This window comes from Bacillus sp. FSL K6-0069 (assembly GCF_038007785.1).
GTDB lineage: Bacteria > Bacillota > Bacilli > Bacillales > Bacillaceae_G > Bacillus_A > Bacillus_A mobilis.
Map to the genome: position 1 here is coordinate 2,379,800 of NZ_JBBOXN010000001.1, position 461,373 is coordinate 2,841,172.

Here is a 461,373-nt window from a genome sequence, read left to right on the forward strand (position 1 = left end):
CATAAATAGAGCATACAAATAAGTATGCTCTAAAAAAATATAGTACAAGTAGAGTGTTGCGTGAAATTCAAAAATAATAATCAGATTTTTATGAGTGTATTTTTAACATTGTATGCTTTACTTGTTGTTAGGAGCCTGTCATGTAAAAGAATATATAGATGATTATTTTATGAAAGTAATTGCACACCTTTACATTTTTAGGAGGATTTTTTTATCAAAAAAAGATGAAGAACGGAACAAATGAAACTTGTATCTTGTCTATATATTGAAACCATAATAAAAGTGAGGGCAGTTTTATCTTTATTCAAATAAGTTCGAGGTGTGGAAATGGAACAGAAGTTTATTGAAAAATGTAATCATGATGAGCTTGACTATGTTATAAACGATTATTGGCAAGATGTATGGAATTATTCATTTATTATTACGAAAGATCCACACTTATCAGATGATATCACGCAAGATGTATTTATAAAGGTATTTAAAAACTGGAATTCATTTCGAAAGGAGTCATCTATTAAAACGTGGATATTAAAAATTACAAGAAATACGGCAATAAACTATTTGAAATCTTCTTATTTTAAAAGGATATCTTTAATAGGATTTTTTAGTGACGATAAGCAATCTCCATCGGCAGAACGTGAATTTTTTAAGCAAGAGGAAATGAATGAAGTGTGGGAGGTTGTATTAAAACTACCTAAAAAACACCGTGAAATAATAATTTTAGACGCAAAATATGAATTATCTTATGAAGAAATGGCTGAAACACTAGGAGTATCCATTGGAACTGTAAAATCTAGATTAAGCCGAGCAAGAAGTAAGGTTTCAAAATTAATAGGGGAGGGTAGTAGTGATGAACAATAAACAAAATCCTGACTGGTATAAACAATTAAAAAAAGGCCCAATGGAGAATCGTAACGATGAAGAAGAGTTTATTTTTAAAATAAAGCAGTCTATATATGAAAATAATGAAGCGGATCTTGTAAAACATAAAAGACCGTTTCGTAAAAAAGCTCTGCCTATTATAGTTGTTTTTGTTTGTACAATGTTATTTGTTATCGTTCAACAACCATGGCTTGATGATAATAAATCACCGGTCCAAAGTAGTACACAAATTAAGCCTAAAACTAAAGATGAATCTGCTCAAGATCCAACATTAAAACAATTTATGAATGAATTATATCAAAGTACAAATTCAAAAAATGAAAATGACTTGTATAGAGCGTTAAATGATGAAGTCCTATTTAAAGGGAAGAGTTATAAGAAGGATGAATTGAAATTTGATGAAGATATTTTTCATGAGTTGCAAGTTGCTCTTACAATGGGGGGAGAATTTACAAATGACACAAAGCAAGCATACAAAGTACCAAGTGGATTGACAGAAAGTAACGAACCAAAGCAAGCGCATTATATATATGCAACTGTTACTGGAAATAAAACGAAAATTTTAGCTGAACCAAAGCGAGAATCACAAGTTTTATATGAAGTATCTAATGAAATGGTAAAAGCTTGGATTCCAGAAAAAGTGCAGAATAATGGATATATAAAAGTATCGACAATTAGCGGTAATACTGGATATGTACAAAAAGAGTATGTTTTAACTGATATTAAATATTCTTTCATGTTCGAAAAGGATCATGAAGGTAAATGGAAAATAACGAATATAGATTCTATATGGTAAAGAGGAAGGTTCACTTTAATGAACCTTCCTCTTTGTTTTTATTTTCTTATTGAAGAGTATTCCAGTACTCTAAAATTTCTGAGGTAACGAGAGCAGCAATGTTTTTTTCTGAATTACTACCAGGAATAACGACAGAAACGGCAATTTGTGGATCTTCGGTAGGAGCATATGCAATGAAAAGAGAATGGTTTATCATTCTTTCTTGCTCATTCGGAGCACCTGTTATGCCTGTTTTACCTGCGACATGGAAGGGTAAGCTTTTAATTTCCTCTATATTTTGACTCATTCCACCTTGCACGACATTCCAAAAGTTCATTGGATACTGATTTGAACTTTCTAGAATTGGTTTGAATTTCTTTGTATCCTTACCATTTTGATCAATAATAGCACTTACGATTTGAGGTTTATATTTATCACCTTTACTGGCTAAAGTTGCTGCATATTGAGCAAGTTGAAGAGGAGTGTGTACTTCATTTCCTCCCCAAGAGGCATTTAATAAGGCGGAGATACCATTTTCAAACTTGTTTGTTGGATGAAATTCATATTGTCCGTCTTCTTCAAAAGGTAAATCAACCCCGGTTTTAGAACGAAGGCCGAATTGTTTTAAATACTCTGTCCATATATGTGCAACTTTTTCTATATTCCCATTATTTTGGTTGAATAAGGGTAGAGCTACTTTTGCTGTCATAAATGTGTTAGATGAATTAATGATAGCCTGCCTCGGTGTAATCTCACCTGTTGGCGTTCCAGGTGCATTCGTAATGTTATTTTGATTATCATATTGAAAAGTACCTTTATCTAAATAAGTATCTTCAGGTTGAAAAAGCTTTTCGTTTAATCCAATTAAAATAGTAAGTGGCTTTATAGTTGAGGCCATATTTACATAAGATTCACCATACTTTAATTTTTGAATTGCTTTATTTTGCGAAAGTGATTTGATATTTTCTTTTTTAGATGATACTTGTTCATATAATGTATTTGGATCAAACACTGCTGAGTTGGCCATAGTTAAAATTGCGCCAGTTTTCACATCGGTTACCACAACATAACCAGCATTAACATCAGTTATTTTCTTGATTTGAGATCTTAATGCTTCCTCTGTTTTTTGCTGCAACTTAGAGTCTAAAGCTAGCCGGATATCTTTTCCTTTTTGTACTTTTTGAATGTTCCATAAGAACTTTTTATTATTCATTTTAAAAATAAGAGTTTTTCCGGGTTTTCCTTTTAAATCATTTTCATATTGCAGCTCAATCCCGCTTTTTCCAACGGGTACATTAAGGGCATTTTCTGCATATCCAATTACCTGTGAACCAATTTCATGTTTAGGATAATATCGAATCACTTCATCTTTGATTATTACATTATTGGGTTTGTTTTTGTTTATGAATGTAAGTTCATTCTCAGTTATGTCAGAGTATAACGGTATATCATTCATAGTCTGCTTTTTACAAGATTGTTGTAATTGAGATTTTATGTCTTCTGTAGAAATGTCATGTTGAAACTCGCTTGAAAATTGATTGAAAAAAGCCAATGTTCTTGATGTATCTTGATTCGATAGCTTTTCATCATTATAAGTGCAATATAAAGACTTAACTTTCTTATTTGTAGCTAGTATTACACCATTTTGATCAAGAATTTTTCCTCTTTCAGCTGAAGACGTCTCGGTAGTAATTGAAATGAAATTACTTTTTAATAAAATTATTAAAATTAAACCTACAATAGAAAGAATCGCTATAAATCTCCATCTTTTTATTTTTGTATGTAACATAAAACCCTCCCTTTTTAGCTTACTTCATCTTATAGTTAATTATTTTTTTTGTAAATGTGGAACAACTTTATTATTTAGGTTGTCTATTAAGTATTACAGCATGAAGAAAGGAATAATCAGTATGAAAAGTTTTTAGCAAATCTATGTGTAAGTTTTATATGGGCCAGTATATAGTTTAGCATTTCTAATGCTAGCGACAAAAAATAGAGAGAAAATAGGAAAGGAGAGTTATGAATTACGTAGCTAAACGAAAAGGTATGAATGCTAACAAGGATTTAGCAAAAAAGTCGAAACGATATTTATAATCGGTCATCGGTATGTAACATATAAGGAATTAAATGGAGGATTTATGGAAAAACAAAAAGGAAAGAGCAAGACGTATATATCTATACGATTAAATATAATGTTCCTTTGCATATTTTTACTATTCTCAGCTATTATTGTTCAGCTAGGAAAGGTGCAAATCGTAGAGGGAGAGGCTTATAAGAATCAAGTAGAAAGCAGTCAAAACGCAACAACTAGCATTCCAGTTCCACGTGGACAAATACTAGATCGAGAAGGGAAAACAGTTGTTAATAATAAATCTCTTCGTACGATTACGTATACAAGGGTAAAGGGAATTACTAGCGAAGATATTTTAAAAACAGCAACAGACTTAGCGAAAGTGCTTGAAATGTCTGAACAAGATATAAATAAATTAACAGACATCGATAAAAAAGATTTTTGGATGCAGTTGAATAAGCAACGTGCGGAGACTATGATTACTAAAAAAGATATAGAAAAGTTAAAAGATAAGGGAATAGAAGGAAAAGAGTTAGATAAAAAAATAGAAGACTTAAGACGAAGTCGTGTTACAGAATTAGAACTGGCAGAATTAACAGCACAAGATTTAAAGGTGTTAGCTATTAAAAGTAAAATGAGTTCAGGTTATCAACTAACACCACAAATTATAAAAAAAGATGTAACAGATCAAGAGTATGCGCGAATAAGTGAAAACCTTGCTGAGTTTCCAGGAGTAGATGCAACAGTTGATTGGGAACGTAATTATGTAAATGGTAATTTATTTCGTTCTGTGTTAGGTAATATTACGAGTAGTGAAGAAGGGCTACCGAAAGAAAACTTAGATTCTTATTTAGTACGTGGATATAACCGTAATGATCGTGTAGGAAAAAGTTATATTGAACAACGATATGAAGATGTGTTACACGGTACAAAAGAAGAAATGAAAAACATTACTGATAAATCAGGAAACATTATAAACACAGAGATAATCTCTAAAGGAAAAAGCGGTAATAGTTTAACATTAACGATTGATATGGAATTACAAAAGAAAGTGGAAGAAAGTTTAGAGAAAAATTTGAGAGCTTTTAAGAGTTCAGAGCCACTATTGGACCGAGCTTTTGTTGTTATGACGAATCCGAATAACGGACAAATTTTATCTATGGCAGGCAAAAGGATAGTAGAAAAAGAAGGGAAAATGGAAATCGAGGATTTGGCATTAGGTAATATGACGACGTCGTATGAACTAGGGTCAGCTGTAAAAGGTGCAACTTTATTAACTGGATATGAGACTGGGGCAATACAACCAGGAGATCAATTTTATGATGCACCGATGAAATTTAAAGGCACACAAGCTAAGAAATCGTGGAATGTATCCGGATTTGGTAATATTAATGATTTACGAGCGCTACAAGTATCTTCGAATGTATACATGTTCCAGACAGCTTTAAAAATTGCGGGCGTTAATTACGTACCAAATGGTTCTTTGGATATAAAACAAGAAGCATTTGATACGATGCGCTATTATTTTAAACAATTTGGATTAGGCGTGCCAACAGGAATTGATTTACCGAATGAAATAATTGGCCAAACTAGAAAAGTAGATAGTCAGCCTGGGTTTTTACTAGATTTTTCTATCGGTCAGTATGATACGTATACGCCGTTGCAATTAGCACAATATATTTCAACGATTGCTAATGGAGGTTATAGAATGCAACCTCAAATTGTACAAGAAATACGAGAGCAATCAATAAAAGAAGAGGTTGGCAAAGTTATTCGTTCTATAGAGCCTGTCGTATTAAATCGAATTGATATGAAGACAGAACATATTAATCGAATAAAAGAAGGCTTTAGGTGGGTATTCCAAGAAGGTGATGGAACTGGTGTGAAGTATTTCAAAAATGCTCCATACAAGCCAGCAGGGAAGACAGGGACAGCTCAAACTGTATATGGTGGAGATGATCCAATTGGTAGAAATGCGAAAGGAGAACGTATGGAATGTTACAACTTAACGTTAGTTGGATATGCTCCATATGATAATCCAGAAGTAGCCTTTTCTGTAGTAGTTCCGTGGCTTCATAACGATAAAAGTGGAATTAATTCTATAATTGGAAAAGAAGTTTTAGATGTATATTTTGATTTAAAAAAGCAACGTATAAATGGTGAAGCTACTAATACAGGTGTTCCGAATCAAAATTAGTAAAATGTGTACATTTTTCTTACGGAAAGAGATTTTATTTATATAAAGTTTTTAAAAGTATAAAAATGAGAATTGGAATAAGAGATAGCGGTGATCATAGTTGCTATCTCTTATTTTATAAATAAATCTGATACTAGTTATAAAGTTTTTTATGTGTATGGAACAAACTTGTTTCTGTGATTGTCTATTATGTGTATGTAAAAAAGGGTTAAGAACTTGAAAGGAATGATGATTTTGAAAAACAAGAGGATGCTAAAGATAGGAATATGCGTTGGTATATTAGGTTTAAGTATTTCAAGTCTACAAGCTTTTACAGGAGGGGCATCACAAGTTGAAGCGAAAGAAAAGACAGAACCAGTTAAACATAATAATCATGCGACGTATAAAGACTTTTCTCAACTTGAGAAAAAATTCGATGCTCGATTAGGTGTGTATGCAATAGATACTGGTACAAATCAAACAATCTCTTATCGATCTAACGAAAGGTTTGCTTTTGCATCAACCTACAAGGCGTTAGCAGCAGGGGTATTACTACAGAAAAACTCTACTGAAAAATTAAATGAAGTTGTTACTTATACGAAAGAAGACTTAGTGGATTATTCACCTGTTACTGAGAAACATGTAGATACTGGAATGAAACTAGGAGAAATTGCTGAGGCTGCTGTTCGTTACAGTGATAATACTGCAGGGAACATTTTATTTCATAAAATAGGCGGACCGAAAGGATATGAAAAAGCGCTTAGACAGATTGGGGATCGGGTTACTATGTCTGATCGCCTTGAAACAGAATTAAACGAGGCTATTCCAGGAGACAATCGTGACACTAGTACGGCGAAAGCAATTGCTACGAACCTTAAGGATTTTACAGTCGGAAATGCGCTTCCAGATAAAAAGCGTAACATTCTGACAGATTGGATGAGAGGAAATGCTACAGGAGATAAACTTATTCGTGCGGGAGTACCAAAGGACTGGATAGTTGGAGATAAATCAGGAGCTGGAAGTTATGGGACACGAAATGATATCGCTATCGTTTGGCCGCCGAATAGAGCACCAATTATTATCGCAATTTTATCCAGTAAAGATGAGAAAGAGGCTACCTATGATAATCAACTTATTGCAGAGGCAACTGAAGTTATAGTTAATGCTATTAGGTAATAGCATCTCAATCCTTTATGTAATGTAATTGAAAATAAGAAATTGGAAAGCGATTCTTTTTAATGTGAAAGAGTCGCTTTTTGTATTTTTAAATAGTACATATATAAGTGGAAAATTATTATTTCATGGACTATTTATTGCGATATAGTAAATGAGGGGGAGTATTGAAGCGAAATACTTCTATATAGATATGTAATTTAAAATAGTTTTCACATGATGAAAACCTTTGGGAATAGGCTATATATAACTTACTTATTTTCACAAAAAACTTAAATAATCGTACATTATGATTATGAATTACATAGAAAGAAATAATATTAACGAATGGAATATTTTCTTAGTTTTAGGTATATTATAATTGACCGAATGAGTATATCGGTCAATTAGTGCTATTTTTAAAATTGTAAATCTATACTCATCACGTTAATGGAATTGATTCCATTAACTATGGGTTTGAAAGGAATTGACTACTAATAATGACTTGGATCCTATAAACAGTTCGAGGTGAAATATCTATTAGTTTCTGTGTGCAGTCTATTAACAATAATTTCAAAGTGTTTAAATGGTAAAGAGGATAACGGATTAGGAGGAAATATTTTCGTAGTAGATTTTGAAATTTAATGGTTACGTGTTAGGGGGATCGATTGAAAATTGATATTTCGATAAATATCTTTACATTAGCAGTAGATTTAAAAAGAAGTGTAAATCTTTATACTGGGTGGCAGAAAATATGAGTTTAACCAATTATTTTTATAGTATTTGTTATGTTTGTGGTTTGTAAAGAAGAAATTAATAGGATAACTCATGATTAGATTTTAGTTATAACAATCTATACACATACCGTTTAGCGTATTCGTACACTTTAATTAAGTATAGGAAGTTATAGCATGAGAGAAATTACATAGTAGGTGCGACACTAAGTATAAAGAAGCTGATGTAATAATGAAATGACGAGAAAAATGTGTGAAGTGAGGAATTGAGATGGAAAGTACAAAAAAGAAAAACGTTAATACATTTAAAAAAATTTCGCAAGCGATTTTGATTATTATTGGAGCATTAATAACGGCGTATGGATTAGAGGCTGTACTAATTCCTAATAATGTCTCAGATGGTGGTGTAACAGGTATTAGTATTGTTAGCTCTCAGCTATTTGGGTTACCATTAGGTATATTAATTGGATTAATTAATATACCATTTGTTTGGTTAGGTTATAAACAAATTGGTAGAGGATTTGCAATGTATTCAGTTATTGGTATTGTATCACTTGCAATAGGTACTGTGGTCATGCATAATGTGCCTACAATTATTGAAGGAGATACATTGTTAGTTACTGTTGTTGGTGGTGTTATTATTGGATTTGGTATGGGATTGGCTCTTCGTAATGGCGGAGCATTAGATGGAATTGATATGCTAGCGGTATTATTGTCTAGAAGATTACCGTTTGGAACAAGTGATCTGATCTTGTTTTTAAATATGTTCGTATTTATTTTTGTGTCAACAGTATTTGGTCTTCAAGGTGGAATTTTATCTGCGATAGCTTACTTTATTGCTTCTAAAGTCATTCATATCATTGAAGTGGGATTAAGTGGATCTAAAACGTTTAAAATTGTTACAAAAGAACCTAAATTAATGATAGACGCAATATGGGAACGTCTCGGAAGAAGTGCAATCTATAGTGAAATTTATGGAGGTTCTTCGAAAGATGCTTATAAGGAAGTTAGCTGTGTTATCAGTCGTTTAGAAGAAAATAAAATGAAGGAACTTATTCAAGAAATTGATGAAAATGCCTTTGTTACTGTATATGATGTTGCGGAAGTAAAAGGCGGAAACTTTAAAAAGCAAGATATTCATTAGGAGTAATCACCGAGATAAATATTTTATACAAAGTTGATTATGGAAAGAAATTTGGTATGTATTAAGTGGTACAACTGCAAGATATAAATGTAGTTTTTTGATTGCTTAATACTTGAGTATTATTATGGGATTTTAATGAATATCATGTGATATTTGATCATTAAACGATAAATTTATGAACAAATATGTTAATGTGTTTCGAATTAATCAAGGTAAGTAGTACTAAAACTTATATATTTGTTTGAACTCAAAAAGCCGAAATTCCTTTACATAGGAATTTCGGCTTTGATGTTATATCATAAAGTTACGATTAGAATGGAGCCTGGCATGTATACTTCATCAGAATTATATAAGTTCTTCAGTTCCTTAATTAGAAACTTGTCCGTAACTACCAAAACTAAATTGTTACCCCTTTTAAAAAAAATCTAGTGGATTGTTTAGTGAGAATTGTAGTACTAATTAAGATTTTAGGAGGAAATATGAACAAAAAGATTAAAAGAATCATATTATTTATTGTTACTTTAATTGGTATGAGTATTTTTTTATATGCACAGAACAATGTAATAAGTATAACTAAAATTAATATAAAATCTACTAAAATTCCTTCTATCTTTAAGGGGTTTAAAATTCTACAAATTTCAGATTTACATAATAAAAAATTTGGCGACAATCAAGAAACTTTAATTCAAAAGGTAAAAGGTGAAAATCCGGATATTATTGTTATTACAGGTGATCTAATTGACAGTAAATCATATGATGCAGAAGTAAGTATGGGATTAATACGAGAACTTGTAAAGGAGTATCCAATATATTTTGTGACAGGAAACCATGAAAAATGGTCAGGGAAATATAATGATTTGGAGAAAGAGTTGAAGAAACACCATGTTACTGTTTTAAGAAATGAACATATAACCATTCAAATAGAGGAACAAAAAATAAATTTACTTGGTATTGATGATCCGGAATTTGTAACTGGAAACCGTGATGAAGGAAATGTTGTCAAAGATGAAATTTCAAAAGCAAAATTTGAAATGAAGCCGGATACATATAATGTATTACTATCCCATAGGCCTGAATTTTTGACAGAGTATGCTGATGAACAAATAGATTTAGTGTTATCGGGGCATGCTCATGGAGGACAAGTTAGATTGCCATTTATCGGAGGATTAGTTGCTCCGAATCAAGGTATATTCCCTACATATACAGCAGGTTTATATGAAAAACAAAATACATCTATGGTAGTGAGTAGAGGCTTAGGCAATAGTGTCATTCCGCAAAGAATTTTCAATAGGCCAGAACTTGTAGTCGTACAGTTAAATTGAACTGTACGATTTTTTTGCGCAGTAAAAAAAGAGGTCATATGCATTTTATCCAAGTTAACATTACAATTTTGTTAAAAATTTTCTACGTTACATAAAGTAACAAAATTTGACCCGAAGAGTTTGTTATAGTGTAAATAATCAAAAAACTTAAAATTTGTCGAGTGAAAATTGTGATAAGTAATTCACGTAAAAAACTTAAAGGGGTGTACACATGCATAAAGAATATGAGATTGAAGAATATACGGCGATTGAGGAACAAATACATTATTATTGTAAATGTTTATTAGTTAGTCATCCTGATCAAATTATAAAGTATTTAGAAAAAAGGTTAGAAAAATATGCAGAAACATTACAATATGCACATTTATATCCTGACACAGTTATTTTACCGTTACAGCAGTTAGTTATCGAATATTCTTTAGATGTTGCTAGAATTAGAAAGTATATGAATTTAAAAACGTAAAGTAAAATATATAATGTAAATGAAACAGAGTCGACTTTAAGAAATGATATTCTAATGTCGACTCTGTTTCATTGTTTAAGATTGAAAATACATACTAATCAATGAAGTTTGACATATAATTACGCAAGAGTAAAATAAAAGTGAGTACTCACTCATTTTTAGAAAAGGGGGAATAAAACGTGCAGCAACCTTCCATTATTTTGCGAACTGTGTCAAAAAGTTTTGGGAAAAAAGAAGTGTTACACAATCTTTCGTTGCAAGTTGAAAGAGCAGAGATATTTGGTTTAGTGGGGCCTTCAGGTTCAGGGAAAACGACTCTTATTAAATTGATTGCAGGTATTAATGAGGCAACAGAAGGTGAAGTGTTTGTTTACAACACGAACATGCCTAATTTAAATGAAATGAAAAAAATTGGTTATATGGCTCAGGCTGATGCGTTATACGAAGAACTATCAGCATATGAAAATGCAGATTTTATTGCAACAATGTATGGATTAAAGGGAAAGCATAAAAAAGAAAGAATTGAAGAGGTTTTTGACCTTGTTCAATTATCACAACAAATGAAAAAGCAAGTTCAGCATTTTTCAGGTGGGATGAAGAAGCGTTTATCATTAGCGATAGCACTCCTTCATGAACCTGAAATATTAATTTTAGATGAGCCAACAGTGGGGATAGATCCACTTCTTAGAAAAACGATCTGGGAAAAATTTTATGATTTGAAAAAGAAAGGCACTACCATTATTGTAACAACGCACATTATGGATGAAGCTGAGTTTTGTGAGCGTCTAGGGTTGATTAGAGAAGGAAAGCTAGTTGCGACTGGAACGCCTGAAGAATTGAAAAAGCGGGTATCATCAGGGCGGATTGAAGATGTCTTTTTGCTGGAAGAGGTGGCCCTATCATGAGAGTTACTGGTGTAATCATTCGTATTATTCGCCAATTTTTTCGAGATAAGCGTTCGTTAGCGATGATGTTTGGAGCACCTATGTTATTACTTTGGTTATTGTCGCTAGTGTTTACACAAAAAGACTATGTTCCGCATATTGCAGTTGTTGATATGCCAGCTCAGGTAGTAAAAGTGATGGAAAATCAGGAAGCGACAATTTATGAATATAGTAAAGAAAAGGCATTGTCTGAGTTGGAAAAACAAAAGATAGATGCAGTCATTCATTTAGAAAGTGGAAAAATGCATGTTGTATTAGAAGGTAGTGATTCATCAAAAAATCGTGCTGTACTTCAAGTATTACAAAAGAGTACAGAGAAGAACGATGTATCGATTATGAAACCTGAAGTGAATTATTTACATGGTTCTAAAGATTTTACAATGTTTGATGGGTTAGGACCCGTGTTGATTGGTTTTTTTACATTTTTCTTTGTGTTTATATTATCTGGAGTTTCTTTTGTAAGAGAACGTTTAAGTGGTACATTAGAGAGGTTATTGTCCACTCCAGTGAGAAGATGGGAAATAGTTGTAGGATATATTATCGGTTTTGGAATCTTTGCATTTATACAATCCTTTATAATCGTAAGTTTTTCAGTTTATATTTTAGACTTATATGTAGCTGGCTCTATATGGCTAACGCTACTTATTACATTTATGCTTTCTTTAACTGCATTAACTTTAGGGACGTTTTTATCGGCATACGCAAATAATGAATTTCAAATGATCCAGTTTATACCACTTGTTATTGTGCCACAAATTTTCTTTTCTGGTTTGTTTCCAATTGAATCTATGAATAAGTGGCTCCAAATGTTGGGGAAATTATTTCCGCTCACATATGGCGCTGACGCGATGAGACAAGTGATGATTCGAAATCAAGGGTTTACAGAAATTGCATTAGATCTTACTGTATTACTACTTTTTTCTTTGTTATTTGCAATAGGAAATGTATTTGCATTAAAGAAACATCGAAAAATATAATGATGATACAAAGGAGCATAATAAATGAAGAAGGATTGGCTAGAAGAATTAATAGCCGCAACAAATACGGATAAACGAAATGAACGTCAAATGCGTATATTAGAGGCGGCTGTTGATATGTTTGGTGAAAAAGGATATGCTGCAACTTCAACAAGTGAAATTGCAAAGCGTGCTGGTGTAGCGGAAGGAACAATCTTCCGCTACTATAAAACGAAAAAGGATTTATTGTTAGCGGTCGTCATGCCGACATTAACAAAGTTTGCTGCACCATTTTTCGTACAAGCCTTCGCAAAGGAAATATTTAAATCGGAATATGAATCGTATGAAGGGCTACTAAGAGTTGTTATTCATAATCGTTTTGAATTTGCAAAAAAGCACTTTCCAATGATAAAAATATTAATTCAAGAAGTGCCATTTCAACCGGAACTGAAAAATGAAATACAACATTTAGTAGAAACAGAGTTACTTTCACATTTTAAAAAGTTGATTGTAAAGTTTCAAGAAGAAGGGGAAATTATTGAAATGCCTCCATCTTCTATATTACGTCTTACTTTATCAGCTGTATTAGGATTACTATTAACACGTTTTTTATTATTGCCTGAAGAAAAATGGGATGATGAATTGGAAATTGAAAATACGATTCAATTTATATTGTACGGATTAACGCCACGGAGGTAATGTGATGCGCCAATTTATAAAACCGAAAATTGTTGTAAGTAAATGTTTAGAATTTGATGCATGTCGTTATAATGGCGAGATGATTCCAGATGTAACAATACGAAATTTGCAGCCATTTGTTACATTTATACCTGTTTGTCCAGAAGTCGAGATCGGATTGGGCACTCCTCGTGAAACGATACGAATTGTAGAAGAAAATGGTGTGAATAAGCTTGTGCAGCCGTCGACGCGGGCAGATGTAACTGGAAAAATGGAGCAATTTTCAAAAGACTTTTTACAAACGATACCTGATGTAGATGGCTTTATATTAAAGAATCGTTCGCCAAGTTGTGGTACGCGTGATGTGAAAATTTATTCTGGTTTTGAAAAAGCGCCAGCAAAAGGAAAAGGATCTGGCTTATTTGGCGGAGCAGTAATAAAAAAATTTCCACATCTTCCAATTGAAGAAGAAGGTAGATTGTCGAATTTTATTATTAGAGAACATTTCTTTACAAGGTTATTTACAATCGCATATTACAAAATGATTAAATATAATAAAAATATGAAAGACCTTGTATCGTTTCAGTCAGACAATAAATATTTATTTATGGCATACAATCAGGTAAAACAAAAGGAATTAGGGCGTATTATTGCAAATCAAAAAAATGAAAAGATTGAAATTGTATTTGAAAACTATGAGAAGACTCTATATGAATTATTTATGCGAACACCCCGCTATACATCGAATGTAAATGTATGTGAGCATATTTTCGGATATTTTAAAACAAAGCTGAAAAAACAAGAAAAAGATCATTTTTTAGATTTGATACAAAAATATAAAGAAAAGAAAATCCCGCTTAGTAGTCTAATGGCAATTTTAAAATCATGGGCCCTTCGATTTGATGAAAAGTATTTATTAAGACAAACATATTTCGAACCATACCCTGAAGCTTTAGTAGAGATTTCAGATTCGGGTAAAGGTAGAGATTATTAAACATTAAATTACATATTTCGACAAGAAAACTCCTATGTTGTTGTAGAACAATGTAGGAATTTTTTTGTGCATTAGTACAGAATCTGTTTTAAAATTAAGTTATGACAGAATTATAACAATTATCTAACTAATATTCTTGTCTTTAAGTAGTAACGATTGTAGTAGAAACTCGCACGCTGTCGAAACTCAATATTCGATAAGGGGTGTGTAGCGGAATGGAATTTACTCTAACTCGCGAAAAACAAATGATTAAAGAAATGGTACGTGACTTTGCTGAAAAGGAAATCGCACCGAAAGCTGTGTATTATGACAAAACTGCGGAATTTCCATATGAAACATTTCAAAAAATGGGCGAACTAGGATTATTAGGCATCCCATTCCCTGAAGAGTATGGAGGTTCAGGTGGCGATACTGTATCGTACGCGTTAGCAGTTGAAGAAATTGGTCGTGCTTGTGGTGGCACAGGATTAAGTTACGCTGCAACAATTTCATTAGGTGCTTCACCAATTTATTATTTCGGTACAGAAGAACAAAAACAGAAATATTTAATTCCAATGGCATCAGGTAAAACGTTAGGTGCTTTCGGATTAACTGAGCCGAACGCTGGATCTGATGCAGGTGGTACACAAACGAAAGCTGTATTAGATGGTGATGAATATGTAATTAGTGGTGAAAAGTGTTGGATTACAAATGCAGAGTATGCAAATACAATTATTGTAACCGCTGTCAACGGCGTTGAAGACAATGGTAGAAAACGCATTTCGGCATTTATTGTACCGACTACAAGTGAAGGATTAACGATCACAAGTCCTTACGATAAAATGGGTGTTCGTGCTTCTAATACATGTGAAATCGTACTTGATGGTGTACGTGTACCGAAAGAAAATATTCTTGGTGATGTAAATAAAGGATTTAAACAATTCTTATATACACTTGATGGAGGACGTATTTCAATCGCAGCATTAGCAGTAGGTATTGCACAATCTGCATTTGAACGTGCACTGCAATATGCGAAAGAACGTCAACAATTCGGAAAATCAATCTCTAATTTCCAAGCGATTCAATTTAAATTAGCTGATATGGCGACTGAAGTAGAGCTAGCGCGTAATTTAGTACATAAAGCAGCTTGGTTAAAAGATAACGATAAACCTTTCGGTAAAGAAGCGGCTATGGCAAAACTTTTCGCATCTGAAGCAGCAAGCCGTATTGCAAATCATGCAGTACAAATTCATGGTGGATATGGCTATATGCGTGAATATGAAGTGGAACGACATATTCGTGATGCGAAACTATTAGAAATTGGTGAAGGAACTTCTGAAATTCAACGTCTCGTAATTGCTAGACATTTAGGATGTAGATAAAAGGGAGGAATCACTATGTTTCAAAAAATATTAATTGCTAATCGCGGGGAAATCGCAGTTCGTATTATGAAAACTTGTCAAAAACTTGGCATTCGCACTGTTGCTATTTATTCTGAGGCAGATGAAAATGCCCTTCATGTAAAAATGGCAAATGAAGCTTACTTAGTAGGTGGACCGCGTGTCCAAGAAAGCTATTTAAACCTTGAAAAAATTATTGAAATAGCTAAGAAGACAAATGCTGAAGCAATCCATCCGGGATATGGATTATTATCAGAGAATCCGTCTTTTCCGGTTCGCTGTAGAGAAGAAGGGATTGTATTTATCGGTCCATCAGAAGAAATCATTACGAAGATGGGAAGTAAAATCGAATCTCGTATTGCAATGCAAGCTGCAGATGTCCCAGTAGTTCCAGGTATTACTACAAATATTGAAACTGCTGAAGAAGCAATTGAAATTGCTAAACAGATTGGTTATCCATTAATGCTGAAGGCATCCGCAGGCGGCGGAGGCATTGGAATGCAGTTGATGGAAACTGAGCAAACGCTCACCAAAGCATTTGAAAGTAACAAAACAAGAGCACAAAACTTCTTCGGTAATGGAGAAATGTATTTAGAGCGCTATATTGCAGATGCACACCATATTGAAATTCAGCTTTTAGCAGATACACATGGTAACACAGTGTATTTATGGGAGCGTGAATGTTCAGTACAACGCCGAAATCAGAAAGTGATTGAAGAAGCACCTTCACCATTTTTAGATGAAGGTACACGAAAAGCGATGGGTGAAGTCGCTGTACAAGCTGCCAAAGCTCTTGGATATACAAATGCTGGTACAGTTGAGTTTCTAGTTGATGATCAGAAAAATTTCTATTTCTTAGAGATGAATACGAGATTACAAGTAGAGCATCCAGTTACAGAAGAAATTACTGGTTTAGATCTTGTAGAACAACAACTTCTAATTGCATGTGGTGAGAAATTATCGTTTACACAAGATGATGTAAAACGTAGTGGTCATGCCATCGAGGCACGTATTTATGCAGAAGATCCGAAAACATTCTTCCCATCACCTGGGAAAATTACAAATTTAACGCTGCCAACAAACGTTCGTATTGATCACTTTTTAGAGAATCAAGTAACGATTACACCTTTCTATGATCCAATGATTGCGAAAGTCATTGCTCATGGTGAAACTCGTGAAGAAGCAATTTCAAAATTACATGATGCTTTAGAAGAATTAAAAGTAGAAGGTATTAAAACGAACACACCAATGCTAATTCAAGTATTGGAAGATGATGTGTTCAAAAGTGGTATTTATACTACGGGTTTTGTAACGAAACAACTTGTTAAAAAATAAGGTTTAACAATATTAAGGGGGAAAAAATGATGACGAAAGTATATGCATCGATGGCAGGAAATGTATGGAAGATTGTTGTAGGAGTAGGAGATACAGTAGAGGAAGAGCAGGATGTCGTCATTTTGGAATCTATGAAAATGGAAATTCCAATCATTTCAGAAGAAGCTGGCACAGTTATGAAAATTAATGTGCAAGAAGGCGACTTTGTAAATGAAGGAGATGTATTACTAGAAATTGAATAGGGAGATATAGGGGGAAGTGAATTGAAACTACCTAATTTTGCTGTCATTAAAGAAGTCGGGCCACGTGATGGCTTACAAAATGAAAAAAAGATTGTTGGCACAAAAGATAAAGTAAAATGGATTCAACTACTTACAGAGGCGGGATTATCGTACGTTGAAGTTTCCTCATTCGTTCACCCTAAATGGGTTCCTGCATTAGCAGATGCAAATGATGTGTTTTCTGAGCTGAAAAGGGATCCAAATGTTACATATGCAGCGCTTGTTCCAAATCAAAATGGTTTGGAACGAGCTTTTTTGCAAAATGTAGATGAGGTGAATGTTTTTTTATCAGCAAGTGAATCTCATAATAAAAGTAATATTAATAAATCAATTAAAGAAGCATTAGTTGTCATTGAAGATATAACAAAGCAGGCAACGTTCGAAGGAAAAAAGGTAAGAGGCTATGTTTCTACTGTATTTGGTTGTCCTTATGAAGGGGACATAAGTGTCGAAGCAGTTGACGAATTATGTAATCAACTATTCTCATATGGCATTTATGAAGTCTCTCTTGGTGACACGATTGGTGTAGCGAATCCGTTACAAGTAGAGCGCGTATTAGAACATTTATTAAAGAAATATGATGCTTCTCAGTTTGCAATGCACTTCCATAATACGTATGGAATGGCCCTGGCAAATGTAGTTAAGTCATTAGAATATGGTATTACAACATTTGATAGTTCTTGTGGTGGTCTTGGGGGATGTCCATATGCACCAGGAGCATCAGGCAATGTTGCAACCGATGACTTAGTACATATGCTCCATAAGTTAGGTGTCCAAACGAATATTGATGAAGAGAAGTTATTGAGAGCAAGTCAATTTATTCAAAGTAAATTAAATATCCAATTACCGAGTCATGTGTATAGAGCGCTTCAACATAAAACGATAAGTAGGTGAGAAGATGCTACAATTACAAAACATTTCAGTTGATTATGTAACACCACACGTTGTAAAGATTTCATTATATCGTGAAAGACAAGCAAACTCATTATCTTTAGCGTTATTAGAAGAGTTACAAAACATATTAACTCAAATAAATGAAGAGTCAAATACTCGTGTAGTTATTCTAACAGGTGCTGGTGAAAAAGCATTTTGTGCTGGAGCTGATTTAAAAGAACGTGCCGGCATGAATGAAGAACAAGTTCGTCATGCTGTTAGTATGATTCGTTCTACTATGGAAATGGTTGAACAATTACCACAGCCAGTTATTGCTGCTATAAATGGAATCGCACTTGGTGGTGGTACAGAATTAAGTTTAGCTTGTGATTTTAGAATTGCTTCTGACACTGCAAGTCTTGGTCTTACTGAAACTACACTTGCAATTATACCAGGAGCAGGTGGTACGCAGCGTTTGCCAAGATTAATTGGTGTTGGTAGAGCGAAAGAATTAATTTATACAGGCAGACGCATTTCGGCGCAAGAAGCGGAAGAATATGGTCTAGTAGAATTCGTTGTACCAGCTCATTTACTTGAAGAGAAAGCGATTGAAATGGCAGAAAGAATTGCTAGTAATGGTCCAATTGCTGTTCGATTAGCAAAAGAAGCAATTTCAAACGGTATTCAAGTTGATTTACATACCGGATTACAAATGGAAAAACAAGCGTATGAGGGTGTAATCCATACGAAAGATAGAATAGAAGGATTACAGGCATTCAAGGAAAAACGCACACCAATGTATAAGGGGGAGTAAATATGTTAGATCAAAAACAAGAATCGAATACATTTGAAGGACGAGTTGAAACGATTAAACAAGGCGGCGCACCAAAATATCATGAACAAAATAAAGAAAAAGGAAAACTATTTGTTCGAGATCGTTTAGCTCTTTTATTTGATAATGGTGAATATGTAGAAGATGCATTATTTGCAAATTGTGAGCAAACGGGATTACCTGCTGATGGTGTTATTACGGCAACAGGTAAAATACATGGTCGTACTGCATGCGTAATGGCAAATGATTCAACAGTAAAGGCCGGATCATGGGGCGCACGTACAGTTGAAAAGATTTTACGTATTCAAGAAACGGCAGAAAAATTACGTGTTCCGTTATTTTATTTAGTTGACTCTGCTGGAGCGCGTATCACTGATCAAGTAGAAATGTTCCCAGGGCGCCGTGGTGCAGGAAGAATCTTCTACAATCAAGTGAAATTATCAGGTAAAGTTCCGCAAGTATGCTTATTATTTGGACCTTCTGCAGCTGGTGGTGCATATATTCCAGCCTTTTGTGATGTTGTTATGATGGTGGAAGGAAATGCATCTATGTATTTAGGATCTCCTCGTATGGCTGAGATGGTTATCGGTGAGAAAGTAACTTTAGAAGAGATGGGCGGAGCTCGTATGCATTGCTCAGTATCAGGATGCGGAGATGTTTTATGTAAGACCGAAGAAGATGCGATTACACAAGCAAGACAATACATTTCATATTTTCCAAACAACTACTTAGAGAAGACTCCATTGGTTACACCTCAAGAACCGAAACAATTCGAAAAAACATTAGAACAAATCATTCCAGAAAATCAAAATGCTCCTTTCAATATGAAAGATCTCATTAACAGAATTATTGATGAAGGTTCTTTCTATGAAGTAAAAAAATTATTTGCTCAGGAACTAATTACAGGCTTAGCACGTATTGATGGTAAGCCAGTTGGTATTATTGCAAATCAACCGCGTATGAAAGGCGGCGTATTATTCCACGATTCAGCTGATAAAGCAGCGAAGTTTATTAATTTATGCGATGCATATCATATTCCATTATTATTCCTTGCAGATGTACCTGGATTTATGATTGGTACAAAAGTAGAGCGTGCTGGTATTATTCGCCACGGTGCAAAAATGATTTCTGCAATGAGTGAAGCAACTGTACCGAAAATTTCTATCGTTGTTCGTAAAGCATATGGTGCTGGTTTGTATGCAATGGCAGGTCCAGCCTTCGAACCAGATTGCTGCCTTGCTTTACCGACAGCTTCTATTGCGGTAATGGGCCCAGAAGCTGCGGTCAATGCTGTATATGCAAATAAGATTGCAGCTTTACCAGAAGAAGAGCGTGATAGCTTCATTGCTGAAAAACGCGAAGAGTATAAGAAAGATATTGATATTTACCATTTGGCATCAGAGATGGTCATTGATGGTATTGTTCATCCAAACAATTTAAGAGAAGAGTTAAAAGGACGATTCGAAATGTATATGAGTAAATATCAAGTATTTACGGATCGTAAACATCCTGTTTATCCAGTTTAAAAGCCCTATTTAGGGCTTTCTTGCTCAAAAAGTCAAGGAGGGGAAAACATTGAAACAAGCAGTTTGGTTTCCAACAGAAGAGTATAAAGAAAAAACACGTTTATATGGTTGGATGAAATCATTGGGATATGAAGATTACGAAACGTTTTATAATAAGTCAATCGAAGAAACAGCTTGGTTTTGGGGAAAAGCTGAGAAAGCGGTAGGCTATCAATGGATGAAACCTTATACAGACGTGCTAGACCTAGAGAATGGTACGCCGTTTGCACAGTGGTATAATGGCGGAACATGTAACGTTGTAGAATCAGTTTTATCCCGCTGGCTTGCAGATGATGAAACAAGAAAACAACCAGCACTTCAGTACGAGGGAGAAAATGGAACCTCAAAATCATTTACATATGAAGAACTTGACAACTGGGTAAGCCGCGTTGCAAACGGTTTGAAACATGCGGGTATTGAAAAAGGCGACCGTGTAACAATTTATATGCCGATGATTCCAGAAACAGTTGTTGCGATGCTAGCTGTTATGAAAATCGGTGCAATTATTTCACCAATATTCTCAGGCTTTGCGTCTGATGCAGTCATGACACGTGTGCAAGCTGCAGGGTCAAAAATGATCATTACTGCAGATGGTTTTTCACGCCGAGGTAAAGTTGTTTCATTAAAAGACGAAGTAGATAAAGCTTGTGAACATTGTCCAACTGTTGAAAAAGTCGTTATCGTGCGTCATGCAGGAAATGACTATACACCGCATAATTATGATTTCTCGTGGAGTACGTTAGAAAAAGAAAAGCCATTTGTACATGCAGAAGAAATGAACAGTGATGACCCATTAATGCTTATATATACTTCTGGAACAACTGGGAAACCGAAAGGAACAGTACATACACATGCTGGTTTCCCTTTGAAAGCTGCATTTGATGCAGGATTTGGAATGAACATCAAGCAAGGTGACCGTGTATTATGGGTAACTGATATGGGCTGGATGATGGGACCATTTTTACTATTCGGTTCTCTTATTAATGGGGCAACGATGGTTATGTACGAAGGTGTTCCAGATTTCCCGGAAGCAGATCGGTTATGGGAGACAGTTGATAAATATGAAATTACACATCTTGGTATATCACCAACATTAATTCGTGCGTTAATGGCAAAAGGTGATGAATATGTGAATAAACATTCACTCAAGAGTTTAGAAGTATTCGCATCAACAGGTGAACCTTGGAATCCAGATCCTTGGATGTGGCTATTTGAAACAGTTGGAAAAAGTAATGTACCAATTTGTAACTATTCAGGCGGAACTGAAATTTCTGGTGGGATTTTCGGAAACGTCCTTATTAAACCAATTGCACCGATTAGTTTTAATGCATCTTTACCAGGAATGGCAGCGGTTGTGCTCGATGATCAAGGTAATCCAATTCGTGATGAAGTTGGAGAATTATGTTTAGAGAAGCCTTGGGTTGGTATGACGAAAAGTTTCTGGGAAGACGATGAGCGTTATGTGAACACATATTGGTCACGTTTTGAAAATAAATGGGTTCATGGTGACTGGGTGATTTATGATGGTGAGCAATATATTATTACAGGACGCTCAGATGATACGTTAAATATTGCTGGAAAACGTATTGGACCTGCTGAATATGAATCTATTCTTGTAAAGCATACTGATGTCATAGAAGCTGCTGCGATTGGTGTACCTGATGATATAAAAGGTGAAGTTTGTCATTGTTTTGTAGTACTAAGGGACAATGTAACATTCACAGGAGAGTTAAAGAAAGAATTAATGAGTTTAGTAAATTCCCATATTGGAAAAGCATTATGTCCAAAAGATATTCACGTTGTAGAAGATTTACCAAAAACACGTAATTCAAAAGTAATGCGACGCGTCATTAAAGCTGCTTACTTAGGAAAAGAATTAGGTGATTTATCATCACTTGTAAATCCTGAAGTAGTTCCGTTTATTCAGGGGTTACAGTCTAGTAAATTATAAAATTAGGAATGAGCTCTATTTAAATAGAGCTCATTTTTATTTTTATAAAAAGAGAAGAGGGAAGAAGTATATTTGGAGTAGAAAAATGATACTAGTATTATTACATATGTCTATACAATGGAGTAATTGAATTTTGTTAAGAATAATAATTTAGTGGAGCGAAAAGTAAAAAATTGGAGATATCCCTTGGGAAACAGGGATTCTGATAGTGAATATGTTAACAATGTATACGGGTTAAATATAAAAGTGTTATTTAAAATAGGAAAAGGGAAAAATTACGTTTACTTATTCTTAAGTTTTTCCCTTTAAAATTTACTATTTGTTCGTTGTTTTATATACATCTGAAATTGGTAAATCCTCAACATGTAAAGATTCAGTACTGTCCTTTTTGTTTGAAACCTGTGCCTGCTGAGATGCTTCTTGCATTTGCTCTTGGGCCTTACTAGGAGTATTCAACGCATCCGATGACACATGATCAAGTTGTTGACTTAATAGATCTTTTTTATCCATGTTATGTAGCTCCTTTTTGAATTTAGATATAAAATGAAGTGTTTTTAAATAGTTACGTGGGTATTATGTATCTTTGAATGGAATTATATACATAAACTATATTGAGAATTTAACTAATAATAAAAATTACTTGTGATGACAAGTTTAAGAAATATAAAGATCATTTGTTCTTAATAAAAGCGTTATTTTAGTAGGTTGTTACGAAATCTGATTTGAAAGTAACATCTCAATGATAAAAAAGAGCACTGTAAATCAGTGCTCATCGTATTAGAAATTGCGTAGTCCTTAAAAATAAAACCATTACGGACAATTCACAATGGTAATAGTGACGCTAGCCATTGTTCCAGGAGAGTCAAGAAGTGAAGCAGTAACGGTTACTGTTCCAGGTCCATTAGCGGCTAGAAATACAGCGGTAAAGTTACCTGAAGCATTGGTAATGACAGCAAGAGGAACCATGAAAGCAAGAGAAGGGTTACAAAATGAAAAACTGACCACTACTCCAGGAGTAGGACTACCGTTTACTAATACTTGACCCGAAAAAATAAAGTATTATTTCCTTGAGTGGATACACATGCTGTGGTTTCGTTAGAAGTCAAGGTAATAGATGCAGGTCCAGCAGGAAGATTAAATCCGGTTGGTCCGGTTGATCCAGTAGAACCGGTGGGGCCAGTAGGGAATTGAAAGGGTTGAGCAGGTGGAAGTATAGGTCCGATAAAACCCGGATTAGGTACAGCAAAGGATAAAAACTCGTCCAGTATTTATCACCTCTAAAAATCGTATTACTTATAGTAAATGTAATGACAGATCAAAGTGAAATGGACAAGCGGTAGTATTTTAACAAATTAAATAAAATAGTTATATGATAGAAAGAGAGATTAGTATGATTCCTTTAAAAATTAAAAGGCGAGTATCATCAAATCGCCTTTTGGGTAATTAACGGTTACTCATTGTTAATATATTAAGTAACTGAAAAGATAAATTGTTATGAAGCTAGGAATACCAGTGGATTTAGCGTTAGGTTTAGTTACACCAAATAAAAAATATAGGTAACTTATAGACGGCTGGTTGAATCTTGGCGAAGAGTAATAGATTAAATATGATTCTTTTATGTGAAGTTCGATTAAAAAGTAGAGTAGATTCAGCTATTGTAGGAAAACGTGGTGTTTCTAAAAAGAATAATTTACGTTTCGATGATTCACAAACTTGGCAGGATAAAGACGAATGTTTAGTACAATTGTTTGTTTTTTTCTTTCTATGTTTTTGCCTCGTACACTTTGAAGCTAGTGGACATACTATATTAATAGAAATGATTAGGGGGTGAGGTATTGGGTTCTCGATTTAATAATTGTAAAAAGAAGTGTAATTGTAAACAGGATGATTGTTGGGATGTTTTCGAAGAGTGTAAAAAAGAACAGAATGAGAAATGTGATGACTCTTGTGTACAAGGAATTAGAGATGAGCTTAAGAAATTAGTTAATCAAACGGTACAAATTAACACAGAGGGACGTACTTATGTAGGTACAATTTCGTCTGTAAGTTGTGACGTCGTTAAGCTTGCAGCTATTCCTGGAGCAGTTGGGGTAATTATCTCGATTTGCAAAATTGAAGCAATTTTCCCTCCTGTTACAACGGTTACTGCTGGGTTTGATTTTAACGGTGTCGATGTAGCAAACAAAGCATAATTATATTATTTTTCTGTAAAGCCATTCTTATGAATGGCTTTATTTTAATTATGTATAAAAGGAGATTATATCCCTTTTATAGAAATAAATTTGAGGTTATAAAAATAGAAAACGTAAGGAGAATGGTAGTGGTCAAACTAGAGCCCTTTAAAAAAACTGATTTTAAGCAATTAATGAATTGGATAAACTCTGAACAATTTTTAATACAATGGTCAGGAAATGCATTTACATACCCATTAAATGAACAGCAATTAGATAAATATATAGAAAGTGCGAATACGTTTGCATTTAAAGTAATCGATGTAGAGAGTAAAGAAGTCATTGGCCATATTTCAATTGGGCAAATAGACAATATAAATAAATCTGCAAGGATTGGAAAAGTGCTAGTTGGTGATATGAAAATGAGAGGACGTTCTATAGGGAAACATATGATGAAAGCAGCATTACAAATTGCATTTGAAGAATTAAAACTACATAGAGTAACCCTTGGTGTTTATGATTTTAATACGTCGGCTATCACATGTTATGAAAAAATAGGATTTGTAAAAGAAGGCTTATTGCGGGAGTCAAAAAAAGTAGGAGAAACGTATTGGAATTTATGGGAAATGAGTATGTTAGAATATGAATGGAGCGATAAAAAATGATAGGTATCTGTAATTATATTATGTTAATTAGATGGGGTATGGTGGGGAATTATGAATAATAAAACGAAAATCATTACAATTGCAGCTGTTTCAGGAGGAGGTAAAACTACTGTTACAGAAAAATTAACTCAAAAGCTAACAAATTCAAAAGCGCTATATTTTGATACTTATCACTTTAAAAACTGTCCTAGTGATATTTGTAAATGGATTGATGGTGGAGCAAATTATGATGAATGGGTACTTACACCATTAATTCATGATATTCAGGATCTTATACGAGATAGTAACGTAGATTATATTATTATAGATTATCCTTTTGCATACTTAAATAGTGAAATGCGACAATTCATTGATATAACTATATTTATAGACACGCCTTTAGATATTGCGATGGCTAGAAGAATTTTGCGGGATTTTAAAGAAGGTACAATAGATGAAATACATAATGATTTGAAACATTACATGACATTTGCGAGAAAAGCTTATTTAGAGGCAATTCATACTGTTAAGCCAAATTCGGATATTGTATTGGATGGATCTTTATCTGTAAGTGAAATAATGAATCAGGCTATAGAGGAACTTGGCCTAAGAGAAGTGATTGTCAATGATTAAATGCATAGAGGAATATGTACAAGTTGAAGATTTTAAAATGTATACGAAAAAGTTCCAAGGAAAGAAGCTGCAGCCAGTCATTATAATGGAGGCAGGTTATGGCGATTATTCAAAGACATGGGATCATATTGCTGAAGAGTTGACGGAATATGGGACGGTACTTACATATGATCGAGCGGGATTAGGGAAAAGTGGGAAGAGTTCCAAGAGAGGTATTAGTTCTGAAATGGTAAAAGATTTAAAGTGTTGCTTAGCGCAATTACAATTGAAACCACCTTATATTTTTGTAGGACATTCTTTTGGCGGTATAAATGCACGTTTATTTGCGACTATTTATCCCGAAGATTTGTTGGGAATCGTTTTGGTGGATTCGACACCAGAAAATTATAAAGAAGCATTTTTACCAATCATGTCTACTGAATTTCAAGAAGCCTACTATAAACAGTTTATATATGAAAGTTCATATGAAGAGTTTACATTTAGTTTAAGTGAAGTAGATAGATATTGTAAATCAATGAATGATATCCCACTTGTCGTATTAGCTGCAGGTAAAAAAGCTTTTTATTCGCCAGATGCACAAATGAAATGGTTGCAATTGCAAAAAGATTTATTACGACTATCAAGCAATAATAAATTTGTAATTGCAGAACAAAGTGGTCACTATATTCAAAAAGATGAGCCATATTATGTGATAGATGCTATTAAGTGGATTATTGGGTAGGGGAGAGATAAATATGTACACTTTATTTCAATACAATTGGCAAGTAAGGGACGACTGGTTTAAGTGGTGTGAACACCTTTCAGAGGAAGAATTATACCGCAAGCGTGTCGGGGGTGTTGGGAGTATTTTAGAAACATTATTCCATATTGTCGATGTTGAATACAGCTGGATTAGCGCACTTCAAGGAAAAGAAGATAATGAACCGAAATTTAAAGATTATCAATCCATCCAAAAAGTGAAAGCGTTATCTGATTTATATAAACAAGAATTAGAAGTTTTTTTGCAGTTGTGGTCATCTAGCCTAGAATGTAAGATATTAAAAGCTTCGTGGACAGATAAAACATATACATATGGTGAAGTTTTAAGATATGTAATTGTACACGAAATTCATCACATTGGTCAGCTATCTATATGGGCGAGAGAGTTAAATCTTCAGCCTGTTTCAGCGAATTTAATCGGAAGAGGACTATAGGCTTACACTTATAGTGTAAGCCATTTTATATATATAAGAAGATTTCCTAGTTGAAATCCTCGGATTTTTTCTGGCGTATATGTAAAAACATTAAAAATGTAATAATGAAGAAAATCAATAATGTTTGTATGATTAAATTTTGAAACTGAAGCAAAACTGTCCAAGATGTAACAGCGTCTTTAAAAGCTTGGAACGCAGAGTATGAGGAAGGATCAAAACCGTACTGTAGTAACTTTTTTGTTTCAATAAAAGTACTGTTTTCATCATCAGCCTCTAAAATTACTGAAATAAGTCTAGTATCTCCTCGTTTTGCTGTACTGACAAAACTATAATTACCATTGGTTGGAAAACTAGTTTGTAAGCCGTCAACACCTTGGAGTTTAATGTTTTTATTAAGGGAATAAATCATTTTATTTGTGTTGAAAACTTTGGAATCCTTGAAGGTAAATTGGTAAGAGGTTAGCTTCGTAATATTCAATACATCGGGAAAATCTTTTACTAATTGTGTTGCTAGTTTAACAACGTCTATTGCTGTTGTAGTTGATTGTTTATTCGTATCGTTATTCATTCCAGTAGCATTTAGAAATGGGGATTGTTGTGATAACTTTAGTTGTGTTGCTTTTTCATTCATTAGAAGTGTAAAGTTATCTTCATTTCCAGCAATGTGTTCTGCAAGGGCAAGTGCAGAACGATTATTCCCTGTCAAAAACAATGCATGCAGTAAATCACGAACTGTCGTTTGATCTTTAGAAGTTACTTGTATAGGGCTCGTTTCTGCTCGGAAAACTTCGTTACTTATTTTTACTAACTCATCTAACTGTATTTTGCCTTCATTCAGTTGTTCCATTGCGATATATTCAGTCATTAATTTAGATAAAGTAGCTGATTGTATAGGAATTTCCTCATTTTTTCTATAAATAACTTCACCTGAATTAGCATCTATTAAAATAGCTGATTTAGCTTGAATAATTGGACCATTTACATAAAGATAAAAATATAAAACAATAAGCGCTGTAATAACAAAAGATAATAATAAAATTGTGAACTTTTTCAGGAATTGCATAAGCGATCCTCCTACTATGACATCAATAATACTATTGTAAAAAGGAATGCTTAATTAGGAAGAAAGAAAAGGTAAAGAATTTCTAAAGAATTATAAAGGATTATTAAATTTTGGATTTTAATGGGAAATAAAAGGTCCAATTTCTTATATGGTAAGAAATTGGACCTAAAATTAAGCTGTATTAACATTTATGTGGTTGTAGTTTTACAGTGAAAGTTGTTTTTTTATCATCACTATATACTTCAATTGATCCTTTGTGCAATTCGACAATACTTTTTGCAATTGCTAATCCGAGCCCAGATCCACCGGTGTTTGTAGAGCGAGATTTTTCAACGCGATAAAAACGTTCAAAAATATGAGGTAAATCTGTACTAGGAATAGGTTGGCCGTAATTTGTTATGTCTATAGTAATCATATTATTGCTTTCATAGGCAGCAAGGTCGATATATCCACCGTCATTTCCATAAGCGATAGCGTTTATAATAAGATTTTCAAACACACGCACTAATTTGTCTCCATCAGCTAATACCATGAGTTTTTGAGATGGGAAAGAAGGGCGACATTCTATATTAGCTTCTTGAACTTGTATGCGGAATTGAACAGTTAATTGTCCAAGTAGCTCTACAATATCAATGGGAACAGAATATAAACTTAACTCTTTATTTTGAACACGTGTATATTCAAACAAGTCATTCATTAATGCATTAAGACGGGTTACTTTATCGTAAATGACTTGTATATAATGGCGTAATTCCACTTCATCTCTATAATTATCATGATGGATTAAATTTACGTATCCAACTATAGAGGTAAGAGGAGTACGTAAATCATGCGATACATTTGTAATAAGTTCACTTTTTGCTTGTTCAGCCTGTCTCTCTTCATCAATTGAGACTTTTAATTGTTCAACAATCTGATTTACTCCGGTTGCTAACTCTTCCAGATAATTATGATTTACGATAGACACTTTATGATTGAAGTTTCCATCTGCAATATAACGAATTTCTTCTATCATTTTTTTAATACAAGTTTCATAGTAAATCTTTCTTTCATGACGATAAAAAATGTATAGGTAGGATGAGAAAATAGAAAATAAAAACAAATAAGATACAATCATCATCCATAGAGATTCCTTTATTCCTTTATATTTTTCATATCCAAAAATTCTAATGAATTCTTTTCCGAGCTCGCTTAACGTGAGTGAACTTTCAATTACACTTGTAACAAGGCGATATATAATTAATTCAGTAATAGGAGTAAGTGTAATAGCTAACATAAACCAAAAAATCAACTTCCATTTTGGGATATCTTTTAATATATCAAATGCTTCATTTCTCAATTTTATAGCCTACTCCCCAAACAGTATGGATAAACTTCTCTCCATTCATTCCTGTTTCAAGTTTATCTCGTAAATTACTAATGTGGACCATTACAGTTTTATTTGAGCCATAACCATCTTCATTCCAAACGCGTTCAAAAATTTCTTCGGAACTAAATACTCTTCCGGTATTACTCGCAAGTAAATATAAAATATCAAATTCAATAGATGTAAGTTTAATATATTCTCCATTTACTTTAACAGTATGATTATGTTTGTGTATTTCAGCAGAACGAATACGAATAATACCATCTTCATTCTTGGGGGAAGTGGCATTTTGGAAAGACGATCTTCGTAATAAAGCTTTCACTCTAGCTACTAATTCTAATGGATTAAATGGTTTAATCATATAATCATCTGCACCTGTCATAAGACCTAATATTTTATCCATATCTTCTGCTTTTGCACTAAGCATAAGAATAGGTACAGTATTATTTTCACGCACTTCTTGGCAAACTTCTAATCCGTTTCGTTTTGGCATCATTATATCCAGAACCATAAGGTCAACTTCATATGTAGAAATCATTTGTAATGCCTCATCGCCATCATATGCTTTATAAATGTTATAGCCTTCATTTCGCAAATAAACAGCAAGTAATTCAACAATTTCTTTATCATCATCAATAATTAATATATTTTTATTCATTATGTAGTTCCTTTCCTAACAAATCATTAACATTACTATAATATCAAACATTTATGTATTTTGTAGCAATGATTCCACATAAAATTTCATGTAACGTATAAAAAGGGATTAAAACATTCGTAACGAATACAAAGAAGAAAGATATTTGAATAATGTATTATACTGAAAGTGAAGAATAAGGGGGACTTACTATAGTATATAAAGAGATTTATTCATTTACTCCAACTGGAAAAATTGAAAATGATATAAAAGCTTTTCTATTAAAATACAACAAAGAACTTACATATAAACATTCAATTCGGGTGGCAAATGAAGCTCGAAAAATTGCGATTAAGTATCATGAAAACGAGGAAAAGGTAGCGATTGCAGCATATTTACATGATATTAGTGCAATCTTTCAGAATGAAGAGCGGATTGCAGTTGCTGAACAATTTAGAATAGAGATATTACAAGAAGAACGAGACTTCCCGATGATTATTCATCAAAAACTGTCGAGAATAATTGCAAAAGAGATATTTAGAGTGGAAGATGAAGAAATTTTAAATGCAATTAATTGTCATACTACACTACGTAAACATGCAACGAAGATGGATTTAGTGTTATTTGTTGCTGATAAAATAGAATGGGATCATAATGGGACACCACCATATTTAGTAGATGTAAAAAAAGGATTAGAAAAATCTTTAGAACATGCTGCTTTCGTATATATTTCATATTTGTGGGATAGAAAAGAAACGTTGAAAGTTGTACACCCGTGGCTAGAAGAAGCATATTGGCAGTTAAAAGAAATTATAGAGTAGAAAGGAATTAAGTATGCAATTAAAAGAATATATGAATCAAACATTTCCTGGGGTTACATTAGTACCCCATATATACTTTCAGTGGGACAATCATTTACATTTTCATTTTGGGAAAGGGAAAGGCCTATATGTAGAATGAACCGAAGATGTAAATAGGGAATACTTTATTCAACTTTATACATATAATAAATACTTATTTGAAGATATATTTTCAAAAGAAGATGAAGTCTTTTTAGTAACAAATGTTTATCGATTTAAAAAGGAAGATATGAAAAATTCGCAGAAAATAAATGTATACAATAAATTTATTAAAAAGAGGGATTTAAAGTTCCAAATAAACCAAGAAACGTTAGCCTTTCTATTTGAAGATGAAGAAGCTGATTTATATTGTACATATCAATTTTCGTTAAAATGCCTTGCGGAAGATATTAAATACCAACCACTTATTCAAGCTGCAAATCATGAAGATTTTCCGGGTCTTTATCCTCGTTTTGGATGCAAAAAAGAAATTTTTTATCCAGATGTATTTCTTGTAAATGTATCGAAAGATATTATCATATTTATTTACGATGATAGAGGATGTGAAGTCATTGCGAAGAATAAAGAAACAATACGAAATTTATATGAGAAATATAAAGAGTGGATTCCAGATTATGAACGAGAAAGTATAGATAAATTATTTACATGATAACAATAGGGGAAGTGAAGCGTGTAATGAAACGTATTGCAATCGTATCCGCATGGGAACCAGAACTTACATATTTGCATCAATTTTATCCAAGTGAGCGCATTGAAAAAAGAGCAGCTTGGGAATTTCATTTTCATTATATAAATAATTTGGAAGTTATCTCCGTTATAACTGGAGTTGGCAAAGTAAGTTGTGCAAGTTGTGTACAATTATTAATTAGTGAGTTTCAGCCAGATGAGTTGTTTATGACAGGGATATGCGGAAGTTTATCAAATAAGGTGAAAAATGGTCATATTGTAGTAGCCCTTAATGCAATACAACACGATGTTACTGCTGCTGGTTCGGGGGAAGATGTTTTTAATTTATATAATGGTAGAACAGCACCTATTGAAACAACAAAGTCAATTGTAAGAAGAATAAAAAAGATGCGATCATATGAACCGATTCATTTCGGTACATTTTTATCTGGAGATCAACGTATCCGTAGTTCAGAAATGAGATATTTACTCCATACTGTATATGGAGCATTAGCGGTTGATCAAGAGGTAGCAGCATTCGCTTATGTATGCCAAATCAATAACAAGCCTTTTCTATGTTTAAAAGCTGCTTCAGATCAAGCAAATGATAAAACGAAAGAGGAACAAAAAATCTTTAAAATGTTAGCATGTGAACGAGCCTGCGAGCATTTAATTGCTTTTTTACGAGTGTATGAGATTAATGTAGTAAATAATAGATAGTTAGAGGGGTTAATATTGGAAAGTACAAATAGAATAGCTATTCTAGGCGCAAATGGAAAAGCCGGGAAATTCCTTGTAAACGAAGCGTTAGAAAAGGGATATCAAGTAAAAATATTAAAAAGAAATTCTAATAATATCAAAATAACAAATGAAAATTTAGAGATTATTAATGGAGATGCACGTGATTTTTCTTCAATACGGAAATTACTTAAAGGTTGTCGAGTTGTAATAAATGCGGTTGGTCAACCAAAAAATGAATCTTATATTTTTAGTACAGTAACGAAGCATATTTTAGAAGCAATGAAAGAATTTGAAATAAAAAGATATATACTGATTTCTGGAGGTTCTTTAGATGTTACAGGAGATCAAAAGGGAATTATAAATAAAATAGGAGCTACCTTGTTTAAAGTATTTTTATCAAAGATGATGCAAGTTAAATATAAAGAATTGCAAATTATTCAAGGTAGTGATGTAGATTGGACAATTGTTAGATTACCATTTGTTATGGAAGGGAATGGTATTGGAAATATAAAAGAGAGTTTAGTAGATATGCCAGGAATCAAAATTCAAAATAGTGATATTGCACCGTTTGTTATAAAACAAATTAATAGTGAGAGATATGTAGGAAAATGCCCGTTTATTTCAAATTAAATGGTAGAACTGAAAATTAAAGAATGATGGGTAGAGTGGAACTAGTACATTTTATGTATTTGAATGTTAAATTTAACACGAGTAAGTGGGGGATAATTTTATATGATCCAATACAAAAGATGCAGTGAAGTAAGTATAGATTTAGTGTATGAAGCTTTTAAAGATGGATTTTCAGATTACATTATTAAAATGGAAGTTTCAAATGAAGATTTTATAAATAGATTTTTTGGACCAGAAGGGAATTCACTAAAACATTCCTTTCTTGCTTTAGACGATAATAAATCTGTTGGTGTAATACTTGGCGGGATAAAGGATTATGAAAACATAAAAACAATGCGCTGTGGAACATTAGCGGTTCATCCTAATTACCGCGGTATTGGTGTGAGTCAAAAGTTATTTGAACTGCATAAAGAAGAGGCGCTTCAAAATGAGTGTAAGCAACTTTTTCTTGAAGTTATTGTAGGCAATGACCGAGCGATTCATTTTTATACGAAATTAGGCTATGAAAAAGTGTACAATCTATCTTATTATAATTTAAAAGATATGACTGAAATAATAAATAAAGATTGCAAGGGAATTGAAGTGAAACAATTAGATTTTCCATCTTTTAAACTTGAAGTTCAGAAATGGTTACACTTCCATATAAATTGGCAAAATGATATGGATTATATCGAAAAAACAAATAATACATTTTACGGCGCATATGTTGATAATGATTTAAAGGGTGCTATATGTGTGAATGAACAAGGTAAAATTAGTTTTCTTTTCGTAGACAAAGACTATAGAAATCGTAATATTGGATCAAAATTATTACAAATAGCAAGAGATGAGTTGAATGTAACAAGTTTATCAATTGGGTTTCCAAACAACAATTTACTAGAAGGATTTTTAAAGAAAACTGGATTTGAAAAGAATTCTTTAGCACAATATGAAATGTATGTTTTGATATAAAAAGCGGAAGGAGTTATTCTTACGCTTTTTATTTTTGTACTATATTGATATTTTACTTTGTATAATGTTCTTTTTTTATGTAGAATAGATAGGATGGGAGGGGATGAAATGAATAATGGATTAAAGTTTAAGATTTTTGAATTACATTGTTTCGTTCAAAAAACTTATTCTGATATTAAAACAGCATGTGATATTGCTATTTATCAAGAAAACACTTCTAAATATTTAATTTCATTAGGATTTTTAAATAAATCATATATGACTTATATAGAATCAAAAAGATTTTATCGTGAAAATGAAGAACTTGTAAGTGTAGAATTTGATAATTTCTTTGATACATATGATAAATTAGAAGAGGAATTAAAAAAAGTTATTTCAACTGAAGATAAGAATCCTTCATTGCTACATAGCAGATTTGATCAGTTTCAGCAGAAAGTTGAAAATATAAATGACCTAATAAAAGTAATGCAAAATGCTCGTTAATGAATGCTTTTTCTTTTTATATAGAAATTATGCATTAAAAATATATTAGGGATATTACATATCGAAGGGATGACTTTTGTTTGCTACAGAAGTCATCTTTTTATAATATAGCTTTACGTAATGTGTCGTACTTTTTATTCTTCTAATTTTGATAGGAATACATTTAAGCAGTTTCATATTTTAGGGAATTATACGAGGGAAATAACATGAAAAATAAAAAAGAAATAGCTATAGTTGCATTAACAACAGGATTAGCCTTAACAACTGTAACACCATATGGAATAGGTTATGCAGAGGAAAAGGATCCAATGCAAGTTGAAATTCAAGAGGATTCGTTTCGTACAGGTGAACTTACACACCCATCACAAAAGACGCCTGAGAATGTAGTGAAAGATGCACTTAAGGAAAAGACCGAGCATGCTTTGTCTCCAAAACAAGTTAGTGGAGACAAAGGGGTAGATTACAAGGTTGTTCAAAAACGTGGGGCTTATGATGGGACTACACTTGTTCGTATGCAACAAATATATGAAGGAAAAGAAGTGTATGGACACCAATTGACTGCTCATGTAGATAGAAAGGGTATTATAAAAAGCGTTTCAGGAGAAAGTGCACAAAATTTAACACAAAAATATTTAAATAATCCCATTAACTTGTCAAAAGAAGAGGCAAAACAATTTATTTATACGAAGTACGGGAATGATATTACATTTATTTCTGAGCCAGAAGTCAAGGAAGTTATTTTTGTAAATGAAAATAATGGGCAGGCTAGCAATGCATATCAAGTTACATTTACGGCTGCAACACCAAACTATGTATCTGGAGCTTATTTGGTGAATGCTAATAATGGAGATATGTTGAAAAATATGGTGCAAGAGTCAGATTTAAAAATAAGTGAAGAGCATGTTAAATCTATTGAGGAGAGTAAAAAAAGCAATGTCAAATCATTAACCGGAACAGGTAAAGATGATTTAGGTATAATTCGCACATTTGGTATTTCTGAACAAAGTAATGGGAAATATGCGCTTGCTGATTACACAAGGGGGCAAGGAATTGAGACATATGATGTAAATTATAGAGATATTACTTTTGAAAACAGATATTATCCTGGTATATTAGCAACTAGCACTTCAACAATATTTAATGATCCAAAGGCGGTAAGTGCTCATTTCTTAGCAACAAAGGTATATGATTTTTATAAAGATAAATATAAACGTAATAGTTTTGATAATAAGGGGAAAAAAGTAGTATCAGTTGTACATGCATGGGATTCTGGAGAAACAGATGAACCTAAAAATTGGGAGAATGCATTTAGTGCTAATATTAGCGATGTTAGTATGCTAATATATGGTGATCCAATGGTGAAAGCGTTTGACATAGCGGGCCATGAATTTACACATGCGGTTACATCTAGCGAATCTAATCTTGAATTTTCCGGAGAATCTGGGGCAATTAATGAGGCGTTATCTGATATTATGGGAACGGCTATTGAGAAATACATAAATAATGGGGAATTTAATTGGACAATAGGAGAGCAAACTGGATCAGTTCTTCGTAATATGAAGAATCCATCTGCAGTCAAATTTATTAATGGATTACCGTATCCAGATGATTATAGCAAATACAGTGATTTAAACGGAGAAGATAATGAGGGTGTCCATTTCAACTCAAGTATTATTAATAAAGTCGCGTATTTAATTGCACAAGGTGGAACTCAGGATGGTGTAACTGTAAATGGTATTGGTGAAGATAAAATGTTTGATATTTTCTATTATGCAAATACAGATGAATTGAACATGACTTCTAATTTCTCTGAATTAAGAATAGCGTGTCTGAAAGTTGCAACAAACAAATATGGTGCGAACTCAATTGAGGTTGAAGCGGTCCAAAAAGCTTTTGATGCAGCAAAAATTAAAGGAACAGTGAAAGAAAACGAAAAAACTGCAGAAAACCAACTCCCTGAATTAACTGTACCTCTTACAATTACACTGCGTGTTGGTGATACGTTTGACCCGATGAGTAATGTAAAAGCTGTTGATAAAGAAGATGGTGATTTAACAAATAAAGTAAAACATAAAGGTGATGTAGATACTTCTAAACCAGGTACATACATTGTGGACTACTCGGTCGTTGACTCTCAAGGGGCGAATGCAACGGCTACACAGGCGATAATTGTAGAGGGTAATGGAGAAACATCAGATTTAAACCCTACATTAACAGTGCCTACTGCAGCGACAATCCACATAGGAGATTCATTCGATCCTATGGCAAAAGTATTAGCTATTGATAAAGAAGACGGCGATCTTACTTCTAAAGTAAAAGTTAATGGTGAAGTAAATACTTCAAAAGCCGGTACTTACGTAATAACATACACAGTGACAGATTCTAAAGGTCATAAAGTAACTGCGAAACAAACTGTAACGGTCAAAGTTAGAGATGAAGTTAAAAATGAAATACCAATACTTAAAGTACCTGCTACAACTACAATTACTGAGGGAGATCAATTTGATCCAATGGTAGGAGTATTAGCTACTGATAAAGAGGACGGTGACGTTACTTCTAACGTAACGTATGAAGGAACTGTAGATACCTCTAAAGCTGGTACTTTTAAAATCATATATAGTGTCAAAGATTCCGTAGGTAATGAGGTTCATACAATACAAAAAGTATTGGTGAAAGATAAAGACATTAGCAAAGCTAATGGCCTTACTAATAACAATAATATCCCGAACAACAGTAATTCCGATAAAAAAGAATCTACATATAAAGAACTTCCAAACACGGGTGCTAGTACAACTAACAGTGCAACAATGGGCATTTGGATGATTATTGCAGGTACAGTACTCACTTTCGTTCGTAAATTTAGAAAGATACAAAAATAATAGTAGGATTTATTTCTCACACAATAATTATTAGATGAATTTTTTACTTAATAAGATTTTAGTATTTAAGTGGTGTATTTTGCTTCTATAAAACTTTGCATTTGGACGCTATTTTGCCTACAGACCTACATTACATATAAAGCACGTTACTATTCTCATTCAAATAAAAGAATAGTAACGTGTTTTTTTGATTTAAAAATAGCCTAAATTCAAAAGGTCATGAATGTGGAAGTAATTTTAATCTGCCATTGATAAGTTACTAAAAACACTTTGTTTTAATGAAAGTTTAACTCTATATGACAACATGGGATTTTCGGTATTTACCAGGTGTTTCGTTAGTGAATTTTTTAAAAATTTTAGTGAAATAGCTTTGATCACTAAAGTTGAGCGAAGCACATATGTCTGATAAGGGATAGGTTGTGAAAGTTAATAATTTTTTTGCTTCTTCGATTCGTTCACGTTGAATGTACTCAATTAATGAAATACCGACTTCTTTTTTGAATAATATAGATAAATAATCTGAATTTACGTTTGCAAATTTAGCAAGTTGTTTAACAGATATTTGATTGTAAATATTTTTAAAAATATAGTTTTTGCAAATAGCGATAGTCTTTGAGTGTTTCTGTACTTTTTGTGCTTTTACATGGTCTGCAAAAGTACAGAAAACATTTCTTAATAAATCCCAAACAGATTCCGTGTCTTTTAAATCTTCTGTCTTTTGGATGTGTAGATCGTAAATCTTGTAAGCAATCCCGGAAGGAAGTCCTCCTTTTATAGCATATCTAGTTGCAAGAGTGATGGATGAAATACAAATGTTTTTATGACGTCTTAATTGATGGAATGAAGATAAGGATGAAAGAGTCTCTTGTTGGAATTCGTAATAATATTTGAGTACGCTTTCTTTATCCCCGTTTTCTATAGCTCCAAGTAGTTGGTTCTCTATATACAAATTATGACAGATAGCTTCGTTTTTTTGCATTGAAATATATACACCCTCGTTTAAGATACTGCTATGACTTACATGAAATGAGTCACTGTTATTTGAAAAGGTACTTACATCTGAATTTTTTTTATAGAGAATGTTATAGAACAATATTGCTATATTTACAAAGAAATTTTGATCTTTGACTGACAATGAAAAATAATGATCTCTTGTTCTTTTATAATTCGAAATAAAATTAAGGTTACTATCCGCTTTACTTGTAGAAAAATTTACATGTGTCAAGGGCCCAATAATAACACTACCGTTCACCATATAATGGCTCTTTATGTGAATTAAAATGAAGTGCCCTAAATATTGGTGAGTTCTGAAGATAGGTGAATTATTTGAATCATTTTTTTGAAAAAGCACATGTAACTGTTCTATTTTTGATTTATAGAACGAATGTGAATCATCTTTTGATGTAAACTCTAAAAGAATATTTTTGTTACAATCTAAAAAACAAACTGGAATTTCAAAAGATTGGAAAAACATATTACAAATGTACTCTATCTCAACTAGACTGAGCTTTTTAGTCATATTATTCCTCCTTACAGTTGTGTGTAATAGTTGAATGTTTATATATCCCCTTTTTTCATAAGTAGAAACGGAAAAACTTTATCTATAAAAATTATAAACTTCTAAGAATAATACCATAATTTAACATGAATAGCACATATTATTTGAATATACAGGTAATAGTTTTAGAGAGTAACGTAAAATATGAATTGTCACACTTATTCGTTGTTCATTGCTTATATGTATCAAAAATGATTAAGATTGGATTTTAAATAGGGATAGGAAGGGAGAGATCAATGAATTGAAGTTAAGTTAAGTAATTATTGGGAATTTGCGATAGAAGTTAATATGTAACGATTTTTGAAGTAGAGATATAAGTGTAATTCAGGGGGAAAACTACATATATCGTATGGAGAGACAACGTAATAATAGCAAATAAGAAGAGTGAATAAGTGATTGTAAACAATGGATTGTTGGACGACTATGTTTTAGGTTCCTCGTTTAAATCTGGTACTTGGCACACTATTACTTTTAAGAGGGTAATAGTAATAAAGAGATTTTTAAAATGATAGAAGTAGTAAAGGGGATAAGAGAAATGAAAAAAATATTTAGTGTGCTTTTAGTATTTTTCTTAACATTTTCTACATGGTCTAGTGTATTAGTAAAGGCAGCTTCACCATCCAAAGGTACTTTAACGATCCATAAATATGAACAAGAAAAAGATGGCGCACAGGGGATAGAAGGAGATGGCTCTGTAAATCAAGAGGTACCAACAAATGCGAAGCCGTTAAAAGGTGTAACGTTTGAAGTGAAAAGGGTTGCGTCGTTTGAAAAAATTTCAAACGATGGGAAAATCGTGAAAGAAGATGTGAAGCCTGTAATGGGAGCAACTCCAACTCAAGTAGTAACAGATGATAACGGACAAGCTGTATTAAAGGATCTTCCGCTAGGACGTTATGAAGTGAAAGAAGTGGCAGGACCTCCGCATGTTAACCTAAATCCAAATACGTATACAGTGGATATTCCATTAACGAATAAAGAGGGTAAGGTGCTAAACTATGATGTTCATATGTATCCGAAAAATGAGATTAAACGTGGTGCAGTTGATTTAGTAAAGAGTGGTGCAAATGAAAAAGCATTAGCAGGTGCAGTATTCTCTTTATTTAAAAAAGATGGTACAGAAGTGAAAAAAGAGTTAGCAACAGATGGTAATGGGCATATTCGCGTGCAAGGATTAGAGTATGGGGAATACTATTTCCAAGAGACAAAAGCGCCGAAAGGGTATGTACTAGATCCGACTAAACACGAGTTTTTTATAAAGACCTCCGGAACTATTAACGAAGATGGAACAATTACTTCTGGTACAGTAGTTAAAGTAGAAGTGCAAAACTATGAAGAACCAAATATTGATAAAAAGATTAACGGTAATTTGGAAGCGTTACCAATTAATCCGTTAACTAATTACAATTATGATATCAAAACATTAATTCCAGAAGACATTAAAGAATACAAAAAATATGTAGTAACAGATACATTAGACAATCGTTTAATGATTCAAGGAAAACCAATCGTGAAAATTGATGGAGCGGAAGTAAATGCAAGCATTGTAGAGGTCGCTGTAGAAGGTCAAAAAGTAACAGCTACAGTAAAAGATTTCACAAAGTTAGATGGTAAAAAAGAATTTCATTTACAAATTAAATCACAAGTAAAAGAAGGAGTGCTATCTGGTTCAGAAATTTTAAATACAGCAAAAATTGATTTTATAAATAAAAATGATGTAATTGGAGAAAAGGAATCTAAACCTGTAGTTGTTGTTCCGACAACTGGAATTATCGAGTTAACAAAAGTTGATGGTGCTGATAAGAAGAAATTAAAAGGTGCGGAGTTTGTACTTAAAGATAAAAATGGAAAAATAGTTGTTGTGGCAGGTAAAGAAGTCACAGGTGTATCAGATGAAAATGGTGTTATTAAATGGACTAACATTCCGTATGGAGACTATCAAATTTTTGAAACGAAAGCACCAACTTATACAAAAGAAGATGGTACAACAGCTTCATATCAATTATTAAAGGATCCTATTGATGTAAAGATTAGCGAAAATAATCAAACGGTTAAATTATCGATTGAAAATAATAAAAGTGGATGGATTCTTCCTGTAACGGGTGGTATCGGAACGACTCTATTTACTGTACTAGGCCTTGCGTTAATGGCTACAGCGGTATTTGTTTTCTTTAGAAAAAAGTTTGCTAATAATTAAGGCTTTAGGACCATGTAACCAAGTGATGTAAAAAGGGGAGAAGCAAAATGCTTCCCTCTTTTCGATATTTTAGTATATGCAGAGGTGAAAATATGAAACGAAATCTTGTTTTAGGAGGTATTTTTTTATTTGGATTAGGTATTTTTTTATATCCTACTATTAGTAATTGGTTGGCGACTCGTGCACATTATTCTGAGATTAGCTCCTACGATAAGAAGATCAAAGCACTACAAAAGAAAGAAGTTGAACGTAGGGAAAAAGAAGCAACCGAATATAATAAACAAGTTCAAACTTCCATGAAAACATTTTCAGATCCATTTTCTGAAGAAAAAAATAATCATCAAGCGTATGCCGATGCGTTAAATTTAGGTGATGTAATGGGGTATATTGAAATATCAAAAATTAATATAAAACTACCAATCTATCAAGGGACCTCTGAGGAAGTATTGAGTCGCGGGGTAGGTCATTTAGATTTTTCTTCACTTCCAGTAGGTGGAGAAAATACGCACACTATTTTAACAGGGCATCGTGGTTTACCATCAGCGAAATTATTTACAGATTTAGATAAGTTGAGTGAAGGAGATCTTTTTTATATTCATTCTTTAGACAAAGTTCTTGCTTATAAAGTAGATCAAATTAAAGTAGTGTTACCACACGAAACGGACGATTTAAAAATTGTGGAAAATAAAGATTATATTACATTAATTACATGTACGCCTTATGGAGTAAATACAAATAGATTACTGGTTCGAGGTGAGCGTGTGGAGTTTAATGAGAAAGAAAAACAAAAAATGTGTAAAGAGATATTTATGTTTAATAAGTGGACCGTAGTAATCTTAATCCTATTATTATGTGTGTTTCTAGTCGTAATTTATAAGAAAAAATTAACTCGATAGAAGGAATTTATTTATCCTGTATTAATGGGCAGTGGGACCGAAAATCCAGAGATAAGCAAAGAAGTTATATAGGGGATGAAGTAAATCCTCACTGGAAAAAGTTTGACTTTATTCGACTGTAGAAAAAATACGATAAAGGTGGGAACAAAGAAATTGAGGTTACGATTAAAGTTGGTAAGTATTCATTTTATGGTCTTGTTAATGTTATGTGTAAGTTTTGTCATATATGCACCAAAAGAAGCATATGGATCCACGACTAACTTAGAAGGTCTAGGGGATATATCGCGTTATAATGCTGTTGTCTTTGGTAACCATATAGCAGTAGGTGGCGATATTGAAGGAGCAATTGCAGTTCAAGGTGATATGGATGCATCTGGTTATACGATTGTAGGTGCAGCAGCGGGAACATCTAATATAATTGGGGAAAAATGGGATGATGAGGGATATCCATCCTTGTTATTGTCTGGAAAATTTAAAAAATCAAGAGAGGAATCTTTTATTATTCAAAACGGAATAGTTGTAATGACAAAAGAGAGTGATCCAGATCATATCATACAATCTTCTTATGATCGTATCGTTTATAAAGAAAAACTAGAAATTGACGCGAATTTTAATGAATTTCACAACATAGTGAACCAAGTCAGTAAAAATGCAGGTCAATATAAAACGAATACCCCAATTCCAAATATGAGTTATGGAATCGGAAAAGATATAAACAATCCTAATATTTATGTTTCATCAGAATTGGTAGGGAAAATCAATTTAGATATAAGAGATGTCTTTTTACCTAATGCGAAAGGAAAAGATTTTATCGTTATGTATTCAGATGCAATAGAGGTTACATTTAAAAATGGTGCTATCTTATATGACACGAACAATATTGGTAGGGCTACAGATATAATTCCTACATCACAACCCTATTCTCCTAATTCACCGTTTACTGAGTTATACGGGAAAGTGATGTGGGTTTTTCCTAATGCAAAAAAAATTACAACAGAGGGGTATGGTGTTGTTGGGAGTGTGTTTGCTCCAAATGCTGTATTAGAAACAAAAGGTGGTTCAATTAATGGACAAGCATTTGTCGGTGCGGTACAACAAACTGGTGGATTTGAATTTCACAATTTCAAATTTAACTGGCAACATTGGAACAAGCCTAGTACAGGAAAAGTAAAGATAAAAAAAGTAGATAGTAATAATGATAATAAAGAATTAATGGGGGCAAAATTTCATATTGAAGATTCAAATAAAAAAGTAGTTGGCGAGTTAATAACAGATGAAAAAGGAGAAGCGATATCAAAAGAATTACCAATAGGTAACTATACTCTTGTGGAAACAGAAGCGCCTAAAGGTTACGAATTATTAAAAGATAAAATAGCTGTAAAAGTAGAAAAAGATGCAGTAGTAGAAATTAAAATAGAGAATAAGAAATTACCAGATCCAATGGGGAAAATGAAATTAGTAAAAATCGATACGAGCGATAATAATAAAATGCTAGCAGGAGCAAAGTTTCATATTGAAGATTCAAATAAAAAAGTAGTTGATGAGTTAGTAACAGATGGACAAGGAGAAGCGATATCAAAGGAGTTACCAATAGGTAACTATACTCTAGTGGAAATAGAAGCGCCTAAAGGTTATGAATTATTAAAAGATAAAATAGCTGTAAAAATAGAAAAAGATGTAGTAATAGAAATTAAAATAGGGAATAAGAAATTACCAGATCCAATGGGGAAAATGAAGTTAGTAAAAGTAGATACGAGCGATAAAAATAAAAAGCTAGCAGGAGCAAAGTTTCATATTGAAGATTCAAATAAAAAAGTAGTTGGTGAGTTAGTAACAGATGGACAAGGAGAAGCGATATCAAAAGAATTGCCAATAGGTAACTATACTCTAGTGGAAGTAGAAGCACCTAAAGGTTATGAATTATTAAAAGATAAAATAGCTGTAAAAATAGAAAAAGATACAGTAGTAGAAATTAAAATAGGAAATAAGAAATTACCAGATCCGACTGGACAAATTGAAATTGAGAAAGTTGATGATAAGGATATTAATCTAAAACTAAAAGGTGCTGTATTTCAAGTCTTAGATAAAGAAGGTAAAGAAGTTACTAGATTAACAACGGATGAAAAAGGAAAGGGGATTTCCAATCAGTTAGTATTTGGAAAGTATACGATTAAAGAAATAAAAGCGCCAAATGGATATATGTTACTTAGAGATCCAATAGAAATAGAAATTACAGAAGCGGTAAGGACACAAAAACTAACAGTGAAAAATGTGAAAAATAAATGGATAATTCCTAATACTGGTGGCAGCGGAACAACAAGTTTTTACGTGACTGGTTTTGTGCTAATGTTTGGTGTGTTATGTTTATGTAAGAAAAATCGTATATAAATAGTATAAAAACAGTTGTGTATTATAAACTGATTCCATAAAGTTAGAAAATCGTTGTGTTAGAAAAATTTCCAGCATGAGTTCGGTATTGTACTGGACTTATGCTATTAAATTTGTCGAAGAAGGTAGAATAATAGTAAACATAGAATATATTAATAATTAATATGTTTACGAGGTGAAAGTAGTGGCAATAAAACAAGATGAAATTAAAGTAGTAGTTGGAGCTGGAATGTTTAATAATAATCCAGGTTGGATACAAACGCAAAAAGATGAACTTAATTTACTAGATAAAGCTATGTGGGAAGAAAGGTTTGAATACAATTCTATTTCAGCTATTTTAGCTGAACATGTATGGGAACACCTTACATTTGAAGAAGGTGTAAGGGCAGCAGAAATTTGTTATGAATTTTTAAAGTCAGCAGGGCACATTCGATGCGGTGTTCCTGATGCGTTTTTCCAAGATGAAGCGTACCAAAATATAGTTCAAATAGGCGGACCAGGTCCGAAAGATCATCCAGCAGCAAGTCATAAAATCGTTCATAATTATAAAACATTAACGAAAATGTTTGAAACTGCGGGGTTTGAGGTAGTTTTACTTGAATATTGTGATGAAAATGGTCAGTTTTATTACAACGAATGGGATGCAAACGATGGTGTTATTTTCCGTTCTAAAAAGTATGATTCTAGAAATAAAGGCGATAAACTTGGTTTTCCATCGCTAATTGTCGATGCGATTAAGCGGTAAGTCATTCAACAAAAAACAAGAGTAAATTCTATCATTTCAGAAGTCGCAAATGCGGCTTTTTTTATACGTAAGTTTATTTTTAATAAGGAAATGGGCATATATGATATTTAATTCCTAATAAAATAGAACTCGATTTAGAAAATACTTAAGTTTTTCAGCGCCATTAACTTTAAATTAATACTTCGGTGACATAAATATTTATTTTATATTTATATTCGTGTAAAATAAAGTAAGAACATACATTCTGTGCAGGGGGTAATCAATATGATAGCTGAAATTGAAAAAGTAACTGATGGGTATATTGTAAAATTTGAACGCGAATTTCCATATACAATAGAGGAGGTTTGGTCTGTTTTAACAGAAAACAGTAAGCTTAAAAAATGGATGTCTAATTTACAAATTGAAAGCCTTAAAACAGGTGGAATAATAAAGTTTGACTTGATGGACGGTTCATTTATAAATATTGATATTTTAGAGTGTCAAGTAAACGCAGTGCTTGAATTTACTTGGGATAAAGATCGTGTCCGATTTGAAATACATAAAGAGGAAAATGGTACTCTTTTACTTCTTAAAGAATACATTCATGATTTAACAGATCATACACCGAAAGACATAGCAGGTTGGCATATTTGTTTAGATCTTTTTTCTTCCGTTCTAGAAGGAGAAGAAAAAGAATTTTCTAAAGATGAATGGCAACAGTGGTTTGAAATATATAAAGGTAAGTTTCTTGAAGTAAGAGGGTAATTACGTAATATAATATATTTATTATGTAATTATTATATCGTAAAAATGTCTTTTATGAAAAATAAGAATAGAGGTTAATATGAAAGTAAATCAATTAATTGCTAATAACATAAATAAATTAGATACAGCTATCCCATTTAATAAGTCGTTTGGAATCGCTGGTTTATCAGGATCAGGTAAAACAACTTTTTGTCAAACGATTGGCGAAGAATCAAAAAAACGATTAGTTTCTTTATTGCCAAAGGCTGAATATCAATATTTATTTCCTAATATTATGGAAACAAATTTTAGTGCTATTAAGATGGAGGATATGCCTTTAGTACTTTTTCTAGGAAAATCATCGATTTCTTCTAACCCACGTTCAACGATAGGTACTCATACTGGTGTGTTTACTGAAGTTCGCGAAAAACTTTCTGAAGTATTTCATCTTTCCCCTGAGGTTTTTTCGTTTAATAATCAGTTAGGTTGGTGTACTGGTTGTAAAGGCCGAGGCACTACTAAAAATATTGAGTGTAAAAAATGTAAGGGAAAACGTTATAGTGAAGAAATCGAACAACATACGATAGATTTATTTGCTAAACCACATACAATTTCAAATATTAATGATTTAAGTGTTGAATCTATTCTTTCGTTAGCAGAAGTGTTAAATATTAGTGAAGCAAAACAACATATACTGAAAAATATAATTAATATGAATATTGGTTATTTAACATTAAATCGAATTATGGGTACGTTGTCAGGTGGAGAGTTAACACGACTTTATTTGGCTGAATTCATGGCAGTAAGTGAAAATGCTGTAATTATTATTGATGAGATTTCAGTTGGACTTGATCATGAAACATTATTACAAATATTAGAAGAGATTAAGCAGTTAGGGTGTAAAAATCAAATTTGGCTTATTGATCATTCAGATACAGTACTGGATACAACAGATGAGCAATTGTTCTTTGGGCCTGGTAGCGGAAAATATGGTGGACAAATTGTGAAAGAATCACCAAGGCCAAAACCAATACTATCGGATCTAAATAAAGAAGTACCAGCAGAATATTATACATTCCAAGAATTATATTGCCGTAATATCCAAATGACGGAGTTTCAAATTCCTAAAAATAGGCTTGTGACGGTTACAGGAGAATCTGGATGCGGGAAATCTACACTTGTTAACGAATGTTTAGCTACAGATTTCTTGAAACGATATCCAAAAGATAAACTAGTTATGGTCGGACAAGATCGAAATCAATCCATTACAAGTCGATCAACTGTAGCCACTTTCCTAGATATTAAAAAGAAACTAACAAAGTATAGCGAAGAAATTGATGATATTTTTGAGCGTTCGATTGAGGATATTATAGATGAACTTCCAAATGAAGATATTGCATATAAACGCTTGAGTCTACTTATTAAATTAGGACTTGGTTATTTAACGTTAGAACGAAAAACACAAACATTATCAACGGGTGAATTTCAATGTGTTCATTTAGTTTCGGAGTTATTTGCGAACACTAGAAATCCACATACATTATTTATTTTTGATGAGCCTTCAAAAGGTTTATCACAAAATATTTTAAATCAATTTATAGATAGTGTTAGAGCTATATTGCAAGATGAATCAGTCTCTATCATTATGATTGAACATAATAGTTACATGTTAGAAAGCTCTGATTATATTGTAGATTTCGGGAAAAGACAGCCTGAATCTATAAAGCATCTTGATGTAGTAAGTCATGAAGATTATTATCGCCAAAAAAGCAGTGTGAATAAAGCTGAGCAAATACATATTTCTTCAGCGCTTAAGCATAAAGAAGGCGTTCACTATTTAGAAGAAAATCATATTAACTATTTTAAAAATGCCGAAAACATTTATAAGGGTGGTATTTTAAAAAGTTTATCATCAATGGCCCGTTTAATTTATGGTGAATATGAATCTGATACAATTGCACCTGTTGTTGCTATTGATCTTGAAAGACATTTATATAGTCAATATAGTTTCTTATATGAAATTGGTGGATTAATTAATCATATTGTAGCTGCTCATCCAACTAATAAAGATACGAGAAGTTTTGATTTCTATTCACAGGACAATCATTGTCCATCTTGTTCTGGACGTCTTCAAATTGAAGTTTTCGATAAAGAGATTACAATTCAAGATAAAAATGTTCCATTTTGGGACGGTTTATTTGATCCGGAAATCATGAAAGTCTTAAAATTTTATCAATATGAAAAAATAGAATTTCTATTTGAAGAAATAAAAAATGAGCTTGGTCACGATTTATCAAAGAGCTATAATGATATGTCAGAAGAAGAAAAGTATACGTTTTGGTACGGATATTTTGAAAAATCATTTTATGATAAAAAAGGAAAGACACGCAGAACATGGGTAGGATTTAATACGATTATTGGTGGATATATTGTTATTTCTAAAGCAGCTATTAAAGAAGAAATTAAGTCTTCTAAAGAAATGATGACCTGTCCAATTTGTGAGGGGACGGTTTTAAAGCATCATAAACCCCTTAAATTTGGTAACTTTGATATTCGTGAAATGATCAATCAGCCAGTTGATGAAGTGTTGAAAATAGTCGGTGATTTACCTGCACTTCATAAATTAAAGTCTATAGTTGGTGGCGATATGAGATTGACAGAAGATGTTTCTTTATTGCCAAGAAAAGCACAAGTTGCACTGAAAATGTTTGAATTAGAACAGGTAAGCTTTTCAAACTATGAAATGGTGTTACAAAATGTTTTACCATTCTGGGACGAAATAAAAGGAAATATTGAATCCATTAGTGTTAATAATCAAGTAACTGTATGTGATTTCCCTAATGTTTATGAAACGAGAGAAAACATTATAGATAAGTATTTCACAAATGGTAAATATAAAAAGCTTACGTATGTATACGAAGCGTTTGGATACAAAAAGTTAGTTACCCAAATCAATAAAATTAGAAAAAGTAACCCATGTCCATTTTGTAAAGGAAAGAAAGTTATAACTGAAGATAATTTACATGATGGTGTCTTTAAATTAACAATCCCATGTGTAACATGTAATGCAACTGGTATTAATGACGAAGGGTTAAAAGAAGTTGTTGAGGGCGTGGATGTACAAACATGGTTAACTGGAAAAGTTAGTGATGTTGTGGATGAGAGCTTATTAACAGAAGCTGTTTCGCAAATACCAATTTTTAATCGCATTCGCGAATTGGATAAACGAGAAATGATGGCGGTTTATGAATGTCTTGAGAGTAATCAATAAAATTTTATTAGTTAAGGTGTTATTAACATAACTTATATAAAACGTATATTCTTTATAATGTTAATAATAACGCAGTTTAATTATTACAAGGTAATGAAAAGATCCAATTTCTTAATGTCACAATTAAGAAATTGGATCTTTTAGTGTTTTCATGTCCCACATACAATATTTTCCACTAAAGAAAGAAGTATAAGGTATAAGGGAAGGAGAGATAAACAAATAAAATTGTGAAATGATTGATATATTATGTAATTATTATATTATAAAAGAGATAAATAGGGGTAAAAAAGTTCGTGAGTGATAATATTTGTTTATTAATCTTTTTGTTTTGTTATCTGATTTTTTAAATTTAACAGAAATATATACTTGAATGAAGTATATATTTCTGTTAAATTTATCCTATGGATAGAACAAGTTTAATTAAAGGTCATTTAGAAATGTGTGTATTATCTATTTTGTCGAAAAAGAAAAGTTATGGTTATGAGATTATGAAAGAACTTGAAGTAAACAATTTAAAATTGAAAGGAGTAGGAAGTATTTACCCTATTCTAACTAAGTTGAAAAATCAAGAGTGGGTTAATACTTATCAAGAAGTAACAGACAGTGGTAAAGTTAGGATTTATTATGAAATTAATGAAAACGGGAAAATACGTCTTGAGAAAAAAATTAATGAGTGGTTAGAATTGCAATCGGATATTCAAACATTATTAAAAAACGGCTCGAAAGGAGACCTTCTGAAATGAGGAATAGATTAATAGGTAAAGAAAAGCAATTTTTAACAGACGTACTTAAGGAATTACAGCAATACGATATTAGTTTAGAAGAAATGGAAAATGTTAAGCGACAAATATTAGAACATATTCAAGAATGTCGTGAACATGGTGAAGATAGTATAGATGATTTAGGTACACCTCAATTATTTGTTCAAGATTATTTAGAAATAAATGAAATTGATTTACAAGTTAAAATGAAACAACTTAAAAATGAAAAGGGTAAATTAAACAAATCTTTCTTACGCGGCATATTCATCGCAGTTATTACTTACCTCATCTCGCAAACTACATTTACAATATTTTTAACTAGATCATTAAATCCAACTAATAGTAAAAATACATTTCAGTATAATCTTCTATATCGTATTTCAGAAAATCAATGGTGGAATTCATTATTAATAATGATTAGTTTTATGCTCTCTATAGTAGTATTCATTAGTTTAGTAAGTTATAAAAAAAGAAAGCTCTCTAAAGCATAATGAAGAATGCAATCTATAAAATATCTCTAATTTATATTCTTTGTAATGTATTAATGTTATGTATTACAGATCCAAAAGTTTACGCTCAGCAAAATATTAAAATTGCCTTGGATAAGTATATTGAAAAATTTATAAAAGAGCAGAATATTCCAGGAGCTTCTGTTGCAATTGTACATAAAAAAGATGTATTTTTCACAAAAACGATAGGAATTACTGGAGAATCTGAAAAAAAGGTAACTAGTAAAACACCATTCGCAATTGGCTCAATAAGTAAATCTTTAACAGCTTTAGCTATATTGAAATTAATTGAAGATAAAAAAATAAAATTAGAGGATTCAGTTCAACAACACCTTCCTTGGTTTAAATTAAAAGACAATCAATTAACCTCCACTATAACAATCCGAAACCTACTAACTCATACAAGCGGAATAAACACATACGAAGGTTTGGCATTATCAGATATACAATCCAAAAGTTCTTCAGCTTTAAAAGAAAATGTAAAGAAACTTTTAAATGTAAAATTAAATGCCTCACCAGGAGAAAAATATCAATATAGTAATGCGAATTATATTGTTTTAGGTGCTCTTATTGAAGAGGTCACAAATGAAACGTATTCATCATATATGGAAAAGCATGTTTTTCAGCCGTTAAATATGAATGGTGCAGCAGCAAGTAAAGAAACTGCATATGAAAAGGGTTATTTAACAGGTTATCAGTCTTGGTTTGGCATACCAAGAAAAAGTGTAGTGTCCTATGATAATTCTGGGGCACCGTATGGCTATATTACTGCAAATTTAGAAGATATGATTCAATATATTATGTTTTTGAATCGGCCTGAGGATGCTCAATTTTTAAAGCAAGAAAACATGGATCTTTATCTTTCACCACTTTATAAAATAAATTCAGAAAAAAGTTATGGTTTTGGATTAAGAACAACAAATATAAATGAAAGCGAAACGATGATTTGGCATTCAGGATCCACGCCCGATGCTCGTGCAGAAATATTTATTTTAAATAAAAGTGGCTGGGGTGGTGTTATTTTAACAAATAAAAATCATGTATTAGAAGAGCCAGCGTTATCAGTGTTGAAAAATGGGATTATTAGTATTTTGAATGGAAAAGAACCAATTGATCCACCTAGAAACATACCATTTACACAAATTGTTATGTCGATAGTTATACTCGTGCTTTTCATTTCGCCAATTATGTTTGTTAAGAAGTATAGGCATAAGAAAAATGTTGAAAAACTAACTTGGTTATTTGTAGGAAATTTATTTCTACTATTATCTATTATTTTCATCCCGCTTCTTACTTATAGTACAAGCTCACCATGGAAAACAATTAAAATATTTGCGGCAGATGTAGCCTTTCTTACAAATATTATAGTAACTTTATTAGTTGTGAACGGATTAATATCAATCTTTATAGCCTTAAGACGGAAGAGAGTAAAAGGGGAAATAATTAAAGAAATATAATTCAAGTGTTATAAACAGTTGACTCTCACACGATGTCATTGTTTAAGATGAAGTTGAGCTTCGAAGTAGATGTAATTTATGGGAGGAAAATATGTTTAAAATAGGTGACTTTTCAAAACTATCTTCCATTAGTATTCGTATGTTGAGACACTACGATAAAGTAGAATTGCTACAGCCAGTAAAAATCGATGAACAAAGTAGATATCGATACTATTCAGCGGCCCAATTAAAGAAAGTAAATCAAATTCAAATGTTAAAAGATATGGGGTTTAATATTGCTACTATTAAAGAAATAGTAGCAAGCGATAATATGGAAGTAATAAAATCACAATTTAAAAATCGTAGTGCTCAAATAAAGGATGATATGGATGACTTCCAAAAACAATTACGTCTTCTCGAAGCCTCAATGAAAACGATGAGAGAGGATGTTGTTGAGATGAACTATCATGTTTCAATAAAAGAGATTCCAGATAGAAATGTAGCTAGTGTTAGAAAGATTATTCCATCATATAATTGTGAAGGGGATTTATGGGGTATATTAATGCAAGAAATTCAAATGAAAAATATTAGTATTGCCCATCCGAGTTATAGTATTGCGGTTTTCCATGATCGTGAATACAAAGAAAATGATGTAGATGTAGAAATACAGCTAAGTATTTTAGGTAAGCATGAAAATACAAAAGACGTTACATTTAAAAAAATTGAATCCACTAATGTAGCTTCCATAACGGTTAATGGAAGTTATGAACAGATGACAGCTGTAAATGAGGCTGCAGCAAAATGGATTGAGACAGAAGGTTACGAAATAGCAGGTCCAATGTATAATATTTATCATGTGAGCCCAGCGATGGAATCAGATCCTAATAAGTGGGTTACAGAAGTTTGTTATCCAGTTAAATGATGATAAAGAAAAAAGGCATATAATTAATGCCTTTTTTCTTTATGGGGTACCGTCACATACCCATCAACTTAAGAATTTAGAACTCCCCAAAAAATTATGAGTTTTTTGTTACAAGTTTTCACAAAATTTTTGTTTTTTAGGTAGTTTTATTTTCTTAGCTTGATTGCGATGAGCGGTACCCCATAAAGTCCCCTAATACATAATTGATGTTCTGCCATTTGTAGAAAACAATCCACTTATCCCATTTTAACAAGGAGAAATATCTCGTCCATGATGTAATATTGGCTTACGTTAAGCTTGTGAAAAAAACATATTCATGTATAATACAATTGATGTATGATACATTAGTTGTAGGAGGGTGACCTATTTGAAAAGAGAAGATGCCTTAAAACTAAGAACAGATATTAAGAAAATGATTATAATAACTGGGGTTTTTGAATCTCAAAATTTGCCCAAAGGACCATTTGAAAAACCTTTACCAACTTCTCAAATGATGGCGTTAGAGGAACTAGAGGTGGAAAAATTAACTGTTTGGCAACTATCCAATAAACTTAGATTAGAGACTTCAACTGTAAGTAGATTGGTAGATAAGTTAGTAAAAAAGGGTCTTATTTATCGTGAAGTAAATGAAAAAAATAGAAGAGAACTTTTTCTGCACCTCACAGAAAAAGGTCACATAACTGTTAATTGCTTAAGAGAGCAATCCATTACATTTTATCAAAGTATTCTCAATAATTTATCAGAATCAGAACAAAAAATAGTTGTGGATGGTTTTGAATTATTTATTGATTCTATTTCTAAGTCTTTTGATTAGAGTGAGGTAAGTCATAACATTTGGAGGATAAAATGAGTTTGCATTTTGAACGTCCTATTATTGAATTAAAAGAGAAATTTGATGAATTAAAGAAAATAATGAAAGAAAATAATGTAGATTTATCGTCAGAAATTCATGAATTAGAAAAACGTTTAAATAAAATGCAAGATAAGATTTATTCTAATATTACACCTTTTCAACGAGTTCAAATTGCAAGGCTACGTAACCGACCTACGACATTGGACTATATACCTTTATTGTTTACAAACTTTCTCGAACTTCATGGTGATCGATTACATGGTGATGATAAAGCAATGATAGGTGGTATTGCAAAATTTAAAGGAATGCCCGTTACGATTATTGGTCATCAAAGAGGTAGAAATACAAAGGAAAGTATAGAAAGAAATTTTGGAATGGCACATCCAGAAGGTTATAGAAAAGCGCTAAGACTTATGAAACAAGCTGATAAATTTAATCGCCCTATTATTACATTTATTGATACAATAGGCGCCTATCCAGGGGTAGGGTCTGAAGAACGTGGAATTTCTGAAGCGATAGCTCGAAATCTATTTGAAATGACTACACTTAAAGTGCCAATTGTTTGTATTGTAATTGGAGAGGCATCAAGTGGTGGAGCTCTTGGCATTAGTGTCGGTAACCATATCCATATGTTAGAGTATTCATGGTACTCGGTAATTTCGCCAGAAGGAGCAGCATCTATCCTATGGAAGGACGCTAAGTATGCTCCAGAAGCTGCTGAACATATGAAAATTTCAGCAAAAGATTTAAAACATTTAGGAATTATTGATGAAATCATTCCTGAAATTAAAGGTGGAGCACAAAATGATATAAAATCACAGGCAAAAATGATTGAATCTGTAATCGAATCATCTCTAAAAAAATTGATACTATTATCCTCGGAAGAGCTTATACAACAGCGGTATGAAAAGTATAGACAAATAGAGAATTATAAATGAAAATATTTAGATTCTCGCAAAAAAATTTCAAATATTTTGTAAGTAACCTCTTAAACTGGGATATGCTGATACTATTACTCTACAAAAGATGTGTGATCGGTATGGAAAAGGAAAATTTGTTCAAATGGAAGCATTATCACATACCCATCAACTCAAGAAATTGATTGTTCCCCAAAACGAAAAAATGAGCTGAATTCTCATAAAAATCTGTAAAAATATGGAAATTTCGTTGTGGGGGGTATCTCAAAAGCTTAGGTTGATGGCAATGGGGTATCGTCAGGGAAATACGGATTTACAATGATGCTAAGCCTTTTTTTCTGACGATTCTCCCGTTTTTAACAACGTTAAGAAAGTTTCAGTGGTCTTAAAGAATCTAATTAGATCACTTTCTCCGAATTAAAATGGTATTCTCCTAGCAAATTAATATGTTCCCAGCAAAAAGGTGACATATGGTGCAATATTATGGTTATGGCGGGTGTAAACCAATCAGAACGTGATCTTATCCGTATGCGGTAGCGTGAAGGAATTGAACTGGCTAAGAAAAAAGGAAAGTTTAAAGGTCGGTTAAAGAAGTACTATAAAAATCATGCAAGAATGAATTATGCAGTAAAGCTTTATAAAGAGGGAGATATGACTGTGAATCAAATTTGTGAAATTACAAATGTGTCTAGGGCTTCAATATATAGAAAGCTATGGGAAAGGAACAGTTGATGAATTATACCGAAAATCGGAAATACATAATAGAAAATAAATTTGATATTGAGGTGGAATTATATGCCTAAAATTGACAATATGTTAGCGATTCTATGGATGCTTCGTTCAGGTGAAAAAATTACTGCAAAACAAATTTCAGAAAAGTTAGAGATGAATATAAGGACTGTGTATCGTTATATAGATACAATTTCAACAAGTGGCGTACCTATCATTTCAGAACCAGGACATAACGGTGGATACACTTTATTGAACAATTTTATTGAGGCGCCTCTTTTTTTTGATTTTGAAGAGCAAACTGCACTATTTCACGCTGCTGTTTTTGCAGAAGAAGCCGGATATTATGGAGGTGAAGCACTAAATCGGGCCATTTCAAAACTAAGTAAATACTCAAATCAAGAGCAGGAAACAAAGATAAACCAACATTTAGCTAGTCTTGAAGTAATAAGTCGATTAAGTTCACTCCCTATGGAACCTTTTTTGAAGGAGTTGGAGCAGGCCGTAGCTGACGGCTACTCAGTAAAAATTCTTTACCATAAAAGTGGCGAAAAGCAATTAAATTATAGATTGGTCGATCCGTACAAAATTATCTATTGGAATAATAAGTGGTATGTGATTGGATTTTGTCATCTTAGGAATGATATCCGTAGTTTTAGAGTAGATCGAATTGAAAGTCTAATGCTAACAGAAAATAAGTTTAAACGACCAGAAAATTTTTCAGCACGTGACTTTTTTATAAATGGTCTTCTTCCAACTATAGAAGATAAGGAAGGGACTATTTCTTTGGTTATTAATGGGGATAAAAGTGTATTGGCTGATATTTGCCAACATTGGTTTTTAGGACATTATTTACAAGAACGGACTTCAAATCAAGCAGTTTTTCTTCTTGAAAAAGATATATTACATACATATGTACCTTATTTACTTTTACCGTACAATAAATCTATTAAAGTTATTGAGCCAATAAGTCTTAAGAAAAGACTTATTGAAGTTCTTTCGGAATTAATAAAATTTCATCAAGTATGATAACTTCCCTGACGTTAACTGTCAGGGAAGTTATATTATAATAGCTATATAAATTGTGATTGGAGTGTTATTGGATGCAAACAAAAAAAGCATTTCTATATGTATTTAATACAATGTCGGACTGGGAATATGGATATTTAATTGCGGAATTAAACTCAGGAAGATATTTCAAAAAAGATTTAGCACCTTTAAAAGTAATTACAGTAGGAGCTAATAAAGAAATGATTACTACTATGGGAGGACTGAGCATAAAACCAGATATTTCCCTTGATGAATGTACTCTTGAGAGTAAAGATCTTTTAATTTTACCAGGAGGGACTACTTGGAGTGAAGAAATTCATCAACCTATCTTGGAAAGAATTGGCCAAGCTTTAAAGCTTGGTACTATTGTTGCGGCAATTTGTGGTGCAACTGAGGGCCTCGCGAATATGGGATACTTAAATACTAGAAAGCATACAAGTAATAACTTAGAATATACTAAAATGGTATGTCCTAACTATAAAGGAGAAAAGTTCTATGAGTTGGAATCTGCGGTATCTGATGCGAATTTAGTTACTGCATCAGGAATAGCTCCTCTGGAATTTGCAATGGAGGTACTGAAAAAAATAGATGTATTTACACCAGATACATTACATTCATGGTATAACCTAAATAAGACTCATAAACCTGAATACTTCTTCCAGTTAATGAATTCAATAAATAAATGAAGTAACTAAAAAGCTCAATTTCTCTATTTTGATTTGTAGAGAAATTGGGCTTTTTAATTTGGAATTTCCTTATCGTTGTAAATCGGTATTTTCCTGACGCTAGCCATTTAGTAATTTATCTCTTTCGGCAAGAAGACTCCATTTGATTTGTGTTACGAGTGAAACCCAACAATTCAGGTGGAGATGAATTGTCGTCAGAAGGTAGGCTGAACTCTTTTGTTTCGTCTATAACAATTTTCCCAGGGCGAATATTTGTTTCTTTCTGTCTGTCTAACAATACAATCTGCTCTTAGATAAGGAGGGAATATATCGTAAGACAACGAAATTGGATAATAATAATCATTTGATTACTTGACCAAAAGGAATTACGGTGAAGATCATGTTCACATTTCGTTCCAAATATTGATTTGTCAAAAGAGATGAACTTTCTAAGAAAGGTGGTGAAAACAATGGCTAGAAAGAAAGCAGTGAAAGTACTACGTAAACAAAAGAAAAGAGAGACCATGCAACGATTCACCCAGAAACAGAATATCGGACGAGCTTGTCTCACAGCTAAAGAATTTCGTTTACTTAAGCGCATGTCACATAGTTCAAAAGCATTGCGAAATGTTGGGTTGTATACGATTAAACAAAGTTATTTGAATCATAATAAAATAGCTACTGTAAAAGAAGTGGATACCGCCATGCAAGCCGATATGAACTACTGGGGCGTGCAATCAAACTCTGTCCAAGCTATTCGTAGAGCCTTATATGCAGAAGTGAAGAGCTTTTTTAAGGCATTGGAACAGTGGAAGAAAAATCCTGAGAAGTTCACAGGACGTCCTAAGTTTCCGAATTATTCTCGTTCCACTGACAAAAGAATTATTGAAATCTATCAAGTTCCAAAAGTGGATGAGAACGGGTATTGGATGATTCCGATGAATGTTGCATTCAGAAAAAAATTCGGTTCCATTAAAATACGTATGCCTAAAAATATAAGAAATAAAAAAATCTCCTACATTGAGATTGTACCGAAGCAAAAAGGTCGGTTCTTTGAGGTGCATTATACATATGAAATGCACGTTTCTCAAATGAAGCAACAATCCACGACTACGAGTAACGCTTTGAGTTGCGATTTAGGTGTAGATAGATTAGTAAGTTGCGTAACCAATACAGGTGATGCATTTTTAATTGATGGGAAGAAATTAAAATCCATTAACCAGTACTTCAACAAAATGATACGTCATCTCCAACTGACAAATATGGAAAACGGACTTTCTAAGCGAGTTGTAACGAATAAAATGGCTGCACTTTGGCATAAACGAGAACGACAAATAAATGGTTACATTTCACAAACTGTAGGTCTGTTGTTCCAAAAAGTGAAAGAATGTAGCGTAGATACGGTTGTCGTAGGGTATAACGCTGGTTGGAAACAAAAATCTGATATGGGGAAAAAGAATAATCAAAAATTTGTTCAAATCCCATTTCATAAACTGATGGCGGCAATTGAGAATAAATGTGTAAAAGAAGGCATCCGATTTTTCAAACAAGAAGAAAGCTATACTTCAAAAGCTAGTTTTCTGGATAAAGATCCGGTTCCAGTTTGGTCTAAGGATAATAGAGCCCAATATTATTTTAGCGGCAAACGAATCACTCGTGGTCTGTACCAAAGTAAAGCAGGAACATGTATCCATGCTGACATTAATGGTGCGCTGAATACATTGGAAAAATCAAGAGTTGTAGAATTGGATGAAAGTCTTAAAGTGAAAACGCCGATTCTATTAGAAGTGCAAAAACGTAAGGCTGTTGCTTCGTGCATAGCTTAGTGGGTGCGTCAACCATCCATGTGTACTCGACTTGTCGGGGCTTGTAGCACACGCCAGATTCATCTGAGTGGTGGCTTCTTCCACAAGGAAGAACTGCTCTTTTTCGAAAGGGTGGTGCAAGTGGGAAAACAATCGTTCGTTGCCAGTACCAACCAAAAACATACTTAGGGTGTTACCATAAGGTAGCATGAATGCTAGAGCGTCAAACTGTCTAGCGATAGACGAAAAGACCTAGCGTTCTAACTCAAGCCCCCACTGAAACGTTTCAAATCAGTCGGGGTAGTTGACTTGCAAATGTACAAAATGAGCGGAGTGTAATGGAATCCTTTAATGACTCTTTTAAAAACCAACCTGTTGGTACTAAAGAAATACAACCCTCTTTTTGAAAGAATGAATGTTTGAGGAAATATGCTATTTCTTGAGTTTCTTTTAAGAATATCGGATCAATGTAATCGAATAGTACAGAATAATATTTTAATGTTCTTCTACCGACAATTCTATTAAAAGAACAACTTCGGTATAAATCAGGCACTACAGGATATATACCGTTAGTTAGAAGTGCTTTTAAAGTTTGTTTTGATTCTTCCTTTAAACCTATCATGAAAATTTCATGTAATTCATTATTAATATAAACTTGTTTCACATCTTTATAATGAGGGATTAATTCATTTTTAACTATATTTAAAGTAATGTCATTTGTAATGGGAAAGGACGTATAAACGTCCTCTTCAAGTATGAAATCCATGCCACTGAAAAGTTGGCAAATTGGACTGAGAGAAGTCTTTGAAGATACAGGTGGTGCCTTTTCTATATAAAAATCTTCATTTATAGTAGGTGCTGGATATTTTTGCTCTTCGATTTCAATTAACCAATCATACATAATTATCTTTCCTTCCATCATAGTTTTCGTATCGGACTATATAACGCAATAATAACTTCAAGTAGCTTCGTGAAAGCAGCTAAAGCAAATACAAGTACTGGATTATAGGCTGAAATAATACCTCCTACTAATGCCCCGAGTGGCATGGCTAATCGTGTAAGTACACGTGAAAATCCTAAAACCCTTCCTTGCATATTTGATGGAACAGTTTCCTGGCGAACTGTGGCTACAATTATATTCCATGCAATATTGCAAGTCATTGCAATACCGAAAGCAATGCCAGGAGCAAACCAATATGTACTCCAAAGTGCGAAAGTTAAGCCAATTGCTCCAGCGAATAGGAGTAAAGGAATTAGGAGGCCGCGCTGCAATCTCTTTTCTAAAGGAACTGCAATCAAGCTTCCTAAAATCCCACCGATGCCAATTAATGAATAATTAAAGCCACTTTGTTCCGGGGGAAGTTGCAATGTGGATAGTAAATAATACATGAATACACCTAAAACTGCACTTGCTCCAAAGTTTCCAATCATAGCTTGAAAAGATAAAGCTATATTTAAGCGATCATTTTTGAGCCATTTAAACCCATTAAACAAATCCGATAGAATATTTTGAAGTGTATTTTTATCATTATTTTGGCTGTTTACAGTTTTAATTGATGGTAATAACATCACAGCAACTAATGTTGCAATAAATGAAAGAACATTAATCCAAAGCACTTGAAAGCCTCCAATAAAAGATATGAAAATCCCAGCTATCATTGGACCAAACAAACTAGCCAATTGATTAATCATTTGATAGAAAGAATTAGCCTTCGTTAATGATGCTCCAGCGATGTGTGGAATGACTGTAACAGTTGTTACATCAAAAAGCATAGACATAACTGCTAAGATAAAAGTAATTATGTATAAATGCCAGATTTCTAATAGATGTAATGTATGTAGAATGGGAACAAGACTTACTAAAATAATATTGGTAATATCCGCTATCCAAAGTAACTTTTTTCGATCGTATCTATCAATTATTGCACCAACTAAAGGGCCAAATAAAACAATTGGCAATACATTTATAGCAAATAAAGAACTCATAATTACAGCTGAACCGGTTAATTGATAGGCAATCCAAGGAAGCGCAAAAGTATACAGTGAATCCCCGATTCGTGAAATGAGTAAACCAAAAATAAATATCTTGTATTCTTTCGAAAAAGTTGTATTTACGGTAACCTTGCGTTCTAGTATAAATTTCATAACTGTTTGAACCACCTTTATTATAGAGGAATTTTAAAATCATCCGTCCAATATTCGTTATGTATAGAATTCTGTAATTTTTAGATGAATCCTACTTTTTAGGGGCATTTTAAAATCTAAAGGAGGAAATAAAAATGAAGGCAGTATTTTTAGATAGAGATGGGACAGGTAGAGGTATTCACCCGAATGAATTTACATTATTTGATTTTGCACCTAAAGCAATTCAAAAGTTAAATAACTTAGGATTAAAAGTGTTTTTATATACAAATCAAACTAGAATTGGAAGGGGATATTTCACCGAAAAAGAACTGCTTAAAGGATTTCAAAAGATGCAACAAATTTTAAAAGATGAAGATGTATATATAGATGGAATGTACTATTGTCCACATAAAATGAATAATAGTTGCGACTGCCAAAAACCGAATATAGGTTTACTTTTGAAAGCAGCGGAAGAACATGGTCTATTCTTAAAAGAATGTTTTCTTATTGGAGATACAGGGAGTACAGATATGATTGCAGCTGAAAGGGCTAATATGAAAAAGATTTTAGTGCGAACAGGATGGGGGGAAAGCTCATTAATAAAGTATAGAAATTCGTGGAAAGAAACAGTACCTGAGTATATAGCGCAAAACCTACTTGATGCTGCGTGTTGGATTGAAGATAATTTAAATACATAATAAAATTATAGTAAACTATTTTGTTCAAAGGTCGTTAGGAGGGAAAATGTTGATACAAATAGATAAGAATGTGCGAACAGCTGGTGCATATGTAGTGTATAAAAATTTATTTGTTTTTCAAGTTGGTCCAACGAGTAAAGGGGGTACATTAGGTGTAGTAAGGCTGGGGGGACAGAAAGAAGCCGATGAAACGGCAGTAGAAACTGCTAAAAGAGAAGTGAAAGAAGAAGCTGCTATCGATATTGCAATATACAGTTCACCAAGTACATATTATAAAGAGAATTGGAATGCACAATCAAAGAAAATAAGAGTAGAAAATGAAATCAATCCAATATTAATTATTGATAGCCCAGATGAAACTTTATCTATTATGTATATGGCACATTCAGAATATGAACCAACTCCATCCTCTGAAACAAACGGGTTATTATTGCTTTCAGTAAGTGATATTAAGCTAATTTGTAGTAAGGAAATAACACTAAACGATTATATTAAACAAGGTGGAATGGCTATATTGAAAGAAAAAATAAATAAAGATTTAATCTTACAACCGTTTCCGCAACTTATGTTTTTAGCGGAACTTTTAAAAGAGGATCCTATATGGCTTCAGCAGATTCTAAATTAGCAACAAAAGCCACCTTTATAAGTGGCTTTTGTTTTACATAATTTAATGGTAAGTGTATCCTCCATCAGGAAACAGTACATTACCTGTAGAAAAACTATTTTGCATTAAATATAGTACAGTATGCGCAATTTCATCATTGTGCCCAGGGCGTTTTACAAGAGATAGAGATTTATAAGTTTCATAAGCAGCTAGTCTATTTTCATTTTGTTCATTCTCTCTTTGTATTGTTCCGGGAGAAACAACATTAACTCTAATTGGAGCTAGCTCAACAGCTAAAGCTTTCCCTAAACTTTCAATAGCACCATTACATGCTCCGTAAGCAGGTGCTCCTTTAAGTGGCCTTTGACTAAATGCACCGGACATTAATACGATAGATCCAGAGTTTGAAAGAAAAGGAACTGCATATTTTACAGCATAATATTGCGGCCAAAACTTTCCGATAAAGCTACTTTCAGCAATATTATCTGTAGCGGTTATTGGTCCAAGTGAGTAGGAGGCACCTGGTGTAAATAAATGATCAAAATTGCCAACTCTTTTGAAAAAATCTTGTAATTGGTTTTTATCTTGGTTATCCAATACATAAGTCTGAAGATGATTGTTATTAATTACTTCTTGAGCAATCATTAATGTTTCTTTGGATTTTCCTGCAATAATAACATGTGCGCCTTGTTCAATTGCTTGTTGTGCTGTTGCAAACCCAATACCAGAACTCCCACCAATGATAATGATTCGGCTACCTTTTAAAGTAGTAATAGACATATTTAAGCCACTCCTTTAATAAAAACGTTAAAATAAAGTTGTTATGCCTTTATTATTCGCTAAAAGATAGCAAGTGAAAAGTACACACTTTTTATGTACATAGTCGCATATTTCGTACTAATCACTATTCATGCGGATATGCAATGTGAAAAAAGATTTGTGATGTCAGAGGAGAGGTGTGAAAAATAGATTTACAAGAACCGAAGTTAAAAGGAGTAATAGCAACACTACAAATAATCGGCGGAAAATGGAAACCACTCATTTTGTTTATATTATTAACAGATGGAACAAAACGGTTTGGTGAAATAAAGCGATTAATACCAGATATATCTCAAGGGACGTTAGCAAAGCAATTGCGGGAATTAGAGCAAGATCAACTAATAGAACGCGAGATTTATCCAGAAATACCACCTAAAGTGGAATATAGTTTATCAGAGCATGGAAAAACAGTAAGTACAGTGTTAGATAGTATGTGTGGTTGGGGAAGAAGACATTTAGATTATATAAATAGAAATAAACTATAAAAATATTATGTAAACTATTTATGCACAAGGAATGAATTTTCCTTATAATTTGTATTTTATAATATATAATAGAAAGTAAGGATATTTCGGTAGTTATTGAATGAAATTAAGGACCTTTATTTGAAAGGAGTGATGTTTTATGAAGAAACAGACGAAAACAAAGTATGAGGTAAAAATCATTTGAGTATGCGTATCATGCCTCTATAAACTACGTTCGCTTAAAGCTAGGAGCAGCGCATGATAAATATTACAATAGGAAAAAATCAATACCCAATAACATTAGCTGAGGAACATAATTTTGATTGGTTAAAGGGTGTAGAAGTATTTACTGTTATTGATCAGCAAGATTCAGGAAATATTAGCTTTGGTATTATTGAAAATGGACATCGTTACTTTTTGAAGTATGCCGGTGCACGTAATTTAGAGTACAAAGGTAATGTAGAGGATGCAATTCAACGATTAATGAAAGCAAAGGAAGTATATGAACAAATTCAACATCCTTTACTAGTTCCGTATATTAATTCGATTCAAATGAAAAATGGATTTTGTTTAAGGTTTCATTGGATTGATGGGGAATGCATGCACAATCATTGGGACTTTACACCGTTTGAAAAGCACCATTCACCAAATTCGCCTTTTGTGAAGTTAAGAAAATTATGTGTGTCGAAGAGACTTAACATATTGACACAAATTTTTGAGTTTGCAGCATATGTGGAGTCACTAGGCTATGTCATGGTTGATTTTTATGACGGTAGTATTTTATATAATTTTGAACAATCAAAACTGACGATTTGTGATATTGATTTCTTTCAAAAAACACCTGTATTCAATGAAATTGGGGAGGATTTTTGGGGAACAGCTCGCTTTAAAGCACCGGAGGAATATGAACTGCATGCACAAATTACAAGCGAAACGAATGTGTATGTGTTAGCCGGAATTACTTTTTCCTTTATCGGCGGGAAAAATGATAAAAGCTATGAAAAATGGGAAAGTACACAAGAATTATATAATATATGTAAAAAAGCGCTACATAAAGAAAAAAGTAAAAGGTACCGTACTGTTCAAGCGTTTTATGAAGCTTGGCTTGCGTATATAGAATAAATAATTGATGGCTCATTTTCATTAAGAAGCTATGGAATATATAAGCATCAACAAAGGGGAAAGCATAAAATGAACGAATTAGAGTACAAAAACTTTTATGATAAAGTAGGAAGAATAAATGGATGGGATTTTAGTAAAGTAAAATGTGAAACTGTAGGAGATTCATGGGACTTTTATAGTGAGGTAAAAGAAAGATGCAAGACATCACATATTTTACTAGATGTTGGTACAGGCGGAGGAGAAAATGTACTTAATATAGCATCTTCGGCTAAATCTTTAATTGGAATAGATAATTCTAATGGCATGATTGAAAAAGCACATTCCAATTTGAGAAAATCAGGTGTACAAAATGTTGAGTTTCTTCAAATGGATTCTGAAGCTTTAACGTTTCCACATGCGCATTTTGATATTGCTTCTAGTTGTCACGCGCCATTTATAGCATCCGAATTAGCAAAAGTAATGAAAAAAGGTGCTTTGTTTTTAACGCAACAAGTTAGCGAACATGATAAATTGAACCTAAAAGAAGCATTTGGAAGAGGACAATGCTTAGGCGAAAGAGATGGAACTTTAAAAGAAAAGTGTATGGCTGAACTTATAAATGCAGGATTTGAACTCGTGCAAGTACGTGAATATGATGTTACTGATTATTACAGTACGGCTGAAGATCTCATTTTCTTATTAAAACATACGCCTATTATTCCTAGGTTTGGAGAAGAGGATGAGGATTTTACTATTTTACAAAAGTTCATTGATGCAAATAGTTCTGAGAAAGGGATCCGTACGAATTCAAAAAGGTTTATGATTATTGCTGTAAAATCATAATGTGTTTTATTGTAGAAGCTGCTTTTCGTTTGAGGAAAGGCAGCTTTTTTGTATGGAAACAATGCAGGATAAATTTAAATATTCATACTAAAGTTGTAGTTTTTTTTGAAAAATCCACCCTTCCGTTTGATTTTATCTATTTATAATTGTAATACAATACGGATAGATAATAAGAAACAGGGGGAATGTAACGTGATTACACATATATCAGATATAAAATTACAAACGGTTTCCATAGAAGGGGTAAAACAAGTTTATAAGGACATATTATCTTTTCCAATCAAAAAAGAAACAGCATCATTTATTCAATTTGAAGTAACACCATATACAACAATTAGTTTTCAAGAAGTATACGAACCAATCGCACCTGCACATTTCGCTTTTGAGATTCCATATTCAAAATTCCATGAAACAGCAAGATGGCTAAAAGATTCTGGATTACTCATTGTGAAATGGCAAAATGGAAATGTAATTGGTGAAGAGAATGGTCTATTCAATGTATACTTTAAAGACGGGGATGGAAATCTACTCGAAATTATCGCACATAGTTATATTAAAGAAGATGTATTAGTTCCACATTCCCCTTTAAATATTTTATACGTAAGGGAAATTGGTCTTCCTGTTAAAAGTGTACCCGTATTTCGCGAATGGTTGAAATCAAATCTAAATATGAAAACGATGGAAGATGGGGATATTTTCAACTTTGTTATTGGTGGCACCGCATACATCGTTGCAACTTGGTGGCAGCGACCTTGGATCCCGATTGCGATGAAAGCTTTACCACCGAAAGTACATGTTTCTTTCGGAACACCGGACCCTGCATTATTACAGCAAATCCAAATTAACTTTAAGAAAAATAGCGTCCCATTTCAATGTAAACATAATGAAGTATCATTTATTGAGCAGGGATATGCATTTTCAATTGTGCATACACCACATTTTCCTTCCAATGTTCCTAGTAAATTAAACTTACCACTTTCTATTTAAGGATAGAAAGTGGTAAGTTTTTTATATTTTCTTAGAGAAGGGTTTCCGCATAATTACACTGAATTTATATAGGAGTATAAGGTGTCAGCTTAATTTACAATAAGGAGAGAAATGAATTGAATTTAGGAAATCCGATAGCTAAAGGGAATACAGCGGAAATCTATCTCTATGATAGTAAGGTTGTAAAATTATTTAAAGAATATCTTCCAGATACAGAGCCTATAAATGAAGCAAAAAAACAAAAATATGCTTATTCATGCGGGCTACCAGTTCCAAACGTATTTGAAGTGACAAAGATACAAAATAGGCAGGCAATTATTATGGAATACATAAAAGGAAATAGTATTGGTGATCTCCTGCTAAATAATCTAAATGAGGCAGAGCATTACATAAATATTTGTGTGAATGAACAAAAGAAGATTCATTCTATTCGTATGAACACAGATGAAATAGAATCAATGAGAGAAAGATTAGAGCGACAAATTAAATCTGTTTTTAAATTGGATGAAAAGCAAAAGGGAAATATATTGAATAAGCTACATTTAATCAAATTTGAACCAAGATTATGTCATGGGGATTTTCATCCGTTTAATCTAATTTTGAGTAATAAGAGTGTGAATATTATAGATTGGGTTGATGCTAGTTCAGGTGACATTCGTGCAGATGTGTTTCGGACATACTTGTTGTACGCACAATCTTCGGTAGAATTAGCTGAAATGTATTTGCATATTTATTGCAGAAATACTGGATTATCGAGAGATGAGATTTTTCAATGGGCACCTATCATTATTGCGGCTAGAGTATCTGAAAATGTAACTGCTACTAACAATGAATATTTAAATGATTTGGTAGCGCAGTATTGTAATTAAAGAAAAGCTCTTCCTAAATTCATTTTTTATTATAACCGTTCTAACAATACAAGTGGATGAGTAAGGTTATTGAGATTTGTAATCGGGTATTACATTTGTAAAGAAGGAGTCCATTTTATGAAAATTGGTGAACCAATTTCAATGCATACTGAATTTGAGCAAGTTGCTCCGGCACTACAGCTTTCGAAACTACATAAGCGTTTCGGAGAATTTATAGCAGTTAATCATATTGATTTAATTGTGCCAAGAGGATCATTTTACGGAGTTGTTGGGCCTAATGGAGCAGGGAAAACTACATCATTATCGATGGCCGTTGGTTTGTTACGACCAGATAGTGGGAGCGCAAAAGTTTTTGGAATTGATGTTTGGAGTAACCCGAAACAAGCTAAAACGCTGATTGGGGTATTACCAGATGGGTTAGGTTTACCGGAAAGACTTACTGGACGTGAATTATTAATATATATGGGATTATTAAGAGGAATGAATGCCAAGGAAGTTGCTAAGCGGACAGAAGAATTACTTACAATATTAGAGTTAAATAATACTGAGGGGACTCTAGTTATTAATTATTCAACTGGTATGCGTAAGAAAATCGGTCTTGCACTTGCACTTCTTCATGCGCCGAAATTACTCGTTCTCGACGAACCGTTTGAGGCGGTAGACCCTATTTCTGCAGCTACTATCAAAAAGATTTTACAAAAATTTGTTAGTTCGGGTGGTTCTGTAGTATTTTCAAGTCACGTCATGGCGTTAGTTGAACAACTTTGTGATCACGTTGCAATTATTTCAAAAGGAAGAGTGGTTTCTTCAGGAACAATGGGAGATGTTTGCGGTGAAGAAACTCTCGAAGACATTTTCGTTCAGTTAGTAGGGATTCCTGCTGTTAAAGGAGAGGAGCTGTCTTGGTTAGTGTTTTGATTCGAATGAAGTTATCTATCCTTAAAAATTCAATGCATAGTGGTAAAGCAATTCTTTTCATTATTACAGGAATAGTTGGTTTATTGATTGCAGTTGGAACCATTCTACTTTTTTCTTTTTATCCTACGGAACATAACGTTTCACATAGTATTCTTTACATTGCATTTGCTCTGTGGACAGTAGGGTGGGTTTTGGGTCCAATTATCGCTGGAGGAGATGGAATATTACGTCCTGAATATTTCGCGTTGCTTCCATTTACTTCTTATAAACTTGCTAGGGCGTTACTTGTTGTGGCTTTTATAGGATTAGGACCAAGCGTTAGTTTAATGGCCTTCATAGGACTATTCATTTACGCAGCTAGGGTTAGCTTAACTGCAACTATAGTTGCAGTTCCAGCAATTATTTTAGAGTTAATATTTGTAGTATTGTTATCAAAAGTAGTAGTTAGTATTATTGGTGAGACGTTGAAATCAAGGATTGGCATGGAAGTGGGAGCAATGCTCTTTGGTTTCATTATAGCGTTTCTAAATGTGGGATGGTATGTACTTCCTGCTATTAATAAGATGACACTTAGTGATTCAACTTTACTTTACATGTTTCCGTCTAGTTGGGCGATACTCGCTATAGAGTATGCGATTCAATCCAATTGGTTATTAGCTTTTGTTTTTTTAATGCTTCTAACAATATTATGTGGATTGCTCTTTTTTATATGGACAACATTATTGATGAAAAGTACAGTGATTAAGAAAAGCGAAGGAAGGATTACTACTAATAAACATAGAAAAGCTTTACGTTTCTTTTCAGAAACGAAAATTGGAGCAACAATTATAAAAGAATTAAAAAGTTGGGGAAGAGATCCACAAAGAGGCCGTTTCCTCCGGATGGGTATTTGGATAGGGGTATTTTATGGTATTTTAGTTACAAGCGCTAATATATTGTACTTAATGCCTTGGGCAGGGATAATTATGATTGTATTTACAAGTATGTTTTCCTGTAATATGTATGGTTTCGATGGGAGTGCACTATGGTTAACTTTGACGACACTTGACGCAGAACGAATTGATGTGCGTGGCCGTCAATTTGCATGGTTGCTAGCGGTTGGTCCAATTGCGATTATAACAACAATTATTTTCACAATCTCTAGCGGACTTACTTTCATTTATCCTTGGGTATTTGCAGTAATACCAGCATTACTTGGTGGAGCTGCAGGTCTTATTATGTTATTTTCTGTATGTAACTTAGTACCAATAACTGATCCTCATCGCCGCGGGAGAGGGAGTGTTATCTCAGGTGATGATATGAATGCGAGTAAAATGTTTATAACAACGTGGTTAATGATGGTGATGGTACTAGCAACAACTATACCCGCTTTGTTAGTTGTATGGCTTGGGACATTACTACATGTACAGCTCTTACAATGGCTAGGTGTGTTGACTGGCATTTGTACAGGAATGTTTTTTGCTTGGTGGTTTGGGCGAATTGCTTACTTAAAACTTGAAAAAAGTGGATCTGAATTGCTATTTGAAATGAAGAATGGCATGAAAATATTGCGTGGGGATAACAAAAAGAAAGATAACGGAAAAGCGGTTGAATTACCTAAGAAAAAACTAGCTATTGTTGTTCTTTTAGTATTTATGGGTATCTTTTTTTTGATACATCAAAGTGTAGTCCCGTTAATTTTTGAGATGTTTAGTGTAGATGAAAATGTTCGTCTTTTCTTTCTACCGCGCTATGTTCCACATATTGTTCGTATTCCTATAATCATCTTATTTGCTATATTAGGTACAGCATCTTTGTATAAAGCAATTGTAATTAAGAAAAAACATGGGAAGAAACATCAATTTATAAAAGATGAAATGTAGAATACCATTTAAAATAATCTAGTGATTATAGGATGTTGTTCAACTATCATTACCATGTAGTTGAACAACATTTCTGTTAAATTTTAATGAGAGAACGGTTATTTTCGATCTTCAGCCTATAAAGGTTCATTATCCGTACTTGTTCCTCAGTTAATTCTTCTTTATCCCAATACATATGCATTAAGCTATATTCAAAAATCTCCTTTAATTTAATAAACATAGGCAACTTGTCTATCAACTCTTTAGGTAGCTCATTTTCCTCTTGATATCCGTCAAATATTGCTTTTGTAATAGAATGTTCATAGTCTGCGATATTCCCATTTCCAGCAAATGAATATTCTATCGCACTATAAATAGGAACTGCTAAATCAAATATATAAAAATGTTTTTCACAGTCTTGAAAATCAATCATTGTTAAGTTTGAATTGTTTTCAACTAAAATGTTTTCTAACCATAAATCACCGTGAATTAAGCCGTAATTCGAAGTAGATTTCTCTAGCCCCTTTATAGAAGTTAAAACGTCAGAGGCAATTTCTCTTATAGTAGTTTCATCTTTAGGGATATACTTAAGAAAATTATATTCTTCATTTTCATACCAATCGTTTATATATTTAACCGGTTTAGTCTTTTCAAAGCTTTTAGAAATACGATGTAATTTTCCAATTTGTTTACCAAGCTTTTTAAATATATTAGAATTCCATTCACACCTTGGTAAATGTATACCAGGAGCAGCTTTATATAATACGGAAAAAATCTCCTTGTCTAATGTTAACCTTTCTACTAAATTCCCATTAAGAGAAGGTATTATTGGAGGAACTGCTAAACCATTTTCATATAAAAAGTTCGTATATGTAACTTCTTCTAACTGTTCTTCATATGATTTGTAGTTTGTAATTCTAATGAAGTATGTACCTAGTTCTGTAAAACATTGATACATTTCATTCGTTATTGGTTTCATGTTAATAAAATTTAACGAATATTGTTCATTTATGAATTGAAGTATTTCTTTTTCGTGATCGTTCATTGTAACGTCCTTTCTAAACTGAAATTTTTTGACTAGAGAATTAATGATTCTTAATTTACAACATTCGTGCTTTATTTTTGATTTCCTTTAAAATGAAGCATGACGTAATGAATGGCTCATGTTATAAAACACAAGAAATATCAAAAGAAAGTAATGAACATCTTTTATAATGCTTAATAAGGGGGGAAGTAAATGAATGAACATATACAGAAGATGATTGATTGGATTGAGAGCAATTTAAAAGAAGAATTTTCATTAAATGAATTATCTCGTTATATGGGTTATTCTCCGTATTACTGTTCTTTTAGATTTCACCAAGTAACAGGCATTAGTATTAGGCGCTATATTCTTTTGAGAAGATTGTATTTATCTACGGGGGATTTGACGAATGATAGAAAGATAATAGATATTGCATTGGATTACGATTATTCTTCTCAAGAGGCTTATAGTAGAGCTTTTAAGAATGTTTTTGGAATGAATCCAAGAGAATTCCAGCTTAACAAAATGCCTATTCAGTCATTTATTAAACTAAAAATAGAAGGGGAGTTTAAAATGAACGTTTCTAGAAAATTAGAGGTTGAGCAGTTACAAAATGCGAAAAGAGAGCTGTTTGATAAAGATGTACTAAACATATTAAATGGTCAAATGATGTATGAAGAATTTAAAACTGAGAAGCTAATGGGTGAGTCTGATTATGCGCCTTTTAACGAAGCAATGTGTGTAAATGTGGCTACTGCACAAGTTTTTAATGAAGAGTTTATTAAAACAAGAGCAGAAGGTCATAACAGTTCAATAGAAAGTTATACAAAAAAGGTTATAGACCCGTTAGAAAACCTTTTTACGAAAACGTATAAATGTATTGTTTTATGGTTCGGGGAAGATATGTTTTGCCAAATGAACCTACTTACCATGCTTTCTTACCTTGAACAGTCTTCTTATGAAGGGAAGGTCTACTTAAATAGTTTCAGAGAGGATGAATTTAAAGTAGATCAAATTGAACTTGAATTGGGGAATTATTCTTCTATATACAATGAAGTATTAGTAAACCATAAAAAAATTTCCCGTAAGGTACCGCCTGTAATGTATCAGGCTATAGACTTATATTTAGAAATGCTAAAAGAAGATAATATCGTAATGAAATTTATCTCTAAAAATCAAGGCTTATCAAATCATGAATTATTAATAAAGTTGTTTCAACTTTTTCCAACAATCGGATACGGTGATTCTCAGTACATAGAATTGATAAATAAAATAAAGAAGAAAGCTGAACCTAAAATATAGGAACAGCTTCCTTCTTACAATTGTTCAAGTGACTCTAATTCGCCCTCTACAAATAACATTAGTTCTTTAATCGTTTCTCCAGAAAAATCAAAACGAATACCAGCTGCTTCATATACTTCAGTTAAAGATTTAGAGCTACCTAATGATAAAGCCTTTTTATAATTTTCTAGTGCTTGTTTAGGATTTTCTTTATATTGTTTATACATTTGCAATGCACCAAGTTGTGCGATAGCATATTCGATGTAATAGAATGGTATTTCGAATATGTGCAATACAGGTAACCAGCCAGTTGCTATCCAATTTTCATAGCCTTCGATATTTACGACTTTTGATTGGTAAGTGTTATGTAATTCTAAATATTTTTCGTTTCTTTCCTTAGCGGTATGATTAGGATTTTCATACATCCAATGCTGGAATTGATCAACGATAAGCATTGATGGTAAATACTTAACAATATCTTTAAAGAAATCTAATTTTACTTTTATAAATTCTTCCGTATTCTCATAAAATGTATCCCAATACTCCATCGAAAATAATTCCATTGTCATGCTAGCAAGCTCAGCTGATTCTGAAGGGATTTCTAAATATTTTTGTAGCTCTAGTTGCTTCATACATTCATTATGAATACTATGGCCCATTTCATGGAGGAAAGTAGTAATGTCATAATGTGTATGATTGAGATTCATGAAGATAAAAGATAGTTGCGAAGCAGGTAAGTGTTCGCAAAATCCTCCAGGTCCTTTTCCTTTACGACTTTCTAAATCTAAGCAATTATTTTTATGCATACGGTTCAGTAATGTTGCAAATTCAGGGTCTAGTTTGTGTAAAACATGAGAACTTTTTTCGATTAAATCGCTCGCGTCTTCGATAGGTTTTAATGCTTTTTGATTTGGTGCGGTTGCTTTTAGATCCCATGGACGAAGACTATCTACTTGAAGTTCAGATTTTTTCTCATTCAATATTTTATCGATAAGTGGTAATACGTATTTACGAATAGATTCAGCAAGCTCATAGCAATCATCAGGTGTATAATCAAATCGTTCATATTTCTTAAATATATAATCACAATATTTATCTAATCGAATGTTTTGCGCCTTTTGGTGACGGATTGCGATTAATTCATTTAATATATGTTGTAATGTATCTTCAACAGATAAGAATGTTTCAGAAATGAGCGTTTTTGCTTTTTTTCGTATATGACGATCCGGATCTTGTAAGTAAGACTGTAGTTCGGTAATTGTCTTTTCTTCATCGTTCCATAGCGCAGTTAAACCACCTGTAATTTCGAAGTACTGTGTTACTAGTTTGTCTTCAATTACCTCTAAATCAATGTTCTTTTCACAAAATAATGTTTGCGCATTCTTTATTTTTTTATCTAGTAAGCTATACGTTTTTTGATCAAGTTCCATTCGAAAAGGGGACTCTAAATATTTATTATCAAATGAATTCTGATAATGTTTCAAAAGAGGCCTTACAAATTGTTGATCATATTCAAAAGTATCTTTTATTTCTTTATTATCCGTATTACATTGAAAGGCGATATAGTGTGATCTTAATTGTTCTTCAATTTTCCAAATGACTGTAGATTGTTTTTTTAACCAGTTTTCAAGCTCTAGTTTTGAAGAAATCGCTTCATTTAATAAAGTAGAAAGAGTCTTTTCTAATTCTAGAATGTTACTAATATCAATCGTATTTACACGTTGCAATATATATCCCTCACTTTTTATTTACTTAAGGAAGTATTCTTCTTCTTTATTACAATCCCTTTTTTTTCCTAAGAAGTTTGTGCCCACTACTCCAAGAACAATCAAAATTGTTCCGATGATGTGATAGTATGCGATTTGTTCGTGTAAGAATACAACACCCGCGATAATTGTAATAAGTGTAGATAAGTTGCTGAAAACACTTATTTTAGCTGCTTCAATATAAGATAACGAATAGTTTAATAGCAATGCTGTTAGTAAAGAAGATAGCAAACCTAAATATAAAATGGAGATAAGAAATGTTCCGTTCATAAATGGTTTAAAGTATATAGTTAATGTCCCTTTGTTTATATGGCTGACGATAGCAATTAAATTAAAACTAATAAAACCAATCGCTGTCATTGTATAAGTTAAATCCATTAGCTTGAAATTATTTGCCATTTTCCGTGCTAATACATTATAGCAAGCAGATGATAATGCCGATAACAAAATAAGAATAACGCCGATGATACTAGTTTCATAAGCCCCTAGACCATTCATTATAAATATATAAATGACACCGATAACGGAGATGAGTACAGAGATTTTTTGTGATGTATTTGTATACTCTTTTAAAAAATAGGAAGCTAAGATCATCGTAAATATTGGGATCACCGCTTGTATAATTCCTGCTTCAGATGAACTTGTATACACTAATCCAAAAGCTTGAAAAGCAAAAAAAAGTGCTGGATAAAAAATCGCAATTGGTAAAAGAGAAAGTATATTTTTAAATGATATATTTAACTTTATGAATCCAAAAATAACCGGAATATTTGCTGCTATGAAAGCAACTGTAAAACGATGAGCCAGAGTATCAAGAGGGTTTGTTATGGTTAGTGTTAGTTTCACGAATAAAAAGGAAAATCCAATAATAAATGAATAGAGTAATGCTGATATATATGCTTTTGTTGTATTTTTCATAATTTCACCTCATAGTAGTTGATTTCTTACTGGCCAGTATACGTACATAGTAAACTTTCTGATCTAGTGCTACAATGTGAACAAATACAAACTGTACCAGTACAAATTAAATGATGAGGTGGTAATGATGTATAAGTATTTACATGTTTTCAACGACTTAGAAAGTATGATTCAAAATGGGGAGATAAAAGAAGGTAAGAAACTACCGTCTATTCGGACACTAGTTACGCAATATGAGTGTAATAAGGCAACGGTTATACGGGCGCTACATGAATTAGAAAAGCGTCATATTATTTATTCTGTGCCTCAAAGTGGATACTACGTTGTTAAAAAATCTGGGAATACCATAGAAAATAACGAGATAATTGATTTTGCTTCCTCAGCACCAGATCCAGATGTTTTCCCATATTTAGATTTTCAGCATTGTATTAATAAGGCCATTGATACGTATAAAAATGACTTGTTCGTATATGGAACACCGAAAGGTTTACCGTCTTTAATTCCGGTCATTCAAAAACAATTAGCAAATTATCAAGTCTTCACTAAAGAAGAAAATATTTTTATAACGTCAGGTGTACAACAAGCGCTAGCTATACTAACTTCTATACCATTTCCAAATGAGAATGAAACGATATTAATTGAACAGCCAACATATCATTTATATATTGAGTATCTAGAAATAAATAAAATTCCTGTAATCGGTATTAAACGTACGAATGAAGGTATTGACTTGCATGAATTGGAGCGTATATTTCGAACAGGTAAAATAAAATTCTTTTATACGATACCGAGATATCATCATCCGCTTGGAACTTCTTATTCTAAAGATGAGAAAGAAAAAATCGTGTTATTGGCTAAGAAATATAATGTATTTATAGTGGAAGATGATTATTTAGCAGATTTAGAAACAGATTCAAAAGCAGATCCGTTATATAGCTTGGATAATTGTAATCATGTAATATATTTAAAAAGTTACTCTAAGATTATTTTTCCAGGTTTACGGGTTGGAGTTGCGGTCATTCCACCATCCATCGCAAATGATTTCCATACATATAAAAAGATATTAGATATTGATAGTCCGATGATTTCTCAAGCGGCTTTAGAAATTTATATAAAGAGCGGTATGTTTGAACGTCATAAAAACAAAATTAAATCTTCCTACTACAATAGATCAATAAAATTAGCGGAAACATTAAAAAAAGTGCAAAATGAAAACCCATCATTATTTGCATATAATAGACAAAACACATTGGGAATACACACTTGTTTAGAAATAGAAAAAAAAATAGCTATAGAAACAATCATAAAAAATTTAAGAGAAAATCAAATTAGTATCGATTCAGTTGAAAGAAATTATTTAAATGATTTTCATAAAGAAAAGTTGCTAAAGTTAAACGTATCGAATGTAAAAGAAGATAAAATTGAAGAAGGTATTCGTAAATTGATTGAGGAAATCAAACAAGTGGGACGGATAACCTTTCAATTTAAAAAAGAAAAAAATAAGTAAGGAGGTTTGTTGTGAGACGCAAAATAATTCTCTTGTTTGTGTGTATCGTTATAATAATTGGAGCTATCATTGTGACTAAATATTATAAAGAAGATGATCAATGTATTGCAGTTGGTAAGTATTCAAGAGGTATTATCGTAGATCAAAATAACGAACCTATATCTAATGTGAAAATTTATGAAGATTCAATTGAAAGTAAGGAACGTAGTATTTCAAATACACAAGGCGAATTTGTAATACTAAATGGAGTTTGTGGTGAGATTGTATTACAATTAGTTACCCCAAATGGAGAAATCTATACGAGGAAATATGATAGTGAGCATATACCGGAAGTGATAGAACTGAGTTATAAAAAGTAAAGGGAATTACATGAAATTCTTTTAAGGAAAAGCTGTTTAATTTATATTTTGTAGAGCACTCAAGAGCTGCATACTCTTTTTATTTGTGACATAAGTATTTGAAACGGAAATAAACTACCAATATATGGTACTCTTAAAGTGTAGCGTTTATTTTGAATAGGAGGGTGATGGAGTCTATGGCGGTACGTATAGTCGATGATTTACAACAATTATCGTTGTTACTTATGTTTTTTAGTACATTTATATTTTATAGATACTTAAAGAAAGTTAAACGAGAGAGAAAACTGACTGGTTTTGAATGGACAATGTATTTTGTCACTCAATTTGCGACATTAATTTGGGCAGTCACTTATTTTATTAAACACTTAGCTGAATCTTAATTTCTATTCATTTCATCTAGTTTACTGTTATCTATTAGGAACATAAATATAGTCCGTATCTAAATCAATGACAACATCGCTCATGATGTCTTCTCGTAGTAATTTTGGGGTTTTTTCATAATGGTAATGTACACAAAATAAGCTTAGAAGCTCTTCATTAGATATCTCTTCATTTTTCACATTTAAATACATTGTTCTTAATTCGTTTAGAGAACAGTTAAGGCTAATAACATACTCATTAATTCCATATCCATCAAATTCAATTATCATATTATCACTGTTGGTTGCTAACCAACTTTATAGCTTAAATTTTAGATGAATCTATTATACATGGTTTGCAATTTAGTGAGAATATATTTTTATAAAGTGAGAGGGAAGCTATGGAACAATATAAGTTAGTTTTAGAAGGACCTAAACAATTGAATTGGCAAACTGATAAAATTAAGTCCATACAGGATGATGAAATTATTGTTAAAACAATCGCAGGTGCAATAAGTATTGGAGCAGAGTTACCACAGTATAAAGAATCGGATGTTTCAGATACCAATCCTATTTATCCAAGAAAAACTGGATATGAAAGTTATGGTGAAGTTATTCAAGTTGGTAATAAAGTAACAAATTTAAACGTAGGGGATAAAGTAGTCTCTTTTTATGGACATGAAACGGTAGGAATAGTTAAGGGAGATAAAGTCATTCAAGTTCCTAGTTATATAAAATCTAAAGTTGCTTTATTATCTATTCTTTCGTGTGATGCTGCTAAAGGGGTATTGAAGCTAGACCCGCGACAGGATGAAAAAGTACTTATTACTGGAATGGGAGTTATCGGTTTACTCGCTTGTTATTTCTTAAAATACTATGTAGGTGTGGAACATGTGGATGTTGTGGAGCCTAATAAAAATAGAAAAGAATTTGCAAAGAAGTTTGGTGCGAACAACCTCTTTGATTCAGAAAAGCAAATAATAGAAACATATAATTACGGTTTGGAATGTTCTGCTACAAATAGAGGGTTTCACACATTGCAAAAGGCTATTAAAAGTAATGGGGCTATATGCATTCTTTCTGATGGTAATATAGAAGACTTAACATTAACCGCCGACTTTTATCGAAAAGAATTGCAGATCATTGGTTCAAGTGACGGATATGATTATCAAAAACATGCAGATTGGTTTTTTAATCAGATAGAAAGAACACCATGGATAGAAGAGATTTTTCAACATGAGATTCATTATACTGCTCTTGAAAAATGTTTTGAAGAATTGAGTGAAGGGATAATTACCCCCTTAAAAGTATTTGTCTCATATGAACAAAATGATCAGGTACATGTCACATAGCTCACGTATGTTTCGTCATGAATATGATAATAAAACGAGGGATAACAACTATAGGGATTTTTTACAGGTGCAACGTTTTGTGTAAACAAAGAAGTTTTTTTGCTCTTTCATTATGAACAAATAGTATATTATCTTTCTCAATGTACATATTAAGTAAAGTGTTTAATATCATGTACATAAAAGGCGGGCTAATATGGATGAGAAAAAGAAAAGTGAAGCATTGAGTAAATTTAAGAAACAATGGTTTAATGAAGATAATCAACCAGTAGCTGGTATAGAGTTAGCTTTACCACCTGATATAGGCAGCATGTTAGACTTGAAATCAGTTGATGATAAAAGTGGAGAAAGTAATAATGAATTAGTTTAATCTATACGCATCCATTCGGGTGCTTTTTATTTTGGGGGCAATGGAAGATTGATCAAAATAGATTCTTTTCAGAATATGTAAGTATGATTTTCACAAAAAAGTTTAATTAAAATTCATTTAGAATGCTATATGAAATGGGAATGCTAATAACATTCACTATTAAAGGATTGGGCCATAATGAATATTATTTTGGAGAGTATTATTTTAATTTTCACCGGAATGATTGCATTAAAAATGACTGGTAGTACATCTGTTAGCCAAATGACAAGAGCTGAAATCATTATAGTAGTATCAATTGGACGTATTATTGTAGAGCCTGTATTAAGTAGGAAAGTAGTCCCATCTATATTTGCGGCTGTAATATTTGCAAGCATACTTCTTATCATTCATTTCTTTGAATTGAAATCAAGGAAGGTGGAACAATTCCTTAATGGCAGTAGCATTATAATCGTTGAAAACGGTCAGATTATTAAAGCGAACTTGATAAAGGCAAAAATGTCAGAACAACAACTATATATGCAATTAAGAGAAAAAGGGATTCATGATTTAAAGAGTTTACAACAAGTTACAGCCGAACCGAATGGACGTATTGGTTATCGATTAATAGAGAAAGCTCAACCGATAACTTTAGAAATGTTAGAAAAAATATTAGAACAGCACAAAATAAAAAAATAATTTCTCTTTAGAAAAGCCAATACTACAACGGAAGTATTAGCTTTTTTATATTTTCTCTAAACGTAATGGTTAATATTTAGTATAGATATTCAGCCAATCTTTAAATTAGATATAGGCTTATTAATATGCTATATTCAATGGACCTATAGTGACTGTGGGGGGAAAAGCAGCGTAAAAAATTAATAGGTCTTTCATGTGATGCTATACATGAGATAAGAATAAGGAGATAAAAATAAAATGGAATTTTGGGAATCAAGTTTTATTGAGAAACAAACAATGTGGGGATTTGAACCTACTGAATCTGCAATTTTGACAAAAGATTTTTTTCTGGAAAAGAACGTTAAGGACATATTAGTTCCGGGTATTGGATATGGAAGAAATGCAAAGGTGTTTATCGAAAAGGGTATAAATGTAACAGGTATTGAAATTTCAAAAACAGCCATCGATTTAGCAAGAGAAAACGGGCTAGAAGATGTTAGTATGTATCATGGCTCAGTAAACGAGATGCCTTTTGATAATAAACTATATGATGGGATATTTAGTCATGCACTTCTTCATTTGTTAAATGAGCATGAGCGAGAGAAATTTATTAAAGATTGTTATAATCAGTTGAAACCAGGTGGATATATGGTTTTCACAACTGTTTCTAAAAAAGCTCCAATGTATGGAAAAGGAAAACAGTTGGACAAAGATTATTTTGAGATAATGGAAGGTGTAAAAATGTTCTTCTATGATTCTGAATCTATAAAACAAGATTTTAATAAGTACGGATTAGTACAAGTTTCAGAAATTGATGAACCAAATAAGATCATGGAAAATAAGCCTTCAATTAATTTCTTAATGATAAAATGTAAGAAAGAACTATAATTAAAAGTTATTAAATATGATTAAAGATGTTTATATATTGATTATGCACAAATAAAAAGGACAAGCATATAATAGAAATACCTATTAACTTTAAGTAACCTTAACTTTCTTTAATAGGATATCTCAAAATCCCCAAAAAGAGCACTTGCGGAAACAAGTGCTCTTTTATTTATGTATATTGAAGATAATTAAAATTCGTTCGACTGATATGGAATTTTAAACCATTATTTTATATGAAGTGATAAAATAAGTAGGGTAAATGTGTAAGGGGGCGAGGGATTTGAAACTAAAAGAGTTGGCGGATTTGTTATTGATTAAAGATACCATTGGGAATATGAATGTAGAAATTACGGGATTAGAAATGGATTCTAGAAAGATCACTAGCGGAAATCTTTTTATATGTGTATCAGGTATTGATGGTTTTCTTGAAGATCGACATCAATTTGTTGAAGATGCAGTGAAAAATGGAGCTGTGGCGTTAATTGTAGAAAGAGATGTAAACATTGAAATACCTAAAATAATTGTAAAAGATGCAAGGTATGCTATGGCAATTATCGCATCACATTTCTATGGCTACCCATCTAATAAAATAAAGATCATTGGAATTACAGGAACAAATGGTAAAACCACTACATCCTATTTACTTGAAAAAATTTTGACTGATCATGGATTTCAAACAGGGCTTATGGGGAATAACGGAGTGAAAGTTGGTTCGAAATGGTATCCTACTGATATTAATACGCAAGAGCCACCGATACTTCAGCGGAATTTGCAAAAGATGAAAAATCATAATACAGATTATTGTGTTATGGAAGTTACGTCACAAGGCTTACATATGGAGAGAGTTAAAGGATGTAACTTTAAAATAGCTGTTTTCACAAATTTAACGCAAGATCATTTGGATTATCATAGTACATTTGAGGAATATAAGCATGTAAAAGGTCTTCTTTTTTCTAGATTAGGAAATGATTTTTCTACTACAGATAAAAAAATTGCTATTTTGAATGCAGATGATCCATCAGTAGAATACTTTAAAAAAGTTACTTCTGCTGAAGTGATTACGTATGGGATACATAATGGAGCGGATGTTCAAGCGAAGAACATAACTTTAAGCCCAAAAGGAATTCAGTTTTTAGTTTCTACATTTAATGGGGAAAAAGAAATCAATCTAAATCTAGTAGGCCATTTTAATGTTTATAATGCATTAGCAGCAATAACAGCTGCATTGGTTGAAGATATTCCGCTTACAAACATTAGTTACAGTTTATCTCATGTAAAGAGCATTGAAGGTAGAATGGAAATCATAGACGAAAATCAAGATTTCCTTGTAATCGTGGACTATGCTCATACACCAGATGCGTTAGAAAATGCCCTCTCTACAATTAGCGAGTTTTCAAAAGGTAAAATTATTACTGTTTTCGGTTGCGGTGGAGATAGAGATGCAAAAAAACGATCTATAATGGGTGAAATTGCTGGAAGTTATAGTGATTTTGTTTATATTACTTCTGATAATCCACGTTCAGAAGACCCTTATGCAATAATGAAAGATATTGAAAAAGGATTTTCACAGAATAATAATTTGAATTATAAAGTAGAAGTAGATCGTGAACTGGCTATAAAACATGCAATAAACATGGCATCTTCTAATGATATCGTTTTAATTGCTGGGAAGGGGCATGAAACGTATCAAATTTTAAAGGATTCGACTATTCATTTTGATGATAAAGAAAAAGCTCGACAAGCAATTATTGATAAATGAATGAATTCAATTAATAGCTGAATAGAATTTCTAATAAAAATAATGTTTTAGAAAAAGCTAAAACTAATAACGAAGCAATTTTATAAAGAATTTATGATTGAAAGGTAAGGGTGTTTCTATGAATATATGAAGGGAAAACCTTACCTTTTATAGTTTTATTTCTGAAAAACAAATGTTATAGCATTTGTATTTAATTGAATATGCCTTTCATCGCGAACAATATTATAGACTAATTCTTTTACTTCAACTTTAATTTCTTTCCATTCCTTATAAATGCTTTTTAATAGATATATCATCTCTTCAGTAGGAAGGTTAATTTCAATTAAAGCATCTAATTTTTCATTCGTATGTAAGTCTATTTCTTGTATGTTCGAGTTAATAATGAAACAATTGATACCACCAGCTTTTGTACCTTTTTTCATAGAATGGAGCACGTTTTTTAAATCTTCTTCTGATTTGACATGCTCTAAACTTGATACTGCAACGATATAATCATAAGTATCAGGTTGGATGTAGTAGTTTTCAATTGCTGCTTGTTCTGTTTGTATGACTTGAAATACATCATGTTCTTTACTATACGTTTGTAATTTTGTTAAAGCGGAATCCAGTAAGTCCACACAAGTAACAGTACCACTACCATTTTGTATCTTTTGTGCAATTGGAATACTATTTCTTCCAACGCCAGAGCCGAGATCAAGCACTTGTAAGTTATTTTGTCCTTCAAAGTACTCCATTAAGTCCATAACTGTTTTAACCGGTTTGTAAAGCCAAGAGCCAGTTTCGAATAGTTTATATTGTTCATAGCAAAGGTCATGATATTTCTTTTCTTCGTGTCTTATGTAATCGATACGATTCATATAGTTTCAGCTCCAATATTATTATTGCGAAATGAATGGGTAGGACAACCTTTTATATTCGTTTGAATTCGAAAAATACCACCAGCATGTGGATATTGTTTTAATTCGTTATTTGTCATTCTTGTTCTGGCTGTTGTAACATATAAATCTGTTAAATTAGGCCCTCCAAATGTACACGAGGTTACATATAACGCTGGGATTGGGATACTTAATATTTGCTCTCCAGTTAAAGGGTTCCACCTAGTAATCTTTGAACCGCCCCAATGTGCAATCCATAAACAACCTTCTTCGTCTATTGTCATACCATCAGGTAGACCGTCATTTTCAGGGAAAATGATTACATCATTTGGATTACGAATTTCTCCAGTACTTATATCATAATGAAAACGAACTACTTTTTTAGTAGGTGTATCAATAAAATAAAGGTATGGATAATCAGGTGACCAAGCAATGCCATTTGATGTATTTACATGTGCAATTTTTTTCTCGACACTTAAATTATTATTTAAACAATACAAGGAACCTGCAGCATTAATACCGTATGTATCTGTAGTGCCTGCCCAAAAACGTCCTGCTGGATCGCATTTTCCATCGTTAAAACGATTTTCAAATAAATGTGGTTCAGGGTCAAAAATATGTGTCAGTTTTTCTGTTTTTACATGAATAGAATAAAAGCCATTTTCCATAGCTAGGAGTAGTACGTCTTCTAAATATGGAACAACACAGCCGATTTGTTGATTAAGAGCGATTACTCGGTTTGTATTAGTAGTAGGATTAAATATGCATAATTGTTTCTCCATAATATCAACCCAGTATAAAAGTTGTTTATTTTCATTCCAACATGGCCCTTCAGCTAAACTTGCTTTAGCATCTAAAACTAATTCTATATTACTGATCAAGATGTTCACCTCGCTTTATAAGATATTTATATAATTCGATAAGAATAGAGGTAAACCTTTAGTCAGAAGATATTAAGATTTGTACTTTGGAAAACTGATTTTCTCAAGTGATTAAAAAATGTATAAACATGGAGAGGAAAATGCATATGATGTTTTATGAAATTGTTTGCTTTTCTTGTAAAAATATATTCCGTGTATACGAAGGAAGCGAAAAATATAAGCAATTTAAAGAGAAACCGAAAGGGACATATTGTTGTGATGAATGTAGTCATAAAATTCAATTAGAAGCAATAAAGCATTTATTTAGATAGTCTTTTTGTCCGGAAAAGTTTGACAATAAAAGTATTATAAATTATCATATGAAAAAACTAATATTTAAAATGGCATGGAAGAGAAGAATAGTTAAGAAAGAATACGTACAGAGAGCTCTGGTAGCTGAGAAAGAGCGGTATACATCTTAATGAAAAAAGACTTGGAGCTGCGCAAGGAACTAATTTGTTTAGGGATGGTGCGACGGGTTCTCCCGTTAGAGAGATAGGGTATAAGCATATTTTGCCGTACCTGAAGAGGTTAATATGGCGACGTATTAACAAACTGAGGTGGTACCGCGAAGCTAACAACTCTCGTCCTCAAGATGAATAATCTTGGGGGTGGGAGTTTTTTTATTGCATAAATTTGAAAATGTGAAAACAAATAATAATTGAGGTGAGTAACATATGCATTGGGCGTATGAAGTAGCACATGAATTAATTAGAAAACATCCAAACAAAGAAACGTTTGTTTGCGCATCTGGAATAAGTCCATCTGGTTCTGTTCATATCGGGAACTTCCGTGAAATAATAACGACGTATTTCGTGGTAAGAGCACTACAAGATTTAGGGAAAAAGACTCGTTTTATATTCTCATGGGATGATTATGATAGATTTAGAAAAGTTCCTAAAAATATTGATCCATCTTTTGCAAAATATATTGGTATGCCGTACTGTGATATTCCAGATCCATATGGCTGTCATAATTCGTATGCAGAGCATTTTGAAAAAGAGTTTGAGAAATCTCTTCAAGCATTTGGAATTGAAGTGGAATTCATAAATCAACATGCTGAATATAGAAGCAGACGGTATAACGAAAATATATTCGAGTCTTTATATAAAAGAAAAGAAATATATGATATTTTAATGGGTTTTAAAACTGGAGAGTGTAGTGAAGAAGAGCGAGAGAGCTTTTATCCAGTTACATTATATTGTGAAAAATGCGGGAAAGATGCAACAACGATTACACATTTTGATGAAGTATTAAAATCAGTTCAGTATGAATGTGTATGTGGAAATCAAAATGAATTATCAGTATTAAATACAAATAAAATGAAACTGAATTGGAAAATCGATTGGCCGATGAGGTGGATGATAGAGGATGTTATTTTTGAACCGGGTGGAAGAGATCATTCATCGGAAACGGGTAGTTATAATGTATCCAAGGAAATCGCAAAAGAAATATTTAATCGTGAAGCTCCTCATTACGTTGCGTATGATTTCATAGGAATAAAAGGGCATCACGAAAAAATGTCTAGTTCTTCAGGGAATAGTATTACACCTAGTGAGTTGTTAAAAGTGTATTTACCAGAAGTGATTCTTTTCATGTTTGCTAAATATAGACCAAACGCAGCTTTTCATATCGGTCTTGATGAAGATGTGATTCGCAATTATACAGAATATGAACGATTGAAAGATAGTTATGAGAATAAAATGCTCAAAAATGAAGATTTATTTGATGCAATTAAACTCTCTAGAGTTGATAGTGGGTTTAAAGAATATCCGAAATTTAACCAAGTAGCAGGAACGTTACCACTATTAAATTTTGATTCATCTATTTTACAAGATACATTAGAAAAAATAGATAGAAGTTATACATTAGATGCTATGATAGCGATATGTAACCGCGCAGAGTATTGGATAAGAAACTTTCAATCTGAAAAATTAATTGCGGTAAATCAAGAGAGAAATACAGAGTTTTACAACACATTAGATGAAAGACAGAAAGAATGTCTAGTAGAAGTTTGTAAAATACTTCGTTCTAATATAGACTACTCAAAATTAATGGAACAGTTGTATTCGATTTGCCATCATGAAAATAAAAAGATAATGAAAGAAAATCAAAAACAATTATTTATTATAATTTATAGGCTCATTATGAATCAGTCTAGCGGCCCACGTATACCGTTATTAATACATGTTGTGGGAGTTGAAAAGTTCATCGCATTATTAGATTTCTAAACAATCTAAAAGAAACGCAAGTACTCAGAGATTTAAGTACTTGCGTTTCAAATTTTGCTATCGTGAATACATTTTTGGACATTCATCACCACGAGGTTCATAAAAACAATGACTTTTAAATTGCCCTGCAAACGGTTGGTTATACCATTCAGGTGGACAAGCTCCAGTTGGACGAAAATACCAAAGAGCCCATCGTGCTGGCCAGCGCCATTCACCTTGTAAAACTTTTCTTGCGATATCTTTTTCTGATTCGCGAGCACGCTGATAAAAATATCCGTATTGCACTGCTTCAAATCCACCGGGACTTTGATATACTGCATCACGTACAGATCGAAGTTGTTTAAAATCTAAGCAATCACAAAATACACGATTTACTACTACGCAGCCAACAAGTTGTTCACCTTGTCGACCTTCTCCTTCAGCTTCAGCACGAATTAATCGAGCTAGCAAATCAACATCGCTTTCGTTATATGGAATAAGGGGCATAGTGCTACCACCTTTCTTTACCTGTTATAGTAAAGAGTGTATGTATGAAAATAAGCTATGTGCTTTTCTATATGTAAATATCAATAAATATTAAAAGGAGCTTTTACGAAAAAAGCTAATTAATAATTGTGGAGTAATATAAAAAGGGAGAGATAACATGAATCGCATTCATAAAGAACATATCGTTTACGCAATGTCACCAGATAATCAGCCTTGTATGGAAGTAGAAGTAGGGAGTCGTCTTGTATTTGAAACATATGATTGCTTTGAAAATCAAATTGACTCTGAAGATGTTGCGTTTCAAGAATTAGATTGGAACCGAATTAATCCAGCGACTGGTCCAGTATTTATTAATGGTGCAGAACCCGGTGATATTTTAGTCGTATCGATTGAACAGATTAAAATTGCAGAGCAAGGTGTTTTAACTACAGGAACAAATCTTGGCGTAATGGGTGAAGATTTAAACGAAAATACAGTGAAAATTGTCCCAATACATAATGAACATGTTTTGTTTTCAAATGAACTACAAATTCCGATTAATCCAATGATTGGTGTTATTGGTACTGCGCCGAAAGAAGAGAGTATTTCATGTGGCACTCCGCATGATCACGGCGGTAATATGGACTGTAAAGAAATAAAAGAAGGGACAACATTACTATTACCTGTAAATGTTCCTGGCGCTCTATTAGCATTAGGTGATTTACACGCGGCTATGGGTGATGGTGAAATTGGTGTTAGTGGAGTAGAGGTTGCTGGTGAGGTAACCGTAACAGTTCAAGTTATAAAAGGAAAGAAATGGCCACTACCAATGGCTATCCAAAAAGAAAAAGTAATGACGATTGCTTCAGAGAAATTGTTAGATGATGCAGCGAATCGCGCTGTACGTAATATGGTGACATTTTTACATGAAGAATTAGAAATGTCTAAAGCTGATGCAACGCTTTTATTATCTGCTGCAGGTAATTTGAAAATTTGCCAAGTTGTGGATCCGCTGAAGACTGCTCGGATGGAATTAGGTATGAATTATGTGGAGCAATTGGGATTTACTTTGAGTGAATTTTATATTAAATAAGAAATAATAGAAGAAGGATGCTGTTGTATAAAAGTATCCTTTTTTGATTTACGGATTATATAAAAAAAGGTAGTATTTATTTTATATAATTGAATATAAGATTGTGGATCGAAAAAGGAGTAATCACATGGTTAAAATTATGATTGTAGAAGACGATATGAAAATTGCAGAACTATTATCAACACATGTCGCGAAATATGGATACGAAGGAATTATTGTATCGGATTTTCAAAATGTATTAAACATTTTTTTAGAAGAACAACCAGAGTTAGTTTTATTAGATATTAATTTACCAAGTTTTGATGGTTACTATTGGTGTCGTCAAATTCGCGGAGTTTCTACATGTCCGATACTATTTATTTCGGCTCGTGAAGGCACGATGGATCAAGTTATGGCGCTTGAAAACGGTGGCGATGATTTTATTTCAAAGCCATTCCATTACGAAGTTGTAATGGCTAAAATTCGTAGTCATTTAAGACGTGCTTACGGAGATTATGCACCGAAAGTAGAAGAGCGGATGGTTGAGCAACACGGTCTTTGTTTATATCCCGAAAGGCTTGTATTAAAGCTTAAGAATCAAGAGATTGATATAACAAGAAATGAAGCTATTTTATTAGAGATGTTAATGAAAAATTATCCGCGTGTTGTGGGTAGAGAAGTGTTATTAAATAAATTATGGGATAGCGAATCTTATGTTGACGATAATACTTTAAGCGTAAATACAACTCGTGTTCGTAAAAAGTTAAAAACGTTACAGATTGAAGATGCGATTGAAACGATTCGTAGTGTCGGTTATAGATTACATATTACTTGGGATACTGGTATGGAAAAATGATAAGATTGTTTATTCGAGATCATATACCACTTATTTGTTTTACAGCAATCCAACTACTAGCCATATTTCTTGTATATTGGTTTGATGGGCATAATCATATTGCAACGGCATTATATGCAATGTTTTTAGGTGCATTTTTTATGGTGAGTTATTTAGTATTTCGTTACTTTACACTTCGCTCTTTTTATGAACGATTAGCAAATCCGCTTGAATCTTTGGATGAATCTGTTCAAAAATCTGATTTTTCAGCTGTATCTACTGCGCTTCAAGACCTACTTGAGGTGCAATATCGCCATTATCAAAATCAGCTGCAAATACAAGAGAGAAAAAATAGTGATCATTTAACCTTTATGAACCAGTGGATACATCAAATGAAAACACCTCTATCTGTAATAGAATTAATTACACAGGATGAAGTAGACCCACGTTTTGAAAGTATAAATGAGGAAACAGATAGGTTGAAAAAGGGGTTAGAGATGGCTTTGTATGTCGCACGTTTAGAAGCATTTACACAAGATTTTTATGTGGAAAAAGTACAGCTACATAAAATAGTGAATGATTCCGTGCATGAACATAAACGCTTCTTTATCCGGAATTTTGTATATCCAGAGCTTAAAATTGATAAGGGTATTACTGTGGAAAGTGATGCAAAATGGTTACAATTTTTAATTGGACAAATACTATCGAATGCGATTAAATATTCATCAGGTAGTAGAGAGAAGATTAAAGTAAATGCTTGTAAGGAAGGTAATAACGTCATACTTGAAATTATCGATAGTGGTGTAGGAATTCCGAAGCAAGATTTACCAAGAGTGTTTAAACCTTTCTTTACAGGAGAAAATGGTAGAGATTTTAAAGAATCAACTGGAATGGGGCTATATCTTGTATATGAAATTACGAAACAATTAGGACATAGTGTAGAAATCCATTCAGAAGTTGGTAAAGGTACCGTTGTACGCATTATATTTTTTAATGTGTAAATAAGTGAACTAGGCTAAAGAACTTTGGAGATAAGTTTTTTAGCCTTATTTTATAGTGATTATATGAAATGGTAAAAGGTCATCTTAGCATGTATGATGACACACTAATAAATACGATTGTTAAATTAGAAGTATTTAATAAAAAGCTGATAAATATTTTTGTAAGAAAAAAGCCATCCCTTTGAAAGAGATAGCTTTATGAATCCATCCTATGAATAAGTGTATCAACATTAATAAGTATAATTTTTGAATTCGTAATATGTTTTGTAGATTATAATAGAATTTGTCTTTTGTTTTTTCATGATACAGTATTGTAATTAAGTAAACAAACTTAATAATTTATATCCGATTAATCCTAAAATAGTGATAGGGACCATCATTAAGAAAGAAGAAATTCGATTAGCATTAGAGCGTTCTAATACAAGAATCAAGATAATCCCGACTATCACTTCGGTATATCCAACAGGTAACATGTGACTATAGTCTTCAAAATTTAAAAGAATGTGAAGTCCATCCGTTACAAAAACTCCACTAATAAGTGCGCTTCCGAATTTATGAAGTGGATTTGTAGTGTCTTTCCATAGAAAACCTGCAATTCCAAAGATAGTTCCTCCTATAAATGCACATACAATCCATACAGATATAAAATAAATAGAGTGAGCTACATTTGTAATAACTATTGCATAACCATAATAGCCTAATATCATACCGAGTAGTGCAAGGATACCAGAAAGTATAGCTGTACGCTTAGAATAACTAAAGCTAGCCACAAAAAAGGATGGAATTAACCAAACGCTTCCTAGATTAGCTAATGAATTCCAATGTCCTGGAAGTATACCTTGCCCCAATTTAGTTAGTATACCAACAATAATCCCTACTATAATCGGGATGAGAAAAATCCTTAAAAACATATTTAACTTTGTGATTTTTAATGTCCTGTCCATAAATTCAATCCTTACATTAAAATTTTCTACAAACATATAATAGCTTATTGCAAGGGAGTAATCAATAAATATTTATCGAAAAACAACAATTGATTATTGGATAACGAATAACATTTTGTTTTTATAATTAGATGAATAAAATATCAAGTACTCGTTACTCAACAAAATGGTAAATCAAATAATATATGAAAGTAATGGAATTTCCCAAAACATGTAATTCAATTTAGTATAAATCTCTCGTATTTTTACGAAATGATTTATGATAAAAAAGAAACGAAAAGGAATTGATATAGTTTCCTCCTATTTTTATTTATAATTTATTAGAAGGAGGGCTTTTTTGCTAGTTGTGAATGTTGGGGGGATTGTAATGGATATTCGTAAAATGAAATATTTCATAACAGTGGCAGAAGAATTAAACTTTAGTCGTGCGGCAGAACGTCTTATGATGGCACAACCACCTTTAAGTCAAGAAATTCGAAAGTTGGAAGAAGAATTAGGTGTTCAACTTCTTCACAGGACAAAAAGGATGGTTGAACTTACTGATGCGGGGAAAATCTTTTTAGAAGGTGCGCGGCAAACGTTACTTCAAGTAGATAGAACCATTAAAGAAACACAGCTCGCGGATGAAGGGAAGATCGGACATATAATCATCGGTTTTGTCGATTCTACAGAAACGGTTATAAACATATTAAAAACCTTTCGAGAGCGGTTTCCTAAAATTCAGCTTATATTACGCGAGATGACAACAGACCAGCAAGTAAAGGCACTTTATGAAAAACAAATTCATATTGGATTTATTCGTTCTAAGCAGAATAATGAAATATTGTATTCTGAAGTTTGTTCTAAAGAACGTTTAAAATTGGTTTTACATGAAGATCACCCATTAGTTTCGTTACCCAATATTCCTATTAGAGAACTAGTAGATGAATCATTTGTTTTATTTCCTCGTCATTTCGGTACTAACTTTTATGATTTAATTATTAGTTACTTTTGGGAACATGGAGTAAGTTTAAATATTGTTCAAGAAGCAATTCAAATGCAGACGATTGTAAATTTAGTTGCAGCAGGAATGGGGATTTCTGTCGTTCCATCTTCGGTGGAAAGTTATAAAAAATCGGGAGTCACGTATAAAGACATTCAGGAACATACACCGGAGATAAACTTATACGCTGGATGGAGACAAGATGAAAAGTCTATCGTACTCGAGAACTTTTTAGCAGTTGTTAGAGAGATTTATAAGACTTCACAACTTGAATTTGAAAAGTAAAGGCCCATCTTGTTGGATGGGCAGTAATGAACTTGGAAAGATACTATATTTATTGTTAAGTCACTAATCAATCAACCTGTTTTACTTGAATCATACTCAATGAAACCTTTTAGCACACTATCAATTTGACCCATAATTTCAGGTGACAATGTAACACTAGAAGCAATTACATTTTCTCTTATTTGCTCCGGATTGGAAGCGCCAATAATAGCAGAGGAAACAGCTGGATTTTGTAGTACCCAAGCAACTGCAAGTTGAGGTAGGGTGAGATGATTTTCTTGTGCAATAGGATTAAGTTTTTGTATAGCATTAAGTACATTATCACTCATCCAACGTTGTACGAGTTTGTTAAAAAACGGTTTTCCCGCATCTGAATTAGCTCGTGATTGGGTAGGGATTGGTTTGCCCGGTTGATACTTTCCAGTGAGAATGCCTTGTGCGAGGGGAGACCAAACAACTTGACCAAGTCCTTCACGTTGACATGTAGGTATTATGTCTGTTTCGATCACTCGCCACAACATCGAATATTGAGGCTGACTAGCAATAAGAGGAATATTCAATTCTCGGGCAAGTGCTGCACCGCGTGTAATTTGCCCCGAGGTCCATTCACTTACGCCTAAATAAAGGACTTTACCTTGTCTTACAAGATCTGAGAAAGCTAACATCGTTTCTTCAAGAGGAGTTGCTGTATCGAATCGATGTGCATAATAGACATCAATGTAGTCTGTATGTAGCCGTTGTAACGATGCATTACAATTTTCTATAATATGTTTTCGTGATAATCCACGATCATTTTTCCCGGGTCCGGTCGGATGGCATACTTTTGTACAAAGTTCTATACTTTCTCGGCGTATTCCTTTCAAAGAACGACCAAGTATTTCCTCAGCAATAGTGTCCGAATAAACATCTGCAGTATCGAACGTTGTAATTCCAACATCTAATGCGGCTTTCACACATTCATTTGCAGTATCTTCATTTACTTTTCCCCCATGGTTTATCCAGTTCCCATATGCAATCTTACTTACTGTTAATCCACTGTTTCCGAGTTTGCTAAATTCCATTGTAGAATCCCTCCTTAAAAATGATAACTTTATTATAAAAACTGAAATGTAGTATGTATAATATAAAATTAATCATACAGTTATATAAAATTTATATAAGAGGGCGTGCTTAGAAGGGGATTATTAGGGGAATCTTAAAATAAAGTATGCTTGTTCAATTTGAAGTTAAGAAATGATAAATAGACCTAGAAGAAAACAATCTTTATAATAGCACATATAATGGCATTTACTCATACAGTACTATCATGGTACAATATGGTTACTAACGACGGAAAGGAATGATGGGTGGACGATGATTAACTAATCTTATTTTTAAATGTTGAAATTAAATAAATTTCAATTTCTAAAAAATAGGATTAGTCTGCCCAATTTCCATACAACGGTATTGCTATTTATGTTGCGCAATAGCTTATTTGGGTATAAATATTTTAACGACTAATCCTGCCAAATTTATTTGGGAGGATTTTTTTATTCTCCCTTAATGAAAGGGATCGGTATTATGAAAGAACTATTAAAATTAAATGATGTTTATGTTGAAATAAAGGAAAACACTTTGTTAGAGAAAATGAATGTGACAGTAAGGCAAGGGGATGTTATCGGATTAATCGGTAAAAACGGGGCTGGTAAATCAACGTTACTTCAATTAATAAATGGGAAAATTGAACCATCAAAAGGTACTGTTGAATGGATGCAAATGAATATGACAACAGCATATGTTGAACAAGAAAAAGAATTTTTTGTTAGTAAGGATATGATTGCAAAAGAAGCCGAACTTCTTGCAAAATGGGGCGTGCCAACGAACGATTTTCTAACTTTAAGTGGTGGTGAAAAGCTAAAAGTTCGATTAGCAAAAGGATTTGCCGAAAATCCTAATGTCTTAATATTAGACGAACCGACAAATCATTTAGATGAGATGAGTACGGAATTTCTCATTAAACAAATCAAAAATATGAAAGGTACAGTTATCGTCGTATCGCATGACCGATACTTTTTAGATGTTGTCGCAACTAGAATATGGTCAATTGAGGATAAGAAATTAATTGACCATAGCGGGAATTATACGAGTTATATGAAAGCACGTGAACATAAAAGAATGACGCAGCAGCGTGAATATGAAAAACAGCAAAAAAAGATAGAACAAGTAGAAACACATATTAAAGAATTAAGTTCATGGTCACAAAAGGCACATGCACAGTCTACAAAACAAGAAGGAGTGAAAGAATTTTATCGTGTAAAGGCAAAGCGAATGGACGCGCAAGTTAAATCAAAACGAAAACGCCTCGAAAAAGAGCTGGAGAAAACAAAGGTAGAACGTGTGAAAGAAGAGTATTCAGTTGAATTTGCCATTCAAGCGAGTAAAAAAGTAGGAAAACGTTTCTTAGAAGTAAAACAATTGCGGAAAGAATTTAATAATCGGACATTATTTGAAAACGTTAATTTTACAATTCAGCACGGTGAGAAAGTTGCGATGATTGGACCAAACGGTAGCGGAAAAACAACTTTACTGAAGATGATTATGGGAACAGAAACTACCGAAGGAGAAGTATGGATTTCACCATCAGCAAACATTGGATATTTAACACAAGAAGTATTTGATTTACCGCTTGATAAAACACCAGAAGATTTATTTTATAAAGAGACATTTGAAGAAAGAGGAAAAGTCCAAAATTTAATGAAACATTTAGGGTTCCAAGCTTCTCAATGGAAAGAGCCAATTGAGTATATGAGTATGGGGGAAAGAGTGAAATGTAAGCTCATGGCTTATATTTTAGATGAAAAAGATGTACTTATTTTAGACGAACCGACGAATCACCTTGATCTACCTTCACGTGAACAGCTTGAAAATACATTAGCTGAGTATAACGGAACACTCATTATTGTTTCTCACGATCGATATTTTCTGGAGAAAACAACAAGCGCAAAACTTGTGTTTTTAAACAATACGATACAAAAGCAGCTAGAAGAACCTACAAAAACAAGAGATGAAATTGAAGAGCTACGTTTAACGTTAGAAACAGAGAGACAAGAAGTATTAGGTAAATTAAGCTTTTTAACTTCTAAAGACAAAGAATATAAAGAACTGGACGAACGGTTTATGGAGCTTACGAAGCAGATCAAGGCGCTTTAACGTAAATAAGGGGGATTAATATGGGAAAAGAGAGTTTGACTAAGTTATTTAAAATAGATTGTGGTGATATATACCTACAAGAGTTTACGGTCAAAGATGCAGAGAGTATTTATAAAATAGCAAATCAACCAGAAATAGAAAAGTTTTTACCCGACTGGAAATCAACGAAAGAACAACGAGTTAATTGGGTTACAAATGATGAAATACCAGAAAACAAAGCATTTCTTGATGCAGTGAGAACTACGACTAACATAGATGATCACATATTGAGGCTAGGAATATTTAAGAAAACCACAAATGAATTTATTGGATGGTGCTGCACAAGTCTGAAAGATGAGCTTCCTGCACCGAATAGAGAAATTATGTATGCTGTTTCAAGTGAATATCATAATAATGGATATGCAACGAAAGCGACACAAGGCTTGATCGGCTATTTGTTTGAAAATACAAATGTGGATGTCCTTAACGCAATTGCATTAATTAATAACGTACCGTCAAATAAAGTGATTGAAAAATGCGGGTTCGTTTATTTGAGTCAACAGACGATAGAAAACCAAATTTATAATCATTATGTATTGAGTAAATCCGAATGGGTAAAAAATAGTGCTCTTTAAAGGGGATCATGCAATGCAAAAAGCTTAGAGTTAAAATTCTAAGCTTTTTTGCATTTTAAAGTACTAGTTAACCAAATTATGTGTAGATTCTGGATGTGCGTTTCACCAAAAACAAATGTAGCAAGTAGTACATGCGAGAACTATTTCATAAACAGTATATCCAAAAGGTATTTGGGGAATTTTGTCGAATATATGTATCTATGAAAACACTAATTTCTTACTCAAATCATCCTACACATGATTTAGTAGAAGAATGCACGGCAAAAGTGAAGGCAGCAAAGGTTTGCATTTAAAATTAATGATTGAGTGTAAGTGGATTGCATGTTTTAAAATATGAAATTTTAAATGGGGGGAAAGCGTATTATCATTTGGTTTCGTCACTTACCACAAATAAGTATGGATTTGTCAGAATGGACTCCTTTTATACAAAATGATTGGCACCGAAAACATTATATGAAGTTTGTATATGTACTTCAAATCATTATTTTTCTAATACCGCATTATTTTGGAGCAAGTTTCACCGATCTTAATATATTATATCTCATCATCATAGGCATTTTGGTCTTCATTATTCATGAATGCCTACACATTATTGTTATAAATAATAAAGGTGATATTAGCTTAACTTGTAGTGGAATATTTTTTTGGCTAAATACGAATGCAATTCTATCCAAAGCGAGATTTTGGATCTTTATGAGTTTTCCTATTATTGTACTATCGGTAATACCGGCCATTATATCATCTTTTGTATCAGGCAATATTAAATCAATCTTATTATTTGTATGTTGGATAAACGCAATAATTTCTGCTTCAGATATATATAATTCATTATTAATTGCGATTAAACCGAAGAAATCAATTTTTTGTAGAGGTTATTATAAAGTGGAAGACAATAAAAAAGGGTATCTCAAAAAAATTTCAACTAAAGGCATTAGTTAAAAATATAACTTTGGGAAGTAAAAGACCGATCAAGCAATCGGTCTTTTCTCGTTTTTATAATAAAGATTTGATATACAATTGTATTTTCTATCACTATACAATTATTATAAGATAGTTATGCGTTAATTTTAATTTGTAAATAGTTTTATTATCAGTTTTTTCAGAAATCTTACAAGCGTGTAAGATAAATGAAAGATGAATCAATATGAGCTATAAGACAATTCATTTACACTCTATTATGAGAAGTGCAAATGAAGGGAGAATAGAAATGGAAATTTTACATGCGAAAAATATTAGTAAAGTATATAAAGGGAAAATACCTTTTAAAGCATTAGTGGATATTGATTTATCAATTCAAGAAGGTGAATTTATAGGGATCATGGGGCCATCAGGTAGTGGAAAAACAACGTTATTAAATATGGTATCTACTATCGACTCCCCATCCTCAGGAGAAATAGTAATAAATGGTACAAATCCTTTTCAATTATCATCCGAAGATTTAGCTTTATTCCGTAGAAAGCAATTAGGATTTGTATTCCAATCATTTAATTTACTTAGCACGCTTACAGTGAAGGAAAATATCGTATTGCCGATGACATTAGATGGTGTTTCTGTACAAGAAATGAACAAACGAGTAGAAGAAATTGCAGCGAAATTAAATATTACAGATATATTGAATAAAAGAACGTTTGAAATATCAGGGGGACAAGCTCAAAGAACAGCAATCGCTCGTGCAATTGTTCATAAGCCGCAATTATTACTTGCAGATGAACCAACCGGGAATTTAGATTCTAAATCTTCAAATGATGTAATGGAGATGCTTGATACGCTTAACAAGGAAGAAAAGGCAACGATGATGTTAGTTACACATGATCCGTATGCAGCTAGTTTTTGCAGCCGGGTAATTTTCATTAAAGATGGTCAACTATATAACGAAATTTATCGTGGTGAAAGTCGGCAAACTTTTTATCAAAAGATTATGGATGTCCTTTCTTTGTTAGGAGGGAAAAGGCATGACTTTTCGTCAGTTCGCATTTAATAATATTTTTCGAAATAAGCGTACATATGCAGCCCATTTTTTAAGTAGTGCATTTTCGATTATGATTTTCTTTACGTATGCACTTTTATTATTCCATCCGGATTTACAGGGGGAGTTGAAATCGACAAGTAAAACAATAAGTACATTTGGTACGTTAGGATTTCAAATATCCCAAGGTTTGATTTTTGTATTTTCTTTTTTCTTTATTCTATATTCAGTGAGCTCGTTTTTAAAAACGCGTAAGAAAGAATTTGGCATTTTAATGATGCAAGGTATGTCAATGAAACAGCTTAAGAAGTTATTGTTAATTGAAAATATGTTAATTGGACTTGGCTCAATTTGTATTGGGATCCTCATCGGTCTCATATTTTCTAAACTAGTTTTACTAATCAGTGCCAGTGTATTAATGATTAGTAATGGCTTACCTTTTTATATACCAGTTCAGGCTGTATTATTAACAGTTTTTACGTTTCTTGTCTTATTTTTAATTGTTTCGTTAGTTACATTTAAAACGGTTAAAGTAACAGAACTTGTGGAACTTATTCAAGCTGGAGAAAAGCCAAAGCCTGAACCGAAAGCTTCAATAATATTATCGTTACTTTCTTTAATTAGTATAGGGTGTGGATATATTTCAGTATTTCGCTTTATTCAAAATCATAGTTTTATTATACTCGTAATGGGTGTACTCTTAGTAATTATAGGAACGTACTTTTTATATACACAATGTAGTGTTTATATATTGCATCTTGCGAAAAGAAGTGAATCTTTCTTTTTAAAGAGAACCAATATACTAACGTTTTCAGAATTAATTTACCGTATGAAAGATAATGCAACGATGTTTTTTATAGTGTCTATTATTTCAGCGGTTGCTTTTACAGCGATTGGAACTACAGCTGCTGTTGGGAATAAAGAATTGGTAAGGATGACAAACCCATATACGTTTCTATATGTTGGACCTGAAAAAGACAAAGTGGTGGATAAACATCTCTCTATTATAAAAAAACATCTTGCTGATGCGAATATTCCATATCGAACGGCTTCATCTTCTTATAAATATACAGAAAGTAATGTATATGTAATGAAGTTAAGTGAATATAACGAACTTGCGAGAGCACTAGGATATCAACAAGAAACAATTGAAAAAGAAGATGAAATATTACTAATCCCTGGAATGGTATCGCAAAAACAAGAATTTAAAAATGGTGATTATAAAAAGAATATTGAAGTCATTGAAGGAGATTGGATAAAGACATTTCGTGTGAAAAAAGCTGTGGAAAATTTAGTTTTACCACATGATACTAGCGGTATTTTTATCGCAGTTCAAGATCGTGTATATGACGGTATTCCTTTTAATATCAATCAAGAAGATGAAGTTATTCAACATCGTACATACGGATTTGTTGTAGATGACTGGATAAAGACGAAAGAAATTTCAAATCAATTAAATAGTATATTCGATGAAGATGCAAGGGAAGGTAATTTCTATTTTCAAGCTTTGACTTTAAGTTTGTTAGAGGCAAAACAAACGAATGGATTATTACTTATGGCAAGTGTTTTAGTTGGAATCGTCTTCTTCACGTTTGCCGCTAGTTTTATTTACTTCCGGTTATATACTGATTTGGATCGCGATCAACAACAATATAAGATGATTTCGAAAATGGGATTAAGTAAACGAGAGTTGAAAAAAGTTGTAACGAGACAGTTATTATTAATGTTCTTTTTACCGATTATCATTGCAGTAATACACACAGTGGTTGCTTATATGGCATTGCAACAATTAGTCGATTTTTCTATTTTAAATAGTTCCATTGTAATTTTAATTACATTTATCTGTATACAAGTTTTATATTTCTATATAACCCGTTGGCGTTATTTACAAAAGCTTTATAAAACTATGGAACAGTAGGGAATATGAGCAAGTAAGACTGCATAAAAGCATGTAAAAATAATTTGAGTTATGAAAGGAACTGTGATGAAGAAAATATTATCTATTTTCATTTTAAGTATATTAATGTTAATAAGTTTAAGTGCATGCTCTAAAAATGAAAACAGATTTCCAGCTAACGGTGTATTAATCATTGGAGATGAAAATAATACTTTATCAATTATGAATCGTTATCAGGAAATTACGAAAGAAAATGAAGTGTTTTCTGTGAAAACAGCTACATTTGGAAAAGGACAAGTATTAATTTTAAATGAATATACAGCACAAGCATTGATTAAAACTAAGGTTTTTCGTCATAGAGAGAATGGATCCCAATTTAGACCTATAGATACGTTACCCAAGTTACCAAAAGAAGGCTCGCTTTTGTTGGCACAAGAAGATGAAAAAAATTTAAAAAGTATTGAATTAGAGGGACAGGAGATTGCTGTTAAATACGGTAGTGATGCTTGGATAGGTAACGCCCGTAAATATCCAACGCAATGGTATGTGATTGTAGCAAAAGATAGTGTGTATAAAGAATTAAAAGCAAATGAAACGAAAATGCATCTTCTCCATCTGAACAAGTCTTTAGGTGATGAAAAACCTAAAATGTCGACAGATAATACATTAATAAATGAAAAAGTAAAAGTAGAAAAGTTAATTAAAGATCATCAAGGGGAAGTATCATTTCAGTTTGTAACGATTGGAGAAAAGTCTTAAAAAAGAGTTCGAGATTGATAGAAACTTTATCAACCTCGAACTCTTTTTAATACCATGTAAATAACTTACATTACTTCATTTAATCGAGTCTCATTTGTTTCTTCGATCACATTTGGATTTTGAACCGAACTATCTTGAGCTTCCTTTTCTTTACGGGCCTTTTGTAACATTTCAAGTATAATCCATAAAGGAACACCTTTATCTTTTAACATCTTCCATAAATCTAATTCGTTAAATTTATGCGCAGGTTGTTTCATCTCTTTTTCAGATGAACGAATATCAAACTTGATTGGATCATTTGATTTTTTATCTTCCAGTTTAGTAGAAGTGGTGTTATTATGCTCAAGGTTAGATGGAGTTATTTTAGTAGGTTGAGATAATCTATGAATATTTGAGCCAATTTGCATGCTTTTTCCTCCTTTTCAGGCGATGAAATTAGTTTACTTATGGTATTAAATCTTTTTAACATGAGGAAGTTATTTCTAATTATAAATTCAAATAAACAGATTTACAAGTTGTATTGTAAAAAGTAAATATTTATATAGGTTGTATATATTTTCTATATATACAACCTATATAAAATGCTTTACATTTTGTTTAAGTTATTATAGCATGCTGTGAATTAAACAAATGTAAACGTTTTATTAGGAGAGAGAGTATGGGGAAGTTATTTTTAAAAATATGTTTTTTTGCTTTGATGACTGTATGTTCATTCGCAACGAAAGTATTATACGCTGAAGAGAGTCAACAAAATAATTATCCGATCATTTTAGTAAACGGGTTTGCCTGATGGGGTAGAGAGGAAATGCTAGGGGTTAAATATTGTGATGGTGTTCATGATATACAGGAAGATTTGAAACGCAATGGTTATACAGCTCATACCGTAGCTGTTGGGCAAGTTTCTAGTAACTGGGATCGTGCATGTGAATTATATGCCAAAATTAACGGTGGAACAGTACACTACGGTGCCGCACATGCTGAGAAACATGGACATAATCGTTTTAGAAGAAGACTCCATCTGATTTGTGTTACGGGTGAATCCCAGCAATTCACGTGGAGATGAATTGCCGTCAGAAGGTAGGTTGAACTCTTTTGTTTCGCTCATAGTAATTTTTTGAGTGCGAATGTTTGTTTCTTTTTGTCTTACGATATAATGTAGATGAAGAGGGAATAGATTGTAAGACAACGAAATTGGATAATGATTATCATTCCGCTACTTGATCCAAAAGGAATTACGATGAAGAACATGTTCTTGTTCCATTTCTTTCTAAATATTAATTTGTCAAAAATAATTTTAATGAACGCTCTAAGAAAGGTGGTGACAACAATGGCTAGAAAGAAAGCAGTGAAGGTATTACGTAAACAAAAGAAAAGAGAAAACATGCAACGACTCACGCAAAAACAAAATCTCGGGCGAGCTTGCTTGACTGCAAAAGAATTTCGCTTACTTCAGCGCATGTCACATAGTTCAAAAGCGTTGCGAAATGTTGGATTGTATACCATTAAACAAAGTTACTTGAACCATAATAAAATGGCTACTGTAAAAGAAGTGGATACTGCCATGCAAACCGATATGAATTACTGGGGCATGCAATCCAACTCTGTTCAAGCGATTCGTAGAAGTTTATTTACAGAAGTGAAGAGCTTTTTTAAAGCAATGAAACAGTGGAAGAAAAATCCTGAGAAGTTCACAGGCTGTCCTAAGTTTCCGAATTATTCTCGTTCCACTGACAAACGAATCATTGAAATCTATCAAGTTCCAAAAGTGGATGATAACGGGTATTGGATGATTCCGATGAATGTGGCATTTAGAAAAAAATTTGGTTCTATTAAAATACGTATGCCGAAAAACGTAAGAAATAAAAAAATCTCCTACATTGAGATTGTACCGAAGCAAAAAGGTCGGTTCTTTGAGGTGCATTACACATATGACATGCACGTTTCTCAAATGAAGAAACCATCCACGACTACGAATAACGCTTTGAGTTGCGATTTAGGTGTAGATAGATTAGTAAGTTGTGTAACAAATACAGGCGATGCATTTTTAATTGATGGAAAAAAACTAAAATCCATTAACCAGTACTTCAACAAAATGATACGTAATCTGCAACTGAAAAATGTGGAGAATGGACTCTCTAAACGCGTTGTAACGAATCAAATGGCTGCACTTTGGCATAAACGGGAAAGACAAATAAATGGTTACATTTCACAAACGGTAGGCTTGTTGTTCAAAAAAGTGAAAGCATGCAACATAGATACGGTTGTCGTAGGGTATAACGCTGGCTGGAAACAAAAATCTGATATGGGGAAAAAGAATAACCAAAACTTTGTTCAAATCCCGTTTCATAAACTGATTGCGGCAATTGAGAATAAATGTATAAAAGAAGGTATCCGATTTTTCAAACAAGAAGAAAGCTATACCTCAAAAGCTAGTTTTCTTGATAAAGATCCGGTTCCAGTTTGGACTAAGGATGATAAGACGTATTATCACTTTAGTGGCAAACGAATGACTCGTGGTCTGTACCAATGTAAAATAGGAACATGTATCCATGCGGATATTAACGGTGCATTGAATACCTTGAAAAAATCAAAAGTTATAGAATTGGAAGAGAATCTTAAAGTGAAAACGCCGATTCTATTAGAAGTGCAAAAATGTAAGGCTGTTGCTTCGCGCATAGCTTAGTGGGTGCGTCAACCATCCATGTGTACTCGACTTGTCGGGGCTTGTAGCACACGCCGGATTCATCTGAGTGGTGGCTTCTTCCACAAGGAAGACCTGCTCTTTTTCGAAAGGGTGGTGCAAGTGGGAAAACAATCGTTCGTTGCCAGTACCAACCAAAAACATACTTGGGGTGCTACCATAAGGTGGCATGAATGCTAGAGCGTCAAACTGTCTAGCGATAGATGAAAAGACCTAGTGTTCTAACTCAAGCCCCCACTGAAATGTTATATCTCAGTGGGGGTAGTTGACATTATATTGAAAGAGGGATTTGGTAGAAAAATATGGGGGGATATTATGAAAATTCAAGTTGTATTATCAGGATATGGAACAGTTGGCAGAGAGTTTGTAAAATTATTAAACGAAAAATATTCATATATATATGAAACATATGGGATTCAATTAATTGTAAGTGGCGTGTTAGGTAGAAATGTTGCAATTCATAATGAGGATGGCTTATCTATTCATCACTTATTAAGGTATGGTGGCGGTAGCTCTGCAATTGAAGAATATATTGAACATCATCCGAAGGAACGAGCAACAGATAACATAAGTGGTACTGTACTGGTGGAATCGACTGTTACAAATCTTAAAGATGGAAATCCAGGAAAACAATATATAAAACAAGCGATTGAGAAACATATGGATATAGTAGCAATTTCAAAAGGTGCACTCGTTACAAACTGGAGAGAAATAAATGAAGCAGCAAAAAATGCAAATGTACGAATTCGATATAGTGGTGCGACCGCGGCCGCATTACCGACACTTGATATTGGTCAATTTAGTTTAGCTGGTTGCCATATTGAAAAAATAGAAGGAATATTAAACGGGACTACTAATTATATTCTTTCGAAAATGAATGAGGAAGATATTACGTTTGAAGAAGCGCTGAAAGATGCGCAACGTAAAGGAATTGCTGAAACGAACCCAATATTAGATGTAAGTGGTTCTGATAGTGCTTGTAAATTGTTACTTTTGACAAACAGTTTAATGGGAACAGAAAATACGCTTGCAGATATACATATAAAAGGAATCGAACATGTTACACAACAACAAATTCGAAATGCTAAGGAACATAATAAATATATTAAATTAATAGCTTCAGCATATAAGGATCAGGATGGTAAAGTTGCTTTTAAAGTAGAACCGTACGAAATAGATAAGGATCATCCGCTAGCAAATGTAAATGGGACAGAAAAAGGGATTACGTTCTTTACAGATACGATGGGACAAGTTACTACAATTGGTGGTGCTTCTAATCCACGCGGAGCCGCAGCAGCAGCTTTAAAAGATATTATTAACTTATATCGTAAAGATCTGTACCGTATTAGTGAGGAGTAACATCCACCATTGATTATTAGCCTTTATTTTTATAATACCGTACCGCCCTTTATAAAAAATACATATGTAGTGGACCTTTTGAGAATGAAATAATTATGCAAAAATGATTGCAGGGGGTAAGGAATTGTTTAAAGATTTTAAAGTTGTCAAAGATCGTCCCGTTTATATTCAATTGAAAGATTATTTGAAAAAGATGATTATGAAAGGGCATTTGCTTGGGGATCAAAAAATTCCTTCAACAAGGGAGCTAAGCGAATTACTAAGTGTGAGCAGAAATACTGTACTCGCTGCTTATGCCGATTTAGAGCAAGAAGGACTCATTTATGCAGTTAAAGGAAAAGGAAATTTTGTTGCGAAGGTTGATATATCGAACACTTCGTCAGTTGAAATAGATTGGAAAAATAAACTTAATACAGTTACCTTACTAGCGGATGAATTAGATTTAATGAAACATGGTGTTCGCTGGGAAAAAGGAATGATTGTTTTTAACAGCATTGCTCCGGACGAAAAGCTATTTGATGTGGAAAACTTCAAAAGAGCTTTTCTTACTCGTATGTCCATTGAAGGTGATGTTGTATTAAACTACGGATATGCTAAAGGTTATAGACCGTTAATGAATTATCTACTTCATTATATGGAAATGAAAGGCGTAGATATTTCGAACAAAGATATTTTAATTACAAATGGGTTTACTGAAGGATTGGATATTGTACTTTCCTCGTTATCCAAAAAATCGGGGCGGGTTATTTGTGAGAACCCGACGCATCATGCTGCACTGAAGCTTTTCCGTTTACATGGACTTGAAGTGCATGGAATTAATATGAATGAAGATGGCATCGATACGAACGAAGTAGAAAAAAGTTTGCGTGAAAAGGATTTTGATTTCGCGTATTTAATTCCTTCTTATCATAATCCAACTGGTATTGTTACGAGTTCGGAGAAAAGAACGGAACTGATGAGATTATTTTCAAAATATAAAATTCCTATTATAGAAGATGGGTTTAATGAAGAACTACGTTATTCAGGTTCACATTTAGCACCATTATTAACCTTTGCTGGCGCGGGTAATAATGTGATTTATATTAGTAGCTTTTCGAAGGTACTTTTCCCTGGTTTACGTGTAGGATGGATTATTGCAGATAAAGAACTAATTCATCATTTAGAAAGTGTAAAAAGAGCAAGAACGATTCACACATCTACGTTAGATCAAGCTGTTCTATTTCAATATTTACATGAAGGATATTTTGAAAAATATTTAAAAAAGGCAAGATCAGTTTATAAGAAAAAATATGAGTTAGCTGTTGGGGCGTGTAACGAGTACATTCCGTTTCAAAGAAGGACCGGTGATGGTGGCCTCCATTTATTTATAGAGTTAGAAGAAAAAATTCATGCCCGTACGCTTTTGCAAAAGTGTTATGAGCAAGGGGTTACATTTTCTCCAGGAGATGTTTTTTATTCTGATGGAGGAGGAGCAAACACTTTTCGATTAGGATTTTCACGTCTGAAAGAAGAAGATATAGTTCGGGGAATCAAAATAATTGGTGATACAATAAAAAATGAAATTTGGAGTTGAGGAAATGAGAATTGGCGTTATTATGGGTGGAGTATCTTCTGAAAAACAAGTATCAATTATGACTGGAAATGAAATGATCGCACATTTAGATAAAAGTAAGTATGAAATAGTTCCAATTACGTTAGATGAAAAAATGGATTTAATCGAAAAAGCGAAGGGCATTGATTTCGCGTTGCTCGCATTACACGGAAAATACGGAGAAGATGGGACAGTTCAAGGAACACTTGAAAGTTTAGGTATTCCTTATAGCGGAAGCAATATGTTATCTAGCAGTATATGTATGGACAAAAATATTTCGAAAAAGATTTTACGTTATGAAGGCATAGAAACACCAGATTGGATTGAACTTACAAAAATGGAGGATCTAAATCTTGATGAATTAGATAATTTAGGGTTTCCGTTAGTGGTAAAACCCAACTCTGGTGGTTCAAGTGTTGGGGTGAAAATTGTCTATGATAAAGACGAATTAATCTCGATGCTGGAAACTGTGTTCGAATGGGATTCTGAAGTAGTAATAGAGAAGTATATAAAAGGTGACGAGATTACATGTTCAATTTTTGATGGAAAACAGTTACCTATTATTTCAATTCGACATGCAGCTGAATTCTTTGATTACAATGCGAAATATGATGATGCTGGTACAATTGAAGAAGTTATCGAACTTCCAGCTGAATTGAAGGAACGTGTAAACAAAGCGTCACTGGCTTGTTATAAAGCTTTGAAATGCAGCGTTTATGCGAGAGTTGATATGATGGTGAAGGACGGTATTCCATATGTAATGGAGATTAATACTTTACCAGGGATGACACAAGCAAGTTTACTACCAAAAAGTGCAGACGCGGCTGGAATTCATTATAGTAAACTATTAGATATGATTATTGAAACTTCAGTAAGAGTAAGACAAGAAGAAGGATTTTAAGTAGTGGTAGCATGAATACTTTTGACAGTAACATGAAGTATGTTATGATGAATACAATACGAAAATTAAATATTTATCCACTAGGGGGGCCTATTATAGGCTGAGATTAAATGCAAATTTGAGACTCTTAGTACCTGATCTGGTTAATACTAGCGTAGGGAAGTGGGAAGACATTACTATTTTATGAATAAATACTGTCAATTTCACTTTCTTTACGCCTGTAAAGAAAGTTTTTTTGTTTTACAGATTTAATAATTGTGGGTAAATACTTAAATTTTATACATAATTGGAGGGATTTAAATGACTTTTTCACAATCATTACGTAAAGAAGTAGATTCAATTTGGGAAGCTAGTTTTCAACACCCTTTTGTAAAAAAACTTGGTGAAGGAACGTTAGATTTAGCTAGTTTTCGCTATTACGTGCTTCAAGATTCATATTATTTGAGTCATTTCGCTAGAGTACAGACTTTAGGAGCTGCAAAGGCTCTAGAATTAGAAACGACAGCTCGGATGGCACACCATGCTCAAAATACATATGAAGCAGAATTATCTTTACATGAGAATTTTGCGAAAAAACTAGGGATAACTCAAGAAGAAAAAGAGAGTTTTATCCCTGCTCCAACTGCATATGCATATACTTCACATATGTATCGTGCTGCGTATGAAGGACATTTAGGTGATATCATTGCAGCAATTTTACCTTGCTATTGGTTGTATTATGAAATTGGTGAACGTTTAAAAGATTGTCAGCCAGAAGAGCCAATATATAACGAATGGATTTCTGCTTATGGATCTGATTGGTTCCGTACATTAGTTGAAGAGCAAATTACACGGTTAGATACTATAGCTGAAAAAGTGACAGAGGCAGACCGAAATCGAATGAAACAGCACTTTATTATTAGTAGTCAATATGAATATTCATTTTGGGAAATGGCCTATACTTTAGAAAAGTGGCCGGTGAATACAGAAATAAAAAATGTAATTGGATAATGAGTAGAGGTATTGCTATTCACAGGTATGAATAATACTTATGAATAGGATTTCACCAAAGAAGTATCGCAAAAAGACGCATTAATCTAAGTGCGTCTTTTTTCAATTTATAAAAATGAACCCATGGAAAAAATAACCTAAAAATAGGTGTATGAACAAGATGCATCATATAGTGTTAGGTCATATTTTGTAGGGGTACGTATTGAACTTAGTTTATCCCGCTTTAATGGGCAGTAAGACCCCCCACCTCAAAATGCAGCGAAAGCAAAGAAGTTAGGTGGGGGATCAACTGCCCCTAAAAGTCCGATTGGTGAGGGCTGATAATCAGTGGGGGATGAAGAAAACCCCCACTGATTAAAGTTTCACTTTATAGCGCTATTTTTACTTAGATTTAACGAACAGAAATATAAGAAAGTATTGAAAAAGTTGAAGTTTATAAACGGAGGGCATGAAAATGAATAATTTTCAACAAGAACTACAAGCGTTAAGCCTTAATGATTACCAGCCTGGAAATATCGTATATTGGGACCAACAAAACCAAAATCCATATTACTATATTGAAGATGTTGCTCGTCGCTGCGGAGGCTGTGGAGGGCGTTGTGGAGGTTGTGCAGGTCGCTGTGGTGGATTTCGTTGTGGTGGATTCCGTTGTATTGGTTGCTTCGGTTGTTTTGGTTGTGGCGGCTGCGGCGGTTGTGGTAGCTGTGGTAGTTGTTCAAATTGTTTTAATGGTTTTAGTGGTACTACTGATACAACTGGTACTATTGTAACATATGAATATTGATAAAAGAAAAAAGGAATCCATTAGTGAAGCATTATATAATTTTTATTAAAGAATTTAATTAATACACATGTAGCATTCAAGTTAAAGAAAGATATTTAGATTTTTAGTTGTAAATCAAGATAAGATCGAAAAAGCAATGAGTAGATTTAAAACCTAATCATTGCTTTTTTGTATTTTTTACCATAAAATAAGAAATCTGTTGCTTCTAGTTAGTGGGTAGCGAAAGAAATTATTACAACTATGTAAGATTAATGTAATGTTAATCGATAGTAAATGAAGACACTTGAGTGTATTTTAAAATATTGGGGTAAGTAAAATTTTATTAGGAAGTGTATTAAAATGATTGAAATTAAATCTATGATCCATTCGTACAAACTAAAGAGAAAAATAGCAAGGGATTTATACGGAAACAGAGATGAATTGACACTGTTATTAAATGAATGTAATAAAATGAAACACACAGTAACATGTGAAAAAAAGAAAAATAATATATTATCTCGTTTACAATTAATTTATCAAAATATGAAATTAGATAAACGGTATCCTCTTCCAATTACTTTTAATAGTAAATTATTGGATCGATTAGAAAAAGAATCTTTTCATTCTATTGAGGAAGGTATAGCATGTCTACAATTAATGTTAGATATAAATTATGAGAAAATAAAACAATATGGATCGAGTACAAGTAGATCATTTGTTCCATTATCGCAGTCTTCCATTTGTCTTGCTGATTGTGTTTGTATAACTGGATTTGTATTAGGATTACTAGGTGCAGTTACATTTGGAGGATTTATGTTATCAGTATGTTCAATTACATAGAGGTTGATATCTGTAAAAAAAGGGCATCGTTTTAAGGTGTTCTTTTTTAGTGTTATTGTAAAATTACTGTAAATAATAAATACATTACATTAATAATATTGTATAATTTGAATGTATTAAAATAAAGATACTAGAGGTGTCCTATATGATAGTTACTTTTAATTTTTAAATCAGTCTTTTTAATAATTTATTATTCGGAGGAATCTTTATACTTTTCTTTTAAATACTTGGTATAAATCGATTAGATTAAGTGATAATTTTTCTAGTTTTTTGTGATCAAGAAAAATGAAGAAAGGAAGTAATCATTTTATGGAAAAATTAAAGTTATTAACATTTGAAAATATAGTAGAACCTCTTTTAAACGAAAGTGTATCATTTATATATTTCCCTATTGATTGGCTTGATATTGTAGAGATACATTATAAGACATTTTTATTAACAAGTAAGTTGAAACGATTGAATGAAAGATTATATGATATGTTTTCTGATATATTATTTATTCAGCATAATCCGTATGTATTAAGTGAAAATACACCATGGATTGTATCGAAAGAACCTATTAGAAAAGAACAACTCGATTATATTTTCCAAAGTTGGTATGAGGTAATTCATGATTGGAAACCTAATAAATTAATAGAATTGCCAAAATATGAATGGCATTATGATTTAATTTCTAACTTAACAGTACTACATGATAATGAAATATATTCTAAGTGGGTGCCTGCTTTAATTTCTCATATTTTTTGTGAACAACCTGTACGGATAGAGAATATCAATGAAGAAGATATATATTTTTCTCCTCTTAGATCACAAAATATTTGTGAGGCAATGTCAGAGCCTATTAAAGATGAAAAAACTCAAGATTATTTCGCCTATGTATATCGTTTCGAATGTATCACGCGCGGGGGCGAAAATATTCCATTATTAAATGTTTCTATAGGAATTCGGAGGTTTTACCAAGAATATAACCATCCAGATATTCCTTTGCTATTAAGACGAAAACGGGGCATGATATTGGTTTCTACTCCAGATTTTGCATTGAATAATAAGAAATTACGGTTTGTAAAACTAAAAGTTCAACAGGCTACAAACGGCATAAAATGGATTAAGATATTTAGAAATTTAAAAGATGATTTTCGTATAGGTGGAGAAGTTGAATTAGAGCATATTCTTCAATATCCGAAAGATTATATGATAGGAACAAATATTAGGGTGTTGCTTCCATACAATGAGAGAATATATAAAGTTCAAGGTACTAAAATAAAACCTGGTATAAAAGTAAAAGAAAAAGAGCATCTATTTAAAGGGTTTCAGCAAAAATTCGTTAATTTCACATTACTACCAGAATGTAAAAAGGTAGCAACAAATAATGAAAATGAATTATTCCCTTTAATTGCACCAAAAGGATTAGAGACTATAACGTTAGAAATATGGTCTGAAAAAATCTCGTTGGAAGTTGAACAAGCGTTATTTGACAGTGAAATTGTGTTAGCTCAAATCGGTGAGTCATTATTTGTTTTAAATGCAGATTCTCCAGTATTGTTAAAAATAGTAAGATGTAATATTGAAAAAGTATTGCAAAATCCATATAAAATGCAATATTGCCAGAAATACAAAACAAATTTAGTAGAGGATGTTATGAAAGCGGTTTATGCTACTGCAGGTGAGCGCAATGATGCGACATTGGCGTTAATCGCAATGAAAAATTGTGATGGGCGTGAAAAAATCGATCCAAAGCAAATCGTTAGAGAAGGGTTTGCACGAACAAACCGTATTTCAGCATTTATTAATTTATTTATAGGCCAAAGTGTAACCCATAAAACAATAATAAATTGTATTCTTAGTTTATTAGAACAAAAAGGATTTTTGAAACGTAGTTGGAATAAAATAAATTTACCTTGTACATATGTTAATTTATCAATTGAACGAATCTCGAAATTTGATTTCTTACCTATTATTTCACAAATAAAAGGAAAAGAAATTTCATATAAATTATATGGTAATACAGAGTGGCAAACGATTGATTGCTTGTTATTAAATGTAAATAAGCATAATACCTTTTTACCACAGCCTTCAAAAAGAAATGATATGGGAATTCAATTTAAACAATTTGTTTTTGAAACATTAAAGGGAATTTTACAACGTGCAAAAGAGAAAAATGAACAAGTGTATTTCATTGTAGATGCGCATTTAAGAAAATATTGGATGAAAGAGTTACAAAATAAAAAAATTGATATAGATATTTTACCGGAGATTGTTCCTGATGTGCTAAAGGTTCCTAATTTAAATGTTATAAGAATAAATACATCTTTTGATACACCAAAATACGGTGTGATAGAACGTGATGATGTTCCTGAGGGCACAAGTTTATATGTAGATCAAAAAGGGATGTATTATAGTACTGGTGAATATTCGCTAAATGGTAGTGAAACATCGCAGCGATACATACTTGAAATATTAACGCTAGGTGTAAAACCTGTAGAAAGGAATTACATCGCTAAAATGATACACTATATGTGCTGTAATTCAAGTATGCTTCAGGAAAAAAATATACATATGCCGTATTTTATGCATATGGCGAAAGTAATAAAGAGCTATATGACGGATATAGATGCAAGAGAATTTAAAGAGTTTGATGATGAATTGGATGTAGATATAATGAAAATAGAAAAGAATGATTCAATCTTTCTGCTTTAAATAATAGTAGACAAATCCTGCTCGTTATATTGATCAGGATTTGTCATTTTTTCATGTAAATAAGGATATCCTTTGTCATGTATCTTTTCTTTTATGTATTTACTTTATTTGCATACAGGATTAAGATATTTTTTAGAAATACAAAATCTACATCATATGGAAAAGCAATATGAATTGATTCAAAAGAAATTTGAAAGGAATGAGGAATTGTGAAGAAATTAGATGTGTTATTAATGCTATTAAGCGGCCTCTTTCCAGTTGCAGGAATTATGAAGCAAATCCCACTTGAACAATCTTTATATATTGGAGGCCTATTATTTTTTACTAGTTTCGGTAGCTATTTTGCGAAAAAAATATATTCACGTATATGTAGTTGGATAGCTTACGCGCCAATTATAACACTACTGTTAGTTATTTGGCATCAAGATATTTCAATAAGTTCCATAATAGCGAATGCGAAAATTGCCGCTTGTATCGCTTTAATTCCATGTTTATTTCGTTTTCGTACATATGGACTTACTTTAGGCTTATTCTCATTATGGGCCGCTTTACTATGGGATATTAAAGAAGTACAGTCGTTAGTTATACTTGAACGTATGTCGAGTTTAATGACAAGTCATTACTTATATCTTCTATTGTTAGTTGGAGGACTTATTTTAGGTGGATTACTTGCGATGCTATTACATCGTAAAGAGCAGGATGATAATAAAGAAAATATAAATCTACTTCAACAAAAAAAGAAACGCAAAAAATTATCATTTAAGATTCCACTTCCAAAATTACCGAAAGTAAAGATAAAATTATTTAAGTTTAGTGGAAAAGCATCAAAACGAAAAACGCCAGAAAACATACGTGAGCATAATTACGAAGAACCAGCTTCAGCTGCAACTGCAACATATGAAATGACAGAGCAAATACAACAATATAAAGAAGGTACTGCTCAAGGACAAACGAGGATGGAACGTCGTAGGAATAGGTATAATGTATAAAATATTTCAGTAACCCCTTTAATGATGTATCATTAAAGGGGTTTTTTATGTAATTTATAGATTACTAATGTGGAAATTGTAGCATACTCTAAAGTTGAGGACTTAAATAAAATAATGGGAGGATAAAATGCTTATTATTACATACATTTCGGTCTGTATATTATTTTTAGTTAGTTTTTTACATGTTTACTGGGCTTTCGGAGGTAAGTGGGCGACAAATAGTGTCATTCCAACAAAATCTGGAGAAAAGGCGTTTATACCAGGTACAGGAATGACATTGTTCATTGCGTTATTATTAAGTATGGCAGCAATAATTTTATTACAACAAACCAATGTTGTTCATTTTGCATTTCCTAATATTATTGTTCAAATAGGATCCTGGATTTGTATGATTGTGTTTTTAATAAGAGTGATTGGTGAGTTTCATTATTTTGGTATCTTTAAGCGAAAAAAAGATACGCAATTTGCTAAAATGGATACTGTTTTATATATACCACTTTGTGCATTTTTATCTTTATCATTCTTACTAGCAATAATATCGTGAACAGAAAATAGTACCTGCTTTCTTTAAAATAAACGTGAATTAGCAAGGAGTAAAAGTGAGAAATCTAGTAGTAAATAAAAAGGATGTAAGCGTCTTCTTATCGAAATATAGATTATTATGAAAGGCGGTGACACTATGAAGTATGTAAAAGTAAGTATGAATGGTGGAAGCGAACACAAATTCTCGATGACTCTAGATCGGTTTGAAGAACTTATTACTACAGAGAATGGACTATTAGAAAATAAATTAGTTAGTATTGAAAATGTAATGATTAATCCTACTAATATATCTTCTGTAGTTGAAAAAATTGGTGTACCGGCTAAATTTATGGAAGCTTAAAAATCGGTACATAAAAAACATCCATAGGGATGTTTTTTTATTTATAAATATGATAATTGTACAATGAATATATGAGCAAAATTTTTAGCAATACGCATACATTTGATGTGTAATAGATGCACAATAAAATAAGTACAAGCATATATTATATTGTAGGACAAGACCTTCGTGTCCTACTTAATACTCAGAAAAAACCTCTATCACATGAGAGCATCCAATTGCAGGGTGCTCTTTTTTTATCCCGTTCTTTAACTTTCAATTTTAAACATATCTTTGATGTTAATAAATATTAAAAATAATATAATAGCAAAAATTAAGTTAGATAAATAGAAATCTTGATGAAATAGTAATTCAAAGATGACATCGAAAGTATATAAAAAGGCGATAGTAGGTAATATACAAATAAATATAAATCTCCAATTTTTTAGATAATGTTTATAAGTAGTAAATACTTTATCCATACATATAGCTCCTGTGTTTTTTATTTTCTATATAATTATACATTTAAATAAAGGGATTTACAAAAAGTTATTTAGCTATTAAAAATATTATTTAGCTGTAGCAATCTAAATAATAAATGCTTTTACTTAAAAAAACTTTTAAAGAGCGATACTAAAATGATAAACTATAATCTACGTTAGTTTTGAAATGAATAGAGGGATTTGTGTGATAGATAAAATCAAAAATGTTGTAGAGGATATGTATGAAGAGGAAGCAAAGCATTTACTTCAAAGTATTCTAATACAATTAGATGTATTAGACGGGAATTATAACGAAGATATGATAAAAAATTTAACGAGTATTCCTAAGCAATTGACAAGTCATGCGACTCAGGAAAAGAACGTAAGAGAAAGTATACACATTCATATCGCCTTTGATGATTCAACAGCTGGTTGTTTAAAATATATGTTGAAACAGGAAGGATTACTTGAGGAGAGTGTAGTTTCATTCTCTGAATTCTTTTCAATTGGGCCTGTTCATCAATTACATACAAATGAAGGTCAATTAGCAAGAAAAGAGTGGTTATTAAATAACTTAACTTCTTATGATTGTTATTTTGAAGAAGAGTATTTACCAAAATTTAAGGAAACTTTAGAAGTTCTACATTCAATTCCAAATGAAACACCAATTACCATTTGGAAGGCAGATAACGCACATGAACATGTAGGCTTAAGTTTTGTAATTGCACAATTAAAAGATAAGAAAAACATTCGCGTTATGAATACGTCTGAAGCAAGTAAAGAAATATTAAAACAAGAATATGATATTCGTGGAACTGGAGAGTTAGCACCTGAAAGTTTAGCTCTAATTCAAAAAAGTTTTGTAGAATTGCCATATTTAACTGTAGAGAAACGTATGCAGTTTGAACATGAGTGGGATAGTCTATCGAAAAGTACGGAGTTTTTAAGAGTTTGGAAAGAAAATGAAGTGCATTCTGTACAAGAAGATTATTTTGATCAATTTATGATTGAATGTGCGAAAAGTGCAGGTGCTGATCGTGAGTTCCTAAAAGCTCCTAGAGTAATTGGTGAGGCACTTGGTCTTGTAGAGCAATCAGTTGGCGATACATTTTTAGAATATCGCTTAAAGGAATTAATAAAAAAAGAAGTTTTTGAATTTGAAGGTTCGTTAAATGAAATGCGTTTTTATAGTGTGAAGTTGAAAAAATAATATATATATTATTTTTATGAAAAAGCTCGTATTTAAAAAATACGAGCTTTATTTTTTATTAAATTTAGGCTATACATAAGCTTCCTATAGAGGGCATATCGCATATGAATGTTAAAGGTACTGAATGAAAAGTAGGTGATTTGTTAATATGTATAACCAACAAAATTATCCATATGATCAAGGGATGTATTATAATTCACAAAACTACGGGTATGAATCTGTAAATGAAGTGAGAGAAATGGAACAAGAAGATTATAGACCAGATGATGCGGAAGATGCTCCAACGTCACCACCACCGTCTCAAGCGCCATCGTTACCATCTACATTTTCTTCTCCAGCGCAAGCAGGCAATATGAAATCCTGGATGTGTAATTGTCTAGGAAGATGGGGCTATTTACGTTTGCATCGTCCTGGACCTTTCGGAAGGGACTTATGGTTCTTCCCGACTGAAGTGAGGAGAAATGGGGTTTCAGGTTACACTTGGCAAGGTGGTCGCCGTCGTAAAGTAAGTTATCGCTATCAACAAATTAGTAATTTCATGTGTTTTGCGTAAATAAGAGTGAGAGAGTAGAAGGATTTTACTCTCTCACTTTTTTATTTTTCAATATAAGAAGTAAGATTTTGATTAAAAATTTACAATTTTCACGTTTTTATTAGAGTATAATGCAACTGTTGGTTCGTTTTCAAAAAAATGAGAGTGAGGGGATACAATGTCAATGAAAAACAAAGTTGGGCAAAGAATAGAGGATGGTATTAATTTAGCTTCAGCGCAGTTTAAAGAAGATGCTTATGAAATTTATAAAGAATCGCGAAAAATACAACCTATATTATTTGTAAATGAAGTTGAACTTGGTAAAGAATGGCTCATTACAAGATATGAAGATGCTCTGCCACTTTTAAAAGATAATCGTTTGAAAAAAGATATGACAAATGTGTTTCCTCAAGATACAACGAACATGTATCTTTCCGTTGACAATAGTGATCATTTAACAACTCATATGTTAAATTCAGATCCACCTAATCACAGTCGTTTACGATCTTTAGTTCAAAAAGCTTTTACACCGAAGATGATTACACAATTAGACGGGAGAATTCAGAGAATAGCGGATGATTTAATAAGTGAGATAGAGCGGAAAGGAACTTTAAATCTTGTGGATGATTATTCGTTCCCTTTACCGATTATTGTAATAAGTGAAATGCTTGGTATTCCAAAAGAAGATCAAGCGAAATTTAGAATTTGGTCTCATGCTGTTATTGCATCGCCAGAAACACCTGAAGAAATAAAAGAAACCGAAAAACAACTATCTGAGTTTATTACATATCTTCAATATATAGTTGATGTAAAACGAAAAGATCCAAAAGAAGATTTGGTTAGCGCGCTAATACTTGCAGAAAATGAAGGGCATAAACTTAGTGCTCCAGAGCTATATTCAATGATAATGCTATTAATCGTAGCAGGACATGAGACAACAGTGAATTTAATTACGAATACGGTATTAGCACTTCTTGAAAATCCAAATCAATTACAGTTGTTAAAAGATAACCCAAAATTAATCGATTCTGCAATTGAAGAAGGATTGCGTTATTATTCTCCAGTTGAGGTTACAACTGCAAGATGGGCAGCTGAGCCTTTTCAAATTCACGAACAAACAATCCAAAAAGGGGATATGGTTGTCATTGCATTAGCTTCGGCAAACCGCGATGAAACAGTATTTGAAAACCCAGAAGTATTTGATATTACTCGGGAGAATAATCGTCACATTGCCTTTGGACATGGTAGCCATTTCTGCTTAGGCGCTCCACTTGCTAGGTTGGAGGCGAAGATTGCTATTACTACTTTGATTAATCGGATGCCTGAATTACAAATAAAAGGGAATCGTGAAGATGTTAAATGGCAGGGGAATTATTTAATGCGTTCTTTAGAGGAATTACCATTAACATTCTAGAATATTTATTTTTAGACATGCATACATAGAAAATGCTTTACATAGAGTATGTATGTGTTATTTAAATTCGAAACGGAAGGGTGAAAACATCCCAATGATCAACTAATTCTATTTGTAAGAGATCTTCGTTAAAAAACGAAATATTCTTCTGAATAGGGTTAGTCTGTACATGTATAGAAAAGGGATGTATTTCGCTCTGCGAATATATAGTCTTTTTATATGATTTGTGCTGCCTCCTGTTCAGAACACGAAATAGGAGGCCTTTTTATGTCGAAAAATGTAGTAACGAAACAAAATAATGGGGTATCACAAGTATTGAAAAATAGATTTGTACAGGGAATTTTAGCTTCAGCATTATTTTTACAAATTGGAATATGGGTTCGAAACTTTGCCGTATTACTGTATGTAATGGAAATGACGAAAGGTGATGCTTTTGCTATTTCAATGATTTCAGTAGCTGAATTTGCTCCCATTTTTATTTTCTCATTCATTGGTGGAACGTTTGCTGATAGGTGGAAGCCAAAGAAGACAATGATATGGTGTGAAACGTTAAGTTCTATTTCAGTATTCGCTGTATTAATTACACTTATGTTTGGAACGTGGAAAATCGTATTTTTTGTCACGCTTATTTCTGCAATCCTTTCGCAGTTTTCTCAACCATCGGGTATGAAGTTGTTTAAACAACATTTATCGGCGGAACAAATCCAATTGGCGATGTCTATATATCAAACAATATTTGCGATTTTTATGGTGTTAGGGCCAATACTAGGAACGTTTATTTTTCATAGTTTTGGAATTTATATTTCAATCATCATAACAGGTATCGCTTTTTTACTTGCAGCAGCAGTGTTGTTATTTCTTCCGAAAGATCTTGAGAACGATAATGAGAAGAAAGAAATCACGCTATTACAGGAAATGCTAGACGGTATTAAATATGTAAAAAAGAAAAAAGCATTAACTTTGCTAGGGCTTTGTTTTATGGCAGCAGGACTGGGTATCGGTTTAATTCAGCCTCTAGGTATATTTATTGTAACTGAGCAGTTAGGGCTGTCAAAAGAGAGTTTACAATGGTTACTAACAGTAAATGGTGCAGGAATGATTGTTGGCGGTGCTTTAGCAATGGTATTTGCGAAAAATGTTGCACCGCAAAAGATGTTAATTGTAGGGATGCTCGGTCAGGCGATTGGCATTGGTATTATAGGTTATTCGACAAATTTATGGGTGACACTTACAGCACAACTTTTTAGTGGTTTAGCTCTCCCATGTATCCAAATAGGCATTAATACACTCATTATTCAAAATAGCGATACAGATTTTATTGGAAGGGTAAACGGTATTTTAAGTCCATTATTTACAGGATCAATGGTAGTAACGATGAGTATTGCGGGCTCATTGAAGGAGATGTTCTCATTAAGTACGATGTATGAAGGTACAGCTTTACTTTTTATAATTGGATTATTATGTATTTTACCTATATATAATTTAAAACCAGTAATAACGGTAGAAAGTGAAATAAATGGTGAAGGAAGTGCTGTACAACATGAATCCTAATCCAAATGTTAAATATCCTATTGAAGGAAATCAAAATGTCCATTTTATAAAAAATACAGTAACAAAAGCTAATATACTAGTTGGTGATTATTCTTATTATGATGCGAAAGATGGAGAAACATTTGAAGATCGTGTATTACATCATTATGAATTTCTTGGAGATCGCCTTACGATTGGAAAGTTTTGTTGTATTGCAAATGGAGTTACCTTTATTATGAACGGAGCGAATCATCGGATGGATGGATTTTCGGCATATCCATTTAATATATTTGGAAATGGGTGGGAGAAGTATACACCTAATTTGTCTGATTTACCCTACAAAGGTGATACAGTTATAGGAAATGACGTTTGGATAGGTATGGATACAACGATTATGCCCGGAATAAAAATAGGGGATGGTGCAATTATTGCAGCTAAATCTGTTGTGACTAGAAACGTCGCACCATATACTATTGTCGGTGGTAACCCTGCAAATAAAATAAAGGACCGATTTATAAATACAATAATAGAAGAATTGTTGCAAATTCAATGGTGGCATTTTGACATTAAAAAAATAACTGAAAATATAGATGCGATTGTACAAGGAGATATTGAATCATTAAGAAAGCTAAAAAGGGAATAAAAAATGCAGTCTAAAGAGTATCATACCTCCGAATTTTGTTAATGATAATAGAACAAGGAGGTGTGATACTATGGCACAAGACGTTTTATGTGAAGTAAACAACTGTAAATTTTGGGCTAACGGCAATAAATGTAGTGCAGATGCAATTTATGTAGTAAGTAATAAAGGGAAACATGCATCAACTACTGAAGAAACAGATTGCAAAACTTTCGATCCAGAAATATAAAATTTTGAAGGGTAGCCAAATCGTGGTTGCCCTTTTATTAATTATAGTATTGATAATAAATCTCATTTTCATTCATTGTTTTTAACTTTTCTTTTTATTTTTTCATATTTTCTTCATAAGTGATGTAATCCAGAGCAATTCATGTTCAATACGTGATTTACTAAATTCAATGACTTCTGTAATAATTCGCCACTTTAGATATTCACTTTCAGTTAAATCTCTTTTTCAAACGAGATAACTTGATGAACAAACTCCATCGCTGCAATATGTGATAAGAGAGTACCAATAGTGTTTGAACTACCGTTTGGTAAGAAATCTAAATCACTTTGGTTTAAATTGGAGATTTCGCTCAATGTAACATCTCTTGTATGTTCAAGCATTGTTACAAGCTCTCCAATCTTATTTGAATAGTTTTCTCTTGAAATTATTTTATAATCTATCATATATATCCCTCCAATTCATGCTAAGCATAAGTTTACCAATAAAATAAAAAAGACAAAGTCTGGAAATTCATGTAAAATAATGATATAATTTAATTGAATATAAAGAAAAAGGAAACCTGTTTTTATCAGTGTTACCTTATCCAAGACTAAATTTTACCCATACATCATTTTTTTGATGTAGCTCTTGAAGATAAAAACTATTTAATTTTCAAGGAACAGTTATTAACTTAAAACTTATTATACGAGGAGGGTGTATCATGAAAAAAATATGCTTTGTATTAATTGTCGACGCTGGTATAAATTATGGTTCAATATTTTCTCTACCATTTTTAAGGAATCAGGATGATTTGAAGGGATATTTCTCTGAGTATTATGACGTTTCAGTTAATTATATTAGGGATAAAAACTCAGTTGACTATTTGGTAGTTCCCAAACCGTGTCCACCTTTTGATAATGAAAATAATCTTCCAATAATTGAAGTACCAGCAATCTTATTTATGGAAAAGGATTTTGAAAAAATAAAGACTTATATAGACAATTATTTTTCTAATAACTCATAAAGAAAATAAAAGTACAGTAAAATGAAGTCCGATAAAAAACGAGTGGCGTAGAATATTTCTATTAATCATTCGTTTTTTATTATATTTACATATCAGTCTATCGCAAATGAACTTGTACAACATATCGGGAAATATAGTGAGGTTAATATCGTTGAAGAGTTTAATGAACAAACTTTGAAATTCTTACCTATTCGCTTGACAACTCAATAACCTGATCAGCAAGGTGCAAAATTATTGTACCTTGTTTTTTTATTTCTCAATTGTGAATTTTTAGTGGCCTATTTAATATGGAAGTGTGTGAAAAGAGTAGAGGAGGATGCTTATGTTAACGTGTAAAGGAAGTAAAACGTTTCAAACATTTATTAAAGCTGTAACGGATTTAATTGATAGTAATTTGTTAGAAAATCAAATTGTTTGTGCGATTGAAAAATTACTAGAAGAACTTTTAGAAAAGAAAACATGGCTTCCACTAGAAAAACAGAAGGCGAATTCGGCTCAATATGCACGACATTTATTATATGAAGATCCTTTAAAGCGATTTGAAGTATTAGCTCTTGTATGGAAAGATGGACAATCTACACCTTTACATGATCATGATGGTACATGGGGAGTAGAAGGTGTTTTTACAGGAAGGATAATGGTGCAGAATTTTATACAAACTAAGCAGCTTGAAAATTCACTTGTTTATTTAACGCATACAGAAAATCTTTATTTGGGAGAAGGAGAAACAGATACAGTTATTCCACCAGCAGATTGTCATATTCTTGAAATAGCTGAAAACGAAAGTGTTGTCACGATTCATATTTACGGAAAACGTTTAGAAAAGTTTAAAGTATATGTCCCAACTGAAGAAAAAAATGTGTACATGTGTGAGACAAAATATATTAGTTATAATTCATAGATTAAAATCAAAAGCTTTTCTTTAAAAAGAAAAGCTTTTGATTTTATTTTTAATTATTTCTTGACCTGAAACGCTTTTCATAAATTATAAATAAGGAGTACTTCACGATTTCAGTATGAAAACGATACCTTTTGTTTAATTTGAACTCGTGTATTTAAAGAAAGTGGTGAAGAAATAATGAAATTAATCGCAATTGATTTAGATGGAACTCTTCTTTCGGGGAATAAAATGATTAGTAAAGAGAATGCGGATGCAATTCGAAAATGTCAGGAAGCTGGCCATGTTGTAACAATTTGTACAGGGCGTTCTATTGTTGATATTGAAAGATTGTTGTTAGAGGTTAATTTAGACTGTCCAATTATTGCGGAAAATGGTGCGCTTATATATAAAGATAAAAAAATGATGAAGAGATATCCAATTGAAAATATGCAGGCACTTGAGATTGTAGACTATCTTGAAGAGAATGGCTTATATTATCAGCTTTATACTAATAAAGGTGTATATGTACCAGATTATGGCGTAGAGAGTGTGCGTAATGAGATCGAATATGTGAAGAATTCAAAAGAAAGTTTTGATGTGAAAGAGTTAGAAACGATTGCAGCATTATATCTTGAACATACAGCATTTCATAGTGCAGAAAGTTGTAAACCAATTGTAGAAACTGATATACATGTGCATAAACTTTTACCATTTTCTTATGACATAGAAAAATTACAAAAGTTAAAAGCTGCGTTTCTGCATAATACTGATTTAGCAATTACATCTTCATATTGGCATAATTTAGAGATTAATCATCGTGATGCCCAAAAAGGAAATGGCTTATATACTTTAGCAGAACACCTGAATATTCCAGTCGAAAATACTGTAGCGATCGGTGATGGGCTAAACGATGTTTCCATGATGGAAAAAGCGAATATATCAATTGCAATGGGGAATGCAGTAGAAGAAATAAAAGCGATGTGTCAATACGAAACCTTATCAAATGAAGAACACGGTGTTGCACATGCCTTAAATAAATATGTAATGTAATATAAAAAGAAAAAAAGAATCCAAATAGATTCTTTTTTTCTTTTTATTAGGGGTAAGGTATTCTATGAGATTCATAGAAGCCTTATTACTTTTTATTATATAGAATATATTGGAATAAATGTTTATATTTTTCATGTTAATTGTGAAAATTTTATGAACTTTATATTTTTTTGTATTTTTATACAACTAAAGGTGATATGTATTACTCTCATATGAAAACCATGTATGAGATGAGTAAATACAAATGGATTAAAAGTTCATTTTTCATGCGAATTCTTTTCTGTTTTTAATTGAAAAATAAAATTTGTTCGAATAATTATTCTACAGCTATATACCTAAAGGCACATTCTTCGTATAATGGAGAAGTATAAATTTTGAATTTGTATTAATTTTACATATTGAGGTGAAAAAGGAATGAATGCGCGGCTAATGGAACTTATTGATGTGAGTACAATAGAAACCATGGCAGAACAGTTTTATAAATTAACCAACATATCACATCAACTTCTTGATGCTGAAAAAGAATGTATATTTTCTTTTGGAATAAATGAGACGAAAATATGTAAACTTCCCAAAATTGAAATCCCCATTTTTTTATACAATCAACATTTAGGATCTTTTGTAGTATGGTCCAACAAAAGCGAAATTTACAATTGTCAAAAATACTTTGAAATGCTTTCAAATCTAATTATTGATGGAGCAACAAAAGTATTTCAAAGCAAAAATACAATGTTGTTTACTCGAAAAGAGGAGGAACTACATACGATTTTACAAAACATGCCTGTTATGGTTGATGCGCTTGATTATAATGGAGATTTTGTTTTGTGGAATCGGGAGTGTGAAATTGTAACAGGTTATACCGCTGAAGAAATAATAGGAAATCCAAATGCCCTTCAATTATTGTACCCAGATCATAATTATCGTCACCAAATACAAACGAAATTTTTAACTTGTGGAAAAAATTTCAGGGATTGGGAAATGCACTTAACATGTAAAAATGGTGAAATTAAAACAATCATGTGGTCCAATATATCGGAACAGTTTCCTGTAACAGGGTATAGCTACTGGGCTGTCGGTGTAGATATTACACATTTAAAAGCGATAGAAGAGCAGTTAAAACAACAAACGTCTGAATTGGAATTAATTTTTAAGGCTTTACCAGATTTATGTTTTTTAACAGAAGATGATGGCACAATTATAGATTATAAAGCAGGATCCCCTTCGAAATTTTACGTACCGGCAGAAGCTTTTATGGGAAAAAAGTTTTTCGAAGTATTACCTTCTCCAGTAGCACAGCAGTTTCAGGAAGCAATTCATCAAGTGAAGGAAAAAGGAACGAATGTAATTGTTGAATATCCACTTACAATTAATGGGAGTATCGATTTCTTTGAAGCTAGATGCTTACCATTATTACATGATAAAATAATGATCATTGTACGTGATATTACAGAGCGGAAAAAGACAGAAGAATTACTAAATAAATCAGATACACTTGCAGCAATCGGTCAATTAGCAGCGGGGGTAGCTCATGAAGTGCGGAATCCATTAACAGTCATTAAAGGGTTTATACAGTTATTCCAAATTAATAAAGAGGATCAAGAAAAATATTTTGATCTAATGCTTTCGGAAATTGAAAGAATAGAGTCGATCCTCCAAGAATTTTTGTCAATTGCTAAAACAGATGAAATGAATACAGAACAAAAAAATATTTATCAAATTTATAAAAATGTCGTATCGTTAATGAATACAAAAGCAATTATGACAAATATTCAAGTCGAATTATATGCAGAATCCAACGATATAAGTATTGAGTGCTCTGAAAATCAATTGAAACAAGTATTTATTAATATTTTGCAAAATTCTATCGAAGCTATGCCAAATGGTGGGAAAATTACAATCCACATAAAAGAAATAAACGATGATGGTGTCATTATTCATGTAATTGATGAAGGAATAGGAATACCTGAAGAAAGAATTAAGAGATTAGGTGAGCCTTTTTATAGTACGAAAGAAAAAGGTACCGGTATTGGATTAATGTTAAGTTACAAAATTATTGAAAGCCATCAAGGAAATATAAGTATTATGAGTGAGGTTGGTGTCGGGACAACAGTAACGATTTACTTGCCGAAAGTTCAGAGTAAAGAACCTCTATCAAATTGTGATGATAGATGTATATCGATACGTTCTAGCATTCATTCTTAAATAGATGATTAAATACCCAATGAAAAAAAGCTAAACTTTTTTCATTGGGTATTTTTATATTTAATTTAATAAACTTTACCTTTTCTTTACCTTTGTTTTAATTTCTATTAAGTTTTTATCGGTATATTAATATTTGTATAAAGTACTGTATAGAAAATGTGCATTACTTTTAATATATAGATTCTATTATTATGAGGGATACTGTAAGGAGGAGGTTATGACAAAGTGAATAAGCAAGAGAAAAAAAGTGGTAGAGCAATACCGACGCGGTTAAATATTTTATTTCTTTGTGTATTTTTATTGTTTTCTGCAATGATTATACAGTTAGGGAAAGTGCAAATTCTCGATGGAGAGACGTATAAAAATGAAGTAGAAAAGAGAGAAAATGCAACTGTGAGTCTTTCCGTCCCGCGCGGTAAAATATTTGATCGTGAAGGAAATCCGGTTGTTGATAATAAATCTTTACGAACGGTCACGTACACAAAGATGAAAGGTGTAAAATCAGAAGATATATTAAAAACTGCAAGACAACTTGTAGATATAATTGAAATGCCGCAAGAAGATATTACTAAGTTAACTGAGATAGATAAGAAAGATTTTTGGATGCAATTAAATCCGAAACTGGCTGAAAATCTAGTATCTAAAAAAGAAATAGATACATTTAGAGAGAAGGATATTAGCGGTAAGAAGCTAGATAAAAAAATAGAAGAATTAAAAAGAAAACGAGTTACAAATAAAAATCTTCAGGAATTAACAGATAAAGATATAAAAGTTTTAGCTATTAAAAGTAAGATGACTGCAGGGTATCAAATGGCTCCTCAAATTATTAAAAAAGATGTTAGTGAAAAAGAATTTACTATAATTAGTGAAGGTTTAGCGAATCTTCCGGGAGTAGACGTATCGGTTGATTGGGAGAGGGTGTATGTAAATGATGGATTATTCCGATCCGTTCTTGGAAATGTTTCTAATTCCGATGAAGGATTACCGAGTGAACGATTAGATTACTACTTGGTACGTGATTATAGCCGAAATGATAGGGTTGGAAAAAGTTATATCGAGCAGCAATATGAAGATGTACTTCATGGGGCAAAAAGAGAAGTAAGAAGCGTTGCTGATAAACAAGGTAATACAATTAGAACGGAAACAGTTTCTGAGGGGAAAAGTGGTAAGAACTTAACTTTAACAATAGATATGGAGCTGCAGAAAAAAGTAGAAGAAAGTATTGAAAAAATATTAAAAGCATATAAAGGTTCAGAATCGATGTTGGACCGTGCTTTCGTTGTAATGATGAATCCGAAAAACGGACAAGTATTATCAATGGCTGGGAAAAGACTTGTAGAAAAAGATGGGAAAACAGAAGTTGAAGACTACGCATTAGGCACAATGACTAGTTCGTATGAGCTTGGATCAACAGTGAAAGGTGCGACAGTTTTAACTGGATTTGAAATGAAAGCTATAACACCAGGTACTTATTTTTATGATGCACCAATGAAGTTTAAAGGAACTAAGGAAAAAAAGTCTTGGAAAGAGTTCGGAAATATTGATGATTTAAGAGCGTTACAAGTTTCTTCAAACGTTTATATGTTTCATACAGCATTAAAAATTGCAGGTGTGGATTATGTGAAAAATAGCTCATTAAATATTAAACAGGAGTACTTTGATAAAATGAGGTATTATTTCAGGCAATTTGGACTAGGTGTTCCAACAGGCATTGATTTACCAAATGAAACAGCTGGACAAATTGGTAAAAAAGATAATCAGCCTGGTTTCTTATTAGACTACTCAATTGGTCAATATGACACGTATACACCGCTTCAGCTTGTACAGTATATTTCAACTATCGCAAACGGTGGATATCGAATGAAGCCGCAAATTGTTCAAGAGGTAAGAGAGCAAACGTCGCAAAAAGATGAAATTGGTAAAGTAGTACATTCAGTAGAGCCAATCGTTTTAAATAAAATAGATATGAAAGAGGAATATATAAATCAAGTAAAGGAAGGATTTAGAAGGGTATTCCAAGAAGGTGATGGAACTGGGGTAAGGGCGTTCCAAAAAGCATCGTATAAACCAGCAGGTAAAACAGGGACAGCACAGACAGTTTACGGTGGTGAAAGTGATATCGGAAGAAATGAAAAAGGCGAGAGAAAGGAATGTTATAATTTAACGTTAGCAGGATATGCGCCATATGATAATCCAGAAGTAGCGTTCTCTGTTGTTGTACCATGGGTTATTAATGATAAATCTGGCATTAACTCTGATATTGGAAAAGAAGTTTTAGATGCTTATTTCGAATTGAAAAACAATCGTTTAAGTGGAGAATCGCCAAAAATAGATGATCCTAAAGAGAATTAAAATGTACGAAGCGTCTCTAGCAATCATGTGAACTAGAGGCGTTTTTTCATAGGAATAAATTAGAAACGAGGTATAATAGGTAAAGTAGAAATAGTATATTATCTATTTAATTGAATAAAATGGGTGAAATAATTCTATCAATTATTCACCTTTTATAAAATAAATCATATATTGATAGCATAGGACAAGCTGAAAAGCTTATTCTATCCTCACAGAACACTCCTTATCACGGTTAGGCATCTACTTATGTAGATGCTTTTTTTTGTTATTAACTGACAATTATTTATCAACCTTAAGTAGCAAGCATATTAGGACTATTAGGTGAAGATTGACGGTAATATTTACAGTATGATTAATAAGAGTATTGAAATGTAAGGAGTGAGAAATAAGTGCTAAATATTTTAGTGGTTAATTTTCCAGCAGAAGGACATGTAAATCCTACATTGGGTTTAGTCAAAGCCTTTACTGAACGGGGGGATCATGTACATTATATTACAACAGAACACTTTAAAGGCAGAATTGAAGATTTGGGAGCGACTGTATATACTCATCCAGATTTATTAAAGGAGATTTCTATTGATAATGAAACTTCATCTGGGCTGAATTCTTTCTTTCATGTACATGTTCAAACTTCTTTATATATATTGAAAATTACAAAAGAATTATGTGAAAGAATAAATTTTGATTTCGTAATTTATGATATATTTGGTGCTGGAGAGTTAGTAAAGGAGTATTTACAAATTCCTGGCGTAGTTTCTTCTCCTATATTTTTAATTCCTCCAGAATTTTTGGAAACTTTACCTTTTCATCCAAATGCAGATATACAATTTCAACCTGATGAACTTTCTGAAAAGTTATTATATCAAATAGAACACGAATTTGGAGTAAAGCCCAAAAATAATCTTCAATTTATGCATAATAAGGGTGATATTTCTCTCGTGTACACAAGTCGTTATTTTCAACCTAATAGCGATGCGTTCGGAGAAAATAACATTTTTATTGGACCGAGTATTTCAAAGCGTAAAACTAATGTAGAGTTTCCACTTGAATTACTTAAAAATAAGAAAGTTATTTATATCTCAATGGGAACACTGCTTGAAGGACTCGAACCATTCTTTAATACTTGCATTGATACTTTTTCAGATTTTGATGGAATAGTTGTAATGGCAATTGGTGATAGAAATGATCGTTCTAAAATTAAGAAAGCGCCAGACAATTTTATAATTGCTTCATACGTACCCCAATCAGAAATATTAAGTGAAGCAGATGTTTTTATTACACATGGCGGCATGAATAGTGTGCACGATGCTATTTATTTTAATGTCCCATTTGTCATAATTCCACATGATAAAGACCAACCAATGATAGCACAAAGATTAACTGAGCTGGAAGCAGCACATAGATTATTGAAAGAGCATGTTAATGTGCAAACTCTAAATGAAGCGGTAATAGACGTTCTTTCAAATGAAAAGTATAAACATGGTATACGAAAACTGAATGATAGTTTTTTAGAATGCGGTGGTTCAAAAGAAGCAATCGAAGTTATTAAAGCTCTTTTAAATAAATAGTTTGGACAATATAAAAGCATAGAGATGCAACCTTTATGCTTTTATATTATTATCCTGCAAACTGCACAGCAGTATTTGCGTGTATTAAAGCAGTATCAAAAACAGGTACAGTAAGGTCGTTTTGAGAAATAAGCAAAGGAATTTCAGTACATCCAAGTAATATACCCTCTGCACCATTTTGAATTAATGATTTTGCAATTTGTAATAGCTTTTCTTTTGATGATTCTGAAATAATTCCTTTACTTAATTCATTTAAAATAACATGATGTATAAAATCTCTCTCTTCTTTAATTGGGATGATTGTCTCAATGTTATAATTCGCTAGACGAGATTTATAGAAGTCTTGTTCCATCGTTTGTCTTGTTCCTAATAGTCCAATACGTTTTATATTGTGCTCTACCATTTCTTTAGCACTTACATCACCGATGTGAAGGAGTGGTATTGATATTGCCTGTTCTACTTCTTCAGCAAATAAATGTACTGTATTGGAACACATTAATAAACATTCAGCCCCGGAATTTTCAACCTTTTTTGCAACGGTTACTAATTCGTTTTTCACTTCTTCATATTGATGATTTTGTAGTAAGGTAGTTATCTCACCAAAATCCATGCTATATAAAACAAGCTTTGCATTTTGATCGTATTGAGAGAGTGTAAGTGTATTAATATGTTTATAGTATAACGATGTAGATTCCCAACTTAGTCCACCAATTAAACCAATTACTTTCATCATACATTCCTCCCGAAACAATTTTGAGTTCATTATTTCACAATTCCGATAAGAATACAATGATTTAAATGTATCATTTAACAAAAAATAAAAATAATTAGAAAAGTATTGAAATTTATTCTTCTTAGTGCCATAATACGAATTACAAATTAATACTTATCCAGAGAGGTGGAGGGAACGGCCCTTTGAAACCTCAGCAACCCCTATGTACATTTATAGGAAGGTGCTAATTCCGCAGAGGACACGATGTGTTTTTTGGAAGATAAGAGGATTCTTGAACGTGAAAGAAAATGACCTCTTATATAAGGGGTCATTTTTTGTTGTATAGAAAGGGAGTGTCGATGCATAATTCATTTTCAAAATAAATATAGAGTAATAAAAGTTGACTAATATGAGAGGGGAATTGTAATGAACAAATTATCAACGAAGTTAGTAGTGGCAATCGGAATTGGAGCAGCATTATACGGCATATTAGGACTTTGGGGATTTTCTATTGCACCAAATACATTTATTAAACCTGCATTAGCTATTTTAACAGTTTTTGGAGCGTTATTTGGCCCAGTGGCAGGACTGCTAATAGGACTTATCGGTCATACCGTAACGGATACAATCGCTGGTTGGGGTATTTGGTGGGGATGGGTTATTAGTTCAGGCATTATCGGCTTTGCAATGGGACTCATTCAAAAAAGAGTTGGCTTTAGTGTGAAAAACGGGACGTATAATAAGGCGAATATTTCTTATTTAGCTATTGCGGGGTTACTTGGTATTGTCATTGCTGTTATATTTGCTGGTGCATTCGATATTATTGTGATGGGAGAACCGTTTGACAAAATTGTTATACAAGTATTAGGAGCAACAATTGCGGATGTTATTGTATTTTTAGTACTTGGGTTACCAATTACAATAGGTCTAGCTAAGTCTAATAAGAAACACACACATTTAAAAATTGAAAAGTAGGGATGTTAACATGCAACCAATTATTTCTTTTGAACAATTTAGCTTTCAATATGAGCATGCGGCGCAGCCTACTGTAAAAGACATTACGTTTCATATATATCCTGGGGAAAAAGTATTAATTGCTGGACGTAGTGGTTCAGGGAAGTCAACGTTAGCTCATTGTATTAATGGGCTAATCCCGTTTTCTTATGAAGGGATTAGTACTGGGAATATTTTAATTGCTGGAAAAGACCCGAGGAAAGGGAGTATTTTTGAACAGAGTAAACAGGTAGGAACAATTTTGCAGGATCAAGATGCTCAATTTATTGGTCTTACAGTAGAAGAAGATGTAGCTTTTTATTTAGAAAATGAATGTGTAAATCAAAACACTATGAAAAAAATTGTTTCAGATTCATTAAAAAAGGTAAAGATGCATTCTTTTCATAAACAAAGTCCACATGAATTATCAGGGGGACAAAAACAAACTGTTTCTCTAGCAGGGTTGTTAACAACGAATGCCGATATATTATTATTTGATGAACCTTTAGCGAATTTAGCTCCTGTAAGTAGCTTACATACAATAGAACTTATTAAAGATATACATAAACAATATAATAAAACTATTGTAATTATTGAACACCGTATAGAGGAAATGTTAAATCTGGATTTAGATAAAATCATTTTAATGGATGACGGGGAAATTATTGCGATAGGCACTCCACAAGAGATTTTAACGTCAAATATATTACCATCTATCGGCTTAAGAGAACCTATGTACATAGAAGGATTAAAGAGATTACCTTTTGTTGGTAATAATGGCGTAATATATCCACTCGAAAATCTTCAAAGAGAAAGGGTAAGTAGCGCAATAAATGAGTGGATGGAGAAGCAAGTTTTTTGTAAAAGCACTCCTACAAACAAAGAATTATTGAAAGTTGAAAATTTGTCGTTCTCCTATCCTAATAAACAAAAAGTATTAGAAAATGTAAATTTCTCAATAAAAGAAGGGGAAATTGTAGCACTTTTAGGTCATAATGGAGCTGGAAAATCAACATTAGCTCATAGTCTTATAGGTATAAACAAAACAAAAAATGATAGGATTTTATTTGATGGAGTAAATATTAATTCTTGGTCTATTCGTAAACGTGGAGAGATTATATCTTATGTGATGCAAAATCCAAATCATATGATTACGCAACCTACTGTTATAGAAGAGGTTTCATTTTCATTAAAATTAAAAAAGGTTTCAAAGGAAGAAATTAAGCTTAGAGCGGAAGAAACGTTAAAAATTTGTGGTTTGTATCCATTTCGTAATTGGCCAATTCAGGCATTAAGTTATGGACAAAAAAAGAGAGTAACAATTGCATCTGTACTAACAACAAATCCTAAACTGGTCATTTTAGATGAACCGACAGCGGGACAAGATTATTATCATTACAAACAATTTATGTCGTTTATTAAAAAACTAGCTGCAAAGGGAATATCTTTTATTTTTATCACACACGATATGAATCTCGCATTAGAATATGCAGACAGAGCAATCATTTTACATGAAGGGGAAATTATTGCAAATAATACTGCGTCTATTGTATTAAGTCATTCAAAAACGCTACAAAGAGCGAGCCTAAGGGAAAGTTCTTTATTCAAGCTAGTTAATTTTAGTGGAATTTCCTATCCTGAAAGGTTTATAGAACTTTATTTTGAGGTTACTAGGAGGGAGGAACATGTATAGTACATACTTTCATCGTATGGATGGAGCAGTGAAATTGTTGTTATTTATTTTTTGTATGACGCTTACTTTTTTGTTTTTTGATTTTCGTATATTGTTTATAGTATTTGTGATTGGCTGTATCGGACTTCTAATTGCAAAAATTCCATTTCGTAAAATTTTAATAGTTTTTAGTGTTATATTTACATTTAGTTTATTAAATTCTGTCATGATTTTATTTATTACACCAACCCATGGATCTGAATTAACTGAATCATATACTTCGTTTTTACATATCGGATATGCGACAATTACTTATGAAACAATATTTTATGCGGCTACACTTTCATTAAAATATTTTACTTTATTACCATTTACACTTATTTTTATTTATACGACTGATCCAAGTGAATTTGTGAGTAGCTTAAGTAAATTTCGAATTCATTATAAGATAACCTATGCAATAAAAATTGCGTTACGTTATATACCTGATATTCAGTCTGAATATAAAATTATTAAACATGCACAAGAGGCGAGAGGAGTAGCCTTTGAAAAAGGAGAAGCAAGTTTATGGACTCGTATGAAAAACCGTGTCTTAATTTTCTGGCCTTTAATTATTCATTCACTAGAGAGAATCGATACAGTTTCAAATGCAATGGATTTAAGAGGATTTGGAAAAAAAGATAAACGTACGTGGTTTTATACAAATAAAGCTGAAAGCGGGGATTTCATTGCTTTATTTATAGGCGTTTTTATTTTAATTGTAGCAGTATATTTAAAGTTACATGTATTTCAAAACTTTTGGTATCCATTTTAAAGCACTCTCAAATAAGTAAAAGCACTCTCAAATGAGTGCTTTTACTTATTTTTTTGTAGACATGCTCAAAAAAAGGATATTTACATAATGTATAATACGAACCAGTTAAAATGATCAACTACCTATTAGTTTTCAAACCAAAAGGAGGAGAAATTATGAGTTACGGTGGTTCTTGTGGTTTTGGTGGAGGTTTCGCTTTATTAGTTGTGTTATTTATTTTATTAATTATCGTAGGATGCAGCTGCTGGGGCGGAGGGTACTAATTTCTAATTAGTCTCCACAAATGTAAACTAAAAAAACATAGAAGATACTTATGTATCGATACAAATAAAAAAGGAGCATAAATGCTCCTTTTTTATTTGTTTTCAGATGAGTTCGTATTCCATTTTGGAAATGTAATTGTCAAAGATGTACCCTTATTAATAACGCTTCGGATTTTTAAACTACCTTGCATCGTTTCAATGATCTTAACAGCAACCATGGTACCTAAACCTGTACCTTTCGTTTTCGTACTAAAATATGGTTCGCCAAATCGATTTATTTGCTCTTGTGACATACCAATGCCGCTGTCCTCAATTCGTATAATAACTTTATTATTACTACTAGATGAAGAGATATTTAAAGTACCACCATTAGGCATTGCTTCAATACCATTTTTTATTAAGTTTAAAAAACATTGTTGAAAGTGCTGTTTATTACCAACAATCGTTGCCTTAGAGAAATCTTTTGTAATATGTATTGTATTCATATTACATAATGGAAAAATCATATTAATAACTCGATTTAACTCTTGTTCTACTGAAATATGATCTAATTTTTCTGGAGCAGGCTTGGCAAACGTTAAGTAATCATCGATAATTTCTTGGGCACGATTTAACTCTTCAAGTATATGTTTAATATACTCGTCTCTCGATTCAGGAGTTAAATTCGGTGTTTTTAAAAGCTGTGTAAATCCTTTTACGACAGTTAAGGGATTTCTTACTTCGTGCGATATACTAGCAGCGAGTTGGCTAACAATCTCCATTTTTTCCATTTTTATTAATTTTGATCGCATACTTACTGCATCTTTTATAACTTCATTTATATAAACAATAAATAACATTAAAGTAGTCGGTAATATTATGAAATAAATAATATATAAATTATTTACTTCAAAATCTGATAAAGTTAATACAATTACGGTTGTAAATATTGCTAGAAAAAATGTTAAAAACATTGCATAAGCTACTTTAAGTTTTCTATTATATGTATTAAATTTTGAAGATGCGAATGCTGTAATAATGAACATTATCCCGTAAACAATGACAGTTAGCATGTTAAAGCCATAAAATAAAAATCTTGTAATTAGTAAAATTGTAAACAATATGATACCGACAGGGAACCCGCCATAAAGTGTACCAATTATGACTGGAATTTGTCTTAAATCATGAATACAGCTCTCATCCATATAGATAGGGTATCTCATACATAAAATAAGTGGGATACTTGAACAAAGAGTAATAAGTAGTGTTTTATATTTCTTTATATAGCGCCCGTTATCATATATAAAATAAAAAATAAATATACTACTTAAAATGTAAAGAAGGTTATTTAATACATTTTGATTAATATAAACAAAGTTCATAATATTTTCCTCGTTATTTTGAATTTCCATTTTATATGTATTATACATGATAACATGTATTGAGTTGAACAAATCTTGATAATACAAGGTTTGTTTGGCTAGCTAAAGCAACTTTTACCGGAATTTTTTACTGCTTCTTCCCGCATATTCGGTAAAACATGAAAATAAACCCTAAGCGTTAATGAAATGTCTGTATGATCTAATCTCTCACTGATAATTTTAGGACTAACTCCGTGTTTCAATAGTATAGTTGCGTGTGTATGTCTTAAATCATGAATTTTAATTTTTTTCACTGCTGTATTTTTTATTTCCTTATAAAACTTTTCCCTGAAAACATTTCTGAATAAAACCCCACCCGACTTATTGCAATTAATTAAATCTAAATCTTTATAAGCAGAAACCGTTCGTAATTTCTCTTTATTAATTTGTATTCGATGCAATAGGAGTATGTAATTATTTGAAATACCAGTATCTAGTGCTGATTTATAGCATTTTTGAATGTGCATAACATTTAATTTATGAAGTGCAATCTTTCCTATGCTAGGTATAAACATGGTGGGGTACATTGCTACTATAAAAAACGTAGCTATTTCTTTCTAAACTCATCCTTTTAATTTCTAACCACTGAACCAGATAGTCTTTTAAAGTAAGCTTAGATGGCTACACAAAAATCCCTTCATTTAACTCCGTAATTTTTTTCGCCACATCTTTCTCAGCTTCTTTTTTCGTCTTATAATCAGAGAACCACTTCTGTTTTCTTTTTCCTGTCTCTAGATCAATAACAATACAGTACTTATTTCCTCTTTTTCGAATATGTCCTTTCACTCAATACACTCCTTCATTTTGTTTTGAATCATGTTGTATAAGTCTAGTTGTAATTTTGATGCTATGAAAATTACATGTTTGGACATATCAGCGATAGATACATTTTACCATATATGAACAAATTCAGTTATAGGATACGATTGTCAGATGCTACTAATTTAATATTTATAATATTCAGAAAATCAAGCTGTGTAATCAATGGCAATATAAAACAATTCAAGGGGAGGAAGAAAGATGAAAAAGTTATTAGCAGTATTTTTTGCATTAGCATTAGTATTTACGGGTATTGGTTCTACACCAACTATGGTAGTGGGAAATGTTGAGTCAATACTTTGGGTGGATGATGACTTACAATTAAAGCATTATGTTATGAATAAAAAGCCGCTATATAATAGTCCAGGCAACCCAAATGCAGTAGGTTATGTTGAGTGGCAAAATGTTACTGTAAACCAAGTATGGTATTTAATTAATACACCTTTAGAACAAAAATGGATTGGTTATAACGTGTAAAAAGGCACTCATTATGAGTGCTTTTTATTTACATATTGAGAGAAATATTGTACGAAGCTACCAGAAGGGGGAAAATGCGGTATAAGAAAAAAGGACTAGCAGTCGTACCTGCTGTCCTTTATAGGAGAAAAATTATTCTGGATTAGAACTACGAATAACCAGAAACGTGCTTAAAAACAGTGTTGTCAAAGATGTAATAATCTATGCAACAAAAACACTTAGTCGGAATTCAAAACACCAAAATGGCTTGCATTGGTAACAGGCTCAAGACTAGTATATGTAAAATCAAAAATCTCATACAAAAAGCAGACAACAATTTTGGTTGTCTGCCAGTGAGTCGAACGAGTTAGCTAATTGTGATAAATTGCTTTCCCATTACAAGAAGAGTGATGCTGCTAGTTCAAACAGCTTGTAAGTATTGTTCTCGTTATTTTAAAAAATATACAGAGGAAGCAGATAAGTGAAGAACCTACCTGCCTACAACTGTAACAAAAGAAAGAGGTATTAGCCGTGGATACGGCGGCTTGAAAATAGTATGTATTTTTATTAAAAAAATATTCAAGGGGTGAAGATACATGGAATATTTGATAAACGGTGTCTATGAAATTACTCAGTTAATCAGTAAAGAAAAAGAGAAAAACAATGAGTTAATATAACAACAAAAAAGTAAAACTAGACGGCCATGTATTTGATAGTAAGGCAGAGACAGATTATTAATCCGGATTAAAAATACGTCAAGCTGCAGGTGAAATTAATAGCTTTGAATTACAACCAAGGCTTAAATGAAATGATCATGATTATTGTATGTACGTTTTTAATGTATGTGAAGCCTTTATTTCATAAGAACGGGAAAAGAGCACACATATAAGCGTGCTCTTCGATAAGAAAGGTAGATCTCTATGAGCGGAGAGACTACATACAATATCCATATGTTTGTTTTTTTTAAATGTGAAGAAAAAATCAACAAAATGTCAACGGAAAATCAACAAAAACGCTATTTGGTAAGTATTTTTAAAAAAGAGCGCCTTGTAAAGGCACTCTTTGCAAGTTTTTTGTCTACTGTCGTGTTTTTTTTAAAGAGGTGAAAGCTGTTATCCCACTTATAAAACTAGGCAGTAGGCTCCAAAAGAAGAACCCCCATCGACCAGTTAATAGGCTGACAGTTAAGAAAAGGAGTGGTACTAAAATAACCATTATTAAAGATATTCTTTGATATAGATTCATATAAAAACGCCCCTTTATAGATAAATGATATTGTATGTATGTTTACAATTGAGTAGCGTTGGAAGTTCATTATTTACAATAAAAATTTCATATTGTATGTATTTGAAATACCAAAAAAGAGCACTAAATAAAGTGCTCTTTAAGGGAAAAGTGAGATATTGAAAAGTTAATTAGGGTTTTTGCTTCGAGATAATATATGACCATTCCATCATAATGTGACGATGAATCACAAAAGAGCAGCTAGCAAAAGCTAACAGCTCGGTTCTCGGCCAAGAGAATTAGAGTGGGAAAAATTTAAGGCGGATCTTTTAAAGCCTTGTCTATATTATTTACGGAATATTGAGTTTTATTCAAGTGATGAGAGAAGTAGGATATTAACCTGGATATGCGCAATTTCATATCCTATAAGTAATAAATTAATGATGGAGTAGATTAAGAATGGATGATCCAATTAAGGAGATAGTTGGTGCTTGGTTTGTTGCAGTAGGGACAATTATTGCTGCGATTGGGAGTACCCCTTTAAAAAGTTTGAACAGTGAAATAAGAAAAGACTTGAGCATATGGGGCAATGTATTACAGGCGACGGGGAATGGTCTGGAAGCTGATGGGCAACAAGAAATATCCCTTGAATTTATTGGTCACGGAATCCAATCAATCGGTAATATAACGGTTCTAACAGGACTCATTATAGATTTTGAAGATGAAACGCAAAAAAAATTAGTGATTGCAGGGAACTGGGTACAGACATTAGGTGGTGTTACCGCAATAGGTGAGGAAATAGAGGATAGTTCAAATATAGATGAATCGTATAACATTTTGGGGAATCTGTTACAAGCGACAGGTAATTCATTGCAGGCAATAGGCGGGATAGATGAATTGAAAGCCAGTCGGGATAAAAGGGAGGAGGTTTTTGAGGAGGATGGACAGCTTATAGTAATTACGGGGAGTTGGGTCCAAGCAGTTGGCTCAGTAGTTTCATTAATCGGTCAAATAAAAGAAGAAAGCCAAGAGATAGAAGAAAATAATTTACAAGGAACTTAACAAAATAATCCTTTTACGAAAAAGGCCCCGTTGTCCCCAACAGAACCTTTCCTAAAATGGCAAAGAGTAACTCTTACCCTACTCTTTGTTTATATAGTAAAGGAATGTTAGCAAAAATCCAAGACTCTTTATATTGAGAAATAAAGAAAAAATTATAAAGAATCTAATCTTTTTTTCATAAATTAAAGAGCAGCTAGCAAAAGCTAACTGCTCATTCCAGAAGGAGAATTCAATGGAAAAGTATCTAAGAAAAGCGTTATCAACAGTATGTACAGGATTTTAAATTTTATTCGGACAAACTTAAAAAGAGCACCTTTGAACAGTGCTCTTTAAGAGAAAAGTGAATTAGGTTTTTTTACTTCGAGATAATATATGACTATTTCATCATAATGTGACGATGAATCACAAAAAAGCAGTCAGCAAAGGCTAACTGCTTGGTTCTCCAAGGGGGAACAAGGAGAAAGTAACTTAATGGGTTGTCTACATTATTGACGGAATAATGGGTTTTATTCAGGGGAGGTACTAATTATGTAGTTTACATGAGAAGTCCTATTAACATCCAAGCTGCCCCGATTAGAATTAAAGTTTCGAATGTAATCCAAAACTTTCTTTTTTCTGGTTTTTGAAATTCTTTAGTTACAGAAAATATGGCAGTTATTCCTACAGTTAATTGTTCTTTGAAAAGAGTATAACGTGGGGATAGTGTATCTATGCGCTCACAATCAATGATCATAGCCCTGTTATCAAAATGTTACCGGAGAACGGGAAAGGGCGGTAAAAACCCGCAAAAAGGAAGAAAGACCAATTATATTTATATATTCAGCCACAGTGTGAGTGTCGTGGCTTTTGTGTTTTTTATTAAATTTAGTATTTTCTCTACTAGATTCATAAGTGACATAAAGGAATTTATAAAAAAGGTTACTTCCCATTAACTTTGGATACAAGAATAGTGTAGTAATGAAGATTTTGCTATTCATTTTTCGAATATTACTTTAAAATTTAAATGAAAAGATAGTATTACTTTTGATTAATTTTAAATGTCTAAATAGAGGGTGAATGCTAGTGTTTAAAATTACACAACAGGACCAAAAGGATTTTAAAAAAAATCTGCTTTATAAAAAAGATAAGAGATTTGTTGAATTTATCGTAGATAGTTATGTACATACCAAGGAGTTTTCTAATGATACTGATAGTTTATCTAATAAGGATAAATTAATGGAGTTAGAAAAAAATGATATAAAGTATGTTAAAGCAAGAATAGAAAGTTTATCTGAGTACCATGATCCACTTAAAATGGATTCAATGATTCTACCAGCTGTTACGGTTTTATTTTCTGCACTTGCAACTGGATTTTTCGTTAATGCAAAGATGATTAATGGATCCACTAATTCTATGCAGATTAGTGGATTTACCGTAACAGGTTTCTGGATTTTTACAATCATAACTTTTATTCTTTTCGTATTGAGACCTGGGAAAAAGAAGCATAGTAAGATTATTTTCTTTAGTAAACTGGTTGACATTTGTATTGAAGAGAAAGAGCTAGAAGAAAAGAGAAGAGAGCAGAAAGAGAAAGAAAAGAAAGAACAGGAAAAGAGAAGAGAACAGAAAGAGAAAGAACAGAAAGAGAAAGAACAGGAAGAACAGGAAAAGAGAAGAGAACAGAAAGAAAAAGAAGAACAGAAAGAGCAGGAAAATCAGCGGAAAGAGAGTGTTTATAAGCTAGTATGTTTATACCTTGAAAAACTAGTTAAGCAAGAAGAAATGAAGGAAGTAAAAAGAAGCAGAAGAAAACGATATAGAAAAAGATGATTCGGAAAAAAGCACCCATTTAGGTGCTTTTTTCTTTGTTATATAGAAATTATACATTAAACGTAATGCGGTGGTGGAATAGGTAGACACTGTAGTAACTCAGATACGTTCCTAGGTAAGTGATGATAGTCGTCTTTAATAAAACAACTCTATGTAAGGTGCAAATCCTTACCCGCATACTAGAACAAAATGGACATTTGGTCTAAATAAGTATATAAATATGAAGAATCTAATTATTTGATTCATATTTAAACCAAGGGGTACAAATTCGATGCGACGTGAAAAGGATTTGTTGAAACAATGGAAGGCAGATTTGCAAAATATTCAAGAAGAGAAAAGGCTGATGAAGAAGGCTAAGAAAAAGAATAAGAAATATAGCATTCCTGGTAATACAGCTGACTTCATGGATGGTAAAAATACTTATCGCAAAGAGAATGGGATATGGAAGCAAAGAAATAAATAATATGAGGATAAATAAGTTTGATTTAGTTAATAGCAATTATTGTAGGCGCTGCCGTGATCTGGTGGCGTCTTGTTTGTTGTTAAGGAAAGATAAGGAGAATATATTTGAAACCTAGAGATTAGATAATAATATTATTACTTTAAAATGTAGAAAGTAGACTAGTAAACAAGCCATTTTTGTTTTTTTGCATAGAATATGATGAATCCTAAAGTTAAGAGGAGGTAATTATATTTATGGGTTGTAATTGTAATTTCAGACGTTCCCGAGATTGTAATAGATTTTGGGATGATTTAATGTTCTGCAGACGCAGACAGAGAGATTGTGATGACCGTCGTTGTAGACGTGACCGCGACTGTGATTGTGATGAATGTCGTCGTAGATGTAATCATGATCGTGACTGTGATTGTGATAAGCGTAAGGATTGGTAAAGTCTTTTGAATGAGTGCGTTTCTTCACAGCACTCTTTTTTTGTTTAAGGGTTTTCTAAATTTATACTTATTAAATACGAAGATATAGTTGTAATTCGATTTAAGAACTAACAAAACAAATGAACACAATGAACAAAAAAAGCGATGGATGAGATTTGTATTTTATTACATTGAATTTAAAATAAAGTTACAACAATAGAACAAACTGCAAGCCGATTATCTTCTACGATTAGTAATTTAAACAATGTAGTATCAAATCAAGGAAAAACAATCAAAGCTTTACAGGAACTTGAAGAAAATCAAAATGTGAAATTAGAAGAAATGGAGAGTAAGCATAATGAAGAAATTACATTAATGAACAACAAGATAGCAACATTAGAAGAGTTTGTTCGAAAATTAATAAATGAGAAATCAGAGCAGCCGTAAGCTCTTTTTATTTTGTATGGAATTTCCTGCGATGAATTCACCATGAATAAGGTTGTCTCATATCATGTAAAGATTGATTTATTAAGATTACAAAAGGATGTGAACGTTTTGGAAGATGTTTATGTGAAAATTGATAGTTTAAAAGCAGAACAAAAAGAGATTATGCGAGATATACGTAACTTAGAAACTCGCACAACAATTAATGAGAAAGACATAGCAACAATTAATAAGCAATTAGAAAAAATTAGCACGAATACAACTTGGATTTTACGAATTATTATTAGCGCAATCACTATGTCGGTTTTGGGTTTAATATTAAAAGGGATGATTTAAAATATAAAAATAAAAGTACTTATTGAGAGAGGGACAAGCATCTCTCTTTTTTTATTATAAATAAGGAGTGAAAAGATGGATTGTATTGATGTATTACTGAAAGCATTTATAGTTTCATTCGGTGGCTTCTGCGGATACTTTTTGTGAGGATGGGATACAACGTTGAAAGTTCTTATTATTATGGCAGCAATTGACTATATTACCGGTGTATTTGCAGCAGAATTTAATGGAGAACTGAAAAGCAAAGTTGGTTTTAAAGGCATCGCCAAAAAGGTGGTGCTTTTTCTTTTGGTTGCAGCTGCTACCAAAGCGGATGCAATCATGGGAACAAATAGTACAATTCGTGAAGCAACGATTTTCTTTTTTATCGGAAATGAATTACTTTCACTGTTAGAAAATGCTGGTTGTATAGAATTCCTTTAGCATCAGCTTTAACTAATACGGTTGAAATATTAATCTGTTCTACAAAATAGTCCCTTCATTTAATATAGTAGATATTAAACTCTTTCTTATTAGATAAATTATGAATAGAGGATTTGTTCGAGAACTTTTATTCACTCCTTTATAATTTTCAATTTTTACAGTTATCAAACATAGAGAAAAGAAATTAGAAGGTTTAGGATTTGAATTTCTAATGCTTCTAAAGGGTATGTTGCATTAGCATCATATTTTAGAGTGAGTAATTTCTTAGAGTGGTGAAGAAAAGAATGTTGTGCATTCATTTTATGTAAAATATTCTAACTTTGCATTAGGAAAGAACTGTTTCATATAGGAATATAGATAATTCTTTATATCCTCTTCTTCTTCTTTTTGATAAATGTATTTTCCGATTCCATATTTCCCCCATTTATATCTTCTTTTATCTTCATCTAATTCTAATTTTGTCATCGGGTAGTTTTTTTCAATCACCCTCTTAGCTGGCTTTGTAAAACGATGTTGAATAAATTCAAATGTAATATCATCCCGAGCATCGAGAGGTAATTCAGCATTTAGGCGCTCAAACATGTGATAGTATCCATCTTGCCAGCCTTCATGAAGGTAAATAGGGGCTACAATGAAACCAAGAGGATAGCCTGCTCTAGCTACTTTTCCTGCTGCTTCAATTCGTTTCGCTAAGGGAGAAGTTCCTGGTTCAAAGTTTTTAATCACATAATCAGCGTTTACACTAAAGCGAAATCGTGTCTTTCCATTATGTTTAGCATCAAGTAAATGATCTACATGGTGGAATTTCGTAACAAACCTCAATTTACCATATTCCGATTCTCCAAAATGCTCGATGGCTCGTTTAAGAGTATGCGTTAAATAATCGATTCCTACAATATCTGAAGTACACGACGCTTCAAATCTTGTTAATTCAGGTGCACGCTCCTCCATATATTTGTCAGCAGCATCTAAAATTTCTTCAACATTTACATACGTGCGTATATATGGTTTACTTCCCATCGTTGTTTGTAAATAACAATAATGACAATGTCCCATACATCCTGTTGCAAAAGGAATCGCATACTCCGCTGAAGGTTTGGAAGTATCAAATTTCAGCGTTTTTCTAACACCAACAACAAGTGTAGATTTTGCTACTCGATATTTTTGAAAATCGTTATCGCCTGGCAAATCTCTCACTTGATTATGCGAAGTAGTATGACGAATTTCAACATCCATCTTTGAAAACTTCTCAAAAAGCTCTCTACCCAAAGGATAATCTAATGCTTTAGGTTCAAAATATACAAGCTTAGGCATAAATGGTTTATTCATTCCAACAGCCCCTCTGAAATATCACCATAATAGTAAGTGTACGCTCGGTTAGCCTCATCTTCTGTAGCATATACAGCCATTTCATTTGTTAGTGGATAATACGTTTCATAAAGAAATAGTGCCAATTCATTAGGTCTTTCAGGATTATTTACAACTGCTGCAGCTTGTATGTTAGCTACGTCTTGAGTATGAGGATTTCGGTAAAAAATATAGACAATGTCACCAGCATGATATGTTTTACTTTCAGAAGAAAATTCCATTTTATCACCTTTTCATTTTGTATAATTCAATGTACAAAGTTTTATTTTCTAATCTTCCTGTAGTGTAACCATATGATTTTATTAATAAGATTACGTCATACAAATACAATTTCAAATATGCATAATAATTGCACTGCCAAAAAGGCAAGCATATATTAATGCTTGCCTTTCGTTCTAACGACGATGTTCAACAAGATCAATTACACCTAAAACAACGTGAGCTAAACCAAAACCAAATACTGTATTTGCAATCATTTTATTAGTTCCACGAGTTTGTTTAAGAGCATAACCTGCTGCTGTCACTGCTGTACCTAGAGCTGTTGGAATTAATCCTTCACGAATGTCCACAGTGATGCCTCCTTGTATCGTAGTTAGTAATAAATTTGTCTCAATCCTTTGAAGTAAAGCATTGGAACAAGTATTAGTATTTTTCTTTTTAGTAAAATTATGTGGAGTTTTTATGAATAAGTATTTCGGATTCATTACGGCAATAGAGATTGAAGAAAAATATAATTCAAAATTTTTAAACCTCTTTTCTGTTACCGATTTAGAGTAATCAAACCTGTTTAGGCCCATACTAATCTGTGTTTAATACATGATAGATGTGGAGTTGAAAATAAAATGGAACATAAAGGTAGAAATTCAACAGAAGATGCATTACTTCAGTACAAATATGGTTTGGGAGTATTTACTGAGAAGATGCCGAAAATTACTGAAGTCTATATAATATTATATCCTTTTAATAAATAAAAGTATTATATTCAATATATACATAGGCATTTTTATAAAATTACTTAGTGTTACGAAATACAGAGAATAGAGACCGGGGATATAACGGCATAGCATGTTGGATTTATAAGGTTTAGTATTAGAAGAAATAAAAAAGTGCTAACAAGTTTGTAAAGGAACTTGCTAACACTTATACAAAATAGACATAAATTATCGTTGAAATGTCATTTAAAAAAATAGACTTAATCAAGTAGACAGTACTAATATACAATATTTATGAAAGTATCTATGTTATACATGATAATAGTATACACTATATATTTTTTTGAAAAATATAGGTTTATATCTTTTCAGTATTTGCTACGTTTAACCATTCTTCATAAAATTCTTCAACTGATGCATATCGTTCCATACGGTTTTCACTTACAGCACGGAAAGCTATCTCATACAACTCCTTATTTGCTTCCCATTTTATAAAGGAACGATCTTTTTCACCACCTAAAAGAGCAAAAGCCATTGCCCCCATATTAAATACATTTGTTCTCGCATCAATCATAGCGTTTAGCTGAAATTCCTCAGGGGACATAAAACGCGAGGATCCCCATAGTCGTCCCATTGTATTTTCATAGGGTTTCTTATTGTATAAATCTATATCACAAATCAGCGTTTCATTTGTATGAAAATTATATAAAATACTACCGTCATAAAAATCTATTGCTACATAGTTTTTCTCTTCGACATATGTATGGAAAGAAAAAATTGAATTTAAGGATTGAATGCGTTCCATAACTGATAAATGCTTAAATTTATAAAATGGAGAGTTTGGATTTTTATATTTCTCAGGGGACGGAAAACTCCAATGCGAATGAAGACATTCACCATCAAACCAATCGAAAATTAAAACATATCCAGATTGAACGGGAAAATGCTCAATTAATTGTATAAGCGACTCGTGCTTTAATGTCTCATATAGGGAAACTGAATTTTTTAATCTATCAATAGCATCACTGGTTCTACCGTTATATGCAATTGTATTTGCTCCTGCATATTTAATAAATTTCTTATGCCCATCTTTTTCTACACCGAAAGATAGATTACCTGAATCTTGCTGGTCAAAAACCGCAAATACGGTTCCTAATTTCGTAAGCCAATCAAAATTATGATGTTCTTTTAATTGGAATGTTATTTGATTCAACTGAATTTCAACTGGATTAGCTTTCATAATATACCTCGCATTTATTATAATTAAGTTGTATATTTCAGTATTCGACATATTTTGTGAAAACCCTATGTTAATCACATGAAATTTTATAAATATAATAATAAACAATTATAAGGAGGTGGAAAAAGTGGAACAACAAATCGTAATTAAACCATATCAGAATGACTGGCATGAAGAGTATGTAATAGAAAAAGAGAAATTTATTTCTTTATTCGGAGGAGATTGTATTGCTATTGAACATATTGGAAGTACATCTGTAGAGGGATTAGGAGCGAAACCTCTAATAGATATGATGATTGGCGTAACGGATTTGCAAATTATCGAAAAGTGGATTGAAGCGCTAATAAAAATTGGATATGAATATGTTCCAAAAGAAACACCTAATTGGCGTTTTTTTAGAAAGGGAAAATGGAGAGCTGGTACCCATCATTTACATGTTTATATTTATAATAGTGAGGAGTGGAAGAATAACATTTTATTTCGTGATTTTCTTATAGAACATAAATGGGCACAAATTGAATATAGAGAATTAAAAGAGAAACTTGCAGCTACATATCCGTTTGATCGTGTTTCATATACAAGTGCAAAAGCGCCGTTTATTCAAAATATAATAAAATTAGCTAAAAGTGATCAATAGAAAATTCAAGTGATCTTTAAATTCTCATTTTATTTTAATCTTTCTCTCATGTTCCTTTCTTTTTAATTTGATATTCTGCTTGTTACAGAAGGTTTATAAGGAAGGAGCTTGAATGAATTGGAGAAGCTACTAAGAAATAAATATTTTCATTTGTATGTTAAAATTATAGGCATTACTATTATTTTTTGTAGTATAGCATTGTTATTTATTAATGTAATATACGGCAACGCATTAAATATGAAATGGTTAAATAAGAAATTAGGTTCTTTCGGTGAATACGGCGCAATTTTAGCTGCATCGTTATGGATTTTACGTCATATATGGTTATTTTTAAAAAAGAAAAATATAATTGGGTTTAAATTGATAAAGGATGTATACCTTTTTATTAAAAAGTTTCATGTGTTAATTGGATATACTGTATTAGCTGTATCAATTACTCACGGCATTTATTTCTTATTAAAAGGAAGTCGGCATTTGCTTATATTTTATAGTGGTATATTCTCTCTTTTCATTTTAATCATACTAGGAATCGTTGGATTTTTCTTACAGAAACATAATAAAAAAACAAACTTGATATTGTATAGAAAAGCACATCAAATCATTGCAATTATATTTGGGATAGGATTACTCATTCATTTAACTGTATAGGAGGAATTACTGTTGCAACACATATTAATTATTGAGGATGAGGAAAGTTTAGCTGATTTTTTAGAATTAGAATTAAAGTATGAAGGATATAAGGTAGACATTCAGTTTGATGGAAGGAAGGGATTAGAGGCCGCACTTGAAATAAATTATGATCTTATTTTACTTGATTTAATGCTGCCTGGGTTAAATGGACTAGAAGTGTGTCGTAGATTAAGGGCAACTAAAAATACACCTATTATTATGTTGACTGCACGCGATAGTATTATGGACCGCGTGACAGGATTAGATAGCGGAGCCGATGATTATCTTCCGAAACCATTTGCAATTGAAGAGCTGTTAGCGCGAATGAGAGTTATATTTAGACGAGAAGAACATATAGAAAATAAACATGTTTCATCTCTTACATTCAAAGATTTACAGCTTCAGATTGAATCGCGAACGATTACGAAAGGAAATGAAGAAATCGAACTAACAAATAAAGAATTTGAACTATTACTGATGTTTATGAAAAATATTAATAGAGTACTTACTCGTGATGTTTTATTGGATCAAGTATGGGGATATGACGCGATGGTTGAGACAAATATCGTTGATGTATACGTTCGTTATTTACGTAACAAGTTACATAGTGTGGATAAGGAGGAATATATCCAAACGGTCCGCGGTGCTGGATATATAATGAAATGATTAAAAATATTGTGCATCGAATTCGAAATCTACCTATAAAGTGGAAACTAACACTTTGGTCGACGACTCTAGTATTTATTTTATTCATTTTATATAGTGCTCTGCAGTTTATTGTAATAAATAAGTGGACTATAGACTATGAACAGAAACAAATAAATAGACAAGTGACAGAAATAGCGGCCTATTTCCAAGATAAAAATGATACCCTTTCAAGTAAAACGTTTGAAAACAGTAAAGATTTCTTAAACAATATGATTGATAAACATCAAATGATTCGTATTATCGGTATGGACGGGAAAACAATTGTTACAGTTTCTCGAGAGTTTAATGAAGCGTGGATAAAACCAAAACAAGTTACACAAGAGGAATTATTTATAAAAAGACATGTAGAAGATCGCATATTAGTTCAGCGTATACCAATTCAAACAAAAGAGTTCACTGGTACTATTGAACTTACGAAAAACTTAGAGGCTTTCGATCATTTATTAAAAATTATTTTAGTGGTAATGGTTATTGCCGGAATATGTGGATTAATCTTTAGTTTTTTAGGTGGGCTACTAATAACGAAAAAACTATTATCAAGCGTTCAAAATATAACGGATACGATGAAACGTATTAAGAAAAATGGATTAAATGAACGAGTTCCAGTACGTGAAAATAATGATGAACTTGCAAAATTATCGTTTCTTTTTAACGAAATGATGGATGAGGTAGAAACTTCTTTTACACAACAGAAACAGTTTGTAGAAGACGCATCCCATGAATTGAGAACACCACTAACAATTATTCAAGGACACTTGTCCATGTTAAATCGGTGGGGGAAAAATGATCCAGCAGTTTTAGATAAATCGCTTCAATCCAGTTTAAAGGAAGTTGATCGTTTAAATAAGTTAGTTTTAGAATTGCTAGAACTATCAAGAGCTGAATCAGAACAGATGCATCCAATCGCAGCTGATCCAGTCCATGTAAATAGCATATTAAAACAAGTTACACAAAACTTTGGCGTACTTCAAACTGAATTTCAATTTGATATGAAACTAGGTGGAGATGCGGCATATGTCTCAATACCTTCATCTTACTTAGAACAAATTATTATTATCGTAATGGATAACGCAGTGAAATATACAAAAGAAGTTAATAAATATATTTGTATTGAATCTAGTGTACAATCAGGGAAAGTTAAAATTCGTATTATAGATCGTGGAGCGGGAATACCCGAAGCTGATTTACCTTTTGTTCTTAACCGCTTTTATCGTGTGGATAAAGCAAGAAGTCGAAAACAGGGTGGAAATGGTCTAGGTTTGTCTATTGCAAAACGACTTATAGAGAAATACAACGGAACGATACAAATAGAGAGCAAAGAAGGCGATGGAACAATCGTTACGATTACACTGCCTACCGTTTCACTTAAATAATTCGGAAAGAAGGGATGTTTTGTGCATTCCTTCTTTTTTATGGTCAAATTATTTTGTTTATCCCGAACTTTCTAGTACATTAGAATCATTAAGGGGGAATAATAATGAAAGCTATCGTACAACAATATAAACCTGGATTTGAAGGGGTAGAATATAAAGTATTACCAGAGATAACACCCAATGCTGGAGAAGTGAAAGTGAAATTAAAATCAGCCGGCTTAAATCATCGTGACTTATTTATAATGAATAATAGAAAAGAAATGCAATTACCGTTAGTTCTAGGATCAGATGGTGCAGGTATTGTTACGGAAATTGGAGAAGGGGTTTCAGGTGCTTTATTGCAAACCGAGGTTATTATTAATCCTAGTATTGGATGGGATAATATTGCTGAAATACCTGAGTTACCAGAGGTGTTAGGTGGACCGAAAGATGGAACGTTTGCAGAATATGTTATTGTGCCAGCTGAAAATGTAGTGACAAAACCGTCATATCTTACTTGGGAAGAGTCTGGGGTTCTATCTTTATCGGCACTAACTGCATATAGAGCACTTTTTACAAAGGGTAGATTAAAGTGCGGAGAACATGTTTTAATTCCGGGGATAGGCGGTGGTGTAGCGACATTTTCCATGTTATTTGCAAAAGCAATTGGTGCAAAAGTAAGTGTTACTTCAAGAGTAGAGAGTAAAAGAAAGTTTGCCGAAACATACGGCGCAGACTTTTCTTTTAATAGTTCTGGAAATTGGGAAGAGAGTTTAAACGGAAAGAAAGTAGATTTAATAATTGATAGTATAGGTCCAGCAACATTTTTAAAATATTTTGATGTATTAAAACCAAATGGGAGAATTGTTAATTTCGGCGCAAGCTCAGGAGATAAAATTGAATTACCATTACGAGCATTATTTTATAATCAAATCGATATAATGGGAACATCTATGGGTAGCCGTGAGGAATTTCATGAAATGGTTATGTTTATAGAGAAACATAAAATTAAACCAATTATTGATAAAGTATATTCGTTAGAAGAAGCCATTCAGGCGTTAAACCGTATGGAACAAGGAGAACAATTTGGTAATATCGCACTTCGTATGTAATAAAATATGATTTCGCAACTAGTATATTTAAATAGCTATGTTATGTATTCTACACATAAAAAGCGTATGATTCGTATTGTTTTAAAGGTTTTTCAGCTTTATACATAATTAGCCGATATAATTAGTCTTACTTTTGTCAAATGAGTACTAGTAAAATGAGAATTTGATGAGAAAAGTTTAAGCCCATTTTCATATTGATGTTGTATACTGTGTAAATTAAGAACGCTTTTATGTAAGGAGAGAGTATTATGAATTACACAGTATTTCAATGGTTTAATAATTTTGCTGGATCGTCCAAACTATTAGATACGCTAATGATCGCTATTACAAATAGTGCTGTATATGTAGCAATTTTGTTTATGTTTATCTTATGGTTTAATAATGGAAAGAAAGTCAATGCAATTAAAAAACAATACACAGTGTTATATACGACACTTTCAGTCATTATCGCATTACTAGTAAATGTTGTGATACATGCGGTATATTACCATCCACGTCCGTTTGTATCACATGATGTACATCAATTAGTGCCACATGCAGCAGACTCATCATTTGTAAGTGATCATTCTGTACTTGTATTTTCTATTGCATTTGTATTTTTACTTAGAGGAGAAAAACTTAAATATGTCGCTCTTATTTGGGCAGTATTAGTTGGTGTTTCACGTATGTACGTAGGAGTTCATTATCCTCTAGATATACTTGGCGCTGCTTTCTTAACATTTATTACGAGCGGTTTAGTAGTGCAAAGTCCACGTATGTTTGAACCGATAGCGAAATTTGTATTTAAAATGTACGCATTAGTAGCGAAACGAATTCCTTTTTTAGCGAAATATAATCATATAGCTTAATTCTTATAAATAACTATTTGTAAGTTTGTTTAAAAGTTCTCCTTTGGAAATCCAGAGGGGAACTTTTTTATTGTGCACAAGAAAAGGATATATATGCATTAAAAGAGTTGCGAAAGTACAACTGAGTTAGTACCTAGTGAACTACTCACCACTTAGCAAAGCTTGAAGTGGGAGCTTCTCAGTTCCACGACGAAAGCAACCTTTCGTCTCCCTGAGCGTTCCATCCCTAGATGACCAACGCTTGGATGTTCTCTTTTTACGGTTGATATTTTACGCAGGAACCGAATGGCTTGGTTTTCGCACTCTATTTTCTTCCTGCAACCTTCTATATCAAGTTATCAAAGAACCTCATATAGCTACTTTACCGAAATTTTTTGACTACTATCAAACCGAAATTCATCTCCCACCTATCGTTGGGCTACGCCCTTCACACGTTTGAGGAAGGAGAATTTTTTCGGGAAATTCGTTAAATTTGTAGCTTATTATAAATTAACTATTTAATGACGGAATATTCGTAAATTTCACGCACCGTAATATGAATACAAAAATAAAATAAAAAACAGAAACAATAGCTACTTTCAGTACGATTTAAAGGAATTAAAAGGAAAAGTTCGAAAGTTATAATATTGAAAGCAAAAACTACATAATTTCTAGCACACTATCGCAGTAATTATTTGTGAAAGAAAGGGGATAAATATGCATAAACTTCAAACGAATAAAGGCGCGCGGTATTTTATGGTTGCTTTTATTGTTTTATTTCTTATTATGCTTTTGCGTTTTTTCTATATTCAGGCAGTAGGTGTTGTGCATAATGTAGACGTAAAGGATCTAGCAAATGAACAACATAATAAAAATGGTATTTTGGAAGCGAATCGCGGCACAATATATGATCAAGCTGGAAAAGTGCTAGTCCAAGATTCCACAACGTATCGTGTTGTTGTGAATTTGAAAGGTACAGATAAGGTGAACAATAAAGAGGAAACCGCAGAGCGATTAGCTAATGCACTTGAAATTGATAAAGAGGATGTATTAAAAAATTTTCATGAGGGACGTACGCAAGTTGAAATTGGAAAAGTTGGCCGGAATTTATCTAGAGAAGTAAAGGAACAAATAAAGCAATTGAAAATCCCAGGTGTATCCTTTATGACAGAGAAAGCAAGAGTATATCCAAATGAAGATTTTGCATCCTATATACTTGGTTTTGCTAGACCTGATAATAAAGGAAATACAGAAGGGAAATTTGGGCTTGAAAAGAGTCTGGATAAATATTTGCGCTCGACAAATGGGAAAATAGAATATGTGGGAGCACCAAGAGGAATCCCGCTTACAAATGATATAGGAAAAATAGAACCAGCTAAAAATGGGAATAACGTATACCTTACGCTCGATAAACAAATTAATAGTTTTTTAGAAGAAGCGATGAATAAAGCACAAGGGCACTATGATCCTGCTATGCTAGTAGGAATCATAGCAGATCCAAAGACAGGGAAAGTTTTAGCAATGTCAAGTAAACCTAGTTTTAATCCTAATAAAGGCGATATCGAATATTTTTTAAATGATCCAATCGCAAATGCATATGAACCAGGTTCAACAATGAAAATATTTACGTTAGCTGCCGCAATTAATGAAGGTGTATATAACGGGAAAGAATATTTCCAATCAGGAAAATATTCAGTTGGTTCATCTGATATTAAAGATCATAACGGTGGATTTGGATGGGGATCTATTACATTTGATGAAGGATTTGAAAGATCATCAAACGTAGCTTTTTCTATTTTAGAAGATCAGTTATTAAAACCAAATAAATTTAAGCAATATATGAATAAATTTGGATTCAATCAAAAAACCGGAATAGATTTACCTGGTGAAAGTAAAAATACTTTACTATTAAATACACAAATTCAACAAGTCACAACTTCTTTCGGACAAGGTTCTACAGTAACTCCGATTCAATTAATCCAAGCAGCTACTGCTATAGCTAATGACGGGAAAATGATGCAACCATATATCGTTGACAAAGTTGTAAATCCAACAAACAAACAAGTTATTATGGAAAATCAACCGAAAGAAATTGGGAATCCGATAAAAAAAGAGACAGCGGACAAGGTAAGGAACTTAATGGAGCGTGTTATTACGTCTTCAAAAGGTACTGGTACAATGTATAAAGTGGATGGTTATCCAATAGGAGGTAAGACAGGAACAGCACAAATCCCGAATCCTGAAAATGGACGATATATGGAGGGGAAAGAAAATTATATTTTTTCATTTTTAGGTATGGCTCCGATTGATGACCCAGAGTTAATTGTATACTTAGCTATTAAGCAGCCAAAGTTAAAGGGAGATGAGTATGGAGCTCAGCCGCTTGCAGAAATATTTAAACCAGTTATGAAAAATAGCCTTGAATATTTAAAGGTGAAGCCATATACAGAAAAACAAATGGCAGATGCTACGCAAAAATCCCAATTAAAAGTGCAAAACTATGTTAATCAATCCATGGATACGGTAGAGAATAGTGTGAAAAAAGAAAAGCTTCAACCGATCATTTTAGGCGAAGGAAAAATAATAAAACAATATCCGCAGTCAGGTGAAGTAATGAGTGAAGGGGATCGTATATTTTTATTAGGAAACAACGCAAAAATGCCTAATTTACAAGGTTGGTCTATGCGTGATGTTATGTATTTCTCCAAGTTATTAAAATTAGATTTAAAAACTACTGGTACAGGCTACGTAACGAGTCAAAGCATTGAAAAGGGACAAGATATACAAGAAGGCGATGCACTAGAACTAAACTTAGAACCACCTTTACAACCGTTAGTAGAGGCAAATACAAATTAATTCGGACAAAGTGAAGGGTCTATATACAATAGGCTCTTTATTTTATAAATTAAAGTAATTTCACGCACCGTAATTTTTAGAAAAAATAATAAATAAGAGAATCAGTAGCGACACGTTATCGGATATCTGATTATTTTTTATTTACAGTTAAATTGATTTGTGATAATATGGAAAAAATCAAATGCAGTGAAGAGAAGAGTAAATAAAATGAATTTTTCACAGAGAGCTCCATTTAGCTGAAAAGGAGTAAAAATTCTTTATTGAACCAAGCCTCTGAGCAGCGCATCGGAACCTATTATTAGGGGATGGTGTGACGGGAGCTCCCGTTATAGAGCTATGGTATAAGCATGAATTACAATGCAGTACCTGATAAGGTTAATATGGCGACATATTAACAAACTAGGGTGGCACCGCGATGATAAATCTCGTCCCTAAGACTAAAAGTCTTGGGGGTGGGATTTTTTTATTTTTTTAAAACAATTTGGAAAGCGGGGGCCTAAAATGAAAAACTTACTTAAAGATTGGAAATATCCTTTATTACTACTGTCTGGCGTTGGTATTGCGAATTTAGGGGCGTGGATTTACTTAATAGCACTGAATGTACTCGTCTATAATATGGGGGGCTCAGCCCTAGCTGTTGCTACTTTATATGTAATTAAACCATTAGCCACCTTATTTACAAACGCTTGGTCAGGAAGTATGATTGATCGTTTAAATAAACGGAAGTTAATGATTCATCTCGATATATATCGTGCGGTATTTATCGCTATTTTACCTTTACTTCCATCACTTTGGATTGTTTATGTATTCGTATTCTTTATAAGTATGGCGAGTGCGATTTATGAGCCAACTGCTATGACGTATATGACGAAATTAGTACCAGTAGAGCAAAGACAACGTTTCAACTCATTACGTAGTTTAATAGGATCTGGTGCATCTTTAATTGGTCCAGCAATAGCGGGACTATTGTTAATAGCAAGTACGCCAGAGTTTGCTATATATATGAATGCTATAGCATTTCTCTTATCTGGAGTAATTACTTTGCTGTTACCTAATCTTGATAAAAAATCCGATATTCATACATCAAATGAGACGTTATCTTTAGCTGTACTAAAAAAAGATTGGAACATCGTTTTAAATTTCAGTAAAAAATCTTTTTATATCGTTTTTGTGTACTTCTTATTTCAAGGAATGATGGTATTAGCTGCCGCAAATGATTCACTTGAATTATCATTTGCGAAAGAGGTTTTATTGTTAACAGATAGTGAATATGGCTTTTTAGTTAGTATCGCTGGAGCTGGGTTTATTTTAGGAGCCATAACAAATACAATTTTATCAAAAAAATTAACACCTTCATTTTTAATTGGAATAGGATCACTATTCATCGCAATTGGTTATTTAATTTATGCTTTTTCAAATGAGTTTTTAATAGCTACTATTGGATTCTTTATTTTATCTTTCTCTATGGCATATGCAAATACAGGATTTTATACCTTTTATCAAAATAATATCCCTGTCCATATTATGGGACGGATTGGGAGTATATATGGGCTTGTGATTGCGGGCATCACCATTTTAATTACAATATTGTTCGGAGTTGCAACTCAATTTATTTCTATACAACTTGTGGTTATTGTAGGCTCATTAGTAATGCTACTTATTACTATCGTATTATGTGTGTTTACTTTATTACCTTCAAGATCCAAGGTATATCATACTGAAACAATAGATTCTAAATAATTTTAAGTGTCACTCTTTAATTAGTGTATGTAACTAGAGGATTCTTCCATCTATATATTGAATAATAATTAGGTGGAAGATTCTTAGTTGCATTATGATCAATACACAGCATGTAATTTTTAAAAGTGTAAAAGAATTACACTATGGATTAGAGTGTTCAAGTGGTATATATCCAAATTAACGATATAGGAATTAAAAAATTAATAAAAATATAGAGGGAGTTTTTAGATTACATGGATATTAAGATTAGAGCGTATAAAAAATCTGATGAAACAGGCTGGGTACGTTGTCGTGTGTTGTCTTTTTTAGATACAGCATATTACGATAACGTATTTAGAGAAAAAGAAAAATATGAAAATCCTGCTATTGAATTAGTAGCTCTATATGAAAATCAAATTGTGGGTTTAATAGATATTGAATATGAATTAGAAGAACGTACAGTTTGCTCAAGAGGGACTGGTCTTGGCGGCATGATTTGGCATATTGCAGTTCATCCGGATTTCCGTAGAATGAAGATTGCTAATCAACTATTAAATGAGGCAGAGAAGTTCGCGAAAGAACTTAACCTCAATCGATTAGAAGCATGGACTAGAGACAACCTATGGGTACATGGATGGTATGAAAAGAACGGTTTTGTAAATGTAGATTCATATTTACACATATACTCCGATCATACAGACGAGATAAAAGGTGTAATGAAAAGTAATATAGATCAGTTATATCCAGTTCAAACATTTGCTCATTATACGGGTGAAAATAAAGAAGAGATCAGAAAACAATTTAAACGAGTTCACGATTGTTTTTGTTTTGAAAAGTATTTTAACTAGAAAACCTTTATTTTATAAATAAAGGTTTTCTAGAATGAAATATAATTCTATACAAATAAACACGTAATTATTATATTATAAATTTATGAAAATTATAATATAACTATGAAGGGATGTGCTAATTGTTTGTATATGATCAATGGTAGTGTGTTTATCTTATTGGGGGTTATCTGTTATTTGCTTGTACGAATTGTTTCAATTGGAATGAAAAATAAAAAAGGTGTAAATTGGTGGAAAGAACTAATTAGTTTTCTGTTCGCAATTTATATTGGTATGGTTATTGCGGTAACTTTATTCCCCATACCAATTGGTTTTTCAACTAGTATTGAACATATTAGACTTTCAATTAATATTATCCCCTTTGTTTCAATTATTAAAGATATAGGGGAAATAGGAATTGCTTATGATGGTGATGTCCTATTTATGATTGGTATCATAGTAAGAAATGTAGGCGGGAATATTTTATTATTAATGCCTTTAGGATTTTTAGCACCAATTATATGGGATAAATTTAAAGAGCTTAAAAACACTATTTTATTAGGTTTGGTTATATCAATTAGTATCGAATTATTACAACTAATGGAGTCTTTATTTAGTAGATGGGGACGTATTACTGATATTGATGATGTGATCTGTAACGTTATAGGTTCTATTGTTGGATATTTTATTTATAAAATCACTTTAATGCTAGCAAGTAAATTTAATTTTCGAGTGTTAAATAAAACTAATCCTAAAGGTATGGAGTTAACTGAAAAATAAATGGCTTAAACAGGTATATGAAAATACGAATATAGATACTAAAGACGTACGAGTAAAAAGTACGTCTTTTTATTTTAAAAAATAATGCTTCAGACTGATGAGGAATCACATTCCATATTTTACAATTTAAAGTGGCTATCGCATTTTAAGTATGGAGTAAAAAGAGGTGAATATAATTTTATAGGTAAACAAGTATAAAGGGGGATACTAAATGGATATTTTACTTGTTATTCTTATTATCGTATTAATGCAAAGTAAGGAACGTAAAGTGAAAGTTAATCGTATTTGGCTCGTTCCGGCTTTGTTGTGCTTTGTAACAATCCAGTCCATTATTCATATGGGACAATTAACTATATTACAATTACTACTATTTGTTGCCATGCTCGGAATTGGATTGGTTCTTGGGTTTATTAGAGGAAAAGCTTTAACATTTCGAATAGATAGTGAAACGGGTCATGTATTACGAAAAGGAAATTGGTTAAGCACAATAATTCTTCTTATTATTTTAGGTGCGAAAATTGTAATTAAGCAAAGTATGTTTTCTGGCAGTACTCACAACACATTAATGGTTGTAATGAATGCCTTTTTATGCGTCACATTAGGTACAGTAATAAGTAGACGATATTATATTTGGAAAAAATATAATGAGTTAATACAAAAAGTGTAAATACATGTATCCCTTGTTTAACAATGCTGGGAACGGTAATACTAAATAACATTGAATTTTTACAACAAGGGATGATGATATGATATTCATTTACACAGATTTCGGCGGAACGCATTCAACTGCACTCGCTGCAGCGTATCATTTAAATAAATTACCAACGGATCGCAAATTAACGAAAGAAGAAATATTAAATGTAGATTACTTTAATAAATTGAAAACAGAGGATATGGGGAAAATCATTTTTCATGGAGTAGATGAATTTGGGAATCCTGTATATACAATTGGGTGTGGGGCATCCAAAGTCGTTGTACCTGCGATGAAGCATTTAGGAGAGATTTTGCAAAAACATTATCACAGCCAGGAAAAAATTATTTTTTCTAATACATCACCAACTGTCCCTTTACCTATGACTTTCGGTGGACTATTTTCTAGAAGGTTCCACATCGATTTTATCGGCGTGCCATTACTCGTATGGGGAGCAAAACTTAGCTGTGATAACATACAAAGACTTGTTAGTTACACGAAAGAAGCTGGCCGATTGACGAATGATTATGTTGTAATTTTAGATAATGAAACTTTTAAATAATGCACGATAAGAAGAAAATTGGGCAAATACTTCCGTTTTCTTCTTTTTTTCGTAAAAATGACAAAAAATATTCACATTTAATATGCATCAACTATAGCCAAAATAATAAAGTCCTGTTACTATTACAGGGATATTCTCTTTTCGTAACATAAATATATAGAAAAGTCAGAAAAGAGGAATTGAATTAAGGGAGGAACAACATGAAGCGTGTTGCTTGGATTACTGATAGTACAACTGCGAGTTTTACAACAGAAGGAGATAACTTTGTTATCCCAATTGAAGTTATTATTGATGGTGTGTCGTACAAAGATTGTGAAGAAGGTGTGCGTGAGCGCGTCTATAATGCGTTAAACGAAGGTAAAATTGTCACTACATCACAGCCTAACATAGGGGAAATGGTAGAGTTATTTTCGAAATGTAAAGAAGAATATGAAGAGGGATTTGCAGTTGCTATTAGCGGAAAAGTAAGTGGAACCTATCAAAACATGAAGTTAGCTGCAGACATGGCAGGTTTCCCATTAACGGTATTAGATAGCGAAACAACAAGCTATCCAATGGATGAACTAATTAGAAAAGCGAAATCGTTATACAATGATGGTATGACGTTACAAGATATACACAATACATTAGCAGATGAAAAAAGAAGACCTTTCCACGTATTCCCGAAAAGTTTAAAAGGCCTTTACGCAAGTGGACGTGTAAAAGGGGTTCAATTTTTACTTGGAAGCTTATTAAGTGTTAACTTAATATTAGAAGTAAAAGGTGGAGAGCTTTTACTTGAAAAGAAAGTTCGTAAAATCCAAAAATGTCGAGAATATATTAAAAATGAACTGGAAAAAGAATTACCAAAAGTACTTCACATGTTCCATGCTAACGATAAAGATGGAGCTGAAGAATGGATTTCAGATATTAGACAAGCATTCCCTGAAATGGATTTCAAATTATATCCATTACCAATTTCATTTGCAGTTCATGCAGGTGAAGGTACAATAGCAATTAGTTATTAAGAGGAAAACCCGTGAATGATTCGCGGGTTTTTTATTTAATTTAATTGAAAATGAAAGCATATTACGTCGCCATCAAACAAAAAGTCTCATTTTATTATTTTTAGGAGCAACGAAATTAAAAATATAAACCTTTGCCTACTGGCTGAACAGTTTCTAGTACAGTATCGACCATTGTTTCATTGATTAAGGTTCTTATAATCCAAGCTGAGAGATCTTGAGCAGCAAAACAGCCTGCAGCAGTCGAGATATTTCCTTCGTTCACGAAACTTTGTTCAATAACATCTACATCGAATTCTTTAAGCTGTTCTACTACGGACGGATATGTAGTCGCTTTTTTACCTGTTAGCAATTTTTTAGCTCCTAGTAATAATGAACCAGAACACATAGATCCTATTAATTGTCTTTGAGGAACTACATGAATGCTATTAATATACTCTTGGTTTTTATATAAATCTTGTACACCTTTACCGCTTGCAAATATTACTGCGTCAGCAGAAGGAATATCAGATATGCTTCCTGTCATGGGAATACGTAAACCAGACATGGATATATGAGTTTTTTCCGTTCCTAATAGTTGAACGTTCCAATCAGAAACATCGCCAACTAACCGTACACGATTTAATAAATCCCATGGTAAAAAAACATCTATATCAGTAAAGTTATCGAAGCAGACTATTGCAATTTTCATTTTCTAATCCCTCATTCCGTATGTATATCCCCTTATTTAGAATATAAACTTCTCCTTTTAATTTTCTATATTAAGTTATAAATTCCTGTATATTCTATGCGATGGAAATTTAATTAAATAAAAGGATTATACACCTATAAAATATGTGGCATCCAAATATCCCATACATAACGTAAATAATGTTGTTTCGAAAGTTTAAAGGGTTTTTAAATATAAAAATAGAAATCTATATAAAAAAATATATAAATGGTAGTGATGCTATGAAAATAGGGAAATTTGGAGAATTAAATAACATAAGTATTGATACAATTAGACATTATATGGACCTGGGTCTCATTATTCCTGAAAAAAAGGGAGGGCATTATTTTTTTGATGAGTATTGTCAAACAGATTTAAAACTTATATTACATTACAAAGAACTAGGGTTTAGCTTGAATGAAATTAAAGAACTATTTTTTTATAAAAATTTAGCGAAATCTATGAATTACGAAAAAGATACTTTTTACCAATCTTTATTTAAGCTGAAATATGACAAGTTGGAACAGGAAATAGAACTTTTGGAGAAAAAACGGGATAAATTAAAGGAAGTGTTACATGATTTAATATCAACAAGTGAAACTTCTAATTCAATTATAGGGATAGATTTAAGTGTACTACATTTACTGACATGTTCTAAGTGTAGCAAAAAACTAATTCTTCAAGATGGAATTATTAATAACAATCAAATTACCGAGGGGAAGTTAATTTGTAATTGTGGTGAAGAATATAGTATTACTTCAGGAATTATAACTGCTGATAAAACATTTAAAGTAAATGAGCAAACGGCAATGGAAGAAACTATTTCGGATTATATTCATGAAACTGATAATGCATATTTGGAAAATATGCATAGAGAAGGGCAATGGGCGAAAAAGAAACTAATACATTTAGATTTAAATAACAAATTAATACTGGATATAGGATCGGGACTTGGATTCTTTTTGAGAAATATTTATGAAGAACTGCCAGAAGATTGCCTATACATTGCAGTGGATCGAGATTTTAATAAACTTTTATTTTTAAAGGATGTATTAACGAGTAGAAATCCGAAAAGAAACATACTCTTTATCTGTGCTGATTTTTTGAACATCCCTATTCAGAATCAGTCTGTTGATATTATAATTGATCATTCTGGTACGAGCAATTATAGTTTTGAACATGAGAGTTTTTTACTTCACGAATTAAATCCGCTTTTTAAAATAGATTGCTATTTATTAAGCTTATTTATTTTATTTAAAAATTTCAGCTCAAATAGCCAAATTACAAATAAATTCCGAGCGAATTTTACACTTTCAAAAGTAACGACAGAAATCCAAAATCTACAGTTTCATTCGATTGATGAAAGTACTTCAAACTATTTGAAACGAGGAGGTAAGTACGAGGATTTCTTTGTTCAAGGAGAAGAAATTTATACATATTCATTTTTCGGAAAAAGATGGGGTTAACCCCATCTTTTATTTATTTCCCCTTAAAACTTTTCAAATAGTACGTGTTGATATTGGGTTAACCCAATAACTTACACTTAATGTAATACAAAGAATAGTGGGGGAATTGTTATGGGAAGTTTACGATTACATATAGAAAATAAAAATAGAAACCCGGAACTAAGAAATATTTGTTTATATTCAATCGCAAAAACAGTATCAATATTCGGGACCTCTATGTATAGCTTCGCATTAAGTTTATATGTTTTACAAATAACTGGATCAGCGTTAAATTTCGCGATTACGCTCATATTAGGAACAATTCCAATGATTGTTGTAAATCCATTTGCTGGTGTAATTGCTGATAAAGTTAATAAAAAGAAACTAGTTGTTTGTATGGATCTACTAAGTGGCTGCTTATTAATAGCTGTTTATATAGTAAGCAGCCGTTATGGATTAAACTTATTCATCATTTATACTACGACCTTTCTAATGACGGTCTTTTCAACCTTTTTTGGAATAGGATTAGAAGCTGCGAAACCGAATATCGTCTCTAAAGAGAGGCTTATGAGTATTAACTCTATAAGTAAAATTATTGATTCTGTATCTCTAATTCTTGGACCCATGTTAGGTGGTATCGTTTTTTCAGTATTTGATATTAAAACTTTTATCATTATAAACGGTATTTCATTTATTCTTTCAGGGATAGCATTACTATTTATTCACTTTAAACTGTTCGAGTGTAATATAAATGGGGGAAATTCAAAAAGAAGAGTTAATTTTATTAAAGATATAAAAGAGGGATTTTCTTACTTACTTGAAAAGGAAAGTTTAAAGAATACGTTTCATATTTTAATTTCGTTTAATTTCTTCTTAGGCTTTGCTGTTACCGTTCCATTGCCATACATTATTAACACAGTACTCAATCTTAGTTCTAAGCAATTTGGTATCATTCAAGGGACCTTTCCAGTAGGGATGATAATTGGTGCAATTGTAGTAAAAAAGATAACTAATCGTTTTTCTTACTCTTATCTTTTGAAAAAGCTAAGTTCTATGTTGTCAGTTATGATGATTTTTTCAGGGATTCCAGTTTTATTCAAAAGCTATGAAGTGAATGATTTTGTATTCGTTATTACGTATTGTGTTGTTATGATCTTTTTAGGGATTATTATAGCGCTAATTGATATTCCTTTAATTTATTTCATGCAAAAAGAGATTCCTGATGAATATAGGGGAAGAGTGCTTAGTATTGGATTAAGCTTAGGGAAAATGATGCAGCCAATAGCACTTGCAATATCAGGTCTATTATTAAATAATATCCCAGCCTATATCATTCCAATTGCAGGTGGAATCTTATATTTAATAGTAATTAAAATTTCATCAAATCGTTTCACATTAGAAGTTCATTCGAAAGATTATAGTGCTTCGTAGTTTCAGAGTTACTTAGAAAACCTTTTAAAGACAATTCTGTAAATCAAGGTAAGCTATATACAGGCGGTTTATTTAAATATGCGATTCATATTAATTATCTTGGAGATTGCATTTTGGTGCTTGGTTTAGCATTAATCTCTTGCAATATTTTTAGTTTATTTATCCCGCTAGGCCTATTCTTAGTATTTGTTTTTGACTATATTCTAAAATCTGATGATTACTTACAAAACAAGTATGGGGAACAATTTACAGTGTATAAACAAAAAACTAATACCGTTTATTTGGTAAATCACATAAATTATAAAAAGCGCAGGATCTACATCCTGCGCTTTTCTATCGTAATTCAGCTGTTTTTCTAATAACAATCCTATCAATATCATCTTCTTCATCACCGATAAATAACCCTCGTTCTTTTAAATACGCCTCAAAATATAAATCTGCTTCTGCACGTTCATCATACGGTTTTACAGATAGAATGAAACCTAATTTGTTTTGTTCCTCTAAATGAGAAGTGGAGATGTAAGCCGGTACATTGTGGCGTAAAAAGAGTTCTTTAACCGGAATAATCATATCTTTCATTAATTTCGTTAACATGCCCATTTCAAACTCGAAATTAAAGCGATCTATGCTACATAAATCAGCGAATACTACACCGATAAAACCTGTATTAAATACTTCTTGATATTCTACTTCTTCATCATTACCGTAAAAATCCTTTTCGATTAAATAATTTACAAAATAAGCAACGCCGTCACTTTGTTCAAATGGTTTCGTTGAAAGAACAAAGCCGATTTTCTTTTGTTTATGTAAATACACACATGACATGTATGCTGAAATGTTATGTTCTTTAAATAGAGAACTTGTTGCCCCAGAGAGGCCATCAAGTACGTGATGAACAATTTGAAGTTTTTTACGAGCGAAATAATAGGATTTCTTTTGTAACTCCAATGTATCAATAAAGACAGAGCCGATAAAGCCTGTATTTGAAATGATAGGTGTTTGCTTTTTTCTTCCTCTGCGCTTTGCTTGAGCCATTGTAAAAATCATCCCTTCATGTACAATTAAAATAAAAAGAACGTTTGTTCGTATATTTATATTTTACTATTAAAACGCTATAAAGTAAAGGGTTTTTGACGAAAAAAACAACAAAAAAGACACCTGTAAAAGGTGCCTTAAACGCTGTAGGGAAGAGGGTTCATCCATACAATTTATATTATGATACAGAAACAATCTCTTCTGTATCTTCTACATCTATATGACAGTCCATAGTACGAACATCTTGATCTTCATGACTTCCGAAATAAATAGTAATTTTCATATGTATCGCTCCTTTATTCTAGGAATACCTAAAATAATTACTAGTAATGTTAATATTTATTATATACCACTTTTTTCATTCCGACAACGTTATATCATTTTTAATTCTTTTAGGGTGAAAAGAGTGATGTATAGAGCTATTTTTATAGAAATAGGCACATTTCATATATGTTATATTTAATACTGAACGATTCGAATACGAATTTTTATGAAAGGAGAAAAAAGAATGAATTATAAACAGTTATTAATAGATAACTTCACATATAAAACGTCATATATTGCGCGACAGGTACGTGGAATGAATGTAAAAGAAACGAAGGATTATATTGCTGTAGACTGTGGTTTACCTGCAGATACATTTAATATCATTACTTTACTAAACAATGATGTAACGGAAGGTATTGAGAAAATATATAAAGTGGTAAGCGCATATAATCAAAAGAAATTTCCAATGAGTATTTGGTTTTGGGATGATAGGCATGAGCAAACTATAAAAAACGAATTAATAAAACTTGGCTTAAAAGAAGCAGAACAAAATATCGCGATGGTAGCAGACTTAAAGACAATTCAACCAACAATAAAAATGCCAGAAGGTTTTACGATACAAAGAGCATCTTCGTTAGGACAAATTAAAAAGTTTGGGGAAACGTTAGCTAATCTATTTGGTACGTCAGAGGAAGGTATACATGTGCAAACATTTTACAATGAAACTGCTTCTTTCGATTTATGGAATAGTGAAAATATGAAACTATATTTAGGGATTTTTAAAGATGAAGTCGTATCGGTTGGTTCATTAGTATGTACAAAAGATAGTATTGGTATTTATGATATAGCAACTAAAGAAGAAATGAGAGGGCAAGGATTTGGCTCTACTATGTTTAATTACTTGCTGCAAGAAGCAAAAGAATTGAAAGTTGCTCAATGCGTATTACAAGCTTCACCTGATGGAATTAATATTTATAAAAAGGCTGGCTTTCAATTTGTTGGACAAATGACAGTATTTGAAAATCGACATTTATTTGAATAAATTATCCAAGCCAAATTGCTTTCATGTAGGAGTTAATACATCATTATGAAAAGAATATATATCGTTACAATCATTTGCACCTTTATAGTAATTAGTACTTTTGTTTTTCATAAAGCAAATGAACTTAAGTACACGAGAGCTATTAATCAAATAAATCATATAAAAAACATTGCACATAGAGGCGCTTCTGCGTATGCGCCGGAACATACAATAGCAGCTTATACATTAGGACAACAATTAAAAGGTGATTATATAGAAATTGATCTTCAAATGACAAAAGACGGACATTTAGTAGCTATGCATGATGAAACAGTAAACCGCACTACAAATGGTACGGGGCTAGTTAAGGAACATACATTAGAAGAAATAAAGAAACTAAATGCAGGTTCTTTTTTCAATGAAAAGCAACCAAGTTTAACGAGGAAAGAATTTGAAGATGCTACAGTCCCAACACTAGAAGAAATTATTGAAACGTTCGGGAATGGTGCAAACTATTACATTGAAACAAAATCGCCAGATGAATATGCTGGTATGGAAGAAAAGCTATTAGAAATTATAAAGCACTATGAAATAAGTGATAACGTTATTATTCAATCATTTAGTAAAGAAAGTCTGCAAAAAATTCATAGTTTAGATGTTACTATACCTCTAGTACAATTATTATCTTACAAAAAGGCAGTTCAATTAACTGAATTAGAGATAAAAAAGTATAAAACATACTGTATTGGCCTTGGGATGAACTATAAAAATATTGATTCAGCTTATGTAAAGAGAATAAAGAAACATGGATTAGAAGTTCATCCATTTACTGTAGATAATGAAACAGACATGAAAAAGTTACTTTTATGGGGAGTTGACGGGATGTTTACGAATTACCCAGATCGTTTACATTCGTTATTACAATCTTAAACTATAATGGTGTAATTATCACTGAACCAATAAAACAAGTAGCCACAATTATACAAAGATGGTTTGTGGTCCAAATGGTAACATCATTGAATGCATAGAGCCGATATTAAAATGAAATCCGAAAAAGAATCCAATATTTTTATTGGATTCTTTTTATTTAACTCTAAGTGACGAACTTAAAGCAATATGAATTTGAATTTGTTAATAAAATATTACATTGAGTATGATTTTTTGTAATTACCATCAGAAAGTAACGAAATTGTAATGAATTTTAACTACGTTTTTTATATTTTTTTGATACACTGGCTACGAGAGGAATACCGATTAATGTAGGTAAAAACCAAAACCATATAGGTGGCAGTAAATTAATTAAAGGAATATGAATACCGACGTTTACTAAAAGTGCAGTTACTGCACCAATATAAGAACCTAACATACCTCTAATATGGTGATGCAGCCAATTTTTCCAACGTTTTTTTCGTGCTAGGTAGCCATAAATCGCAAATGAATAAGAAAAAATTGCTACATAAAATAAATATGCGATTTTATCCCAGTTCATAATGGATAATATAATTGCAGTAACGGTGATCACAACATAGGATGCATGATATATTTCACCCCATTCCGTATGTTTTCCTTTCTTCTTTTGAGCAACCATCGCTACAATACCGGTGATTAAACATATTGTTCCAAATAATATGTGGATGGTTAAAAGAACGTTGAAAATGCTCATAATAATTCCTCCTTTTTTATTTTTATAATATTGCAGTATAGGAGAAAAGTTGAAACATATTGTTTATTCGCCTTAATATACTGAAATAAAGGTACTTCTAGAACAAATTTAAACGGACAAATTTTTCTTGAATTTAGTGAGTCACGTATTACGTGAAATGAAGGAGAGACTTCCATGTTTACATCTATTACATATTTACAATCTGGGAATGAGAAGCAACAAAAAGTGTATGATGTTTTGAATAAATTAAACATAATGGAGGATTTAACTTTGTATAGTCCAGTTCTTTGCGGGACAATCCCTATAAGAATTGATACAATTCAATCCGACTTAGATATAGTAATGGAAGTACATAACTTTGATGTTTTTGAACAGGAAATGAGATCTTTATACGGTTCTTATAAAGGATTCAAAATAAAAAAGAAAAAAATTAAAACTACCGAATCGATAAAGGTAAATTTTGAATTTGAAGGTTTTGAATTTGAATTATTTGCTCAGCCTAAGCCAGTACGTAACCAAAATGCATATAGACATATGATCGTAGAGCACATGCTATTAATGCAGCATCCACATATAAGGGAAGAAATTCTTCACTTAAAAGAGAACGGTTTAAAAACAGAACCTGCTTTTGCTCAAGTATTAAATATCGACGGAGATCCTTATGAAGAGCTTATTATGTTGGGGCAGGAAATGAGATTGTGGTAAATACGAGACACAAAAACTCCTCTATAAATAAAAGAGGAGTTTTTGTTATGTCATTAACTTACGGATTAATTCACCTAATACATTAATCCCGTTAGTCATTTGCTCTGGAGAAGCATATCCATATGATAAACGAATATACTGATCTGATTCTTCTTCATAGATACGCCCTGGGTTTAAAAGAATTCCTTTTGACAGTGCCTCTGAAAATAATTTTTTCATCGGAATGCTAGGTACAATCTTTAGCCATATAAAAAATCCGCCAGTAGGAATATCCCATGATGCAACATCTGCACAGTACTTATTTAAAGCACGTATCATGATTTGTCTTCGTTCTTTTAATTGAATTCTTATGTTTGCAACATGTTCTCCATAAAAATCATTATTTATCCATTCAGCAGCAACTCTTTGGGATAATGAACTCGATCCATAGTCTGTTTGCATTTTTATATCTGACAATCTATCAATTACAGGTTCTGGTCCAATAATCCATCCAATTCTAAGACCAGGAGTAAGTGTTTTAGAGAGACTACCAACATATAATACATGTCCATGTTTATCTATCGACTTTAAAGGAGCTGGAGGTGGTTCATCAATCCATAATTCGCGATAAATATCATCTTCAATAATAGGTAACTGTTCCTTTTCACATATTTTTAATATTTCTTTTCTTCGCTCTTGAGACATTAATATCCCTGTTGGATTTTGAAAACAAGGGATAGAATATAAAATATTTTTCTTTTGACTATATTTGATTCGTTTTAATAACTCGTTAGGTAAGATACCGTGACGGTCCATACATATACCAGCTAGATTTATATTTGCTGATTGAAACACATGAAGTGAATATAAGTAAGAAGGCTGCTCGAGTAAAACGGTTGATTCTCTATGCAATAGACCAATTGATATTAATTGCAATGCTTGTAACGCACCAGAAACGATTAATATAGAATTGGCTGATGCATGTATTCCAAATGATTTTACGTATTTACTAATTGCTTCACGTAACGGTAAAAACCCTTTTTGTTCTTCGTATCCAAAATAATCTAATTCGTCACTTACACTTTTCATAATGGACTGCATAGTTTCTAGTGGGAAAAGTTGCGGCGCGAGTTCACCTTTACTAAGGTGAATAAGTTCTTTATTTGCTTCTGCTTCATTTATGTCTCGTACCATTAACTTACTAGGTTTATGAATACCAGCCTTTACATATTCACTCCAATCAGGCGGTGGATTCGTCGCTAATAAAGACCATGTATTATTCGTTACAATTGTTCCAGCTCCGATTTGCCCTTGAATCAATCCATCTGCCATAAGTTCATCTAGTGCAGTTATTACAGTGCTACGATTTACTTGAAATAATTTGGCTAACTGCCGTTGACTAGGGATCTTACTTCCAATAGGCCATTCTCCGTTTTCGATTTTTTCTTTCATATAGTCTACTATCTGCCGATATTTAGGCAGTTTTTTATTAGTTGTCATAAAAAAACTCCCTCGTTCACTTTAAAAATGCCAAGTGGTTGGTTTTTACGATAAATAACTGGTTGAAGACATTGTAACAACTATTAAATATGATGAAAAGAAATAATTGGTAATTTGAAAGTGGTTGGTTTATTAGGGAGGGAAAGATAACATGCAGAATAAAAAATGGGATTTACGCATCATATGTGCTCACGCTTTTACGATTTTAATATGGGGAACCGCTTTTCCGGCAATTCGTATGGGACTCGAATCTTATACACCAGAGCACCTTACTTTACTACGTTTATTAATTGCTTCATTTATACTTCTTTTGTTTTCCTTTATATATAAATTGCGGCTACCAGATTTAAAGGATATCCCAGCAATTTTTATATTTGGTGTTTTAGGGTTTACTATTTATCACATTGCATTAAACTACGGCGAAAAAACAGTCAATGCTGGATCTGCAAGTTTAATTGTTTCAGTCACACCAATCGTAACGGCTATTTTTGCCTCTGTTTTTTTGAACGAAAAAATGAAAGTAAATGGCTGGATTGGTGGTGTAATTAGTTTTATAGGAATTGCTTTCATATCATTTAGTCAAGGAGATGCTATTCAATTGAATAGTGGAGGATTATTTATATTATTAGCAGCGATTTCAGAAAGCCTATTTTTCGTTTTCCAAACTTCTTACTTAAAAAAATACGGCTTCTTACCATTTACCATATATACAATTTTATCTAGTACTGTATGTATGCTTATTTTCTTACCGGGAATGTATACAGAAATACTAGCAGCTCCTCTTGAAGTGAATATGAGTGTTTTCTATTTAGGTTTATTTCCAACAGTACTCCCATATATCGCATTGGCTTATATCATCTCTCATTCTGGTGCTGCTGAAGCAACAAGCTCTCTATATTTAACGCCAGTAACTGCATGTTTTATTGCGTGGTTATGGTTAGGTGAAGTGCCGACATTTGTTTCGATAATTGGCGGGGGAATTACTATACTTGGGGTTTTAATTGCACATGTATCATTAAAAAAAGAAATACAAAGTGAAGAGTACCGCAATACAGCAAGGTAGTTTGGTTAGTACTTGTAAGAGATGTAATTGAACTGTTAATTAGATTTCTTATTAGTGGAAGGATTAGCATAATGTTAATCCTTTTTATTTATACAATTCTTACTAGTAATATCCATATAAAATTGTATAGTTTAATTATTTTTTTACATATACATAGTTATCAACTGCTATTTACTATATGAAAGGAGGCATCCTTTGGAAAAAGTATTATTTTTCGGAGACCCAGGTATTGATGACTCGTTTGCCATTATGTTTGGTTTACTGCATCCTGAAATTGAAATTGTTGGTATTGTAACTGGATATGGAAATGTTGAACATATACATGCTGCGCATAATGCAGCGTATATTTTACAGTTAGCAAATAGACAAGACATTCCTGTGATTAGCGGTGCAACAAAACCACTTACAGAAGAAATTACTACATATTATCCTGAAATTCATGGACCAGAAGGATTAGGGCCTATTCATGTGCCAGAAAGTGTACTGTCTATCCCAATATACAATTTTGGTAGTATTGCCTCGATTCTTGTAAAGTACGGAAAGGATTTAACAATTGTCGATGTAGGAAGATCTACCTCGCTAGCGATTGCTTTTAATTTATGGAATGATTTAATGCTAAATGTAAAAGGAATATATTTCATGGGTGGTGTCTTTTTAGAAGTAGGAAACGTTACGCCATTAGCAGAGGCAAATGTGTATGGAGATCCTATTGCAAGTAAAATTGTTTTTCAGCAAGCAAATAATTTATTTATATATCCTTTAAATGTAACAAACAAAGCTGTGTTAACGCCAAATATGTTTGACTATATTCAAGCTAATTCAAAGAATCCATTTCATACGATAATGAAACCAATGTATGATTACTATTTTTCTGCATACCAAAAACTTAATCCATCTATCGAAGGGCCATTGCTTCATGATGTTGTTGCTATAAGTGGATTAGTAAATCCAAGTTTTTTTGAATTTGTAAATCGTACAGTGAATGTAGATACATACGGAGATACGAAAGGCCAAACATTTGCTGATTTTCGACCTAGTTCTATATCAGAAGGAGCCTGTATAGCTTTAGAAATAGATGAAGAAAAATTTATTCAAGACTTTATTAAAACTATGCTATAAGTCGCTGCCGAAACAGGGATTTATTTCACTACGTTGAATATATAAATACATTCTCTTTATAAAGGAGCTTACAATAGTGAATGTCCAGTTAAAGGTTGTTACGAGAGAGAATTGGGAAGATGCTTTAAAGCTACAAGTTAAAGAAAATCAAACGAAATTTGTTCCAGCTGTAGCAGTTTCACTTGCTAAAGTATATATAAAACCAGATGGTGACAATGTGGAGTACATACCATTTGCAATATACGACGGTAATCTAATGGTTGGTTTTATTATGCATGCTGTTATAAGAGAAACAACTGATATGTATTGGATCAATGGATTTATTATTGATCAAAAGCAGCAAGGGAATGGTTATGGAAAAGCGGCGTTACAAGAAAGTATTTACTTAATAAAGAATACATGTAAGGCGTGTAAAGAAATAAGATTAACCGTACATAAAGAGAATCTCTCTGCAAAGACACTATATGAACATTACGGTTTTCAACCATTGGGACATGATTATGATGGTGAGCAAGTATATCGTTTATTCGTTTAAATATTATGAAGTAAAGGTGTGAAAGGAAATATGCAATTTTCGGAAGTGAAAATCGAGGTGTTTCTCCCGCGTTAACGGACAGTAAAGCTCCCACCTCCAAATCCAGTTGGAGCAAAGAAGTTAGGTGGGAGATCAACTGTCCGTAAACGTCCGATTGGTGAAGGCTAATAATCAGTGGGGATGAATAAAACCCCCACTGAATAAAACCCCCACTGAATAAAGTTTCACTTTATTCCTGAAGGATACATTGAGATATTACGGAATGAACTAAATACAGTTGGAGTTTGTAAAACGGGAAAATAACGAAATTCACCCGTATGAAACACTTATGATTTATATTATCCCTATATTAAATGACTATTTTAATCAAATATAAAGTAAAAAGACTAGGAGGAATAACAATTGGAAAATAAATTTCATCACATTGTACGAGCTGTAATGTTAAAGGATAATAAATTATTATTGGCTGAATATATTGGCCATCATTATTTTTTACCAGGTGGTCATGTTGAAGTTGGCGAATCGGCTGAGAATGCATTAATAAGAGAACTAAGAGAAGAACTCGGAGTAAATTGTAACATAAAACAATTTTTAGGCGTAATAGAAAATCAATGGCAAGACCGTGAAGTTCTTCATCATGAAATTAATCACATTTTTGAAGTAGATTCGCAAGAGTTACATATTGATTTCATACCAAAATCTAAAGAATCTCATTTAGCGTTTCACTGGATAGATTATAATCAAGAAGCTTTACATACATATAAAATCATGCCAGCGCCATCAGTTAAAGAGTTATTAGAAAGAAAATTAAGCGATGAACTACTAAACTGTTGGATTAGCAATTTTTAAGCACCTCTATTAATAGTAAATACGTCCACCGAAAGCAGATTAAGAAAATAGGCTAAAAAACAAGGTACATCACCTAGTGTAAGTTCATATTTTGTTGATGTACGCATTTAGTCTATAGTCTTATTTCTACTTTGTTTGCAAAAATATATAAACTTTAACATTTGGACGGAATTTATTTTTATAAATGGAGGGTTTCGTAATGAATCAGTTTCAACAAGACTTACAATCATTAAACCTTAATGATTATCAATCTGGTAATGTTGTGTATTGGGATCAACTACAACAAAATCAATATCCATACTATTACATTCAAGACGAAGCACGTCGTTGCGGCGGATGCGGAGGTTGTGGTGGACGCTGTGGTGGATGTGGCGGCGGAAGATGCGGAGGTTGTGGTGGCGGTCGTTGTGTAGGCTGTGCTGGATGTTTCGGTTGTTTTAACTGCTGGAACTGGTGGATCATTTAAGTATAGAAAGAAAACTATTTTACTTGAAAGAAAGGTGTGGAAATTATTTTGCACTTTTCTTTCAAATGTAATTGTTATGCGTATTAAGGAGGATTTATTTGTATACTTACGATAAGTTAATTTCTTGGGTAGAAAATATAAAAGAAAAAAATCATAGTTCTGCAACAGCACTTTGCATTATAAAAGATAACAAAATTGTACTAGAGCATTATAGTGGATATCACTCAAATACATCGACTAATAAAAAAGTGACCGCATCTTCACAGTTCAATGTTGCTTCTGCTAGAAAAAGTTATTTAGGTTTAATGGTAGCATATGCGCTTTACGAGGGGAAAATAAACTCTATTGACGATGAAGCGATAAAGTATTTGAAAGACTTTGATTCTGCATTGCTCGGTAAAACAACGATAAGACATTTAGTAACCCATTCGCACGGTTTAGGAGAAACGAATGACGGAACAATTTTTCGTGAATTTGAACCTGGACAAGCATGGGCGTATAGAGATGTTAATGTAAGAATGATAACACGTCTTATTTATCAGCTATATAGCAAAAGTTTTCCTGAATTATTAAAAGAGCGTGTGTTTACACCTGTTAATTTTCAAGAAACAGGTTGGAGAATTCAGCAATATGAAAATTTAGTTGAAGTAGTTAATGACCCAAATAAAGACGCAATCAGTGAAATTGGTACGGTAGATGATGGTACTGAAAAAAATCTGTTTGTCTCAGCTAGAGAATTTGCTTATTGGGGCAATCTTCATTTAAATCAAGGTATGATAAACGGTAAACAAATTGTTCCAAAAGAAGTTATAAAAATTGCAACGAGCTTGCAGAGTCCAACATATATAAACAAAGAGCTACCACAAAATGGGTTGTTTTGGTTCGTTCAAAATGAACCTGCACTTTTAAGTGAACTTGGTGAACGAGTTCCAAAAGGGTCGTATCAAATATTAGGAATTACAGGACCGACTATATTAGTAATACCTGAATATAATGTAGTTGTTGCGAAAATGTATAATAAAAGATATAACTACGGCGGTGATAATTATTTATATTATTTACGTGAATTTAGCAATTTAGTCGCAGATACATTTCGTAACAGTAATAGGGCATAATTACTCCTATAATGAAAAGGAGTGAGAAAAGTGAAAGATAAAATGAATACAAACAAAAAGCAAAACATTAAAGATGTAAAAACAGAACAAAATGCAATTTATAGCGATCCAAAAGACGCAGCTAATATGCAGACGGTACCGCAACCGAAGGATTTTGATGAAATCGAATATTAATTTTTATCCATCCGACTATATGATGAATGAAAAATACATCTTAAGTCCCATCACATGACAGAAGTATTTTGATATCATATATACATAAGCATTTGAAAATGTCTTATCTTAACAAAGCTTTCTTTAAGTAAATCTGATATAACCTGCAAAAAAACACTTCATTATGGAGTGTCTTTTTGTGTACATGAACTGAATTACCATTTTCCGTACAGTATTTTGCAATTTATGATGGATATACTAACTGTGAAAATTCATGTCATGATTAAAGAAGGGGACAGTTAGTATGAAACAAACTTCTATAAATCCGTTACTAATTGTTCTAGGTACAATCATTGTTCAAATTGGCCTTGGGACAATTTATACATGGAGTTTATTTAATCAACCCCTTGTCAGTAAGTTTGGATGGAACCTCAATGCCGTTGCGATAACTTTCTCCATAACAAGCTTTTCTTTATCATTTTCAACCTTATTTGCAGGAAAGTTGCAGCAAAAGTTAGGACTTCGTAAACTCATCGCTACGGCAGGGATTGTTCTGGGACTTGGGTTAATACTTAGCTCACAAGTTTCTTCCTTACCATTACTATATTTATTAGCTGGTGTCGTTGTTGGTTATGCAGATGGAACTGCCTATATTACATCACTATCTAATTTAATTAAATGGTTTCCAAATCGAAAAGGACTTATTTCTGGCATATCTGTTTCTGCATATGGAATGGGTAGCTTAATCTTTAGATATATAAACGGAAGTCTTATTGATAGTCTTGGTGTATCACAAGCATTTTTATATTGGGGTATCATCGTCTTGCTTTTAGTTTTAATCGGATCGTTCTTCTTACGTGAAGCAATCGTAAGTAACACCGTAACTGAATCCGTACAAAATGACTATACACCTCGTGAAATGATGCGAACGAAACAAGTATATCTCTTGTTTTTTATGTTATTTACATCGTGTATGGGCGGTCTATATTTAATCGGTATGGTAAAAGATATTGGCGTACAGCTCGTTGGACTTAGCGCAGCAACAGCTGCTAACGCCGTTGCAATGATCGCAATCTTTAATACAGTAGGTAGAATCGTACTTGGAACGTTATCAGATAAAATTGGCCGAATGAAAATTGTTTCTGCAACGTTTATAATAATTGGATTGTCAGTCTTTACTTTAAGTTTCATTCCTCTAAATTACGGAATTTATTTCGCTTGTGTAGCAAGTGTTGCCTTTTGCTTTGGTGGTAATATCACAATCTTCCCAGCCATTGTCGGAGATTTCTTTGGATTAAAAAACCATAGTACAAATTACGGGATTGTATATCAAGGTTTCGGATTTGGTGCACTTGCAGGAGCGTTCATCGGAGCGTTACTTGGTGGATTTCAACCGACATTTATTATAATTGGTGTTTTAAGCGTTATTTCCTTTATTATTTCGATATTAATTCGTCCTCCAAAAGCAAAAAAGAAAAAAGAAACACAACATTTATATCGAAAAGTAGCTTAATTCTGGAAAAGAGTCCTCATGATAGGGCTCTTTTTTCAATGTAACGTTAACTTTGCTCCCGTTTTTATTAAAAGACAGGACAATATCATTAAGTGATTGAATAAATAAGTAAAGAGGAGCGTGATAATTAAAATGAAAATAGTACAGCAATGGGTCCAAGAAGATAGTGATTACATAAGAGAAAAAGTAATTGAATATAACCAAAAACATATTGCTGATGAAGAGAAAAAGCCTTCAGAAAAAATTAGTTTTATAGTAAAAAATGAAAAGGAAGAAATTGTAGGTGGAATAACTGCAATTACATTTTGGCACCACGTGCATGTCGATTTCCTTTGGGTTTCTAAAGATTATAGACACGAAGGATATGGAAGTAAGTTATTAAAACGTATTGAAGAATTTGCAATTGAAAAAGAGTGTAGGCTAATCAATTTAGATACTTTTAGTTTTCAGGCACCTAATTTTTATAAAAAGCATGGATATAAAGTAATTGGAGTAAGTGAAGATCATCCGAAAGGACATAATCATTACTTTTTAGAAAAACGGTTATAAGGTATATAGAATGTATTAACATTAGTATTTAGAAAACAAATGTATCCTTTTGGATTATGCATTTAAAAGAGAATCTTGAGTTAATCTGATAAGATATCGAGAAAATTCATACATCCCTCTGCGAATTAGAGGCGCTTCTAAAACAAGAAAAGATCGGATTGGAAGTAGTTACGGGAAACTAATTATTTATAGCGAATATATGTAAAGTAGGACTCTAAATATACGCATTCAGATGAAAGGGGATATGTTATGAATTCATTTGTAAAAGGCAAGTTTGAAGAAACGAGAAAACATCTATTAGAGGAAATTACGCCATTGAATGATGCTAAATTTAATAATAAGCCAGATAGTAACAAATGGAATATAGCACAAGTATGTCATCACTTAGTGTTATTAGATGAGAGGGTTATAAATGTCATTTCATCTGGCTTAAAAAAGATTGATAGTACCCTAAAAGATCGTAGAGAAATCCACTCTATATTACTAGATAGATCAATAAAATTTAAAGCTCCAGAAATGATCGAACCAAGCTTAGAACCATTTGAAGTGCAAAAAATGATTGATATGCTAAACGAATCAAGAAGAGAATTGATGCGTTTCCTTAGTACAATAGAAGATGAATCTAAACTAACGAATAAATCAGTGATGCATCCTGCACTTGGGGAATTACTTCTTGATCAGTGGATAGAACTGATCTATTTGCATGAACAACGTCATATAGAACAAATCAAAGAGATAAAATTACTTTGTGAAATCGGGAAGTAAAAATCTTTGGCTAATAACAAATAATACGGGTCTCATATGTATACTTTTAATATTGATCTAAAGAAAGGTTAATTTGGAATCTGTTTGTTATAAAAGTTTAACCTCGTCTCAAAATGAGAGCGGGGTTTTTATTAATTTAGGAGTTATTCTGGCATTTTCATTTAGTATTAATTTAAATCAATTTTACTATTAAACCGAGTTAATGATAGAATGATAAACAGACAGAAAATTCCTTTTATTAAAAATAGAGGAGGTACGTATGAAAAAAGTAAATGTTACATATGCACTTTTATACGATAAAACAAACGAAAAAATCTTAATGGTAAAAAACAAAGGGAAGAATGGTTCATATTACACGCTACCAGGTGGCGCAGTAAAACTGGGAGAAACGTTAGAAGAGTCAGTAATTCGGGAAGTGAAAGAAGAAACTGGTCTCCATATAACTGTAAACGGCATTTGTTACATTAGCGAAGCTTTTTTCGAAGAGAGAGGACACCATGCAATTTTCTTTAATTTTTCAGGTGAAATAATTGAAGGAGAGACAAATATAACAAGGCCAAAAGAAATTGAAGAGATTACCTGGATGGAATTACATAGAGCAGCACCGCATTTACGTATACCAGAACACTTATTAAAGATATTACATAGGAAAGAAACAGTACCTTACTTTTTTAACGGAACAATCGTTCATCAATCTTCATAACATTATCATTTCATGTAGGGCGGGGAAAAAATGGAGTTTATCGTTAATCATAAACATTTCACTCAAGCACTTTCTGAGGTAAGTAAAGCTGTATCTACTAAAGCTATAATACCTATATTATCTGGTATAAAAATAACCGCAGATCAATCTGGAATTACTTTAATCGCAAGCAATTCAAATATTTTCATTGAAAAATTTATCCCTAGTTCCAACGAAAACGACCAAATTACAACTATATTAAAAGCAGGAACTATTGTAGTACCTGCAAAATATTTCATTGAAATTATAAAGAAAATGCCAAGCGATGTATCAATAAAAAGTACGAATGAGCAAATCATTACGATACAATCAGAAGAAATTACATTAAACTTAAATGGACTTCCAGCATATGAGTTTCCGAATGTACCACTTATAGACGGTCATACAAAAATACAAGTGGAAACAGAACAATTAATTGAAGTATTTAAACAAACTGTCTTTGCAGTAGCTAAAAATGAATCAAGACCGGTTCTTACTGGCGTTCATTTAGAGTTAGATCATAATAAATTAATTTGCGTAGCAACTGATTCACATAGACTTGCTATACGCGAAACGATGATATCTACAGATGTGAAAGCAAGTTGTATCGTACCAAGTGCAACTATTAGTGAACTTTTAAAATTAATGAGCAGTAATTCAGAATTCGTATACATCTATCTTTCAGAAAGTCACATTATTTTTACATTCGGCACAACTACTTTATATTCAAGACTAATTGAAGGGAAATATCCTAATATATCTAGTTTAATTCCAAATGATTTTCAGACAGTCATTAGCATAAATAGAAAAAAGATTTTACAAGGTGTAGATCGATCAAACTTATTAGCAAGTGAATGGGCAAATAACAATGTCAACTTAGAAATCATAGACGCATCCACATTGAAAATTTCTTCTAACGCTTCTCAGATTGGTAAAATATCCGAGACACAACAGATAGATGCGATTCAAGGTGAAAAACAATTAAATATATCTTTTGATGGGCGATTTATGATAGATGCTTTAAAGGCGATAAAAGAAGAAACGGTTACTTTAAGTTTCAGTGGTTCTATGAGACCAATATTAATTGAAGCAGGGACGCAATCTGCAGCAGTACATCTTATATCACCAGTAAGAGCTAATTAAAAACGTAGGAAGGAATCACATTATGTACAATCATACTTTATGTTTTATAAAAAGAAATGAAGAGATACTCATGTTAAATAGAGAATATGACCCTGTAAAAGGATTGTGGAATGGAGTAGGAGGAAAGATTGAAAAGGGAGAAACACCTTTAGAAAATGCAATTCGTGAAATAAAAGAAGAGACTAATATAGAAGTTACGTATGACCACATTCAATTTAAAGGTATTATTAAATGGGAGGACTCTTCATATTCTGGCGGCATGTATGTTTATCTAATAGAGCTACTGAATGAATTTACATATCACACTCCAAAAAAGGTCTCAGAAGGAATTCTAGACTGGAAAGAGATTTCTTGGATTCTAAGTGACTATAATTACGGCGTAGGAGAGATGATACCTAATTTTTTACCGGAATTACTCCACAATGAATTAATATTAGAGCACAATTTTGTTTTATCTAATCATAAATTAATAGATTATAAGAATGCAGAATTGATTAAGCAGGATAGTTCTATAGATAATGTAATTCGATTGTAAAAAGCAGTAATGCACATCTATACGAACAAGTAGAGTTTCAGATAGCGTAAAGGCAAACATAGTGAAATAAACTTAAATACAGAAAAAGAGCGAATCACTTATAGGAAGGTTCGCTCTTTTTTATTTATAATTAAATTTCTTTCCACCAAGCTGATGATGGATAGTCTGTAGATTTTAACGTAATCGATTCACCAATTTGCGGCGTTGCGATTTTAACTCCTAAACGCTTAGCTTCTTTCGTTACTCGTTCAATTGGATCACTCCATTCATGTAATGCCAATGTAAAAGCACCCCAATGAATCGGAAGCAGTAGATCTCCTTTCACGTCAATATGAGCTTGAACTGTCTCTTCAGGTAACATATGAATAGCAGACCATCTTGTATCGTATTGTCCGCATTCCATCAATGTAAGATCGAATGGACCGTACTTATCACCAATTTCCTTAAAGTGAGGAGCATAACCGCTATCACCACTAAAGAAAACTCTAGTCTCTTGTCCAAGAATAAGCCATGAACACCATAACGAACGATCTCTATCTGTCATACTTCGTCCAGAAAAATGCCTTGCAGGTGCACAAACTAACTTTATAGTATCAAACGCAATTTCGTCCCACCAATTATGCTCACTAATTTTACTAGGTGAAACACCCCATTTAATTAAATATTGTGCAACTCCAGTTGGGACATAAAAGTGTTTTGCACGATCTTTTAACATCATAATACTCTTGTAATTCAAATGGTCATAGTGATTATGAGAAATGATAATCGCATCAATTTCTTGAAGATCTTCACGTTCTAAAGAAAAAACACCACTATAACGTTTACTAGTGAACACAGGAAATGGGGAAGAGGCATCTCCAAACATCGGATCTAATAACAATTTTTTCCCTTCTATTTTCAAGAGAGAAGCAGAGTGCCCAAACCATGTCACACTCTCTAAAGACTCATTATTTTTATCCGATAAAACAATAGGTAAATTTTTTAAAGGACGCAGCTTTGATTTCATTTTAAAGTAATCAGTCATTAAACCGATAATATCTTTCGGTTTAAAACTTACATCAGTATGAATTTGATTTATATATTTCTTTTTCATTCGTTCTCCTTTTTACGTTTAACAATATACGTATGTTGTTATTGTAGCTAATTGTAGTGTAAACGAAATTATCTTACCTTTCATCTTAAACGCAGTACATTTCATAAATTTGTCAAATTCATTATTCTTATATATAAAATGAAAATCATATAGCAGCAGAGGAAACTAATATGAAGTAAATGTAAATTGTTGTGATTTAGTAAATTCATTCTTATACGCAACAAAGAGCATACGTTTCGTTGTGTGTTATAGAAGTAAATAGATCTCTAAATAATAAAAGGAAGGAGAAGTTGTAAATGCAAACAGAAAAAAACAAGAAATCAAAATGTAAACTATCAAAATCTGAAATAACACAGCTATATACAGAAGGGAAGAGTACCCCAGAAATAGCTACGCTTGCTAATGTGTCTGCTAGGTATATTCGTATGGTTTTAACAGACAATAACGTTCCAAGGCGCGCTATAGGGAGTTGGAAGAGGCAGTATGCAATAGCAGAAGATTATTTTAAAACGTGGTCAAATAACATGGCTTATATTTTAGGGTTTATAGCAGCAGATGGTGTTATACAAAAAGAAAATCAATGTGTCAGTATATCTCAAAAAGAAAGTTACATTTTAGAAGATATAAAACAAGAACTTAACACAAACCAGCCACTATATCAAAACAAAAACACAGGCGTATATATGCTAAACATTAATAGCAAAACAATAAAAGACGACCTTATGAACATTCACGGAATTAAGCCGTGTAAATCTTTTAACATTGAATTTCCATTTGTACCAGAAGAATATTTACATCATTTTGTTCGTGGATATTTTGATGGGGATGGTTACGTCAAGTATGAAAATTATATAGTAAGCTTTGTAGGATTATCGCGTTATTTTATCTGGAAGAAAATCAATACAACTATTTTCAAATTGGATTTATAAAGACAAAGATATTTATTTGCATAGAAAATATAAAGTGTTTCAGAAAGAAAGTCTAAGTTTAGACCAATTACAAGATCGAAAACTAAAACAAACCCAAACTGCTGTTAAACAAAGAAAACAAAATTTTCTTAAAGAATATGCGGAAAATAAATGTAGTGCTACAGCTTGTTCAAATTTAGAAATAAGCGAATCAACTTTTAAACGTTGGCTAAAAAATGATAATCAATTTAAAAGAGAGTATGAAGAAATTAATTTTGATAAATCCAACTACCAATAACTAAATTTAAAATTCTAGATGACCTTAGTATAGGTATTAACATAGCCATACTAAGGTTTTTTAGTTGAAATCATTAAAGGATTCTTATTTTTATTTATAGAACATAGTAAATACATAGATTTTATAATTAATTTACTAAAAAAGGAGAGAGACACCTTGCAAAAGAAATTTATCAATCCAGAAACAATGCCACCAACTTTCGGATACTCACATGTAGTCGAAATTAGTAACGCAAAACGAACAATTTACATATCTGGGCAAGTAGCAATAAATACTGATGGTCAAATAGTTGGTGTTGGTGATTTAGCTACACAAACGCGACAAGTATTCGAAAATATTAAATGTGCATTAGAAACTTTGGAATTACAATTTAATGATGTAGTGAAATTAACATTTTTCTTAACAGATATTTCTCAAATGGCCATTGTTAGAGATATACGAGATCAATACATTGATACTAAAAATCCACCAGCAAGTTCAGCTGTAGAAGTTAGTAAGTTAATTAACGATAACTTATTAATTGAAATCGAAGCAATTGCTGTAGCAAACTAATTTTAAAAACTTATTATGAATCATATCCATGCAATTCATTTTAAATGAATTGCATTTTTTATTGTCTTAAATATGATTTATTTCTGGAGACATCATCAACAACTCATAAAACAACAACAAATAAGCACACAATCGATCACACAGAATAAATCCAATGAAAAGGGGAGCCTAACAACTTAAACTAATATTTAATAAGTTTATTATTTTCAGTTAGTTAACATAATATATATTATAGGCAGTTATAGAAATAAAGCAATATCAGGTATCAAAAACCAAGTAAACTATACTTAATGAGACGGAACAGAGATTTTTAGTGAGATTCACATAAAATCTTATCTAAACGAATTTCTACAGTTTTTATCGTTTTTTTTTGTTATAAATCCATCACAGCAGATTTTAATCAATAATCGCTTTAGATTTAACGAATCAAAAATATTTTTGAGCGGCAAGAAATTTTTATACAGAAAAATTATTTCTATACAAAACATAAAATAATAATTTTATTTTATGTTTTACTTAATGAATTTATTGCTATTTGCACACATTTGATAACTTTACTTTATTTGTAGCTATTTATGTTTTTTACGCTTGACTTTCATTACATTCATTGTTCTACATTCTAGTTAACATAACGTTCATTTTTAACATAAAAAAATCTCCCTCACCTTCAGGAAGATTTTTTAGCTTGCTAGTATTTCATTTATAAATTTTTAATAACAATCCCAATTATAAATAACATTGGAAAAATCTAGATTTAACAGATCGTCTTTTTTTATAAAGAAATTAGCAACACCAGAATCTCCCCATATAATATTTAATGAATCGTCTGTATCGATTTGCAGTAATAATATATCATGTTGTTGGTATTTTTCTTCCCATTCTCTTGGATCTGTCTGTGTGAAAAATGGATAACCACCAATTTTATGCCCTTGATCTTTACATAAATCATCATACAGTTCGCCTAATTCTGTATTATTTTCTTCATCAACAATTTCTTCCCAATCAATTTCCTCGCTAAACATCTTTTCAAATCGATAATCCCTTGGTGTTACTGGTTGATAACCTAATTCAAACTTTAATTTTGCTGCTTCAGGTATGATAAAGTTCTCTAATTCTAATGTGTTTAAATAACTAAAATCAGTAATAACATTATTTAAATCTTCTATAATTGTAGAATGATAAATAATTCGAAAGTCTTTTTGGGTTGTTGGATGGTCAAAATCTGCTCCGTAAAGCTCATCATCAGCACTTACGAAAAATTGTAACATTCCTTCCTGAGGCATATATTCAACATGCGGCATTTCTCCAAAGTTTAGCTGCACAAGTAACATCATAGGTTGTCCATTTGAATCTTTAGGATGCTCTTGATCTATAGGTAAATACGGATAACCACCAAACTTACTTTCAAAAAGCGTTGTCTCTGCTAATGTTCCAGACACTTTAATATACGGTTTCACACTTTCTTCTAAAATACTACGATACTGCTCTAGTTCTTTCGGAATTTGAAGTTGATACGTATTCTTCATCACATTTGCCTCCCTTTAATAATGAATTGAAAATGCCTTGCTTAATTATATAGCAAGAGATAGCTTCATTGAAAATTGTTAAAAGTCCGTTTTCACCCTTTCACCCTCGTTTTTTGCGCACTTGGTGGACAAAGTAAGTTATGTTCTAAAACCTTTTTATTAATAGTTCGAATTAAATCCGCTGCTTCTGCAGTATTTGTATTTTTTTTTAGCCTTTCTTTTAAATCATCAATTTCCTTTGAAAGCTCAATCCACCTAGGTAAAACATGATTATTCTTTAACGTTCTATAAAGTTGCTTTTCAGGATTGTACGAAAGGTCTTTATCTAGATTTAGAGGTTTCCCTTTACCAGGCATATTATCAAAAGACCCTTTCTTTTCTGCTTCTTTAACGATAGAACTAATATGATCCTCATACGTATAGGACCAAACTTTCTCATCTTTTACTAATATCTCTTGTTTTTTTAGTTTTTTATCTAGTTCTTCTTGATTCATAGATTCTCTCTCCTTTTTATTTTTATAGTGTGTTTTTTGTAAGTTTTAAAGCTTTCAGCCCGTCAAATAACTTTTCTCGCCACCAAATGCCGTCATGACCGCCTTGGAACTCTTCATAAGTAATTTGGTATCTGTTTTCTTTTAAAGCTTTATATAGGCGTCTATTAGCTGTTAAAAGAGGTTCGTTTTCAATCTCTCCGGCTGCTATATAAAAATGAGGTTGAGTTGCATTTGGACCAATAGTTGAAATTTGATTTTCAATCGAAGGAATTTTATTTTCATGACCATCTTTTTTCCAATGAACGGATCCAGACATTGACAACACGTTTCCGAAAATGTGTGGATTTTGAAGCGCTGCATAACAAGCTGCTAAGCCACCAAGACTGAACCCAGCAATTGTTGTATGTTTCGCTTCTTGATGCACACGATACTTCGCCTGAATCCATGGAAGTAATTCCTCTGTTAAAAATGTATTCATTTTATCGTTATAAGTTAGCTCTTCTAGCCGATCAACAGGATCTATTGCAACAGCAATACAAGATGGGATTTCTTTTTCGTAAATTAAATAATTGAGTGTTCTTGCGATTGAAAGATTATTAATGAATGAATTCCCATCAAATACAATGAGAAGTTCTTGAAGATGCGAAGTGTGAGAATAATCATGAGGCGTATAAATATGAATTTTACGTGTGTTATTTAAAATCGTACTATGAAAAGAATATGTTTCAATTCTACCAGATGGATAATGGTTTGAAGGAAAACGACTGCTGTACTGCACTTCCATGCCTATGTTTAACACAGACGCTTTATGGGTACCTTCTCCAAATGTATTTCTATTAAATTGGTCTAGTTCGTACTGTTCACTACGCTTTATCCAATCATTTTCGAAAACATCGTTTACTGAAAAATAATACGTTGAAATAAAACTCTTATCCGTCCTAAACGTCGCATACCAAATATCTGTCTGTAACAATCGTTTTAATTGATTTACAGACAGATCCCAACCAGGAAAACTGCCGAATACATAAACGTTTTCAGTTTTTCGATCCCCTAACCAAATATACGTTATATGCCTATACTTATTATCTAGAGGACATTGTTCTATTAGTGGCGTATTATTCGACTTTATTTCATGCAAAAAAGTATAAAAAGCTTTCTCGTTTCCATTCTTTAATTGATTATTAAGCTCCTCTAACTTAGGACTAATTATTGAAGTCACCCATCTTCCTCCTTTGTATTTCTTTTCACTAGATTGCTTTTATAAAATTTAGGATTAGGATGTTATGTATGTAGATGAGTTATTTATTAGAAAGTTTATCAATTGCTTGAATAGAAAGTTCCAATGCTTTTATCCGTCTTGTTAAAAGTGTTCTTTGAGGACTTCCAGCTTTAGACTTATCATAGGCCCTCTCTATTGATGGAAGTAAACCAGCAAGGACATTACGAGCTTCTGCTAACTCTTCTTGACTATACTGGTGACTTTCTTGATTCCAAACGTTTTCTAGCACTGCTAAACCTACGCAAACTGCTTTAAGTCGTTTTTTTACTAATGTAGTATTTGCACCTTTTTCAGTCATCTGTGATAGTGCGTTTTCAAGTTTACGAATTGTCGATTGTAAAGATTTTATTGATTCCAATTTATCTATATTTGATACGTTATCCATTTTAATGTTGTCCCTTCTCGTTTTGTTATTGATAAAATAAGCACTTAATTTTACTCAAAATATTTTAACATAAATAACAAACTTTATTTGAGTTGGACAATGCATAAGCGGAAAACAATCGTTAAATGCCTCTCTCCTTCCTTACATCATTCTATAAGTACTTCTTTCTGCACATTAAAATCCCTATTTAAACAAGGTATAAATATTGTCTTTTTTATGAACAAAAAACGTACAAGCAGAATAACTTGTACGTTTTAATTTTTATTCAGTAAGATAATATAGTAATAGTTTTCGGGTCTTCTCATAATTCATGAAATCTCTATACAAAACGGGATACTTTACAATTTCTGATTCTATAGAACGATATTGTGGAAACCATTCAAAAAAAGATTTCCTTAGCCACTTTATTTGCTGATACGTAATGTTCTGTTCGTTTCCATTTAGTACAGAACTTAAAGTGCCTGCTGTATGCATCCAATAATGATTAAAATCAGCATTTATATAGTCATCTTCGGTAAATTTACTTTTTAAATCTCGCTGCAATTTTCCTATAGCACGATACGGAAATGGTTTTTGCAGTGGACTATGCATTTTCTGTAATTCATTAAAAATAATCTTTTTAACTAATAGCAACTTTCCACCCCTTTATTTCTCTATCCAACTTAATAATTTTTCATAATGATATTGAGCATCTGTATAGCCGAGATTATATAAATTAGCGAGTTTTTCTTTATTTCTTTCTATTCCGCTTATAGGAAGCTGTACGCTAGGCTGAATGACATAAAAGTTGTCTTTTTGTTCTTTATGATTCATATAAGATATCGTCTCATTATAAAAACGATAATGTTCTACTAAAGATTCTGCGATATTCGGGTATTTTCTATATAACATTTTAGCCAGACCTGAAAATTTGTTACGCTGCTTCTCATATCCTTCTGGCTTCGTCATAATCACAACGTTCTTTTGAAAACCATCAGTTTGCGCTTTTAGAACCGGTATAGGATCAATAATCCCTCCATCTAGCAATTTTCGATTGTCATAATCTACTGCAGGTGCTATAAACGGGACAGAGCTTGATGCACGAATGATTTTTAAAATATCATTTCCATGTTCTGTTTTATTGTAATAAACTGCTTTTCCTGAATCACAATCCGTCGTTCCTATGACAAACTGTTCACTTGAGTTTAAGAAAGTTTGAAAATCAAATGGAACAATATTATTAGGCACCTCATCAAATAAAAAGTCCATTCCGAATAATTCACGTTTTCGAATCAAATTGCGATAAGATATATACCGGTAATCTGATACTAGCTCTGTATTTACTTTTTTATTTCTTCCTTGTTGGCGTGATAAATAAGTGGCTCCCATACATGCTCCTGCGGATACGCCGACTACATAAGGAAAGTATAAGTTCTTTTCCATAAAATATTCGAGTACTCCCGCAGTATATAACCCTTTCATTCCTCCGCCCTCTAATACTAAACCGATATTTTTCATACTATATCCCTCTGCTTCTTTTTTCTTACTTACATGTTAGCACAAGATTTTAAGATGAGGTTATATAAATTGCTTGCAACTATAACCAGAAACTGCTAAAGCAATGTCATAATTTCTTAGTAAATATCATGGTACAATATAAGTAACACTATCCATAAATAATGGAGGAGGAATTTTATATGGGTTTATTTAGCGGTATTTTAGGAAATGCATCAAATGCGAGTACAGAAAGTGTAGAACGTGATTTAGAAAAGATTATGCTAGACGATGAGAAAGTTGAGCATGCTTATAAATTAATTCGTGATTTAATCGTATTTACAAACCGTCGTCTTATTTTAGTAGATAAACAAGGGATATCTGGTAAAAAAACAGAGTATCATTCAATTCCTTATAAAAGCATTACACAATTTAGCATTGAAACAGCTGGGCATTTCGATTTAGATGCTGAGCTGAAAATTTGGGTATCTAGTTTGAGTACGCCAATTACGAAAGAATTTAAAGGTGACGATAGTGTTTTAAGCATTCAAAAAGCGTTAGTAACATATACGACAAAATAACGTCTTTTTGTATGTTTATTCACATCTGAAATTACTAACCCGATTATTTTGGAAGAATATGCATTGAATTTGTATATTTAATCTTAAATAACATAAAAAGGTAAAGCGTATTTTAAATGCTTTACCTTTCTTTTTTGTAATAAATAAGTGTAGTTTTATCATTTAATTTCTTTATTATTTCCGTTCTTTTATACCCCATCTTTTCGTATAGAAAACAATTTCTTTCTTCTTCTAAAATCGTAGCAAGTTCAAAACTCCGTACTTCTGGAAACATCTTTTCAATTAGAATAAGTACCTTCTGAGCGATTCCTTTCCCTTGATAGTTTGGATGAATGAACATTGGACTAATCCAAAATTTATATGGTATTTCTTTTTGAGATATACATATGGCTCCAACAAGGTTTGAATCTAATATCATCTTATAATAGTTACTGTTAGGATTATTTATCCTTAAAATAGTTTTTTCAATAGATTCATTTGCTGGATTTGTATTATAGTCTTTATATTTATTTAATAAAGGGTTAAATGAGTCTTTTTGCATTTGAAATAAAACTGCTGCATCATTTTCTATCGCCTTCTTTAAACTAATCTCCATGTTACCAATTTAGTCGTTTTCTTAATGAAGTTATATGAGCAGTATGATGACGTCCGTGCCATGCATATAGTCCAATTGCAGCAGCAAGTTTTGTTTCACCGGTATCTGGATGGTTAAATGTCTTTTCTAAATCTTCCAGTTCTAGAGAATATAAAAGGTTAACCCATCTTTTATGTAATGAATCTAACATTACTAGTGAAACATCTACTGGTAATTTAGAATCAGGTAGTTCTGCCCACTTCTCTTCTTTATATGGTTTAATCGTTGGATTCTTTTCTGTTAGTGCTAATTTAAAACGTATGTAGCTGTTCATATGGCTATCAACAACGTGATGTACAACTTGACGTACTGTCCATCCACCAACTCGATACGGTGTGTCTAACTGCTTCTGATCTAAATCTTTGATTGCCTTTGTTAGTTCATCAGGTAAATCTTCAATTTCTTGAATCCATGTATCAATCATTTCTTCAGTTATAGGACGTTTGTAAGTAAATTGGCCAATTGGATAACGTAAATCATTCATGAATAAGTCCCCCTTATTATAAGCGCGAAGTATTTCTCCATATATAATGTACAAACTTCATATGTTCCCCGTTTAATTCTACAGAATTTGTATCTGCTTCGTTTTGATAAGAAGAAAATCCGCTTTTTTCTAGTACAATTTGTGATGCGAGATTATTAGTAGTTGTTTTAGCAAGAACTTCATTAATTTCATTATTTTTCGCTACGTCTAGCACTAATTGTACAGCTGCTGTTGCAACTCCTTTTTTAGTAAACTTTTCTCCGACTCGATAACCTAACGAACTGCTTCGATTTTCCGCATCTATATCTACTAAATTTATTCGTCCTACAATTTCTTTTTCTTCATTACGAATTAAATAGAAATAAGAATCTCCATCCGCTTGTTCTATTAATAAATCATCTAGTAGTTTTTGAAAATATTCAAAATCAAAATATTGCGAGCCACGATTTGGTACCATTGTTTCAAAAAAGATTTATTCGTAAGTTCAAACGTAAATAAATCTTTCGCATCGTGTTTCTTTAATTGTTCTATGTATATTTTCATCTCACTTACTCCTTCTATATCTACTAACTGTTATATATTCTTTTTTAATCAACTATTTTCCTTCTATTTCTTTCGCTTCAGTAACACAGCAAGTAGCACTTTCGGATGAAAGAGGTGCAATGGACTACGAATTAAATTCATTACTCTTACCAATCGAATATAAACGTCAGAATCAATTGCAGATAGTTGATATATTTGTTTCGTATACCATTGCTGAAATTTTTGCTTTATCGATAATTCTCTTTTTAGCTGAGGATGACGTGATATTTCCGTTGTAGTCATTTCCCAAGGAGTTTGTATGATATGAACGGTCCTTTTATAAAACTGCTGAGTAAATGCTTTATCAAGTATTTGTCTTCTTTGCAAAAGTAACTGTAATTGGTGAGCCTCCATAGCAGCAACTGAAACACCTTGCCCGAAAACAGGATCGAAACGACAATGTGCATCCCCAACTACTAACAGTCTTTCAGGTAGATTATTCACTAAATCAAATCGCCGACGTACTTGATAAGGAATTTTGTACGTTTTGATATCTGAAATGGCTTCTGCTTTATTTAGAAATTCTGTAACATTAGAGATTGATAGGTTTTCAGCGAAATTATAAAAATCTTCATCAGTTTGTGGTGCTTTCTCATTTGCGTACCCGCTGAAAGTAACAAAATAACGATGATCCTCGATTGTTTGAATAAGAACACCATACGGATTGTCAGGGAAACTTGGAGACATTAGCATATTACAACAGTCAAATTTCTCATTTTCTTTGAGTTTAAACATTCTAGTTGCGTAAAATAAATCAATACGCACTTTCTCTTCTTGCACTTCGATATTGTGTTCGCGTAACCACGCTATACTTTTTGAACCAAATCCACTCGCATCAACGACAATATCTGCTTGGATTTCTTCCTGCGAGCTAGTTTCTAAACATTTAGCTTTTACTCCACATACTTTGTTTAGATTTCTATCTACTAATAACCCTTCCACCAATGTTACATATTTAGTCGTAACATTTGAAATATCATCAATTCTTTTTTGGATATGCCATTCAAGCAAAAACCTACTTTGTTGGATCATATGTACTTTTCCTATGAATTGCTGTTTCCATAAACCAAATTGGTGCCATTTTATATCACGAGTAAAGTTATTTACGATACTACCGGCTTCAATTAGTTCATTAGTGATAGCAGGAAACAATTCCTCAATTGCTTTTTCTCCACCCTTTAATAACACATGTGGATGACTACTTTGCGGAACTCTTTTTCTCGAAGCTTTTCCATCCCATCTTTCACCAGCTTCTATAATGATTACTTCTTTAAAAGTAGTTGATAATGCTTTTGCTGCGAGTTTCCCTGCGATACTTCCGCCAATCACAATAGCCTTATTAAACATATTTTCCTCCTTAATGAAAAAAGATCCTGCCTTGTATGAATGAAACAGGATCTAAACGAATAGTTACCACATTAAAACACGTTAGTATATTGCAACGTTAAAATTAAAATGCCTAATCCCCATACGTAATACGCGAATACTTTTAATGAGTGACGTTTTAAGTATTGAATCATCCATGAAACAGCTATGTAACCGAAAAATGCTGCGGATAACGTTCCGACGATTAAAGATGTACTGGAAATAGATTCTGCTTTCCCTTGATAAACATCTGCTAATTGCAAAATGATAGCTCCGACAATGGCTGGCGTTGATAACAAGAAAGAAAAGTAAGCAGCAGTTTCACGGTCTAACTTCCTCCATAATGCAGCGACGATTGTCATTCCAGAACGAGAAATTGCTGGGAAAATAGCTGCAGCTTGAAAAGAACCGATAATTAATGCATCTTTATATGTAATGTCATCCATTTTTTTACGACCATTCTTTTGTTTGTCTGCCATGTAGAGAAAGAATCCTGTCACTAAAAATTCCCAACCAATTGTAATACCTGTTTTTGAAATATCTTCAAAGAAGTCTTTAAATAACAGTCCAATTACAACTGCGGGTATCGTCCCGACAATTAGTAATAACATGAGTTTTGAAAATGGATTTTTAATTAAATATATAAATTCTTTTTTGTAATAAATAAACACCGCAAGCAAAGTCCCAATATGCAACATCGTATCTAAAAACAATCCTGCTTCATCTAATTGAAACAAATGCCTTCCTAAATAAAGATGACCCGTACTACTTATCGGTAAAAACTCTGTTAAACCTTGTATGATCCCTAAAATAAAAGCTTCTAACCAATTCATGATAGTCCCCTTTCTCGTTTGCTTGTACCAATATATGAAGGTTAAATTTTCGATATGAAAAAAACTATATTTCTCTATGAATTTACCTTCATTTTATGGATATATATGTAAAAAAGGGGTCAGGAGGGTTACTATGTGGCAACATACGAAATTCGGCAATGTATTACTTTGGATAGGACCAATCCTTGTGTTTGTAGGGTTATGTATGACAAATGTTATTTCAGATATTCCTTTTTTTGAAGGGAAACATAAAACGCTTGGAATCATAATTTTATTTATAGGGCTTTTCTGTTTAATTGCTGCTAATCATTTTAAAAAAGGAGAAAGAAATGAAGAATGAAACAATAAAAAACAATCCTAGTATATATGCTAGGATTGTTTTTTTGTTACTTATTTATAGAACACTTTATCAACGTTATATTTTGCTTTATATTCATTAATAATGTATGTTTCGTAAATTTCTCTTTCTGTTGGATCTTCTACGATACATGCATCAATGCGGTATACTTCATCACGGTGATTTTTAATTGGTGAAACATTGTCTTCAAAATGCTTCTTAATACGTTGTCTAATTTTACGAGCTTTACCTACGAAAAGAAGTTCGTCATTAATATTGTAAAACATAAAAATGCCGCCTTTATCTCTAGGGAACAAGTGGAAATCGATAAAACCATTAATTGGAGTGATTATTGGCTCGTCTCCTTTAAAAACTTGTTTACGTTCAGTAATTGAAACATTAGCTTCAGGAATATTAATTTTAATCAAGTTCATTCACGTCCTCTTTTATTATAAAGATAAATAATAGCATACATATGTAAGAAAAGCTATGTTCAGAGGCATATTTCATTTTATAATTCAAATATTATAGGAGTATCATGTAAACTTTTCTTCCAAATCATATGATCACTTGATTCTCCCCAATAATCCTTCAGTACATAACTAGGCTCTCCAAACTTCTTTGTCCATATACTTTGCGCTTTTTTGTATCCACTATCTAAACAGTATTCTGTTATTCCTCTGCTAAGTAATGTAATATACATTGCATTTAGTAATACATTGCCTATGCCCTTTCGTTGATATTCAGGTAGTACAAATACTGTTCCTATTTCATATAAATCTTTAAGAACACCGCCTGTACAACTATGAATCAATGTACTTGCTGGACCGATTTCAATTGTTCCTATGATTTTATCGTTACTTGTATCAATTGCTAATAAAAAGTAACGACTTTCTCCGTTACTCTCCAAATCATTTTTCAAATACTGTTTTTTCGTATGTATTTCATTTTCTATGTCATCCAATAATTTTGATAACCATTCATTTTTAAATGTATGAGTAATAACAAGACGAAAAAACAAATTAAGTTCATTTAAATCATCCGAATTTGGCCTTCTTATTTCAACGTTATACACGACTTAAATCTCCAATCTTTGAAAATGTTAAGACAATACTTTATATACTCTATTCAACATTATTCTACAAAGGCCTGCATAGAACCAACAATATAGAAAGCTCAGTATAAATATCGATAATATAACTTTTATATCCATAGTTGTATGAACAGTAGGACCTAATACAGGAAATCGAAAGACATCAAGAACGACCATAATTCCTATAAGTAAACATATCGCTGAAAAGGAAACCACCAAAATCCTCCTCTTGAATTGTATAAAGGATACTCCTAACGCTATACCTAATAAACCTGTAGTAAAAGGAAAGACAATTAATTCACTTGGCTCAATAATAAATATTAGGAGAATAGTAAGAATATAAGAAAGTATTCCCTCGCGAATAGAATAACAAATAGCTAAAAAAATCGGTAACGTAGCAAAAGGGCTAATAAATAAGCCAATACCAGGGATTAAGTTCCCCGCCGATTGAAAAATAGCAGCAAGTGAACCGAATAACGCTGTAATGACTAACCTTTTTGCTGGCGTCATCTTTTTTTTGTGAACAAAATTGGTATCATGCGCGATCATCGGTTGATACCAATAGTTTCTAAAGTGATTCATCAAAATCCCCCTAAAGATATATAATTTATCACTTTCTATTTTTATTCATACACATTTTGTTTATTTATTACCTTCTTCAAGTAAACCATAGATAATAATTGTATTAAGAATGAATCTGCGAGTTTATATCATATTAAAGAACAACTTCAAAAATAGTACCTTTGTTAAAATCAGTTACTTTCATAGAACCGTAAACTCCTAAATATAATCTGGTTTGATCTAAGTTTGTTCCTAAACTCATAAAATAAGCTGCTTGCTCACCAAAATCATAATTAGTTTCAATAACTTGAAAATCATTACGTGTCCCGTCTATACCAGCTCTAGAATAGGCTAACGCACCCTTTACTGGAGACTGAGATTTTTCTTTCTTAGCAAGATCAGTAAACACGATGCTACCCGTTAAACTAGGTAGTGCAGTTCCCATATAGGGCTGGACTCCTGTAAGTGAAGTTCCTCCAAATTTATCTGGTCTGGAATCTTTATGAAAATAACTGATTAAAGGCTGGATACGCTTTGCGGAGGTTTCTATTGTTTCATTATAATAAGCCATTGTTCTCTCATCTAAAGTAGGATTCTCAGAACAGTGCCTTATAAAAGAAGTAGGTAATTCTCCTTCCCACCCTCTCCAACCAAAATTAATAAATCCATATTGAGTGGGAGTATCTCTTATTAAATGGTTTTGAACAAGTTCGGTAACTGGTATTGGTTTATATTGAACAAAAGAAAAAATAGACTCTACAATATCCTGCCCAACATTTCCGGTATATTTGATATATTGATTATAAAACCTTTGAAATGAAATACCTGTTATATTACGAACGCCTTTTGCAATTACCGTAAGTGTTTCTTGTATAGATAAAGGAAGTTCATTAAAGCGTGTAACTACTGGAGGATTGTTTATGGACGTATTTTTACTTATATCGATTTCAATTATTTTACCCGCTATTTCTAAATCATCTTGACTTAAATTAAATGGATCATAGCCTGAACCGCCATCTCCATTTGTAAAAATCAGTTTTCCAGTCTCAGGTGAAAAGTTTAAGCTATTTACTCCATTATGATTAAAAAATGGCCGTTTTATATTCAGTAATGTTCGTCGCTTTTGAGGTTGACCGTTTGATTGTAAAATCCATTCTTCAATTGTATCAATATGATCATATTGAGTATCTCTATTTATCCACTTTAAGTTTAAAGTTTTCGGGTCACACGGATTTGGTTTAAATTGTTCAGAAAGTGCACCTGTTCCTTGAGTCTCAGCCATTGAATAATGAAGATAAAATAAGCCATTATGATTAAATTGCGGATGAAACGCTAATCCCAGCAATCCGCGTTCATCATAACCGCTACTAGCAACACCTTCTTCAAATGTGCCTAGTTTAATAATTCGGTGACGAATATTTAAAAATGTCTTTATAGCTCCGTCTCCTATGTAAAAAACCTCCCCTAATTGAGTTGCGATAAATAGCCTTTCGGTCGATTCACCTGGAAGTATAGCTGTTTTTATTACAGTTGGTAAATTTAAGTTATGAACGATGGGCTGTAAACGAACCTTAACTTTTGTCAATTAACTGTACACCTCTTTTTATTCTTTTTAATAGAAGAATATGATTAGAGTGGTTCAATTAGTATCAAAACTATAGACATGAAAGCGTGATATCCCTGTTCGTACAAGTCTGTTTTCTATTTAGCATCAATTAACTTACATTCCTTTTTATTGAATTTTTTTGATATAATGTAAGTATAAAATATAAATTAGGGGGACAATCCATGGCAATCTTACTACAAATCATCGTACCACTTATATGTGCTCTATATTTATTTACCCTATATCGTAATAGTACAATTGGAAAAGCCGCTTTTCTCTTAGCAGTCGTTATTGGGATTTTTGGTTTAGAGAATATCTTTCAATATGCTAGTTTAACAAACCATACTATTTATCCATATTGGGGTGGTTTGAAGGCTGTAATCTTTGTTTTATCAGTTGTGTTTTTATTCAAAAGAACACCCACTTCATATAACAATTAACTATAAGGGGTATCGATAGAAGTTCGGAGAAAAACCACGCTAAGTAAATTTTGATAGGTAAAAAGCAGTTTTTGCCCAGTTATGATTAAACATGTTTATGAACAATTAATTATTCATATTTATTTAAAGATTATTTTGTGGAGGAAGTTATACAATGAGAGCACCATATCAAGTATTGATATTTCCTTATATAATAACTGATGATTCTATTCAATATGCTATTTTTAACCGAAGTGATTATGGTTATTGGCAAGGAATTGCTGGTGGTGGAGAAGATGGTGAGACTCCTATTGAATCAGCAAAACGAGAATCATTTGAAGAGGCTGGTATTTTAAGAGAATATCCCTATATTAAATTAGATTCTGTGTCTTCACTACCTGTAGAGGATGTAGTTGGAGAATTTCTTTGGGGAGAAGATATTTATGTAATAAAAGAATTTTCTTTTGGAGTTAAAGTTCTTACAAAAAATATTTCATTATCAAAAGAACACCTCAATTATAAATGGTTATGCTTTGAGGAAGCAGTAACGCTTTTGAAATGGGATAGTAACAAAACAGCATTATGGGAACTAAACAAACGGTTATTAAAGCAATTAAAAAATTAGCTATAAATAAAAAGATTAGGAGCGTATCCTAATCTTTTTTTGTTATTCAATTGCACCAGCAACGTCATAATCGTTTAAATCTAATTCTATTGTTTGGCCAAGTGCTAATTTAGCAAGTTCTGATCCTAAATATGGACCGGCAGTTAAACCAGAAGCACCTAATCCGTTTGCAACGAGAATGCCTTTAAAGTTAGGTAATGGTCCGATAACAGGTAAGAATCCTGGAGTAAATGGTCTAAATCCAACTCTCGTTTCAAGCATAGTACTATCTTCTAAACCAGGCGCAACTGTTAATGCTTTATGGAATACTTCATGTAAACCACCTGCTGTTACACGGTGATCGAAACCAGTGTCATTCTCATGTGTTGCACCAATTACGACGTGACCATTGTCAAATGTTAAAATGTATTGATCGTTTGGCGGCATAACAACCGGCATATTTTCTGTTGCTGTATTTTCAATTTGTAAATGAACAATTTGTCCTTTTTGGAATGTAACTAAGAAATTAATTCCTAATGGATTCAAGAGTTCGTTCGCCCATGCGCCTGCAGTCACAATGACCTTTTCTGCTAAAATTGTTTCATCGTTTACTGTAACTCCAGTAATAAGATTACCTTCACGAACTAATACAGCATCTCCTTTTATAAAAGTAGCACCATGTTTTTTCGCAGCACTTATTAATGCGTTACGTAATAATCTTCCATTTACTCGTGCAGCGCCACTAATATGAACAGAACTATATTCTTCTGATAATGCTGGGAATAATTTTTTCGTTTCTTCAGCTGATAAGCGAGTGATTTCACCAATCTCTGGTGCATCTTCACGTCGTTTATAAGCTCGCTCTTCCATTTGATCTAGTTTTTTCTCGTCAGTATGTAAACTAATTGCACCTACACGGTTGTAACCTGTATCTGTTTCACCGTCTTCTTCTAATTGTTGAATTAACGAAGAATAGTAACGTGCACCGCCTTTAACAATTTTATACCATGCTTTATTACGACGCTGTGAAAGCCAAGGACATACAATACCTGCTGCTGCATCGGTTGCTTGACCTAATTGTTGGCGATCAACGATAGTAACATTCGCACCTGCTTTAGCAAGATGATAAGCAGTAGACGCTCCTAAAATACCAGCTCCAACTACAATATACGATTTCATTTCAAACACCTTTTCTCTTTTGCTAATTATTTAAATATAAGAACATACTTTAGTATACTGAAAGGAATTCTTTTTTCAATGTGCTAAGTGTAATTAATTGTTGCATCATTGTGACTTCCTTATCGTTATTTTTTCTTCTTACGGAATAATTCAATTGTTTTATAACCTTGTGAAAGGATTTCAATCATTTTCTCCAGACGTTTATCACGTGTTTTTTCTTGTTTTACAGAAAATAAATTACGTGCCCAATCTTTTTGATATCCAGGTGTTAAACTTTGATAAAACGTAAGTTCATTTGGATGATTAGCCAAGAGTGCTTCAACGTCTTTAATACGATCTGCATAATCGGCAACACATTGACTCATAGCAGGCGTTTTCTTCTCTTTTTTCTTTTCACGCTTTAAACCTACTACAGTAAAGACATCGTCCATACTTACCATTCGTGCAAACTTAATATCACTCTGTCCTACATACCCATCTTCGCCAACGTTTAATGCTGGGAACATTTCATCACGGTGAATAAACGTACTGTAACGAGAATTACCTTTTTTCGGATACGCGAAGAATATGTAGCCTTTTTCAAGTAGTAATTCTTCATTACTAATAATATAATTCGTTTGTTTCACCATTTCATCAAGTGTTTCTACAAAAATAAAAATGGCATCGTGTTCTTTTGAAAATGCAGTTTCTTTTCCTGTAAAAATGTCATAATCATTAGGTTCATTAATTACGACCATATTTGTATACTTATTAAGTTTCAATTTATCAATAATTGACATAAAAATCTTCCTTTACATTCAAAATTCATTGTTTATAATTTTTCATACTGTTCTAGTGTATTATATCTAATTAGAAAATCAAACTTTAATAGTTATTTTAAATAAAAGTTAATAAAAATAGCCGATTCTGCGTAAGAACCGGCTAGCTATTCGTGTCATCACAACTCAATAGCAAATAAAGTATATAAAAACGCTCTATATTGATCTTCTGTAATTTCACGTTTCACTTTTTCACCATGAATGATTTCAGTTAAACTCGTATTCGTTAAAGAGACATGGCCAGAGACCGTCAATTTAACTGCAATTGGTCTTTTATTGAAAATAGATTTCTCATCTTCTATTACTCTTTTTTGAACATCATTCACTACTGCCTCATCAATGATACGATTATAAAATGCATGACAAACTTTCCACTCACCGTTCGTATCTTTTCTTTCTAGAACGTAATTTCCTTTACTTGTATCTTTTCGTCTCACTCGATACGTACCATTTTTAGAGGAAACAGCCCCACCAGTAAAAGGTACAGGGACTAGAGGTACTAAAGAAGCAATACCTACATCAATTAAGTATCGTACGTTATCATAATTTAAAATAATCGTTATATGTCCATCCTCAAGTGCCCATGCGTTGATTTCATTTTTATATACGGTACCAAGTGCAAGTTGTACATCATAACCACAATCTTGTAAAAAGTAGTAAAAAAGAGTATTTAATTCATAACAAAGTCCGCCGCGGGACGTATTTAAAATTTTATTCTGTAAATTTTCCATAGTAATTGTATTCGCATTACGTGCTATAACATCTAAATTCTCAAATGGTATAGTGTGTGCGAATGCAAAGAGAATTGTGTTTAATTCTTCAAAGTTCACTTCAGTACGGTTTGCAAGATTCAATCTTGTAAAAAGCTTATGTTGTAGACTTGTCATAGTCAGCACCCCTTAACATGTATAAGTTAAAATAGCATATGCTGATTGTAAATTTGAGGGGGTCCTGAAACAATGTACATTTCATTTAACTGTACCGGTACAAAAAGTCCAACTCACTAGATTACATAAGAAAAGAAGCTACAAATACAAATTTAATAGTTTATCTATAGGTAAATTATTAGCATCACTTAAATCAACAAAATATTGAAGTTGCCACAATTGGCTCTTTTTCGCTTGATTGCTAACAGGAGTATCCCAAAGCGGATATATTCTCATAGCCATTTTGCCTTTTTGACTTTGCGTTTTCAATATTTTTTCTTTAAGAAGAATTTCTTTAGGGAAAACAAATTGTCCTAGTTTATTATCATCAATGCAAGTGATAACTAATAAGTCAGGAGCAGCGTCATAAGAAAATGCTTGATTTTGCATATTGTCATCTTTCTCCCAAAAAGAAACAAATTGCCCGATTTTATTAGGCGTAATTTTTGATACTCTAAAACGGGTAGTTTTGTTATTTAAGTGAAATAAACAACCGGCATATTCTGCGTTTTGCTGTTCTTCTTTTAGATTCGTGATTATTAATTTGTTAGGTTTGTAAATTATATTGTTTAAATTTCCAATTACATCATTAAATTTGTTCAAGAAAACTCCCCCTTTATTCACCTCTTAGTTTATCACAAACATCAGTTCTTCTATATCGTATATAATCATGAACTAAGTGAAATGAGGGAATTTAGCAGGATATAATTATTACTTTAATGTACTTAGTTTTTCAATTGCTTGTTGTTCAGTTGATAAGTAAAATATATCTCTACCTTTATTACATTCATAAATAAAATCCTTTAAGCTTTTACTAGTATACATAGAGAAATCCCCAACAATAGCAAACTTTACCTTGTAGTTTATAAACTTTTGAAGAATATCGCCCGCAAGACGTGTCTTTAGATCAAAGAAGTCTTCGCTTATTAAAGATTTTGGGATAATAATATGTTTTGCATCTACCTCATATTGAACTGTTGCCATAGTATCTAATGCAGACTGAACATCCGATATTAATACCTTATCGTTTCTAATGACCGCAATATTGATTCCATCGACTACTACTTTCTTTATCTTCATAGTCCCACCCCTATATAATTTACACAGTATGAGTAAAGTCGTTTTACAAAACTTAGTATTAATCATAGATTAAATTAGCCGTAGCTATTAAAATCGCCTCTATTTTTTATTGTAAATATATACTTTTTAGTATTAATACGGTCAATGAAATTAATGATAGTTTCTCTTTTTTATATTTTTGAATATATATATGAAATTGCTTTTACTTGTTATAAAAATATTGTGGAGTAACATAACTTAACAAACTATCCAAAGTGTTAATCTCGGCATATGGTTGTATTTGGGTAGTATTCTTGATTTTCTGAGGGTTAAACCACACACCTTTTATATTTGCATTTTGAGGACCAGCAATATCCTTTTCTAAGTCATCCCCAACAAATAAGGTATTTTCCGGCTGTGCATTTAGCTTACTTAATGCTAGTTCGAATATACGTTTATCAGGTTTACTCAATCCCACTTCTTCCGAAATAATGATTGTATCAAAGTAATTGTTTAAATTCGTATTAATTATTTTAGCCTTTTGCCTCTGAGTTGAGCCATTTGTTATTATTCCCACTTTAAAGTGTTTCTTTATATGATTTAAGAAATGAATAGTATTTTGGTCAATTGAAAAACATTTAGGGAAATGTTCATTCCAAAAATCTTGGATATACTTGCGCGGCAATCTATATTTCGGCGCGAATTCATCAAATAATGATTCTATAACTATCGTTTTATCACTAATGCCATATTCCCTTTTATCGTACTCTTTAAATTTCTGTAACATATTGTTTTTGACTGTATCACTAACATCCTCATAACACTTTTCTAAAACTAATAAAAACAAGTTATCTACTGCTTTATCCCTATCAAGTAACGTATCATCTAAATCAAACAGCATCACTTTATAACCCATCAAATAATTTCACAACCTTTCTCACATAATTTAAATAATCCTTAGTTCGCACCTTAGGCCTTTACTAAATTAGCAAAAAAACTCCAAAGTTTGTGGCGTACGCTCTAGAATTTCGCCAGCTTCTTTTATATTTAAATTCATCTCCCTTTCTCCCTTCTATTAAAGTTCCGAAAATATATTTTCAAAAAGTTTAAAAAACTACATACATTTTACATTATTATACATTAGTTTTTCGTAAATATTAATCGTTCAGTTTTCTATATGATAAGTTTTTTTATGCACACAAATATTTCTCCATAAAAAGGGAAGTTCGGTAATACTACTTTTTTACGGAGAATACACAATCTTGAAAAATGGAGTTAATATGTTAAACGTCTTATGAAGTTTCCTACTGTATCTCCACATAAACTACAGATAGTACGGCTATAATGACTACCAGAGGTGATATTATGAAAAACTATCATATCCTCGTGGTTGAGGACGATCAAGAAATTCAGGAATTAATTAAACAATTTTTAATGACACAACAGTATACAGTGGTAGTTGCTTCAGATGGACTAGAGGGTATGACACAATTTAATAAGCAATCCTTTGATTTAGTTCTTCTAGATGTAATGATGCCCAATCTTAATGGATTTGAAGTTGCTAAAATGATTCGAAGTCAGTCAAACATACCAATTATTATGCTAACTGCGTTAGAAGAAGAGGAAGATCAAATGAAAGGGTTCGATCTTGGGATTGATGATTATATAACAAAACCCTTTTCGTTTCATGTTTTGATTAGACGAGTCGAAGCTGTACTTAGAAGAAGTTATGATAAAAATATAAATAATCATTTGGTATTTAAAGAAGTGTGCATTGATGTTGATGCATATCGAGTATATGTAAATGATGTTGAAATTTTGTTAACGACAAAAGAGTTCGAAATTCTACAACTCCTATTTCAAAATGAGAGAAAAGTACTGACAAGAGAAAATATCGTAGAAAAAGTTTGGGGATACGATTATTTTGGGGAAACACGAATAATAGATACACATATTAAAAACCTACGTAAAAAACTAGCTATCCCCTACATTAAAACAATAAAGGGTATTGGTTATAAAGTTGATGAATAAAATTTTAAAAGTCATGAAGATGAAGCAAATTACTTATAAACTCTTTATGACTACATCTCTCATTTTGTTATCCTTTGCAGTGTTGATTTATTTAACTTTATATTTCTTTCTCCCTACGTTTTATGAGCAATACAAAACAGATCAACTTCAAACAGGGATAAAAGAGATAATTGATAAGTCCAAAAATATTACGTTTCAAGATGCGATACCACTTTTTGATGAATACGCAAAAAAAAATAACGCCATGCTTTCGCTTCAAAATAAAGAAGGAGTAATTATTTACTCGCCTTCATTTTCTTTTATTCAAAGTGGTACACAAACAACAGTAGTTACTAAGGCAACACGAATTGATAATACGGGTACTATTAGCAATTCGTATAATGTTACGGAACCAATTCAATTCCAAGATGGTAGTTTAACGCTTGTAGTGTTCGCAACATTTCAACCGATAGATGAAGCTTCGCAAGTATTAGTACGTTTTCTCCCCTATATTAGTATCATTGTACTCGTAATTGGTATAGGGAGTGCTTATTTCTATTCCAGGTTTATTACAAAGCCACTTATTTATATTAATGAGGGTGCACAAAAGATGGCAAATTTAGATTTCTCCGAAAAAATTGAGGTTCGCTCTACAGATGAGTTAGGAGAATTATCTAATAGTTTGAATGACATGTCTATTAACTTACAACAAGCTATGTTTGATTTAAAAAAAGTAAATGAACAATTAAAAAATGATATTGAAAAAGAAAGAGAAATAGAAACTAAACGCAGAGAGTTTTTTGCGATTGTGGCACATGAATTAAAGTCCCCTCTTACTGTAATGAAAGGATACTTAGAAGGGATGATATACAATATTGGGCCTTATCAAAATCGTGATCAATATTTAAAGAAAAATCATCAAATTATTGAAAGTATGGAACAATTAGTTCGTGAAATTTTAAGTATGTCAAAGTTAGAACAACACACTTTTAAACTAAAAATAGAAGAGGTTAATTTTTTAAAGTTAATAGGTACAATCACAAAAGATCTCGAATTTTTCGCTTCTCAAAAAAGCATCCAAATAATAAAAGAAATTGACTCTGACTTTTCTGTTTATACAGATCGTGTTCTTTTTGAAAAAGCATGTAAAAATATTATCCATAATGCAGTTATGTATTCACCACATAATGAAAAAGTCTATATAAAGTTAAATAAGGATTCTAAACATGGTCAAATCAAAATGCAAATTATAAATACAGGTGTCAATATTAAAGATGAAGATATACAACAAATTTTCAAACCATTTTATCGAATTGAAAAATCTAGGAATCGAAATACTGGAGGAAGTGGTTTGGGGCTATATATTGTTAAACAAATTCTTGAAACGCTAAATATAAAGTATTCTATAAAAAATATGGAACACAGTGTGCAATTTTGCATGAACATTCCTTTATCTAAACAATAAACAAACTCCCCTCTTAGTAGGACGAGTTTGTTTGTTTTTGTAGTAAGTATAATCTTATTAGGAATCAATAAGTGGACTTTTCGTTTTTTTTAGATCTTTATTTCTACCATCCAATCTTAAAATAAAATCAGTAGTTGTTATTACTTATTCTATCCGAAACGAGGTTGTTATATATGGGCTATCCAATTGAAATTCCCGTTACAAGAAAAACTCAATCTAAATCCATATTAAATTAAGTGGAGTTCAAAAAATGGAGTTTGCGATGCTTAAAAACAAAGTAAATAGATATGTAAAAAAATTCAATCATAAATGGAACAAATGTGTTACTTAGATTGTCTATTACGTATAAAAAAGGTGTTCTTGATAGTCCTCTCATTTTGTAATATAAGAAATACAAGAGTAGTGCTATCCAGTGCATTTGTTAATTGTATAGGTATACAAAATCCATATATTCTTGAAAGAGGTTGAAAATGTATGATAGTTTCAAAGAAGTTTTTTCACATTGCACATTATAAAAAGGTGCTACCTGTAGTATTACTTTCATGTGTAACGCTTATAGGCTGTTTCAATAGTAATATTCAATCCGAACCACCGAAACAAGCCAAACAAGAAAATACAAGTAGGCATTCTTTTGTAAAGCTTGAAAAAGAATATGATGCTAAACTCGGTATTTATGCATTGGACACAGGTACGAATCAAACTGTTACTTATCGTTCAGATGAACGCTTTGCATACGCATCTACCCACAAAGCCCTTGCTGTTGGAGCACTGTTACAAAAGAAATCAATAGAAGATTTAGATCAAAAAATTAAGTATACCAGCAAAGATCTTGTGAATTACAATCCAATTACAGAAAAATATGTAGATACAGGTATGACTCTGAAGGAGCTTGCAGATGCTTCCATTCGATATAGTGATAATACTGCACAAAATCTTATTCTTAAACAATTAGGTGGGCCAAGTGAATTCAAAAAATCACTAAGAGAAATAGGAGATTCCGTTACAAATCCTGAACGTTTTGAACCAGAATTAAATGAAGTACAGCCAGGTGACACTCGTGATACTAGTACCCCAATGGCATTAGCTACTAGTCTTCAAACTTACACGCTAAGTGATATCCTTCCAATTGAGAAACGGAACTTTTTAATTGATTTGATGAAAAGAAATACTACGGGGGACAACTTAATCCGTGCTGGAGTTCCAGAAGAATGGGAAGTAGCCGATAAGACTGGCTCTGGGTCTTATGGAACAAGGAATGATATCGCGATTATTTGGCCACCAAATAAAAAGCCAATTGTTCTTGCGGTACTTTCTAATCATGCTAAAGAGGATGCGAAATATGAGGATAAACTTATTGCGGACGCAACTAAAATAGTGTTAGATTCTTTAAAAGTAAAGAATAAATCAAAGTAATAAGTTTAAGCCGTTCCTATTTTGCAGCACATATAGTTTGAAAGACTTCTACTTTATCTAAACACCAAGAAATGTAAGCGTGTTTTTAGACAACGAAGGAGGCAATATCCTCCTTCGTTGTCTAACTATTGAAGATGCCACCACACCGGAATGGTCTTTCACGTTCGAATCTCCTATTTAGAGTTAATATTTTATGTTTCCTCTCACCTTCAACCATTCTAATGCTCAATCATATTACGCTTATTTTTAGATTTTCCATTTGTAGCTATATTAATCGAGACATTTAAATCTAATTCTTTATTTTGAAGAGATATCCCCCCCTCTTTTTTGTGTTTTTTCCATAATTTATTACTCTGCCGATATAAAGAATGGGATAACTGATACGTGTCAATCCCTCTTTCGATTCCTTTTCGGTACGTTTTTTTAATTTCTTTTTCAACTTGGGCCTCTGCAATTTTTTTAATATCATTTACAGTCATAGAGTGTATTAATTGAAAAATATCAGCATCGAAATGGATGTTCATAAGCATGTGTAACTTTCCATTTTTCACAAAATGTTTTGTATCTATCTTCGGGTTTTTCAATACTATATGTCCAATAATTTTCTGATTAAATTTTAAAAGTAATGGAGCTCGTTTCGTATTTTCATCCGTCCAGCGAATCCCAGCAATATCATGGCTGTTTAAATGATTTATATAGGATTTATCACTTATAAAACCATAACCACTAAATTTTAACATTGGAAATGATGTATGCCCTTTTTTCCAATATGCTTTAGTCGTAGCTAAGAAAGGAATACGAGTTGTCATCCCAGGTTCATAATAATTTCTTTGGAATTTATATAAAGGTAAAGGATCTATTATTGTATATTGCTTGGTTATCTCTTTTGGTAAATTAATGATTGTATATAATTGAGAAATATTTAAAATATTATTGTTCGCTAATATATTTTCTAGAGGTTCCTTAGTTCCAAATATCCACATAGTGTCTCGAAATTGAAAAAAACGAGAGAAAAAATCATTAAATTGATTTATGTCACCATGTTTTAAAAATCGCTCTGTTACAACAATTGTTTTGAGATGCTCCCATGAGATTTCTTGTTGAGCCCCCTTATAAAAATCAAATGCTGCCTCATCTAAAATGGGTCCTTTTCCCTTTCCAATATAGGCCTGGCTATAATTACGAGTAGTGCTCCCTTCTTGTTTAGCTATGTTAGAAAAATTAATAAATTGCGGACGAATGATATAATTATTATCTTTAAAATCGATACCTAGACTATTTATATACAAAACGTGATGCAACTCTCTTTGATCCCAACACCCTGCTAGAAATGTACACATTATAAAAAGAAATATAACTATTCTTTTATTTTTCTTCATCGGTACTCTCTCTTTTCTTTGTATTATCTTGAGTATGCAATTCTTTTGGTCTTTTTTTCATATACGTGAAAGGAATTCTAAATGTGGCTGCTAGCATACTTTTAAATACAGGGGGTGAATATGGTGTAAAGAATGGGACTCCAAAAGATCGTAAATTCACTACATGTATCGCCATCACAAGAACACAGAAGATAAATCCTACTATACCTAATAAAGAAGACACTACAAATACTATATATCGCAATATACTTATTATTCCTGTTACCGACTGATTAGTTAAAGCAAATGTCGAAACAACCGAGATTGCTATTATAATGACCATAGATGCTGAAACAATTCCAGCACTAATGGCGGCTTGTCCAATAATCAATCCCCCTACCACAGATAATGTTTGACCAAATACCGCAGGAACACGCAATCCTGCTTGCCTCAAAACTTCAAATAGGGTCATCATTATTAGCCCTTCTAAAGGAGCAGGAAAAGGAATCCCTTCTCTTGATAAGCTTAATGTAGCTAACAACGTATAGGGAATCTGATCTGGATGATATGTAATTAATGCTATCCAAATTCCTGGAAGAAATATAGAAATTGCTATCCCCAAAAGACTTACAAGCCGTACAAAGCTACCGAATATATAGAAAAAATCTTGATCTTCAGATGTATTCACAAAAAAAGGAAATGTAACTGGAGCAATAGTGGCTGTCGGTGACCCTTCGACTAATAAAATAAAACGCCCATACAACAAACAATTCACAGCATAATCAGGACGTCCTGTATATTCAACTAAAGGAAATACACTAAATTGATTGTTTGTAATTAATTCTTCAATCTGTGCACTTGAAACTATCCCATCTATTTTAATTTGTCTTAATTTTAATCGAACTTGATTAATGATATCTCGGGATGCAATATCTTTTAAATACAAGAGGGCTACTTTAGTTTGTGTTCTTTCTCCAATAATAAATTCTTCATAACTAAGAGAACTTGTTTTTAGCCTTTTTCTAATTAATCCTATATTTATGTTTAACTCTTCAACAAATCCATCACGTCCACCACGAATGGTCATCTCTGTATTTGTTTGCTCAACTGATCTTGTAGGTATTTGGGCAATATCAACTATATACCCTTGTTTAGATTCTTCAAAAATAATGAGGAGGTTACCTTCAAATATAATCTTAGATATAGTTTCATTCGAATTTACTATATCTAATTTCTTTACTGATAACTGAGGAATTAATGTTGAAAGGTTAAATTCTTCTATAGAATTACTTAAAAGATTTTTGCAAACTTGAGATGATGTGGCTTGTTTTAATTTTGTATTATCAATTAAGTTTTGACAATAAATAAACAATACTGACCTTATTTTTTCTTTTTCATCTAATTCACGCTTTATTACTTTTACATCGTTGCACCCTTCAAACCACTCTAGTATTATCTTCTTGTTTAATTCTACTCGTTTGTTCATCTACATTGTCTCCTTCAAACTCAGCAACCTTATATAAAATACATTCTCATACTCTTTCAAGAGCTTTTCTTAAATTTAACAACCCACACAAACACCATTAGTAATATAGAAAACAAAAATAGTCCTAATGCTGAAACTGGTAAAACAATTTGAGATACAAACCAATAGAAACTAGAGTCACTGATGGGTAGTATACTTATTACTAAAATACATAAAAGTATTGTAAACATAACCCCATTTCTTGTTTTCTGATTTGTAATTGATAACAAATCTGGAATGAGAAAAACAACAAGCGATAGACGAATAAAGATCCCTACAAGCCACTGATACACGGAGAGAAAGTCTAAATTTTCAATGTACCTTCCTATTGACACAAGTCTCCATTCTTCAAATGCTGGATATCGTTGGTTTGCTGCTGCGAAGGGACCAAATTCTATAATAGCTGCCATAACTGGGCCTATTGTGATACCAATAATAACAATACCTAAAGCAATCAATTGATATAATTTTACTTTTGAACAAATATGATGTTGTAAAAAAAGAATAAAAATTAATTCTAGAAATCCTGCTGCAGGATAAACCATTCCCCTAAATATTGGATTCATTCCATTTTCCATCATTGGCTGAAGTAAAGAATAATCTTTATGTGGAACATTTGCAAACATTACAAAAAAACCAAGTAAAAATACAATTGGTAACAAAACACCTGTTGTAAGTGCAATAGATTGAATTCCTTTTGTAGCATTATAGAGACAAATCAAAGAAAAAAGTATTCCTAATACAAAGTGAGGTGTTTCTGGTAAATAAAAAGAGAAAAAGGTTAAGGTTTCTTTTAGTGCAACGACACCAATCGTTATTAAATAAAGTGCAACTATGAATATGATTGGATATACACTGAATTTCCCGAAATTATTTTTTAGCCACAAAAACAAATGTTCATTTTTTATGTTTTTATATATGATGAATATTATTGAAATCCAAAGCAAGTATAAAATGCTTACTAATATGATAGAAATCCATGAATCTCTACCTGATGTATCTAATAACATAGGAATCATAATGACATGATTAATTATCCCAATACTACCAATGAGTATCATAGAAACTTGAAATAAAGTAATTGTTTGCTTAGTCATATTTACCACCATATTTAGTAATGAAGAAATATTACATAGTATAACTGATACATCACTTCTTTATTCCAAATGGTTAGCGCATAGAGACATGGACAATTAAACTTCTTTAGTTATAAAATTTTTCACATTAGATATAAGCTAGCCCCTTCTATTCTGTACATAATTTCTTCAGGCAGATATACTATAAACACAATAGTTCTAGAAAGGTGATGATGTTATGTATGAACAACAAAATAATAGGGATAGAGACCAAAAAATGATGTTTTCTATGCAAGGAGTTCCCACAAATAAGGTTAACATGAATCAATTACCTAAATGGATTAGAATCTTCGGCTATTGTGCATTTGGCTGGATGATAGTATTTAGTTTAATTATGATAGTAGGTTTAATTCTTCAATAACTATGTAGATAAACAGTTAAAAGGGACAGTAATTAGATCTATGATCTAATTACCGTCCCTTTTTTTATATGTGATTCCTCAATAATATAGGTAACTAATCATAACAAAAAGAACCTGTAGAATATCCTACAAGTTCTTTTTCAAATATTGTTAAAAAGGAAACAACAAACTATCTTCACATTCAATACAGGGAGACCATTTTGATTATGGTTTAATTTTATTATATATCAAATATAAGCTTTTGAAATGGTTGTTTTTTTGAAAATTTTGTGGATTTAAAAACTAAGATATTTGTATTAGATGTGGTTTACGACCAACTTCTTCTTACTTAAATACACTGCACGATCGGATTTTTTTGCAACTTCCTGTGAATGCGTTACAACAATAATACATTTATTCTCTTTATGTGCAAGTTCTTGAAACAGTTCTATAATATCCATTGCCGTTTCTTCGTCGAGGTTTCCCGTCGGCTCATCTGCAATAAGTAAATCAACATTGCAAGATAATGCTCGAGCAATTGCTACACGTTGTTGTTGCCCACCACTTAGTTGCAAGACGTTTCGTTTCGCTTCTATTTCTGTGAGTCCTACTTTCTCTAATAATTCTAATGCCCTTACCGTCTTATTTTTCACTTTGACACCTGTAATTTCCATTGCTGTTAAGACGTTTTGAAGAGCTGTCATATAGGTAATTAAGTTATAAGATTGGAAAATTACAGATACATTTTGATTACGGTATCGATCTAAACCAATCTTCCGAATATCTTTGCCATTATACAGTACATAACCATTTTTAGGGACATCCAGTCCACAACCTAAGCTTAGAGTTGTAGTTTTACCAGATCCAGATGGTCCTAAAATCGTGTAGAAATGTCCTTTTTGAAAAGAAAAGTTAACATTGTCTAGTATCGCTACATTTTTCCCATTACTTTCATAATAATAATCCAAATTTTTAAATTGTAAAATCGTTTCCATGTTAAGCCTCCTTATTCATCTTTTAAAAGAATTTGTTTTGGGTTTAAACGTAGAATAGATAATGCCGGAAGAAGCGTTGCTATTATAGCAATAGCTAGTCCAATCCCTCCCATTTTCCCTACATCTTCTCCTGTTACACTTACATCAATTTTATCAATTGGATCTTCTTTTTGATTTTGTAGCGTGCCACCAGGTCCAGACATCATTACAGTACTATTATTTCGCATGTTGTCCGTTTCTTCGCTTGTTGTAGCAATTTCATTCGAAAGTAAATTATCCCCGATATATTGAGAAACTTTAGCTCCTGTTGTTATGGATAATCCAAATGCTAAAATAGCGACACACACTACTTCTACTACGAACTGCGCCATCAGCTTCCACTTTTTCTCTCCAATAGACAATAGAATTCCCATTTCTTTACGACGTCCTTTAATTGATAGCATAATGATTAATCCTAAAATAATCGCACCTGCAATCGATACAATATAAATAATCATTTGAGAAGTCGAAGAGATATTTTCGATAGGACCAATCATTTGTTTGTACAATGAATCATGCGCATCTAATTTATAATAATTAAAATCAATATTAGATTTTTTTGCTTCTTTTTTAAATGCATCAATATATTGTGGATCATTCAAGAAATACACGACTTGAACACTACTTATACCTTGGTCTACTTCTAATTTTTTCATAGTTGAATGTGGCGTATATAGTTTATTAGCTGGATCCATAATAGGAGGAGCCTGTTGACCCATTGCTTGTTCATTCGTTTCGTAAATACCTATAATTTCAATCTCGAGGGTTTCCTTCTTATCCCCTGATTGTACTTTTACTTTGTCTCCTACTTTCAAATTGTTTAATTCCGCTAATCGTTTTTCCATTAAAGCTACATTCTGATCTTTCATCTGTTCTGTAATTGGTTTTCCATCAATGATTTTACTTTTTCCGTTTTTAAAGCTTTCTTGTAATGCAGTCTTGCGGACTCCCTCAATCATAAAAGAAGCATTCATATCTATTTCTGTACCAGAGCTTGAACCGCCTCGCACAGCCGCCATTCCCACTTTACCTTTCCCTTCTTCTTCATCTGAAGCTCCTACTAGTTTAAGTCCATCAGAAATACCGAAAGTGTTAGCTATGTAATTATAGTCTTTTACATACTTGGATTTCGCTAATTGATCTATTTCTTTTGTATCGAGCTGCGGTGGCTTTGGCATTTCTCCAGTTTCCTGAGCTTTTTGACCTAATTTGTCGAAATCAAGACCTAAAGTAACATCTGCACCAAGTTTTTTTCTTGCAGCATCAGCTGCCTTTTTTGATGCATTTTGGATTGTGAATCCTGAAAGAACCAAATTTGTAACAATCAGAAATACTGCCATTAAAATTAATGATGTTCCTATCCTTTTTTTCAAACTGAGAATTGCGCGTTTCATAAAATTCATTTTTTCTTACCTCCTTGATAACTTGTATTCTATATATGTTATCTAGAGTCTATATGGAGCTAATCAGTAGTTTATCTATAGATATAAGGAGTTTATGTGTAGTTATTCATTGGCCTGGTCAAGAAAACCGAAAAGCCAATCCAAAAGCGTAAAGAGGATTATAGGAAAAGAGAGAGGTTAAGGTTAATTTAATGTATGTAATATAAAAAATATTTATTGTATAATTTATATACAATAAATATAGAGAACCTATTTAAATATCTACATAGGGATTGTTAATGTACTCATAGAAATCACGTCATTTTAAAAGGTACACTTTTTAATACAAAAATAAGCTATTTTGAATGGTTGGATAGAGTTGAAGAGACTTATATTCAACTATGGGTTCCCTATACATCATTATAAATCTAATATTTTGCACTTTCGATAAAACGAAAAAGACGTTATCCTTTCTGTAGAATTATAGGAAAGGATAACGTCTTTTTTATATTTCTATACTCAAAATCCCTTTGATTTGTTTTTGGATGGTAAAACATGTTTCTCTACTCTTTCATATAGAGTAAGTAATTGCTGGATAAAAGCAAATTCCGGTACTAACCAATACGAAAATAACGCTGCAACACATCCTATTAAAGCCCCTATTGCAACATCAAATGGATAATGGACCCCTACCCAAATACGAGAAATCGCTACACTAAATGCAAGTATAAGCCATAACCATCCAGTTTTTTTACGAACAAGCCAAAACGAAAAACAAATCGAAAAAAAGAGAATCGTATGGTCACTAGGAAATGAATTATCTACAGTATGGTCGACAAGTTTATTAACATTAGGCAATACTGCAAATGGTTGATAATTCAGATGAAATTCCCCTACTATTTTTCCAATCACCTCAGCAATTACAAAAGCAACCATCGCTTGAATAACCATCATCCTACTTTTTCTGGACCCAGTAAACCAATAAGCTAAAATAATTAAAGCTAAAATATATACCATATATTCTGCCAAAAATACCATGGTTGAGTTTAAGGATGAATATTGTTTACCTAAATCATTAATTGCTCGAAAAATATCAATATTGAATTGAGAAAAAGACATATTCAAATACCTCCTTTTTTGTAAGGTGTTTTACCAATTGCCATATACCTTCATTACATGAATAGTTTTGGTTATTTTACTCATCTAAATATCAACCTCATATGACATCGCTTTCTTCTTTTTCACTTTAATAAAAAAAGAAAAAGGAAAACATCGAACTTTCTTACAAACGTTCGTGCATTCTTACAGTTTTGTCATTTTCTCGTCACTTTGTAAATCTGTTCATCGCCTTGCCTTTTTCTATTTTCAAAAATTCTTGTAACTACAATTATGGAAATCCTAATTACACATAAAAAGGAGGAGAACCTTAGTGAGTTCTCCTCCTTTTGTTTATTTCATTTATTAAATTGTAATAAAATTACAGTACGTGAAATTATAGTACTTTAACTTTAAAAGCGAAGTGAAAACAACATTCACTCCGCTTTTTGAATTTATTTAATTGGTTTCTCTGTTTTTAAAACTAATGAACTTAACGCAGGAACTTTAATTTTATTATCATGGACAACATAAAGTGTTTTACTACCTGCTAGTTTACCGTCCACGAGTACTTTCCAAGGACCTTTTGATGGAAGCGTTATGTCAATGTCTTCCCTATTTGCATTGTGAGCCACCATAAAGTATTCGCTTTTATTCCCATTACCGTTTCCATTTATTGAATATGCGACAACATTTTTTGGAACATCGATAAAAGTTATATGCTTTTTAATCTGTTCTGCAGATGTCATTCGAAAAGCTGGGTACTTTTTGCGTAATTCTATTAAGCCCTTCATATAATCTACTTCATTATTAAATGCTGCACGGCGTAACCAGTCCATTTGGTTAATTGAATCAGGAGATTTGTAACTGTTATGATCACCATATTTCGTGCGCATAAATTCTTGTCCTGCATGTAAGAATGGAATACCTTGTGATGTTAATAAAATCGAAGAAGACAATTTGTGCATTTGTTTTCGCACTTCTTCACTGTCACCTGGATTCGTCAACTCAAATTTGTCCCATAATGTATGATTATCATGTGCTTCCACATAAGTTAGCACCTGCTCCGGATCTTGATATGTAGACGAATTTATATCGTAGTCAATGCCTGCTGTAATCCCTTTTTTAATACGGTCTTCCATGTTTTCCTTCCCATTTACAAAGCCATTTTCTTTCTCTTCAAATACACTACCTTTCAATCCATCTCGTATATTATCGTTAAAATGAGCAATCCCTTTCATTTTCTCCGCATTTTTTTGATTTGCTTTTAACTCAGCTGCAAGAGGTGTATTTAAATCCCAGCCTTCTCCATGCAATATAATAGAAGGGTCAATTTGATTAACAGCTTTACGTATTGCATTCATCGTTTCATAATCATGAATACCCATTAAATCAAAACGGAATCCGTCTAAGTTATATTCTTTTGTCCAGTATGTGACCGAATCCACCATAAATTTTCTCATCATTTTTCGTTCTGAAGCGGTATCATTTCCTACTCCGGTTCCATTTGCAAATGTTCCATCTTCATTGTAACGGTAATAATAACCTGGAACTAACTTATGAAAATTAGATTCAGCAGCATTATACATATGGTTATATACTACATCCATTACAACACGAAGATTATTATCATGCAGTGTTTGAATCATTTGCTTTAATTCAGTTATTCGGACAGTAGGCTCATATGGATTTGTAGAATAGGAGCCCTCTGGAACGTTGAAGTTTTTCGGGTCATATCCCCAGTTATATTGTGGTTCGTTTAAATTCTCTTCATTTACTGATGCATAATCAAATATTGGTAAAAGCTGAACGTGCGTAACACCAAGATCTTTTATATGATCTAGTCCTGTTTTCACACCTTCAGGCCCTTTTGTTCCTTTTTCTGTTACGCCTAAATATTTCCCTTTCTGCTTAATGCCACTTTCGGACTGAATAGAAAGATCACGTACATGCAATTCATAAATAATAGCATCTTCCGGGTTTTTAAATTTTGGCTTTTTGTTTGCTTTCCATTTTTTCGGATTTGTTTCTTCTAAATCAACAACTGCACCTTTATCCCCATTTACAGAAGCAGCACGTGCATACGGATCAACTGCTTCAGTCCACTTATCACCAATTTTCACCTTATATGTGTAATAGAGACCTTTTTGGTTCCCTTTAAGTTCTGCTTTCCAAGTTCCTTTTTCACCTTGTTGCATGTTTATTTCAGTACCTATTTTATCGTTCCATTTTTCATATGTAACTAACTTCGCTTCACTTGCAGTAGGAGCCCATACACGGAACTTCGTATGTTGCGGCGTATATATATTACCTAAATCGTTACCACCATAATAAAATGAATCATCAAATTCCTCACTACGAATGACTTTACCGATTTCCGTATACGCATCAGCTACGTTTTCGATTTTCACTTTGTATGATTGTTTTAAATCAATTTTCTGCTCCGTAATTATTTTAAACTTATTCGTAACATTTCCACTGTTTCTATCATAAGGGCTAATATTCTTTATTTTAATGCCTTCAATTTCAATTTTCCGTTCCTTAATATGAAACGGGACATTAGTCGTTACAGTAATCTCATTGAAACTATCAATAGTTGCTTTTTGAATTGATAGATCCGAAGAAGGCTTAGAGTTATATACTTTATCATCACCAGAAAGAATCCACACTTCAGCACGACCGTCCTTTATATTTTCAATCCAACGATCGCCACCATCTTTTTCCCATTCATTTGTACAAATGATAAATCCTACACGATTATATTCACCATCTATATTAATCTTAGCGTACTTTCCAAATTCATCTTTACCAGTAAATTCATATGATTTACCATTTGCATTTTCTCCCCATGTCCAAAGGTTCCAGTTCTTTGTATTTCCAGATTGCTCTTTGTAATGAATGATAACTTCAGTTGTTTTCGAATTTGAAACTGCCTTTACACTTTGAAAAGAGAAAACAGATGATAACATTACGATAATAGTAAGTAATAAAATTGATTTGTTAACTAATCTTTTTATCATTTTCACCACATACACCCTTTCTTTAAATAGTAGGCACAATTTATTATGCTCGTACTAAATTACACTATTTAAATTAATCTAGAAATCTCTTTTACTTCACCCCCATATTGGCTATTTTCACATTTGTATTTCAATGATCTTTTTTATTACGAAAACGTTTGCATTAATTGTTAAAAAAATATATTTGATTCCGTCTACATATATTCGTAATTACTAAAAGATCAGGGAAATTATTTTAAAGCAATCGTTTGTTATCGCTTTCATTCTATAGTACTTCCTATCAATAGGTCAATATATTATTAATTTTCAGTTTTTTATTTTTAATCCTTATATATTTGTCGCAACTTATTGAAGATAGACAGCCTCATTATCGCTTAGTAAGTTTATTTTCACTCATACATTGCTGCATAAAAAAACAGCTACTATCTTTAAAATGACAGCAGCTGTTTTTCATAATGTAATAATATATGAATGAAAACTATATTTCTAACTTACTTAATTTTTGCTGCATCAAATGCCTTTTGAACTGCTTGAACTTCAGCTGTATTCGCTCCATATTTATTCGTTGCCACTCGAATGCATGCTGATCTCAATTCCTTGAAATTAGAAGTCATATTTAACTCATCTGTATTTGCATAATAGAAGATATCAAACATTTTATCTTCACCAATCCCTTTAACAGTTACACCGTTATGAGTTCCACCTTTTGCAATGAGATACGCAACTTTATTAATAATACTTGAATTAAAATGAACGCCACCTTGATCCCATCCATTAAAATCATTAAATTCACTGTAATCATCTGGATAAGGTACACCAAGTGAAGATGGAACAGAAGCCGGGTTTTCCATATCACGGAAAATAGATCCAGTTTGTTCTCCCATCGTCCAGTTAAAGCTTCCATTATTTACGTATTTCTCAATAGATGTTCCCATAATATCAGATAGCGCCTCATTAATCGCACCAGATTCACCGTAGTATTCAAGATTAGATTCGCTAGAAGTAACAGCATGTGTAAATTCATGGCCAGCTACGTCATATGCTTTGACGATAGGATCTCCATATACAAGCATACTTCCATTATTCGCACTTAAAGCATTCTGCCAATTTTTCGGATCATTCGTATCTCCAGAATCCCAAGCATGTACAACTGAAACTACCTTTTGTCCCTTATTATCAAAGCTATTACGCTTATATTTATCTTTATAAAAATCAAATACTTTTGTTGCTAAGTAATGAGCACTTACTGCTTTTGGATCGCTAAATGTTGTCGAAGTGCTAGTTGCTAATGTACCAGGATAATAGCTTTCTTCTTTAGTAATGTCTCTATAATTTACATCATATGTTTCAATTCCTTGGCCTCTTGTATAATCAGCAAGGGCATATTTGCCATTACTTTGTTTAGAGATACCAAATGTACGTGATATACCTAAATCATCTTTTCCTGTTCCAGTTAATGATGTAAGATTGCTTTTTTTACTTTTCTTTAATGCGCCAACTAGTTTTTCACTTGCTTTTAAGTTAGATTCTTGTACCATATTTTTTAACATATCACCATTTTGTGCATTTACTAAATAAGTTCCGGAAACATAGTTTGGTGTTGCAGCTTCAAATGTAACCTGATATGCATTGCTAGCTTGTCCATTCTTTTCATCAACAAAAATAACTTCTTTAATTTCTGGCTCAGCAATAAAATTGATATCGTTCCCGTACTTCGTATAAATATATTGTGTTGCTTCATCTTTTGATAGATTGATAGGTTTTTTCAATTCTTCTTGTTTTAAATTTTGCGCGCTATCGCCTGAAACACTTTTAATAACGCCCTTATTATCTACGTGTGCAGTTAATTGATGACCATATACTTCTTTTCCTTCGTATGTTTGCTGTATACGTACAAGTGTAGTCCCATCATATGAACCACGTTTTTGAAGAACTTTATAATCTACTCCTGTTTCCCCATTGACTTGGTTTGGAGAAAGAGCTTGTTCTGTTTTCTCCTTCAGAGCATCTTGTACTACATTCTCTGGTGCCTTTTGTGACGGTTGTGTAAGTTCACCTGAACGGAACGATTCTTCTTGAATTTGAACTTGTAGTTGATCTGTTTCCTCTGCATGACCTACTCCGTATGGTGCTACAGCTGTTAAAGCTAAGCCAGTTGTTAAAGCTACCTTAGTTAATGTCTTTTTGTTTTTCATTTTTTTCACCTCGTATAATTTTTGAAATAGAAAGCTTGTACAAAGTATACTTGCTGTTTCTGTCGAAAAAAAGAGAAAATACATAATTTATGTAATATTATGCAGAATTACATACTGTAAGGACGATGATATAAATAAAGAACAACTCATATAAGTACATTAATTTCAATAAAAAAAGAGCTCCCTAAGGTGCTCTTTACATACGATTAAAAATCATAAATGCATTGTGTCATTTATTAGTATATGCTCGTCTCATTCAATTGTTTATTTAGTGGTTTCTCTGCACAATAGCCTTTAAAAATTCGTTATCTAATACATTGAAATTCTCCGGTACTATTTGATTAGTAGATAATAGAGATAGTTAAAATAATGTAAGAAACAAACATGATGAAAGCAAAACAATAGATAAAGATAGCACTCGACATGTATTGTTTTATTCTTTTTTTCATATTAATTTGTTTTATTTATTAACATTTCAGGATTAATTTGAAGTTGCCCTTTCCAAGATCCAGCTATTTTTCCTATTTTATTTATGTTTACATCTAATGTTAAAGGTTGTTTAAAGGAACCTTTTCCTTCAGGACCTTCAACAAATGTAATGACACCTTCTGGTCTGTCTTTATCACGTATGCCTACATGCTCTAACTTTTTTCCTTCTGACATTAATTCGAATGGTAAATTGTCTTCACTTTGAATAAATGATAATTGTGAAAACATACCATTTCCTATGTTATACTCAGGATTTTCTTCTTGTTGTCCGTTTATTTTCCCATCACTTTTTATATCTAATCCATTTGTATCAAATTCAAATGGCATAAGAGTTCCATCGGCTTTTTCAACTCTATAATGAACAGATATGCGCGCATCTGCCACATATAATTCTTTAAGATGTACAGTTATTCCTTGATCCGTTATTTTTTCATCGATAGGGATAAACTGCCCTTTCAACATACCTTCTTGCTGTACACCGTTTTCATCTTTACTTCCTTCATTTACAACTGAATCATTTAAAACCTCATTAGCAAAGTAAGAAGCAATATTAGTTGCTGCAACTTGAACTTGCGGAATCATAGCTGTAGTAAAAATACCTACCGCAGCAACCGCCGTATACATGAAACGTTTTGATTTTTTATTCATATTTGAAAATACTCCCTGCTTTTTTTCTATCATTTGATTTGTACTAAGTACATTATTAGACTGGTTATGACTATTAAATGTTTGCCATGCTTTTTCGACATCAATATTTATTTCTGGAGTCTCATGAAGCTTCTCCTCGGCAAGTGTTGAATTTTCCCATTGATTTAATTCCGTTAGCTCAATTAATAAATTTTGACATTCCTTACATTTGTCTAAATGCTTTATAAATTGTTTTCTTTCCTCACGGGAAAGTTCGCCATCAATATATGATTGAATGGATCCCATTTCATAACAGGTCATTTAGTTCCCCTCCATTTGTTCAAAATTTTTCCGAAACTTTAGCTTAGCTCGTGCCAACAATGTTCCAATAGATGAATCGTCAATTTGAAGTACTTGCGCGATTTCTTTATATCGAAACCCTGAAAATTTCATTAACAATATCGTTCTTTCTTGTTCCTTCATTTGCTGCAACACCATTTGTACTTTTGTAATTTCTTCTTTTCTAATCCATTCATCATCTAGTGACGAATCAATTTGAACTTCTTGATATTGAGCTTCTTTATCGATTCTTGCCTGATGTCTCTTTTCAGAGCGAATGTAGTTATAGGCGACATAAGTAGACGACTTTATAAGCCAAGCACGTAAATTTTCTATTGTTTTCCAATCTGAATGATACAGTTGTAAAAACACCTCTTGTGCTAATTCCTCAGCAACTGTCTGTTCTTTAATGATCCATATTATTTGTTTAACAACATACGCATAATTTTGTTTAAACAACTCTTCAAATGTTATTTGTGAAACATTCCTCTCTTCACTTTTTATTGTTTGCATGTAAGTAAAACCTCTCTCTCGTTTGATGCCTGCATTATAGAGAAACCAGAATGCTCATTTTTGTGACAAAAAAATAATATTTTTTATTATGTACTACTACATCCGCTTATCTTCTAAATAAAGTTCACAAAATACATTCTTTTATACTAAATAACTTAATAGAACCCTTTTCATCGTCTAAGCATATTACTAGAAATTTTAATAGTATATTAAAAACTAAAGGAGACATATTAATGCAAAAAACTCGTATAATGATTGCGATTGTAGCATTCAAGATTTTTTATGCACCAATATAGGTGGACAAATTACGGCGGTTTTGACATATGCAAGAGATTCATCACTTGGTACGCAATCGTACACAGGGATTCTTACAGCAGCTGGAACTGACTATTTTACCATTGAGGATCCAGCCAGCGGTAAATTGTATCTATTACAACGAATCTACCTAAATTATATAGAATTTCCTAACAGTCAAACTATTAATAAACCAAAATGGTGCTGTTAAATATTTAATAAAAGTTTTATGAACTTGTGAGTATAAATAAAAAACACCCTATTAAAGGTGCTTTTTTTCATTCCTCTATTTCTCAAAATACGCTACTCATTGTCCAGTCCAGATATTCATTCTTCACATAGCATTTACTTTAAAAATAAGCTTTGCGATTTATATGTGAAAATAATAATAAAGAAAATTCCGACGATTTAAAACGTATCCATTCAATTTAATATTAAATAATTGTAAAAAAATGCCCCTATTCATTCATTTTTCATGCGTATGTATGTACATTTGTTAATTTATTCGATATATTATGTGTATTGAATGATTATGAAAAGTTTATAGGTCGCTAAAAACCTTATATTTTTATATCCGAGAAAACTACAAAATGTATGTAAATCCATTTGTCAAATGAATTTAATGCGGAAGGAGGTTTGTGGTTACTTCATCGGGATATAATAATCAGTTTTAAACTGATAAAAATATAGGAGGCGACATAATGTTTCGTACGATTTCAAATTTCATGAGAGTAGCTGAGATAAGAAACAAAATTCTTTTTACATTAGCGATGCTAATTGTTTTTCGAATTGGCACGTTTATTCCAGTTCCTCATACTAACGCAGAGGTATTAAAAGTACAAGATCAAGCTAACGTTTTAGGTATGCTAAACGTATTTGGCGGAGGAGCACTGCAACACTTCTCAATCTTTGCTGTAGGTATTACACCTTATATTACAGCTTCCATCATAGTACAATTACTACAAATGGACGTTATACCTAAATTTTCGGAATGGGCAAAGCAAGGAGAGATGGGCCGTAAGAAATCAGCTCAATTCACTCGATACTTTACAATCATTCTCGCATTCATACAAGCCATTGGGATGTCTTATGGTTTTAATAATATAGCAGGTGGACAATTAATAACAGATCAAAGCTGGACTACATACTTATTTATTGCGACAGTTTTAACTGCAGGTACTGCATTTTTACTTTGGTTAGGTGAACAAATTACCGCTAATGGAGTAGGTAATGGTATTTCGATGATTATCTTCGCAGGACTTGTAGCAGCGATTCCAAATGTTGCGAACCAAATTTATTTGCAACAATTTCAAAATGCAGGCGATCAATTATTCATGCACATCATAAAGATGGTCTTAATTGGTCTCGTTATTTTAGCGATAGTTGTTGGCGTAATTTACATACAACAAGCTGTGCGTAAAATACCGATTCAATATGCAAAAGCTGTTTCAGGAAACAATCAATATCAAGGAGCAAAAAACACTCATTTACCTCTTAAAGTAAATAGTGCTGGTGTAATTCCAGTAATCTTTGCTTCCGCATTTTTAATGACGCCGCGTACAATTGCGCAGCTCTTCCCTGATTCAAGCGTCTCCAAATGGATCGTTGCAAATCTTGATTTTGCACATCCATTTGGAATGACACTTTATGTCGGTCTTATCGTTGCTTTCACATACTTCTACGCATTTATTCAAGTAAATCCTGAACAAATGGCTGAGAATTTGAAAAAGCAAAATGGATATGTGCCTGGTATTCGCCCTGGTAAATCAACAGAACAATATGTAACTAAGATTTTATATCGATTAACATTTATTGGCGCAATTTTCTTAGGTGCAATTTCAATCTTACCGCTCGTATTCACGAAAATTGCTACGTTACCACCTTCTGCACAAATTGGTGGTACAAGCTTACTTATCATCGTCGGTGTAGCACTTGAAACAATGAAGACATTAGAAAGTCAGCTTGTGAAACGTCATTATAAAGGATTTATAAAAAAAGTAAATTAAGTAAAAAAACACAGTTGGTTATTTTTCCAACTGTGTTTTTGATTCTGCTACATCTAATTTTCCCACTAATGTATCAATCACTTTTTCTAAGTTCACTATTTTTTCTTCTAATGCCTGAATGCGTTTTTCGCTATCCAGTACATTATTATATTTTAACTCATCATTGGACGATTTGAACTGCTCCCATAATTCGAAAATAGTATTTTCAGTAGGTAATTTTAATTTTTCATCATTAATGTTTGCATCTTTATTTGATTCTAATTCAAATTGAAGTTCATATGTATTTCCAGTTAATTCTTTAGCTATTTGCGAAATTAAATCTTTATAAGACTTTTCAACCCATCCTTGTTGGAAGTCGTTTTCAAAATAAATGATCAATGAATTTTCTTTTATTCTGGCTGTCGTTTCTTTAACCCACGTTTCATATGAAGGTCTTGAAATTGTTAATTGGATTTTATCTTTTATTTCATCCCAAATCGTGTTGGATTCCTCTTGTCCAGAAGTGAGTGGATGATTTTGCATGTTAAGAATCTGTGCTATAGAAGTGGTTTTTGATTCTATTTCGAACCAAATTTGATATTCTTCATTTGTAAGATTCTGTACGGTACTTGAAATTATATTTTTATACTCTCCTTCAAGCAAATCACGATGAAACGCATCTTCACAAAAGATTATTAATGTATTATCTTCTATCGTAGCATTTGTATTTCTAATCCACTTCATAAAAGTTTTCTCTGCTAATTTTGGTCTTAATGCTTTCTTAACGTCATCCCAGCTATTAAGCCTTTCTTTTTGAATATCATTCAACTTATGTGGTTCGCCATTACATAGATCAAACTGAATTTCAAACGTCGTATTAAACATTTCTCTTAATGTATTAAATACTAATTCTTTGTAATGAGATTCTAACCAGTCACGTGCAAATTCATTCGGACAGTAAATTGTTAATAAATCATCCTCTAAATAAACAGTAGTATTCGTAAACCAAGTTTCATATGATGGTTTTGAAATTTGCGGTCGAATTTTTCGCTTTACTTCAGTCCAATTTATTTTCATAATAACTCCCCCTCTTTTATAGTTCTCTTTCATATAGCTTAATAATATTACGACTTTCCAATAAATAAAGTCAATCCGTATCTTTAATAAAATTAAAGCAGCTCTATTTTATACAGAGCTGCTTCTTTATACCACTACATTTCCTTCTCAAATAATCTCCCTTGTTTAAAATAAGTACGGAGTGTGGATCGATTAGCTAAAAATACACCAGCCAAAATAAAACAAGCACCTATTCCCATTGCGGGGTTTAAAGGTTCGCCTAATATGATATAGCCTACTATAATAGCAATTAACGGTGAGACATATAACCACGTTGATGGGAATACAGGATTTGTTTTTGATAAGAGCCAATAATATAATCCATGCCCACCAATTGATCCAATAAAGATTAGATATAAAATAGGCCATTGTACACTCCAAGAGGCTAATACAGATACATTCGGTTGTTCTACTACGGCAGACACGATTAATAGTAAAACTCCTCCATAAAACATTTGAATACCATTTATGAGAAATGGTGAGACATTTTGTAAATCCGAAAGTATTTCTTTTGATCGAATAGAGCCTATTCCGTAAAATAACTCTCCTATTATTAAAACAACACAAGCAATACTCCATATGAAACTTACTTCTTGGTGCATACCTGGTAAAGATACAAAAACAACGCCTATTAGTGCAATAATTAATGCGAAAAATTGTTCCTTTTTTAATTTTGTCTTATTTCTCCTTGCCTGTAATAACAAAATCATCATCGGTCCCGTTGCAGAAAGCACAGCAGCTAATCCCGAAGAAATATATTGTTCTGCCCAGTACAGTAATGCGAATGTCATAAATGTTAAACAAAAACCAGCATACATAATTCGTTTTGAAAATACATGTGGCATAATTTCTTTCCTTTTTAACTTAAATATAATCATCAGAATTACTCCTGCTAAAAAGAAACGAATGCCTGCTGAAAATAATGGAGGTGCTCCTGCTTCAATTCCGATTTTTATCGTTAAAAATGTTGTTCCGAAAATAATACATACTAAAATATAATTGAAAATGACCATTTTTCTTCCTCCTTTTTACTCTTACCATGAGTATAGAAGGTATGGTGTATAACAGTGTAACTATGTATATAACAGTTGCCTAAAATTGTAGTTGATTCTCTATATATTTTTCGCTTTAATTAAATAAAAACGAAGAAGGTGAAACCATGAAGATTGTCCTTCATAAAGAATCCAACATACCGTATTACAAGCAAATATATATGCAAATCGTTGAAAGAGTACAAAGTGGCATGCTTTCACATGGTGACGCACTTCCATCTTTACGCACTATGGCCGAAGATTTACAGATTAGCCTATTAACAGTTCGTAAAGCATATAAGCAGCTAGAAAAGAAAGAATATATACGCATTGAGCAAGGAAAAGGTGCTTATATACATAAACATGGAAAGAAAGACTTCAAACCAATTACGTATAAATGGCAACAAACGAAAACGATTAATGTTATGCGATCTCAATATACAATGAATCAGCACCGGAAATATTACGATTTTTCACAAGCAATTTTATATCCTCGCTTATTACCAAATCCATTCTTAGCCGATGAAATGCATAAAATACTGAATAAAGACCAAATGCTCCTAGCAACGTATGGTCCAGTTCAAGGCGATTATGAACTGCGAGTTGAAATAGCAATTTACTTAAAAGAACATCAGCAATTAGTGACAGATCCCTCTCAATTATTAATTACAAGCGGAGCACAACAAGGAATTGATTTAATTGCTCAAACATTATTAAAACCTGGTGATATTGTATTAGTGGAAAGTCCGTGTTACAGTGCTGCACTTGATATTTTCATCAATAAAGGTGCTCAAATTATTCCAGTTTCTCTTGATAATCAAGGAGTTCGCTCTGACTTAATAGATGATATTTGTCAAAGTAAAAATCCCGTATTATTGTATACGAATCCAACTTTCCAGAACCCAACAGGTACCGTAATGAGTAAAGAACGGAGAATGGAACTTATAGAACTAGCGGAGCTATATGAGTTTTTTATAATTGAAGATGATTCTTTCGGAGAGATATATTTTGAGGGTGCGACTGTTCCTCCTCCTATCAAAAACTTTGATACGAATGGCCACGTAATATATATAAAAGGATTTAGTAAGACGTTAGCCCCCGGACTGCGTATTGCAGCACTTATTGCAGATGGTCCTATTTTCGAATGGTTATATGCTGTCAAAGGTTCAATGGATATCGGTAGCCCTTTATTAACACAAAAAGCACTTCTACCTTTCCTGCGTGCAGAACGTATGAAAAACCATTTAGAAAAATTGCGTACGGCTTTACAAATTAGACGTGATATAACGATTGATTTGTTATTACCACTTAAAGAAATAAGATTTGAAATACCAAATGGTGGCTTTAATTTATGGATTACACTTCCTGATTCGATAGATCCCTTTACCTTATTACAAAAAGCAAATGAAGTAGATGTCTCTTTTTTACCAGGAACAGCTTGTCTATTAAATCCCGAAATAAATAATCACCAATTAAGGATTAGCTATTCTATGTTAAATGAAAAAGATATGTTAATTGGTTTAGAGAGATTACATGATACAATACGAAACTGTATATAATAGAGATAACATTACATGTCCAATAAGAAATACTATCCCAAAATGAAAATGTGACTTTTGGGATAGTATTTGTTTCTAAGTTTTTTCGTGGTTCAAACATTATCCTCCGACTTTCATTACAATCTTACCTCTAACATGTTGACCTTCACTCAAAATATGAGCTTCTCTAACCCCTGCTTCATTAAACGGAACAATTTTACTTATGATTGGTTTTATTTTTTCATGTACAATTAAATCTGATAATTCTTCTAGTTGCTTTCCATTTGGTTTTAGCCATAAAAAACCTGATTTTATTCCTTTTACTTTTTGAATTGGCTCATGAACAATCGAAACGAAAACACCACCAGGTTTTATAATTTGAAAACTTTTTTCTTGTACTTCGCCACCAATTGTATCTAACACAATATCAATATCTGATAGTAGTTCTTCAAATTTATCTTTTTTATAATCAATAACAAGATCCGCTCCTAAAGACTTTAAAAACTCTTCATTCTTACTACTGGCAGTTGTCGCAACAAAAGCTCCAAATGATTTTGCGATTTGGATTGCTAAACTTCCAACTCCACCAGCTCCAGCATGAATAAGTACTCGGTCATGTTCTTTTATTGTTGCGTAATCTACAAGACTTTGCCACGCTGTAAGTCCTGCAAGAGGAATTGAAGCTGCCTCTTCGAAACTTAGATTTGTAGGCATATAGGATACTAAATCCGATTTTACTGTAATGAATTCAGCATAAGAGCCCTGTCCTATATTTTCAGGTTTCGTATACACCTTATCTCCTATTTTGAAACACTCTACTTCTTCCCCAACTTCTTCAATAATTCCAGCTACATCTAACCCTAAAATGATTGGAAATGAAAATCGTAACTGTTGTTGCAAGTCTCCTTTTCTTATTTTCCAATCAACAGGATTAATAGATGTTGCGAGAATACGTATTAATACCTCGTTATCTTTAACAACCGGTTTTAAAACTTGTCTTTCTGTTAATTCTTCAACACTACCATATTGATCTATAACAATTGCTTTCATTTCCATTCCTCCTTGCTGTTTATTTTAATAACATACAAATATTTCTCAAAATTTTTTGCCTTGAATTATCATAAACTTATTTTCGGAGGTAATTACATAAGAAACATTAGAATCATTCAAAACTGTATTTTTAATTACATTAAAAAAGAAATGGGGATAAATTTATGACTGAAAAGATATTTAAAATAAACGGGATTGATATATGTACAGAAAGCTTTGGGAACCCTAAAAATCCAGCTATTTTATTAATTATGGGTGCTACGTGTTCAATGGTTTATTGGGATGAAGAATTTTGTGAACAGTTGGCTAACACAGGGAAATTTGTTATTCGTTTTGATAACCGTGATGTAGGGCGCTCTGTTGCATATGAACCCGGTACTTCCAATTATACAGTTACAAATATGGCAGAAGATGCAATTGGAGTACTTGATGCTTATCATATTAATCAAGCACATCTATTTGGTATGTCATTAGGTGGTATGATAGCTCAAATTGCTGCTGTAATACATCCTGAAAGAATATTGTCGTTAACATTACTAGCTACAAGTGTAATAGGCTCTGACGATAACACGCGCGATTTACCTCCGATGGATGAAAGGATTTTAACACATCACGCAAATGGCACGCATTTAGATTGGACAAATGATAAAGTTGTAGCAGAATATTTAGTTTCAGGATCTCGGCTTTTATGTGGATCAAAACGAACATTAGATGAAAAAAGAGTCTATAAACAGGTAAAACAAGAAATAGAACGAGCTAACAATTTATTAAGTATGTTTAACCACGCTCTACTTCGAGGAGATGATACATATGAAGGTGTGCTTCACTCCATACAAGCACCTACATTAGTCATTCACGGAACAGATGATACCGCACTCCCTTTTGAACATGCTCTCGCACTTATTGATGAAATTCCTAACTCAGTCCTATTAACCCTCGAAGGCGCAGGACATGAGAATCATCCTGATGACTGGAAAGACATAATTCATGCTGTTACTGAACATACTTCTAAAATATAGGTGAATAACGTATAGAAGGGGCACACCACAATTTGTGCCCTTTTATTCGTTACATGAAAAAAGCCCATCACTGTATCCATATGTATAGTGATGGGCACTTCTTATATTTTTCTATGTTTAAAAAAACGGACAATCTAATTGATCAACAGATTCCCATGATTTTTTTTTTATATTTTCGGTGGATTTATTAGCTTCTAGTGGTACGTTTTTAAAAGGGTTTACTTCAACTTTTAATATGGAAGATGGCTCTACGTATAATGAGAAAACATGGCTACTAGGTATAGCTTTTGACACATCAATATCTCCTACTTGTTTAAAAAGTTGCTGCGCTGCAAAGAAAAAGAAATTCGTTGGGTTTGATTGTTTATTTAGCCATGCAAGCATTTCAGGTGATACCGACTTATGAATATTGATTTTTACTCGATCACCACGTTTATATCGCCTAGATCGCATGCTTCCACCAACTAACTTATCGTTAAGTTTGTAAACCCTAACTCTTTTTGCTTATGCTCTCTATATTTTGGTGAACAAGTGTATACTAATAATCCACGTGCATTTGTAAATAACGGATTATCTACAAAAATTACATTTGTTAATCGTCCTTTTTGTTTTAAAATCATTTTCAAACTGTTTTTAATAATTACTGCGCCCCCGCCATAAATAAATACGTATGGATCGTCTTTCATATCATCAATTTTATTTATGATATCCGTTGCGACACGCGCTGCTAAACCTAATAATGCTGGTTGTGATTCTTCAACTAATAAGGCATTTCTTGGATGCTTTTCATGTAAATAAATTTGGTTAAACTCTGTAATGCTATCGATCGTTTTTGTTGGATACTTCCGGTTCCATCTCGTAATAATTTGTAGCAACGTTTCTTTCACACCATATGATAAGCCCTTACTTAGTTGTGGCCTAAAGTTCACACCTAGTGAAACTACTTCTTCTGTCGTCCCTGCACCAATATCAAAAGATAATAGTGTTTTATCAACAAAATCAATTTCTGAAACTTGATTTTGTTCACATTCTATTTTATGTTTCACAACATTTCCTTCTTCATCATATACAATGCCCCACGTCCCGGAAGCACCTTCAGGTAGGCATTTACAAAACTCGATAGATACATTAATCGTAACATCACGTCCGTTTGGATAATGGAACACAACTTTATGATTACCCATATAACGTTTCGCATTTTCCGCAGCTATTTCTTGTGTAATAAGCTGCATAGGAAGAGCAACAGATAAATCGTAACGAATATTAATATGACTAGAAGTTGGACTTTGACGCATAGCACTTACCGCTAAACCAGATAGAATTGTAATAACCATTAACTCATCCGTTGACTTATTCGATTTCTTCTCAACCTCAGTACCTTTTAATTGATCTTGAATGACTTTTTCTCCAACAATATACCGCACGTTATTTAACATTAGCGATGGAGAACTAATGGTCACGTCAATGTGATTTTCTAATTCAGATAATGAAACATCCCCCTCATCTAACAATCCTGTAGGCTCTCCTATATATAAAGAATATATACTCGGAATAAAAATAGGGTCTTGCCCTTTCACCATTAACTTCAAACCGTTATTTCCTGCATCAGCACCAGCTTTTAATAGAATAGACATAACTACCCCCTAAATTAATCTGACATCCCTTCCAAATATATGCGAGCCCATTCTTTTACATTCAAATGTAATGTAATTTTTTAATTATCGTAAAAACAAAATATCACATTATCGCCCCTTAATGTAAAAAGTATTTGACATAAAACTTTCCCAATTTTATACTATGGATGTAAAGAGTTTTTTACATAATAGGAGGTGTCATTTCTAAATTGAATCATAAAAAATTTATTTTCATAATTATCGTTTTATCATTAATCGGAGTCCTTATATATGGCGCATATAAATATGTAACAGAAGGTTCGATTTTTGGAGGGACAATATTCGCTTTTTCGTTAATACTTGGTAATTTAATTAATCAAATTAATTGGGGAGATCCAAACGGAGTATCAGAAGAAAGCCAAGATGAAATGGGACAACAAATTAAATATAAAAGCTTTAAAATTGCTTATTTTGTACTAATAGGCCTTATGTTTTTTATTTTAATGGCATCAGAAGGATTTGCATTCCTATTACTCGATGAAATAAAGAATCTTCCTCTTTTTATCTCTCTTTGTTCTTCTTTCTTTATTTATCCTATTGTCGAACTTATAGTCGCAAAACAATATAAATAAAAAGGTGAGATTTTCTATATACAGAAAATCTCACCTTTTTAAGTTTATATACCCTCAACTATCGCTTTTAATTTATTCACAGTCCGCCAATTTCTTACTGTAGCTGCTGTATGTAGCTTCTGAAATTGACTCATTAATTTAGAATTTCGAATGCTATTTTTGAAAAACAAGTACACTACCTTTTCATCTATATAACAATCTTCAGTTTCATTTTTTTGCATAAGTAGCTGATCCTTTTCTTTTTCAGAAAGTTCATTTGCTAAGAAGGCAACATGTATACTTTCCCCCTCAAGCAATGAATCGACTTCATAAGGACACCTTTTTATCGTATTTATAAATTCATCACGTGTTCTTAACATGACTGGAACATCAAAATCAAAAACGTTTTTAATTTCCGATTGTATTTGTTTATTTAGAAAACCAATATCTTTTTCAGATTCGAACACGATATTACCACTTTGAATATATGTTTTTACTTGTTTTAACCCTATGGATTCAAACATTTGTTTTAAATCCGCCATTTTGATTACCTTATGTCCGCCTACATTGATTCCTCTTAGTAATGCAATATAAATTGTCATATCATTTCTCCTCATTTAAATGTGTTTCAAAGTTGATGTAAAGATATTTAATACCCTATAAGAACCTTACTACATTTTATTATAGTAAGGTTCTTATAGCGGTTAAATTTTATTCAACGAAAGCATCTGTTTGTTGAATAAAAAGTGCTTTCGTTATAGAGCCGTTGACTTTTTAAACAAAGGTATGCACCCTCCACTAGGCCCATAAGCAACTCCAATTTTATCCCATCCATATTTTTCATAATAGCCGTTAAGATCTGACGTAAGATAAAGAAAATGGTACCCTCTTTTTGCAGCTTCTAGCAGTCCATGATTCAACAATTTTTCACCAATAGAGTTACCTCTAAATTTTCCATCTACAAACAAACATGCTAGCCGCGGGCTCAAATCCTGACGACTATTTAAATCATTGCGAATCAATGCATATGTTCCGATAATTTTATCATCTACTTTTGCAATGTAAAAACTCGGTATGTCATTTGGATCAGTTAAAGCATTAGTCATGCAATCTTTATAGAATGCACGCCCACCTTCCTCACCCCATTCTTTCCAAAAAACATCTATTGCCTTATTAAATAAGTCATCCTTCTTTAGTAATTGAATAATTTCCATACAGCTACGCCCCCAAAAAGTATTATTTAATGATTGTCGAACTAACTAAATTTAATGTTTTTCAAATATCTTTATTTTTTTATGTATCTAGCTATAATTTCTTTACTCTTAAATAAAGCCTTTTAACATATATTCTCTTATCGTTCTAAATAAAAAAACTTACTACTTTGTTATGCAAGAGTAAGTTTTCTTCTCATTATTTTATAATAGGTAAATGCATTATAATTTGTTGACCAATTGGTCCCATTCTTCTAAAGCCTTTATCTTGGAAGCCGACTTTTTCGTATAAATTTTGTGCAGGAATATTTTTTTCATTTACAGCAAGTACAACCTCATTTTTTATCGGGAAATAACGTTTTACAAACTCTTGTAATAATGCCAATGACTTTTTAGTATATCCTTTTCTTTGTCTATTGTGATTTATAGAAAATGATGTTAAAAGTAAAGCATCTTGATTGTCTGTGAATTCCTGTACTCTATCCCCTGTTTGCAATGCGAAAAGACCAACAGGTAACCCATTGTAATCTAAAATAACAATCACATTTTTTGTTCGATCACTTTTTGCTTTCTCCAATAATTCGCCTGGATCTGATGTGAATTGAACTTGTTCACTTGGTAAAGTAAATGTTTGTATAACTTCTTTATATTTCTCCTTATACGGAACTAATTGAATTTCCCCTGTATGTATGTTCATGCTAAACTCTCCCATTTTTCAACATATTAACTTAAACCTTGCTGCGCTTTTGAATGCACTTTTCCATCTAAAAAAGTAATTTCAACTAATGAAGTTGGATCGCTACCCTTCCAAGAAAAAATTTGTTTAATTTGTGTAGAATCTTCTACACCTTCTTCTATAAGTAAATTACCATCAAAGCCAATTAAATCTTTCACTTCTGTATAAGTCATTCCTTCATTTATATTCAAGAAATGATTTATATTGATAGAATCTTTCTGCTGCCTTTCCATCACAGTAGAAGAAGTCGCTGTTTGTTTTTTCACTTCTTTCTTCTGCTCACACGCTGTCATACTGAAACCTAAGCATAAACTACATACTATTAATGCGCTTTTTTTCATCATAACAGTTGTCCCTCCCATCATAATTAAACCATATATTCCCTTAAAAATAAACTGAATATTAAATATTATATTGAAAAATCCCCGTACAATTAAGTACGGGGTTAATTTTATTTATTCAAATGATTATTTGATTGGTCATTCTGTTCTTTTCTTAGTTCTTGTTCTTCATCTTTTGGTAATTGTTTATCATTATCTTTAATTGGATTCGTTTCTCGATTTTCAATCATATCATTTGGAACTTGCGGCATTACGCGGCCAACGATTGCAGCTAACTCATCAAGTATACCTTCACCTGTTTTTCCTTTTTTAATTTGCTTTCCAATTTGTTTCAGTCGTTCATACGTATCAACATCTGCTACAACGACTGCATTAGCACCATCTGGATCGTTTTTCAAACTTTCTGCAACAGAGTATTTAATTGACTCAACGCGAGTTCGATCAAGTTTCGCTTTTACATCAATACCTACAATAGCATATTTGCCGACTACTACGGCAGTTGCATCATTCACACCTGGCACACTTGCGGCTAAAGACGCTAAATGGTCCGCTGCTTTTTCATTTGGCTTATTTGGTTTGTTCGTGTAATTAACATTTTTCGTCGAAACATTTTTTTGCTCTGGTTTTTCGTTTGGATTGTCCTTTTTTCCAATACTGCATCCAGTTATTAAAAAGCAAAGCATCAACATATATATTAGGATCTTCATTATTTTCACCACTTTACTATTAAAGTTTAATCATAAATCTTTTCAACAGCTTGCATTTTCTTCACTTTTTCCTCTGCACCGCTATTTGCATTAATGAAAATTTGGTACGTATCTTTTCCTAAAGTACCTATAAACTCATAGCAAAGTACTTCATTATGCAAATCATTTACTACGACAGCTTTTCGTTCTTCCATAACTTTAACATCTGGATTGATTTTCTTTCTTGCTTCTGCTGCAGTTAGCTTTGCTGATGGAACTGTTCGTTTTTGATGTGATGCTAAATATTCTTTTGCGGAAAATCCAACGATAGAACCGTCATCTAAAGCAATTTTCATTTGGATTGCTTCTGGATAAATTCGTACGCCATTTTCATTTACTACATACGTAAATACACCCACATTATCATATTGTGAGCTATCAAAAAGCTCCATATTATTAAATTTATGATCCTTTAAGAATGTCAAACCTTTACTTCCTGCATCGTTTAAACTAATTTTCTGTTCTTTAATTTCTCGATTATTCATAACCCAAATTGGATATCCGCCTTTTCCGGTAATATCCATATAAAACTCATTATTCGTTGCTGGATCTTTTATTTTCACACTATAGAAAGATTCTTTCGCACCTTTTCCACTTTTCTCAACATCTACTTTTTCATTTCCTTTTAAGTTCAAAAACGATTTTGCAATTTTCGCTGCTTCATCTTTAGAAATTACTTTCCCTTCAGCTTCAAATCCGCCTTTTTTATTTTTTTGTGCACTAGTAAAGGTAGGTCCGAAGTTTGTAGATGAATAGGATGTTACGTTTTTCTCTACTGTTTTTAAACCGTCAATAATTGTATTGTCTGCAGGGTCACGATTTGATGCGAGTGCCATCTCAACATCCATCCAGCGTAAATTATTTTTCAAAACTAGATGTTGTACTTTTCGTAACTCATCTTGTATATTTCCTGCATTTGAATATAAAGTTTCCAACGTTTTGTATTCTTGATCATTTAACGGCTCTTTTTCTAAATCACGAATGGCTGCACGATAACTAAAATCACCGATATTCGCTAAAAATTCTTCCGTTTTATTAAAAGGCATTAATGTTAAAGGAAGTTGTCCTACATCCGAACGCGCTTCAGATGTTAATCTCCATACATCTGCTAATGCAGGTGATAAAGATGCACGTGAATTCATCGCAAGTGTTGTTCCGATTTTATCATGCAATAAATCAACCTCGTACGCTAAATCATGAAACGCACGTTGATAGCTATTTTCTGCTCGAATTAATACTGCATTCTTCTCTTGGTGCTCTTTATAGCCCCAGTAACCCGTTCCAACTACACCGACTGTTAATAATACGATTATAATACCTCGTAACATAGTTCCACCTCCGCTCTATTTACAGAAAATATGTTTTCCGATCTTTTTAATTTGTGGACGAGTCCAAATCCATTTACTTGTCGCTGTATCTGGATTGAAATAATACAATGCATTTCCTGTTGGATCCCATCCATTAATTGCATCTAATACAGCTTTTTTCGCTGTTTCATTTGGCGTTAAATATATTTGTCCGTCTGCTACCGCTGTAAATGCTCTTGGCTCAAAAATTACACCCGAAACGGTATTTGGAAACGATGCACTTGTAACACGATTTAAAATAACCGCTGCTACTGCAACTTGTCCTAAGTATGGCTCACCTCGAGATTCTCCATATACTGCGTTTGCCATGAGCTGAATATCATTTTGAGAATAACCATTTGGAACATTTGTCCCTTTATTTTGAGGTGGTTTATTTTCTTGTGCAGTACCACCACTATTTCCTTTATTCGTTGTCGTTCCTTTATTAGCAGTCGACTTGTCATACTTCGTTGCCTTCACAAGCATTTGCTTCGTTTTAGCTCCAGCTAAACCATCAACAGGTAATCCGAATTTCTCTTGAAAATTTCGAAGTGCCCAGTATGTACCCCATCCGAAAACCCCATCCACTTTTCCCGTATAAAATCCGTTATATTTCAAACGAGATTGCAGTTCAATGACATCTTCACCAGATGCTCCTCTTTGAATGACTTGATTAGAAAAAGCTTCTACATTTTTTAGTTGTATACTACTTACCATCAAAGATAGTCCGATGAACGCAAGTAAAATTGCTATTTTAAAAATAGCTTTTTGACGCATAATTTTCCCTCCTTAATTCCGGAAATGATTTCTTGGTTATGTTTTGTAAAAGGCTCGCTTTTATGTAAAGAAGACAAAAAAATCCAAACTCATATCGTTAAAAAAATATGTAAACAATATAAAAAAAGATAAAAGGAGTTCATTATGAAGAAATTGTTAAAACGTATCGCACTCGTCATCCTGTTCATAACAACATGTTCAAACATATATACTGGGCCATCAATTGTTCACGCGCAGCCTCCGTATGCCAAATGGGGGAAACTTGCTGTAGAAAAGACGAAAGAACAATACCCAAAAGCTGAGATTATTGATTATCTTCATATAGGTAGAAAACCAAAAACCGTTCAAATAACAATCGAAAAATTTAAATTGTGGCTACGTGAGGATGGGAAAGAATATGGTGTTTTTGTTGATGTAGAGTTTGAAACGAAGACGGATAAGTTTATAAAAATGTCGTTTCAGAAGACGAGTAGATAAAATGAAAGAAACCCCACTGTTAAAAATATGAACAGTGGGGTTTCTTTCATTTTTAAAATTCTTTCCTAAAGTTTCGATTCCCTAAAAACCTTACCAATATACAAATAGCGCCAATTACAACTGCTATCCCTATACTGTATAAAAGCACTCTACCATATCCCCCTATTCTCGGATCTAAAAAAGGATATGGATACCAATCTACGATTGAACCACGAATTAAGCTATATACAACGTAAAAAAACGGGAATAAGAGCCAACTTGCAGCTTGTTTCCAAGTAATCTTCTTACTTGGTGGATTTAAAATCCAATCTAAAAGCATGGCAATTGGCATGATATAATGTAGCACTGTATTTACCCATGGTATTGCGGTTTGAAGTGATTCTTCTAATCCTCTTAATAGTAAAAAATATATGAGGCCTGTCGTAAGTATATATACAGTTGCCGCACCACGAAGTATACCAAACTGCTCTGATCGAACAAATGTAGTAGTTCCAATACTACTAAGAAGGAGAATAACTGCTACTAAGATGTTACTTTCAATCGTGAAAAAACTAAAAAAATTAACTGGATTGAATGGTTTCACTTGTGCTCTTATTATAAATTGCGTAATAATCGCGCTACATGCTAAAAGACTTAAACATAGTCTAAATAAAGATAATGTTTTTACACCTTTCATACATTCTCTCCTCTTCTTATATAAACTTATTATTCTCCTGTACATGCTCCAAAAATAATTTCAATGGAACAAGTCCACGTTTTGGCATATGACTGCTTATGACAGCAACAAGCTCTAACTGCGGAATGATAACGATGTATTGTCCGCCATATCCCATAGCAAAATATATAAAATACGGTATGTGAAATCTTTCGTTATTCAAAACCCACCAGTGATACCCATACGCCCCGACATGTTCATACGTTTCAAATAGAGCTGTACTTGATTCTTCTAACCATTTCGATGATACAATTTCATTTCCCTGCCAATATCCATTTTGCAAACATAATATTCCGAGCTTTAATAAATCTTTAGATTTCATTTTCATGCCGAACCCGCCGACATGTATTCCTTGGGGATCTTGTTGCCACTCATATTCTGTAATTTCTAACGGATTAAATAAGTGCCCTTTCGCAAACTGCTCTGTCGACATTCCAGTAGCTTTTTGAATAATGTAGCTAAGCAAATGCGAAGAACCTGAGTTATAATTCATTTTGGTAGCTGGTTCTTCAATTATTCGTTTTTCTAATATGTACTGGACCCAGTTTTCCGATTCTACAAAATCATTTGGGAACACTACTCCATTTCCAAACTCTTTCCAATCCTCACCTGTAGTCATCGTTAATAAATGATACAGAGTCAAATCCTGCTTTTCCTCAGATACATTTTCAATCCACGCTGTAATCGGTGTATGTATATCATTTATATAGCCTTTATCTATTGCAATACCAATTAATATAGATACGATGCTTTTTGTAATCGAATTTATTTTAAATAGATTATTTTCACATTCTAACGTTTTATAATACTCAGTTGTTAACTCGCCTTTTTGATAAACAAGAAATGTATTTACTTTTTTCTTTTCAAATTTGTTTTCTAGTTGCTTAAAATCCAAAACTTTACCTCCAATTAGATTGCTATTTGATTTATTATAACTTGTATCTTTCATTAAAACATAGTTGCGTTCAAATGAAAAAGAAACCTGCCAGTTATGAACTGACAGGTTTCTTTTTATAATTTTGTACGAACATTCCAAAGTTCTGGGAAGAAACGTTGATCAAGCACTCGTTTTAAATAAGACACACCAGAAGAGCCGCCTGTTCCCATTTTATGTCCGATAATACGTTCTACCGTTTTCATATGACGGAAACGCCATTGTTGTAACCAATCTTCAATATCGATTAATTTTTCAGCGAGTTGATATAAATTCCAATATTTTTTCACATCCGCATACACTTCAATCCAAGCTGCTTCTACTGTTGCATCTTCTTCATAAGGCTGCGTAATATCACGGTTTAACACATCTTGATGGATCGGGAATCCTTCTTTTACAAGAGCTTGAATTGCGACATCATACAAACATGGTGTATGTAGCGCTGTATGAAGTCGAGCGTGTAATTCTGGATCTTTTTCATAAATTTTTAATGCATGCGGCGTTTTATAGCCAAGTGCATACTCAATCATACGATATTGATACGATTGAAAACCTGAAGCTTGACCGAGTGAATCACGAAACTCAATGTACTCTGATGGCGTTAATGTCGCAAGAATATCCCAAGATTGAATAATTTGCGACTGAATTTTTGATACACGTGCTAACATTTTAAAAGCTGGTTGTAATTTATCATTTTTAATAGATTCGATTGCTGCATTTAACTCATGTAAAATAAGCTTCATCCAAAGTTCGCTTGCTTGGTGAATCACGATGAATAACATTTCATCATGATGGTCTGATAATCTCTTTTGAGAAGATAGTAAACTATCTAATTGTAAATACTCCCCGTACGTCATATTCTCTTTAAAATCCGTATGAATTCCTTTTTCCATAATTACTTTTTCGTTTTCTTTCATATTAGCCAAACGCCCCTTTTATATAATTCTACTTAAATTGGTCTAATAACTGCTCGAACTGGACTTCCATCTGCATCTGTTAAAGCAAGTGGTAATGCGATTAATTCATAATCGCCGTCTGCTACGTGATCTAATACGACATTTTCTAAAATGTGTATGCCATGTTTAAACAATTGATGATGCGCCGCTAACTCTTTATCATCTAATGGATCTACTGAAGGTACATCTACCCCGATTAAACGGATACCTTTCTCTGAAAGAAACGGTGCTATATCTGCACGTAAATGCGGGATTACATCTGGGAATTCATTCACTTTGCCATGTGAAGATGTGCGTAACAACAATCTTTCTACGCCTTCTAAATGAAAGCTTTCTAATTCCTTTTTCCCAATGCTTTCAAGATTAGAAACATCTATGATGCGCGCTGGACCGACATAAACTTGGACATCTAAATCTATTACTTTCTTACCATCATTATCAAAATGAAACGGTGCGTCAATATGAGTACCTGTATGAATACTCATCGTTAACTTTCCGATATTTACTGATCCACTCTCTTCTTTTGACCATGAAACTTCATACGAGAACGTTGTATCTCCTGGCCAAGTGGCAATATCATTATTTAGCGGTTGTGAAATATCAATCCACTCTGAAGTTTTCATGCTTATGCCACAACCTCTCGCTTATTTTCAAACTGCTTATATTCTTCATCTTTCATGATTTTCTTTAAAACTTGAACAGAATGCCACACTTCTTCGTATGTGTTATATAAAGCGACCGGTGCAAGTCTTACTCCATTAGGTGCACGGAAATCGGGAATAACTCCATTTGCTTTTAACGCTTTACAAATACGTGCCGCTTCAGCATGCTCTAAATAAATGTGTCCGCCTCGTTTTTCATCCTCTAATGGATTGCCAATTGTAAATCCAAAATCTTTTAATTCATGATCAATTAAATTAAGCATGTATCTTGTAATATGTAGCGATTTTTCACGTAAACGTTCTATACCAGCATCTTTAAAGATTTCAAGAGAACCGATTAACGGTGCAGTACTTAATACGTGCGGTGTACCAATTTGATAAGCACCTGCATGATCAGCAGCTGTTAATGTATGTTCCATATCAAATTGCTTATCTTTTCTAGAACTAAACCAACCTGATAATCCTGGAAGTCTATTAAAATGCTTTTTATTTACATAAAGCCCCGCAACTCCACCAGGACCTGCATTTAAATATTTATAATTACACCAAATAGCGAAATCAACATCCCATTCTTTGAAATGATGCGGAATAGAACCGATTGAATGACATAAATCGAAACCGATATGAATACCACGCTTATGCGCTTCCGCTGTTAAACGTTTCATATCAAGAATTTGTCCGCTTCTATATAGTACAGAAGGCAATAAGATTAACGCGATATCATCCTTCATCGCTTGAATAATATCATCTTCAGAAAGTGTTCTTCCATCTCGGCTCTTCACTCGTACTAAATGCTCATCTGGATTTAATCCTTTCAAACGAATTTGACTTTGAAGAGCGTATATATCTGACGGGAATGTTAATTCATCAGCAAGAATTTTTGTACGTATTCCTTTCGGCTCATAAAATGTCGCGATTACTTGATGAATGTTCGTCGTCGTGGAACCGGTTACAATTGTTTCTTCCGGTAAAGCTCCAATAAGAGGTGCAGTCAATTCACCTAATTTCTCCGAAAGGAAAAACCACGGATGCTCTCCTTCAGTCCAGCCGTCAATCCCATACTCCTTCCATGAATCTAACAACATAAGTAACGATTTCTCTGCTCTTTTTGAAAGTAGTCCTAATGAGTTTCCATCTAGATATATTGTTCCTTCTTTTTTATAGAATTCAGTTTGAAAATCTTTCAGTTCATCATGTTTATCACATTCAAGCGCATATTCATAAGTTGGTTGAAATGGTTCTTTATACATGGTGTCACCTTCTTTTAATTTTCTTTTTATTCTAACTAATTGAAATATATCACCTTAGTTGATATAACGTCAATGATATTATGTCAGTTGACTTTATATATGCATTTCTTTTACAATACAGTTATATTTTCAGATATTTCAGTATAAAGAGGTGGTTCTTTGAAAAACAATACTCTTTCATCAAGAAAACACCGCTCCTTAGAAACAAAGAAGAAACTATTAAACTCTGGTTACACTATTTTTATAAGTAACGGATTTCAAAAAACGACAATTACACAAATTATTAAACATGCAGAAACCGGTTATGGAACCGCATATGTATACTTTAAAAACAAAGACGACCTCCTCATCGTTTTAATGGAAGATGTCATGAATCAATTTTATGATATTGCTGACCGCTCCTTTTCGCCTCAAACGAAAGAAGAAGCACGTATAATGATTCAAAATCAAGTTAGAGCATTTCTACAACTAGCAAAGAAAGAACGAGCTATTTTGCAAGTTGTACAAGAAGCGATTGGATTATCAAAAGAGATACGTCAAAAATGGGACGAGATACGGGAACGCTTTATAAACAATATTACGCAGGATATTACATACTCTCAAGAAAGTGGATTAGCACAGCCTGAATTAAATAAAGAAATTGTAGCACGTGCTTGGTTCGCGATGAATGAGATGTTTCTTTGGACGATTGTGAAAAATAATAACAATGTAGAGTTAGAAGAGCTAGTACATACATTGACGGAAATGTATACGACTGGGTTATATAAATAGCACACCTTCAATAAGTAAGGTGTGCTATTTTACCTCTATAAAAATATTTTATCTGGGTATGGTAACGCTAAAGCTGGTCCCAATAACAATTTCTATATTGAAGCGGTACTTGTTGGACACACTCGATTGGATTCCATTGGTTATTATCAAATCTTGGTTTTGATGTTCATTATATGTATATGGATCCTGGACATTTATGCTTACGAGTTAACTTAGAGCAACCATATTATGTTGATGTTGGTTACTGTGCACCTTTATTCCAAGCTTATCCACTTTTTAAATCATTTCAAGTTAGTAATGTAAGAGAAACTTTTACTTATGAAGTCTCAAATAATAGTATTGAAATTACTAGAGATTCAGGTCTAGCGAAAACCTTACATACAGAGTCAATACATTTATCAAGTATGAAAGAACTTATTACAAAGTCTAATGATTGGCGGACTTCTCCTGCGTTACAAAAAATTCGAATTTTCAGTTATATTGATGGCATTCCAACTTCTATAAATGATAATGTTTTAAAACAATATTTCCAAGGTAAGAAAAAAGAACATAACCTTACCTCTTTTGAACTTACTTATTGGATAACAGAAAAATTTCGTATTGATCAAGAAATATTTGAACGAGCTATTAAAATTTCCAATGAAAAATCTTCAAATAATAAAAACGTTACTCAATCCTTTGAGTAACGTTTTTCCCTTAATACGTCTTTAATATTAATTTTCTTTATTATAAGCAGTTTCTACACACTCTGCTAGACGCTCTATTTGTTCCATAGTTATACCTCGTGATATCCAGCCTGTTAACTTATACATGATTTTATAATAAAAATTACTAGGTTCATATTCTGAAATTAATGTTAGTGCTGTACCTTCTTCATCTTCTTCTAACATATAAGTCATCGCTGAATAACCTTGCTTCATTTCACTTCCTAGTGAAATAATATGTGGTGCATCGTATTCAATGATTTCTACTTCTGCCTCAATTATTTTCTTACCGACTTTTTGAACAGAGATATATTTATCTCCTACACATGGATTCTCTTTATCCATATTTGAAGGATAACGATTTTCTATTATAAACGTATTCCATTCTTTTATTTTTTCATCTTCTACAATATAGTCACAAACTACATCAATTGGTGCTTTTATTACTATTTCTAGTGCGAAACTCATTAAACTGCCCCTCTCAAATACCCTATCCAATTCTATATTAACTAAATCATTATGCCATATCTTATATAGTGAAATACAAGTAGAATTTTAACTTTTATTGCGAGGATGCTTATTGTAATAAGAAAATCATTTTTCAGTAATTTAAATAAGAATTCATATAAAATATTTTATAAACGATACAACAATTAAAAATAAAGCAACAAGTAGTAAAGCAATTCCTATACTCCTATTTTCTTTATTTTTTAAAGTTTGCACCCCCATACTAACTAACATGTACCCTAAAAGCGTTTGTAAAATTAGTACACTTTGTTTCGAAGAATCATCCCAACTATAAATGGAATACCCCATTACAATAATTGCAAGGGAAATCGTTAAGATCCTATTCATACGCAAATCCCTCCTATTTAAAAAGAAACCGCTAAGTTTCCTTAGCGGCTTTCTTAACAATTTATATTTGTAAAAATTGCTTTTCATGACTTTGATAAAAGTCCAAAGAATTTCCATGCCAATATAATTACGTATATTAGCACTCTTTTTCTTTATTTATCCTACTAACAATTCCAACAATAAACTTATACTCATCTCTACTTTTTCTTACTTTCTTAAACCCTTCATTCGTATCAAAAATAAAACACGTTTTCCGAAACCAAATTCGTACATATAAAGACTCAAAATAAATTGGTTTTATAATTCCTCGTTCCTCAAATTCAGTTCCATCTTTATTTTCTGTTTCTGTTCGAACGAACCACCTATTTCCGATGCCAATTTCAATATACTTCACATAGTCCACCTTCCGGAAATTACTTTCTGACTATTCTATTATTTCCCCGGTAAGCGCACATTCCGACAGAACATGAGCCCACAAAGAAAAAGTAGATTACAATAATCTACTTTTATAGACTAAATTTTTGCATCCGTTTATAAAATGTACTTCGAGGTACATCTAACAATTTTGCAGCTAACGATACATTTCCATTCGTCTTTTCTAACGCTTCAATCATGCTATCACGCTGTATTTTTTCACGGAAATTTAATGTATGCTCTGTTTTATTTTCTGCTTGCAATGCAAGTTGATGTTGATTTCCCATCATAGTTTGTAATAAAAAAGAGATTTGTTTTTCACATATTTCCCGTCCTTGCGACAAAATGTAAATACGTTCTAATACATTTAATAATTCTCGAATATTTCCTGGCCATGCATGGTGTGAAAATTGATTACAAATGCTCTTTGGAAATACAACATTCCAATTCTTTCGTTCACAAAAATGTTGTATGAAGTACGGAATATCTTCTTTTCTTTCCATTAACGATGGAACATACAGCGGATATACATGTAAACGATAATATAAATCTTGACGGAATTTCCCTTCTTCTACTAATCGCAGTAAATCTTTGTGTGTCGCAGTAATAATACGAATATTTACCGGTACCTCTTTTGAACCGCCAATTGGGGTTACTTTTCGTTCTTGTAAAACACGCAATAATGCTACTTGCATCTCTGGCGGTACTTCACCAATTTCATCTAAAAATATTGTTCCTCCGTCCGCTTGTTCGAATTTCCCTTTATATCCTTGGCGGCGTGCACCTGTAAACGCTCCTTCAGCATAACCAAATAATTCACTTTCCATTAATTCTTTCGGCAATGAGCCGCAATTAACAGCTATAAAAGGACCATTTTTTCTTGGACTATTTTCATGAATCGCTCTCGCTACATATTCTTTCCCTACACCTGTTTCACCACAAACATATACACTAGCGTCAGTTGGAGATACAAGCTTAATTTCTTCTAAAGTATGTTGAAATGCATTGCTTGTCCCAATCACTCCAGGGAAAGTGATTTCGCTTATAAATGTGGACGTTGAAAATACATTCCCCTGTTTATTTTCCTTTACATACATACATTTCCCGATCATTCTATCCTTACTATATACTGGTACTTCTAATTTAGGTTTCAATCCATTTTGCATTAAATCTTCAAGTTTCATTCGTGACCAATTCGAAACTCGTTCCCGTACACTCTTGCTTGCAGAAACGATAACATCACGATGGTTACATATAACAACCTGTTCATCACTGTCAATTACATCTAAAAAACGATGGATTAAGTGTAGTTCGTTTTGATGCACTCGAATACTACATTCACGTTCAATCGCATATGCAATCGAAGTTACCATTCCGAGGATATATGGATGTGAAAATTCAATTGGACAGGAGAAATCTAGAACTCCAATTAATTTCCCATCATCATTATGAATGGGAGCGGCCGCACAACTCCAGCTATGAGATGCGATAGAATAATGCTCTGTACCACTTATCATAATGGCCTCTTCAATCTGTAACGCGGTTCCTATCGCATTTGTACCAACAGCTGCTTCTGTCCATTTCACACCTTCAATAAAATTAATATGTTTCGCTCGTTTCAACGTTTGTTGATTTCCACTTAACGATAGAACGTAACCATCTGGATCGATTAATAATGCCATCATTTGCAGTTCATCAATGGTTTTTCTCATATTTTGTATTTGAGGTATTGCTATATCAAGGAAGATTTCACTCTTTTTCTTTTGATCCTGAAAAACATTAGAAGACAAAATTTTCTGACCTTTATTCATATGAGGATTCACATTTGCTTGTTTACATCGATACCATGACTCTGAAATCCTTTCGTTTATACGGTTCGAATCAAGAACACCTTCATCAACAAACTTTTTCCATGTATGTAAGTAAAACGGTGAAGCTAACATTGTATCATCTCCCTATTCATTGTTTTGGAGATCTGTAAAAATATACTTTTATTATAAAACTGAATAAAAGCGTTTTCAATAAAACTAGAAAGACGACACAAATATGTTAATAATTAGTATATATTAATGAACTTCTTTATTCTTTTTTAGTAGAACTATATTTTGTATAATGGAAGCAAAGAAAATACATAACCAAAACCACTTTTGTGGAGTATCATTTATAAAGAAAATTATGACCGCTATTGCAAATAAAATGGTAGATGCTAAACTAAAATATAATTTTGTTTTAATTTTCATCATTCCTCACTCCTCTATCACTTTACAGTACATACTAACTCTTCATTTTTTAACTCTACTATGTACTTCTGTAAAACATATTCTCTTCCGCCATGTTTTTCATACCAATCATGTATTCTTTTAACATGCTTCTCGTCGCTTCTAATTTTCGATTCTATCTCTTTATACTCGTCATAACTATCATATTCCCATATGGCGAATATTTCAGTTGTACCATCATTGTTATCTTTCATCCAGCGTCCTATTAGCCTGGAACCATGCTTTAATTGATTAGGTAAGTTCGTATTAGTAAAATGCTCATTAAATATTTCTATAAATTCATTCTTTACTATATAGTACTTTCTTCTATAATACATACATTTCCACCTCTTTTATGAACAGCCTCAAATACACCTTCCCATTACTACCGTATTATAATACTTCCCATCCGACAGTCTTTTATCATTTTTCAAAATACCTTCTACTCCAAAACCTAATTTCTTATAAAGTTGAATGGCTTTTTCATTTGTCTCTAACGCTTGTAATGATATCTTTTTCACTTCATTTTCATCAGCCCAATGAATAGATTGTTGCAATAGACTTTTACCCATTCCATATCCCCAAAACTCTTTTAAAATACAAACACCAAACTCTACTTTATGGGTTAATCTTTTCAAATTAGAACCTTCACATCTTGAAAATCCTACGATTCGATTGTGCACTTCTGCAACTAAAAACAGATTCTTTATCTCTTCACGATCTGTTTTTATTATTTTTTGAAACCCTTTCTTATCTATAAATCCCTCTCCAACTTCTCTATCCATATTTTCAGTTTCGCCATCGATCTGCACTCTAATTTCTGATAACTGCTCCGCATCCGTTTCAGCCGCAGAACGAATTGTATAAGTTAATCCATTTATATGAAACTCTTGTCTTTTTATAATCATCTTAAACTCCTTTTAAATGAGGTGTATTGACGCTATTACAATTTCTTTACCTTGTTTCTCAAATTGTTGAATTGTTTCTTTACTAGCCTCTTCATCTGTTATGATAAGGTCAATTTCTATTATTGACTCTCCTTTTATAAAGCAGTCTATTCCTAGTTTTGTATGAGGAGCTAAACAAATGTTTTTTCTAGCAATTTTACTTACTGTTTTTCCAAAATAAGCAACTTCCGGCGTAGCAGTACTTATACCATTCAATGAAATGCCACCGCCTGTAGAGAAATACAGATCAATAGAGAATCTACTTATCAATTCTGAGGCAAGTGTATCTGTCATATTTCCTGATGGTTTCACCTTTCCACCAATTAAGTACGTATCTACATTCTTATAATCCCGTAACTTACTAGCAATTTCTAAAGAATTCGTAATCACTGTAAATGACATTTCAGGTAAATATTTTAACATCGCATAATGAATAGAAGCCCCGCCAATAAAAACGGAATCGCCTTCTTGTATGTAGGATGCAGCAACTTTCGCAATCGCATCTTCCTCTATTGAACTATCACGATAACGTTTCGATGGTTCAGTCGCTAAGTTTCTCACTCGTGTAAGTTCAACTGCACCTCCGTGCGTTCTTTTTAATAGGCCGTCCTTCTCCATAATAGATAAATCTCTTCTTATCGAATCAATAGACATATCAAAACTTTCCGCAAGATCCTTAGCGATTACTCTTCCATCTTTCTTAAGTAACTCTAAAATTTTCTCTCTACGCTCTTCAGTAAACATGTACCCACCACCGCCATTGAAGATTCTGAAATTTCATCTTTATTTTAATTATATGCATGCTTTTTCTGCATTACAATATTTTCAATTCTTATTTATTCAGTTTTATACCTTTTACTCCCACCTTCTATCCCATTAACTTGAAAACTAAATAAATGTATATCTGTATATTACATAAATACACTTCCATTTACCTTCCTATTCATGTAAAATTATTCCTATGCTTTATTTTTTAACACAGAAAGGAATTATTATGAAATCTATAATTAAAGTAACTTGTACAGCATTATTATTCACAGGACTAATGGCAGGATGTAATGGAAATACTACACCAAAACAAGAAAAGAGCGCTCTTGAAAAGGATGCAATGCACTATGGGGAAATATATAAAAATGAATACTATAGAGCAACTGTTGAAAATGCAAAATTCGAGAAAATACACAAAGAGTGGCGTCTCACAGCTCGCGTTACTATAAATAATGCTCGTACTGACGGACAAACGATAGATCTTTCAGAAATAAAATATTTCATAAAAGATGAAAAAACAGGTGAAAAATACGAAGGTGAAGTTATACAAAATGAAAATGCTAAAAAGGTTCCTTCTGAGTTTTCTTTAACTAGCGACATTGTATTTAATATGAAAACTTCACCAAAAGATTTAAATTCTATGTATTTATACATAGATAGTAAAGCTGCACCGTTAACAGATACATTTTGGAAACTTGATAATTTAGCATCTAAATAAAAAACAGTCTTATAAGACTGTTTTTTTGTTTGTAAATTTATAAAGTTTACTAGTTACCTATCTCAAGCAATACGTCTTTTGCACAAATTGTCACTTCTTCAAATGGGCAATCAAATAAAACACCTAATTCGAACCCTTCATTAGTAAGATCTATTTCATGACTTAACCACAAAGCACCTTCAAAATTTTCCGGAATTGAACACTTCGTTACGCCTGTAAAAGTTACTTGCAGTTTATCAAACTCACTGAAAGTACCACTGCAATCTAAAGTAATAATTAGCGTATCCTTTGATCTTCTCTCTACTGATTTTAATACACTGTCATGTAGTGAGTATTCATGTAACTGAATAACATTTGTTGGGAGTTTTTTCTTAATTGAATGGAAGTGATCTAAATAGAATCGATCTAATTGAGCCCTTCTTTTCTCACAATCCCCTATCCATACTTTCATAAGTTTTTTCAATTCACTAGAAGGATATTCTGAATTAATTGTGATGCTATGAATAAATGGATGTATGGATTCAGGAAGGAATTTTAATAAATCTATTTTCCTTTCCTTTATTTCCTCAATTAAACTTTGTATATCCATTTCTGACCATTCTTTTATAGACTCTATATAACTTACAAATTCTATAATTTGCATTTCTTTATACCAATTTTTATTGAAATACTTCAATAGCTTCCCTCCTAAAATATTTTAACATCCAACAAAAGCGATATATCTATTTATTATATCATTCCAATAACTATTTTTTCTAAAGAAAAAATGCAAAACTGTAAATATTCCGCCTTTTATTTCTAAAACTTCAGAATATTTACAATAGTTCTCAATTGGAATACATTGTACTAGTACAATGATTCACCTGTACAAAAATCTAAACAAAAAGGGATGGTTATATGTTGAAGAAATTAGTAGCAGGTACACTAGTAGCGGGATTCGCATTAACTGGAGGATTAGGTGCAGTAAGTGCTGAAGAAAAAAGTAACACAATTAAGTCATTTGACTATTTAAAAGTGGATGAACAGAATGTTAATTCATTTGCAAAATTAAGTGATCAGGATAAGAAAAACATCCAAATTACAATGGTATTACCTGAGCAAAATGAAAATGGAGATTGGCTAGCTTACGGTTTTACTAGCCGTGAAACATTAGATGCTTATATTGAAAAGGATAAAAAAGCACTTAAAAATAAAATTAATCCTTTAGGTAGCGGTGCTGGTAGTACTGATTTTTATGAACATAAAGATAAAGGTGGCCAATATATTTACTGGAGCAGCGGTTTTAAAAACTTACCATCTAGCTGGAATGATAGAATTTCTTCTGTAAGTACAGCATCGCCTTCAGCAAGTTATTCAACGACACTTTGGGAGCATACTTCTACACAAGGATATGGAAAAGGTGTTGTATTTAAACATGCTGATTGGTACGGTAAAACTGCTAATTTAGCTGCTGATTGGAACGATATTACTTCAGCGATTGACGTAAAAAAATAATAGGATATTCAATTTTTTCTGTAAAAATTCAAACCACTATTCTCTTATTCATTTAGAGAATAGTGGTTTATTATATTTTCATTAAGCATGTACAGCATGTCCTATCGCTTGCAATAATGCTTCATGAATCGCTTCAGATAAAGTTGGATGCGCTGCAATATAATCTCTCATTATATCAGCGGTAACTTCTGTATGAATCATTACAGTTCCTTGTCCGATCAGTTCAGTTGCACGAGGACCGATAATTGAAATCCCTATAATCTCTTGATATTTAGGTTCCACAATAACTTTTACTTTCCCCGTTTGTTCTCCAATAATAAGCGCTTTTCCGTTCGCTGTAAAAGGAAATTCGCCAATTTGTATGTCACCGTACTGCTCTCTTGCATCTTTTTCATTTAAACCGACACTTGCGATTTCTGGGGATGTGTATATACATCGAGGTACTGCATGATAGTTAACTTTCACATCTTCTCCACTCGCATGTAATGCTGCTGTCGTTCCTTCATGGAAAGCAACGTGAGCAAGCTGGATTCCACCAATCACATCACCTGCTGCGTAAATATGTGATACATTTGTTTGCATATGTTCATTCACAGCAATCCCTTTATTTGAAAATTGAATGCCTGCTTTTTCTAAATCTAATCCTTGTACACGTGGTTTTCGGCCGACAGAAACAAGTACATATTCCAGATTGGCTTCTTGGATATTTCCTTCATATTCAAATGAAGCTTGTTTCTTATAATTATTTAATCCTTTTAGAGCTGCTCCTGTAAATATTTCTACGCCATCATTTTCTAGTTTCGCTTTTAATATTTGTGCGATATCTCCATCTTCACCAGGTAATAATTGCGGTGCCATTTCAACAATCGTAACTTTTGTTCCAAGACGACTATAAATACTTGCAAACTCACAACCTATTACACCACCGCCAACGATTAATAATGATTTTGGTATTTTTTCTAGGGACATTGCATGGCTACTATTTAAAATCCACTTCCCATCAAATGGAGCAAAAGGTAATTCAGTTGGTTCTGAACCTGCGGCTATAATGAATTGTTCTCCATCTACTACAGTTTCTTTATCACCATGTGTAACTCTCACTCGATGATCTGTTTCAAATCTCGCTTTACCTTGTATAACTTGTATTTTATTTTTCTTCATTAAATATTGAATTCCTTGCACGAGTTGCGTTACGATTTGTGATTTCCGCACCTGTATTTGCTTCCAATCTACTGAAATACTTCCTTCATTAAGAGCAATTCCGTAATAGTTCGCTTTTCTCACAATGTCATGCACTTCTGCACTTTCTAGCAATGATTTCGTAGGCATACAACCAACATTTAAACAAGTCCCACCAAGATCAGCTTCATCAATAAGAGTGACATCTTTTCCGTTTTGAGCCGCGGTAATTGCTGCTACATAGCCAGCAGGACCGCCCCCAATGACAACTAATTTACTCATTCTCTCACCTTCTCTTTATAAAAGAATTGTTACAGGTTCTTCTAAATAACGTTTAATTGTACGTAAAAATGCAGCTGCTGGTGCACCATCTAATACACGATGATCGAATGTTAAACTTAAAGGTAACATACTGCCTTTTCTTAATTTTTTCCCTTTATATACAGGAACATGTTCAATTGCACCTACACCTAAAATACCAGTTTCAGGTGTATTTAATACTGGCGTAAAATATTCAATACCGAAGCTACCTAAATTACTAATTGTAAATGTTGTTCCTTGCATATCATCACTACTTAAACTACCTGCTCGTGCTTTTTGTGCCACATTCTTAATCTCTTTAGATAACTCTACTACAGATAGATTATTAGCAAAGCGAATAGCTGGGACAACTAATCCTTTTTCTAACGCGACTGCCATGCCTAAATGAACATGTTCAAATTGATGAATTGCGTCATCTATATACGCGCTGTTCATTTCTTTATGCTCTCCAAGCGCTAATACTACAGCACGAGAAACAAAATCCGTAATGGTTAGTTTGTTATCGTATCGTTTTTGTACAGCTTCCGCTATGTCTTTATGTAAAGCCACTAAATCTGTCACATCTACTTTCATCGTTAATGTTAATTGCGCACTATTTTGTAAACTTGCATGCATACGGTTTGCGATTGCTTTCCGCATACCAGTAACAGGAATGACTTTACTTTCTTCTTGTTCAAGTACTTCTGGAATCAGCACTCTTTCTTCAAGCGCCTTTAATACATCTACCTTTGTAATTCTTCCGCCAGGACCTGTACCAACCAATACCTTGATATCCAGATTTTCAGACTTTACAATTTTCTTCGCTACAGGTGAAATTTTAATTCTTTGCTTTGCTACTTCTTTCGCATATGGTTCTGGATGTTGTACATTTTTAGATTCTAAATTAGGTATTTTTTCTTCTACAACATGTGTACTTTCATGAACTTCTACTTTTTCATTCTGCTTACCGATGTAGCAAATTACAGTACCAGGTGGAACTCCCTCATCTTCACTTACAGCTATATCAAGAACAGTTCCATCAGCTGGTGCCTCTATTTCAGTTTCGATTTTTTCCGAGTTAATACTAGCAATTAGTTCACCTTTTGCTACATGATCACCCGCTTTAATATTCCAGCTCGTAATAATACCTTCTTTCATCGCCATACCTAACTTCGGCATTACAACTTCTACAGCCATGTTTCTCTCTCCCTTCTCATCGTTTCATTACACATGTAATAAAGATTGGTCTCCGATCATTTCAGATACAATTTCAATTACTTTCTCCGGCGTTGGTAAATATAACTTTTCCAGTGGTGGTGAGAACGGAACTGGTGTATGTGGTGCTGTAATTCGTTTAATAGGTGCATCTAACAAATCGAATCCTTTATCTGCTACAATTGCCGCAATATCTGTTGCAATACTACATCTTGGATTTGCTTCGTCAATAACAATTAAGCGATTCGTTTTTTCAACAGATGCTAAAATTGTATCTTCATCAAGCGGTGATAAAGAACGTGGATCGATTACTTCTACTTCAAGTCCTTTTTTCGATAATTGCTCAGCAGCTGCAAGTGCTGTATGAACTTGTTTTCCAATTGCGACGATTGTTACATCAGAACCTTCACGTTTCATATCTGCTTTCCCTAAAGGAATTGTATAGTACCCTTCTGGTACTTCGCCTTTCATATTGTAAAGTGTTTTATCTTCAAAGAAGATTACTGGATCATCATCTTCAATTGCCGCTAATAATAAGCCTTTTGCGTCATATGGAGTGGAAGGAACGACAACTTTAATACCTGGAATACTCGTAAATAATGCGTATAAACTTTGCGAATGCTGTGCTGCTGCGCTAAAACCAGCACCATGCATCGTACGTACTGTAACTGGAACTTTCGCTTTACCACCGAACATATAGCGGAATTTTGCACCTTGGTTTAATACTTGATCCAGACAACTTCCGATAAAATCATTAAACATTAATTCAGCAATTGGACGTAAACCTGTTGCCGCAGCTGCCATTGCTGCTCCCATATAACCAGCTTCAGAAATTGGAGTATCTAAAATACGATTCCGGCCAAATTCCTGTACAAGCCCTTTCGTAACGCCGAGTACACCGCCCCATGCTTCATCATCTTGCAAGTGATCCACTTGTGCACCGCCTGCAACATCTTCTCCTATTAAAATTACATTTTCATCACGACGCATTGATATTTTCATCGCTTCATTGATTGCAGTTGACATACTAACTGTTCTAGTCATTATTTTTCACCCTCCTCTTATTTGTAAGAAACGTATACATCTTTTAATAATTCTTCGTCCTCTGGATATGGACTATTTTCACTAAATTCAATTGATTTTTGTACTGCCTCATCTACTGCCTTTTCCATATCAACAAGTTCAGATTCAGTTAATAAAGCTTCATGAATTAAATGCTTACGGAAATTCACAATCGCATCTTTTTCATTTAAATGTTCTTCTTTTTCTTCTGAAGTTTTATATGTTTGCGCTTCACCTTCGAAATGACCGTAATTGCGATATGTCATACATTCAATTATTGTTGGACCATCGCCATTACGCGCACGTTCTACTGCTTCTTCCGCTGCTCTATACACCGCAAGTAAATCTTTTCCATCTACTTGAACACCTGGAATATTGTAAGCTTTCGCGCGATCTGCAATGGAATTACAGCTTGAAGCATATTCAAATGTTGTCGCCTCACCGTAACCGTTATTTTCTGCGATAAAAATAACTGGTAACTTCCAAATCGCCGCTAAATTAACCCCTTCGTGAAATGTCCCTTCATTATTTGCTCCGTCACCGAAGAAGCAAACACTTACATCTTTCGTTCCTTTATATTTAGCTGTTAATGCTGAGCCACAAGCAAGTGGAAAACCTCCGCCTACAATCCCATTTGCACCAAGCATTCCTTTATTTAAATCGGCAATATGCATGGAACCGCCTTTACCTTTACATAACCCTGTCGCTTTCCCAAAAAGTTCAGCCATCATCCCATTTAAATCACAGCCTTTTGCGATACAATGCCCATGTCCTCTATGCGTACTTGTAATACTGTCACTATCTGTTAAGTGGGCACATACACCAACTGCTACCGCTTCTTCACCTGCGTATAAATGAACGAAACCTGGCAGAACGCCTTGCGCGAATAATTCATGTACCTTATCTTCAAACTTACGAATTTCTAACATTTTTTCATACATCCAACGAGCTTGTTCTTTCGTAATTTCATTCCCTTTACTTTCAGTTGTTTTTAACATGTCCAGCCCTCCTATTTTCTTGTTCACCTTTTATATTGCAAGTACTGTGCCAAATTCTAAACCTTGATTTCATGGCTTTTCTCTTTCCTTTAAAAATAAAAAAGTGGACAAAATGAGACTTATGTCTCGTTTTGTCCACTTTTGTTCACCTAATTTGAGAATCACAATCTTATTCATTATCAAAACTTTTCTGTAACTTCCGGATGTAAATAATTTGACCAATATGATAAGCGTTATGGGTTGTTACATTTGCTAACACTTCCCACCACTTTGCAGAAACAGGAAATCCAACTACATCGCTTTCAACATTCTCTTCATTTATAAGCTTTTGCCATTGTAACAGTTTCTCTAGTAGTTTTTCTCTTAACTCATCGAAAGATTGATTATCTGAAAGCATAAAACTTTTGTTATTATCACCAATAGCGGGCACGGCATTTACATTCGATTCTTTATACCTAGTTTGCCACGTTGAGTTCCAATACAATAAATGTTGTACAATTTCAGCTATACTATTACTCTCTTCATTCGGTTTCCAGAAAGCTTCTCTCTCAGATAGATCTTTCACAGCATCTGAAAATGGCATATACCAACTGGGATCGTTCGCATTCGCTAATAATTGATCTGCTAATACATCTTTCACATGTACCACTTTACGTCCCTCCTTAAAAAAGCTTCATTTTATGACAATACTCACTTCTCTAAATACGCTGAGTTTGTAAGATTTCCTCTTTTTAAACGCAATCCCATACATATACATATAAAGAAACCGAACGCACCTAATCCATAAGCAGCTGTATAGCCACTTGTCCCAATAATCCAGCCTGCAAGTCCTGGTCCAATCATTTGACCAATTGCATAAAAAACAGATATAAAACTAATTGCCATTGATACATACTTTTGGGATACTTGCTTTGATGCTGTAACTTGTATTAATAAAAGGATACCACCGAGGCTAGAACCCCAAATTATTGCCGATACGATAAAACCCATTATGTTTTCAAAAAGAATTGGCACCACATCACCTATTACCGCTAATAAAAGTGCACTACATAACGTTTTCTTTATGCCAATCCGATCTGAAATCAATCCCCAGATAGGAGCTCCTACTATTGAAAACATACCGGCAATTGCATAAATGGTTCCTGACATTGATGCCGAAATACCACTATCAATCATAAAACTAGTTTGATATAAATTCGGGATTAAGTAAACAATGCCCACAATAAAATACATCCATGCAATAACATATAGTTCTTTTGTTTTCCATAAAAACGATTTATGATTCCTTTTCTCCTCATCTTCGGTTACATCAGGATTTTTCAAAATAATTGAAGCGATACATACTACGATACATGTAATAACTCCAAACAAAAACCATACACCGCGCCAACTATACTCGGGAAATGCACGTACTACATAAGGAACAATTATTCCACTAAATAGCATACCTATTCCAGCACCGCTTAATAACAGCCCCATTACAGTTCCTCTTTTACCTGGAAACCACCCTACCGTTATTGACATGAGTGGTGTATATACTAAAGCACTACCAGCTCCAGCACATAGCATACAAATAGCGAGTAGCCAAAATGAATAAACAAAAGCTAATCCCAATAAGCTTACAACAACAAGCCAACTCCCTATTAATAAAACGAATTTAGCGCCAAAACGGATAGTAAATATTCCAGATGTTCCTACAGTTAATAAATAGCCTAAAAAAAGTATAGTTCCTAACATACCTGATTGAGCTGTAGATAAGTGAAGCCCCTCTTGCATAAATGGCAATATAATTCCATATGCCATACGTGCAAAACCGGTTGTTGTTATAATAAGGAACATTCCTATTAATACAAATACCCAAAAGTGATGTTCATTCCGTTCATTCATTTAAATTCCTCCATAAATAGTTATTTGCAATTAGATGTTGATTGTAATTATACTGACCATTACAAAATACAACTACCAAATAACGGAGGAGTTTACGGTATAGCGGATTTTTAATATATACGTAAAATTTCAGAAGGTTTTATTCCATATTTCTTTTTAAATGACTCTGAAAAGTGACTCATATTTTTGTACCCAACAGCGATTGCCGTTTCAGTTACATTACTAGTTCCAGAACGTAATAAAAACATTGCTCGTTCCATTCGCCGTTCTCTTAAATATGCAAATGCAGATGTACCAAATAACTCTTTAAATCCCAGTTTTAATTTATAATCATTTAACCCTACTAACTTAGCTAGTTCTAATAATGATGGTGGTAATTCCATCCGCTGCATTAATATTTCTTCAGCACGTTTTATTTTATTTATATCACTTTTTGATAAAACTCTTCTTTTTATTTCATTACGATTCTTTAACAAAAACCTACCAAAATGTATGGAGAGTAATTCAAGCACTTTACTTTCCATTTCTAGTTGATATATACGATCTTGATGTGGAAAATCTATCATTTTTGAAATAATATTAGCTGATAGAGAGTCAATTGGACTTTGCAACTTTTTAAATGAGTTATTACCTAATATAGCGTGAAAATTAAGCATTCCTTCATCCGCATAATCCAACATAAAATGATTAAATAATGGTACAGGGATTCCAATAGCTAATGAATATAGCGGCTTCTCTTTTTCATATTCAAATAACACTTCAAAATCATTCATAAAATATAAATAGCTATTTCCATTCTTTAATTCATACGAAGAATGACCTACTTGCACCTCCGCAAAACCTTGCAAACAAAAATTAAGTTCCACCATTGCTGCATCTGATGCAAACTGAATATGGCGATTATTATGGAATTGAAAGTTTGATAACACCATTTCCATTCCAGAAAACGACGTCCATCTTCGTATTTCTCCTTTACCTAATATATTTGCTACATACATATGTCTCTCATCTTCCATTTGTAATTCATGAAAATATTTATGAAAAATATCATGAAAACCGCTAGTCCTCATGAAATCCACACTCCTTTTATAAATAAACCATCAATTAATTGATAATGTTTTTCAATTATAACAAATATCTTTATACAATAAATAGCTATTCGCTATACAATTCGTTATGATAAAAGAAAAAGAAAGCGAGCAAAAAATGAATAAAAAAATCGCTGTTATTACTGGGGCTTCAAGTGGATTCGGACTTTTAACAACACTTGAGCTTGCGAAAAAAGACTATTTAGTTATCGCCACAATGCGAAACATTAATAAGCAAGAAGATTTAATATCTCAAGCTACTAAACTCAACTTACAACAAAACATAAAAATTCAGCAATTAGATGTAACCAATCAAAACTCTATACATAACTTTCAATTGCATTTACAAGAAATAAGCAGAGTAGACCTTCTCATTAATAATGCAGGATATGCAAATGGGGGCTTTGTAGAAGAAATTCCAGTAGAGGAATACCGTAAACAATTTGAAACGAACCTGTTTGGAGCTATATCAATTACTCAACTTGTATTACCTTATATGAGAGTACAAAAAAGTGGGAAAGTCATTAATATAAGCAGCATCAGTGGTCAAGTTGGATTCCCTGGTCTATCCCCTTACGTTTCTTCAAAATATGCATTAGAAGGATGGAGTGAATCTCTTCGTTTAGAAGTAAAACCGTTCGGAATAGATGTTGCTTTAATAGAACCAGGTTCTTATAACACAAATATTTGGGAAGTTGGTAAACAACTAGCTACAAACCAATCTGATACATCTTCTCCTTATAAAGAATATATGGATAAAATACAAAAACATATTAATAGCGGCAGTGATACATTTGGTAATCCGATAGATGTTGCTAATAAAATTGTAGAAATCGCTGAATCTAAGCGTACGAATTTACGATATCCGATTGGAAAAGGTGTGAAATTTATGATCTTCGCGAAGAAGATTCTTCCTTGGAGATTGTGGGAATACATTGTTTTGAGAAGCTTTAAGAAAATGTAATAGACTTTTGAAAGAGGTGCAAATTAAATGTTAGGTTTACCATATGGAAAAGTGTTTTTAGTTCCGTGGACTGAAGAATGGAAAATTGAGTTTATGAAAGAGAAACAACTCATTGAGCAACAAATTGGTGAATACATTTTAGCGATACACCATATTGGTAGTACCTCTATTCCACATTTAAGCGCAAAACCTATTATTGATATAGCAATCGAATTAGAAGATTATGAGGACGGCTTAAAATGCATTAAAAAGTTAGAACTACTTAACTATAAATATAGAAAAGATGTACTACCTGAACGATACTATTTTAATAAAGGAGAGCCAAGAACTCATCAAATTCATATGTATGAACAAGGAAATACATATTTAATAGAGCAATTACAATTCAGAGATTACTTAATAAACAACAAAGCTTCTCGTATACAGTATGAACAGTTAAAGATTCAACTTTCACGAGCTAATCAAAATGATAAACATAAATATGCTGAGGATAAAACAAATTTCGTTACATCCATATTAGCCAAAATAAAGTGAAACTTTAACCAGTGGGGGTTTTCTTCATCCCCCACTGATTATTAGTTGAACCAATCGGACTTTTATGGGCAGTTGATCCCCCACCTAACTTCTTTGCTTACGTTGAATTTTGAGGTGGGGGTCTTACTGCCCATTAAAGTGGGATAAATGATGAATTTAAATAAGAAACCATTTAGTAGTAAATGGTTTCTTATTTAACTCCAAACAGTTTCATTCACTCGACTATTTATTTCTATAAACTTACGTTTACGCTGAAATCGGATCGAAATAAAGTAGCAATAAAATCATAACTACAAATGCAAGTAAACCAATTGTTGAAAGGATGTATTCTTTCGATTCTCTATCAAATTTCCACTCCATCCATGATCTTAAAATCCATGTTACCCCTAAATAAGTAATAATAGCATATCCAATATTAGCGTTTTCGAATTTATATATATAAATAAAACTAGTTATTAAATAAATTATAAATAGTCCTACTTCCAATTTTACATGCAAGCTATTCACATGCTTATATCCCCAAAAACGACTCTTTGGCATATCCAATTTTTTTCTCAAGTACTTATCGAAAAAGTAGCCAGCTATGCAAAAAACGAAAATTACTATCCAAAAAGTAGAGTTTCCCATTGTGATCCCCCCTATTACTTTATATATTTTTAGAAATAAAGTGGACTATATTACGGTTATCCTCTTCTAAATAATTTATAATCCCTTCAGGATATGTGGGCTTCTCCTTTAATTCATTTATACTTTTCCAAATTAATATAATATCCTCGTATTCTTTATGTCTTATTTCATTTGTAATTCTCTCTTGAACAGTCCCCCTATGTATCAATGTGCAATGATGTCCCTTTTCGTTGTTCCACTCAAAAATATGCTCATTTACAACGGCTAACTCTTGAATATCGATCTTCAAATCGTATTCTTCCATTAATTCTCGCATTATTGCTTCTTTTGCTGTTTCACCAAATTCAATAGAACCGCCTGGAAAACGATAAAATGTTTCACTTAAATCACATTGTACAATTACTTTAGAACGATCTTCATTTACAATCAGTACTTCAGCACGTAATTTAGGTATTTTCATTTTGTCACTCCGTTTATTCCACATATGATTAAATCCAATAACTATAAAAGAAGAGATTAAACATAATTCCTGTTATTATTAATAATGGAACTGTTCCTAAAGAAATGACATATTCCCTTGATTCTTTATCAAATTTCCATTCCATATAAGATTGAAAACAGTATAAAGTTATTAAAAATAAAATGGGTAAATTACTAATATAAATAGGATTTAAAGTGGCACATATCATCGTAACTATTATATAAGAAATGATAAGACCCCTAGTCCCCCATTTATGAGAGTTGTTTACATATTTACTATTCCAGTTAGTTTGTTTCGGTATATTTAATTTTTTTCTCACTACTTTTTCCAAAATAACTACAAATATGATCCATAATACTAATAAAATTACTTTAACTAAAAACAGTGATGTCTCCTCCTTTACCTTTTATTCGGCTGATCACTCGGATATGTAGCATGCTCTTTGTTTTCAATGTCCCAACTAATAATTGTCGCACTATCTCGTCCGAATTGATGATGAACATGTTCTAATACATAATGAACACTTTCGTCAAGTTCTATATTATTTCTATTCATATCATTATATAGATTCAATGGTGTTTCATAATGACGTTTGCCGCATTCTAATACTCCATCTGTAACCATTACAATTCGATTCTTTCCAGTACGTAATTCGCGAATGCCTGTTGAATAGCAAGGGACTGGTAAATGAAATGTGTTTACATTTCCAATCCATTCATAAAAATGACGCTGATTTAATGCATATTGTCCTAACTTATGTAATTCTTCATGAAATACATAAATGAGGCAATCGCCAATAGATAACCACCATATATAATTTTCTTTTCTTACACATATTAAGCAAGCTGTTTCACCTTTAATTTTTTGGCACTTTTCTTTAAATGAAGAGGACTGAAAAATTGTAAGTATATGATTTTCAACAGATCGAAATACTGTATCAATCGATTCATTCATCATTGCTTTTATATTTTCATATTCTTTTTGGATTGTATTTACTACCAAATCAACACTTTCCGCACTATTATGTCCATCTAAAATGGCTGCAAATTCCCAATCACCATTTGACCAAACTAACGCGCCATCTTCATTCTTTTTTGCTCCGGCACTTATATTCCCGCCATATGTACCGAGTACGATATCACCATAGTGTTTTACTGAAACTTCGTCTAAACACATCTTCTTATTTCCAACCCATGAATATTGTCTATTATTTGTTGTATGCATATTCACTCCCCATATACTTTCTTATTCTTTCGCATAGTTTTTTGATTTTCTCTGCGTCACCATATGGTGCACCAGCCCATCTCGCTATTTCAGTAGGTGACCAAAACTCTTTGGGTGTATTTGGATATCGCGGTATGATGTGCATATGCATATGTGGTACACCATTCCCTGAAACAAAAGTGTAAATATGTTCTGCACCTTCACTTTCTTTTAGCGCTTTACTTACTCTACTTGTTATAAGTCCGAACGTTTTTGCTTCTTCATCTGTTAGTTCGGCAAGGCCAGGTACATGTCTTTTTATATCTATCATTACATAACCAAGGTATGTTTCTTCCCTATCCCAGTGAACATGTCCAACGTAAACGAGTTCATCTTCGTAAATAGCTCCACCTGGAACTGTAATGTTTCCTCTATGTTTTTCGCAAATAAAGCAGTTTTGCTCTACTTGATTGTTTGTTGACATATCCATCACCATCCTTTTTATTTATAATATCATAAAAAAAGGAAAAACAGGATTTATATTCCGAAAATTCATTCTTTTAATAAAGAGATTTTTTAAATAAATTTACAAACTCAATATTTCTTCAAAAATGCAACGCCAATTACGATCCCTATCACAATTCCAATTACTAAATTACTAGTAAAGGCCCCTTGAAACACACCGATTACAACCCCTATACCGATACCTATTGCCAATGCGTCATTTCTTTTATTATTTTTAGCCAAAATTGCATCTCCTCCCATCATTTCTCCCTAAATAACATACATTTACTTGAATGTATTACTATAAACACTATCTCATTTAAACATTTCCAAAAAATGTGATTTAACTTCACATATAATATTTTCCATTTTCTGTACATACTCCTTTTATAATGAAAAAAATTCAAGTAACCATTGAATATATATAGGCATTTACTATAAGAAAGACCAGTAATTTATTTAAGGAGGAACAATTCAAATACATCCTCATTGGAATCCAAATATAAATCAACAATATGTGTATCCCCCCCATCCCGTAAGGAACACATTGCATCATGATTCACAATATATGATGCAGCGTATCGCAAATCTTGAAAGCCAATTAGCGAAATTAATCTCATTAATCGAAGAAAATAATCATTTAATTAAATCAATGGAACAACAACAAAACCAAGTTTGTGCACCAGCTGGTGGTTCTGTTATCGTTCGTATGTAATTTTGCTGAACAAAAAACACACTTTGTATAATAAAGTGTGTTTTTTGTTTATCTTCTTTTTTGATGAAAACCTTGTGTAATACGGTCTAATATAATCGCAATGACAACAATAGCTAGTCCTGCTTCAAATCCCATTCCGATATTTACTTGTGTTACAGAGCGGTATACATCAACCCCAAGACCTGGTGCCCCTACAAGAGATGCTGTTACTACCATAGATAAAGAAAGCATAATGCTTTGGTTCACACCAGCCATGATTGTCCCAGTTGCAAGTGGTAATTGTACTTTAAATAATTTTTGTGATGCGGTAGATCCAAACGCATTCGCTGCTTCTATTAAATCTTCTGGAACTTGTCTAATTCCTAAGTCAGTAAACCGAATTGTCGGGGGCATTGCAAAGATTACGGATGCAATAATCCCAGGTACTACACCTACTCCGAAAAATGTAATCGCAGGAATGAGATATACGAATGCGGGCATTGTTTGCATAAAATCTAATGTCGGTTTTAAAAATTTTGAAAAACGTTCATTTTGAGAAGCTAAAATTCCGATTGGGATTCCTACAATAATTGAAATAATAACAGATGTAAGTACGAGTGCTAATGTTTGCATCGTTTGTGCCCAGTAGTTAATATTTAAAATAAATAATAAACCCATGAGTGTAAAAATAACTAAAGATACTTTTCTCGTTGTGTACCAAATGAGGAAACAAAGGATAATAATCATCAATATGGCTGGTATTATTGTTAAAAAATTAGTGAGTAAATCAACGAATCCGCCGATAATATAAGAGAACCCTCGGAATAAGCCTTCAAAGTGCTCATATAAACTTGCAACAAATGAATCGACCCATTCGCCTAATGGAATACGTGGTATACTACTCATCGTCTTTCACCTCTTCCTCAATATTTCCTGCAAGAGCTTGAATGACACTTTCACGTTTAATAATTCCTCTTAGTCTTTTCTTCTCATCAATTACGGGTAACGGATATTTCATCTCCGCCATTTTTGCATATGTTTCCTCAAGTAAAGTATCTACATACACATGCGGGATATCGTTAAGTAATAAATCCGCAATTGGCCACTGTTTTTGAACGGCTTTACTTGCATCGTCCGCAGTTAATATACCTAAAAACTCATACTTTTTGTTAACAACATATACAGTTGATACACCAGCGTTCCTCATAATTTGAAGTGCTACACGTGGTCCACGATCAATCAATAATGTCTCTGGTCGTTTTAAAATAGATTCCGCCGTAATGACTTTTCCTAAATTCACGTCCGCCACGAACTTCTCGACAAATTCATTGGCAGGACTCATCATAATTTCTTCTGGCGTTCCAATTTGAACAATCTCTCCATCTTTCATTAATGCAATCCGATCTCCAATTCGAAGCGCTTCGTCTAAATCATGTGTAATAAATATAATTGTTTTTTCCATTTTATCTTGTAATTCTAGCAGCTCATCTTGCATTTCTTTTCGAATAAGTGGATCTAATGCACTAAATGACTCATCCATTAACAATACATCGGGATTATTTGTTAATGCCCTTGCGATTCCAACACGCTGTTGCATACCGCCACTAAGTTGACTTGGATAATTATCTTTATGATGATCAAGTCCTACTAACTGTAGCGATTCTAATGCTTTATGCTCTCGTTCCTCTACTGGAACTCCTTGAATTTCTAATCCGTACGCAACATTTTGTATCACTGTACGATGCGGAAATAAAGCAAACTTTTGAAAAACCATGCTCATCTTCGTTCTTCTCACTCTTCGTAACTCTTCTTTCCCCATCGTCGCGATATCTTCACCATCTATGTATATATGCCCTGCTGTTGGTCTAATTAATTGGTTTAACATACGAACTAACGTAGATTTCCCGCTACCAGACAGCCCCATAATTACGAAAATTTCTCCCGTATATACTTCAAACGTTGCCTTTTTCACACCAACGTTCATTCCTGTCTCTTTCAAAATTTCCGATTTGCTTTTTCCTTCTTTTAATAAGGTAAGCGCTCTTTGCGGGTGTTTCCCAAATACTTTTGTTACGTTTTCAACACGCACCTTTGTATTATCCATGTCACAACTCCTTTTCTACCATCTATTCACATAGTGTTGCGATTTTGCAAAGAAATATTACATAAAAATGACATTCATAAGATTTCTTTAAAATTCTCGTTTACGTTCATAATAAGAATGCTTACTTATACATTTATTTAAAAAGGCAAACGTTTCTTAGGAGGGTTTCAATGAGAAAGAAAATATGGCTTATATGCCTTTCGTTATTTATTACTATGATTTTCTCTTCATGTAATGCAACAAATGCAAATTCGAAAGGAAAAATTAAACTAGGTGTAACAAGTTGGAAAGAAAACATTGCCACGGCAAACATGTGGAAAGTTTTATTAGAACAAAAAGGTTACAAAGTTGAACTCATGTACTTAGAAAAAGCGGCAATTTGGACTGGTGTTGCTCGCGGTGATGTTGATGCTAATTTAGAAGTATGGCTACCCGTTACGGATAAACCGTTAAATGCTCGTTATAAAGATGATATTGTCTTAAAATCCAAATGGTATGAAGGTACTGGACTTGGCCTCGTCGTCCCTTCTTATATGAAAAACATTAACAGTATTGAGGATTTAAATGCACATAAAGATGAGCTAGATAACAAAATTGTTGGCATCGAACCCGGTAGTAGTCTTATGAATTTAACGAATAAAGCAATGAAGGAATATGATATTAAACTAAAACTTGTCCAATCTTCTGAAGCTGCGATGATGAGTGAACTAAAGAAAGCATATACGAAAAAGAAACCAATCGCTGTTACGCTTTGGAATCCGCATTGGGGCTTTTCGGAATTTGACTTAAAATATTTAAAAGACCCTAAGAAAGTATATGGTGAAAAAGATGACATTTATTACTCTGTTCGTAAAGGTTTCGAAAAAGATCATCCGGATATCATAAAATACTTTGACAAATGGAAAATGAACGATGAACAACTTGGTACATTAATGGTCGAGTTAAATAAAACGAAAGATCCTGAAGAAGCGGCGCGAAAATGGATTAAAAAGAATCAAGCGCTAGTTGATGAATGGGTAAAAGATTAATAAAACAGGCTAGAGGATAAACATATCCTCTAGCCTGTTTTTATCTTATTTTTTCGTAACAACATCATCTACTATCCCATATTCTTTCGCTTCTGCTGCAGTCATAAAATAATCTCTTTCTGTATCATGTGCTACTCTTTCAATTGATTGCCCTGTTTTTTCTGCAATCATTTTATTAATATCACGCTTTAACTTTAGTATTCTTTTTGCTGTTATTTCAATTTCCGTTGCCTGACCTTGCGCACCTCCTAGTGGCTGGTGAATCATAATTTCACTATTAGGGAGTGCAAACCGTTTCCCTTTTGCACCTGATAATAATAACAATGCACCAAATGATGCTGCAAATCCCATACATAGCGTTTGTACATCTGGTTTAATGAGATTCATCGTATCTAATATGGCAAAGCCTGCTGTCGTTGAGCCGCCTGGGCTGTTAATGTATAAAAATATATCTTTCTCGGCATCTTCCGCTTCTAAAAATAATAATTGAGCTACGACACTACTTGCTACTTGATCATTTATTTCTGAACCGATAATAATAATGCGGTCTTTTAATAACCTTGAATATATATCATAGGAACGTTCTCCTAATTTCGTTTGTTCTACTACATATGGAATTGCATTCATTTTTAATCCCTCCAATAATTGTTATGCCACGCAAAGCATACAACTGTAGGAAGAAGGTTTTTTTGCATTAAATAATAAGACTGGTTGTTTAGATGGTAACTTAGTAAAATCTATTGTCGGAAGAAGCTTTGTTAACAATTCCGGCTTTTCCTCACGAATAGACGTTACTACAACTTCAATATCATCTGTGAATTCGACTATCTCAATCCCTTCTTCACTTACAGTTTTCAGCCTATTTCTACTCCGAAATAAAGAAGCTTTTACTGCACCTTCCGATATGGAACATACTTTAGCAATATCAGCGATACTATATTGAAAAACATCCTTTAATAATAAAATGGTGGATTGTTGTACATTGAGTGACGATAATACTTTTCCTACCATTTCATGCAAATCTGCAATGTTCTCTTGTGGTTCTTCAAAAGTAATTTGTCCCTTTATTTTTTCATGAACTGATTTTGATTTCATCTGATCTATCCAGCGATTGCGAGCTATTTTATATACAAGTGTCATACAAATATCTTTATTACTATATTTTTGAAGAACTTTACAAACAGTTTCTTGGGCAAGGTCTTCGCCGTCCCATTTGTTTTTCGTTAAAAATGTACAGTACCTTTTCAATTCTCCGTATTGCTCAATTAAAAAATTTATATTTGAATGATTCATATCGATATGATTTTTAAAAATATGAGTTACTTTTGTGCACAAAATAACCACTCCTTTTCAGCGCTTACTTAATAAACGATTCAACAAATAAAAAAGTTACGGGGCATATAAAAAAATTATGTTTATGTTTAATAATTCGCGGTCATAAATATGTTATGTACAATATTACGTGAGGAGGAACAAATTTGCCAAAATTAACAATTGAAGGTGCGGGAACTTTTGATGTAAAAGAAGGCACAAAGTTAGTATTAGCGATTGAAGATAACGGTGTACGCATTCTCCATCGCTGCGGCGGGAAAGCCCGCTGCACAACTTGTAGAGTAGAAATTATAGCAGGTGAGTTTTGTGAAGCGAATTCTAATGAAAAAAATGCGATTACGGAAAAAGGAATTGAAGATCACTTACGTTTATCATGCCAAATGCACGTACATAAAGATATAGTCGTTCGCCCTATACTTACAGTAGAAAATTCAGGTCTTGATGCAGGCCCGCGTCCAGCAGAATAATATGATGAATTTAAAACAGCTTGCTGGTGAATATGCTGCTAACTTTGTAAAAGATGGGATGAAAGTTGGACTTGGTACAGGTTCTACTGTATATTGGTTGATACAAAAATTAGGTGAGCGTGTAAAGGAAGGATTATCAATTCAAGCTGTACCAACGTCAAAAGAAACGGAAGTATTAGCTAAACAGTTATCTATTCCATTAATCCCCTTAAATGAAATTGGTATACTCGATCTCACAATCGATGGTGCAGATGAAATTGATTCAAATTTACAATTAATAAAAGGTGGTGGCGGCGCATTACTTCGCGAAAAAATCGTTGCCTCCTCCTCTAAAGAACTAATTATCATTGCTGATGAATCAAAACTTGTAACGCATTTAGGTACTTTCCCATTACCTGTTGAAATTACACCTTTTTCATGGAAACAAACGGAAAGTAAAATTCAAGCTTTAGGTTGTCAAACAACGTTACGTTTAAAAAATAATGAAACGTTTATTACCGATAATAATAACTTGATTATTGATTGTGTATTCCCTCATGACATATCTAATCCTGCCAACTTACATACTCAATTAAAAATGATTACAGGCGTAGTTGAAACAGGGTTATTTGTTAATATGACTAGTAAGGCGATTATTGGAACAAAAAATGGAATAAAGCAATTATAATGAAGGCTGACTCTTACAGTCAGCTTTTTATATTTTCTCTTTATAGCGTAGCATTATGATATACTATGAAAACAAACGCACATCACATTAGAAAGGGCTGAACAAATTGCACTCCAAACTCATAACAGAACTCACAGATTTAGAAACTGCCTTTCATATTCGAAAAGAAGTATTTGTAAAAGAACAAAATGTCCCTCTGGAGGATGAATTCGATACATTCGATGAAATCGGTGAGGAATGTAAACATATTTTAGTTTATTATAACGAGCTTCCTGTAGGTACAGGTCGTATACGATTTGTTGACGGCGCAGGAAAATTAGAACGTATTTGTATATTAAAAGACTATCGTAAATACGGATTAGGAAAAGTAATAATTAAGGCGTTAGAAGAAATTGCTCGTGACAAAGAATCCACAAAAGTAAAACTACACGGTCAAACACAAGCTGAAGGGTTTTATGGAAAATTAGGCTATCAAACCTCATCTGAAGTATTTATGGAAGATGGTATTCCGCACGTTCTCATGACGAAAGTATTATCATAATAAAAAGGGTAGTATATGAATTCATATATTACCCTTTTTTAATTATAGAAAAGTAAATTCTCAAGATTTCCTTTTACATCAAAGCCCAACATCTCTTAGTTTATACCTAGATAAAGCTTACACTATTTTCCATAATGATAAGGCATAAATCCAGTTTGGATCCCCATTTCCTTGATAACCCTGGACTGCTTCATATACTTTTCCTTCGTGTAGTACTCTATCTCCCTTTTCGTATGCTTTCTTCGCATCCCACTCTTCATATGAAACGCTTTCATTTTTAGTAGTGATTGTGAAAATATCACTCTGTACAGATTCATTTCCAGCTACATCAACTGCTTTCACTACATATTTATAAGTAGTATTGGAGAGTAAATTTTTATCCATATAAGAAGTAGTATTGGATGTTGCAATCTTTTTCATTGATCCTTCTATTTCTCTATAAATATCGTAATGGTCTACACCAATATTATCGTCAGATGGACTCCACATTAAGTCTACACTTGACATTGTCGTTCCCATACTATGTAATCCTTTTGGTTGTGTTGGTGCTTCTGTATCAGGAGCCTCAACTGTTGTTTTCACTGTAAGTGCTGTACTTTCTTTCGAAACATTTCCAGCTGCGTCAATTGCTTTTACAGTATACGAATATTCTGTACTTGGTTTTAATTTTTTATCAATAAAATGAGTTCCTGGTACTGTGTCAATCATCTCTCCGTTACGGAAGATTTGATACCCTTTTACCCCTACATTATCCGTAGAAGGGTTCCATGTTAGTTCTATACTATTCGCTGTTACTTTTTGTGCCTGAATTCCATTTGGACTACTTGGAGCCTCTATATCTGGTTTCACATCATTGATAAGATTAACATCAATTACATTATAGAATGCATTTGCTGTATCAGCTACATCCCATACTGCTAAAATCACATGATATCCACTACGATCAGTAGGTACATTGATTTTGTGAGTTAAATGATTTGAGGCTGCAGAACCATCATGTTGTACAGTTCCAATTGGTTCAAAATCTGCCCTTGTGAGCGCTTTATTGGGATTCCATCCTTTTTTTGTAATATAGTAATGCCATTTGCTCGTTAAGTGAGGCGCTGTATACTTCCAAGTAAAAGAATTTTCCCCGCCTGTGATTGTATTTTTAAACCAACGATTTTCAGTTTGCTGATCTAAAATACCGCCAAATTTTCCGCCTGCAGAAGCGATTTGTCCATCAACTGGGCCACCTTGCGGGAATCCTTTTGGTGCTTCTAAGCTTTGCGGTTCATACATAACACTTCCGCAGTTTACATTTAGTGCGCCATAAGTTGGACTACATAAAGCAGATCGGCTGCTAGGCTTTTCAACAAAACCGTGCGCGTATGCATTTTGAGGAATAAGTGTCGAGCCAATAATTCCGGCTGTTAATGCAACAACTCCTAGACTTTTTTTGTTCATTTTCATATTTTGTAGTTGTTTTAAAAATCGATTATTCATATTCCTGTCCCCTTCTTGTTATACTTTGTAGTGTAATGTGGGCTTCGATGTAAAAGAATAACAAGAGACAATCTTGTATCAGTGTATACGTAAATATACACCGTGGTAAAGAAACATTTCACTTACTGAATATATCATGACATAGAAATCATCTAAATATGTGTAGAAGTTGTGCAGAAACAGTGACATCATTACTAACATGTAAAATTATACCCTAAGTAATGGTACATACTGGGAATTTCAGGTGCTTTTATCAAAATTGATATTCATCCTTTTTTCAAATAATAGAAAAGTGCCTATATCATTTAATATAGGCATTTTTTTCATGTGTAATTTTATACTGATTACTGACCTACAAATGTAGAAATTTCATCAACAGCTTGTTTATACCCACCGGATTTTTGGAAAGACTCCTTCAAATTCAAAGCAGCTTCTTTAAATGAAGGATTATTTAATATGAGTTCTACACTTTCACGTAGTTGTTCTTCAGTTAGTTCCTTCATTGACAACTTAACCCCAGCTCCAAGATTCTCCACTTGCTTTGCGATAACTGGCTGATCTGCACTTTGCGGAATTACAATAAGCGGAATCCCGTTATATAGTCCTTCATGTGTACTGTTCATCCCGCCATGTGTAATAAATAACTTTGTATATGTAAGTAGTTTTGTTTGTGGTACATAATTTTTCACAATGAAGTTTTTAGGAATTTTACCTAAATCACTTATTTTCGTTTTATTGCCAATAGACATCACAATCGTATAATCACTATTCTCAAACGCCTTCATACATAGTTTATAAAAATCAAGCGATTCATTAAAAACAGTACCTAGTGAAATGTAAATCGGGCTTTTTTCTTCAATTGCAGTAAAATCAAACTCTTCATTTTTCACTTGTGTAGAGATAGATGGACCCACAAATGTAAATGTTTCATCAAACATATCTCCAAAAGGTTGGAACTCCTTTATTGTATACACAATAGTAAGTGGCGCTGGATTACAGAAAACTTCATACGGCGAGTTTATTTTAACTCCGTATTTTTCCGCAATTCCCTTAGTTAAGCTTTCAAAATCATTATGTATCCTATCTTGCTCTTCTACTGGGATATTTTTAGACAAGTGGGCTAACATTTGTTCAAATGCTTTTTCATCCTGTGCAAAAGATGTAGAAGAATTTATTGCTGGAAGCTTTAGAATTTGAGAAATTATATGGCCACAGCCAAACATCGAATCGTGAATAATATAATCAAAATGTTCCCCTTCAATTTGCTCTAGAACACTAGGTATCACAACATCCACTGTATGCAAAAGGCCGTTAATTCTTTCTAATAAATAATTTCGACCACCGGAAAGAAAAGCTTTTATAAACTTTTGCTCGTCAATTGTTCGTACAGTAGCACCTGTCTTTTCAATACGCTCTCGAAAAGATTCTATTGAAAAATAAATTACCTCTTCCCCACGTGAAACTAATTCTTCTACGACTTGCAATGTTGGATTTATATGTCCTTCTGATCCAGTATTAATGAATAAAACACGTGCCATTATAAACACTCCTTACGTCAAATCTTGTCTATTATGTTAAGAATATAGATACTCTCCAAACACTTATATATATATCATGCTTTTATTAAATTGACCTTGCAAGCCTAAATCCAAGATCATCTATATGAAATGTAGGGTGGCTACGCCGGCGACAAGTCGCACCGCAACCTCTAGCTGCTTCAGCCCAGCTACCACCTCGAAAAATTCGGTATGATCCATATACTTTTTCATCATACAAATCATAGCACCATTCCCAAACGTTTCCTAACATATCATATAGTCCCCATGCATTTGGTTCTTTTTGACCAACGTCATGAATTTGTCCATTAGAATTCTCATTATACCATGCTATTTTCTCAAGTGTCCCATATGTATATCCCGTCGTATTTGCTTTACACGCATATTGCCACTCTGCTTCAGAAGGTAATCGGTATCCATTTGAAGCTAAATTACAACTAACAATTAGACTATCATCACTAATAGAATAATATTCTTTTAATCCCGCTTTTTTTGAAAGTAAATTACAAAATAAAATGGCATCATTCCAAGAAATATTTACAACTGGTTTATTATTATCTTTGAATAAATTTGGTTTATGATTCGCAATCGCATCATATAATTCCGTCGTCACAACATACTTTGCTAGAAGAAATGGTTTAACTTGGACTTGCCATTCTTTTTTAATTCGATCATCTCTTAATACTACTTTTCCTTCTGGAATTTTCACCATATTAGAATCAACCGGGCCAATGAATCTATTCAATCCGATCCCCCCCATGTTACTTCTTTTTATAATCTAACTATTTATGGTATCGTACTTCTCTAAAAATAGTCTTACTTCATTTGAGGATTTTAAAATAATAACTTCTTTATCTGTACTCAATTGATTTAGCCTCTTTAAAATTGAAGGTCGTTTCGTCTTAGGATATTCCCATATCCATTTAAAAAATTGCAAGTCAAACCTTTCCTCACATCCAGCCCCCATATCCGGTCTTGTTTTATTCCGATATTGTACAATCCTTTTAAAAGCACGATAAACACATATTGTTCTATGAATATCAAGAAAGATAATTGTATCAGCTGCGTTAATTCTTATGTCCATTGTCCCGCCATAATTCCCATCAATAATCCACTCATCTTCTTTAACTAATTCATTTTGAACCCTTCTTTGCTCCTCTTTCGGTACACCCTCCCAATTTTGTTTCCAAAATAACGCATCAAGATGATGTACTTTAATATTTAATTTATTTCCTAATTGCCTTGCTAATGTAGATTTTCCTGAACCACCAGAACCTATTAATATTATTTTTTTCATAAATACCCCTGTTTATATCTCTTATTTCTTCCGTAATATAAACTCAAATAGAAATCCTACTCCAACACCAATTGTATAAGCAACTAAATCACTCCACAAAAATCCGTAACCTAATACGAGTCCACCTAAAGTCGTTGCACGAATATTATCTATCCATTCAACATGATACAATTGGCTCACTTCAATCCCGTAGCAAAATAGCAAACTAATAAAAGCCAATTTCTTCGTTTCTATTTTAGGAAATAAAAATCCGAATCCAGTAAAAATCATCAATGCCCATAAAGCATCGCCTAAGTACTCGTTTAATAGAAAAGGTAACGCAAAAGCTAACTTTCTTGAGCTAAGACCTAAAATAATTACAAAGATAGTAAACAGTGCATACAATAGTCTATTTCGCTTCGTTTTCATTTCAAGATCTCCTAATATGTAATTTAAAATTGTAAATAGGTAGTAAAATATAATTATTTTACTACCTATTTTTTAATGGCTTTCATAATAAGAAAATGTGGATTTGTATTTAGATAATGATATGATTTTTCATTTACTTCTCTCATCTTTTCAACTGGCCTCGGTTCCACCATTTTTTCTAACACGAAATAATTTGTTGTTTCATTAACTATGTCTTGGAGTGCCCTTCTAAAAAAGCTAACTTCTATTGTAATATTTGGTTTAACCCAAGTATCTACTAATAATTGTTTTTCGAAATAATTTTCACTAGTAAACTTTGTAAAGTCCATAAAAGGATGATGAATGGAGTATATAAATTCTCCACCAGGCTTCAATACTCGGCGAAACTCCTTAAATACTTTATTCCAATTTTCTAAGTAATGAAGCGTTAACGAACTTACAATAATATCAAATGTATTATCTGCAAATGGTAATACATCTTGCAGGTCATGACAAAGAAACGTTGCATTATCACCTATACTTTCCTTTGCAGATTTTATCATTTCAGAACTTACGTCAATTGCAGTAACGTTTGCCCCTCTTTCTATAAATTGAGAAGTATACCATCCAGCTGCACATCCAGCATCTAGTATACTCTTCCCTTCTAAATTCTTTGGAATCATCTCCATCATCGCTGGCCTTTCATAATAACTGTTATATGGATTTGCCGAGTCTAGATTTTCTTTATATGTACTCGCTAATTTATCATATGTACCTTTGATCGTGTCTTTCAATACGCCCACTCCTTATACATACTAATCTAATAACTCTTGCTGCTTTTTCTTTGAAAATGATTGTAGAACTAAATCATATGACCAATCAATCATCTTATTAATTTGCTCTTGCTCTACACCTTTATGTATATACACTGTATTCCAATGTTTTTTATTCATATGATACCCCGGAATGATTGCTTCTGGATACTCTTCTCTTACTCTTAGTGCAAGTTCTGGATCACATTTTAATGTAATCGCAGATTTTTCTCCTTCTTCATCGTTTACTATCGCAAATATTTTATTATTAAGCCTCATACATGTTGCATTCCAACCATCTGGTGAATCTTCTGTCGCTTTTCTTTTCGATAAACAATATATTCTTGTTGCATTCATTCTCATTAACACCTCTTATTCTTTCACAATTTGATTACGATGCATTACAATTTGTTTCGTCGCTTGAAATTGCTGTTCGCCGTAAAACTTTATTAATTTCTCTCCGCAAAATAGACTAACAATATGAACATGAGATATCTCTTGAAGTAATATTGTAAGCATCTTCTCCCCGATACCTTTATTTCTTACACTCTCATGCACGACAACATCTTCTATGTATGCTCGAAAAACACCATCAGAAACAACTCTAGCAAATCCGATTAATTCATTTTCTTCCCATACCCCAATCGCTATACTATGCTTTAACATATTTTGAATATCGATTTCTTTTCTTTCTGGCCACCAACCGACAGAGTCATAAAGTTTTTTTATTTTGCCTACGCAGATCGGCTGTTCATGTTGCAATTTATACGTGTACATTTTCTTTCTCCCATCAAACTGCCCATTATATTTAATTTGTCTTACTTTCTCCAATATAAAACTTTAGAATCCAGCTTGTTATGAAAACCTACATAAGATTAATTTATAATATCAATTTTACAATTGCAATATATACAGCCACTCTCTCATCCTTTCCTATTACTTCTATATTAAAAATAGCACGTAATATATTAAGTTGACTAATGATAAAAGCCGCCCAATAGAACGGCTTTTATCTTCATTTAATTTCATACCACCAACCCTTCCTATCAAGCCAACCTTTCATACCGTTTAATTGCGCATCGCTAGTTGGATCGGAAATAAAATACGTTAAGCCATCTGATTGTAAAATGAAGGTCGCAGTCATTTTTAAAGAAGTTAATGCTCCCATAACATCTGGAGTTTCATGAGGTGAAAAGGCTCCAGATTGAATGATATTTTGTTTCGAAACTTGTGCTTGTATGTTTTCTTGTTTTGGTACCGATTCAGTAAACCAAGACAGGGGCTTATTTCCTATCAATTGGTTTAAATCACATTTACCGATACCAGGTACATTACCTGTCTCCGTGTATTGCCAAATATCACAAGGATATGCTGGTTTATTACCACCATACCTAGGAATCCATAAAAAATCACTTTTTACGTTCGCCATACCGAAAGGCTCATATACATGATGCCCAACATATAAACCAATTTTCTTAGCACCTAGTCGGCGTAACTCATCGATAAAAGCTTGCGTACCAGCTCTCATATCATCCATTGTTTTCACTTCTACATCAGCCACCCAAACTGTAGCGCTCTTATCACCGCGATTCCAAAAATCTTGCGCTTCCTTCTTCGCATCAGCAGTTGAAATAAAGCGACAAAATCCATAGTTACCAAATGGAATATTTCTAGTTTTCATTGCTTGGACATAATTTTTATATAAAGGATCTACATAATTTGATCCATCTTGTACCCTAGCGATTACGAAATCTAATTGTGGAGCGGCTACATCCCAGTTAATGTTACCGTTCCATTTTGAAATATCTACAATGTAACCCATTGCTTAACACCTCCTTTATTAGTATTATATTCAGAGCTCGTCTTATTGCTCTTCTGCTCTTAAAAATTCAACAGCACTAGTTAGAAAAAACCTATACTACAAGTGTCTTCTACAAAGACAGTAACTCATTTCCAATAAAAAAGAAAATCCTAGTTTTACGAACCGCACTATTTGTTCCCAAAATTGCATCAGATTAAGTAGTTGCTATATACAAAAGAAAAAAGCATCACCTTATTTGGTGATGCTTTTAAAATCCACTTTTCTTCTAGAGCACGAATACGATTCCTATAACCTCTTCTCTAAAAAGTGTTGACTATGTCCTTTAGGATAATCTTCAACAACACCGTATTCTCGGTAGCCGTGCTTTTTATAAAAGTTTGGTGCTTGAAAACTAAATGAATCTAATAATATTAATCTACAACCTTTTTCCTTCGCAATGTCTTCGATTTTATGTAGCAGTTGACTGCCATAACCATCATGACGAACTGTTTCATCAACCCATAAAAAATCTATATGCAGATAATAAAAATACATCGTTCCTGTTACCCCACCGAATATTTTTCCATCCTCATCTTTCACTACGAAACTTACTTGCTCCATCGGCTGTTTTTCTTCATCTGTTAAAATAGACATGTTATATTGAATTAATTTATTTTTTATGTATTCTCCTTCGGCACGAGTACCATTTTCTATGTGTTTCATATATTTCTTCCTTTCAACTTAATAAGCTACCTTTAATTTTTACTTTTTCTTTTTAAAATACTAATAAACATGAATCCACCATAAGTAACAAAGCATGAAAAACCAATTATCCCTGGCACAGAGACATAGCCTATTCTTATATAACTAATAACGGCAAAGCAAGCGATAGACAATAAAATAGATGGCCAAAATATAAGAGCTGTTTTTCTTCGACTCTCTTTCGATGTACTTTCTTTCTCTTCAGAAACACGTGTGCCAAAAAGCAATACAATACAAATAAGGATTGCTGCAAAGTATATCGTATCTAATGACAGAGTATGATCGTAAACCGCGATTCCAACTTCCAAAGCAATAATTGTTAAGATTAATATGATTATTGTTGAATTTTTTAAGTTTCGTTTCAATCTCTCACCCCTAGCAGGCCATCATTATATTTTTTGTATATGCATTTCAAAGTCGATACAACGGTTTCATCTACTTTGTTATTATCAAATCGATTAGGCAAATCTTTGCCTCCAATAACATATAGAAGCGGGTATTCATGAAACATCCCCATTATACCAATATTTATTATTGCTGTGGGCAAGCCACCTGTCATATGAGCTATATGATAATAAGGTATCCCTTCATATTCTCCTTGTTGCCTTACCATTCCATTTATTATTGGTTCCCATAATTTCGAATCACTTTTATAACATTTAAAAATATGTACTAAAAGTGAATGTACTTGATTTAACTCTCCAACATTCTGTTCATCTCTAGGGTTTTCTTGGACATGTATCTTGGAAAAATACGTTGAAACATACTTTCTAATAAAGTCCCATCCTCCGCAGTGCATTACAATTGACTGTGCAATATAACTATCATGACACGCTATCATCACTTCAACAGCTTTACTAAGTGTTAATGTATCTCTCCCTTGCAAATGTGGATATAATTGTGCGCTATCTTCTTTCGGATTAAATTTAATTTGGTGAAGTATATCATTCCAACTAATTTGTTTGTCTTTTATCATGTTTGCTACTGCAAATCCAATTGCCACTTTTGCTGCTGATGCTAAAGGAACATACAGTTCATTATTATAGGAGGCAATTATATTATCATATTTTGTTGAGTACACAACCACTCCAAGTTGACCAAATTGTATTTCTTTCATTTTTTCTATGACAGTCTCCATATTCTTACCTCTTTTTATATAGTTTTATCATCTTCTCAAAATTCGATATAGAATATAAAAAACCTTTTTTGTTACATGATATTTATGTATACAATAAAAAAGATAGCATGAAATTTCTCTATGCTACCTTTCTAAAATACATAATTCGCATAACGCAAACATTTACTCTTCCGTAGGCTTTTTAGGACCATTTAGCTCCAATTGATAAAAAGCTAAATCTAACCACCTATTAAACTTATAACCAGCCTTCTTAATTGTCCCCGCATGAACAAATCCATAGTTTTCATGTAAGGCAATGCTTTTCTTATTTTCTGCATCAATTCCAGCAATTAAGGTCATATATTCCCTTTCTTTTGCCATTGCAATCAATGCTTTCATTAAAGCAGATCCTATCCCATTTTTTCTATATTCCTTATGAACATACACGGAATGCTCAATTGAATATTTATAGGCGGGCCAAGCTCGAAACGGTCCAAATGTCGCAAACCCTACTACTTTATTATCTAATTCGCATACTAAAATTGGATAACCTTCAGCCTTTTTTGTTTCATACCAGTCTATTCTATTTTCAAAGGTTACAGGTTTATACGTATATACGGCAGTTGTATACAGTATGGCATCATTATAAATATCTAACATGTATGCTACATCTTGTTTCCTTGCTTCCCTTATCATCGTTTTCTTCCTTTCCTCTAATTTCACTCCTATATACGAATACGAGCTTTTCGGAAACCATCAAATATATTTAATGCGGCTGATATAATGTAAATGATAATACCTCCACCTATTAACCACGTTTTAAATTCCTCTGGAGAAGTAGTAAACACATTTGCCACAAACGTAATAAATCCCTCGTTAAATAAATGCGGATTTACTACAACTACAATGAATACTATTGTTCCAGCTATTTGAAGAAAAGCATTCCCAATTGCCAACTTTTTCGTCCATTGTCCCTGTACTAATTTATAAAGAGATATAGCTATTTCAAAAACAATTATAATTACAACGATTGGCCAATACTGAAGTAACACATCTTGATTAAAGGTAGGCGTGACAAACTTCAGTCCGTTTTCTGTACCATGATATACACCTACAAGATGATTCGCATAAAAATAAAGTGATGCCCATATTGCAGTCCACATTAACCCGCCAAATACTTCGAACTTTGAAATCGACTTTTTCTTTGGGACATACGAAGTATTTTTTAAATCATCAGGCGTCCATTTTTTTAAACTTGTCGTCAACGGTTGGGTACCTTTGTCTTTATCTGTTCTTTCTAAAATTGCAAATACAAGTGTCAACCAGAAAAACACATGGAGGCCTACTTCGATAATTTCCCCAATTCCTTTACCTATCACATTTAAAATAACATTTAATACCGCTTGCTCACCATTATATCCTACAAAATTTTCTGCAACCATTGCAATGAGTGCGATAACAGCTGCAATTGGTATAATCATTTTTAATAACGTCGTATATACATCAAAATAACGTGGTCCAATTAAATGCATCGGTCTATCCAAATATCCATTAGCCAATGAAACGGGACTTCCCAATTTTTCAAGAACTCTTTTTTCGTCGTTTTCACTATAATCATCAGGTAACATATCCTCGATTGTTGACCGTAATTCAAGAATAATATCTTCACGATTTTTTTCAGGTAATCTCTTCGCTACTTCTTCTACATAAATATCAATCAAATTCATTTTTGTCCTCCTCCTTTAATAGGTTATAAAGCTCTTTCGAATCCTTTATCCATTCTTTCTTCAGCTGCAAAAATATCTCTAATCCGTATTCACTTAAAACGTAATACTTACGAGGTCTACTCTCCGTTTTATCCCAACTACTCGTTACTAGCTCCTGCTTTTCTAATCGGCGAAGCAGTGGATATAACGTACTTTGATCGATTGTAATCCCTGATTGTTCCAATAATTGGACAAGTGAATACCCATACTGCGGCGTTCTTAACTGGCTTAAAACCGCTAATGTTAATGTACCTCTTCTTAATTCAGTAATTAACGAATTTAATAAAGCATCCATTCACTCACCTCATTTTCATTACTATATGTCATACAGTATGTGTTTTATACTATGTATCGTACAGTATTGTAGTGATAAAAACAATAATAATTTACCAAAAAATAGATAATAAAAAAGCACAAACTATATAATTTGTGCTTTTCTGGCTATTTAAATGCTTATAACAATCTTAATTTTGTACCTCTTGTAATATAAACTCTCCACTTTCTTTAATAAATGGGGTAACATCTACAATCGCCTCAATATGAATTACTCCATATACATGCGGATATTCTAGACCGTTAGAAGCAAGTTCATATTTTATTTCTGCTTTTATTAAGGATGGATCAATTGTCAGTAATAAAACATCTTCTTCATGACTAAAATGTTTTTCAGCAACTTCTAAAGCTTGTTTTAAAAATGAACAATGAATAAATCCCTCTTCTTTTAGTGACATTTCATTAATTTCTCCATTTATCTTTGCAATTTCCCAATTTCTTTTTGCTATTACCTTTGTAATCATAGTTAGTTTCTCCCCATGTCTTTATATAGAAAAACAAGAGGTTCTTCTTTTTGTTACTAGAAAATCCTCTTGTTTTTCATATTTATTTTAATCCTTTAATTAAAGGCGATGCTTCTCCGCTATGGAAAATCCATAAATCATGAAGCGACCTTGTACATCCAACATACAATAACTTCGCATCGTGTTTTGTATTTTTATAATGTTCTTCATCAACGTCGATTAGTAGAACCGCATCAAATTCTAGCCCTTTCGCCAAGTATACAGGTACTACTGAAATACCACCTTCATATTTACTTTGATCTGCTTCAATGACGTTTACAGCTAATCCTGCATTTGTTAATTTCTCATATATATCGCGGCATTCATCATCTGTTCTTCCTATTACCGCAATTGTTTTCACATCTTCATTTTGTAGATGTTTTAACGTCTTCATAATCTCATTAAATTGATCCTCTACATGGATTACTTTAACCTTTTCACCACTACGAAAAACTGGTGTTGCGAGTCCAACTGGAATCTCTGCATTTTTAATTATTTCGTTCGCAAATTCTATAATTTCTTTTGTAGAACGATAACTTCTCGTTAATTCATAATAACCTGTTTCTTGAAATACTTCCTTAAAAGCACTCCAATCTTCAATTCCTTGATAATCATAAATCGCTTGAGATAAATCACCTAATATAGTGAAAGAATTACCTAGTGTAATTTCTTTTAATACATACACTTGGAATGGTGAGAAATCTTGCGCTTCATCAATAACGACGTGATGGAATTTCTGTCCGATTTCAATACCTGTTATTCGGTGATGTATGTAAATTAAAGCTGGTAAATCTTCTACATATACTTCTTTTTTACGACAATTCTTTTCAGTTTCTTTCACAAGATCTTCAGGTAATACTTCGAGTATTTCTTTACTTTTCAATATTGAACTATATAGTGAAAGTGAGCTCATTTTCGGCCAAAACTTCATATATGTGTTCAATCTCTTTGTCGCTTCTTTTTTTAGTAATTTCTTCTCGTTTGTTTCTCCATACTTTTTCAGTTCAATTTCAATCCAGCGCTTCATTCGGCCGACTAATCTTTCTCTTCTTTTCTTTAATGGATAATGTTTATATTCAACCTGCATCCATTTTTTTATGTCTTCTATTGGAATAATAGCTTTATCCCATGCCTCAAAATCACTTGTTGGTACCAATTCCTTTTCAAATTGGACCATTCTCTCTTCAATAAAGGACTTAAATTCCAGCGTGCCTTTCAATTTACCGAGCATAACCTTTTCTTCATCACGATTAATAGAAAATGCTTCTTTCAACTTTTCTTCTGTTTGCTTTAATTTCACCGAATCATCTAACATACGTAATGCCCAATCTGCGAATGTTGTTTGACTAATATTCCCTACACCTAATTCCGGAAGCACACTCGAAATATAGTCTAAAAACAGACTATTCGGAGCGAATACAATCATTCTCTCAGCTTCTAATTGCTCACGGTATTCATAAATTAAAAAAGCAAGGCGATGTAAAGCGATCGTTGTTTTTCCGCTCCCTGCAACCCCTTGAATAAGTAGTGGTAAGTTTCTTTCCGCACGAATAATATCATTTTGCTCCGATTGTATCGTCGAAACAATATCCTTTAGTTTATTATCTTTATTCTCACCTAATCGATATAGAAGAAAATCATCGGCATGCGAGACATCTTCATTTCCTTTTACATATGTATCAACAACACGTTCTAGTTCTCTTTTTCGAATAGAGATGTTTCGCTTTAAATACACATCACCTTCTACTAATCCGTCTGGTGACTGATAAAACGCTAATTCGTCACCACCGGTAAACGAATAAAACATACTTGCGACAGGTGCCCGCCAATCAATTACAATTGGTTTCATTGTATCTTTATGTGAAACACCTACTTTACCGATGTAGATCGGCATAACATCTTCCTTGCCATCCTCCTGAAAATCTAATCTTCCAAAGTACGGCTCTTGCACTCCAATACGTAAGTTTTGTCTATTAGATTCTCTCATACTTTCTAAAATTTGTTCTTTAAAATCATCTCCATAATAAACCGGAATGTTTTCGAGCTGTTCTAATTGATCATCCATCGTACTTAATGTATCTTTCATTTTTTGTAACTCTTCTTCAAAAATGTTGTTCATTTGATGATTCCCTCCTGTCCGTTCTAATTTTTCAGTCGAGATACAATTGTATTAAAAACTCGTTTATAAAGTCAATAGTTTCAATTTAAATTTTCCGAAAAAACTCACTTTTCATCTTTCTAATTTTGAAATCTTATCGTTATTTTTACATTATAAGAATATAAAACATCTAAATTACAACACTTTACATATAATAAAACAATGCATATAAATGCTATTTCTATTAATAATAACGATTTATACACTAACTTACTAAAGTTCTCATATCCCTTTCTATCAATTTCCTCCTTTCACTTGTAAAATAATGAGAAGTGTCAATAGATAAATACCAAAAATAAAAAAGGAGTTTATTCGAAATGACTACAACCAATAGAAAGCATGTAAAGTTACATTTAATTATTTTTGTGTTAATTGTGCTAGCAAGTGGCTGGATTGGTGTATTTCTCGATTCTCTTCTAATAGATCAGCCTGAAGGAAACTCTTTAGGTATGGGATTATGGCTAATATTACCCTTTCTCGCAAGTATCTTACTTAGAATTATTGGTCGAGATTGGAATGATTTTGGTATCAAACCAAATTTAAAAGGAAACTTTAAATGGTATTTCGTAGCAATACTTATTTATCCATTCGTTACACTAATAACTATATGCTTAGCTCTATTTTTCGGAGTCGTTAACATATCTAACTTTGAGATGTCCTCATTATGTTCTCTCATACTCATGTCTACTATAGGTAATTTTATTAAAAATATTTTCGAAGAGTTCTCTTGGCGCGGTTATTTAACTCCAAAACTGATTGAACTAAAGTTAAACGATTGGTTTATTTATATTATTTCTGGTTTAATTTGGGCTCTTTGGCATGCCGCTTATTATTTAGTTTTTTTACCAAATGAATATTTTGAATCTATTTCTAGGTTAAATATGCTTTTATCAGGATGCATACTTATGGTTTCTTGGTCTATTATGTATGTTGAAATATATAGACTTACAAAGTCAGTATGGCCATGTGTTATCATGCATGCGATTGAAGATGCCGTTCCTACTGTTTTAATAACTATAACCGGTATTATTACGCTTACAAATAGTAGTGATTTTTGGTTAAATCCTATTAATGGTTTCGTTGCCACTGTTTTATTTCTGGGCATCGGGATTGTACTAAGGTCCATAAGGATAAAAAAGAACGGCAATTAAATACGAAAGACAGTCAATTATTCACACTATAAAAGTAAAAAAGAGTAAGGAATTAATCCTTACTCTTTTTTACTTTTATACGATATGATAAACATTCATTTAATGACGCTTGCTCTTTATATGCTCTCTCTTCAAAGTCATACGCCCCTCCTGGGAAAATCCCAACTATACTGAAGCGAGCCTCTGCACATAAATTATTAATCTCATCTATAGTATAGCAACGTAAAGATTGTGTCACAATATCATTTGAAGAATCCATTTCCCACCAATGGTCCAGCATTCTAGCATTTTCACTATCATATTCATATTTTCGCATTGCAGAATAAATCGGCATTTCTTGTCCATTTGCTTTTTCCCAATATAAAGGTTGATAAATATCAATAAGTGCACACCCATCATCTTTCAACCAACTATGGATGCGTTTTAATAAAAATAATTGTTCTGCATCCGTTCCTACACCAAATCCGTCCAAATAAGTAACGACATCAAACTTTTCTTCAAAATTAATTTTATAAAAGTCAGCACAGTGAATAACAATATCATTAGTAGAATGTTCTTTCGCAAACATAACTAACTCTCGTACTAGCTCAACTGTAGTCATCTTTACATTCAAATTAGACATCGCTCTTGCAAATCCACCATTTCCTGCTCCTAGTTCTAACATCGACTGAAATGTATATCCAACTTGTTCTTGTACTTCTTTAGCAACTTCCTGTAACCAATTTTCATTATTTACATCATAGCTTAGTAGTTCAAATTGTTTTTTATAAAATTCTTTTACATTTAATTCGTTCATTAATATTCTCCTCCTGTATATTATTTTTCTGCTACAGGTGAGAAACTAAATTTCTGATCCCCATGAAAAATCCTCCTTTTGATTTCCCTTTATTTACATTTTATCAAAATAATCAGAATTTTGAAAGTATCAATTTAAAAAACAGATAATGGATGTTCCCACTATCTGCTTCTACGCTGCCTTTATTATCCTTGTTGATACTTCACCCAATCACCAGAAACGATAACTTCCTTCAGCATCTCTTTATCTTGAGCAACATACACAAATGCACGTATTTCTCTATCAGCTAAATAAATCGTTTCGGTGATTCGGTCATATAGGTCACTCTCTGCATTACCTGTGTATTCTTCAAGTTCATCTAATTTTTGCAGAACATCATCATTTACTTCGTAAACTTCTCCATATACTTTGTCTTCATTTGAACAAATCATCGCCGGATACCCTTCGTTTGTATCGAATAATTTCCCATACATCCATGCTCCGTCTGCAATGCATATTGCACCTTGCATAAAATGAGCATTCGTTTGCTCTTTTCTTAACGTGCCATACACGAAAACGTGATACATATATCCCTATCCCCTTTATATGTCTCTATTTTCTAATTTGTAAATAAGCACGAATCATAAAGTAACTCACTTCATTTGGGAGTTGTTCCTTAATCGATTTCAGGCCGCCCTCTGCATTTTGCACGGCAGTTTCAATCATTTGTTCATATTTGGCAGGAACAAAACTGTTCCAATCTACTTCCATTCCATCTTCAAAAGAGCGGATTAAATGATTTTCAATCGTTTGTCTTGATAAGCCACGTTCTTTCGCAATTTCATCTAGATCAATGCCTTGCTTGTACATTTCATACGTTTCTAAATGAGAATTTGCTGAAGCTTTCCCAGACTTTTTCCGCTCTGTCACCACTTCTGTTTTAACTGTTTCAGCATAGTTTGGGTTTTCCTCTATAAAGTGCTGAACTGCTTGTAAGAAGTGAGAGCCATACTTCACAAGTTTATGTTCACCAATCCCTTTTACAGTTAAAAGTTCAGAGTCACTTTGCGGCATTTTTGCACACATATCCTTCAACGTTTGATCAGAGAAAATAACAAATGGAGGTACACCTTCTCCTTGCGCAATTTCTTTACGTACTTCACGAAGTACTTCAAATAAAGGATGATCTTGAACAATTTGTCTTGTCTCTACTCGTTCTTTACGTAAAACATTCACTTTACTAAGTAACACTTCTCTCCCTTTTTCCGTTACTTTTAATGTCGGATACGTACCATGTTCAACTGCAATTAACTCATCTGAAATTAGAAACTCAATAAATTCACTGACTTCTTTTACGCTACGATTTGATAGTAATCCGTATGTTGGTAAAGTATGAAAATTAAATTCAATAACTTTCTTATTTTTAGATCCAGTTAGCACTTGTGCAATCATTTGTTTACCAAATCGTTGGTTCGTTCTAATCATACAAGATAGAACCATTTGTGATTCTCTCGTCACATCGATACTCTCGCGGTCATCCGTACAATTACCGCAGCGGCCACAATCTTCTTTCGGCTCTTCTCCAAAGTATTGCAAAATAAATGATTGCAAACATTGTTCTGTATGACAGTAGTCAGTCATATTTTGCAGTTTTTCAAGTTCGTTTGAAAAACGAGACTCTCCTGTCGATTGATCAATTAAAAAGCGCTGTACTTGCACATCTTGAGAAGAATATAGCAATATACATGCACTATCTAATCCGTCACGTCCGGCACGTCCTGCTTCTTGGTAATAACTTTCCATGTTTTTTGGCAGTTGATAATGGATAACGTAACGTATATTTGATTTATCAATCCCCATACCGAATGCAGATGTCGCTACCATTACACTCACTTCATCACGTAAAAAGAGTTCTTGCTGCTCATTTCGATCGGTATCACTCATACCAGCATGGTATTTTGATACCGAAACGCCCGCTTTCATTAAATCCTCATACAATTGATCAACTACTTTTCTAGTAGCTGCATATATAATCCCAGATTCTTTTTGATTTTGACGAATATAATCCGCTAAATATGCATGACGATCTTGTCCTTTAATAACAGAAAATGATAAGTTCTCGCGCTCAAACGTTGTCATAATCGTATTTTCTTGATTAATTCCAAGCGTGTTGCAAATATCTTCACGAACTTGTGGTGTTGCCGTAGCAGTTAATGCTAATACGAGCGGCTTTTCTGGAAGATAATCTAATATGCGATGTATATGTAAATAACTCGGACGGAAATCATGTCCCCACTGCGAAATACAGTGCGCCTCATCAATTGCAATCATCGGGATTTTCATATCGATAAGTTGGTCAACAAACTCCATTGAATCCAAGCGCTCTGGTGCCACATAAAGTAACTTATAATGACCTTGTTTCGCTAATTGAATTCGTTGATTTGCTTCTGTAATAGAAATAGAACTATTAATATAAGTAGCTGAAATACCGTTTTGTACTAATGTATCTACTTGGTCTTTCATAAGTGAAATCAAAGGTGAAATAACTAATGTCGTTCCTTCGAATACTAATGCGGGAATTTGATAACAAATTGACTTACCACCGCCCGTAGGCATAATACAAACTGTATCTTTCCCATCTAATACATTTTTAATTGTTTCATCTTGTCCTCTTCGGAATGACGAATAACCGAAATAAGACGCTAAAAGTTCTTGTGCTTTTGTAAACAAAAAAGAGTCACCTGCTTTTCTATATCTTTCATCTATTCCTATTATATCATCACTTAAGCGTCTTGAAAGTGATGAATACATGACTAACAGCTTGCTTTTCATTATTTTACGCTTCTCTACGTTTTAAATGTTGTTTAGCAGCGGTGTTTTAATTGCTATTTATGTCTATAAATTTTAAAACCTGAATCAACCACATCTAAGATGAATTACAAAATAATTATACATTTTATTACTCTTCCTTGAATACTACTAATCTTATACATATGAATTCAGGAGGTTACTATATGAAGGAGCAGAATATTAGTTCTATCCAAGAGAAAACAGTACCGAACCAACTTCAGTTTTCAAATCATGATGCGTGGAAATATGAATCGTATTATAAGTACCAGCCATTATTTTCTTATAGAAAACTTTTTCATTTTCTTTCTCAACTTTTTAAACGTTAATGTGTGTGATATATCATTCATAATAATTTTCTCAATATATACCTTATAGACTTACTATAATACAGCTGTTATCATATGAAATATTCTGCTTTTATAAACCCCTTAAGTTGACCTGCCTATATTAGCAGGTCTTTTTTTGAATATTATATATTTCAGTACACTTGTAAATGCTTGCAAGTCTTTTCTCCATTTTATTACCAAACTCCACTCGCCACAAATGGTGATAATCACAAAAGGTAAAATATAAATTCTTAACATTTAATTACTCAATTCTTTTTTTCTCAATACACAAAACGGTTTTCACTTGTTACTATAAAAGTACTCCAGATGAGTTTTTGCTCATCAACATTATCTAGTTAAAGGGATCTGCTGCGGGAAGCGGATCCCTTTGACTTTATTAAAGATTCACTTTCATTTGGACACATTTACCAGGTTTTTTTAAAAGAATTTTATGATAATATTACTTAGTCGAGTCCGACATCTCGGCAATACCCTTAGAGGCTCTGCAACTTCCCTTGCAGAGCCTCTTTTACTTTATATTCATTTTATTTATATATACCACAATGAAATACTTCATCTTTTTCCATGTCAATTTTTGAAATTAATCTAGGACACGTAACTAAAAATAAATTCCCATCATACTTTGAGTTATACATGTTCAAAGGAGTGTTACCGTTTATGTATACTTATTGGCAATCGTATTACTCCCCCTATCATAACCCTTATGTCCACTTTGATACATCTGTCCGTAATTACCGAATTAGTAAAAACGAGAACTTTTTAAAAGGTTATATGCGTTCTTTATGGGAACAACACGTTGCTTGGACGAGATTAGCTATTATAAGTATTGTCTTTAATTTACCAGACGTTAACGTTACGGTTGGGCGACTTCTTCAAAACGCAACACATATGGGACTATCACTTGAACCATTCTATGGTGAAGATGCTGTAAAAAAATATAGTGCTTTAATTAAAGACCACTTAGTCATTGCAGCAGATCTTGTTAAAGCCGCAAAAGCTGGTGACCAAAATGCCGCTGCCGCTATAGAGAAGAAATGGTATGCTAACGCTGATCAAATTGTCGATTTTCTTAACAGTATCAACCCATATATAGAAAAAGAAGCATTTCGGAAAATGTTTTATGAACATTTAGCCTTAACAAAAGCAGAAGCACTTGCCTTCCTAAATAAAGATTTTGAAGCAAGCGTAAAACTATACGATAAAATTGAAAAAGAGGCATTGGAAATGGCCGATATGATAACAAATGCAATCGTAAAGCAATTCCCGCAAGTATTTCAATAACAATAAGCCGATTTGAAAAAGCAAATCGGCTTATTAAACTTTCTGTCAATGAAATTTCACCTCTCCTCTTTACATTTAACGTATATCGATATATTTTATTTATATCCGTTTTTTATAGGAGGAAATCTTTTGATTAACGCAATTGGTCTTGTATTTATACTCACAAATAAACACGAGAAAAAAAAGAAAGTTTATCTAAATGAAAAATTCGCATTAATAGACATTATTGATTCTAAGGAAGTAATTGATGATGAAGGTAACTCGTTAGTAGAACTAACATGTAAATACAGTATATATTTAGATGAAAAATACTACTGTAAATCTCTCGACGATTATACTGGACAAGTATTTCCATTCTTAAGCGCTAAAATAGGAAAAGGCCTTCTCAGAAACTTAAATTACTATTTCTCTTACGTTGATGCTTATGATAAAAAACCACCCGTTAAAGAAATAAGACCACTTATGAAACAAGTAACGAACAGATAGTGAATAATACGCAAAAAAGAAAGCATCTAACTTCGGATGCTTTCTTTTTTGGTTCAAGGGCTCGTTAACTTCTATCTTTCTTCTAAAAGTATGTATCTAGGCATACTTTTAATTAAAAACATTGGAGGATTAAACTGAATGAAATACTCAGAAACGATTGTTAGTAAACGGCTTCGAACACTTAAAATATGTAGTATGTTTATTATGCTAGTTTTAATTGGATGGCTTGGATATACAAAATTACTTTATGAAAACGGATTTCTTCAAGAAAAGAAACATTCTGTTGAAGTAATGAATACTAGTATTACAGGAGAAATTGAACAGAATTTCCATGTGAACTTACAAGGTTATCGTAAAACAGACCTTGATACTATTATAGATTCAAGTAAAACCGATCCGAGCCAACTAACATTAATCGAGCTAATTAATACTTCTTGTTCGCGAGATTGCATAGGTGAACCATTAACATATGTGGATGAAAACAATGGATATATCTTTTATACGGAGTCTACCGGAACTAATGTAGCTATACAGATTAAAAAACAAGACACATGGGAAATCGTAAAAAAATCTGTTCAAGATGGAATTTAAAAGGTTCATACAAAAAAGAGTACTTTACTTCAAAGTACTCTTTTGAAAATATTACCACTTACGACATTTATCATCATCGTCGTCACGTTTACGATTACGACGGCAATCATCACAATCACAGTCACGTTTACGTCTACAACCACAATCATCACAATCTCTGCGTCTGCATCTTCCAAACATTAAATCATCCCAAAATCTATTACAATCTCTACGTCTACAACCACAATTATTACACATGAATATGACTCTCCCCTCTATAGCGTTCATCATATTCTATGTTTAAAAACGAAAAAGGCTTGTTTACTAGTCTATTTTAAATGTATTCATTTGGTATAATTTGAATCTATATTACTAATTTATCCCTATACTTCCTTCTGCGCCTCCACTGCCCGCTTCAATCTCTGCAACATATATCCAATTCCTTTACACCCAGCTAATGGGTACGTAATGATTTCTACTGGATACAATTGTGTCACTACTTTCTTATGCTTCTTGCCTGCAAGTAAAACAATTTCATCATACTGAAGTAAGTCTTTTTCAATCAATTGTTGTTTTAATTGTTCCATACTAATAATTTCATCGCTCTTTGAATCAAAGGCAAGATCATAGTTTTCTAGTACAATATCATTTGGTCTTAAAAATCCATGCTTCGCTGATAATATAAACCAATTCTCAAAAAACATAGTTGCATACGCCTGACATGCTTTTCCGAATGGACTAACATATACATCTTTTGCCTCCATCGGCCCGTAATCTGGATACTTATCCCAAATTTTCTTTTTTCCGCATGGAATTATGCATAACCTTTTCATCGTTATTTCTTACCTCACTTCTAACTTTTTAAATTTAAAAATATAGAATTCCCTACTTCTTCATACTCAGCTTCTATATCTCCAATACCCACTACGTTCCAACCATTATTTGTTTCTATTGGCTTTTCATTCATTATAATATGAACTTGTTTCATATTTTTAAAATCTTCTTCAAAAGATGCTAAAACAGGTTGATTTATTATATATGTTTTATTATGTATACGTACACTTAAAAAGGTTTTATGTAACGCTTAATTTTTGTTTAATTTTACATTCATTGGATTAAACGAATTTAATTGTATATTCCCTACAATATACAAATGATATCCTTTCTCCTTATAAAATTGTTTAAAATCCTTGTCTCTTTCGTTTTGAACAAAATGAAAGATTTGCTTCGTTTCTTTGCTTATTGCAAATTCATTATTTAAACTTAAAACAACATTAATATTTTGTTTTAAAAAAGCATATAACGATTTATCACTATTAAAGAAATTCGTTTTCCATTCAGGATGGATTTCATCTAATAATAAACATAAAAGCATTCCTGAGCTATAGCAGCTCTTCCTAATGTTATAATTAGCATCGTATGTATCTAAAATAAGTCCGCTATATTTTCGTAATGTTTCACTTTCATCATTTTTACATACTGCAATGTGGGCGTTCATTTCAACATACCAAGCAGGCCCCTCTATACTTTCAACCATACACTCATAAGTTAGAAACTCTTCTTTTATAAAACGAGCTCTTTGTTCTCTTAATTCGATAAAATGCTTCGTATAATTATATTTCTCAGCTTTTGACTTACAATGCACAGCATTATATAAACAAATTCGCTCTTTATTTCGCAATTCTATATTTTCTTCTGTTATAGGATATTGAAATCCTAAAGATTCATTTGGAAATCTACTTTCTTTATTCAAATATTGATAGCAATGAAAAAGTTCATGCACCACAACTGCAAGTAAACTTTCATAATCTCTATGCCTATTCATATTCACAATGGCAGTCGGATAATCTTTTAATAAGATAAATGAATCAGCCTTAAATTGTTCATCCCGCTTTAAAACGGCATACTCACCATCATCTTTCAAAAATATTGGATGATGAAATACATACACATGTTCATCATTATATAATGCAAATGCAGTCCTATTAAAACCAGGCCATAGCGTATTCAATAATTCTATATTTATATCTTTCTTTATTCGATTTAATATATTGTTCATTATATATAACACCCCTATATCATTTCTATATATACCTATTCTATTCCACTTAAAAACAACCCTTTTATTTACATAAATGTTAGAAAAGTACATATCTTTTTTTAAACTATAATGTATTATATAAATATACATGTGATGATTTTATGAAAAGGAGGTGAACAAATGAAAAATATAATCCCTGCACTAGTACTCTATATTATTGTTTGCATAATCGCTATGATTGCTCCAGCATCTGAAGGTTATAATCATGTTGGCTGGAAATTGTTTGTTGGGCAAGCGTATGCCATACCTATTTTCATCATTGCAGCTATTATTACATTTTATATAAACAAGAAAAAATCTACGAATAAACAGTTATAAGGATAGCTAATGCTATCCTTATTTTAATTCGCTAATCAGATCCAAAATAACACTTGCAGTACTTTCAATCCTTTCTTCCGAAAAATCAAACGTGACACCTGTTTTTTCATATATTTCTTGTATAGTTAAATTCCAATCTGCACTCGCTCCCTCTTTAAAGTAAGCAATCGCTTTTTCTGGATCTTTCCGATAAATTTGAAACAATTGCATTGCTCCTATTTGTGCAATGGCGTATTCAATTTGATAAAAAGGAAACTGAACATAGTGAAATGACTCTAACCAGCTTGCACCGATTTCATTCTCTAATCCTGTAATATCGACTGATGAATATTGATACCTTTTGCATATTTCAGCGTATTTCTTATCACGTTCTTCTCGTGTATGATTTGGATGTGTATAGAGCCAGTGTTGAAATACATCTCCTGCAATTGACGACATTAATAAAGACAAAGCACGATATAATTGTACGCACTGCACTTCTTTATATTTATCCTCTTGCTTATAAAAGATATCCAGCTTATCCATTACTAGCAACTCAAGACTAAGGGAATAAAGCTCAGCCACTTCTTCACGAAGATATCTTTCCTGCATGCTGCTACCATTGTTAAATTGTCTATAAAAATGAAAGGCATGCCCTACTTCATGTATGAGTGCATTAATTGCATAAAATGATGGACTAAAATTAGAATACACAAAAACCTCTTTACTATGAGGTAAGGTAAAGCAAGCTGCTCCTGGCGCTTTATTTTCACGTTCTTCTACGTCAATGAATCCAGCTTTCCTTATATGAAGAAATTTCTCATAAAAATATAAATCTGTCTTCCGAAACATTTCTTCCACCCCGTCCAATAAATCAATGGTATTTTGAAATGGGGCTTTTGGTAAATTACAAGGCGTTAGATCCCAAGGGCAATACGTTTTTACACCGAGATTCTTTTTAGAAAGACTTCCTAACTGCTCCCATATTGGTACAACATACTTTTCTATAGATTCATGAAGTTTATAACACTCTTCAATACTATAGTCTCTATTTTTTTGTTTAAAAGCATATTCACTATAATTATTACATCCTGCATGTAAAGCTATCTTATTCCGCAATTGTACGAGTTCATTCATAATACAATCTATTTCTATTTTCACTGCACTTCTTGCTTCACATAAAGCGTACCAAGCTTTTTCGCGAATAGCTCTATTAGGGTTATCTAGCTTTGCTTTTACGTATGCATACGTCTTTTGCTCACCTTCCCAATTAATAGATATGTTAGACATTATTTCTCTATATTTCGTAATAAGTTCTTGCTCTTTAATGGAAAGAGTAATGTTCTTTTCATTAAACATTTTACTTTTTACTACCCTTGCTTTTTTCATAAATCCATATTTCTGCTCATCTAATAAATTAGAAAATGGACACTCTCTCAATTTCTGGTCAAATTTTGCATTGTATCTTTTTAAAAGTGGTTGAATTGTATTTTGATTATACATATGTAAGTCACGTATATTTCTGTCATTTGTATCTCTATACATGGCGATCAAACTACTTGTTATCTCCTCTTCTACTTCAGCGTTTATACGCAATTCCTCTAAAAGCCAACGCTCTAATTCTGAAACAGAAGTTATATTTCGCTCTAAAAGTGACTGTAATTTACTTTCTAAATCATTAAACATACACAATCCTCCCGTTTTTAATTTTCTGTTTTTTAGAGATAAAAAAGACAAGTAGCCAATCTGACTACTTGTCCTTTTTTGTTAAATCGTGCTCAATACTATTAAGCTTGGAATGCTTCTGTTAATACTGGTACGATTTGTTTTTTACGAGATACAACACCTTTTAAAGTAGCCGTGTTGTTTTCTAGAGATACGTTGTATGCTTTCTCAACAACGTTTGCTGCTTTACCGATCGCAAGACCGACAGAATCGTTAGTTAAGATATCAGTTACAACGAATAAGAATAGGTCTAAACCTTTTTCTTCTACTACTGCAGAGATAACTTTTTCAAGTTCCGCTTGGTGTACAAGAACGTCGTTTGTATCAACAGCGTTTACTTGTGCGATTTCAACTTTCGCATTACCCATTTGGAATTCTTTAGCGTCAAGAGAGATTAATTGCTCCATTGTTTTTCCGCTTAAGTCAGCACCAGCTTTTAACATTTCTAAGCCGTAGCTATCAGCATCTACACCAGCGATTTCTGCTAATTCACGAGCTGCTGCTACGTCTTGCTCTGTGCAAGTTGGAGATTTGAATAGTAAAGAATCTGAAATGATTGCAGATAACATTAAACCTGCAACTTCTTTACGAATTGTAACGCCATTTTCTTTGTACATTTTGTTTAAGATTGTAGCTGTACAACCAACTGGCTCACAACGGTAGTAAATAGGATCGCTTGTTTCAAAGTTAGCAATACGGTGATGGTCAATAACTTCTAACACACGAACAGATTCGATATCGTTAGCACTTTGTTGACGCTCGTTATGATCAACTAAAATAACGTTGTCCACTTCGCTTGCAACTGTCTCAACAAAACGCGGTCCTTCTACTTTAAAATGGTCTAACGCAAATTGAGTTTCACCGCTGATTTCGCCTAAACGTACAGGCTCAGCATTCATTCCTAATTCTTTTTTCAATTCTGCATAAGCAATTGCAGAACAAATTGCATCTGTATCTGGGTTTTTATGCCCGAAAACTAGTACTTTTTCCATGTTTTCCACCTCTTCATGAAAAGGATATCTTAAAGAAGCAAATATGACAATATTTAAAGCCCAATTTTTTATAAATAATTGCACTTTCTTCTATATTTTTCATCGTTTTTCGTAAAAAAAGATCATCTAAAGTGAATTAGATGATCAAAATGTATATTTCATTTAAAATAGTGTAGGAACTTGCACTACATGATTTTGCGCGAAATTCGATGCCAACCCGTTATTTACAAGGTTAACATCTATAACTTGATAAAATGCATTCCCCGTATCTGCAATTTCCCATACAGCTAAAATAAGGTGATATCCATTTCTATCAGTAGGTACATTCGCTTCATGTGTTACGGAAGTTCCTGGTCTTGTTCCCCCATCGTTTTTCACATAAAAAGGTACTAAATCTAAATCAGATCGTGATAATGGTTTATTTGGATTCCAATCTTTTTTCGTAATGTAGTATTTCCATTCTTTCGTACTATGAGGTGCGGTTAGTTTCCACTTAAATGTATTCGTCCCGCCGTTTAACGTAACTTTCTTCCACCTATCTACTGTTTGAACGTCTAAAGCAGGAAAATGGCCTGCTCCTGCAATTTGTCCATCAGAAGGTCCTAATAGAGGGAATCCACCTATTCCTTCTACACTTTGCGGCTCATATTGAATCGGACCGCAATTTACATTTATCCCTTGCTTACATAAATAAGAACGGCTCGCTGGTGATTCAACATATCCATGAGCTGAAGCTTTTTCTGAAAATCCAAATGTTAATAGTCCCGTAAGTAATATGCTACCACTTAATATAACTTTCTTCACCTTCTGTAAACCTTTCGCTTTCATCCCGACATCCCCTTTCGCATAATAAAGCGAAAACAACTATAGTTGCCTAGTCATCTCCTCTACATTCATTATAAGATGAGAGACTATACAAACATAACCCTCTAAAAACTTTCTCAAATTCAATTAGTACATTAAATAAATTTTATTGATACATTCAAATAACACCGCTAGAGAAATATAGGCGGTGTTAAAAATCAGAGTTTATTATTTTTAGCATAGTAGCTTTTTAATCATAACTTATAAAACTTTATAATAAATAACTGTGGCATCTAACTCACCACTCGGAGAAATTGCGTATTCTGGTATTTTTCCAACTTCTTGATACTCTAATGATTTATACAATCTATTAGAAGGGTCTCCTTCTCTCGTATCTAGCACTAAAAGAGACCTATTTTCTTGCTTTGCTCGCTCCTCTGCTTTTTGCATAAGTAAACGTCCAATGCCATTACGTCTAAAGTTTGGATGAGTCATTAACTTACAAATTTCAGCTCTATGAATCCCATTAGGCTTTGTAACTAAATGTAATTGAATACACCCTGCCACTTCATTATTTATTTTAGCAACATACAAGATCACTTCTGGTGCTAAAACAGTTTCCCAATACTTCGCGGATTCTTTTTGTTCTAGTGGAGGTAAAAAACCAATTGACGCCCCATCATCTACAACCATTTTCAAAAGTTTAGAAAGCTCTTCCACATCATCTTTTATTTGCTTAATTTCTTCAATTACTATATTTTGCATTACTAATCCCCCTTTTGTTTCATTGTACCAAGTTTTATAGAAGGAATAACAGGTTACTAAGATGAAATTATTTAAGGTACAATTTTTTCAGAGAAAGGATACTTATATGAAGTATATATTAGATAGGACATACGCAAGAGAACTTCTCGAGTGGGCATATGAACAAAACCCTGGTCCGTGGTTCGAACATTCATGTAATGTTGCTCTAGCAACTGAAAAGATAGTTGTGGAACTTATTCATAATGGGTATGACCTAAATACTGACATTGCATATAATGCTGCCCTACTGCATGATATAGGAAGGTATAAAGGTTTTACTAAATCTGTTATTCATTCCTATGATGGTTATATGTATATGAATGATTTAGGGTATATAGGAAACGCGATTATTTGCGTGACACATTCATTCCCGTGCAAAAATGAACATTTAGATATAGCAGCGGAGTGGTCCCTTGTTCCTGATTATATGAAAAGCCGATTAATTGAAATATTAAATGAAAATAGTGACTACGACTTATACAATAAGGTCATTACCCTTTGTGACGCACTTGCTGATGCAGAGGGCTTTACTACTCTTGAAAAAAGATTAATTTCAGTTGGTTTACGACATGGAACAACCTCTCATTCTTCTTTACATTGGAAAGGCTTCTATACAATTAAGAATGAATTAGAATCTTTAATCGGTAAGAGCATATACAAAGTTCTTCCTGACATAGAGAAGTCGATTTATAAAAATATGGAATGTTAAATTACATACAACTTAAAAAAGATAGAATTTTTATGTGTACTTCTAAAGAAATCATTGAAAAGTGGAGGGATTAACCATTAGTAAAATAGGATTTGACTTAATTAATCATGAGGATAACTTTGATCTTGGATATGAAGATATCGAGGCGATATGTAAGAAATGCAAATTTTCTAACTGTTCTCATACAAATGAACCACACTGCGCAATTAAAAAAGCTATTTCCGATGGAATTGTTACAGAAGACATGATGAATAGTTATTATAGGGATAAGAATGAATTCGAATATGTGTGTAAACAAAAGAACAAAACAAAGGCCATTGATTATATGAAACAATTGAAACTTTTTCGGAAAACTTAAAACTAAATAAATAATTGTTATTTCTCATTCCCACTAAATTTAAAATTCTTACTTTAATACATTACATACCAGATAATTTTTATACTCAAATTCAATCTCACATAAAAAACGTTTTAAACATAAAGTTTAAAACGTTTTTTACATTCAATGATTTTGATTTTTCATTTCTGTTAAACATTCTTGTACTAAAGTTACAGCTTGACTCATTGCAGCTCCACCAGCAAATGCTGCTGATACACCACATGCTTCCAGAATTTCTTTATCTGAGCATCCTTGATCAAGGCAACCTTTTGTATGATAAATAGTACAATATTCGTCTTGCGTTGCTAGACTAATTCCTAATGCAATAAGTTGTTTTTCTCTTTTTGTTAAAGAACCCTCTTGAAAACAAGCTTGCGTGAATGCATTATATGTTTCAGCAATTTCAGGAATTTGGTTTGTAAAACTACCAATTCCTTCTTTATAATGATGCAGAACATCATTTACTGAACTATGTTGTTCGTGTTCCATCTTATTATTACCCCCATTCAAATTATGTGTACCTATTGTAGTATGTGATGAAAAGAAGGCAATATACCCTTCGAAAAAGAATGAATATTCAGTTTATTATAACTACAATTTCAGACTATCATCCACTACTGATTGTTCCTTATAGTTTTTCCTTTCAATCTCTTTACTTCTTTCTTCCCAAAATGTTAATCCTTCAATTCCCACATTTTTAGGATCAAATACAGGATCTTTCCCTTCTTTTTTCTGCGCTTCATAATCTTTTAACACTTTTAATGCGATTTTACTTAATAGTAGAATCGCAATTAAGTTTAACCATGCCATACTACCGATTCCTAAATCTCCAAGATTCCATAAAAGCGACGCTGATTCTACGCTACCGATGTAAACCATAATTAAAAATCCAATTTTTAAAACTGGTTTTAACCATCTATGTTTAAGCTCACGATCTAAATAAGTAAGTGTCGTTTCAGCGATATAGTAATATGCGAGTAATGTTGTAAATGCGAAGAAGAAAATTGCAATTGAAATGAATAATGGACCAAACCCTGTCATAACAGTTTCAACTGCTTGTTGTGTATAGATCGGACCTGCATCAACATTCCCTATATTTTTTACAATAGCGCTTTTCCCTTCCGGTATAACATTATACATGCCTGTTATTAAAATCATTAGAGCTGTCGCTGTACAAACAACAATTGTATCGATATATACAGAAAACGCTTGAACTAAGCCTTGTTTGGCAGGATGGGATACTTCAGCGGCAGCTGAGCTATACGTCGCTTCTCCAACGCCAGCAACATTTGAAAATACAGCGCGTTTTACTCCCCATGCGATTGCTGCGCCGACGATTCCGCCAAACATTTCATTTACACCAAAAGCACTAGAGAAAATTAAAGCGAACATACTTGGAATTTCTGTTACATTCGCAAGTAATACGATACATGTAACAATTACATAACCTATTGCCATAAATGGAACAAGCATTTGCGAAACGCCAGCAATTCTCTTTACGCCACCAAAAATGATCGCCGCTAATAGTACGACTAACAATATACCAGTTATATATTTGCTAATGCCATTAGAGTTTTCAAAACCAACTGCGATACTACTAGATTGAATGCCTGGTAGTAAAACACCGTATGAAAGTGTTACAACGACCGCTACAATGACAGCAAACCATTTCATTTTCAGGCCTTTTTCAATGAAATATGGTGTACCACCGCGGTATTCATTTCCGACTTTACTTTTATATACTTGAGATAATGTTGATTCAACAAATGCGCTCGCTGCACCTAAAAGTGCCATTACCCACATCCAAAATACAGCTCCAGGTCCGCCAAAAGCAATAGCTGTCGCGACCCCTGCAATATTACCTATTCCAACCCTACCAGATAACGCTAAACAAAATGCTTGGAAGGACGAAATTCCTGTCTCCGAGCTCTTCCCTTCAAATAATAGTTTAATCATCTCTTTAAAATAACGAATTTGTAGAAAACGAGTTGCAATTGTAAAATACACACCTGCTCCTAATGCAAATACAACTAACCCAATACTCCATACTTGCCCTACTAACCACTCTACTAATTGCTCCATCCAAATCCCCCTTAACATTCTTTTGAAAACTATTTTATATATAAGAAAACGGACAACTATTATTAAACCTTACAGTTGTCCGTATCTCTCATTATTTCATCCTGCTATTTAATAACAGTTAGGTTCTCTATTACTTTATATTTACCCAAACGCTTTTCACTTCTGTATAGTTATCAAGCGCATATGAACCTAACTCACGACCGATACCAGATTGTTTAAAGCCACCAAATGGTGCAGCTGCATTTTCTAAGTTATAATCATTGATCCATACTGTTCCTGCTTTTAATTTATTGGCAACTTGATGTCCTGTTTTAATATTTTGTGTCCATACGCCTGCAGCGAGTCCGTATGAAGAGCGATTCGCTCTTTCAATGACCTCTTCTGTTGAATCAAATGGAAGTACAACGACAACTGGTCCAAAAATTTCTTCTTTCACAATTGTCATATCATCAGTAACATTTATGAATACTGTTGGCTGTACAAAATATCCTTTTTCAAATGCCCGTTCACCACCAGCAGCAACAGTAGCGCCTTCTGCTTTTCCTTGTTCAATGTAATGTAGCACACGCTCTTGTTGCTTTTTAGATACAAGTGGACCCATTTCCGTTTCCTTCTCCATACCTGCTCCAAGTTTCACGTTATTCGCCATTTTTACTAGTTCATTTACGACTGTTTCGTAATGTTTCCGGTGAACGAACACGCGAGAACCGGCACTACAATTTTGGCCATGATTATACATAATGCCTTGGAATGCACCGTTAATCGCTTCTTCTAAATCAGCGTCTTCTAAAATGATATTTGGAGATTTACCACCAAGTTCTAACGTTACATGTTTAATTGTTTCTGCAGATTGACGCATAATATATTTCCCTGTAACAGTTGAACCTGTGAAGGCTACCTTATCAATATCATGATGGTTTACGATTGCAGCTCCCGCTTCAGGGCCGAAACCTGGCACAAAGTTTACGACACCGTTTGGAAAACCTGCTTCTTTAAAGAGTTTTGCTGTATATAATAACGATAATGGTGTTTGTTCTGCTGGTTTTAATACGATTGTACAACCTGTTGCTAATGCTGCTCCCATTTTCCAAGAAGACATAACGAGTGGAAAATTCCAAGGAATAATTTGACCTACAACCCCAACAGGTTCATGGCGTGTGTAATTTAAGTAATCTTTTGAAATCGGAATAGTTTGCCCGATAATTTTTGTAGCCCATCCCGCATAATAACGATAATTTTCTACAGTCGCTGCAATATCATCATCCAGTGCAACTTGATATGGTTTCCCGTTATCTAATGCTTCTAACTGCGCTAATTCTTCTCCATGCTCTTCAATTAAGTCTGCTAATTTATAAATAAGATGCGCTCTTTCAGCAGTAGTCATTTCTGCCCAAGGTCCTAATTCAAATGCAGATCTTGCCGCTTTTACTGCTACATCAATATCCCCTTCTTGCGCTTCGCATACGACAGCTAGAACATCTTCTGTTGCTGGATTGTATGTCTCAAATGTCTTCCCGCTAACGGAAGGGACAAATTCACCATTAATAAACATTTTAATTTCTTCATTTAAAAACGCTTTCACTTTTGGTCTCAGCTCAATGTTTGTCGTTAACATATATGATCTCCTCCTTATTTAAACAGCTGCATGAGCTGCAATTTTTGAAATAATCGTTTGAAGTTTTTGATCTTCTTCTTCAGTTAATCCGAGTCTTGGATAACGAGAAGGTCCCCCAGCTTGCCCGTGTAATTCCATTGAGCGTTTAACGATTTGTACATATTTTCCTGATCCTTCAAGAAACTCACAAAGTGGTAAAATCGCATCGTTTATTTCCCAAGCTTTTTCTAATTCACCGTTTTGGAAATGCTTATACATTTTCGTAACAAGTCCTGGTACAATATTTCCTGCCACTGAAACCCATCCCGTCGCACCAACTAAATAAGATTCCATAACTAAATCTTCAGACCCACAGAAGACTTGAAAAGCACCTTCTCCTTGTCTTACTAAATCTCTAGCTTTTCGAATATCCCCGCTTGATTCTTTAATATGTGTAACATTTTCACATTCTTTTCCAATACGTAGCATGAGCTCCGTACTCATATCAACACCGGATGTAAACGGGTTATTATATAACATAATTGGTATATTTACAGCGTTTGAGATTTCTTTAAAGTGAAAATAAATTTCCTCTTCTTTCGGTTTACAATAGTACGAGTTTATAATTAATGCACAATCTGCTCCATGCGCTTCTGCATGTTTCGTATATTCAATCGTTTCTTTCGTCGTTTCTGCTGCAGTTCCAACAATAACTGGAATACGGCCATCTACTTCTTTTAATACTGTTTCTACCATTTTAAATCGTTCTTCTTTTGATAAACTAACGAACTCTCCTGTACTTCCATTAATAATAATCCCAGCTACTTTTTGCTCAATAAAGTAGTTTACGTTTTGTTTTACACCATTCCAATTAATTTCTTGAAACTCATCCATCGGTGTGATTAATACTGGAAATGCCCCTTTAATGTTTTTCATAATTATCTCTCCCTTTACTATTTTATTTTAATAAAAATCCTGTCGGAAACGGATCTGTAGAGTCTAATAGAAACGTCTGCATTCCTGTAATAAATCCTCTACTTTCAAATCGGAAAATGTAGCCTAGTTCTTCTTTCTTCACTTGTTCCACTGTTATAAAGCTATTAAAAATACTTTCATTTTTAAAAGGTTTATCCGCTATATAATCATTTTTAAATAATGTATGAACATAAGATACAATAGTAGAAACAAAACCAGGCGAACGTACGATAAAGTTATCTTCATGAAATGTAATCGACTTTATATGGTTCTTTTCTGTTTGCATAGATTCTACTAAAATAAGTCTTTTTATTAATGACTGTTTTTGTATAGCTTGAAGTGTAACTTCACCCCATTTTTTTAATTTAGAGATGTTTTCAATGCTGATTTCTGGTGAATATGCATCCTTTTCTACAACTGCATATACTTTATCTGCCTGTATAAGGGAGTAACTTATATTACCAATTTGTAAATTTTTCTCAATCATATAACATAATTTACTTTCAAATGAAACAGATACAACTTCATCATTCTCTACATACGCATGGACTAAAAATATGCCAGATAACGTTTCAATTTTGTATTGATTCGTACCTCTCTTTTTTAAATAACCGCTTTCTAGTAACATCGTAATGACTGCGACAATGCCTCCATAATGAAGAGGGATGGAACCTTCATGATTAAAAAATAATACAGCTGCATCGACTTCCGCATAAATAGAAGGAACGACGATACATCCATTTAAACCGATAAAACCACGTGGTTCATTTAATAAAAGCTTCATTTCTTCTGCTAATTCACCTGAAAATTGTTCATTTAAATGTTCTAAACTGTAGTAATATTTGCATGGTACATCTTTTATTACACGAAATGCTTCACCATTTACATGTACGTCTACTGCTGTATACATTTTTTGAATGTTCATTTTACATCCTCCGTTTCATGTTCCATCGGCGGAATTAGCAAAAAGCCTTCTTTAAGTGGATCCTTTTCATTGTAAAAAAATCTATGCATTCCCATAAGCCAAGCTGAACCTGTAATTTTTGTTACGACAGCTTCCATATTTTCAACATTTGTCGTATGAATGACGCACCCTTTAAATAGAGAGCCAACGATACTCTCGTGAATAAACTCTTCATTAATCTCGATTTTTTGATTAGCGTATAATACCGCTAATTTCGCTGATGTTCCTGTACCACAAGGAGAACGATCAATTCCTCCTGGCGGAACGACAACTGTATTTTTCACATGCGCACTTTCATGAGTAGGATCTGTATAAAATTCAACATGGGTTAATCCTCTAATAAACGAATACTCTGGATGAACGATTTCAAATTTCTCATTTATGATATTTCTAATATGAATTGCCTTATCGATGATTGTAGATGCGTTTTCTGGTACTAACTCTAAACCTACTGATTTCGCATCGATAATGGCATAAAAATTCCCTCCATACGCAATATCGGCCTCTACAGTTCCAATTCCTTCGACTTGTACAGTGATATGTTTAAGTAAAAAAGCTGGTATGTTACAGAAGGAGACTTCTTTCGCTTTTCCATCTTGAACAAAGATATCCACTTCAACTAAGCCAGCTGGTGTGTCTAACTTTAACGAAGTAATCGGTTCAACTACCGGAATTAAACCTGATTCAATTAAAGCTGTACTTACACCAATTGTATCGTGACCACACATCGGTAAATATCCACCTGTCTCTATGTAAATAACACCAATATCAGCTTCAGGATGACATGGATCTGTTAATAATGCGCCTGACATTACATCATGACCACGCGGTTCATTCATTAACAATTTGCGAATCCAGTCATACTCCTTTTTCATATGTAACATCTTCTCTGCCATCGTCTCTCCAATTAACTTTGGAAGTCCGCTTATCAATGTCCTCGTTGGATTCCCGCCCGTATGTGTATCAATCGTCGTAAAGACTCTTTGTGACCTCATCCGTTTAACACCCTTTCTGTAAAACGACTCAAACGAAGTGGTTCAATTGGAATGATTGTTTCTTTTTCATTTAATAACTCTTCAATCACTTTTCCAGTAACTGCTGCAAGGCTAATGCCATCCCCTTCATGCCCAGCTGCTATAAAGTAGTTCGGGATATGTTCCACACGTGAAATGATTGGCAAATGGTCTTCTGTCCACGGGCGTAATCCAGCATATGAACGAATCACCATCATATCCGCCATTTTCGGATAAAAACGAATTGCTCTGTTTGCAATACATTTAATAACTTCGTTGTTTATCTTCGTATGAAAACCTACAAACTCTCTACTACTACCAATTAAAAAATTTTGGCTTTCTGTCGGCTCAAATACAAGAGCTACCCCATATTTCTCAGTTAAAGCATCCACTTTTCGTTTTCCGCCAAATTTAGAAATTAAATAACCAAATTCCATTACTTTACGGCAACCAACGTGTTGTTGCCTTGAAGCTACAATAATATGCCCTTTTCTCGGTTCAACTGGGATATTTACATCCAACATTTCTCCGATTTTCGGAGCCCACACACCAGCTGCGTTCACCACTTGCTTCGCAGTAAACGTCCCGTTAGTCGTTTCTACAATAAAGGAACCGTCTATATCTCTTTTCATTTCTTTCACTTCCGTATGATTAAAAGCTTTCGTACCAAACTTCTTCGATTCTGCAAGAAGTGAAAAAGCAAGAAGATATGGATTTACAGTCGAATCCGTTGCACATTCTAATCCGCCTAATAAATCGTCTGCAAAAAATGGCGATTCCTCTCTTATATCTTGCCTATCGAGCATTCGAAACGGTAAACCAGCTTCTTTTTGACGATTCACCCATTGCTGCGCTGCTTCCATTTCTTCGTCTGACTCACATACGAGAATACTTCCTGGCGCCCTATATTCAAATGAGTGCTCTAACTCTTCACTTAAATCAGTAACTAATTTTTGACTTACTAGCGACATTTGACTATCAAATCCTGGGTCTTTATCAATAGCCAAAATATTCCCGTCACACCGTGAAGACGTCCCACTGACAAATTCTCCTTTTTCAATGATTGTTACGTCTCTTCCGTATTTTGATGTGTAATAAGCGATAGAACAGCCTATAATACCACCGCCTATTATTAAAACGTCACAGTGCCTCACGTAGCACCCCTCCCTTCTTTCTTTTTCATCCCTCACTTTCTTTTATGCAATTGACGTGCCAACTGTACATATATACACTTTTTATAAATAATATTTTTATTTGTAAAAATATTTTAAATTTATCGTAAATAGGTGTATTATTTTTTTATCACTGTCAAAATTTTTATACATAACAGGAGGACAATATGGCATTCTCATTTCCCACAATAAAAGAATTTCTAAAAACTTTATCAATTGATCATACATACAACTTGCAACATACCCAGCAAGTTCACGAAAAGTATTATTACCACCCTTCTACTACAGAAGAATATAACTGCGCAGTAATATATGAAGATGACTCATTCACCGCTTTAATTGACGCGTTTTCCAATGAAATAGTCGTTATCATAATGAACGAAAATAAAGAGCCGCTATGCTGTATAACGACTCAGCAAATCATTCCGTTTCTTGTTAAGTCGTACAATGAACTGCAATCTTTTTATAACGCCGTAATACAAACAACTGATTCTTCCGTTACAGTCATCGATGAGAAAGAACATGTTCGTACTTGGACAGATGGTGCTGAAAAGATTTTTTCAGTCAATCATAATGAAATTATTGGACAACCTATCACTCGATTTTTTGACTATAAAGATTTGGAAATTTTGCAATCATTACATGACGGAAAAAGCATAATCGCTCAGTTCCATCAGCCTCGCCCAGATTTGTTCGTATTAATAAATTCAAACCCAGTGTATTGTAACGATGAAATTATAGGGGCTGTCGTTTCAGAAACTGATGTTACAAATCAAGTTGCTTTAAACGAAAAACTATTCAATATGTCACATGAAATGCACCGATTAGAACAAGAAGTCGCAAAATATAAAGATGAATCAGATCCTTTCCTTGCAATGAATGGAAAGAGCCCTGTTATACAAAGAACAATACAATTAGCTAGAAAGGTTTGTTCAGTGAAATCAACTGTTTTAATACTTGGAGAAAGTGGAGTTGGAAAAGAAGTTTTTGCAAAGGCGATACATGAAGCTAGTGAGGCAGCTAAGGCACCTTTCATTTCAATTAACTGCGGCGCCATTCCAGAAGCGTTATTTGAAAGTGAATTATTCGGGTATGAACGCGGGGCGTTTTCTGGTGCAAATAGTAAAGGGAAAAAAGGAAAAATAGAGCTCGCACAGGGCGGTACATTATTCCTTGATGAAATAGGAGAAATGCCGCTTGATATGCAAGTAAAGCTATTGCGTGTACTACAAGAACGAAAATATTACCGAGTTGGTGGCGAGAAAGAGATTAATATTGACTTCCGTATTATCGCTGCTACAAACCGTGATTTACAAGAAGAAATGAGAAAAGGCACGTTCCGAGAAGATTTATACTACCGCCTAAATGTAGTTAGCTTGCATATTCCACCGCTGCGCGAGAGACGCGAAGATATTATTGAATTAACCTACTCTTTCTTAAACGATTTTTCAATCAACTACAACAGACCAATCCGTGACTTACCTTCAAGCATTATGCATGAACTGCTTCATTACAATTGGCCAGGTAATATTCGCGAGCTTCGTAACGTTGTTGAAAGACTTGTCGTATTTGCGACTGACGGTATTATAAAACAAGAATATTTACCATTTCATACAACTGAAACGTTAGACAATCATACGACTCATTCCCTATTACTCAGCAACAATCATACAATCCTCTCTTTACAAGAAGAGATGGATGAACATGAGAAAAAAGTAATCGAGAGGGCATTACGTATTTTGAATGGGAATAAATTAGAATGCGCGAAACAGCTTGGTGTTACAAGGGCAACTTTATATAATCGATTAAAAAAACTTGGGTTACAATAACCATTTCCTCCTTTATATTGGCATGTTTTTTGCATAATAATTTATGCAAACCGAACTAGAGGAGGAATTCATATGACGAATAAAGATCACTTAATTGTTTGTCGATGTGAAGAAGTTACATACGGTCAACTTCAATCGACAATTGCTGAATATAAATGCTCGGCAAGAGAATTAAAACTAAGAACACGTGCTGGCATGGGATTTTGCGGTGGCCGCACATGTAGAATGATGATAGATCGAATGATTGAAAATGCGAATCCTGATGCAATTCCTAATGAAATCCCATTAAAATATCAACCACCTGTGCGAGCAGTTACCTTTGGAGCGGTAGGTGAAAATCAATGAATAGAATTACACATCATCCTATTTTAGGGAGTTTAAATAGTAGTAAGCGCATCACTTTCCAATTTAACGGACAACAATATGAAGCATATGAACATGAAACGATTGCGGCGGCTTTACTTGCAAACGGAATAAGAACTTTAAGAGTGCATGAAGATAGCGGGACGCCACGGGGTATTTACTGTAATATTGGACATTGTTCTGAATGCCGCGTCACAGTAAACAATCAAACAAACGTACGAGCATGTTTAACCGTTGTAGAAGACAATATGGTTGTTGCCAGTGGTAAACAGCATCCCAATATCGTCAGAGAGATGGTGAAAAAGCGATGAACGATGTCATTATTATCGGAGCTGGACCCGCAGGTTTATCAGCCTCCATCTCTTGTGCACGCTTTGGACTAAATGTACTTGTTATTGATGAATTTATGAAGCCTGGCGGAAGGTTGCTCGGACAATTACATCAAGAACCTACTGGAGAATGGTGGAATGGTATAGAAGAGTCAAAACGCCTTCACGAAGAAGCAAAATCACTTTCAATTGATATTCGATGTGGTATTTCCGTCTATAATTTAGATAAAGATGAAAGTTCTTGGTACGTACATACGAATATCGGTACGTTAGAAGCACCGTTCATTTTACTTGCTACTGGCGCTGCTGAGTACTCTATTCCCCTTCCTGGTTGGACACTTCCAGGAGTTATGTCAATCGGGGCAGCCCAAGTAATGACAAATGTACATCGCGTTCAAGTTGGGCGAAAAGGATTAATTATTGGTGCTAACATTTTGTCATTCGCTATTTTAAATGAATTACAATTAGCGGGAATTAAAGTGGAACACATCGTACTTCCTGAAAAAAGTGAATTAAGTCAAAAGGCTGGTGAACCAGAAGAAGTTTTAAACTCTCTATTACATGCTGCACACCTTGCCCCCTCGCCTTTATTACGTTTAGGTAGTCGATTGATGAAATATAATTGGGCAAAACAAGCTGGATTAAACTTCTATCCAAATAACGGTATGAAAATAAATGGCACACCACTTCACCTTCGAAAAGCAGCCCTAGAAATTATCGGTACAGAGCAAGTTGAAGGTGTACGCGTTGCTAATATCGATACGAAAGGAAACATAATAACTGGATCGGAACAAATATATGAGGCAGACTTTGTTTGTATTGCAGGTGGCTTATACCCTCTTGCTGAGCTTGCTGCTGTAGCTGGCTGTCCTTTCCGTTACATTCCGGAGTTAGGCGGACATGTTCCACTGCATTCCGAAACGATGGAAACCCCTCTTCCCGGTTTATTTGTAGCTGGCAATATCACTGGGATTGAAAGCGGAAAGATTGCGATGGCGCAAGGAACTGTTGCTGGATATTCAATCGTAAAACAAGCAAATACAAAATCTCATTCGGTTGAACAACACTTGCAACAAGCGGTGCAACATGTACATACCGTACGACAAAAAGCTGCCATTCAATTTAACCCGATGATTGATGTCGGTAGACGGAAAATGAATGAAATTTGGCGTGATTATTCCCTGGCATATGCACATACTAAAAAGAGCTGCTGAGATTACTCTCAACAGCTCTTTTTTCTACTCTTCTGAGTTATTAAATTTCGCTAATGCGTAAATGCCTTCTTCATCGTCTAATTCAAGTTGTAATCTTGCTGCAAATGAATTGACATTATATTCTCTGTCAAGCAATAAGCGTAGTGCTTCGATTAAGTTCGCTTGAATTAAAATTTGTTTACGACCATTTACCTCTACTTCAGCAGAGAAACCGTAGTCATCGTCATACATTAGTTCAACTAAAACTTCTTCTGGACCGACTTGTCTTTTTTCAGCGATATATACGCAAAGTGCATTGATAAGTTCTTGTTCAGAAATTTTTATTGTTTCCATGCTACTTCATCTTCCTTTTTCTTACGTTGATCTTTGAAGTATTTAAATGCACGAACTGCTAACATTACGATACCAGCCATTACTAACATATTTACCATAAACGCTAATACAGAACCAAGAGCTCCCATATTTGCAAATAAGCTACCCATTAGTAAACCACCAAGACCACCTAGTAATAAACCTTTCATAAAGCTTCCTTTATTACTTTTTGGTGCTGTGTTTGTTGCTTTTGTTTTTGAATCTGTTGTTGTTTTTTGTGAATTCACGTTACTATCTTTTTTGTTCAAATCAACTTTTGACTTTTGACCAGAACTTGGTGTGTATGATTTTTTACCAGATTTGTAACTCTTCGCTGCTGCGTGATCTACAAACATGAAGCTACTAGCTCCAAAGATAACCATGAATGCTGTCATGACTGCTACAAGTTTTTTCAACATATTATATCCATTCTCCTTTTATATAGATATATGTGAAATCTACCTTTCTAGTAAATTCAGAATGATAGATTTGTTTTTAAAAACATTTTAAAGGTTCTTATGAACTTATTATATGAACTTTTGCCGAAATATGCAAGTATTATTTACTTACGACAGTTTGGTGACAAAGGAAAAATTAAGCAAAACAGAATTGACTTTAAATGCAACAAAACATATTATAGGTTCATAAGAACTTTTTATTATTTTTGGAGGTGAAAAGATGGAAACATTTCATCTCACACGAAACGAAATGGCTACCCTTCTTCTATCATTAAGAGGATGGAATACGAAAAAGCCTCTCGGTATTTTACAAGAAGCGTGGGCAAAGTCACATAAAAAAGATATTGAAAGCGGACAAAGCGTAACTGCTTTTATTACTACCGCACTTTCACCTATTTTTGAAAAACTGATTAAAATTGACGATACAGACGTCGGTTTTTCATTAAATGAAATAGTTGCGCTTGGAAATCAAATTGAAAATACAAGTTTCTCAGTAACGGCCATGCAAAACTGGGTAAAACGAGATATTAAAGAAATGATTGGCTCTCCTCAAAAAGGGAAAAAATATTCAATTGAACAAGCTGCCTTACTATTCATTGTCGAAGATTTAAAAACAGCACTTGATTTTGAATCCATTCGTAAGCTATTACGCCTTATCGTAAATGACCCAGCCGATCGAAGTGATGACTTAATCAATCCTGTTCATTTATATGGAGCATACTCTTCTCTATTTGAAGAACTCAATCAAGGGAACTGCTTACAACTAAATGCAACAGATACAATCCATACAATTGAAAACATCGTAAAAGAAAGAGCTGACAAAATTGCAAGCAAGTTCGATCAAATTAATAACGAGCAACGTGAAGCGATTCGTAACGCGATTATTATTGCCACATTATCTGTGCATACCGCTTATGTACAAATGTTAGCAAAACGTTACGTAACAGCAACGTTATTTTTACAAAATTTAGATGTGAAACCGTAAAAATAGGAGCAGAAATGCTTCTATTTTTTTATAACGAAAACAAGCATCAACCTGTTACATACTTAGAACAGGTTGATGCTTGTTTCTCTAGATATTAATTATAAAAAGCCATAATCGCCTATTATTAATTCAAAAATGATCATTTCATTCTATTATATTTCGAATAAGTTTTCTCGATAAATTTAATCCCTTCATCTTTGTAACTCTTTATAAATTTCGATTTGAGCTCTTGAGCTATTAGCAAAACTTAACCAACCCTGTCTCACATTACTAATGTTTTCAGTTACCAAAAGTTCAACTATATCTAGATGTGAAACATTCGTTATTATCGATTTATTTATACCATTAACTTTAGCACCTGACATATACTTAGCAATCTCAGGATTTAATGCGAAAGCAAAATCAATTACAGTAGCACCTTGCGGTAAGTTCACGGAATCTAACTTAGGAGTAAATGCAACAATATTATCTTGGAATAGTTCATATGATACTAAATCATAAAATTCAATCGCATTTTGAGTTACTAGATCATTTGTCTTAATAAAATGATCCATCAATTTATGAATTATATTTTGCATCTCCTTATCAGTTATACTTTTTGTAAGTACATGAAATACTCCTTTATCTCGTATCTCCTGATTTATTTTTGTTTCAATACATATCACTATTTCATGGTTATTGATCACCACTTTAGTCTTTAAGTATTTGTTTAATACATCACTTTCAATTGCTATATTATCTTCAAATTGATATGGAATTGGTTGGTATAGTTGATGTATAACTCCTAATATTTTATAACAGTCTAAATTATTTGAGGCCGTGATAATTATTTTTGACACTGCTGTAATGTCTTGAATATCTTGGAGACGAGAATAAGCTGTATAAATAGGGCTTACTTCATAGTTAACTTCAAATATTAAAGATGGATTTAGAAAATTATTTATATCTTGCATGATATTTTGAGACAAACCCTCTAATAACTTAGCATAATTTTGTAAAAGAATTTTCATTCCCTTATATTTAGAATGGTTAAGATAATAAAAACCTAAATCTTCTAACTCGTGTTGAATATGTAATAGCCCTAGTCTTTTACAAATCGGGGCGAAAATTTTGAGTGTTTCATTTGCATAAGGAACTTGTTTCTTTACAGCTTTCACCTGTAAAGTTCTCATGTTATGTAGACGATCTATCACTTTTATAATAGCTACTCGTATATCTCCTTGCGTAGCTAATAATAACTTCTTTAAATTTATTGCTTCATACTCTTCTTTATTAGGAATTTGTTTTTTATCAATTTTAGTTAATCCTTCTACAATATCTGCAACTTTTTTACCGAATATATCACGTATATAGTCAATTGTATAATCTGTATCCTCCACCACATCATGTAGTAATGCTGCAACTAAAGTTATAATATCTGCCTTACAATCTAACAAAATTTCTGTAACTGTAAATGGATGAGTAATATACGGCTCACCGGAAACGCGGAATTGTCCTTCATGTGCTTTCTCGGAAACTAATATAGCTTTATTTAATTGCTCTACTTCTTCTTTATGTAGATACGAGGCCTTTTCTAATAATGCTTTTTTCATATTTTCACCTTCATCATATTAATTTTCTATAAAAATTTTATTAACATTATAATTCGTTATTTGAAAGTGAAGTACCTGTCTAGGTGATAAGAGAATATTTATGTTTTTATTCTCCTTGAATTATTTTTATTTTTTTGAACCTATAAGCCAACCTTTGAAATACTTTTGTTTTTATCAATCGAATCATATCACTATCCCAAATAGGAAATAGTCCATAAATTTGATTCTTATTTTGCAGACATTACTCTTCTCACTTTGTAAATTAAAAGCCCATAACATTATTATTTATTTATGAGAAATTTTTAATAATCTTTTCATTAACTCTTCATGAAAACCGGGCTTATATCCTTTACTATAATACGTATGAGAGACATAAAAGAATTGAAATAGCAATCCCCTATATAAATAAGGTATAATCTACATATAGTGAACCTTTTATATTGTTAAGTAAAGGGGCATATATTCAAAAATCCATAAATTAGAAGGTGCAACAATGTTAAGTAGTTTTATTCACTCAGTATTAACGTTTTTTGAAGGGTTAGGTTATTGGGGCATTATGCTTGGACTTATGATTGAGATTATTCCAAGTGAAATTGTCCTTGCTTATGCAGGTTACTTAGTATTCAACGGTAGTATCTCATTTATAGGCGCAGTTGTATTTGGTACAATTGGCGGTGTTATTGCCCAAATCTTTATTTATTGGATTGGACGATACGGTGGACGACCTATATTAGAACGATATGGAAAATATATTTTCATCCATAAAAAACAAATAGATGCAGCTGAAGATTGGTTTAATCGTTACGGAACTGGCGTCATTTTTACAGCACGCTTTATCCCAGTAGTACGCCATGCAATTTCAATTCCTGCTGGTATTACAAAAATGTCATTCCTACGTTTCACTACATTAACAGCACTCGCAATCATCCCTTGGTCTATCATTTTCATTTATTTAGGTGAAAAACTAGGTGAGAATTGGGAGAATATTAACGATGTTGCTGGACCGTATGTGAAATCGTTCGCAATTGGCGGCGTCATACTTATTCTTTTATACTTCATCATTAAAAAATGGACAAAAAAACGTAAAAAGCTTGCTTAAGATAATAACTAAAACCGTTATATATTCAATACGAATATTAGCGGTTTTTTTATTAAAATTGACTAATCCTTAAATATGACAAGAAAGACCTTCAGTTTAACATTTACATGGATAAGCACCCTTTCACTCATCCATTTCGTATATTATCTCAAAAAGGAGTGATTCCCCTATGCATTGGCAACAAAAAATACAATACTTAATCGGACGTCCTATCGGCATTTCTTTCATGAACGGGCAAGGAACTTCTGGTGTATTATGTTCAGCACATGATGGTCAATTATATGTGTATGAATACCTTTATCAAGCGCAGTTCGCAATGAAGCATTATGATTTTAGACAAATTCAAGATATACATGCCTTTCCGAATTGCCCACATCAAAATACTCTATACTAAAAAAGGAACAGCTTATAGCCGTTCCTTCTTCTCCACTCTTATTTTTCAGTATAAAAGTTTTGCACTGCTTCATCAAAGTAAATCCAGCCTTTCCAACCTAAATGAATTGTATCTTTTAAGAAATACTTATCATATTCATGGCCAGAGAAATCGACTACTGGATATCCTGCTTTCTCAACTTGCTCTCGGACTTTTTTATAATATACTTCACGGCGTTCTTTTGGGAAGCCAGCGTAATCATACCACGGTCCGTTTACAGGTACAGAAATGAAGAGTGGTTTTACATTTTTCTCTTTAAAAATATTTAAAACAATTTGTAAATCATCATATTCAGGTGATTCTTCATACGATTCATTTGCTCTAAAGTTTTTTAAACCTTTTAATTTTTTCTTTAAATTATGTTTATAGTAATACGGATTTTCAATTCCGAATGTGTTTGTAGTAGATTCCGTTTTCCCTTCTTCCTCTGCATGTTTACGTGCATCTACCCAAGAAATCGAACGTAATCCCATATTTGTTTTTTCTTTCATCGGTTCAATCTTAAATAAGGAGTTAAATAAATCTCTATGATCTAAAATATTTCGATGCATATAAGCAAGTGGTTTGACTAGACCTGCTTTTATGTTATGTTTCGTATCGTTATATACAATTCCTTCTAAAGAATTTTTTAATATATCATCTTTTTGAACAACTTTATAGTCTAATAGTCGTTTCGCAATTTGCTTCTTCATTTCAACACTTATCTCATCATTAAAAATAAAATGATATGCTTGTTGTTTGGAGAAATTGTTTGTGAAATCCCCCTGTGATACCCCAGTCTTTGTAAACCATTGTGGCGATAAAACAAAGACTACTTTTTTACCTTCTAACTCATCCATTGTAGACGTCATATTTAATATATGAGCTAAACTTTGCGTACCGCCAATCCCCATTAAATATGGTGTAAAACCTGCCGGATTTACTTTAAAGTAATTAGATGGGTGATATGCATCCATTCGTAAAAATTCAGATGAACCATACATCGGTAAATACTGCGAATTCTCTAACATTTTTTGCTGTAAGAAAACACTTTGTAATTTTTCTTTTTGTAAGGAAGTTGCCGCATCTTCTACCTTCTTATCACTAATAAGTGATACTAAACTTTTTGATGGAATGAGTATGATAATGAAAAAAAGCACACACGCTAAAATTATCGGGCCAAAAGCATGCTTCATTTTCATCGTCTCTTCCTCTTTCTATCGCTATTAAATTGTAACCCTTGTTTTTGACACGCCATCATTTCTCTCCTTTTTCTCTATACATGTTCCATTCTATTTATCTATTATATACATGTATGTATTTCTTTTCTTGTTCTATTCAGTCCTATAGAAATATCACAAGAAAATGTTTCCATAGAAACACGTTAATTATACAAGATTCTACATAAATTTCACACTGAAATTTATGTAATAATTTTATTTTTAAACAGCGAAAAAACATATAAAATGTCTATAATTCATCAGGAGCTATATTAAATTCAAAATAAGCTAAGGTACGTCCACTATAATCAACATCATGAGTATATGTAAAACCTAACTTTCGTAAAAGATTTTTCGAATTGTCATTTGCTATTTTCACCCTAGCAATTATTCTTTTTACATCCATCGTCTCTTTTGCATATTGAATAGAAGCCCCTGCTGCTTCTGACGCATATCCATTTCCCCAATACTCCGGATCAAGTAGATACATAATCTCTATTTCATCAGTTTCATCCACTTTTCTTAAACCACAATGTCCTAAAAGCTTTCCTGTTTCACTATTGAATAACAACCATACACCGAAATTATACTGTTCCCAATGTAATATAAGCTTACTAATATAATCATTTGCTTCTTCTTTTGACATTCCTCTTGATTTAGCAAGCCATTTGCCAACAGCTTCTTTCTTTAATATGTTATAAAATTGATCAACATATTCTATAGTTGGTTTTCTCATGAACAATCTTTTTGTACATACTACTTCCTTTTCTTCAAACATAAACATCATTCCCCTCCAAATGCTTAATACAGACTAGTAAATTATACCACGGACTATTTCTCTAACTTTAAATAAGAAAAACAGACTATCACACATGTGAAGTCTGTTTTTCCATACTTTTATTTTTGTACATCTGCCCATTTTAAACTTGTTGCCGGACCGAATTGATGTACATACAAATCTTTCACATATGGTTTTTGTAAGTATGATAATCCGCGCTGGAATACCGGTGCTATTACTGCATCATCTAGCAGCATTTTTTCCGCATCTTGCATTGCTTTCCAACGAGCTGTCTCATCATTACCTAATTCTGTTTTAATCTTCTTAATTAACGCGTCATATTCCGGATTTGCATATTCTGTATTGTTTACACTGCTTCCAGAAAGGAATACTTCTAAATAAGTCATTGGATCTGGATAATCCGGCAACCAACGTGATAACGACATTTCATATTCTTTCTTCTTCTCTAACGCCAGTTTTTGCGTATGTGGTTGTAATTTTACATTTACTTTTAAGCCTGGTAAGTTTTTCTCTAGCTCTTCTTTAATGTATTCTCCTACTTTTTTGAAGTTTTCTAAGTCATAGTTTAATAACTCAAGCGTCACTTCATTTGTACCTGTTTCTTGCTTCGCCTTTTCCCAATATTCTTTCGCCTGTTTTACATCTGTCTTATTAAACTCACCAGCCGTATTTCTAAAGTCTTTTTTATCTGGACCTTTTAAAAATCCTTTTGGCACGTAATAGTTTGCAGCAACCGAACCATCATTTAAAAATGAAGTGGCAAGCCCTTTCTTATCAAACACTGTACTTAGCGCGAGCCTTGCATTTTTATTTTTAAGAATCGGTACATTTTCATTGAATCGGAAGAAGTACATAACCGGATCTGTATACTGTTTTAGTTCTTTATTATTTTTATATTTATCTACGAATTCTGTTGAAATGACAGCTCTATCAACTTTATCTGTTTCATATAAATTTACCGCGGTTGAAATTTCTTTAACGATTTGATAATTTACTTCATCAAGTTTCACTTCTTTTTTATCCCAATACTTATCGTTTTTCTTCATTGTAAAACTCGCTTCATGCTTCCAATCAGATAATGTAAACGGCCCATTATATACCGCTTTATTTGCTTCTAATCCGTATTTATCCCCTTGTTCTTTCGCATATTTTTCATTAATTGGATAGAAAGACGGTAAAATAAGTAGTTTCGTAAAATACGGTACAGGATGTTCTAACTCTACTACGAACGTTTTATCATCCTTCGCTTTCACTCCTAATTCCTCTAGCCCTAGTTGTTTCTTATTTATTTTCTCCGCATTTTTCACATCGTATGCAATATATGCATATTGAGAAGCTGTATCCGGATTAATAAGCTGCTTCCAAGCGTATACGTAATCTTGTGCTGTTACTGGATCTCCGTTAGACCATTTCGCATCACGCAAGTGGAATGTATAAGTTTTTCCATCTTGACTCACTTCATATTTTTGTGCTCCAGCTTCAATCAGTTCATCATTTTTCGATAAACGGAATAATCCTTCCATTACGTTATTCAAAACGTTAAACGATACCGCATCTGTTACTTTCCCTGAATTTAACGACGGAATTTCACCCGTTTCTAGTAACTGTAATACTTTCTTCTCATCTTTCGGCTTTGTCGTTGTTTTTTCTTTTGCGCAGCCAACTAAAAATGAAGAAACTAAGAGTGTACTAACTAATGAGTAACGAACAACTTTTTTCATTTGAAAACCCCCTTTATTTTTTAAGGTAAGTAACGACGAGCACCAGCGTATTCTTCTATATATCCTGGTGTATTTAGCGGTATAATCTCTACCGATCTTTCAGCTCTCGGTGAGTGAATCATATTTCCATCACCAATATACATAGCAACATGGTGAACACTACCTTTTCCTTGATCATGTGCGAAGAAAATTAAATCTCCTTTTTGTAAGTTTTCTTTATCAACCGCAACTCCATTTCTCGATTGCGGACCAGAATCTCGCGGAATAGTAATACCGTGCGATTTATAAATTGTATGTGTAAATCCAGAGCAATCAAATCCAAAACCACTTGTACCAGCCCATATATATGGTAATCCTAAAAACATTTTCCCTGTGTTTATTAAATCATCAGCCACCGGGGTTGGAATATCATTTTGAGAGCGATAAACCGTTCCATCATTTTTTCGTAGCCAAGCTTTTTGCCCATTTGGTAACAACACGCGGTATGAAATTGTATCTTCACTAAGTAGTGGCAGTCGCGTATTATAGCTCACTTCAAGCGATTTATGTTTTTCAGAAGGATTTATATATAAAATAGCTGTCGGTTTCGTTACTAAAACGAAAGGTTCGTTTGTTTTATCTGCAAATTCTTGATTATATGTTAACTGTTTTTCAGGTATCCAACCTGGATAACCTTCTTCATTTCGTGGTGTTGGCTGACCATGTACTAGTACTTTCACCCAGTCACCTTTTTTATCAACAACCGTTACTTCTTGACCTAATAACGCTTGCGTTTCTAATTTATTTGCATTTGTTAACCAAAGCTTTTCATCAAGCGTCATTGATTTCGTCCACTGCCACAAATCAACTGGATTTGTGGCACTCGGTGCATCAATTGGACGTAATGAATCAGGTGCAGTCCAAAGTGTTGCGGCAGATACATCGATAAATGCTTTACTATCCTTCTTCTCTTCGGCATGTGCTGATGTAAACGATGAAAATATAAATAAAGTTGTTAAAAACGCAGTTCCTACTCTTTTCATACATATCCCCCTTAAAAGATAGTTTACTAGTCTCTTCTCCTAAGATTTACTATTCACTGTCGATTGAAGGTTTACCTTTGACCCTGAATACGTCATTCCTTCCGGTTCTTCCATTAACCAAAGTGGTGCATCTAGATCGAAGTAATGAATATTAGGATGTGCCGCAGCTAAATGGGCTACAGCGCTAACGGAAGTGGAAGATTCCATCATACTACCGACCATACATTTTATACCCGCTGTTTCAGCGATATCTGCAATACGCCACGCTTCACGTATGCCACCACATTTCATTAATTTAATATTGAGTAAGTCTGCATATCCTCCTTGAACAATTTTCAATGCATCACTCGCTGAAAATATGCTTTCATCTGCCATAATGGGCGTTTGTACATGATCTTTGACGTACTTTAACCCATCCCAATCTTTCGCATGCACAGGTTGTTCAATAAATTCGATATTTAAATTACGATTTTCCATCTCTTTAATAATCGTAACCGCTTCTTTTGGATTCCACCCTTGATTTGCATCTAATCGTAACGTCGTATTTTTTGGTACACTATTTCGAATCGCTTCAATACGTTCTAAATCTAAATGAGCAGATTTCCCCACTTTAATTTTTAAAGTTTGAAATCCTTTTTCTACATGTTGCTTTGCCTCTTTTGCCATAACGAAAGGCTCATCTACACTCACCGTAATGTCTGTGTGAATTTCTTTCTTCCCGCCTAATAATGCGTAAAGTGGAACGTTTTGATATTGACAATACACATCATATAAAGCTATATCTACTGCCGCTTTCGCACTTGGGTTTCCAACACAACTCATTTGAATGTGCTGTAGTAACTGTTGAAACTGAATGATATCTTTACCAATTAAACAGGAACGCATCGGTCCTAAAATTGCTACTTCAATCCCGTTAGCAAAATCACCCGTAATAATTGGTGTTGCGGCTGCTGCCCCCTTGCCAACAATTCCTTTATCTGTATGAATATATACATCTATACTTTCTATTTCGGTTACAGTACGAAGCGCCGTTTTAAACGGTGTATGAAGATTTACATGCCTACGATTTACTTTTACATCAGTAATTTTCATATTGTTCATCCTTTCGTTCTCTGACAAAGTGGATCATTAATTCCCAATTTTCCGGAACAATAAATCTCCTCTTTCACTTACCTTTCATGCAAGAAATTAATGTGAAATAAAAAAATCCAGCCATAAGAAGATTCTTACGGCTGGATTTTGTCTAGGAATGGGTAGACAAAGCAGCGATTTGATTATATTTTTTCTGTGCATCTTTTAATGCTACAAGGAGTGCTTTTTGAGACGAACCAAAGTATCTATTTTTTATTTCTGTTACCAATAGTGGATCATTAATATTTTTATGTAGAAACAAATATTTAACAAATTGTGATGTTAATGCAATTGTCGCTGAGCAATCTGCATCTACAATTTCCCCTGTCTCCTTAACAAGTACAAACGCTACAAAATAACTTTTGAACTTTTCCGTAATAGGATTATTTTGAGGTGCTTTCGCATCCCCTACGACATAAATTGTATTTGAAGCGTACACAGCTATCTTCCTTTCTAATACGGGATAACGGTTTTCTTAATAGTCGTATGAGCGATAAACTCAACATTGATCAAAAAATGTATCCGCTTACCTTGTATTATAATACAATTGACAGAATTTTAACAACATTTATTTCGGTATATATTCCATAATTATGAAAACAGTTCAAACTCTTCATTTTTACAATAGATTGTTTCTTGTACCATGCCATCCATACATGAAAAAACAGCTAGCAATCGCTAACTGTTCTATTACACTACTTCGGTAGCACAAATATAGTTTCATTTGACTTAGAAAATTGATATTCTTTTCTCGCAAACTTTAAAATTTCTTCCTCATCATCTGTTAAATTTTCTATGTTAGTCTTTAAAGAAGTCTTATCTTTCTTTAAAGAAACCAATTGCTTTTTTTGATTCGTTATTGTATCTTTTTTTTCTACGATTACTTCTTGTTGTTTCGTTAAAATAAATTGAACGTACAAAGTAGCCGCCGCAATAAATATAAACATGAATATAAATCGCCTTAGTTTTTTCTTATTAACTGCTCGATTCTCATTAGACTGTGATAGTTGTTCTTGTATATTAGGAACATTTATTCGCTTGAGTTTCCTCATTATGAAATCCCCCTAACACATATATTTTCACTACCATCGGCATGATCTCTTACTAACTGTAATTCTATTCTTATAAAATAAGCTCCTTCACAAAAATATCTCACAAATTAACCAATTAAAGATAGCATTCGACGACATTTCCATATTTACATTGCATTTTTTTATGTATGCTGCCATAAAATAGTAGTTCCTGTTATTCTTTTTCTACTATTGTAGAAGAGTTTTTTTACATACGAAATTTCTCCTCGTTTTCACATAATTCAAGGAGAAAAAAGCTGTATTTTCGTACATTCGATAAAACGGACATTACTAATTCAGAATTAGAAGTTGGATTATAGATCAATTCTTACGGCAACTTACCTATATACATTCAATATAAAAAAAGCCCAAATCGGGCTTTTTAATTTTGTAAATTTATATCATATTCCATGCTTTTCGCTGTTTCCTCAGCAACCTCCACACCCAACAAATTTTTCACAATATGAAATGACATGTTAATACCAGCTGAAATACCTGCCGATGTAATAATGTGTCCTTCATCTACAAATTTTACATTCTCCATTACTTCTACATTCGGGAAGTCTTTTTTGAAAGTTTGAATACTAGCCCAATGCGTTGTTGCTTTTAAGCCTTCCAGTAAACCAGCTTTCGCAAGTAATAGCGCTCCAGTACAAACTGAAGTCATTAGCTTTACTTCTTTCATTTGCTGTCTAATCCAATTTATTATAGTTTCATTTTTTACTTCATTTTCCCTAACGCCTTTACCACCTGGAATGAGTAAAATATCAACTGGTGGTAAATTTTCAATACTATAATCCGGCTGTACCTTTAATCCGTTTCTTGCTGTAATCATTTCTCCATTTTGGCTAACTGTATAAACAGTAAATGGTTTTTCTTTATCTGCTTCGGTTACAGAAAAGACTTCAAATGGTCCTGCAAAATCTAACACTTCTACATCATTAAATAAAAATATGCCTACACTCCATTTATTTATCATACGTTCATTTCCTGTTTTAAATGATGTAAAAGGTGATCATATCCTTTTTCTAACGCAATATCATATGCTGTTTTTCCATCATTTTTCTTAATCGCTTTATTAGCTCCATTTTCAAGAAGTAGCATAACTATTTCTACACTTCCTAATAATGCCGCTTCATGTAAGCCTGTCCAACCGCCACTTTGTATAACATTTACATCCGACCCTTTTTCAATTAAGAAAGCAACAAGTTCACTTTGCTTATTCGCGATGGCAGCTTGCAATGGTGTATTTTCATTTTCGTTTTTTGCTCTATTATGTATATCTGCTCCACTTTCTAAAAGGAAACTTGCTATCTCTTTTTGCCCAAAATAACCCGCTAAATGAAGGAGAGTCCAGCCATCGTCACTAAATTCGTTAACAGCACTTGGATTTGTCTTTATAAACTCCACCACTTCTTCCTTATTACCACTTATAACAGCTTGTACTATTGATTGTAAAATTCCCATAATAATCTCCTATCTTTCAAATATTTAAGCATACTCTTCTATATGTTCTATTGATTATGCTATTTTCCTGTTAAAATAGAGGTTTACATAATAATATTATCTAACTAATTTCCATCTTTTGTTTTAAATATTAAAATTTTCTGTTAAAATAAAATAATCATGTTTAATACGGAGGAGAAATTATGTTACAAGTAATGCCTTTAAATAGTGAAGACTATGATTTAATTACAGCTGCTGAAAAAGTAATTGAAAAAAACTATAAATATGGTCGTCATCATATCGGTTCAGCTGTAAGAACTAAAACAGGTAATATTTATGCAGCAGTGCATGTTGAAGCGAATGTTGGAAGAATAACAGTGTGTGGTGAAGCTATGGCGATTGGAAAATCTATTTCAGAAGGCGATCATGAATTTGATACCATTGTAGCTGTTGCTCACCCACATCCTCATGAAGATATAGAAAAATGTTGGGTTGTTGCTCCGTGTGGTATGTGTCGAGAATTGATAAGTGATTATGGAAAAAATACGAATGTTATACTTTCTTATAATGGTAAACTTGTAAAATGTAACGTAATGGAATTATTACCTGAAAAGTATACAAGCGAAGTAGAATAATTATTCCTACTCTCAACATATCAAATAATATTATTCCAATAAAAAACAATCCATTTTTAAAACGGATTGTTTTTTTATTTCTTTTTTATGCAGTTTATTTTATTTTTCTATTTTTAACACTAATAGAATTATCGTTAACAAAAATGAAATCCTAATATTAAAGCACGCATTGTAGTACGTTTTTCATTTGAAAACAAAAACGATATTTCTCATTGCATTTGAAAAAAACTTATTATAAACTCTCTAAATTCAGCAGTCTTATCATACCAATCTATAACAATTCTGTCTTCTTCCCTTACCTGTTTCCTTTAACACATATGATTTTAAAACTAGCGCCGTTAATGAATCCGTTAATGTTTTATATGATAAATTAGATAATGCTAATAGATCGTTCGTATATAACATTCTATGCTTCTCTAATAATAATAGTACTAATCGTTCAGACGGTTTTAATGCCTCGTCACTTTCTAATATAAAGTCTATATTTTTCATTTCTCTATTTATTACTCCTTATATAAAAAAATACTTGCACCCCTAATTTAATATAAAAATACTACACAACAAAAATTGAAGTATATTAAAATAACATCGTTTTAAAACACTATTATACTATAACATAGAAAAAGCATTTCCCGAAATAGGAAATGCTTTTTCTATATCACTAATATGGTACGTCCAAACCTTCATTATTTCTTAAACCCTTACCCGTACAATTCCCTCCTAATTTCTCTGGTCATCTAAAAGTATTTATAACAAATCAAGTTCTTTTAAAATGATTCAAATAAAAACGGTTAGTCATTCTAAATGACTAACCGTCTTCCAGCTTCTTCTCAATTAATATGTTCTACCTTATATATTTCTTGCAATATGCGGCTTACTGTAATGACTTGTTCCACCGCCGCCTACTGCTACTTTTCCACCTTTTTCAAAAATTAATAATTTACTTGAACCATCAGCCAGAAGTACTATTACTTCAGCATTATTACTCGTTGCTACATAAATTACATAACCACTTTTTGAAATACATGTTTCCCAATTCTCATCAAATTCTGATCTTACTACCCGGTTTGAATACACTTGATCTTCAATTCTACCTTGTTCTTCATTTTCCAATTTGATTCCTCTCCCTTCACTAAAATATCATTTATAGTAAAATAACAGCCCTAATTAAAATAATGACTGACTTTAACATAAATAGTATATGTAATTAATAGAAGAATGCTTGGACAATGCATATATAATAACCTGTAAGGGAATCACAACTAAAACAAGGGAGTCGATATAATATCGACTCCCTTGTTTACATACATAGTTCTTTATTTTTCGTTTCGCACAGCTTCAAAAGTAAACATTTGATTTGCATTTGACGGTTCTTTTTCATAAACATAGTCAGCGGAGCAAGTAATGTTAGAGAAACCTATACTTTCTAACAGAAGTTTAAACTCTTCTATTCCATACCAGCGCAGCGCGAAGCGTTGTAGTTCTGTTTGTACTAACTGTCCTTTACTCCATTTTTCATATTTTAAATAGGATAGAGTAACTTGGTTCAGCCAATCTATTTCAATTGATTTATTTTCTAATGTAATTCCGTCTCCACTCGGCAAAGAAAAAGTCGATGTATAAATCTCTCCTGTTTTCCAGTCATGCGGAAGCATAATATCTACGATTAATCGCCCGCCTGGATTAAGGTGTTCATAAAAACATTTCAATGCGTTTATAGAATCCGTTCGATTTTCAATTAAACAAAAAGATCCAGTTGGAATGATAATTGCCTCATATTTATGTGGCAGTGAAAATTGTTGTAAGCTTCCTTCAAATAAATGAGGATGTAAGCTTCTTTCTTTACATCGTATGCGGCACGATTCTAGCATTTCAGACGAATAGTCAATCCCATCAACTGTAAAACCAGCCTCAAGAAGTGGGATGATAACACGCCCTGATCCAACTGCCGCTTCGAGAATTCTTCCAGTGCATTTTTTTAAACGTTCTTCGTAATACTCAATATCACCATTTAAAGAATAACCGACAGGCTTTGTGTAATCATACAGTTCCGTACAAAGTGTACTATAAAAACTAAACATTTATTTTCTCCTCCGTTTTTTACGTACGGAAGATTTTCATTCAATTAATCTTCCTGTACCTTTATTTTTAATAAAAATTCGAAAGAGCCGACTGTCATAATATATCACTCGCTTTCCATACAATATAATTATATTGTATAATATTCCACCCGAAATTAATACATGAAAATTCAGACTTATACTGAAAGGAGGATATGATGAATTCATTAATTGGGTTTATTTTCCTTCTTACTTCTTTTAATATACTGATTTTCATTATAGCAAAGAGCTATCCACGAATATGGAAAATAGCCAGTGGTATTTTCATTCTTTCTTCCCCCATTGTTTTCTTCACCGCTTTACACGTAATTGGTGAAAAAGTAGGAGATGGATTTGCTGGAGGGTTTGCTGGGCTTACCTTTAGTAGTCTATTGATCATAAATGCTATTTTTTTATTTATAGTAAGCATTTTTGTTTCTACCAATAAAAATTCACATTAAACTCTCATTTCAAAATGTAAAGAGCTTACTATGCAGTAAGCTCTTTATCCATAACTCTTTATTTCACAATTGGCAATGTCACTTCACTTAATTTCACTGAAAGCTTCGTTCCCGCTTTCGGTCTAATTGTATAATCATAGTCACTAGCGAGTAAAACAACCCCTATTTGATGCCCCGCTTTAAATACGTAATCATCTGGCTGCATGTCCCATGTGAATGTATAATCCTTGCCTGGTTTAAGTGCTGTTGAATCTTTTATACTATTTAAGTTTTGTGGGTCCATCCAACCTCTCGTAACTATTTCAGGCTTTGCTCCGCCATAATCAACAAGTAATGCTGTTAAATTTGATACAGGACGATCAATATTTCCTGTAATTGAAATCTTTGGTGTCCCGCTTATTCTCATATCTTTTTGTAATACCGGCATTGTATACACTAATCGATTTGCTAATTCTAATTCTGGGTTTGCTATTAATTGATTTGATTTCAGTTTTGCATCATCTACGAATGAGAAAACTTTATTTGCAGAGCCCATACTTAATGGTAAATTAACTGCTTTGTTACTTAAATACATACGAACTTTTGACGGCACAGCCGATGGATCCGGCCAGTTTTTTAATTTTTCCCAAGTTTTATTTTCACGTTGTACATCAACCATTGGTTCATTCATAATTCCATTTTCAATTCCATACAACCAATAATCGAGCCATTTATTTTGTGTTCTTTGCCAGTCATTCGTTGATGTCCCACCGTGTCCACCTTGATGTAACCACATTTTACGAGGAACATTATTTTCTCCAAGTGCATCCCACCATTGCGCGAACTGCTTCGTCTTAACATTCCAATCATTTAAGCCATGAACAACAAATACGCTTGCTTTTACATTTTTAGCATCTTTTACATAATTACGTTTATCCCAAAAATCATTATAATTACCTGTTTTCCGGTCCTGTCCAGCTGTTAGCTCTTTTATTACTTGTCCGCAAACTTCAGGATTTTCTCTTGTTAGTACTGCTTCTGCCATATTATCTGTATCTTCTCCTTGGTATCCACCTGGCGCAATGACTGCACCGTTTGCACGATAATAATCATACCAACTACTAATCGCTGCGATTGGAATAATTGTTTTTAACCCTTCAACACCAGTCGTCGCAACAGCATTCGGTAACGTACCATTATAAGATACTCCTGTCATACCTACATTTCCTGTTGACCAATCAGCTTTAACTTCCTCACCATTTTCTGTATATGCTTTCGCACGTCCATTTACCCAATCAATAACAGATTTTGTCCCTAATATTTCTTGCTCATCCCCAGTAGTTGGACATCCCTCTGATTTGCCAGTTCCGATACTTTCACCTAAAATGACTGCATAGCCTCTTGGCACATAATAATTGCCGTACGAACCAAGATTAACAGCTCCATACGGTTTGCTTTCATACGCATACAATTCTTCATCTACATTATATACAGGTACATCTTTTAAACCAGATCGATATGGGCTCATTTCATATATAACAGGAACTTTCACATTAGGATCTGTTTTTGGACGCATAACCTTTACTGATACACGATCCTTTTTTCCATCTCGATCACTATCAACTTCCGTCTCTACAAATAGATTTTCGATAATTGCTTCATCAAGCGAGTAAATCGGCTTTGTCATCCCATTTTCTAATTCGATCTTCGTATTCGATTGTAGTCCTTCTGCAACTTTCCCATTTAACTTCACGTCATTCTCATTTATGTAGTTTGTTTCTTTCTTGTCTGCATACGCAGTCATACTAGAAACTCCTGATGTAACTGATAAAGATACGATTGTCGATAATGTAATTGCTATTTTCTTTTTCCCCATATTCTTTCCTCCCCATATATGTCTCCTTTTTACTATACAACAAAATTACTGAAAATTCAGTTTATATTTATTCGATAACTTGAAAAATGGGTAGAACATCCTTCAAACGAGCTTTCGAGATTATATATTCTAATTTCCTACTCTCATATAATCAATAAAAAACATCGCCTAATAATAGACGATGTTTCTAATAGTATTGAATTAGTCATTCTTCATATTAATATAAAATCGTATATCTCCCTCTATTGTATAGACACCATAATCTAAACCATGTCTTTCTAAAATACTTTTCACGATCGCTAAACCTAGTCCTGTACCGGAATGGTCTTTACTACGAGAAGATTCTAAGACGTAAAAAGGTTCCCAAATTTTATCGATATCTTTCATATGTTCTACATTCATACCATTTTGGATTTGAAAATATACACTGTCATTTCGTTCTTCTAAAGTAATTTTTATATGTTGATTTGCTGTATATTTTATCGCATTAGATATTAAATTTTGAAACACCATTCTCATTTTATTTATATCTGCATAAATAATTGCATCGCCAACATTATAGTTCACATGCAAATCAATTTCTTTCGATTCCAGTTCAATCTTATGCTTATCTAATATACTTTGGACTAGTGATACGATAGGAAATTGTTCTTTTTGTAAAACATCTCTCTCTAGTTTAGCAAATCGTAATAACTCTTCAATTAAATTCGAAATGTGATCCGTTTGTTTAATAATAGTATCTATGTATGTACCATCATCTAAACCATCTTTTATTCCCATAGAATATGCTTTTACTAATGCGATTGGAGTTTTTAATTCATGCGTTACATCACCCATAAATCGTTTTAAATGTTCATTTCGATCTGTTAAATCTTCATGTGCCTCATGTAATTTATCACTCATGACATTAATACTATTAGCTAATTCCCCTATTTCATCATTCGTTTTCACTTTCGCTCGTTCAAATTTCAAATTTGAAATATCCTCTGCCACTTCACTTAATTCTTTCAATGGTCTAGTGATTGTTGTTGAAAGTATCCATACAAGTACGATAATGAGAAAAATCGTAATGCCTAAAATGTACAAATAAAATGTATTTAACGTTTTTATGACTTCATTAGAATTTGCGATCGAAACCCCTACTAAAATCAACATATCGTCTTTCGCAATGTATTTCACAAAAAAGCTAGATTTCATCTTCTCTTGATCATATATTTTATTCGATTGCCCGAAGTGCTTTACTTTCGTTATTTCTTCTTTAGTAATCCAAAGTTTATTAAGGGCAACCCTTTTTCTTGAAAGTTGCATACGTAATTCATCATTAATATGATCTTCAGAGTCTTTTATGGATGTATACGCAATCGTAACATTTCCTTCATTTTCAATGCTAGTAATTGCTTCATCCAGTTGTTTACTCGGTATGGACTGTATTTGTGCTGTTATACCTTCTAAGCTTTCTCGCGTTTTGTAAATATTATATTTCGGTAAAAGATAGTTAATTAATAATAAAGAGATTGTAAAAATAAGAATAACAGTTAAAGAAATGCTGAGAAATAGCTTTTTTCCAAGTTTATTCACTTTGCTCCTCCAAACTATATCCTAGCCCGCGGTGCGTCTTTATGATATTCTCTCCTACTTTTTTACGTAATCTTCTTACATGTGTATCAACAGTTCGCTCTTCACCAAAATAGTCAAATCCCCATACGATATCTAACAATTTTTTACGAGTTAAAATCATGCCTTTATGATTTAAAAAACACTTTATTAATTCTAGCTCTGTTTTTGTAATATCTAACTCTTTGTCATTTTTATAAACTTTATTTTTAGTGAAATCTATTTTCAAATCTTGAACTTGAATGACATCATCGTGCTGTATTAGCTTTTTCGCTCGCGTAATGAGTACGCCTGGATGAAATGGTTTTTTTACGTATTCATCTGCCCCACTTTGAAGCGCTGCTAATTCATCTTCACTTTCACTTTTCGCCGTAAGCATTAATACCTTTACGCTTGAATTCTTTTTTATTTCTTGACAGACAGTAATACCACTATGTTTCGGCATCATCCAATCTAAAATAGCTAAATCAATTTTTTCATCAAAAAATATTTGAAGTGCTTCCTCTCCATCTTTCGCTAATAAAACTTCGAAGCCTTCTTTCTCAAAATAAGCTTTTAAAATTCTTAACATATCTTGTTCATCATCTGCGATTAATACTCTCATGCATTATCCTCCATTGCTTTTAAACAAAAACCAATTGTATTATACAACTTCTTTGTTACATCAATGTGACAGAAAAATATTTGAACCTTTTAAGGGTATAGTAAAGACGAGGTGTTGTATTATGATTAAAAAAATCGGGGTCATTACTCTTCTCTGCTTCTTATTATCAACAAATGCGCTCGCAAATACAAATCAACAAATTGAAGTATTTGATTGTCAAAAAGAAATGGTCATTCAAAAACAATCTTTAGATCCAGCTATTCAAAAAGAAGCTGTTCAATATGCTAAATCCATTACTGGCCCATTTAAAAACTTAAACGTCGTTCCAAAAGATGGTCATATGATAAAAATTCCTTTATCTAAACCAGTTTCTATTACAAATCAATGGTTACATACAACAATTGATGAAGTACTAATTCTTCTACCACTTAATCAAAAGCCTTATATTATGCTTTACGATGATGAAAATAATCCGCACTTTTATTATGTAAAAGGTGATCCGAAGGGATTATTGAAAGAAATGAATGTTAAATTATAGTTTAATAAAAATCCCACAAATATCATTTGCGGGATTTTTATTTATAAGTTAGCAACTGCATTTTTATTTAAAAAATGAATAACCTGTCTTTTATGATGGTTATCATGATTTACAAATTCTTTAATAATATATATAAGAGAATAAGGCGTTCCAGTATGAGGACAGTGTGATACCCCATTAGCCATTAAAGGATTCTTTAGATTTCCAGCAGGCAGTAATCTAAGTTCTTTTACGAGTAACTCTCTTTTAGCTTTTGCTTCTTCAAGAAGTCTCATCTTAGATATTCCAGATTTAGCATAATTAGATGCTAGTTTATTATATGTATCAAAATCAGGAAACTCCATTGCCTGTCCTTCTCGCACTGATGATAATGTCTCACGTAATAGATAGTCATCCCAGTTCATAATATGACATACGATCTCACCAACAGTCCATTTCCCCTCTGATATTGGTGCCACCCACAATTCCTCTTTCATACCTTTCAATGTATTTATCCAAATTGAATATTCATTGAAATCATTAATAATTTTATTTTCTCCCATTATCCAATTCCCCATTCTAATAGTAGATTCATATAAATTATACCACCCATCCACCTAAAAATAGAACGAAAGTTCCGATAGAAGAGTTAAATAATAATTAACTACATCCTTTTATATATGTACACATAATGACTCGCTCCTACATATTTTGTCCCTTTCACAAATCCACTTGAAGTATAAAATTTGTCTCCCTGTTCTGTATCTGTATGCAAGACAACAGTATTAAAATATTTTTTCGCATCGCTTAAAATTCGCAATAACAGTAACCTCCCTACTCCTTTCCTTCGGTATTCTTTTGCAATATAAAATTTCCTTACCCTACCAATCTTATTGTTTTCTGTATATGGATCCTCATTTACCCCTCCTATTCCAATTAACTTTTCCCCTTGAAAAATACCATATAAACATTCACCAGTTTTATTAAACATGTTTATTTTATTTTCATATTCACTTATAAGTCTTATTAGGAAATGAAATCCTTCTTCTTTGCTTTCTTGGACAAGATAATCGTGTTCATATATCATTAAATCTTCTATTTGTTGAATATGTATATCTTTCAATTGATTTCCCCCTTAATTTGAAAATACATAAAAATGCTCAAGAATCATTTATTCTGAGCATTTTTATGATTGTTACTTTATTCAATTCGTAACATGCTTATTCTTTACTTCAGGCAATATCCCCTTCAACTCCAATAAATCATCTATTACTATATCCGCCTGAGCAAGTTCATCTTCTTGTGCAAAATCAAAATTACATCCAATCGCAATCAAGCCATTATCTTTCGCTGCACGTATATCAGATAAACGGTCTCCAACTACAGCTGCTTCTTTTATATCATATTTGTTTAAAATACTTTTTACTAAGTCGCTTTTATTAAGTGAGTTTATTTGTTCAATACTAAATGTTTCAGTAACCCATTGGTCTAAATTATAATAAGATACGATTGCTCGTAAATATTCAGTTAAACCATTGCTAGCAATATATATTGAACAATTATTTTCTTTTATATATGTAAAAATTTCTTTTACATTCGGGTATAAAGCACCTTTTCCACTCTTAATATTTTCAATTAATCTTTCTAAAAAATATGCATCGGTTTGTTCTCTTACTTCAAGAGAATGATCTGGTAGTAAAGCTTCCCAAACTTTCGGTAACGGCACACCCATGATTTCACGGTATTTATCAATAGGTGTTACTGTATCCCATAATTGTAATGAACGTAAATGATCAAAAGTATCATCTAGCGATAATTCTAAAATTTTATCAGTTTGAAATAACGTTCCGTCCATATCAAAAATTAATGCTTGTAACATTTCATTCTCTCCTTTTGAACTATAAGTATGACTCGATATCTTTTTCAGCATCTCAACGATAATTTCTGAACAATAATTTGCGGCAGTTCTTGCGAAATCATCATAGGAAACTTGAGCTTCATCGTCTGCACTGTCCGAAATACATCGTATAACGAGAAACGGTATATCATTTATGTGCGCAACATGTCCAATTGCTGCGCCTTCCATTTCTGTACAATGTGGTGCATAATCGTCTATTAATTTCGCTTTTAGTTTTGAATCCTCAACAAAACATTCACCGCTGACGATTCTTCCTTCATGAACTTCCATATGTAAATTACTACTATTGCATGCAATACGTGCTAACTCTACTAATTCCTTACTTGCGACAAATTCTTCTTGGAACGGGAATAAGTTTTTCATTTGAGTTTTACTTACATCATGATGGGTAACATTCGTTGAAATAACGATATCACCAACTTTTACATCTGGGTGTAACCCTCCAGCAACACCCGTATTGATGATAGCATCTACATCAAATTTATGAATTAATGTTTGCGTACATGCGGCTGCATTTACTTTCCCTACACCAGAACGTGTAATAATTACTTCTGTTCCCATGAATTCGCCAATGTAAAAGGGCATTCCCGCAATCGTGTGTTCCTCTTGTATAGCTAGTTTTTCTAAAAGTAAGTCTATTTCAATTTGCATTGCTCCGATAATGCCGATTCTGTTCATGAATGTAGTCTCCTTTATTAATTAATCCCTTTAATTCTTTCAGACATAACGGACAATAAAAATTTCGGAAGTACGAGTTGTCTCTTTAACCTTTTCGGCTGTGAGAGTAACCTATATAGCCATTCAGTTCCTGTATCCCTCATAATTTTTGGCGCTCTTTTTACAGTACCAGATATTATATCAATCATGCCTCCTATACCAATAGATAACGGAACGTTTAATGTTTGTATGTTTTCATAGATGAATTCTTCTTGTTTTGGTGAACCTAGTCCTACTAGTAGTAAGTGCGGCTTGAATTGCTTAATTTTCATTTTTACTTCTTCTATTTCTTCGCCATTTACAAATCCATGCTGTCCTTTAAACTGTGTTCCTGGGAACTGCTCATTTAATTTTTTTAGTGCCTTTTTATTACTTTCTGGCGCAGCTCCAAAAAGAAAGACACGGTATCCATTGTCGTTACAATATTTGATTAAATCGTGAGTGATATCTGCCCCAGTAACACGTTCTTTCAAAGCTCCTTTTAATATTTTCGAGCCAATTATGACGCCAATCCCATCCGCTGTTATTAAATCCGCAGATAGTAACATCTTTTTAAACTGCTTTGATTTTTTCGTATTTTCCTTTGCAGACATAACAATTTCAGGATTTGCAGTTACTACAAACCTTGGTTTCTCTTGCTGTTCATGTAGCCAATCTTTTAATAACCTTATAGCTTTTTCATATTCTAAAGTTGAAAAAGGTATCCCCTTTATAAGTTGGTAATCCACTATACTCTCCCCTTACATAAGTTGCAAATATTCATCAATATCTTTAGAAATTTGTTTATAAGCTTTATCCCAGAATGTATAACTTGTTATATCTATTTCAAAATGTTTTTTCATAAGCTCTTCCACTGGAGATTTTCCTGTTTCTCGTAAAAACTCTTTATATTTTGAATGAAAAGTACTTTTACTTTCTTGAGCTATTTCTAATAAACTAAAACTAGCTAAATACCCAAATGTATATGGATAATTATAGAAAGGAACATCTGCAATATAAAATTGAACATATTTCATCCAAACAAACGGCTGATATTCTAATAATGCATTCCAGTATGCTTTTTCTTGCGCTACTATAGATAATTTCTCAATTTCATCAGCACTTAAGGGGCCTTCTTTACATTTTTCATAAAAATTCTTTTCAAATTCAAATGATGCTCGAATTGCCATTACATAATTAAAACAGTTTCTTATTTTCCAACTAAGCAATGACTTTTTTATATCTATATTATCTGTTGTTTGAATTAAATAGTTTATAAGCACAGTTTCAAAGAAAATAGACGCCGATTCAGCCGTACTCATTGGCAAATAATCATCTAAAAAAGAAGTAGATTGCTCAAAACTCATATTATAAAAATGCCAAGCATGTCCTAGTTCGTGCGCAAGTACTCTTACACTATCAATACTTCCGTCATAACGCATAGAGATTCGTGATTCTTTTTCACTGAAAAAAGGAGCACAAAATCCACCAGGTGGTTTATTATCTCTCGGTTCCGCATCCACCCATCCACTCTCTATTGCATTCCGTGCAAATTCTGCTAATTCTTTATCTATATGTTCAAACGCATCGTATATGTTTTGAACTGCTACTGAAAAAGGGATATGAACCTCATTATTCTCCTTTACGGTCATAAGTTCATGCCATGTAATCGAAGCTTTCCCCTTCTTATACACGTTTAAAGCACTTACTAATGTATCAAGATTTTCTTCTGTCGCATTCCACATTTGTAATAATACAGTTTCAGAAATACCATTCGCATGTAGAGATTGCGTTAAAATCTCTCTATCTTCTAATTCATTACTATTTGTATTGCGTAATCTCCCTATTTGATTTAAGACAGTAGCGAAGATTTCTTTTTCCTTATGTAAGGCACCTGTTAATAACTCGAATACTTCTAATCTTTCCTTTTCATTATCACTATTCATTGCAATATGATTTGCTTGGCCAAATGATAATTGCTTATTATTGTGCTCTATTTCTATCTTATTCCTTAATTGTATGTACATATTTTCCCATGCGTTAAGTTCATCTTTTAATAACTTAGTATTATCGGAAGTTTTCACTTCACTTTGTTGTATTACTTGCTGCACTTCTCTTTTCAAATCTTTTACTGTCGCAGACGCTATAGCAAGTTCAGATGTAACACTTTCTTCAGCCGATCGGCAATACATATAGTATTCTGCTTTTTCAATAGCTTGTATAAGTTTTGAAAGAATCTCTACATCTTTTGTCACATAATATTGTTCTTTGAACCCCAATATTGGAGTTAGAATATCCTCAATTGGATACAATCGATCTAAATCCCATCTAGCAATTTCATGCATTTTTTAGCCGCCTCCTATTTTTACAAATAGTTACAGATATTTCTCCCTACACAATTATATATGAAACAAGAAAATTTTAATATCTTTAAATTTTTAGATTTCTATAAACGCATTCTTATTTATATTCTTTTCCTCTGCTACTAAAACGCACATAACATAAACATATGAATGCTACGGCTACTGGAATCAGTATTACTCCTCCAATAAAAGGGTAAACAACTAAACAACATATAAAAGCTACGATAGAAAAAATTTTACCTAACCTATTCTTTATTAATTTCATTCCAGCCGCAGTACCGACTATATATGTTACAATTCCTAACGAATTTGGTATTAATACAATTTTATCTATACTAATATGAAAAATAAAACTTATTAATAAACCTATTATTGCAATGTAACCAACAACTTTTACTGCATTTGTTGGTGTTTCTCTTTTTTTATTAATATGTGCTAAATAACGAGGTGCCACTTCTTCTTTTCCTAGTGAATAACCTAAGCGCCCCATACTTGCAATAAATGCATTTGTCGTCCCTAAACAAATGATAAAAGCTACAAATCCAATTAGCCATGCAAATTGGTCGCCTAATGTTTGCTTAATTACAAGCACGAGAGCTGTAGTATTATCAGCATTAATATGATAGGATTTCGTTCCAATTACTGATAATGCAATACCAATATATAAAACTCCAATAATAAAAATGGCAAATGTCGTTGATAAAATAATATTTCTTTTTCTAGGTGTTTTAAATTCTGGAGCTAAACTTGCAATAGCTTCCCAGCCGAAAAAAGACCAAAAAATTAATAAAGATGCATCTAAGATCATATTTACTTCTTGCATAGAAATATGTATATTTATATTTTTCATTTCAATATAAGGTAGTGAACTAATAACTGTTACAATTAAAATAAAGAAAGTTAATACACCAATACATATTTGAAACGATCCACTCATTTTTAACCCGTATAAATTGAAAACTATTGAAATACTTAAAATAATAAATGCTATAACGTAAGAGAAATACGGTGATAAAGCAAATACTTTCACTATATACATTCCACCAGTCATTGAGACAACAATTTGTCCAACGCTACCTGCAATAAAGAAACACCATCCTATAATAGCACCTAGATTTTTACCGAAAGCTTTTTCTGCAAACGTGGCAATTCCACCTGCACTTGGGTACTCAATCGATAAAAAAGCGAATGTGAATGCAAGTGGAATACTAAGTAATATCATAATAAGCCAAGAAACAATCGCATTCCCTTCTGCTACACTTGCTGTCATACCAGGTAATATAAGAATTCCCGATCCTAAAACCGCTCCGACGTATAAGGCTGTTCCTTTTGTAATAGAAATTGTTTCATCAAAATGATTAGACATTACATGCACCTCCATTTATATTTTAATTATAGAAAGTTATCAGTCTATTCAATATACAAAAGTGTATGTAATTTAACGTGAGATTTTATATTATGTATTTATTTCAGAAATTTACTTTCAATTTTGCAAAGGAGCATTATTCATGGATGAAATTGATAAAAAAATAACCCTATTACTACAAGAAGATGCCAGAATGACAATTACAGAAATGACCGAACACTTACACCTCAGCCGCCCTAGTGTTACCGAAAGACTAAAGAGATTACAAGATACTGGAATAATTGAAAAATATACCGCACGGATATCATTAGATGCAGTTGGAAAATCAATTCAAGCATTTTTAAGAATTGAAAATCTAAAGATTCCTTGTAAAAAATTCGAGAAAAAAATCTACGAAGAATATAGAATACTCGAATGTCATCGAGTAACAGGTGAAAGCAGCTATTACTTAAAAGTAGCAGTTCACTCTATGAAGGAATTAGAGGAATTAATTGATATCGTTATACCATTTGGAACAGTCAAAACTTCGATGATTTTATCTTCACCGATACCATATCGACCAATTATTACTGATTAATAAGAAAAAAGGATTGATCAAAAGATCAATCCTTTACTCTACCTCATTTAAGAAGAACAATGTTAACGCACCAGGTCCTGTATGCGCTCCGATTGCTGCTCCAATTGTATTTACGATAAATACTTCACAGCCAAATCTTTCTGTAATTAATCCTTTTAATGCTTCAGCTGTTTCTAAGTCATCACCGTGGGTCATAGCGATTGTTTGATCTTTAAGATCTTTTCCGCGCTCTTCCATAATATCTACAATTCGGCTAAGTACTTTCTTTTTCCCACGTACCTTTTCAAGTGGTACAAGCTTTCCTTCTTGCACGTTTAAGATCGGTTTAATGTTTAGTAAACCACCGATAAAACCAGCTACTTTACTTAAACGCCCACCTCTCACTAAGTACTGTAAGTCAGCTACAGTGAAGATATGTTCTATATGGTTCATTAGAAAATCGACACGTTTTAAAATATCTTCTTTTGATGCGCCGTCTTTCGCCATTTTAGCCGCTTCTAATACGACCAGCCCTTGACCAAGCGAAGCACATTTCGTATCAATAATTTCTAAATCTAAATCTGCATATGTTTCTTTCACTTCTTCTTTAATAACAACTGACGATTGATATGTACCAGATAGTTCAGATGAAAAAGCTAAATATATACAAGGATTACCTTCTTTTGCATAAGAAACAAATTTTTCTTGGAAAGTTTCAAGTGATGGCAATGACGTTCTATAAACTGCGCCTTCTCTCATGTTTTGCAATAATGTAACTGACTCTAATGTAACTCCATCTAAATACTCTGTTTCTGCTTCATCATAAACACGGAGTGGAATTAAATCAATATCATATGCTTGCAGCAATTCTACCGGTAAATCCGCTGCACTATCCGTAATGATTTTAACACCCATTTTTAAACCTCTATTCTGTTATAAATATAAAAAATATAAAATAAAAATAGTACTTTTAAATTATATACGTAAAACTTAAATGAAGAAAGGAAAAGACTTTATATTGTATGCACTATTCTTCAAAACTTGAACTGTTATTAAAAATCATCTAAATTTAACCGCTTTACATTCTGTATAATACAAATATATCGAATTTTCCAAAGGAGTGATACAAATGAGTATTCAATTAGCCACCTCTAATAATTTAGAATGGATTAATAAACAATATGACTCAATAGGATTTGTACGAAGTGATTTAAATCGAGAGAAAGTCGCAATCATTACATACAACAATGAATATGCAGGTGTTGGTCGTTTAGTCCAAATAGATAAAGATACTATAGAAATGGGTGGGATTTTTATTCTCCCTCAATTTAGGGGTCTACAATTAGCTGGGGAACTTGTTTCATTTTTAGTAGAAACTGCGAAGAAATTACAAGTACAACATGTATATTGTCTTCCTTTTGCAAAATTAGAAGAATTTTATAAAAAATATGGCTATACTGAGGTCGATACTACGAAAGAAGTAGTTCATCCAATTATTCTAAAAAAATATAATTGGTGTTTAGATCATTATGATAAGCATGTTTTATTATGTAAGCTGTAAGTGCGCCTAAAAAGATCGTATATCAAAATATAAATTATTTCTCCCACTCAAATAAAAAACGTACTTTTTTTGATCACCATCAGCTTCTACAAGAGATAGAATTACTACTTTTTCTCCTAACATTACATTCGTATAAAAGATTATTTTTTTAAGTTAGCTTAAATCGTATTCCAATAAACTAATCAGAAGACGTATTCCTATAAAATACAATTAAGTAATAAAAAGGAGCGTTATTCATGATAGATGTAGTAAGACTCGTTATCTTTATTGTAGTTGTAATTGGTGCCATTATTAACATTTACCTAGAGTTTAAAAAACCTAAAAAAAGTATATTCTCAATCGTTTTTCTATCAGTACTCTTTATCGGAGCATCAGGTTTAATCAAAGATATTTTATCTAAACTTATATCGTTATTTGATTAAAAATTACTGTTCCGTCAATAATGTAAATAACATGATTGTATTTCTCCATTCTCCCTTGGAGAGGAGCAGTTAGCTTTTGCTAGCTGCTCTTTTATTTAAAACGAATTCAACTATTATCCACAAAATAAGTATCATACGCCTTATCAAAAACATATCCTAGCTTTTCAGCTAGTTTAGCAGATGTAGTATTTGCTGCATCCCAGTTTGGATATATCTCTTTTTCTAAACAATCCAAGATTAATGCTGCACTAACTATAGTCGCCAATCCTTTTCTTCTATGATTACGATCAGTCGCCACTTCGATTTCAATACCATCATCATAAATGCTGTATGATGATGCACCGCATACAACTGCTCCGTTGTACAAAATACTATACCCTATACCTCGGTTTAAATAATCTTCTACTGATTGAAATTGACTTGTAAAATCTTCAGAAACCTTATGTAATGTAGGGATATTTACAATATGTTCATCTATTCTTCGTAACTCGTATCCTTTTGGAAGCGAAGATATAAAAGATTGTAATTTTGAACGATCAAAAACTTCCGCATTACGTTTGAATTTATAGCGTAAAAACTTATCTATTTTTCTTTCGTAACATGTTTCTAGGCGTTTTTTCCACTCTTCACTATTTGCGATTACTAACATTCTATCAGGAATGTTACGTATTAATTCTTCAGTTTCTTTCGCATTCGAATCCCCAGCGTAAAATGTAAAGATCCCTACCGTAACTTGCACTACTGTTGGATTTTCAAGATCATTTACCCAAGCAGTTCCCATATGTCCTTGTAAATAAGAAAGTAAAACAACATTATTGAAATCTTCGAACATAGTAACTAATTTTTCTCTCGTATATATATTCGCTTCATATATCATTCGCATTCCTTCTTTCGTTAGAATCAATGTACTTCTACTTTTTTCATAAGTCCTTTTATTCTACATATAAGCAAACTTCTACTAAACTTCATATTATTATAAATTATTCATAAATATAAAATTATTATAACATCTAATAATAAGTAAATGGCTGTCCTGTAACAAGGTTTACATATAATATACTTAATAATAATTCGCAATCTATATTTTATTATGTAAAAACCCTCAACATTAGTTTAAGGGTTCATTTAAATACATATGTTATAACTCATTCTTATAAACAAATGATTCTGTTCCTCCGTTTTTATATACTTTAGTCACTTGAACAACTGATGTGTACGTATTATCATCATTCGATATCATCTTTTTCATCTCTTCTATCTCAGTATTACCAGCTCCACTCTCGATTTCCAAACAGTTCGAGATGTTGAGATATCCACTCGATGCGAAAAGAATAATAAACGTAAGATCTGGGAAATTAATGAACAGTATTCCAAACTTTACAGGATTCGCAGCCGTATCAGATAAAACTAATCGAAAGTTTAATAGTTCAGGCACTTGAACAAAATCTTTAGAAACAATCGCTTCACCTATTATAGTAATTTGCTTTACGACATTCCCCATCTCATCTATAAACTCAGTACAACTAGGTGCATCAATTGTTTTTGCTTGTAGTGATACATTCAATTCAGGATTATGAAAGTCGAAAAAGAGTGTACTTCCCTCCGTTAAACATTGCGGACAAACATTTCCAAGTAGACTAAAATCCTCTTCAATAAATTTAACTTTCGTTTTACAACTACAAACTTTTCCTATTCGAATTGCATCAATCCTAGAACAATCTACAAAAATAACCTCATTATCCTCTTGTACGAAGGATACGATGCCATTCCTCTTATTAAATGAAAGAAAATAAGATACAACAATTTCGTTTCCGGCGATTACAATACTCTCAACTTTTGTAGAAGGCTCTAGATTTCGCAAAAATTCACAAATACTATTTTGGCAACATCGATAATTTCGTTTCGGCTCACAACCCACTTACACTCCATCCCTTCTCTATATATTTTATCTAATACATATAATATGAACGGCGTATAAAAAAGCTTGGACAATATAACTTTAAGCTCGGAATATAATTACTTACTCATCACATTAATAATGAAATTACGTCAATAATGAGTAATAACACATAAATTCTCCTATAAATACATATAACAATTTCATCTTTCATGAAAAAAACGTTATAATAAGGTGTAGCCTCTACGATTACGTTATAAAGGAGAATAAAACAATGGCTAAAATTAAAGTATACCAAGCAAAAGAAGAAAATATGGAAGCAGTAAAAAACATCATTGATGTTGAGGAACAAAATCCAACTGCTGAAAACTTACAAAATCTATATGCATGTGTATTAGAAACAGAAGATATGGCATTGCCTGAATCATACATTGAAGAAGATATCTTAATTGATTCTATGGAAGTTATGGTTAACGCTTCTCAAAGCAAGCTAAGAGACTTAGGTGCATACGATGTAATCGAAGTTCAAAACAAAGGTAAGAAAACACAAGTTTTATTATTAGCAGACGAAGAATACGAAATTATCGAAGGCTAATCTAAATCCGTACATACGAAAAAGCTACTTTCCAATTGGAAAGTAGCTTTTTCATTACGCTTTTGATGTTTCACTCTTTTTATTCGTTTGTTGTTTCTTAATTACCATGCGCTCATTTCCCATAAAGAAAATAAATACGAAGGCTAAACCTGCTGGTACTAATGCCCACATAAATGTTTGAACAATGGAGCTAGAAAGGGCGTCAATAATTTTATCTAATATTTGCGGCGGGATTTGAGATCTTGCCGATTCTGATAGGATAGCTCTTGAATCTCCTAAAGCGTTTGTATTCATTCCCCCGCTCATACCTTTAAATGCTTCTTCTAATTGATCTTGGAAACCTGTTCTTTGGATCATCCCGAAGATTGTAATACCTAGTGTCATTCCTAATGAACGAATGAAGTTACTCGTTGAAGTTGCAGATCCGCGCTGTTCCATACCGAAGTTGTGAATAGCTGCCATACTTAGTACAGAGAATGAGAAACCTACTCCAAAGCCAATAATAATCATATAAAGCGTTAGTAATATACGACTTGTTTCTGGCGTTAATGTGCTTAATAAAAATAGTCCAATTAGCATAATAACTGCAGAAATAATCATAATGTTTTTGTAGCTAAGCTTCGTCGTTAAAAATCCACCTAATTGCGCTGTTACGACTGATCCTAACATCATCGGTAAAAGTAATAATCCTGAGTTTGTTGCGCTACCACCGTATACACCTTGAATGAATAACGGTATGTATACAGTTGCTGACATAAATGCAGCACCGTAACATAATGCAATTATAGTACTCATTCCAAATAAACGTTGTTTAAACATTTCAAATGAAATAATCGGTTCTTCTACTTTACGTTCAATAAAAATAAATGCAATAATTAAAATAGCGAATCCGCCAAATAAACTTAAAATAAAGCTAGAATCCCAATCATACTTTTGTCCGCCAAGCTCTAAAGCAAACATTAAACAAACTACTGCACCAACTAAAGTAATTGCACCAAACCAATCAATTTTTTGCTCTCTATGAACTCGTGATTCTTTATAAAAGAATGTAATAAAAATAAGTGCTAAAACGCCAAGCGGTAAGTTAATGTAAAATACCCAGTGCCAGCTAATGTAATCTGTAATATATGCACCAAGTAACGGACCAAAAATACTTGATAAACCAAATACTGCTCCGAATAATCCACCCATTTTCCCGCGTTTTTCAGGAGGGAAAATATCAAAAACAATAGTAAACGCGATCGGCACTAATGCCCCGCCGCCAATACCTTGAATGGCACGATAAATACCTAACTGTGTAATATTTTCAGCAGTACCACAAAGTGCCGAACCAATCATAAAGACGATTAAACCAAAAATAAAGAATCTTTTTCTACCATACATATCTGATAGTTTTCCGAATATCGGCATACCTGCCATTTCTGCGACCATATAGGCAGAAACGACCCATACAAAGTTTTCAAGGCCTCCTAAGTCACCAACGATCGTTCCCATTGCTGTTACGACAATGGTATTATCCATTGATGCCATTAAAATACCTAGCAATAAGCCCGCCACAACAAAGCCGAGCTTATTATTCTTCTCAACCATAACCTTGCTCTCCCTCGTACTACTTATATTTGTTTATGCTCTTTTACAACTGCATTACCTTTTTGGTTAAAACTAGTATGATATTCTACAAAACTAATTTCACACCCTGGACCAATGGTAACGTTATTACCTCTTACTACTTCAGCGATAGTATGCTCTAAATAAATTTCATCTCCTTCAATGACAGACGTTTGGAGGCTTCCTGCGTGACTTGTAAATGGAATAAATCTCGCTTTTTTACGAACAGTAATCTTTTTACCGCCGATTTCTCTCACTTTACTTCCTTCATAACGAAGTGAAATTTCAATATTTTCAGCATTAAGTAATCCATCACTTTCAAGACCACCAGTTAGTGATAGTTCTTCAACTTCGATATCTCCTTTCACATTTAAAGCGCCTTTCACATCTACGAAATCACCAGTAAACTTCCCTTTAACTTCTATCATACCTCTTACTTTCGTTTTTTCAATATGAGCATCACTATTCATTTGTGTATTTCCGTATATTTTTACATATTCCGCAGTTACATTTCCTTGTACTTCACTATCTCCATACACGACATAATTTTTCACTTTCATATTACCTTGTACATCACTCGTTCCGTACGTTTTAAATTCATTACAATTCATATCATTAGAAATCGTTCCTTCGCCGCGTATCTTCACTTTGTTATAATCCCCGCCTGCTGAACTACCAGAGCCATTGACAGTAAGACTATGTTGATGTTCCATATTACTTTTCCCCTCCCATTAAACCTGCTTAATTTCTTTTACATTTGCGCTTTTATCGACAGTCAGAACACCCGTATATTCAATGAGTTCAATCTCGCAGTTCGCTCCTACTGTCACATTGTTTCCTCTTACCGTTCTTATGTGAGCATAATCAATATCAATATTGTCACCTTCTAATAGTTCAGCCTCTAACTGCATACCAAATACTGATTTAAACAGTCTACTAAAAGTACTTAGTCTATGTTTTACTTTAATCGTTTGACCACCAATTTCTTTCGCTCGACATGTACCGTGAATATTAATATTTATTTCATCGGCGCTTAATAATCCACCAATTGTAAATTGGCCTTCTGAAGAAAAAGTATCCACTTCACAATTACCATCAATCGTCGCTTGACCATTGACTTTAAACTCTTCACCAGTTACATTTCCACCTATCGTACCTTTTCCTGCAATTTTCAAACTGTTCGCCTTCACATCTTGCGTAATTGTTGCTTTTCCATCAATGCGCATCGTTTCTGCATGAACTGTGCCATCGACTTTACCCGATCCACTAATTCTTGCATTGCTACTTTTCAAATTTCCAGTAACAGCACCGTAACCGTTACATTCAAACTGGTCACATTCAATATTTCCATTAACAGTCCCTTTTCCATTTAATTGCACTTTATGAAACTCGCCGCCATTCGATGAACCGTAACCATTTATAATCAAATTATCTGTACGCATACTTTCTCCTCCACTACAACAGTTTAGTTTTTAATGCTTCGGTATATTTCATAATCGCTTCGCGTAAAACAATTTTGGTTCCTTTTTCAAAAATTAAATCATCCACGTTTGAAACTAAAAAACATGTAGAAATCCCTAACTTTCGAACGATGATTAAATCACAAGTTTTATGCTTAATCGCTTCATAATTTTCACGTAAAACTTGCAGGACCATTTTTCCTTCTTCTAAACTAATCTCTCCTGATTGTAGTAATTCTTCTAACATATACACATAAAGAATATCTACAAATTGAAACTCTGTTGTTTTATTCGTTTGTTCTATGAAGAATTGTAAAACTGGCTCTGATGCAATCCCTTTACGTAAGACGTCTTCCTTAGTTAAAAGAATTTCACTTACACTCGGTGAAAACATATTCGCTAGTTCATCAAGGGATAAATCTTCTTTCATCGTTTGAATTTTATCAATACGCTCTAATATCTTTTCTTTCGGAAAAAATGTCTCTTGACCCGTGAATGTTGACTTTCGTACAAACCAATCTTCCGGTATTAAATTTTTTCTTTTCCACCTATATAACTGTCCGTATGAAATACCAGTTAGTTCTAATAAATCTTTTTTTGAAATTAAATCTGTACTCAACTGTATAACACTCCTTCCTGATAACAATGTAACATAACACTGTTACGCTGTAAATAGACTTTTATCACAAGTAACGTAACAATGTGTAAAACAACCCTATTTCACACAAAAAAAAAGAGTTCTCACGCATCCTATAAAATGCGTAAAAACCCTTATATATCAACATGTAAACCATATTTCATAAAAATCAATCCACCCTTGTGAATTAATCATTATATTTTGTACTTTTTCGTGAGAAGTTACTTGTTGTTTGTTCCGGTATAAAGGAATAATATGAATTTGACGTAACAATGTACTCTCAATATCGCGTAACAATGTAACTCTTTTTTCTACTTGTTCTTGTTTAAAATACGGTGACAACGTTTTATGAAAGTCCATGTTGCTTTGCCCATGAATAAAGCTATTTTTTGTTAGAAACATATATAGCAGACTATCTTCAATTCGTTCGCTAATAGTTGCACTATCATGCATCATATCAGCCTTTTGTATCGTACTGATCTCCAACAGCTCTTCTATTTCAAGAAAATTAGTTTCTACACGAATCCCGTACTTCGCACACTCTTTTTGTATCCATATTGCATCTTCTACGTGATCTCGTCCTGTAAACGTGTAGAGTTGCAACACTTCATATTGATACATACTCCTTTTCATTAAACTAGCAATATCTTCCTCAATCTCTACTATGCTTTCATTTGCTAATATTAGTTTCTTCGCTATTTCTCCACGTTCACCGCCGATCTCTTGAACAATTTTATCGCCATGAATAATTTTATATAGCGCCTTTCGAAACAACTCATCTTGCATTGGCCCTTCTTTTACAAGATTACACGTTACATATGTCACGTTCGATTCAAGCCGAGACAACTCTTTATTAGGCTTTTCTTTATCTTTATACTGCGCCTTTACTAATACATCATACGTATTTACATTTTGCTCTACATTCATTAGTTCAATTCGGTCAAGAAAAGGTCTTTCACGATAATATAAATCATTCACTTCTAATACAAATAACTGTGCATTTTTCTCACGTAATATAAAAGGACCTGTACCAATGAAGATTCCTGTTTCATCTTCATGTACGATAGAACATTGTTCTGCACTTAGCATATGTAAAAACATCCTATTTTCCGTATGTAATTGAATTTCAACAACATATTCATCCACTGCACGAACATTTTCAACATGTTGTAACATCCATGCGTGTGGGTTGTTTTCAGCTTCCATAAATCGATTCAACGAATGTATAACATGATGTGCAGTAAGTCGTTTTCCATTATGAAGATATACGCTTTTTCTTAAATAAAATGTCCAAACCTTGTCAGCATTATTATATTCCCAGTGAAAAGCAAGCCTTGGTTCTATACAATTTGTTTCCTCATTTACATATACGAGTGTATCAAAAATATGTTTAACCATATGACATTCTGAGCGCATTGTAGCGTAAACCGGATCTAAAGCGATGTCCAGGTTCATCTGTACTTGCAAACGAAGTACGTCTTTTCTTCCTTCAGGTGTCCGTTCTATTTGATGACCAAATATTGAATCTACCCAAACTTTATACTCTTTCTTTACTAATGGAAATTGTGAGCTGTAGCGTTCTACAAATGAGATTCCACTTTTCACATCTCCTTTTTTCGTTAGTTCTTTTCCTCTTTCTAAAATTAGTGGAATTGGTTGCTTTTGAAAGATTAATTTAGAACGATTCCCTCTCCCGCGTCCTGGAAACCAAGTAATCCAACGTAGTTCTTCTAATTTTTTTATTATTAATTTACTATTACGCTCCGTACAAAATAATGTTTCGGATATATTTTGCACTGTTATTTCTAATTGTTCTCCTTCTTTTTCCCTTTTGCCATAGGCAATCCATAGTTCAATGTATTGATCTAAAATAAACATCATATTCCCCCTAAAAGGTGAAAAATACTCCTTATTCTTTCTACCCTTTTTCCAATTCTCCTTTCATCTTATCATTTCAATATAGAAAGGAGGAAATAATATTGAATCATCTCTTATTACGTTACAATAAACCAATCATCATTAGACTATGCGGTGAATTATTAACTCGAACAACAGAATCCATGTTAGCCATCATTATGATTATTTACGTTAATAAAATGTTAAACGGTAATATAATAATAACCATGCTCATTTTCGGATTACAACCGCTTTCAGATATTGTATTTACAATTATTGCTGGGGGAGTTACTGATAAATATGGACGAAAAAAAATTATGTTACTCGGCTTATTACTACAAGGCATTGCAATCGGCTGCTTCGTCTTTGCTCAATCCGTTTTTATATTTGCATTGTTATACGTCATAAATGGGGTTGGCCGTTCCTTATATATTCCCGCTCAACGGGCACAAATTGCTGATTTAACAAAACAAAAACAACAAGCAGAAATTTTTGCTCTTTTGCATACGATGGCTGCAATCGGTTCCGTGATTGGCCCTTTAATTGGTACTATTTTTTATCGGACTCACCCTGAATATGTATTTACGGTGCAAAGCATTGCACTTATAGTATATGCAGTCGTTATTTGGACGCAACTTCCAGAAACCGCTCCAGCAATGACAAAACCAACACAAAAACTTGAAGTATCATCTCCAAAACAATTTGTACACAAACATTACACCGTTTTAGCACTGATGATTACTACACTTCCTATTAGCTTTTTTTATGCACAAACTGAGACAAATTATCTTATTTTCGTGAAACATACACTTCCGGATTTCGAACGCATAATCGTGTTTATTACAACATGCAAAGCTATTATGGAAATCACTCTACAAGTTTTTCTCGTGAAATGGTCTGAACGATTTTCAATGGCGAAAATTATTCTTATTTCTTACACCTGCTATACAATAGCTGCCATTGGCTACGGGCTTTCAGAAATAATCGCTTCATTATTTTTCACATTACTCTTTTTAGTTATTGGGGAAAGTATTGCTTTAAACCATTTATTTCGATTCGTTTCAGAAATCGCTCCTACAGATAAACGTGGATTGTATTTTTCAATTTATGGATTACATTGGGATATATCTCGAACGTGCGGTCCTGTTATTGGTGCGGTTTTACTAAGTAAACTAAACGGTAGTATGCTATTTTATATTTGTGCTTGTTTCTTAGTATTCGGAGGCATTATTCAAGCGCTGTTTATTCAAAATGTAGAGCGTAGTAAAATAAATAAAGATGTTTCAGAGCATACTCCTCATATTTTATAGGATGCTTTCTTTATAAAAAGAAGGATGTCACAAAATCTCAAGACTTTTGTGACATCCTTTTTATTACCCTGCCATTTTATTAATACTATCCTCTGGCGAAAATAACGAAATATGATTTACCTTACCAGTCGATTTTGGAATAATGAATTTTAACTCAAACTGATTGTTTACTTTATATACATATATTTTATCTTCCCCATTTACTTTAACTGAAGCTGGTTTTCCTAATGCTTTCTCTATTTCTTGTAATGTAATTGATTTTAGCTCAGCATGATAGGAGCGTACATCAAAAACTTGTGATCCTTTATTAAAACCGAAGGAAACATTTTTATTTGTAAAAGTTGCGTACATTCCGTTACCTGCTTGTTCCGTTTTATCTGCTTTCCCCCAAGCTTTTTCTATTTCTTCAATATCTCCTGTATGTGCTGCGAACGGAACGTTAGGTACTTTTCCTTCTTTCGCTAGTTCAAACAAATCTTTAACATAGTTAATTGATTTTTGATTTATTACTGTATCTTTCGTGCTTGAATCAGTCTTTGGTTTTGTTGATCCTTCATTATTTGATTTTGCATCAGGTTCTTTCTTTTCTTCAGCAGAGTTATTCTGATCGTCTTTACTATTTTCCGATGTCTGATTTGTTTCCTTTTTTTCGTCTGTCCCTTTACATGCTGCTAATGCAAATATGCATGTAAAAGCGAGAAATAACATAACTATCTTTACATACAATTTCATACATTTCAGCCCCTTATAATAATCTTATTCATTTCGATAACCAATCCATTACATTACTTTTCAAATTGTGTTTGTTCCAAAAAGTAAATGATTCACTCTCACCTAATGCTTGCACCACATATTCTACAAAAGCTGTTCCTAAAAAATAACCGAGTCGGTTATATCCGAAATAATTCCCTCCCGATAAACGGAACCATTCTTTCTCTTTTTCAAACGTCCATCCTTCTATATAATCTTCCAAAAAACGTTTCTTTATATGTTCTTCATTTTCTATACAATATTGTAACCAACGTTCACCCTCATTGTCATATGAGTAATACACTGATTCATTGACGCCCTTTATAATTTGCTTTGATAAATATGTTGCGACACCTTCACGATACAAAGTAACTGCTGCGTCAGTCCACTCAGCTTTTGCCCAATCTATGCCATCATTTTGTAACATAACATTATGATATATATGGCCTATTTCGTGAGCGACAATAACGCGAAGATGGTTCGAATCTGGAGATAATTTTTCTGCCGCAAAAAATATGTCACCAATAATTTTCCTTTCTACAAATGCATTAGAGCCAAATCCTCCAACAAACAGATGAAACTTCATATTTACATCAAAGTTATATTTATAATGATATGCATTCGTTATCTCTTGAATAATAGTCAGTAATGCTTCTGCAATGATACGAATATCTTCTATTTTTTCAGGATATTGTTTAATGGCATTCGAAAGACGTTCTCTCGTTTTAGGACAATGATATTTAAAGTATTCATCAAATATCTCTGGATGCGAAGTAAAGTATTGATTAAGAACTTCTAATTCTACATCGTCACTTTCCCATAATTTTAAAAAATTCGGGATTGTATTATTTATCATTTTTCCCATCTCCTTAATATATCCCTTCTCGCCATTTACACTAAAATCCTCCCTTTAAACATAGAAAAAGCAACAAAGAAGGATGAGCCTTCCTTGTTGCTTTTTTGTTTAATCGAACCATCTATCACCATCAGAAATCCATTTACCATTATGTAAATCATAACATTCATCATAATAATGAAAAAAGCTGCCCAAAAAGGGACAGCTTTACATATGTATTTTTACACTTCGATTGACTTACCATCTTCAACAATATGATATAGTAAGTGAGCTAAATGATGAATTGGGCCATACTCTTCCTCTTCCTCATCTGTTTCACCGTGGAATTCAAGATCATTTAAGTATAGTGCTAAAAATTGATAGTATAGTTTTAAATCAAATCCGTAGCACGCAGTTGGCTCTTCATGATCCCCTTCGTATTGTAACATTAAGTATTGATCATTACCTTCTGCATCTTCTGCGTCAAAGAATACGAAGAATCCAACGTTTGTATCTAAATCAAATAGATGACGAGTACCTTTTTCTGTTGCTTTATTGAAGTCCTCTTCACTTAATTTATGTACTGTTGTCGCTTTAGCATTATCTTCTTGATGGAAATTTACTGTAAATGTTTTCAATGCTGACACCTCCTGATTGTATAATACTAGCATAACATATAAAAAGGACTGCTTACAAATGTAAACAGTCCTTACATTCATTTTCGCATTGCTCGTAATAAGAAGCTTACGATGAAAATTAAAACGATCGCACCGATTAAAGCTGGAATAATTGCATATCCGCCAATGACTGGACCAAAACTACCAAGTAATTTCGAACCAATCCAAGAACCGATAATACCAGCAATAATATTACCAATTACACCACCAGGTACATCCTTTCCAGTAATTAAGCTCGCAAGCCATCCTAATATACCACCGACGATTAAAGACCAAATCATATGATAACCTCCTTTATATTTCACAGATCAAAATATAATTAGAAACAATTGCTTATCCTTAGTTATGTTACATTTTTCAGTAGTTATTCATACAGATCAACTATTAATTTATTTTAAAATAATGAACGGCCATTTTTTGACTTAGGATTGATGTTATTCGCATTACACATATTAAGGACAGTCAGGCTTTAATATTGTCCGCATAAACTCTTCTTTAAATGCAGGATAGTTAAAACCAACTGCAATTTTTTGAACAGGCCTATTATCAAATGTTGTCGGCTCAGCTATTTTTCTAAAGTCTGCCACACTTTGTCCTCTTGTTACGTCATTTGTCGTACTAATCCAAACTGCAGACTTTTTATATTCGAAAATTTCGTCATTTATAAAAGAAATGAACGGAAGTAAATCGTGAATTGGACTTCCAGCAATACCTGGGTATTCTTTTTTATAAAAGTTCTCATAATAAAAATCAATCATTGGTTTAATAAGCTTAGCCTGCCCTGTTCCTTCTTTATTAATAATATCCACCATTTCAGGAGTAATGAGGGCTCCTTGCGTTACATTTAACGGATAAATAGTCGCATTCTTTGCGTACTTCATCACAATATTTGCGGCGATTGGATCTCCATAAAAATTAGCTTCTGATACAGGAGTAACGTTACCTGGAAATAAAAAAGCACCGCCCATAATATAATACGAACATACCTTATCCATTACATTTGGATATAATAAAAATAACGTCGCCAATGTTGTTAATCGTCCTGTCGCTACGATAATAATATCTTCTGGACAAGGTTCAATTAATTTAATTAATTCACAAAAATTTTCCCGTTTACAAATCCTCATTTCAGGTGGAATAATAGGTCCTAAACCGTGATCCCCATGAATTTCAGGAAAGAACAAAGGCTCTTCAGCCGTCATCGGTCTTGCCGCACCTTCTATGATTTTTACTTCTGTAGCATAGTATCTTTCTAAAAAATACACATTTTCCGTTACAATTTCTCGTGATACATTCCCGTATTCAGCAACAATACCTATAATATCTAATTTACATGTTTTATTTGCATAGATTAATGCCACCGCATCGTCAATACCAAAGTCTCCAAAAAAGATGATTTTCTTATTAACTATCCTCACCCCTCTTCAGCATAATCTACTATTATTATTATGTGAAAAAGACAAGGCTGTGAAACGGTGCAAACTAAAAAGCCGCCTATTTATTGGCGACTTCAATCTTTTTATACGATAAATATGCTAGTACATTTTTACTTGAATCGTATTTTGGATTATTTCCTTTTCTCGGTTCTCTCATATGTGTTTTTTCAAATCCAGGAATATTCGGCATTTTCTCCATAAATTCAAGCATTTCTTCTTCAGTTCCTTCAATACGTACGCGAATCATTATTACATTTCCTCAATTCTCATTTTCTCTGTACTAAGTATAACGTACTTTGAAAAGACTGCAAGAAATTTATCTTTTTAATGTCGCACTTTTTTTACATACAAACAGTGCCATTTCAGTATAAAACGATATAATTTTATTATTTTCATATTCAATGTTAAAGAATTCTTGCATTTCAACTGATGTTTTCATCATACATTCTGTGAGTTTCACGCGTTTCTGCAAAGGTACATTCATCATATCGCACCACCAGTCAAATTCAAATTTCTTGTCAAAAGTAAGACATGACTGCAATTGCAAACCGTTTTTTTCTAACAAGGTAATCCATTCTGTTTTTTTCAGCGCCCGTTCATGACTCGGATCCCTCTTTTTTTCTATAAAATTATAAAATGTATCAAATTCATTATTTTCCGGTGAAACATTATCTATTAAAATAAACAATCCGTTATCTTCTAACGTACGATTTACTTCATTTATAAACTGAGATGGATTCATAAAATGATGTGCTGCAATTCGGCACGTAATCGTATCAAAAGAACTATCTGTAAATGGTAAACTTTCAGCGTTTCCAGCGACAAAAGATACATTTTCATGTCCATTACTTATAATAAAATTTTTCGCACTCTCTAACATTTTTTCAGTTAAGTCTAAGGCAACTACTTCTTTAAAAAATGGAGCTAATACATTTGCAACATGTCCACCGCCAGTAGCGATATCAAGAAGACGATAATTATGACGAGACTCAACTTGTTGAACTACATATTGTAAATCCGGCCCTTTAGCATGAATTTTACTTTTCACATACTTTTCCGCATTATTACCAAACTGTTGTTTTACAAGCTCTTCTTTACTCATTTTATCATCTTCTTTCTATTATTATTTGTGCACGATTCAGATAACTAATAAGTTCTATTTCATATTTTCAATTCCTCTTTTAAACATATGTCATTTATTATTTTGAAAAAAATAATAAAAAACTGTAAGAATGTATCTCACAGTTTTTTAAGTATGCTAAAATCTGTTTTTTAAATCTTTCTATATAGTTTCTTTTTCCCTTTTTTCATTTCCTGAAGTTAGGCTACCAATAGCATCCGCCGTTACTTCCACCACAAATTCACAAATACCTGCTACTACTTCTCCAATTACTTCATCCATCTTTTTACCCCCTTATTTTATGTAACTTATTTGTAGTATAGATGGGAGTAATTGTATTTAACTATCGGAAAACGTGACAACAACATTACAGTTTTGTAAGCTTTTTCAATTTGTTTAGCTTCTATCCTTTGAAACTTCAAGTATGATTCACAAGCATATAGGCCATCATAAGATTAGGTAAGTTCCAATTCTGCTAGAGGAGGCGTGTAAAATATACTACGTAAAATTAATTAAAGGTCAATCATTCTATGCTTTTGATCATCGCTTCTTAATGTCTGAAGAAGAAGAGGTTTCCGAGAAAGTTTATAATTACTTACGTCGTAACGAATTTTTCGAAGTACGTAAAGAAGAATATTCTGCTTAATTAAAAAAGCATTAAGAATATCTCACTTAATTGTGATATATTCTTAATGCCCCCATATAATCCCCCTCATTTCAACAATTGTGCTCCATTCTCTTAAAACATTCTATTATATGTCCAATCTATTTTATCGTAAATTTCATATTTTAGTATATGAGGAGGTGACGAATATGACTCATATCATTGATTATCAAGCTACTCAACCCTTAAGTAAAACTGGTGAAATAACTTTTGTAATTCCAGCTTCTCCAGATAGAGCAATTCTTGCAAACATTAAATTAAAAATTTCAAAAAGAGACGCAGGTAATAATCGTGTTGAATTAATTGCTACAGTTGGAGTCGAAGGTATAACTGAGATTTCACAAGTTTTATTCCGAATTTTTCGTGATAATGTTGAAATTTTCAATACACAAGTAGGTATTGAATCAACAGATTCTGAACAATTCTACGCTCAAACATTTCAAGCTATAGATCAAGATTTAAACTGTGGAACTCATGTATATTCATTAACTGTAGAAAACCTAACTAGTGGTGCTAGTGCAAATATAGTTGGTCCACTCTCTTTTAGTGGTTTAGCTATTGGACAAGATCGTAAATGTTGCTAGCTAAATCTAAAATTTAAACTTGTACTTGAAAAAAAAGCGAGACGTAGTTTGTACGTTCTTGCTTTTTTATTTTGTTCAAATTTATCCTTACTTTCAATAGATACTTCATCACATTTCTTTTACATTTTCATTGCTTATTTCATCAACTAACAAATCATCTTTTTGACAAATCAAAAAGATTGAAATCCACTCATGAAACACGTAATATAGACTCTGACTCTAAAAAAGTTCGTTAATAAAAATACATAAAATAAGGAGGTTTTATATACGAGTTTTTCATTTTAAAAGACGGAGAGGTTTTACATTATGTGGCGTAATAAAAATGTTTGGATTGTGTTAATTGGGGAGTTTATTGCTGGTCTCGGGTTATGGCTTGGTATTCTTGGCAACCTTGAGTTTATGCAAAAATATGTCCCTTCTGATTTCATGAAATCAGTTATATTATTTATCGGATTATTAGCAGGTGTTCTAGTTGGCCCTATGGCAGGTCGTGTCATTGATCAGTATGAAAAGAAAAAAGTTCTTCTTTATGCTGGATTCGGTCGTGTTATTAGTGTTATCTTTATGTTTTTCGCAATCCAATTTGAAAGTATCGCCTTTATGATTGCATTTATGGTTGCTCTTCAAATTTCTGCAGCATTTTATTTCCCTGCATTACAATCTGTAATCCCACTCATCGTACGTGAGCATGAATTATTACAGATGAACGGTGTACATATGAATGTAGGTACAATCGCTCGTATTGCAGGTACTTCACTAGGTGGAATTCTTTTAGTTGTAATGAGTTTACAGTATATGTATGCCTTCTCAATGGCAGCGTACGCTTTATTATTCCTCTCAACTTTCTTCCTACAATTCGAGGATAAGAAATCAACAACACCAAGTAAGCAAGCTGCAAAAGATAATAGCTTTATGGAAGTATTTCGTATATTAAAAGGAATTCCTATTGCTTTTACAGCACTTATATTAAGTATTATCCCTCTATTATTTATAGCTGGATTTAATTTAATGGTAATTAACATAAGTGAAATGCAACATGATCCAACGATTAAAGGATTTATATATACCATTGAAGGTGTCGCATTTATGTTAGGTGCCTTCGTTATTAAACGTTTATCTGACCATTTCAAACCTGAAAAATTATTATATTTCTTCGCAGTTTGTACCGCTTTTGCACACCTTTCTTTGTTCTTTAGCGATATAAAATGGATGTCACTTACATCATTTGGTTTGTTTGGTTTTAGTGTCGGTTGCTTCTTCCCAATTATGTCGACAATTTTCCAAACGAAAGTGGAAAAAAGCTATCACGGTCGTCTTTTCTCTTTCCGTAATATGTTTGAGAGAGTTATGTTCCAAATTGTCTTACTTGGCACAGGCTTCTTCTTAGATACGATTGGATTGCAATATATGGTTCTAATCTTCGGAGTTATTTCATTACTAATTATTTTCATATCACTATCTAAACAGAAACAGTATGAAAAACAACCTTCGCAATCTGCGAATTTATAACATAACAAAGAAGCATGGATTAATCTAATGATCCATGCTTCTTTGTTATATATAATCTTATTTATTACGTTTACTGAAATGATTTAAAGGAGTACCCCTTTTTGCTTTCGAATATAATATATAAATACGGTATATAGGAGGCGCAAAATGTCTAATGGCATCCAGTTATTGATTATCCTTTTGGTTATATTCGTTATGTTTAGCATCATAAACTTTTTAGCAATTTCCCTATCTCAACATAGCTTTAAAAGGAGAGTTGTGGCAGGCTTCATATTTTTACTGCTAACACCTATTATTTTTTTGACAACAACTGCACTCACTTCTACATTCGATAACGCTGTTTTTGGAGCAATTAACCTATCCTCTTCTATTGTAAACGTGTATATTTTAAACGGTATTGTCATCCTTTTTTCCGCATCATTTATCCTCAAAAAACAAAATATAAGATAGCACACTATGCATGAATCTGGATTACGTTAGATTCATGCCTTTTTATTTTAAAAACCGCCCCTTTCCCCAATTTTTATGTGAAATTAAATAATTCTTTATAAAAATTTAAACTTTATTTATTACAATATCCCTATCGTATTCGCACGTTTATTGAAAACGAAATGAAAGGAGCACAAAATGAAAAAGATTTTATTGATTATTCCTATATTCATCGTTCTACTTAGCGGATGTAGCAATAATGACATATACGGTTCTTGGGAAGTCATTGATAACAAAAACGGTCTCTGTCCTACATCTTATAAATTTGAAACAGTTGTAAAAGAAGAAAAGAAAGAAAAAATTGTGCAAAACTTAGTGGAAATGCAAACAACGAAGAAAAAAGAAGATTTATACAAAGGTTCCTTTGTAAAGGATTCTAATGCGTACCACATTGATTATGGTAACTCATTTACATCGGATCAAACTTTAAAAGTTGTCGATGGAAAATTAAACGTATACTTTTATGCAGTTGAAAAATTATGTACATATAAAAAGAAATGATTACACTTCATTTAAAACGTAGAAAATATTTTCTGCGTTTTTTCTGTTTTACAAAACTTACTTAAAAACATTTCCCTCTTTTAAATCTTTAAATTTAAATGTAATATTATATAATAACAATATTTATAATGTGAGGTGCTTTTTTTGAGAAGTTTAAGTTCATTAATTGTATCAACAATCTGTTCCATTATCCTAATCCTATGGAGTGCACTTTCATTTTATGAAAGATTCACGACAGGAAATTCATACTATTGGCTTAGTGGTATATTAGGCCTCGTTTTCGTGTTCTTTTTCATCCAAAATATGCGGGATATACTTAATAAAAACTATAAATCATCCTAAACCGCATAGAAAGATATAATAAACAGTTCAGTTAACCACCCCTTATTTACAACGCCCTTTCAAAAAAGATTAATCCTCCCTCTAAATTTGTCAATCGTTTTAATTTTCATAAAAAAATGATAAAATGTAATCATGTGTTTTCAGAATAATTAAAAACGCAGATAGAAAACACTGTTTTTAGGAGGGGTTTTGATGACTTACACGTTAGCAACTAGAATGAAAGCATTCCAATCTTCTATATTTAGTGAATTAGGGGCTTATAAAAAAGAAAAAATTGCAGCAGGTCACAAAATGATTGATTTAAGTATCGGGAATCCTGATATGCCGCCTGCTGACTTCGTAAGAGAAGAAATGGTACATACAGCAGGTGAAAAAGAAAGCTATGGATACACATTAAGTGGTATTCAAGAATTTCACGAAGCTGTAACTGAATATTACAACAACACTCATAACGTTATTTTAAATGCCGATAAAGAAGTTTTATTATTAATGGGTTCACAAGACGGACTCGTTCATTTACCTATGGTTTATGCGAATCCGGGAGATATTATATTAGTTCCTGATCCAGGATATACAGCTTATGAAACAGGTATTCAAATGGCTGGTGCAACATCTTATTACATGCCATTAAAGAAAGAGAATGAATTCTTACCTAACTTAGAGCTAATTCCTGAAGAAATTGCCGATAAAGCGAAGATGATGATTTTAAACTTCCCAGGGAATCCAGTTCCGGCTATGGCTCATGAAGATTTCTTTAAAGAATTAATCGCATTCGCAAAAAAGCATAACATTATTGTCGTCCATGATTTTGCTTATGCTGAATTTTATTTTGATGGTAATAAACCAATTAGCTTCCTCTCTGTACCTGGCGCTAAAGAAGTTGGCGTAGAAATCAACTCTTTGTCAAAAAGTTATAGTTTAGCAGGTAGCCGTATTGGTTATATGATTGGTAATGAAGAAATTGTTCGTGCACTTACGCAGTTTAAATCAAATACAGATTACGGAGTGTTTTTACCAATTCAAAAAGCAGCATCAGCTGCACTAAGAAATGGCGCTTCGTTTTGCGAGAAAAATCGCGGTATTTATCAAGAACGTAGAGATACTTTAGTTGATGGATTCCGAACATTTGGCTGGAATGTTGATAAACCAGCTGGTAGTATGTTCGTCTGGGCCGAAATTCCGAAAGGCTGGACTTCTATAGATTTCGCTTATGCATTAATGGATCGTGCGAATGTCGTTGTTACACCAGGTCATGCATTTGGGCCTCACGGAGAAGGCTTTGTACGTATTGCACTCGTTCAAGATAAAGATGTGTTACAACAAGTTGTTGAAAACATTAGAAATAGTGGTATTTTTTCTCTTGAAAAAGTAAATGAATTAGTTAAAAATTAATGGTAACTCCCCTGCTTAACTGTAGCAGGGGTATTATTCATTGGAGGTACTCTCATATGCACATTAAAGACACTCTTCCTCATCGTTATCCATTTTTAATGATTGATAAAGTAACAAATGTAAAACTTGGTGAATCTGTTACAGGATATAAACTCATTACAAATAATGAATGGTTTATAAATGATAGTCAAAAACATATGCCTCATATGCTAATTGTAGAAGCACTTGCTCAGGTTAGTGCATTTGTACATCCAAATGACTCTGAAGGTCTAGGGTTCCTCTCCTCATTAGATGGGGTTGAATTCCATGGAAACGCATATCCTGGTGATAAACTTGATTTACATTATGAATTAACTCGCAATCGTCGAGGTTTTATTCTCGGTAAAGGTACTGCAACTGTTAATAATCAGCCAATTGTAACTGTGGAAAAGCTATTAATATATCAAGCAGATTAGAGACGATTTAATCCGCGGGGGATCTACCTCCTACAAATTCGTCTCACCAACATGAACAGAGTAAACAAATCACTTGGTTAGGAGCAAGAAAATGGAAAGTACTATCGGTATCGATGCTGGAGGAACATTAACGAAAATTGCTTATTTGAACGAACAAAAGCAATTAGCTTTTGAAAAATTTTATTCAAATGAACAAGATAAAATAATAGATTGGCTTAAGAAAAACACTCGTATAAAACAAATATGTATAACAGGTGGTAAAGCAAAACAATTACAGCAATTACTTTCACACTCATATAAAATAGTAGAACGAAACGAATTTGAAGCTACTCTTGTAGGTGTACGATACATATTAAAAGAAGAGAAATATGATATAAATAACTTTATATTAACAAATATCGGTACAGGTACTTCCATTCATTACGTTTATAATGACCAATATATTCGCGCTGGTGGTACCGGTGTTGGCGGTGGTACTATTATGGGGCTTTCAAAATTATTAACAAATATAGATCATTTTGAAGATGTGATCCCTTTAACAAAAGTAGGTTCTAGAAAAGCACTAGATATTACTGTTGGAGATATTTATGATGGCATTCTCTCACCTATTGATAATAGCTTAACTGCAAGTAATTTTGGTAAAGCCGCTATTACAGAATCAAATTATAATAGCTCAGATATACTTGCTACTGTACAAGGACTCGTCGGTGAAGTTGTTACTGCATTAAGCCTTCAATTCGCTGAAACAAAAAACATTGACCATATTATTTATATTGGTTCGACTCTATGTAATAACGTACACCTTCAAAATATTATTAGTAGCTACACAAAATATCAAAATAAAACACCTATCTTTTTACAAGATGGTGGTAATAGCGGTGCGATTGGTGCTCTACTTCATGTTACGAATAAAAAAAGCTGACATTTGTCAGCTTTTTTGCAACGGTACTTCAAATTCAATAATTGATTCTCCGTTCTCTCCAATTGGCTCTACACTAATTCTATCAACTACACATTGTAACTTTTCAGGGAAACTTGGAATATCTTTAGCTACTTCAGCAGCTAACTCAGCACTTTCTTTTCTCCCGACTGTTACATGCGGTATGTACGGTATATCTTCTTTCAAAAATTGTAATAAAGCTTCTGTATACAGCAAATCATGTAATTCTTCTATTTGTACTTTCCCTCCCTCAACTTCTAAAAACAAATAGTTTCCTACACTAGTGATACGATTTGCAAACTCAATTTCAATTTTACCTACCCCTTTTGATAAATTCAAAATATGAGATTTTAATTCATCATCTGAAATATCACTCTTAAATGGAAATACAATTGTTATATGAGGTGGAATTAACCCAAATAAAGGATCATATTTTTGTCTAATGTTCTCTATTTTATCGATGGACATGTTATTTAGAAAAACTAAAATTGTACGCATTTTTATCCCCTCAACTTCCCCTCATTATCATAATCTATGACAGTCTACCCTTCAACAACTTGTTTTGCTTACATGTAAGAATAAAAAACTTCTCAAATAAGAAGTTTTTATATAGTGTGATTATTATTTTCTTGCCAAACTTTCCTAAACTTTATATAACAAGCAATTCTCCAAGGAATAATATACGATACTGCAACAACATAAAATAATAAACCAATCGTTTGTTGATCTAAATCAACAATAAATTGTCTTGAACCATATCTCAAAATGACAAGTCCAATAAAAGTAATTAAAAAAGCAGCACTTTTTTTCGTATAAATATTCCCATCATCTCTCCGTTCATAATTTGTTAAAACTATAAGTGGTACGGCGAAAAGAACTCCAATGAATGCTGCTATAATAACTTGTAAAATAGCTGGATGCATAGGACCAAAAAACCATAAAGCACCTGGTGTTAAAAATAATAATGGCCACAAAATACGTTTTCCCGTCCCCTTAATTGGCTTATGCATAGAACGATAACGACGCCAAAATATTAGTAGTGCAATACATAAAAATACGGTAATGAGTGAAGATGTATCTCTCATTCGCTATCCTTCTCTCTTTAGTAATCTAATACTATTTCAAATCGTTTTTTCGAATGATACTTTTCGAATAAATATACCACTAGTTACGATATAAAGAACAGTTAATCCAATTGAAATAACAGTAAAATATGGAATATCTACTAAAGATCCATCACTGGTAAATAATAAACCAGTTATCCCTGCTTCCCCATAAAGCACACTATTTGTTGATAAGAAAAGGGATCCACCAATCATCAGACCAATCCACTGAAATCTTTGTTTAAAAACTACTACCACTTGGAAGAAACATGCTGTTGTAACATAAAATAAAAATTGCAAAATAAATTGTTGTACCGATTGCTCCCCAAAACTAACATTTACTAAATTATATTTTATGTCTTGTAAAAGCATGACTTGAAGAAATGAAAATAATACAGATTGCAATACGATATAACAAATTGCCCCGATAAAATATTGTATTCTCGTTACACCAAATGAAACAGCTAAACGAAAAAGCTCATCTTGAATGTTGAAAACACTCCCTACTATAAACAACATAATTGCTATTGAGGGGTTATTTATAATTTCAGGTAAATAACCAATGTTTACTCCATTTAAATGAGCAGCATTTAAAGCCCCTTTTATTAATAAAGCTACAATCCAAAATATTACAATTGCTTTATAATGAAAATTTATATGTAACTTCAACTGCTTCATTAACATCGTCATTTCACTTCACCACCAGTTATATGTATAAATAGTTTTTGTAATGTAATTCTATCGATTACTAAACCTTCTTTTTCAAGAGAGTAATAATCTTCATTAGAAAGTTCTTCCCATATAACATTAATGCCTTTATTCCCATAGACTTCTCGATTTATTACTTTCTTATTTACCGAAAATTTATCAACTGTATCTTTTTTTCCTGAAATAATATGAGCTTGTTGCAATAAATCCTCCACTGATGATTGAACAACTAGTTTTCCTTCTTTTATGATGATTACATCTTCAATCACATGGGTTACTTCTTCTACTAAATGTGTTGATAATATAATTGTTCGTGGATACTCACCGTAATCTTCTAATAGCAAACTATAAAACAACTCTCGATGTGCTGCGTCCAAACCTGTAGTCGGTTCATCAAAAATTGTTATAGGTGCCCTACTTGCTAATCCTTGAATAATTCCGACAACTGTTTGCATGCCGTGTGATAGTTTATGATATTTCACTGTCATATTAAGCTGAAATTTATCAGCGAGTTCTTCAGCATAATTTCCATCCCAGTTTTTATAAAACATGCTGCACATCTTAAATATTTCTTTTACTTTATAACTGAAATGCGCTTCTTCTTTCACTCTAACAAAACAAATGTTTTGCATCGCTTTACTATTTTCAAAAACATGTTCACCAAATATTGATACACTTCCACTACTTGAAGTAATTTGGCCTGCAAGTAAATTTAATAGTGTCGTTTTTCCTGCTCCGTTTCTACCGAGTAAACCATATATTTTATGCTCTTCCAATGAAATCGTTACTTCATTTACTGCTACTTTCTTTTTGTACTTTTTCGTTACATCTTTTGTTTCAAGTGCAATCATCCCTCTTTCCCCTCCTTCGTAATTTTTTGAATCATATCCATCAATTCGTCTTTGGATATTTCTAATACTTTTGCTTCTTCCCATACTTTAGGTAAATATTCGGTCATAAAAGTATTTTGTCTTTTTTTAAGTACGACTTCTTTCGCTCCCTTTGCAACAAACATCCCGATCCCTCTCTTTTTATATAGAATCCCTTCGTCCACTAATACATTTACCCCTTTAGCTGCAGTAGCTGGATTTATTTGTAACATCTTCGCAAATTGATTTGTTGATGGAACTTGTTCTTCTTCCAGTAATATGTCTTTTAAAATATCAGATTCAATCGTTTCTGCAATTTGTAAGTATATTAATTTATTTTGCTCTAGAGTAGGTTTCACAACTTCACCACCTTAGGTTGATAGGTTCATTACTTATGTAATTAACCATATCACATAAAAATATTTATTTCCATAAATTTCTTTTATAAAAAAAGAGAGTCATTCGTTTAAGAATGACTCTCTTTCTAAAATTTTGAAGTTTCAACTCTTGTTCTCAAATTCTTTTCATTTATACCATTTTGACAAAAGTTAAACTGTTGTCCCTTTATAGACTTTGTACGATCTACTACTTGCCCTAAATGATAGCTTGTATGCTCCACTAAATGTAATAAACTATGAAGATCCATATGTCTATTTTGTTCCCATACCTGTATATATGCTTTTCCCCATTCATTAAATATTTCTTCAACCGTTATTAGCAAAACTTCGGAACTTACTTGTTTTACCGGAAAGTACTCCTCAATTCCATTTTCAAAAACTATATTTGAATCTTTATAGCGCTTTGTATTTCTCTGTAAATGTTCACAAATATGCAGTACAATTCCACCAATTGAATTAATAGAGTCCCTTTGTTTCCACAAATCTTCTTCATTAATGAGCCTTATTGCCTGTAGTAGCTTAGGTAAATAATGATCTTGCATTCGATGATAAATAATTTTGTATACTAACTCCACCTTTTCTCCTCCCATCATTTCAACTGCTGCACTGGATATTTAGCAAATAAAGATTTCCGAAAATCTTTATCATTTATAAGCATTGTAATTTTTTCGTTATTGTCGCTAAGGAACTTTACTACTTTCTTTTTATCCCATATATCATCTTCTTTTGGAAAATCATCAATTTTTTCATACAAGATTGATAGTATTTCTTCTCTTTTTATCTTGAAATTTTTATTTTCTACTTGAAACTCGTAACTTTTCGCATTTGGTACTAAAATAGCTAGATAAATAACGTTAAAGAGAAAATTCTTCTCCATCGTGTCCTTACCATCAAACCAATACGTCTCAACCATGTCTTCTGTCAGAGTTCCATTTCCTTTTGCACCATAGTTTACCTTTATATTTTCATTCTCCAAACTAATACTTTGAAATGTATCACCACCAGGTAAATGATTAACAATTGCAACCACAACTGAGTTATTACCAACGTATGTCCCAGCATATTTTTTAAAATCACTAGGTTCAACATCAGATATTTCTTTTATTCTTTCTCCGTTAGAACAAGCAGCAATAAATAAAAAAATTGTTAGCATAACAATCACATCACGATGCATATATTTCATTTAGCTTCCCCCATTTTTATCAATATTTAGTTAATTATAATACATCTTCTCAAAACCCTTTGAAATATACGCATTTTAATCAAAATTAAAAATTTTCAATTTTCCTGTTTACAATTATCCATTAATTGTATATACTTACTAACGTAAGAAAAATATTCTAAAAGGAGGTCGAAGGAAATGATGAAATTACAATTACATGCTTTAACTTTAGCGTTAACTGCACCTTTGTTTTTCGGACAATTAAATATGAATTCGACCACCCTAATGGAGAATTGAAAATCGTACATTGTTTCGATTAATTCATAAATTCGCCACAGGAGGTCGTATACTTTCCTGTGGCTTTTTCGCGCCCTGCCATAGGAGAACTATATCTTCCTGTGGCTTTTTTGTGCGATTTTTTAGCCTCTTATATCATTTTGTTAAGAAAGGAGCAACATTCGATGACTATTAGCGTATTGTTTTTAAGTATTACGATTCAAAGAAATACAATTTCCAAAAATGAAATTCTTCATAATGAGCAAATTGAAAAAGCAATGAATGATGTTAAGGAGCGCCAAGCGCTTTATTGTGATCACCTGTAATTCCTTTTCGAAAGGAGGAATTCATTTATGACTTTTCATATTTTCTTTTTTACGACTGTACTTCAGAAAAACACTTTATCTGAAGATGAGATCATTCGTAAACAACAATTAAAACAACTAACTGATAAAATGACTGACATTAAAAGTTCATACTATACGCAAATGTATTAAAAATATATTTTTAAGGAGAAATACCTTCATGAAATTTAAAGCATTCTTTTTAACGATTACCATTCAAAAACGTAAGCTTTCACAGAAAGAAATTTCACGTGAGCAACACATTCAATCTATTATGGACGAAGTGAAAGAGCGTCAAGCTTCTTATTACAGCCGTCTTTTCTAAATAACTTTTAAAGGGGCAATACACTTATGAAATTTAAAGCATTCTTTTTAACTATCACTATTCAAAAACGTAAGCTTTCACAGAAAGAAATCTTACGCGAACAACACATTCAAACTATTATGGGCGAAGTAAAAGAGCGTCAAGCTTTTTATTGCAACCGTCTTTTCTAAATCATTTATAAAGGGGCAATACACTTATGAAATTTAAAGTATTCTTTTTAATAATTACAATTCAAAAAACTAAGTTCTCGGACAGTGAGATATTGCATGATCAACAAATTAATAAAGCTATGGAAGATGTAAAAGAACGTCAAAGTCACTACTGTAGCCATCTATAATTCCTTTCGAAAGGAGGAATGTATTATGAAGTTTCACCTTTTCTTTTTAACAATTACAATTCAGAAAAAAACCTTTTCTGAAGCTGAATTAAAACAAGAACAACAATATAAACAGGTTATAGATGAAATTCGAGATCGTAGAAGCAAATACTACTCTCACCTATAATCACAATATAAAACTTGAAAGGAGTCGATTATGATGTTGATAGCACGCTCTAAGGAAATGATTTGGATAGTTCAGAGGGATTCCACATAGTTTTATCGAGGCTATATTATACAAGTTTTCTGTTACATTTGATATGTAATAAATATATAATAAAATTGCATCAATACACTTTTTAACATCGATTAACAAACAAAAGATACACCACTTAAAAAGCGGTGTATCTTTCTCAGCATAAACTATTTTCGATTACTTCGTTTCGTCTTAAACAATCTCACTAAGTTCGATACAACTGTTTTTGTTACTGCATAAACTGGTACTGCCAAAATCATTCCGATAATTCCCGCAAAGTTACCTACCCCTAAAATTAAAATAATAATTGTTAACGGATGGATATTTAATTTTGAACTCATAATACGCGGTGAAATGATGTTACTTTCAAACTGTTGTACAATTGTTACGATAATAATTACGTACAACGCTTGCATCGGAGATACGAACAGACCTACAATAACAGCTGGTGCTGCACCGATAAATGGACCTAAGTTAGGAATGATATTTGTAAATGCTGCTATAATTCCTAAAACGAAAGCGTACGGTAAATCGATAATTAAATAACCGATAAAAGTAAAAGCACCTACAAATATACAAACGAGCGCTTGCCCTTGAATATATGCAGATAATGTTTCGTTCGTTTCCTTAATGATGCGAAGTCCTTCTTCACGGTAAGACTCTGGTAATAGGCTTACTGCTTTACCTGGAAACGCATGTCCATCTTTAAACATATAAAATAAAATGAATGGTACTGTGAAGATAACTAATGCAACGTTCGTGATAATACCAAATAAAGCCGTTGCACTCGACGTAATCGTGTTTGGTATATCCTTTAAGTATTCAATCGCATTTTTCTCAATTGTTTCAATGGAAACGTAGTTTTGTGTAGATAACCATTCAAATAATCTGTGATGGGATAAATCTTGTATGTATAGTTTTCCCTCTTTAATATAACCGGGCATATTTTTTACTAAATCCATTAACTGTTGTGAGATCGTTGGAACAACTACCCCAACTCCAACTGCAGTTAATGTTATAATAAAAAGATATAACAGTAAAATCGCTAAATTTCTAGGTACTTTTTTATTCTCCAAAAAGACTAACAATGGGTTAAATATGAAGTATAAAAATAACGCGATTAAGATTGGGAAAAACAACGTTGATATGAAGATACCAATCGGTTGAAATAGAAACGATATTTTTGTGCAAATAAATATGATCGCTACAACCATTAGCACTTCTAATGTCCAAAAGTGCACTTTCGATTTCAAAAAAACGTCCTCCTTTAAACTAGCACTTCTCTTCATTGTACCAAAATAAGCAAGAATTTCACATAATATTTTCCTTTACAATATTCCAAAATACCAATAAATACACTACAATGAGATTACATACAAATTTGCAGGTAAAGGTGATAAAAATGACACAATGCATCATATGCAGAAAAGATACGAAAGAACTTAGTGAACAATATGTCATCCCCGAAATATTATGTGGATATTATTTCACAAACTCAATTTGTGATACTTGCCATGAACAAATGACAACAAATATTGATCGTCCCTTAATTCGGCATAAATTAAGTCAATTTAAGATTGAGCAAATGAAAAAACAAATTGATTCCCCGCTCTTTACGAATGAACATGGTGAGGAACTTGCGGCTGCTGAGACAGATGTTGTTGAAGTAAGTGATGAAATACTTTATTCCAATGCATTAATTATGAAACTATGTAAAAAGCACGATATTTCACTACATAATGAAATTTGGAAAGAAGAACGTGTAACGAAAGTAGCTAGCTCTATTCAACGTGAATTACTTTTAGATAACCGTAAATACAAAATGAGTGTATTAAAAATGGCTTATACTTTCGCTGTACAAGCTGTTGATGGCTATTTTGAAGATCCAGATGCGATTGATATTTCTAACATTCTATCAAATGGCGATTTTATGGAATTAAAAGAAAAAAGTATAGTTCGCGATTTAAGTAAAAGTTCTTTATGGAATACATTAAATACAAATAGTGAGAACCATTACTTTATTTTATTAAGTGATAAAGATGGCCTGTTCTGTTTCATTCGTCTATTTGATATATTTGACGTTGTCGTTCATTTATCAGAAAAGAGATATGAACTTTCATCTCCAATTGTCGGCGTAAATGATGTAAATAGGCAGGAATTTTATGTCCAAACTTTAAAACAGTATATGGATGGGCTATTTAAAGAAAAAAAACCTTCTATTTAATCGGAATCAGAACATACGGTCTCCTTTCTTGACGAAAAGACACTGTGTTATAATAAGTATGAAAAGAACAATACAATCACATAAACCAATTATTAATTGTAAATAAATAAAAAAGACCAGTGTGCGGCTACACACTAGTCCACGTAACTTAGCAGATTGGATTGTTCATTTATCCTATTTGTTTCTTACAAACAAAACAACCCACATTCTATTGGCATAGGTGGGTTGTTATTTTTTGAGCTTGTCTATTAAAACGACGACGAACGTTAACAATGCAACGAGAAACAGTCCACCCTGCAGTAGCAACGCTATTTCACTCACGTATTATCACCCCCCTCCTACTTTGGAGAAGTGATAATTGAACAACCAACCGTACCTTAAGTTACTATTTAATTTTACCATATTTTCTAATAGTTTACGATGAAAACCCGCAAGTGAAATACTTGCGGGTTTTTTATGCTGTATTAACAGGAAGTAAACAAAATGAAGCAAACCATAGGTGAAACTTTAATCCTCACTATTTTTTTAATGCATATGCATCAGCAATCATTTCACCAACAATTTTATTTTCTTGTTTCTTCTCGTCTTTCAATAATGGGAATAATAATTCTGCTACTTCATACGCTTCTTCTAAATGCGGATATCCTGATAAAACAAACGTATCAATTCCTAACGCTTCATATTCTTTTATTCTATTTGCTACTGTATGCGGATCTCCTACAAGGGCAGTACCTGCACCACCTCTTACAAGCCCTATGCCAGCCCATAAGTTAGGACTTATCTCTAACGACTCTTTCGTACCTTTATTTAAATGTGTCATTCGTTTTTGACCGACTGAATCATATCTTGCAAATGTTTTTTGAGCGAGCTCAATTGTTTCATTATCTACATATTGAATTAACCTCTCAGCCTCTTCCCATGCTTCTTCTTCTGTCTCTCTTACAATCACATGTAATCTGATGCCGAATCTTACTGTACGTCCCTTCTCTTCTGCAAGTTTTCTTACTTCTTCTATTTTCTCTTTCACTTGCTCTGGTGGTTCGCCCCATGTTAAATATACATCACTATGTTCAGCTGCAACTTCTTTACCTGCAGCAGACGATCCGCCAAAATAAATTGGTGGATACGGTGTTTGAACTGGCGGGAACACAACTTTACTATCTGTAACTTTAATATGTTTTCCTTCTAAAGAAATACTTTCTCCTTGTAGCGTAGATTTCCAAACTTTTAAAAATTCATCTGCAACTTCATACCTTTCATCATGTTCAAGATATAATCCATCCCCTTGCAGTTCGACTGGATCACCTCCAGCTACTACATTAATAAGTAACCTCCCATCTGAAATTCTATCAAATGTAGCTGCCATTCTCGCTGCTACTGTCGGTGACATTAGTCCTGGTCTAACTGCTACTAAAAATTTCAATTTCTCTGTCTCAGCGGCAAGTGCCGATGCTAATACCCATGGATCTTCACAACCTTGACCAGTTGGAAGTAACACACCCGTATATCCTAAATAATCAGCTGCCTGTGCAACTTGTTTATAATAACCATATTCAGCTGCTCTTCCTCTTTTTGTCGTTCCTAAATATCGACCATCTCCATAAGCTGGAATAAACCATAACAAATCCATAACTTTACACATCCCTTATTTTTATTAAAACGTATACTGAAATACTCTATATAAATTACCCCTAATAATTTACCCCACATTAACGGGCAGTAAGATCCCCATTTCAAAATTCAGCGAAAGCAAAAAAGCTAGGTGAGGGATCAACTGCCCATAAAAGCCCGATTGGTTCAACTAATAATCAGTGGGGGATGAAGCCCCCCACTAATTAAAGTTTCACTTTATATGTTAATTCCCTGTCTCCCCTTTAAAATTATCTCGCCATCTTAAAAATTTCACTTCTAGTAAACGTACGAGTGAGTCAGAAAATTTCCCGACGAATGCAAAGATAATAATACCGACAAATACGATATCTGTGTTTGAAAATTGCCTTGCATCCATAATCATATAGCCCATACCTTCTGTAGATCCCATAAGTTCTGCTACTACTAAACTCACCCATGCAACTCCTAAAGATAATCTTGCTCCAAGTAATAGGTTTGGCAATGCGGCAGGTAAAATCAGTTTCGTAATTAATTTTCTTTTACTAAACTCTAAAACTCTTGCAACATCAAATAGCTTTGAATCTACACCTCGTATCCCTAAAAACGCGTTTACGTATAAAGGAAAAAATGCGCCGTCCGCAATTAATAATACTTTCGATGTTTCTCCAAAACCGAACCATAGTACGAAAAGCGGTGCAACTGCTAAATGGGGCACAGTTCTTAACATCTGTACAGACGGATCTAAATATTGCTCACTTCTCGTTGAAAATCCAACAATCGTTCCTAAAATAATTCCTAAACTCCCGCCAATAAAGAAACCAGCCGCAGCCCTGAATACACTAATACTTAGATGGCCGAATAACTCTCCTGTTTTTATAAGTTCTTGAAAAGCTAGAAATATATCTAATGGCGTTGGTAAAACAGTTTTAGAGATTAGATCGAATACGCCAGCTAACTGCCAAATAATTAATACGACAATTGGTATCGTAATCGCTCTTACTAATACTCTTACATTCGTTTTTCGCACTTTCTTTACATTGTTTTTCCCAATCGTTATACTCGCCCTTTTTATAACAGCTTTCGTATTCTCCAATTTACAAAACCTCTTTTCCCTTCGCCTTTAACGCGTTTTCTACGTAAGAATTATCCACAACTTTATCTGTCTTTATTTCTTTCTTTATAGAACCGAGCTTATATTGAAAATCCGCTGTCTTTTGTTGTTCGGTTATTATTTCTTTCGTTACAGGAACTAAAATTGGCTTGTCGTGATCAAACACTTCTTTTACAATTTCAGCATCTATTTTCTTTGCAGAAGTATATATTTTTATTGCTTCATCTAAGTTTGACTCTTGCCACACACGTGCTTTTTCATAAACTTTAAGGAATTTCTCAACTAATTCTGGATGTTCTTTCGCAAATTTTGTTCGCGCAATTAAAAATTCTGGAGAAGAAACATTTAATCTTTCACCATCTGTAATAACCTTGGCGCCTTTATTTAACGTATGTAGCGAAATGAATGGATCCCAAATCGCCCATGCATCTACTGATCCTGATTCAAATGCCGGTTGTGCCTCATCTGGCTGCAACTGAATGACATTTACATCTTTCGTATTAATACCCTCTTTATCTAATGCTCGATATAATAAATTAAATGCGCTACTTCCTTTTGCTACTGCGATTTTTTTACCTTTTAAATCTTTTACACTCGTAATCTTGCTATCTCTTTGTACAAGAATGCCTGTTCCTTTTCTCGCGTAACTTGTATTGGCAATTTCAGTAAATTCGATACCTGCTGCTTGAGCGGAAATAACTGGAGAGTTGCCAACTTCACCAAAGTCTAATCGATTTGATGCGATTGCCTCAAAATAAGGAGGTCCGCTTTGGAACTCTGTCCATTTCACCTTAACTCCTTCTTTTTTAAACTCCTCTTCAAACCATCCCTTTTTCTGTGCCAGTAAGAGCGGGCTTAATCCTTGTTGTATACCTATTTGAATGGTTACATCTTCTTTCTTACTACTTGCTGTACTTTTTTCGCATCCAAATAAAAATAGAGATATAGCTAACGCAAATGAAATAACTTTACATGTTTTATTCATATATAATCCACCCTTTTCCTATATACTCGTTTGAACCAGTCCCCCATATTCAAACTGATGTAGCACTTTCGTTCGAAGTTGTTGGAATGATTGTGAAGTTTTATTTCGAGGGTAAGGCAAATTATTTTCAATCACTTTATGTATTTTTCCAGGCTTTGCACTCATGATAATCATTCGGTTTGAAAGATATATCGCTTCGTCTATATCATGAGTAACGAATAACATTGTCGTTTTTTTCTTCTCCCAAATGTTCAACAATACTTCTTGTAAATGACTTCTAGTAAAAGCATCAAGTGCCCCAAACGGTTCATCAAGTAATAATACATTCGGATCTCTTAATAAAGCTCTCGCAATCGCAACACGTTGTGACATCCCGCCTGAAATTTCTTTCGGATAAGATTTTTCAAAACCGTCTAACCGAACGATTTCAACCCATTCTTTTACTTTATCTTTTACATACTTATCCTTTAACGATAGATCTGCAGCAATATTTTCTTCAACTGTTAGCCATGGAAACAAGCGGTGTTCTTGAAAAATAAATCCTTGTTTCTTACTCGGTTTTACGATTTTCTCCCCATCGATAACAACTTTACCTTCAAATTCGTCATCTAATCCCGCAACAATTTTCAAAAGCGTACTTTTTCCGCAACCACTCGGTCCGATTACAGTGACAAAATCCCCTCTCTCTAATTGAAAATTAATATCTTCTAATACTTGGACCGTACCAGTTTGTTTCGAAAAATATTTTGATACCCCATTAATTGAAACAGTCACTTCTTCCCCTCCTTGAAATAATTCATCCAAATGAATAGATACAACATTTGGATAATAAAAAAACCAAAGGCATTTCATCTTGTAATGAAATGCCTTTGGTTTCTCCAATCAGCTATACGTTATTGAATTACCTACATATTATACAAATATTTCCGATAAGTCAACTAGGTTTTAATGAACGTTATTTATTTTTAAAAATGGTAGCAGTTTCTGAAATGATGTTTGGAAGCGATTCTTGAATTGTATTTTTGACTGTATGAAGAGCTTTTTCTACATATCCGTCTTCAAATTGTTCTAACGGCTCAGGTAATTCATCCTCGTCCAATATAAAAAACTCTCCACTTGGAAGTACCATAATATCAAGGATTAAATCTTCAAAGGATACCACTTCATCCGTTATACAAGTATTCTTTACAATATTAAAATAAGAACCTAGATAACTCCCACTCTGATTTCTCCAAACGTATAAATTATACGGACGATTCCTCCAGTAGTATGCAATTGTACAACTTCCTTTCGGGATCGTTAACTTCTTATCGTTCGCTTCCATTGTAAAAGAGTACTGTACTTCATGGTATAAAACAATATTATCTGGCTGCGTTTCTATTAATAAACAAGCATGATCTACAGTTGTAGCATCATATCGGATTTTTCTTTCAATAATTTCAATCCCTGACGGACTTAAGCAACTCATTTTTAAATGCCCCTTTTATTTTAGTTCTTTCATTATAACTCTTTATATTTCCGCTAAGAAAGCGTTCAGTCTATTCATTTATTGTTTTTTAAGTTAAAATTTATATGATTTCATTTTCTACTTCACAAAAAAGCTCCTTCTAAGTTAGAAGGAACTCCAAGAACAATATTATTTTATAACCCATGATTTGTAAGCCTTTACTTCTAAACTAAGCTTAGATTCTTTTAACCACTCCACAGCACTACATATAAGAGGAGAGGAATTATCACCTGTAATGCTTTCTATAGGAATCCATCTTGCTCCTAATGAATCTTGCTCTTCAAATTGTTCAAGTACTTTGAATTCACCTTCGCATTTTTCAACGCTATATAAAACTGCGATATGATGTACATGTGTGTACTCCTTAAATATTGATGGAAATTGAAAATCAATTGTACCTATTTGTTTTACTACCTTTACTTTTATCCCAGTCTCTTCTTTTATCTCCCTATGAAGTCCAGCTAATAATGATTCTCCATCTTCTAAACTACCACCAGGTAGATCATACCGATTTCTATATGGACCTTTAATTTTATCAATTACTAATATGTTATTGTTTTCAATACAAATGCCATACACACCAAACGCACGATGAAAGTTAGTAGCATTATTCATGTTTCAACTTCTCTGTGACCATATCATAAAATCTCCGTTCCTCATCAACATTTAAGTGAACGCGGCTTACTGTTTTAGAAAATCCATATAACAATTGCGCTTTTACAGGCTCTTTTAGTGTTATTTCAAATGTTGGCGGTTCCTTTATAAATTCCATCACAGTTGCGTCAAGGACCTGTTTCTCTTTCTTTAAAGATTCTCCTTTATAAAACGTAATTTTATCAATTCGTGTAAATGGTATAACAATTTTCTTTCCTAATCCGATTTGAATGATTATTTGTTCATCTGTAATGATAATTGGGTTTTTACGCATTGCTTGTATTTCAGCTAAAAAATAAAACATTGCGTATATGTTTAAGACAAGTAACATCCATGCTAGTACTGGATTCCATTGATGAAGCAAATAATGAAAACCGATACTTTCTATTAAGGTCGCATGAATGATCATGATATATACACCTATTGCACCAGTCTTTTTGTGATAGGTGTATACAAATTCACCTTCTGGCACTTTTTCACGCCACGATAAAAATGCATAATAGATTAGCTTACACTCTGTTACAATGACATCTACTAATTTATTATTTTTCATAGTGTTTTCAAATGCTGCATCAATCGCATAAGAAAATGAAGAACACTCTCTTTTATATTCTTTATATTTCTTTACTATGTTAGGCAGCATTCTAACGATTTTATAAAGAAGGAATAACTCTAAGCATACAAACGCAATTTCTCCCGCAACTATAATATAGGAAACGTAAGAAAAAGCTTGAAAATAGTCATTTGGAATAATAAACCTTGCAAAAATATAACCAGCTATTACGACAGGTATTATATAGGTTAACGAGTATCTTTTTCGAATAATAAAGAAATACGTGATGACTGGAATTACAAACATACAATCAAGCAAAGAGCCAAGCACTACTTCTTTCGGAGCAGCTGGTACAATCGGAAGAGCATACAATACATAGTTCGATAACAAGATGAAAGATATTAGTCCAAACCAAATACCTTTTCGCCTTCGTGATAGTGTGGCATTCATACGTTCACCCTCTATTTAAAAACCTCGCCTAAATGGTCTTTATAAAATGAAATAGCACGTTCATATTCTTTTACTTCCTCTACTTTCAAAACTGTTTCAAGTAATAATTTCATTGCTGATTCATGATCGTTTACGTTATATTTTGCTAATGAGAGAAACACTTTAATCACGTCATTATCCGGAAACTGCTGCAAAGCTGTTTCTAAAACTGTAATTGCTTTATCATACTCACCTATACAACGATATGTACTGCCAAGACCGATATATGCACCGCAAAGTGACTCACCATCAAGACCATTTGCAATCGCCTGTTCATAATACGGCAAAGCTTCCGTTTCAAGTCCCATTACATCATGTATCCAGGCACATTGAAACAGCACTTCGGCATCCCGCGTAAAGTTTGTTAACCCTATAAGTATCTCTCTCGATTGTGCATATTTCTTTTCATTTCTTAGTTTTATAGCTTGCTTTAATAAATGTTCCATAGAATACACTCCTCACCAATTATTCTATGTATCCAACTTGAATGGTTAATGTTCGTGTAAAAGTAAAATTCCTATTAATTAAAGTTTCGCTTACCTATATATATTATGCGGATTCATTCTTATCCAAATACTTGAAATTATAAAACAGTAATGTGATTACATAGTACTTCTAACCTTTTGACAATTTCTTTCGCTGTTTCATCTTTCCCGTTACATAACTTCCCTTTACCGTCTTCTCCAATTACGTGGTGTACCGCTCCGCGTGAATATAAAGAATGTGGTGAATTCGCAATCATTACACTTGCCTTCGCTTCTTCCATTCTTTTCTTCGCTCTTTCAAACAGTTCTTCTTCATTTATATCGCTTTCAAGTTTAAAGCCAACTAGTACCGTTTCTGGATCCCACTCTTTTATTTGTTTTAATACTTTTGGAGCCTTTTGAAAATGAATAATTGGTGCTATATCACTTGAAATTTTCCCATTCATATCAAGTACCTTACCATCTTGATCACAAATTTTATCTACAATCCAATCTGATCCAGCGGCTGCCATAATAACTGCATCTACTTTTTCATGCGTAATTATACTTTTTATTTTATCTTGTAAATCAACAATTCCTTCAAATGGATGTAATTCCAATTGATTATATATATCGTTCGGTTTTTCGGCGAAATAACCGTGTAAATATATAACATGTGCCCCTTTATTAATAAGCTCTTCGGCGATTATTCTCCCAATTGTGCCTTTCGCCATATTCGTATGCCCGCGTACTTGGTCCCATTTTTCTAAACAACCACCGCTCGTAATTAATACCTTTTTCCCCTTCATTGTAACCATCCCTTACTGATTTTTCTTACGAAACCATTCTGTTCCAAAGTCAACGATATCTCGTTGCTTCATAAGACGGCACGTTGCATTTCCTATTTTTCCATTTATTACAGTTCCCTTTCGCTCAAACTCTACGCCGATTTCTACAAACTTATCAGAATCGTAATCCATATCAACAAACTCTTTCCATACTCTTGCCCCATTCTCTATAATTGGTGCCCCTACTTTTATTAACTCACATGCACCAGTACGTACTTCAGATAAATGTACAGACGTATTGGAATCATATCCAACACCAATTAATAATACATATCCGTCTAAATCGTATATTTTTCTTAATGGAGATTCTTCTCCTAAACTCATTGATAGCGACTGATTCATCGTTATTTCATCTGCCTGCTTTCCCCATGCAGCAAAACTCCCTAATGGATGGTTACTACGTACTACATTCGGATATGTACGAAAACATTCAACTACTTTTCCCATTGCTCTTGTTGGAGTAATATGTGGCTCAAATGCCGGTACGTTTTCCCTGATAATTTGCCACCATTCTTCAGGTACAGGTGGTCTTGACCAATGTTTCGGATCAGATAAATCCGAAGATTGTGTTGGCATAATAATTGTTCCCTCTTCCGTAATAACTTCCATTAGCGCCTCTACTACCGCAACTGCTCCGCCAGATACCCAGCCAATAGAACTGAGCGAAGAATGCACAATAACCGTCATTCCTTTTTCTAACCCTAATTCTCTTAAATCATTTGTAATTGTTTTGATTGTATTTGGCAATTGTGTACTTGCCACTATGTCATTCATTTTCACGATTGTTCCCCCATTTTTTAAAACTACTACATACATATATTATCATATTTTTCTTAATTTTTAACTTAATCATTTTTATACTTATAAAATAGCGAACTATAAAAACAAATTGATTTTTAACATATACAGAAAGAGCGTTTAATTCCTCTTAAAAACGTGTAGTTTTTATCAATTAACAAAAATAACACCGAAAAAAAGAATCACATTTTATGTTAGTGATTCTTTTTCTATAAGATAACGATGCCCCATTTCAACAAAAAATGGCATATTTAATTTTAAAATGTGTTTCTTATAAATATTTTTCAATTTATGTATTTAAACCTCGAACTTCAGGAACATTTGAAGTTATTTTTGCCCTTGTAGTTGCTCTACTATAGTTTTTGCTTGTATATCAAGTCTCTGGGCCGCTTCACCAATACCATTGAATTCATGAACTGCTTGTTCTATACATGAGTAACTTTCAGTAACTCTCTTTTCTGATTGAAGGGTCCCTGCACTAATCTTTTGTACCTGTTTGGTTATATTCTCCACATTAAAGTGTACATCTGTAGTTACAGTTTTAACTTTATTTGCTAAATTACGAACTTCATTTGCAACAACATTAAAACCACTACCATAGGTACCAGCATGGGCGGCCTGAATTCCAGCATTTAAGGCCAATAAATTAGTTTGTGTGGCAATTTCATTAATCGTTTTTACCATGTCGCGTATCATATTAGTTTGTACGTTAAGCTCGTGTAATAACTTCATATTGTCATTAGTTTGTTCGACTATTTGTTTAATGGCCGCGGAAACCATATGACTACGCTTAATCCCTTCTTGCGCACGTTCCTTTAGATTTTCCGCCATCTCTTGCAATTCAAGTGTTACCTTTGCCGTCCCATTCTCACGCACAGTAATATCTGTAGCGACTTTAATAACCGCTTGAACTTTTCCATTCTTATCTACAACAGGGGCATATGTCGCTTCTAGCCATATAATTTCCCCTTGTTTAGTGATTCTCTGTATTTTCCTTTGAAATGAGACTCCATTCCGAAAATTTCTCCAAAAGATATCATATTCTGGACTTAGAGCAAACTGTGAAGTACAAAACTGACGATGATGACTGTTTAATAGTTCATCCACTTCATAGCCCATTGCATATGCAAAATTATGATTTGCCCATATTACTTTTCCATAGGGATCAAACTCAATCATAGCTAGTGAACGTTCTAATGCAGCAAGTACCTCCCCTTGATTTAATACTTGTGTACTAAGTGAAGTAGTTTTTGAAATATTATCACTCTTCATATGCTTCTCCCCATTTCAAAAAATTAAATATCATAGCATCTCCCATTAAATATACCACTATCGAATTATACTAATATTTATATAATTTGTCCCACTTTAATTAATACGCTCTTTAATAATATTTTTTTCAAAATAAAAAGAGCACTTTTAATTTCAAAGTGCTCTACCATTAATACTTTTTTTCATATATTTCTTACCCTTCAATCGTAACCCCTGTAAACATCGATAAGTTTCCCGTGATTTTCTCGCCTACACGTAAAAATAGCCCTGCGGCTCTCCCGCTAATACAGTGTGAACCAATTAATAGTTTACCAGTATACGGACCATCCCATGTGTCAATTGTATAGTCAGGCATTTCTATGTATTGCTGGTATATTTTTCGCTGTTCAAAGTAATACCCCGTTTTATCTTCAGCTATTAGTTCATCATTTTCGTAAATAGATACCCCTCCACCTTCACGGCCGTATAAAGGCTTAGAAACATATGATTCATCTCTTTCTATAAACGGCTTATTTGTAAAATATGTTGGTATGAAGTAGTTCTGAATGATTTCTCTCTCTTCTTTCTCAAAGAAAACTCCCTCTTCGAACAGTTGCCAAATTAATGCGAGTACACTTTTATTTTGCATAAGAAAAGCTGCAGGTGGATTAATGATTTTCACTCTTCCTTGCGCTATATGATCTAAAAACTGATGTCCAATTCTTTTCCCATTTTTATCGGCATCTGAAACTAAATATTCAATTGGATATAGTCTATATAAATAATGGATTCGTTCACCATTTTGCGTATATATACCATCATCTGCAACGACGATATCTTGTATGCCTATATAGTCCGTTGATTGATCTAAGCAATAGCTTCTTAAAAATTGAACTGTTTGATGATCTTCATCGTGCCAATCATAACTAGTAAAATATATCGTCTCTATAGGACTTATATTATAGTCATGTTTAATTTGTTCCCACGCCTGCACAATATGCTCTTCTATATGATTTGGGTGATTCACATCGTGATAACGGCATAACACTTCATTTGCGACAGACGGCTCTAAATAACCTGTTGGTGTATCACAATTTACTTCTATTAATTTTATATCTTCGCCATTTACGATAAAGTCAAACCTTGTAAAATATGAAAACAAACCAATATGTTTCATTCTCACAATTTCCCACGTTTCAGCTGGACATCCTAGTTTTTGAAAATATTCTGTCGTATTTACAATATATTGATACGTTCTATATAATACATACATAATTTCCTCTGTCGCTTTTGAAATTGCAGTATACGTGTTTACTGGCATACGATACATACCCGTTGCCATATATTGATTCCATTCTTCTTTCTCTAAAAGGCTCGGCCATGTAAATCCATTCCTACCAGCCTCTTCCGCAAGTGAAAACCATACTTTCATATACTCTTTCTGCTCTTGTTCTGTATACATGACTCCATTATCCTTTCGTGTTATGATCCGGCTGGTGCTTTTGCATTCCCAATTCCACTGGAACCAGAATTCACTTTTGGCGTTTGTGTCGTAGATGATTTCGGCGCATTTGTATCTGGCGTCACTTTATTTGAGGAATTTGGCTGTTGTTTATTTAAATCTACTTTATTGGAAGAGTTATTATTGTTACTGTTAGTTCCGCCGTAATAACCTCCACCACCGCTTCCACCAGTTCTACCTTGGTCTTTTTCACGATATGGAATAACATTATTTGCATACGGTTTCTTCATTATATTTGGTTTTGCTGTATAATTCATATTTGAAGTTCTGCTTGCTAATAAATATCCTGCTACGAATGGAAGTATTGGTAAATGTGAATTTTCATTATACGATGAAAATGATGGGTTATTTTCCTTGCATAACTCATCATTTTCTGCATTTTCATTAGTAGGAGTTTTATCATCACAATTTAATGTTTCTCGTTCATTTCCCTGTTTTCCACCATCTGTTTTAACAGCAGTACTTTCTTTCTGGGCCGTTTCTTCTTCATAATCGCCACAGCCTGTTAATAAAAAAGATGACACCCCAATTGAAGTAGCAATTTTTATAAATTTACTTTTATCCATTCTCATGTGTTATACACCTAATTTCTTTTATCTATATTTTTCCAGATACCTTTATTATATAATGTAATTCTTACTTTTTTCAAACTATACTCAATATGTATATTTGCATATTTTCAATGCTATCCTTCCAGATAGCATTGAAACCTTTCGACTCCCGGATACTTTTCTCCTAAACTTTTAACCAGAAAACCAATTTTCTTATAAAATTCTACTGCCTCTTTGTCTGTCTCTGCTTCTACATAAGTCAATTGATGTATTCTTAATACTTCCTTTATCATTTGCAATGCAATTCCTTTATAACGATATTTCGGAGCGACTGCTATATGGCAAATTTCCGCTTTATTTGCTCCGATTATTTCAATACCTATACAAGCTTTTTCTTCATATTTATAAAAAGTCCCTTTATTCTTTTCATAAAATAAAACTGCTTTCTTTAAGCTAGTTTCACTTGGACCAATTGCATACTGTAGTACATGTAAAATTGGATCTTTTTCAATTTGTTCAACACGCTGTAAATTCATTCTTCCATCCCTTTCTATGAAAAAAGACTAGCTCTTTATAAAAAGAGCTAATCTCATTACGCCGTTATTTTTTCTGCTTTCTTCACAACGACCGCTACATAACTATGTAGTATCATTCCGACAATAACAAGACTCATACCAATCCAAGATAAAGATGACGGAATTGGAGCAGATAGTAAGATGAGCTCTCCTACTAGCGCAAATAAAACTTCACCGGATTGTGTTGCTTCTACTGTTGCTAGTTTTTGCGGATCATCTTTTACAAGATCTGTTGCAAAGAAGAATAATACTGTCGCGATTAAACCAGAACTAACTGCTACAATAAAACATTGGAAAACTTGGCTACTTGACGGTAGCCCGCCTGTTGATACTTCATAACCAGATAGTAAAAACCAAAATGGTAAACTTGCTAATGTCATACCGAGAACTCGCTGGAATACATCTAACTCTCCTTTACAAACTTGCATCATTTTCCGGTTTCCAAGAGGATACGCAAACGCTGCAATAAGGACAGGAACTACACATAAAACAGTTTCACGAATTCCTAATGAAGAAGCATGTTCTACTTGCATGAGTACAACACCGCATAAAATAATACCCGACATAACTAATTCCTTAATTGGAAGTTTTTTATGTAATGGATCTACAGCAAAAAATGGTGTTAATAAAATTCCTGCGACGATTGTAATTTGCCATGTTGATGCAACGAGCCAACCAGGTCCAAAAGCTCCAGCAAAACTAAGTGGTGCATAGAAGAGACCAAATCCTACGATACTCCACACTAGCCATTCTTTCGGATTATTTTTCATATATTGAAAGAGTTGCTTTAAATTACCTCTATACATGACAATAAGTAAAAGCATTGGAACCATAAAGTAGTACCGTAATGAAGCACTCCAAATCCAGCTTCCACCTTCTAAGTCCATTGCCCGATTTAAAACGAAGGTAAAGGCAAAGAAAAATGATGCCAATATCCCTACTGCAATAGCTTTCATTATAAAACCCCTTATAATAGTTTTTATTAAATAACTCTCAATCTATTCGGATGCAAAATTTTTTAACAGCATATTAACTTATAAAAATAATAGTGTTTTTATTTATTATACAATATATTAAAATAAAATCAGGAGGAATCGCTACATCATTCGTTTCATAGATTCCGTTAATCGAGATGTGTATGCATTTTATATCTGCTATATGCATAATGGTTAGTGCATATCGTACCGATGAAAAGTTTTGGCTTAAGAAATAAATTAGTTATTTGGATGTGATCATATTGAAAACATATAAAATTTCCATGGTATTCACCTTATTGATGTTAGCTGCAGGACTTTCTTTTCTATTCATTTGTATTTTAGCTTTAATAGATGAATTTTTCTTCCTTGGTATTCTAATCTTAATCATCCCAGGCATTTTTATATACTATGGTTTTTATCTTTTGAAAAAAAGAAAAGAGAATACCGGTTTTTATTGGGATGATGAAGGTATTATAATTGATTTAGATGGGAGTAAAGTTTATTGGTATGAGATAGAAGATATTGTATACAGCGGTTTCCCAGAAACAAAAGCGACTGTAATTTCCACTCACTATACTCATCACGAAAATATAAGAATACGCCATAAAAAATGGCAACCTACAATTTCGCATATAATTTACTGGTATTTAATGGCGCAACCAAAAGACTACCATAAAAATTTGATGTTAACTTGGGAAGAAAAGAAAAAAAAGCCAATTTAAAATGAACTCCCCCTAATCTATTAATTACGGGGAGTTTTTCACACTTACATTTAGATTATATGTAGTTGATATTCTTTGTACAATTTTCTCAACCGACTAATATGAGCTTGATGGTACCGATTATGATCGGCTATATGCCATATCCCCCACCTTATAGTTGCATTTTCTCCCATTTCATAAAAAACTTCCCTTGTTAAATCAGTTTCTGTTAGTTTCATACATTCCTCATATAACATACGTTGCACAGCTTCATAATCTTGCATTAATTGTTGCAGAGTCTGTTTTCTTAAACTTGGCAGTTTTCCTACTTCATTTAACATAGGTCCATATATTTTTTCAAGTGCCAGTGGAACTGCTTCTCTTTTTAAGCGATACACCCAATGTAAATCAACAACTGATAAATGTTGAAGTAGTTGTCCGATGTTATTTTCATTATTTTCTGCCCCTTTAAAAAACAGTTCCTTCTCATCAGTACCTTCTACTAACTTTTGCAATCGTTTATATGTATCTGTAACCATCGCATACAAAATCGCTACTTGTGGGTTCATATTTTTGTCTAAATGGAGATCTTTCATACTAAACTCCCTTTCTTACAAGAATAACACCATATATTCATCGTCACTATATACACCGTTCATTTTTAAAGCTCTTTTTTCGATTCCATACGTTTGAAAGCCCATTGATTCGTATAATTTTTTTGCTGGTTCGTTTGTGGACACAACACCTAGATTTAATTGTTCCAAATTCATTTCACTTGCCCTTTCAATTGCCTTACGTATTAACTCACGTGCAAGGCCACTTCTTCGATTACTTGCATCTACATACATCGCAACGATATGACCTTTATGTTTATACGCCTCTTTCTCTTCTGTTAGTAAAGTGACAACTCCAACTAATTGTTGATCCTCATTAAAAGCACCAAATGTACAGCTAGTATTAGCTGTTAAATTACTTTCCACTCGCTTAATCGGATTTTGCTGGCGAATTGCCTCTTCATAAGTTGTTACAAATGCCTCTGGATTTACTTGTAATGCTTGTAAACGTAACTCCCAATATTGTTTCGCATCTTCTTTCGTAAGTAATCGGATCATACTATTCCAGCCCCTTTAAGTTAACATAATATTTTTATAAACCACTATTTAATGATTCGTATTCTTCTCTTAACATACTATAACGATAACGATGAATGAACTTCCCTTGACGTAATCGATCATTTCTCATTAGCCCTTCACAAACAAAACCAGCCTTTTCATAACTCTTTCTAGCTTGAAAATTATCTTCATCTACACGTAGCCAAACTTTTTCTAATTCAAATTCATAGAATGCTAGATGTAACATACTATATAGAGCCGCTATTCCATACCCTTTACCCCAGTATTCTTTATTACCAATCGCGATTCCCAGTTCTGCATTTTGATTTGTTTTATCAAAATTTTTAAGATTTATCCATCCAATATGTATGCCATTCTCTGCAGTGATTGCTCTTTGTTCATAGCCATTTTTCCGATTTATACATGCTTCAATCCATTTTTTCGTTTCTTCACGAGTAAACGGTGGATATTGATCTGGTACAACTAGATGTTTTGTTACTTTTGTATCTAATGACCATTGATAACGACTTTCTACATCATCTAGTGTCAGTTCTCTTAATTGAACGAATGGTACATTCATTGTGCTATCCCCTTTTTATTTTCCTATAGAAAACCCTTCGAACATCCTTCCTCCATACTGTTCTAGCGTTTTTTCTACAAAAGTAATTAATTTACTTTTCTCTCCCGTTGTATAAAAATGATCAAACGCCGCTACAAATTGATCTGCATATTGTTCATCATATCTTCTAAGTACCCTTATAAACCATTTTGAATTTCCGAGCCATTTACCATTTACTCTTAATACATATTCATGTACTAAATCAGCTAATAAATTCGCGATAAACAATTCTTCTTCTCTTTTTGTCGCCCCGATAAAGTCATCCAAAGTATCCGTAATAAAATATCGCTTCTGCTTCATCATTTCTTCAGTCCATTTAGCTGGTCCTTTATTTAGTAAATCATTTGCTTCTCTTTTTAATTCCTCAACAATTTCATTTTCACCTTTTAATACAATTCCCTCTGAAACTAATTGTGGCAATGAGGGTCTTCCACGATCACAATCCATTTTAAAAAAGGTTTTATACGTTTCAAAATTATGTACAAACACCTCAACGGGCCATCCATTACTATAAAAAGATTCTCTATAACAAGATGACAAACTACGATCTATTATTACAATGTCCAAATCAGATGTTTTTGTCGCTTCCCCTCGTACAACACTTCCTCCCAGTAAAGCTACATCACAATTCGGAAATTGTGATGTAATGATGTTTTGTGCCGCTTCCATTGGTTTCATAGCCGTTCTCCTATTCTTATTTCACTTTCTTTTGTTCAGCTCTTTCTTTTGTTTTTTTAATATAGGCTTCTGCATCAGGTGTTTTACATGACGTTGCTCCGTGATCAACCTTTACTTTTCCAATTTCACGTGCAATTTCAATCGCTGTTTGCTCTAAGTCTTCATTACGAATTCCTATCGCAATTAATGCACTATTCATCGCTTCTTTTTTTCTATTTTTTTCATTATGTATATTTACTTTAATTTCTTCTAAATACGGAGAGAAGAAATCATCTTGTAACGTTTTATTTTTAATCGCTATATTTGCTAATAACGACCAGCCTGCTCTTCCAATCCATTCATCATCAGACTTTGTCCATTCTTCCATTCTTTCTATCGCGATTGGGGACGTACAAATAGCGGTCATCAAAACGTCCATTAAACAATAATAATCAACTTCCTGTACCCATTTATTTAGTTGTGCTGTCGTAACTTTCTTCGGATCTAAAATCATAGTCGCTAAAGTCATTGCATCCATATTTTTTGTTTCCCATAATAAAATCGCTAAATCATGATCTTTTTTTATCTTCTTTTTTAACAATTTTAAATTGGCAAAACTAACTCCAAATAACGGCTCTTTTGCCCCATGATTTTTAAAGATCTTACGATTTTGTCCTGTTCCATATTCCTCTAGTTGCTGCATTACTTCTTCAAGTAACATATGCCCACCTCTTTTATATTTTGTTGACTCCACATATGTATGTACGTTATATTCTACATTATTTTCTTGTTTTCCTATATTTATTTTTTAAGTTCGGTAAATGAAATTTTACAAACGTGCTTTTAAGCAACAGACACTCTTTTTACTAGCATAATCCCCCACTAGCACACTCATTGGATTTACCATATATGGATACACAAATTACATGCATTCTCATTCAATTCTCGTTTCATTTTAGTCACCTGTAAAACATTGAAATCTTGCATACTTTTGACCAAACTTTTTTGTGCTTGTAAAAAAGTTTTTTTGCAATTACCGCCCTATAATTGCTAATATAGTAGAGTAGAACTTTTATAGAGAGAAGGAAAATTATGCACAATGGAATTCGAATGACAACTTTAGTAAAAAGGGCTATGTTGATTTGCGCGGGGATATTATTTACATACGAAGCAACTTTAGGATCAACACATACTGCTCTAGCAAGTACAGAGGATGAAACAAAATCTGTTCAACTTGTAAGTGAAATTCAATCATCTCTTGCACCGAAAGAAGCTCCAAAACAATATAACGGGCAAGTTAGAAAAGTCGCTTACTTAACATTTGATGATGGTCCTGGAAAATACACAGCCGAGCTTTTAGATATGTTAAAGAAAGAAAATGCAAAAGCAACATTCTTCCTAATCGGTTCAAATGTAAAAGCATTCCCAGAACTTGTAAAACGTGAAGATGCTGAAGGCCACTATGTTGGGATGCACAGTATGACTCATAACTACAAGAAGCTTTACACTGAAGGTCATTACGTAGATGAAATGAAGGAAGACCAAGGCTTAATTGCTGGCGTTCTTGGTAAATCGCCAGTATTAACTCGCCCATCTTACGGCTCAATGCCAGGGTTAAATGAAGCACTTCGCAACAAAGTTGTCGAAAACGGGTTAAAAGTTTGGGATTGGACAATTGATTCTTTAGACTGGACATACAACAAAATGCCTGTTGATGCTGCATCAGCTAAAATTGTACAAAACGTTGTAAATGGAGCTGACAAGCCAACAGAAGTTATTCTAATGCACGATATTCATCCACAATCCGTTAAAGCAGTACCTGGAATTATTAAAGGACTGAAAGAAAAAGGATATGAATTAGAAAGTTATAATGAGAACGAACACTTCCCATTAAACTTCTGGCACGATAATCGTATGTAATGTGAAAGACTCTATTTCCTCTAGTAGGTTATTGAGTCTTTTTTATCGTATTGGGAAATTTCTTTACATAGAAAACCTATACAAGATTTCACGGTATTAATAATATAAGTCTCTTCCTTTTAGTAAAAAACAATCAAATAAATGTAACTTTAAAACATGTCATGCTATACTATAGCCTAGTTTAAAATAAGTAGGTGTCATATGATAGTTTATACAGTTCAAGCTGAAGCAGCATGGAAACAATTTAAAAAACTTGGTTATTTAGAAGGAAGTAAAGAAAACATCGATCCCGATTTTATATATTCATACGATTGGATGGTACGTGTAGCTAAAAAAAGGTTACACCACTACGAAGGTAACTATCCTATTTGGGTCTGGGAAGCAAATAATTATCCAAACCGAAATCATAAAGCTTGGGGTAGAAAAAATTCAAAAATGGTAATTTTAACACTTGACGTACCGAACGAATGGATACTATGGAGTGATATTAGTTATTGGTGTTGTGCCATGGGTGATAGTTCTCAGTATTTTCATCAAACAAATAAACCAACATTAGAAGAATGGTTTACCTTTATGGATAAAGAGTACGGATTAATATTCGACTTCGACTATTTATTATCTCATCCTGATTGGTATAAAGGTAAAGAGGCTTCATTAGAAAAACAAGGTGTTATCGGCAAAATCCCCCTTTCCTTCGTAAAAAAAGTAAGACGTTTTCGTGCTAAGGAAGATAAATCTATTAATGAAATCAGAAGTGATAACTGGGATAATAGAAAAGAAAACCGTATCAAAAAGATGAATCGAAAATTAAGAAAAAGAAACGAAAAGCAAAAAAGATTGCAAAAGCGACTTATACGGAATTAAAACATATATATCAAAATACAGTAAGAAATTATGGATTGAATATACAAATTCAATCCTATTTTTATATTATCAACACTTTAGCACATATTACTCTTAAGGAGTGATGTGTATATGGATTTCTTTTCAGCCGAATATTTGTCTGCCCTACTTGCCATCATTGTAATTGATTTAGTGTTAGCTGGGGATAATGCCATTGTAATTGGATTAGCAGCAAGGCGATTACCGAAAGATCAGCAAAAGAAAGTGATTATATGGGGAACTATCGGGGCAATCGCGATTAGAGCCCTCGCTACCTTAATTGTCGTTTGGTTATTAAAAATACCAGGGCTACTTCTAATTGGTGGTGTACTCCTTATATGGATTGCATACAAGTTAATTGCTGAAGGCAAAGATCATGATATTAAAGCAGAAGAAGGATTTTGGTCTGCTATTAAAACCATTATCATTGCTGATGCATTAATGGGTATTGATAATGTGCTCGCTGTTGCAGGAGCTGCGCATGGTAATTTTTCTTTAGTCATCATCGGACTATTAGTATCCATTCCAGTCGTAGTATGGGGTAGTACATTAATTTTAAAATGGGTGGACCGATTCCCTGTCATCATTACAATTGGAGCAGCTGTTTTAGCTTATACTGCCGCGAAAATGATTGTAGATGAGAAATGGTTCGCTGGATTTTTCGAAAGTAACCCTTTCATAAAATGGGCCTTTATCATTATTATCATTGCCGGTGTAGTATTCTTTGGAAAGATGAAACAAAAAAAGAAAGATGTTTCTATATCATAACAACGTTATATGTACAAACAAAAGCGCTACTCATAGGAGTAGCGCTCTTTAATATTTATTTCGTTTCTCCGTCTTCAGTCGTCTTTACCTTCGTTTTATTTTTATCACGATGGTTATAGTTGTACTTCGAACGATCTACCGGTGTAAATCCTTCCGGTGTATAGAATCGTAATAAGTCACCGTTTACGACTTGGTCAGAGTATTTCAGTGATTTTTGAACCATTTGTTCATTTTGTTTTACTTCGTCTGTTAATTCAACAGGGTTACCAGTCGCTGTATCATAGTATTTGCCGTTCAGTGCAGTAACCGTTGGACTTACGAAGTTACCGTTACGGAATGGAACAACTTGTTTATGCTCTGGTGATAATAAATCTGATCCAAACTGGACATAATTTTTCGTATCTGTACCTAGTAAGTGTAATAGTGTCGGAAGAACATCAATTTCTCCGCCGTATTGATGTTGTACGCCACCCTTCATTCCTGGAACACGAATGATTAATGGTACACGTTGCAGTTGTGCATTTTCAAATGAGTTCATTTCTTTACCCATTATTTGAGACATTGCTGCGCCATGATTATCAGAAATACCGTAATGGTCACCGTACATAACGATAATTGAGTTATCGTATAAACCAGATTGTTTCAAGTAATCCAAGAATCCTTTTACAGACTCATCTAAATAACGTGCTGTTTGGAAATACGTGTCTACTGATGAATCGCCTGTTTTAGCTGGTTCAATCGTCGCTTCCTCTTTATCAATCGGATAAGGGAAATGGTTTGATAACGTAATGAACTTCGTATAGAACGGTTGTTTCAATGTTTGTAATAATGGAATGGATTCGTTAAAGAACGGTTTATCTTTTAATCCATAGTTTACTACATCTTTTTCGTTCATATCGTAGTATGACGCATCAAAGAATTTATTAAAACCAAATGATTTATAAATCTCGTCACGGTTCCAGAATGTTTTATAGTTACCGTGGAACACTGCTGATGTGTATCCTTGTTGACCTAAAATAGCTGGTGCTGATTGAAACGTGTTATGAGCTTTATTTGTAAAAACAGATCCTTGTGGTAATCCAAACATTGAGTTTTCTAGCATGAACTCCGCATCAGATGTTTTACCTTGTCCTGTTTGATGGAAGAAGTTATCAAAGTATAACGTATTCGCATCTTTTGTAAATGAATTTAAGAACGGTGTAACTTCTTGCCCATTTAATTTATAATCGATTAAAAAGTTTTGAAATGACTCTAAATGAATATAAATTACGTTCATTCCTTTTCCTTTACCAAAGTACTCAGGATTTGGACTTGCATATGTTGATGCAAGATAATTTCTAACCTCAGTCATATTATCTCCATCAGCTAACGCACGTTCTGTTGATGCTTTCGCACTTTGAATGCCATCATAAATCGTATAGTTGTATGCCCCTAAATATTTCACAATATAATTACGGTCAAATGTTCTTGTTAATAATTCAGGTCGATCGGATTCTGCAAGACCTAAGTTAATGCTGAATAATAAAATACCTGCTACAAATACTAGTGATAATTTATGCTTTGCAACACGGATAGGTTTTGGACTTGCAAATTTTGTTGCTACTAAAACAATTAAAATGATTGTATCTAAGAAATATAGTGGATCATATGCGTGTAGTAATGCAAAAATACTACCGCCTAAATCTCCAAAGTTATTCGTTTGTGTTAACGTCGGGAACGTAATAAAGTCGCTGAAAAAGCGATAATATACTACGTTTGCGTATAAAAGTATAGACATTAACAAATTAATAACAATTAACCAAATGTAAGCACGTTTCCCCTTTGCAAATAATGCGAGCCCTAAAAATAGAACTGCTGAGCTTAACGGGTTGAAAAACAGTAAAAACTTTTGGATTGTGTTGGATATCCCTAAATTAAATTCTGTCACATATGCTGCATATGTTTTTAACCAGAATAAAACAACGGCAAACACAAAAAATCCAAAGTGATTGCTTAACACACTTTTGCTCTTTAATAAGAACTTTTTCATCTCTCCACCTCTTTTGATCATCCAAGGCTTATTTTGATATAAGTCTGTCTCTCTATTCAATTTTTAATCTCCAAATAGTTTTTATTTATTTTACTATATGAAGAATATTAGTAATTATAATTTGAAGCTATTATTTATTCAACTATTTCTTTACAAATATTTTGACCTTGGTTTCTATTTAACAAAATAATTTTGTAACATTTTCGTTTTTCTCCCAAGATTCATCCACTAATTATGACACCACATACTATAAACCTTTATTCACTGCTTCGCAAATAAATATGTCTCCAGTTCTGGAACATTAATGTAATATAATGAAATTCACAATAAATAGCATTAGTTTTTTTCAGTGTATATTACATCCTTTCATGTAATTGAAGTTTATTCATGCTGCAGCCATTCCTCTATATGCAACATCAAAATATCCTACAACCTCAAAGCTATTTTTGTATAATTATTCACAGTTCATAAAATCAATGATTATAAAAAAACCTCACTCTCATTACGAGAGCAAGGTTTTTCATCATTTATTATTGACCATTGTACATTGCATCTACTTGTTTTTGAAGTTCTTCATTTTCTAAGTACTCATCGTAAGTAGCCTCTTTATCAATTACACCGTTTGGCGTTACTTCGATAATGCGGTTTGCAATTGTTTGTACGAACTGATGGTCATGAGATGTGAATAACATTGTGCCTTTAAATGCGATTAAACCGTTGTTTAATGCAGTGATAGACTCAAGGTCTAAGTGGTTCGTTGGATCGTCAAGTGTGATTACGTTCGCACCACTTAACATCATTTTAGATAGCATACAACGAACTTTTTCGCCCCCAGATAATACAGAAACGTTCTTCTTAACTTCTTCACCTGAGAATAACATACGGCCTAAGAAACCACGTAAGAAGCTTTCTGACTCATCTTGTGGAGAGAATTGGCGTAACCAATCAACTAAGTTAGAGTCACTGTTCTCAAAGTATTTAGAGTTATCTCTTGGGAAGTAAGATTGAGATGTTGTAACGCCCCATTTGAATGAACCGCTATCTGGCTCCATTTCACCCATAAGGATTTTAAATAATGTTGTCATCGCAATATCGTTACGACCGATAAATGCAACTTTATCACCTTTATTTAAAGTGAAGTACACATTATCTAACACTTTTTCGCCATCAATTGTTTTAGAAAGACCTTCAACAGTTAATAAGTCATTTCCTATTTCTCGCTCAGGTGTAAAGCCAACGAATGGATAACGACGTGATGATGGTCTAATATCATCTAATGTAATTTTATCTAATAATTTTTTACGAGAAGTTGCTTGTTTCGCTTTCGATGCGTTTGAGCTAAAGCGTGCAATGAAGTTTTGTAACTCTTTTACTTTCTCTTCTTTTTTCTTATTAGCATCTTGTGTTAATTTTAAAGCTAATTGGCTTGACTCATACCAGAAGTCATAGTTACCAACATAAAGTTGAATTTTACCGAAATCAAGATCAGCCATGTGCGTACAAACTTTATTTAAGAAGTGACGGTCATGGGATACAACGATTACTGTATTTTCAAAGTTCATTAAGAAGTTTTCTAACCATTGAATCGCTTTTAAGTCCAAGTGGTTGGTAGGCTCATCTAGTAATAGAATGTCTGGTTTACCGAATAAAGCTTGAGCAAGTAATACTTTTACTTTCTCTGCTCCAGTTAATTCTGACAATTTCTTATCATGAAGATCTTCACCAATACCTAAACCTTTAAGTAGGATTGCAGCTTCTGATTCTGCTTCCCAACCGTTAAGCTCAGCGAACTCACCTTCAAGTTCAGCAGCACGCATACCATCTTCATCACTAAAATCTTCCTTCATGTAAATGGCATTTTTCTCTTGCATAACTTTATAAAGTTGCGTGTGACCCATAATTACTGTTTCTAATACTGGGAACTCTTCATATTCGAAGTGGTTCTGTTTTAATACTGCTAGACGCTCACCTGGCGTAATATGTATGTCACCTGTTGATGCTTCAATTTCTCCAGATAAAATCTTTAGAAATGTCGATTTACCAGCACCGTTTGCTCCGATTAATCCGTAGCAGTTACCTGGCGTGAATTTTATGTTAACATCTTCAAATAATTTGCGATCCGCGAAACGCAAACTAACGTTACTTACTGTAATCATTTGTGTCCTCCTACTAATACCGCTTATTTCAGCGTTTTCTCACCGATTGTCTTAAAAAATCGCATATTACGACTCAATTATTGTAGACTATAGCTATTATATAGTAGAAGATGGATGAATAGCAACGGTTGATTGCTATTCATCCCTTTTCTACCTTGAATAAAATGTATGTTTTTAACGAAACAATATTATATAGAAGCGAATTTCATAATGAATAGAGATATGATAGATGAAGAATTTGTAAAATATAAAGATGTGATGGACAAGTTTATTAAATAAGAAAAATCCCCTTTTAAAAGGGGATTCTTTTATTTTTTTTTGCTTAATTTCTTCGTATAATTCTTCATTTTATTCGTTAACCCTATTAAAGCAGGTATCAATATTGGCATTACAATAATAGCTAATAGTAACAGCGCAACACTAACAACAGATGCTACTTGTATAAGTGTCAATACACCTGAAGGGATTAATGCAGCAAATGTTCCACCTAAAATAAGCGCCGCTGATAATACAACTCCTCCTATGTGACGAGAGGCATTTACAATTTTCGTTGCTGGGTCTCCCTCTAACTCATTGTAACGCATCATTACGAAAATGCTATAATCCACACCTAAAGCGACAATCATAATAAAACTAAAGAATGGTACATTCCAGCTTAATGACTCTACGTTTAGTAAGTGTGCACTAATTTGTTCACTTATACCAAGTGATGCAAAATAAGCTAATATTAAAGATCCAATAATAAAGATTGTATTTAAAAATGACCGTGTAATAACGAGTAATACCATCGCAATTCCAATTAACATAATCGTAGCTGTACGTAAGAAATCTTGGCCTGTTACTTCTTTTAAATCAACGTTTCTTGCTGTTGTACCGCCGATCGCTTTTTTGGCTGATTTTAATTCTGTACCATTTAACGTACCGTCTATCGTTTTATTAATTTCTTCAATGATTGGCATCGCTTCTTTTGAATACGGATTTACGTCTAAAATGATTGTCATTTTAGCAGTCTTTCTATCATGAGACATGTACGTATTCAATGCTTTTTGGAAATCTTCTCCCTCTAGAACTTCTTTTGGAATATAAAATTTCTCAGAGCTTTTTGATTCATTCAATTCTCCTAAATATTTCTGAGCATCCCCTAGTCCGTTACTTACCTTTTCAAGCCCTTCTGTACTTTTAGATAATCCTGATTGTAATTGCCCCATCTGTTCTTGCAAGTCTTTCAGCCCGGTTAATAACTGGCCTTGCCCATCATTTATTTTTGTTAATCCGGTTTGTAACTCAGATGACTTGTTCGCAATTTGTTTTGAACCTGAAGCACCTTCATCTAATCCATTTTTAAGATCCGCTGCTCCTTTTTGTAATTTAGTAACTCCATTGTTCATTTCTTTTAAGCCGTTATCCACTTTCAATAACGATTGATTTGCTTCTTTAAATGAGCCCATCGCTGCTTTATGCTGCGTTGCTAATTGATTTAATTCATTTGAAAGCACACCTAATTGCTTTTGAGCCTCTTTAGCAATTCCTATCGTTTGCAGTATGTTCGGATTATTTGCTAATTCTGGTTTCGTTTGAATGAAATTGGTCATTAGCATTTCAATTTGTTCATAGCCTTTTTTCGCCCCATCAATGGCTTGAGAAATACTTCCGAAGTATTGATCGTAAGAACTTAAACCTTTTTCTAACTGCGAATAACCAGCATGAAGTTGTGAAGTTGCATTAGATAAAACATTTATATTTTCATTTACTGAAGTTAATCCACTCTCAATTTGCTGCGCACCTTGTGCTCCGTCATTTATGCCATTTGAAAGTTGATTTAAAGCTGTTCCTAATGCTGAAACACCATTTTTCGCTTCCGTTGTTCCATCAATTAATTTTTGAACGTTTGTAAGACTATTTGAGTCTTTACTACCCATTTTATCTTTCGCGGTAGTTAATCCATCATTAATTTCCTTTATACCACCATTAGCATCTCCTAAACCTGTATTTAGTTCTCCAGCTTGTTTATTTATATATAGTTCCTTTATCCTTTCCCCAGTTGGACGCGTCGGTGAATATACTTCTGAAACACCTTTCACTTTCGAAATTTTATCAGTTAACTCATCTAAAGTTTGTAGAGACGTTCCTTCATCTAATTTTTTGTTTAATTGAATCACTAACGTACTTGGTGAAGAAAAACCAGGCGGAAAATGATCTTCTATTACGTTAATCCCCATTTTCGACTCATATTTATTATCTACTTCAAATAAATCATTGTAATTTAGTGTATTAGAGTATTTCATTACGAAAGGAATCGATATCACAAATACAATGATTAAAGCTGCGAATGGCCTTACTACTGAGTTTTTCGCAAGAAATCCCCATAAACGACTATCCTCATGGCCTTTAAATGTTTTTACTGGATAAAACATTCCTTTTCCTAATAGCACCATGAAAAATGGATTTAACGTAGTTAATACGAGTAATAATACTGCGACACCAATTGCTACTGCTGAAGTAGATTGATATAATTTAAAACTCGCTAAAGCAAGAGATGCAAAACCAATTAGTACCGCTATCCCGCTATATAAAACGGTTTTCCCTGCCGATTTAAACGTTTCTTTCGTAGCTAAAAATGCATTTTCTTGTTTACTTAATTCTTCCTTAAACCTTGTATATAATAAAATGTTATAATCTGTTCCAACCCCAAACAGGACAACAACTACAAACACTTGTGTGAAGTTAGAAAACGGAAAATTAAATTGATCTACTAGATGGGCGATAATCCCCATTGAAACTAAATATGATACACCAACTGTAAGAAGAGAAACGATTGGAACAATTGGTGAACGAAATACAATGATTAATACAACTAAAATGAAAATGATAGAAATAATTTCTGTCTTTTTCACTCCCTCTTGAGAGGATGTAAGAAAATCACCCGCTATTAAATCACTTCCTGTTAAGTACGTTTTAACGCCCTTCGGTTTAATTTTATTATGAAGCCCATTTGCAATTTTTGATATTTCACCATGTTTTTTATCCACAGAGATTTGCGTTAAAATGGTCGTATTGTCTTTAGATATCAATTGTTTTTCCAAGTCTTTATTATCTAAATGTGAAACAACTTCCTTAATTCCTAATTGCTCTTTTTCATTTTGCAGGGCGTTGATTGTTTTTATTATTTCATCTTTTTGCTCAGTTGTTAAAGCTGCTTTACTTCCACTATTAAAAACAGCTATAACATCATATTTTTCTGTCCCGTCTTTATCCATCTCTCTTATCATTTTGTCAGCGATACTACTTTGCTCTGTATTAGGAATCGTAATATGCCCTTTTTCTTTCACTAATTTATCCATATTAGGCATCGTTACGATCATTGTAATAGTAATAACTATCCATAATAGAAAAGATAAACTTCTCCAATTTTTCAGCCTACTCATATTAATCATCTCCCGTTTTGAAAGTTTCACGTTAGTTTAGGAATGAATATTCATTCTTATTATTTCGAAACTATTTTTAGGAATGAACGTTCATTCCTATCATTCTATTAATTTATTTTATAAACTCTATTAAACTACTCTTCCCGGAATGAATGTTCATTCCCTTAGTTGCACAAATATCCTCTCCTACTTTCATTTTTTAAATCTATTTAGGAATGAATATTCATTCCTGTTCTTATAAAGCTATAGAATCAAATGATTCTAATAGCATTCCAAGAGCTTTCTTCCAATTCTTTTACTAACTCTTTCGAGTATTCTAATTGCCCTGTTGCAATTACTTTCGTTAATTTTTCTAACGGTTGATATACAATAATAATTAAAGCAACTGGAGGCAATGGACGAAGAAAACCTTTTGCGATTCCATCTTCAATAATATTCATAAAGAAGCCTATAAAATCGTCAAATATTTTCTTACTCTGTTCGTCAAGAAAATAACTATCGCAGTGAGAATTTGTAAATAAAAAAGCATCCACGTTGTTTCTCGCAAATTCAAATAAACGGTTATACGTATGACTAAACTGTTCACGAATATTTGCTTCAACAGGAAAATCCGTTTTTATCATTTCAGAAAGCTGTAACATACTTTTTGAAAATAATGAGTTAACAAGTGCCTCTTTATTTGCAAAATAGCGATAAATAGTACCCGCACCGACATTTGCTTTTTCAGCGATCATTGGAATTGTCGTACCATCGTAACCACGCTCTGCAAAAAGTTGCATCGCAGCATCAAAAATATCCTCTTGTTTGTTTTTAGCCATTTTTTCCACCTCTATTTTCAGGAATGAAAATTCATTCCGTTTTTAATTATAAATTACAGGGAATAAAAGTCAAGTGCGTAACTACGTATAGTTGCAATTTTAATCCCTTGTTTGTGAATCAATTTATATCAGCGTTTTTTAGAATATATCGACTTTCCGACAAAAACGAGAACGAAAGAGAAAGCCGTCCCAAATTTTGTTTGAGGCAGCCCCATTTCCTATTTAAATCTTAAAAGAAATCATAAATAAAAGCTTTACGTACTGGAACTATATTCTCAAATGCTTGTATTTCCTCTTCGCTTCCGGTAATGAATTCTAGTTCATTAAGTTCTAACGGACGTTTGTATCCAAACATTATTGCAGATAATGCATTTATATCCAGCTTAATTCCTTTATCTATTGTTTCCTCTTTCATAATTGTTATTTCATGATTCGCAAGCCTCACTGATACGTTATTCCACGGTGCAAACGAATCTGTAATATGTAAAATCACTTCTTGCTGTACATTGTTCCAGTTTAATTCATATTGTTTTAGGAACTGCTCTACATCTACAATTCTGCCCATAAAATACGGCTTTATTTCTGCCTTTACTCGCGGCTCTTCTAGTGTATATAATAACGGTTCGTTTTCACTTATAGTCATTTCAAGTTCTTTAATCATAGAATCATGCTGACAAATAAAGTTCCACAGGCCATTTCGTGCTTCATTATGCAGTGGAACAAATTCTTCTACTGTCATTTTGTTGTTTTCAATTTTATATAGCATGTAGCCTGCTGCCGTTTTATTTTTATCGTAATAAATCGCTAATGTTAAATCATCATAAACAGCTTGTAACCACCATTTTTCATCGCGAACTAGCATACCGGAAAAACATTTTGCAAATGTTTCATAAAGCTTCTCTACCTCTTCTGAGTGATTTTCTTTATTGAAACGTTTCACAGTACCGTTTACTTGTTTTCTCATCACTAAATCGCTCTTTGTCATTTGACATACAAGGAGGTTCGCACAAAGTTCCCATCCATATTTACGGTAAAATGAAACGGCAAATGGATGTAGCATCGATACTGTATATCCATCTTTTTTCATCGTTTGTAATGAGTCTTGAAGCAATTCTTTTACATACCCGCTTCTTCTATACTCTGGATACGTCGCTACCCCTGCAACGCCACCCATTTTAAATTTTTCTTTGCCTATGTATATATGAAACGGAATGAGATGCAGTTTTGCTGCTAAATCTTCCCCTTCCATAATACCGTATATTTCATGACTTTCTTTCATCTTTGTAAGTTGCTGCTGCAATCGTTCCTCTTCAACTTTATATTGAAAAGCGTATTCTGATAAGCGTAATGCTTCTTTGAATTTATCTTCTTTTAATCGTATAACGTTCATATACTTCTCCTCCATTCCTTGTTTGAATTGTACCATAATTCTCAATATTACAGTACGGTGAATGAAATTATATGAACTTCACGAAACGAATCCAATATAAAAAAGCAGATACATCCCGTATCTGCTTTTTATTACTTTATCCCGCTTTAACGGGCAGTAAGACCCCCACCTCAAAATTTAGCGAAAGCAAAGAATTTAGGTGGGGGATCAACTGCCCGTAAAAGTCCGATTGGTTCAACTAATAATCAGTGGGGGATGAAGAACCCCCCACTGATTAAAGTTTCACTTTATTTAGCTAACGTTTGAAGTTCTTCGAAGAATGTAGGATATGATACGCCTACTGCTTCTGCATCTTCAATTGTTGTTTTTCCTTCTGCGATACATCCAGCGATCGCAAGCATCATTCCGATGCGGTGGTCACCGTAACTATTTACTGTATTACCTTTTAGAGCTGATTTCCCGTAAATAATCATTCCGTCTTCAGTTGCTTCTATGCGAGCTCCTAGCTTCGTTAATTCTGCAACGACTGTATCAATACGGTTCGTTTCTTTAACTTTTAATTCGTGCGCATCTTTAATTACTGTAATTCCTTCTGCTTGCGTTGCCGCTAATGCAATAACAGGAATCTCATCAATTAATCTTGGAATAATATCTCCGCCAATTTCAGTTCCTTTTAATGAAGATGTTTCAATTGTAATGTTTGCAGCTGGTTCTGATGCTCCTTCGTTAATTGGTTCTACAGTAAACGTAGCACCCATTTTCTCTAATACATCAATAATACCAGTACGAGTTGGATTCATCCCTACATTTTGTAATACTAGTTTACTATTTGGAATAATTGCGCCCGCTACTAGGAAAAATGCTGCTGACGATACGTCACCTGGCACTTGAACGTCTGTTGCTGTTAGCTTTTGTCCACCTGCAAGTTTTACTGTTTTTCCTTCGCGCGTTACTTTAACGCCAAATGCTTCAAGCATTCTTTCCGTATGATCGCGTGAAATATGTGGTTCTGTAACAGCTGTTACACCTTCTGCTCGAAGTCCTGCAAGTAAAATAGCTGACTTAACTTGTGCACTTGCTACAGGTGAAGTGTATTCAATTGCTTTTAAATTCCCGCCACGTATCGTTAACGGTGTAAACGTTCCTTCTTCGCGGCCATCAATGTTTGCACCCATTTGTTTTAATGGATTTGTAACACGTTTCATCGGTCTTTTTGCAATAGATGCATCACCTTGTACACAAGAGAAAAATGGTGTATTTGCCAAAATTCCTGACATTAAACGTATTGTTGTACCAGAATTACCAACATCTAATACAGCTTTCGGTTCTTGTAAACCTTCTAATCCTTTACCAACTACAGTGACTTCATCACCATTTTGCACGATGTCTACTCCCATTTCTTTAAAGCAAGAAATCGTACTTAAACAGTCTGCACCAGGCAAGAAACCTTTAATTGTTGTTTTTCCTTCTGCAATCGCGCCGAACATGACAGCGCGGTGTGAAATGGATTTATCACCTGGAATTGTAATGTTGCCATTTAATCCGTTATTAACAGGTTGTATCGTTCTTTCCTTCACGTTTTCACCTTCTCATTTAAATTGTTTCATAAGTTTGGTATTTTTCTTCTCCAAGCGCTAGCTTTGCTTTCATACGATCTTCTTCTCTTTGGAAGCTAATACGTAACACCCCAAGCAATCCTTCACGCGCTTCTAATATTTGCAAGTTCGTAATACTAATTTCTTCGCGCGCTAAAATGCTCGTAATGTGAGCCAATGCTCCTACTTTATCTAAAACATCGACGTATAAGTCGTGATAGGCAGGAATTGCTCCTCTTTTTCGTACTGGTAAAGAGTCACGGTATTCTTTCGCGTCTGCAAAATAGTTTTGAATCTCGTCTGCATCTCCGGTAGAAACTGTATCATATAAATCTTCCATTTCAGAGATCCACTCTTTTAATAATACCATTAAATGCTCACGATTTTGCTTAACAATATCACTCCACATTTTTGGGCTACTAGATGCGATACGTGTAATGTCTTTAAAACCTCCAGCAGCTAGTTGATGAATAAGTGGATTATCTCCTGCATGCTTCTCCACTTGCTTTACTAATCCTGCTGCAATAAGATGCGGAAAATGACTAACAATTCCTGTTACATAATCATGTTCTTCCGTATTTAAAACGAGAAAATGAGATCCTGTTCCTTGTAACCAACGCTTTAGTTCTTCTACATGTTCATTTGGCACATGATTCATCGGTGTCAAAATGTAAAATGCATTTTCAAATAAATGTGCTTTTGCACTTTCAACTCCCGTTTTATGAGAACCTGCCATTGGATGTCCACCAATGAAAGAAACTTCCTTTGAAAATAAAGCTTCCGCTTCATTCATAATCGTCCCTTTTGTACTACCAACATCGGTTACAATAACATCTTCCCGTAAACGAAATGACGCTAATTTGTGTAATAACTTCTTCGTTTCTTCAACTGGAGAAGCAAAAACAATTAAATGCGCCTCTTCACAAGCATGCTGTAAATCTACCGCTACTTCATCTACTACGTGTAATTCTTTTGCACGCTCTACTTGTTCTTGAAAAATATCATAACCTGTTATCGTTACATCGTGCTCTTTCTTAATTGCTAATGAGAGAGAGCCTCCGATTAAACCAGTTCCAATTAAAACTACCTTTTTACGCATTTGCCTCATCTCGAGACTTTCTTTTTTTATTTTCAAAGTGTTGTTGTAACACTGAAATCACTCCTTCATTTTGCTCCCTTGTTCCGACTGTAATACGGACACCATTTGGGAACGGACGAATAATAAATCCTGCGTGTGCACAAGCCTCATAAATATCCCCAGCATTCTCAACTGGCAAGAAGATGAAATTTGTTTGCGATGGATAAAATGAAATTTTATTTTCCTTACAAAAGCTTTCGTATTGTTGTAATCCTTCTGTATTCACACGAACTATTTCTTCAATAAACTCGTCATCACCAAAAGCAATCGTCGCTGCTTTTTGCGCTAATGAAGATACGTTAAATGGCAAACGTACGACATTTAATTTCTCGATCAGCTCTTCGTGTCCAATCGCATATCCAACGCGGAAAGAAGCTAATCCGTATGCTTTAGAAAATGTTCTAAGTACAAGAATGTTTTTATGTTTTTCTAAAAGCGGTAATGTCTCTGGGAAATCTTTTGCTGTTACGTATTCATAGTACGCTTCATCAATGACAATTAACGTATTTTCACTAATACCTTCAATAAATTGAGTCAATTTTTGATCATTCACATATGTGCCTGTCGGGTTATTTGGATTACAAATCCATACGATTTTCGTATTATTATTTACGGCTGACGAAATTTCGTCTAAATCGTATACTCCGTTATTTAAAGGGATTTCTTTCACTTCACAGCCTTCAATAATTGCATGATGACGGTACTGAGGGAATGTCGCACCAGCCGTCACGATGTTATCTCCTGCTTTAAGTACTGCACGGCTTATTATTTGAATGACTTCATCTAATCCACTACCGCAAAGTACTTGTTCCATTTGTACATGTAACTTATTTGCAATTGTTTGACGGAGCGTTGTAGCACCTCCGTCAGGATATAAAGCATGTTCCAACCACGATTTTTGCAACTCATCTAAAACACGTGGTGAGCAGCCGAATGGATTTTCATTCGATGCTAATTTCACAAATGTATGATTTCCGTACACTTCTTTCATTTGTTCAGGTGATTTACCTGGTGTATATGGTTGTAATGATGAGAGTTGATCTTTTACTTGCATGTTAAAACCACCTTTTTATTAAAATTCTTTTGCGTATTTGTTATGTTGCGTAAGGTTTTGCTGAATTAATTCTATACGATCTTTTCCGAATTGTTCGACTAGTGCGTGTGCAAGTTCCCATGCTACAACAGATTCAGCTACTACACCTGCTGCTGGTACTGCACAACTATCAGATCTTTCAATACTCGCTTGGAATGATTCTTTCGTATCAATATCAACACTTGCTAACGGTTTGTATAATGTAGGTATTGGTTTCATAACACCCCTTACGACAATTGGCATGCCTGTTGTCATACCACCTTCTAAACCGCCGGCATTATTCGTTTTTCTCGTGTATCCTTGTTCTTCATCCCATAAAATTTCATCATGCACTTTACTTCCTGGCTGTCTTGCTGCTTCAAAACCAACACCAATTTCAGCACCTTTAAATGCATTTATACTCATAATTGCACCAGCTAGTTTTGCATCTAATTTACGATCGTAATGAACGTAACTACCAACACCTATTGGCATGCCTTCTGCAATGACTTCAACAATGCCGCCGATTGAATCTCCGCTACTTTTAGCGTTATCTATCGCATCCATCATCTCTTGTTCTACTTCTTTATCTAAACATCGAACTGGTGAGTTTTCAGTAATTGTTTGAATCTCTTCAATTGATAAGTTTGAAATATGTTTTGCTTTTACTCCCCCAATTTCAAGTACATGCCCTGCAATTTCTACGCCTAATTCTTTTAAAATTTGTTTCGCAACTGCACCAGCAGCTACACGAACTGTCGTTTCTCTTGCAGATGAGCGCTCTAGCACGTTTCTTATATCACGGTGACCGTATTTAATTGCCCCGTTTAAATCCGCATGTCCTGGACGTGGTTTTGTAATTGTACGTTTCATTTCTTTACTTTCTTTTTCCGAAATTGGCTCTGCACCCATTACTTTCGTCCAATGTTTGAAATCATCATTTTTTACGATTAACGTTATCGGCGAGCCGAGTGTTATCCCATGACGAACACCACTTACAATTTCAACTGTATCAGTTTCAATTTGCATACGTCTTCCGCGTCCGTGCCCTTTTTGTCTTCTTAATAATTCTTTATTAATATGTTCCGCTGTTAATGTTAAACCTGCTGGTACACCTTCTAAAATAACTGTTAACTGCGGTCCATGTGATTCTCCAGCTGTAATGTATCTCATTTCTCTTGCCCCTTTACTATTTTTTTGTACAAAAAAGTCCCTACTGAGCGCTCAGTAGGGACGATTTTTATCGCGGTACCACCCTAGTTGTAGACAACTTTCGTCTACCTCTCTTCTTCTTTAACGATCATTTGACCGTCTTTACCTCCAACAGTTGGCGGAAAAGATGCTCCAAGGCTGTAATTCATGCTTATCTTTGTACTGATTCACACCGACCATCAGCTCTCTATAACAGGGAGATAAGCACTACTGTTTCCTCTTCAGCGCATATATGATATGGAATTAAGATAATTTATTTTTGAATCCTTTTAACTCATCCATGAATCTATGGAATTCTGGAATATCCATTTGTTGTGCAGAATCTGATAATGCAACTGCTGGGTCTGGATGTACTTCAGCCATTACTGCATCCGCGCCAATTGCAAGTGCTGCTTTCGCTGTTGGTAATAATAAGTCTCTACGTCCAGTTGAATGCGTTACGTCAACGATAACTGGTAAATGTGTTTCTTTCTTTAAAATCGGTACTGCTGAAATGTCTAATGTGTTACGTGTTGCTCTTTCGTATGTGCGGATACCGCGCTCACATAGAATAATTTGGTCGTTACCTTGTGCAATGATGTATTCAGCTGCGTTAATGAATTCATCAATTGTTGCTGCTAATCCACGTTTTAATAATACTGGCTTGTTAACTTTACCTACAGCTCGTAATAAATCGAAGTTTTGCATGTTACGTGCTCCAACTTGAATTACATCAACGTAGTCTAATGCCATTTCAACATCGTTCGGATTTAAAATTTCACTAATGATCGCTAAGTCGAACTCATCTGCTACTTGGCGTAATATTTGTAATCCTTCTACTCCTAAACCTTGGAAATCGTAAGGAGATGTTCTCGGTTTGAACGCACCACCGCGCATTAATTTTAATCCTTGGTCTTTCATCGCTTGCCCTACTTGGCGAACTTGCTCTAAGCTTTCTACCGCACATGGTCCCATAATGAACGTTTGTGTTCCGTTTCCAATTAATTCACCTTTTACATCAACAATTGTGTTTTCTTGTTTCTTTTTACGTGATACTAGTAATGCTTTACGGTTATCATCTTCTTGTAATTCTAAGCTTGCTTTGAAGATTGTTTTGAAAATATGTTGAACCGTTGACGTTTCGAATGGTCCTTCGTTATGTTCTGCGATCATATCAAGTACTTCACGCTCACGTACTGGATCAAAGCGTTTCGTACCTTGTACTTGCTTTTGCTCTCCAATTTTTTGAACGATTTCACCACGTTTGTTTAAAAGGTGTAATAGTTGTAAGTTAATTTCATCTACCTGTTTACGTAATTGATCTAATTCATGATTTGCCATTTGGAAATCCTCCTCTAATGTTTTAAAAGTATAGTAAGAGAATGAAAAATTCTCTATTTTCTGAACTGATAAATTATACAAATTTTAAGTGGAATCGATACCTCTTCTTATTCTAAACGAATACTTACTATAAGGACACTATCTACTAGATAAAAACCCACTTTTTTGTACAAAAAATCCCTACTGATTCAATCAGTAGGGACGATATTTATCGCGGTACCACCCTAGTTGTAGACTTCTTTCGTCTACCTCTCTTCATTGTTAACGATCATCTGACCGTCTTTCCCTTCATAAAGACAATATTATCTTTACTACGAAAAAGATGCTCTAGGACTGTAATTCGCTCTTGTTTTTGTACTGGTTCGCACCAACCACCAGCTCTCTGTTACAGGGAAACAACAACTACTGCTTTTCCTTTCAACGCATGTATATTTAATTTTCAAGTTGGACCACTAAAATACAAAAAGTCCCTACTGAATAAATCAGTAGGGACGATATTTATCGCGGTACCACCCTAGTTGTAGACTAACTTTCCGTCTACCTCTCTTCACTGTTAACGATCAATTGACCGCTTTTTCTTCATAAAGACGAAACTATCTTTATTACGAAAAAGATGCTCCAAGACTGTAATTCATGATTATCCCTGTACTGGTTCACACCAACCACCAGCTCTCTGTTACAGTAAGACTAACCACTACTGTGATCTCTTCATTGCACTTTGTTTATTCAAATGTTTTTTGAAATTGAATAAGTATGATTCGTATTATAGAACGCTTTTCAAAACACTGTCAACAACTTTTTATATATTTTTTAAAATTCCACTTTCGCCCTACATTTCTTCTTGTAAATTCTCCATAACAATTCCGATGCGAATTATCTCATTATCTATTGCATTTAATACATACTTTTCTACTCCGTACCGGATTAATACTTCTTTTATTCGAATGATTTCCGTTTCAAGTAAATCGGCTTCCTGAAGCGTTTGCAGTAAAGTAAAAAATACATTTGCATACAAATCTTTGGACATTTTTATACGCTCTGTCTTTTCAAGTATTTCGTTCAATAACTGTTTTATCTCCGTTTGATTCCCTTTTCCACCCACGTCCGAAAATGATTTACATATTATCGATAATCCTCTTTCTACTATTTCATCCATAAATAAAATAATACGTAAAAGCATTACATATTCTCTAGCTGTGATTTCACCCATTTTCGGTCGCTCTCGCAAAAATATACTGAGCCAAGCTGTCCAAAATTTTTGTTGTTCTTTTACACTTAACGTTTTGACGTAATAGCATAAAAACTGCATAAATTTAATTTTATTTTCTTCATTTTCTTGTATAAGCAATGGGTATAACCAATCTGTTTTTTGCTCCCAATACAGTACACATTTAATAAATACAAAACTAAGCCATTTTAAGAAAGCTTCCCTCGTATGCGGATGCAATACTTCCAAATATTCTACCGCATACTTAATAAATCGCTTCATTTCTGTAAATAAAGGTAAATTGATTTGCGTGTAGCATAAGCCTGCCCATGCATATTTCGTAATCTCATTTTCCTTCTTTAAATCTAGGTACGGTAACAAATATTTTCGGCACCATTGCTTCTCAATATGATAAAGAAATGTAATATCTGCTACTAAACGAGCTAACATGTAATTTGTCCGCTCTGAACTAACCCTTACTTGCTCTTCAAATAAAAATAAATATTCATACACGTTACGATCATATAAATGATCATATGATAACAGTTTTAATAATACAGCTGTCATTTTCCCAACAGGATGCTGGATCGATTCATTGTAAAAATCTTGTTTTCCAAGCTTAAAATCTGTATCACTTTTCATTACTTGAGGAAATACCGCAAAAGCAAACCGTTTTACGTTGCGTATGCTGTTTTCCTCTAGATCCTCTAATCGATTACTAATTTCATATAGAAAACTGCTAATTAACCAATGGAAAGCAGTATTTCTAACAAATTTCTGCAATAATGGTACAACTTTTTGGATTTGTTCATTTGTCAATCCTCGGTTATTTCGCCACTCTCTAATACAAACAAACCATACTTCATTACTTATTTCATGCATACTAACTAATTGATAAGCAAATGAAATACTCCATTCTATATTCAATTTACATGCTTTCGATAACATCTCTAAAAAATGACGTTGTTCAAAAACTCCGTCTTGAGAAAATTGCCGAACTTGTTTCATAATTTCATCGTCTTTCAGCTGTAATAATCCATCAGCAGTTACATTACAAGTAATACTTTGTTCTGCGGTTTCTTTCTTTTGTACACTGTATCGCTCAGAATGAAAGTGAGGATGTTTTTGCTTCATTACCTCATAACCTTTTGCTGTAGATGGACTATTTGAATCACAAGTGAACAATAAATCTAATACGAAACAAACATCAAATGCTCTCTCCTCTGCAAGGTCTTTCAGTACAATCTGAATGACTTCTTCCTTTGTTTTTTCTAGAGAAGATGCGAAATGATTTTTTATAAGTTGAAAAACTTCGTGTTTATACGTGACATCTAAAAGAAGTCCTTCATGTAACAACCATTTTATTTTGTCATCAGCGCTAACAAATATGTTTTTATTCATTGCATCAATTGCAATTCGGGTCTGAAGCACGCTGTTTGCTTCTATCATTTCTGTAATATAATAATTTGCTTTTTTCTCATTGTTTTCACATAAATAAGCTAAACACTCTTTTACAATTTGAATTAAAAAGGCAAGATCATTTTGCTGAAACTCTTTTTCAGCATTTTCCTTATCCTTTTTTTTCAAAGCCGTTTGTCGTAGTGATAACAGTCGCATCTTTTCTACTCCCATCATCATAATTGGTACGGCGTAATAGGAAATATACGGTTTCATCTTCTCATTCCACATTTGCTCCACATAAGAAAATGTAGACAATGGTAAACGACTTGATTCCTCAAGTTCTATCGATTCTTGTGTATCATTTCCCCATTTTCTTTCCCGCTTCAACTTAAGCTTTCCATCCAAAATAAACGTTAGTAACAATAAAGCAATCTCTTTATGCTCAGGAAAAGAACATTTTTGCAGTAAATAAGAAATTTTTTCAATTGATTTACTATCTTTTTCAGCTGTTTCTAGTAAAAGAAGTGTCCATCTCGCAAACAACAACGGGTCCATCTCAATTTTCGTCTCGTTTAAGTAGCTACAAATTGTTTTCCATAATAACGGAGATAGTTTAGAATGATTTTTAAAAATTAATTGAAATAATTCTTTTTGATGACTAAAAAGAAATTGTTCCACTAACCATTCTGCAAGTAGTTCATCTACCTCATTATCATTTGATGTAACTAAAAATAAATTTTGTAATTTCCCTTCTGCTTCAAGCCATTCCACCCATTCATAATCATGAGCAAATTCAACAAAGTAGCGGACTGTTTCAATTTTTTTTATGGATTGTTTTATGTATGATAATTGTTCCTGCTCTACTGAAGGCGGAACTGTTACTATGTCACGAATTCGCATTCGTTTTGTAATATAATTATCTCCCATTAATTCCGCCCATCGCTTCACTGCTTTAACGAGTGATTGATGATTATTTCCTTTATTCGGATATACAATCGGCCGTATTCCCAAATGCTCCCAGTGGTACGTATTTTCCCCTTGTGCAACAAATGCATAACGCCTTGTACTTGGCGGTAAACCCGTCGCTAAATATTTCATTACTGGGTCATTATGGCTATATCCAACGAATAAAACGGTATAATTCGAGAATAAATCCACTAAAAATCTTCTTGCCCATCCTTCCGTCAAGTAAGCCCTTCCAAAATCACCATCTGTTAATATTAATGCTTCTTTCTCTTGTTCTATATTGCCATGTATGTAAGCGAGACCTTTAAACGCTCGACCTGTAGGTAACGCAGGTGCGTAATATACGTTTAATTCTCTATTCATTTCTTTCATCGCAGTTGTAAAATGCCGATCAAAATTTGTCGTTACAATACGGACTTCTGTATCTAAAGGAAACAACCTCGGAATCGCATAATGAAGTGGATTCGGCTTTGACTTTTCAGTATGAACTAAATCTCTTGCAACTTGATGTACATCTTTTGTTTTCGCAATTTTACCAAGATAATAATCATGTGGTTCTGTTATTTCACGTGTTTCCACATATAACGTTTTCGCAATTTCATCAACTAGATCATCAAAATTCGGTAAGTTTGATTTCCCTTTCATAGAAACTCCCGCTCCAACAAATAGTACTAACTTTCCTTGTTCAAGATGATCAATTAACTCATCTGGAATTTCTACTTCTGAAGTAATCCACACCATGGATTCCCCCTTACCTAAAAATGTCATATACTCTCATTTTACTATAACATTTTTTCTTTGTTTTTTTAATATTTAGACAAAAAACGAACGTGAAAAAGTTTTATGTAAATATATTTGTTACAATGTATGAACTCCTAAATTTATTGTAAAACTATGTATAAATCGGAGGTGTAAATATTGAATGGTTTTACTGTAGTACTTATTAAGTTTATATCGTGCATTATCGCATTTAGTATTGGACTCGCTTTATTTTTCCCTGCAACATTCGTCCAAATTATTTCATTTAGTCTCTTTGTTACAATCGTATCCTATATGTTCGTCGACAAAATCATATTAAACCGAATTGGCAATACTGGCGCCATTATGTCGGATTTCTTACTAACGTATTTAAGCGTATGGATTTTCGGTAATATTTTATTAGACAATTACATGCAAATTGCATGGGGCAGTTTCCTTTCCGCTACTGTCTTTACATTATCTGAAGTAATTGTGCATCGCTTTTCTAACTCACACACAAGGCACAACAATGATAACATTCATATTAATCGCCGCTTTGCATATGGTACGGAATTTGCTGAAGAGCAGAATATATTGGATAAAGATAAGAAGAAGTAACTTTTTGATGCAGGAGCGCCCTTTTAATTATGTGGTGCTCCTTTTTTATGTATTCATTATGGTACGTGAAATTATATGAACGATGTTTTCAAGATATCGTTCATATAATAAAAAAACTACCTCTTATTTAGAGGCAGTCCCTTTCAAATCTTTTAACGTAACAACATTAGCAAATGCTCCAAACACTACATTATGATGCTTTACAATGTCTTCCGCACGTAACACTTCTGTATTAAACGTACTATGCGCATCACTCACTAACGTTACTTTATACCCTTCACTAAACGCTCTTCGCGTTGTCGTATCCACACAGTACTCTGTTTGCATACCTGAAATCATAACGTGTTCAATCCCTTTTTCTTTTAACACTTCGTTTAAGTTTGTCTTATGGAATGCATCCGGCGTCGTCTTTTCAACGATACGATCCCCTTTTTGCGGAGCAATCGCCTCATGCACTTTCCAGCCTTCTGTACCTTTTTCTAACGGATGATCTTTTGGTCCGTTATGTTGTACATAAATAACTGGAATATCATTAGATCGACATTCCCCAATAAGTTCTTGCAATATTTCTAAAAACTTCTCCCCATTATGTACTGGCATTCCTGCTGTATACATACCTGCTTGCACATCAATTACTATTAAAGCTTTTTTCATTTCGCGCAGCTCCCTTTTTTTGCATATGTCTCTATATATTCATCATAATACAAAACTTCAATTACATTAGACCAATTCAAGACTGATCCGATAAAATCTTTTATATCAAGCCCAGGCATTTCATATACTTCTTCATCGTTAGCAGTTCCTGTCGCATCTTCAATGAGCGTAACTTTATAGCCTTTTTCAAAAGCAGCGATACTTGTAAATAAACAGCAAAATTCCGTATTAAATCCAACGATTACAACATGATCAACTTTATGTTTTGTTAATATCTCTTCAACACTTGTTCCTTTAAAAGCACTAGGTGTTGTCTTCTTAACTACATAATCCGCAAACTCGGCATATTCTTCTACTAATTCGCTGCCGGCTGATTCAAAATACAACGTACTTTCTGGATTATTATCTCGGTGTTTTAAGAAAATAATAGGTTCATTTTCTGCTTTAAATCGTTTTAAAAGATTTGTGATTAACTCTTTTTCAACAGAAAAATCTTTACACTCTAAAATCGCCTGCTGCATATCTAATACAAGTAGCGCCTTCATTTATATCATCTACCCCCAATAGTTTTATACTCCATCATCCAACAATCTTCTAATTTCCCCTCATGCAGCTCATGTTCCTTTAATATCTTCACCTTTTTAAATCCGCATTTTTCATAACAGTTTATCGCACGTTCATTATTTACTTTCGGGTCCATTGCGATTGCTTCTGCTCCCGTGTTCTCCATAATATATGTAATTGCTGCCTGAACGAGTTTCGTTCCAATTCCTTTTTCCCAATAAGTCGGCTCACCGATAAATTGATCCATTCCCCATATATTTTGAGATTCTTCATAGCCATATAATGCTTTCCACTCAGAATCAACTGGATACATTTGAATATAACCAATCGGCATATTATCAAACTCTATTACACACCTTTTTTCATGACTATTGGGATTATGTATGAAATGATCCAGTACCATTTCTACAGATTGCGGATTATCTCGCCCTTCGTAATACTGCAAGACTTCTGGGTCCGTTAACCATTTTGAAATGACCTGTGCATCCTCTTCTTTTACGTACCGTACCGATACATAATCTTTTTGAAATAGCATATAATACCTCTTCTTAATTATTTATATTTTTCCTTGTTGTGAATTCTTTTATTGCACCTATTAATGCGTATGGTAACAATGTAATCACAAAAAATGCTGTAAACACATTAAAATGAGGAATTTCATATGGAGTGAACCATTCCGTGAAAAATTCAGAATGTAAAATTCTATTTAAAAACTCTCCACTTGGCTTAAAATTTGGTGCCCATCCTGTAATCTCACAAATAATAAATAGTAATTGAACAATTATAAATGCCCCTAGATAGCGAAACCATGTCCTTTTCCAAATCGGCTGCGCCTTATTTAATTCATGTTCCATTTAACTCCCACCTTTTTATTTCAATCCTATTAATTATACACTTTCCGCACTTTATTTGTTAAAATTTTCTATATACTCATTCGCGCTGGGGGAATACATTATGTCTAATCCTATACTTAAATCAACTTTAATCATTCTTAGAGGCAACTCCGCAAGTGGTAAAACAACAATCGCAAAGCAACTACAAGAACATTTCGGACAAGGTACACTTTTAGTATCACAGGATGTTGTACGTAGAGATATGCTTAGAGTACACGATACGATCGGGAATTTATCACAGGATTTACTATTTGAAATTACAAAGTATGGAAAAGTAAAATGTGAATTTGTTATTTTAGAAGGCATTTTAAACAGTCGTAGATACGATGATATGCTGAAAGAATTAATACATTTTTTCGAAGGAAACGTCTATACATATTACTTTGATTTATCGTTAAAAGAAACGATTCGACGACATAACACAAGGGACAAACGACATGAATTTGGTGAGGATTCCCTAAAGAAATGGTATAATCCGCACGATACAATTGAAGTTACCAGAGAAGCTATTTTTACAGATAACTTCACGCAAAAAGATATATTTGATGCGATTCTTACTGATGTTTTGATCAAAAAACAAGACTAACAGAATATGTTAGTCTTGTTATGTACTTTGTATTTCAGTTTTTATAATTGAACAATATTTACATAAATAATAATATATATTCATTTCCCCAAACTGGAAATCGACTACCGAAATAAGTCCGCGTTCCTCGATATCTTGTGTAATTGTAGCAACATACTTCATCTCTTTAGAACAACATGGACATGTCAAATCTTCTGGAAAATCATTAAATAATGGTGCCCCTAATAATCTACATATATATTCAGAACCGAACAAGTCAAAAGCTTCCCAGTAACTATCTTCATCAGAAGGTATATCTTCGTTTTTCATATTTATAAGCTTTACCGTTGTTTTTGGTAATGAAACTGGTAACTTATATTCCTCTTCCATTATCCATTCTTCTGTATTTTGCTGCTGTATGATTCGAACCGTCTTACCTCCATCACTTAACTGAAAATATTGCGGTTCCCACACCATCGCGCAGTTCAAGCATGAAATGAGTGGTAAAATACTTAATTCATTACTTTTAAGCTCAGCAAGTTTCCTATCTTTTAAATCAAAACAGAGAATTTGATGCATCTTCTCACTGCATAACTTACATACTGGCAAATTGCAATCTTCACCACCAAAGTAATGATTATAGGAATCTTTCCCTTCTACTACCCTATACCCCTTCATGTCATTGTACTGTTCCCCATATAATTCCATTGTCATATTTCATCCTCGCTTTAAATAAATCTAATCCACTTCATTATAAAAAAATTAACACTAGAATACACCTATACTTTAAACTTAATTACACTATTACGAGTGAAAGTATATAGTAAATGATTTGATATATAATATATTTACTTTTTCTTTCCATGAATCAATCATATTAACTCAAAAATAAAAGCCAGTCTCAATAAAGAGGACTGACTTCTATCTAGTTAACTATATTTATTATAAAATTTTAACTTTAACTGTTTGTCTTCCCCAATTCATAGCTTTACTTTTTGAGCCCATTAAAACATCAATACGATTTCCTTTAATAGCACTTCCAGTATCACCAGCGATAGCTTCGCCATAACCTTCTACCCATACTTTAGATCCTAATGGGATTACTTTCGGATCTACTGCGATAATTCTCATATTCGGATTAGCCGTTAAATCATGCCCCATCGCAGTTAAAACGCGTCCACCATATGTACCATTTTCACTTGGATCAGCAGTATATGCTGTCGCTACTACCGTTAATTCACGTTTAGCAGACTGTATGTTATTTTTAGACTCTTCTTTTGCTTTTGCTTCTTCTTTAGCTTTGGCTATTTCTCTTGCTTTCTCTTCTTCCTTAGCCTTTGCTACTTCTCTTGCTTTCTCTTCTTCCTTAGCTTTGGCTATTTCTCTTGCTTTCTCTTCTTCCTTAGCCTTTGCTATTTCTCTTGCTTTCTCTTCTTCCTTAGCCTTTGCTATTTCTCTTGCTTTAGCCTTTTCTATCTCTTGGGCTTTTGCTTCTTCCTTAGCCTTTGCTACTTCTCTTGCTTTCTCTTCTTCCTTAGCTTTGGCTATTTCTCTTGCTTTCTCTTCTTCCTTAGCCTTTGCTATTTCTTGGGCTTTTGCTTCTTCTCTAGCCTTCGCTATTTCTTGGGCTTTTGCTTCTTCTTTAGCCTTCGCTATTTCTTGGGCTTTCTCTTCTTCCTTAGGCTTTACTACTTCTTGTACTTTCGTTTCTTCCTTAGACTTTACTACTTCTTGTACTTTCGCTTCTTCCTTAGACTTTACTACTTCTTGTACTTTCACTTCTTCTTTAGGTTTTACTACTTCTTGTACTTTCGCTTCTTCTTTAGGTTTTACTACTTCTTGTACTTTCGTTTCTTCCTTAGGCTTTGCTACTTCTTGTACTTTCGCTTCTTCCTTAGGTTTTACTACTTCTTGTACTTTCGCTTCTTCTTTAGGTTTTACTACTTCTTGTACTTTCGTTTCTTCCTTAGGCTTTGCTACTTCTTGTACTTTCGCTTCTTCCTTAAGCTTTGCTACCTTTTGTGTTTTCACTTCTTCCTTAGCTTTAACCGTTTTTTGTACTTTTGCTACTTGCTTCGTTTTCTCTTCAGCTTTTTTTTCAACTGGTGCTGTACTTGTTAGGAAAGAAACATTTGCATAAGCTGTTTTTCCTTTATACTCAAATTGCAGCCATCCGTCTTTTACTTGATGCGTTGATTCAATAACATCATCTTTTTTCAGTCTACCAAGTATTTCTGATTCAGTATTTGCATCAGAACGGACATTTAACAAATTCGCTGTTACATGATACACATCTTTTGTAAACTCTGAGCTGACAAACACTTCTTTACCGTTTAAATCAATTTTTGACCATCCATCTTCGGTATTTATTACTTTTAACTCTTGTCCTTCCTTTACCTTTTCGACAATTTTTGATTCCGTAGTCGGTTTTTCACGTACGTTGAGTACATCTGCTGTTACGATCGTTTCTGCGATAGCAGTTGTGGTAAAAGCCCCCAACCCAAAAACAGTTGCTGTTGCTGCGCCAATTACTTTTTTCATATTAGCCTCCATTACATTTTTTGTATTCTATGAAAAATTTCCATAAAACCAGGAAATTCCACAGCGTATCAAAACATTTGCAATAGTATATTAATACCGCTTAATATACTGTTTTTAAAACTTCCTACTTCAATAGTATCAAATTCTCATTTCTAATTCTATACATTATCAATCTCTTCATCTTCTATAAACTCTTCATGCCCTTTTGCATACTAAATCGTTGTCGCAATTCCCGCCAAAAACAAACTTACGATTGCTAACAATTTTGTGCCGACTATAGCACCTCTTAAATGAAACTTATAATCTTTATATCCCTTCATCCCCTCTGTACTAGGAATAACAACAAATTCCGGGGTAATCCAGCAAAAAATTAGCCAATCGATTATAAACAAATCAACTAAATTGAAGATCATTAAAATACCAAAAGTATGTAAATAGGCATCTATATACAATAATTTTTCATGTTTATGTAGTATATATGTAGAAACGAACGGAGTACCGAAAAGAATCGCATGATATGCAATATTAAAGTAGATTGTTTGCTTTTTTTCATAAATCGATTTTGGAAAAACTACCTTTTGAATATCTTTTGGATAATCAGTTAACGAAAGACGCGGATTATAATATAAAGATCCTAAAATCATTACAGATAGTACAATAGACATGATGACACCAACGTACATCATTTGCTCAAATGGATTCATATACTTCATTCACCCTTTTCTGTAAAAACTATGTTGATTCTTTACTTACTTACACATTATATGCTCATATATAACCAAAAATTAACAATCCTCTTTTACACCCAGTCAAAATTCTTGCAATGCAAAAACAATTTTTATAAAGTGAAAGCCTAATTAGTTAAGTTAGGGCTGGTGAAAATTATGAAAATAGAACATATTGCAATTTGGGCAAATGATTTAGAATTAATGCGTACTTTCTATACAAAGTACTTTAATGGTAAAGCAAACTCTTTATATCATAATGAAGCGAAACAATTCGAATCTTATTTTATTACGTTTGAAACTGGAGCAAGGCTTGAACTTATGCGCAAAAAAGGTATTGAAAATGAGCCTAATCTTAATATAACTGGCTATGCACATATGGCGTTTTCAGTAGGCAGTGAGGAGCGTGTAAATGCAATTACTACAATCTTAAAAGATGCTGGTTATCCTTTACTAAATGGGCCACGCTTCACTGGAGATGGCTATTACGAAAGTGTAATAAGCGATCCTGAAGGTAATCAAATTGAAATTACGATTTAATATCTCTTTTTCTTTTCTGAAGAACAATTGAAATTTGGTTTGGAGGAATATTATGCAATAGGTGTATTTTATTAAATTTGAAGAAACAGATTTCAATTTATATTTCCAACTCGTATCAAATGAACAAGTAATGGAACAAATTACTGAGCGCACTATTCTGTTAAATGAAGCGCAAAATGACTTTACAAGGCTGTTAAAACGTAATGAAAACCATCAACTATTCGGCTCCTATAAAGTGTATGATTCTATTACAAATGAATATGTTGGTCTTGGACATGTTACGGTAAACGAAGAGAATGTTAGAGAAGCTGAAATTGGTTATATGATTTTGCCAGAGCACTGGGAAAAAGATACGGTAGCAGGATTGCAATGGAACTCATGAATATAGCAAAGTAGACTGATATAAACGTACTAAAAGCAATTATTGACCCGAACAATGTCCCCGCTCGCAAAATTTTAATAAACGTCGGTTTCACCACTGAAAAAGTTTGCGAGATTGATGGATTGCCTGGGGAAATTTTGAGTATATACATATAATTACAGAAAGGCAGTGCTACATATGAAGCACTGCCTTTTTCTTTATCGGAATAATCCCCTTTCTTTCTTCATTTACTCATAAAGTAGAGTCATTGTATTACTTGCTGCTTTTTCACGTTAAAAGCATTTTATTTTGTGACAAGGAGAGAAAGAGAAAATGAGTAATCAAAAAATCGAACTTACTGGTTGTATCGTTACACCTAATGATCCGGACTATAATTCAGCTCGTGAGGAGTTCAACACTTTCTTTAACAAATTCCCGTTAATCATTGTCTTTGCTCAAAATACGCAAGATGTAGTGAATGCTGTTCGCTGGTCGAGGCTACATAACATCCCTATGCGTATGCGCTCTGGACGTCATAATTATGAGGCATTATCCGTTAGTAATGCTGGCCTTGTAATTGATGTAAGTGAAATGAAACAATTAGAAATAGATCACAAAAGTGAGACTGTAACAATCGGAACAGGCTGGAGGAACATTTCTTTAATTGAAACACTTGCAGCTGAAGGATTAGTTGTGCCAAGTGGAGTTTGTCCAACACCTGGTATTGCAGGTGTTACTTTAGGAGGCGGACATAGCATTCTCTCCCGTCCGTTTGGATTAACTCTCGATCATTTAATTGAATTTGAAATGGTAGACGCAAACGGCTGTGTAATACGTGCTAATACAAAGTGTAACTCTGACCTCTTTTGGGCTTCACGAGGTGCTGGTGGTGGAAACTTTGGCATATGTACTTCGTTCAAATTTCGAACGCATAAAATTAATACGGTAGGCTTTGCAGAAATAAGCTGGGGAATATCCGATTTAAAAGACGTAATAAACACTTGGCAAACTTACACACTACCTTGCGCTGATAAACGACTTACAACTACTCTTTTCATGTCTGCAGAGTTCGAACCATCTTTATTAATGCAAGGTGTATTTCTCGGCTCTGTTCAAGAATTGCAGGTACTGCTACAGCCATTATTAAACGCCGGTTCACCATTACAAGTAACTATAGAAGAAATACCATGGGCAGAAGCAGCAGCGAAAATAGCCGAAAAGCAACCTGCAACACCTTTACCCTTTAAAAGTGTTGGTCCATATGTATATGAACTCCTACCAGAAGAAGGCCTATCCATAATTGATCACTTTATTAAAAATTCACCTCCCCATGCCACCACCTCCGTATTTTTCCACGGATTAGACGGGGCTGTTGCTGAAGTACCAAATGAAGCGACTGCTTATTATTACCGAAAAGCACTATCAAATATGTCAATCTTCGCCACTTGGGGGCAACCAGAAGGTGCTGCTGCAAGTATTCGATGGGTGGAAGACTTTCGCTTAGCAATGCTGCCATTTACAAAAGGTGTATACGTTAATACTCCCGACCTATCCATTAGAGATTGGCCAGATGCATACTTCAGTTGCAACTTTGACCGATTAATGGAAGTAAAAGCAAAATATGATCCGAAAAATATTTTTAACTTCCCGCAAAGTATTCCGCCTTTTTAACTGTTTTAATATTGTTCAAACTGTTAAATAAACATTCATGTTATATTTAACAGTTTGAACAATATCTTTTAATTTATATAATAACATTTACGAAATATAAGATTTTACTTCTTTACTTATTTTCTTATCTATTAAGACTCTTACTATATTAAAAATAAATGCGAGACAAAATATAATAGCTCCGATTAAAAATGCTAAATTATAACTACGAATAATTCCTTTCTTATATTCCGCATTTAGTTGTTTGTAAATTTTGCCCTCCTCATCAGTTTTTAAGTCGATTTGCTGTTTTTTATTTATCGCTTGCACTACTTGTTCCTTTTCTAAATTTGACAAATCACTTTTTTTAATCATAGTCACTACTTCCTTATTTATCTTCACTTTTTCAACTAACAACTGATGATTCAAAAACATCACCAGAATCGCTACCCCAACAATGCCTCCAACTGTTCTAGAAATATTACATACACTTGTAGCAACGCCTGAATTTTCAATTGGCACACTTAAAACTGCCGTTGTTGTATACGGTGCTATTGTACAGCCAGTTCCAATCCCCACAATCATTAATCGCCAAATATAATCCCATGTAGTAAAGGTGGAGTCTATTTGACTAAATAAATATGATGCTATGATAAATATTAGTAGTCCTACACTACCTATTAATGAACTTCCCCGCTTTGCTGCAATTGGTGTCACTACTGATGTAACAATCATTGAAACTATCGCTAGCGTGCTAATTATTAAACCTGACTGTAATTCAGTCATACCTCCTACTTGAACGAAATAAAAAGCAAGTATAAACAAAAAGTTCATTAATCCCATTCCAACAAAGAATAAAGAAAAATTCGAGATTGAAAACTCTTTATTTGTGAATAACTTTAATGGCAACATTGGATTTTCACTTTTCTTTTCAATAATAAAAAATAATATAAAACCTATGAGTGAGAGCATAAAAAGAAGTATTAAGCTTATCATGCTTAAATGATTTGTATTTACTTGTATGAGTGCATATACGAGTAAGCATAGTGCAGATGCAGAAGTAATCATACCTGCCCAATCTATTTTAGAGCTTGCAGCATGATCATAGGATTCCTTAATACAAAGAATCACGAAGATGAAAGATAAAATACCAACTGGTATATTAATAAAAAACACCCAACTCCAATTCAATTTGTGAGTTAAAATACCTCCAAGTGAAGGGCCAATTGCCGCTGCTAATCCCCCAAAAGCTCCCATGATACCTCCTATCATACCTTGTTTCTCTTTCGGTACTAAATTAAGGCCTAATGGCATAGCAACTGGTACGATAACTGCGGCTGAAATTCCTTGTATTACCCTAAAAGCTACTAATGTATGAAAAGAAGTGGCTATACCACACATAAACGAACTAACAGAAAACCCCAATAAACCAATAATATACAGCTTCTTGCGACCAAACTGGTCCGCAAGACGTGCTGCAATTAATAAACACGATACAAAGGCGACGTTATAACTATTAACAATCCATGAAATTGTATCAATTGACGTATGAAATGTCTTTGTCATTTCTGGTAATGCGATATTCACAATATTTGAATCTAAAATTGCCATAAAAAAACCTGCAATTAAAGCTATTAATGCAAATGTATTCCGCAATTCTCCCACCCCTATTCGTTTTCTTTATTTGAAATTCCATTCATAAATAAATTTACACACGTCTCTATATATTCTTCTAACTGAATTTCTTCTTCCGTTATACTAACGTTCATAATGCATAAAAACAGTTGTCCGTAAAACATATTCGCTATTACACGGTAATTACACGGGGAAATGTGTCCTTCCTCTCCAAGTTGCTTTAAATAATTTTCTAGGTGATCTACTAAATGTGAATTCAACTCGTGTAGTAATGTTTTCATTTCACTATTTTGTCTTGATTCTATTAATGCAGCCCAAATATAGTTCAGCTTTGGCAAATTGGTTTGAATATATGTTTCTGCCACTTTCGTAAGGTCCTTATGTAAATTACCAGTAAATTGTTCTTCAATTTCCTCTAACAAAGCCACTGGTGTCGTCCGTAAAATAATACTCTCTCTAAATAAATTTTCCTTATTTTTAAAATTACGGAATATCGTTAACTCGCTTACCCCAGCTTTTTCTGCCACTTCACGAATTGTTGTCGCTGTATACCCCTTTTCCCCGAATAATAACGTAGCAGCTTCCATAACTTTTTCTCGTGCTGTTAATTTCCCCATCTTTATTCCTCCATCCAATATGTTAGTAAGTAATTACTAACATATTATCACAAAAGAAAAATGAAAGTAACTAGTTACTTTCATTTTTCTGGAATTTCATTATCTAATTTCTTGAAAATAAAAATTCTTCAAATATTAACAAAACGTCTCATTCCCAAGTTTCCAACTAAACCATCTCCCATGCCCTTCCGTTTCTCCAACGGTTTCACGATATTCGTTTCCGTTAATATAATAATCAATATGAAGATCCCGGTCCCACATATTGTTATACAGGTGGAATACATCCCGTTTTGCACCGATTTCTTGCACTTGTTTCTCTAATTTATGTTTTACTTGTTCTGGTATTTGATTTGCGACGTGTGTATGGAAAATACAGATTACAGCATCTTCACTTATTTGTTCAATAATAGATGGTAATAGCTCCACCCCGTCTCCTTCTATTAATTGGACAGATTCATTTTTCACTAAAGATGCTGCTTGGTCAAACATTTCAAGTCGTTCTTTATGTTCTGGCCAAATGAGTGCACGTAGCCAAAAATAATCTTCATCACTATGTAAATCATTTACATGCAAATCTAGTCCGATTCTTTCTACGACAGATGGACTTTCTTTTAGAAAATGAGGTACATTCTCCCCTCTTATTTCAGAAGTTAAATGTACATTCGAATTTATATTTCCGTATGTTTCATCTGTTCCGTACGAATAGCTATATTGGTCCCAAAATAGTTGTAATCCAGAACTTGTCCCAATTTCGATTAACGCTAACGGCTTTTTCACTTTATTAAATATGTAGCAGAAACTTGGGTATAAGTACGCACATCGCCTTACTTCATTCGTTTGAACGAGTTTCGTTTGTAACAAAGTAATGATATCTTCTCGGTACTTTTTACAAAAGTCTTTAAAATGATCAAACACTTGGTCTAAATTTGTATTCTTATTTTCAACTAAGCTACTATAATACGTTTTTAACTGATGTTCTTTCCCTGCAAGTAATAAATAATGTACGGCGCCTAATAATAAGTTTGGGACTGGTTGGCCTACTTGAGCGTAGGAAGATAGTGTAAGCACTTCCTCATCTTCAGCAATTTGAATTGATAAGTATTCATATAAGTCACTTGACCCTTTACATTCCTTTATTGAAAAATTTCGAAATAAGTTTGCTATTTGTTCTTGTGTACGCATTGGTATCCCTCCTTTTGTTTTTCACAGAATAATCTTACTATTTCTAGTGCAAAAATTCCATAAAAAGGTATCCTTTCTACCCACTTTACGATACGTAAGCTTTTTCGAGATAATTTCAAACTGTAATTTTTTTCTATTTACCACCTTAAAAGAGCTTGTTAAATAAGATTTTTAGCGAATAAAACGTTAAATAGTTTAAAATTATCAGATAACACTAGATATTTTAGTCTATTAATTATTATAATAGAGTATGAGATGGTTATATAATTGAGACAAAAAAGGTAAATACCTAGGTGGGGCCTAGGCGGTGTTTTCTTTTTACGGCTTAGATATAGTGAACACCTACTCTTTTTTGCCAATATAGGGGATGGAGAGATTATCATGAGCAACATGCAGCAAAAAACAGACGTTATCTTAATTGGTGCAGGAATTATGAGTGCAACGTTAGGCTCATTACTAAAAGAATTAGCACCTGAATGGGAAATTAAAGTTTTTGAAAAACTCGCAAGTGCCGGGGAAGAAAGCTCTAATGAATGGAATAATGCAGGTACAGGGCATTCTGCGCTATGCGAACTGAACTATACTTCCGAAAAATCTGACGGATCTATAGATATTGGTAAGGCTGTAAAAGTGAATGAGCAATTCCAGCTTTCAAGACAATTTTGGGCATATCTTGTAAAAAGTAAATTAATTCGTAATCCACAAGATTTTATTATGCCTCTACCTCATATGAGTTTAGTACAAGGTGAAAAAAATGTTGAGTTTCTAAAAAACCGTTTTGAAGCGCTTTCAAAAAATCCACTGTTTCAAGGTATGGAATTTTCCGATGCTCCTGAAACATTAAAAAAATGGCTTCCACTCATTATGGAAGGACGTACACCAAACGAACCGATGGCTGCGACGAAGATTGACTCTGGAACAGATGTTAACTTCGGTGCATTAACACGTATGTTGTTTGATTACTTACAAACTAAAAATGTCGAGCTAAACTACAAACATAGTGTCGAAAATATTAAACGCACAAAGAATGGTTTGTGGGAAGTAAAAGTACACGATATGAATAGTGGTAAAATTGAGCATCATACTGCAAAATTCGTCTTTATTGGCGGCGGTGGCGGTAGCCTACCTCTACTACAAAAGACTGGAATTCCTGAATCAAAACATATCGGTGGATTCCCAGTAAGTGGACTATTTATGGTATGTAAAAACCAAAAAGTTGTAGAGCAACATCATGCGAAAGTTTACGGTAAAGCTAAAGTTGGCGCTCCGCCAATGTCTGTACCTCACCTTGATACGAGATATATAGACAATAAAAAAGCTTTACTATTTGGACCGTTCGCTGGGTTCTCTCCTAAGTTCTTAAAAACTGGCTCAAACCTTGACTTAATTGGTTCTGTAAAACCGAATAACGTCTTAACGATGTTAGCAGCTGGTGTAAAAGAAATGGGACTAACAAAATACTTAATTCAGCAAGTTATGTTATCACACGAAAAGCGTATGGAAGAATTACGCGAATTCATTCCGAACGCGAAAAGTGAAGATTGGGATATTGTAGTTGCTGGGCAACGTGTACAAGTAATTAAAGATACTGATGCTGGTGGTAAAGGTACTCTTCAATTCGGTACAGAAGTTGTTAGTGCGGCTGATGGATCAATCGCTGCGTTACTAGGTGCTTCACCAGGTGCTTCTACTGCCGTTCACGTCATGCTTGAAGTATTAGAAAAATGTTTCCCAAGCCGCATGGTAGAATGGGAAGGAAAAATAAAAGAAATGATCCCTTCTTACGGCATTTCACTAACTGAAAATCCAAGATTATTCCAAGATCTTCACACTTCGACTGGTCGTACGCTTGGATTAAATGAAAAAGAAACAGTTCATAACTAATGAAGAAATTAAAAAACGTCCGATATATTCGGACGTTTTTTCTTTACTAGAAATTATATTTATCAATATTCTCTTTCGTAAATACAACTCGCTCTGGTAATACGATAATTCCGTTTCCTTCTGCCTCATAATCATAACCTTGGATGGAGTTTGGCTCTACTTTCACTTTTCCGATTCCTTTTACTTCGAAGCTATCCCCTACTTTTAACTTCTTCCCTTTAACTACTATTTCATTTGCTACATACGTTGCGAGTGCACCTTGTTGTTTTACATCCCATAATCCGAATTGTTGTACTGTTCCTCGTTTTACGTAATCACGCATAACGTTTGGTGTAGAGAAGCCAGTTACGGCTACTTTTTTATCCATTTTCAAGTTTTCAGCTGCTTGTGCCATTGCCGGAAGTGCCGTTGCATCCGGGCAAATGACTGCATTAATATCTGGATACGTTTTTAAAATGTTCTCCCCTACTGATAACGATTTTTGCGCATTATTTTCACCGTACTGTGTCGTAACAATTTCCCAGTTCGGATATTTCTTTTTAATAATTTCTTTCGCTTTCGTTACCCATTGATTTTGATCCGTTACTGTTGGACTTGAATAAAAGAAGGCTACTTTGCCTTTATCTCCAATTTGCATTGAAGTCATTTCAATTAATAAGTTAGCAAGTTGATCTGGTGTACCTTGGCTTATATAAAATGAACGGTCTCTCGGATTCACATCAGAGTCCCACGTTAACACCGTCATCCCTTTTTTCTTAGCGCGTTGTAATGATTGTGATAGACCATCCACTGAAGTAGAGGAGATCATAAGTGCATCATAGTTTTGGTTAATAAAATTGTTTATATATTTCACTTGCCCTGATACGCTTGCTTCAGACGGTCCATCATACTTCACTTGTACGCCTAGTTTATCTCCCATCTCTTTTGCTCCTTCACCACCAGATGTAAAGAAACCAACCCCAGTTAGTTTCGGAATGAATGCAAATTTCACATCATCCGCTTTTTTCTTATCTGCCGTTTGACTAGAACAAGCTATTAAACCGATTAAACAAATACATACAATGAATACAATCCCTAGTTTTCTCTTCATGACATTTCCCCCTTATGCAAATTCTTTCTTTTCCCCGGTGTAATTTGATGTAATTTGAAATGTCTTATAATAACTGAAAGAATAAGAATAATACCAATTACTACGTTGGATTGTTCATTTGTTAAACCCGTCATTTGCAAACCATACTGCATTAACCCTATAAAAATACTTGCCAGTACAGTACCGATAATGCTTCCTTTTCCCCCTGTAATAAGTGTCCCTCCTAATACAACTGCTGTAATAATTGGTAAAATCGTTTCACTTCCCATATCTGCACGTGCGGAACCGAAATATGCAGTTAAAAAAGCGCCCCCTAATCCACCTCCTAACCCGGAAATTATGTAAGCGATGATAACTACTTGTTTCGTTTTAATCCCTGTGTATTTTGCTGCGTTTTCGTTCGCTCCTGTTAATTTTACGTGACGCCCATATACAGTTCGGTGGAATAATAAAGTACATAAAACTGTTAATACGATCAGTATCCATAATAAATTCGGTATCCCTATAAAACTACCATTTGCCAGTTGTACAAATGATTCAGGTAAACCACTTATCCCTTCATATCCAGAAGCTCCTGCCCCTCCCGAAATGACGAGTGCAATTCCTCCGTATAAAAACATCGTTCCGAGTGTAACGACAAGTGGCTCTACATCTGTCATTTTTATAATGATTCCGTTTAAAGCTCCTGCTAAGCAACTAATGATTAGGGCTATTATGACAGCAAATAAAATAGGTATTCCGTTCATCCAAAGCACACCGATCAAGATTGAAGTGAGCCCCATTATTGAGCCGACCGATACATCAATTCCTCCTGTTACAATAACGAAAGTCATTGGTATCGCAGCGATTGCGATAAATAGAAAATCATTTGTACTAAAAAGAAGGTTACTAATATTTAAGAAATCACTACTTATAAAACTAAAGAGAATGAATTCTATAAAAAGTAATACAATTAGAACACCTTCCCATCTATATAAATACTTCATAGATTCATCCTCCTTTCTGCCCTCCACTTTTTCATAACACTATCTAATATGACGATTAATAATAATAAGAAACCTGAAATAGCATTATTCCAAAATGCTGGTATTTTTAAAAATACGAGTGAACTGCTTATCGCCTCTAAAAATAACGCTCCTAATGCAGCTCCAAATATAGAACCCGTTCCTCCTTTTAAATGAATTCCTCCTAGTACAGCGGCTGCGATAACCTGTAGTTCTATCCCAGTACCTGTTTGGTTAGGAACGAACCCGATATTCATAACAAAAATGCAACCAGCGAGCGCAGCACTTATGCCTGATATAATAAACGCATATATCTTTACTTTATTAACTGGTATACCAATAAGTCTCGCGCCATCTTCATTATCACCTACCGCATAAAAGTATCTCCCGTATGGTACTTTCCTTAAAAAGAAGTATAGTAGTAATAAAATAATCAGAACAACCCATACAGTTATTGGCAGACCAAGTATGACGATAGATGAGAGTTGCTTAAAATTGTTTGGAATATCTTCAATCCATTTTCCGCCTGTGAAAATTAACATCGCACCTCTAATGATCCCTAACATACCTAATGTCATAATAATAGCTGGTACTCGAAGCTTCGCAACGCCAACTCCGTTTACAAAACCAATAATAGCCCCAAGTATTATAGCGGCAGTAATAGACAAGATTGCACTAAATCCATCCGTTAACAACATCCCGCAAACCGCTGCGCTTAATCCCATAATTGAACCAACTGATACGTCTATATTTTTCGTAAATAAGACAAACGATTGGCCAATTGCTAGCACGACTAAAATAACGCTAGATTTCATCATTAAAGATAACGAGTTAAGTTGAACGAAACTTGGATTTATCATTCCGACAATGGCAATATAACTTAGTAATAACAGTATGATAGACGTTTCGTGCATTTTATACATACGTTTCATTCCGTTACACCTCCGTAAGCAAGACGTGTAACTTCATCTACATTCACCTTTTCTTTCTCCAAATGAGAAACAAATTTTCCATTTCGCATTACATATACACGGTTTACTAATTGAACAATTTCTTCAACATCTGAAGAGATTAATAATATTGCGAGTCCTTCCCTTTTCATTTTTTCTATCGTCTCATATACTTCAAGCCTTGCTTTCGCATCAATTCCGCGAGTCGGTTCATCAAGAATAATAATTTTCGGATTACACGCAAGATATTTTGCAAGTACGACTTTTTGCTGATTACCTCCTGATAAAGATGCTAGAACTTCATCCATGCTTCGTACAACAATTCGAAATTGTTCTATATACGACTTTACTAAAGCGCTTTCTTTTTCTTGGTTAATGAAAAAGCGACAATTCTGATGTAAACATGCTGCAGTCATATTTTCTTTAACCGATGCAATTGAGAAAATACCATTTCTGGCTCTATCCTCTGGCACATAAACAAGTCCTTCTCTTAGTCTTTTATGCAAAGAGCATGAATCAATTGATTTTCCTTCTAATAAAATAGAACCTGATTTTATAGATTTTAATCCTAATATCGATTCTGCTAATTCAGTTCTGCCCGATCCAACAATGCCCGCAATACCTACAATTTCACCAGCATGTACAGTGAATGATATATTTTCGAAAGCGTGACTCGTTATATCAGATACTTCTAATATTTTTTTCGTTTCTTTTGTCTCTTGCACTATTTCTCTTTCCTCTTCTTGTTTATACCCTTGCGGCAATAAACCCTCCATTAGCATGTCATATGTATAGTTACATACATCCCCTTGGCTTATAATCATTCCATCACGTAAAATCGCTACTTTGTTGGCAATTTCAAAGATTTCTGGAAAGCGATGCGTAATATATATCATCCCAATTCCTTTTTCTTGTAAATTTTTCATCAGCACAAAAAGACTCTTAATTTCGTGAGTTGTTAATGTCGATGTTGGCTCATCTAAAATAAGAATCTCTGCTTCTCGTATTAATCCTCTTACGATTTCTACTAACTGTTGCTGCGCAATGGATAGTGATCCTCCTAGTTCATTAAGGTCAATATCCCATCCTAAACTGTCAATTAATTGCTGAATCTTTACTTTTAATTCCTTTTTCTTCCTTTTCAGTCCGATACATATATTTTCTTCAATGGTCATATGCGGAAAAATGAGTGGTTCTTGTGGTATTAAGTAAACCCCTTCTCTGTGTGCTTCTTTCGGATTTGCAAACTGTTTCCTCATTCCTTTTACATACATTTCTCCACTATCATACGAATATAACCCCGTTAATATTTTCATTAATGTTGATTTTCCAGCACCATTTCCCCCAACTAAAGCGTATATCTCACCACGCTCTACTTGTAAGTTTACTTCTTTTAGTACAAGTTGATTTGAAAACGCCTTACTCATTTCCTTTACTTGTAATAAAGGTACGTTATCCACATGATGTCACCTGCCTTTATACAGAACATTTTTTGAGAAAATGATTATTTGTTCTACTTGTTTTGTAGCATTGTATATTCCTTTTTTCATATCTAGAACATTTTTTTCATCAGACTATTAATCGTTTCAACTGGAATAAACAAAATATACGGCACATATGTTTAAGCATTGGTCAATTGTTGAAAGGGATGACGAGTATGACACAGCTGAACTTTGAAGAGAATTTATTAACTAAAGTAGCTTGGTACTATTATAAAGATCAATTAACACAACAGGAGATCGCTTCACTTCTTCATATTTCTAGAAATAAAGTCGTCCGGTTATTAGATAAGGCGCGCAGTGAAGGTATCGTTACATTTCACGTAAAAGGTACTGGTTTGCACTGTTTAAGTATTGAACGTGACCTAATGAAAAAATTCCACTTAAAAGATGCTTTTATTATCCCTACTCCAATAGACAATTATCATGCTTCTCTCGGAAAAGCTGCTGCACAGTATTTAGAAACTCAGCTCCAACAAGGCGATTTACTCGGCATTGGGTGGGGTGAAACGATTAGCAAAATGCTAGAAAATATTCATTTTGAAAGTTCCATTAATCTTTCAATCGTAACGCTAACTGGCGGAGTAAATCACTATCTCCCAAGAAAACAAAACTATTTACACTACATGCAAGGCGATCTTCATATTATCCCTACGCCGTTTCTAGCATCCACAACCGAAATGGCACAAAGCATTTTATCAGAACCAAGTGTAAAGGATATGCTTCATGTCGCTTCACTTGCTCATACGGCTGTTGTTGGTATTGGAGGATTATCTCAAGACGCTACGATTGTAAAAGAAGAAAAATTAACACTATGTGAGATGACATATATTCGTAGTCAAAACGGGGCGGGCGATATTTTAGGGCAGTTTTATAATACAGATGGGGATTTATTAAAGCTCCCACATCACAACCGCCTTATTGGTACTCCGCTCTCTATCCTTCGCAAAATGAAGCATGTCATTGGTGTTGCTGGAGGTACAGAAAAGATAGATGCAATTTTTGGTGCTTTAAAAGGAAAGTTCATTCATACATTAATTACCGATGAGGAAACGGCTCTCTCCTTATTACGAAAGGATGGTGATTGTTAATGTCTCATTTATTAGCTTTTGATGCTGGTACAGGAAGCATTCGAGCTGTTCTTTTTGATTTATTAGGTAATCAAATTGCGGTCAGTCAAAAAGAATGGATTCATAAAACGGATCCTCGTTACCCAGGTTCTATGAATTTTGATGTCATTGAAAACTGGCAACTTGTACAACAATGTACGAAAGAAGTTCTGCAAAGAAGTAATATACCTCCCTCTTCTATTCAAGCTATTAGCGCTACTAGTATGCGAGAAGGTTTTGTTTTATATGATAAAGATGGGCAAGAAATATGGGCATGCGCAAATGTTGATGGGCGCGCATCAACTGAAGTTAGTGAACTAAAAGAAATTCGGTCACATCTTGAAGAAGATTTATATACAAGATCTGGGCAAACTTTTTCATTAGGTGCTTTACCCCGCCTACTTTGGATTAAAAAACATGAACCAGACGTCTATAGCAATATTCATTCTTTTACGATGTTAAACGATTGGATTTTATATAAATTAAGCGGCGTACTGCAAATCGATGCCTCAAACGGATGTACGTCCGGTATTTTTGACTTACAAAATAGAGTGTGGGATAACGATGTCGCTAAGGAGTGCGGTCTAACGTTGCCATTTTCACCAACAGTAAATGAAGCTGGTACCGTTATCGGCAACGTTACAAAAGAGTGTGCAGTATTAACTGGATTACGTGAAGGAATTCCTGTCGTCGCCGGGGGCGGAGATGCTCAAATGGCATCGCTCGGAACTGGAGTCGTGAAGCCTAATCAAACATTAATATGCGGCGGTAGTTTTTGGCAACAAGAAGTGAATATTACAGAGCCGATAACAGATCCACAAGCTGCAATTCGGGTAAATTGTCACGTCGTTCCGAACCTTTGGCAATATGAAACAATCGCCTTTTTTCCAGGCCTTGTTATGCGCTGGTTTCGAGACGCTTTTTGCCAAGAGGAAAAGAAACTTGCTGACAAACTCGGTGTAGATGCTTATGCATTATTAGAAGAACAAGCGAAAGACGTACCTGTCGGTTCATATGGTATTATCCCTACTTTTTCAAACGTTATGAACTACATTTCTTGGCGTCATGCTGCACCTTCTTTTTTAAATTTAAGTTTAGATGCTGACAAATGCGGAAAAAAAGAACTGTTCCGTGCTATTGAGGAAAATGCTGCCTTCGTTACACTTGGTAACTTAAAATTAATAGAAAATCTCACAGGAACATTCCCTTCTGAAGTCATTTTTGCTGGCGGTGCTGCTAAAGGAAAACTATGGCCACAAATTCTATCAGACGTACTCGGTATTCCTGTAAAAGTACCCGTTGTGAAAGAAGCAGCTGCTTTAGGAACTGCGATTGCTGCTGGAGTTGGCGCTGGCATATATTCATCTATGGAAGAAACTGCTGAACAGTTTGTACAGTGGGAGCATACATTTGAACCAGTTACTGAAAATCATGAACTATATAAAGAATTCTATGAAACATGGAAAACTGTGTATGACAGTCAGCTCGCTTTAGCTGATAAAGGGCTCACCTCACATATGTGGATTGCGCCTGGTGCACTGTAACACATTACATAAAGGAGTGAAATAAATGTTAAAAGCGAATGAAAATGACTTTTCCTATCGCTTCGGTGATAACGGGCCAAAATATTTAATACAAGGTCCGAATATTGATCTTGGCCTTGTTGTCATTCAGCCTGGGCAAGAGTTTCAAAATCACTATCATACAACTTGCGAGGAAGTCTTTTATGCATTAGAAGGTGAAATAGATTTCTATGTGAATAACGAAAGAGTCCCGATTAAACAAGGCGATGTATTGCAAGTTCGCCCCCATGAATCTCACTATCTTATTAACCATTCTGACAAACCTTTTAAAGCAGTTTTTATTAAGTCACCACATTTACCCAATAAAGATACGGTACAAACGGAAAATCCAACATTAACGAAGGAGTGATTTCAAATGACTTGGGGATTTAAAAATCGATTAAATACAATTTTACCTGATGGCAGAGCGGTTATGCTAGCGATAGATCACGGCTACTTTTTAGGGCCCATTCACGGGCTAGAACAACCACTTGAAACAGTTAAAAACTTACTTCCTTATACAGATTCCCTCTTTTTAACGCGCGGTGTACTTAGCTCCTGTATTCCTGAAAACTGCAGCACACCGATGGTTATGCGTGTATCAGGCGGAGCTACTGTCGTCGGCAAAGATTTAGCGAATGAAACAATTGTTACACCTGTAAAAGAAGCAGTGAAACAAAACGCAATCGGCGTCGGTGTTTCTGTTTTCGTCGGATCAGACTATGAAACACAAACAGTTTCAAATCTCGCAAATGTAGTTTCAGAAGCTCACGATTACGGTCTACCAGTACTCGGTATTACCGCTGTTGCGAAAGAACTGCAAAAACGTGAAGCTCGCTTTTTAGCACTCGCTTCCCGCGTATGCGTTGAAATGGGAGCTGACATTATTAAAACGTATTACTGCGAAGGGTTCGAAAAAATTACAAGTACTTGCCCTGCTCCAGTCGTAATCGCTGGTGGACCAAAACTAGATTCAATTGAAGACGCATTAAACATTACGTACAATGCACTGCAAGAAGGCGCAATCGGCGTAGACATGGGCCGAAACATATGGCAATCTGAACATCCTGCTGCCATGATTCAAGCGATTCATGGCATTGTGAAGAATGGAATGAATGTGAAAGAGGCTCTCCAATTATATGAAGATGTAAAAAATTAAAATAAAGTGAAACTTTAATCAGTGAGGGTCTTACTGCCCATTAAAACGGGATAAACGACAGACTATTACACTTACATATATATAAACTCAATATTTACTATAAGGAAAAGCCTCTATGTTAGATTACTAAGTAATCTAACATAGAGGCTTTCTTTTTCATTTTTTGTTCTGAATTGGGTCAAATTTCTACAAATCGCGTACGTTCCAAACAATCTCACCGCGCTCCCCCCACGTACTGTGATGCCGCTTAAACCCTATCTTTTCTAATACCCGAAAAGACGCCGTATTCCAAGCACCTACAGTAGACCAAAGTCTATGACGGCCCGTAGCAATCGCAGCCTCAAGCACTGCTGATGCTGCCTCTGTCGCATAACCATTACGATGAGCACTTTGGAACAACTCGTATGCAATTTCCGGCTCTTCAAGTGTGGAACGACCGATGATTAAGCCACAGTATCCGATGAAATCCCCTTCTTCTCTCCTACGAATAGTTAGAAGAGAAATACCATTTTCAGCTGCTTTCTTGCGCATTTCGATAAGATGGCTACGAACAGATTCAATGGTTGGCATGTCCGCACCACGTTCACCAATTAATTTTCTCAGCCAAACCGCATCAGATTCTTCCCACATATTTAGGTCGAGTCGTTCCGTTTTTAGCTGGAATGCCATATCTTTAAATACATCTGTCATAGCGATAACCTCCTATTCATATCACTGTACTACTTATAATAATTTCGTACTGTACCATATGGGAAACCTGCTTGATTCATACATTATTATTATTTTATGCATAAGCAATCCCTCTGCAAAATAGACCTTGTTATCAGACTTCATTTTAAATCTACAATATTCGAGTTATGAATGATCTTACATTTACAATTAATATTTACATTTAAAAATGTATCGTCCTTTCTTTTTTGTTAAAATAAAGAAAAGGAGGAATAATTATGCAACGTATGACTTTTGAACGCCCTACTGATTATTACGATGAAAAATTATATACGATCGATGAAAAAATTTGTGCACTATTAAAAGAACGGAAAGAACTTTCAGGTGGTGATCCAGGTTTTCCACATGATGAAGCCATTAGTAAATGGGCAAAGCAATACGGATTTTATCCAGACTATTTAAATTCACTATTCTCTTCCATGATGGACGAAGGTGAATTTAAACCTCGCGTTGAACCAACTACATTCCAAAAACATATACCGGTTTTTAAAACACATGAACATGAAGACATTATGTATACAGTAACTTTTATTCGGCAATATGCAAATGCTAGTGTAGTTTATTTATATAGTGATTGGGATTCCACTGATGAAGTTTTTAATGAAAATAAGCCTCATAATTTTTTCCAATTATCAATAGATAATACATATGATTGCTGGCCAGAAGGTGGTGGCGGCACTGATGGACATTTTAGTCATCATTTCGTTATATCTCCTGCCCTTCCTAATAATTTGTCTGGAATAAGCTTACGATTTAAAGAACTCAATATGCCGTTTAGGAAAGATCAAACTGTGCTTGAATTTGAAATTAAGATAGATTAATAAAGAAGCTGTCTCACAAGCCATTTTCATGACTAAAATTCGTTTGTTTTTACTTTTATGTCCCTTAAAATAATAAAGCCCCTTTCCAAACTGGATGAAGTGAACCCGAATAGTGGTACATGAAAAAAACACCTCCTGAATTCGCATACTAAGTATGCAAATTCAATGGAGGTGTTTTTGGTTTGAAAACAAGAGTTCATTATCCAGAAAAAATAAAGTGGAAAGTCATAGAAATGAAAAAGGATGGGTATTCCAATCGGACCATTATGGAGAAGCTTGGAATTAAAAATGTTTCCCAAATTAAGACATGGATGAAGTGGTATCGTACCGGTCAAACGTACCGTTTTCAACAACCTGTAGGAAAACAATATTCTTATGGAAAAGGGCCAAAAGAGTTAAATGAATTGGAACAGCTACGGTTAGAAAATAAACAGTTAAAAACAAAATTACTTGTATGGGGAAAGTATCTAGAAATCGAAAGGGGCTGAAACCAGAAGCTGTAGTTACTTTATGGAAAGATGTAAAAACAAAAATAACGGTAAAAGAATTGTGCAACGTATTAGAATTAACCCGTTCTACATTTTATCGTTGGTTACAACGAACAGAGGACCTGAGAGATGAGATAGAAGAGAAAATAAAAGACGTTTGTCTGAGGCATAAATTACGGTATGGATACCGAAGAGTGACCGCTACTCTTCGAAAAATGGGGCTGTGTGTGAATCATAAAAAAGTATTACGAATCATGAGACAAAATCATATTCTCTCAAAAGTTCGTCGGAAGAAAAAGAAATATATCAATGGTGCGGAACCAGTGGTAGCCCCTCATCGATTGGAACGTCAATTCGATGCATCCGCACCAAATGAAAAGTGGTTTACAGATGTGACATATCTATTATTTGGAAAGCGTACCTTGTATTTATCGACGATTATGGATGCCTTTAATCGTGAAATTATTAGTTATGTCATCAGCGAGTCCCAAGCACTGCCATTAGCGATGAAGACATTAAAACAAGCAATGAGAGGGAGAAAAGTAAAAGATGTCCTTCTTCATTCAGATCAAGGAAGTATTTATACTGCGAAGGAATTTCAAGCGTATGCCAAAGAAAACGGCATTATCACTAGCATGTCCCGGAGAGGAAATTGCCATGATAATGCCGTCATGGAAAGCTTCTTTGGTCATTTAAAAAGTGAAGCCTTCTATTCACAAGAGATAACAAAAGTATCCAACACAACTGTGCGAAAGATTGTGCTAGAATACATTCATTACTACAATTGTGTGCGAATTCAAGAAAAATTAAACCACCTATCCCCTAAAGAATTTAGGGAACAAGTGGTTTAGGTGTTTTGATAGGTGTCCCGTTTTCGGGGTTCACTTCAGGATAAGGGGCTTTATTTATATCTTCAAACAATTACTCTTGTTGATACTTTCTTACCATCTTTATAGTCAAGGCAAGACACTTCAATTAACAATCCATTAAAGATTGTAAAATAAAAACCGTAACTACTACCTCTCATAGAATACGGTGCCTTTTCTATTTCAATACCTCCAGCTACTAAACGATTATATGCTTGATCCACTTCATTTGAAGTATCCACTAAAAAACCAATATGAAAAGCTTCAGGATACATAACTTCCTTATTCCCCTTAAATGCTTTGGGGTCGCTTAGCACAAGTAGAAATCCACTCTCGTCACTCATCACTACTAGTGCCTTTCCCTTTTGCTCCAAAAATTGAAAATCAAAAAATGTTTCAAAGAAATGTCTCGCTTCTAATAAATCATCCACGCATAGATTCAAATGATTTAACTTCATTCACTCATCTCCTATTAAACAGAAGTTATATAGGCTCATATTGATAACACCTAAACATGTAAGACAAGATATTCAAGCGTTCCATCTAAGACTATGTTTTATAGTCTAATACTTTTTTCTATCGCCTAGAACGTTTTTAATGAATGCAATTACATGAACCATTCGACATGAAATATGAATGTACCTAAATAAAATACCCACATTATTTAATTTTCAAATTATGTAAAACCCAATCAATCAAGAAAATTGCTGAAGAGGTACGTTCTTTCGTAGCACCTAAAAATAGTTTATGAAGCAATACCTCCAATTGAATTGGTTTATTAGGCAACGCTTGAATATACTTTAAAACAGAGCCCGCTGGCGGCGTGGGTTGGTTATTAATAGCCCATATCCCTTCTAACAATGTCCACGTTGACGTATGAACGATGTATGAAGCTTTTAACTCATCATTTGCTTTCAAAGCAGACTGAATTTTAATGAGCGAACTATGCAACCAATGAGAAATACCTTTCACTTTGCCACTAGAAACACGATAGTTTTCAAATTCATAGGTAGCTATCTCCTTTAACCTTTTCAACTCGCCGCTTTTATCAAATAAAATTTCCCCTTCTAAAAATGAGTATAGTTCCATCGGATTGTTTTTAAAGTTTACTAGTATTTGATTAACGTCTGCATACTTATATTCAACTAAAATTTCTTCCCTCGTTTCAGAATGAAACTTCTTCTTTTGTCCGTCTTCTAACAGAATATATAAATCTAAATCCGAATCAGGATATGCATCACCCCTTGCGACAGATCCGATAAGCATACATCCAGTTACCTTATCTATTGATAAGATTTCAGCTACTATTATTTGTACTAATTTTTTATGTTGTTCATGTTTAATAGATGTTTGTACTTCTAACATTTGTAACCTCCAAATATTTTATTATGGGGTTAGTCCTTACCTAAATATATTGTACTTCTCTTACAATCTTCTATACTTATTCAACAATTGTCAGTTCATATACAATTGCGTCTTTACTGCTTTTTGTTTTATCTTGAATTGTAACAATATCTCCAGCTTTTATTTTCGAAGCATTCACTACTTTTACCATCTCAGGCGGAACATATCCTCCATTGTTCTCTTTATTTAGCGGAAACCACTTTACTGATTTATTAGTTGCTTCTAAAATTTTATATTTAATTGTACCATCATACTTTATTTCACCAACAAGATCTTTTACTAATGTAGGTGTATATTTATCCTCTTCTTTTTCCAAAGAAATATGATCACCTATATCTAGGATACCGTTTCTTACAGGTGCCTCCCATTTTGTTGGATTTAAATCATTTAAACTTACTTTCACACTATCTTCTTTATTTGAGCTAGCATCTTTTAGAAATATTTCATTATAATTCTTATCAAGAATAATATACTCTTTCTGCTCTACTATTTTTGCACTAGTTTCACGTTTATCTTCCTCATTGTTAGATACTTCTTCTTTCACATTATTATTACTACACGCTGATAATAATGTCGTCGCTAAAGTTGCCATTAGTAATATTTTTTTCACTTCATTTACCTCCATTTATAACGAAACAATAAAACATATATCACATCCATATTTTACTATAAATCAAAAAAAGAGGATATTTGTTTATTACTAAACAAATATCCTCTACCTTTACATTTATATTACGACTGTTGATAAGCCGCTTTCGATGATTTTACATAATAAACTGCGTGATCAACGTTAATGATATGATCTGGTTTTGGTTTCCCACGACTCGCTCTATGCCCTGCTAAATGTTCTTCACTTGTTTCCCAGTTTTTCCATGCTTCTTCAGATTCCCAGCGAATCATAACGACAACTTCTTCATCTCCGCGTCTTACTTTTTTCACAAGAACACTTAAGTCGATGAAGCCTTCAAATTTTTCAATAATACCTTCTCCAGTGAAACGTTCTACAACTATATTTGATGTACCTTCTTTTACTGTAAATGTTTTCGTTTCAATAAACATATATTCCACTCCCTCTTTTTAATACGAATACTAGTATTCTTCTATTATAATTGATTATGATAATTATTTTCAATTAAAAGTTTTAATTGTTTGAATTATGCTGTTTTCTCTTCAACAGCTTCATCTAAAAATTTGAAATACGGAAGGAATAACCCTATTAAAGAAGTAACACATATAATCGCACCGATAATAAAGTATAGTGCTCTTATTCCCCACATTTCACTTAATATGCCTCCTAATAACACACCTAACGGCATAGCGGATCGTATGAAAAATAAACGCACTGAAAATATTTGTCCTATCATATTGTTCGGTACTGTTTGTTGGCATATGGTTGTGTTATGAACATTGAAAAATGAAATACAAATGCCTGCAACTACTTCAATGAACACCGCAATTACTATACTATGATTGAACCCTAGAGAAATGTATGTTAGTCCTCCTATAAACAATCCACCAAGCATAAGTATACGCCGGCTTTTATATGTTACTTTTCCGACTAGTATAGATCCAATTACATAGCCAAACGGGAAACCAGCCATAAAATAACCAAACTCCACATACCCTGCTGACAGCTCATCTTTTATATAAGGAAGGTTTGTAACCAGCGTTACCCCCACCCCAAATTGCACGAAAGTAAGAAAGACACCGAGCCAAACGATAACTGGTTTTGTGAAAAAATATGTAAAACCGTGAAGAAACTGTTCTAGCCACGTTTTCCGAATGGATTGTGTTGTTCTCTTTTCTTTTATATAAAGTAAAAAAGTGCCACTAACAAATAGACAAATACATACGAAAGATAGTGTAAGTTCTACTCCCATCAAATGAATGGCCACTCCGCCTAATATTGGTCCAAGAAACATCATAAGTCGAGCCATCCCATCAATATATGCATTTGCGTCTTGAAGTTGTTCTTCACTTACAATGCTCGGTGTAATGGCTTGACTTGCAGGTGTATACAGCGGTGTAATAAGCCCGATTATAATTTGTACGACATACACATGCCAAACTTCTATACTACTAGTAAGTAACATCACTAACGGTAGTAAGAAAGCCGAAGCCCGTACCCATTGCGAAAATATCATAATCCATTTCCGGCTCCATTTATCAATAAATGGACCACTTATAAGTTGTAGTATGAGCGATGGGATAAAATATAGTAACCACATACTACTTAATGCTGTTTTTGACCCTGTTAATTCGTAAACAAGAATCGAATTACATAACGTTCCGAAAGCCCCGCCCAATTCTGAAATCGCGCTTCCAATCCACATGAAAAAAAACGAACGATTTTTCAACACATTTTTCAATTTCATACACCAACTTTTCTATTAAAAGCCTCCCTTTATGTACATTCTCTAGTTGCATATTATCTATTTAAAAACGCATCTAATTCTTTCGCTAACGACTGTACTGCTTTCTTTCTTAATATATATTTCCCGTCATGTATATCAACTAACTTCGCTGCACGCAACAATTTCAAATGATGGTGTACAGTCGATTTACCGAGTTGCAGTCTTTCTGTAATTTCCTGCAATGTTCGTTCTTTTTCGAACAACATTTTTACAATGCGTAATCTCGCTTCATCCCCAAGCGCTTTATGTTTTTGAACTAAAAAATAATTCGGTTCATACAGATCTTCAGGATGGATGCTTTCGTTTGCGACTGGGTAATGAAATACTTTCGTATCTTCAATATCCGCCTCAATATTCCACGGTCTGTATATCATTTGCGGGATGAGAAGTACGTAATGAACACTTGGCTCTGGCATATAGTTCACACCGCCGGTCGCCCACTCGACAAACTCTTCTGGTTTCATCTTTTTATTCATTTCATTTTTCGCTTCATAATCTCTTTTTAATATAGATAATATTTGCTCTTCCTCTTTCTGAATAACACTCTCATACCATCCTGTCATAACAGCGATTAAATGAGATTTCAGCACTTGTACATGAACATCACATATAAAACGAATATACGCGGAGAAAAACTGATGATCATGTGTCAGTTCCATTAGTTCATGTATTGCAGTTACGTCTCCACTTGCCGCTAAATGTCTTTTCTCTTCATACTTCTCACCTAAAAACGGTAAACATATATACTTCAAATCTTCTTCCGAAAGCGAATCGATTGTAGCATGAAACTGTGATAAGTCCTGAAACTCTCCTTCATACAATAACTGAAGCAACGCTTTCCACGTATTATGTTCTTCTACAAATTGTAGGTGCTCTCTCATTTCTTCTGTTAATGATTCCTTAATCTCTGCCCATTCATTTTGACTCTTTTCAAGAGTATCGATTAACCTTTTATGAGTAATTGCTGCAATACCTAATGCGCATTCGAAAAGTATCGAATACTTTATTTGAACATTGTACGTTTCCCTCTTTCTACTCGTTACGTGAAAGACTTCCATTTTATCGCCTCCTTATTTTACTACGTATTAAATTCTATTTTTATCGAATTATACCTTCTATTTTTTTAGAATTTTAAAACTTTATGGAACGTAAAAAAAACGCAGTTTATTTGCAAACTGCGTTTTTTATGTTATTCGTTACTTATTGATTCATTTGCGCATCGTTTAATAGCCCAATGATTTCACCTAACATTTCTTCTGTAAAAGCACCGGCGCTAAAGTTCACTAACGCTCGTAACGGCATATAGTTCAGCATAGCCTCCATCATTTCAGAGGCATCACTATCCCCTTCAGCCATACTACTAAACGGGCTGTCTTTTAATGCTTTCTCCATAAGCTCTTTTGCGATTGGCGCTAAGGTTGGGTCCATAAATATTTCCCCTAGTAACGTATTACGATGTACAGGTTTTCGAATTATAGTTGTTGATTGAACAAAAATGCTATCATGTAAAACAATCTCTTTTGAAGATTTCCCTACTAAAATTTCGAATTCACCTGTTTCGACATGCCAGTCCTTCCATTCAACATTGTAATAAGCAAATGATCTTTTATTTAGAGTAAAACTAACCGTTTTTTCTTCTCCCGGTTGCAATTCTACTTTTTCAAACCCTTTTAATTCTTTTTCAGGCCGAATCATACTGCTTTCAACATCTTTTATATAAAGCTGGACAATTTCTTTCCCTGCTATACTACCAGTATTTTTCACGTTTACACGAACAGAAACCGTATCCTTATCTTTTATTTCTTTCTTATCGATTGAAATATTACTATACTCAAAGTTTGTATAGCTTAATCCAAACCCAAATGGGAACAATGGTTCAATCTGTTTCTTATCGTAATAACGATAGCCAACGAACACACCTTCTTTATATTCCACTATGTCACCTTCACCAGGGAAGTTTAAGTAAGATGGGTTATCGCTTAACACTTTCGGGAATGTTTCTGCTAGTTTCCCACTTGGGTTCGCGTCACCAAATAATATATCAGCAATCGCTCCGCCTAACGCTTGCCCTCCTAAATAGCCTTCAAGTATTCCTTTTACTTTTCCTATCCATGGCATTTCAATTGGCGCACCGTTACTTAAAACTATAACGATATTATTTTGTACTTCAGCGATAGCTTCAATTAATTGCACGTGATTTTTTGGCATTTGTAAATGTTTTCGATCAAATCCTTCCGATTCATAGCGATCTGGAAGTCCAACAAAAAGAACAGCTGTATCTGCACTCTCTGCTACTATTTTCGCTTCATTAATCATGTTTTCATCCACATCATCACTTGCAAGGTCATAGCCTTGTGCAAATAATATATTCGTTTTTTCACCTGATACCATTTCAATTTCTTCAAGAATACTTTCAAGCTTTGTTGGATTAATATGAGAGCTTCCACCGCCTTGATAACGTGGTTGCTTTGCAAACTCGCCAATTACTGCTACTGTTCCTTCTCTTTTCAACGGAAGGATGGAATCTTCATTTTGTAACATCACCATACTTTCACTTGCAACTTCTCTTGCAAGTTGATGATGCGCTTCCTTACTATACACAGCATTTTCTAATTGATTATCCACGGCTTTAAAAATAATGTTGAGAAGACGCTCTACTGATTGATCAAGTTTCTCTATTGTTAACTCACCACCGTTAACTGCATCAATAATTTTCTTCTCACCAATTCCGAAACTTGAAGGCATTTCTAACTCCAAACCGTTCGCTAAACTTGCAACACGCTCATTTACTGCGCCCCAATCAGATACAACAAAGCCTTCAAATCCCCACTCATCTTTTAAAATATCATTCAATAAATACGTATTTTCCGAAGCGTATTCTCCATTTATTTTGTTGTAAGCACTCATTACTGTCCAAGGCTGTGCTTCCTTAATAACATCTTCAAAACTAGCAAGATAAATTTCACGCAATGTTCTTTCATCAACAATTGCATCTACAGACATTCTGCGATGTTCTTGATTATTAGCAGCGAAATGCTTTAGTGACGTTCCAACCCCTTGACTTTGTACACCTTTAACATGGTTTGCAGCCATTTGTGATGATAAATACGGGTCCTCTGAAAAATATTCGAAGTTTCTTCCGCATAGCGGCGAACGTTTTATATTTGCACCTGGTCCAAGAAGAACCCCTACATTTTCAGCCTGACATTCTTCTCCTAATGCAACCCCTACTTGATTGATTAGCTCTTTATTCCATGTACTTGCTAATCCTACTGCCGATGGGAAACAAGTCGACGGGATACTGTTATAAATCCCTAAGTGATCTGCCCCCTCTGCTTGTTTTCTAAGACCATGTGGTCCGTCAGTTACCATAATAGAAGGAATCCCTAATCGCTCAATTCCTTTTGTATTCCAAAAGTCTAATCCAGAACATAGACTTGCCTTCTCTTCTAATGTCATTTGTGAAATAATGCTCTTAATATCTCTTGTCATAATAGATAGCCCTCCTAAAAAACAATTAAGTAAACGCTTTCCTAATGTTATTATAGTTATTATTTTTTAGATATTATGGTATATTCTTTAGAATACTTGTAAAAATTTTAGTTAATTATTTATGACTATCCACACTCACATTGGCTAATTTTTATAGAATAGAGGTTAAAATCATGAATGGCTCCAAACTAGAAGATTTATATTATATTTGTAAGTTAGTCTTTGACATACATAAAACACCTATCTTTTTTATTGATAACAAAGGCTATTTGGCATTTGAAATCTCGCCTAATTTTCAGCAGCACCCTTTCTATTCTTCAAAAGAGCAGTTATGTAATCAACTATTCAAAGAAAATTCCGCTTATAATTTTCCGGTACTAGAAGAAACTTCTTTTCTTGAAAATTTTTTCTCCATTAACTTACCTTTGAATGATCAACTTAGTGGGAACATTATCGTTGGACCCGTACTTTATTCCAAACTATCGGAAGCCTCCATTAAAGGTCTCATAAATGATCTTCATCTAAAAATAAACACGGAGGAAATGGTTCAATATTATCAATCCCTCCCCGTTTTAAGCAATTTGAAATTTATAAATGTAAGTATGATTTTATATTACATGTTGTATCAACAAAAATTAGACATTGCTGATATTCTCCAAAAAAATATAATGATAAAAAAGACAGAATTTGAAATTGAACAACCCGATATACATATATCGGCGCAACGTCAAAGTACATTAACTCATATTGACCCTCAGGCTGAAAGAAAAATATTTGAATGTATTAAGCAGGGAAAAAAAGATGATTTAATCAAAAATTTAAGGAGTCTACCTGAATCAGGAGATCTTGGTGTATTGTCAAAAACAAGTCACTTGCGCAGCCAGAAAAACTCTGCCATCGCAGCAATTACACTTGCGACAAGATCAGCTATAGATGGTGGACTATTTCCTGAAATCGCATATACACTCAGTGATTTATTTATTCAAAAACTCGAAGAAATAAATAAAAGTGAAGCCATTTTTCCATTTTTGGAGACTGCTTTACTTGAGTTCTCAGAACGAGTAAAGAATGGAACGATACAAAAACACTCAAAACCTATAAACGTATGTCAAAATTATATATTTACTCATCTTTACGAAGAAATTACACTATCTCACCTTGCAAAAATAGTCGGATTAAATCCTAGTTATCTATCTTCTCTTTTCAAAAAAGAAATCGGAATGTCACTAGGCGAATATATACAGCGCGCTAAAATTGATGAATCAAAAAGTTTAATGACCTACACAAAACATTCTATATCCGAAATTTCTACACTATTAAATTTCCATGACCAGAGCCATTTTACAAAAGTCTTTAAAAAACATACAGGTGTTTCACCTAAACAATTTAAAAATGGATATAGTTATTAGTTTCCCTTTTCTACTCGTTACTTGAAAAACTTTCAATTCTACCTGCTTGTTTGCTATGGTTCTTTTTCAGTATTTAAAAACAATATGAATGGTCCCTAACATCATTTACATTCTTCATAACTTTTCGTTGTAATCTAAATTAGGAAGAATAGGAGCTTTTTTATATACAAATAATAACTCTCAAGGAGTTGTTGAGATGCATTTCATATTAAATATGTTAGGGATTTTCATTGTAATCTTATTCGTTTTCCTATGTTCGCCTAATAAAAAACAAATAAAATGGAGACCAATCGTTATTCTAATCACATTGGAGCTCTTTATTACATGGTTTATGTTAGGCACGAAGCTGGGCAGTATTATCATTAATAAAATTGCGTCATTTTTCAGTTGGCTACTATCATGTGCGAATGAAGGTATTCGGTTTGCATTTCCTTCCGCTATGGAAAATCCAACTGTTGATTTCTTCTTTAGTGCATTACTTCCTATCATTTTTGTTATCACATTCTTTGATATCCTTTCTTATTTTGGAATCTTAACTTGGATTATTGATAAAGTAGGTGCAGTTATTTCAAAGATTTCTCGTTTACCAAAGTTAGAAAGTTTCTTTTCGATTCAAATGATGTTTTTAGGAAACACCGAAGCACTTGCGGTTGTTCGTGATCAATTATCCGTTTTAAAAGAAAATCGTTTATTAACTTTTGGAATTATGAGTATGAGTAGTGTTAGCGGATCCATTCTTGGCGCTTATTTATCAATGGTTCCGGCAACATATATTTTCAGTGCTATCCCTTTAAACTGTATTAACGCATTAATTTTGGCCAATGTATTAAATCCTGTGGAAGTTACGAAAGAAGAAGATGTCGTATATACACCTTCAAAAGATGAAAAAAAGGATTTCTTCTCTACTATTTCAAACAGTATGTTAGTCGGGATGAATATGGTTATCGTTATTTTAGCTATGGTAATTGGTTACGTGGCATTAACTGCATGTTTAAATGGTATTTTAAGCTTTTTCGTAACAGGCTTAACAATTCAAAAAATCTTTTCCATTATCTTTAGTCCCTTTGCTTTCTTACTCGGCTTATCAGGTAATGATGCTATGTATGTAGCTGAATTAATGGGGATCAAAATAACGACGAATGAATTTGTTGCCATGATGGATTTAAAATCAAATTTAAAGTCGTTACAACCACATACGATTGCGGTTGCAACGACATTTCTAGCTTCTTTTGCTAACTTTAGTACAGTAGGTATGATTTACGGAACTTACAATTCATTATTTGGCGGAGAAAAATCATCCATAATCGGTAAAAATGTTTGGAAGCTTCTTGTTAGCGGAATGGCTGTATCCTTATTAAGTGCTATGCTCGTTGGACTATTTGTATGGTAAATAAATAATCTTTAAAACAAAAGACACCCAAACGAATTGAGTGTCTTTTATTATTATCGAATCTGTCCATTTCCACGAATCATATATTTTGTAGAAGTTAATGCAGGAAGTCCCATCGGTCCCCTTACATGTAGCTTTTGTGTACTGATGCCAATTTCTGCGCCGAATCCGAATTCAGATCCATCAGTAAAACGAGTTGATGCATTATGATACAGTGCAGCCGCATCTACAGCTGTGAAGAATTTACCGACGTTTTCCTCGTCTTCTGTAATAATTGCTTCAGAATGCATAGATCCATACGTATTTATGTGATGAATCGCTTCTTCTATAGAAGAAACTACTTTCACTGCCAGCGTAAGTGATAAAAATTCAGTACCCCAGTCTTCTTCTGAAGCAAGTACAATTGAAGAATCAATCGCCAGTGCTTTTTGATCACCACGTAACTCCACGCCTTTTTCCTTCAATGCTGAAAACAATTCGCTACCAAATTGCTGTGCCCACTTCTCATGAAGTACAATCGTTTCAATTGCATTACATACAGATGGACGCTGCGTTTTTGCATTTATAATAATATCAACTGCCATTTGTTTATTCGCTGTTTCATCAATGAAAATATGACAATTTCCTGCACCCGTTTCAAGTACTGGAACAGACGCTTCTCTCACTACAGTATCAATTAATTGTTTGCCACCTCTTGGAATAAGAACATCTAGATAATCGTTTAATGTAAACAACTGCTTTGCGCTATCCCGCGTTGTATCTTCTATAAGCTGTACACTTTCTGGAGGCAAGCTTGTTTGTTTGAGTGCTCGGTGAATAACAGCAACGATAGCTTTGTTAGAATTGATAGCAGAAGAACTACCACGTAATATAACTGCGTTTCCTGTCTTTAAACAAATTGTAGCAGCATCTACTGTTACATTCGGCCTTGCCTCGTAAATCATACCAACAACACCCAGTGGTACACGCATCTCCTGAATAAATAATCCATTTGGTCGCTCCCATTCACTTACACATTCTCCAACAGGATCACGTAATTCAATTAACTGCTTAATCCCATCTGCCATATCAATAATACGCTGTTCATTCAACATTAGACGATCTAGAAGTGAATCAGAAAATCCTTTTGCCTTACCTTCTTCTAAATCCCGTTTGTTTTCCTCTAAAATATAAGCTACTTCTACTCTTAACTGATCCGCAATAGCAGCAAGTGCTTCATTTTTTTGATTTGTAGATTTTAGTACAAGTTCTCTAGCAATTTCTTTCGCTTTTTTTCCTTTTGCCAACACTTCATTCATTTTTATTTCCTCCTTTTTAACATCACTATTCTTAAAGTGAAACCCAATAATCTCTGTGAATGACTTCATAATTATGCCTATCGCCTCTTGCTTGAATATCTTGGCTTTGCATACCTTTTACATCTCTTAGTTCCTCTGCGCTATATGTGCATTGCCCTTTTCCAATGACGCGCCCTTGTTGCGTCATGACTTCTACGACATCGCCAACTTTGAAAAATCCTGACACATTTGTAACGCCAGCAGGAAGAAGACTCTTACCATGCTGAATGATAGCAGTAGCTGCTCCAGCGTCTACTTCAATTTGTCCGCTAACAAGCGAATGCAAAGCGATCCATTGCTTGTTCATCTTTATTTCTTTTTGAGGAGCATTTCCGACGTATGTTCCATCACCTTTGCCCTTTAAAACATCTACAAATTTCTCTTGTCCACGCCCTGTTCCGATAAATACACTCACGCCAAGAGAAAGTGCCCTCTTCGCAGCATCAATTTTTGATTTCATACCGCCAGTCCCAAGTTTGGACCCAGCATCTCCTGCAAGAGAAGCGATTTCTTCTGTAACTTCAGGAAGGAAATAATACTTTTTCGCATCCGCATTTTTCTGAGGATTTTTGTCGTACAAACCGTTCACATCCGTAAAAATCATTAGCATATCCGCCGAAACAAGCCCGCTTACTAAAGCTGACAGCATATCGTTATCACCAAACGTCAGCTCCTCTAATGAGATGGAATCATTTTCATTAATGATTGGAAGAGCAGAACGGTTTAGTAACTCTCCTAAAGTAGCATAAGCATTACTATATTGTTCTTTTCTAGAAAAATCACTTCTCGTCAGCAATAGTTGCGCAGTAACGATGCCATATTTACGAAATTCCTCCGTATACGCCTGCATTAACAAACTTTGTCCAACAGCCGCAGCAGCCTGTTTCCCTTTAATTGTCACAGGTCTGCTAGGATAGCCTAGAGCAGAAAAACCTGCAGCGACGGCCCCAGATGTAATTAACAAAACTTCATGTCCTTCTTCTTTCAATCGAGCCAATGCGGCAACGTGATCTGAAAGTTGTTCTTTAGAAATGCCTCCGTGACTATCTGCCAAGGAACTGCTCCCAATCTTTACAACTATTCGTTGTTTTTTCACTTTTATATCCCCCAAGTCTAAAATCAAAGTTTTTTATAGATTACACTTTTATTCATTTGGCTTGCAGCGACTTCTATCCTCACCAATGCTGCACCTAGCCTATTAAAGAGCAAAATAAAAATGACCGCTTCGCCCTTAATAAAATAAAAAGGACGAAACGGTCATTGTTCCGCGGTACCACCTTAATTGATATACATAGATATCCACTTGGCGCCTATAACGCAGGCGAACGCTTAAACTTTCATTTAAGACTCAGGGATAGGTTCGATATATTCTATACGAGGAATCTTTCAGCCGGTGAATTCCACTCTCTTTCGCAAGAAGACATATGTACTATTTCCCTTCAACGATTTTCGGTTTAATTTTTTATATTATGCGATATAATTTAATTTGGTGTCAAGAGGTATTTTTAAAAATAAATAGAGCGGCATGGTATTTGTATGAAAATATTGCCCTAATGAATGAAAATACAAATCGATATAAGTTTAACTCATATACATAAATATAAAACATTAAATGATAGTGTATATATTTACAGAATGTTGAATGTAATTGATTTTTATCTTTTACTGTTGCAAAAAGGAATATATTCTCTTAGAATGTTTCTTTATATTGCATGAAGATGTTATTGTTATTTTAAAATAATAATTTCAAAAGGATATAATTTATTATAAAAGGAGCAAGATTGAATAATTATGGACAAACAAATTGGATTCATCGGATGCGGAAATATGGGGATGGCTATCATTGGCGGGATGCTAAACAAAAAGATAGTGTCTGCAAATCAAGTTATTTGTTCGGATTTAAACACTACGAATTTAAAACACGCTAGCGAAAAATATGGGCTAACTACAACTACTGACAATAATGAAGTCGCTAAAAATGCTGATATTTTAATTTTATCAATTAAACCAGACCTATACGCATCAATCATTAACGAAATAAAAGAAGTAATCAAAAACGATGTTATCGTCGTAACGATCGCTGCTGGAAAAAGCATCAAAAGTACAGAGGAATCTTTTGATAAGAAATTAAAAGTTGTACGTGTAATGCCTAATACCCCTGCTCTTGTTGGAGAAGGAATGTCTGCATTATGCCCTAATGAGATGGTGACAGAAAAAGATTTAGAAGATGTGCTAAACATTTTCAATAGCTTTGGTCAAGCAGAGATCGTAAGTGAAAAATTAATGGATGTTGTTACATCAGTAAGTGGTTCTTCACCAGCATACGTATATATGATTATAGAGGCGATGGCAGATGCTGCTGTACTAGACGGTATGCCAAGAAATCAAGCATATAAATTCGCAGCTCAAGCTGTATTAGGCTCTGCTAAAATGGTACTAGAAACAGGAATACATCCAGGTGAATTGAAAGATATGGTTTGTTCTCCTGGTGGAACAACGATAGAAGCTGTAGCAACATTAGAGGAAAAAGGCTTACGCACAGCCATCATTTCAGCTATGCAGCGCTGTACACAAAAATCTATTGAGCTGTCTGGTCAAACAAAAAAATAAAACGATAAAAGAGATCACGTTTGCTATGAATGTAGTTAAAAAATAGTGGATTACATACTCTCTCGCTTTCACTAAATGATAAACGGACAAATTCATATATACTTGAGTTTGTCCGTCCTTTTGGTTATACTGAGATAATTTTATTTATATCTTCTTTTGAAATTTTAGTTTTAACTCTTCTCTATTACCTAATATGATTGTGTAATTTTATTAGAAACAAGTAATCTTTCAATGCATTTCGGTAACATATCTAATAATGTTTCAAATGCGTAATTTACATCTAAACGTTCTGTCCATTGATGTGCATCTTTTCCTACCGGCCCCATATTTAATACTGGAACGTCAAAATCTTCTAGTTCCTGAAGCGGAATCGAGTAACCTTTATCCCATAATGGCATATTGTCTACAAGTGAGCTCATTGAATGTAAGGGATTCTGTAAGCCCACATAGCTCAAATCTGAAATTCCTCCAAAATAATTTTGGTTTTCAAATGTAATGTTATGATTGTAGTGTGCATACTTTTCCATTTCTGCAACTACTTCTTTAATTAACGTATTGTTGCGTGAACTTACAGCTGGATAATATGGTGGAGCAAAGAAAAGTACAATCATCGGCGCCTTTTCTTTACATAAAATAGCTAGTTTATCTACTAAATCAATCGTTACCGCGCGATCATCTTTATCTTCTCTATTATTTATTATACTAGATTGAATATCATCTATTTTCTCTTGCCCATGTTGTTCAATTGCATAAGCAATAAGCTCTTCATACGTTAATACATTTACTTTCATATTAGGCGGTATAAACGGATTATATTTAGAAAAACGATATGCTTGCTTTTCATATGATTCTTCTATTTTCTCTGCTACTTTCGTTACTTTTTGACGTAACAATGACACGACATCTGTCATTGATTTTTCTAGTAAAAACAAATTAAATAATGTAACAGCACGATGCGGAATTTGGACAGAATAATCCTCCTTTAAGTCCCTTTGAAGTAAGTTAGTTGGCGGAGGACTCGCTTCCCCTTCTACAATATCACAAAGGTCTGTATTCAACTCTAATTCTGCTGTTATTAATGAAGCCATATAACTCCCATTTAAGCCTGCAAATGGTTCACCTACATGTGTCTCTTTTCCGTAGCAAAGAAATCCAGGTAACACTTTACCAATAGTACCAGTATAAATATACTTATTTTGGTCACCAGGGTGTCGTGAAAACATAGGCTCTGAATTTAATACCGTTTTATAATCCAAGTTATGTTCTCTTGCTAACTCTAGTAGTCTTGGAACAGCAGCTCTCATCCCTACAGAGTTCACTTCTTCATCTGGAACAGCTAATAAAAGAACATTCCCGTCAAATCTTCCTTCACAAGCTTGCTCAATCATTGCCATTTGTAACGCAAGACCGCATTTCATGTCCATTGTTCCTCTACCAAATAACCAATCTCCTTTTTCTATATCCTCACGTACATGATCTGGTAGTTCATCTTTATGAGAATAAAACATAGACGTTAACTTTTTAGGATTGAATGCATCTTCTTTCCACACTCCGTAATCTTGTACATCTACAACATCAAAGTGACTAACTAGAATTACTGTATTTTTTGTACTATCGCTTTTCTTTACGAGAGCTGTAACAAAATATCGTCCGTCTCCCGTCGGATTTTTTTGCAAATGATGCGGGTTTTCTTTGAAGTACTGTAAATCAGATAATTGTTCCACAACAAAATCTGGCAATATAACTTCTGCTTCTGTACCTGTAATACTAGGAATTTCAACGAGACCGCTTAATAATTGAATCAATTGTTCTTTTGATTGCCACTTTGACATATAAATCCCCCTATTTTTCCGCATTATGAAAATGAATTCCAGTATATGAATAAAAAATGACGACAGTTATCAAAATTATAGTTCTGATGTACTGCCGATTTTTATTGAAATTTCATGAGCTGCTTGTTTTACCTTACTAATAAGAAAAGATAGTCGATCATCATTAATGCGATGACTAATTAACCCAACACTTAATGCTCCTACTACTTTATGATTAAATCCGATAATAGGTGCAGCTACTGAAGCCGTCCCTTCTGTTTTTTCACCATAACTTACCGCATATCCTTCATTTCTTATTTGCTTTATTTGCTCTAAAAGAATGCGCTTTTGTTCTGGTAAAGAAGAAAGTAAATGTTCTACAATATGCTCCATTTCATTCGTTTTCATATTGGCAAGCATCGTTTTGTTTGCAGCACCAATTGAAAGTGGAATCTGTTCCCCTAAGTTATCGATAACTCGAATTTTTAAAGGGCTATCAATTCTTTCAATGATAATAGAATGCGTTCCATTTGGAATGTTTAAATACACACTTTCTTCCACTTCAGAGGCTAACCGTTTCATCACTTCTCTGGCTACAGATCTGTAATCTACTTTCTCCAATTGACGTAATCCTATTTCCATCCACATTGGCCCAATTTTGTACTGTTTCGTTTCTGAAATTTGCGTAACTAACCCATGTTTGATTAGAGAATTAAGTAATCTATGTACTGTACTAACTGGGAGATGTGTTCTATCCGCTATATCAGAGATGGCCCAATACTCTTTTTCATTAGTAGAATTTAACAACTTTATAATACTTATCGCTCGATCAATGGACTGTACCATAACTCACCTCAACTTGACTTGTAATATGTTAGTACGCTCAATTACCTATCAATTTAACAAAAATTCAAAATGAAATCAATCCATTTATTCAATTTTCTAAAAATAAAAATATGTCGCTAATAATAATTTGAAAGCGCAAACAAAAAAATATTGACTTTTCTTTTTAATTATCTGAAAATTATAACAAGATTTCACATCACGGAATACATTCCACAATACGGAAAACATCAAACTTTATTCTATCAACTACGAAAGTGAGGAAAACAATGTCGCAAGTAAACAATACAAACAATGAATTAAAACGTACGATGAAAAGTAGACACTTATTCATGATTGCACTCGGTGGTGTGATTGGAACGGGGTTATTTAACGGATCTGGCTTTATTATAAGTCAAGCTGGACCTGGTGGATCCGTGCTTGCCTTTATGGCTGGTGGATTATTAATGTATTTCGTTATGCTTTGTCTTGGTGAACTTGCTGTAGCTATGCCTGTTTCAGGTTCCTTCCAAGAATATGCCACTAAGTTCATCAACCCTGCAACTGGCTTTACGATCGGATGGTTATATTGGTTAAGCTGGGCAAATACGACCGGTCTTGAATTTACAACTGCCGGCATTACAATGCAGCGCTGGTTTCCTGATATTCCCGTCTGGGTTTGGTGTTTAATATTTGGCGTTACAATCTTCACTATTAACGCATTATCTGCTCGTAGTTATGCAGAAACAGAATTTTGGTTTTCAAGTATAAAAGTATCTGCCATTATAGCTTTTATTATCCTTGGCGGCGCCGCTATGTTCGGTTTTATTGATTTAAAAGGTGACGAACCAGCCCCGTTATTATCAAATTTCGTAAATCACGGCGGTTTATTCCCAAATGGACTTGCAGCTATCCTATTAACAATGGTTACAGTTAATTATTCCTTCCAAGGTACAGAACTTGTCGGAATCGCAGCAGGTGAAAGTGAAGATCCAGCAAAAACTTTACCACGTTCTATTAGAAATATTATATGGCGCACGATGTTTTTCTTCGTCTTAGCAATTTTTGTCCTTGTTGCTTTAATTCCTTGGGAAGAAGCTGGATTAACAAAAAGTCCGTTCGTTGCTGTATTTGATAATATCGGTATTCCATATGCAGCTGATATTATGAACTTTGTTATTCTTACAGCTGTTCTTTCTGTCGCAAACTCTGGACTGTACGCCGCAACTCGCATGCTTTGGTCATTATCAAAAAATGAAATGGCTCCTGCCTTTTTAAAGAAATTATCATCACGAGGAATACCTCTAAACGCTTTGATTTTGACAATTTCTATTTCTGCTTTTTCTCTTTTAACAAGCGTTGTAGCTGCTGAAACAGTTTACTTATGGTTAATTTCAATTTCTGGTGTCATTACAATCATTGTTTGGATGTCAATTTGTGTCTCCCAATTCTTTTTCCGTAAACATTATTTAGCAGACGGTGGAAGATTAGAAGACTTAAAATTTAAAACTCCACTTTATCCACTTGTACCAATTCTTGGTTTTGGATTGTATGGCATTATATTAATTAGTCTTATCTTTATCCCTGAACAACGACTTGGAATTTATTGCACTGTACCATTTATCATTTTTTGCTACACTTACTATCACTTTAAAGTTAAGAAAAGAATTTCTACTAACCCTCAAAGTGAAACTAAAATTAGCGAGACTATGTAATACTATACTTATATATAAAAGATCGCACATATCTTTCACTTTATGTGCGGTCTTTTATCCTTTTAATTCGCTTTAAAATTATATAATGGCTTAATAATATGCTTTATATCTATTGTTTCTTTCGTATTTTCGATAATTTCATCCATTGGCTTGTAAACCATTGGTGCTTCATCAATTGTGCTTTCTACTACCGATGTAGTCCACACTTCTGTCATCGTATTTTGAAATTCCTCTAGACTCAATAATTCTTTAGCCTTCTTACGACTCATAATACGTCCTGCCCCGTGCGGACCAGAAAAGTTCCAATCTGGATTCCCTTTACCAAATGCAATAATTGAACCATCTCTCATGTTAATGGGAATAATGACTCGTTCATCTTTCTGAGCTGAAATAGCACCTTTTCGTAGAATCATATTTTCTATGTCAATATAGTTATGTATTGTAGTAAATTGATCCGTAACTTTCCAGTCCATTTTCGTAACAATTTCATCAATCATTGCTTTACGATTTAACGCAGCATACTTTTGGGCAATATTCATGTCATTCATATAATCTTTGAATCCTTGCCCTTCTAAATAAGCTAGCTCTTTACGAATCTTAGGCTTCTGAATCCCACGTAAAGTTTCTTGTATTTCTTTTGCTCTCCCTTCTTCAGTTAATCTCTTAATAATCTCATCTTTCATTGATGTAACATCAATGCATTGTTCATATGCTAAGTTTTGGTAATATTCTGCTATTTGTTTACCTAAATTACGAGAACCACTATGAATGACAATATATACATTCCCTTTATCATCTTCATTTAATTCAATGAAATGATTTCCACCTCCAAGAGTACCTATACTTTTTTGAGCTCTTTGTAATGTATATGGGGCCTTCACACTATCAAAATCGATCATTTTTGAGAATCGATGTTCTTTATCTCGGATACGAAAACCACTTGGAACAAATTTACGAATTGTTTCGTCTAAGCAATCGAAATTAATTTCTTCTTTTTTCTTATTAATCACAGCAACTTCCATCCCACACCCAATGTCTACCCCTACAAGATTAGGAACAATTTTATCCTGTATTGTCATTGTTGTCCCAATCGTACAACCTGCTCCTGCATGTGTATCTGGCATAATACGAATTTGACTATCCTTTACGAATTCTTGGTTACAAAGATCAATAATCTGCCCAGTCGCAGTCTCATCAACGTTATTCGTAAATACTTTCGCTTCATTGTATTTTCCTTGTAATTTCAACATCTTTCATTTCCCCTTCCTTTTGAAAGAATTATTTTATTACGTTGTATGTGTTCTATTCAATACTATCATCTACCTTCTGCTTTCCATTATATATGTACGATGTCCTTCACAATAATAAAAATTATGATGATCCACCTTATTTACATAATAAAATTACCGTCTTCTTAAATTTATACCTACACATGAGTATTCCACGCCCTCGATATCAGTTATATATAGCAAAAACTCCCCTTACATCGAAAATGATTAAGGGGAGTTTTATATAAGATAAAATTATAGTTCAGATTTCACTCGAACAGAAACATTATTTTTAATTATATTTTTGAATTCTTTAAAGCTAACAAAATTGTTACTTTTCTCATCCCATAGTCGGAAGCGAAGTGAACGCAAGCTTGTAGCAAGAGTAATCGTAGGTACATTTTTTAACGGAAGCGTATTATTGTGCGCCTCTTCTAGTTTATAGTTAGGTACCCTTGGGCTTAAATGATGAACATGATGGAATCCAATATTACCAGTTAGGAATTGCAAGATTTTTGGAAGTTTATAGAATGAACTTCCTTCCACTGCAGCTTTCACATATTCCCAATCTTTATCCTCTTCAAAATAAGAATCCTCGAATGTGTGTTGTACGTAAAACAGCCAAATCCCTACTGAACCTGCTATTAAGAATATCGTACCGTGTACTAATAAGAACGATTGCCATCCAATTGCCCAGCAAAGTATAGCGATTAAAGCAACAATTATAATATTCGTCAAATAAGTATTCATACGTTCTTTCTGTCTAGCACCTTTTCGGTTAAATCTATTTTTAAGCAAGAAAACATAAATCGGCCCTAATCCAAACATAACGAATGGATTGCGATATAAGCGATATGCTAAACGAAGTCTAAATGGCGCAGCTGCATATTCATCCACAGTAAGTGTCCAAATATCTCCTGTACCTCGCTTATCCAAATTACCACTTGTAGCGTGATGAATAGAATGTTCATGCCCCCATTGATCAAATGGGAATAAAGTTAAAACACCCATACATGTCCCTACTATTCTATTTGTACGACGGCTTTTAAAGAATGAATAGTGAGTACAATCATGAAAAATAATGAAAATTCGCGTCATAAAACCAGCGGCTAACAGAGATGGAACTACTGATAACAAATAAGAAACGGACAAACTTTTATAAGCAAGGTACCATAAAATAATGAATGGCACAATTGTGTTAAAAAGTTGCCACACACTTTTTTTAATCGTTGATTTTTCATACGGAGCAACTTGTTTTTTTAAATTTTTAGTATTTTCTAATGTCATTGGTCTAATTCCTTTCCTTTATGTTGCTAATTCACATTATAGCATACTATTAGTATCAGGTGTTAAAAGTAGCTGTAATAAATATTATATAATATAAAAATCTCTTTTTTCTTACTCATTACTTACAAATTCCTTACGGTCAAAAAACCTTACATAATCGGACTGATGGAGCATTTCAATTATAAAAGAAACATCTATTTTTTCCAATAAATATATAAAAAAGCAGAGGACTTTTTCACTTCTGCACATCTTTTCATTTTTTTAAATGGTAATTTTTTTCGATTTGTATTTATGTAACAGTTTTTTCTCACAAGAAGAAAAGAGCTGTCATAAGTCAGATTTCACCGACTTATGACAGCTCCTTTTCATTTTATTTTAGCGATGGATCCAAACTGCACCTGCAGATTTGTCATCAGCTTGACCTACTACTTCAAACTTTAATCCTAGTTTCGGCAACTTACGTCCGGCATCTGGAATAACGCTATTGATGTATTGCTTAGAATCATCAAACTTCGCCACTCCTGGTAATCCTTTATAATCAAAGATACCGCGAGTTGGTGAATCTACTCTCCATGCTGGCGTTTGATCTAATGAGAATGCCGCATCGGCAATTTGATAACGTGTACTGCTCTTCACAGTTGGTTGACCGTTTAATGTTCCTACGATTGCCTCTGGATGAGAATCTACTACCCCAAGGAATCCTTCGCCTGGATGAACGCCTACCCAGTTATCTGTAAAGCTTTGATCCGCATACCATACAACCATTCCTGTATTAAATACTGGACCACGTGCATATTGTAACGCCGTGTCAGATCCAGCATAATTTCGCCACTCAATATAGTAGTTATTTTTTTTCTGTTCAAATCCGTTTGACACAGTAAATCCTTTTAACGTCATTGCTGGCTGTCCTTCTGCATCATCAGAGAATACAACTTTTCCATCTACAGTTAATGCTGCATTGTCCAATGCAAATCCTTTATAAGCTACTGCAATATCTGTTATATACTCAAATTGCAGTTTTACTTTCTTTCCTTTGAATTGACTTAAATCGTATGATTTATCAACCCACTTACCATCCGTAGTATCTACGCCGGCTTTTACATCTTTTTCGCCCATTCGATCAATTCGCGTCTTCGTTCCATCTTCTGCAATCGCATTTACGTCAAGGAAATCATACTTCGCTTCCAGTTCATAAAATGCCTTATAATCAAACTTAGCGTCTTTTGCATTTGTTAAGTCAAATACTGGAGTCTCAAGTGTTGTATGAATATCATTTCCTTTTGTGCTGTAATAAAACTTCTTACCAAATGCCGATTCGATATTTTTTATATCTTTGTCTGGTAAGTTAACTCGAATAATTCCTGGTCGTTTTGATTTTGTAACACTTTGATCTAAATATGTTGCAGTACCGATTCCTGTGCGTAGTTTATCGTAATCTACCTCAACGATATTCGCCCAGTTACCCTGCATATTCTTTTGGAAAAATTCTTTATTTTGTGGTGAGAAACTCGTTGGCTCTGTTCCTGCAATTTTTCCAGCCCAGCTACCGCCGCTCATAATAGACCATGATTCAACAGGTTCACCTTGTCCAGAATACTTTGTATCATATTCATCCGGTAATCCTAAATCATGACCGTACTCATGGGCAAACACACCAACTGCTCCATCTTCAGGCTCAATTGTATAATCGTATGCAGCCATCTTGCCGCCCCAGTTCGAAACAGAAGATTTCGTACCATCAATCGCATATGGTTTTGATCCTAGTTTTGAACGATGAGACCAAATCGCATCATCTTTTAATTTACCACCGCCAGCTTCTTGACCCACGCCCGCATGTACAACCATTAAGTGGTCAATAATTCCATCTGGCTCGTTTTTATTTCCATCACCATTTTGATCGTATTGATCAAATTGATCATAATCTGCTAAATTGATACCTTTTGCGACAGCTGCTTTTAATGCCTCTTTCACAAGATCACGTGGCCCTAAAGGACCTTTGTTATCATGACCAGTTCCCGCATCCGCACCATAATCTGATGCTTTTCCTGGAACAGTAAGCCATTCTGTTACAGTTCCATCAACTGTGTAGCTACCGCCAGATTGTTCCTCATAATACTGTTTAAATGTATTAATCTTCGATCCATCAAATAACGTAAATGGCTCATCTCCAAATAACATTTTTTGATAATGTTCACGATTAAAGTCCTTAGAATACATGTAACCTGGTTCTTGATCAATATTATTATGTTTAAAATCGCTAAATTCTACGAGTAAAACAAGTACTTTATCTTTTCGAACCGCTCCATTATACTCAGCTTGCTTCGCTGGTGTAGTAGGTACTTTTCCATTTAATTTTCTAGAATTCAACCCTGCATCTTGTCCAACAACCGGTCCTACTTCTGGCTGCTGCGCCTGTTCATTTTCCTTCATTTTTGCATCTTTTACTTTTTTCATAAAATCTGAAGCTTCTTGCGTAAGGTTATCTCCTGTCATGATTTCTTTTCCAGGATTTTCGCCTTTCTTTTTCTCAACATAATTTTCGACAGCCTTTGATGTCTCAGCTTGTGATGCAGATTGATCAATTACTCCCCTTTGTTTCAGCGCTTCTGCCAAACGCTCCTCTGGTATTAAATGCTCATCAATTGGTAGAGATGATGGCGTATCAGCATACGCTGCATGACTTCCAAAAGCAAACGTACTACTTAGCACTGCCGCTGTTGCTAAAACTGATAATGGTTTTAACTTCTTATTCTTTTTCAATGCTTTTCCTCCCCAGTGTCTGCAAATTATCGTTTTTTTTGCCGATAGGAACATAATATTCGTTATAATACGAATATTCAATCTTTTTAAAGAGCTAAAATGTTGAGAAATATTTTTTAGGGTGAAAAATATAAGATAAATAAATTTACAAGAAGTCCTTTTTAGAAGTTGTGATCCTCTTTAATCTTGTTTTCAAGTGAAATTTTAGCTACACAAAAAATGCCAATTCCTAAGTATTAGCTAAGGAATTGGCATTTTTTTAACGAGAATGCTTTATGAATAAACGGATTGCTTCTTCTGGTACATAGAACTTGCCATTACTTTCTACAACTACACTACCTAATTCATATTCTTTATTCTTAATACGAATTATATTTTTATTTACAAATAATTGAGCTTTTACATGATTACGTTTTACTATGAGCACCGGGTTTGCTGTATCAGTATTATCTATAGTGACTGTTGCATCGTTTTGTTTAAAAGCTGATTCACTATCTACAAATAATTTGTTTGTTACTTCTTCTAAATTAAAGCCCATTGCTTTCGCCATCGTCTTCGCAACGTCTGTGTTTTGGATCAAGCCATATGGTTTTTGAGGACCGTAAGAATATAAAAACACATCCTCACCTGTATGCCCTCCTGTTGTGAAGCCAATATTTGCACGGTTAGCTAGTAATGTAGTAAGTATTGGACCAATATCCGATTTCTTTTGTACAACTTTTAATTTTTCCTTTTCAGCTTCCGTTAAGTTATTTAAACCGTAAAGTGCAGCAACTTCTACTATATTTGATAAATCATTATTTATTTTTTGGGTTACCCCTTCAATTGTCATTTTCGCTTTTTTTAATGGATTAATGTATGCAGAGACCGGCGTAGTATTATAGCCTTTTGTTGTATTCGCATTCCCAATAGAAATCCCGCTATTACCATGATCAGTTAAAGCGATGAGCAGTGTATTCTCATCATTTTTGGCAAATTGTAATGCTTTTGCTACCGCTTTATCAAATGCTAATACATCACTAATCATCCCCATCGGATCATTCACATGAGCTGCCCAGTCTGGTTTACTTCCTTCAACAAATAAAAAGAAACCATCTTTATCTTTTGATAACGTTTGAATTGCTTTTTCCGTCATTTGCGAAAGTGTTGGTTGCTCCGGATTTGTTGCTTCACGATCCATATCGAACGCTAAAGCGTTATGTGAAAAAGAGCCCCAAATCTTCTTAGATTTAGAGTTCAATAATGCATTTTTCGTTTCAACAAAATCGTACCCTTTGTCATGAATCACCTTTACTAAATCCTCACCATCTTTTCTTTTTATAGGTAGCAGTGCCGCTTTTCCCCCGCCTAATACGACATCTATATTTTGATACACTTGTTGCTCTGCAATTACGTCAAAACGCTTGCGGTTTACATGGTGGGCAGAGAACCCGGCCGGAGTAGCATGCTGAATTTCAGCTGTAGCAACAATTCCAGTTGCGCGACCAGTACGTTTGGCACCTTCTAAAACATTGGCAACTGGCCGTAACTTGTCCTCTTCTTTTATTAGTTTTAAGCCCGGTGAACTTACAATAGAAGGTAATACACCTACATATCCTGAATTCGATTTATTACCAGTCGCTAAAGCTGTAGCTGCTGGGGCTGAATCCGTTATAGCTGATTCAGCCGAATATGTACGTACTCCTCCTGTTACCATTTCATCTAATGCAAGTGGTTTCCCTTTATACAAGCGAGCTAATGTCGTTGCTGAAGAACTAGTTCCGTCCATAACCATTATGATGATATTTTTTGGTTGACGTTCTACTTTTTTCACCTTC

At 33.2% G+C, this 461,373-nt stretch carries 465 protein-coding genes, 16 pseudogenes, 2 riboswitches and 6 other annotated features (1 of these 489 running past the window's edge); of the genes and pseudogenes, 230 read left to right on the plus strand and 251 right to left on the minus strand.

The genetic code is table 11. The features are described from left to right. The first annotated feature begins 327 nt into the window (after positions 1–327). A complete protein-coding gene (locus MHB74_RS12135) occupies positions 328–861 on the plus strand; it encodes an RNA polymerase sigma factor (protein ID WP_061680421.1) in 534 nt (177 codons plus the stop codon). Continuing rightward, entirely contained in the window at positions 851–1,678 is an 828-nt protein-coding gene (locus tag MHB74_RS12140; protein ID WP_061680420.1) for a hypothetical protein, read from the plus strand. The genes MHB74_RS12135 and MHB74_RS12140 overlap by 11 nt, the downstream gene beginning before the upstream one ends. A gap of 46 nt (positions 1,679–1,724) precedes the next feature. On the opposite strand, the gene MHB74_RS12145 is transcribed toward MHB74_RS12140, so the two are convergent. Further along, entirely contained in the window at positions 1,725–3,446 is a 1,722-nt protein-coding gene (locus tag MHB74_RS12145; protein ID WP_061680419.1) for a peptidoglycan D,D-transpeptidase FtsI family protein, read from the minus strand. A gap of 349 nt (positions 3,447–3,795) precedes the next feature. Between MHB74_RS12145 and MHB74_RS12150 the strand changes: the two genes are divergently transcribed. The 16 genes from MHB74_RS12150 (at position 3,796) to MHB74_RS12225 (ending at position 22,507) form a co-directional block, all read left to right on the plus strand. Further along, complete coding sequence (locus MHB74_RS12150) at positions 3,796–5,925, plus strand: peptidoglycan D,D-transpeptidase FtsI family protein (protein ID WP_061680418.1); 2,130 nt, start codon at positions 3,796–3,798, stop codon at positions 5,923–5,925. 228 nt (positions 5,926–6,153) lie between these two features. Next, on the plus strand, positions 6,154–7,080 hold the full coding sequence (gene bla / locus MHB74_RS12155) for a class A beta-lactamase Bla1 (RefSeq protein ID WP_061680431.1): 927 nt from the start codon (positions 6,154–6,156) through the stop codon (positions 7,078–7,080). 981 nt (positions 7,081–8,061) lie between these two features. Next, positions 8,062–8,934, plus strand: coding sequence for a YitT family protein (locus tag MHB74_RS12160; RefSeq protein ID WP_061680416.1), 873 nt, complete (start codon positions 8,062–8,064; stop codon positions 8,932–8,934). Positions 8,935–9,413: 479 nt separating this feature from the next. Then, complete coding sequence (locus tag MHB74_RS12165; protein WP_061680415.1) at positions 9,414–10,256, plus strand: metallophosphoesterase; 843 nt, start codon at positions 9,414–9,416, stop codon at positions 10,254–10,256. A gap of 211 nt (positions 10,257–10,467) precedes the next feature. Further along, complete coding sequence (locus MHB74_RS12170; RefSeq protein ID WP_000548621.1) at positions 10,468–10,719, plus strand: hypothetical protein; 252 nt, start codon at positions 10,468–10,470, stop codon at positions 10,717–10,719. A 179-nt stretch (positions 10,720–10,898) separates the two neighbouring features. Then, positions 10,899–11,624, plus strand: a complete 726-nt coding sequence (locus MHB74_RS12175; protein ID WP_061680414.1) for an ABC transporter ATP-binding protein — start codon at positions 10,899–10,901, stop codon at positions 11,622–11,624. Further along, positions 11,621–12,640: an ABC transporter permease gene (locus MHB74_RS12180; protein ID WP_061680413.1), complete on the plus strand. Its 1,020-nt coding sequence runs from the start codon at positions 11,621–11,623 to the stop codon at positions 12,638–12,640. Before MHB74_RS12175 ends, MHB74_RS12180 begins: the two co-directional genes overlap by 4 nt. Before the next feature lie 24 nt (positions 12,641–12,664). After that, entirely contained in the window at positions 12,665–13,318 is a 654-nt protein-coding gene (locus MHB74_RS12185) for a TetR/AcrR family transcriptional regulator (protein ID WP_061680412.1), read from the plus strand. Between the two features lie 4 nt (positions 13,319–13,322). Further along, positions 13,323–14,291, plus strand: a complete 969-nt coding sequence (locus MHB74_RS12190; protein ID WP_061680411.1) for a YbgA family protein — start codon at positions 13,323–13,325, stop codon at positions 14,289–14,291. 215 nt (positions 14,292–14,506) lie between these two features. Next, positions 14,507–15,652 (plus strand): acyl-CoA dehydrogenase, encoded by a 1,146-nt coding sequence (locus MHB74_RS12195; RefSeq protein ID WP_061680410.1) that lies wholly within the window; start codon positions 14,507–14,509, stop codon positions 15,650–15,652. Positions 15,653–15,667: 15 nt separating this feature from the next. After that, positions 15,668–17,005, plus strand: a complete 1,338-nt coding sequence (locus tag MHB74_RS12200) for an acetyl-CoA carboxylase biotin carboxylase subunit (RefSeq protein WP_061680409.1) — start codon at positions 15,668–15,670, stop codon at positions 17,003–17,005. Positions 17,006–17,031: 26 nt separating this feature from the next. After that, the gene (locus MHB74_RS12205) at positions 17,032–17,247 is read left to right on the plus strand and encodes an acetyl-CoA carboxylase biotin carboxyl carrier protein subunit (RefSeq protein WP_001987345.1); all 216 of its coding nucleotides are present in this window, start codon (positions 17,032–17,034) and stop codon (positions 17,245–17,247) included. 21 nt (positions 17,248–17,268) lie between these two features. Beyond that, positions 17,269–18,180 carry a hydroxymethylglutaryl-CoA lyase gene (gene mvaB, locus MHB74_RS12210; protein ID WP_061680408.1) on the plus strand — a complete coding sequence of 304 codons (912 nt, stop codon included), beginning with the start codon at positions 17,269–17,271 and terminating at the stop codon, positions 18,178–18,180. A 4-nt stretch (positions 18,181–18,184) separates the two neighbouring features. Beyond that, positions 18,185–18,973, plus strand: a complete 789-nt coding sequence (locus MHB74_RS12215) for an enoyl-CoA hydratase (protein WP_061680407.1) — start codon at positions 18,185–18,187, stop codon at positions 18,971–18,973. A 2-nt stretch (positions 18,974–18,975) separates the two neighbouring features. Beyond that, positions 18,976–20,517 carry an acyl-CoA carboxylase subunit beta gene (locus MHB74_RS12220; protein WP_061680406.1) on the plus strand — a complete coding sequence of 514 codons (1,542 nt, stop codon included), beginning with the start codon at positions 18,976–18,978 and terminating at the stop codon, positions 20,515–20,517. A 49-nt stretch (positions 20,518–20,566) separates the two neighbouring features. Continuing rightward, positions 20,567–22,507 carry an AMP-binding protein gene (locus MHB74_RS12225; RefSeq protein WP_061680405.1) on the plus strand — a complete coding sequence of 647 codons (1,941 nt, stop codon included), beginning with the start codon at positions 20,567–20,569 and terminating at the stop codon, positions 22,505–22,507. Positions 22,508–22,822: 315 nt separating this feature from the next. Here the strand turns inward: MHB74_RS12225 and MHB74_RS12230 are convergent, their stop codons facing one another. Further along, positions 22,823–23,017, minus strand: a complete 195-nt coding sequence (locus tag MHB74_RS12230; protein WP_061680404.1) for a hypothetical protein — start codon at positions 23,015–23,017, stop codon at positions 22,823–22,825. A 316-nt stretch (positions 23,018–23,333) separates the two neighbouring features. Between MHB74_RS12230 and MHB74_RS12235 the strand changes: the two genes are divergently transcribed. After that, positions 23,334–23,549, plus strand: a complete 216-nt coding sequence (locus MHB74_RS12235; protein WP_061680403.1) for a hypothetical protein — start codon at positions 23,334–23,336, stop codon at positions 23,547–23,549. Between the two features lie 166 nt (positions 23,550–23,715). Here the strand turns inward: MHB74_RS12235 and MHB74_RS12240 are convergent. Then, positions 23,716–23,775: pseudogene (locus MHB74_RS12240) on the minus strand (hypothetical protein); the annotation flags it as partial. A 567-nt stretch (positions 23,776–24,342) separates the two neighbouring features. Here MHB74_RS12240 and MHB74_RS12250 point away from each other — a divergent pair. The 5 genes from MHB74_RS12250 (at position 24,343) to MHB74_RS12270 (ending at position 27,148) form a co-directional block, all read left to right on the plus strand. Continuing rightward, entirely contained in the window at positions 24,343–24,699 is a 357-nt protein-coding gene (locus MHB74_RS12250) for a hypothetical protein (protein ID WP_061680401.1), read from the plus strand. Between the two features lie 122 nt (positions 24,700–24,821). Then, entirely contained in the window at positions 24,822–25,343 is a 522-nt protein-coding gene (locus tag MHB74_RS12255; RefSeq protein WP_061680400.1) for a GNAT family N-acetyltransferase, read from the plus strand. A gap of 51 nt (positions 25,344–25,394) precedes the next feature. Then, positions 25,395–25,955: a hypothetical protein gene (locus MHB74_RS12260; RefSeq protein WP_061680399.1), complete on the plus strand. Its 561-nt coding sequence runs from the start codon at positions 25,395–25,397 to the stop codon at positions 25,953–25,955. Beyond that, positions 25,948–26,676 (plus strand): alpha/beta fold hydrolase, encoded by a 729-nt coding sequence (locus tag MHB74_RS12265; RefSeq protein ID WP_061680398.1) that lies wholly within the window; start codon positions 25,948–25,950, stop codon positions 26,674–26,676. The genes MHB74_RS12260 and MHB74_RS12265 overlap by 8 nt, the downstream gene beginning before the upstream one ends. Positions 26,677–26,689: 13 nt before the next feature. After that, positions 26,690–27,148, plus strand: a complete 459-nt coding sequence (locus MHB74_RS12270) for a DinB family protein (protein ID WP_061680397.1) — start codon at positions 26,690–26,692, stop codon at positions 27,146–27,148. A 46-nt stretch (positions 27,149–27,194) separates the two neighbouring features. Here the strand turns inward: MHB74_RS12270 and MHB74_RS12275 are convergent, their stop codons facing one another. The 3 genes from MHB74_RS12275 to MHB74_RS12285 all read right to left on the minus strand — a co-directional run bounded on the left by MHB74_RS12275 (position 27,195) and on the right by MHB74_RS12285 (position 30,235). Then, positions 27,195–28,211 (minus strand): D-alanyl-D-alanine carboxypeptidase family protein, encoded by a 1,017-nt coding sequence (locus tag MHB74_RS12275; RefSeq protein ID WP_061680396.1) that lies wholly within the window; start codon positions 28,209–28,211, stop codon positions 27,195–27,197. Between the two features lie 181 nt (positions 28,212–28,392). Further along, positions 28,393–29,550 (minus strand): sensor histidine kinase, encoded by a 1,158-nt coding sequence (locus MHB74_RS12280; RefSeq protein ID WP_061680395.1) that lies wholly within the window; start codon positions 29,548–29,550, stop codon positions 28,393–28,395. Further along, positions 29,540–30,235 (minus strand): response regulator transcription factor, encoded by a 696-nt coding sequence (locus tag MHB74_RS12285; protein WP_061680394.1) that lies wholly within the window; start codon positions 30,233–30,235, stop codon positions 29,540–29,542. The genes MHB74_RS12280 and MHB74_RS12285 overlap by 11 nt, the downstream gene beginning before the upstream one ends. Before the next feature lie 191 nt (positions 30,236–30,426). Here MHB74_RS12285 and yqeK point away from each other — a divergent pair, with 191 nt between their 5' ends. The 7 genes and pseudogenes from yqeK (at position 30,427) to MHB74_RS12320 (ending at position 37,424) form a co-directional block, all read left to right on the plus strand. After that, positions 30,427–31,035 (plus strand): bis(5'-nucleosyl)-tetraphosphatase (symmetrical) YqeK, encoded by a 609-nt coding sequence (gene yqeK, locus MHB74_RS12290; RefSeq protein ID WP_061680393.1) that lies wholly within the window; start codon positions 30,427–30,429, stop codon positions 31,033–31,035. Positions 31,036–31,048: 13 nt separating this feature from the next. Next, positions 31,049–31,723, plus strand: a pseudogene (locus MHB74_RS12295) (DUF3885 domain-containing protein). After that, on the plus strand, positions 31,723–32,460 hold the full coding sequence (locus MHB74_RS12300; RefSeq protein ID WP_081110443.1) for a phosphorylase family protein: 738 nt from the start codon (positions 31,723–31,725) through the stop codon (positions 32,458–32,460). The pseudogene MHB74_RS12295 and the gene MHB74_RS12300 overlap by 1 nt, the downstream one beginning before the upstream one ends. A 15-nt stretch (positions 32,461–32,475) precedes the next feature. After that, positions 32,476–33,111 (plus strand): SDR family oxidoreductase, encoded by a 636-nt coding sequence (locus MHB74_RS12305; RefSeq protein WP_061680391.1) that lies wholly within the window; start codon positions 32,476–32,478, stop codon positions 33,109–33,111. A 102-nt stretch (positions 33,112–33,213) separates the two neighbouring features. Further along, on the plus strand, positions 33,214–34,062 hold the full coding sequence (locus tag MHB74_RS12310; RefSeq protein WP_061680390.1) for a GNAT family N-acetyltransferase: 849 nt from the start codon (positions 33,214–33,216) through the stop codon (positions 34,060–34,062). A gap of 108 nt (positions 34,063–34,170) precedes the next feature. Next, entirely contained in the window at positions 34,171–34,545 is a 375-nt protein-coding gene (locus MHB74_RS12315; RefSeq protein ID WP_061680389.1) for a hypothetical protein, read from the plus strand. Positions 34,546–34,751: 206 nt separating this feature from the next. Beyond that, positions 34,752–37,424, plus strand: coding sequence for a M4 family metallopeptidase (locus MHB74_RS12320; protein ID WP_061680388.1), 2,673 nt, complete (start codon positions 34,752–34,754; stop codon positions 37,422–37,424). Between the two features lie 292 nt (positions 37,425–37,716). Here the strand turns inward: MHB74_RS12320 and MHB74_RS12325 are convergent, their stop codons facing one another. Continuing rightward, a complete protein-coding gene (locus MHB74_RS12325) occupies positions 37,717–38,943 on the minus strand; it encodes an AraC family transcriptional regulator (protein WP_061680387.1) in 1,227 nt (408 codons plus the stop codon). 574 nt (positions 38,944–39,517) lie between these two features. On the opposite strand from MHB74_RS12325, the gene MHB74_RS12330 reads away from it, so the two are divergent. From MHB74_RS12330 to MHB74_RS12405, 16 genes and pseudogenes are all read left to right on the plus strand, one after another. Beyond that, positions 39,518–41,179, plus strand: coding sequence for a SpaA isopeptide-forming pilin-related protein (locus MHB74_RS12330; protein WP_081110448.1), 1,662 nt, complete (start codon positions 39,518–39,520; stop codon positions 41,177–41,179). 92 nt (positions 41,180–41,271) lie between these two features. Then, a complete protein-coding gene (locus MHB74_RS12335) occupies positions 41,272–42,075 on the plus strand; it encodes a class C sortase (RefSeq protein WP_081110441.1) in 804 nt (267 codons plus the stop codon). 153 nt (positions 42,076–42,228) lie between these two features. Then, entirely contained in the window at positions 42,229–44,463 is a 2,235-nt protein-coding gene (locus tag MHB74_RS12340) for a SpaA isopeptide-forming pilin-related protein (RefSeq protein WP_270401961.1), read from the plus strand. 184 nt (positions 44,464–44,647) lie between these two features. Next, positions 44,648–45,208: a class I SAM-dependent methyltransferase gene (locus MHB74_RS12345; protein WP_061680383.1), complete on the plus strand. Its 561-nt coding sequence runs from the start codon at positions 44,648–44,650 to the stop codon at positions 45,206–45,208. Positions 45,209–45,472: 264 nt separating this feature from the next. After that, positions 45,473–45,952, plus strand: coding sequence for an SRPBCC family protein (locus MHB74_RS12350; RefSeq protein ID WP_061680382.1), 480 nt, complete (start codon positions 45,473–45,475; stop codon positions 45,950–45,952). A 79-nt stretch (positions 45,953–46,031) separates the two neighbouring features. Next, positions 46,032–49,202: an ATP-binding cassette domain-containing protein gene (locus tag MHB74_RS12355; protein ID WP_061680381.1), complete on the plus strand. Its 3,171-nt coding sequence runs from the start codon at positions 46,032–46,034 to the stop codon at positions 49,200–49,202. A gap of 401 nt (positions 49,203–49,603) precedes the next feature. After that, positions 49,604–49,945 carry a PadR family transcriptional regulator gene (locus tag MHB74_RS12360; protein ID WP_061680380.1) on the plus strand — a complete coding sequence of 114 codons (342 nt, stop codon included), beginning with the start codon at positions 49,604–49,606 and terminating at the stop codon, positions 49,943–49,945. Further along, on the plus strand, positions 49,942–50,454 hold the full coding sequence (locus MHB74_RS12365; RefSeq protein WP_132135864.1) for a hypothetical protein: 513 nt from the start codon (positions 49,942–49,944) through the stop codon (positions 50,452–50,454). The genes MHB74_RS12360 and MHB74_RS12365 overlap by 4 nt, the downstream gene beginning before the upstream one ends. After that, the gene (locus MHB74_RS12370) at positions 50,454–51,929 is read left to right on the plus strand and encodes a serine hydrolase domain-containing protein (protein WP_061680379.1); all 1,476 of its coding nucleotides are present in this window, start codon (positions 50,454–50,456) and stop codon (positions 51,927–51,929) included. The genes MHB74_RS12365 and MHB74_RS12370 overlap by 1 nt, the downstream gene beginning before the upstream one ends. A gap of 91 nt (positions 51,930–52,020) precedes the next feature. Continuing rightward, positions 52,021–52,830 carry a MerR family transcriptional regulator gene (locus MHB74_RS12375; protein WP_061680378.1) on the plus strand — a complete coding sequence of 270 codons (810 nt, stop codon included), beginning with the start codon at positions 52,021–52,023 and terminating at the stop codon, positions 52,828–52,830. A 367-nt stretch (positions 52,831–53,197) separates the two neighbouring features. After that, positions 53,198–53,644, plus strand: coding sequence for a MarR family winged helix-turn-helix transcriptional regulator (locus tag MHB74_RS12380; RefSeq protein ID WP_000817657.1), 447 nt, complete (start codon positions 53,198–53,200; stop codon positions 53,642–53,644). Between the two features lie 32 nt (positions 53,645–53,676). Further along, the gene (locus MHB74_RS12385; RefSeq protein WP_061680377.1) at positions 53,677–54,621 is read left to right on the plus strand and encodes an acetyl-CoA carboxylase carboxyltransferase subunit alpha; all 945 of its coding nucleotides are present in this window, start codon (positions 53,677–53,679) and stop codon (positions 54,619–54,621) included. A 459-nt stretch (positions 54,622–55,080) separates the two neighbouring features. Beyond that, a pseudogene (locus tag MHB74_RS12390) lies at positions 55,081–55,332 on the plus strand (helix-turn-helix domain-containing protein); the annotation flags it as partial. Positions 55,333–55,395: 63 nt separating this feature from the next. Next, positions 55,396–56,358, plus strand: a complete 963-nt coding sequence (locus tag MHB74_RS12395; protein WP_061680376.1) for a helix-turn-helix transcriptional regulator — start codon at positions 55,396–55,398, stop codon at positions 56,356–56,358. Positions 56,359–56,432: 74 nt separating this feature from the next. After that, positions 56,433–57,065: a type 1 glutamine amidotransferase family protein gene (locus tag MHB74_RS12400; protein WP_061680375.1), complete on the plus strand. Its 633-nt coding sequence runs from the start codon at positions 56,433–56,435 to the stop codon at positions 57,063–57,065. A 449-nt stretch (positions 57,066–57,514) separates the two neighbouring features. Further along, on the plus strand, positions 57,515–58,870 hold the full coding sequence (locus MHB74_RS12405) for an RNA-guided endonuclease TnpB family protein (protein WP_098375518.1): 1,356 nt from the start codon (positions 57,515–57,517) through the stop codon (positions 58,868–58,870). 265 nt (positions 58,871–59,135) lie between these two features. On the opposite strand, the gene MHB74_RS12410 is transcribed toward MHB74_RS12405, so the two are convergent. Continuing rightward, positions 59,136–59,750 (minus strand): hypothetical protein, encoded by a 615-nt coding sequence (locus tag MHB74_RS12410; RefSeq protein ID WP_227023495.1) that lies wholly within the window; start codon positions 59,748–59,750, stop codon positions 59,136–59,138. A gap of 17 nt (positions 59,751–59,767) precedes the next feature. Continuing rightward, positions 59,768–60,994, minus strand: a complete 1,227-nt coding sequence (locus MHB74_RS12415) for an MFS transporter (protein ID WP_061679862.1) — start codon at positions 60,992–60,994, stop codon at positions 59,768–59,770. 134 nt (positions 60,995–61,128) lie between these two features. Between MHB74_RS12415 and MHB74_RS12420 the strand changes: the two genes are divergently transcribed. Both MHB74_RS12420 and MHB74_RS12425 read left to right on the plus strand, forming a co-directional pair. Beyond that, positions 61,129–61,671 (plus strand): D-glycero-alpha-D-manno-heptose-1,7-bisphosphate 7-phosphatase, encoded by a 543-nt coding sequence (locus tag MHB74_RS12420; RefSeq protein WP_068987170.1) that lies wholly within the window; start codon positions 61,129–61,131, stop codon positions 61,669–61,671. Between the two features lie 49 nt (positions 61,672–61,720). Beyond that, positions 61,721–62,296, plus strand: coding sequence for an NUDIX domain-containing protein (locus tag MHB74_RS12425; RefSeq protein ID WP_061679861.1), 576 nt, complete (start codon positions 61,721–61,723; stop codon positions 62,294–62,296). Positions 62,297–62,338: 42 nt separating this feature from the next. Here MHB74_RS12425 and MHB74_RS12430 read toward each other — a convergent pair whose 3' ends face one another. Continuing rightward, positions 62,339–63,055, minus strand: a complete 717-nt coding sequence (locus tag MHB74_RS12430; RefSeq protein WP_061679860.1) for an SDR family oxidoreductase — start codon at positions 63,053–63,055, stop codon at positions 62,339–62,341. A 185-nt stretch (positions 63,056–63,240) separates the two neighbouring features. Between MHB74_RS12430 and MHB74_RS12435 the strand changes: the two genes are divergently transcribed. The 7 genes from MHB74_RS12435 (at position 63,241) to MHB74_RS12465 (ending at position 70,138) form a co-directional block, all read left to right on the plus strand. Next, positions 63,241–63,579, plus strand: a complete 339-nt coding sequence (locus MHB74_RS12435; RefSeq protein ID WP_061679859.1) for a winged helix-turn-helix transcriptional regulator — start codon at positions 63,241–63,243, stop codon at positions 63,577–63,579. A 237-nt stretch (positions 63,580–63,816) separates the two neighbouring features. Next, positions 63,817–64,680, plus strand: coding sequence for a serine/threonine protein kinase (locus MHB74_RS12440; protein ID WP_061679858.1), 864 nt, complete (start codon positions 63,817–63,819; stop codon positions 64,678–64,680). Positions 64,681–64,749: 69 nt separating this feature from the next. Beyond that, positions 64,750–65,502, plus strand: a complete 753-nt coding sequence (locus tag MHB74_RS12445) for a class I SAM-dependent methyltransferase (protein WP_061679857.1) — start codon at positions 64,750–64,752, stop codon at positions 65,500–65,502. A gap of 192 nt (positions 65,503–65,694) precedes the next feature. Beyond that, positions 65,695–66,489 carry a VOC family protein gene (locus tag MHB74_RS12450; RefSeq protein WP_061679856.1) on the plus strand — a complete coding sequence of 265 codons (795 nt, stop codon included), beginning with the start codon at positions 65,695–65,697 and terminating at the stop codon, positions 66,487–66,489. Positions 66,490–66,605: 116 nt separating this feature from the next. Next, on the plus strand, positions 66,606–67,358 hold the full coding sequence (locus tag MHB74_RS12455; RefSeq protein WP_061679855.1) for an aminoglycoside phosphotransferase family protein: 753 nt from the start codon (positions 66,606–66,608) through the stop codon (positions 67,356–67,358). Positions 67,359–67,475: 117 nt separating this feature from the next. Further along, entirely contained in the window at positions 67,476–68,276 is an 801-nt protein-coding gene (locus MHB74_RS12460) for an ABC transporter ATP-binding protein (RefSeq protein ID WP_061679854.1), read from the plus strand. After that, a complete protein-coding gene (locus tag MHB74_RS12465; RefSeq protein ID WP_061679853.1) occupies positions 68,261–70,138 on the plus strand; it encodes a hypothetical protein in 1,878 nt (625 codons plus the stop codon). The genes MHB74_RS12460 and MHB74_RS12465 overlap by 16 nt, the downstream gene beginning before the upstream one ends. 76 nt (positions 70,139–70,214) lie before the next feature. On the opposite strand, the gene MHB74_RS12470 is transcribed toward MHB74_RS12465, so the two are convergent. Continuing rightward, positions 70,215–71,162: a phosphotransferase enzyme family protein gene (locus tag MHB74_RS12470; RefSeq protein WP_061679852.1), complete on the minus strand. Its 948-nt coding sequence runs from the start codon at positions 71,160–71,162 to the stop codon at positions 70,215–70,217. A gap of 192 nt (positions 71,163–71,354) precedes the next feature. Between MHB74_RS12470 and MHB74_RS12475 the strand changes: the two genes are divergently transcribed. Then, positions 71,355–72,443, plus strand: coding sequence for a helix-turn-helix domain-containing protein (locus MHB74_RS12475; protein ID WP_061679851.1), 1,089 nt, complete (start codon positions 71,355–71,357; stop codon positions 72,441–72,443). Positions 72,444–72,457: 14 nt separating this feature from the next. Here the strand turns inward: MHB74_RS12475 and MHB74_RS12480 are convergent, their stop codons facing one another. Both MHB74_RS12480 and MHB74_RS12485 read right to left on the minus strand, forming a co-directional pair. After that, positions 72,458–74,149, minus strand: a complete 1,692-nt coding sequence (locus MHB74_RS12480) for a M3 family oligoendopeptidase (RefSeq protein ID WP_061679850.1) — start codon at positions 74,147–74,149, stop codon at positions 72,458–72,460. Between the two features lie 17 nt (positions 74,150–74,166). Beyond that, positions 74,167–75,106: pseudogene (locus MHB74_RS12485) on the minus strand (DMT family transporter). Positions 75,107–75,233: 127 nt separating this feature from the next. On the opposite strand from MHB74_RS12485, the gene MHB74_RS12490 reads away from it, so the two are divergent. The 3 genes from MHB74_RS12490 (at position 75,234) to MHB74_RS12500 (ending at position 77,352) form a co-directional block, all read left to right on the plus strand. Next, on the plus strand, positions 75,234–76,613 hold the full coding sequence (locus MHB74_RS12490; RefSeq protein ID WP_061679849.1) for an aminotransferase-like domain-containing protein: 1,380 nt from the start codon (positions 75,234–75,236) through the stop codon (positions 76,611–76,613). An 11-nt stretch (positions 76,614–76,624) separates the two neighbouring features. Beyond that, positions 76,625–76,972 carry a hypothetical protein gene (locus tag MHB74_RS12495; protein ID WP_061679848.1) on the plus strand — a complete coding sequence of 116 codons (348 nt, stop codon included), beginning with the start codon at positions 76,625–76,627 and terminating at the stop codon, positions 76,970–76,972. 176 nt (positions 76,973–77,148) lie between these two features. Then, positions 77,149–77,352, plus strand: coding sequence for a hypothetical protein (locus tag MHB74_RS12500; protein WP_061679847.1), 204 nt, complete (start codon positions 77,149–77,151; stop codon positions 77,350–77,352). Between the two features lie 27 nt (positions 77,353–77,379). Here the strand turns inward: MHB74_RS12500 and MHB74_RS12505 are convergent, their stop codons facing one another. Then, positions 77,380–77,622 (minus strand): hypothetical protein, encoded by a 243-nt coding sequence (locus MHB74_RS12505; RefSeq protein ID WP_061679846.1) that lies wholly within the window; start codon positions 77,620–77,622, stop codon positions 77,380–77,382. A 110-nt stretch (positions 77,623–77,732) separates the two neighbouring features. Here MHB74_RS12505 and MHB74_RS12510 point away from each other — a divergent pair, with 110 nt between their 5' ends. From MHB74_RS12510 to MHB74_RS12530, 5 genes are all read left to right on the plus strand, one after another. Then, a complete protein-coding gene (locus MHB74_RS12510; RefSeq protein WP_061679845.1) occupies positions 77,733–78,683 on the plus strand; it encodes a zinc-binding dehydrogenase in 951 nt (316 codons plus the stop codon). A 193-nt stretch (positions 78,684–78,876) separates the two neighbouring features. Next, positions 78,877–79,050: a hypothetical protein gene (locus MHB74_RS12515; protein ID WP_081110398.1), complete on the plus strand. Its 174-nt coding sequence runs from the start codon at positions 78,877–78,879 to the stop codon at positions 79,048–79,050. Between the two features lie 177 nt (positions 79,051–79,227). After that, a complete protein-coding gene (locus tag MHB74_RS12520; protein ID WP_061679844.1) occupies positions 79,228–79,725 on the plus strand; it encodes a DUF421 domain-containing protein in 498 nt (165 codons plus the stop codon). 237 nt (positions 79,726–79,962) lie between these two features. Further along, positions 79,963–80,592: a class I SAM-dependent methyltransferase gene (locus MHB74_RS12525; protein ID WP_061679843.1), complete on the plus strand. Its 630-nt coding sequence runs from the start codon at positions 79,963–79,965 to the stop codon at positions 80,590–80,592. Between the two features lie 280 nt (positions 80,593–80,872). Next, on the plus strand, positions 80,873–82,351 hold the full coding sequence (locus tag MHB74_RS12530; protein ID WP_061679842.1) for a UDP-N-acetylmuramoyl-L-alanyl-D-glutamate--2,6-diaminopimelate ligase: 1,479 nt from the start codon (positions 80,873–80,875) through the stop codon (positions 82,349–82,351). A 155-nt stretch (positions 82,352–82,506) separates the two neighbouring features. Here the strand turns inward: MHB74_RS12530 and MHB74_RS12535 are convergent, their stop codons facing one another. Beyond that, entirely contained in the window at positions 82,507–83,208 is a 702-nt protein-coding gene (locus tag MHB74_RS12535; protein WP_061679841.1) for a class I SAM-dependent methyltransferase, read from the minus strand. After that, on the minus strand, positions 83,205–84,107 hold the full coding sequence (locus MHB74_RS12540) for an SMP-30/gluconolactonase/LRE family protein (protein WP_061679840.1): 903 nt from the start codon (positions 84,105–84,107) through the stop codon (positions 83,205–83,207). Before MHB74_RS12540 ends, MHB74_RS12535 begins: the two co-directional genes overlap by 4 nt. 140 nt (positions 84,108–84,247) lie before the next feature. Here MHB74_RS12540 and MHB74_RS12545 point away from each other — a divergent pair, with 140 nt between their 5' ends. Beyond that, complete coding sequence (locus tag MHB74_RS12545; RefSeq protein ID WP_068987169.1) at positions 84,248–84,418, plus strand: DUF2197 domain-containing protein; 171 nt, start codon at positions 84,248–84,250, stop codon at positions 84,416–84,418. Between the two features lie 66 nt (positions 84,419–84,484). Further along, positions 84,485–84,741, plus strand: a binding site (T-box leader). Positions 84,742–84,823: 82 nt separating this feature from the next. Next, on the plus strand, positions 84,824–86,377 hold the full coding sequence (lysS, locus tag MHB74_RS12550) for a lysine--tRNA ligase (protein WP_061679839.1): 1,554 nt from the start codon (positions 84,824–84,826) through the stop codon (positions 86,375–86,377). Between the two features lie 57 nt (positions 86,378–86,434). Here the strand turns inward: lysS and MHB74_RS12555 are convergent, their stop codons facing one another. Beyond that, the gene (locus tag MHB74_RS12555) at positions 86,435–86,863 is read right to left on the minus strand and encodes a cell wall hydrolase (protein ID WP_048529870.1); all 429 of its coding nucleotides are present in this window, start codon (positions 86,861–86,863) and stop codon (positions 86,435–86,437) included. A gap of 157 nt (positions 86,864–87,020) precedes the next feature. On the opposite strand from MHB74_RS12555, the gene MHB74_RS12560 reads away from it, so the two are divergent. The 3 genes from MHB74_RS12560 (at position 87,021) to MHB74_RS12570 (ending at position 89,750) form a co-directional block, all read left to right on the plus strand. After that, positions 87,021–87,935 (plus strand): acetamidase/formamidase family protein, encoded by a 915-nt coding sequence (locus tag MHB74_RS12560; protein WP_061679838.1) that lies wholly within the window; start codon positions 87,021–87,023, stop codon positions 87,933–87,935. 127 nt (positions 87,936–88,062) lie between these two features. Further along, complete coding sequence (locus MHB74_RS12565) at positions 88,063–88,770, plus strand: response regulator transcription factor (RefSeq protein ID WP_061680220.1); 708 nt, start codon at positions 88,063–88,065, stop codon at positions 88,768–88,770. Continuing rightward, positions 88,767–89,750 carry a sensor histidine kinase gene (locus tag MHB74_RS12570; RefSeq protein WP_061680219.1) on the plus strand — a complete coding sequence of 328 codons (984 nt, stop codon included), beginning with the start codon at positions 88,767–88,769 and terminating at the stop codon, positions 89,748–89,750. Before MHB74_RS12565 ends, MHB74_RS12570 begins: the two co-directional genes overlap by 4 nt. 317 nt (positions 89,751–90,067) lie before the next feature. Here the strand turns inward: MHB74_RS12570 and MHB74_RS12575 are convergent, their stop codons facing one another. Then, positions 90,068–90,694, minus strand: coding sequence for a DUF6518 family protein (locus tag MHB74_RS12575; RefSeq protein WP_061680218.1), 627 nt, complete (start codon positions 90,692–90,694; stop codon positions 90,068–90,070). Positions 90,695–91,061: 367 nt separating this feature from the next. On the opposite strand from MHB74_RS12575, the gene MHB74_RS12580 reads away from it, so the two are divergent. Then, complete coding sequence (locus tag MHB74_RS12580; RefSeq protein ID WP_061680223.1) at positions 91,062–91,961, plus strand: LysR family transcriptional regulator; 900 nt, start codon at positions 91,062–91,064, stop codon at positions 91,959–91,961. A 71-nt stretch (positions 91,962–92,032) separates the two neighbouring features. Here the strand turns inward: MHB74_RS12580 and MHB74_RS12585 are convergent, their stop codons facing one another. Continuing rightward, positions 92,033–93,022, minus strand: a complete 990-nt coding sequence (locus tag MHB74_RS12585) for an aldo/keto reductase family protein (RefSeq protein ID WP_061680217.1) — start codon at positions 93,020–93,022, stop codon at positions 92,033–92,035. A gap of 499 nt (positions 93,023–93,521) precedes the next feature. Here MHB74_RS12585 and abc-f point away from each other — a divergent pair, with 499 nt between their 5' ends. The 6 genes from abc-f (at position 93,522) to MHB74_RS12615 (ending at position 100,386) form a co-directional block, all read left to right on the plus strand. Beyond that, the gene (gene abc-f, locus MHB74_RS12590) at positions 93,522–95,150 is read left to right on the plus strand and encodes a ribosomal protection-like ABC-F family protein (protein WP_061680222.1); all 1,629 of its coding nucleotides are present in this window, start codon (positions 93,522–93,524) and stop codon (positions 95,148–95,150) included. 20 nt (positions 95,151–95,170) lie between these two features. Then, a complete protein-coding gene (locus MHB74_RS12595; protein ID WP_061680216.1) occupies positions 95,171–95,764 on the plus strand; it encodes a GNAT family N-acetyltransferase in 594 nt (197 codons plus the stop codon). 396 nt (positions 95,765–96,160) lie between these two features. Further along, positions 96,161–96,703: a DUF3267 domain-containing protein gene (locus MHB74_RS12600; protein WP_061680221.1), complete on the plus strand. Its 543-nt coding sequence runs from the start codon at positions 96,161–96,163 to the stop codon at positions 96,701–96,703. A gap of 268 nt (positions 96,704–96,971) precedes the next feature. Beyond that, a complete protein-coding gene (locus MHB74_RS12605; protein WP_061680215.1) occupies positions 96,972–97,742 on the plus strand; it encodes an ABC transporter ATP-binding protein in 771 nt (256 codons plus the stop codon). Beyond that, positions 97,717–99,648, plus strand: a complete 1,932-nt coding sequence (locus tag MHB74_RS12610) for an ABC transporter permease (protein WP_061680214.1) — start codon at positions 97,717–97,719, stop codon at positions 99,646–99,648. Before MHB74_RS12605 ends, MHB74_RS12610 begins: the two co-directional genes overlap by 26 nt. A 66-nt stretch (positions 99,649–99,714) precedes the next feature. Next, a complete protein-coding gene (locus MHB74_RS12615) occupies positions 99,715–100,386 on the plus strand; it encodes a lipoprotein BA_5634 family protein (RefSeq protein WP_061680213.1) in 672 nt (223 codons plus the stop codon). A 65-nt stretch (positions 100,387–100,451) separates the two neighbouring features. Here the strand turns inward: MHB74_RS12615 and MHB74_RS12620 are convergent, their stop codons facing one another. Continuing rightward, positions 100,452–100,793: a DUF3914 domain-containing protein gene (locus MHB74_RS12620; protein WP_061680212.1), complete on the minus strand. Its 342-nt coding sequence runs from the start codon at positions 100,791–100,793 to the stop codon at positions 100,452–100,454. 251 nt (positions 100,794–101,044) lie between these two features. Here MHB74_RS12620 and MHB74_RS12625 point away from each other — a divergent pair. The 12 genes and pseudogenes from MHB74_RS12625 to MHB74_RS12680 form a co-directional block, all read left to right on the plus strand. Continuing rightward, positions 101,045–101,395, plus strand: a pseudogene (locus tag MHB74_RS12625) (lipase-like domain-containing protein); the annotation flags it as partial. Between the two features lie 318 nt (positions 101,396–101,713). After that, the gene (locus tag MHB74_RS12630) at positions 101,714–103,069 is read left to right on the plus strand and encodes an RNA-guided endonuclease TnpB family protein (RefSeq protein WP_098374477.1); all 1,356 of its coding nucleotides are present in this window, start codon (positions 101,714–101,716) and stop codon (positions 103,067–103,069) included. Between the two features lie 333 nt (positions 103,070–103,402). Further along, complete coding sequence (locus MHB74_RS12635; protein WP_061678502.1) at positions 103,403–104,446, plus strand: homoserine dehydrogenase; 1,044 nt, start codon at positions 103,403–103,405, stop codon at positions 104,444–104,446. Between the two features lie 124 nt (positions 104,447–104,570). Continuing rightward, positions 104,571–106,019, plus strand: a complete 1,449-nt coding sequence (gene pdxR / locus MHB74_RS12640) for a MocR-like pyridoxine biosynthesis transcription factor PdxR (protein ID WP_061678503.1) — start codon at positions 104,571–104,573, stop codon at positions 106,017–106,019. A gap of 4 nt (positions 106,020–106,023) precedes the next feature. Further along, a complete protein-coding gene (gene ddlB, locus MHB74_RS12645; protein ID WP_061678544.1) occupies positions 106,024–106,938 on the plus strand; it encodes a D-alanine--D-alanine ligase in 915 nt (304 codons plus the stop codon). A 72-nt stretch (positions 106,939–107,010) separates the two neighbouring features. Further along, a riboswitch (TPP riboswitch) is annotated at positions 107,011–107,116 on the plus strand. A gap of 122 nt (positions 107,117–107,238) precedes the next feature. Next, positions 107,239–107,928: a thiaminase II gene (gene tenA / locus MHB74_RS12650; protein ID WP_061678504.1), complete on the plus strand. Its 690-nt coding sequence runs from the start codon at positions 107,239–107,241 to the stop codon at positions 107,926–107,928. Positions 107,929–108,382: 454 nt separating this feature from the next. Next, positions 108,383–108,712 carry a heterocycloanthracin/sonorensin family bacteriocin gene (locus tag MHB74_RS12655; protein WP_061678505.1) on the plus strand — a complete coding sequence of 110 codons (330 nt, stop codon included), beginning with the start codon at positions 108,383–108,385 and terminating at the stop codon, positions 108,710–108,712. Positions 108,713–109,051: 339 nt separating this feature from the next. Further along, the gene (locus tag MHB74_RS12660) at positions 109,052–109,531 is read left to right on the plus strand and encodes a homoserine dehydrogenase (protein WP_141658062.1); all 480 of its coding nucleotides are present in this window, start codon (positions 109,052–109,054) and stop codon (positions 109,529–109,531) included. 309 nt (positions 109,532–109,840) lie between these two features. Then, entirely contained in the window at positions 109,841–112,228 is a 2,388-nt protein-coding gene (locus MHB74_RS12665) for an RNaseH domain-containing protein (protein WP_061678507.1), read from the plus strand. Positions 112,229–112,437: 209 nt separating this feature from the next. After that, positions 112,438–113,217 carry a DUF3959 family protein gene (locus MHB74_RS12670; protein ID WP_061678508.1) on the plus strand — a complete coding sequence of 260 codons (780 nt, stop codon included), beginning with the start codon at positions 112,438–112,440 and terminating at the stop codon, positions 113,215–113,217. 127 nt (positions 113,218–113,344) lie between these two features. Beyond that, entirely contained in the window at positions 113,345–113,761 is a 417-nt protein-coding gene (locus MHB74_RS12675; RefSeq protein WP_061678509.1) for a DUF3995 domain-containing protein, read from the plus strand. Positions 113,762–113,896: 135 nt separating this feature from the next. Further along, on the plus strand, positions 113,897–114,100 hold the full coding sequence (locus MHB74_RS12680) for a hypothetical protein (protein WP_061678510.1): 204 nt from the start codon (positions 113,897–113,899) through the stop codon (positions 114,098–114,100). A 248-nt stretch (positions 114,101–114,348) separates the two neighbouring features. On the opposite strand, the gene MHB74_RS12685 is transcribed toward MHB74_RS12680, so the two are convergent. Continuing rightward, positions 114,349–114,561, minus strand: coding sequence for a hypothetical protein (locus tag MHB74_RS12685; RefSeq protein ID WP_061678511.1), 213 nt, complete (start codon positions 114,559–114,561; stop codon positions 114,349–114,351). A 205-nt stretch (positions 114,562–114,766) separates the two neighbouring features. Here MHB74_RS12685 and MHB74_RS12690 point away from each other — a divergent pair, with 205 nt between their 5' ends. The 6 genes from MHB74_RS12690 (at position 114,767) to MHB74_RS12715 (ending at position 120,116) form a co-directional block, all read left to right on the plus strand. Continuing rightward, a complete protein-coding gene (locus tag MHB74_RS12690) occupies positions 114,767–115,771 on the plus strand; it encodes a DUF1835 domain-containing protein (RefSeq protein WP_061678512.1) in 1,005 nt (334 codons plus the stop codon). Between the two features lie 148 nt (positions 115,772–115,919). Beyond that, positions 115,920–116,324 (plus strand): hypothetical protein, encoded by a 405-nt coding sequence (locus MHB74_RS12695; RefSeq protein ID WP_061678513.1) that lies wholly within the window; start codon positions 115,920–115,922, stop codon positions 116,322–116,324. Between the two features lie 157 nt (positions 116,325–116,481). Next, positions 116,482–117,717, plus strand: coding sequence for a cytochrome P450 family protein (locus MHB74_RS12700; RefSeq protein ID WP_061678514.1), 1,236 nt, complete (start codon positions 116,482–116,484; stop codon positions 117,715–117,717). A gap of 267 nt (positions 117,718–117,984) precedes the next feature. Beyond that, on the plus strand, positions 117,985–119,268 hold the full coding sequence (locus tag MHB74_RS12705) for an MFS transporter (protein ID WP_061678515.1): 1,284 nt from the start codon (positions 117,985–117,987) through the stop codon (positions 119,266–119,268). After that, the gene (locus tag MHB74_RS12710) at positions 119,258–119,890 is read left to right on the plus strand and encodes a Vat family streptogramin A O-acetyltransferase (protein ID WP_061678516.1); all 633 of its coding nucleotides are present in this window, start codon (positions 119,258–119,260) and stop codon (positions 119,888–119,890) included. The genes MHB74_RS12705 and MHB74_RS12710 overlap by 11 nt, the downstream gene beginning before the upstream one ends. Positions 119,891–119,960: 70 nt before the next feature. After that, positions 119,961–120,116, plus strand: coding sequence for a DUF1540 domain-containing protein (locus MHB74_RS12715; RefSeq protein ID WP_000046092.1), 156 nt, complete (start codon positions 119,961–119,963; stop codon positions 120,114–120,116). 102 nt (positions 120,117–120,218) lie between these two features. Here the strand turns inward: MHB74_RS12715 and MHB74_RS12720 are convergent. Further along, positions 120,219–120,299, minus strand: a pseudogene (locus MHB74_RS12720) (PadR family transcriptional regulator); the annotation flags it as partial. 29 nt (positions 120,300–120,328) lie between these two features. Next, positions 120,329–120,559, minus strand: coding sequence for a DUF4127 family protein (locus tag MHB74_RS12725; RefSeq protein WP_257144603.1), 231 nt, complete (start codon positions 120,557–120,559; stop codon positions 120,329–120,331). A 257-nt stretch (positions 120,560–120,816) separates the two neighbouring features. Between MHB74_RS12725 and MHB74_RS12730 the strand changes: the two genes are divergently transcribed. From MHB74_RS12730 to MHB74_RS12755, 6 genes are all read left to right on the plus strand, one after another. After that, positions 120,817–121,119 (plus strand): hypothetical protein, encoded by a 303-nt coding sequence (locus tag MHB74_RS12730; RefSeq protein ID WP_061678517.1) that lies wholly within the window; start codon positions 120,817–120,819, stop codon positions 121,117–121,119. Positions 121,120–121,441: 322 nt separating this feature from the next. Continuing rightward, positions 121,442–122,020 carry a cysteine dioxygenase family protein gene (locus MHB74_RS12735; protein WP_061678518.1) on the plus strand — a complete coding sequence of 193 codons (579 nt, stop codon included), beginning with the start codon at positions 121,442–121,444 and terminating at the stop codon, positions 122,018–122,020. Positions 122,021–122,197: 177 nt separating this feature from the next. Next, positions 122,198–123,049 carry a Cof-type HAD-IIB family hydrolase gene (locus MHB74_RS12740; protein ID WP_061678519.1) on the plus strand — a complete coding sequence of 284 codons (852 nt, stop codon included), beginning with the start codon at positions 122,198–122,200 and terminating at the stop codon, positions 123,047–123,049. Between the two features lie 414 nt (positions 123,050–123,463). Further along, positions 123,464–125,251, plus strand: a complete 1,788-nt coding sequence (locus tag MHB74_RS12745; protein ID WP_061678520.1) for a PAS domain-containing sensor histidine kinase — start codon at positions 123,464–123,466, stop codon at positions 125,249–125,251. A gap of 225 nt (positions 125,252–125,476) precedes the next feature. Beyond that, positions 125,477–127,603 carry a peptidoglycan D,D-transpeptidase FtsI family protein gene (locus tag MHB74_RS12750; protein ID WP_061678521.1) on the plus strand — a complete coding sequence of 709 codons (2,127 nt, stop codon included), beginning with the start codon at positions 125,477–125,479 and terminating at the stop codon, positions 127,601–127,603. Between the two features lie 389 nt (positions 127,604–127,992). Continuing rightward, on the plus strand, positions 127,993–129,171 hold the full coding sequence (locus MHB74_RS12755) for a macrolide family glycosyltransferase (protein ID WP_061678522.1): 1,179 nt from the start codon (positions 127,993–127,995) through the stop codon (positions 129,169–129,171). Between the two features lie 49 nt (positions 129,172–129,220). Here MHB74_RS12755 and MHB74_RS12760 read toward each other — a convergent pair whose 3' ends face one another. After that, the gene (locus tag MHB74_RS12760) at positions 129,221–129,904 is read right to left on the minus strand and encodes an aspartate/glutamate racemase family protein (protein ID WP_141658063.1); all 684 of its coding nucleotides are present in this window, start codon (positions 129,902–129,904) and stop codon (positions 129,221–129,223) included. A gap of 150 nt (positions 129,905–130,054) precedes the next feature. Then, positions 130,055–130,170: riboswitch (SAM riboswitch) on the plus strand. A gap of 139 nt (positions 130,171–130,309) precedes the next feature. On the opposite strand from MHB74_RS12760, the gene MHB74_RS12765 reads away from it, so the two are divergent. From MHB74_RS12765 to MHB74_RS12780, 4 genes are all read left to right on the plus strand, one after another. Continuing rightward, positions 130,310–130,858: an ECF-type riboflavin transporter substrate-binding protein gene (locus MHB74_RS12765; protein WP_061678524.1), complete on the plus strand. Its 549-nt coding sequence runs from the start codon at positions 130,310–130,312 to the stop codon at positions 130,856–130,858. Positions 130,859–130,868: 10 nt separating this feature from the next. Next, positions 130,869–132,569, plus strand: a complete 1,701-nt coding sequence (locus MHB74_RS12770) for an ABC transporter ATP-binding protein (protein WP_061678525.1) — start codon at positions 130,869–130,871, stop codon at positions 132,567–132,569. Continuing rightward, on the plus strand, positions 132,562–133,362 hold the full coding sequence (locus MHB74_RS12775; RefSeq protein WP_061678526.1) for an energy-coupling factor transporter transmembrane component T family protein: 801 nt from the start codon (positions 132,562–132,564) through the stop codon (positions 133,360–133,362). The genes MHB74_RS12770 and MHB74_RS12775 overlap by 8 nt, the downstream gene beginning before the upstream one ends. Positions 133,363–133,517: 155 nt before the next feature. After that, on the plus strand, positions 133,518–133,625 hold the full coding sequence (locus MHB74_RS12780) for a YjcZ family sporulation protein (protein ID WP_000120182.1): 108 nt from the start codon (positions 133,518–133,520) through the stop codon (positions 133,623–133,625). A gap of 92 nt (positions 133,626–133,717) precedes the next feature. Here the strand turns inward: MHB74_RS12780 and MHB74_RS12785 are convergent, their stop codons facing one another. Further along, the gene (locus MHB74_RS12785; protein WP_061678527.1) at positions 133,718–134,986 is read right to left on the minus strand and encodes a sensor histidine kinase; all 1,269 of its coding nucleotides are present in this window, start codon (positions 134,984–134,986) and stop codon (positions 133,718–133,720) included. 98 nt (positions 134,987–135,084) lie between these two features. Next, positions 135,085–135,811 (minus strand): annotated as a pseudogene (locus tag MHB74_RS12790) (tyrosine-type recombinase/integrase). A 234-nt stretch (positions 135,812–136,045) separates the two neighbouring features. Here MHB74_RS12790 and MHB74_RS12795 point away from each other — a divergent pair. The 7 genes and pseudogenes from MHB74_RS12795 (at position 136,046) to MHB74_RS12825 (ending at position 142,518) form a co-directional block, all read left to right on the plus strand. Further along, the gene (locus MHB74_RS12795; protein WP_061678528.1) at positions 136,046–136,321 is read left to right on the plus strand and encodes a hypothetical protein; all 276 of its coding nucleotides are present in this window, start codon (positions 136,046–136,048) and stop codon (positions 136,319–136,321) included. A gap of 1,662 nt (positions 136,322–137,983) precedes the next feature. After that, positions 137,984–138,586: a DUF6944 family repetitive protein gene (locus tag MHB74_RS12800; RefSeq protein WP_061678530.1), complete on the plus strand. Its 603-nt coding sequence runs from the start codon at positions 137,984–137,986 to the stop codon at positions 138,584–138,586. Between the two features lie 1,062 nt (positions 138,587–139,648). Continuing rightward, entirely contained in the window at positions 139,649–140,395 is a 747-nt protein-coding gene (locus MHB74_RS12805) for a hypothetical protein (protein ID WP_061678545.1), read from the plus strand. 271 nt (positions 140,396–140,666) lie between these two features. Further along, the gene (locus MHB74_RS12810; protein WP_061678531.1) at positions 140,667–140,858 is read left to right on the plus strand and encodes a hypothetical protein; all 192 of its coding nucleotides are present in this window, start codon (positions 140,667–140,669) and stop codon (positions 140,856–140,858) included. Between the two features lie 233 nt (positions 140,859–141,091). Then, positions 141,092–141,286, plus strand: coding sequence for a hypothetical protein (locus MHB74_RS12815; RefSeq protein ID WP_081110276.1), 195 nt, complete (start codon positions 141,092–141,094; stop codon positions 141,284–141,286). Positions 141,287–141,820: 534 nt separating this feature from the next. Beyond that, positions 141,821–142,045, plus strand: a complete 225-nt coding sequence (locus MHB74_RS12820) for a hemolysin XhlA family protein (protein WP_061678532.1) — start codon at positions 141,821–141,823, stop codon at positions 142,043–142,045. A 75-nt stretch (positions 142,046–142,120) separates the two neighbouring features. Continuing rightward, a pseudogene (locus MHB74_RS12825) lies at positions 142,121–142,518 on the plus strand (phage holin family protein). A 250-nt stretch (positions 142,519–142,768) separates the two neighbouring features. On the opposite strand, the gene splB reads toward MHB74_RS12825, so the two are convergent. The 3 genes from splB to MHB74_RS12840 all read right to left on the minus strand — a co-directional run bounded on the left by splB (position 142,769) and on the right by MHB74_RS12840 (position 144,405). Next, entirely contained in the window at positions 142,769–143,797 is a 1,029-nt protein-coding gene (gene splB / locus MHB74_RS12830; RefSeq protein ID WP_061678533.1) for a spore photoproduct lyase, read from the minus strand. Further along, positions 143,794–144,057: a transcriptional regulator SplA domain-containing protein gene (locus MHB74_RS12835; protein WP_061678534.1), complete on the minus strand. Its 264-nt coding sequence runs from the start codon at positions 144,055–144,057 to the stop codon at positions 143,794–143,796. Before MHB74_RS12835 ends, splB begins: the two co-directional genes overlap by 4 nt. A 174-nt stretch (positions 144,058–144,231) precedes the next feature. Next, positions 144,232–144,405 carry a hypothetical protein gene (locus tag MHB74_RS12840; RefSeq protein ID WP_000354585.1) on the minus strand — a complete coding sequence of 58 codons (174 nt, stop codon included), beginning with the start codon at positions 144,403–144,405 and terminating at the stop codon, positions 144,232–144,234. Between the two features lie 273 nt (positions 144,406–144,678). Between MHB74_RS12840 and MHB74_RS12845 the strand changes: the two are divergent. Further along, a pseudogene (locus MHB74_RS12845) lies at positions 144,679–144,780 on the plus strand (carboxymuconolactone decarboxylase family protein); the annotation flags it as partial. A 346-nt stretch (positions 144,781–145,126) separates the two neighbouring features. Here MHB74_RS12845 and MHB74_RS12850 read toward each other — a convergent pair. Next, positions 145,127–146,008 carry a serine/threonine protein kinase gene (locus MHB74_RS12850; RefSeq protein WP_061678535.1) on the minus strand — a complete coding sequence of 294 codons (882 nt, stop codon included), beginning with the start codon at positions 146,006–146,008 and terminating at the stop codon, positions 145,127–145,129. Positions 146,009–146,135: 127 nt separating this feature from the next. Here MHB74_RS12850 and MHB74_RS12855 point away from each other — a divergent pair, with 127 nt between their 5' ends. The 13 genes from MHB74_RS12855 (at position 146,136) to MHB74_RS12915 (ending at position 159,755) form a co-directional block, all read left to right on the plus strand. Then, complete coding sequence (locus MHB74_RS12855; protein ID WP_061678536.1) at positions 146,136–146,645, plus strand: GrpB family protein; 510 nt, start codon at positions 146,136–146,138, stop codon at positions 146,643–146,645. 117 nt (positions 146,646–146,762) lie between these two features. Further along, positions 146,763–147,293 (plus strand): hypothetical protein, encoded by a 531-nt coding sequence (locus MHB74_RS12860; protein ID WP_061678537.1) that lies wholly within the window; start codon positions 146,763–146,765, stop codon positions 147,291–147,293. Between the two features lie 12 nt (positions 147,294–147,305). Beyond that, positions 147,306–147,980 carry a response regulator transcription factor gene (locus MHB74_RS12865; protein WP_046959548.1) on the plus strand — a complete coding sequence of 225 codons (675 nt, stop codon included), beginning with the start codon at positions 147,306–147,308 and terminating at the stop codon, positions 147,978–147,980. Further along, positions 147,977–149,395, plus strand: a complete 1,419-nt coding sequence (locus MHB74_RS12870; RefSeq protein ID WP_061678538.1) for a HAMP domain-containing sensor histidine kinase — start codon at positions 147,977–147,979, stop codon at positions 149,393–149,395. Before MHB74_RS12865 ends, MHB74_RS12870 begins: the two co-directional genes overlap by 4 nt. Before the next feature lie 104 nt (positions 149,396–149,499). Further along, positions 149,500–150,486: a zinc-binding dehydrogenase gene (locus MHB74_RS12875; protein ID WP_061678539.1), complete on the plus strand. Its 987-nt coding sequence runs from the start codon at positions 149,500–149,502 to the stop codon at positions 150,484–150,486. A 248-nt stretch (positions 150,487–150,734) separates the two neighbouring features. After that, the gene (locus MHB74_RS12880; RefSeq protein WP_061678540.1) at positions 150,735–151,334 is read left to right on the plus strand and encodes an undecaprenyl-diphosphatase; all 600 of its coding nucleotides are present in this window, start codon (positions 150,735–150,737) and stop codon (positions 151,332–151,334) included. Positions 151,335–152,030: 696 nt separating this feature from the next. After that, on the plus strand, positions 152,031–154,169 hold the full coding sequence (locus MHB74_RS12885) for a penicillin-binding protein (protein WP_061678541.1): 2,139 nt from the start codon (positions 152,031–152,033) through the stop codon (positions 154,167–154,169). Between the two features lie 177 nt (positions 154,170–154,346). After that, positions 154,347–154,605: a binding site (T-box leader), on the plus strand. A 65-nt stretch (positions 154,606–154,670) separates the two neighbouring features. Next, positions 154,671–155,909, plus strand: coding sequence for an MFS transporter (locus MHB74_RS12890; protein ID WP_061678542.1), 1,239 nt, complete (start codon positions 154,671–154,673; stop codon positions 155,907–155,909). A gap of 233 nt (positions 155,910–156,142) precedes the next feature. Further along, positions 156,143–156,736, plus strand: coding sequence for a GNAT family N-acetyltransferase (locus MHB74_RS12895; protein WP_061678543.1), 594 nt, complete (start codon positions 156,143–156,145; stop codon positions 156,734–156,736). A gap of 126 nt (positions 156,737–156,862) precedes the next feature. Further along, the gene (locus MHB74_RS12900; protein WP_061679003.1) at positions 156,863–157,495 is read left to right on the plus strand and encodes a VanZ family protein; all 633 of its coding nucleotides are present in this window, start codon (positions 156,863–156,865) and stop codon (positions 157,493–157,495) included. A 211-nt stretch (positions 157,496–157,706) separates the two neighbouring features. Beyond that, entirely contained in the window at positions 157,707–158,162 is a 456-nt protein-coding gene (locus MHB74_RS12905; protein WP_061679004.1) for a DUF1453 family protein, read from the plus strand. Positions 158,163–158,241: 79 nt separating this feature from the next. Then, complete coding sequence (locus MHB74_RS12910) at positions 158,242–158,748, plus strand: DUF3189 family protein (protein WP_061679005.1); 507 nt, start codon at positions 158,242–158,244, stop codon at positions 158,746–158,748. Positions 158,749–158,948: 200 nt separating this feature from the next. Further along, positions 158,949–159,755 (plus strand): DegV family protein, encoded by an 807-nt coding sequence (locus MHB74_RS12915; RefSeq protein ID WP_061679006.1) that lies wholly within the window; start codon positions 158,949–158,951, stop codon positions 159,753–159,755. A 115-nt stretch (positions 159,756–159,870) separates the two neighbouring features. Here the strand turns inward: MHB74_RS12915 and MHB74_RS12920 are convergent, their stop codons facing one another. Further along, entirely contained in the window at positions 159,871–160,443 is a 573-nt protein-coding gene (locus MHB74_RS12920) for a DJ-1/PfpI family protein (RefSeq protein ID WP_061679007.1), read from the minus strand. A 260-nt stretch (positions 160,444–160,703) separates the two neighbouring features. Between MHB74_RS12920 and MHB74_RS12925 the strand changes: the two genes are divergently transcribed. The 3 genes and pseudogenes from MHB74_RS12925 to MHB74_RS12935 form a co-directional block, all read left to right on the plus strand. Further along, positions 160,704–161,927, plus strand: a complete 1,224-nt coding sequence (locus MHB74_RS12925) for a MerR family transcriptional regulator (protein ID WP_061679052.1) — start codon at positions 160,704–160,706, stop codon at positions 161,925–161,927. A gap of 111 nt (positions 161,928–162,038) precedes the next feature. Continuing rightward, positions 162,039–163,337: an MFS transporter gene (locus tag MHB74_RS12930; protein ID WP_061679008.1), complete on the plus strand. Its 1,299-nt coding sequence runs from the start codon at positions 162,039–162,041 to the stop codon at positions 163,335–163,337. Then, positions 163,337–163,625, plus strand: a pseudogene (locus MHB74_RS12935) (DUF1295 domain-containing protein); the annotation flags it as partial. The gene MHB74_RS12930 and the pseudogene MHB74_RS12935, both read left to right, overlap by 1 nt. A gap of 45 nt (positions 163,626–163,670) precedes the next feature. Here the strand turns inward: MHB74_RS12935 and MHB74_RS12940 are convergent. Continuing rightward, on the minus strand, positions 163,671–164,384 hold the full coding sequence (locus MHB74_RS12940; protein ID WP_141658075.1) for a hypothetical protein: 714 nt from the start codon (positions 164,382–164,384) through the stop codon (positions 163,671–163,673). A gap of 496 nt (positions 164,385–164,880) precedes the next feature. On the opposite strand from MHB74_RS12940, the gene MHB74_RS12945 reads away from it, so the two are divergent. Together MHB74_RS12945 and MHB74_RS12950 are read left to right on the plus strand one after the other, a co-directional pair. Further along, a complete protein-coding gene (locus MHB74_RS12945) occupies positions 164,881–165,681 on the plus strand; it encodes a GNAT family N-acetyltransferase (protein ID WP_061679010.1) in 801 nt (266 codons plus the stop codon). A 45-nt stretch (positions 165,682–165,726) separates the two neighbouring features. Beyond that, positions 165,727–166,590, plus strand: coding sequence for a glycerophosphodiester phosphodiesterase (locus MHB74_RS12950; RefSeq protein ID WP_061679011.1), 864 nt, complete (start codon positions 165,727–165,729; stop codon positions 166,588–166,590). Positions 166,591–166,861: 271 nt separating this feature from the next. On the opposite strand, the gene MHB74_RS12955 is transcribed toward MHB74_RS12950, so the two are convergent. Next, positions 166,862–167,323 (minus strand): DUF2306 domain-containing protein, encoded by a 462-nt coding sequence (locus MHB74_RS12955; protein WP_061679012.1) that lies wholly within the window; start codon positions 167,321–167,323, stop codon positions 166,862–166,864. Positions 167,324–167,497: 174 nt separating this feature from the next. Here MHB74_RS12955 and MHB74_RS12960 point away from each other — a divergent pair, with 174 nt between their 5' ends. After that, the gene (locus tag MHB74_RS12960) at positions 167,498–168,028 is read left to right on the plus strand and encodes a DUF4269 domain-containing protein (RefSeq protein WP_061679013.1); all 531 of its coding nucleotides are present in this window, start codon (positions 167,498–167,500) and stop codon (positions 168,026–168,028) included. A 45-nt stretch (positions 168,029–168,073) separates the two neighbouring features. Here the strand turns inward: MHB74_RS12960 and norG are convergent, their stop codons facing one another. After that, entirely contained in the window at positions 168,074–169,507 is a 1,434-nt protein-coding gene (gene norG / locus MHB74_RS12965; RefSeq protein ID WP_061679014.1) for an efflux pump transcription regulator NorG, read from the minus strand. Between the two features lie 151 nt (positions 169,508–169,658). On the opposite strand from norG, the gene MHB74_RS12970 reads away from it, so the two are divergent. The 13 genes from MHB74_RS12970 (at position 169,659) to MHB74_RS13030 (ending at position 180,033) form a co-directional block, all read left to right on the plus strand. Beyond that, the gene (locus tag MHB74_RS12970) at positions 169,659–170,570 is read left to right on the plus strand and encodes a DMT family transporter (RefSeq protein WP_061679015.1); all 912 of its coding nucleotides are present in this window, start codon (positions 169,659–169,661) and stop codon (positions 170,568–170,570) included. 195 nt (positions 170,571–170,765) lie between these two features. Beyond that, positions 170,766–171,689: a nucleoside hydrolase gene (locus MHB74_RS12975; RefSeq protein WP_061679016.1), complete on the plus strand. Its 924-nt coding sequence runs from the start codon at positions 170,766–170,768 to the stop codon at positions 171,687–171,689. Between the two features lie 76 nt (positions 171,690–171,765). Next, positions 171,766–172,224, plus strand: coding sequence for a GNAT family N-acetyltransferase (locus MHB74_RS12980; protein WP_061679017.1), 459 nt, complete (start codon positions 171,766–171,768; stop codon positions 172,222–172,224). 402 nt (positions 172,225–172,626) lie between these two features. Continuing rightward, positions 172,627–173,073 (plus strand): NUDIX domain-containing protein, encoded by a 447-nt coding sequence (locus MHB74_RS12985; protein ID WP_061679018.1) that lies wholly within the window; start codon positions 172,627–172,629, stop codon positions 173,071–173,073. Positions 173,074–173,272: 199 nt separating this feature from the next. Next, entirely contained in the window at positions 173,273–173,539 is a 267-nt protein-coding gene (locus MHB74_RS12990) for a heterocycloanthracin/sonorensin family bacteriocin (RefSeq protein ID WP_061679019.1), read from the plus strand. 98 nt (positions 173,540–173,637) lie between these two features. Then, positions 173,638–174,654, plus strand: a complete 1,017-nt coding sequence (locus MHB74_RS12995) for a serine hydrolase domain-containing protein (protein WP_061679020.1) — start codon at positions 173,638–173,640, stop codon at positions 174,652–174,654. Positions 174,655–174,684: 30 nt separating this feature from the next. Then, complete coding sequence (locus MHB74_RS13000) at positions 174,685–174,828, plus strand: hypothetical protein (RefSeq protein ID WP_061679021.1); 144 nt, start codon at positions 174,685–174,687, stop codon at positions 174,826–174,828. A 283-nt stretch (positions 174,829–175,111) separates the two neighbouring features. Next, positions 175,112–176,320, plus strand: a complete 1,209-nt coding sequence (locus MHB74_RS13005; RefSeq protein ID WP_061679022.1) for an L-lactate MFS transporter — start codon at positions 175,112–175,114, stop codon at positions 176,318–176,320. A gap of 132 nt (positions 176,321–176,452) precedes the next feature. Next, entirely contained in the window at positions 176,453–176,869 is a 417-nt protein-coding gene (locus MHB74_RS13010; RefSeq protein ID WP_061679023.1) for a GNAT family N-acetyltransferase, read from the plus strand. 249 nt (positions 176,870–177,118) lie between these two features. Next, on the plus strand, positions 177,119–177,634 hold the full coding sequence (locus MHB74_RS13015; protein ID WP_061679024.1) for a DinB family protein: 516 nt from the start codon (positions 177,119–177,121) through the stop codon (positions 177,632–177,634). Positions 177,635–177,893: 259 nt separating this feature from the next. After that, positions 177,894–178,337: an NUDIX hydrolase gene (locus tag MHB74_RS13020; protein WP_061679025.1), complete on the plus strand. Its 444-nt coding sequence runs from the start codon at positions 177,894–177,896 to the stop codon at positions 178,335–178,337. A 30-nt stretch (positions 178,338–178,367) separates the two neighbouring features. Further along, on the plus strand, positions 178,368–179,498 hold the full coding sequence (gene dnaN, locus MHB74_RS13025) for a DNA polymerase III subunit beta (protein WP_061679026.1): 1,131 nt from the start codon (positions 178,368–178,370) through the stop codon (positions 179,496–179,498). A 22-nt stretch (positions 179,499–179,520) separates the two neighbouring features. After that, entirely contained in the window at positions 179,521–180,033 is a 513-nt protein-coding gene (locus MHB74_RS13030; protein WP_061679027.1) for an NUDIX hydrolase, read from the plus strand. A 130-nt stretch (positions 180,034–180,163) separates the two neighbouring features. Here MHB74_RS13030 and MHB74_RS13035 read toward each other — a convergent pair whose 3' ends face one another. Continuing rightward, on the minus strand, positions 180,164–181,126 hold the full coding sequence (locus MHB74_RS13035; protein WP_061679028.1) for an MBL fold metallo-hydrolase: 963 nt from the start codon (positions 181,124–181,126) through the stop codon (positions 180,164–180,166). 296 nt (positions 181,127–181,422) lie between these two features. Here MHB74_RS13035 and MHB74_RS13040 point away from each other — a divergent pair. Then, positions 181,423–182,332, plus strand: a pseudogene (locus tag MHB74_RS13040) (LAGLIDADG family homing endonuclease). A 156-nt stretch (positions 182,333–182,488) separates the two neighbouring features. Next, positions 182,489–182,884 (plus strand): RidA family protein, encoded by a 396-nt coding sequence (locus MHB74_RS13045; protein WP_061679029.1) that lies wholly within the window; start codon positions 182,489–182,491, stop codon positions 182,882–182,884. A gap of 710 nt (positions 182,885–183,594) precedes the next feature. Here the strand turns inward: MHB74_RS13045 and MHB74_RS13050 are convergent. The 6 genes from MHB74_RS13050 to MHB74_RS13075 all read right to left on the minus strand — a co-directional run bounded on the left by MHB74_RS13050 (position 183,595) and on the right by MHB74_RS13075 (position 188,065). Further along, positions 183,595–184,410 (minus strand): YwqG family protein, encoded by an 816-nt coding sequence (locus MHB74_RS13050; protein WP_061679030.1) that lies wholly within the window; start codon positions 184,408–184,410, stop codon positions 183,595–183,597. Positions 184,411–184,502: 92 nt separating this feature from the next. Further along, positions 184,503–184,904, minus strand: coding sequence for a DnaJ family domain-containing protein (locus MHB74_RS13055; RefSeq protein WP_061679031.1), 402 nt, complete (start codon positions 184,902–184,904; stop codon positions 184,503–184,505). A 22-nt stretch (positions 184,905–184,926) separates the two neighbouring features. Continuing rightward, positions 184,927–186,123, minus strand: a complete 1,197-nt coding sequence (locus MHB74_RS13060; RefSeq protein WP_061679032.1) for an alpha/beta hydrolase — start codon at positions 186,121–186,123, stop codon at positions 184,927–184,929. A 79-nt stretch (positions 186,124–186,202) separates the two neighbouring features. Continuing rightward, positions 186,203–186,568, minus strand: a complete 366-nt coding sequence (locus MHB74_RS13065; protein WP_061679033.1) for a hypothetical protein — start codon at positions 186,566–186,568, stop codon at positions 186,203–186,205. A gap of 261 nt (positions 186,569–186,829) precedes the next feature. Then, positions 186,830–187,201: a YxiJ-like family protein gene (locus MHB74_RS13070; protein ID WP_061679034.1), complete on the minus strand. Its 372-nt coding sequence runs from the start codon at positions 187,199–187,201 to the stop codon at positions 186,830–186,832. 12 nt (positions 187,202–187,213) lie between these two features. Further along, positions 187,214–188,065 carry a patatin-like phospholipase family protein gene (locus MHB74_RS13075; protein WP_061679035.1) on the minus strand — a complete coding sequence of 284 codons (852 nt, stop codon included), beginning with the start codon at positions 188,063–188,065 and terminating at the stop codon, positions 187,214–187,216. Positions 188,066–188,244: 179 nt separating this feature from the next. Between MHB74_RS13075 and MHB74_RS13080 the strand changes: the two genes are divergently transcribed. After that, positions 188,245–188,622 carry a PH domain-containing protein gene (locus MHB74_RS13080; RefSeq protein WP_000522465.1) on the plus strand — a complete coding sequence of 126 codons (378 nt, stop codon included), beginning with the start codon at positions 188,245–188,247 and terminating at the stop codon, positions 188,620–188,622. A 121-nt stretch (positions 188,623–188,743) separates the two neighbouring features. Here MHB74_RS13080 and MHB74_RS13085 read toward each other — a convergent pair whose 3' ends face one another. From MHB74_RS13085 to MHB74_RS13105, 5 genes and pseudogenes are all read right to left on the minus strand, one after another. Beyond that, positions 188,744–189,217: a GNAT family N-acetyltransferase gene (locus MHB74_RS13085; protein WP_061679036.1), complete on the minus strand. Its 474-nt coding sequence runs from the start codon at positions 189,215–189,217 to the stop codon at positions 188,744–188,746. 1 nt (position 189,218) lies between these two features. Beyond that, entirely contained in the window at positions 189,219–189,740 is a 522-nt protein-coding gene (locus tag MHB74_RS13090) for a YfiT family bacillithiol transferase (RefSeq protein WP_061679037.1), read from the minus strand. A 16-nt stretch (positions 189,741–189,756) separates the two neighbouring features. Further along, a pseudogene (locus tag MHB74_RS13095) lies at positions 189,757–190,283 on the minus strand (GNAT family N-acetyltransferase). 63 nt (positions 190,284–190,346) lie between these two features. Next, positions 190,347–191,669: an FAD-dependent oxidoreductase gene (locus tag MHB74_RS13100; protein ID WP_061679038.1), complete on the minus strand. Its 1,323-nt coding sequence runs from the start codon at positions 191,667–191,669 to the stop codon at positions 190,347–190,349. 71 nt (positions 191,670–191,740) lie between these two features. Further along, positions 191,741–192,520: an undecaprenyl-diphosphate phosphatase gene (locus MHB74_RS13105; protein WP_061679039.1), complete on the minus strand. Its 780-nt coding sequence runs from the start codon at positions 192,518–192,520 to the stop codon at positions 191,741–191,743. Positions 192,521–192,653: 133 nt separating this feature from the next. Here MHB74_RS13105 and MHB74_RS13110 point away from each other — a divergent pair, with 133 nt between their 5' ends. Continuing rightward, on the plus strand, positions 192,654–192,860 hold the full coding sequence (locus MHB74_RS13110) for a hypothetical protein (protein WP_061679040.1): 207 nt from the start codon (positions 192,654–192,656) through the stop codon (positions 192,858–192,860). Positions 192,861–192,910: 50 nt separating this feature from the next. On the opposite strand, the gene MHB74_RS13115 is transcribed toward MHB74_RS13110, so the two are convergent. The 4 genes from MHB74_RS13115 to MHB74_RS13130 form a co-directional block, all read right to left on the minus strand. Next, positions 192,911–193,291: a nucleotide excision repair endonuclease gene (locus tag MHB74_RS13115; RefSeq protein WP_061679041.1), complete on the minus strand. Its 381-nt coding sequence runs from the start codon at positions 193,289–193,291 to the stop codon at positions 192,911–192,913. Positions 193,292–193,368: 77 nt separating this feature from the next. After that, on the minus strand, positions 193,369–193,932 hold the full coding sequence (locus MHB74_RS13120) for a GNAT family N-acetyltransferase (RefSeq protein ID WP_061679042.1): 564 nt from the start codon (positions 193,930–193,932) through the stop codon (positions 193,369–193,371). Between the two features lie 27 nt (positions 193,933–193,959). After that, entirely contained in the window at positions 193,960–194,532 is a 573-nt protein-coding gene (locus MHB74_RS13125) for a hypothetical protein (protein ID WP_061679043.1), read from the minus strand. 133 nt (positions 194,533–194,665) lie between these two features. Next, positions 194,666–196,096 (minus strand): PQQ-dependent sugar dehydrogenase, encoded by a 1,431-nt coding sequence (locus MHB74_RS13130; protein ID WP_061679044.1) that lies wholly within the window; start codon positions 196,094–196,096, stop codon positions 194,666–194,668. Positions 196,097–196,299: 203 nt separating this feature from the next. On the opposite strand from MHB74_RS13130, the gene MHB74_RS13135 reads away from it, so the two are divergent. Together MHB74_RS13135 and MHB74_RS13140 are read left to right on the plus strand one after the other, a co-directional pair. Further along, positions 196,300–196,557, plus strand: coding sequence for a hypothetical protein (locus MHB74_RS13135; RefSeq protein WP_061679045.1), 258 nt, complete (start codon positions 196,300–196,302; stop codon positions 196,555–196,557). Positions 196,558–196,711: 154 nt separating this feature from the next. Continuing rightward, positions 196,712–197,161, plus strand: coding sequence for an NUDIX hydrolase (locus MHB74_RS13140; protein ID WP_061679046.1), 450 nt, complete (start codon positions 196,712–196,714; stop codon positions 197,159–197,161). Between the two features lie 42 nt (positions 197,162–197,203). Here MHB74_RS13140 and MHB74_RS13145 read toward each other — a convergent pair whose 3' ends face one another. The 6 genes from MHB74_RS13145 to MHB74_RS13170 form a co-directional block, all read right to left on the minus strand. Continuing rightward, complete coding sequence (locus MHB74_RS13145; RefSeq protein ID WP_061679047.1) at positions 197,204–198,319, minus strand: NAD(P)/FAD-dependent oxidoreductase; 1,116 nt, start codon at positions 198,317–198,319, stop codon at positions 197,204–197,206. A 125-nt stretch (positions 198,320–198,444) separates the two neighbouring features. Further along, entirely contained in the window at positions 198,445–199,098 is a 654-nt protein-coding gene (locus MHB74_RS13150; RefSeq protein ID WP_061679048.1) for a YdeI/OmpD-associated family protein, read from the minus strand. 158 nt (positions 199,099–199,256) lie between these two features. Then, positions 199,257–200,024 carry an arylamine N-acetyltransferase family protein gene (locus MHB74_RS13155; RefSeq protein WP_061679049.1) on the minus strand — a complete coding sequence of 256 codons (768 nt, stop codon included), beginning with the start codon at positions 200,022–200,024 and terminating at the stop codon, positions 199,257–199,259. Positions 200,025–200,162: 138 nt separating this feature from the next. Then, positions 200,163–200,666 carry a MepB family protein gene (locus MHB74_RS13160; RefSeq protein ID WP_061679050.1) on the minus strand — a complete coding sequence of 168 codons (504 nt, stop codon included), beginning with the start codon at positions 200,664–200,666 and terminating at the stop codon, positions 200,163–200,165. Positions 200,667–200,774: 108 nt separating this feature from the next. Then, positions 200,775–201,143, minus strand: a complete 369-nt coding sequence (locus MHB74_RS13165; protein ID WP_061679051.1) for a DUF4180 domain-containing protein — start codon at positions 201,141–201,143, stop codon at positions 200,775–200,777. Positions 201,144–201,345: 202 nt separating this feature from the next. Then, a complete protein-coding gene (locus MHB74_RS13170; RefSeq protein WP_061676396.1) occupies positions 201,346–202,038 on the minus strand; it encodes an HAD family hydrolase in 693 nt (230 codons plus the stop codon). 449 nt (positions 202,039–202,487) lie between these two features. On the opposite strand from MHB74_RS13170, the gene MHB74_RS13175 reads away from it, so the two are divergent. From MHB74_RS13175 to bla (MHB74_RS13185), 3 genes are all read left to right on the plus strand, one after another. Then, complete coding sequence (locus MHB74_RS13175; protein WP_061680479.1) at positions 202,488–203,153, plus strand: response regulator transcription factor; 666 nt, start codon at positions 202,488–202,490, stop codon at positions 203,151–203,153. Continuing rightward, positions 203,146–204,597 carry a sensor histidine kinase gene (locus tag MHB74_RS13180; protein WP_061680480.1) on the plus strand — a complete coding sequence of 484 codons (1,452 nt, stop codon included), beginning with the start codon at positions 203,146–203,148 and terminating at the stop codon, positions 204,595–204,597. The genes MHB74_RS13175 and MHB74_RS13180 overlap by 8 nt, the downstream gene beginning before the upstream one ends. Before the next feature lie 474 nt (positions 204,598–205,071). Beyond that, on the plus strand, positions 205,072–206,010 hold the full coding sequence (gene bla, locus MHB74_RS13185; RefSeq protein ID WP_061680481.1) for a class A beta-lactamase: 939 nt from the start codon (positions 205,072–205,074) through the stop codon (positions 206,008–206,010). 218 nt (positions 206,011–206,228) lie between these two features. Here bla (MHB74_RS13185) and MHB74_RS13190 read toward each other — a convergent pair whose 3' ends face one another. The 3 genes from MHB74_RS13190 to MHB74_RS13200 are packed head-to-tail and all read right to left on the minus strand — an operon-like array spanning position 206,229 to position 209,990. Then, complete coding sequence (locus tag MHB74_RS13190) at positions 206,229–207,389, minus strand: Ger(x)C family spore germination protein (protein WP_061680482.1); 1,161 nt, start codon at positions 207,387–207,389, stop codon at positions 206,229–206,231. Then, entirely contained in the window at positions 207,376–208,854 is a 1,479-nt protein-coding gene (locus MHB74_RS13195) for a spore germination protein (protein WP_061680483.1), read from the minus strand. The genes MHB74_RS13190 and MHB74_RS13195 overlap by 14 nt, the downstream gene beginning before the upstream one ends. Positions 208,855–208,910: 56 nt before the next feature. Next, a complete protein-coding gene (locus tag MHB74_RS13200) occupies positions 208,911–209,990 on the minus strand; it encodes an endospore germination permease (RefSeq protein ID WP_061680484.1) in 1,080 nt (359 codons plus the stop codon). A 217-nt stretch (positions 209,991–210,207) separates the two neighbouring features. Here MHB74_RS13200 and MHB74_RS13205 point away from each other — a divergent pair, with 217 nt between their 5' ends. Next, the gene (locus MHB74_RS13205; RefSeq protein ID WP_002172101.1) at positions 210,208–210,390 is read left to right on the plus strand and encodes a hypothetical protein; all 183 of its coding nucleotides are present in this window, start codon (positions 210,208–210,210) and stop codon (positions 210,388–210,390) included. Positions 210,391–210,686: 296 nt separating this feature from the next. Here the strand turns inward: MHB74_RS13205 and MHB74_RS13210 are convergent, their stop codons facing one another. From MHB74_RS13210 to MHB74_RS13240, 7 genes are all read right to left on the minus strand, one after another. Beyond that, on the minus strand, positions 210,687–211,364 hold the full coding sequence (locus tag MHB74_RS13210) for an ABC transporter ATP-binding protein (protein WP_061679830.1): 678 nt from the start codon (positions 211,362–211,364) through the stop codon (positions 210,687–210,689). A gap of 11 nt (positions 211,365–211,375) precedes the next feature. Continuing rightward, the gene (locus MHB74_RS13215; protein WP_061679828.1) at positions 211,376–212,806 is read right to left on the minus strand and encodes an ABC transporter permease; all 1,431 of its coding nucleotides are present in this window, start codon (positions 212,804–212,806) and stop codon (positions 211,376–211,378) included. A gap of 498 nt (positions 212,807–213,304) precedes the next feature. Beyond that, positions 213,305–213,904: an undecaprenyl-diphosphatase gene (locus tag MHB74_RS13220; protein WP_061679827.1), complete on the minus strand. Its 600-nt coding sequence runs from the start codon at positions 213,902–213,904 to the stop codon at positions 213,305–213,307. 431 nt (positions 213,905–214,335) lie between these two features. After that, on the minus strand, positions 214,336–216,906 hold the full coding sequence (gene pulA / locus MHB74_RS13225; protein WP_061679825.1) for a type I pullulanase: 2,571 nt from the start codon (positions 216,904–216,906) through the stop codon (positions 214,336–214,338). 485 nt (positions 216,907–217,391) lie between these two features. Next, the gene (locus MHB74_RS13230; RefSeq protein ID WP_061679823.1) at positions 217,392–219,095 is read right to left on the minus strand and encodes a M4 family metallopeptidase; all 1,704 of its coding nucleotides are present in this window, start codon (positions 219,093–219,095) and stop codon (positions 217,392–217,394) included. Between the two features lie 450 nt (positions 219,096–219,545). Then, entirely contained in the window at positions 219,546–220,532 is a 987-nt protein-coding gene (locus MHB74_RS13235; protein WP_061679820.1) for a DUF4179 domain-containing protein, read from the minus strand. Beyond that, on the minus strand, positions 220,533–221,063 hold the full coding sequence (locus MHB74_RS13240) for an RNA polymerase sigma factor SigX (RefSeq protein ID WP_061679818.1): 531 nt from the start codon (positions 221,061–221,063) through the stop codon (positions 220,533–220,535). It abuts the gene before it with no gap. 229 nt (positions 221,064–221,292) lie between these two features. On the opposite strand from MHB74_RS13240, the gene MHB74_RS13245 reads away from it, so the two are divergent. Next, positions 221,293–221,568: a spore coat protein GerQ gene (locus MHB74_RS13245; protein ID WP_081110391.1), complete on the plus strand. Its 276-nt coding sequence runs from the start codon at positions 221,293–221,295 to the stop codon at positions 221,566–221,568. Positions 221,569–222,058: 490 nt separating this feature from the next. Continuing rightward, entirely contained in the window at positions 222,059–223,363 is a 1,305-nt protein-coding gene (gene secY / locus MHB74_RS13250) for a preprotein translocase subunit SecY (protein WP_000490104.1), read from the plus strand. A gap of 18 nt (positions 223,364–223,381) precedes the next feature. On the opposite strand, the gene MHB74_RS13255 is transcribed toward secY, so the two are convergent. Together MHB74_RS13255 and MHB74_RS13260 are read right to left on the minus strand one after the other, a co-directional pair. Then, entirely contained in the window at positions 223,382–224,419 is a 1,038-nt protein-coding gene (locus MHB74_RS13255; RefSeq protein WP_061679816.1) for a DnaA N-terminal domain-containing protein, read from the minus strand. A gap of 134 nt (positions 224,420–224,553) precedes the next feature. Further along, entirely contained in the window at positions 224,554–225,471 is a 918-nt protein-coding gene (locus tag MHB74_RS13260; protein ID WP_061679814.1) for a DMT family transporter, read from the minus strand. Between the two features lie 146 nt (positions 225,472–225,617). Here MHB74_RS13260 and pdxR (MHB74_RS13265) point away from each other — a divergent pair, with 146 nt between their 5' ends. After that, positions 225,618–227,048: a MocR-like pyridoxine biosynthesis transcription factor PdxR gene (pdxR, locus tag MHB74_RS13265; protein ID WP_061679811.1), complete on the plus strand. Its 1,431-nt coding sequence runs from the start codon at positions 225,618–225,620 to the stop codon at positions 227,046–227,048. A 99-nt stretch (positions 227,049–227,147) separates the two neighbouring features. On the opposite strand, the gene MHB74_RS13270 is transcribed toward pdxR (MHB74_RS13265), so the two are convergent. Next, positions 227,148–228,077: an NADP-dependent oxidoreductase gene (locus MHB74_RS13270; RefSeq protein WP_061679809.1), complete on the minus strand. Its 930-nt coding sequence runs from the start codon at positions 228,075–228,077 to the stop codon at positions 227,148–227,150. A gap of 164 nt (positions 228,078–228,241) precedes the next feature. On the opposite strand from MHB74_RS13270, the gene MHB74_RS13275 reads away from it, so the two are divergent. Next, entirely contained in the window at positions 228,242–229,096 is an 855-nt protein-coding gene (locus tag MHB74_RS13275; protein WP_061679808.1) for an alpha/beta fold hydrolase, read from the plus strand. A 117-nt stretch (positions 229,097–229,213) separates the two neighbouring features. On the opposite strand, the gene MHB74_RS13280 is transcribed toward MHB74_RS13275, so the two are convergent. Both MHB74_RS13280 and MHB74_RS13285 read right to left on the minus strand, forming a co-directional pair. Further along, positions 229,214–229,549 (minus strand): hypothetical protein, encoded by a 336-nt coding sequence (locus tag MHB74_RS13280; protein ID WP_061679806.1) that lies wholly within the window; start codon positions 229,547–229,549, stop codon positions 229,214–229,216. An 11-nt stretch (positions 229,550–229,560) separates the two neighbouring features. Continuing rightward, entirely contained in the window at positions 229,561–230,730 is a 1,170-nt protein-coding gene (locus MHB74_RS13285) for a ParM/StbA family protein (protein WP_061679805.1), read from the minus strand. Positions 230,731–230,939: 209 nt separating this feature from the next. Here MHB74_RS13285 and MHB74_RS13290 point away from each other — a divergent pair, with 209 nt between their 5' ends. Continuing rightward, positions 230,940–231,341 (plus strand): hypothetical protein, encoded by a 402-nt coding sequence (locus MHB74_RS13290; RefSeq protein ID WP_061679803.1) that lies wholly within the window; start codon positions 230,940–230,942, stop codon positions 231,339–231,341. 44 nt (positions 231,342–231,385) lie between these two features. On the opposite strand, the gene MHB74_RS13295 is transcribed toward MHB74_RS13290, so the two are convergent. From MHB74_RS13295 to sleB, 7 genes are all read right to left on the minus strand, one after another. Continuing rightward, a complete protein-coding gene (locus MHB74_RS13295; RefSeq protein ID WP_061679801.1) occupies positions 231,386–231,922 on the minus strand; it encodes a DUF1697 domain-containing protein in 537 nt (178 codons plus the stop codon). 153 nt (positions 231,923–232,075) lie between these two features. Further along, on the minus strand, positions 232,076–232,534 hold the full coding sequence (locus MHB74_RS13300; RefSeq protein WP_061679800.1) for a GNAT family N-acetyltransferase: 459 nt from the start codon (positions 232,532–232,534) through the stop codon (positions 232,076–232,078). Between the two features lie 196 nt (positions 232,535–232,730). After that, complete coding sequence (locus MHB74_RS13305; protein ID WP_061679798.1) at positions 232,731–233,228, minus strand: GNAT family N-acetyltransferase; 498 nt, start codon at positions 233,226–233,228, stop codon at positions 232,731–232,733. A gap of 26 nt (positions 233,229–233,254) precedes the next feature. Beyond that, on the minus strand, positions 233,255–233,611 hold the full coding sequence (locus tag MHB74_RS13310) for a hypothetical protein (protein ID WP_061679796.1): 357 nt from the start codon (positions 233,609–233,611) through the stop codon (positions 233,255–233,257). Positions 233,612–233,718: 107 nt separating this feature from the next. Then, positions 233,719–234,315 (minus strand): YhcN/YlaJ family sporulation lipoprotein, encoded by a 597-nt coding sequence (locus MHB74_RS13315; protein ID WP_061679794.1) that lies wholly within the window; start codon positions 234,313–234,315, stop codon positions 233,719–233,721. 26 nt (positions 234,316–234,341) lie between these two features. Further along, on the minus strand, positions 234,342–235,682 hold the full coding sequence (ypeB, locus tag MHB74_RS13320; protein WP_061679793.1) for a germination protein YpeB: 1,341 nt from the start codon (positions 235,680–235,682) through the stop codon (positions 234,342–234,344). Between the two features lie 15 nt (positions 235,683–235,697). Further along, entirely contained in the window at positions 235,698–236,477 is a 780-nt protein-coding gene (gene sleB / locus MHB74_RS13325) for a spore cortex-lytic enzyme (protein WP_061679791.1), read from the minus strand. A 144-nt stretch (positions 236,478–236,621) separates the two neighbouring features. Between sleB and MHB74_RS13330 the strand changes: the two genes are divergently transcribed. Next, complete coding sequence (locus MHB74_RS13330; protein ID WP_061679789.1) at positions 236,622–236,954, plus strand: DUF3889 domain-containing protein; 333 nt, start codon at positions 236,622–236,624, stop codon at positions 236,952–236,954. A 52-nt stretch (positions 236,955–237,006) separates the two neighbouring features. On the opposite strand, the gene MHB74_RS13335 is transcribed toward MHB74_RS13330, so the two are convergent. The 5 genes from MHB74_RS13335 to kynU all read right to left on the minus strand — a co-directional run bounded on the left by MHB74_RS13335 (position 237,007) and on the right by kynU (position 241,471). Continuing rightward, a complete protein-coding gene (locus tag MHB74_RS13335; protein WP_061679787.1) occupies positions 237,007–237,630 on the minus strand; it encodes a Pr6Pr family membrane protein in 624 nt (207 codons plus the stop codon). Between the two features lie 16 nt (positions 237,631–237,646). Continuing rightward, entirely contained in the window at positions 237,647–238,564 is a 918-nt protein-coding gene (locus MHB74_RS13340) for a serine hydrolase domain-containing protein (protein WP_061679786.1), read from the minus strand. 116 nt (positions 238,565–238,680) lie between these two features. Further along, positions 238,681–239,520, minus strand: coding sequence for a tryptophan 2,3-dioxygenase (kynA, locus tag MHB74_RS13345; RefSeq protein ID WP_061679784.1), 840 nt, complete (start codon positions 239,518–239,520; stop codon positions 238,681–238,683). Positions 239,521–239,552: 32 nt separating this feature from the next. Then, the gene (kynB, locus tag MHB74_RS13350) at positions 239,553–240,182 is read right to left on the minus strand and encodes an arylformamidase (protein ID WP_061679783.1); all 630 of its coding nucleotides are present in this window, start codon (positions 240,180–240,182) and stop codon (positions 239,553–239,555) included. 2 nt (positions 240,183–240,184) lie between these two features. Further along, on the minus strand, positions 240,185–241,471 hold the full coding sequence (kynU, locus tag MHB74_RS13355; RefSeq protein ID WP_061679782.1) for a kynureninase: 1,287 nt from the start codon (positions 241,469–241,471) through the stop codon (positions 240,185–240,187). Between the two features lie 159 nt (positions 241,472–241,630). On the opposite strand from kynU, the gene MHB74_RS13360 reads away from it, so the two are divergent. Both MHB74_RS13360 and MHB74_RS13365 read left to right on the plus strand, forming a co-directional pair. Further along, the gene (locus MHB74_RS13360; RefSeq protein ID WP_061679781.1) at positions 241,631–242,242 is read left to right on the plus strand and encodes a TetR/AcrR family transcriptional regulator; all 612 of its coding nucleotides are present in this window, start codon (positions 241,631–241,633) and stop codon (positions 242,240–242,242) included. A 104-nt stretch (positions 242,243–242,346) separates the two neighbouring features. Beyond that, positions 242,347–242,928: pseudogene (locus tag MHB74_RS13365) on the plus strand (hypothetical protein); the annotation flags it as partial. 27 nt (positions 242,929–242,955) lie between these two features. Here the strand turns inward: MHB74_RS13365 and MHB74_RS13370 are convergent. From MHB74_RS13370 to MHB74_RS13400, 7 genes are all read right to left on the minus strand, one after another. Further along, entirely contained in the window at positions 242,956–243,414 is a 459-nt protein-coding gene (locus tag MHB74_RS13370) for an SRPBCC domain-containing protein (RefSeq protein ID WP_061679780.1), read from the minus strand. Positions 243,415–243,567: 153 nt separating this feature from the next. Further along, on the minus strand, positions 243,568–243,801 hold the full coding sequence (locus MHB74_RS13375) for a DUF3953 domain-containing protein (protein WP_061679779.1): 234 nt from the start codon (positions 243,799–243,801) through the stop codon (positions 243,568–243,570). A 136-nt stretch (positions 243,802–243,937) separates the two neighbouring features. Beyond that, a complete protein-coding gene (locus MHB74_RS13380; RefSeq protein ID WP_061679778.1) occupies positions 243,938–244,195 on the minus strand; it encodes a DUF3977 family protein in 258 nt (85 codons plus the stop codon). 112 nt (positions 244,196–244,307) lie between these two features. Beyond that, the gene (locus MHB74_RS13385) at positions 244,308–246,158 is read right to left on the minus strand and encodes a sigma-54-dependent Fis family transcriptional regulator (RefSeq protein ID WP_061679777.1); all 1,851 of its coding nucleotides are present in this window, start codon (positions 246,156–246,158) and stop codon (positions 244,308–244,310) included. A gap of 314 nt (positions 246,159–246,472) precedes the next feature. Then, positions 246,473–246,811, minus strand: a complete 339-nt coding sequence (locus MHB74_RS13390; protein ID WP_061679776.1) for an NIPSNAP family protein — start codon at positions 246,809–246,811, stop codon at positions 246,473–246,475. Between the two features lie 27 nt (positions 246,812–246,838). Next, positions 246,839–247,381 (minus strand): GNAT family N-acetyltransferase, encoded by a 543-nt coding sequence (locus MHB74_RS13395; protein ID WP_061679775.1) that lies wholly within the window; start codon positions 247,379–247,381, stop codon positions 246,839–246,841. Between the two features lie 12 nt (positions 247,382–247,393). Beyond that, positions 247,394–248,164, minus strand: a complete 771-nt coding sequence (locus MHB74_RS13400) for a DeoR/GlpR family DNA-binding transcription regulator (protein WP_061679774.1) — start codon at positions 248,162–248,164, stop codon at positions 247,394–247,396. A gap of 250 nt (positions 248,165–248,414) precedes the next feature. On the opposite strand from MHB74_RS13400, the gene MHB74_RS13405 reads away from it, so the two are divergent. After that, entirely contained in the window at positions 248,415–248,906 is a 492-nt protein-coding gene (locus MHB74_RS13405) for a hypothetical protein (RefSeq protein ID WP_061679773.1), read from the plus strand. Between the two features lie 49 nt (positions 248,907–248,955). Here the strand turns inward: MHB74_RS13405 and MHB74_RS13410 are convergent, their stop codons facing one another. Further along, complete coding sequence (locus MHB74_RS13410) at positions 248,956–249,582, minus strand: DUF4085 family protein (RefSeq protein WP_061679772.1); 627 nt, start codon at positions 249,580–249,582, stop codon at positions 248,956–248,958. Positions 249,583–249,803: 221 nt separating this feature from the next. On the opposite strand from MHB74_RS13410, the gene MHB74_RS13415 reads away from it, so the two are divergent. Then, a complete protein-coding gene (locus MHB74_RS13415) occupies positions 249,804–250,400 on the plus strand; it encodes a hypothetical protein (RefSeq protein WP_061679771.1) in 597 nt (198 codons plus the stop codon). A gap of 81 nt (positions 250,401–250,481) precedes the next feature. Here MHB74_RS13415 and lpdA read toward each other — a convergent pair whose 3' ends face one another. From lpdA to MHB74_RS13450, 7 genes are all read right to left on the minus strand, one after another. Next, positions 250,482–251,861 (minus strand): dihydrolipoyl dehydrogenase, encoded by a 1,380-nt coding sequence (lpdA, locus tag MHB74_RS13420; RefSeq protein ID WP_061679770.1) that lies wholly within the window; start codon positions 251,859–251,861, stop codon positions 250,482–250,484. A gap of 15 nt (positions 251,862–251,876) precedes the next feature. Next, entirely contained in the window at positions 251,877–253,076 is a 1,200-nt protein-coding gene (locus MHB74_RS13425; RefSeq protein ID WP_061679769.1) for a dihydrolipoamide acetyltransferase family protein, read from the minus strand. A 27-nt stretch (positions 253,077–253,103) separates the two neighbouring features. After that, complete coding sequence (gene acoB, locus MHB74_RS13430; RefSeq protein ID WP_061679768.1) at positions 253,104–254,138, minus strand: acetoin:2,6-dichlorophenolindophenol oxidoreductase subunit beta; 1,035 nt, start codon at positions 254,136–254,138, stop codon at positions 253,104–253,106. A gap of 17 nt (positions 254,139–254,155) precedes the next feature. Then, positions 254,156–255,154: an acetoin:2,6-dichlorophenolindophenol oxidoreductase subunit alpha gene (gene acoA / locus MHB74_RS13435; RefSeq protein WP_061679767.1), complete on the minus strand. Its 999-nt coding sequence runs from the start codon at positions 255,152–255,154 to the stop codon at positions 254,156–254,158. A gap of 169 nt (positions 255,155–255,323) precedes the next feature. Beyond that, positions 255,324–255,803, minus strand: a complete 480-nt coding sequence (locus MHB74_RS13440; protein ID WP_061679766.1) for a DinB family protein — start codon at positions 255,801–255,803, stop codon at positions 255,324–255,326. Between the two features lie 41 nt (positions 255,804–255,844). Further along, positions 255,845–257,041, minus strand: coding sequence for an MFS transporter (locus MHB74_RS13445; RefSeq protein WP_061679765.1), 1,197 nt, complete (start codon positions 257,039–257,041; stop codon positions 255,845–255,847). A gap of 110 nt (positions 257,042–257,151) precedes the next feature. Beyond that, positions 257,152–258,111 carry a helix-turn-helix transcriptional regulator gene (locus MHB74_RS13450; protein ID WP_061679764.1) on the minus strand — a complete coding sequence of 320 codons (960 nt, stop codon included), beginning with the start codon at positions 258,109–258,111 and terminating at the stop codon, positions 257,152–257,154. Between the two features lie 136 nt (positions 258,112–258,247). Between MHB74_RS13450 and MHB74_RS13455 the strand changes: the two genes are divergently transcribed. Together MHB74_RS13455 and MHB74_RS13460 are read left to right on the plus strand one after the other, a co-directional pair. Then, on the plus strand, positions 258,248–259,093 hold the full coding sequence (locus MHB74_RS13455; protein ID WP_061679763.1) for an oxidoreductase: 846 nt from the start codon (positions 258,248–258,250) through the stop codon (positions 259,091–259,093). Positions 259,094–259,120: 27 nt separating this feature from the next. Continuing rightward, positions 259,121–259,627 (plus strand): GrpB family protein, encoded by a 507-nt coding sequence (locus MHB74_RS13460; protein WP_061679762.1) that lies wholly within the window; start codon positions 259,121–259,123, stop codon positions 259,625–259,627. A gap of 246 nt (positions 259,628–259,873) precedes the next feature. On the opposite strand, the gene MHB74_RS13465 is transcribed toward MHB74_RS13460, so the two are convergent. From MHB74_RS13465 to MHB74_RS13490, 6 genes are all read right to left on the minus strand, one after another. Beyond that, positions 259,874–260,254 carry a DUF4181 domain-containing protein gene (locus tag MHB74_RS13465; RefSeq protein WP_061679761.1) on the minus strand — a complete coding sequence of 127 codons (381 nt, stop codon included), beginning with the start codon at positions 260,252–260,254 and terminating at the stop codon, positions 259,874–259,876. Positions 260,255–260,273: 19 nt separating this feature from the next. After that, positions 260,274–260,714: an NUDIX domain-containing protein gene (locus MHB74_RS13470; RefSeq protein WP_061679760.1), complete on the minus strand. Its 441-nt coding sequence runs from the start codon at positions 260,712–260,714 to the stop codon at positions 260,274–260,276. Between the two features lie 28 nt (positions 260,715–260,742). Continuing rightward, a complete protein-coding gene (locus MHB74_RS13475) occupies positions 260,743–261,066 on the minus strand; it encodes a DUF4181 domain-containing protein (protein ID WP_081110388.1) in 324 nt (107 codons plus the stop codon). A 68-nt stretch (positions 261,067–261,134) separates the two neighbouring features. Next, entirely contained in the window at positions 261,135–261,959 is an 825-nt protein-coding gene (locus MHB74_RS13480) for a PP2C family serine/threonine-protein phosphatase (protein WP_081110387.1), read from the minus strand. Then, positions 261,943–262,434 (minus strand): HIT family protein, encoded by a 492-nt coding sequence (locus MHB74_RS13485; protein WP_257144601.1) that lies wholly within the window; start codon positions 262,432–262,434, stop codon positions 261,943–261,945. Before MHB74_RS13485 ends, MHB74_RS13480 begins: the two co-directional genes overlap by 17 nt. Positions 262,435–262,532: 98 nt before the next feature. Next, positions 262,533–262,703, minus strand: coding sequence for a hypothetical protein (locus MHB74_RS13490; protein WP_061679758.1), 171 nt, complete (start codon positions 262,701–262,703; stop codon positions 262,533–262,535). A 217-nt stretch (positions 262,704–262,920) separates the two neighbouring features. Between MHB74_RS13490 and MHB74_RS13495 the strand changes: the two genes are divergently transcribed. Continuing rightward, positions 262,921–263,157, plus strand: a complete 237-nt coding sequence (locus tag MHB74_RS13495) for a hypothetical protein (RefSeq protein WP_061679757.1) — start codon at positions 262,921–262,923, stop codon at positions 263,155–263,157. Positions 263,158–263,205: 48 nt separating this feature from the next. Here the strand turns inward: MHB74_RS13495 and MHB74_RS13500 are convergent, their stop codons facing one another. Both MHB74_RS13500 and MHB74_RS13505 read right to left on the minus strand, forming a co-directional pair. Further along, positions 263,206–264,042: an ABC transporter permease gene (locus tag MHB74_RS13500; RefSeq protein WP_061679756.1), complete on the minus strand. Its 837-nt coding sequence runs from the start codon at positions 264,040–264,042 to the stop codon at positions 263,206–263,208. Further along, positions 264,035–265,240: a quaternary amine ABC transporter ATP-binding protein gene (locus MHB74_RS13505; protein ID WP_061679755.1), complete on the minus strand. Its 1,206-nt coding sequence runs from the start codon at positions 265,238–265,240 to the stop codon at positions 264,035–264,037. Before MHB74_RS13505 ends, MHB74_RS13500 begins: the two co-directional genes overlap by 8 nt. A 170-nt stretch (positions 265,241–265,410) precedes the next feature. Between MHB74_RS13505 and MHB74_RS13510 the strand changes: the two genes are divergently transcribed. Continuing rightward, on the plus strand, positions 265,411–266,268 hold the full coding sequence (locus MHB74_RS13510; RefSeq protein ID WP_061679754.1) for a glycine betaine ABC transporter substrate-binding protein: 858 nt from the start codon (positions 265,411–265,413) through the stop codon (positions 266,266–266,268). Positions 266,269–266,313: 45 nt separating this feature from the next. On the opposite strand, the gene clpP is transcribed toward MHB74_RS13510, so the two are convergent. Together clpP and MHB74_RS13520 are read right to left on the minus strand one after the other, a co-directional pair. After that, positions 266,314–266,895: an ATP-dependent Clp endopeptidase proteolytic subunit ClpP gene (gene clpP, locus MHB74_RS13515; protein ID WP_061679753.1), complete on the minus strand. Its 582-nt coding sequence runs from the start codon at positions 266,893–266,895 to the stop codon at positions 266,314–266,316. 21 nt (positions 266,896–266,916) lie between these two features. Continuing rightward, a complete protein-coding gene (locus MHB74_RS13520) occupies positions 266,917–267,603 on the minus strand; it encodes an RNA polymerase subunit sigma-70 (protein ID WP_061679752.1) in 687 nt (228 codons plus the stop codon). Between the two features lie 143 nt (positions 267,604–267,746). On the opposite strand from MHB74_RS13520, the gene MHB74_RS13525 reads away from it, so the two are divergent. From MHB74_RS13525 to MHB74_RS13535, 3 genes are all read left to right on the plus strand, one after another. Next, a complete protein-coding gene (locus MHB74_RS13525; RefSeq protein WP_061679751.1) occupies positions 267,747–268,067 on the plus strand; it encodes a 2Fe-2S iron-sulfur cluster-binding protein in 321 nt (106 codons plus the stop codon). Between the two features lie 4 nt (positions 268,068–268,071). After that, positions 268,072–268,734, plus strand: a complete 663-nt coding sequence (rpiA, locus tag MHB74_RS13530) for a ribose 5-phosphate isomerase A (protein ID WP_061679750.1) — start codon at positions 268,072–268,074, stop codon at positions 268,732–268,734. 106 nt (positions 268,735–268,840) lie between these two features. Then, on the plus strand, positions 268,841–269,275 hold the full coding sequence (locus MHB74_RS13535; protein ID WP_061679749.1) for a GNAT family N-acetyltransferase: 435 nt from the start codon (positions 268,841–268,843) through the stop codon (positions 269,273–269,275). 117 nt (positions 269,276–269,392) lie between these two features. On the opposite strand, the gene MHB74_RS13540 is transcribed toward MHB74_RS13535, so the two are convergent. The 17 genes from MHB74_RS13540 to MHB74_RS13625 form a co-directional block, all read right to left on the minus strand. Then, on the minus strand, positions 269,393–270,760 hold the full coding sequence (locus MHB74_RS13540; RefSeq protein WP_061679748.1) for a lytic polysaccharide monooxygenase: 1,368 nt from the start codon (positions 270,758–270,760) through the stop codon (positions 269,393–269,395). A gap of 344 nt (positions 270,761–271,104) precedes the next feature. Then, positions 271,105–272,298, minus strand: coding sequence for a macrolide family glycosyltransferase (locus MHB74_RS13545; RefSeq protein WP_061679747.1), 1,194 nt, complete (start codon positions 272,296–272,298; stop codon positions 271,105–271,107). An 85-nt stretch (positions 272,299–272,383) separates the two neighbouring features. Further along, complete coding sequence (locus MHB74_RS13550; protein ID WP_061679746.1) at positions 272,384–273,076, minus strand: formylglycine-generating enzyme family protein; 693 nt, start codon at positions 273,074–273,076, stop codon at positions 272,384–272,386. A gap of 18 nt (positions 273,077–273,094) precedes the next feature. Continuing rightward, a complete protein-coding gene (locus MHB74_RS13555; RefSeq protein WP_061679745.1) occupies positions 273,095–273,613 on the minus strand; it encodes a DNA topology modulation protein in 519 nt (172 codons plus the stop codon). Between the two features lie 21 nt (positions 273,614–273,634). Next, positions 273,635–274,021, minus strand: coding sequence for a ribosomal maturation YjgA family protein (locus tag MHB74_RS13560; protein ID WP_061679744.1), 387 nt, complete (start codon positions 274,019–274,021; stop codon positions 273,635–273,637). A gap of 65 nt (positions 274,022–274,086) precedes the next feature. Further along, complete coding sequence (locus tag MHB74_RS13565) at positions 274,087–274,794, minus strand: class I SAM-dependent methyltransferase (RefSeq protein WP_061679743.1); 708 nt, start codon at positions 274,792–274,794, stop codon at positions 274,087–274,089. A 21-nt stretch (positions 274,795–274,815) separates the two neighbouring features. Further along, positions 274,816–275,169: an MmcQ/YjbR family DNA-binding protein gene (locus MHB74_RS13570; RefSeq protein ID WP_061679836.1), complete on the minus strand. Its 354-nt coding sequence runs from the start codon at positions 275,167–275,169 to the stop codon at positions 274,816–274,818. 15 nt (positions 275,170–275,184) lie between these two features. Then, positions 275,185–275,589: a GNAT family N-acetyltransferase gene (locus MHB74_RS13575; protein ID WP_061679742.1), complete on the minus strand. Its 405-nt coding sequence runs from the start codon at positions 275,587–275,589 to the stop codon at positions 275,185–275,187. Positions 275,590–275,827: 238 nt separating this feature from the next. Continuing rightward, positions 275,828–276,634 (minus strand): GH25 family lysozyme, encoded by an 807-nt coding sequence (locus tag MHB74_RS13580; RefSeq protein ID WP_061679741.1) that lies wholly within the window; start codon positions 276,632–276,634, stop codon positions 275,828–275,830. A 285-nt stretch (positions 276,635–276,919) separates the two neighbouring features. Then, entirely contained in the window at positions 276,920–277,336 is a 417-nt protein-coding gene (locus MHB74_RS13590) for a GNAT family N-acetyltransferase (RefSeq protein ID WP_061679740.1), read from the minus strand. 32 nt (positions 277,337–277,368) lie between these two features. Continuing rightward, positions 277,369–277,740, minus strand: coding sequence for a hypothetical protein (locus tag MHB74_RS13595; protein WP_061679739.1), 372 nt, complete (start codon positions 277,738–277,740; stop codon positions 277,369–277,371). Next, on the minus strand, positions 277,737–278,513 hold the full coding sequence (locus tag MHB74_RS13600) for a serine hydrolase (protein WP_061679738.1): 777 nt from the start codon (positions 278,511–278,513) through the stop codon (positions 277,737–277,739). The genes MHB74_RS13595 and MHB74_RS13600 overlap by 4 nt, the downstream gene beginning before the upstream one ends. A gap of 162 nt (positions 278,514–278,675) precedes the next feature. Next, positions 278,676–279,188 carry a GNAT family N-acetyltransferase gene (locus tag MHB74_RS13605; RefSeq protein ID WP_061679737.1) on the minus strand — a complete coding sequence of 171 codons (513 nt, stop codon included), beginning with the start codon at positions 279,186–279,188 and terminating at the stop codon, positions 278,676–278,678. A 29-nt stretch (positions 279,189–279,217) separates the two neighbouring features. Further along, positions 279,218–280,219: an HAAS signaling domain-containing protein gene (locus MHB74_RS13610; protein WP_061679736.1), complete on the minus strand. Its 1,002-nt coding sequence runs from the start codon at positions 280,217–280,219 to the stop codon at positions 279,218–279,220. After that, positions 280,206–280,553 (minus strand): PadR family transcriptional regulator, encoded by a 348-nt coding sequence (locus MHB74_RS13615; RefSeq protein ID WP_061679735.1) that lies wholly within the window; start codon positions 280,551–280,553, stop codon positions 280,206–280,208. Before MHB74_RS13615 ends, MHB74_RS13610 begins: the two co-directional genes overlap by 14 nt. A gap of 169 nt (positions 280,554–280,722) precedes the next feature. Then, positions 280,723–281,055 (minus strand): DUF952 domain-containing protein, encoded by a 333-nt coding sequence (locus tag MHB74_RS13620; RefSeq protein ID WP_061679734.1) that lies wholly within the window; start codon positions 281,053–281,055, stop codon positions 280,723–280,725. An 82-nt stretch (positions 281,056–281,137) separates the two neighbouring features. Beyond that, positions 281,138–283,213: a HelD family protein gene (locus MHB74_RS13625; RefSeq protein WP_061679733.1), complete on the minus strand. Its 2,076-nt coding sequence runs from the start codon at positions 283,211–283,213 to the stop codon at positions 281,138–281,140. A gap of 356 nt (positions 283,214–283,569) precedes the next feature. Between MHB74_RS13625 and MHB74_RS13630 the strand changes: the two are divergent. After that, positions 283,570–284,435: pseudogene (locus MHB74_RS13630) on the plus strand (CPBP family glutamic-type intramembrane protease). 20 nt (positions 284,436–284,455) lie between these two features. On the opposite strand, the gene MHB74_RS13635 reads toward MHB74_RS13630, so the two are convergent. From MHB74_RS13635 to recQ, 3 genes are all read right to left on the minus strand, one after another. Beyond that, a complete protein-coding gene (locus tag MHB74_RS13635) occupies positions 284,456–285,199 on the minus strand; it encodes a class I SAM-dependent methyltransferase (protein ID WP_061679732.1) in 744 nt (247 codons plus the stop codon). Between the two features lie 185 nt (positions 285,200–285,384). Continuing rightward, positions 285,385–285,765, minus strand: coding sequence for a gamma-glutamylcyclotransferase family protein (locus MHB74_RS13640; RefSeq protein WP_061679731.1), 381 nt, complete (start codon positions 285,763–285,765; stop codon positions 285,385–285,387). Positions 285,766–285,790: 25 nt separating this feature from the next. Further along, entirely contained in the window at positions 285,791–287,908 is a 2,118-nt protein-coding gene (recQ, locus tag MHB74_RS13645; protein WP_061679730.1) for a DNA helicase RecQ, read from the minus strand. A 284-nt stretch (positions 287,909–288,192) separates the two neighbouring features. On the opposite strand from recQ, the gene MHB74_RS13650 reads away from it, so the two are divergent. The 4 genes from MHB74_RS13650 (at position 288,193) to MHB74_RS13665 (ending at position 290,733) form a co-directional block, all read left to right on the plus strand. Then, on the plus strand, positions 288,193–288,354 hold the full coding sequence (locus MHB74_RS13650; protein ID WP_270401830.1) for a hypothetical protein: 162 nt from the start codon (positions 288,193–288,195) through the stop codon (positions 288,352–288,354). Positions 288,355–289,032: 678 nt separating this feature from the next. Then, positions 289,033–289,656 (plus strand): hypothetical protein, encoded by a 624-nt coding sequence (locus MHB74_RS13655; protein ID WP_061679729.1) that lies wholly within the window; start codon positions 289,033–289,035, stop codon positions 289,654–289,656. Between the two features lie 129 nt (positions 289,657–289,785). After that, on the plus strand, positions 289,786–290,142 hold the full coding sequence (locus MHB74_RS13660) for a hypothetical protein (protein WP_000606238.1): 357 nt from the start codon (positions 289,786–289,788) through the stop codon (positions 290,140–290,142). Between the two features lie 138 nt (positions 290,143–290,280). Beyond that, a complete protein-coding gene (locus MHB74_RS13665; protein WP_061679728.1) occupies positions 290,281–290,733 on the plus strand; it encodes a hypothetical protein in 453 nt (150 codons plus the stop codon). Between the two features lie 51 nt (positions 290,734–290,784). Here the strand turns inward: MHB74_RS13665 and MHB74_RS13670 are convergent, their stop codons facing one another. From MHB74_RS13670 to MHB74_RS13680, 3 genes and pseudogenes are all read right to left on the minus strand, one after another. Continuing rightward, the gene (locus tag MHB74_RS13670; RefSeq protein WP_002085081.1) at positions 290,785–290,970 is read right to left on the minus strand and encodes a hypothetical protein; all 186 of its coding nucleotides are present in this window, start codon (positions 290,968–290,970) and stop codon (positions 290,785–290,787) included. A 125-nt stretch (positions 290,971–291,095) separates the two neighbouring features. Next, positions 291,096–291,545, minus strand: coding sequence for a DUF6884 domain-containing protein (locus MHB74_RS13675; protein WP_061679727.1), 450 nt, complete (start codon positions 291,543–291,545; stop codon positions 291,096–291,098). Between the two features lie 20 nt (positions 291,546–291,565). Then, a pseudogene (locus tag MHB74_RS13680) lies at positions 291,566–292,771 on the minus strand (peptide ABC transporter permease). Between the two features lie 162 nt (positions 292,772–292,933). Here MHB74_RS13680 and MHB74_RS13685 point away from each other — a divergent pair. After that, positions 292,934–293,131, plus strand: a complete 198-nt coding sequence (locus MHB74_RS13685) for a DUF4017 family protein (protein WP_016087532.1) — start codon at positions 292,934–292,936, stop codon at positions 293,129–293,131. An 18-nt stretch (positions 293,132–293,149) separates the two neighbouring features. Here MHB74_RS13685 and MHB74_RS13690 read toward each other — a convergent pair whose 3' ends face one another. The 4 genes from MHB74_RS13690 to MHB74_RS13705 form a co-directional block, all read right to left on the minus strand. Continuing rightward, a complete protein-coding gene (locus MHB74_RS13690) occupies positions 293,150–294,796 on the minus strand; it encodes a M3 family oligoendopeptidase (protein WP_061679726.1) in 1,647 nt (548 codons plus the stop codon). A 101-nt stretch (positions 294,797–294,897) separates the two neighbouring features. Continuing rightward, the gene (gene ppaC / locus MHB74_RS13695) at positions 294,898–295,827 is read right to left on the minus strand and encodes a manganese-dependent inorganic pyrophosphatase (protein WP_000416841.1); all 930 of its coding nucleotides are present in this window, start codon (positions 295,825–295,827) and stop codon (positions 294,898–294,900) included. A gap of 162 nt (positions 295,828–295,989) precedes the next feature. Further along, on the minus strand, positions 295,990–296,655 hold the full coding sequence (locus MHB74_RS13700) for a lytic polysaccharide monooxygenase (RefSeq protein ID WP_061679725.1): 666 nt from the start codon (positions 296,653–296,655) through the stop codon (positions 295,990–295,992). A 237-nt stretch (positions 296,656–296,892) separates the two neighbouring features. Further along, positions 296,893–297,396, minus strand: coding sequence for a GNAT family N-acetyltransferase (locus tag MHB74_RS13705; protein ID WP_061679724.1), 504 nt, complete (start codon positions 297,394–297,396; stop codon positions 296,893–296,895). A gap of 106 nt (positions 297,397–297,502) precedes the next feature. Here MHB74_RS13705 and MHB74_RS13710 point away from each other — a divergent pair, with 106 nt between their 5' ends. Further along, complete coding sequence (locus tag MHB74_RS13710; protein ID WP_061679835.1) at positions 297,503–298,144, plus strand: HD domain-containing protein; 642 nt, start codon at positions 297,503–297,505, stop codon at positions 298,142–298,144. 61 nt (positions 298,145–298,205) lie between these two features. Beyond that, a complete protein-coding gene (locus tag MHB74_RS13715) occupies positions 298,206–298,502 on the plus strand; it encodes a hypothetical protein (protein WP_061679723.1) in 297 nt (98 codons plus the stop codon). A 144-nt stretch (positions 298,503–298,646) separates the two neighbouring features. Here the strand turns inward: MHB74_RS13715 and MHB74_RS13720 are convergent, their stop codons facing one another. The 7 genes from MHB74_RS13720 to MHB74_RS13750 all read right to left on the minus strand — a co-directional run bounded on the left by MHB74_RS13720 (position 298,647) and on the right by MHB74_RS13750 (position 306,305). Beyond that, positions 298,647–299,012, minus strand: a complete 366-nt coding sequence (locus MHB74_RS13720; RefSeq protein ID WP_061679722.1) for a carboxymuconolactone decarboxylase family protein — start codon at positions 299,010–299,012, stop codon at positions 298,647–298,649. A 102-nt stretch (positions 299,013–299,114) separates the two neighbouring features. Then, on the minus strand, positions 299,115–300,605 hold the full coding sequence (locus MHB74_RS13725) for an alanine/glycine:cation symporter family protein (protein WP_061679721.1): 1,491 nt from the start codon (positions 300,603–300,605) through the stop codon (positions 299,115–299,117). Between the two features lie 130 nt (positions 300,606–300,735). Next, a complete protein-coding gene (locus tag MHB74_RS13730) occupies positions 300,736–302,220 on the minus strand; it encodes an aldehyde dehydrogenase family protein (RefSeq protein WP_061679720.1) in 1,485 nt (494 codons plus the stop codon). An 18-nt stretch (positions 302,221–302,238) separates the two neighbouring features. Next, positions 302,239–303,135, minus strand: coding sequence for a 4-hydroxy-tetrahydrodipicolinate synthase (gene dapA, locus MHB74_RS13735; protein WP_061679719.1), 897 nt, complete (start codon positions 303,133–303,135; stop codon positions 302,239–302,241). 22 nt (positions 303,136–303,157) lie between these two features. Beyond that, complete coding sequence (locus MHB74_RS13740) at positions 303,158–304,099, minus strand: proline racemase family protein (protein ID WP_061679718.1); 942 nt, start codon at positions 304,097–304,099, stop codon at positions 303,158–303,160. Then, a complete protein-coding gene (locus tag MHB74_RS13745; RefSeq protein ID WP_061679717.1) occupies positions 304,096–305,133 on the minus strand; it encodes a proline racemase family protein in 1,038 nt (345 codons plus the stop codon). Before MHB74_RS13745 ends, MHB74_RS13740 begins: the two co-directional genes overlap by 4 nt. Beyond that, on the minus strand, positions 305,130–306,305 hold the full coding sequence (locus MHB74_RS13750) for an NAD(P)/FAD-dependent oxidoreductase (protein WP_061679716.1): 1,176 nt from the start codon (positions 306,303–306,305) through the stop codon (positions 305,130–305,132). Before MHB74_RS13750 ends, MHB74_RS13745 begins: the two co-directional genes overlap by 4 nt. A gap of 185 nt (positions 306,306–306,490) precedes the next feature. Between MHB74_RS13750 and MHB74_RS13755 the strand changes: the two genes are divergently transcribed. The 4 genes from MHB74_RS13755 to MHB74_RS13770 all read left to right on the plus strand — a co-directional run bounded on the left by MHB74_RS13755 (position 306,491) and on the right by MHB74_RS13770 (position 310,058). After that, positions 306,491–308,152: a sigma-54 interaction domain-containing protein gene (locus MHB74_RS13755; RefSeq protein ID WP_061679715.1), complete on the plus strand. Its 1,662-nt coding sequence runs from the start codon at positions 306,491–306,493 to the stop codon at positions 308,150–308,152. Between the two features lie 72 nt (positions 308,153–308,224). Beyond that, positions 308,225–308,497 (plus strand): (2Fe-2S)-binding protein, encoded by a 273-nt coding sequence (locus MHB74_RS13760; protein ID WP_061679714.1) that lies wholly within the window; start codon positions 308,225–308,227, stop codon positions 308,495–308,497. Then, positions 308,494–308,826: a (2Fe-2S)-binding protein gene (locus MHB74_RS13765; protein ID WP_061679713.1), complete on the plus strand. Its 333-nt coding sequence runs from the start codon at positions 308,494–308,496 to the stop codon at positions 308,824–308,826. Before MHB74_RS13760 ends, MHB74_RS13765 begins: the two co-directional genes overlap by 4 nt. Further along, complete coding sequence (locus MHB74_RS13770; RefSeq protein ID WP_061679712.1) at positions 308,823–310,058, plus strand: NAD(P)/FAD-dependent oxidoreductase; 1,236 nt, start codon at positions 308,823–308,825, stop codon at positions 310,056–310,058. Before MHB74_RS13765 ends, MHB74_RS13770 begins: the two co-directional genes overlap by 4 nt. A 24-nt stretch (positions 310,059–310,082) precedes the next feature. Here the strand turns inward: MHB74_RS13770 and MHB74_RS13775 are convergent, their stop codons facing one another. Then, positions 310,083–310,391 (minus strand): YxcD family protein, encoded by a 309-nt coding sequence (locus MHB74_RS13775; RefSeq protein ID WP_061679711.1) that lies wholly within the window; start codon positions 310,389–310,391, stop codon positions 310,083–310,085. Then, positions 310,379–310,828 carry a hypothetical protein gene (locus tag MHB74_RS13780; RefSeq protein WP_000914486.1) on the minus strand — a complete coding sequence of 150 codons (450 nt, stop codon included), beginning with the start codon at positions 310,826–310,828 and terminating at the stop codon, positions 310,379–310,381. Before MHB74_RS13780 ends, MHB74_RS13775 begins: the two co-directional genes overlap by 13 nt. A gap of 259 nt (positions 310,829–311,087) precedes the next feature. Here MHB74_RS13780 and MHB74_RS13785 point away from each other — a divergent pair, with 259 nt between their 5' ends. Further along, positions 311,088–311,852, plus strand: coding sequence for a DUF1836 domain-containing protein (locus MHB74_RS13785; protein WP_061679710.1), 765 nt, complete (start codon positions 311,088–311,090; stop codon positions 311,850–311,852). Between the two features lie 191 nt (positions 311,853–312,043). Here the strand turns inward: MHB74_RS13785 and MHB74_RS13790 are convergent, their stop codons facing one another. Next, positions 312,044–313,444 (minus strand): HD domain-containing protein, encoded by a 1,401-nt coding sequence (locus MHB74_RS13790; RefSeq protein ID WP_061679709.1) that lies wholly within the window; start codon positions 313,442–313,444, stop codon positions 312,044–312,046. A gap of 493 nt (positions 313,445–313,937) precedes the next feature. Between MHB74_RS13790 and MHB74_RS13795 the strand changes: the two genes are divergently transcribed. Both MHB74_RS13795 and MHB74_RS13800 read left to right on the plus strand, forming a co-directional pair. After that, a complete protein-coding gene (locus tag MHB74_RS13795; protein WP_061679708.1) occupies positions 313,938–314,543 on the plus strand; it encodes a DedA family protein in 606 nt (201 codons plus the stop codon). A gap of 169 nt (positions 314,544–314,712) precedes the next feature. Beyond that, on the plus strand, positions 314,713–314,937 hold the full coding sequence (locus MHB74_RS13800) for a hypothetical protein (protein WP_061679707.1): 225 nt from the start codon (positions 314,713–314,715) through the stop codon (positions 314,935–314,937). Positions 314,938–314,975: 38 nt separating this feature from the next. On the opposite strand, the gene dltD is transcribed toward MHB74_RS13800, so the two are convergent. The 9 genes from dltD to MHB74_RS13845 form a co-directional block, all read right to left on the minus strand. Next, positions 314,976–316,157, minus strand: a complete 1,182-nt coding sequence (gene dltD / locus MHB74_RS13805) for a D-alanyl-lipoteichoic acid biosynthesis protein DltD (RefSeq protein ID WP_061679706.1) — start codon at positions 316,155–316,157, stop codon at positions 314,976–314,978. A 268-nt stretch (positions 316,158–316,425) separates the two neighbouring features. Next, entirely contained in the window at positions 316,426–316,953 is a 528-nt protein-coding gene (locus MHB74_RS13810; protein ID WP_061679834.1) for a GNAT family N-acetyltransferase, read from the minus strand. Between the two features lie 119 nt (positions 316,954–317,072). Further along, positions 317,073–318,695 (minus strand): peptide ABC transporter substrate-binding protein, encoded by a 1,623-nt coding sequence (locus MHB74_RS13815; RefSeq protein ID WP_061679705.1) that lies wholly within the window; start codon positions 318,693–318,695, stop codon positions 317,073–317,075. 20 nt (positions 318,696–318,715) lie between these two features. Beyond that, positions 318,716–319,717 (minus strand): C40 family peptidase, encoded by a 1,002-nt coding sequence (locus tag MHB74_RS13820; RefSeq protein ID WP_061679704.1) that lies wholly within the window; start codon positions 319,715–319,717, stop codon positions 318,716–318,718. A 39-nt stretch (positions 319,718–319,756) separates the two neighbouring features. Further along, the gene (locus MHB74_RS13825; RefSeq protein ID WP_141658088.1) at positions 319,757–320,818 is read right to left on the minus strand and encodes a dipeptide epimerase; all 1,062 of its coding nucleotides are present in this window, start codon (positions 320,816–320,818) and stop codon (positions 319,757–319,759) included. 142 nt (positions 320,819–320,960) lie between these two features. After that, positions 320,961–321,287, minus strand: a complete 327-nt coding sequence (locus MHB74_RS13830) for a DUF3870 domain-containing protein (protein WP_046954146.1) — start codon at positions 321,285–321,287, stop codon at positions 320,961–320,963. 256 nt (positions 321,288–321,543) lie between these two features. Beyond that, entirely contained in the window at positions 321,544–321,900 is a 357-nt protein-coding gene (locus tag MHB74_RS13835) for an FtsB family cell division protein (RefSeq protein WP_061679702.1), read from the minus strand. A 400-nt stretch (positions 321,901–322,300) separates the two neighbouring features. After that, complete coding sequence (locus MHB74_RS13840; protein WP_061679701.1) at positions 322,301–322,897, minus strand: DJ-1/PfpI family protein; 597 nt, start codon at positions 322,895–322,897, stop codon at positions 322,301–322,303. Further along, a complete protein-coding gene (locus tag MHB74_RS13845; RefSeq protein WP_061679700.1) occupies positions 322,894–323,385 on the minus strand; it encodes an ankyrin repeat domain-containing protein in 492 nt (163 codons plus the stop codon). The genes MHB74_RS13840 and MHB74_RS13845 overlap by 4 nt, the downstream gene beginning before the upstream one ends. A 182-nt stretch (positions 323,386–323,567) precedes the next feature. Here MHB74_RS13845 and MHB74_RS13850 point away from each other — a divergent pair, with 182 nt between their 5' ends. Continuing rightward, the gene (locus MHB74_RS13850) at positions 323,568–323,999 is read left to right on the plus strand and encodes a cytidine deaminase (protein ID WP_061679699.1); all 432 of its coding nucleotides are present in this window, start codon (positions 323,568–323,570) and stop codon (positions 323,997–323,999) included. Positions 324,000–324,260: 261 nt separating this feature from the next. On the opposite strand, the gene MHB74_RS13855 is transcribed toward MHB74_RS13850, so the two are convergent. From MHB74_RS13855 to MHB74_RS13865, 3 genes are all read right to left on the minus strand, one after another. Beyond that, positions 324,261–324,491, minus strand: a complete 231-nt coding sequence (locus tag MHB74_RS13855; protein WP_000789031.1) for a hypothetical protein — start codon at positions 324,489–324,491, stop codon at positions 324,261–324,263. A gap of 357 nt (positions 324,492–324,848) precedes the next feature. Further along, positions 324,849–325,112 (minus strand): hypothetical protein, encoded by a 264-nt coding sequence (locus tag MHB74_RS13860; protein ID WP_061679698.1) that lies wholly within the window; start codon positions 325,110–325,112, stop codon positions 324,849–324,851. A gap of 203 nt (positions 325,113–325,315) precedes the next feature. Then, a complete protein-coding gene (locus tag MHB74_RS13865) occupies positions 325,316–326,080 on the minus strand; it encodes a class I SAM-dependent methyltransferase (protein ID WP_061679697.1) in 765 nt (254 codons plus the stop codon). Between the two features lie 197 nt (positions 326,081–326,277). Between MHB74_RS13865 and MHB74_RS13870 the strand changes: the two genes are divergently transcribed. After that, entirely contained in the window at positions 326,278–326,559 is a 282-nt protein-coding gene (locus tag MHB74_RS13870; protein WP_061679696.1) for a hypothetical protein, read from the plus strand. A gap of 58 nt (positions 326,560–326,617) precedes the next feature. Here MHB74_RS13870 and MHB74_RS13875 read toward each other — a convergent pair whose 3' ends face one another. The 3 genes from MHB74_RS13875 to MHB74_RS13885 form a co-directional block, all read right to left on the minus strand. Further along, on the minus strand, positions 326,618–328,414 hold the full coding sequence (locus MHB74_RS13875) for a Xaa-Pro dipeptidyl-peptidase (protein WP_061679695.1): 1,797 nt from the start codon (positions 328,412–328,414) through the stop codon (positions 326,618–326,620). A gap of 201 nt (positions 328,415–328,615) precedes the next feature. Beyond that, the gene (locus MHB74_RS13880; protein ID WP_061679694.1) at positions 328,616–329,992 is read right to left on the minus strand and encodes a sensor histidine kinase; all 1,377 of its coding nucleotides are present in this window, start codon (positions 329,990–329,992) and stop codon (positions 328,616–328,618) included. Then, positions 329,985–330,632 (minus strand): response regulator transcription factor, encoded by a 648-nt coding sequence (locus MHB74_RS13885; protein ID WP_061679693.1) that lies wholly within the window; start codon positions 330,630–330,632, stop codon positions 329,985–329,987. The genes MHB74_RS13880 and MHB74_RS13885 overlap by 8 nt, the downstream gene beginning before the upstream one ends. Positions 330,633–330,753: 121 nt before the next feature. On the opposite strand from MHB74_RS13885, the gene MHB74_RS13890 reads away from it, so the two are divergent. Then, the gene (locus MHB74_RS13890; RefSeq protein WP_061679692.1) at positions 330,754–331,170 is read left to right on the plus strand and encodes a hypothetical protein; all 417 of its coding nucleotides are present in this window, start codon (positions 330,754–330,756) and stop codon (positions 331,168–331,170) included. A gap of 41 nt (positions 331,171–331,211) precedes the next feature. Here MHB74_RS13890 and MHB74_RS13895 read toward each other — a convergent pair whose 3' ends face one another. From MHB74_RS13895 to MHB74_RS13920, 6 genes are all read right to left on the minus strand, one after another. Further along, positions 331,212–331,712: a DinB family protein gene (locus MHB74_RS13895; RefSeq protein ID WP_061679691.1), complete on the minus strand. Its 501-nt coding sequence runs from the start codon at positions 331,710–331,712 to the stop codon at positions 331,212–331,214. Between the two features lie 101 nt (positions 331,713–331,813). Then, positions 331,814–332,272, minus strand: a complete 459-nt coding sequence (locus MHB74_RS13900) for a GNAT family N-acetyltransferase (RefSeq protein ID WP_061679690.1) — start codon at positions 332,270–332,272, stop codon at positions 331,814–331,816. A gap of 81 nt (positions 332,273–332,353) precedes the next feature. Further along, positions 332,354–333,745 carry a 5'-methylthioadenosine/adenosylhomocysteine nucleosidase gene (locus MHB74_RS13905; protein WP_061679689.1) on the minus strand — a complete coding sequence of 464 codons (1,392 nt, stop codon included), beginning with the start codon at positions 333,743–333,745 and terminating at the stop codon, positions 332,354–332,356. A 17-nt stretch (positions 333,746–333,762) separates the two neighbouring features. Further along, the gene (locus tag MHB74_RS13910; protein ID WP_061679688.1) at positions 333,763–334,512 is read right to left on the minus strand and encodes a WecB/TagA/CpsF family glycosyltransferase; all 750 of its coding nucleotides are present in this window, start codon (positions 334,510–334,512) and stop codon (positions 333,763–333,765) included. Between the two features lie 12 nt (positions 334,513–334,524). After that, the gene (locus MHB74_RS13915) at positions 334,525–336,108 is read right to left on the minus strand and encodes a M3 family metallopeptidase (protein WP_061679687.1); all 1,584 of its coding nucleotides are present in this window, start codon (positions 336,106–336,108) and stop codon (positions 334,525–334,527) included. Between the two features lie 115 nt (positions 336,109–336,223). Beyond that, positions 336,224–337,492: an APC family permease gene (locus MHB74_RS13920; protein WP_061679686.1), complete on the minus strand. Its 1,269-nt coding sequence runs from the start codon at positions 337,490–337,492 to the stop codon at positions 336,224–336,226. 142 nt (positions 337,493–337,634) lie between these two features. Here MHB74_RS13920 and MHB74_RS13925 point away from each other — a divergent pair, with 142 nt between their 5' ends. After that, positions 337,635–338,069 (plus strand): Lrp/AsnC family transcriptional regulator, encoded by a 435-nt coding sequence (locus MHB74_RS13925; protein ID WP_061679685.1) that lies wholly within the window; start codon positions 337,635–337,637, stop codon positions 338,067–338,069. Positions 338,070–338,102: 33 nt separating this feature from the next. Here the strand turns inward: MHB74_RS13925 and MHB74_RS13930 are convergent, their stop codons facing one another. Then, entirely contained in the window at positions 338,103–338,963 is an 861-nt protein-coding gene (locus MHB74_RS13930) for a DegV family protein (protein ID WP_061679684.1), read from the minus strand. A 214-nt stretch (positions 338,964–339,177) separates the two neighbouring features. Here MHB74_RS13930 and MHB74_RS13935 point away from each other — a divergent pair, with 214 nt between their 5' ends. Together MHB74_RS13935 and MHB74_RS13940 are read left to right on the plus strand one after the other, a co-directional pair. Then, positions 339,178–339,609 (plus strand): GNAT family N-acetyltransferase, encoded by a 432-nt coding sequence (locus MHB74_RS13935; protein ID WP_061679683.1) that lies wholly within the window; start codon positions 339,178–339,180, stop codon positions 339,607–339,609. A gap of 236 nt (positions 339,610–339,845) precedes the next feature. Continuing rightward, positions 339,846–340,031: a hypothetical protein gene (locus tag MHB74_RS13940; protein WP_061679682.1), complete on the plus strand. Its 186-nt coding sequence runs from the start codon at positions 339,846–339,848 to the stop codon at positions 340,029–340,031. Positions 340,032–340,137: 106 nt separating this feature from the next. Here MHB74_RS13940 and MHB74_RS13945 read toward each other — a convergent pair whose 3' ends face one another. Both MHB74_RS13945 and MHB74_RS13950 read right to left on the minus strand, forming a co-directional pair. Then, positions 340,138–340,908, minus strand: coding sequence for a GNAT family N-acetyltransferase (locus MHB74_RS13945; protein WP_061679681.1), 771 nt, complete (start codon positions 340,906–340,908; stop codon positions 340,138–340,140). A 261-nt stretch (positions 340,909–341,169) separates the two neighbouring features. Then, on the minus strand, positions 341,170–341,949 hold the full coding sequence (locus tag MHB74_RS13950; protein WP_061679680.1) for a BC_2878 family exosporium-associated protein: 780 nt from the start codon (positions 341,947–341,949) through the stop codon (positions 341,170–341,172). 253 nt (positions 341,950–342,202) lie between these two features. Here MHB74_RS13950 and MHB74_RS13955 point away from each other — a divergent pair, with 253 nt between their 5' ends. Continuing rightward, the gene (locus MHB74_RS13955; RefSeq protein WP_001062734.1) at positions 342,203–342,523 is read left to right on the plus strand and encodes a hypothetical protein; all 321 of its coding nucleotides are present in this window, start codon (positions 342,203–342,205) and stop codon (positions 342,521–342,523) included. 54 nt (positions 342,524–342,577) lie between these two features. On the opposite strand, the gene MHB74_RS13960 is transcribed toward MHB74_RS13955, so the two are convergent. From MHB74_RS13960 to MHB74_RS13980, 5 genes are all read right to left on the minus strand, one after another. Further along, positions 342,578–344,113 (minus strand): MDR family MFS transporter, encoded by a 1,536-nt coding sequence (locus MHB74_RS13960; protein WP_061679679.1) that lies wholly within the window; start codon positions 344,111–344,113, stop codon positions 342,578–342,580. A gap of 23 nt (positions 344,114–344,136) precedes the next feature. Next, entirely contained in the window at positions 344,137–344,844 is a 708-nt protein-coding gene (locus tag MHB74_RS13965; protein WP_061679678.1) for a cytoplasmic protein, read from the minus strand. 18 nt (positions 344,845–344,862) lie between these two features. After that, a complete protein-coding gene (locus MHB74_RS13970; protein ID WP_061679677.1) occupies positions 344,863–345,573 on the minus strand; it encodes a bactofilin family protein in 711 nt (236 codons plus the stop codon). Positions 345,574–345,586: 13 nt separating this feature from the next. Next, entirely contained in the window at positions 345,587–346,210 is a 624-nt protein-coding gene (locus tag MHB74_RS13975; protein WP_000102259.1) for a YhbD family protein, read from the minus strand. Between the two features lie 159 nt (positions 346,211–346,369). Then, positions 346,370–348,106 (minus strand): ABC transporter substrate-binding protein, encoded by a 1,737-nt coding sequence (locus tag MHB74_RS13980; protein WP_061679676.1) that lies wholly within the window; start codon positions 348,104–348,106, stop codon positions 346,370–346,372. A 101-nt stretch (positions 348,107–348,207) separates the two neighbouring features. On the opposite strand from MHB74_RS13980, the gene MHB74_RS13985 reads away from it, so the two are divergent. Then, complete coding sequence (locus tag MHB74_RS13985) at positions 348,208–349,434, plus strand: MDR family MFS transporter (protein WP_061679675.1); 1,227 nt, start codon at positions 348,208–348,210, stop codon at positions 349,432–349,434. A gap of 63 nt (positions 349,435–349,497) precedes the next feature. On the opposite strand, the gene MHB74_RS13990 is transcribed toward MHB74_RS13985, so the two are convergent. The 7 genes from MHB74_RS13990 to MHB74_RS14020 all read right to left on the minus strand — a co-directional run bounded on the left by MHB74_RS13990 (position 349,498) and on the right by MHB74_RS14020 (position 354,234). Next, on the minus strand, positions 349,498–350,166 hold the full coding sequence (locus MHB74_RS13990; RefSeq protein WP_061679674.1) for a YjgB family protein: 669 nt from the start codon (positions 350,164–350,166) through the stop codon (positions 349,498–349,500). Positions 350,167–350,194: 28 nt separating this feature from the next. Then, entirely contained in the window at positions 350,195–351,040 is an 846-nt protein-coding gene (locus MHB74_RS13995; protein WP_061679673.1) for an aminopeptidase, read from the minus strand. 221 nt (positions 351,041–351,261) lie between these two features. Continuing rightward, entirely contained in the window at positions 351,262–351,657 is a 396-nt protein-coding gene (locus tag MHB74_RS14000; RefSeq protein ID WP_000847586.1) for a hypothetical protein, read from the minus strand. 77 nt (positions 351,658–351,734) lie between these two features. Beyond that, a complete protein-coding gene (locus tag MHB74_RS14005) occupies positions 351,735–351,977 on the minus strand; it encodes a GlsB/YeaQ/YmgE family stress response membrane protein (RefSeq protein ID WP_000638305.1) in 243 nt (80 codons plus the stop codon). A 171-nt stretch (positions 351,978–352,148) separates the two neighbouring features. Then, entirely contained in the window at positions 352,149–353,114 is a 966-nt protein-coding gene (locus tag MHB74_RS14010; protein WP_061679672.1) for a nucleoside hydrolase, read from the minus strand. A gap of 76 nt (positions 353,115–353,190) precedes the next feature. Continuing rightward, positions 353,191–353,379 carry a DUF3970 family protein gene (locus MHB74_RS14015; protein WP_061679671.1) on the minus strand — a complete coding sequence of 63 codons (189 nt, stop codon included), beginning with the start codon at positions 353,377–353,379 and terminating at the stop codon, positions 353,191–353,193. Positions 353,380–353,448: 69 nt separating this feature from the next. Next, complete coding sequence (locus MHB74_RS14020; RefSeq protein ID WP_061679670.1) at positions 353,449–354,234, minus strand: class I SAM-dependent methyltransferase; 786 nt, start codon at positions 354,232–354,234, stop codon at positions 353,449–353,451. A 511-nt stretch (positions 354,235–354,745) separates the two neighbouring features. Here MHB74_RS14020 and MHB74_RS14025 point away from each other — a divergent pair. The 8 genes from MHB74_RS14025 (at position 354,746) to coaW (ending at position 361,110) form a co-directional block, all read left to right on the plus strand. Then, on the plus strand, positions 354,746–354,898 hold the full coding sequence (locus MHB74_RS14025) for a YqbF domain-containing protein (protein WP_071680000.1): 153 nt from the start codon (positions 354,746–354,748) through the stop codon (positions 354,896–354,898). 167 nt (positions 354,899–355,065) lie between these two features. Next, a complete protein-coding gene (exsC, locus tag MHB74_RS14030) occupies positions 355,066–355,500 on the plus strand; it encodes an exosporium protein ExsC (RefSeq protein WP_061679668.1) in 435 nt (144 codons plus the stop codon). Positions 355,501–355,806: 306 nt separating this feature from the next. Further along, positions 355,807–357,009 (plus strand): MFS transporter, encoded by a 1,203-nt coding sequence (locus MHB74_RS14035; RefSeq protein ID WP_061679667.1) that lies wholly within the window; start codon positions 355,807–355,809, stop codon positions 357,007–357,009. 147 nt (positions 357,010–357,156) lie between these two features. Further along, positions 357,157–357,459, plus strand: coding sequence for a hypothetical protein (locus MHB74_RS14040; protein WP_061679666.1), 303 nt, complete (start codon positions 357,157–357,159; stop codon positions 357,457–357,459). Positions 357,460–357,636: 177 nt separating this feature from the next. Next, a complete protein-coding gene (locus tag MHB74_RS14045; protein WP_061679665.1) occupies positions 357,637–357,999 on the plus strand; it encodes a hypothetical protein in 363 nt (120 codons plus the stop codon). Positions 358,000–358,533: 534 nt separating this feature from the next. Continuing rightward, positions 358,534–359,733, plus strand: coding sequence for an LL-diaminopimelate aminotransferase (locus tag MHB74_RS14050; protein ID WP_061679664.1), 1,200 nt, complete (start codon positions 358,534–358,536; stop codon positions 359,731–359,733). A gap of 56 nt (positions 359,734–359,789) precedes the next feature. Continuing rightward, complete coding sequence (locus tag MHB74_RS14055; RefSeq protein WP_061679663.1) at positions 359,790–360,188, plus strand: 3-hydroxyacyl-ACP dehydratase FabZ family protein; 399 nt, start codon at positions 359,790–359,792, stop codon at positions 360,186–360,188. 91 nt (positions 360,189–360,279) lie between these two features. Continuing rightward, entirely contained in the window at positions 360,280–361,110 is an 831-nt protein-coding gene (gene coaW, locus MHB74_RS14060) for a type II pantothenate kinase (RefSeq protein WP_061679662.1), read from the plus strand. Between the two features lie 6 nt (positions 361,111–361,116). On the opposite strand, the gene MHB74_RS14065 is transcribed toward coaW, so the two are convergent. From MHB74_RS14065 to MHB74_RS14095, 7 genes are all read right to left on the minus strand, one after another. Next, positions 361,117–361,626 (minus strand): 2'-5' RNA ligase family protein, encoded by a 510-nt coding sequence (locus MHB74_RS14065; RefSeq protein WP_061679661.1) that lies wholly within the window; start codon positions 361,624–361,626, stop codon positions 361,117–361,119. Between the two features lie 107 nt (positions 361,627–361,733). Beyond that, the gene (locus MHB74_RS14070; protein ID WP_061679660.1) at positions 361,734–362,213 is read right to left on the minus strand and encodes a CcdC family protein; all 480 of its coding nucleotides are present in this window, start codon (positions 362,211–362,213) and stop codon (positions 361,734–361,736) included. A gap of 36 nt (positions 362,214–362,249) precedes the next feature. Further along, the gene (locus tag MHB74_RS14075) at positions 362,250–362,921 is read right to left on the minus strand and encodes a DUF4052 family protein (protein ID WP_061679659.1); all 672 of its coding nucleotides are present in this window, start codon (positions 362,919–362,921) and stop codon (positions 362,250–362,252) included. Further along, a complete protein-coding gene (locus tag MHB74_RS14080; protein ID WP_061679658.1) occupies positions 362,918–363,790 on the minus strand; it encodes an ABC transporter ATP-binding protein in 873 nt (290 codons plus the stop codon). The genes MHB74_RS14075 and MHB74_RS14080 overlap by 4 nt, the downstream gene beginning before the upstream one ends. Continuing rightward, positions 363,787–364,167 carry a GntR family transcriptional regulator gene (locus MHB74_RS14085; RefSeq protein ID WP_000805194.1) on the minus strand — a complete coding sequence of 127 codons (381 nt, stop codon included), beginning with the start codon at positions 364,165–364,167 and terminating at the stop codon, positions 363,787–363,789. The genes MHB74_RS14080 and MHB74_RS14085 overlap by 4 nt, the downstream gene beginning before the upstream one ends. A gap of 125 nt (positions 364,168–364,292) precedes the next feature. Further along, entirely contained in the window at positions 364,293–364,781 is a 489-nt protein-coding gene (locus MHB74_RS14090; RefSeq protein WP_061679657.1) for a hypothetical protein, read from the minus strand. Between the two features lie 14 nt (positions 364,782–364,795). Further along, positions 364,796–365,389 carry a DUF4825 domain-containing protein gene (locus tag MHB74_RS14095; RefSeq protein ID WP_061679656.1) on the minus strand — a complete coding sequence of 198 codons (594 nt, stop codon included), beginning with the start codon at positions 365,387–365,389 and terminating at the stop codon, positions 364,796–364,798. A 440-nt stretch (positions 365,390–365,829) separates the two neighbouring features. Between MHB74_RS14095 and MHB74_RS14100 the strand changes: the two genes are divergently transcribed. From MHB74_RS14100 to MHB74_RS14125, 6 genes are read left to right on the plus strand one after another with little or no spacing between them, the layout of a single operon-like run. Then, positions 365,830–365,970, plus strand: a complete 141-nt coding sequence (locus tag MHB74_RS14100) for a YrzI family small protein (protein ID WP_000156200.1) — start codon at positions 365,830–365,832, stop codon at positions 365,968–365,970. Positions 365,971–365,997: 27 nt separating this feature from the next. Beyond that, on the plus strand, positions 365,998–366,141 hold the full coding sequence (locus tag MHB74_RS14105; protein ID WP_000142721.1) for a YrzI family small protein: 144 nt from the start codon (positions 365,998–366,000) through the stop codon (positions 366,139–366,141). A 28-nt stretch (positions 366,142–366,169) separates the two neighbouring features. Continuing rightward, a complete protein-coding gene (locus MHB74_RS14110; protein ID WP_000668969.1) occupies positions 366,170–366,313 on the plus strand; it encodes a YrzI family small protein in 144 nt (47 codons plus the stop codon). 26 nt (positions 366,314–366,339) lie between these two features. Then, entirely contained in the window at positions 366,340–366,483 is a 144-nt protein-coding gene (locus MHB74_RS14115) for a YrzI family small protein (protein WP_000668967.1), read from the plus strand. Positions 366,484–366,509: 26 nt separating this feature from the next. After that, positions 366,510–366,650 (plus strand): YrzI family small protein, encoded by a 141-nt coding sequence (locus MHB74_RS14120; protein WP_061679655.1) that lies wholly within the window; start codon positions 366,510–366,512, stop codon positions 366,648–366,650. Between the two features lie 25 nt (positions 366,651–366,675). Then, positions 366,676–366,816 (plus strand): YrzI family small protein, encoded by a 141-nt coding sequence (locus MHB74_RS14125; protein ID WP_061679654.1) that lies wholly within the window; start codon positions 366,676–366,678, stop codon positions 366,814–366,816. A gap of 236 nt (positions 366,817–367,052) precedes the next feature. Here MHB74_RS14125 and MHB74_RS14130 read toward each other — a convergent pair whose 3' ends face one another. Then, complete coding sequence (locus tag MHB74_RS14130; RefSeq protein WP_000837880.1) at positions 367,053–368,138, minus strand: AI-2E family transporter; 1,086 nt, start codon at positions 368,136–368,138, stop codon at positions 367,053–367,055. Between the two features lie 149 nt (positions 368,139–368,287). Between MHB74_RS14130 and MHB74_RS14135 the strand changes: the two genes are divergently transcribed. Beyond that, on the plus strand, positions 368,288–369,109 hold the full coding sequence (locus MHB74_RS14135; RefSeq protein WP_061679653.1) for an HNH endonuclease: 822 nt from the start codon (positions 368,288–368,290) through the stop codon (positions 369,107–369,109). A gap of 228 nt (positions 369,110–369,337) precedes the next feature. Here the strand turns inward: MHB74_RS14135 and MHB74_RS14140 are convergent, their stop codons facing one another. The 16 genes from MHB74_RS14140 to MHB74_RS14215 all read right to left on the minus strand — a co-directional run bounded on the left by MHB74_RS14140 (position 369,338) and on the right by MHB74_RS14215 (position 382,984). Then, positions 369,338–369,430 carry a putative holin-like toxin gene (locus MHB74_RS14140; protein WP_001289320.1) on the minus strand — a complete coding sequence of 31 codons (93 nt, stop codon included), beginning with the start codon at positions 369,428–369,430 and terminating at the stop codon, positions 369,338–369,340. 196 nt (positions 369,431–369,626) lie between these two features. Next, on the minus strand, positions 369,627–370,739 hold the full coding sequence (ssuD, locus tag MHB74_RS14145; RefSeq protein ID WP_061679652.1) for an FMNH2-dependent alkanesulfonate monooxygenase: 1,113 nt from the start codon (positions 370,737–370,739) through the stop codon (positions 369,627–369,629). Positions 370,740–370,964: 225 nt separating this feature from the next. Beyond that, positions 370,965–371,813: an ABC transporter permease gene (locus tag MHB74_RS14150; RefSeq protein ID WP_061679651.1), complete on the minus strand. Its 849-nt coding sequence runs from the start codon at positions 371,811–371,813 to the stop codon at positions 370,965–370,967. 1 nt (position 371,814) lies between these two features. After that, on the minus strand, positions 371,815–372,816 hold the full coding sequence (locus MHB74_RS14155; RefSeq protein ID WP_061679650.1) for an aliphatic sulfonate ABC transporter substrate-binding protein: 1,002 nt from the start codon (positions 372,814–372,816) through the stop codon (positions 371,815–371,817). Between the two features lie 18 nt (positions 372,817–372,834). Beyond that, positions 372,835–373,590, minus strand: a complete 756-nt coding sequence (locus MHB74_RS14160; RefSeq protein WP_061679833.1) for an ABC transporter ATP-binding protein — start codon at positions 373,588–373,590, stop codon at positions 372,835–372,837. A 181-nt stretch (positions 373,591–373,771) separates the two neighbouring features. Then, positions 373,772–374,284 carry a DUF402 domain-containing protein gene (locus MHB74_RS14165; protein WP_061679649.1) on the minus strand — a complete coding sequence of 171 codons (513 nt, stop codon included), beginning with the start codon at positions 374,282–374,284 and terminating at the stop codon, positions 373,772–373,774. Positions 374,285–374,452: 168 nt separating this feature from the next. Then, complete coding sequence (locus MHB74_RS14170; RefSeq protein WP_061679648.1) at positions 374,453–374,938, minus strand: NUDIX hydrolase; 486 nt, start codon at positions 374,936–374,938, stop codon at positions 374,453–374,455. Then, positions 374,931–375,980, minus strand: a complete 1,050-nt coding sequence (locus tag MHB74_RS14175; RefSeq protein ID WP_061679647.1) for a hypothetical protein — start codon at positions 375,978–375,980, stop codon at positions 374,931–374,933. The genes MHB74_RS14170 and MHB74_RS14175 overlap by 8 nt, the downstream gene beginning before the upstream one ends. 11 nt (positions 375,981–375,991) lie before the next feature. Next, complete coding sequence (locus MHB74_RS14180) at positions 375,992–376,465, minus strand: tetratricopeptide repeat protein (protein ID WP_061679646.1); 474 nt, start codon at positions 376,463–376,465, stop codon at positions 375,992–375,994. 137 nt (positions 376,466–376,602) lie between these two features. Continuing rightward, a complete protein-coding gene (locus tag MHB74_RS14185; RefSeq protein ID WP_061679645.1) occupies positions 376,603–377,292 on the minus strand; it encodes a phosphopantothenoylcysteine decarboxylase domain-containing protein in 690 nt (229 codons plus the stop codon). Between the two features lie 12 nt (positions 377,293–377,304). Beyond that, positions 377,305–378,105 carry a BA2930 family N-acetyltransferase gene (gene aacC, locus MHB74_RS14190; RefSeq protein WP_141658089.1) on the minus strand — a complete coding sequence of 267 codons (801 nt, stop codon included), beginning with the start codon at positions 378,103–378,105 and terminating at the stop codon, positions 377,305–377,307. Between the two features lie 351 nt (positions 378,106–378,456). After that, positions 378,457–379,401: a methyl-accepting chemotaxis protein gene (locus MHB74_RS14195; RefSeq protein WP_061679643.1), complete on the minus strand. Its 945-nt coding sequence runs from the start codon at positions 379,399–379,401 to the stop codon at positions 378,457–378,459. 193 nt (positions 379,402–379,594) lie between these two features. Further along, positions 379,595–380,842 carry a glutathionylspermidine synthase family protein gene (locus MHB74_RS14200; protein ID WP_061679642.1) on the minus strand — a complete coding sequence of 416 codons (1,248 nt, stop codon included), beginning with the start codon at positions 380,840–380,842 and terminating at the stop codon, positions 379,595–379,597. Positions 380,843–380,862: 20 nt separating this feature from the next. Next, entirely contained in the window at positions 380,863–381,474 is a 612-nt protein-coding gene (locus MHB74_RS14205) for a hypothetical protein (RefSeq protein WP_061679641.1), read from the minus strand. Positions 381,475–381,587: 113 nt separating this feature from the next. Next, the gene (locus MHB74_RS14210) at positions 381,588–381,989 is read right to left on the minus strand and encodes a GNAT family N-acetyltransferase (RefSeq protein ID WP_061679640.1); all 402 of its coding nucleotides are present in this window, start codon (positions 381,987–381,989) and stop codon (positions 381,588–381,590) included. 56 nt (positions 381,990–382,045) lie between these two features. Continuing rightward, complete coding sequence (locus tag MHB74_RS14215) at positions 382,046–382,984, minus strand: DMT family transporter (protein WP_061679639.1); 939 nt, start codon at positions 382,982–382,984, stop codon at positions 382,046–382,048. Between the two features lie 272 nt (positions 382,985–383,256). Here MHB74_RS14215 and MHB74_RS14220 point away from each other — a divergent pair, with 272 nt between their 5' ends. Continuing rightward, positions 383,257–383,727, plus strand: coding sequence for a hypothetical protein (locus tag MHB74_RS14220; RefSeq protein WP_257144663.1), 471 nt, complete (start codon positions 383,257–383,259; stop codon positions 383,725–383,727). A gap of 50 nt (positions 383,728–383,777) precedes the next feature. On the opposite strand, the gene MHB74_RS14225 is transcribed toward MHB74_RS14220, so the two are convergent. Genes MHB74_RS14225 through MHB74_RS14245 form a run of 5 tightly spaced genes read right to left on the minus strand, consistent with a single transcriptional unit; the run spans position 383,778 to position 386,815 of the window. Beyond that, complete coding sequence (locus MHB74_RS14225; RefSeq protein WP_061679637.1) at positions 383,778–384,302, minus strand: DinB family protein; 525 nt, start codon at positions 384,300–384,302, stop codon at positions 383,778–383,780. Between the two features lie 15 nt (positions 384,303–384,317). Beyond that, positions 384,318–384,818 (minus strand): GNAT family N-acetyltransferase, encoded by a 501-nt coding sequence (locus tag MHB74_RS14230; protein WP_061679636.1) that lies wholly within the window; start codon positions 384,816–384,818, stop codon positions 384,318–384,320. Positions 384,819–384,852: 34 nt separating this feature from the next. Further along, positions 384,853–385,398 carry a GNAT family N-acetyltransferase gene (locus MHB74_RS14235; protein WP_061679635.1) on the minus strand — a complete coding sequence of 182 codons (546 nt, stop codon included), beginning with the start codon at positions 385,396–385,398 and terminating at the stop codon, positions 384,853–384,855. A gap of 15 nt (positions 385,399–385,413) precedes the next feature. Beyond that, a complete protein-coding gene (locus tag MHB74_RS14240) occupies positions 385,414–386,115 on the minus strand; it encodes a nucleotidyltransferase domain-containing protein (RefSeq protein ID WP_061679634.1) in 702 nt (233 codons plus the stop codon). Positions 386,116–386,131: 16 nt separating this feature from the next. Continuing rightward, entirely contained in the window at positions 386,132–386,815 is a 684-nt protein-coding gene (locus MHB74_RS14245; protein WP_061679633.1) for a DNA alkylation repair protein, read from the minus strand. 371 nt (positions 386,816–387,186) lie between these two features. Between MHB74_RS14245 and MHB74_RS14250 the strand changes: the two genes are divergently transcribed. The 3 genes from MHB74_RS14250 (at position 387,187) to MHB74_RS14260 (ending at position 389,664) form a co-directional block, all read left to right on the plus strand. Beyond that, positions 387,187–388,014: a peptidoglycan-N-acetylglucosamine deacetylase gene (locus tag MHB74_RS14250; protein ID WP_061679632.1), complete on the plus strand. Its 828-nt coding sequence runs from the start codon at positions 387,187–387,189 to the stop codon at positions 388,012–388,014. A gap of 201 nt (positions 388,015–388,215) precedes the next feature. Then, the gene (locus MHB74_RS14255; RefSeq protein WP_061679631.1) at positions 388,216–388,878 is read left to right on the plus strand and encodes a DUF3841 domain-containing protein; all 663 of its coding nucleotides are present in this window, start codon (positions 388,216–388,218) and stop codon (positions 388,876–388,878) included. A gap of 111 nt (positions 388,879–388,989) precedes the next feature. Beyond that, positions 388,990–389,664 (plus strand): TerC family protein, encoded by a 675-nt coding sequence (locus MHB74_RS14260; RefSeq protein ID WP_061679630.1) that lies wholly within the window; start codon positions 388,990–388,992, stop codon positions 389,662–389,664. 55 nt (positions 389,665–389,719) lie between these two features. Here MHB74_RS14260 and MHB74_RS14265 read toward each other — a convergent pair whose 3' ends face one another. The 11 genes from MHB74_RS14265 to MHB74_RS14315 all read right to left on the minus strand — a co-directional run bounded on the left by MHB74_RS14265 (position 389,720) and on the right by MHB74_RS14315 (position 410,161). Then, positions 389,720–391,693 (minus strand): LTA synthase family protein, encoded by a 1,974-nt coding sequence (locus MHB74_RS14265; RefSeq protein WP_061679832.1) that lies wholly within the window; start codon positions 391,691–391,693, stop codon positions 389,720–389,722. Between the two features lie 530 nt (positions 391,694–392,223). After that, the gene (locus tag MHB74_RS14270) at positions 392,224–393,849 is read right to left on the minus strand and encodes an ABC-F family ATP-binding cassette domain-containing protein (RefSeq protein WP_061679629.1); all 1,626 of its coding nucleotides are present in this window, start codon (positions 393,847–393,849) and stop codon (positions 392,224–392,226) included. Positions 393,850–394,157: 308 nt separating this feature from the next. Then, positions 394,158–397,274 (minus strand): MMPL family transporter, encoded by a 3,117-nt coding sequence (locus MHB74_RS14275; protein WP_061679628.1) that lies wholly within the window; start codon positions 397,272–397,274, stop codon positions 394,158–394,160. A 251-nt stretch (positions 397,275–397,525) separates the two neighbouring features. Further along, positions 397,526–398,092 carry a TetR/AcrR family transcriptional regulator gene (locus tag MHB74_RS14280; RefSeq protein WP_001107306.1) on the minus strand — a complete coding sequence of 189 codons (567 nt, stop codon included), beginning with the start codon at positions 398,090–398,092 and terminating at the stop codon, positions 397,526–397,528. Positions 398,093–398,321: 229 nt separating this feature from the next. After that, on the minus strand, positions 398,322–399,482 hold the full coding sequence (locus MHB74_RS14285; protein ID WP_061679627.1) for a GNAT family N-acetyltransferase: 1,161 nt from the start codon (positions 399,480–399,482) through the stop codon (positions 398,322–398,324). Positions 399,483–399,769: 287 nt separating this feature from the next. Further along, on the minus strand, positions 399,770–401,059 hold the full coding sequence (gene aroA / locus MHB74_RS14290) for a 3-phosphoshikimate 1-carboxyvinyltransferase (protein ID WP_061679626.1): 1,290 nt from the start codon (positions 401,057–401,059) through the stop codon (positions 399,770–399,772). A 16-nt stretch (positions 401,060–401,075) separates the two neighbouring features. Continuing rightward, entirely contained in the window at positions 401,076–402,176 is a 1,101-nt protein-coding gene (gene tyrA / locus MHB74_RS14295) for a prephenate dehydrogenase (RefSeq protein ID WP_061679625.1), read from the minus strand. Next, the gene (hisC, locus tag MHB74_RS14300) at positions 402,169–403,269 is read right to left on the minus strand and encodes a histidinol-phosphate transaminase (protein ID WP_061679624.1); all 1,101 of its coding nucleotides are present in this window, start codon (positions 403,267–403,269) and stop codon (positions 402,169–402,171) included. The genes tyrA and hisC overlap by 8 nt, the downstream gene beginning before the upstream one ends. An 18-nt stretch (positions 403,270–403,287) precedes the next feature. Further along, a complete protein-coding gene (gene aroC, locus MHB74_RS14305; protein ID WP_061679623.1) occupies positions 403,288–404,460 on the minus strand; it encodes a chorismate synthase in 1,173 nt (390 codons plus the stop codon). 53 nt (positions 404,461–404,513) lie between these two features. Continuing rightward, positions 404,514–404,733 (minus strand) — a binding site (T-box leader). A 9-nt stretch (positions 404,734–404,742) separates the two neighbouring features. After that, positions 404,743–405,819, minus strand: a complete 1,077-nt coding sequence (locus tag MHB74_RS14310) for a bifunctional 3-deoxy-7-phosphoheptulonate synthase/chorismate mutase (RefSeq protein ID WP_001273575.1) — start codon at positions 405,817–405,819, stop codon at positions 404,743–404,745. A gap of 194 nt (positions 405,820–406,013) precedes the next feature. Next, positions 406,014–406,249 (minus strand) — a binding site (T-box leader). Between the two features lie 54 nt (positions 406,250–406,303). Further along, positions 406,304–406,540, minus strand: a binding site (T-box leader). Positions 406,541–406,648: 108 nt separating this feature from the next. Beyond that, positions 406,649–410,161 carry a DUF4020 domain-containing protein gene (locus tag MHB74_RS14315; protein ID WP_270401324.1) on the minus strand — a complete coding sequence of 1,171 codons (3,513 nt, stop codon included), beginning with the start codon at positions 410,159–410,161 and terminating at the stop codon, positions 406,649–406,651. A 150-nt stretch (positions 410,162–410,311) separates the two neighbouring features. Between MHB74_RS14315 and MHB74_RS14320 the strand changes: the two genes are divergently transcribed. Further along, positions 410,312–410,749 carry a YndM family protein gene (locus MHB74_RS14320; protein WP_001013095.1) on the plus strand — a complete coding sequence of 146 codons (438 nt, stop codon included), beginning with the start codon at positions 410,312–410,314 and terminating at the stop codon, positions 410,747–410,749. Between the two features lie 123 nt (positions 410,750–410,872). On the opposite strand, the gene MHB74_RS14325 is transcribed toward MHB74_RS14320, so the two are convergent. Genes MHB74_RS14325 through MHB74_RS14340 form a run of 4 tightly spaced genes read right to left on the minus strand, consistent with a single transcriptional unit; the run spans position 410,873 to position 412,821 of the window. Continuing rightward, a complete protein-coding gene (locus tag MHB74_RS14325) occupies positions 410,873–411,403 on the minus strand; it encodes a cysteine hydrolase family protein (protein ID WP_061676290.1) in 531 nt (176 codons plus the stop codon). Beyond that, a complete protein-coding gene (locus tag MHB74_RS14330) occupies positions 411,400–411,948 on the minus strand; it encodes an isochorismatase family protein (RefSeq protein WP_061676289.1) in 549 nt (182 codons plus the stop codon). The genes MHB74_RS14325 and MHB74_RS14330 overlap by 4 nt, the downstream gene beginning before the upstream one ends. Positions 411,949–411,953: 5 nt before the next feature. Continuing rightward, complete coding sequence (locus MHB74_RS14335) at positions 411,954–412,502, minus strand: GNAT family N-acetyltransferase (RefSeq protein ID WP_061676288.1); 549 nt, start codon at positions 412,500–412,502, stop codon at positions 411,954–411,956. A gap of 13 nt (positions 412,503–412,515) precedes the next feature. Then, the gene (locus MHB74_RS14340) at positions 412,516–412,821 is read right to left on the minus strand and encodes a YfzA family protein (RefSeq protein ID WP_061676287.1); all 306 of its coding nucleotides are present in this window, start codon (positions 412,819–412,821) and stop codon (positions 412,516–412,518) included. A gap of 100 nt (positions 412,822–412,921) precedes the next feature. Between MHB74_RS14340 and MHB74_RS14345 the strand changes: the two genes are divergently transcribed. Further along, positions 412,922–413,446: a kinase gene (locus MHB74_RS14345; RefSeq protein ID WP_061676286.1), complete on the plus strand. Its 525-nt coding sequence runs from the start codon at positions 412,922–412,924 to the stop codon at positions 413,444–413,446. Between the two features lie 18 nt (positions 413,447–413,464). Here MHB74_RS14345 and MHB74_RS14350 read toward each other — a convergent pair whose 3' ends face one another. The 3 genes from MHB74_RS14350 to MHB74_RS14360 form a co-directional block, all read right to left on the minus strand. Beyond that, the gene (locus MHB74_RS14350; RefSeq protein WP_061676285.1) at positions 413,465–414,139 is read right to left on the minus strand and encodes a hypothetical protein; all 675 of its coding nucleotides are present in this window, start codon (positions 414,137–414,139) and stop codon (positions 413,465–413,467) included. Between the two features lie 228 nt (positions 414,140–414,367). Then, positions 414,368–415,966: a cell wall-binding protein EntB gene (gene entB, locus MHB74_RS14355; RefSeq protein WP_340844242.1), complete on the minus strand. Its 1,599-nt coding sequence runs from the start codon at positions 415,964–415,966 to the stop codon at positions 414,368–414,370. Between the two features lie 212 nt (positions 415,967–416,178). Then, positions 416,179–416,670, minus strand: coding sequence for a hypothetical protein (locus tag MHB74_RS14360; protein ID WP_061679960.1), 492 nt, complete (start codon positions 416,668–416,670; stop codon positions 416,179–416,181). A gap of 180 nt (positions 416,671–416,850) precedes the next feature. On the opposite strand from MHB74_RS14360, the gene MHB74_RS14365 reads away from it, so the two are divergent. The 3 genes and pseudogenes from MHB74_RS14365 to MHB74_RS14375 all read left to right on the plus strand — a co-directional run bounded on the left by MHB74_RS14365 (position 416,851) and on the right by MHB74_RS14375 (position 419,263). Beyond that, positions 416,851–417,231 (plus strand): VOC family protein, encoded by a 381-nt coding sequence (locus MHB74_RS14365; RefSeq protein ID WP_061679961.1) that lies wholly within the window; start codon positions 416,851–416,853, stop codon positions 417,229–417,231. Between the two features lie 61 nt (positions 417,232–417,292). Further along, a pseudogene (locus tag MHB74_RS14370) lies at positions 417,293–417,768 on the plus strand (GNAT family N-acetyltransferase). A 157-nt stretch (positions 417,769–417,925) separates the two neighbouring features. Then, a complete protein-coding gene (locus MHB74_RS14375) occupies positions 417,926–419,263 on the plus strand; it encodes an FAD-binding oxidoreductase (protein ID WP_061679962.1) in 1,338 nt (445 codons plus the stop codon). An 87-nt stretch (positions 419,264–419,350) separates the two neighbouring features. Here the strand turns inward: MHB74_RS14375 and MHB74_RS14380 are convergent, their stop codons facing one another. The 3 genes from MHB74_RS14380 to MHB74_RS14390 form a co-directional block, all read right to left on the minus strand. Further along, complete coding sequence (locus MHB74_RS14380) at positions 419,351–420,898, minus strand: MFS transporter (RefSeq protein WP_061679963.1); 1,548 nt, start codon at positions 420,896–420,898, stop codon at positions 419,351–419,353. A gap of 11 nt (positions 420,899–420,909) precedes the next feature. Continuing rightward, the gene (locus MHB74_RS14385; RefSeq protein ID WP_061679964.1) at positions 420,910–421,494 is read right to left on the minus strand and encodes a TetR/AcrR family transcriptional regulator; all 585 of its coding nucleotides are present in this window, start codon (positions 421,492–421,494) and stop codon (positions 420,910–420,912) included. A 135-nt stretch (positions 421,495–421,629) separates the two neighbouring features. Beyond that, positions 421,630–422,676: a DUF2332 domain-containing protein gene (locus MHB74_RS14390; RefSeq protein ID WP_061679965.1), complete on the minus strand. Its 1,047-nt coding sequence runs from the start codon at positions 422,674–422,676 to the stop codon at positions 421,630–421,632. A gap of 381 nt (positions 422,677–423,057) precedes the next feature. On the opposite strand from MHB74_RS14390, the gene MHB74_RS14395 reads away from it, so the two are divergent. After that, on the plus strand, positions 423,058–424,560 hold the full coding sequence (locus MHB74_RS14395; RefSeq protein ID WP_061679966.1) for a malate:quinone oxidoreductase: 1,503 nt from the start codon (positions 423,058–423,060) through the stop codon (positions 424,558–424,560). Between the two features lie 46 nt (positions 424,561–424,606). Here MHB74_RS14395 and lsrB read toward each other — a convergent pair whose 3' ends face one another. From lsrB to MHB74_RS14415, 4 genes are read right to left on the minus strand one after another with little or no spacing between them, the layout of a single operon-like run. Next, a complete protein-coding gene (gene lsrB, locus MHB74_RS14400) occupies positions 424,607–425,650 on the minus strand; it encodes an autoinducer 2 ABC transporter substrate-binding protein LsrB (protein ID WP_061679967.1) in 1,044 nt (347 codons plus the stop codon). Beyond that, a complete protein-coding gene (locus MHB74_RS14405; RefSeq protein ID WP_061679968.1) occupies positions 425,647–426,636 on the minus strand; it encodes an ABC transporter permease in 990 nt (329 codons plus the stop codon). The genes lsrB and MHB74_RS14405 overlap by 4 nt, the downstream gene beginning before the upstream one ends. Continuing rightward, positions 426,633–427,586, minus strand: coding sequence for an ABC transporter permease subunit (locus tag MHB74_RS14410; protein ID WP_061679969.1), 954 nt, complete (start codon positions 427,584–427,586; stop codon positions 426,633–426,635). The genes MHB74_RS14405 and MHB74_RS14410 overlap by 4 nt, the downstream gene beginning before the upstream one ends. Next, positions 427,583–429,064: a sugar ABC transporter ATP-binding protein gene (locus MHB74_RS14415; protein ID WP_061679970.1), complete on the minus strand. Its 1,482-nt coding sequence runs from the start codon at positions 429,062–429,064 to the stop codon at positions 427,583–427,585. The genes MHB74_RS14410 and MHB74_RS14415 overlap by 4 nt, the downstream gene beginning before the upstream one ends. A 197-nt stretch (positions 429,065–429,261) precedes the next feature. On the opposite strand from MHB74_RS14415, the gene MHB74_RS14420 reads away from it, so the two are divergent. The 4 genes from MHB74_RS14420 to lsrF are packed head-to-tail and all read left to right on the plus strand — an operon-like array spanning position 429,262 to position 432,933. Next, a complete protein-coding gene (locus tag MHB74_RS14420) occupies positions 429,262–430,194 on the plus strand; it encodes a sugar-binding transcriptional regulator (RefSeq protein WP_061679971.1) in 933 nt (310 codons plus the stop codon). After that, positions 430,194–431,756, plus strand: coding sequence for an autoinducer-2 kinase (lsrK, locus tag MHB74_RS14425; protein ID WP_061679972.1), 1,563 nt, complete (start codon positions 430,194–430,196; stop codon positions 431,754–431,756). The genes MHB74_RS14420 and lsrK overlap by 1 nt, the downstream gene beginning before the upstream one ends. A gap of 25 nt (positions 431,757–431,781) precedes the next feature. Then, positions 431,782–432,144, plus strand: coding sequence for a cupin domain-containing protein (locus MHB74_RS14430; protein WP_000909986.1), 363 nt, complete (start codon positions 431,782–431,784; stop codon positions 432,142–432,144). Positions 432,145–432,150: 6 nt separating this feature from the next. After that, a complete protein-coding gene (gene lsrF / locus MHB74_RS14435) occupies positions 432,151–432,933 on the plus strand; it encodes a 3-hydroxy-5-phosphonooxypentane-2,4-dione thiolase (protein WP_061679973.1) in 783 nt (260 codons plus the stop codon). 186 nt (positions 432,934–433,119) lie between these two features. On the opposite strand, the gene MHB74_RS14440 is transcribed toward lsrF, so the two are convergent. Continuing rightward, positions 433,120–433,623 (minus strand): GNAT family N-acetyltransferase, encoded by a 504-nt coding sequence (locus MHB74_RS14440; protein WP_061679974.1) that lies wholly within the window; start codon positions 433,621–433,623, stop codon positions 433,120–433,122. 257 nt (positions 433,624–433,880) lie between these two features. Here MHB74_RS14440 and MHB74_RS14445 point away from each other — a divergent pair, with 257 nt between their 5' ends. Both MHB74_RS14445 and MHB74_RS14450 read left to right on the plus strand, forming a co-directional pair. Further along, positions 433,881–434,483, plus strand: coding sequence for a chorismate mutase (locus MHB74_RS14445; RefSeq protein WP_061679975.1), 603 nt, complete (start codon positions 433,881–433,883; stop codon positions 434,481–434,483). A gap of 182 nt (positions 434,484–434,665) precedes the next feature. Further along, a protein-coding gene (locus tag MHB74_RS14450) for an IS3 family transposase (RefSeq protein WP_340844248.1) occupies positions 434,666–435,822 on the plus strand; the annotation gives its coding sequence in 2 pieces (ribosomal slippage) (positions 434,666–434,915 and positions 434,915–435,822; 1,158 coding nt in all). A gap of 62 nt (positions 435,823–435,884) precedes the next feature. On the opposite strand, the gene MHB74_RS14455 is transcribed toward MHB74_RS14450, so the two are convergent. The 7 genes from MHB74_RS14455 to MHB74_RS14485 all read right to left on the minus strand — a co-directional run bounded on the left by MHB74_RS14455 (position 435,885) and on the right by MHB74_RS14485 (position 443,147). Continuing rightward, positions 435,885–436,295: a VOC family protein gene (locus tag MHB74_RS14455; protein WP_061679899.1), complete on the minus strand. Its 411-nt coding sequence runs from the start codon at positions 436,293–436,295 to the stop codon at positions 435,885–435,887. Positions 436,296–436,497: 202 nt separating this feature from the next. Next, a complete protein-coding gene (locus MHB74_RS14460; protein ID WP_061679898.1) occupies positions 436,498–437,202 on the minus strand; it encodes a nucleotidyltransferase domain-containing protein in 705 nt (234 codons plus the stop codon). 76 nt (positions 437,203–437,278) lie between these two features. Further along, positions 437,279–437,866 carry a hypothetical protein gene (locus MHB74_RS14465; RefSeq protein ID WP_081110401.1) on the minus strand — a complete coding sequence of 196 codons (588 nt, stop codon included), beginning with the start codon at positions 437,864–437,866 and terminating at the stop codon, positions 437,279–437,281. Between the two features lie 107 nt (positions 437,867–437,973). After that, complete coding sequence (gene hmoA / locus MHB74_RS14470) at positions 437,974–438,300, minus strand: heme-degrading monooxygenase HmoA (protein ID WP_000469503.1); 327 nt, start codon at positions 438,298–438,300, stop codon at positions 437,974–437,976. A gap of 95 nt (positions 438,301–438,395) precedes the next feature. Further along, complete coding sequence (locus MHB74_RS14475) at positions 438,396–439,616, minus strand: MFS transporter (protein WP_061679896.1); 1,221 nt, start codon at positions 439,614–439,616, stop codon at positions 438,396–438,398. Positions 439,617–439,669: 53 nt separating this feature from the next. Further along, positions 439,670–440,713 carry an ArsR/SmtB family transcription factor gene (locus MHB74_RS14480; RefSeq protein ID WP_061679895.1) on the minus strand — a complete coding sequence of 348 codons (1,044 nt, stop codon included), beginning with the start codon at positions 440,711–440,713 and terminating at the stop codon, positions 439,670–439,672. 142 nt (positions 440,714–440,855) lie between these two features. Then, complete coding sequence (locus tag MHB74_RS14485) at positions 440,856–443,147, minus strand: glycoside hydrolase family 3 C-terminal domain-containing protein (protein ID WP_061679894.1); 2,292 nt, start codon at positions 443,145–443,147, stop codon at positions 440,856–440,858. 173 nt (positions 443,148–443,320) lie between these two features. Between MHB74_RS14485 and MHB74_RS14490 the strand changes: the two genes are divergently transcribed. Together MHB74_RS14490 and MHB74_RS14495 are read left to right on the plus strand one after the other, a co-directional pair. Next, positions 443,321–444,556: a helix-turn-helix domain-containing protein gene (locus tag MHB74_RS14490; protein ID WP_061679893.1), complete on the plus strand. Its 1,236-nt coding sequence runs from the start codon at positions 443,321–443,323 to the stop codon at positions 444,554–444,556. Positions 444,557–444,752: 196 nt separating this feature from the next. Then, positions 444,753–445,946 (plus strand): NupC/NupG family nucleoside CNT transporter, encoded by a 1,194-nt coding sequence (locus MHB74_RS14495; protein ID WP_061679892.1) that lies wholly within the window; start codon positions 444,753–444,755, stop codon positions 445,944–445,946. Positions 445,947–445,999: 53 nt separating this feature from the next. Here the strand turns inward: MHB74_RS14495 and MHB74_RS14500 are convergent, their stop codons facing one another. Continuing rightward, a complete protein-coding gene (locus MHB74_RS14500) occupies positions 446,000–447,244 on the minus strand; it encodes a glutamate-5-semialdehyde dehydrogenase (RefSeq protein WP_061679891.1) in 1,245 nt (414 codons plus the stop codon). 31 nt (positions 447,245–447,275) lie between these two features. Continuing rightward, positions 447,276–448,379 carry a glutamate 5-kinase gene (gene proB, locus MHB74_RS14505; RefSeq protein ID WP_061679890.1) on the minus strand — a complete coding sequence of 368 codons (1,104 nt, stop codon included), beginning with the start codon at positions 448,377–448,379 and terminating at the stop codon, positions 447,276–447,278. 145 nt (positions 448,380–448,524) lie between these two features. Continuing rightward, positions 448,525–448,735, minus strand: a binding site (T-box leader). A gap of 339 nt (positions 448,736–449,074) precedes the next feature. Here proB and proC point away from each other — a divergent pair. Next, complete coding sequence (gene proC, locus MHB74_RS14510; RefSeq protein ID WP_061679889.1) at positions 449,075–449,893, plus strand: pyrroline-5-carboxylate reductase; 819 nt, start codon at positions 449,075–449,077, stop codon at positions 449,891–449,893. Between the two features lie 188 nt (positions 449,894–450,081). Here the strand turns inward: proC and MHB74_RS14515 are convergent, their stop codons facing one another. Both MHB74_RS14515 and MHB74_RS14520 read right to left on the minus strand, forming a co-directional pair. After that, positions 450,082–451,725: a M20/M25/M40 family metallo-hydrolase gene (locus MHB74_RS14515; protein WP_061679888.1), complete on the minus strand. Its 1,644-nt coding sequence runs from the start codon at positions 451,723–451,725 to the stop codon at positions 450,082–450,084. Positions 451,726–451,800: 75 nt separating this feature from the next. Beyond that, the gene (locus MHB74_RS14520; protein ID WP_048526109.1) at positions 451,801–452,550 is read right to left on the minus strand and encodes an IclR family transcriptional regulator; all 750 of its coding nucleotides are present in this window, start codon (positions 452,548–452,550) and stop codon (positions 451,801–451,803) included. A gap of 266 nt (positions 452,551–452,816) precedes the next feature. Here MHB74_RS14520 and MHB74_RS14525 point away from each other — a divergent pair, with 266 nt between their 5' ends. After that, entirely contained in the window at positions 452,817–454,241 is a 1,425-nt protein-coding gene (locus MHB74_RS14525; protein WP_061679887.1) for an amino acid permease, read from the plus strand. A 62-nt stretch (positions 454,242–454,303) separates the two neighbouring features. Here MHB74_RS14525 and MHB74_RS14530 read toward each other — a convergent pair whose 3' ends face one another. The 4 genes from MHB74_RS14530 to MHB74_RS14545 all read right to left on the minus strand — a co-directional run. After that, entirely contained in the window at positions 454,304–455,491 is a 1,188-nt protein-coding gene (locus tag MHB74_RS14530; protein WP_061679886.1) for an RtcB family protein, read from the minus strand. 273 nt (positions 455,492–455,764) lie between these two features. Next, positions 455,765–456,796 carry a fatty acid desaturase gene (locus MHB74_RS14535; protein ID WP_061679885.1) on the minus strand — a complete coding sequence of 344 codons (1,032 nt, stop codon included), beginning with the start codon at positions 456,794–456,796 and terminating at the stop codon, positions 455,765–455,767. Positions 456,797–457,171: 375 nt separating this feature from the next. Beyond that, positions 457,172–459,556 carry an immune inhibitor A domain-containing protein gene (locus MHB74_RS14540; protein ID WP_081110400.1) on the minus strand — a complete coding sequence of 795 codons (2,385 nt, stop codon included), beginning with the start codon at positions 459,554–459,556 and terminating at the stop codon, positions 457,172–457,174. Positions 459,557–459,815: 259 nt separating this feature from the next. Further along, on the minus strand, positions 459,816–461,373 hold the 3' portion of the coding sequence (locus MHB74_RS14545; protein ID WP_061679884.1) for an alkaline phosphatase. Its footprint extends 104 nt past the window's final position; the window shows 1,558 of its 1,662 coding nt (coding positions 105–1,662); its start codon lies off the right edge, out of view; its stop codon occupies positions 459,816–459,818.

Coding starts and splice junctions, on each gene's coding strand:
- MHB74_RS12135 (WP_061680421.1), top strand. CDS start 328: ATGGAACAGAAGTTTATTGAAAAATGTAATCATGATGAGCTTGACTAT.
- MHB74_RS12140 (WP_061680420.1), top strand. CDS start 851: ATGAACAATAAACAAAATCCTGACTGGTATAAACAATTAAAAAAAGGC.
- MHB74_RS12145 (WP_061680419.1), bottom strand. CDS start 3,446: ATGTTACATACAAAAATAAAAAGATGGAGATTTATAGCGATTCTTTCT.
- MHB74_RS12150 (WP_061680418.1), top strand. CDS start 3,796: ATGGAAAAACAAAAAGGAAAGAGCAAGACGTATATATCTATACGATTA.
- bla (WP_061680431.1), top strand. CDS start 6,154: ATGATTTTGAAAAACAAGAGGATGCTAAAGATAGGAATATGCGTTGGT.
- MHB74_RS12160 (WP_061680416.1), top strand. CDS start 8,062: ATGGAAAGTACAAAAAAGAAAAACGTTAATACATTTAAAAAAATTTCG.
- MHB74_RS12165 (WP_061680415.1), top strand. CDS start 9,414: ATGAACAAAAAGATTAAAAGAATCATATTATTTATTGTTACTTTAATT.
- MHB74_RS12170 (WP_000548621.1), top strand. CDS start 10,468: ATGCATAAAGAATATGAGATTGAAGAATATACGGCGATTGAGGAACAA.
- MHB74_RS12180 (WP_061680413.1), top strand. CDS start 11,621: ATGAGAGTTACTGGTGTAATCATTCGTATTATTCGCCAATTTTTTCGA.
- MHB74_RS12185 (WP_061680412.1), top strand. CDS start 12,665: ATGAAGAAGGATTGGCTAGAAGAATTAATAGCCGCAACAAATACGGAT.
- MHB74_RS12190 (WP_061680411.1), top strand. CDS start 13,323: ATGCGCCAATTTATAAAACCGAAAATTGTTGTAAGTAAATGTTTAGAA.
- MHB74_RS12195 (WP_061680410.1), top strand. CDS start 14,507: ATGGAATTTACTCTAACTCGCGAAAAACAAATGATTAAAGAAATGGTA.
- MHB74_RS12200 (WP_061680409.1), top strand. CDS start 15,668: ATGTTTCAAAAAATATTAATTGCTAATCGCGGGGAAATCGCAGTTCGT.
- MHB74_RS12205 (WP_001987345.1), top strand. CDS start 17,032: ATGATGACGAAAGTATATGCATCGATGGCAGGAAATGTATGGAAGATT.
- MHB74_RS12215 (WP_061680407.1), top strand. CDS start 18,185: ATGCTACAATTACAAAACATTTCAGTTGATTATGTAACACCACACGTT.
- MHB74_RS12220 (WP_061680406.1), top strand. CDS start 18,976: ATGTTAGATCAAAAACAAGAATCGAATACATTTGAAGGACGAGTTGAA.
- MHB74_RS12230 (WP_061680404.1), bottom strand. CDS start 23,017: ATGGATAAAAAAGATCTATTAAGTCAACAACTTGATCATGTGTCATCG.
- MHB74_RS12235 (WP_061680403.1), top strand. CDS start 23,334: ATGGTAATAGTGACGCTAGCCATTGTTCCAGGAGAGTCAAGAAGTGAA.
- MHB74_RS12255 (WP_061680400.1), top strand. CDS start 24,822: ATGGTAGTGGTCAAACTAGAGCCCTTTAAAAAAACTGATTTTAAGCAA.
- MHB74_RS12260 (WP_061680399.1), top strand. CDS start 25,395: ATGAATAATAAAACGAAAATCATTACAATTGCAGCTGTTTCAGGAGGA.
- MHB74_RS12265 (WP_061680398.1), top strand. CDS start 25,948: ATGATTAAATGCATAGAGGAATATGTACAAGTTGAAGATTTTAAAATG.
- MHB74_RS12270 (WP_061680397.1), top strand. CDS start 26,690: ATGTACACTTTATTTCAATACAATTGGCAAGTAAGGGACGACTGGTTT.
- MHB74_RS12275 (WP_061680396.1), bottom strand. CDS start 28,211: ATGCAATTCCTGAAAAAGTTCACAATTTTATTATTATCTTTTGTTATT.
- MHB74_RS12285 (WP_061680394.1), bottom strand. CDS start 30,235: ATGAATAAAAATATATTAATTATTGATGATGATAAAGAAATTGTTGAA.
- MHB74_RS12310 (WP_061680390.1), top strand. CDS start 33,214: ATGATCCAATACAAAAGATGCAGTGAAGTAAGTATAGATTTAGTGTAT.
- MHB74_RS12315 (WP_061680389.1), top strand. CDS start 34,171: ATGAATAATGGATTAAAGTTTAAGATTTTTGAATTACATTGTTTCGTT.
- MHB74_RS12320 (WP_061680388.1), top strand. CDS start 34,752: ATGAAAAATAAAAAAGAAATAGCTATAGTTGCATTAACAACAGGATTA.
- MHB74_RS12325 (WP_061680387.1), bottom strand. CDS start 38,943: ATGACTAAAAAGCTCAGTCTAGTTGAGATAGAGTACATTTGTAATATG.
- MHB74_RS12330 (WP_081110448.1), top strand. CDS start 39,518: ATGAAAAAAATATTTAGTGTGCTTTTAGTATTTTTCTTAACATTTTCT.
- MHB74_RS12335 (WP_081110441.1), top strand. CDS start 41,272: ATGAAACGAAATCTTGTTTTAGGAGGTATTTTTTTATTTGGATTAGGT.
- MHB74_RS12350 (WP_061680382.1), top strand. CDS start 45,473: ATGATAGCTGAAATTGAAAAAGTAACTGATGGGTATATTGTAAAATTT.
- MHB74_RS12355 (WP_061680381.1), top strand. CDS start 46,032: ATGAAAGTAAATCAATTAATTGCTAATAACATAAATAAATTAGATACA.
- MHB74_RS12360 (WP_061680380.1), top strand. CDS start 49,604: ATGGATAGAACAAGTTTAATTAAAGGTCATTTAGAAATGTGTGTATTA.
- MHB74_RS12365 (WP_132135864.1), top strand. CDS start 49,942: ATGAGGAATAGATTAATAGGTAAAGAAAAGCAATTTTTAACAGACGTA.
- MHB74_RS12370 (WP_061680379.1), top strand. CDS start 50,454: ATGAAGAATGCAATCTATAAAATATCTCTAATTTATATTCTTTGTAAT.
- MHB74_RS12375 (WP_061680378.1), top strand. CDS start 52,021: ATGTTTAAAATAGGTGACTTTTCAAAACTATCTTCCATTAGTATTCGT.
- MHB74_RS12385 (WP_061680377.1), top strand. CDS start 53,677: ATGAGTTTGCATTTTGAACGTCCTATTATTGAATTAAAAGAGAAATTT.
- MHB74_RS12395 (WP_061680376.1), top strand. CDS start 55,396: ATGCCTAAAATTGACAATATGTTAGCGATTCTATGGATGCTTCGTTCA.
- MHB74_RS12400 (WP_061680375.1), top strand. CDS start 56,433: ATGCAAACAAAAAAAGCATTTCTATATGTATTTAATACAATGTCGGAC.
- MHB74_RS12405 (WP_098375518.1), top strand. CDS start 57,515: ATGGCTAGAAAGAAAGCAGTGAAAGTACTACGTAAACAAAAGAAAAGA.
- MHB74_RS12410 (WP_227023495.1), bottom strand. CDS start 59,750: ATGTATGATTGGTTAATTGAAATCGAAGAGCAAAAATATCCAGCACCT.
- MHB74_RS12415 (WP_061679862.1), bottom strand. CDS start 60,994: ATGAAATTTATACTAGAACGCAAGGTTACCGTAAATACAACTTTTTCG.
- MHB74_RS12420 (WP_068987170.1), top strand. CDS start 61,129: ATGAAGGCAGTATTTTTAGATAGAGATGGGACAGGTAGAGGTATTCAC.
- MHB74_RS12430 (WP_061679860.1), bottom strand. CDS start 63,055: ATGTCTATTACTACTTTAAAAGGTAGCCGAATCATTATCATTGGTGGG.
- MHB74_RS12440 (WP_061679858.1), top strand. CDS start 63,817: ATGATAAATATTACAATAGGAAAAAATCAATACCCAATAACATTAGCT.
- MHB74_RS12445 (WP_061679857.1), top strand. CDS start 64,750: ATGAACGAATTAGAGTACAAAAACTTTTATGATAAAGTAGGAAGAATA.
- MHB74_RS12460 (WP_061679854.1), top strand. CDS start 67,476: ATGAAAATTGGTGAACCAATTTCAATGCATACTGAATTTGAGCAAGTT.
- MHB74_RS12470 (WP_061679852.1), bottom strand. CDS start 71,162: ATGAACGATCACGAAAAAGAAATACTTCAATTCATAAATGAACAATAT.
- MHB74_RS12475 (WP_061679851.1), top strand. CDS start 71,355: ATGAATGAACATATACAGAAGATGATTGATTGGATTGAGAGCAATTTA.
- MHB74_RS12490 (WP_061679849.1), top strand. CDS start 75,234: ATGTATAAGTATTTACATGTTTTCAACGACTTAGAAAGTATGATTCAA.
- MHB74_RS12500 (WP_061679847.1), top strand. CDS start 77,149: ATGGCGGTACGTATAGTCGATGATTTACAACAATTATCGTTGTTACTT.
- MHB74_RS12505 (WP_061679846.1), bottom strand. CDS start 77,622: ATGATAATTGAATTTGATGGATATGGAATTAATGAGTATGTTATTAGC.
- MHB74_RS12510 (WP_061679845.1), top strand. CDS start 77,733: ATGGAACAATATAAGTTAGTTTTAGAAGGACCTAAACAATTGAATTGG.
- MHB74_RS12515 (WP_081110398.1), top strand. CDS start 78,877: ATGGATGAGAAAAAGAAAAGTGAAGCATTGAGTAAATTTAAGAAACAA.
- MHB74_RS12520 (WP_061679844.1), top strand. CDS start 79,228: ATGAATATTATTTTGGAGAGTATTATTTTAATTTTCACCGGAATGATT.
- MHB74_RS12525 (WP_061679843.1), top strand. CDS start 79,963: ATGGAATTTTGGGAATCAAGTTTTATTGAGAAACAAACAATGTGGGGA.
- MHB74_RS12535 (WP_061679841.1), bottom strand. CDS start 83,208: ATGAATCGTATCGATTACATAAGACACGAAGAAAAGAAATATCATGAC.
- MHB74_RS12545 (WP_068987169.1), top strand. CDS start 84,248: ATGCATATGATGTTTTATGAAATTGTTTGCTTTTCTTGTAAAAATATA.
- lysS (WP_061679839.1), top strand. CDS start 84,824: ATGCATTGGGCGTATGAAGTAGCACATGAATTAATTAGAAAACATCCA.
- MHB74_RS12555 (WP_048529870.1), bottom strand. CDS start 86,863: ATGCCCCTTATTCCATATAACGAAAGCGATGTTGATTTGCTAGCTCGA.
- MHB74_RS12560 (WP_061679838.1), top strand. CDS start 87,021: ATGAATCGCATTCATAAAGAACATATCGTTTACGCAATGTCACCAGAT.
- MHB74_RS12565 (WP_061680220.1), top strand. CDS start 88,063: ATGGTTAAAATTATGATTGTAGAAGACGATATGAAAATTGCAGAACTA.
- MHB74_RS12570 (WP_061680219.1), top strand. CDS start 88,767: ATGATAAGATTGTTTATTCGAGATCATATACCACTTATTTGTTTTACA.
- MHB74_RS12575 (WP_061680218.1), bottom strand. CDS start 90,694: ATGGACAGGACATTAAAAATCACAAAGTTAAATATGTTTTTAAGGATT.
- MHB74_RS12580 (WP_061680223.1), top strand. CDS start 91,062: ATGGATATTCGTAAAATGAAATATTTCATAACAGTGGCAGAAGAATTA.
- MHB74_RS12585 (WP_061680217.1), bottom strand. CDS start 93,022: ATGGAATTTAGCAAACTCGGAAACAGTGGATTAACAGTAAGTAAGATT.
- abc-f (WP_061680222.1), top strand. CDS start 93,522: ATGAAAGAACTATTAAAATTAAATGATGTTTATGTTGAAATAAAGGAA.
- MHB74_RS12595 (WP_061680216.1), top strand. CDS start 95,171: ATGGGAAAAGAGAGTTTGACTAAGTTATTTAAAATAGATTGTGGTGAT.
- MHB74_RS12600 (WP_061680221.1), top strand. CDS start 96,161: ATGGATTTGTCAGAATGGACTCCTTTTATACAAAATGATTGGCACCGA.
- MHB74_RS12605 (WP_061680215.1), top strand. CDS start 96,972: ATGGAAATTTTACATGCGAAAAATATTAGTAAAGTATATAAAGGGAAA.
- MHB74_RS12610 (WP_061680214.1), top strand. CDS start 97,717: ATGACTTTTCGTCAGTTCGCATTTAATAATATTTTTCGAAATAAGCGT.
- MHB74_RS12615 (WP_061680213.1), top strand. CDS start 99,715: ATGAAGAAAATATTATCTATTTTCATTTTAAGTATATTAATGTTAATA.
- MHB74_RS12620 (WP_061680212.1), bottom strand. CDS start 100,793: ATGCAAATTGGCTCAAATATTCATAGATTATCTCAACCTACTAAAATA.
- MHB74_RS12630 (WP_098374477.1), top strand. CDS start 101,714: ATGGCTAGAAAGAAAGCAGTGAAGGTATTACGTAAACAAAAGAAAAGA.
- MHB74_RS12635 (WP_061678502.1), top strand. CDS start 103,403: ATGAAAATTCAAGTTGTATTATCAGGATATGGAACAGTTGGCAGAGAG.
- ddlB (WP_061678544.1), top strand. CDS start 106,024: ATGAGAATTGGCGTTATTATGGGTGGAGTATCTTCTGAAAAACAAGTA.
- tenA (WP_061678504.1), top strand. CDS start 107,239: ATGACTTTTTCACAATCATTACGTAAAGAAGTAGATTCAATTTGGGAA.
- MHB74_RS12655 (WP_061678505.1), top strand. CDS start 108,383: ATGAATAATTTTCAACAAGAACTACAAGCGTTAAGCCTTAATGATTAC.
- MHB74_RS12660 (WP_141658062.1), top strand. CDS start 109,052: ATGATTGAAATTAAATCTATGATCCATTCGTACAAACTAAAGAGAAAA.
- MHB74_RS12665 (WP_061678507.1), top strand. CDS start 109,841: ATGGAAAAATTAAAGTTATTAACATTTGAAAATATAGTAGAACCTCTT.
- MHB74_RS12675 (WP_061678509.1), top strand. CDS start 113,345: ATGCTTATTATTACATACATTTCGGTCTGTATATTATTTTTAGTTAGT.
- MHB74_RS12680 (WP_061678510.1), top strand. CDS start 113,897: ATGAAGTATGTAAAAGTAAGTATGAATGGTGGAAGCGAACACAAATTC.
- MHB74_RS12685 (WP_061678511.1), bottom strand. CDS start 114,561: ATGGATAAAGTATTTACTACTTATAAACATTATCTAAAAAATTGGAGA.
- MHB74_RS12695 (WP_061678513.1), top strand. CDS start 115,920: ATGTATAACCAACAAAATTATCCATATGATCAAGGGATGTATTATAAT.
- MHB74_RS12700 (WP_061678514.1), top strand. CDS start 116,482: ATGTCAATGAAAAACAAAGTTGGGCAAAGAATAGAGGATGGTATTAAT.
- MHB74_RS12705 (WP_061678515.1), top strand. CDS start 117,985: ATGTCGAAAAATGTAGTAACGAAACAAAATAATGGGGTATCACAAGTA.
- MHB74_RS12710 (WP_061678516.1), top strand. CDS start 119,258: ATGAATCCTAATCCAAATGTTAAATATCCTATTGAAGGAAATCAAAAT.
- MHB74_RS12715 (WP_000046092.1), top strand. CDS start 119,961: ATGGCACAAGACGTTTTATGTGAAGTAAACAACTGTAAATTTTGGGCT.
- MHB74_RS12725 (WP_257144603.1), bottom strand. CDS start 120,559: ATGATAGATTATAAAATAATTTCAAGAGAAAACTATTCAAATAAGATT.
- MHB74_RS12730 (WP_061678517.1), top strand. CDS start 120,817: ATGAAAAAAATATGCTTTGTATTAATTGTCGACGCTGGTATAAATTAT.
- MHB74_RS12735 (WP_061678518.1), top strand. CDS start 121,442: ATGTTAACGTGTAAAGGAAGTAAAACGTTTCAAACATTTATTAAAGCT.
- MHB74_RS12740 (WP_061678519.1), top strand. CDS start 122,198: ATGAAATTAATCGCAATTGATTTAGATGGAACTCTTCTTTCGGGGAAT.
- MHB74_RS12745 (WP_061678520.1), top strand. CDS start 123,464: ATGAATGCGCGGCTAATGGAACTTATTGATGTGAGTACAATAGAAACC.
- MHB74_RS12760 (WP_141658063.1), bottom strand. CDS start 129,904: ATGATGAAAGTAATTGGTTTAATTGGTGGACTAAGTTGGGAATCTACA.
- MHB74_RS12765 (WP_061678524.1), top strand. CDS start 130,310: ATGAACAAATTATCAACGAAGTTAGTAGTGGCAATCGGAATTGGAGCA.
- MHB74_RS12770 (WP_061678525.1), top strand. CDS start 130,869: ATGCAACCAATTATTTCTTTTGAACAATTTAGCTTTCAATATGAGCAT.
- MHB74_RS12775 (WP_061678526.1), top strand. CDS start 132,562: ATGTATAGTACATACTTTCATCGTATGGATGGAGCAGTGAAATTGTTG.
- MHB74_RS12780 (WP_000120182.1), top strand. CDS start 133,518: ATGAGTTACGGTGGTTCTTGTGGTTTTGGTGGAGGTTTCGCTTTATTA.
- MHB74_RS12785 (WP_061678527.1), bottom strand. CDS start 134,986: ATGAACTTTGTTTATATTAATCAAAATGTATTAAATAACCTTCTTTAC.
- MHB74_RS12795 (WP_061678528.1), top strand. CDS start 136,046: ATGAAAAAGTTATTAGCAGTATTTTTTGCATTAGCATTAGTATTTACG.
- MHB74_RS12800 (WP_061678530.1), top strand. CDS start 137,984: ATGGATGATCCAATTAAGGAGATAGTTGGTGCTTGGTTTGTTGCAGTA.
- MHB74_RS12810 (WP_061678531.1), top strand. CDS start 140,667: ATGCGACGTGAAAAGGATTTGTTGAAACAATGGAAGGCAGATTTGCAA.
- MHB74_RS12815 (WP_081110276.1), top strand. CDS start 141,092: ATGGGTTGTAATTGTAATTTCAGACGTTCCCGAGATTGTAATAGATTT.
- splB (WP_061678533.1), bottom strand. CDS start 143,797: ATGAATAAACCATTTATGCCTAAGCTTGTATATTTTGAACCTAAAGCA.
- MHB74_RS12835 (WP_061678534.1), bottom strand. CDS start 144,057: ATGGAATTTTCTTCTGAAAGTAAAACATATCATGCTGGTGACATTGTC.
- MHB74_RS12850 (WP_061678535.1), bottom strand. CDS start 146,008: ATGAAAGCTAATCCAGTTGAAATTCAGTTGAATCAAATAACATTCCAA.
- MHB74_RS12870 (WP_061678538.1), top strand. CDS start 147,977: ATGATTAAAAATATTGTGCATCGAATTCGAAATCTACCTATAAAGTGG.
- MHB74_RS12875 (WP_061678539.1), top strand. CDS start 149,500: ATGAAAGCTATCGTACAACAATATAAACCTGGATTTGAAGGGGTAGAA.
- MHB74_RS12880 (WP_061678540.1), top strand. CDS start 150,735: ATGAATTACACAGTATTTCAATGGTTTAATAATTTTGCTGGATCGTCC.
- MHB74_RS12885 (WP_061678541.1), top strand. CDS start 152,031: ATGCATAAACTTCAAACGAATAAAGGCGCGCGGTATTTTATGGTTGCT.
- MHB74_RS12890 (WP_061678542.1), top strand. CDS start 154,671: ATGAAAAACTTACTTAAAGATTGGAAATATCCTTTATTACTACTGTCT.
- MHB74_RS12895 (WP_061678543.1), top strand. CDS start 156,143: ATGGATATTAAGATTAGAGCGTATAAAAAATCTGATGAAACAGGCTGG.
- MHB74_RS12905 (WP_061679004.1), top strand. CDS start 157,707: ATGGATATTTTACTTGTTATTCTTATTATCGTATTAATGCAAAGTAAG.
- MHB74_RS12910 (WP_061679005.1), top strand. CDS start 158,242: ATGATATTCATTTACACAGATTTCGGCGGAACGCATTCAACTGCACTC.
- MHB74_RS12915 (WP_061679006.1), top strand. CDS start 158,949: ATGAAGCGTGTTGCTTGGATTACTGATAGTACAACTGCGAGTTTTACA.
- MHB74_RS12920 (WP_061679007.1), bottom strand. CDS start 160,443: ATGAAAATTGCAATAGTCTGCTTCGATAACTTTACTGATATAGATGTT.
- MHB74_RS12925 (WP_061679052.1), top strand. CDS start 160,704: ATGAAAATAGGGAAATTTGGAGAATTAAATAACATAAGTATTGATACA.
- MHB74_RS12930 (WP_061679008.1), top strand. CDS start 162,039: ATGGGAAGTTTACGATTACATATAGAAAATAAAAATAGAAACCCGGAA.
- MHB74_RS12940 (WP_141658075.1), bottom strand. CDS start 164,384: ATGATTTTTACAATGGCTCAAGCAAAGCGCAGAGGAAGAAAAAAGCAA.
- MHB74_RS12945 (WP_061679010.1), top strand. CDS start 164,881: ATGAATTATAAACAGTTATTAATAGATAACTTCACATATAAAACGTCA.
- MHB74_RS12950 (WP_061679011.1), top strand. CDS start 165,727: ATGAAAAGAATATATATCGTTACAATCATTTGCACCTTTATAGTAATT.
- MHB74_RS12955 (WP_061679012.1), bottom strand. CDS start 167,323: ATGAGCATTTTCAACGTTCTTTTAACCATCCACATATTATTTGGAACA.
- MHB74_RS12960 (WP_061679013.1), top strand. CDS start 167,498: ATGTTTACATCTATTACATATTTACAATCTGGGAATGAGAAGCAACAA.
- norG (WP_061679014.1), bottom strand. CDS start 169,507: ATGACAACTAATAAAAAACTGCCTAAATATCGGCAGATAGTAGACTAT.
- MHB74_RS12970 (WP_061679015.1), top strand. CDS start 169,659: ATGCAGAATAAAAAATGGGATTTACGCATCATATGTGCTCACGCTTTT.
- MHB74_RS12990 (WP_061679019.1), top strand. CDS start 173,273: ATGAATCAGTTTCAACAAGACTTACAATCATTAAACCTTAATGATTAT.
- MHB74_RS13005 (WP_061679022.1), top strand. CDS start 175,112: ATGAAACAAACTTCTATAAATCCGTTACTAATTGTTCTAGGTACAATC.
- MHB74_RS13010 (WP_061679023.1), top strand. CDS start 176,453: ATGAAAATAGTACAGCAATGGGTCCAAGAAGATAGTGATTACATAAGA.
- MHB74_RS13015 (WP_061679024.1), top strand. CDS start 177,119: ATGAATTCATTTGTAAAAGGCAAGTTTGAAGAAACGAGAAAACATCTA.
- MHB74_RS13020 (WP_061679025.1), top strand. CDS start 177,894: ATGAAAAAAGTAAATGTTACATATGCACTTTTATACGATAAAACAAAC.
- dnaN (WP_061679026.1), top strand. CDS start 178,368: ATGGAGTTTATCGTTAATCATAAACATTTCACTCAAGCACTTTCTGAG.
- MHB74_RS13030 (WP_061679027.1), top strand. CDS start 179,521: ATGTACAATCATACTTTATGTTTTATAAAAAGAAATGAAGAGATACTC.
- MHB74_RS13035 (WP_061679028.1), bottom strand. CDS start 181,126: ATGAAAAAGAAATATATAAATCAAATTCATACTGATGTAAGTTTTAAA.
- MHB74_RS13050 (WP_061679030.1), bottom strand. CDS start 184,410: ATGAAGAATACGTATCAACTTCAAATTCCGAAAGAACTAGAGCAGTAT.
- MHB74_RS13055 (WP_061679031.1), bottom strand. CDS start 184,904: ATGAATCAAGAAGAACTAGATAAAAAACTAAAAAAACAAGAGATATTA.
- MHB74_RS13065 (WP_061679033.1), bottom strand. CDS start 186,568: ATGGATAACGTATCAAATATAGATAAATTGGAATCAATAAAATCTTTA.
- MHB74_RS13075 (WP_061679035.1), bottom strand. CDS start 188,065: ATGAAAAATATCGGTTTAGTATTAGAGGGCGGAGGAATGAAAGGGTTA.
- MHB74_RS13080 (WP_000522465.1), top strand. CDS start 188,245: ATGGGTTTATTTAGCGGTATTTTAGGAAATGCATCAAATGCGAGTACA.
- MHB74_RS13085 (WP_061679036.1), bottom strand. CDS start 189,217: ATGGAGATTAGTTTAAAGAAGGCGATAGAAAATGATGCAGCAGTTTTA.
- MHB74_RS13090 (WP_061679037.1), bottom strand. CDS start 189,740: ATGAATGATTTACGTTATCCAATTGGCCAATTTACTTACAAACGTCCT.
- MHB74_RS13100 (WP_061679038.1), bottom strand. CDS start 191,669: ATGTTTAATAAGGCTATTGTGATTGGCGGAAGTATCGCAGGGAAACTC.
- MHB74_RS13105 (WP_061679039.1), bottom strand. CDS start 192,520: ATGAATTGGTTAGAAGCTTTTATTTTAGGGATCATACAAGGTTTAACA.
- MHB74_RS13110 (WP_061679040.1), top strand. CDS start 192,654: ATGTGGCAACATACGAAATTCGGCAATGTATTACTTTGGATAGGACCA.
- MHB74_RS13115 (WP_061679041.1), bottom strand. CDS start 193,291: ATGAACTTGATTAAAATTAATATTCCTGAAGCTAATGTTTCAATTACT.
- MHB74_RS13125 (WP_061679043.1), bottom strand. CDS start 194,532: ATGAATCACTTTAGAAACTATTGGTATCAACCGATGATCGCGCATGAT.
- MHB74_RS13135 (WP_061679045.1), top strand. CDS start 196,300: ATGGCAATCTTACTACAAATCATCGTACCACTTATATGTGCTCTATAT.
- MHB74_RS13140 (WP_061679046.1), top strand. CDS start 196,712: ATGAGAGCACCATATCAAGTATTGATATTTCCTTATATAATAACTGAT.
- MHB74_RS13145 (WP_061679047.1), bottom strand. CDS start 198,319: ATGAAATCGTATATTGTAGTTGGAGCTGGTATTTTAGGAGCGTCTACT.
- MHB74_RS13150 (WP_061679048.1), bottom strand. CDS start 199,098: ATGTCAATTATTGATAAATTGAAACTTAATAAGTATACAAATATGGTC.
- MHB74_RS13155 (WP_061679049.1), bottom strand. CDS start 200,024: ATGACAAGTCTACAACATAAGCTTTTTACAAGATTGAATCTTGCAAAC.
- MHB74_RS13165 (WP_061679051.1), bottom strand. CDS start 201,143: ATGAAGATAAAGAAAGTAGTAGTCGATGGAATCAATATTGCGGTCATT.
- MHB74_RS13170 (WP_061676396.1), bottom strand. CDS start 202,038: ATGGGTTATAAAGTGATGCTGTTTGATTTAGATGATACGTTACTTGAT.
- MHB74_RS13175 (WP_061680479.1), top strand. CDS start 202,488: ATGAAAAACTATCATATCCTCGTGGTTGAGGACGATCAAGAAATTCAG.
- MHB74_RS13180 (WP_061680480.1), top strand. CDS start 203,146: ATGAATAAAATTTTAAAAGTCATGAAGATGAAGCAAATTACTTATAAA.
- bla (WP_061680481.1), top strand. CDS start 205,072: ATGATAGTTTCAAAGAAGTTTTTTCACATTGCACATTATAAAAAGGTG.
- MHB74_RS13190 (WP_061680482.1), bottom strand. CDS start 207,389: ATGAAGAAAAATAAAAGAATAGTTATATTTCTTTTTATAATGTGTACA.
- MHB74_RS13195 (WP_061680483.1), bottom strand. CDS start 208,854: ATGAACAAACGAGTAGAATTAAACAAGAAGATAATACTAGAGTGGTTT.
- MHB74_RS13200 (WP_061680484.1), bottom strand. CDS start 209,990: ATGACTAAGCAAACAATTACTTTATTTCAAGTTTCTATGATACTCATT.
- MHB74_RS13205 (WP_002172101.1), top strand. CDS start 210,208: ATGTATGAACAACAAAATAATAGGGATAGAGACCAAAAAATGATGTTT.
- MHB74_RS13210 (WP_061679830.1), bottom strand. CDS start 211,364: ATGGAAACGATTTTACAATTTAAAAATTTGGATTATTATTATGAAAGT.
- MHB74_RS13215 (WP_061679828.1), bottom strand. CDS start 212,806: ATGAATTTTATGAAACGCGCAATTCTCAGTTTGAAAAAAAGGATAGGA.
- MHB74_RS13220 (WP_061679827.1), bottom strand. CDS start 213,904: ATGTCTTTTTCTCAATTCAATATTGATATTTTTCGAGCAATTAATGAT.
- MHB74_RS13230 (WP_061679823.1), bottom strand. CDS start 219,095: ATGAAAAACAAAAAGACATTAACTAAGGTAGCTTTAACAACTGGCTTA.
- MHB74_RS13235 (WP_061679820.1), bottom strand. CDS start 220,532: ATGACCTGTTATGAAATGGGATCCATTCAATCATATATTGATGGCGAA.
- MHB74_RS13240 (WP_061679818.1), bottom strand. CDS start 221,063: ATGCAAACAATAAAAAGTGAAGAGAGGAATGTTTCACAAATAACATTT.
- secY (WP_000490104.1), top strand. CDS start 222,059: ATGTTTCGTACGATTTCAAATTTCATGAGAGTAGCTGAGATAAGAAAC.
- MHB74_RS13255 (WP_061679816.1), bottom strand. CDS start 224,419: ATGAAAATAAATTGGACTGAAGTAAAGCGAAAAATTCGACCGCAAATT.
- MHB74_RS13260 (WP_061679814.1), bottom strand. CDS start 225,471: ATGGTCATTTTCAATTATATTTTAGTATGTATTATTTTCGGAACAACA.
- pdxR (WP_061679811.1), top strand. CDS start 225,618: ATGAAGATTGTCCTTCATAAAGAATCCAACATACCGTATTACAAGCAA.
- MHB74_RS13270 (WP_061679809.1), bottom strand. CDS start 228,077: ATGAAAGCAATTGTTATAGATCAATATGGTAGTGTTGAAGAATTAACA.
- MHB74_RS13275 (WP_061679808.1), top strand. CDS start 228,242: ATGACTGAAAAGATATTTAAAATAAACGGGATTGATATATGTACAGAA.
- MHB74_RS13280 (WP_061679806.1), bottom strand. CDS start 229,549: ATGCGATCTAGGCGATATAAACGTGGTGATCGAGTAAAAATCAATATT.
- MHB74_RS13285 (WP_061679805.1), bottom strand. CDS start 230,730: ATGTCTATTCTATTAAAAGCTGGTGCTGATGCAGGAAATAACGGTTTG.
- MHB74_RS13295 (WP_061679801.1), bottom strand. CDS start 231,922: ATGACAATTTATATTGCATTACTAAGAGGAATCAATGTAGGCGGACAT.
- MHB74_RS13300 (WP_061679800.1), bottom strand. CDS start 232,534: ATGGAAATTATTCAATTACTAAAGAAGGATGACTTATTTAATAAGGCA.
- MHB74_RS13305 (WP_061679798.1), bottom strand. CDS start 233,228: ATGAACATACATACAGGGGAAATTCAATTAGTTCCGTATAAGGAGAAA.
- MHB74_RS13310 (WP_061679796.1), bottom strand. CDS start 233,611: ATGATGAAAAAAAGCGCATTAATAGTATGTAGTTTATGCTTAGGTTTC.
- MHB74_RS13315 (WP_061679794.1), bottom strand. CDS start 234,315: ATGAAGATCCTAATATATATGTTGATGCTTTGCTTTTTAATAACTGGA.
- ypeB (WP_061679793.1), bottom strand. CDS start 235,682: ATGTTACGAGGTATTATAATCGTATTATTAACAGTCGGTGTAGTTGGA.
- sleB (WP_061679791.1), bottom strand. CDS start 236,477: ATGCGTCAAAAAGCTATTTTTAAAATAGCAATTTTACTTGCGTTCATC.
- MHB74_RS13330 (WP_061679789.1), top strand. CDS start 236,622: ATGAAGAAATTGTTAAAACGTATCGCACTCGTCATCCTGTTCATAACA.
- MHB74_RS13335 (WP_061679787.1), bottom strand. CDS start 237,630: ATGAAAGGTGTAAAAACATTATCTTTATTTAGACTATGTTTAAGTCTT.
- kynA (WP_061679784.1), bottom strand. CDS start 239,520: ATGAAAGAAAACGAAAAAGTAATTATGGAAAAAGGAATTCATACGGAT.
- kynB (WP_061679783.1), bottom strand. CDS start 240,182: ATGAAAACTTCAGAGTGGATTGATATTTCACAACCGCTAAATAATGAT.
- kynU (WP_061679782.1), bottom strand. CDS start 241,471: ATGTATAAAGAACCATTTCAACCAACTTATGAATATGCGCTTGAATGT.
- MHB74_RS13370 (WP_061679780.1), bottom strand. CDS start 243,414: ATGAGTTTCGCACTAGAAATAGTAATAAAAGCACCAATTGATGTAGTT.
- MHB74_RS13375 (WP_061679779.1), bottom strand. CDS start 243,801: ATGAATAGGATCTTAACGATTTCCCTTGCAATTATTGTAATGGGGTAT.
- MHB74_RS13385 (WP_061679777.1), bottom strand. CDS start 246,158: ATGTTAGCTTCACCGTTTTACTTACATACATGGAAAAAGTTTGTTGAT.
- MHB74_RS13390 (WP_061679776.1), bottom strand. CDS start 246,811: ATGTATTATAGAAGAAAGTACTATATAGTAAAGAATGAATTTATAGAA.
- MHB74_RS13395 (WP_061679775.1), bottom strand. CDS start 247,381: ATGATTATAAAAAGACAAGAGTTTCATATAAATGGATTAACTTATACA.
- MHB74_RS13400 (WP_061679774.1), bottom strand. CDS start 248,164: ATGTTTACTGAAGAGCGTAGAGAGAAAATTTTAGAGTTACTTAAGAAA.
- MHB74_RS13405 (WP_061679773.1), top strand. CDS start 248,415: ATGAAATCTATAATTAAAGTAACTTGTACAGCATTATTATTCACAGGA.
- MHB74_RS13415 (WP_061679771.1), top strand. CDS start 249,804: ATGTTGAAGAAATTAGTAGCAGGTACACTAGTAGCGGGATTCGCATTA.
- lpdA (WP_061679770.1), bottom strand. CDS start 251,861: ATGAGTAAATTAGTTGTCATTGGGGGCGGTCCTGCTGGCTATGTAGCA.
- MHB74_RS13425 (WP_061679769.1), bottom strand. CDS start 253,076: ATGGCTGTAGAAGTTGTAATGCCGAAGTTAGGTATGGCGATGAAAGAA.
- acoB (WP_061679768.1), bottom strand. CDS start 254,138: ATGACTAGAACAGTTAGTATGTCAACTGCAATCAATGAAGCGATGAAA.
- acoA (WP_061679767.1), bottom strand. CDS start 255,154: ATGTTAAAAACAACTGAAAGTAAAGGGAATGAAATTACGAAAGAACAA.
- MHB74_RS13445 (WP_061679765.1), bottom strand. CDS start 257,041: ATGAATGAACGGAATGAACATCACTTTTGGGTATTTGTATTAATAGGA.
- MHB74_RS13450 (WP_061679764.1), bottom strand. CDS start 258,111: ATGAGGACTAGCGGTTTTCATGATATTTTTCATAAATATTTTCATGAA.
- MHB74_RS13455 (WP_061679763.1), top strand. CDS start 258,248: ATGAATAAAAAAATCGCTGTTATTACTGGGGCTTCAAGTGGATTCGGA.
- MHB74_RS13460 (WP_061679762.1), top strand. CDS start 259,121: ATGTTAGGTTTACCATATGGAAAAGTGTTTTTAGTTCCGTGGACTGAA.
- MHB74_RS13465 (WP_061679761.1), bottom strand. CDS start 260,254: ATGGGAAACTCTACTTTTTGGATAGTAATTTTCGTTTTTTGCATAGCT.
- MHB74_RS13470 (WP_061679760.1), bottom strand. CDS start 260,714: ATGAAAATACCTAAATTACGTGCTGAAGTACTGATTGTAAATGAAGAT.
- MHB74_RS13480 (WP_081110387.1), bottom strand. CDS start 261,959: ATGCATACAACAAATAATAGACAATATTCATGGGTTGGAAATAAGAAG.
- MHB74_RS13485 (WP_257144601.1), bottom strand. CDS start 262,434: ATGGTGATGGATATGTCAACAAACAATCAAGTAGAGCAAAACTGCTTT.
- MHB74_RS13490 (WP_061679758.1), bottom strand. CDS start 262,703: ATGGGAGGAGATGCAATTTTGGCTAAAAATAATAAAAGAAATGACGCA.
- MHB74_RS13500 (WP_061679756.1), bottom strand. CDS start 264,042: ATGAGTAGTATACCACGTATTCCATTAGGCGAATGGGTCGATTCATTT.
- MHB74_RS13505 (WP_061679755.1), bottom strand. CDS start 265,240: ATGGATAATACAAAGGTGCGTGTTGAAAACGTAACAAAAGTATTTGGG.
- MHB74_RS13510 (WP_061679754.1), top strand. CDS start 265,411: ATGAGAAAGAAAATATGGCTTATATGCCTTTCGTTATTTATTACTATG.
- clpP (WP_061679753.1), bottom strand. CDS start 266,895: ATGAATGCAATTCCATATGTAGTAGAACAAACGAAATTAGGAGAACGT.
- rpiA (WP_061679750.1), top strand. CDS start 268,072: ATGAATTTAAAACAGCTTGCTGGTGAATATGCTGCTAACTTTGTAAAA.
- MHB74_RS13540 (WP_061679748.1), bottom strand. CDS start 270,760: ATGAATAATCGATTTTTAAAACAACTACAAAATATGAAAATGAACAAA.
- MHB74_RS13545 (WP_061679747.1), bottom strand. CDS start 272,298: ATGGCACGTGTTTTATTCATTAATACTGGATCAGAAGGACATATAAAT.
- MHB74_RS13550 (WP_061679746.1), bottom strand. CDS start 273,076: ATGGGGGGGATCGGATTGAATAGATTCATTGGCCCGGTTGATTCTAAT.
- MHB74_RS13555 (WP_061679745.1), bottom strand. CDS start 273,613: ATGAAAAAAATAATATTAATAGGTTCTGGTGGTTCAGGAAAATCTACA.
- MHB74_RS13560 (WP_061679744.1), bottom strand. CDS start 274,021: ATGAAAACGAAGCGAAATAGACTATTGTATGCACTGTTTACTATCTTT.
- MHB74_RS13570 (WP_061679836.1), bottom strand. CDS start 275,169: ATGAATGCAACAAGAATATATTGTTTATCGAAAAGAAAAGCGACAGAA.
- MHB74_RS13575 (WP_061679742.1), bottom strand. CDS start 275,589: ATGTACACGTATAAATTGCAACATGAACAGCCGATCTGCGTAGGCAAA.
- MHB74_RS13580 (WP_061679741.1), bottom strand. CDS start 276,634: ATGGGTTACATTGTAGATATTTCAAAATGGAACGGTAACATTAACTGG.
- MHB74_RS13590 (WP_061679740.1), bottom strand. CDS start 277,336: ATGAAACACATAGAAAATGGTACTCGTGCCGAAGGAGAATACATAAAA.
- MHB74_RS13600 (WP_061679738.1), bottom strand. CDS start 278,513: ATGGAGACTGTCATAGAAAAAATGAAAGAAATACAATTTGGTCAACTT.
- MHB74_RS13605 (WP_061679737.1), bottom strand. CDS start 279,188: ATGATAAGGGAAGCAAGGAAACAAGATGTAGCATACATGTTAGATATT.
- MHB74_RS13610 (WP_061679736.1), bottom strand. CDS start 280,219: ATGAATTTGATTGATATTTATGTAGAAGAAGTAGCGAAGAGATTACCT.
- MHB74_RS13615 (WP_061679735.1), bottom strand. CDS start 280,553: ATGGATGCTTTATTAAATTCGTTAATTACTGAATTAAGAAGAGGTACA.
- MHB74_RS13620 (WP_061679734.1), bottom strand. CDS start 281,055: ATGATTACAAAGGTAATAGCAAAAAGAAATTGGGAAATTGCAAAGATA.
- MHB74_RS13625 (WP_061679733.1), bottom strand. CDS start 283,213: ATGAACAACATTTTTGAAGAAGAGTTACAAAAAATGAAAGATACATTA.
- MHB74_RS13635 (WP_061679732.1), bottom strand. CDS start 285,199: ATGAACGAATTAAATGTAAAAGAATTTTATAAAAAACAATTTGAACTA.
- MHB74_RS13640 (WP_061679731.1), bottom strand. CDS start 285,765: ATGTATCACGTTTTCGTGTATGGCACGTTAAGAAAAGAGCAAACGAAT.
- MHB74_RS13650 (WP_270401830.1), top strand. CDS start 288,193: ATGAAGGAGCAGAATATTAGTTCTATCCAAGAGAAAACAGTACCGAAC.
- MHB74_RS13655 (WP_061679729.1), top strand. CDS start 289,033: ATGTATACTTATTGGCAATCGTATTACTCCCCCTATCATAACCCTTAT.
- MHB74_RS13665 (WP_061679728.1), top strand. CDS start 290,281: ATGAAATACTCAGAAACGATTGTTAGTAAACGGCTTCGAACACTTAAA.
- MHB74_RS13670 (WP_002085081.1), bottom strand. CDS start 290,970: ATGTGTAATAATTGTGGTTGTAGACGTAGAGATTGTAATAGATTTTGG.
- MHB74_RS13675 (WP_061679727.1), bottom strand. CDS start 291,545: ATGAAAAGGTTATGCATAATTCCATGCGGAAAAAAGAAAATTTGGGAT.
- MHB74_RS13685 (WP_016087532.1), top strand. CDS start 292,934: ATGAAAAATATAATCCCTGCACTAGTACTCTATATTATTGTTTGCATA.
- MHB74_RS13690 (WP_061679726.1), bottom strand. CDS start 294,796: ATGTTTAATGATTTAGAAAGTAAATTACAGTCACTTTTAGAGCGAAAT.
- ppaC (WP_000416841.1), bottom strand. CDS start 295,827: ATGGAAAAAGTACTAGTTTTCGGGCATAAAAACCCAGATACAGATGCA.
- MHB74_RS13700 (WP_061679725.1), bottom strand. CDS start 296,655: ATGAAAGCGAAAGGTTTACAGAAGGTGAAGAAAGTTATATTAAGTGGT.
- MHB74_RS13705 (WP_061679724.1), bottom strand. CDS start 297,396: ATGCAAAATATAGTAATTGAAGAAATTAAGCAAATAAAAGATGATGTG.
- MHB74_RS13710 (WP_061679835.1), top strand. CDS start 297,503: ATGAAGTATATATTAGATAGGACATACGCAAGAGAACTTCTCGAGTGG.
- MHB74_RS13720 (WP_061679722.1), bottom strand. CDS start 299,012: ATGGAACACGAACAACATAGTTCAGTAAATGATGTTCTGCATCATTAT.
- MHB74_RS13725 (WP_061679721.1), bottom strand. CDS start 300,605: ATGGAGCAATTAGTAGAGTGGTTAGTAGGGCAAGTATGGAGTATTGGG.
- MHB74_RS13730 (WP_061679720.1), bottom strand. CDS start 302,220: ATGTTAACGACAAACATTGAGCTGAGACCAAAAGTGAAAGCGTTTTTA.
- dapA (WP_061679719.1), bottom strand. CDS start 303,135: ATGAAAAACATTAAAGGGGCATTTCCAGTATTAATCACACCGATGGAT.
- MHB74_RS13740 (WP_061679718.1), bottom strand. CDS start 304,099: ATGAACATTCAAAAAATGTATACAGCAGTAGACGTACATGTAAATGGT.
- MHB74_RS13745 (WP_061679717.1), bottom strand. CDS start 305,133: ATGAGGTCACAAAGAGTCTTTACGACGATTGATACACATACGGGCGGG.
- MHB74_RS13755 (WP_061679715.1), top strand. CDS start 306,491: ATGGCATTCTCATTTCCCACAATAAAAGAATTTCTAAAAACTTTATCA.
- MHB74_RS13760 (WP_061679714.1), top strand. CDS start 308,225: ATGACGAATAAAGATCACTTAATTGTTTGTCGATGTGAAGAAGTTACA.
- MHB74_RS13765 (WP_061679713.1), top strand. CDS start 308,494: ATGAATAGAATTACACATCATCCTATTTTAGGGAGTTTAAATAGTAGT.
- MHB74_RS13770 (WP_061679712.1), top strand. CDS start 308,823: ATGAACGATGTCATTATTATCGGAGCTGGACCCGCAGGTTTATCAGCC.
- MHB74_RS13775 (WP_061679711.1), bottom strand. CDS start 310,391: ATGGAAACAATAAAAATTTCTGAACAAGAACTTATCAATGCACTTTGC.
- MHB74_RS13780 (WP_000914486.1), bottom strand. CDS start 310,828: ATGTTGAAAAAACTTGTAGCAGTCATGACAGCATTCATGGTTATCTTT.
- MHB74_RS13785 (WP_061679710.1), top strand. CDS start 311,088: ATGGAAACATTTCATCTCACACGAAACGAAATGGCTACCCTTCTTCTA.
- MHB74_RS13790 (WP_061679709.1), bottom strand. CDS start 313,444: ATGAAAAAAGCATTATTAGAAAAGGCCTCGTATCTACATAAAGAAGAA.
- MHB74_RS13795 (WP_061679708.1), top strand. CDS start 313,938: ATGTTAAGTAGTTTTATTCACTCAGTATTAACGTTTTTTGAAGGGTTA.
- MHB74_RS13800 (WP_061679707.1), top strand. CDS start 314,713: ATGCATTGGCAACAAAAAATACAATACTTAATCGGACGTCCTATCGGC.
- dltD (WP_061679706.1), bottom strand. CDS start 316,157: ATGAAAATGAAGCATGCTTTTGGCCCGATAATTTTAGCGTGTGTGCTT.
- MHB74_RS13810 (WP_061679834.1), bottom strand. CDS start 316,953: ATGTTTGAAGAAAAGGAAGTAGTATGTACAAAAAGATTGTTCATGAGA.
- MHB74_RS13815 (WP_061679705.1), bottom strand. CDS start 318,695: ATGAAAAAAGTTGTTCGTTACTCATTAGTTAGTACACTCTTAGTTTCT.
- MHB74_RS13820 (WP_061679704.1), bottom strand. CDS start 319,717: ATGAAAAGAGTAGGAACTGCGTTTTTAACAACTTTATTTATATTTTCA.
- MHB74_RS13825 (WP_141658088.1), bottom strand. CDS start 320,818: ATGAACAATATGAAAATTACTGATGTAAAAGTAAATCGTAGGCATGTA.
- MHB74_RS13835 (WP_061679702.1), bottom strand. CDS start 321,900: ATGAGGAAACTCAAGCGAATAAATGTTCCTAATATACAAGAACAACTA.
- MHB74_RS13840 (WP_061679701.1), bottom strand. CDS start 322,897: ATGATAAATAAATGGAGTGTAGGCATATTTTTATTTAATGATGTAGAA.
- MHB74_RS13845 (WP_061679700.1), bottom strand. CDS start 323,385: ATGGGAATTTTACAATCAATAGTACAAGCTGTTATAAGTGGTAATAAG.
- MHB74_RS13850 (WP_061679699.1), top strand. CDS start 323,568: ATGTTACAAGTAATGCCTTTAAATAGTGAAGACTATGATTTAATTACA.
- MHB74_RS13855 (WP_000789031.1), bottom strand. CDS start 324,491: ATGAAAAATATAGACTTTATATTAGAAAGTGACGAGGCATTAAAACCG.
- MHB74_RS13865 (WP_061679697.1), bottom strand. CDS start 326,080: ATGTTTAGTTTTTATAGTACACTTTGTACGGAACTGTATGATTACACA.
- MHB74_RS13870 (WP_061679696.1), top strand. CDS start 326,278: ATGAATTCATTAATTGGGTTTATTTTCCTTCTTACTTCTTTTAATATA.
- MHB74_RS13875 (WP_061679695.1), bottom strand. CDS start 328,414: ATGGGGAAAAAGAAAATAGCAATTACATTATCGACAATCGTATCTTTA.
- MHB74_RS13885 (WP_061679693.1), bottom strand. CDS start 330,632: ATGAGAGTATTAATCGCAGATGATGAACAAGATATGTTAAGAATTTTA.
- MHB74_RS13890 (WP_061679692.1), top strand. CDS start 330,754: ATGATTAAAAAAATCGGGGTCATTACTCTTCTCTGCTTCTTATTATCA.
- MHB74_RS13895 (WP_061679691.1), bottom strand. CDS start 331,712: ATGGGAGAAAATAAAATTATTAATGATTTCAATGAATATTCAATTTGG.
- MHB74_RS13905 (WP_061679689.1), bottom strand. CDS start 333,745: ATGAACAGAATCGGCATTATCGGAGCAATGCAAATTGAAATAGACTTA.
- MHB74_RS13915 (WP_061679687.1), bottom strand. CDS start 336,108: ATGCATGAAATTGCTAGATGGGATTTAGATCGATTGTATCCAATTGAG.
- MHB74_RS13920 (WP_061679686.1), bottom strand. CDS start 337,492: ATGTCTAATCATTTTGATGAAACAATTTCTATTACAAAAGGAACAGCC.
- MHB74_RS13925 (WP_061679685.1), top strand. CDS start 337,635: ATGGATGAAATTGATAAAAAAATAACCCTATTACTACAAGAAGATGCC.
- MHB74_RS13930 (WP_061679684.1), bottom strand. CDS start 338,963: ATGGGTGTTAAAATCATTACGGATAGTGCAGCGGATTTACCGGTAGAA.
- MHB74_RS13935 (WP_061679683.1), top strand. CDS start 339,178: ATGAGTATTCAATTAGCCACCTCTAATAATTTAGAATGGATTAATAAA.
- MHB74_RS13940 (WP_061679682.1), top strand. CDS start 339,846: ATGATAGATGTAGTAAGACTCGTTATCTTTATTGTAGTTGTAATTGGT.
- MHB74_RS13945 (WP_061679681.1), bottom strand. CDS start 340,908: ATGATATATGAAGCGAATATATATACGAGAGAAAAATTAGTTACTATG.
- MHB74_RS13955 (WP_001062734.1), top strand. CDS start 342,203: ATGGCTAAAATTAAAGTATACCAAGCAAAAGAAGAAAATATGGAAGCA.
- MHB74_RS13960 (WP_061679679.1), bottom strand. CDS start 344,113: ATGGTTGAGAAGAATAATAAGCTCGGCTTTGTTGTGGCGGGCTTATTG.
- MHB74_RS13965 (WP_061679678.1), bottom strand. CDS start 344,844: ATGGAACATCAACATAGTCTTACTGTCAATGGCTCTGGTAGTTCAGCA.
- MHB74_RS13970 (WP_061679677.1), bottom strand. CDS start 345,573: ATGCGTACAGATAATTTGATTATAAATGGTTACGGTTCATCGAATGGC.
- MHB74_RS13980 (WP_061679676.1), bottom strand. CDS start 348,106: ATGTTTATTTTAGATCAATACATTGAACTATGGATTGCCTATGGCAAA.
- MHB74_RS13990 (WP_061679674.1), bottom strand. CDS start 350,166: ATGAAATTGTATGTAAAGATAGTTATGTTATTTCTCGCTTTTACATGC.
- MHB74_RS13995 (WP_061679673.1), bottom strand. CDS start 351,040: ATGATAAATAATACAATCCCGAATTTTTTAAAATTATGGGAAAGTGAC.
- MHB74_RS14005 (WP_000638305.1), bottom strand. CDS start 351,977: ATGATTTGGTCTTTAATCGTCGGTGGTATATTAGGATGGCTTGCGAGC.
- MHB74_RS14015 (WP_061679671.1), bottom strand. CDS start 353,379: ATGATTCGCGTACGTATTGAAGGAACTGAAGAAGAAATGCTTGAATTT.
- MHB74_RS14020 (WP_061679670.1), bottom strand. CDS start 354,234: ATGAGTAAAGAAGAGCTTGTAAAACAACAGTTTGGTAATAATGCGGAA.
- exsC (WP_061679668.1), top strand. CDS start 355,066: ATGACTCATATCATTGATTATCAAGCTACTCAACCCTTAAGTAAAACT.
- MHB74_RS14035 (WP_061679667.1), top strand. CDS start 355,807: ATGTGGCGTAATAAAAATGTTTGGATTGTGTTAATTGGGGAGTTTATT.
- MHB74_RS14040 (WP_061679666.1), top strand. CDS start 357,157: ATGTCTAATGGCATCCAGTTATTGATTATCCTTTTGGTTATATTCGTT.
- MHB74_RS14045 (WP_061679665.1), top strand. CDS start 357,637: ATGAAAAAGATTTTATTGATTATTCCTATATTCATCGTTCTACTTAGC.
- MHB74_RS14050 (WP_061679664.1), top strand. CDS start 358,534: ATGACTTACACGTTAGCAACTAGAATGAAAGCATTCCAATCTTCTATA.
- MHB74_RS14055 (WP_061679663.1), top strand. CDS start 359,790: ATGCACATTAAAGACACTCTTCCTCATCGTTATCCATTTTTAATGATT.
- coaW (WP_061679662.1), top strand. CDS start 360,280: ATGGAAAGTACTATCGGTATCGATGCTGGAGGAACATTAACGAAAATT.
- MHB74_RS14065 (WP_061679661.1), bottom strand. CDS start 361,626: ATGCGTACAATTTTAGTTTTTCTAAATAACATGTCCATCGATAAAATA.
- MHB74_RS14070 (WP_061679660.1), bottom strand. CDS start 362,213: ATGAGAGATACATCTTCACTCATTACCGTATTTTTATGTATTGCACTA.
- MHB74_RS14075 (WP_061679659.1), bottom strand. CDS start 362,921: ATGACGATGTTAATGAAGCAGTTGAAGTTACATATAAATTTTCATTAT.
- MHB74_RS14080 (WP_061679658.1), bottom strand. CDS start 363,790: ATGATTGCACTTGAAACAAAAGATGTAACGAAAAAGTACAAAAAGAAA.
- MHB74_RS14095 (WP_061679656.1), bottom strand. CDS start 365,389: ATGAAATATATGCATCGTGATGTGATTGTTATGCTAACAATTTTTTTA.
- MHB74_RS14100 (WP_000156200.1), top strand. CDS start 365,830: ATGACTATTAGCGTATTGTTTTTAAGTATTACGATTCAAAGAAATACA.
- MHB74_RS14105 (WP_000142721.1), top strand. CDS start 365,998: ATGACTTTTCATATTTTCTTTTTTACGACTGTACTTCAGAAAAACACT.
- MHB74_RS14110 (WP_000668969.1), top strand. CDS start 366,170: ATGAAATTTAAAGCATTCTTTTTAACGATTACCATTCAAAAACGTAAG.
- MHB74_RS14115 (WP_000668967.1), top strand. CDS start 366,340: ATGAAATTTAAAGCATTCTTTTTAACTATCACTATTCAAAAACGTAAG.
- MHB74_RS14120 (WP_061679655.1), top strand. CDS start 366,510: ATGAAATTTAAAGTATTCTTTTTAATAATTACAATTCAAAAAACTAAG.
- MHB74_RS14125 (WP_061679654.1), top strand. CDS start 366,676: ATGAAGTTTCACCTTTTCTTTTTAACAATTACAATTCAGAAAAAAACC.
- MHB74_RS14135 (WP_061679653.1), top strand. CDS start 368,288: ATGACACAATGCATCATATGCAGAAAAGATACGAAAGAACTTAGTGAA.
- ssuD (WP_061679652.1), bottom strand. CDS start 370,739: ATGGATTTGTTATGGTTTATTCCAGCTTATGGAGATGGTCGATATTTA.
- MHB74_RS14155 (WP_061679650.1), bottom strand. CDS start 372,816: ATGAATAAAACATGTAAAGTTATTTCATTTGCGTTAGCTATATCTCTA.
- MHB74_RS14165 (WP_061679649.1), bottom strand. CDS start 374,284: ATGAGTTGCTTAAGTCCGTCAGGGATTGAAATTATTGAAAGAAAAATC.
- MHB74_RS14170 (WP_061679648.1), bottom strand. CDS start 374,938: ATGAATAATGCTACTAACTTTCATCGTGCGTTTGGTGTGTATGGCATT.
- MHB74_RS14175 (WP_061679647.1), bottom strand. CDS start 375,980: ATGAATGCCACACTATCACGAAGGCGAAAAGGTATTTGGTTTGGACTA.
- MHB74_RS14180 (WP_061679646.1), bottom strand. CDS start 376,465: ATGGAACATTTATTAAAGCAAGCTATAAAACTAAGAAATGAAAAGAAA.
- MHB74_RS14185 (WP_061679645.1), bottom strand. CDS start 377,292: ATGAAGGGGAAAAAGGTATTAATTACGAGCGGTGGTTGTTTAGAAAAA.
- aacC (WP_141658089.1), bottom strand. CDS start 378,105: ATGAATGACATAGTGGCAAGTACACAATTGCCAAATACAATCAAAACA.
- MHB74_RS14195 (WP_061679643.1), bottom strand. CDS start 379,401: ATGAAGAGTGATAATATTTCAAAAACTACTTCACTTAGTACACAAGTA.
- MHB74_RS14200 (WP_061679642.1), bottom strand. CDS start 380,842: ATGTATACAGAACAAGAGCAGAAAGAGTATATGAAAGTATGGTTTTCA.
- MHB74_RS14205 (WP_061679641.1), bottom strand. CDS start 381,474: ATGAGAATGGATAAAAGTAAATTTATAAAAATTGCTACTTCAATTGGG.
- MHB74_RS14210 (WP_061679640.1), bottom strand. CDS start 381,989: ATGAATTTACAGCGTGTTGAACAAATTGAAAAAGATCCAATTTTACAT.
- MHB74_RS14215 (WP_061679639.1), bottom strand. CDS start 382,984: ATGAAAGCTATTGCAGTAGGGATATTGGCATCATTTTTCTTTGCCTTT.
- MHB74_RS14225 (WP_061679637.1), bottom strand. CDS start 384,302: ATGAAAGATCTCCATTTAGACAAAAATATGAACCCACAAGTAGCGATT.
- MHB74_RS14230 (WP_061679636.1), bottom strand. CDS start 384,818: ATGATCCGATTACTTACGAAAGAAGATGCGAAACAATATTGGGAGTTA.
- MHB74_RS14235 (WP_061679635.1), bottom strand. CDS start 385,398: ATGAATGTACCATTCGTTCAATTAAGAGAACTGACACTAGATGATGTA.
- MHB74_RS14240 (WP_061679634.1), bottom strand. CDS start 386,115: ATGAAACCAATGGAAGCGGCACAAAACATCATTACATCACAATTTCCG.
- MHB74_RS14245 (WP_061679633.1), bottom strand. CDS start 386,815: ATGTTACTTGAAGAAGTAATGCAGCAACTAGAGGAATATGGAACAGGA.
- MHB74_RS14250 (WP_061679632.1), top strand. CDS start 387,187: ATGCACAATGGAATTCGAATGACAACTTTAGTAAAAAGGGCTATGTTG.
- MHB74_RS14255 (WP_061679631.1), top strand. CDS start 388,216: ATGATAGTTTATACAGTTCAAGCTGAAGCAGCATGGAAACAATTTAAA.
- MHB74_RS14260 (WP_061679630.1), top strand. CDS start 388,990: ATGGATTTCTTTTCAGCCGAATATTTGTCTGCCCTACTTGCCATCATT.
- MHB74_RS14265 (WP_061679832.1), bottom strand. CDS start 391,693: ATGAAAAAGTTCTTATTAAAGAGCAAAAGTGTGTTAAGCAATCACTTT.
- MHB74_RS14270 (WP_061679629.1), bottom strand. CDS start 393,849: ATGATTACAGTAAGTAACGTTAGTTTGCGTTTCGCGGATCGCAAATTA.
- MHB74_RS14275 (WP_061679628.1), bottom strand. CDS start 397,274: ATGAGTAGGCTGAAAAATTGGAGAAGTTTATCTTTTCTATTATGGATA.
- MHB74_RS14280 (WP_001107306.1), bottom strand. CDS start 398,092: ATGGCTAAAAACAAACAAGAGGATATTTTTGATGCTGCGATGCAACTT.
- MHB74_RS14285 (WP_061679627.1), bottom strand. CDS start 399,482: ATGAACGTTATACGATTAAAAGAAGATAAATTCAAAGAAGCATTACGC.
- tyrA (WP_061679625.1), bottom strand. CDS start 402,176: ATGCGTAAAAAGGTAGTTTTAATTGGAACTGGTTTAATCGGAGGCTCT.
- hisC (WP_061679624.1), bottom strand. CDS start 403,269: ATGCAAGTAAAAGATCAACTCTCATCATTACAACCATATACACCAGGT.
- aroC (WP_061679623.1), bottom strand. CDS start 404,460: ATGAGATACATTACAGCTGGAGAATCACATGGACCGCAGTTAACAGTT.
- MHB74_RS14310 (WP_001273575.1), bottom strand. CDS start 405,819: ATGGCAAATCATGAATTAGATCAATTACGTAAACAGGTAGATGAAATT.
- MHB74_RS14315 (WP_270401324.1), bottom strand. CDS start 410,161: ATGACATTTTTAGGTAAGGGGGAATCCATGGTGTGGATTACTTCAGAA.
- MHB74_RS14325 (WP_061676290.1), bottom strand. CDS start 411,403: ATGAAAAAAGCTTTAATAGTAATTGATGTGCAAGCAGGTATGTATACA.
- MHB74_RS14330 (WP_061676289.1), bottom strand. CDS start 411,948: ATGAAGGCGCTACTTGTATTAGATATGCAGCAGGCGATTTTAGAGTGT.
- MHB74_RS14335 (WP_061676288.1), bottom strand. CDS start 412,502: ATGCTATTTCAAAAAGATTATGTATCGGTACGGTACGTAAAAGAAGAG.
- MHB74_RS14340 (WP_061676287.1), bottom strand. CDS start 412,821: ATGGAACATGAATTAAATAAGGCGCAGCCGATTTGGAAAAGGACATGG.
- MHB74_RS14345 (WP_061676286.1), top strand. CDS start 412,922: ATGTCTAATCCTATACTTAAATCAACTTTAATCATTCTTAGAGGCAAC.
- MHB74_RS14350 (WP_061676285.1), bottom strand. CDS start 414,139: ATGACAATGGAATTATATGGGGAACAGTACAATGACATGAAGGGGTAT.
- entB (WP_340844242.1), bottom strand. CDS start 415,966: ATGAAAAAAGTAATTGGCGCAGCAACAGCAACTGTTTTTGGGTTGGGG.
- MHB74_RS14360 (WP_061679960.1), bottom strand. CDS start 416,670: ATGAATCCATTTGAGCAAATGATGTACGTTGGTGTCATCATGTCTATT.
- MHB74_RS14365 (WP_061679961.1), top strand. CDS start 416,851: ATGAAAATAGAACATATTGCAATTTGGGCAAATGATTTAGAATTAATG.
- MHB74_RS14375 (WP_061679962.1), top strand. CDS start 417,926: ATGAGTAATCAAAAAATCGAACTTACTGGTTGTATCGTTACACCTAAT.
- MHB74_RS14385 (WP_061679964.1), bottom strand. CDS start 421,494: ATGGGGAAATTAACAGCACGAGAAAAAGTTATGGAAGCTGCTACGTTA.
- MHB74_RS14390 (WP_061679965.1), bottom strand. CDS start 422,676: ATGCGTACACAAGAACAAATAGCAAACTTATTTCGAAATTTTTCAATA.
- MHB74_RS14395 (WP_061679966.1), top strand. CDS start 423,058: ATGAGCAACATGCAGCAAAAAACAGACGTTATCTTAATTGGTGCAGGA.
- lsrB (WP_061679967.1), bottom strand. CDS start 425,650: ATGAAGAGAAAACTAGGGATTGTATTCATTGTATGTATTTGTTTAATC.
- MHB74_RS14405 (WP_061679968.1), bottom strand. CDS start 426,636: ATGAAGTATTTATATAGATGGGAAGGTGTTCTAATTGTATTACTTTTT.
- MHB74_RS14410 (WP_061679969.1), bottom strand. CDS start 427,586: ATGAAACGTATGTATAAAATGCACGAAACGTCTATCATACTGTTATTA.
- MHB74_RS14420 (WP_061679971.1), top strand. CDS start 429,262: ATGACACAGCTGAACTTTGAAGAGAATTTATTAACTAAAGTAGCTTGG.
- lsrK (WP_061679972.1), top strand. CDS start 430,194: ATGTCTCATTTATTAGCTTTTGATGCTGGTACAGGAAGCATTCGAGCT.
- MHB74_RS14430 (WP_000909986.1), top strand. CDS start 431,782: ATGTTAAAAGCGAATGAAAATGACTTTTCCTATCGCTTCGGTGATAAC.
- lsrF (WP_061679973.1), top strand. CDS start 432,151: ATGACTTGGGGATTTAAAAATCGATTAAATACAATTTTACCTGATGGC.
- MHB74_RS14440 (WP_061679974.1), bottom strand. CDS start 433,623: ATGACAGATGTATTTAAAGATATGGCATTCCAGCTAAAAACGGAACGA.
- MHB74_RS14445 (WP_061679975.1), top strand. CDS start 433,881: ATGCAACGTATGACTTTTGAACGCCCTACTGATTATTACGATGAAAAA.
- MHB74_RS14455 (WP_061679899.1), bottom strand. CDS start 436,295: ATGAAGTTAAATCATTTGAATCTATGCGTGGATGATTTATTAGAAGCG.
- MHB74_RS14460 (WP_061679898.1), bottom strand. CDS start 437,202: ATGTTAGAAGTACAAACATCTATTAAACATGAACAACATAAAAAATTA.
- MHB74_RS14465 (WP_081110401.1), bottom strand. CDS start 437,866: ATGGAGGTAAATGAAGTGAAAAAAATATTACTAATGGCAACTTTAGCG.
- hmoA (WP_000469503.1), bottom strand. CDS start 438,300: ATGTTTATTGAAACGAAAACATTTACAGTAAAAGAAGGTACATCAAAT.
- MHB74_RS14475 (WP_061679896.1), bottom strand. CDS start 439,616: ATGAAATTGAAAAATGTGTTGAAAAATCGTTCGTTTTTTTTCATGTGG.
- MHB74_RS14480 (WP_061679895.1), bottom strand. CDS start 440,713: ATGGAAGTCTTTCACGTAACGAGTAGAAAGAGGGAAACGTACAATGTT.
- MHB74_RS14485 (WP_061679894.1), bottom strand. CDS start 443,147: ATGACAAGAGATATTAAGAGCATTATTTCACAAATGACATTAGAAGAG.
- MHB74_RS14490 (WP_061679893.1), top strand. CDS start 443,321: ATGAATGGCTCCAAACTAGAAGATTTATATTATATTTGTAAGTTAGTC.
- MHB74_RS14495 (WP_061679892.1), top strand. CDS start 444,753: ATGCATTTCATATTAAATATGTTAGGGATTTTCATTGTAATCTTATTC.
- MHB74_RS14500 (WP_061679891.1), bottom strand. CDS start 447,244: ATGAATGAAGTGTTGGCAAAAGGAAAAAAAGCGAAAGAAATTGCTAGA.
- proC (WP_061679889.1), top strand. CDS start 449,075: ATGGACAAACAAATTGGATTCATCGGATGCGGAAATATGGGGATGGCT.
- MHB74_RS14515 (WP_061679888.1), bottom strand. CDS start 451,725: ATGTCAAAGTGGCAATCAAAAGAACAATTGATTCAATTATTAAGCGGT.
- MHB74_RS14520 (WP_048526109.1), bottom strand. CDS start 452,550: ATGGTACAGTCCATTGATCGAGCGATAAGTATTATAAAGTTGTTAAAT.
- MHB74_RS14525 (WP_061679887.1), top strand. CDS start 452,817: ATGTCGCAAGTAAACAATACAAACAATGAATTAAAACGTACGATGAAA.
- MHB74_RS14530 (WP_061679886.1), bottom strand. CDS start 455,491: ATGTTGAAATTACAAGGAAAATACAATGAAGCGAAAGTATTTACGAAT.
- MHB74_RS14535 (WP_061679885.1), bottom strand. CDS start 456,796: ATGACATTAGAAAATACTAAAAATTTAAAAAAACAAGTTGCTCCGTAT.